This is a genomic window from Wolbachia endosymbiont (group A) of Ophion costatus, assembly GCF_963969245.1.
Lineage (GTDB): Bacteria > Pseudomonadota > Alphaproteobacteria > Rickettsiales > Anaplasmataceae > Wolbachia > Wolbachia pipientis.
The window spans coordinates 634,387-1,095,759 of sequence record NZ_OZ017714.1; the positions used below are offsets into that span (position 1 = coordinate 634,387).

Below are 461,373 nucleotides of genomic sequence, written 5' to 3' on the forward strand. Positions count from 1 at the left end.
ATACAAAATAGAAAAGAGAGCATAGCAAAACTCTCCAAGCATTATAACCTTAATCCAAAAACTATTATTAAGTGGAGAAAACGTTCATTTACGAAAGATGCTGATATGGGTCCAAAGCATCCAAGATCAACTGTTTTAACGCTAGAAGAGGAAGCTATAATAGTTACATTTCGCAAGTATACACTACTGCCACTAGATGATTGCCTTTACGCTCTGCAGTCTACAATTCCGCATTTGACTCGCTCTAGCTTGCATCGTTGTTTACAAAGACACAACATTAGCAGATTACCAACTGTTGATGGAGAAGTTAAGTCAAAAAAGAAATTCAAACAATATCCTATCGGTTACTTTCATATTGATATTGCTGAAGTTAGAACTGAGGAGGGCAAATTACATTTGTTTGTTGCTATTGATAGGACATCCAAATTTACCTATGTTGAGTTGTGTAACAGTGCTACAAAACCCATAGCTGCTGAGTTCTTACGTAATTTGATTAGAATTTTACCGTATAAAATCCATACTATTTTGACAGATAACGGTATACAATTTACAAACCAGAAGCGTCATAAGTATGCTTTCCAACATATATTTGATAGAGTTTGCGAAGAGAATGTTATTGAACATCGTTTGACAAAAGTTAGCCATCCTTGGACGAATGGGCAAGTCGAGCGTATGAATAAAACTTTAAAGGATGCTACAGTTAAGAAGTATTACTATCAATCGCACCAGCAACTTAAAGAACACCTTTATAACTTTGTTATGGCTTATAATTATGCAAAGAGACTCAAAACTCTTAAGGGTCTTACTCCTTATGAATTTATATGTTATCAGTGGACACAGTCTCCAGAATTATTTATACTAAATCCACACCATCACACTCTGGGACCATACACCCAATCAGATGTTAAGTGTCATGGACAGATAGAACAGGAGAAGTTGATAGAAGAGATAGATATAATGAAAGAACAAATTGAGGAACTCTTATCAGAAAGGATTATATTATTGAGCAACGTAGAACTATTAAAGGCAGAGAATAAACGATTAGAAAACGTTGAAAAAAGCTTGAGTGCCGGGATCTCACATTTTTGCTCTGTAGAAAATTTGTATAATGAGCTTGCAGCTATTGAAAAGAGGGGGAAGCTCGATAATTCAACCCAAAATGAAATGGAGGCGGAAGTTGGCACTGAGGCGATGGTACCTACAAAGAACGTGGATCTAGTTAATGTAAAACAAGGTTATAGTAAAAGGGCTAGTAACCTATCTCAAGTTCCTGAAAAAAGTTCATCAGTAAGATCTCAATTCTCAGCAGCAAGCACTCATGGTAGAAAGCAAACAATTTATGCCTCTGCTTCTCTTATATTATCTGGAGTATTTGCTGTTGGCACAAGTTTAACAATGTCTCATTTAGGAATATCTATTTCACTTGCTTTGACTGCATTAACTTTCCTTACATTGGGATGTTATTGTTCATATAAGGTAAGTACAACGCTTAGGAATATTGAACTTGATCGAACTTTTAAAATGGCTGATCATGAAGCTGTTTTTATGGTTCCCAGCTTATAACTATGTGGAAAAATATATTGTTTTACTCACCCCAAGAAAAGAGATAAGGGGAAAGATAAAAAGGTCTATCAGTTCTCGGTTCGGCAGATTAATTTCTGACGGTGATATAGAACATTACTTATTTCTCTAGAGAATAGGGAATTGGTGAATAAATTCTAGGTGTAGAAGGAGATATAGATGAAGAGAAGACCAAATTTAGTAGAAAAATTAGCAAGATTTCTTTGTGCATGATAGTGAGGGAACAGCAAAGTAGTCGTATCAAGGGATTAGTTTTATGTTCTGAACTCAGCTTTTCGGTAGGTTATAAAAGAGGTAATATCGAGACCTTCCTTTGAAATTCCAGATTATCAGAGTACTTTGCTCTTCTGAAGTGAGTGATGTTGGAGTACCTCTGGGTCGCAGTACTGATAACCAGAATTATGGACTAGGATAAAAAAAGAGCAATCAGCATGTGCCTAGATTTGAGCAGCAGACATAAACTTGAAATTACTATCAATTGGGTAAAATTGGAGAGTTTTAAATGGCTTGACCATGTAAGGTATTCAATAAACTCCCATCTTTAAATTTGATCAAGCTTAGTTGAAAGAGTGGAGATTTTAATAATTTACCTCAAATCTAATTAAGAGTTAAAGTGAGAAGATGTTTTAGTTTTTATGCACCTTCCTCTCTACTAATTAAGGCGTTCTTTTTATTTGCGGCTTTTCAGACGTACGATTCTGCTTAGCAACCAATCCGGTACTTCTCTACCCTTTTCCCACTTAGCAAACCTCATCTTTTCTTTTAGGTAGTACTCTCTGTAAGCTTTTACTGAATGACTAGACTTATATTGATCTGGTAACGCCTGTACAAAAGGCTTTATATCGGTTGATTGAAAAACAAGCAAATTCTTATTACTATAGTACTTCCCAAAGTAAATGATAAAGGTATAATAAGCTATTTGAGTTATAATGGCGTATAGTGTGGATTTAAGGGAAAAGGCAGTATCGATGATAGAAAAAGGAAAGACAAAGGTTGAGGTGGCGGAGCTTCTGGAGATAGGAATAGCAACACTGTACCGCTGGTTAAAAAAGAAAGCCGCTGGTGAAAGCCTAAGGCCATCTAAAAACGGCAGCTTTATTCGAAAAATAGACCCAAAAATACTCGAAGAATATGTTCAAAAGAATCCAGATCATACGCTGGCAGAGATGAAACAAAATCTTGGATTTGGAATAAATTCAATTTGGTATAGACTAAAACAGCTAAGAATTACTTTAAAAAAAAGTCACACTATATCAAGAGCGCAATCAAGAAGATAGGCAGCGATTTATCGATAAGATCTCAAAAATAGACCATTCTAGCATCTTATATATAAATGAAGCAGGAGTTGACAATAGGTTATACCGAGAGTATGGACTTGCTCCAAGAGGAAAGAAAATTTATGCAGATATCCCAGGAAGAAAACGAGAGAGAATCAGTATAGTAGCCGGGTGGATTGAAAAGAGATTTATTGCACCAATGACTTTCAAAGGTGGGTGTGACAAAGAGGTATTTAATACATGGTTGGAGAAGATGTTATTACCTAAATTGCCACCTGATACAACTATAGTTATGGATAATGCTACATTTCATAAGACCCATAAAACAAAATCATTAATAGAGTCTTTTGGCTGTCATTTGCTGTATCTTCCAACATATTCACCAGATTTGAATCCCATAGAACACTGTTGGCATACCATCAAAAGCCGCCTCAGACCTCTAATGTATAAATATACAGACTTACAACTTTTGGTTGGTAATACCATAATGGAAATTTATCATTCATTTTAGAAAATACTATAGATGTGAAGATGTCAATAAAGACTATGAAATACATGAATCTAGGATTGTAAGCAGTGAAGAAGCTCGAAATATTTTAGATGAGCAAGAGCTAAACGCTTCTGACAACCTATTTCCCAAACTATGTTGTGACATCGATGCTGCAGGCAAAGAGAAAGAACCATTAATGATTGCAAAACAGCAAAAAGAGGCAATTCTAATTGATTTAGAATCAAAAGAGAAGCTTATGCGTGACTTAGTATATGAGGAAGAATGTAAAGATAATCTGAATACATCGACTATAGAGCATAAAAGTGCTGTTGACTTTGTACCTTTAATAGGAGATTATGAAGATGACAATCAATCAATATACGAAAAAAGTGCCACTGCTTCAACAGAAACTGTTGCACAGGGTCTAAATGCCTCTGATAGCCTTTCTTCTTCCAAACCATATTTTTATAGTGAATTTGGCAAAGGAAATACTGCAGATGAAAAAGAAAAACTGCTAATACAACAAAGACAGGCAATCGTGGTCGGTAGTGCTGGTGTAGTGTTACTGGTAAGCAGCATTGCATTGTATATCATGAAAATGCCTGTAGTAGTAGCAGTTGTGGGAATAGCTGGATCAGCGTGTATAGGTTTTGCGCTGTATAATGCCATAAAGCCCGGCACAAAGCTAGAAAAAGTGGAAGATATAGAACAACCAATTGTTAAGTTTTCTTTAAACCAGATATAAATTCAAAAGAGTGGTAGAATATTAATGATCACCAAGCAAAAACTTTAAAAAACGAAATAAGATAATCTATTTAGAAGAATCTCTGAGTTAGGTAGTGTTAAATAAACTGTGTCAAACCGAAAAAAAAGTAATAAATTGATATAAAAAAATGGAGGTTTGACAATGAGTCAGAAAGTAGTAAACAGAACTACCGGATTGGTAGATTATAAAGAATTAGAAACAAATATCCTGTCGTCTGTACGAGAAGGAAGACCGTTGACAGGAAGAGATGGAGCATTAACACCGTTTATAAAAAAGTTGCTGGAGGTAAGCCTGGAAGGTGAAATAGAAAACCACTTGTCGGCTAAAAGCGAAGAGAATAATCTAAGAAATGGGAGGAATGCAAAGACTTTACGTACAAGCGCAGGGTCATTTGAGCTTTTGACGCCAAGAGATAGGGAAGGAAGTTTCGAACCACAAATAGTCAAAAAAAGGCAAACAAACCAGAGCTTGAAACGAAGATTTTGAGCACATTTGCCAGTGGTATGGGCTATAGAGATATAATGTCACATGTTGAGGAAATTTATGATCACAAAATATTGGCGGCAGAGATATCAAGTATTACTGACAAATTGCTACCAGTAATCAACGAATGGCGTAGTCGCCCGCTGCAGTCTGTATATCCGATAGTTTTTATGGATGGCATGTTTTTTAAAGTCAAAGAGGACGGGCATTGCGTAAGTAAATGCATGTATAACATATTAGGAATAGATCAAAATGGCAAAAAAGAAGTATTAGGTTTTTATTTGGCTGAAAGTGAAGGAGCTAACTTCTGGTTGGGAGTGCTAAATGACCTCAAAGAAAGAGGAGTAGAAGATATCCTTATTGCCTGCGTTGATGGGCTGAAAAGCTTTCCTGCAGCTATAAACAGTGTCTTTCCTAATGCGGAAGTGCAGATGTGTATAGTGCATCAGATACGCAACTCACTGAAGTATGTGGCCAGTAAAGATGCGAAGAGTTTTTTGAGCGATTTAAAGAAGGTATATCAAGCTTCAAGCAAGGAAATTGCCGAGAATTATCTGTTGGAATTGGATGAAAAATGGGGCACAAAGTACCCTATGGTTATAAAATCTTGGCAGAATAATTGGGAAAACTTGTCTGGTTATTTTAAGTATTCTGGTCCAGTTAGGAGGATAATCTACACCACCAATCCCATAGAGGAGCTACATAGGCAAATTAGGAAATTCACTAAGACCAAAGGCTCATTTACCAGCATAAATGCCTTGTATAAGCAGGTATATTGTGCTATAAAGAAGACAGAGGAAAAGTGGACGATGCCTGTACATGATTGGGCATTAACTATCTCTCAACTTGATGTTTTCTTTCCTGGCAGATTGAAAATTGAGTTGAACTAAAAATGCAGTTTGACACAGTTTATTTGTATCCGTTCAGGAGAGTGGTTTAAGAAACAATAGATAGGAGGTTTTGGAAAGGATTGAGACCCCTTTGTTTCCAAGTTAAGTATAATGAAATTATCCGCTCAAGGAATGTATTTCCCCGCTTTGATTGTGTAAAATATGAGTTTTTGCGATAAACGACATAATGCCGAATTTGCCGTTCAGCGTGGTTATTTGTCAGCGGAATATTTTCTGGGTCATCTAAAAATTTCCACATCATTCTTTCAGATCTCAGAACATTTTTTGCAACTCGAGAGGCTCCAATTGCTTCAGGTAAACGAGATATCTCCTTCAAGTAATACTTTGTACGTTTTCTTAATTTTCTGGCACGTCTGACAAACCTCAAAACATCTATCTCACTTTTTAGTAAAGCTTTTTTTAGTGCAAATAATTCAGTGGCCACGTTTCTCAAGTAACAACCCAGAACTTTAACTTCAATATTCCAACTATGTGCTAATCTTTCAAAATCTCTTGATAAATGTGCCCAACAGATTTGCCTGTTTTTATCGGCAAAATAATTGTATGCTGCATACCTGTCAGTTATTACCAAGCTATTGCGATTGCAGAATTTACTATTTTGTAAAACTTTCATTCCTCTTGACTCTGTAAATTTTACAAAACTTGCCGTATTGCTTGCAAACATCCAACACCAAGCGAGTTTACCTTTGTTATAATGGCTCGTTTCATCAATATGTAGAACTTTACTCCTACTTATCTCTTGTTCGATCTGCTCATACATTTTTTTGCATTTTGAAGCAACTCTATGTTCACTATTTGATATGCTACCGACGCTTATGTTCAAATTGAAGATATCATTTACGACACTCGCTATTTCGCGTTTTGAATTTTTGTAGAATCCGCTGAACGCTGCAATTATTGACTTAACCCTTGGACCAAATGTATCTGGCGTAACACCTTCCGGTAACTTGCTACTTCTTCTCTTTCCGCATCTCCGACAACGGCCATGTTCTAACTGATATTCCACTACATAAGGCTTGATTTCTGGAAGATCAACTTTCTGATGAATATATGGTTTTTCACATATTGCAATTTCTCCTCCGCATTCGCAAGTATTAGGCAACTCTATCTTTACTACTTTATCTGCATCCATGTTGGCGCGAAAACTTCCTTTATGACCAACCTGACCGCCAATATTCCTTTCGCTTTTCGGCTTATTCTTTTTTATTTTATACAACTCTTTGGAACTTGGTATTGATGAATTTTTTGAGCTTAAACCGAGTCTTTCTCTTAACTCAGCATTTTCTATCTTTAAAGCCTTATTTTCTGCTTTTAAACTTTCATTCTCTTTTTCCAATCTTTCTATTTTTGCTTCTAACCTTTCTATTTTTTGCTGTAAATTTTTGCAAAGTTCTAAAAGGTTTACCATATTATTTCACTTTTGCTCTATGATTATCTTTTTAGATCACCTTGTCTACCTTATTCTGCCACTCCGCTGAACGGATACGTTTATTTAACACTCCCTAAAAAGACAAAATATCGGAGCTAATGATAATGTTTCTACTTTTGAGAATTTCACTATGCTAATTGTTCTATAATTCCCATAATCTCAGTTTTAACGATCTCCTTCTACCACAATTTACAGATGCAACAGAACCTAATTTGTATCATCAAAGTCCCCGACCACACGTTCTTGCATTTACTTTTAGTAGCTGATTTTTATTAACCTCCTCTATAAAGCTAGATGGATTTTCTATTGTATAATCCGACTGTTTAATAGTCTTATCTAACTCTTCAAATACGCTGCTATTTCTTTTAAAACATCCATCTTCTATAGCTGTTAAAACACTTTTTCCCCCTAAAAGACAATTCTGTCCTAAACTTGATTTATTCTCTAATTTGTTAAATCTTACTTCATCGACAAGCCTCACATCTATTTTATTACTATTTTCCTTATTAGGGAATAGATAGATACTTATCTTTCCTACTTCAGTGGTAAAAGACATCTCAATTCTATCTTCTGAAAGGTCCGTATAATTTCTACTTCCTCCTATATTTTCAACTCTAATTATACTTTTTCCAACGTGAAGTACACCAATGTTTAGTTTTAAATCTTTAGCTTTTTGGTTATTTAATACCCTTGCAACTTCAATAGTACTATTTTGTGGATAACCTATGTAAAAATGTCCATTGTCTATTTCTAAATCAAAGTTATGTTTATTGATTTGCTCACTTTTTTTGATAATACTTTCAAGTGCTAACTCTTTCAGCCTTGAAAGGTTTGCGTCTCGTTTACTCAAAGTGTCTCTATCTGAACAAATTACGTTGACGAAATCTTCATGCTCTTTTTCACTAAATCGATTTAAAGGTGCACCTTCTGATATTGTCTGAAATATTTTTTTCTTGTCCAAAAACTCATGAATTCGAGTAGTGTCAGCAGATAAATATAGCTTTGGGAATATGTCAGCTATACTATCTATCAAGGACATATCAGATTTATATGGAAAAGTGAACATTATCCCTTGTTCCAGTGCTTCGCTTATAACTTTATCAAGTTCTTTATCGCACTCCTCATAATCTTCTTCGCTACCAGAGTAACCTAAATTGTCCAGACAATCATGGATCTTATTTATTTTTTGCCAAATACTTTCATACTTTTTTATTTCTACTGCATTTAATTTTATTTTTGCTAAAGAAAAAGAATCTTCTTTGCGCATTATGTTTGCATCGTAGAATAGTTGACTGTAACGCCTACCAAAACTTTCATCATAATCAGGGCAAGGGCTAACATTGTCACTTCCACTATCCGTTCCATTCCACACTTCAATCTTGTAGTCAGTATTTTCATGGTCTTTATCTTCACTTGTTCGATAATATTGATTGTTCTCTATTCCTTCGTATATCCTGGTTGATCCTTGATCATCATTGTCATTAACATGCCTAGTTTCTACTTCAGGTATAAATTGAGGTTCTGCTATTTCTTCTCTTACGTTTTCTCTGTTTATTTCATCTGCAAGAGACACTTCATTACTAATATAGAAATTTTTCTGTTTTAAACTCTCGTCTTCCTTCTGCGGTCTTTTAAATTCTGCAAATAGTTCTTCATACTTTGATAAATAAATACAAAATTGATCTCTTACGTCATTAAGTTCCATCTCTTTTTCTAATATCTGATTTTCATAATCACCTTTTAAATTCTCTATGCTGTTTATCAGCACTGTACTTTCTTTTCCTACTCTATTTAACTCATCTTCAGTAAAATCCAGTTTTTGCCGTAACTCTTCATTTATTTTGTCTGTTAACTGAATTTCACTCTTTGCCTCTTTTAATTGATTATTTAAGTTCTTAATTATATCACTTTTGTTCTGAGTTTCTAATAATAATATTTCTACTTTCTGTTTTAGCTGTTCGATGTCTTGATCATTTTCAGTTAAATTTCTCGTCCTTCTTTGTAATTCAACTTCAAGCCTTTTAATTTTCCCTTCTAGGGTTTGCATTTCTCTGGTAAGTTCACTTACTTCTTCGTAATACTCTTCTACTCTTTTCTTATAGTGTTTTTGTAACTCTACATTTTTTTTAAGATCAAAATTTTCTTGTTGTAGATTTTCTATTTTACTTTTCAAACTATCTATTGCTTGATTTTCTTCATTGCTAATCTCAAATACCTCTTCAGGAAAATCTTCAAATTCACAAGATGAATTGCCTTCAAGGTCGTTACTACCAAATAAATTATATTGTACTACCTGCTTTAAACTAAACATACCTATACCCCCTACTAAAATAAACAAGTAATATATTGTATGCGCTATATATCATAAATAAAATCAATTTGAATATAATCTATTTACTAATTCGTATTGTGAATTTTTATAGAGTAGGTTTAGGTGTAAAATATTATAATACTATTAAAGCAGGTGAATAAAGCACAGTCTTTTTGAAAGGATAAATTTAATGAAAAGACCATACTAATTAGTGTTATAAGGAATTGAATTATTTACTCCCTCAAAAAAGGTCATATATTTGTGAGAACAAGTTGCGTAAAATAAGATTGTAAAAATAAAAACGTAAGGTTATTGCAACGAAGTTAGGCAAGTAAGTTCGTATATAAATATGGCTGAAGCAAGCCAATATGGCTGATTTTAGCGTATGGTAAAGTTGCTATATAAAAAAGTTCGTATGTATCGATTGGTAGTCCAACGCATTCCAAAACGAACAGTTCTCATGCTAGCTGCTTTTTGTTGCTAGAAATGGTTGTATCAATTAAGTTTTTATTGAAAATTACTAGTAAATTAATAGTGATTTCGCAAAAAAGTTAAGGCAATTTTTATGATTAATTTTTTATAAAAAAATGTTGCTTTATAGAAATATTCAAGTAATTATATGTACAGCGGTATTTTATTAGCTTAAGCGATATGACAGTTTAGGAGGACTTACAATGCAATTTAATTCAGGGGGTATTGGTAAAGATTCTTTAACATATCAAAATGTTAAAAATCTTTCACTCAAAGAAAATAGTATACGTAATCCAAAAAAAACAGGTAAGGAAAATAGTGAATCAGCAGCAATTAGTGTTGCTAGAGTCGGTGCAAGTGTTGAAGAAAAAACTGCTGCAAGAAGTTGTCCTTACGCAAGGAAGACTAAAACTCGAATTGAAAATCTTCCACCCAAAAGAAATAGTATACGTAATCTAGATTTAAACAGAATAGGTAAGGAAAATAGTGAATCAGCAGCAATTAGTGTTGCTAGAATCGATGCAAATGCTGAAAAAAAAACTACTGCAAGAAATCATCTTTGCAAGAAGAGGGCTGGAACTCAAGTGGAAGAAGATCTTGTATTTCCTAAAAAAGTGAAGACCTTGTTATTTCGTGTAGAGGGTTCTAATTCAATAATAGGGAATCAAAATGAACTTAAAGTCCGTCAAGTAGAAGCTGAGTTAGATAAAGCAAGTAACTTACTTGAAGAGAAACAAAGTAGCTTTGACAGCCAAGCCGTTCAACCGGAAGAAAGTAAGACAAAAATAGAGGAAGCTCAGAAAGAGATTTCAGATGAACGAGATCAGCTAGAGCGAGAATTGGAGGGAAGTAGCAATGCTGCTATAGAGTTGAATAATAAAGTGAAAGAGTTGAATGATAAGGTTAATTCAATAACCAATGAAAGAAACTGTTTAAATGGTCAAATAGAAACTCAGTTGCTTGAGAAGAATAAGGAAGCTTATGTAGAGGAACAGTTAGCAAGAAAGGAAAGTGAAATTGGTAGGCTTAATGATCAGCTCAGTAAAAGCTATCAGCACATTGAGCAGCTTAAACAAGATAAAAATAAAAAAGAGGAAGAGCTTTTAGATCAACAAAATAAAGTTAAGGAGTTGAATGATAAGGTTAATTCAATAACCAATGAAAGAAACTGTTTAAATGGTCAAATAGAAACTCAGTTGCTTGAGAAGAATAAGGAAGCTTATGTAGAGGAACAGTTAGCAAGAAAGGAAAGTGAAATTGGTAGGCTTAATGATCAGCTCAGTAAAAGCTATCAGCACATTGAGCAGCTTAAACAAGATAAAAATAAAAAAGAGGAAGAGCTTTTAGATCAACAAAATAAAGTTAAGGAGTTGAATGATAAGGTTAATTCAATAACCAATGAAAGAAACTGTTTAAATGGTCAAATAGAAACTCAGTTGCTTGAGAAGAATAAGGAAGCTTATGTAGAGGAACAGTTAGCAAGAAAGGAAAGTGAAATTGGTAGGCTTAATGATCAGCTCAGTAAAAGCTATCAGCACATTGAGCAGCTTAAACAAGATAAAAATAAAAAAGAGGAAGAGCTTTTAGATCAACAAAATAAAGTTAAGGAGTTGAATGATAAGGTTAATTCAATAACCAATGAAAGAAACTGTTTAAATGGTCAAATAGAAACTCAGTTGCTTGAGAAGAATAAGGAAGCTTATGTAGAGGAACAGTTAGCAAGAAAGGAAAGTGAAATTGGTAGGCTTAATGATCAGCTCAGTAAAAGCTATCAGCACATTGAGCAGCTTAAACAAGATAAAAATAAAAAAGAGGAAGAGCTTTTAGATCAACAAAATAAAGTTAAGGAGTTGAATGATAAGGTTAATTCAATAACCAATGAAAGAAACTGTTTAAATGGTCAAATAGAAACTCAGTTGCTTGAGAAGAATAAGGAAGCTTATGTAGAGGAACAGTTAGCAAGAAAGGAAAGTGAAATTGGTAGGCTTAATGATCAGCTCAGTAAAAGCTATCAGCACATTGAGCAGCTTAAACAAGATAAAAATAAAAAAGAGGAAGAGCTTTTAGATCAACAAAATAAAGTTAAGGAGTTGAATGATAAGGTTAATTCAATAACCAATGAAAGAAACTGTTTAAATGGTCAAATAGAAACTCAGTTGCTTGAGAAGAATAAGGAATTTGATGAGTTTAAAAAAGAAAGAGATACCCTAACTAATCAGGTTCAAGAAAAGAAAAATGAACTCAGTGCGAAAGAGGAAGCATTTTCAAAAGTACAAACAAATGCGCAAGATCTAACTTATGAGGTTAATCAGAAGGATCAGCAATTAGAGCAGGTAGTGAGAGAGAAGCAGAGATTAGAAGCAAAGTTTCGGGGTTTAAATGAAAAGTATTCAGAAGTAAAAAACAAAGATAGGGGGTATATTGAAAATTTAACTTGTAAACTAAGACAAGCTAAAAGTGAGTTTATCGATAATGAAAATAAGCTGAGTGACCAAATAGAAAAATTGAAGGAAGAAAAGGAAATTTTACTTGAACAGTTAAGGGCGAAAAGTACAGGTTCAGCATCGTTCAGAAAGCAACAATCAAAAATAGATAGCCTTAAACAACAGATTAAGCAAAAGGAAGAACCGAAGTCTGTCAGAAATCTAGAGCAGTTGCAGAACATATCAGGGCAGAATAAAATTGAAACTACAGTACCTGAAAATAGTGCAGAAAGTGAACTTAATTCTACTCGGTTGACAGAATTTGAAGGAAATAACATACATGTACAAGCTTCTGCTGCACCTGCTGCAACGGTAACTTCAATGAATGTAAAAAATATAGAAAAAGTTCCTGTTATGCTGGAAACTCCATCTGATAAAAGCGGAAGTCAAAAACTTGTTTCTGTTCAACAAGAAATGTCTTCGGTAGCTAACGAAAGCTCTGGACAAGTGAATGGTTCTCAAACCAATGGCATGCAGCCTAATAATTCAAGCAATGGAAGTATTATTGTAACACAAAGCGTACAAAAAAATAAGTGGCCTACCACAGCTACATGGAAATTAGCGATAGCTGGAGTGCTTGCAGGAATTGCTGCATCAGTTGCATATTTTACTTTCAGTGCTAGTTTGCTGGTAACAGGAGTAATAGCAGGTGTTGGAGCTTGTTGTCTGGTTGCTGCTGCAATTGTATATTATTGTAATAAACCTTCAAGTTCACTTGAAAAGAGTAGCATCGATAAAGTTGCAGTCAATGGATATACTGCAGCAGCAAGTTGTGAATAAATACAGTGGTCTATTATTGAATAATTTGCTATAATTATTCGATTATTAATAAATGAAAGCTTGGTAGACCATCCCATCCCAAAGAAAAATGTTCTCACGGGTAGCGGTTTTTGTTGCTGGAAATGGTTGGATTATTTAAGTTATTAGCAATATATAATACTAAATTAATAGTAATTCATTTGAGAACAAAAAGAAAAATTTATGATAATTTTACATTTCAAATGGATATTGTTCTTTTTATAAAAAATATTCCTATACTATGTAAGGTCAAGTTCTAATCACATCAATTTTTCTTCCAAATTAAATCTTATCGTATCCGTTCAGGAGAGTGGTTTAAGAAACAATAGATAGGAGATTTTGGAAAGGATTGAGACCCCTTTGTTTCCAAGTTAAGTATAATGAAATTATCCGCTCAAGGAATGTATTTCCCCGCTTTGATTGTGTAAAATATGAGTTTTTGCGATAAACGACATAATGCCGAATTTGCCGTTCAGCGTGGTTATTTGTCAGCGGAATATTTTCTGGGTCATCTAAAAATTTCCACATCATTCTTTCAGATCTCAGAACATTTTTTGCAACTCGAGAGGCTCCAATTGCTTCAGGTAAACGAGATATCTCCTTCAAGTAATACTTTGTACGTTTTCTTAATTTTCTGGCACGTCTGACAAACCTCAAAACATCTATCTCACTTTTTAGTAAAGCTTTTTTTAGTGCAAATAATTCAGTGGCCACGTTTCTCAAGTAACAACCCAGAACTTTAACTTCAACTATGTGCTAACCTTTCAAAATCTCTTGATAAATGTGCCCAACAGATTTGCCTGTTTTTATCGGCAAAATAATTGTATGCTGCATACCTGTCAGTTATTACCAAGCTATTGCGATTGCAGAATTTACTATTTTGTAAAACTTTCATTCCTCTTGACTCTGTAAATTTTACAAAACTTGCCGTATTGCTTGCAAACATCCAACACCAAGCGAGTTTACCTTTGTTATAATGGCTCGTTTCATCAATATGTAGAACTTTACTCCTACTTATCTCTTGTTCGATCTGCTCATACATTTTTTTGCATTTTGAAGCAACTCTATGTTCACTATTTGATATGCTACCGACGCTTATGTTCAAATTGAAGATATCATTTACGACACTCGCTATTTCGCGTTTTGAATTTTTGTAGAATCCGCTGAACGCTGCAATTATTGACTTAACCCTTGGACCAAATGTATCTGGCGTAACACCTTCCGGTAACTTGCTACTTCTTCTCTTTCCGCATCTCCGACAACGGCCATGTTCTAACTGATATTCCACTACATAAGGCTTGATTTCTGGAAGATCAACTTTCTGATGAATATATGGTTTTTCACATATTGCAATTTCTCCTCCGCATTCGCAAGTATTAGGCAACTCTATCTTTACTACTTTATCTGCATCCATGTTGGCGCGAAAACTTCCTTTATGACCAACCTGACCGCCAATATTCCTTTCGCTTTTCGGCTTATTCTTTTTTATTTTATACAACTCTTTGGAACTTGGTATTGATGAATTTTTTGAGCTTAAACCGAGTCTTTCTCTTAACTCAGCATTTTCTATCTTTAAAGCCTTATTTTCTGCTTTTAAACTTTCATTCTCTTTTTCCAATCTTTCTATTTTTGCTTCTAACCTTTCTATTTTTTGCTGTAAATTTTTGCAAAGTTCTAAAAGGTTTACCATATTACTTCACTTTTGCTCTATGATTATCTTTTTAGATCACCTTGTCTACCTTATTCTGCCACTCCGCTGAACGGATACTGCTAATTTCTCTATTATAAATACTTAAATTATAAACTATTTACTCTTTAATTTTGGTTATTAGTACTGCGATCCAGAGGTATTCCAACATCACTCACTTCAGAAGAGCAAAGTACTCTGATAATCTGGAATTTCAAAGTAAGGTCTCGATATTACTTCTTTTATAACCTAACGAAAATCTGAGTTCAGAACATAAAACCAGTCCCTTAATATAACTACTTTGCTGTTCCCTTACTATCATTTACAAAGAAGCCCTTATATTTTTCTACTAAATCTGGTCTTTTCTTCATCTATATCTCCTTCTACACCTAGAACTCTATTCGCCAATTCCCTATTCTCTAGAGAAATAAGTAATGCTCTATATCACCGTCAGAAATTAATCTGCCGCACCGAGAACTGATAGACCTTTTTATCTTTCCCATTATCTCTTTTCTTGGGGTGAGTAAAACAATATATTTTTCCACATAGTTATAAGCTGGGAACCATAAAAACAGCTTCATGATCAGCCATTTTAAAAGTTCGATCAAGTTCAATATTCCTAAGCGTTGTACTTGCCTTATATGAACAATAACATCCCAATGTAAGGAAAGTTAATGCAGTCAAAGCAAGTGAAATAGATATTCCTAAATGAGACATTGTTAAACTTGTGCCAACAGCAAATACTCCAGATAGTATAAGAGAAGCAGAGGCATAAATTATTTGCTTTCTACTCTGAGCTCTTGCTTCTGAGAATTGAGATTTTACTGCTGAACTTTGTTCAGAGACTCGAGATAGGTTGCTAGTCCTTTTACTATAACCTTGTTTTACATTAACACCCACAGACTCAGTGGCAACTTTTGAATCCATCTCATCCTGGATTGATATATCAATATTTTCCGGCTGTTCATTAGCTAGAATAAGCTCATCATGCAAATTTTTTACAGAGCAAAAATGTGAGGGATCGATACTAAAGCTTTCTTCAATGCCTTCTAATCGTTTATTCTCTTCCTTTAATCGTTCTATATTTCCTCGTAATATACTATTTTCTAATAGCAATTCCTCACATTGTTTCCCTTTTGCATCTATCTCTTGTTCCAGCTTTACTAGTTTAATTTCATAGTCTTTACATAACTCAGCTTTTCCTTCCGGTATATCTGCATCCTCCACTTGTATACACGAATCTTCGGTTTCTCTTTTTGTCTTTTCCGCTCTTAACAAATACTCATAATCATCTTCTAACCCATTTATTTTTTGCATTAATCGTTGATTGTTCTCATTCAGCCCATTTATAACTTCCTGCATCTTTTCTTTTTTATTAAATAGCAATTCCTTTTCTTCTTTCGCTGTAGCAAGTTTTTCCTTAAGTTCATCATTTTCTGCTAGAAAATCTTTATTCTCTTTTTCAAGTTTATCTACTTTTTTCTCTAACTCTTGAACACTGTTATCTAAGGATTCATTCATCTTTTCCAATCCCTTCAATTTTTGTTCAAGATACATGCTTTTAGAATCACTTTGTGGTAATCTTGTACCAATATCTACGAGAATTTCTCCTACAAAATCCATAAACTTTTTGAAATGTCTCTCATGAACTATCACTTCTTCACTTAGTGTAGTATTACCCAGCTTTTCCATAATTTCTTGGATTTTTTTTAAACTATTGGATAATAGCTCCATTCGTTCAACAATTTTAGTTACTTCACTTACGTTCAATTCATCACTCAGATCTGCATTACTAGTATAATTCTCACCAGTGGTAACTAGGTTAGATGGATTGGCAGGTTTAATCGGGGTACTCGTATCAACAGAAGCTCCAAATGGCATAAACAGTGCACTTCGGCTGCTCTTAATCGATCTACCTAGTGAAGGTATATCACTATTATAAAGTGTTCTATCACCACTAGAGGCAACTTGCTCTTGTCTATAATTTGTAGAAGTTCCTGTTGGACTAGTACCATTTTTCTGATCTTCTCTACTGCTTTCATTCGTAAAGCGCTTCACTCCCATTACCCTCCTAACATTCTCTCCAAGTTCTTCTCTTTCGATTATAATACGAGATTCATTTTTTTCATAGTTAATTTTATCATATAATTGTTCACATTCTTTGTAGGACAATATTGGTTGTAGCGTCTTCTTCTTTACTTCTTCATCGTAGAAAGCTCTCAGCTTATCATTTGATAATATTGCTATAGCTTCTTTTACATCAGGATGCAATTGAGAATGCCCATTTTTGCATGAATGAACACGGTTCAGTAGAAAAATCTTAACAGAGTGTTGCTTGTATTCCATAATTTCCTCTAATGTAATCCCCATAACTTTTTCTTGTGATTCTATGTATCCTAGAGCTTCTTCAAAGTCTTGTCTGTTAGAGGTGAGAGGTGAGAGGTTGAGCTTTTTTTAACTTTTTGATCTCACTATCTTTTGGATGCACACCATTAACTTCAATAACAGGGATAACACTTGCAGAGTCAATCGCATTTAACACAATACTACAATCATCTTGATTTTTTAGGAAAGCTTTTAGCTGTTTTTTAAAGTTCAATAAATTACTTAATTTATCTTCATTAGTTTTAGATTTTTTGATTTGATCATAAACGTTTCTGGCTGCTTGGTTATTCTCTTTATCAGTCCTTATTTTACTTTCTAACTTACCAAGGAGTTTGCTCAGTGGTTTTTTAAGTTTCTTATAATCGTTAACAAGCAGTTCTCTTATCCGTCTTTCAAAATCTCCTTTTTCTTTGAATCTCAAAACAGTATATAGATCATCTTCAGCCCTCTGCTGATCGGATTTTGTATTTACAACCATAACCTTACCTAACACTAACAGATACTGCTGAACAGAACTTAAGGGCGAAGTTAAAACACACTTAGTTAAAGTCATAAGCACTTCTCCAATTAATCTTACTAATATTCTTCTGGAAAACAACATATCTACTGACCTTATTCTTGGGAATATAAATAGAAAAAGTGCATCACCTATAGTCTCCAGAAAACCTGGTGTTAGCTGTCAAATTAAGATTTCTAGAAAATACTCAATAATTCCAGACAGATTTCTCTAGGCCTGACCAGAACGTTTGGGTATCAAATAGGTCTTTCTGGAGTAATTAGGTGTTGTAACTTAGTTACAAATTTAGTACCATAGCGTTGTTTTCATGATATAGGGAGGTTTAAATGCCAATAGAAACAAAACGTCAGGCTGAAGTGCTTAAAAAGCTACAAGATGTGATAAAACATACAGATCGTGACATTGCGGCTGGAAGAAAGTTAGCTATTAAAAGGTGGGTCGAGACCTATATAGAGTATATCAAACTTTTTAAGGATGATAAGCTGGAATTCTTATATAATGTTTTTCGAGATGAAGGTTGTTGGTTAGGTACAAGGTTAAATAATACTGTTTTAGGTCAGAAATTGACTGAAGAGAAAATAGGAGAAATCGATAACCCACTACCAAGGTATGGTATGGCATCTAGGTACTGTATAACGGGCAAGATAGGTGATTTTTTCAACAAACAGTTTGTACTCTCTAGAGGTCAATTTACTTCAGAAGAGGTAGATAGTCAAGGTAATCCGATCAGTGATCAATATGTAAGAAACATTCTGCTATCATCCATGAAGAGAAATGGTCCTGTGTTTGATTTCTGGATCGATAGAGAATCTGGGGAATTAAAGAAGTATGATGCAGTAGAAGGTTTTGACAGTGCTGTAAAACTTAAGTGGAGCGAAGGGGTAGAGTATTTTTATAATCAGTTAGAGGAAAAAGATAAGGAGAAGAAGCTTACAGAAGCTATTGTTGCTCTTTCTCGTCCTCAATCTGTTGAGAAAGACGCTCCTATTTTAGATTTTTGTGTAAGGAATATAGGCGATAAAGATACTCTTTTACAGAAATTATTGCAGAAAGATAAGGGAGTATATTCCCTTCTTGCTGAATTAATAGAGTCATGTTTTTTTGATACGGTTCATGATTTGGTACAGTGCTGGTGTTATAAAGGCGTTTCAGCAGGAGGAGACTGTTCGGACAAGATATTCTCACAGCAAGACTATGAACTTTTTCTTTATTCACTTTCAAATGTGATGTTGAAAAATCCTGAGTTAAGTGTTCAAGCTAGATCCCTTATTATGGAGATTTGGAAATGTGAACGCTTTGCTGAATACAGAGAGACCTCTGTTAATACTTCTAATTATACAGTTCCTATAAAGAGTGTACTTGGGGGATTAATCATTAATTGGAAACGAGAAGATGTTTGTAAGCCCGATAGGGAAATAGAGAAAGAAGAAATATTAGATATGATTTCATTTGCCAAAGGTTGCTTTCCTGAAAAGTTTGACCTTTTTAAAGAAGTCATGATAGAAAATCTTAGAATATGTGGTAGGGAAGGAAAGAGGAAAGGTGTAGATTACGGCAAGTTTGCAGAAGAGTTATTTCTTCAGTTAGAGAAAGTAACTTTACCTTCTGTAGGTGATGGTCCTTGGAATAATTTGCGGTCTCAATCTAAGGTATCTTTGCCACTTGATGGTTCTGGTGATGGCCCACAGTCTGAGTTTGAAGCTCCTAGTGTGAGTGGTATTTCTGGTTCTCATAAGAAAAGAAGAATCTAGTCTACTCATTAATGTGAGTGGTTTTTCTGGTCTTAGCAAATAGAGAGGTGCTTTGTGTCTTTAATAAGAAGTTTAGTGGATGGAGATCTTGATGGTTTTAGACAAGAGTTTGAATCCTTTTTAGATCAATGTCCATTTTTCTTGTATCATGTAAGTACAGGACGTTTCCTTCCTGTATTCTTTTTCAGTATGTTTGCTACTGCTCATGATGCTAATATCTTAAAAGCAAATGAGAGAGTGTATTTTCGTTTTGATAATCATGGTATTGATACAGGTGGTAGAAATAGAAATACAGGGAACCTAAAAGTCGCTGTTTATCGTGACGGACAGCAAGTTGTCAGATGCTACAGTATTTCTGATCGTCTTAATAGTGATGGGTTAAGGTTCAGTACAAGGGAAAGAAATGCTCTAGTGCGAGAGATTAGAGGGCAAAATCCAAATTTAAGGGAAGAAGACCTAAATTTTGAGCAATACAAAGTATGCATGCATGGAAAGGGCAAGATTCAGGGAGAGGCGATTGCAACAGTATTCGAGGTGATTCGTGAAAAAGATTCTCAAGGTAGAGATAGATTTGCTAAATATTCAGCGTCTGAGATTAGCCTTCTTAGGCATATAGAACGCAATAGGCTTAATGGGATTAATGCGCCTGCGCCACGCAGTTTGTTGACAGTTAAGGAAATAGGAAGTATACGACTCAATCAAGATCAGAGAGTACAGCTTGGTCATTTGGTCAATTTTGTGCAAGTTGCACCGGGTCAGCAAGGGATTTTCAGTTTTATGGAAGTGCTAGCAAGTAACCAAAGAATAAATATAGAACGTGGAATAAATGAAGGAATTTTGCCATACATAACTCGAATCTATCGTAGTTACCTAGGCAGCCTACAAAATGACATTCAAAATCGCAGTCAAAAGTTTGAGAGTCACGGATTTTTCTTAGGTTTGTTGGCAAATTTTATTCATCTCTACACAATAGATATTGACCTTGACTTGTCTCCTGGAAATTCATATGTTGCTTTTCTTATATGTCATCAGGCAGAGAGAGAAAACATTCCTATCGTTATTAATGTTACTAGATGGAGGACATCGTCTGATATTGCATTAAACCGCGCTAGAGCTGATGCTAAAAGATTACATGCTTCTTCATTTATATCTATTCACACTGAATCAAGAAATGCTGTTTGTATTGGATTAAATTTTAATCTGAATATAGATCCTTTTAGTATTGATACAGTAGAGTTTTTAGAGAATAGATTTCCTTTGGTACAAAGATTATTTGAGTGTTTGGAGGATGAAGGAATTAGAGAAAATATTAGAGATTTCTTGCTTCAACATCTTCCTAACGAAATACCAAGAAATGCAGAGAATTATAACAGAATATTTGATTGCATAACTGGTTTTGCTTTTGGGAATAGTATTTTAGAAGAGTTCAGATTAGTAAACGCAGTTCAACAACGTGTAAGAAAGTATATATTTAGATATGGTGATGAGAATCATGCTTTAACCATGGTCTTCCATACTCAAGGTTCTGATATAGTTATACTTCATATTAGAGATAACAACGCTGTACAACAAGGAGCCATCAATTTACAAGATCTTAATGTTGACGGAAATAATGTTCATGTACGGGAAGTTTCATGCACACTTAATAATCAACTTGGCCTTAATATTCATACAGATAACCTTGGTTTATATCACAATTACCAAAATAATAATGCAAATAATTTTCTTGGTGGTAATCTTGTGCAAGTGCCTAATGCTGGAAATGTGCATAATGCTTTAAATCAAGTTATGAATGATGGCTGGCAAGATAGATTTCAGCATCAAGAATTATTTAGAAACATTTCTGCAGTATTAATGCCAGAAGATACGCATGGCAATATGATAATAGATGTAAATAGCAAAGATAAGTTTCGCTCTATACTACATGGTACATTTTATGCTAGTGATAATCCTTATAAAGTGCTTGCTATGTATAAAGTTGGTCAAACATATAGTTTAAAAAGGTGGCAGGAAGAAGAAGGAGAAAGGGTAATACTTACAAGAGTTACAGAACAGAGACTAGATCTTCTATTATTAAGACAACCTACAGCAGATACTCACCCAATTGGATATGTATTAGGATTTGCTGATAATGCAGAAGAAGTAGAACAGGAGCAAGACGAGGCAAGGTACAAAATAACAGAATTGATGAGCAAACAAAGGGGATATTTGCCTATTACTTCTGGAAATGAGGTGGTTTTGTCTTATGCTGTATTTAATAGAGGTGCACAGAGAGCAGAAGACTTTATATCTCTTCCACAACAAGCAGTGTATGTACATAGACTTGATCGTCGTGGTCATGACTCAAGACCAGAAGTATTAGTGGGACCTGAAAGTGTTATTGATGAAAATCCACCAGAAAATCTATTGTCAGATCAAACTCGTGAAAATTTCAGGCGCTTTTACATGGAAAAAAGACCAGGACAGAACTCGATTTTTTTGCTTGATATAGATGATAATCTGCACGTTCCATTTAGTTACTTGCAAGGTACTAGAGCACAGGCAATAGAAACATTAAGGTCAAGAATAAGGGGAGGTGGTACTTCTACAGCACAAGGAATATTACAACAAATAAACACTATCCTTCGTAGAAACAACGCTCGTGAAATAGAAGATGTGCATAATCTACTTGCACTAGACTTTGCAACAGAAAATCAAAATTTCCGTTATTGGCTACAAACTCATGACATGTTTTTCGCTGCACGACAATATACTTTCCATGATGATCGATCTAATCCAACTAATGATCGTCATGATTTTGCAATAACTTCAGTAGGAGTCGATGGAAATCAAAATGATCCAACAGGTAGGGACTTATTAAGTAGTAACATAGATAACTTTAAACAAAAAGTAGATTCGGGTGAAAAAGATAGATTAACTGCTATTATTAATGTAGGTAATCGTCATTGGGTTACATTAGTTATTGTCCACCAAAATGGAAATTATTATGGGTATTATGCTGATTCACTTGGTCCAGATAGTCGTATTGACAATAATATTCGAGGAGCTTTAAGAGAATGTGATATTAGCGATGATAATGTCCATGATGTTTCCGTTCATCAGCAAACAGATGGCCATAATTGTGGCATATGGGCATACGAAAATGCTAGGGATATTAACCAAGCTATTGATCAAGCTTTACAGGGAAATAGTAACTTTGGAGAGAAAGGTGAAGGTATTATAGGTTATATACGTGGTCTTCTTAGTGCAGGAATTGGAAATGACACTAGACAACCTCAAAGAAATGAACAATACTTTAGAAATCGGAGAAGAAATATTTCACAATTATTCCAAAATGATTCTCTATCTTCTCCTAGGGGTAGATTGATTCAAGGTCGTCCAGGAATTCAACATGAAATTGATCCATTACTATTACAATTTTTAGAACTCCAATATCCACAGCGTGGAGGTGGGGGAGCATTGCAATTAGGCGGAGAAAGAGTGATATCAATTGATTTTGGTCCGCAATCTGTATTGGATGAAATTGATGGAGTGAATAGAGTTTATGATCATAGCAATGGTAGAGGCAGTAGGTAGAGGTTAATAGGTGAATGAAGTATTTCTTTACTCCATATTTACGCGTTGGTTGTAATGGGTCTTTTAATTTATTTCTGCATATTTTTTTTGGGGGGTTGTTTATTAACAATAATATAGAAGATATTAATAAAGCTTTTGTCCGTAAAGCACATTCATGAGAGCGATATTTTCTTAAAATCAGCTAGCTTTAGATGCTGAAGTTGTGTACCGTTTAGAATAACTTCCTTAATTTTGGATATAAAATAATTTAAACGTAAGATCCACTGTAAAAGATAAGATGTATCCGTTCAGCGGAGTGGCAGAATAAGGTAGACAAGGTGATCTAAAAAGATAATCATAGAGCAAAAGTGAAATAATATGGTAAACCTTTTAGAACTTTGCAAAAATTTACAGCAAAAAATAGAAAGGTTAGAAGCAAAAATAGAAAGATTGGAAAAAGAGAATGAAAGTTTAAAAGCAGAAAATAAGGCTTTAAAGATAGAAAATGCTGAGTTAAGAGAAAGACTCGGTTTAAGCTCAAAAAATTCATCAATACCAAGTTCCAAAGAGTTGTATAAAATAAAAAAGAATAAGCCGAAAAGCGAAAGGAATATTGGCGGTCAGGTTGGTCATAAAGGAAGTTTTCGCGCCAACATGGATGCAGATAAAGTAGTAAAGATAGAGTTGCCTAATACTTGCGAATGCGGAGGAGAAATTGCAATATGTGAAAAACCATATATTCATCAGAAAGTTGATCTTCCAGAAATCAAGCCTTATGTAGTGGAATATCAGTTAGAACATGGCCGTTGTCGGAGATGCGGAAAGAGAAGAAGTAGCAAGTTACCGGAAGGTGTTACGCCAGATACATTTGGTCCAAGGGTTAAGTCAATAATTGCAGCGTTCAGCGGATTCTACAAAAATTCAAAACGCGAAATAGCGAGTGTCGTAAATGATATCTTCAATTTGAACATAAGCGTCGGTAGCATATCAAATAGTGAACATAGAGTTGCTTCAAAATGCAAAAAAATGTATGAGCAGATCGAACAAGAGATAAGTAGGAGTAAAGTTCTACATATTGATGAAACGAGCCATTATAACAAAGGTAAACTCGCTTGGTGTTGGATGTTTGCAAGCAATACGGCAAGTTTTGTAAAATTTACAGAGTCAAGAGGAATGAAAGTTTTACAAAATAGTAAATTCTGCAATCGCAATAGCTTGGTAATAACTGACAGGTATGCAGCATACAATTATTTTGCCGATAAAAACAGGCAAATCTGTTGGGCACATTTATCAAGAGATTTTGAAAGGTTAGCACATAGTTGAAGTTAAAGTTCTGGGTTGTTACTTGAGAAACGTGGCCACTGAATTATTTGCACTAAAAAAAGCTTTACTAAAAAGTGAGATAGATGTTTTGAGGTTTGTCAGACGTGCCAGAAAATTAAGAAAACGTACAAAGTATTACTTGAAGGAGATATCTCGTTTACCTGAAGCAATTGGAGCCTCTCGAGTTGCAAAAAATGTTCTGAGATCTGAAAGAATGATGTGGAAATTTTTAGATGACCCAGAAAATATTCCGCTGACAAATAACCACGCTGAACGGCAAATTCGGCATTATGTCGTTTATCGCAAAAACTCATATTTTACACAATCAAAGCGGGGAAATACATTCCTTGAGCGGATAATTTCATTATACTTAACTTGGAAACAAAGGGGTCTCAATCCTTTCCAAAATCTCCTATCTATTGTTTCTTAAACCACTCTCCTGAACGGATACAATTAGCATGTATCTAAATTTGAGCAGCAAATACCTTGAAATTACCATCAATTCAGTAAAATTGAAGAGTTTTAATGGTTTAATCATGTAAAGTATTCAATAAACTGCCGTTTTTAAATTTTATCAGACTCAGTTAAAAGAGTGGAGATTTTAATGATTTACCTCAAATCTAATTAAGAGTTAAAGTGAGAAGATGTTTTAGTTTTTATGCACCTTCCTCTCTACTAATTAAGGCGTTCTTTTTATTTGCGGCTTTTCAGACGTACGATTCTGCTTAGCAACCAATCCGGTACTTCTCTACCCTTTTCCCACTTAGCAAACCTCATCTTTTCTTTTAGGTAGTACTCTCTGTAAGCTTTTACTGAATGACTAGACTTATATTGATCTGGTAACGCCTGTACAAAAGGCTTTATATCGGTTGATTGAAAAACAAGCAAATTCTTATTACTATCACACCAATCTATAACTTCTTCTGATCTATGTTTTCTTTTATATCGCCAAGTATACTCTTTGCACAGCTCCCTTCCGTATTTTATTAACCAGAAAAAGTTCCCTTTGGATTGTCTAGCCCATAGAGAACAAGGGTGGTTTTTGTGAGTAAGTTTATATGGAACTTCTATATTCTGGTCTGTGATGCTGACTAAAGGATTTGGCACTTTTAATGCTATTGAAAAAACATTACTCAGTAACTGAGCAGTTTCTAATAGCATTTTTACTATATGCTTATCACATAACATTTTTGCCGCAATCTCTGGGTTTTCATCTAGTACAAAGATGTTCATCTAAACATCCAAAGAGCTTAAGTCTTTAATTTCATTAGCTGTAAGACCAGTAGTTTGAGCTATGATATCAATAGAAACTCCTGCTTTAAGTAGATTCTTTGCAACTTCAATTTCCCTCTCTTTTCTGCCTTTTTCATGTCCGATGAGGATGCCTTTTGCAGTAGCATCATCAAGTTTTTGAGCAAGGACAGCCTGTTCATCAAGAATACGTTTTATTTCCTGTTCATAGGCAATAAATTCTTTTTCTGACCAGTTGAACCTATTTAGTTCTTCATAGGCCTTTTTAATTATTAGATCACTACCTATTATTTTTTCCAGCTCTTCTTCACTAGTCTCATCTGCATATTTAAAGAAGTAGACCCATTTCTCAACAATACTTGAAAGCTGATCTTCTTTGGTTTTTGGAAATTTAGGCAACTCAATAAATATAAAGTAAAAATCTTTTAGATCATGTTCATTAGTATCTTCATCGCGAATGGTATGCTTTGACTTATACTCAGACTTATCAGGAAATAAAATACAGTCTGCTATAGCAATAAAGATAATTTCCTTAAGGTCATGATATTGATCGCCTTTGTCAGCCTGTCTTGAATAGGCTTTAGCAGCATAGTATTGAGCACGTTTTTCAAAGCCCTTAGTTTTAGCGACCTGCATTTCGACTATCACTTGCAGCCCATTTTTATCTCTACAAAGAACATCAACAATGCTTTGTTTTTTAGAAGCAATATCAGGATCTTGAATAGTACTTAAAAACTCTATATCCTGTATTGCATTTGTTCCAGCAAAGCCGAGAATATCATTAAGAAAGTGAATAAGGATATCTTTATTTTTTTCAGTACCAAAGATGCGCTTGAACGATATATCATTCTTGGGATCGAGAAATTTCGAAAGAGCCATGAGAAAAAAAACTAAAAAGCATTAATGATTATACACAATTATGAAGAAATATTCAACTAAAATTCAAACATGTTAGTCAGAAAATGATTTACTCAGAAGGACTAGCATTTTAGGCTTTATAGGGTTTCTATACATCTTTATTACAATTATTTCTGTTTTGAAATTAGTGAAGATGCCTAATAGAGATTGATTTTTATTAACATTAAAGCTATATCTTCATCAGACTGAGAGTTGGAAATATGGCAATAATTCTTTTAGATACAAAAACTATAAACCGTATAGCAGCGGGAGAAGTAATAGAGAGGCCAGCAAGTGTAGTAAAGGAATTAGTAGAAAATGCAATAGATGCTGGAAGTACAGAAATAGAGATCAAAATAGAAAGTGGTGGGCGTAACCTTATAACTGTGACAGATAATGGAAATGGAATAGAAAAGGACGACTTAGAACTAGCATTTATGAGGCATGCCACTTCAAAATTAAGCGGTAGTGAGTTAATAGAAATCAAGCACCTTGGGTTTAGGGGAGAAGCTTTACCTTCAATTGCAGCAGTAAGCAGAATGAAATTATCGTCTAAGGCAAGTGGAGCAGATGAAGCATGGTCTATAAGTTATGAAGGAGGAGAAAAAATAGGGGAAATTACACCTTGTTCTTTGCTACAGGGTACATATATTGAAATTCGTGACTTATTTTTTGCGACACCAAATAGACTAAAATTTCTAAAAACCGAAAGAGCAGAAACACAAGCTATAGTTGATATTGTAAATAACTTAGCAATGATTAACTATAGTATTGGGTTTACTCTCACTTCCGGCAATAAAAAGTTCTTAAAATATGTTAAGCAAACTTCATTATTTAACAGATTATGTGAAACAGAAGAAGAATTTCAGAGCAATTCGTTGGAAGTTAAAGAGGAAGAAGAAGGCATCAAACTTAAGGGACACATCTGTAAACCTAATGTCAATCGTGGCAACTCAACTCAGATTTATACGTTTGTTAATGGAAGGCCAATAAAAGACAATCTACTTGTTGGTGCAATTAGATATGCGTATCACGATTTTATTCCAAACAATAGGTATCCTTTTGCAGTGTTGCATTTAGAAGTACCATATGACCAAGTAGATGTAAATGTGCATCCAAATAAATCGGAAGTAAGATTTCAAAATAAGAGGTTAATATATGAAATAGTGAGAAGAGGGCTAATAAAAGCGTTGTCAATGAGAATAGGTATCTCTTCAGTAAGTGATATTGATGGATCTAGGTGTCAGGGTATTGGAGAAGAACTGGGTGGTTCGTCTTTTGATGTTAGTGAAAGTCAAAGGAATAATGAGCGTGTTAATAATGGAAAAAGCAGAGAAGTAAAGGGGCGAAAAGAATTTTACGAAAGAAGGCCAAGTCCTTTTGATAATCAGCTAATGAAAGAATTCAATGCACCAGATGAAAGAAGGCAAAGCTTACCAGAAACGTTTAAATATGGAGAATCTCCACCCCAAAAGGGAACGATGGTTCTAGAAAAGAAGCAAATTAATTTGATAGAGGATCACCCTCTAGGATATGCACGCTGTCAGGTCTACAATACTTACATTATTGCTGAGGCTGGAGATAGGCTGATTATAGTAGATCAACATGCAGCCTATGAGAGGTTGATATACGAGTGCTTAAAGCAAAAATCAAGCATAAAAAGACAAAAACTTCTTCCTGAAACAGTTGAAATTAAAAACCAAGCTGGAGTGGGGATGGTTAAAACTTATAAAGATGAGCTTTTTGGAATGGGTTTTGATATTGAAATACAATCAGAAGATAAAGTAACGATAAAAGAAATACCTGCAATCTTGGGAACAATAGATATAAAAGAGATGCTAGTTGATATAGTAGATAAGTTAATGGAAATGGAAGATACGTTGCCAATAGAGGATAAGGTGAATAAAATATCAGCCACAATCGCTTGCCATGGAGCAGGAAGAAAAATGAAATTGGAAGAGATGAATGAGATACTAAGACAAATTGAGAAAACTCCATATTCTGGTCATGAAAGACCAACTTATATAGAAATGAAACTAAGTGATATAGAAAAATTGTTTGAAAGGAGATGAGTTCAGTTTGTCAAAAAGGTTCCCAATTAAGTATACGTAACAGCTCTTCTGGTTATGGAGTATAAAATGTGAAAAAAGAGAATAAATGCTCTAATTTTTTAGATTACAAAGTAATAGGACAGGAAGTAAGAAATCGTAGGTTAGCAAAGGGATATACTCAAAAAGATTTAGCAAAAAAAATCGATACAACATATCAGGTAATACTGCAATATGAAAAAGGAACACGCAGAATTTCAATTAAGAAGTTATATGAATTAGCAGAAGCATTATCAACAACTGCTAGAGATCTAGCTTGCGGACAAGAAGTATCAAATGAGGAAAGGTATGAGGAAGAAGAGATATTAGATCTAGTAAGAAGACATAAAGAGATTAAGGACCAAGAATTACGTGAAACGTTTTATTTATTAACTAAATTCATCCGTATTAGTGAGGAAGAAAGTGGAAAGGCAGTAAAAGTAGAAGTGGCAAAGGGTTTAGTTAAGGAAGGAGTTTCTGCTCATGTTATCTCTCAAACGACCAGTTTATCTATTGATGAATATGATAATGATGAGAAAAAAATTTCTATTCCGTATAAAGTAGGTCAAAGAATAAAAGAATGGAGATTGATACGAGGATACACTCAAGAAGATTTAGCAAGCAAAGTGGGCGTAATAAATCAAAGAATATATGAATATGAACAAGGACGAGCTGCTGTTTCACTTGAAATGTTAGATGAAATAGCAAAGATGCTATTAATTAATACTACAGATCTGCTTCCAGAAACAAGAGAAAATGAGAATAGTGAAGTGGAACTATCAAGGTTAATAGAAGAATACAAAAAGATTAAAAGCCAAGAATTACGTCATGTACTAATAAAATCTCTGTTTGAAAGCATACAAGTTTGCAAAGAGAAAGTGAAGAGAGTAGAAAAGATGAAAATTGCAAAGAATTTAGTTAAGGAAGGAATTTCTATCAATATTATTTTAAAAACAGTAGGCATCTCTTTAGACGAAATTCAACAAATTTAAAATAAAAAAATCAGTATCTATTAATATCTTTACTTTTTGATGAAAAAATAAGTAAAAAAGATTGAAAAATTGATTTGACTTCACTCAAAAGCTATGGCTTTATGCCAATGCTGATAAAAAACAGCAGTAAATATAAAAAAAAAGTTTGTTGTTAGTGAAGGGTAAATTATATGAATAAAAGTGAAGATCGTAGAAAAGAAATAGAGTATAGAATATTACAAGGTGAAGAAGCAGTTTTTAATAATGAGGTTTTTGAAATGCTGCTCAATGCAGTGCATGATGGAACCCAAGCTCAGGTTATTTCGAAAAGATTAACAGATCATTTTAAAGGGGTGGGAAGGATTTTAAGTCAGGAAATGGATGATCTAAAAATTATAGAAGGGGTAACCGATTCTACAGTGGCAATAATTCGTGGTGCTAGTATGCTTGCGAATCGTGCGTTAATAGAAGAGGTAGAAAAAGGTCCAGTAATAGATAACTGGGAAAAGCTAACGGATTATCTGCAGGCTAATATTGGTCATGCAGAGAGAGAAAACCTTAAAATAATGCTTTTGAATAAAGGGTTCTATCTAATAGGAGAGGAAACATACGTAGGCACAGTGAGTCAGGTACCCATCTTAGTAATGGAAATAATAAGAAAAGCAGTACTTGCAAGAGCAACATCAATGATAATATCTCATAACCAACCTGGAGGAACTGTAAAGCCATCAGAGCGAGATAAGGCTATGACTAAAAGCCTAGCTTCAGCTTGTGCAATCATAGGTATAAAGTTAGTAGATCACATTATTGTTGCAGGGAACGATTATTTTAGCTTCAAGGAAAGCGGATTGTTATAAGCTTTTGTTTTCGAATTTTGTTTTAACTGTAAAGATCCTTTTTTTATGTTTTGACTTTTATTAATGTGTCAAAAAGTATTTGCATATCCAGGATTTATACTTTATATATTCCTATAAAAGAGCATATTAGATTAACAGTAAAGCAATAAATTACGCTGTAAACTTATATAGTTAATAAATAATAGGAGGCCTATATGGCAAAGGTAAAAAATTTGAGTAAAAATCAATTAAATAAACTACATAAAGGAATATTAGCTGCTATAGGAAGTAGGACTAATATAGAACAACCAATTGCTGTTAATGAGGTTAAAAAAAAGGTGCCTTTCCCTAGTGATGGACGTAACAAGACAATCAACTCGGGAAAAGGACTTGATTATGTTTATGGCAAAAGACCTTTAAATAGTCAAGCAGATTATCCTGAAGGTTTAAATCCATTTGATTCAAGTTTGCAAAAAAGAAAACTAAGTACAAGAGAAAGTGAGTGGTTGAACTACTTAAAAGGCATAATTGTAGCGGCAAATAGCCCACAGGAAATGAAGGAAGTTGTGGACAAAGCAATAGTAACTGGGATGAAAATGAATGGATGTTATGAAGAAGGTTGGAGTTTTGCTGAGTATGTGGTATTGGGAATGCACTTGCATAAATTCAAACAAGCTGATCAGGAGGAGGTAATAAGTCAATTGATGCTGAATGGTGCAAAATTTCATGATACTTTACTACAGAATAAACTGATAAGTGAAGCTTGTAACAAACTGCAACGAGAGATTCAACCTTACGTGGATGAACGACTTGAAGGACGGAGAAAAGCTGGTGAAAATGCCGTTCAAGTGGGAGGGGGAAGTGTAATAGATGTGGAAATAGATAATAAAACATCTCTTATAGAATTTTCTCCGGATAGCACAGTAGAGGTTGCAAAAGCACTTGTAGGAACAGATCCAAATAAAGGGCTAGGAAGTCATATAATGAAAATGGGTGACGGTGAAGTAGAAATTAAAAATGAAGAAGGAGGTAAAAGAAACTATGTTGATATATTAGGTGGATTCGAGATCGGATTTCCTACAAGCATTGGTAGGCTAAGGATTGCAGTGTACAATGATGTAAGTCAGGTACAAGTGAGAGTATTGGATAGGGAAATGTTGCTTGCACTACAAACAAAAGGCGAAGAGATAGGGAAAGATTGTCTATTTGGCGGAATGAAAATCGAAGAAGCAGTGAAAAGGGGAAGTTTCTCTAGAAGCGGCTTTTTGAGTGAAAGGAATACCGAAAGTGAATTATTGTCTTCGTCATCTTGGGTAGATCGAGTAAGTAGAGGTAGTGAAGAAACCTTTAAAGCACGTTAGACTAACTGGAGGAGAAAGTTTTTTCTTCTCCACCAATTTATAAAGTTGGGTTAGGTTGTGGAAAATTTCACAGTAAAGTTGAGCTATAACAAAAAATCCTGTAATAGTATATTTTTCTGTGGAAGAAAGTGACCGCCCTTTTTGATTATGAAGTAGGACAAAGAGTAAGGGGTTGTAGATTAGCAAAGGGGTATACTCAGAAGGAGTTGGCGGAGAAAATCGGTGTAAAATACTGGGTAATACTACACTATGAAAAAGGGAAACGTAAAATTTCAATCAAAAGGTTATATAGCATTGCAGAGGTGTTATCAGTGAGCATTATGGATCTTGTTCCTGAACATACAATAATATCAGATGAAAAAAGTTGTCTTGAAGGAGAAGAGGTATTAGATCTAGTAGAAAAATATGAGAAAGTTGAGAATCAAGAATTACGTAATGTAGTTTATTCATTAATCAAATCTGCCCAAGCTAGCAAAGAGAGCATTAGAAAAGTGGCAAGAATAGAGGTGGCAAAGAATTTAGCTGAAGTAGGGATCTCTGCTGAAATAATTTCCCAAGCAACAGGCTTAGCTGTTAACGAATATAATAATGAAGAGGAAAAAACTGATTCTGTAGACTACAGGATAGGACAAAGGATAAAAAAGCTAAGGCTGATGAGAAAATATACTCAGGAGGACTTAGCAAATAAAATTGGCACAACACCTCAGAAAATACACGACTACGAACAAGGAAAGATAGCTATTCCAGTTGAAAGATTATATAAGATAACAGAGGCATTATCAGTTAACATAGCAGTTTTACTGTTAGGAAAAATAGAAGAAGTTGAGGCAAAAGATGAACTGCGCGGCTTAATAGAGGAATACAAGGAAATTGATGATCAAGAATTACGCAACGAACTTTATGAGATGATCAAATCCTTGTCTGAAGGTATGCAGATTATTGAGAAAAAGGTTAAGAAGGAGGAAAAAACCGAAATTGCAAGTAATCTAATTAGATTAGGAATTTCTATTGATATTGTCTCACAAGCAATTATATGAAAAGTTTATTTAATACCCACAAACACTTTCAAGTATATTTTATAGGTAAGATATGTTTATTTCTACAAGAAAAGCGGCTATTAGAGGCTACTATAAACCAGAGTATATAGACTCTATCAACTATAAAGTAGGGCAAGAAATCAAGATTTGCAGGTTAAAACAAGAATATACTACGATAGATTTAGCAAATAAAATTGGCGTAACACCTCAGGAAATACATGACCTTGAACAAGGGTACAATTCCATTTCAATTAAAATATTATATAAAATAGCGGAAGCATTATCAGTTAATGCTGGAGATCTCCTACCTGAACCAAAAGTACTAAATGAAGACTGTTACTTTGAAGGTGAGGCAGAAAGAATATTAAGCTTGATGAGAATATATGAAAAAATTGAGGATCAGGAATTACGTAAAGCAATTTGCTCATTAATTGAATTTGCCAAGGTTTACAAAGAAAGCAGCAGAAAAGAAGTGATAGAGGAAGTGTCAAGTAATCTAGTTAAAGAGGATATCTCTGTTAGTATTATCTTGCAGGCAACGGACCTACCTACTTGCAATAAGAAAGTTCTTATTGATTCTATAGACTATACAATAGGACAGAGGATAGAAATCATACAGTTGATACGTGGTTATACACAAGAAGATTTAGCGAATAAAATAGGTGTAACACGTCAGGAAATACACGACTATGAGCAAGGGTACGTTGAAATTCCACTTAATAAATTATATGAAATAGCAAAGGCTTTATCAGTGAAAGTAAGGGTTTTACTACCTGAAAAGATAAAAAAAGATGAGAGTAATAAAGCAGAGAGATTGGGCACATTGGTTAAAACTCTGTCTAAAAGTATGAAGGTTATTAAGGAAAAGGTTAAAAGAGCAGAGAAAATCAAGATTGGGAAAAATCTAGTTAAAGCAGGTGTTGCGATTGATATTATCTTGCGAGTAACTGGCCTAACTGCCGATGAGTTGAGTGATTCTGCAAAAATGAATTGACTTAATTAAGAACTGAGAAATCTTATATTAAGATATAAGTAAAAGTAATTATATATTTAGTAATTCTATTTACCATCTCTAAAAATTTGCTTAGATTCTCCTTGTTTGGCTGATTCAACTGAAATATTTTCCAATTTCAGCTAAAGTTTTAGATTTTTCCCTGCGTTGTTTGATAACTTTCTTTAACGTCTTCACAGCTATAAAATTGATACTGAAAACACAAGCAGAAGTATGCTGGCAGAGGAGCTATCGGCAAAATTGCTATAATAGTGCCAGATGTAAGTAAAAACGCTAACTTTTTGCTTCCTATTATCTTGTTTTTCCTGGTCTTTATTGGGTTTAATTTTTCTTTCAGTTTTGTAAAGCCATTTTTGAATATGTTTCCCCTTTTTGAATTCTTCTCTGCAGGCTTAATTTTTAAACTCTTTATTTTTTCTTTTGCCCATTTATTACTTTTTTTAATGTTTTCTACTTTAGAAACTTTAACCTTATTCTTCCATGAAACCATATTTAGGGGTTGTTCTACATTATATGGCAATTTCGGTTTAGCTTCTTAACCCTTAGTGTGTTTTTTGAATGAAACTATATTCTTAAAACTCTTTTTCGTTTTTTTATATAATTTCTTTATCTTGCTTGGCATTTGTACCTAAATCAAGATACGATATTACAGAATTTATCCACCAGTTCCTGATTATCCTCTATCATTGCATTTGCCTCTTGCTGAAGAGATTTGATATTTTTGAGTGTAATATTGTCCATCTCAGTCGATGCTACTTTCAATTGCGATTGTATTCTTATATATTTATCGTCTATTACTTGTTCTAGTTGATAATCAACGCAATCCAATCCAGAAGCAAACATCACATTCAGTAGTGGCTTGATCCACCCTATTTTGCCAAATTTCCTTGAGTTAGCATACTTTATACTTCTATCTGTTCCACCAGTGCCTATTGATAGCAGTATAATCTCATCATTTGGAAATAACCTCTTACCACTTGCATATGCACAAGCCGCTGGATTATTGGCAAACACTCCACCATCTATCAATACTCTCTCTGTTTGGCTAATTTTCAGACGTTTTGGTGTGAAGTACGTTGGAGCAGCTGTTGTAGCTCTGAGTGCATCTTTCAACTTAATGTTTTTTTCTTTCCAACTTTTGAAGAAAAATTCACAACTATTGTGAATGTCATAACTGGTGAGTAGTAGATTACTCGCAACATCGGCCATAGTACTTTCACCAAAGTATTTGTTGAGAATAAATTCCATATTTCTATATGAGTACTGAGAACCACTCAGCCAAGAAGCAATTGATTTTCTCCAAAATGATGATTGAAAGATATATGCTCCATACTCTTGGTAAAGTTCAACCAAATCATTGGCAGAGTATTGAAGTTTATTGCTTTTACAAAGTCCAGCAACAATAATCCCACCGGTTGAGGTTCCTGCCATTAAATCAAAAATCTGGGAAATTGGCTTTTTTGTCCTATATTCAATTTCTGCTAGAATAATGGCAGGTATTATCCCTCTAATGCCACCTCCATCTACAGATAAAATGTACTTTGTCACTGTAAAATTTATTTGTGTTTGTGAATAGCTTCAAGTTCGTTGACTTCTTCAGTGAGGTTTTTCACTCTCTCTTCAAGTCGATAGACTATTTCGATTAGTTCTTGGTTTTTTTCTATAAATTTATCATGGATGTGTACACGTAAGTCAAGTTTTGCCAACCACCATATGAATCCTACAGTCTGTAGAACTATTGTTATTATTACCGCTATTGGGATTTTTTGCTTTTTCATGTGAAAATATTAACTTGTTATGGATAGTTTTGGAAATTTATATGCAGATTATAGAAAACTTACAGCTTTAGTGATTACTTTTTGTTGATTCGTATCGGTCCTCTGCTTCTGCAAGTAGCTTTATTATTTGATCATAGGGCTTGTCTTTATTGTGTCTTGACCTTAGTGCGGCAATTCCTCTTGGTGTCTTTCCGTTATTATCTATGATATTAGGGTTTGCTCCTTTCTCTAATAAAAACTCGATAACCTCTAAGTTTCCCGAGTGTGTAGCATTATGTAGTGCTGTACTTCCATACTTACTAGTAACATGTATATTTGCTTCTTTATCCACTAAAAATCTTACAACTTTTAGACATCCTGAATTTGATGCATAGCCAAGAGGTGTTAAACCAGAAGACCCTATTTCATCAACATATACTACATTTTTTCCTACCAAAAGCTCAATAACCTCATAACTGCAGCTTTCAGCCGCTGTCTGTAATATTTTCCTATAATAGGAGTTAGCTCTAGATTTTTGATAGCAATATGTAATAACAATACATACCATTAATATTATAAACCATACAAAATGTATTTTTTCTTTTTCATTACATTTCAGTTGACTCATATTCAGTAGTTTCTTTACATTGAACAGACTATATACTTATTTTTCCTTAACATCGTTTTCATTTACTTAAAGATGCTGATAATATGGTAAAATAACCTGAGCTATTTAAAGTATGCTCCGCTCTATTAATTATCCATTCACCATCCACCGCTTGATTAAAACCTATAAGACTAAGTTTAGCTTCTGCGAATAACTCCGGATTACCAGGCATAGTTATATCTAAAGTTTCATTGTTACGCTTCAATTGTTTTAATTTGGCATTTGCTGCACTTAGTGCTGACTCTGCATTTGAGTAAAGTTCCAGCATAATATAACTTGGTTCACTGCTACCAACTGTTTCTTTAATAGTTTCGCCCTTTTCATAGCTATGCCACTTTGCCACTACTGAATTATACTTATCACGTACGGTAAAATGCACTTTCCAATTAATTGTGTCTTGAGGTCTAATATTCGTTGTTCCTAAAGCTTTTCCTGTGGCTGATTTTGCCATGTTTTTTGAAATAAATAATATATACCCACCAGCTAATTTTGCCATTGCTTCGTTTTCTATTGCTATTTTAGTTAACAAGCTGATATCACTTTCATCTATTTGGTTGATGTGGGGTATCAATATATCCTTAAATTCCTCAGCGACTTTGTATCCATATCCATGTTTTTGAGCTATTTCTTTTACTAAGTTTTCTATGGTAATTTGGTGCCATTCTTTTGATACTTTTGCCTTCAAAGATATTCTTAAATTTGTTGCATGAGCTTTTATTAGTAGGGTCTTAGGTGGGCCTTGTATCGTAACTTCATTGACTGTATATACACCCATTGGAAAGATTCCCGTTTCCTTATAACCTAGTGCTATGTTCAATTCATTTGGAACTTCTACATTTTCATTGCCATAATCAACACATACCTCTGCGATATCATCTATAGTACCAGATTCATCAGTAAGATACACCGATATTACATGATCTTTTATTCCTTCGATGCTAAATTCAGGTTTCATTTATTCCCACACTTTTAACTTCGATTTTTTCAACTGCTCTTGTATTGTAGGTAACTTGATTTTTAATCCTGCAGGCAAAAAACTTCCATAATCTGCAAGTCCAGGATTTTCTTCCAATACTATTTCTACTGCTCCAGAGCTATGTCCATAGTGTTTAAAGCATATATAATCCAACATTTCATTTTCTTGTGCTATATAATGTACTGTCATACATAACGCCTTAAACTTAAGCTAAATTCAACCTTTTTTGCTAATCCACAGGGAAAATACGACGTTTGCTTTTCTTCTAATCGTGTAATTACAAACTGCCCTAAAACATTACCCGTATTATCCACTAAAGGATAGGATACTTGATTTTCTATTGATTCCTTTAAATTTTTTAGTTGGTTTAAGCCATTAGAGTTATTAAGATAAATGACTCCTTCTAAATCTATATTTTCTACTCCCTGGCCAATATTTTGCAACAATGGAGCTTTGTGAATACACTCTATGGTATTCCAACGATTCTCTTTACTGCACCTTAACCCTGTTGGAGAAATTTTATATGGACCAAGTGAAAACATTAGTAAATAGGTTCTATTGAATCAAATAAAACATCTCGCGATTTTTCTCTTATTCTTTTTATTACTGTATCAGCAAGACTACGTACATCTTGGTTAGGTTCTGCTTTAATACTTATATTAAATGTAAAAGTTTGATTGAAAATTTTTTGTTCACACTTTTCACAGTCTTTTAAAACTTTCTCTGAATTATCTGCTACAGAACCTTTTTCTGTAATCACGCTAGCACTTTCAATATTCGTTCTACTATTCGAAATTCCACTAAAAGCATTATTATTTAATAAAGGATTTCCTTTACTAAAAACATTTCTATTTTCACTAGTTGCACTGCCTATTTTTGCTTCTACTGTTTTCTCTAATGCTTTTATTGGATTATCATTAAACAATTTTCCTATACCAATCCAATTTTCTATAGGTTTTGTAATTGATTTCCAGATACTTGAGAAAAAGTCCTTTACCTTTTGCCAATTAGCGATTACAAGTGCTGCACCAACTGATAGTCCAGCAATAGCAGCTCCTATAGGATTGGTTAGCGTTAAAGCTTTCAGTCCCATGATTACTGCTGGAATTACTCGAGCTGATAACGAAGTTAATACTGGCAAAAGTGTTCCCTGCAAAATAGCATTAAAAGTTAATAGTCCACCTCCAGCCAATGCAAATGCATAACCAAAACCTACCACTGCAATCTTGCCAATAATAAGAGCTGAAATTATGCTCATAACTCCTGTAGTCAAAATTGGACACTTCTCTGCGAACCAAGCTATACCTGTAGATATAGACCTCAAAATCTTACTTATCCAATTTAAAGGCGGTAGCATAACTGACCCTAAGTTCATTCCTAGCTCTGCTATTGTATTTTTAAGTAGCTGCAAATTATTTGCTGTAGTACTTGCACGGTTATTAAATTCCTTTTGCGTAGATTTGTTATACTTTTCTTTATCAGCCACAAAATCTATTGCTTTTTTATATTCTTCCAAACTTCCAACTATTAATGCAATATCATCTTGATATTCTTGACCAAAGAGATTTAGAAGGATTTGTGAACGTTCCTGTCTATCTACTTTTTCTAGAGTTTCAAAAAAATAAAGTAGAGCGTTTTGCCCGTTTTCAGCAACCTTTTGTGACATTTCCTCTGCAGTGATACCTATCGATTCCAATGCTGCTTTGAACTCTTTTCCTTGCCCTTCAGCAGTTTGAAGTTTAGAAAGCAGAGCATTGACAGCAGTTGCTACTTTTTCAGGTTGTTTACCTAAACTAACGAAGGCATTTACTAAACTACTTGTCTGATTAATATCTAAACCAAATTGTTTTGCATTACCACCCACTCTAGCAAGTGCTTCAATCATATCGTTTGCCTTAGCTGCAGTATTATCTGATAGGTAATTTATAACATCACCAACTCCTTCCATCTTCTCTACTGCAATTCCATAAATGTTAGCGAGTTTAGCTATGGAATCACCAGCTTGTTCGGCAGACATATCAAATGCTGTGGCCATTTTAGCTACTGTTGTGGTAAATTCAAGTAGCTTACCTTTGTTGATACCAAGCTGTCCACCACTTGCAGCTATTTGTGCTAACTCTGCAGCTGCTAATGGTATTTCACGGGATAATTTCTTCAATTTTTGAGCAAATTCTTCAGCTTCGTTTGTACCAGAAGTAAAGTCTACGACCTTTTTAATATCAGCCATGGCACTTTCAAAGTCAATCGCAACTTTAATTGGAGCTGCAAGTGAAAGACCTAGTCCTATAGTCTCCATTGCTTGTGATCTATAATGCGCTTTTTTTGCCAAAGCATTTTGCTGTTTTTGTATTACAGATCCTAATTTACTGTATTTTCCTTTTAGTACTTCAATAGATGAACCAAGTTTAGTTTGATCTCTCACTAAAGATTTGATATCCTTTCCACTTTTCCTGATTTCTTCATTTAATGTGTGAAGAGCATCTCTCTTTTTGATATAAGCCTCTTTTGCTTTTGATGCTGATGCTTTCAATTTTTCAAATTCATTTCTCAGTGCTTTGCTTGGCTCTTTTTTTTCCTTCTTCTCTTTAGCAATTGCTGCGGCTGATTCTTTTGCTTTCTTCTCCGCTTCCTTCCAATTCTTCATAGCTTCAAGGGCATCATGATTTAGTTGCTTAAATTTGGAAACCGATTTCATTGACGAATCAAGCTGCTTTATACTATCACCCAACTTAGAAAGCTTTGCTGCACTACCTGTCATTGCACTATTAAAACTGCCATCTAACGTTGCACCGATCTTTATTGAAAGCATTGACATTTTTTTGTTACTCCTTCACTTACTTCTAACCACTTTAGAAACTCTTTTATACTCATATTAATAATTTGCTCAATTCCACTTCCTGTTGTTGAGCTAAGTTTTAAAATATTGAATCTTAACTCCTCTGTTCCAGAGGCGACAAAAAATCTTTTAGTACCTTTTGTATTTCTACATAATCTTTAATACATAAATCTTCAACTACTTCTTTTGGCACAGATGCTAGATTAGCAATTAAAGCTACCTCTTTCAAAGCTTCGCCTTCTATGCGTTCTATAGCAAGTAAATCTCTTACTTTAGGTTCACGCATCGATAACTCTGAGACAGAAATTCCATCAACTGTAATTGGGTTGTTTAGTGTTATAGTGTGCATTATTGCCTCCTTAAAATAAAATTTCGAAATCTTTTCAGATGCCTAAAACCATTTGTAGCAAGGCCATTTGATCAACACCATTTATCTTTCTTATCATATTTTCAGCATCGATCTCTATCAGCTCATTGCCACCTATCGTAAGTTTATAATAATGAGCAGCTACAGTACATTTCAGCGTTGCTTTCTCAGCAGGTTTCCAGTTACCAAAATCAAATTCTTTAAAAATGCCTCTTAAATTGATTATTACTGCTCCAATATCATTACTTCCACTACCTTGCATTCCACCTCTGAGCGTCAAAGATACCGAATTTCCATTTATCAACCCAAATAGCCGAAAAAGCTCTGTATCGTATTCAGAAAAAGTGAAATCTGCTTCAAGCTTTTCCATGCCCATATCAATATTTATTGGAATATCCATACCACCAGCTCTGTACTCTTCGGTTTTTATGGTAAGCTTCGGCAAGGTTATTTCATCTATTTTTCCTGCATAACCCCGGCCATCAACAAATACGTTAAAATTTCTCAGTATTTTCGGTAACACTTTACTTTCTCCTAACTTATTACACTATTATTTACAAGATGAGACCTGAATATTATTTGCTCAGCCGGATATGGTGGTGTAAATTCGAAATCAAAATATACTTTCCCGCTTGCAATATTTGTTGGTGTATTGAGCTCTGGAGTTGCATAACATTTTCCGCTAATAATCGCTCCTTGTACTTTTAAATTGGCCAAATAAGAATTCACCCCCTCAATCACATCATCTATATAAGTTTTGGTGATATTGCGATCAACTGCCCATAAATGAGCTCGAAGTAGACTATCATTGATTAAATCTGCAGTGCGCCTCACTGATAGAAAAGCCCATTTCGAGTCATTTGAACATGTTCTATTGCCCCAAAGCCTATAGCCATTTTGATGAATTACCGTTGTTACTTCATTTTCATTTAAGTGGTTTGCTCTACAATTTGCATAACCTAAGCTAAAATCAATAGGCCTGCTTGTTCCAACAATACCATTTATCTCTTTATTTGAAGGTGAATGCCAAAATCCTTGTTCGCTATCTACTTTTGCTATTAAACCAGCTACAAATGGGCTTGCTGGCAAGATTTTTTCTTTTCCTTCAATAAATAACTTAATCCATGGGTCAACTACGTAAACTCTTGAGCTGCCTACACTTTTTCTCCATTTTATTGCTTCTTCATCATTAGTATTTGGTCCATCTGCAACAATAATTGCTCTTAATTTTTCTGCTATGGAAATTAAAGCACTCACTACTGGATTTACTCCATCTATTTCAGGTAACTGATGAGTAAACTGAGGTGCAATTAATATTCTTGGAGCAATATGAACTATGCTTTCACTACTGAGGAATGTCTCTATCCCTTGATACTCTCCAGTCTCTTTATCAACACCGCCAATTATATTTTGGATAGTTTCACTTTCTTTGAGCTTTGAATCGCTGTTTTCACTTTCTTTAACTCGAATAACTACTACTGTTGCACCAATCTGGGAAAATATTCCGTTTGTTGCAGAAGGTAAACTGCCACTCTTTCCAAGTCTTGCTGCTTCCTTTAAGCTTCCTGCAATTAACACTGGTTTATTTAGCGGAAACTTTTGCTCATCAGCTTCAGGTGCAGTACCAATTACACCTATCACTGATGATTTAGCTGTGCGTACTATCTTGGCCCCTGAGGTTACCTCAATAACATTTACGCCATGTAAAAATTCTTCAGCCATTTCTTTGTATTTTTTTCCTGAAATCATCGAGCAAAGTCCTTAGCTCACTTTCGCTTTTGGCTTCTTCAATCTTTCTCTTGGCTAAATCTTCAAGCTCTTCACATTTCATTATTTCTTTTACTGCTTTTTTTACTTTTTCCTCAATTATTCTTGCCATTTCAATAACTGTAATACCACGTACTTTTGCTAATGGCTCTATAATTTCTGCATCTTTTTCATTCATAGATTCTGGTGCTGCTAGAATGCTTTTTGCAGCTTGCGCTTGAATCTCATAAGATTTAGCTTTTTGGTGAGAATGTCCTGCGTATTGGTGAGTATGATTATCATAATGAAAACGCATACTATTAAGTACAGAAAACTTCGCATTTTGCAATAACTCCAATTCAATATCTTCTTGATTCCGCTGAGCAATTTCTCCTCCTTCAGTTAAACAATAGCTTTTTTGCCAATCAAAGTTCTCTGGCGCTTCATACCAATCATTTCCAGTTGGCTTACTTTCAAGCGTTGTTGTTTCTACTTGTTTATAATTTTCAAAACGAATATAAATAGGCATTCTTTTTCTCTCCGTTAATTCCAAATTTTGTAGGTTTCATCCAATCCTGGACATTGCCAAGCCCTGAGCGTCCTTTCCACATCTACCTCAAGTCCTGTGGTGAGAAAATTGCTACGTATGTTATAAATCCCCCACTGAATAAATTGACCATAGTTGTGTACATAATTTGATGCAAGCATACCTTGACTAACTTGTGTTCTGGAATACAGATAAGATGATGTGTAAAGTAATATTGCAACTGTTTTTCCTGCTGGAATCTCCACATTACCAGATCCGGCTAACTTGCTATCAGAACTCATGTATTGGTAAACATTTTTCCATACTATTTTTGAAATACTTGATTTATTAGAATTAGTGTTATCAGGAGTTCCCACAAATAATCCTGCTCCCCCATACTCCGTACTCGAATACGATGATCCAACAAATTCCATTGTCTTATTTATGTTCACATTGGTTGTATTTTTTACAAATACTACTCCAAGTGCAGCATACGGGTAATAGTATATCTCATCATAACTACCAGAAAAACTTTTTGTGCATAACTCTCCGTAAATAAATGTTCCTTTACTTCCCTCTATAAAACTTAGTTGTCTTGGCCGATAAAAACTAACGTAATCTGTATTGTACGTATGGCTACCTGCTAGTAGTTGTAACATATAGTCAGTTTTTGTTATATCACTACTCCACTTTCCAAGCTCTGTCGTAAAAGTTCCGTGGCCAAAATAATTATTTTTTCTGCCAAGTACACCAAATAAGAAAGGTAATGACCCTGGTTCAACCATGTTGCGCTTTCTTATTTCATTTATAAGAGACACTTTTAACTGTTCATCCCGAGTTTTTACCTCATTTATCAGGGATGTTTTTAATTGGTTATCACGAGTTTCTATTTCCCCAATAATTGATGAGCCAGATGGTACATTATTAACAGCACGAAAATCTTCTACTAAACCTTTAAGACCATCTTTATGACTATTACTAATGCTATTTATTGCTGCAATATTGGCATTCTTTCTCGTATCAAGTAGCGATAAATTTGTTGTTCCTTTTTCATCAATTCTCTTTAATAACTGCTTCTCTGATTCAGAGATCACTGCTAAAGAACTAGCTTTTTTATTATCCAGATCAGTTAAGTGTTTTTTTGCACTATCAAGAAGTTCTTTTAGCTTACCATCAGTCATCTGTACAATTTCAGAAACTGCACTTTTGTCGACTATTGATTCCAATGCTTTAGCAAGATATGCTAATTGATCTGGTGTACTGTTTGCTGCTAAATCCTTAAGCCTCTTTTGTAGTGCATCAATTATCTCTTTTACCTCAGTCATCTGCACAATGTCAGCAATAGCTTTTTTATCTGCTATCAATTCCAGCGATTTTGCAAGATATGCCAGTTGATCTGGTGTACTGTTTGCTGCTAAATCCTTTATCCTTTGGTATATTGCTTCTTTCATTTCCAAAAATTTAAAAAAGTCTCAAAATTAAACCGCTCAAAATTACTCTTAAGTTGATTATGCTCATCTTCTCTTTCGGTAATATCTTCATCTATTTTCTTAATTGTGGTACGGATACGAACAACATCTTGCACAGCAATGTTTTCTGGATGAGGCAAAGAGTATCCTCTACTTGTTTTATCATCTGACATTCTGCTAAGTGATAATGATTCGTAGATTTTTGACTTTTGGACGATAGACAACCGTTCCACTTAAAACCAATTTTATCCTTGTATCATTACCATTAAAATTTGATAGCACATGAGTTCTCTCTACCAAATTTTCTCCAATTGGTTTTCCTGATGTTAAATTTACTAATTGCCAATCCACGTTTTTTTGTACATATGCTTTAACATCTGCAGTGCCAGGTATCAGCGCATCATATGTTATGGTAATCTTAGTGTTAGCTCCTGCTGTAATGCTTCTTGTAACATAATCTCCGAACTCTGAAAGATTACCCAGAACTAGCTGTAACCCAGGATAGAGAACAGGACTTTTTTCTCGCCCTCCTTTTAGGCTTGCTTTTACCGTTAATTCCCCATTTATTCTTTCACGCAGCGCGAGCGGCAAATTATCAGACAAAAAGTTTTCTCTTCCCTCTTCATCTGTCAGAATAAATTCTACATTGGTATCAAATGCTACTTTTTCGACGTTCGTCAAAACAATTAAATCTGATACATTATTTACAGTAACTTTGCCCAGGTCAACAACATAAGAAACTTCACTAAATTTTGCAGCTAGTAGTCGAAACGTTAAATCTAAATTTTGATGTGGAGTCCAAGTGCTTGCATTGCTAGATGACAGTAATACTCCTACTTGATATGGTTGACTTGTTACCCAACGGCTATTTACTGCATCATACTTGCCAAGCTCTGCTATTTTTACTGCAGTATCTGCATCATCAGTAAGTAGTACTATCGCATACTCCTCTCCTGCATGGCAAAACATTGGTGACCATTCTATACGTGTTGCTGTGCCATCTATCTTTATATCTTTTGGCTCAATATAACTTTCAGCAATGACAGTCTGCGAGGGCATTCCCACTGCTGTTTCTCTAATCTGCACAACAACACGTTTTTTGCCTTTATTTATAAACCATAACTCTAGACCTCCTATGTGTCTGCTCTCATTTAAAGTAAATGTTTGCGCTAAAGGATCAACTCTTCTTGCTGCGATAACTCTTCTTCTCTCTTCTATGGTAATAGTTTTTTTACCAGTGTACGTTGCTTCTCCATAGCTTCCTTTATCACCATAAAACTGTACTAATTTAGTACCTGCTGGAATATTTGCTGGGATTTTTATTTTTCCACTTATTTGTCCTTGATTGTTAACTATTAACATATTTTTATGCTATAGGTTGAATAATTATTCCGTCAAATTTTATCTCTTTAAGCTTCTCACTTGGCTCAAAACCTTCAATTTCAAAATTCTGTACTGCTTCTCTCATAAATTCAGTTTCGTATGAGGTACTTGACAGCAGCTCTGTTGTTTCTTTAACATTAAATACTCTGGTTACTGGACTTTTCCAATTCGTGGTAACCTCTGTCCAGTGGTCAATGTTTTTATTTAGAGTAATTTGTGCCGGAACTGGATCAAAAGCTTGATATGGATTGATCTTTTCTCCTTTAGTCTGTAAAAGCTGCTCCAGTACCGGTTCAAGTTTATAAGGTAAAAGATAAGGTTCTTTACCTCTTTCAACATCAATAATTTCCACATCTATAGGTAAAATTAATTCTTTGTTTACTATTGCTGCAGACTGCGAAATTCCTTGATCACGCATATCATCATCAAAGAATGGGTCAACAAATACTCCTTTTTTGGTGGTAGGTTCTCTTGAATTTGCATCACTGCGTAGACGTTCCTGTGCAACAAGAGCATAAAGATCATTTATTCCTTTTTTCATTGCTTCAAGCTCATTCATCGGTACAGCATGAATAGCATTATTCACTATTTTTACCCCTTCGCCTTTTTTCCACGTCTGATGAATGTAGCAGAGCAAAAGCTGTTCAGAAGGAGCTTTAGGCATTGATGGTCTCCAAGGGTGAGCTATACCTTTTATTCTCCTTACCACCCCTTTGCTATCGATAGTAATTAAATCAAAGCGTGGCATTTTCCAGGTGTAATCAACCAGAACCAAGCTGTTATCAACTGCTCCTTTTACTTTACATCCCTCTTCACTTATATCTTCAGGACTTACATGAGTGCGACAGCGGTAAGTTATTTGATAACTACTTCCAGGAGCTGGTTCTTTGCCGGGTAATGACCAATCAATATTTCCTGCGTTTAGTTTATAATCTACACTATTTTCATAAATAACATTACCTTGTTTAATTTGAATAATTTCAAGTACTGCAGAGTCAGGTATTGGATCAACAGCTCCTGAATATGAACCATGAGTAATGGTAATGGTTTTTTGAACAGTTATATCTACTTTTTTAATTTCACTTATTGGAAAATCATTAACCTTCAGTTCCATTACTCTTTGGCTATTTGGCTGAAAAGTATGTGGTTCTGATTCAACTGATTTTATATTCGGATCTTCATCAAAAGAAACACGAATACTGTGAGGAAGTTCAATCTCATAGCCATCAACATGAGCTTTGCCCTCATTAATCACAAATATTTTTTTTCCTCCTTCTCCCTCTTCCTTTTGCAGGAACATTACTTCAAGACCATTTACGACGTAGGAACCATTTGCTTCTTTGTCATAACGAGCAAGAGCAGTAGTTACTATGTTTGCTTGTGGAGGTGGTGAATGTTCTATTAATACTCCATTTTCAATGTTATAGATTGGATAAAACTCTCCTTCAGAAAAACGTGGAGAAAGACCTTCTGCTTGATAACCCCAAATGGTGGAAACTTTAAGCCTTGCAGCTCCTACTTCCTGATAATTTCTTGTACCAATAGCAGGATCACGAAGGTTTTCATCCTCAAGTTCTGTAATCGTAGATTCTAGATAATAAACACCTATGCGAACTGTGGTACTCAGTGGAATAACAAATTCTTCTTTTTCAACTTTTCTAACTGCACCGCGCAGATAGATTTTTCCTCCCTCAAGTGTAACTTTACCAGTTTCTCTATCTATAATACAATTGCTTCCTGTTATAACATCACCATCACGAAATATTGCATCGCCTATGCCTTTAATCTTAGAGAGAGCATACTCCTGAGTCTCGTTTAGTTCTGCAGACTGTAGACCTCTTCCTGCTAGAAACAAGCTTTTTTCGTATTCTTTGTCAGGATTAAAGCGGTTATAATAGGCGTTTAAAGTCATTTAATGCTAGAAAAATTCAAAAAGTTACAACAAATGAAAAAGTTTCCCGAGTTGCAGCAGTTCTGATAAGTGGTACGGTATGTTCCAAAATCAATAAAATCCCATGTTCTTCTATATCTTGAGGTTCAAAATATCTCTGTCCTTCAGGTAATTCTTCTTTTATTTTAGTACCAACCATAACCCCTAGCTCTCTGATTACTTGATTTGCTGCATCCGTGAAATCGAAAGTAAATTTGAGATAGAGATTATTAGTTGGTACATTTGAGGGCCTAAACCTTCCAGATGGAGTTATAAGTTCACCGTTTTCATCACCTGTGCAGAATAGCACTTCGTCTGCAGTACGTCTGCCAAGTTCATTGAGCAGTTTTTCAGAAGTTATCAGCTCTGGTGGTGTGCTTTCACTATACTCTACAGTAACTTTATCACTTACTGGAATAGAGCTATTTTCCGTACGTTTTATTACATCAGTACTGCCATTAACTGTATAGTCAATACTTGGCTGATAAGTTGTTTGCCCTGTAACAACCTTCACATCTTTAATAGGTTGATGATCAAATTTTATTTCACCCTTAACGAAAGTTTTTTCTACTTTATGGCTACTTTTCCAACTTGAATCACCTGTTCCCCAAGCAAGATGGATAGATTGCTTTTTTATGCTGGCTGCTATTGCTGCTCTTCCTGACTGTGTGAGAATTGACATTTTTAATTAAGCCTCATATATTATATATGTACGATGACTTCAAAATTCGTCCGCAAAAATCAAAATATTTTTTTATATCAGAAAAATTTTTTAGGAGAATAGCTCAGCTCCACAGCTAAACTTTCCAACACCGCGAGCAAATGGTCCGCTAGGAATGTCAAGCCATTTATCTTCTTTTGAACCAGTAGCCATTCCCTTAACCAACTTCCGTGCTTGTAACAGCTCTTGAACTATACGCTCCATTCTATCTCTTCCTATACTGTGAAACTCCTCAGGTAGTCTATGCCGCTGTTTATACACTCCTGTACTTCCTGTATGGGTAAATGGATGTCCAGAAATTGCTGCTCGTGTAATTGCAGTTATAAGATGCTGCTTTGAATCTTTTTCGTTCATATTTTTTATTCTTAATCTTTCAGTTATGTCCTCTAACAATCCTGTTTCTTCATTTCTTAAATAAGTGCGTAAAGTGCGATCAGCCAAACCGTTTGCTTTAACAATTGCTCCATAAAATAATGCGTTCTGTCTTACAGATTCTCCTATTGATTTAAAAATTGTCGTTTTAGCTGCATCTTCCACAGACCAAAAAGCGTATGAACACCTAACACCATTAACAAGAGCAGATGTACCTCTAATGGCATCACGTGCTTGCTCAACAGTCGATATAGGTTTTTCACTTTTTGGCTTTCTCATATGATGGGCAGTAATTATTGATGCTCCAGTGCTACCTGCTAAATCAGATAATAAAGACATCAAATAATCGCCTACGGCTGGGTCAGTATTTAAATCAGCATGCACGAATGATGCAAGTGGATCAAATACGATTAATTTTAAGTCTTTTATTTTATTAAGTTGTTTTGTTATCGATTCAAATTCAGGAGAAGTCTCTATAACTTTACCTGAAACACTCTTTATGATTGTAAGTGATCCACTAACATTTGGTAATGGTACAATAAAGAGCCTATCCTTATATTTTAATCTCTCGCATTGTGAGTCAAGACGCTCTAAACGACGATGTATTTCACTCATATCATCTTCTGCAGAGAATATTACAACAGATCCATGTTCAGTAACTAAAGGACCAAAACCACATGGCTGATCTTTTCTACTCGCAACTTTCAGTGCTAAATCAAGCAGAAGCATACCTTTACCAGTATCTCCCATTGCAGCTAGAATAGATGTCACTCCTAAAGGAAATAACCCTTCAACAAGAAACTTTTGCTCTGGTACTGGACCTATAAAACGTTCCACACTCCATTCTTGAATATTAAGAAATTGCTTAACGATGATTTTTTTCGAGTTATTTTCAATGAATTCAGGAATATTCATCTTTTCTTCTATACCATCAGCTGAATCCCATCCTTTTGGTTTATTCTCCGGTATTTCAAGAAGAGTAAGTGATAAAACACCAAGAAAAGTAAGCTTTTTCACCACTTTCTCAGCATATTGTTTACCTGGCTCATCATTGTCTGGCCAAATAATAACATGCTTACCCTTAAGTGGTGACCAGTCTGTTTTTTTTATTGGTGCATTTGCTCCTAACATTGCAGTTGTGGCAGTCATACCTTTCTCTATCAGAGCATCTGCACACTTTTCACCTTCAACTAAAATCACCTTATCAGATTTCACGATACCTGGAATATTATATAAAGGCCTGGTCTCTGGTAGAGTAAAACTAGACCTTTTTACATCAAAAGGAAGATATCTTTTTCCTGAATCAGTGTTATAACGATAAACTGTAACAATCACTTGATCACTTTCATCGTAATAGTTCCATGATGCCGTTGGTTGCCCCAGAGTGTTATTTTTTTCCGAATAACCAATCCACTTAGCAATATCTTCTATCGTATCAGTAAATTGATTTTTTCCAGTAACAGCAGCCCAAAGATCAAAAATATCTCCTCCTTCTTCGGTAGAAAAATCATGCCATAATCCGGCTTTACTGCCATTTAACTCCACTATCATACTTTGTCCTTTATTGCCTTGTAGATCACCTACATAGAACTTATCACCACGAAAAGTTCCTCTTGGCAGTAAATAAGAAAGACATGACCTTATATTTGATAGGAGTTGAGTTCTTAATTGTTCTTTCTTCCCTAATAATTTATAATGTCCATTTCTTTGTGAACAATAAATATCCATACCTACCTGAAGAATTTTTATGTTCTAGCTATAACGTTAGCAGTTTTCCAACATCCATTAATCTTATTGATGAATTTTGTTGGTATAGATCTACCGTTTCTAAGTTCATATACTACTTGTAAGATATTTGTACGTTTATTGGGTTGAAATATTACTATTCCAGATGTATAAAAACTTCTTAAAGCGTTAGCACCAACGAGAGCTTGAAATGGATTCTTTTCCAATGTAGAGGTAGATACTTTTTTGGTGTGATTTATGATGATTATTCCAGCCATAGGATTAATCTTGGAACGTAGTTTTTCTATTGCATGCTGCAGACCATAGTTAACGGAATTATAAGGAGAATCAATCACAACTAAATCAAACTTTTCCTCTACCATATTTTTTATTTTTTCTATACCTTCTTCATTTAAGGTCAAATTCATCTTGTTCGTCACAACTAAGTTTTCTGTTGCTAAATGAGGAAGTTTGTTGAGTTGTTGTATACGTTCTCTAATGTAATCATATTCCATTTCGTTTTGTAGATAGAATATTTTTAGTGGTCTTGTAGGCTTCATGCCAAGAAATGATCTTCCTGCTGCCAGATGTACTAATAGAGAAAGAAGAAAATGACTTTTGCCAATCTTTGGAGTACCACCTATGACCAAAAGACCACCTGGTGTCAAAATTCTTGGGCCTATTATATCTTTTGGCATTGGTGATTTATCGTTTAAGTAATGGTTTACAGAAAATGCTTTTTCTTCGTTTTGTTTTTCTTGTAATATGGAACTTCTTTCATCTTTACCGTTCAACCATGTTTCAGCAGAATCTATATTACCTTTAACTAAAGTCCAAAGGTCTATTATATTTCCTTTCTTTTCTTCGATCAGGTTGTACCAATTTCCTGCATTTTCTCCTTCCATTTCAACTATTATCTTATTTCCATTTCTACTGCCAATATAGAATTTATCTTGGTAAGATTTGCCTTCAGGTAACAAATAAGATAAACAATCTTTGATGTTATTAATTAATAATGATTTTATTTTCAAAGCATTTTTAGATGAAAAATCCATAAAATTCTCCTTGTTTATTCCAAATTTGTTCAACATATTTTTTAGACGTTTAAAGTCAAGATTAGCCAGCTCACAAACAGTTTCAAAAGATCGTGAGCGAATCCATTGACAAGCCTCTTTTTTAAGTTTAGGGTTTTTTCCTGCTGCATCCTGAATAGCTCTAGTAATAACAGCAGCCCACAACTTTCCTTCGTCATACTTCAAAATGGCAACCAATCATCTTGAAAACTTTTTTGTAATTCTGGAGTAATAACTGTAGTAATCCTATTTCTATCTCCGTATGTATTATTAGTTTCAACGCCTACTTTTACTGTAAACTCTAAATCGTTGAAATCAGCTATAGAGTTTATTCTTCTAGCGGTAACTGCTTTCTCTGAAGTGTCATTTGCATGAATATTTCTGGATGATTCCAAAATACTACGCAGCATAGAACGTCCAGATTCTCCCCAGATGTCTTCTTCACCTTCTGCTTTGCCATTTTTGATACCTATAATCTGAAAAATCTTGCGTTTTGCATATGGGCCTTCAGTGACGGTAAATTCTACATTTAAATAGATACTGCCAGTAGTGTAGTTTTTAGTGAACCAATTTTCATAACCTCCAGGCTTTATTGCCATTTTTACCTTGACTATTGTACCTTTCGGTATTAAACTGCTCCGCAGTTTTGCATTATTAAAATCAGTTAAAAAATCTTGTAGCATACGCTCTCCTATAAGTTGACTTTAAAGTGAAAGTTAGCTATTCCATTAGCTGCCAATGACCATTTATCTTATCGACAAGTTTGTTTGGCACACGTTCACCATTGCGAAGCTCAAATACTATCTGGCGTGCACTGCTTTCTTCATCATGAGCAAACATCACCATACCAGTACTGTAAAATCCACGTAAAGATCCAGCACCACTTAGGCCTTGAAATGGATCTTCTTCGAGCATCTTTTTCGATAATTTTTTTGTATGATGAGTGAGTACAATACAAGCATCTGGATTGACAGCACTGCGTAGCTTCTCAAGAGTCTTTTGCAGAAAGAACAGCATAGCACTATTATCATTTTCATTCCCATATTCACTGCTAAAGATGTTACGTAATGGATCTATGGCCAAAACATCAGGTTTAAAGCGTTCATTTACAATCTCCTTAATTTCACTTATTTCATCATGATTAAATGATAAGTGCACTTTTGGCGTAATGATTAAGTTGTTAGCAGCTACATTCAAAAGTTCATTATCAAGTTGTTGCAAACGTTCTTTCATATATTCATATTCAATTTCAGTTTGCATGTAGAAAATTTTCAAAGGTCTACTTGGTGTCATACCGAGAAATGATCTACCAGCGGCCATGTGGACAAGCCAAGAGATCAAAAAGTCACTCTTGCCGATTTTAGGTGGGCCACCCAGTACCAATAAGCCTCTTTTTGTTAAAATTCTTGGTGAGATTATATCTTCTGGTATTGGCGATTGATCATCCAAGTATTCTTTCACACTGAAAAAAGGAATTTTTTGACCAATAGTTAAAAAGTTTTGTAGCATATAATAACCTCCTATATGTTGTGCGTGATAGGTTGAATTGCAAAAGCTTTGGTTTTAATCTTTGTAAGAAGTTTTCCTAGATGCGGTTCTTCAACCATATTCAGGCATCCACTTCGATCTTTAGCAGGATATCCCCAAGAATTAATTGTCTGACAGACAAATGAACGAACCTCTGTACCATCATCTTTCTTGATTCCAACCATACTGATTACTTCGTCAACTATCCCAGGAATTTCACTTGCAGTTTTAGCTCCTTCACATTGAGGTAGCCAAGTTGAGCGATTGAAATCATCAAGGTATTGCCCAAGAGTTCCAACTGTAATGATGTCTTTATTTGGAATATGTTGAAACTGATTGAGCCAAGCCATCATCTCTTGAGCAAGTAACCCGTAAGCAGCTCTCATATCTTGTTTTCCTGATCTTTCAGAAAAAGCTTCAGGTTGCATTTTTGACCATAAAAGACATAAACGCGAGGCTACTGTAATACTATCGATAAAAACACATCGATACTTGAGAAACTCTGAAGCAAGCTCTTTGTATTTACTGGATACATGCTCATAGTGTCTTTGGCTATACGCTGAGTCAGATTTTAACGCAGGATTAGGACCACCTATGAGACATGCAATATCTCTTGCCTCATTCCAAGTACGAATACTTACAGAATTCCCTTGCCAATCTTGAACAGCAAGTAAACCTGCCTCAAAATCAAGACAAAGCGTTGGTTCATTTATGGTCTTTAAGAGACTAGTTTTACCTATACCATAAGGACCAAAGATGACCATTTTTATACCTGTTTGAACTTTTAGCCGTTCATTGCTGTTCATTATTTTCATTTTTCTCCCAGTACCTAAATATATATGTACGATGACCTAGGCAATTCGTCCGCAATTTGCAAAAAAAAATTTTGAGCAAATATAATCGAGAGCTTATAACTTACTCTAAAACTGAGAATTTATCGCGTATTCGTTCTAGTGTGCGATAGATAGTTGTCTTTGGTATTTTGGTTATTATAGAAACTTCAGTAATAGTAAATACCTTAAGTAATTGACATAAATTACTATCTTTTTCAGACAAAGTTGAAATTATATTATTTATATCAGTGCGAATTATCGCTTCGATTTCCGAGTTCCTATGATCTGGAATATCGTCGTTTATGTCATCAAAAGTTATATTACGTTTTAGACACAACTGATTGCGTAACATATTGCGAGCACAATAATTAGCTAATCTAGCAACGAAAGTACTAAAACTACTTCTTTTCTCATCGTGCTGGTTCAGATATTGCCAAACCTGACAAAAAAGCTCTTGTTCTATATCTTCGAGACTTTCGTTAATAAAACAGCTTTTGGATTTAAGGCGCGAAGCTTGAAATCTCACATGTTTAACAATTGTAGAATCGATTCCTTGATAAGAATTCTTCATAAAAACTCCAAAAGTTTCATGAATAGAGATTTTTACCAAGACTTTGTATGACTAATTTATTATAAAAAAGTAGTAATAATTTTTTTATCTAAAAGAATAAAATCTTTAAAAATTAAAATAAGATTTAAACGTTTTGATACACTACTGAAGCTACTTTTTCATAGGTAAAAAACTACCAATTTCGTACCTAATTTCTGAGTTACTAATTAGTATTTCAGAAAGCAGTGATCGTTAAGTTATTGATAATATTGTCTTTTTTATGTTCTATTCCTAAAAGCCGTTTCTAAAGTTAAGTGGCTAAAATCGGCCAGTGAAGAGGATTTACGGATTACTGAAGTCTTATATATATTATATATATATTTAAATACAGGTAAAATATAATATATGATAATATAATAATATAAATATTGGCGTAATATAAGTTATGTAAAATAGTTATTAAGATAAGTAAAGATGAAAAAAACTCAAATGGCAGGATATGAAATTTTTTTTAATTTTTTTTCAAAATTGCGGACGAATTTGCGAGTCATCGTACATATATATTATACAGGGCATTGAACTTTAATTACACAAAGGAGTTTTTGTACGTCAATCTTAACGCTAGATCTCGGCAAGCAAACCGGCTGGGCAATTCTAACAGATGGAGTAATTGAAAGTGGAAGCAAAAGCTTTCATGGTAGCCGTTTCAGTGGAGGTGGAATGTGTTTTTTAAGTTTTCACAATTGGCTTAATTCTTTGAAACATGAGTTCACTGCAGTGTATTTTGAGGAAGTAAGAAGACATCTAGGAACTGATGCAGCGCATTGCTATGGCGGTTTTCTCGCAGTTCTGTCTGCTTGGTGTGAAGAAAACAATATTCCCTACCAAGGTGTTAATGTTAAAACTATAAAACGCTTTATAACAGGCAAAGGCAATGCAAGTAAGAGTGAAGTTATTGAAGCGATACGTGAAAAAAGTTTTTCACCTAGAGATGATAATGAGGCCGATGCTTTGGCATTAATGTTCTATATTAGTAAAGATATTAATAAGACAAAAAACCCATAAAAAGTGGGTCCTTTCGGCCATAATGGCGGGTTTGGTGGGTTCGACCCCAGGCCTTCTCTAGCGTCAGATATATTTTAAATATTAACTTTTTAATTATTAAGATATGAATTTAGCAATCCACTACTATCCTACTCGAAACCTAGTTGAATATGAGCGTAACCCACGTAAAAATGACGATGTGGTCAACAGAATGTGTGCTTCTATTCGAGAATTTGGCTTTCGTATACCAATAGTTGCAAAAAGTGATGGCACTGTGGTTGATGGTCATTTAAGACTTAAAGCAGCAAGAAAACTTGGTATGGAAAGTATACCAGTGGTCTTAAGTGATAATTTAAATGAACCACAAACTAAAGCTTTTCGATTACTGGCAAATCAATCAGCTAATTGGGCAAAGTGGGATGATGAGCTTTTGAAAGTAGAAATTCAAGAGTTAGAAGATTTACAGTTTGATCTTAAAATGACTGGATTTGAATTAGAAAAAGTTCAACATTTCCTTGATGATTTAGATAGTGAAAAAGAAGATTTTTCTGACTTGGTTGGTGATGACAAAAAGGTAGAAATAACAAAACCAGGTGATCTATGGATTTTAGGTGATCATCGAATCTATTGTGGTGATAGCTCTGTAGTTGAATCATATAAAGCGCTGTTAGATGATAAAATGGCAGACATTACTGTTTGTGATCCTCCATATAACGTTGATTATGGTAGCAGTCAAGAAAGAGAGGATAAAAAGATACTAAACGATAATCAAGGTGAAAAGTATGAGCTTTTTCTCTATGATATTTGTACTCATATTTTAGCATATACTAAAGGTGCAATTTACATCTGTGCATCATCATCAGAGTTTTCAACGTTGCAAAAAGCATTTGAGGAAGCGGGAGGAAAATGGTCAACTTTTATCATTTGGGCGAAGAATCACTTTACGCTAGGAAGATCAGATTATCAAAGACAATACGAAGCAATGCTTTATGGATGGAAAAGCGGCAATAAACGTGAGTGGCATGGCGGTAGAAATCAAAGTGATCTGTGGTTTTATGATAAGCCAATACATAACTCACTGCACCCAACAATGAAGCCAGTAGAGCTAATGGAGAGAGCAATAGTAAACAGCAGCAGATCAGGAGACATAGTACTTGATCCATTTAGCGGTTCTGGAAGTACACTGATTGCATGTGAGAGAACAGGAAGAATTTGTAGGACAATAGAGCTAGATTCAAAATTTGTAGATGTAACCATAAAACGTTGGCAAGTGTACACAGGTAGGGAAGCAATTCTTTTTGGTACTGGTAAAACTTTTGCAGAGATTCAAGAAGAAAAACAGTAAGAAAAAAGTGGAAAAGATAACGCAAACAGAAATTTAGTAAGCCTTGGTAGTTGTAATATTAATTTACTGGTATATACCGTATTTTAATGAGTTTAGCGTAACAAATAACTTTGGATTAAATGTGGTGTACTCAATGAATCAAGAAAAGACGTTAGCTGGAGTAGTAACGTCGCAAACAAATAATGAAGCATCGTTTTCTGAAGAAGTAGAAAATAATGTTTCAAATTCTACACTATCTGTTAAGGAGAGAATTGAATTGTTTGAAAAAGGTACGAAGCAAGAACCTGACCTGAACACTGAATGCAAACTAGCTTCTTTAAATGTGATTAGCAATAGTAGCGATAGCAGTATTACAGCAAAAATAGACGAAGCAGGTGCTGATTTTTCAGTGAGTTGTTCTTCTTTAGTATTTGATGATGGTAAAGACATAGAGGACGAATTTAATGCAGTTTGTGAGGCAAATGGAATAGAATATAACCGTCCGTATTCTCTTGATCAGTTTGAGGCAGCATCCAACACATCTTCCAACCCCAAAATAGACAATACAAAAGAAATGCAAAAAGAGGAAGAGGATAAAGAATTAGGAGATAAACCAAAGCCGTTACCTAGGAATAGAATGTTGGAGAAGGACAATATTAGAAATGTAGCTCCACCTTCACCTAGAACAGCAGAAAATCATCGGTTGAGTATTATTCAGGATATTGCACCACCAAAGCTACCACATTCTTCTTTCCAATTAAATGGAGAAAAATGTGATGAGCAAGAAGCTATAGGAGAACCTATGTATGCAACTATAGACAAAAATAAAAAATTCTCGAAAAGAGGTTTAGATGGTGAAATAAACGATCAAAGTCCGGAGATGGAAAAGTCAAATTCTGAAGAAACATCAATTAAGAAAGGATCAGAAAATATAATTGGTGAACCTGTAGATCTGAATACAAAATTTTTAAAAAAGAGTTTGGAAGGAGGTGATAGTGGAATAGACAATAGAAGTGCAGAGATGACAAGATCAAATTCTCAAGTAACAGAAATGAGTGAGTCTTGTGGCAATCAAGGATGGGAGAATATGTCATTAAATCATGATAGTCCAGTTACACTTTCAACTAGCTCATCAGAAAAAAGTGATAATGAAGAAACCCCGTTAATTAAAAAAGAAAAGAAAACAAATAGAATTTTGCCAAGAGTAAAATATGCAGTGCAGCAGAAGGAATTTATAATTTTCGGTATAGCTGCTGTTGCACTTAGCGTTTCTGCAGCTTTGGTATATTTACAGGATAAAGCACAATTTATTGCATTTTTTGCAAACAGTGTCATCTATGTAACTATACCAATTCTAGCTGTTGCATTATTGGTTGCAATTAGTCCGATATTTTGTGGAATAAAGCAATTTAGAGATACTGAAGAGTGTCAAATAGGGAGAAAGAATGCGAATGAAACTTTGAATCAGGTGCGAGAGTATCAATCAAAAGATAAAGTAATAAAATCAGTCAAACTGGAATACGGCAATGGTACTCATTCGCATTTTACACTTAACGCTTGGGAGGGTAAGAACAACTTCATTAATATTGACGACAAAGTCATTAGTAGAAGAAATAAAGTAGAATCAGTAATCAAAGATAGGCCATTATTTACAGCATTATTAAGCAGTTTGGTTGCTGCAAATATAGTATTGCCTTTATTACTGTATGTAGAAGGTGGTATTAATAGTGTACAGAAGTTTTACCAGAACGCTTTGATTAATAACGTAGGGTTATCACTACTTATAGGCTCGAGTATACTTGCACTATCAGTGATATTCCTTGGAGTACATTACTACAGAAAAACAAATCGCACAAATCTTGTATATTGTGAGGAAAGAATTGAACCAGAAAAAGTTAATGGAAAGTTCATTGAGGAAATAAAGGAAGCAAGGACAAAAGTGCTTGAAGAAAACCATAGTAAAGATGCCAAATGCAGCAGTTTAACGCTAGAGCAAGTAGTGGTTGAATCTCATAACTACAAAGATGCAATTTATAGTATTAGTTGAAAATAGCCAAGTTTCACTATGTAAAAAGAAAGCAGCTATAAACCGGAGTACTTCGCTTGATGTTAGTAAAGTATCTCTAAAACATTGGAAAGTATAAACAGGTAAGGAACTGCTGATATTGGCAAAACCTTTTCAGAGATTCAAGAAGAAAATTCGTAGAAACAAGAGAGAGGAGAAAAAAAAGTGAAAATCACACAAACAGAATGGGCAAGAGAGATAGGAGTATCAAAGCAATATGTCTGTTATTTAGTAAAGAAAGGGATAGTTGAGTTGGAGGATGGTTTGATCAATAGAGAACAAGCAAATGAAGCAGTAGCGGCAATAAGAGATCCAAGTCAGCCACTTAGGAGGAAAAATCCAGAAAACGAAAATACAAGTAACCTTTCCACGATGTTGCTAAAAACTCGAATAAAAAATGAAATGGAACGAGGTAAACTTCTTGAGGCGAAAGCTAAGGCTGAGATTGGTGAACTTGTAGCAGTAGAGGAAGTAAAGCGCGATGCATTTAATGTAGCAAGAGTTGTACGTAATAATTTGCTTAATATTCCAAATAGAGTTTCAGCACTGCTTGCATCACTGAGTGACACTGAAAAGATTCATATGGCGCTAACCGAAGAGATTACAAACTCATTACAAGAATTATCTAATATTAAGTTTTAAATAATGTCTGCTAACTTAAGTTTAGAATTAATAAAGTGTCTTATTAATCAACCAGGAGTGGATGTAAATGTTAGAGGATTAAATGGGAAAACCCCACTACATTATGCAGTAGAAATTAACGAGCTTAGTATGGTTGCTCTCTTACTAAATAGGAAAAATATTAATCCACTGATCACTGATGATAATGGTAAAAGTGCCCTGGATTGTGCAAGAGAAGAGATATTACAAGCACTAATCAATCACAAATATGGATTGGAGAAAGATAGCTTACTTCACTTAGCTGCGATGTTGAATGAAGCAAATGCTGTAAGGTTTTTACTCGACAAAGGGACTAATGTTAATGAGCAGAATGCTTTACTACATACACCGTTACACTTAGCGGCAGGAGCTGGGCATGAACAAATAGTAGAAATTTTAATTAGAGAAGGAAATGCGGACAAAGATGTTCTTGATGCGAGAAATCATGCAGCAATTCATTATGCAGTAAACAACAAGAAGCTAGGAGTAGTAAAATTACTTTCAAATCTTGGTGCGAATGTTAATGTAGTTGGCAGCGGCAGAAATGCAATGAAATTATCTTCTTTGCACGTAGCTATAAGTAGTAGTAATTACGACGAAAGGGACTTATGTTTAGATATTGTAAGATGCTTAATAAATGTTCCTAATGCTGGGGTTAACTTACAAGATTATGAAAATAAAACGCCACTACATTATGCTGAAAGGCTGAAAACAATAGAAGTTTTACTAACGCGAGAAGATATAGATCCTTTAATTAAGGATGATAATGGCAAGACACCATTTTGTTATGCAAAAGAAGCAAATAGATTAGATATAGTAAAGATTTTAGCAAGTAATAGATACGGAGCTGATAAAAACAGTTTGCTTCATTTAGCTGCCAGAAAAGGATATGAAGACCTAATAGACGGTATTCTTGGTGAAGGAGTTGAAATAGATGCTGTAGATGAGAGTGGAAAAACGGGAATTTATGTTGCTGTAAAGCATGGTCACTTTAACGTAGTAAAGTTGTTGCTAAAGAGAGGAGCAGATGCCACGGATGTTTTTCAGTATGCAATAATAACGAACAACGCAAAATTAATAAAATTACTGAGCAAAGAGAAGGAAATAGTGTTATTTGGAAGACAGAAGAACTTTCCAACATTTCATCGATTGATCAATGATTATGTTGATAGCAATGTCGATGCTTTCAGGTATAGCTATATTGGAAGGCAAAATAAGACAGATAATGTTTTATGTACATATAATTCTAGGCGCCTTACTAGAAACGATAATCGTGACGTCTTTATAAATAGTGGTGGAGGTTTGAGCAAAAATGAGAAGGATACAGTTGATAATTGTAAAAAAGTAGCTATTGCGCCATACACTAAAGTTACAGGTGCAGAAAATGATTATACCTTTTATATAAAAACCACAGATTACGAGGCTAAAGATTTATATTCAGAAATTGATGTAAAAGGAACGGGAACTGTAATCTTTCCGGAAACTAATCTGCTAGATGATTGTGATGAAATATCTTATTTCTCGACTAATAATACTTTATCTTTAAAAATAGGGCTGGGTCAAGGTAATCAATATACCCTTGATATTAAAAATTATATTAAGCAAGGCAGTAATCAACCTAATTTTATGCTGATAGATAAAAATGGTAGTAATATTATTCCTAAAATTGAGAAACTAGAATCATCCATTACAAAAATTAACTCGTTCGAGTTACATACAGAACATTCTCTTGATAGCTTTGATGCTGCAGAAAATCATTACAAGGAAATACTCATTAATAATAAGGACTATAAAGTTTTTGGTGTTGTTAGAGCAAAACTACAAAGCAATAGCGCATTCCAACATATGGTATTTGGTTCTTCAGGAGAAGATATAATAAATTTTGACCAAAGGAGTATGTTTGCTAGAGGTGGAAATGGAAGTGATATGTATGTTATTGATAGCAACACAGAGAAAAGAGAGATTATTATTGATAATAACTCAGATGATAAAAAATTAGATATGTTGGTTATGCCAGAAGTTCCTGAGGAGTTTTCAATTCAACAGTGTAACTTGCATTTAAACTATAGTAATACTCATGTTCAAGTAAGAAATTATCTTAAGGGTAACAGCTATAGGCACCTTATGGTTATGAACAGTAAAGGAGAAACCTTTATTCCTTATGTACAATCAATGTCATGTGCTGGCTCTTCCGTAGAAAGTGGCAAATTATCTCCCTTTTTCCATGCCACACAGACTCAGAATATGTTTTTGTTGCCTAAGGATTTTGAAGGTGATCATGTAGTGATTGATTCTAATCTTGAAGATATCGAGAAATATAAAGATGAAGATGATCTCTTATTAACAAGAGAAGGTGAGATTCCTTTTATTATTAGAGTAGAAGATTTTTATAATGACCAAAGTAAATGGAGAGATGTTAATTTTCTTCTGTGGAACAATGGTAATTTTTTTTCATATTTAGGTTTACAGCAAGAGGTTGATGGAATAATGGACTATCAAGATAAACTTAAGAATGATTATGAAAAAATTATAAAAGAATATGTTATAGATTTCACTAAGTCTATCAGTATCACACATAATCAAGATGGCACTTTAACTTCGGTGGGGCAAGATGAAGAACGCATAGGAGTAGTGATATTAAAAGATATTACTCCAGATCAGATTAGGGTTTCCAGTAGTAATACAGATTTGGTGTTTTCCGACGAAGTATCTAACCATGTAATCAATGTAAAAAATTGGAATAATTCTGAGTCTTATAGGATTTCTACATTGGAATTCGATTTAGGGTTAGAACCAATAATAATCCGGAGATTAGACAGGTTTAGTTTGTCTGATATAGCAGAAATACAAGGTCTGATTAATAAAGCTTCAGAGATTTGCCAAAAGAAGGCTGGGTGCGAAGCTAACATTGAAGCTAAAAATAACGATGGCCAAACACTTTTTCATGTTGCTGCTCAAGAAGGCAAATTGCGTTCTATTAGGTTTCTTATAGGTAAAATTGAAAGTATGAATTTTGAAGATAATTTGTATTCAGAACCTGATGAACTAGTAAAAGCAGTTCGCCAAAGAGAAAGATTAAAGTCTCTCATAAATGAAAAAGATAAGTTCGGTTATACACCGCTGCAATATGCTGCTAAAAATGGCAAGTGGGATATAGTTAATCTTTTCCTTGATAAAACTGCTGAAAGAAATCAAGATGACGTTGCAGATAAAGATAAATTCTCAACAAGCTGGACTACCGTGCACTATGCCGTTTACAATGGTAATATGAGTCTATTTAATGATATATTTCAATTTCTTTCAGATAAAGAAACTATCGTTAATACTAAAGACAGTAGTGATTGGACACCTCTGCACTATGCTGTATATTACAATGCTTTAGATGTATGGTCCCAGAGAGTGATGGTATACTATCATCATCATTTAAGGAGTCATTATGGGACAGATATTACATGGGTGCGCCAAAACAACACAGACGATTCGTAGAGCAATACAAAATAGAAAAGAGAGCATAGCAAAACTCTCCAAGCATTATAACCTTAATCCAAAAACTATTATTAAGTGGAGAAAACGTTCATTTACGAAAGATGCTGATATGGGTCCAAAGCATCCAAGATCAACTGTTTTAACGCTAGAAGAGGAAGCTATAATAGTTACATTTCGCAAGTATACACTACTGCCACTAGATGATTGCCTTTACGCTCTGCAGTCTACAATTCCGCATTTGACTCGCTCTAGCTTGCATCGTTGTTTACAAAGACACAACATTAGCAGATTACCAACTGTTGATGGAGAAGTTAAGTCAAAAAAGAAATTCAAACAATATCCTATCGGTTACTTTCATATTGATATTGCTGAAGTTAGAACTGAGGAGGGCAAATTACATTTGTTTGTTGCTATTGATAGGACATCCAAATTTACCTATGTTGAGTTGTGTAACAGTGCTACAAAACCCATAGCTGCTGAGTTCTTACGTAATTTGATTAGAATTTTACCGTATAAAATCCATACTATTTTGACAGATAACGGTATACAATTTACAAACCAGAAGCGTCATAAGTATGCTTTCCAACATATATTTGATAGAGTTTGCGAAGAGAATGTTATTGAACATCGTTTGACAAAAGTTAGCCATCCTTGGACGAATGGGCAAGTCGAGCGTATGAATAAAACTTTAAAGGATGCTACAGTTAAGAAGTATTACTATCAATCGCACCAGCAACTTAAAGAACACCTTTATAACTTTGTTATGGCTTATAATTATGCAAAGAGACTCAAAACTCTTAAGGGTCTTACTCCTTATGAATTTATATGTTATCAGTGGACACAGTCTCCAGAATTATTTATACTAAATCCACACCATCACACTCTGGGACCATACATCTTAGATGTGGTAAAATTTCTTGTGAACAAAGGAGCTGATATCAGTGTTAAAGATAAGGATAGTAAAACACCTTTAGACTTAGCTGCTCAAGAGAATAACACAAGTGTAGCAGAGTTTCTAAAGCAAACGGAATTAGATAAAAAATTGTTAGCTGCAGTGCAAGATACAGGTCTTAATGAAGTTAAAGATCTTATTAATCAGAAGGCTAATATTAATGCTAAAGACATGTACGGTTGGACGCCTTTACACTTTGCTGCTTCTCGTAATAAACTTAGTGTAGTTGAGTTTCTCTTCAATAACAATGCTAATATTAATGCTAAAGATGTGTATGGTAATACACCATTACATGTAGCTGCCCAGTACAGTAGTAATCTTGAAATAGTTAAGTTTCTTTTAGACAAGGATATTAGCGGTATTAATAATATAACCAATAATGGTTGGACACCATTGCATGTAGCTATACAAGGAAACAAATTAAATACAGTCGAACTCCTTCTTGGCAGAGGTGCTGACATTGAAGTTAGAGATATTTATAACCAAACATCTTTAGATTTGGCTACTCGAAAAGGTTACCTAGATATAGCAGGAATTTTGAAGCAAGTACAATTAGATAGAAAATTGTTGACTATTGTGGAAAGCGGTGGTTTTAATGAAGCTAAAGGTCTTATTGCTCAGGGTGCTAACATTGATACCAATGACAAGAACGGTAATACACTACTGTATTCAGCTGCTGAAATCGGTGATTTAAACCTAGTTAAACTCCTTCTTGATAACGGTGCTAATATTGAAGCTAAAAACGGAGAATATCAAGCAACTCCATTGCATGGAGCGGTTGAAAACTACAGGATAGATGTAGTCAAATTACTTCTTAATCGTGGTGCAAATGTTAACGCTGAAGACAAAGACAATTGGACACCTTTACATTATGGTGCTGATACCAACAGTCCTGATATAGTAAAAGTTCTTGTCGATGCTCATGCTAATCTTGGTGCTAAAGGTAATTACGGTAAAACACCGCTAGATATTGCGAAAGACAAGGGGCACAATAATATTGTGGAATACTTAGAAAAAAAGCTCAGGGGAGGAAGAGGAGAACGCAAACGCCGTCATCACCATGGAGATCACAATTCTCATAACTTATCACGCAAACCCCTTGCTATAGACCAACCTCAGATAGCAACAAGCAGTGGCGCAAAACCATCTTCATGGATAAATGATTTATTTAGTCGGGTGAAAAGCTCTGTAGGTAGATTATTGAGTTCTAAATCTGAGGGGACTGCAAGTTCATTATCACAAGTTGATGGGCAATTTGCCAAAGCGTCGATAAGTAATAGTAGTTTCACAGGTACCACACTACCATCTGATGGTACAGATAAAAGACAAGAAAATGGAGGTTTCTTTCGAGACAACGTCGATTATGTAAATGCAAATCTAAAACGAATGTGTGAAAGGCAAGCACCTGTTAAATTTAAGCCTAAGGATAGAAATACAATATTAGAAATGGGAGATCACTATCTATCACAGGTTGACTTTAATGGTACAATAACTTTATTTGACTTATTGATTAGAAGGGTTACAGGTCAAAAGTATATTTCTACAATAGATCAGTCTATATCTCCACTAGAGGCACAGGAATATACACTCAATATTACAAAGGGATTTGAGAAAGTAGTAGAGCAAGCTGGATTAAAAAGTGGTGTGTCAATGCATCGATTAAATATTGATTTTGTGGAAATACAGAAAGAAGTTACAGGAAAAATCATGAGTGGTAAATTTGATGAGATTTCGGGGATTTTCAACTCATATGTAGAGAAAGCATGTTCTGGTAAAGAAGCTGGTAAATTAAGTCCGAAGAAATTTGAAAAGTTTATAGCTCAATTTAATAAGGGTCTGCTAAATCAATCAATAGAGCAGATATTACACAACAGAGATGGTAGATTAGAAGTTGATGGTACAAAAAAACAGCAGATAAGTTTAGAGCCTCAAAGTTATTTAAGTAATGCTTCAGTTCACAGCCATTCAGAAGTATCAACTTGTCTTTCTGAGATAGGAGTAACCAAGCTTGGAGGTAATATCAATAGGTAGGTTATAATATAAGAGGTGCAGCTATAAAATGCCAAGTAGTGGAAAATTTAAAGTGAAGGTAGCCAAAATAATTAGGGATACCAGACCAAGTTTGATGGTCCTAATACTAAAATGGATGAAGTAGACATTAAATGCTAAGTGGTTAATGTGTTTTCCATATTGAACTTATGTATCCGTTCAGCGGAGTGGCAGAATAAGGTAGACAAGGTGATCTAAAAAGATAATCATAGAGCAAAAGTGAAATAATATGGTAAACCTTTTAGAACTTTGCAAAAATTTACAGCAAAAAATAGAAAGGTTAGAAGCAAAAATAGAAAGATTGGAAAAAGAGAATGAAAGTTTAAAAGCAGAAAATAAGGCTTTAAAGATAGAAAATGCTGAGTTAAGAGAAAGACTCGGTTTAAGCTCAAAAAATTCATCAATACCAAGTTCCAAAGAGTTGTATAAAATAAAAAAGAATAAGCCGAAAAGCGAAAGGAATATTGGCGGTCAGGTTGGTCATAAAGGAAGTTTTCGCGCCAACATGGATGCAGATAAAGTAGTAAAGATAGAGTTGCCTAATACTTGCGAATGCGGAGGAGAAATTGCAATATGTGAAAAACCATATATTCATCAGAAAGTTGATCTTCCAGAAATCAAGCCTTATGTAGTGGAATATCAGTTAGAACATGGCCGTTGTCGGAGATGCGGAAAGAGAAGAAGTAGCAAGTTACCGGAAGGTGTTACGCCAGATACATTTGGTCCAAGGGTTAAGTCAATAATTGCAGCGTTCAGCGGATTCTACAAAAATTCAAAACGCGAAATAGCGAGTGTCGTAAATGATATCTTCAATTTGAACATAAGCGTCGGTAGCATATCAAATAGTGAACATAGAGTTGCTTCAAAATGCAAAAAAATGTATGAGCAGATCGAACAAGAGATAAGTAGGAGTAAAGTTCTACATATTGATGAAACGAGCCATTATAACAAAGGTAAACTCGCTTGGTGTTGGATGTTTGCAAGCAATACGGCAAGTTTTGTAAAATTTACAGAGTCAAGAGGAATGAAAGTTTTACAAAATAGTAAATTCTGCAATCGCAATAGCTTGGTAATAACTGACAGGTATGCAGCATACAATTATTTTGCCGATAAAAACAGGCAAATCTGTTGGGCACATTTATCAAGAGATTTTGAAAGATTAGCACATAGTTGGAATATTGAAGTTAAAGTTCTGGGTTGTTACTTGAGAAACGTGGCCACTGAATTATTTGCACTAAAAAAAGCTTTACTAAAAAGTGAGATAGATGTTTTGAGGTTTGTCAGACGTGCCAGAAAATTAAGAAAACGTACAAAGTATTACTTGAAGGAGATATCTCGTTTACCTGAAGCAATTGGAGCCTCTCGAGTTGCAAAAAATGTTCTGAGATCTGAAAGAATGATGTGGAAATTTTTAGATGACCCAGAAAATATTCCGCTGACAAATAACCACGCTGAACGGCAAATTCGGCATTATGTCGTTTATCGCAAAAACTCATATTTTACACAATCAAAGCGGGGAAATACATTCCTTGAGCGGATAATTTCATTATACTTAACTTGGAAACAAAGGGGTCTCAATCCTTTCCAAAATCTCCTATCTATTGTTTCTTAAACCACTCTCCTGAACGGATACGAACTTATAGCACATAGCTTTGATATAGAAGTTTGGGTAATGTTATGATAGTAATTTATATAATTCTATGTGCAATCTTTATAGCCATTTTAGACAGTTCACTAGATTCTTAATTAGGGGATATGTCTAACTTAGAGAAGGTTTTCATAAATGTTGAAGTGAATAAGTTGTAGTATTTATGTTTTTTCCCTGAGTTGTAAAATTTCAGAATGAGAGAGACCGGTAATTTGAGCTATAACATCTATAGGGACACTGGCCTTGAGTGAGTTTTTGGCTACTTCAATATCCCTTTCTTTGCGACCTTCCACTCTGCCTTTTTCATGGCCGATTTGGATGCCTTCTTGTTTAGCATCATCAAGTTTTTGAGCAAGGACAGCCTGTTCATCAAGAATACGCTTTATTTCTTGTTCATAAGCAATAAATTCTTTTTCTGACCAGTTGAATCTATTTAGCTCTTCATAGGCCTTTTTAATTATTAGATCACTACCTATTATTTTTTCCAGCTCTTCTTCACTAGTCTCATCTGCATATTTGAAGAAGTAAACCCATTTCTCGACTATACTTGAAAGCTGATCCTCTTTGGTTTTTGGAAATTTTGGCAATTCAATAAATATAAAATAAAAATCTTTTAGATCATGCTCATTAGTCTCTTCATCCCGAATAGTATGCTTTGATTTATACTCAGCCTTATCCGGAAACAGTATACAATCTGCTATAGCAATAAAGATAATTTCCTTAAGGTCTTGGTATTGATCACCTTTATCAGCTTGTCTTGAGTAAGCTTTAGCAGCATAGTATTGGGCACGTTTTTCGAAGCCTTTGGTTTTAGCGACCTGCATTTCAACTATCACCTGCAGCCCATTTTCATCTCTACAAAGAACATCAACAATGCTCTGCTTTTTAGAAGCAATATCAGGGTCTTGAATAGTACTTAAGAACTCTATATCCTTTATTGTACTTTTGCCAGTGAAGCCAAGAATATCATTAATGAAGTGAATGAGGATGTCTTTATTCTTTTCAGTACCAAAGATGCGCTTGAACGATATATCATTTTTTGGATCGAGAAACTTAGAAAGAGCCATAATAAGTAAACCTATAGGACGTTAACAATTATACACAATCCTGAAGAAATATTCAACTCTTTTGTTTTTCTAAGTTCTGAATATGTTGGTAAAAAAAACAGCCTTCATAGATAACCATAGAATAGCATTTTGTACTTTAACGTTTTTTTTACCAACTCTTCTATAAAGCACCTTAAAAGCCTAGATGCTATAGAGATACGCTCTCTCGATACAATTCTATTTTTCAAAATAGTAAAAACTTTTTACATAAAAAATCAGTCTGATTAAAATATCTATTAATATCTTTACTTCTTGATGAAAAAACAAGTAAAAAAGATTGAAAAATTGATTTGACTTCACTCGAAAGCTATGGCTTTATGCCAATGCTGATAAAAAACAGCAGTAAATAATTAAAAACAATTTGTTATTAACGAGGAGTATATTTTATGAATAATAGTGAAAAACTTACAGAAGAAATAGAGAGAGTACTACAAAGCGGAGGAGGAAGTGCTCTATTTGATCGCGAAATAGTGGCAGTGCTTCTAGGAGCAGTTCATGACAGAAAGCAAGCACAAAATGTTACTAAAACTTTAATGGATAATTGCCCAGGAATAGGAGAAATTTTAGGGCGAGAAATCGATGACCTGAAAATGATAGACGGAATGACTGAACATGCAGCCGCAGCAATTGAATGTGTTAAAGAAGCTTACAAGAGGGCACTAAGAGAAGGGTTAAAGAGAGGACCTGTAATGGATAGCCAAGAAAAGCTCATAGAATATGTAAGGGTAAGTATAGGCTTTTCAGCAAAAGAAGCTGTCCAGATAATATATTTGGATACACAGTACCGTTTGATAAGAGACGAAGTGTATTTTGGTACAGTAGATGAGGTGCACCTATCTGAAAGGAAAGTGGTAAAAAAGGCATTATCAATGGAGGCAGCATCGATAATATTAGCTCACAACCATCCAGGAGGGAGTTTAGAACCATCAGAAGATGATAAAGTTATGACTAGAGAATTAGTGTCAGCATGTCAAGGAGTGGGAATTGAACTAGAGGATCACATTATTATGACAGACAAAGGATATTGCAGCTTTAAGGAAAGAGAGCTGTTATAAAGATGGATGCCAAATTTTTCAGGTTTGGGAAGTTTGGCTACCACTGCTAACCCGAATTCTGGATTAGAGATTAAAAAAAGCAAGAATATCAATAATTTTTAATTTGAGCATTTACGATAAAAAAGTTAATGAGCACCTGGATCTAAGATGTATGGTCCCAGAGAGTGATGGTATACTATCATCATCATTTAAGGAGTCATTATGGGACAGATATTACATGGGTGCGCCAAAACAACACAGACGATTCGTAGAGCAATACAAAATAGAAAAGAGAGCATAGCAAAACTCTCCAAGCATTATAACCTTAATCCAAAAACTATTATTAAGTGGAGAAAACGTTCATTTACGAAAGATGCTGATATGGGTCCAAAGCATCCAAGATCAACTGTTTTAACGCTAGAAGAGGAAGCTATAATAGTTACATTTCGCAAGTATACACTACTGCCACTAGATGATTGCCTTTACGCTCTGCAGTCTACAATTCCGCATTTGACTCGCTCTAGCTTGCATCGTTGTTTACAAAGACACAACATTAGCAGATTACCAACTGTTGATGGAGAAGTTAAGTCAAAAAAGAAATTCAAACAATATCCTATCGGTTACTTTCATATTGATATTGCTGAAGTTAGAACTGAGGAGGGCAAATTACATTTGTTTGTTGCTATTGATAGGACATCCAAATTTACCTATGTTGAGTTGTGTAACAGTGCTACAAAACCCATAGCTGCTGAGTTCTTACGTAATTTGATTAGAATTTTACCGTATAAAATCCATACTATTTTGACAGATAACGGTATACAATTTACAAACCAGAAGCGTCATAAGTATGCTTTCCAACATATATTTGATAGAGTTTGCGAAGAGAATGTTATTGAACATCGTTTGACAAAAGTTAGCCATCCTTGGACGAATGGGCAAGTCGAGCGTATGAATAAAACTTTAAAGGATGCTACAGTTAAGAAGTATTACTATCAATCGCACCAGCAACTTAAAGAACACCTTTATAACTTTGTTATGGCTTATAATTATGCAAAGAGACTCAAAACTCTTAAGGGTCTTACTCCTTATGAATTTATATGTTATCAGTGGACACAGTCTCCAGAATTATTTATACTAAATCCACACCATCACACTCTGGGACCATACATCTAACTATTGCATTCCTGAGCATTTTGATTCATCATTCTCTTTGTGAAAAACATTCCAAACTTTCTCTCCACTTTTTCTGGGTAAGGTCAAAAAAAACGCCGATATTTTAGTACATGGTAAATAGCCAACTACCACGGGGCTTCTTTTGCCTTTTTTTTTATTTGGTAGATTTCTTAATGTTTATGGCTAAACGACAATCGTCATCCCGCCACGTGTTAGCGGGATCTATGCTTTGAGATACTGCGAATGAATCGCGGTATGACGGTTAAGTAAGGGATCTATGCTAAGAGATGCCAAAGACCTTCATGAAACTTTGCCCATTTGGCTTCTCTAAAGATTTCGTTTACAGAATCTAGTAACTCAGCTATGCAGAATGAAAAAAGTTTGTATGGTATATAAATAGTGTGTTTTTTTTGTAATTATTTTCTATAATACGCAAACCTTTGGTTCAGTAAATGCTACCATAGGCATTAAAAGTTAATTAACAAACTGCAATGTATAATGAAATAAAGACACTTGCAAGATTTTGATCTTGCAAATCATAAACTTATCATAAAGTTTAATAGTGTCTGTTACTGCTTTTAGGTGTGAGGCTAGAGGGTTATTAGCAGTAACAGACACTATTAAACTTATTATAGAATTTACTTAAAGTAAATACTTAATTTAAAATATTATAATACTTTTACTTACAATAGATTTATGTAAATGCTTTTTTCCTCAAATTAGTATTGTACTATTATACTTGTTGAATGCTAAAAAATTATTAACCATCACTAATCTCTATTTGCATAGTAAGTTTATATATACTATTATACAGTATATCACTTAGTTTTATAGCAAACAAACAAAAGATATGGTGAAGTTATTTGCACTATTGATAATATTTTACTCAAATATATCTGTTGCCTCTGCTCCTACTTCCTGGCAATTTGGATTTCCTGCTCCTGCAACTGAAGTAATGGAGGCTGTAGTTAGGTCACATTCGTTTGTGATGCTTGTGATGGTTACAATAATGCTTTTTGTGTGGGCGCTGCTTGCTTATATAGCGTTTCGCTTTCGTAAAAGCAAAGTAACAAACATAAGTAAAACTACCCATAGTGTTCCTTTAGAAATTATTTGGTTTGTTATACCAACTATCATTGTTGGAATATTAGCCTTTGAAAACGCTAAATTACTGAAGCTACAGGGAGAAATACCGAAAGCTGACATAACACTAAAAGTTATTGGCCATCAATGGTATTGGAGCTACCAATATCCAGAATATCAAGGTGTGTCATTTGATAGTTATATTAAGGGAAAAGAAGACTTTATCGAAGGAGATTTAAAGCTATTCTCTGTTGATAACAACATCATTTTACCCGTTAATACTAACGTTCGTTTACAAGTTACAGCAGGAGATGTGATACACAGTTGGGGAGTACCGGCTTTTGGTGTAAAAATTGATGCGATACCAGGTAGGCTGAATGAGGCGTGGTTTAATATCAAAAAGCCTGGTGTTTATTATGGGCAGTGCTACGAATTGTGTGGTCAAGGCCATGGATTTATGCCAATTGTTGTTGAAGCAGTAAGCAAAGAAGATTTTAATAAGTGGATTGAAAATAGAAAATTAGTGAGTTAAATTTGGAGTATAGATATGAGTGACGTACCAAAGGGCATAAAGCGTTGGTTGTTTTCCACCAATCATAAAGATATAGGGACACTGTACATTATTTTTTCCATATTAGCTGGAATTATTGGTGGATTATTATCGGTGATTATTCGCACTCAGCTAATGCACATTAATATACTTAACAATAACTATCAATTATATAACGTAATGGTTACAGGGCATGCGTTGATAATGGTGTTTTTTATGATAATGCCAGCCCTCATGGGAGGATTTGGTAACTGGTTTGTACCTCTCATGATTGGCGCACCAGATATGGCGTTTCCTCGTATGAATAATTTGAGTTTCTGGTTATTAGTGTCATCTTTTATTTTGCTCATTCTCTCAGTGTTTATTGGTGAAGGTCCAGGTACAGGTTGGACTTTATATCCACCTTTATCACAGGTAATGTCCCATCCAAGTGCAGGAGTTGACATTGCTATACTTGCACTTCATGTTGCTGGTATGTCGTCAATTGTTGGGGCGATCAACTTTATAGTTACTATATTTAACATGCGCACAAAAGGAATGTCATTAACTAAGATGCCACTGTTTGTTTGGTCTGTCTTGCTAACAGCATTTATGTTGATTGTTGCCTTACCAGTGCTTGCCGGTGCTATAACTATGCTTCTTACTGATCGCAATATTGGTACTTCCTTTTTTGATCCTGCAGGTGGTGGTGACCCTGTGTTATTTCAACATTTATTTTGGTTTTTTGGTCATCCAGAAGTTTACGTAATTATTTTTCCTGCATTTGGCATCATAAGTCAGGTTGTATCAACTTTTTCTCACAGACCTGTATTTGGTTACATAGGGATGGTTTATGCAATGATAGGTATAGCAGTATTTGGCTTTATGGTTTGGGCTCACCATATGTTCACTGTTGGGCTTAGTGCTGACGCTGCTGCATTTTTTAGCACCACCACAATTTTTATCGGTGTTATAACTGGTGTAAAAGTCTTTAGTTGGATTGCAACTATGTGGGGCGGAGCAATTGAGTTTAAGACCCCTATGCTATTTGCACTAGGTTTTATTTTTATGTTTGTTGGCGGTGGCATAACGGGAATAATTCTTTCTCATGGTGGAATAGATAAGCTCCTGCACGACACCTATTATGTTGTTGCTCACTTCCATTATGTCATGTCACTTGCTGCATTATTTGGAGCTTTTGCTGGCTTTTATTATTGGATTGGTAAAATGTCGGGTAAACAATATAATGAGCGCTTAGGTCAAATCCACTTTTGGCTTACTTTTATTAGCACCAATATCACTTTTTTACCTCAACATTTCTTAGGATTAGCTGGTATGCCAAGGCGTATACCTGATTATCCTGATGCGTTTATCCCTTGGAATTATATATCCTCAATTGGTTCGTATATGTCCTTTGTTTCAGTTATGTTTTTTGTGTTTATAGTTATACATCTTTTTAAATGGGGCAAGAAAGCTGGAGATAATCCTTGGGGAGGTGACACCTTGGAATGGACGGTATCTTCACCACCGCCTTTTCATACTTTCGAAAAACCACCAGTGGTAAAATAGAATGTACACAAGTGTTTTGCTAAATGTTGAATCAACAATACTGGATTTTTGGCGTTTGCTGAAGCCAAGGATAATGTATCTTGTGGTATTTACTGCAGTTGCTGGTATGGTTACTGCACCAGGTAGTATGCACCCTTTTCTAGTACTAATATCTCTTATATGTGTTGCTCTTGGCTCAGGATCTGCAGGTGCTATAAATATGTGGTATGACAGAGACATAGATCTGCTCATGGAAAGGACAAAAAACCGCCCTATACCTTCAGGTAGAGTTTCTGCAGAAAGCGCGCTTGAATTTGGTATAACTCTTGGAATATTGTCAGTATTTATCATGGCAATAGCAGTAAATTATATTTCTGCTGCTTTGCTTGCAGTTAGCATATTATTTTACGTTTTCGTATATACAATTTGGCTAAAAAGGCGTACTCCGCAGAATATCGTTATCGGTGGTGCAGCAGGTGCTTTTCCTCCAATGATTGGCTGGGCAGCTGTAACTAATTCTGTCAGTTGGGAAAGTTTCATTTTATTTTTAGTAATTTTTATGTGGACTCCGCCACACTTTTGGGCCCTATCTTTAAATAAGTCTGAAGACTATGCAAAGGCATCGATTCCAATGTTCAATATTGTTTATGGTCCGGAAAAAACAAGAAAATATATATTAATTTATAGTGTCTTGCTGGTGCTAACTAGCTTGCTTCCAGCTCTATTCTTGAAAAAGGCTTTACTTTATCTAAGCATGGCAATTTTTGCAGGTTGCATCTTTATTTGGTACGCTATATCAATTCTCAGATTCAAGAACCACAACTCACAGAAACAAATGTTTTCTTACTCAATTTCTTATCTATTTTCCCTATTTGCCAGTATTATTTTTTGTTCTATTGATTTATTTTAGTTATGAAAGAACGGCAGAAACATAAAAACTATTTTTTCCTTTTCCTTTTGGTAATGCTCGTTGTCACACTTTTTTTTGTTTCTATAATAAAATTTAAAGGTGCAGCTTAAACTACCTTTAGAAATTGTGCTTTCATAAAAGCAACTATATACTTTGTTAACCGATATAAACAAAGATGAGTAAAAAAGAAGTGACAATATATACGGATGGGGCGTGTTCTGGTAATCCTGGAGCGGGAGGATGGGCAGCTATCATATTATTTCAAGATTACAGAAAAGACATTTATGGTAGAGAAGAAAATACCACAAACAATAAAATGGAGTTAACAGCGGTGATCAATGGGCTGAAAGTATTGAAATTTTCTTGTAATATTAATTTATATATGGATAGTCTTTATGTTAAACATGGCATAACAGAGTGGATAAATAAGTGGAAAATGAATGGCTGGAAAACAAGTAATAAAAAATCAGTAAAAAATATGGAATTGTGGAAAGAGCTAGACAACGTTGCTTCACAACACGAAATTGATTGGAAGTGGGTTAAAGCACACAGTGGCGATAAGTATAATGAGGAGGCTGATAGTTTAGCAAGAAAAGCAATAATCGATGCTTAAAAAAATCACTATATCACTTTCCATAGTTCTATTGTTTGTATTCTGCTTATTTGTCTTTTTTAAGGGTGAGAGTCCTTTAGAAATCAATATTAATTATATTAATTTTTATGTTAAACATAAAATATCAAAGATATTTGTTGGCTCAAGCGTTAATATGGAGAATACCTCAGTTGTTTGGCAGAAAGGTAGTAAAGATCCGTATTTAGTCATTACAGATTTGGCAATAGCAAATCCTAATTTTACTATAAAAGTTCCTGAGCTTTTTGTACATTTTAAGTTAAGTTCCTTATTTAAAGCTAGCACAAATCTCTCTCAGGTTTCAGCTGATAATGTGCATGTATATATCAAGAGAGAAGAAACTAATGTTAATCCGCAAAACTCATTAGACCTTTTGGATAATCATTATTTAAGTAATAACCGCCTTCCTTCGGTGTCATTCCAGCGCGTGACGCTGGAATCTAGAAAAAAAGAAACCTGGATCCCAGTGTCAAGCACTGGGATGACAGGAAAAAAAGATATTGGGATGACAGGAAAAAAAGATACTGGGATGACAGGGAAGAATTTCAAGATGACAGAAAGCAGTGCAAAAAATCTATTAAAAACAATAAGGGAATTTTTTTTTGACTTAAATGCGGATTCAAAAATTGAATTTACTAACATCGCTATTGATAAAAGCACAGAAGATGAATTTTTTATTGATAAATTATATATAGGGAAGGGGGAAGATTTTAATGTTTTAGATATTCATGTGAATACAAAAGATGGAAAGGGATTTTTGGATGATTTATCAATTACGATAAAAAATCGCAACAATTTGCTAAATGTGTACGGGACATTTTATGATCTAAAATTGGGACTATTGAGCAAGTTTTCTACATTAGTTAAAAGCTACAATTTGGACAAAAATATAGGATTCAAAGGAAGCTTCTCAGTGAAAATTAATAAAAAGGATGAAATTGTAGATGGAAATATATACGTATTAAATACAGAAAATTATTTGAACAAAAATTTGGCCTTAACTAATGTAAATATAAATTTAACATATAGTAATGGAATTATTAGTGTAAAAAACTTCCATTTTAAGTTAAATGACACGTATCTCTCTTTAATAGGCAAAATGAACTTTAGTACAAGTCATGCTTTGCTTAGAATTAATATTAGTAAGTTTGCTGCAAAGGATTTATGTACTTATATACCAGATAGTGTAGTAAATAGTAAATTTAAAAGCTGGTATTGTGATAATATCGAAGGGGATGTTTTAAATACCATTGTAAGTTTCAATGGCAAAATTAACAATTTGGTTGATGACGATCTGTCAGACATTGTAATTGTTGCTGATATAGAAAACGGTAGCGTAAAATTTGATGAAGATTTTGAGCAAGTAAAGGAATTAAAGGGTGATTTGATCATCAAGAATAACGATCTTGAAATTACTGTAAATAGCGCTAAGTTTCAGAATTTCACTGTTAATGGTGGTGATATTGAAATGAAATCTCTAAATAAGGAAGATTCAGTTCTAACCATTAATGGCAAAGCTGTAAGTGATGCGTATGGTTTATATGAGCCTATAAGATTTAAGCTGGATGATGTGGTGAAGGTTGAAAGGGATAAAGTAAGTGGAATGGCAAAATCCGTATTTAATTTTCGCATTTTTAATCTAAATGCTGATGACAAAAAAGTAGACTTCTCAGCAAATTTTCATTCTGAAATTGACAATTTGGCCGTCTATAATGCAAGTCTTGGTAAATATGATATTAAGCTTAGTTTTGGCAGTGACTTTATAGATTTAAATGGTAGTGGTATGGTGAATAACACACAGCTATTATTTGACCTGAAAAGTAGCAATAGGAATGAAAGTTTCGCCTGGAATTTGACCGGAGATTTACCCGCTCAAATACTTAATTTTGATGAAAATATAGGTGGCTATGTCAATACAAATATAGAATCGGTGATAAATCAAGATAAGACGGGGCATGTTAATGGTAATATGGATTTATCAGAGCTTGAATCACGTTCAAGTTATTTAGGATGGAAAAATCGTTTTGAAGATCACAATAAAATTTTGTTTTCTACAAGGTTAAAAGGAGCAGGTGAATTGTTAATAGACAAATTAGATGTTGTAGGAAATGACCTAGATATAAAATTCAGCGGAAGAGTAGAAAATGGAAATTTATATTTAAATTCTAGTAGTTTTAAATTGCCTGATAATGATTTTAGTATAGAAATTGAATCAGGTAAGGAAAAAAATGCCATAACTATTTATGGTGAGGAAATTAACTTAAGTGATATTTTAGGCTTGCTTGGCAAAAACAGTAATGGATTAAACAAAGATATAGAGATTAGTATGAATGTTGACAATGTAATCATGAAAGAAGGCATCGTTATCAAAAATGCTAAGCTGAATGTAACCTGTACTAAAGGTAATTGCGATGGAAGTCAATTTACAGGACAGTTTCTAGAAGATAGCAGCAACATACTAGCGGAATACAGTGGAATAGGGCTCGAAATATATGCGGATAATGCAGGTATACTTTCGCGTTCCTTAGGCATTAGTAAATCAATTAAAAACGGCAAATTGTCTTTTTATATCTCTCCTCAGAGAGAAAGTGGAGAACATTATGGTACGTTATCCATTAGCAATTTCTACATCAAAGATGCTCCACTACTTACTACTTTATTGTCGATGTCTTCATTGCCTGGTATCGTAAATGCCATAAAGAACGAAGGTGTATACTTTTATAAATGTAATGCACCTTTCTCATACAAAGATGGCACTATTGAAATTGAAGAATCTTGGCTTGAAGGGGCGGAGTTAGGTATTAGCACTGGTGGTAAGCTCGATATTAAAGATTATAAATTCCAGGTTGCAGGACAAGTAATACCAGCATATTCAATTAATAAATCTTTGTTAAAAATTCCTATAATTGGAAAACTTCTTACTGGTGGGAAAAGTAGGGGAATCGTTTCAATAGACTATAAAGCAAGTGGTGATGACAAAAACAATAACGTATCTGTTGATCTTATCTCTTCGCTAACTCCAAACCTATTAAAGAGGTTATTGGGAGTGTTTGATCGCATTATGACAAAAACTAACGAAAGTGGCTTAAAAGGTGGTGTGAAAAAGAAATTTGGTTCGATATGACCAAAAGGGAAGTTATTTAACAAAATTATGGACAAAAATGCAAGAATTTCAGAATGATCTACCTGGTTTTTTATTTAGTTGTTTAAGTAATACCACTCCCTTTAACCTCTCTATATTTGCTGAACAACTAAAAAGGGTAGGGGGTGGTTGTAAATTGTACTGTTCAGCAGAGTGGCAAAATAAGGTAGACGAGAAAAGACAACTATAGGAACAAATGGGTGTCATGCCAGTGCGTGACACTGGTTTCCATCCAAAAGGGTGTCATTCCAGTGTCAGCTACTTTCATGACATCGTTTACTATGTGCCATATTGTAATGTTCGTACAGTTGTGGAATGAATCGCGGTATGACGTGTTGCTTGGGGTATCCGTTCAGCGGAGTGGCAGAATAAGGTAGACAAGGTGATCTAAAAAGATAATCATAGAGCAAAAGTGAAATAATATGGTAAACCTTTTAGAACTTTGCAAAAATTTACAGCAAAAAATAGAAAGGTTAGAAGCAAAAATAGAAAGATTGGAAAAAGAGAATGAAAGTTTAAAAGCAGAAAATAAGGCTTTAAAGATAGAAAATGCTGAGTTAAGAGAAAGACTCGGTTTAAGCTCAAAAAATTCATCAATACCAAGTTCCAAAGAGTTGTATAAAATAAAAAAGAATAAGCCGAAAAGCGAAAGGAATATTGGCGGTCAGGTTGGTCATAAAGGAAGTTTTCGCGCCAACATGGATGCAGATAAAGTAGTAAAGATAGAGTTGCCTAATACTTGCGAATGCGGAGGAGAAATTGCAATATGTGAAAAACCATATATTCATCAGAAAGTTGATCTTCCAGAAATCAAGCCTTATGTAGTGGAATATCAGTTAGAACATGGCCGTTGTCGGAGATGCGGAAAGAGAAGAAGTAGCAAGTTACCGGAAGGTGTTACGCCAGATACATTTGGTCCAAGGGTTAAGTCAATAATTGCAGCGTTCAGCGGATTCTACAAAAATTCAAAACGCGAAATAGCGAGTGTCGTAAATGATATCTTCAATTTGAACATAAGCGTCGGTAGCATATCAAATAGTGAACATAGAGTTGCTTCAAAATGCAAAAAAATGTATGAGCAGATCGAACAAGAGATAAGTAGGAGTAAAGTTCTACATATTGATGAAACGAGCCATTATAACAAAGGTAAACTCGCTTGGTGTTGGATGTTTGCAAGCAATACGGCAAGTTTTGTAAAATTTACAGAGTCAAGAGGAATGAAAGTTTTACAAAATAGTAAATTCTGCAATCGCAATAGCTTGGTAATAACTGACAGGTATGCAGCATACAATTATTTTGCCGATAAAAACAGGCAAATCTGTTGGGCACATTTATCAAGAGATTTTGAAAGATTAGCACATAGTTGGAATATTGAAGTTAAAGTTCTGGGTTGTTACTTGAGAAACGTGGCCACTGAATTATTTGCACTAAAAAAAGCTTTACTAAAAAGTGAGATAGATGTTTTGAGGTTTGTCAGACGTGCCAGAAAATTAAGAAAACGTACAAAGTATTACTTGAAGGAGATATCTCGTTTACCTGAAGCAATTGGAGCCTCTCGAGTTGCAAAAAATGTTCTGAGATCTGAAAGAATGATGTGGAAATTTTTAGATGACCCAGAAAATATTCCGCTGACAAATAACCACGCTGAACGGCAAATTCGGCATTATGTCGTTTATCGCAAAAACTCATATTTTACACAATCAAAGCGGGGAAATACATTCCTTGAGCGGATAATTTCATTATACTTAACTTGGAAACAAAGGGGTCTCAATCCTTTCCAAAATCTCCTATCTATTGTTTCTTAAACCACTCTCCTGAACGGATACGCTTGGGTCAGCTATAGTATAAATATACTAGGGGTTATAGTTTTCTTATGCTGCCTTTTTGTTATTAGACAACCACAATATAAAGGAGTGAAACGGATGCAAACAGTAGTGCATTTCTGCACCAAACGTATTACCTTTAACGAATAGTAAAATGTGAGATTTTTTGGAACTACCGTGGAGCAATTGCTCCACGGTTTCATTCTACTTAGAATCCACCCATGCCACTCATTTCTCCTGCACCCATAGGAGATGAAGCATTTTCTTTGCTTGGTACATCAACTATCATAGATTCAGTAGTTATCAGCACACTCGCAACAGATACCGCTGTTTCAAAAGCAATACGCACCACTTTTGCTGGATCAATCACACCAGCTGTAAACGCATTAGCATAATTCATAGCCTCAACGTTGTATATAAGCTCTTTATCATTCTGCTTAATCAAATAGTCAATTATAACAGCAGATTCAAGACCAGCATTTTTGACTAACCTTCTAATTGGAGCACTGAGAACTTTCTTGATAATGTTTATGCCTATTTGTTCCTCGTCACTTGCACCTTTTAATTTGTCGAGAACAGATGAAGCATAAAGAAGCGCAACCCCACCACCTGGAACTATACCTTCTTCAATTGCAGCTCTTGTTGCATGCAGCGCATCTTCGACTCTATCTCTACGTTCTTTAACTTCCACTTCAGTTGCTCCACCAACTTTGAGCACAGCAACGCCACCTGATAATTTCGCTAAACGTTCTCTTAGCTTTTCTTTATCATAATCAGAAGTTGAAGTTTCAATTTGAGATTTAATCTGCTCGATTCTAGCTTTCACACTGTCAGAATCGCTATTTTCGCTGACAACTGTGGTATTATCTTTAGTAATTTTAACATTTTTAGCCGTACCAATATCATCAAGCGTGAGATCTTCCATCTTGATTCCAAGTTCATCTTTTATGACGTACTTAGCACCAGTTAAAGTTGCTATGTCTTCGAGCATCTCCTTTCTTCTGTCACCAAAACCTGGAGCTTTTACTGCAGCAACTTTTAAACCACCACGCAATTTATTGATAACTAAAGTGCTTAATGCTTCACCTTCGATATCCTCTGCAATAATAACCAAAGGTTTACCAGATTTAACAATAGCTTCAAGAATAGGAAGTAAAGGTTGAATAATATTTAATTTTTTCTCTGTAATTAATAGATAAGGATTATCAAGCTCCACGATCATTTTTTCATTATTTGTAATAAAATACGGAGAGAGATAACCGCGATCAAATTGCATGCCAGTAGTCAGCTCAACTTCTAACTCTTTTGAACCTTTACTCTCTTCAACAGTTATTACACCCTCTTTTCCAACTTTTTTCACGGAATCAGCGATACTGTTACCTATATCCTTATCACCATTTGCAGAGATTATTGCAACTTGTGCCACTTCGTCTATTTTCTCTAGAGAAATTGTACGAGAGATTGACGCAATTTCCTTTAATATTACATCTTTTGCCTTCTGTATTCCGTTTTTAATACCAACACGATCGTTTCCAGCAGCAATTGACTTTGAAGCTTCCATTATCATGTTGCTAGTTAGTATTGAGCACGTTGTTGTACCATCACCAACTTTATCGTTACATTGAGAACAACTTTGTGCAAAGATGCTTGCTATCGCAGCGTTTAATGGTTTTTCAGGCTTGATACCCTTCATCACCTTATAACCATCTTTTGTAATTTCTGGTGCTCCATAGGGCTTATTAATCCCTACTGTTTTTCCTCTAGGTCCTGCAGTTATTGCTACCGTTGAATCCACTATTGCTGCAACTTCACGAAAGGCTTCTTGCAACTGCTCACCTGATACTACTACATTAGTCATTTTTATCACCTCTTGTTAATAAAAAATTTAGAAAACTATAATAAAATCATTTACAATGCGCTATGTTGCGCTTTGTTTCAGTTTAGTAAAATAAAGACTGCTACTTAATGACAGCAAGTATATCGGACTCTTTCATCACGATAAGCTTCTCATTATTATGTTCTATTTCTGTACCAGACCATTGGCGATAGAACACTTTATCACCAGCTTTCACAGTTAAAGTTACGCGTTCGCCACTTGAATTGCGTGAACCTTCACCAATTGCTATAACTTCACCTTTAGTAGGTTTCTTTTCAGCACTTGATGGAAGCACAATTCCACCTCGCTTTTCTTCGCTAATAGGCTTGACCAGCACGCTATCATCTAATACATTTAAACTTATACTTGACATTTGTTTTTCCTCATCAACAAATTAACTTATAAGTTTATATATATATACTCGTAAGTTAGATTTCAAGGGCTGGAGCTTGTAAAATATGCACGCTAAAAGCAGTTTCTAAAAGAGCCTAATGTTATATAATAAAATTTAGATTTATTTATAGAGATTTCATGAGTTATATACCATTTTTAAGTCGTGGTGTGATAGTGCTATATGGGCCTGAAACTAGAGATTTTCTGCAGGGTATTATAACCAATGATATTAATAAGTTGGATAGCCAAAAAGCCATTTACTCTTTATTGCTTAGCCCTCAGGGAAAATATCTATATGATTTTTTTCTTATTGAATATGGTAAATACACCCTCTTAGAGTGCGAAAACATACACTTGCAGCAAATAATCGAGAAACTAGATTTACTTAAAACTTATTTGAGGGTAAAGATTAAAGACGTTAGTGCACTATATAAGGTTGGGGTTTTGTTTAATACTAATTTGGCGGAGTGTAGTAGTAAGTCACAAGTTATTTTTCAAGATCCAAGGCACAAGCTGCTAGGAATGAGGATCATACATAAAGATGAAATAAAAGAGCCGGTTGGGGATTTTACTCAGTATGAAAAAGTCAGAATTCAAAATCTCGTTCCAGATGGAGCGAAAGATATGGTGCAGAATTCATCGTTTCCGCTGCAATTTTTAATCGATAAGGTAAACGGTATAAGCTTTAATAAGGGGTGTTATATAGGTCAGGAAGTTGTAAATCGAATGAGCAGACAAGAAATATTCAGAAGAAAACTTTACCTTGTTGAGGGGGATAACGCACTTCCAGATATTGGCACTAAAGTGACAAATGAAAACAATGAGGAAATAGGGGAACTGCGCTCTAGTGTAGACAACATTGGATTTGCATTGCTTAATACTGGAAAGAGCCATGCAAATTTATATGCAGATGGAGTTAGGTGCGTTAAGACGTTGAAGTCTTAAGGTAGCACATATAGAAACGAAAAACTTGCTTGACACCCTTCGCCAGCGCCCTTATCATAACAGTGAAGCTATTTCATTTAACTTCGCAATCTGTGCAGATTAAAACGACAAGGACTCCTGATATAATGTTGAACATTTTTTTCTGCATTTCCGGGAATGTTCAAAAAAGCATACGCGTCAAGTTAAGGAAATAAAGGTATGAAAGAGATAGAATAATGAGGTATAAGTTCTCCCAGATATACTTTTAGTGAGAGAACCAATGAATAAAATAACTTGCTTATCAAAAAAGCTCAAAGAATTTTTTAATGAAAAAGCAGAGAAAATCTCAATTACAACAAGGTTTATAAAAAGAAAGAGAAAGCTAAAAGGTTCATCATTCGTAAAAGCCATGGTCTTGGGTAATATAGGAGTTGATAATTGTAGCGTAGAAACAATGTGTCAATTACTAAACGAGGACTCGATAGATATAACAAAACAAGGTTTGGATTTTAGATTTACTGAAGAAGCAGTGGAATTTATGAAAAGGATGTATAATGAATCTGTGGTTCTCTTTAAAAATATCTTGCAAGTTGATTGCAAAATCTTACAGCAATTTAATAGTGTTAAATTATTGGACAGTAGCTATATTACTCTACCTAACAGTATGGAAGAGATGTATAAAGGTTATGGTACTAGCTGCAGTGGCTATGAAAGCAATACTAAGTCTGGAATAAAGTTACAATTAGTTTTCGATTACATGAATCAGATAATAGACCAACTTAATTTAACGGAGGGAATAAGATCAGACCAGGGATATAGGAAACATTTAAGTAATATATCAAGCAATGATTTGCTAATATCTGATCTCGGTTATTTTGTGCCAAGTTCTTTTAAACAAATCAATGAAATAGGAGCTTATTTCATAAGTCGTCGATACCAACGTATATGATGTAGAAACAAATCAAAAAATGGAGTTATTAGAATGTTTAGAGGATAAGTTATTTTTAGAAAACGAGGTATTGTTAGGAAAAGAAGCAAAAATTAGAGTAAGAATTATATGTCAGAAACTAACTGAAGAACAGTCTATAGCCAGAAAAAGGAAAGCTAATAGATTAGCAAGATCGCAGGATCCTCTAAAAGAAATCAAAAATTGTTGAATTGGTATAACTAATGTTCCAGAAAATAAAATTAGTGCTGAGCAAGTATTACAGAGTAAGGTGGCAAATTATTTAAATTGTATAAAAGTCATATCAGGCTTGATAAGCTAAAAGGAAAGCCATGCAGAGTATTATGTGAACTATATGCTAAATTGTGCGCAATTCTTATATTTTACGGCATAGTTGGTTGCACAGAAGTGAAAAAGAATACAGAACTTAGCTTAACAAAGGCATTTATTGAGCTAAAAAGACGGGTTAGAGAGTTATTTTTAGTATTAACCAAGATTAATAGTTTAAAAGCATTTCTTAAAAAACTCACTATAACTTGGTCGCGATTTTCATTAAAAGACAAACGTAGAAGGGCTAGAGTATCCACTTTAACCTCTCTAAATTTGCTCACAATCTCTTAACTTGACGCGTATGGTTCAAAAAAGTGTGTCAAACCGAAAAAAAAGTAATAAATTGATATAAAAAAATGGAGGTTTGACAATGAGTCAGAAAGTAGTAAACAGAACTACCGGTTTGGTAGATTACAAAGAACTGGAAGCAAATATACTGTCATCAATAAGGGAAGGCAGACCATTAACAGGAAGGGATGGAGCATTTACACCATTTATAAAAAAGCTGCTGGAGGCAAGTTTGGAAGGTGAAATAGAAAATCACTTATTAGCTGAAAGTGAAGAGAATAATCGAAGAAATGGGAGAAATGGAAAGACTTTACGGACAAGTGCACACTCACTTCTTCTTGATTTTTTGGTTTATCTTGTCTACCTATTTTGCCACTCTGCTGAACAGATACACTCAACTAATGGTCAATACATCTTCTATTAAAAATTGTACAAATTCATTGCCATTCCAGTAATTCATAGAGATTTTACCCAAAATAGCTTTAACATTACCCTGCATGATAGCAGAGCCAAGATGAGTATTTGCAGAACGAAATGCAATAGCTCTTACCATAACATTATCATCAGCAATAAAACATTTTATATGGTCAACTCCTATAACTTCAGGCTTTCTTATCTTTGCTCCTTGGATAATAAACCTTGGTTCAGGATTTCCAACTCCAAATGGTCCCAAGCGTTGCAATTGATTCCATAAAGACAAATTTATTGCTTTAGCAGTTACTATACTATCAGCTTTTAAAGTTTTCTCATTTATAGAATTTGAAAATCTTTCAGTAAAAAAATCATGCAAATCATTTATTTTGTCTTCTTTAATTGAAAATCCTGCCGCCATACTATGGCCACCACCTTCAATAATCAAATTTATAAACTTTGCGGAAAGGACTGCAGCACCGATATCAACTCCCAAAATTGATCTACAGCTTGCTTTTCCTATTCCATTATTTAAAGATATCACTACTGTTGGCAAGTGAAACTGCTCCTTTAGCCTTGATGCAATTATACCAATTATTCCCTGGTGCCAATTGCCACTTATCATTATAAAATTCGCACCTGATTGGGCAGACTTTTCCGCTTGTGCTGTAGCTTCCAAGAGAGCCTCATTTTCTAACACTTTTCTTGCATTATTCAAATCTATTAATTTTAGCGCGATTGAATGTGCCTCTTCATCATCATCGGTGGAAAGCAACCTTGCACCAAGCGATGCTTCTCCAATTCTTCCTCCAGCATTTATGCATGGCCCAATACTAAACCCTAATCGAGAAACACTTGGTTTTTCAAGGATTCCCAAAGCATCAAATAAAACACGCAAGCCAACGTTTTTTCTTGTTGACATAACTTTTAATCCTTGTGAGACAAGTGCTCTATTGAGGCTTGTGATCTGTATAACATCACAGACAGTTCCCAGGGCAACCAAATCCAACAGATCAAATAAATCTGGTTCTTTTTTGTTGGTAAAAAATCCTTGCTCACGTAGGCTTTTATTAAGAGCAACAATTAGCAGAAATGACACTCCAACTGCTGCTAGGTTATTATAAGGAGAGCTCTCATCAAGGCGGTTTGGATTCACAACTGCTACGGCGCTTGGTAATTTTTCCGTACCAAGGTGATGGTCAACAACTATAATATCAAGACCAAAAGCCTTTGCATCTTCTATTGGTTGATATGCAAGCGTACCACAATCAACGGAAATACATAAATCAATTCCATTCTTTTTAAGTTGTAATAAAGCATCTGTGTTTAATCCATAACCCTCATCAACACGATCTGGAATGTAGATTATAGAGTGTATATCGATTGCTCTCAGGTACCTGTTAATCAATGCTGACGACGTTGCACCATCAACATCATAGTCACCAAATATTGCAAGGTTTTCATCATTTTTTATTGCCCATATTATACGAGAAACAGCTTTATCCATATCAAGAAGGTGAAAGGGATCTGGTAATAGCGATCTGATTAGTGGATATAAGAAGTCGCTTGCATTTTCTATGTTAACACCACGAGTAACCAATATTCTTGCTAATATTTCTGGTAACTCAAATCTCTGTGTAAGAGTTAAGATTTGCCTTTGATCTGCTTCTTGCAACTTCCACAATGCATTTGTTATGCTGCGCTTTTCAATTTCAAGTAGCATATTCTTTCTTTGTAAATAAAACTACTTTACCAGAATTTTTAAGCTTGTTCTATAATTGTATTAGACTTCTGCATAACCTAAACTAAGTAGAAAAAAGGTATCATCTAAGTAGCTGACACTGGTCTCCATCCAAGAGGGCAGTAGCCCCTTCGGTGTCATTCCAGCGCGTGACCAGGTCTTTTTAGCTATCATAGGATGACAGAAGCAGACACTCCACTTTGTCGTTCCAGTGCCTCCTTTTTTTGTCATTCCAGTGCCTTGACTATTTGGATTCAGGAAAAAGAATGGTGTCATCCCAGTGCCCCTATGATGTCATCCAAGTAGCCTCCCTCTCCTGTCATCCCAGTGCTCCTTTTTTTGTCATCCGAGTAGCTGACACTGGGATGGCTTTGTTGCATAGCAACTGAAAAATCTGGTGGCTACTGACAAAATTCATTATAAAATAGCCATTTAACCTTGAAAGAAAAAATATGCCACAAAAAATGAGGGTCAGTAACCATAGCGAATATAACAAATTTCTAGAAAAAAGAGGAAATATTTTTCATTATATCAACGAAGCCATAGAAAAGTGGTACGAGAATGGTCCAAAAATACCAGGTGGCAACAATATTTATAGCGATAAAGTTGTAATTTTGGTGCACATAATAACTTGTTTATTTAGAATAGGCCTGAGGCAAACAGTTGGGTTTATAGCAGGATACCTTGAGCAAATTGGGAAAAATTTGCAAGTTATCAGCTATTCACAATCATCAAGAAGGTTTAAGAAACTCAATATTAAGATCAATGATTGCAGAATTGATAAAAATAATATGGAAGATATCGAAATTGCTATAGACAGTACAGGAATTAGTATATACAACAACACTCCTGGTCATAGCAAAGAAAATAGCGAAGATAGAAAGTATCGCAGCTATGAACAGACAAGAAAATTGCATGTAATGTTGAATACAAACAGCAAAAAAGCCATAGCTGTAAAATACAGTAACGGTGTCTACTCTGATCACTATGGAGCTTGTGATTTGCTAAAAGAAGTCGATTTTCAGTATGTCATAAAAGTACTATATGCAGATAGGGCATATGACAGAGAAAAGCTCTATAAGCTGTGTAATCAATATGGTATAAAAACGAAAATTCCTCCGAAAAACAACGCAGCAGAGCATCCAAAATTGGATTATATGCTTGATAGAAATGCCGCTATTCAGTTAATGAAATTACATGGTGAGAATGGTATAAAAAGATGGAAAGAAGAAGTAAATTACGGAAAAAGATCGTATATTGAAGGATTTTTCTCAAGGTTGAAGCGAATATTTGGGTTTAGTTTTAGGAGCAAATCTGAAATTAATCGTGAGAAGGAACTGCTACTCAAGTGTTATTTGCTTAACAAATTTACTGAAATAGGCATGGCTAAGTTTGAGATAGCTTCATGAATTTATTGTACGTTACCTACTATCCGAAGAGCGATGCAACAAAGCCCACTGGGATCCAGGAATTTTATTAAGTTGGTAAGCATAAAAGTGTTATGTAAAATACAACGTTCTTGATGGGATTGCGTGAAATGCTGGATCCCAGTGTCTGGGCACTGGGATGACAAAGGAGGACAGTGTCAGCTACTCGGATGACAAAAAAAGGAGCACTGGGATGACATCATCCTTTTTTGGGGGTTCCAGCGTCACGCGCTACCTTCCGTATAAATATTAAAAAATTTACCAAATGAAAAAAAAGGCAAAAGAAGCCCCGTGGTTGGCTAATTACTTACATTATACTTTCAAGTATGGCGTTTTTTTATTCTAAACGCTTAATAACCGCGATTTAGTTGCTTTTAAGCCGCAACTAATCTAAATTATAAACATTAAGAAATTTACTAAACAGAAAAAAAGGCAAAAGAAACCCTAGGGTAGCTAGTTATTCACTATCCATTTTTTAAGTTGGCGTTTTTTTATGCTTTATAAGCGTATTTCAGCTTGTGTAGGTAAAAACCTAGAAATTTGATAAAGACATAAGGTGCACATAGTGCAAAAAATTAAACATGAGACGCCAAATACGTTGAGTTTTTCTGTCATTTAATCTGTACAGAGAAGATAAATAAATAGCTTCAGTTTCATGATAAGGGCGCTAGCGGAGTTTGTCAAGTAAGTTTTTTCGTTTCTATGGGTCAGTTGGTACGCGCTTTGCCTTTTAACAGATGTAAAAGCACAATTATTACGAACAACATTCCACCAACAACTGATATAGCGCCACCTATAATGAAGCACGTGCGTGCTAACATTGATGAAATACTTGGCAGATCTGCAACCTTCCTTAAAGCACCATACCCACCAAGCCAAACAAGGCCAGTAATATGGAGAAAATGCCCTACACTGTAGGCATAAATCTGTAATCTTACCATGGAGTTTTTTACCTCTTTAAAGTTTAATTTGGGTAACAGCCAATAAATGAAATTCATAAAAGCTATAGTGATCCCAACTACAGAACCGTGATAATGAGCGGGAATGGTGACATTCCCTTCAATAGTCAACACTCCGAGCACATCTCCATAAGTGAACAACAAAAATGAATGTAATAAATAGTTGCTTTTATCATTAATAAAAGTTCTGATGTTGTAGCACACTAATATTATCAAAAAGCACGGCAAAACTGCTCCAGCAATCCTCATATGCCAAGTAAAAAACTGTATTAACTTGGCACTATCAACTGGATAAACAAAATATACAAACGGTGCTCCTACAGCTAAAATCGTGTTTATAAATAGTGGTAAAATAGTAATTTTATTGTTTGAAGCTAAACTAATATCATTGGAACTTAGCATTATTAAATAGACTAAAAACATTCCTTGAGTAAAAGCAAACTGCAATAAATGTCCGCCTCCCCAAAAGAGATATTCGTAAAATAAATTATTATCTGAGTGATATAGACCTGGAGGCATATTATTATATGCTAAAACAAAGCAAAGAAATGACGATACAAGTATAATAACTAGCCCAATGTGTCCAACAGAGAGAAATGAAACCTCTTTTTTTGATGTGTATGCTAGCATTGTATTTACTAATATACTGGCAATAAATAAACTGAGTCCAAGTAAAAATAATTTGTTTTGTAATACGGGAATATAGTTACTTTTGATAACTTCAGTGTTTGGAACGAATGCAGATATAAACATGAGCAGCATCGAAAGGGTTGATAGAACCCATGAAAAGTTAAACCAACTATTGGTATTTTGTAGGTTTATGATAAAGAGCAGAGATATTATAGAGCACATCCACACTAAAATTGACAAGTTCACGTGTATTACCAGCGCATTATCAAAAATATATTGTGCAGAAGGAACAAGAGAGGAGATAAAAGGCAATCGTAGAAAAATAACAATTATTGACAGTAACCCAGAGCAAGCAAGAGCACATACTGCCAAGAACATCCATTTTCTACAGAGCGGAGCGTTGTCTTGTATATTAAGCACAATCTTTTTTCTCAATTTTGTTCAATACAATATATAACACTGCAATAATACCTAAAACATAGCAATAGTATACGTGTGGCACGACTGCCAAAGGTGAAACTCCAGCAATAGTGCTAGCCAAAAGCAATTGAGCGCCATACGGTATTAATCCTTGAAATACACAAGAAAATATGCCTAGCCATGCTGCACTATAGTGAGGCGGTATTTCATATTTCTTAGCAATATCTCTAGCAATTTCACCACTAAAAATTATAGCGATGGTGTTATTTGCAAGTAAAATATCAAATATGCTGACTATTTTTGCAATAAATAATTGCGCAGTTTTTTGTCCACCACGTTGTATCATAACCCAAGATGAAAGTTTATCTGCAAACTCCTTAGAATTTTTACCTACCAGTCCTGAAAGCCCGCCAACCATCAATGACAGTAGCATAATTTCATGCATACTCATAAACCCCTTAGTGATGTTTTGGCTTAAAAACAATAAACCATAATTGTTGTTATTTATAAATCCAATGATTCCAGCAAAAGTTATGCTTAAAACCAATGCCGTAAATACATTTATTCCAAAGTTTGCAAGCAATATAAGTATGATGTAAGGAGCCACAAGCAATAAAGAATACTCCTTAACTGAAATAGCAGCACTATTGCTTGAGCTATAAAATAATATAATTATTGTGAATATAGAAGCAATTAGTGCCACTTTTGCATTCAGTTTTAATTTTTTCTTTATATCAGCCTTTTGAGACATCACAGATGCAATTGTAGTATCAGAGATAATAGATAAATTGTCGCCAAACATTGCTCCTCCTACAACGGTTGCCACTCCTAAGGAAGGAGAAATCCCAGCTTGTGTCAGTTCAACTGCAACAGGAGCAATTGTTGCAATGGTGCCCATTGATGTACCAATAGCAGTGGAGATGAAAGCTGCTACAAAAAATAATCCTATGAGTAAAAATTGTGTTGGTATAAATGAAAGAGCCAAATTAACTGTGGCATCAGCACTACCGATTGCTTTAGTTACTTCACTGAATGCACCTGCAAGTAAGAAAATGATACACATAGTGATAATATTACGATCTCTTACCCCATCTAGAAAGGCATACATTTTTTCTTCAGTATTGCCCTTGTATAAAATCCAGCCCAGAGCTATGGCAGGAGCAATGGCTACCAGTGGAGATAACTGATAAAAAGCATTTGACACGCCAAGAACAGTAAAATATATACCACTTCCTACAAAAAGAAATAGGAACAGTAAAATAGGCAAAAAATTTGTAAGATAAAACATACCTCTACTCCAGCTCTGATAAACGCAAATCAACTATGATATGATTTATATTATTATAAACCACAGTTAGCACCTTGACCAAGGTTTTTCTAGAAAGCAATCTACCAGAAAAGGTTTCCATGAAAAGGACTATTATAATATATCATCTACTTGAATAAAACTGGGAGATAGAATAAGTAAAAAATATGAATGACATAACAACAAAGCAAGTCATATCCTTATGGGACACACAAGTTGGTGGGTTTTTGCCGGATAAAAGAGAAATGGAGATTGATAATATTTTTTTAATCTAATGCTTCAATGTTTCCGACATAGGAAAAGTATCATCTTTATTTTCTATAGAGGAAGGCACACTATTTTGATTATCATCACCATTAATTGGAGTAGTAGGGTGCATTAAAGCAACTTTCATAACTTCATCAATATTCTTAGCAAAAACTACGTTGATCCCTTCTTTGATGCTTGCCGGAATTTCTTGCATATCTTTCTCATTTTCACTTGGTATAATCACAGTTTTGATTGATCCTCTGAGCGCTGCAAGCAATTTTTCTCTCAAGCCCCCGATAGCTAAAACTCTACCACGCAATGTCACTTCGCCTGTCATAGCAACATTTTTGTTAACTGGTATATTTGTCATAAGAGAAACAATAGACGTACATACCGCGCCGCCAGCAGAAGGGCCATCTTTTGGTACTGCACCCTCAGGTACATGTAAATGTATATCATTATTTTGGAATTTTTCGGGCTTTATACCAAAAAACAAACAATTTGATCGAATATAACTATACGCAGCTTTTATAGATTCTTGCATAACCTCTCCAAGCTTTCCTGTGTATTTTATTTCTCCCTTGCCCGGAATTAGGACTGATTCTATCATCAAAATATCACCACCTGTTTCAGTATAGGCGAGCCCAGTTACTATTCCTACTAAACTCTCATTTTCCGCAATGCCAAAGGTATATTTACGTACCCCTAAATAATCTTGTAAATTGTCAACCCCTACGGATATTTTCTTATTTTTATCAGTCAATATTTCTTTAACTGCCTTTCTCATGAGCTTTGCAAGCTCCCTTTCCATACTCCGCACACCACTTTCACGTGTATATAAACGTATCAACTCGTATAACGCCTCATTAGTTATGTCCCATTCCTTCTGATACAAACCATGCTCCTTCTTTAACTTCGGAATAAGGTGGTGTGTAGCAATACTGATTTTTTCATCTTCAGTATACCCGGACAATTGTATAATTTCCATCCTATCACGCAAAGGATGTGGTAAATTTAAGCTGTTTGCCGTAGCTACAAACATTACACTTGAAAGATCAAACTCAACTTCCAAGTAATGATCCGTAAAGTGTTTATTGTGCTCAGTATCTAAAACCTCAAGTAATGCAGATGCAGGATCGCCACGCGAATCAGAACCCATCTTATCTATTTCATCAAGCAGAAAAAGCGGGTTGCATGAATTAGCTTTTTTCATGTGTTGAATGATTTTACCAGGCATTGAGCCAATATAAGTTTTCCTATGCCCTCGTATCTCAGACTCATCACGCACACCACCAAGAGCTATGCGAACAAAATCTCTTCCTACTGCTCTTGCCATAGACTTAGCTAAAGAAGTTTTACCAACACCTGGCGGTCCAACTAAGCAAAGTATAGGACCTTTTATCTCTTTTACTCTTTTTAATACCGCTAAAAATTCTATTATTCTATCTTTTACTTTCTCTATGCCATAATGATTTTCATCTAAGATTTTCTTAGCTGCATTTAAGTTAATTTTTGCATCTTTGTACTTTCCCCATGGCAACTCAAGCAACCAATGCAAGTAACTAGATATAACTGTAGCTTCAGGAGAAATGGGATTCATTTTCTTGTATCTCTTCAAATCAGTTATAGCTTTCTCTCTTGCTTCCTGAGAAAGCTTTGTTTCATTTATCTTTTTTTCAAATTCATTGAGTATATTCCCTTCATCACCATTCTCAAATTCGCCTAATTCTTTCTGTATAGCTTTCAATTGTTCGTTAAGGTAGTAAACTTTCTGAGTGCTTTCAACTTGCGATTTAATTGTCTTATATAAACGGTTTTGTGCGTTCAAAATACTCATTTCTCTCTCAATAAAAGCAAAAGCTTTTTTTAAACGCTCTTCTGGGTCATAAGCCTCAAGTATGCTTTGTTTATCTGATACTTTTATATTTAAATGTGAAGCTACCGTGTCTACAAGTTGATCAACTTCTTTGATTTGATCAATGGAGTTAATGGCAACCTCGGGCTGATTTTTCTTGTTTAGCTTACACCAGCTATCGAACGCGTCTACAACAGACCGCCTTAAAGCTTCTAAATCAATATTGTCTTCATCTTCTTTATAATGATTGTCTAACTCTACCCTGGCTTGTAATAAAGTATGAGAGCTAATATATTCTACAACTCTTCCCCTTCTTATCCCCCGGATTATAACTTTTACTGCATTGTCAGGTAATTTTATTAACGGTTGTACAATGCTTGCTAACACACCTACTTCATAAAGATCTTCAGGCTCTGGATTATCAACAGAGCCATCTTTCTGTGCTACAAGAAAAATCTCATTTTGGTGATTACTACTACTTATTGCATACTCTAGTGCATTAACAGATTTTTCTCTGCCTATGAATAAAGGCACCATTATATTTGGAAAAATTACTACATCTCTTAAAGGTAATACTGGCAATGCAGTAAAACTAGAGCTTACAGCACGTTCAATGTTCATAATATATGCCTCAAATTAATCATTACCCGTTATAACATTGCCATTGTTATTATGATTAACCGTTGCTTTTCCTAATTCTACCATTTTCTTAGTGATTACTATAGTGCTACCTTCAAAGCCTCCGTTTCCAGATGTATACATAATGTCAAGCAAAAGTGACTCCAAGATAGCACGTAACATTCTTGCACCTGTTTTGTAGCTTATAGCCTTTTTAGCAATAGCTGATATTGCTTCATCTGAAAACTCAAGGTTTACTTTGCTAAACGCAAGCAATGCTTTGTACTGTTTTATTAGTGCATTCCTTGGCTCTGTCAACACATGTATTAAATCTTCATGATCCAGCTCATCTAAAACAGCAGTTATTGGAACCCGCCCTACAAATTCGGGTATTAAACCGAATTTGATTAAATCTTCAGGTTGAACATCATGTAAAGCATTCTTTTTCTTTTGCTCTTTAGACTGACTTATATCTGCTCCAAAGCCAACTGACGTTCCCTTTTTTCTCGCTTCAATAATTTTATCGAGGCCTTCAAAAGCTCCTCCACAAATAAACAGTATGTTACTAGTATCCACTTGTATAAACTCTTGTTGTGGGTGTTTTCGCCCTCCTTGTGGCGGAACATAAGCAACTGTACCCTCCATAATCTTAAGCAGAGCTTGCTGGACCCCTTCACCTGAAACGTCACGGGTTATTGAAGTGCTTTCAGATTTTCTTGTAATCTTGTCTATTTCATCTATAAACACTATACCACGCTGTGCTTTTACAACGTCATAATTTGCAGCTTGTAATAAACGCGACAACACGCTTTCTACATCATCACCCACATAACCTGCCTCAGTTAAAGTTGTCGCATCAGCCATAGCAAATGGCACATCTGAAACTTTAGCAAGTGTTTTGGCTAGCAAAGTCTTACCAGAACCAGTGGGACCAATAAGCATTATATTTGACTTCTCGATTTCAATATCACTTATAGCATGAAATTGTACCATGGATTGACAATGGTTATACATAGCTACAGATAAAACGTGTTGCGCGTGTTCTTGACCTACAACATGCTTGCTGAGAAAGTTTTTTATATCCTCAGGTTTCTTTAGTAATAGCTTCATATCAGATATACGATCTGAATTAAAAGATCTATCTTTCTTTTGACTTATTGCTTTATGAGATAATTCTATGCACTCATTACAAATAAACACCTTTAAACCATCCGAAGAGTTAGTAATCAATTTATCTACTTCATCTTGCGCCTTGTTGCAAAAAGAACAGTAGTGTAAATCATTATTGTTATCCATTAACCCACCTTTTGTTTAACTTTAATATTTTCAATTTCAATATCTGTACGCTCAGCTATCACCCTGTCAATTAAGCCAATTTTCCTTGCTTCTTCAGGATCCATGAATTTATCTCTTTCCATCATTCCTTCAATTTTCTTCAGTGAATTTCCAGTATGTTTTTCATAAATTTGATTTAGTTTTTTCTTAACCCGCAAAATTTCATTAGCATGTATTTCTATATCAGTTGCTTGACCATGATAACCACCAGATGGCTGATGTATCATAATTCTTGAATGAGGTAGAGAGTAGCGCTTACCTTTTGTACCAGCTGCAAGCAATAAAGAACCCATAGACGCAGCTTGACCTATACATAAAGTTGAAACGTCTGGGTTTATATACTGCATTGTATCGTAGATCGACAAACCAGCAGTTACAACACCACCTGGTGAGTTGATGTACATACAAATGTCTTTATCGGGATTTTCCGATTCTAAAAATAAAAGCTGTGCTACTATTACACTGGCCATATTGTCTTCAATAGGACCTGTTACAAAAATTATTCTTTCTTTCACTAGTCTTGAATATATGTCATAAGCGCGCTCACCGCGACTAGTTTGTTCAACTACAATTGGTATAAGAGTCATACCTTTTCCTATTAAATATTATCAAATAATTCCTTTAATTCTTTCACAGAAACAATCTGCTCCTCTTTACTAACTTTTTCTATTATATAATCTGTCACTTTATACTCAAGCGCTTGCCCTCTAACTAATTCTTGAAATTGTTTATTTGATTCAAAATGCTTAAGTACTCTGTCAAATTGCACATCTTTACTGACATATTGATTTACAATAACACTCAAAACATCATTTTGAGTTAATGATATTTTATGTTCTGCACTAAATTTCATAAATAACATAGCAAGCTTTACACGTTTTTCAGCTTCTTTACGAGAATCATTTTGAGCACCCAATTCTCCTTCCATTCTTTGTTGCTCCTGTTTTACTATGTCTGTGGGTAAATCAAAACTATAATTAGCATCCAAATAATCAAACAGCTCCTTTTTAATTAAGAGATTTCTCATTTCGGTGCACTGATCACCAATCATTTTTTTTGCATGATTTATTAGCAAAGAATAATCTTTAAACCCAATACTCTTAGCTATTTCATCATCATTTTCAAAATCTTTGGCAATTTGAATCTCATTAACTCGCACAGAAAAATCAGCTTCCTGTCCTGCAAGGGAAATGGCTCGGTAATTTTCAGGAAATTTCAACTTAAAGTTCTTTGTTTCTCCCTTTTTCATACCAGTTAATTGATCTTCAAAACCATTAATAAATGTGCCAGACCCTAAATTAACGGCAAAATTTTTGCTACTTCCACCTTGAAAGAGCTTATTCCTAATCCGCCCTTCAAAATCAATTATCAATTTATCCCCATCTTTCGCTTGATAAGAAGCATCATCAACAGAGGCGAAATTGGGGAACTTTGTTTTAATAGAATCAATAAATTCTTTTATATCTTCCTCTTCAATCTTTGCTTCAATTTTCTTTAAGTTTATTTTGTCAAGATCTATCACTGGTACTTCAGGCATCGACTCAAAAGATAGCTTGTATACAAAATTGCCCTCCTCATTTTCTTTGCCCAGATCTGGTAATGATATAACATCAACCTTAGGATAAATGTGAGACTTGACTTCAATTTTTTTCATCAAATCACTTGAGCAATAATCAATTGTATTATTTATCACATATTCCAAAGCCTCGTTTTTATAATTTGCAACAACAAGGTCATAGGGCATCTTTCCAGCCCTAAACCCAGGTGATTTTGCATTTTCTGCTATCTCTTGCAACCTGGAATTTACCTTTTGTTTTATATAATCACTACCAACTGTGATTTCATACTCATACTTTAGTTTATCTATACTAAGCTCTTTGTAGGTATATACGCTACTTACTTCGACTGTATTTTGAGGTATATTATTAGACATCATAATTCATTTATTAACATTTTAATTCATATCTTAATAGAGTCATTTTACCAGAATTTAAGTTAAACACAATCCTTAAGAACAGGTTTTTACACAAACAAAAGTGTGTTTAGTGATTATAAATTTTCCCTTAAAACCTAAGTTACATGACTTTAAAGTGCGGATAGAGGGACTTGAACCCCCACGAGCAAGCTCACCAGGACCTAAACCTGGCACGTCTACCAATTCCGCCATATCCGCAAGAAATTTTCAGTACCCTATTATAGGTATTCCATTAAAAATATTCAAGGTTTAAAGTCTTACTTAATTTATGGTATTTACACAATCAAAAAAGCTTATTAACATTTCTTAATGAAAGCTCTAAACCATGAAAATCAATAATGAGATTAATAACAAGCTTCTTACTCGCAATTTTTTTGATTACACAAAGTGGTTGCACAACCCTTATAATAGGTGGTGTGGTGGCTACAGCAACAGCAATAACAATGCAGGACAAATCCTTGGGAAATATCATTGATGATACGACTATGGTCATCAGAATTAATAAGGGGCTCTTAAAACATGGGCTATTTTCATCCATAAAGGTTAAAGTAAGTGAAGGAAGAGTATTGCTCATTGGAAGTGTTGACACTCCTGAAAAACAACTTACAGCAGAAAAAATAGCTTGGCAGCAAAAAGAAATTAAAGAAGTGATAAATGAAATAAGAGTAATACCAATTCAAATGGCTTCCATGCTAGACACCACTGTAGATGGCATGATAACAGCGGAAATAAGAACAAGACTCCTGGGAAAAAGAAATATTAAGTCAATTAATTATAGCGTTAATACGGTTGATAGAGTTGTTTATTTGATGGGTATAGCCCAAAATAAAGCGGAATTAAAAGCTGTAATAGCAATTGCAAGAAAAGTAAAGGGAGTAAAACAAGTTGTAAGTTATGTACGATACAGGTACAGTAAGTTACGCCATTAGGCAAAAATCGCTTTCAAATTATAACATTTGTACAGTTGTGACAATAGGTAGAGAACATAAATGAAAATTGCCTTTCAGATGGATGAAAATATAAATTTTGAAACTGACACTACATTCGTGCTAATAAAGGAAGCACAAAGGAGGAAGCACGAAGTTTTTGTCTATGCTCCTAACAATTTAGCACTAAAGCTAAACCATCCAATTGCTCTGGCTCAGAAAGTCAGCGTTGATGATTTTAGTTTTATCTCTAAAGAGGATGTAGCAATCAACTTGAATGAAATGGACATCATATTTATCAGACAGGATCCACCCTTTGATATGCGTTATATTACAACAACATATATCTTAGAAAAAACCAGCGCATTGGTAATTAACAATCCAACAGAAATAAGAAATTGTCCTGAAAAATTGATAACTTCATTATTTCCAGAGCTAATTCCGCCAACTTTGATTACTGAAAATATATCAATGATTAGAGATTTCTACTACAACTATCAAGATATTATTCTGAAGCCATTGTATAGTTATGGAGGAAACGATGTGATAAGAATACAAGATGAGAATAGTATTCAAGTAGTAGTGGATCTCATGATAGCAAAATACGAATGCCCTGTGATTGCACAATCATTTTGTAAAAACATAGATAAAGATAAAAGAATATTGCTACTTTATGGCCAACCAATTGGTGTAATGAAACGAATTCCAAAAATCAGTGGAGAGATCAGAACAAACATGCGACTTGGAGCAAGTTTTGAGCCCGCTCAAATGAACGATAGAAACAATGAAATATGTAACAAAATTGGTCCTGAATTAAAGAAAAGAGGGCTAATATTTGTTGGTATTGATATTATAGATGACTTCCTGCTCGAAATTAACACAACTTCACCCACGGGAGTAGTTTATATCAATAAATTGTATAATATATCGCTAGAAAAGGATCTTTGGGACGTGTTTGAAGAAAAAGCAAGCAGCCATCAACTAAACCTGTGAACAATCACCTTAACAAACTCAGTAGTCCCATTCTTTATCCCTGTTTTTTCTGTACTATTGGTCATATCACGCAATTTTTGAGAATTATTTAATAGATCAAATAGTACCTCTGGTAGATTTTTTTTTGCTTCACTATTCTGCTCAACTATTATAGCTGCTCTCGAGTCTTCAATATATTTTGCGTTATAAAATTGGTGATTATCTTTTGAGTAAGGGTAAGGAATATATATAGCAGAACGCCTAGCAAGAGTGATCTCTGCTATTGAAGTTGCTCCTGCTCTGCTAATTACCAAGTGAGCATTGGCCAGTCTATTCTCCATATCATCAAAAAATTCACTCAATTCACAATCGATCTTTTCACTTTTGTATAGACTTTTGACCTTGTTTACATTTTTCTTCGTACATTGCTGCGTCACTCTAATTTTCTTTTTCATTTTAATAGGTAAATCACAAATTACGCTGCTTACTACATCATCAAAAAAATTTGCACCTTGGCTGCCTGCTATGACCAATATATTTAGGATTTTCTCAGTGCTAGAATGGCTCTGTGCTTTTATATCAACAAAATTTCCTGTAAAAATACATTTATTGCCCTCTGCATATTTAGTCTCCGGAAAGCTGGTTGCAATTAATTTTGCACTCTTGAAAAAGAATCTATTTACTCTCCCTAAAACTGTGTTTTGTTCATGTAAAATTATAGGTATAGAAAGAACTCTTGCTGCAAGAAGAGTTGGAAAAGAAGCATAGCTACCAAAACCAATGACCGATTTTGGTTTTAATTTTCTTACTTGATACAGTGCTAACATAGAGCTGTATATCAAGAAAAGGAAAAACTTAAATTTGTTGCTGCTTGGTCTACGTAATGGTAAGGTGTAGCTTTCTATGTCGGTATTTTTATTTGTTTTTTTATCAGTGAATAATATGCAATTGTATCCTTGTGTCTTTAGTGCTTTTGCTAAAGCTATGGCCGGAAAGATATGCCCACCTGTGCCACCTGTTGCTAAAATAATATCCATCTGTAAATAATAAATCCTAGATTGTTAACTGTTATTTAACAATTTGCACGTAGAATTTTATTAAGCGTTATGATAGTTGAGTTAAAAATGCCTAAAAGTAATAGTAAAAAAGAACCTAATGAGAAAAATAAACCTCAAGAACAAAGAGAAGGCAGAAGCGGAGGTTTTTTAGAACTGCTAAAAAATATAATAAAAATTCTTTTCAATTCGGTCGTTGACCTACCTGAGCACGAGCAGCATAATAAAATGAAAAGCACTAATCTACAACAAGGTTTGGATACTAAAGGAAAAGGCCCAGAAGATCTTCATCCAAAGGCAAAGCTTGAAGTTAAAGAAGCAGCTAAGGGATTGAAAGAAGAGTTACAGAATTCTGATGCTGGTGGTAATCAATCTATTGAAACTAAAGTGCCTAATCAAACTACTACTCAAGACATTGACAACTCTAAAACGATGGAACGTTAGTTCAACTATTTAACATCTGCAGCAAGCACTGATTCATGTATCATCTCTGAAATGGTTGGATGAGGAAAAATCGTAGATTTTATGTCGAAGTCTGTTCCTTCTAGTTGCTTTGCAAGAGCAAAATTGCTAATTAACTCCGTTACTTCTGCACCTATCATGTGGCTACCCAGAATTTCTCCGGTTTTTTTATCTATAATCGTTTTCACTAACCCTTCAGTTTCACTGAGTGCAACAGACTTACCATTAAAGTTAGAATGAAATTTTCCTATTTTTATATCATACCCACCTTTTATTGCCTGTTCCTCAGTAAGGCCGATGCTCGCTATTTGTGGATGAGAATAAGTGCAATTTGGTATGCACTCTTTTTTTAACGCATGAGTACCTTTACCAGCAATCTTTTCAATGCAGATCACGGCTTCATGGCTCGCTTTATGTGCTAAACATGGTGGGCCAGCTACATCACCTATTGCATACACATTTGATTCACTAGTTTCATACCATTCATTTATTTCAATAAAACCAGAAGGGCTTAATTTAATTTTTGTATTTTCTAAACCTATATTTTCAGTATTTGCCTGAATGCCAACCGCAACAATCACCCTATCAAATTCTTTGCTCTCACCACTACTTAGTAGCACTTGAGCAGAGTCTTTATTTTTAGTCAAAGCTTTTACGCTACTATTTGTATATATTTTTATCCCCTGTTTTGTGAATATTTCTTGTGCTAAATCTGAAATGTCTTTATCCTCCAGCGGCAAAATAGTGCTCTTTATCTCTATGATTGTTACATCAACCCCCAAAGTACTATAAAAACTTGCAAATTCTATTCCAATTGCACCAGACCCTATAATTAGTAGTGATTTTGGTAATTTGCCCGGCATCATAGCATGCTGCGCATTCCATATTAAATCTCCATCTGCCTCTATTCCAGGCAGATTCCGTGCCCTCACGCCTGTTGCTAAAATGATATGCTTGGAAACAATTTCTTGTTCTTCCTTATCGCCAGCAACTTTTATAGTACCATTGCCTGCAAGTTTACCAAAACCTTGATGAACTTTGATATTATTTTTTTTCATCAAATATGCAACACCGCTTGACAATTTATCAACAACGTTTCTTGAGTATTTCACTATTGATTGTATATCAAAATTCGCTCCCTTTACTTCTATACCAAACTCTTTTGATCTTTTTATTAGCCTATAAACCTCAGATGCTCTAAGCAGTGATTTTGTTGGTATACATCCCCAATTTAAGCATATACCGCCTAAATTTTTTTCTTTTTCCACAATTGCAGTTTTAAACCCAAGCTGTGCCGCCCTAATTGCCGCTATATAACCACCAGGACCGCTACCTATAACCGTAATATCATACTCATTCATCAGTTTTCTTCGTATTCAAAAAGATTATATATAACAGATGGAACCCATACAATCAATGGTCTGTCATCTACCGTCTTAAGAGTCAAGATAAAAGTTGTTATTTTTTATCATGGCATTTAAACAAACGATAATTTTTCTCATGACAGCAACTAATGCAACCTTAGCAGCTTTGCCAGAATCAACCAAACGCTGATAAAACGCTTTCATTTTTCTGTTGTGGCGCATAGCAACAAGAGCTGACATGTATAGTGCTTTCCTTGCATAAAACCTGCCTCCTTTGATTTGAGCTTTGCCAACTTTTCTTCCACTTTCACTAGTTTTAGGTGCAACTCCAACTAAGCATGCAATTTCTCTATTCTCTAATCTACCAAGCTCAGGCACCTCTGTCAGTAGAACGCTCGCCGTCTTTGATCCAATACCTTTATAGCTGATTAAAAGCTCATTTTTTCCTTTCAATTCAGCTATTGCGTCTTCTATGTCTTGCCTAATTTCTTTCAATTGTTTTTCAGCAAACCCTATCTGTCTTTCTATGTATTCTCTAGCTTTTCCCGTCGCACTTTGCAGGCGACACTTGTTTGCATGAATTGCATCATTTAAATTACGCTCAACTGCCCCCAGCTCCTTTAATTCCTCTTGCTTTTGTGAAATTATACATCCTTTTACTTCACCGTCTTTACTGACAAATTCAGCGTATTTTTCCAGTAATTTAGCATCTAAGAGGTTGTCCGGAAACAAGTAAAAGGCTATAATATCTGAAATTTTAGTACGGGGTAAAGATGAGAAAAAAGTATCCAACAGATCTAAGCGAAAGGGAATGGGCAAGAATAGAAAAACACTTCAGAGTATCATACAAGAAAGGAGGAAGGCCGCCAAAGTATAGCAAAAGAGAAATATTAGAAGCAATTTTCTATGTATTGCGTACAGGGTGTCAATGGCGGTATTTACCAAATGATTTTCCGCTATGGAAGACTGTGTATGAGCAGTTCAGGCAATGGAAGAAGCAGGGAATTTTTGAGAAAATGAATTATGAAATTACAAAATATAGTAGAAGAAAAATAGGAAGGAATGAGCAGCCGAGTGCCTGTATAGTAGATAGTCAATCTGTAAAGACTACAGAAAAGGGGGGATCAAAGGCTATGATGGAAGTAAAAAAGTAAAGGGTAGAAAAAGGCATATAATTACAGACACTCAGGGTTTTATACTAGGTTGTTACGTAGGCGCTGCTAACGAAAATGATAGAGATGGTATTAAAATAGCATTAAACAATATGAGAACAAAATATACTAAAGTTAAAAAAATGTGGGCTGACATGGGATACCAAGGAAGAAATTTAAAGAATCACATAAAGGAAGAATATGACATAGATATTGAAATTGTTACAAGGCCTCCATGTAGATTTTGGGTGCACAAAGATACGCCACCTGAGCTACTACCAACAAGAGAACAAGGGTTTAAAGTACAGCCAAGAAGATGGGTTGTAGAAAGGACTTTTGCTTGGGTTAATAGGAATAGAAGGCTATCGAAGGAGTATGATTTACTCACAACATCCACTGAGAATTTCATATACCTAGCTATGAGTAGGGTTATGTTAAAGAGGGAATATGCTTGAATTTACTTGTTTCCGGACAACCTCTAATACCAATTCTCATTGTTGTCCAGTCAAATAGGAAACATTGCAGAGTTGTTTAATTGTGGAGCTGGCAAGAGAAGTAATAAATTTGCACAAAGCACCCTCAAGTAGAGCAATTGTATCGTATATTTTATTGCGCAAAATGTTCTGTTTTATATATAACCAAAGCCTCTCAACAGGATTTAGCTCAGGTGAGTATGGAGGTAGGTATATAATGTCGATATTTTTAGGTACCTTTAAATTTTTTGACCTATGCCAACTAGCACAGTCCATAACGAGAAAAGCCTCTCGTGTTTCTAGATATTGCGAAATTTGCTCAAGAAATATGTTCATGCAATCAGTGTTGACATTTGGTGCAAATAAGCTAGAACTCTCTCCATTTCTAGGATTAACTGCACTATAGAGATAGAAATTTTGCCTACCTAATTTTGTTTTAACCTGTGTTCTAATCCCCTTTTTAAACCACACATGTCCAACTTTTGAATGTGTGCCAAACCGTGATTCATCAAAGAAAAATAGCTCTTTTTCTGGATACTTGCTAATAGCTCCATTGAGATTTTTTTTTGAATTCCTCTTGTTTGCTTTTATCTTGTCCATTATGAACTGGTCTTGGTGTAATATATGAGAATTTCATCTTTTGCATATGGCGGTGTACTGTAGATTTGCTGATATTTAATCCGAACTTTTCCTGGATTCTTATTCTCATTTCTTTAATGGTGATATTAGGATTTTCTTCTATCCACTCTTCAATTTGCTGTAGTTGAGCCTGATTTAATTTAGTTTTTCTACGACGTTGTGAAGGAGCAAACAGTTTTTCTTCTCTGCCAATTTTCAAGAGTTTTACCCACGAAGTTAGTGCGCTTCTTGAAATGCAATATATTTTTGCTACAGCCGTTATACTGTACTTTTTTGCTGCAATTACAGCATTTAGTTTTTTTGAAACATATGCATTATTCCTTACTTTCTTCAGCATTTCTTTTGCTGATTCTACTACTTTTTCATCCAATAATTTTGATCTTAATGCCATTTAAACCTCGCTATTTTACTTACTTCAGTATGGCTTTTCTTCCATCATTGTCCATCTGTTTGCCCTGTAATGGGAATTGGTATCAGTATAGCCCTGATGTCATTTTTCTGCATAATACTTTGCACTGTTTTTAAGTTGCAACTTTTACCCAAAGCCTTTAATTCAGCATGAATTTTAGGAGCTCCATATCTACATTTAGAAGCTTGATATATTTTTTGAATATCTGCTAATAACTCTTTATTTGCTGATTCTCTACTGCTTATTTTCCTTGTAGTCCACTTATAGTAGCCACTAGCAGAAAACCCTACATAATTCCTGCACTTTATAGTGTTTACTATGCTCTTTTATGAAAAAATATTTTACTCTTTTTGACTGGCCAGGGCTTTTTTTAAAATGTCTCTTTCTCTTGTTACTTTTGCTAACTCTTTCTGTAAATCAAATCTCTCTTTGTCATAAGGTGCTACATCTGGAAATGCATTTGCCGCTGACTTTTTTTCGTTATATTTCTTCATCCATTTTCCTAATACACTATCCCTTATTCCTAGATCTCTTGCTACTTTTGCAACTGGTTGACCTACCTTTCTTTGTTCATTTGCCAGCTTAACAGCTTCCAATTTGAATTCTGCCGTATATTCTCTTGCCATTTCTAATCCTCCAAAATTTTATTTTACCCGAAAAAACTCCTTTCTTTCTCTCCACTTTTTCTGGGTAAGGTCAGTATGGGAAAAGGTGAAAGATGTACTAAAAAACCCAGAGATGATAAAAAAGGAATACCAACGTAGAGTATTAGAAAATAAAAATGATGAATCATCAGAGAAAAAGTTTGCAAGAAGAGAAAATCAAATAAAAGAAGGTATCGAAAAATTAATGGAAGATTATTATAGTCAAGAAAATGCAGGAGAGAAAGGATATATAAGCGAGGAAGAATTTAAACAGACAATGAGAAAAATGAAAGAACGCTTACAAGGGATAGAAGAAGAGAAAAAAAAGGTAGTTGATCAGAAGGCAGTAGAAAAAGGAATAAGTCTTATTATAAATAGCATAAAGAATTTTTATTCTAGTGTAAAATCGAACCTGGAACAGCTAGATTGGCAAACTAAGCGCGGCATTATTAAAGCATTAATAGGACAAATTAACATTGGTTGTGATCAGGTAGAAGTAGGATTTCAGATCGAAGAACCAGCACAGGATGGGGGAATTCTTAATTTGTATCATTGTACTACACATCGTAATAAGGGGGTTGGCAAAATGTGTCAAGCAAGTTTTTTCGTTTCTATAAATCTGGATTTCAGCGTTATGCGCTGGAATGACAACGTGAGGTAAATTTTTCAACATCCCAAAATTACAGAATTCAGTCTGTTTAATTAAGTGTGAACTGTTACACGAAAATTTTGTAAACAGATTAATATACCCTGTTTTTGCTATTCATCTAAAAATGGAACCATAGAGTACGTTGAGGAGCGTAAGCAAATTTTAATGCAAAAATTACTATCAAAAAATAGATTATGCAAGAGGTCTAATTATTCTGCCGCAATTTTGCTCTATCACACTTGCCACATTTAATATTCCAGCTTCATCATAATAATTTCCAATCACTTGCAAGGCAAGTGGTAAACCCTCATTGGAGAGCCCAACAGGAACAGAAATAGCAGGCAATCCTGCCAGACTTGCCGGCACAGTAAACACATCATTGATGCACATAATTAGCGGATCTGGCTTTTCATTTAAGCCAAAAGCTTCTGTTGGAGCAGATGGCACAAGTATGTAATCTATTTTTTCAAACGCTTTTATAAAATCATTTCTGATTAATGCCCTAATGCACTGCGCTTTTTCGTAATATTCATTATAATGACCTGAAGAAAGCGCATAAGCGCCAATTAAAATTCTTCTTTTCACCTCTTTACCAAAACCTTCTGCTCTTGTTAGTGAATACATTTCTTCAAGGGTATCAGCATCAACCCTTAATCCATAACGCACACCATCGTAACGAGCAAGATTGGATGAAGTTTCAGCAGAACAGATTAAATAATAGACTGGTATTGCATATTTAGTATGTGGCAGAGTAATGTCAACAACTTCAGCGCCATTTTCTTTTAAATAGGAAGCAACTCTTTCCCAATTATGAACTATTTCCTCTGAAATTCCATCCATCCTATATTCTTTTGGTATACCAATACACTTACCCTTGACATCACCATTTATAAAGCTAGAAAATTTAGGCACTGGCTTTTCGCTCGATATTGAATCTTTTGTATCATAGCCACAAATTGCTTCCAGCATTAATGCTGAATCAGAGACAGAACGAGTAATGACTCCTGCTTGATCCAGAGAACTCGCAAATGCAATCATACCAAAACGCGAGCATCTTCCATAAGTTGGCTTTATTCCAACTACTCCACAATAAGCTGCTGGTTGGCGTACAGATCCACCGGTGTCGCTCCCTAACGCTCCAGCGCATAAAAATCCAGCAACCGATGCTGCAGATCCACCAGATGATCCACCAGGAACAACTTTTTCCCCATCGCTTTTTCTAATCCACACATTTTCAACAGGGCCAAAATAGCTATTTGTGTTCGCAGAACCCATAGCAAATTCATCCATATTAAGCTTACCGAGCATGGCTGCTCCACTTTTTAAAAGCAAGTCAGACACCGTAGATTCGTAAGTCGGAACGAAATTTTCCAGCATTTTTGAGCATGCTGTTGTTTTTATTCCTTTTGTACAGAATAGATCTTTGATGCCAACTGGTACACCCATGAGCGGCGAGATTAAATCATCCTTTTGCCTAGAGAAATGTTCATCTGCAGCTTTAGCAGCTTTCATTGCTATCTCTGGGGTTTTTGTTATAAATGCATTTAATTTCTCATTTTCAACCGCACTGATGTGCGCCTCTACGAGTTCAACGGCAGAAAAACTCTTTTTTTTGAGCCCGTCATGCATTTGTGTAATACTTAACTTTCTTAGTTCATTCATCAATATTTAATTTTTAGCAAGACGTTAATTATAACATGGCACGATAAAAAATCCATACATTTATAGTTACAGCTAGAAATGTAGCTAAGGTAACTTAGATTCACCGACAATCGTCATCCCGCTACTTGTTAGCGGCTAAGAGATACCGCAGCGGTATGACGTAGAAGCTATACTTTTATACTCACCAACTCAGTATCCAATCCGGATTGTATCTTAAAAAGGTCAAAGGTCAAAAGACTATAATAATACCAATTCTCATTGTTGTCCAGTCAAATAGGAAACATTGCAGAGTTGTTTAGTTGTGGAGCTGGCAAGAGAAGTAATAAATTTGCACAAAGCACCCTCAAGTAGAGCAATTGTATCGTATATTTTATTGCGCAAAATGTTCTGTTTTATATATAACCAAAGCCTCTCAACAGGATTTAGCTCAGGTGAGTATGGAGGTAGGTATATAATGTCGATATTTTTAGGTACCTTTAAATTTTTTGACCTATGCCAACTAGCACAGTCCATAACGAGAAAAGCCTCTCGTGTTTCTAGATATTGCGAAATTTGCTCAAGAAATATGTTCATGCAATCAGTGTTGACATTTGGTGCAAATAAGCTAGAACTCTCTCCATTTCTAGGATTAACTGCACTATAGAGATAGAAATTTTGCCTACCTAATTTTGTTTTAACCTGTGTTCTAATCCCCTTTTTAAACCACACATGTCCAACTTTTGAATGTGTGCCAAACCGTGATTCATCAAAGAAAAATAGCTCTTTTTCTGGATACTTGCTAATAGCTCCATTGAGATTTTTTTTTGAATTCCTCTTGTTTGCTTTTATCTTGTCCATTATGAACTGGTCTTGGTGTAATATATGAGAATTTCATCTTTTGCATATGGCGGTGTACTGTAGATTTGCTGATATTTAATCCGAACTTTTCCTGGATTCTTATTCTCATTTCTTTAATGGTGATATTAGGATTTTCTTCTATCCACTCTTCAATTTGCTGTAGTTGAGCCTGATTTAATTTAGTTTTTCTACGACGTTGTGAAGGAGCAAACAGTTTTTCTTCTCTGCCAATTTTCAAGAGTTTTACCCACGAAGTTAGTGCGCTTCTTGAAATGCAATATATTTTTGCTACAGCCGTTATACTGTACTTTTTTGCTGCAATTACAGCATTTAGTTTTTTTGAAACATATGCATTATTCCTTACTTTCTTCAGCATTTCTTTTGCTGATTCTACTACTTTTTCATCCAATAATTTTGATCTTAATGCCATTTAAACCTCGCTATTTTACTTACTTCAGTATGGCTTTTCTTCCATCATTGTCCATCTGTTTGCCCTGTAATGGGAATTGGTATTAGAGGTTGTCCGGAAACAAGTAAAAGGCTATAATATCTGAAATTTTAGTACGGGGTAAAGATGAGAAAAAAGTATCCAACAGATCTAAGCGAAAGGGAATGGGCAAGAATAGAAAAACACTTCAGAGTATCATACAAGAAAGGAGGAAGGCCGCCAAAGTATAGCAAAAGAGAAATATTAGAAGCAATTTTCTATGTATTGCGTACAGGGTGTCAATGGCGGTATTTACCAAATGATTTTCCGCTATGGAAGACTGTGTATGAGCAGTTCAGGCAATGGAAGAAGCAGGGAATTTTTGAGAAAATGAATTATGAAATTACAAAATATAGTAGAAGAAAAATAGGAAGGAATGAGCAGCCGAGTGCCTGTATAGTAGATAGTCAATCTGTAAAGACTACAGAAAAGGGGGGATCAAAGGCTATGATGGAAGTAAAAAAGTAAAGGGTAGAAAAAGGCATATAATTACAGACACTCAGGGTTTTATACTAGGTTGTTACGTAGGCGCTGCTAACGAAAATGATAGAGATGGTATTAAAATAGCATTAAACAATATGAGAACAAAATATACTAAAGTTAAAAAAATGTGGGCTGACATGGGATACCAAGGAAGAAATTTAAAGAATCACATAAAGGAAGAATATGACATAGATATTGAAATTGTTACAAGGCCTCCATGTAGATTTTGGGTGCACAAAGATACGCCACCTGAGCTACTACCAACAAGAGAACAAGGGTTTAAAGTACAGCCAAGAAGATGGGTTGTAGAAAGGACTTTTGCTTGGGTTAATAGGAATAGAAGGCTATCGAAGGAGTATGATTTACTCACAACATCCACTGAGAATTTCATATACCTAGCTATGAGTAGGGTTATGTTAAAGAGGGAATATGCTTGAATTTACTTGTTTCCGGACAACCTCTCATTAACTACCATACGTGAGAATTATTGCTGCCAAATATAGCCATCCCTCCTTGGTTTTGATGTAAGTAATCCCATACTTTATTTGGTTGATCAACAATAAAGTTTTGATCTAGTATATTGGGAGCTACAGCTCTATTATCTGTTTGTTGTTTTTTAATTTTAAACTTTCTTCTCAGTATAGCCCTGATGTCATTTTTCTGCATAATACTTTGCACCGTTTTCAAATTGCAACTTTTACCCAAAGCCTTCAATTCAGCATGAATTTTAGGAGCTCCATATCTACATTTAGAAACTTGATATATTTTTTGAATGGCTTCGAGTAGCTCTTTATTTGCTGATTCTCTACTGCTTATTTTTCTTGTGGTCCACTTATAGTAGCCACTAGCAGAAAATCCTACATAATTCCTGTACTTTATAGCAGTTACTATGCTCTTTTATAAAAAAATATTTTACTCTTTTTGACTGGCCAGGGCTTTTTTTAAAATGTCTCTTTCTCTTGTTACTTTTGCTAACTCTTTCTGTAAATCAAATCTCTCTTTGTCATAAGGTGCTACATCTGGAAATGCATTTGCCGCTGACTTTTTTTCGTTATATTTCTTCATCCATTTTCCTAATACACTATCCCTTATTCCTAGATCTCTTGCTACTTTTGCAACTGGTTGACCTACCTTTCTTTGTTCATTTGCCAGTTTAACAGCTTCCAATTTGAATTCTGCTGTATATTCTCTTACCATTTCTAATCCTCCAAAATTTTATTTTACCCAAAAAAACTCTTTTCTTTCTCTCCACTTTTTCTGGGTAAGGTCACTACTGCTATTCCACGTCAAGAACAACCATAAGTTCATTAGGGTTCACATAACCTAAAGCATTTTTTGCTTGCTCATCAAGCAGATCTAAATCTAAGCTTTTTTCATATAAGCCAAATACTTTGTTGTCCAACTTTTCCTTTTCAGAAGAGACATCCTTTAGCAAAAGTTCATTGTACTCGATTTCTTTTTTTAAATCGATTAACGTCAATAAGCCACGTTTACCTGTAATTGTGCTAATGCTGAAATATAATGTAAGAGAAGAAATGAGTAAGGTTACGCTTAAACACAGTAATTTTTGCTTCTTTTTAGATATAAGCACCGTACTTTCACATATAAAAAATATATAACATGAAAAGGTGAACAAAAAGCTAAGAACCTTGACGCGCTTTACACCTTGGCTTTACCTTATTTATAATGTAAATCTTACCACCCCTTTTCACAACTTTACAATTTTTATCTCTGTTACGATGAGATTTTAGCGACCCTTTGACTTTCATATCTATAGTAAGAATTAAATTACTTTACATTATAATCACTTATCAAGAGTTAGTCAATTGATAACATTTTATTAAAATATTGTATAATTGTTGCTGATACTTCTTCGATCGACTTTTGCGTGACATCGATAATTGGCCAGTTATTCTGTTTAAAGAGCTCCTCTGCTTCTTTAATTTCCTTTTCTACTTTCTCAGGGTTAGCATATATATTATTATCTTCGTTGTTAATTGAAGTAAGTCTATTTTTGCGTATTTCTATTAGCCTACTTACGTCTATTGTTACCCCTATCGTTAGTTTATTTTTTAATTTTGCCAAGTCAACATAAAAGGGTACTCCACTAACAAAAGGAATATTTGCAACTTTATAGCCTCGGTAAGCTAAATACGTACTGGTGGGAGATTTTGATGTACGTGAAACTCCAACCAAAATTATATCTGCTTTATCAATATCTTGAATATTTTGTCCATCATCATGATTAATAGTGTAGTTTATTGCCTCAATGCGCTGAAAATATTCGTTATTTATCTCAGTATGCAAGTCAAGCTTTTCGTCTTTTTCAATTTTAAGATAGGACGAAATTTCTCTAATAATATGTGATAATATTGCTCTATAGGGAATTTTCAACTTTATACAGTTATCTTTTAAATATTTTCTTAGCTCATCATCAGTAATAGTGCATATAACAAAATTATGCTCATCACTTTTCCTATTAATTTCCTCCAGAATTTTGTCAATCTGCTCCTCTTTTTTCACAAAAGACCAAACATATTCGATCGTTTCTATAGAACGAAAGTGTTTCAGAGCTGATTTTGCAACTGATATAACAGTTTCACCACTTGAATCTGATACTAAGTGTAGATTAAGCTTTTTAATGGTCATGTTTTATATAGTGTTATACTAAAAATAATGGCTAGCAATCTGCTACTGAAATTATGCTAATTTGTTGACCTACGTAAATATAGAAAAACTATCCTGTTGATAAAACTCAAACTAATTGGTAAATTCTTAACACAATTATTCTCAAAACGAATGTTTTTATTAAAGCCTACAAATTTCTCTTATTTTTCTAAGAAAGCTCTACCTTGGCTTGGGGTTATTTGTTTCGCATGTTTTTTAATTGGAATGTCTTTGGCGTTATTCTTCTCTCCAGAAGATTATAAACAAGGAGAAATTGTACGAATCATGTACATTCATGTGCCTTCTGCATGGCTTGCTCTTGGAATATATGGATTAATTGCATCACTCAGTTTCATTTCATTGGTATGGAACAATAGCATTGCTAGTGTCTTGGCACATGCTGCTGCTCCTGCAGGGACAATCTTTTCGGCAATATGCTTAATCACAGGCAGCATCTGGGGAAAAGGAACCTGGGGCACTTGGTGGGTATGGGATGCAAGGCTTACTTCAATGCTGATTTTACTTTTCCTATATGTTGGCTACCTTTCATTGTGGAGCGCTTTTGATAATGAAGCGAGGGCAGAAAAATCAGCAGCAGTATTTGCCATCTTTAGTGCTATAAATATTCCTATAGTAAAATTTTCCGTGAATTTATGGTCCACTCTCCATCAGCCAGCAAGCATTTTGAGAAAAGGTGGAATAGCAATAGAAAGTTCCCTGCTGTTGCCACTGGTTGCAATGTTTATGTTTTGTGCCACATTTTTTTTAGTAGTGTGGATACTGTATTCACTTTACTTAATTAATTTGTATAAGATAAAGAGAGAAATCAGTATGCGGTATTAGGCCGAGAGATGAAAATAGAACACACCACATCACCAAGTAGCAAAGACATTGAATTCCTACTCAAAAAGATTAATGAAGAAACCGTTGATAAAGGTACGTGTAACCCATTTGCTTTTTTTATTCGCGATGATACTGAACAAATTATTGCAGGTTGTAGCGGTTTTGTTATCTATGGTTCAATTTACACTGACTTGCTTTGGGTACATTCTGATTATAGAAGAAAAGGTATGGGAAAGCAGCTAATGGAAGAAGTTCATGATTATGGTCGTGAGATGCACTGTAAAATAGCAACCGTTGCAACCATGAATTTTCAAAAAGCGAAAGTATTTTATGAAAAGCTTGGGTATAAGTGTGATCTTGTACGTCCAGGGTATGTTAACATGTATATTTTTGAAGAAAGTGTTGTGAGATGCACTGTAAAATAGCAACCGTTGTAACCATGAACTCTAAAATATTTAAAGAGCCTACTAATATCTTTAAGGTAAATGTTCATGTGATTCCGCAGAATAATTCTGTTTTTTGATTCTATCTGTCCATTTATCATTTTCTATATCTTGTTTGTTGGTTGCTTTTTTTTCTTGCTCAACAATTGCCTTATCTATCTCCTTATGAATTGCATCAATTGCATTAATCGCACCTCCTTTTTTGTATACTTCGCTTTTCCCTTCAATAATTAACTTAATAAAAGTATTTACAACAGACTGCACTTGATTATGATTAACCTGACCTTTTATCAAAGAAGGTAAAGAGCCTAATTCCATCAATACTTCTGGTGCTGTTTTATCTTGAGTGGAAAGTCCTAAATTATCTGCTACTTTACTTATTAATAACTCTCTGTGTTCTTTATTATCTTCCAATTTAGCATAATCACTCAATAGATCTATAACGGTAGATACTCTGACTTCAACAATATCATCAACATCTTCATCTTCTAGAGCAACTCCTGACCCCAATAACCTCTCTCTGAGATTTTCGCTTAAAAGATTGATAAATTCTTCATTTGCATCTGATCCTGTGGTTGATATTGTACCATCTAAATAGTTACTTTGAGCACCGAAGCCATGCTCTATTTGTATTTTTGTCTCAGGTTTAAATCCTAATTTTGCACAGAATTTCTGAAAATATTCTTTAATAATGTCAAACAAGCTCTTGCCATTATCTTTATAATTTTTTAACTCTTTAGGAATAGTAAGTGACAATTTACCATCTCTGTATGTTACAAAGTCTTCACCATTGTGAGATTCAATTGTAAATTCCAATGAACTAGACAGATTACATATCTTATCGCCATGCATAACTTGATTTTTAACAGAGAGTATTGGTAGCCTCATATCAGATCTAATTCTCACATTATTTTGGTTAGCACAATCAATGTTTATTACTTTTTTAGGATTTTCTACTATGAACGACTGTCCAAGTGCAAGTTGGGTTTGTATAAATGGAGCAGCCTCATACCCTGCTTGATTACAATTGGTAACTAGCTCTTCTAAAATAGCATCACTTGGAACTTCTGCCCCAGCGTATCTGAACATTTTTTTGAAAACTTCTTTTGCAAAGGAACGGTAATCCTTGTTTTCATCTTTCTCTGTTGGTAATAGATGGATATACCTTTGGCCAGCATTGTAAAATTCTTCAAATTCTTTCTTATATGAATCAGTTTTTTGATGATCAGTAGTTTTGGGATCTTCGCAGTGATTTTTCCACAGCTCACCCAATGCGTCACTTACAAGCTCTTTCTCAATATCTTCGAGTACTGAAGCAACAAAAGCTTTGCCACGATCCGTATCTATTTCTCTTGTTCCTTTTTTGTTAAATATTTCGTCATTATATATATCATCACTATTAAAAAGTTCGCTTCTGCGGTGCTTAGCTCCTTCCTTAAATGCAATAATAAGATTTTTATCTATTTCTTTTCCGTTAATAATAAAATTCATCCTTTGAAAATCTAAGAACATTGTTTCACCGGAATTCGCTAATTTATTATCTTGATCTGCTCTTAATTTACTAAAATTGAACTCTTTAGCTGTGGCCTTTAATCTAACTACTGGACTCTTATTATTTTTTCCTTTTGTCTCTTTCATAAATAACACCTTACTGCAAATATGCTGTAAGTTATATCATATAATGATGAATAATTTGGTAATATATTAAGAAAATCGACAGTATATTTCTTTATTTAAGAGGTGTAGGAAAGGCGTAGATTTCTCTTTCCATTTGTAGCGTACTGCATTAATATTTATGTATTAATCTAGAAAATAATGATGAATAACATTGTAATTGTTGGTCTGCAATGGGGTGACGAAGGCAAGGGTAAAATAGTAGATTATCTTTCTGAGAATGCAGATGTAGTTGTGAGATTTCAGGGAGGAAATAATGCAGGGCACACTATAGTAGTAGATGATGAGGTTTATAAATTAAATTTACTGCCCTCTGCTGTTTTGAGGCCAGGCAAAATATCTATCATAGGAAATGGCGTTGCTCTTGATCCACACGCTCTAATCTCAGAAATAGAGTCATTGAAAGTTAAAGGAGTAGACGTAAACTATAACAACTTGATGGTATCCGAGAGCTGTCCATTAATACTTAGCATACATAAGGACAAGGAAAAGCTATTTGAAGATTTAAATGGAAATCACAAAATTGGTACAACAAACAAAGGGATAGGGCCATGTTATGAAGATAAAGTTGGAAGGAGAGCTATACGCCTTTGTGACTTAGAAAACGCAGATGAGCTCAATAAAAGAGTGGATACTCTTTTGAATTACCACAATGCTATCAGGAAAGGCCTTAACTACCAGGTGGTTAAAAAAGAAGAAATATTAAAGGAAATTCAAGAGATTTCAGAAAAAATTCTTTCATATAAAAAACCTGTGTGGAAGATATTAAATGACTTGATGAAAGAAGGTAAGAAAATAATATTTGAAGGTGCCCAAGGCGCATTTTTAGATATCGACCACGGAACTTACCCTTTTGTTACTTCAAGTAATACTGTAGCATCGCAAGCAATAACAGGCTCAGGGTTATCCTCCAATGCTTACATTATTGGTGTGGTAAAAGCTTATACAACAAGAGTGGGCAATGGCCCATTTCCTACTGAGCAGAAAAATGAAGTAGGAGATAGCTTGTTTACTATAGGCAAGGAACTTGGAACAGTGAGCAATAGAAGAAGGCGTTGCGGATGGTTCGATGCAGTTTTAGTGCGCCAGGCCGTACAACTCTCTGGAGTTTCAAGCATTGTATTAACCAAATTAGATGTGCTTAATTCTTTTGATACAATTAAAATATGCACTGGTTACAAGTATAGCGGAAAAATGTATGATTATTTACCCGCATCGCATTCAATACAAGGGGAATTAGAGCCAATATATGAAGAGTTTCCTGGCTGGAAAGAAAACACTCAAGGTAAAAGGTCAATTAAAGCATTGCCTATCAATTTAATAAAATATATAGACAGGTTAGAAAAATTAATAGGTGTACCAATTCATCTAATTTCAACTAGTCCAAAGAGAGAGGATGTTATTAAGCTTAAAGATTTCTGAAAACGTCTTTGTATCTTAGAGGTTGTCCGGAAACTAGTAAATTCAAGCATATTCCCTCTTTAACATAACCCTACTCATAGCTAGGTATATGAAATTCTCAGTGGATGTTGTGAGTAAATCATACTCCTTCGATAGCCTTCTATTCCTATTAACCCAAGCAAAAGTCCTTTCTACAACCCATCTTCTTGGCTGTACTTTAAACTGTATGGTCCCAGAGAGTGATGGTATACTATCATCATCATTTAAGGAGTCATTATGGGACAGATATTACATGGGTGCGCCAAAACAACACAGACGATTCGTAGAGCAATACAAAATAGAAAAGAGAGCATAGCAAAACTCTCCAAGCATTATAACCTTAATCCAAAAACTATTATTAAGTGGAGAAAACGTTCATTTACGAAAGATGCTGATATGGGTCCAAAGCATCCAAGATCAACTGTTTTAACGCTAGAAGAGGAAGCTATAATAGTTACATTTCGCAAGTATACACTACTGCCACTAGATGATTGCCTTTACGCTCTGCAGTCTACAATTCCGCATTTGACTCGCTCTAGCTTGCATCGTTGTTTACAAAGACACAACATTAGCAGATTACCAACTGTTGATGGAGAAGTTAAGTCAAAAAAGAAATTCAAACAATATCCTATCGGTTACTTTCATATTGATATTGCTGAAGTTAGAACTGAGGAGGGCAAATTACATTTGTTTGTTGCTATTGATAGGACATCCAAATTTACCTATGTTGAGTTGTGTAACAGTGCTACAAAACCCATAGCTGCTGAGTTCTTACGTAATTTGATTAGAATTTTACCGTATAAAATCCATACTATTTTGACAGATAACGGTATACAATTTACAAACCAGAAGCGTCATAAGTATGCTTTCCAACATATATTTGATAGAGTTTGCGAAGAGAATGTTATTGAACATCGTTTGACAAAAGTTAGCCATCCTTGGACGAATGGGCAAGTCGAGCGTATGAATAAAACTTTAAAGGATGCTACAGTTAAGAAGTATTACTATCAATCGCACCAGCAACTTAAAGAACACCTTTATAACTTTGTTATGGCTTATAATTATGCAAAGAGACTCAAAACTCTTAAGGGTCTTACTCCTTATGAATTTATATGTTATCAGTGGACACAGTCTCCAGAATTATTTATACTAAATCCACACCATCACACTCTGGGACCATACATCTTACTAACTCTTATCTAATAAAAAAAATACTTGTGTAACTTCGAATAGTCTATTATGCAAGACAGCAGTATAAACATGTAGTAAGAGGTTGTCCGGAAACAAGTAAAAGGCTATAATATCTGAAATTTTAGTACGGGGTAAAGATGAGAAAAAAGTATCCAACAGATCTAAGCGAAAGGGAATGGGCAAGAATAGAAAAACACTTCAGAGTATCATACAAGAAAGGAGGAAGGCCGCCAAAGTATAGCAAAAGAGAAATATTAGAAGCAATTTTCTATGTATTGCGTACAGGGTGTCAATGGCGGTATTTACCAAATGATTTTCCGCTATGGAAGACTGTGTATGAGCAGTTCAGGCAATGGAAGAAGCAGGGAATTTTTGAGAAAATGAATTATGAAATTACAAAATATAGTAGAAGAAAAATAGGAAGGAATGAGCAGCCGAGTGCCTGTATAGTAGATAGTCAATCTGTAAAGACTACAGAAAAGGGGGGATCAAAGGCTATGATGGAAGTAAAAAAGTAAAGGGTAGAAAAAGGCATATAATTACAGACACTCAGGGTTTTATACTAGGTTGTTACGTAGGCGCTGCTAACGAAAATGATAGAGATGGTATTAAAATAGCATTAAACAATATGAGAACAAAATATACTAAAGTTAAAAAAATGTGGGCTGACATGGGATACCAAGGAAGAAATTTAAAGAATCACACAAAGGAAGAATATGACATAGATATTGAAATTGTTACAAGGCCTCCATGTAGATTTTGGGTGCACAAAGATACGCCACCTGAGCTACTACCAACAAGAGAACAAGGGTTTAAAGTACAGCCAAGAAGATGGGTTGTAGAAAGGACTTTTGCTTGGGTTAATAGGAATAGAAGGCTATCGAAGGAGTATGATTTACTCACAACATCCACTGAGAATTTCATATACCTAGCTATGAGTAGGGTTATGTTAAAGAGGGAATATGCTTGAATTTACTTGTTTCCGGACAACCTCTGAGTAGTGCAATAAATAAACAATTGGTTATGAACTCTTTATTAATGGCCATTAATAGGCGTAAACCTGTTAAAAATCTACTGCTGCACAGTGACCAAGGTTCACAATATACTGCGCAAGGGTATCAATATCTCTTAGCTGTAAAGAATATAGATGAGTAATAAAGGCTGTTGTTACGACAATTCTGTTGCAGAAAGCTTCTTTAGCTCATTGAAAAGAGAAATACTTATTGATACTTCACAACACTCTGCTCAACAAACTAGAACTGCAATATTTGAATACATAGAAATTTTTTATAACAAACAACGTCACTATTAACTATTGCATTCCAGAACAATTTGATGCATCATTCTTTTTGTAAAAAACATTCCACACTTTCTCTCCACTTTTTCTGGGTAAGGTCAAAGGATCTTGTGTCTTAAACCTTATCACCAGGCTTAACAAATAGGTGGCCCAATACTATTAACTTTATGGGTTTACCTTCGTTATTTGCTACTATCCAAACCCCATCGCTCTCATGATCAACAATTTCTATTGGTGCAAATACTACATAATTATTATCATCAACAATCTTTATTCCAAGAGCACCTTCGTCACTTAAGCTCAGGGCTGAAGAAGGAACTTTATATGCAAATCTTTCGCCTGAAGGTAGCCTTACGTTGGCAGTTAGTCCCTGCAAGGATATCATTTTATTATTAGTTACCTTTACTTCTACCCTGTAAGACCCAGTTTTAGGCTCAGCAATTTTACTAATAAAACTTACTTCACCTGCCAATTCTTTTCCGTCCAGCAAATTAATTTGAGCTGTGCTGCCTAGCTCTATTTTATTTACTTCATTTTCCGAAACGTATAACACTACAAGAATTTGATCGAAATTAACCACGTCAGCTATTTTTTGCCCAGCATTAACAAAATCCCCTTCGTTTGCATTGATTTTATCAATATAACCATCTATAGGAGATGTGACTGCAGTATTTTCTAAATCCAATTCTAGCCTTTTTAGGTCAGCTTTTGCACTTTGTAACGCAGTAAAAGCTGCTTCTACTTGTATTTGTGCCCCATAGCCTTTTTTATTCAGTTTGTGAGAGGAATCATACTCAATTTCACGCTGCTTTAATAAAGCTTTGGCTTTCTGAGCTTGCTCAATCCTGTCATAATCTTCTATCTTTAACACTACATCATCTCTTTTTACCTTTTCACCATCAGGTAAATAAATAGCAATAATCTTACCACTTATTTTTGAGACAAGGCTAGCTCTATGTAAGGGATTTACTGTACCAGAAAAATTTAAATATATAGTGCGGTTTTGCGGCGCACATTCTTGAGTTTTTACTGAAAAGTTACTAGTTGCATTATCACTATGAACCGCCTGATCTTTTTTTAAAAATGCACTGCTGATAAAAAACAGTAGAATAAAAGCAATACTGGAAATGATGATTACTTTATTTCTCATCTTTAAACAATAGAATTTGTTAACTAATTTTGTTAGAAACAACTGCATAAATTTTCGAATCAGAAATGTAAGTATAATACATGCACCATTGTCACTCCATAAATAATTTTATATGAGAACAAACACAAGATTTTCCTACAATAAGTAAGTTTTCTATTGCAAAAATGCAATTTTGAATCGAATAAAAATGTAAAATTGCAAATAAAGTTGTGCATAAAACTGGATTTAAAAAAATCTCGAAAAACATACTAAAACTTTTAAATAATAACTTTATATCTAGTGGCTTTGCCTTCTCCAAGACGCTGTAAGTATTTCATCCCTAGCAGTTTCTTTGTAATTGCCTCTACTGTTCTTGGAGGAAATCCTAGAGCTTCTATAGCATCTTTTCTACTAAATTCTTTATCTGCAAGGCTAAGTGCCCACTCCCAGAAGAATAATTGTTTTCTTGATAATAAATATTCAGTATTCTCCCTCTCAAGAATATAATGCGCCTCATTTGCTTGCGTTTTGAGCACATTAAGAAAAAATATTAACCATGGGGAAATATCTTCTTTGCCACTTTTCCAGCTACTTTGTGTTTTATTAAGCGCTAAATAGTAATCAAGTTTGTTAGTTTCAATTATCTTTTCATGTGATACAATAGATACAAAATCATAACCCTGCTGCAACAGCATTAAATTAGTCATCAATCTACTAGTTCTGCCATTCCCATCTTGAAAAGGGTGTATTGCCAGATACTCAAAAACAAAGTTAGCAATAATAATAAGAGGATGCTTAAATTTATTATTTAAGGACCAGTGATACCAATCAATAAGCTCTTGTACTTCCTTTCTAACAAGGTAAGGTGGTGTGGGATCAAAAATTATACCAACAACTTTTCCATTCTGATCTTTTGCCTCAACTCTATTAGAACTTGCTTTGTATTTTCCTCTATGATACAAATCTTTTTCACTATAAAGTAGCATCTGGTTGTTAATGTGCAATATTGATGACTCACTAATTGGAATATCCGTATAATCATGAAATATTAGTTTAAGCATTTCTAAGTAGCCAGCAATTTCTTGCTCATCTCTATTTTTAAATTTTTTGACACGTAGGTTTTTATATAGATCCTCAACTTCTTTATCGGTTAGACGATTTCCTTCAATACGGTTAGAAGCGCCAGAAGATGTAACAATAACTGAATGAGTTAATCTTTCAATTGTTTGTGGTAGTAGTTTTTTCGTTACCTGCCAGCTATTTTTAACACTATCAACTGCAGTAATTAACTCGTACACTTGCTCAATTACAGGCCCTTCTAGGTTGAGACGTGTACTAAAACGAAAATTCTTCCAGTTCATATTCTTCTCACATGCATATTATGTGAGATAATGTGAGATAATGTGATAAAAGTCAATAGTAAGCTTTATATGCATAGCAGAGCTAACTACAAAAATTATACATTTTTAAGTGATCCTAACCATATCAAAAACTACAGGGCAAAGCTGTTAGAGGAAGGCTTAATTAGTTAAAAATTTCAATCTTATGTAAAATATTGTCTTATTTTGTAATTTTCTTGTTGACTAACGAGACGATATCTACTTTTCAATAAACTCCATTTGCATTTCTTGTATACTGCTTTCTATTTGCTTTATTTGTTCTATCAACCTTTCCTCTAAGTCAAGATTACCGCTCAGCCTCGCTTCGGTTCTTTCTTTTCGTAATGCATTTAACTCTTTTAGTAACACTATATTATTCCACACAATTTCTGCAGATTTTCTCTCGTTCAGTTGGCTATTTAGTACACTAGTTTTTTCAAATACATACTTTATAACGTTAAACTGTTTCAATTCTTGTAACAAAGCCTCTTTATCGAGTTTGCTTTTGTTACTTATTACATCAATTACACGCTGTTGTAATCTTTTCATCTCATTAGTAAATTCAAAATGAGAAAATTGCTCAAAAAATATAGGACGGTTCAAGATTTCAGGAAATTCTACGGCTATACGCAAAATTATGGCCTGATTTTGCTCTGCTTCAATTAGCTCTGGAGATTTGTTATGAAGATACTCACCTTTTGTTGCTCCAGTTTTACTATTAAAAATCTGTTTTTTGAAGCTACTTCTTAGTTCACTAGCCTTATTGTAAAAATAATCTCTGTAATACCTTCTAATACTGCTGTTGCTAATAGTATTTACATATTCCATGAACTTGTGCTCAAGAATTGAATATTTTTCCGGAGCAAGTTTTTCATAATTTTGCAAATTGCTATCGATTATGTGATGCCATAAATATTCAGAATGCAGTTTTGTTGAATGGTCAAGAGCAGTCAATACGTCTTCTTTCTTGTATTCCAGTTCGTTACATATATCGTATGGATCTTTATTACTCGGCAAAGTCACAAACTTTAACGTGTATCCAGGCTCTAATATTAGCAGAGCAAGTTCTGCAACTCGAGTAGCAGCATGACGTCCAGCACTATCGCCATCCATACAGATGGAGATTTCTTTAGCAAATTTCCATAGATTTTTTATCTGTTCTGCAGAAATTGCAGTACCAAGCGGAGCAACTGTATTGCTAATTTCCGCTTGATGTAGTGCTATCACGTCCATATATCCTTCAACAACAAATATGTGCTGTTTTTTACGTATTTCGCTTAAAGCAAAGTTTAATCCGTATAAATTCTCCCTCTTCTTGAAGAGCTGACTCTCTGGACTGTTTAAATATTTCGGCTGTTGCTCAGAACTTAGCGCACGTCCGCCAAAACCAATAACTCTCCCTGCAATGCTCTGTATAGGAAATATCAGCCGGTCATAAAAATAATCATGAAAATTTTTGTTTACTAATCCAATATCAATTAAAATTTTGTCTTCAATACCTGAAGAGTTTAAATACTCTTTCAAACCAGAGCTTGGTGCATAACCTATCTTAAATTTATCTATGATTTTAGGTGAAATCTTACGCTGCTTTAAATAATCTACAACACTTTGATTTTTTTGTGCAAACCAATTTGCAGCTAAATCAAGCGCTAAAAATAGTTTATTGTTCTCTTTTGTAATACTAAGATTTTTGGGCAGTTCAACACCTGTAACCGATGCTAATTTTTCCAATGCTTCTTTAAAGCTTAATCCTTCAGTTTGTGAAATAAATTCAAATGCATCACCACTAGCTAAGCAACCAAAACAGTAATATAACCCCTTAGTATTGCTCACCGAAAAAGATGGGGTTTTTTCGTTATGAAATGGACAGAGCCCAACAAAACTATCTCCTCTTTTTATTAATCTGACTTTTTTACCTACTATGTCGGATAATAATAATTTTGATTTTATAATATCTATGTGATCCATCTTATTGAATTAGTAGTAGGATAAAAATTATATAGAATTTATACACATCTGACTCGAAATTTATTTCTATAACTAAAGCAATTTAGATTTACCGACAATGTAGCTATACAAATTCAAGAGCAATCCTGTCATCCAGGTAGCCCACAGAAACAAAAAACTTCCTTGACAAACCTCGCCAGCGCCCTTATCATGAAACTGAAGCTATTTATTTATCTTCTCTGTACAGATTAAATGACAAAAAAACTCAACGTATCTGGCGTCTCATGTTTAATTTTTTGCACTATGTGCACCTTATGTCTTTATCAAATTTCCGGGTTTTGACCTACACAAGCTGAAATACGCTTATAAAGCATTTAAAACATTAAAAAACGCCAACTTAAAAAATGGATAGTGAATAACTAGCTACCCTAGGGTTTCTTTTGCCTTTTTTTCTGTTTAGTAAATTTCTTAACGTTTATAATTTAGATTAGTTGCGGCTTAAAAGCAGCTAAATCGCGGTTATTAAGTGTTTAGAATAAAAAAACGCCATACTTGAAAGTATAATGTAAGTAATTAGCCAACCACGGGGCTTCTTTTGCCTTTTTTTTCGTTTGGTAAATTTCTTAATATTTATACAGAAGGTGTCATTCCAGTGCTTGACACTGGAATCCAGTTCTTATTATACAGCTATCTGGTGTACTTATTTAAAATTAAGTTTTCTGGATCTCAGTGCCAAAGCACTGGGATGACACCCTTCCTGGCGGAGATTATTCTCAAATCACAATGTTCGTACAGTTGTGGAATGAATTGCGGTATGACGTAGGAAAACCTTAGCTATAGCTTTAGAACTCCCAAAAGGTCAGAAGCATTGAATGACTTGACAGAAAGTTCAAACCCATATAAAATGTCCTTATTTCTTATATGTTAGGTATAGTATCAATTGCCTCAGATCATGCTGGTTATGAATTAAAATCAGAAATAAAACCTTACCTGGAAGCCCTAGGTTACAGAGTAGTAGATCAAGGCTGCACTGTTAAGCAAAAGTGTGTAGATTACCCAAACTATGCTGTTAAAGTTGTAGAAGATATAACAAGCAAAAAAGCAAATTATGGGATATTAATTTGTGGTACAGGTTTGGGCATGAGTACTGTGGCAAATCGTTTTGAAGGAATCTACGCTGCTTTATGTAACAGTGTTGAGATCGCAAAATTAGCTCGCGAGCATGGCAACGCAAATGTACTGTGTCTTGGTGCAGGGTTTACTGCGAGTGGATTAGCAAAAGACATAGTCAAACAATTCCTCGAAACAGAATTTTCAAAAGAAAGCAGACATAAAAAACGCCTTGATAAACTCAGCAATATAACCTCTAAGAAAAAAAAAACAAAAACTTATAACGAAGATGAAATATCAAAATTCGCTAAAATGGCAGGCCAGTGGTGGGATGAGAACGGCAAATTCAAACCATTGCACATGATGAATCCTGTTAGAGTATCTTACATTATTGAGAAAATAAAAGAGTTAAAAAAATGCAATTTGAAAGAATTATCATTGCTTGATGTTGGATGCGGTGGTGGCATTTTGTCAGAGTCAATGGCACGCGTTGGCATTAACGTTGTGGGAATAGATGTATGTGAAGAAAACATAAAAGTAGCGCATTCACATGCAAAAAAAGTAGGGTTAAATATAGAATATATACACACCAGCATTGAAGAGCTAAGCAATGACAAGAAGTACGACGTGGTTCTGCTGATGGAAGTAGTTGAACATGTGGATAATTTAGAGCTTTTCATGAAAAAAGCGATAGAACTGCTAAAACCGGAGGGGTTAATCTTTATATCCACAATAAATAGAACTATTAAATCCTTTTGTCTTGCAATAATTGGTGCAGAGTACATATTAAATTGGCTGCCAAAAGGTACACATAACTGGAATAAATTTCTCAAGCCGTCAGAAATTGCAAATCACTTAAGAGAAAATAATGTAACGCTGCAAAACATGGCTGGCATGGAGTACAACGTAATAAAGCGTGAGTGGAATCTAACTAAAGGCGTGGATGTTAATTATATACTCTGCGGTTTGTTAGATTTAACTCTATAAAAGCACCATTTTCACTTCCAATACTTTGAAGGATCTTGGCCAGCTTTTATACAGTAGCCTTTATTAGTTAGCGCCCAACCGGAACGACAAGCATAACCTGTACCTACACGTTCATATCCAGGAGCAGCAACACACTTTCCATTCTCCAAGGTTTGACCTTTAAAAAGACAACAAACTTCTTTTTCTGTTACCTTTGTTACAATTTGAGGAGCACCAAAAAACACAGCAACAAACATACCCAGTGCGAAAAGTGCAGGCCAAGGCATTCTGCCAAATATTGCAAGTAAGCTTGAACCAATTATTACCACTGTAATCATTGGTCCACCTATTCCATGAACGTAACCTATTACATTACACATTACATCTGTTGCTCCATCAGCGTGTGCATCAAATGCATAGAAAACTATAAATAGAATTACAAGAAAATTTCCCATTGTTCTTCTAAGAAACTCCTAAGAGGTTGTCCGGAAACAAGTAAATTCAAGCATATTCCCTCTTTAACATAACCCTACTCATAGCTAGGTATATGAAATTCTCAGTGGATGTTGTGAGTAAATCATACTCCTTCGATAGCCTTCTATTCCTATTAACCCAAGCAAAAGTCCTTTCTACAACCCATCTTCTTGGCTGTACTTTAAACCCTTGTTCTCTTGTTGGTAGTAGCTCAGGTGGCGTATCTTTGTGCACCCAAAATCTACATGGAGGCCTTGTAACAATTTCAATATCTATGTCATATTCTTCCTTTGTGTGATTCTTTAAATTTCTTCCTTGGTATCCCATGTCAGCCCACATTTTTTTAACTTTAGTATATTTTGTTCTCATATTGTTTAATGCTATTTTAATACCATCTCTATCATTTTCGTTAGCAGCGCCTACGTAACAACCTAGTATAAAACCCTGAGTGTCTGTAATTATATGCCTTTTTCTACCCTTTACTTTTTTACTTCCATCATAGCCTTTGATCCCCCCTTTTCTGTAGTCTTTACAGATTGACTATCTACTATACAGGCACTCGGCTGCTCATTCCTTCCTATTTTTCTTCTACTATATTTTGTAATTTCATAATTCATTTTCTCAAAAATTCCCTGCTTCTTCCATTGCCTGAACTGCTCATACACAGTCTTCCATAGCGGAAAATCATTTGGTAAATACCGCCATTGACACCCTGTACGCAATACATAGAAAATTGCTTCTAATATTTCTCTTTTGCTATACTTTGGCGGCCTTCCTCCTTTCTTGTATGATACTCTGAAGTGTTTTTCTATTCTTGCCCATTCCCTTTCGCTTAGATCTGTTGGATATTTTTTTCTCATCTTTACCCCGTACTAAAATTTCAGATATTATAGCCTTTTACTTGTTTCCGGACAACCTCTAACTATAAATGTTTAAGAAATTTACCAAATAAAAAAAAGGCAAAAGAAGCCCCATGGTGGTTGGCTATTTACTATGTACTAAAATATCGGCGTTTTTTTTATTCTAAAACGCTTGATTAAGAGCGATTTAGCTGCTTTTAACTTGCAACTAACCTACACCGCAAGTGTTTAAGAAATTTACTAAGCAGGAAAAAAGGCAAAGAAACCCCGTAGTAGCTAGCATTCAAATTCTCCCTTGTCAATTTGACGTTTTTTGCTGTCTTAAACGCTTTGTAAGCGCGTTTCGGCTTATATAGATAAAAACCTAAAAATTTTTAAAGACATGCGATGCACGTAGTGCGAAAAATTAAACATGAGACGCCAAATACCCTAAGTTTTTTGTCATTAACCTGCACAGATTGCGAAGATAAATAAATAGCTTCAGTTTCATGATAAGGGGGTTGGCGAAGGGTGTCAAGTAATTCCGTTCCTTATGGGTAAAAAAAGAGAAACTCTAAGTTGCAGCCGCACAATGTTTCTCTTTTCTGCTGTTGATGATTATTTCGCCTATTGTAACTGCCGCTAGAATAAAGCAATAATATACCTGTGTTAATAAAGAAATAGGTGATACAAAAGCTATACTCCCTGCTAGCAATAGTTGGGAACCATAAGGTAAGATACCTTTTGTAGCACAAGCAAAAACATCTAATAAGTATGCGCTGCGATGTGGCGCAATACTGTGTTTTTGTGCAAGCCTTTTTGCAATGCCACCACTTAGTAAAATAGCAATGGTATTATTGGCAACTAAGGTAGTAAACATAGACGCAATTCCTGCTATCACAAATTCAGCTTTAGTTTTTGTGATATTGCTTTCATCGATGAGTTTATGCAACGCTTTTTGACCTTGCTTGTACATTATATGGCTCAATCCACCGATAAATAGAGCAAATATCACTATTTCGTTTACTTTTTTGAAACCGTCATACACGTCATGAGGAAATTGAATGATAGCATAGTCAAAAAAAGTTATTCCTAGCACACCAGCAATAATTATGTTTATAGTTATTGTTACTAAAGTGGCGACTTCAAGCAGCCCCATGATTATTAAAGAAATGTAAGGAATAATTTTTATTATAGAATAATAATCTAAATTTGATATAGAAATAATTTTTGTACTATTTGAGGCAACTGCTAGGTAGATGAGTGTTATAATGCTGGCAATAAGTGCAACTTTAGAGTTCATTTTAAGTTTATCTTTTGCTGAAGCTTCCTGTGAAGAAACAGATGCAATGGTGGTATCAGATATCATCGAAAGGTTATCGCCAAACACGGCACCACCTACTACAGTTGCAGTTCCTATTTCGAGACCAAAAGCTCCACTTTTTGCCAGATTAACAGCTATAGGTACCATCAGCGCAACAACTCCCATAGATGTGCCAATTGCAGTTGAAATAAAAGCAGAAGCCAAAAATACTCCAGGCAGCAGTAATCTTGCTGGAAGGAAATTAAGAATTAAATTAGCAACAGTGTCTGCGCTACCGATTGATTGAGTCACCGCAGAAAATGCTCCAGAAAATAAAAAAATTAAACACATAGTAAGGGTGTTTTTGTCACCCATGCCCTTGATAACAGTATCGATGTTATGCTGAATTTTATTTGTACCACGTGAGACAGCAAAAAATAGTGCTGGTAATAAGCAGATTACTGGTGAAACCTGATGAAGTGGATTATCAGTTCCGATAAAAGAAAAATAAGCACCACTTCCAAGATACAAGATTAAAAAAATAATCAAGGGGACAAAAGCTGTCATTTTACTGTACCTAAACTTATAACTATAACTAATTAAGTGGTTTTAAGCAAGTTTGGTTTTCACTAGTTCTACAGGAAGTCAATAGCAGAGTTTTAAACTTCATATTTAATCTACTAAATAAATAGCACATGTAGCTTATTGCTTGACAATAGGATCTAATTGTTGTCTAGATTCCAGCATCACGCGCACAACTGTACGAACATTTGTTTGCGAAGAAATGTTATAGCTGGTTTTGCTTCAAACACAAAGATATCATCCGAGTAGCTGAATACTTGGATCCAGAAAATTTTGCTGCGAGTAAGCAAATTTGTTTGGTGAGCATAGAAAGTGGAATGTGTAAGCGCAGCCTCAACAGGTTGTCATCCAAGTAGCTGACTACTTGGATCCAGCTGAGTTGGTGAGTATAAAAGTATAGCTAACGCGAGCTCTACGTCATACCGCCGCAGAATAATTAACCGTCATACCGCGATTCATTCGCAGTATCCCTTCGCGGTATCCCTTAGCCGCTAACAAGCAGCGGGATGACGAGCTTATCGTCATGCCACCGCGAACCGTCATACCGCGATTCATTCGCGGTATCTCAGCCGCTAACAAGAGATCCCGCTAACACGTAGCGGGATGACGGTTGTCGTTTAGCCATAAACATTAAGGAATTTACCAAATGAAAAAAAAGGCAAAAGAAGCCCCGTGGTTGGCTAATTACTTACATTATACTTTCAAGTATGGCGTTTTTTTATTCTAAACGCTTAATAACCGCGATTTAGCTGCTTTTTAATGCAACTAACCTTTAGTCATAAATGTTTAAGAAATTTACTAAACAGAAAAAAAGGCAAAAGAAACCCTAGGGTAGCTAATTATTCACTATCCATTTTTTAAGTTGGCGTTTTTTGATGTTTTAAATGCTTTATAAGCGTATTTCAGCTTGTATAGGTAAAAACCTAGAAATTTGATAAAGACATAGAGTGCACATAGTGCAAAAAATTAAACATGAGACGCCAGATACGTGAGTTTTTTTGTCATTTAATCTGTACAGAGAAGATAAATAAATAGCTTCAGTTTCATGATAAGGAGGCTGGCGGAGTTTGTCAAGTAAGTTTTTATTTCTAGCGGTTGTTGCCAAAAACTATACAAGAAGTCTATTGAAATCGCGTATATCAATCGTTGTAAAATCACACAATTGCTCTGTAGAGCTATGCCCTGTAATAATTACTATACCATTTTGCTCAGAGCGTATTGAGATTAGGTTCAGCACTAATTCACACGTTGCACTATCAAGATTACAAAATGGTTCATCTATCAGCCAAACGCTTGCATTAGAAATCAAGAGGCGAGCAAGTGCAACTCTTCTTCTCCAGCCTGCAGAAAGTTCGCCATATCTAATATTAAGTACAGGCTGCAACTGCAAACAACAAATAGCTGCCACAATCAGTTCTCTAGTATTTCGTATTCCTGCCCAGAATTCTACGTTTTGAGCAACAGTTAAGCTGTCCTTGCAGGCATTCTTATGGCCTATATAGACCATAGAAGATATATAGGATTTTGGATCATCATATATATCTTTTCCGCAGTGCCTTATATTGCCTGATACCGGCGGTAAAAGTCCAGATAAACTTCTAATTAAGCTGGTTTTACCACTACCATTTGGACCAGTGATTAGAATCTTTGATTTTAGCTCAGCTTTAAAACTGAGATTTTTAAATAATACTTTGTTATTACGAGCGCAGGATAAATTTTCACATTCAAGCATGGATTATCTGCCCTTCCCCTTATGTTTACCTTGAGTTGAAGCCTGAGCTTTAACAAACAGCTCCCAAAATCCTTTCTGTCCGCCTTCTCTATGTATCAATTGTGCAAAACGCTGCATTAAACCATTACCCATCATAACCATCTTTGTCCATTTACCTACCGGTTTTGCTATGTCAACTATTTCTGGATCTTCTTTATAAACTTGCACATCTTTTTGTTTCTCGCGTAGCGTTTCTTGTTGTTTCAGCAACTCTTTTTGCTTATTTTTTTGATATAATTCATTGAATTTTCTGTCTTCTTCCCACTCTTCTTTAAAAACTTTTCTAGGAAATATGATTTTTCTAATGCGATTTTTGTATATTTTTCTCAAAAAGAGAAATACTGCAGCTACAGCAAGTAATGTTACGCTATATAATATGATCTGTGTAAGTGGCATTTCCTGTATCTAATTCATTAAAAACACCCTTGCTATTATACCATAATTATAGAAATTGTGCAATTTTTTTGCGGGTAAAGACAATATAAAAGCAGTACTGCTCTATTTCGAAAATTGCGCAAATATCTGACGAACGGGCTTGTATGTAATAAGGTTTATTTCTATACTTCTTAAAGAATTTAGAAGTAAAACAAATATGAACTGCTGTAAAACTCATACGTGCAATGAACTGAGGAAGAACGACGTAGAAAAGGAAGTTACCCTTTCTGGATGGTTATATCGTAAGCGCGACCATGGTAACCTAATTTTTGTTGATTTAAGGGACTTCTACGGAATCACTCAGCTAGTATTTAATAATGACAAAGACTTTTTTGATGAGATATCAAATTTAAAATTGGAGAGTGTAATTACTGTTACAGGAATAGTTGAAGCTAGAACTGAAGATACGGTAAACAGCTCTATTTCTACCGGAGAAATCGAGGTGATAGTCAACAATTTGCGCGTTGAGTCGGAAGTTGAGTTCCACTTTGATGAAGAAATAGCAAAAGAAGAAAGAAGTATATTGGCAAGCATTACCGGCGAGCAAGAATACCCAGAAAACATGAGATTTAAATATCGATTTCTTGACTTAAGACGTGAAAAAGTCCGCAACAATATTATTTTGCGCTCACAAATTATTGCAGAGCTCCGCAAGCTCATGATAGAGCGAGGATTTTTAGAGATTCAAACTCCAATACTCACTGCTTCCTCTCCTGAAGGAGCACGCGACTACCTAGTGCCAAGCAGGCTAAATCCTGGCAAGTTCTATGCATTGCCACAAGCTCCGCAGATTTTCAAACAGTTGCTCATGGTCTCAGGGTTTGATAAATATTTCCAAATCGCACCGTGTTTTCGTGATGAAGATGCAAGGGCTGACCGCTCTCCTGGGGAATTTTACCAGCTAGACCTTGAAATGTCTTTTGTGACTCAAGAGGACATATTTGACGTTATTGAATCTGCTTTATATAAAGTGTTCGCCAAATTTTCTCGCAAGTCTGTCGATAAAGATTTTCCACGCATTACATACAAAGAGGCAATGCTTAAGTATGGTTCTGACAAGCCAGATTTGCGTAATCCACTATTAATCAGCGATGTTACAGAAATTTTCCGTGATTCAGGGTTCAATATTTTCAAAAGCAATATTGAGCGTGGTATGGTAGTGAGAGCCATCCCTGCACCTAAAACAGCAGAGGAACCACGCAGCTTCTTTGATAAAAAGATAGAACATGCGCAAAAAGAATTCGGTGCTAAGGGTCTCGGATATATAACGTTTGATAAAGATGGAACTGCGAAAGGCCCAATTGCTAAATTTCTTGATGAAAATAGGCTAAACCACATAAGAGAAGCAACAAACATAGAGCCAGGAGATAGTGTATTTTTTGCTTCTGACAAAGAGAATGAGGCGGCAAACATTGCAGGAAAAGTACGCACTCTTTTAGGGTCAGAACTCAGTCTTATAGATGATAATATCTTCAAGTTTTGTTGGATCATTGATTTTCCATATTTTGTATATGACGATAAAAGTAAAAAAATAGATTTCTTTCATAACCCATTTTCTATGCCACACGGTGGTCTGAAAGATTTAGAGGAAAAGAATCCACTCGATATCCTTGCTTACCAGTATGATCTTGTTTGCAATGGAATAGAACTATCAAGTGGGGCAATTCGCAATAACAAACTGGATATCATGTATAAAGCTTTCGCCATTGCAGGCTATAGTAAAGAAGAAGTTGATACAAAATTCGGTGCACTTGTACGTGCATTCAGATTTGGTGTTCCTCCTCATGGTGGAATAGCACCAGGGGTTGATAGAATAGTTATGCTGCTTGCTGATGAGCCAAATATTCGTGAAGTAATCTGTTTTCCTATGAACCAGCAAGGTGAAGATGTTCTAATGGGTGCTCCTTCCAAGGTGGAGGATAAGCATTTACGTGAATTATCCTTGAAGGTTATTGAATGAAAAATTTTATAGCAAGGAGCACCGGTTAATGATATATTAGGTTATGTTAAATTGAAAGACCATGAATAATATCCAAAAAGCAATACTATCGGGCATGATCTGTAACATGATTGTGTGGTATGAACTCACTCTTTTTGGAGTATTAACAGATACAATCATCAACGTTTTTTTCCCATCAGAAGATCATTATTTGAGTACACTCAAATTCCTTGGTGTTTTTGCAATTGGTTTTGCGTTTAGACCAATTGGTGCAGTAATTTTTGGTTATATGGGAGATAAGTATGGCAGAAGAAAGACTTTACTTACTTCAGTAATATTAATTTCAATATCATCCACAATTATGGGAATTATACCTGGGTATAAAGAAATAGGGTTGCTTTCACCTGTATTGCTTGTGTTTTGTAGAATAGTGCAAGGAATAACTGCAGGAGGTGAAACAAGCATTAATACAGCATTTACGATAGAGCATTCAAAAGATAAAAAAAATCTAGGTTTCTTAGGAAGTATGAAGCCCTTTAGCGGAGCCCTTGGAACGCTCTTATGCATAACAATGATATTTATCTGCAAAAGAGTTACAGGTGAGAACTATGAAATATGGGGATGGAAGTTGCTTTTTTATTTTTGCTTTTTTTTGGGGACAATAGGTTTTTTAACTAGGTACATATTAAAAGAAAGCTTAGCATATAAAACTAATAAGTACGCTAATAATTTAGCACATTCACCATTGTTAGAACTAGTAAGAAACTATAAAAGACCGCTTATTATTTCAATCAATCTCGGAATTGCTCAGAATGCAATTGTCTACGCAGCAATAATGTTTTATAATATATCAATAAAAGAGCTAGTTATTTTATCTATTAGTGTTAAAGATTTAATGAGGATAGTAGTACAGGTTGTATTTGCAGCATCTGCGGTACTTTTTGCAATTTTATCTGATAAAGTTGGAAGAAAACGCGTAATGATTCCTGTACTGATTATGCTATCTCTGATTGGTACATGTGTATTACCATTATTATCTTCCGTTAACCACTATGTCGTAATAATAACTTACTTATTGATTACTATACCAGTAGGTGCATCTTTTGGAATATATGGCTCTGTTATTTGTGAACTGTTTCCAACAAAAGTAAGATGCACTGGCGTAAGCTTAGCAAATAATATATCTGCAGGAATTTTTGGTGGCCTTTCTCCATACATATGCATGTGGCTTATAGAAAAAACCGAAACAAAACTTGCAGCAGGCATTTATCTTACTGCCTGCGCATTAATTAGCCTAATATCTGTGCTTCAAATTAAAGCCAAAGACAGAAAAGTTGATTGGTGAAATCGTTTCAGTCGAAAAATAGCGCTTCAATGGATTTTTCGATGTGTTTAGTGATAGGAGCGGTGATAGTGATTTCTTTATTGTTTGGCAGTTTTAAAGATAAAGAATGCGAATGAAGGTGAATTTTATTTGCTATCCCATCAATAAAAGCTTTTTTACCACCATATTTACCGTCACCAAGAATAGGGCAATTTATATGAGCTAAATGTGCACGTAACTGATGGGTTCTGCCGGTAATTGGTTGTAATTTTAAATAAGCAACATTGTGTTTGGATTTTGCTATAATTGAAAAATGCGTAGTGGCATTCTGAGGTGAATTTTCATCAACGACCACTTTTTCTTGACCTGAAACATATTTTTTCACCAATGGATAGTCTATTGTTCCACTATCCTTGCTCGGTATGCCAGAAGTTAATGCTAAATAAGTTTTTTTTACTCTTCGTCCTTTAAATTCTTCCATAAGGTATCTGGCAACATTAGCGTTGCGTGCGAATATTATCACTCCACTCGTATCTCTATCTAGCCTATGGACAATTTTAAATGTTTCTCCCTCTCTTATTTGGTCAAGCAAATCACTCATGCTAATCTTTACTTTTACGCCACCTTGAACGATGACCCCTGCGGGTTTGTTTATAGCTAGTATATATTCGTCTTCATATAATATGTTCTCTCTTAGTAGATTCACTAACTTTTCATTATATTTGCGATCAGAATTAGCGTTTTCAATATAATTCAAGTGCTTCAGCGTTATAGTTTGCCCAGAATTTACTCTATCACTGGACTTTGCTTTGCAATCATCAACTTTGATTAATCCTTTCCTTAAAGATTTTTCAATTACAGATTGCTTTAGATCAGGAAAGATTCTTCTGATGTACCTATCCAGCCTAACGTTATCGTCTTCTATTAATATGGTTTTTATACTTTGTAGCATTCCATTATTTATAATGAATATCTAGTGAAATGTCAATTATTGGTGTCATTCCAGTGTCAAGCACTGGAATGACACCGAAGGGGCTACTGCCGTCATAAAGGAACCAGTGTCAGCTACTCGGATGACAGGAGAAGGAGACTACTGAGATGACAGCTAGCCTGACAACCGTCATCCCGCTGCTTGTTAGCGGGATCTAGAGATACCGCGAATGAATCGCGGTATGACGGTTCGCGGCGGCATGACGTAGAGCTTGCGTTAGCTATACTTTTATACTCACCAACTCAGCTGGATCCAAGTAGTCGGAGCACTGGGATGACAAAAAAAGGAGGGCACTTGGATGACGGGAGAAGGAGCTATTTGGATGACATCGTTTACTATACAATGTTTGTACAGTTCTGGATAAAAAAATTAGCTAACAAATTTATAAACATCAGTATACAGCTCATCAACGCTTGGTTCTTTACTATTTTTGGCAAAATCTTCCGACTTTTTTACTAAATCACGTATTTCCTTATCAATTACTTTGCACTCTTCTTCTGAAGCCATTTTATTATCTGTCATGTATTTCTTTAAAGTGCTTATAGGGTCATGATTTTGCTTCATATCTTCAACTTCTTCTTTTAAGCGATAAGTAGCAGGATCTGACATTGAGTGACCGCGATATCGATATGTCTTCATTTCAAGCAGGATAGGCCCTTTTCCGCTGCGTGTGTGTTCCGCTGCTTCGCTTGTAGCCTCATAAACAGAGAAAAAATCCATTCCATCAACTTGTTTTCCAGGAATACCAAAACTTTCTCCTCTTTTATATAACTCTGTTACTAAAGTTGATCTTTGCACGGAGGTTCCCATTGCGTATTCATTATTTTCTATGATGTAAACCACAGGCAACTCCCACAAAGATGCCATATTAAACGATTCATATACTTGTCCTTGATTTGCAGCACCGTCGCCAAAATATGTAAATACCACATTATCTTTTTTCTTATATTTATTAGCAAATGCTATTCCTGTGCCAATTGGAACTTGTGCTCCCACTATTCCATGCCCGCCGAAGAATTTTTTTTCAACGTCAAATACGTGCATCGAACCACCTTTACCTTTCGAGCATCCTGTTTCTTTGCCGGTAAGCTCTGCCATTACAACATTTGGATCAGAATCACATGCGAGCATTAAGCCATGGTCTCTATAACTTGTGATAAAAGCGTCACCTAATTTTGATGCAGCTTGAGTTCCAACTGCAACTGCTTCTTGTCCTATTGATAGGTGACAGAACCCGCCTATTAATCCCATCCCATATAATTGTCCTGCTTTTTCCTCAAATCTGCGTATGAGTAGCATTTTCCTGTAGAATCCAATTATCTGTTCTTTAGTGAAATTTTCTGCTTTCATATCGATTTCTTTTTCATTAAACTAACACAATACCAGGAATTTTAAATTTTTGCTAATGAACTATTACCACTGGCTTGAGGCTTTTCATGTTATCTCTGTTATCATGTGGATGGCAGGTATGCTTTATTTACCCAGGCTTTATGTCTACCATGCAACTGTAAAACCGGGATCGGAAAATGATAGCTTGCTTCAAACAATGGAAAAGAGGCTACTTAGACATATCATAAACCCTGCAATGCTTTTCTCACTTGGTCTTGGAATTACACTAATGGTTATTAGGGAAGCATATCGTGAAGGATGGTTTCATGTAAAAGCATTTGCAATACTTTTGATGTTAATTATTCATATGCTACTTGCAAAATATAGGAAAAATTTTGCAATGGGTTCGAATAAGAAGTCACATATTTATTTTCGCGTTTTAAATGAAGCAGTTACAGTATTGATAATAGTTATAGTTATTATGGTTGTTGTAAAACCTTTTTGACTGACCTTACCCAAAAAAAAGCAGAAAGCTCGTATCTGTTCAGATGCATGGCTAATGTACAATACTGAAATAAAAATTCCAGTGCTCCCTTTCTTGTCATCCCAGTGCTTGACACTGGGATGGCTTTGTTGCATCGCTCTTCGGATAGTAGGTAACGTACAATAAATTCATGAAGCTATCTCAAACTTAGCCATGCCTATTTCAGTAAATTTGTTAAGCAAATAACATTTAGTTCCCTCTCACGATTCATTTCAGATTTGTTCCTAAAACTAAATCCAAATGTCTTTTTTAATCGCGAGAAAAAACCTTCTATATAAGATCTTTTTCCATAACTCATCTCTTTTTTCCACTTCTTTATACCATCTTCATCATATGACTTTATGAGCTTGACTGCAGAATTTCTCTCAGCCATATAGTCTAACTTTGGATGCTCTGCTGCGTTGTTTTTCGGAGGAATTTTCGTTTTTATACCATATTGATTACACAGCTTATAGAGCTTTTCTCTGTCATATGCCCTATCTGCATATAGTACTTTTATGACATACTGAAAATCGACTTCTTTTAGCAAATCACAAGCTCCATAGTGATCAGAGTAGACACCGTTACTGTATTTTACAGCTATGGCTTTTTTGCTGTTTGTATTCAACATTACATGCAATTTTCTTGTCTGTTCATAGCTGCGATACTTTCTATCTTCGCTATTTTCTTTGCTATGACCAGGAGTGTTGTTGTATATACTAATTCCTGTACTGTCTATAGCAATTTCGATATCTTCCATATTATTTTTATCAATTCTGCAATCATTGATCTTAATATTGAGTTTCTTAAACCTTCTTGATGATTGTGAATAGCTGATAACTTGCAAATTTTTCCCAATTTGCTCAAGGTATCCTGCTATAAACCCAACTGTTTGCCTCAGGCCTATTCTAAATAAACAAGTTATTATGTGCACCAAAATTACAACTTTATCGCTATAAATATTGTTGCCACCTGGTATTTTTGGACCATTCTCGTACCACTTTTCTATGGCTTCGTTGATATAATGAAAAATATTTCCTCTTTTTTCTAGAAATTTGTTATATTCGCTATGGTTACTGACCCTCATTTTTTGTGGCATATTTTTTCTTTCAAGGTTAAATGGCTATTTTATAATGAATTTTGTCAAAATCTATTGTGCTAGCAAGTTCACTAGCGTCACGCGCTGGTCTGTTAGACATTTACGTGTAGGGTGAAGAAATTTTGAAAAAGACATACCAAATATGAAAGGCCTATATATTAAAACTTACGGCTGTCAGATGAACGTTTATGACTCCGTTTTAATGGAAAATGTAATTAAACCTTTGGGGTTCAACGTTGTTAGTGATGCAGGGAAAGCCGATTTAGTGATACTGAATACTTGTCACATTAGAGAGAAGGCAGCAGAAAAACTTTACTCAGAGCTTGGGAAGATTCATTCGTTACGAAAAGAAATGACTATAGTGGTGGCTGGGTGTGTAGCGCAAGCAGAGGGAGAAGAAGTGTTCAGAAGGGCTCCTTTTGTTGATATTGTTGTTGGTCCGCAGAGTATCGCTACCTTACCGGAGCTGATAGTCAAAGCAAGCAGAAGTAAAGGTCATGTAATAAACACTGATTTTCCTGAAGTTGCAAAGTTTGATAAATTGCCAGATGAATGCTATGGCAATAGCCAGGGGTCTTCTGCGTTTCTTGCCATACAAGAGGGTTGTGATAAATTTTGTACGTTTTGTGTAGTGCCCTATACTCGTGGAGCTGAGTATTCACGGCCAGTGAATGAAATATTTCATGAAGCATTGAAATTAGTTGCAAATGGGGCAAATGAGATCAATTTGCTTGGTCAGAACGTCAATGCTTACCATGGGGAGTGCGAAGGGGAAGTGTGGGATTTAGGAAAATTAATTAGTCATATTGCTAAAATTGAAAAGCTAGAGAGGATTCGTTATACAACTTCTCATCCAAGAGATATGCATGAATCTCTCTACTTGGCACATGCGGAAGAGCCAAAGCTCATGCCGTTTGTTCACCTGCCTGTGCAGTCTGGTTCGAATAAAATATTGCACGCGATGAACAGGAAACACACTGCAGAGGAGTATTTGGAAATAATAGACAGATTTCGCAAATTGAAACCTGAAATCGAATTTTCTTCTGATTTTATTGTTGGTTTTCCTGGAGAAACCGAAAAAGATTTTGAAGAAACTATGAAATTAGTAGAAAAAGTTAGATATGCTCAGGCTTATAGTTTTAAATACAGCCCAAGACCAGGCACACCGGGAGCGGAAAGAAAAGATCAAGTACCAGAAGAGGTTAAAACAGAGCGCCTTCTTCGTTTACAGAAATTAATTAGTAAGCAACAACTTGAGTTTAACCAGAGTATGGTAGGTAAAACTATACCTGTTCTGTTTAGCGATAAAAAAGGTAAACACCAAAACCAAATTATTGGTAAAAGCCCATATATGCAATCAGTGTGCATTGATGATTCTGAAGATAAATACAGGGACAAAATAGTAAATGTGAAAGTGTTGGAAGCTCGGCAGAGTAGTTTGCTGGGGTGTGCATTTCACTGATTTTAAGCAGCGTTAAATATAAATCTTAAGCAAAGAGTATTGAAAAAATGCAATCATAATCTTTTTCAAAAGTTACAAAGTTTAATTGCTACCTCTGCTGAACGGGTACCTTAAGCCTACAAATTTGAGCTTACCTATATCAATTTTTTGTACAAGATGAGTTAGTAACAACTTTATGTATAAAATTGAAGAAGAATAAAAATACAATAACGAGCATTAAATTAAATATTCCCACCTTTAAAAAACCCTCTTTATATATTTCTAAAGATTCTAAATAATTTATTTTACCGTTTACTGAAGGAACTGACATAAATTTTGATATTGCAACTCCGGCTAGGTTAGAAAATGCTAACGACATCGTTGTTATACCCATTACTACTCCTTTAAAATTTGGGGGAGCTAGTGCAGTTGATTGTTCTAAAACTAAGGGAGCAATGCATAATTCTCCCAGTCCCATAAAGGAGATAGCAATTATTAAATATAAGTATTCTACTTTACCTTCGCTGCTAGAGTTTAAACATCCTATGTACAGTGTGAAAAAACACATAGCCATTGTCAGAAGGCCAAGGGTAAACATGGAAGTTGCATATTTTTGCTTAAACTTCATGTATGTTCCAAAAAGAAAGCCAAGTATTATAATTGATAAAGGATTTATGGCTTGAGAAACTGAAGCTGGAATTGTTATACCTAATACATTGTTAATAACGTTTCTTTCGGTGAATAAGTTAGCCAAAGAGCCAAGCTGCATTTCTAAAGCAAAAAAACACAAGAAAAATACCACAAGAATAGATAATGCCACTAATTTTCGTCTTTGTTCTGCTGATAATTTAGATATTATATAAATAAATATGCCTAGAGCTGTTATTCCAACAAATATGAGCATATTAGTAAAAAATTCACTATGTATAAGCATTTTAGCAATTATTGATGATGACAGAAAGCTTCCTATCAATACTATACCAAAGATTTTAATCCCTAATATGCGCTTATTCATAAGCTCTGGATAAGGAGAAAGGCCGCTATCTCCTAAAAGACTCTGAAATTTGAGAAAAAAGATTAGCCCTATAGACATCCCAATGCCAGCTAAACCAAAGCCGTAGTGCCAACCAAATAAGTGGGCTACATAACCACATGAAATAGAAGCCAATATTGCTCCAAGGTTTATACCTACATAAAATAAAGTAAAGCCTCTGCTACGTTCAGGATCGTCTTTGCCATAGCATGAACCAAGTAAGTTAGTTACGTTTCCTTTAAACATACCAGTACCTACGGCTATTAGAGATAAACCTAAATATAATAAACCTGGTTCAAACTCAACCAATGACATGCAGGCATGACCTGCTATCATCACTATCCCTCCAAGCAATACCATGTTGCGGAATCCCATCAACTTATCAGCTAAAAAACCTCCAAGTATTGGTATAGCATAACCTGTTGCAGCAAATAATGAGTAAATAGTAAAGGCCCTCTCATCAGTGAAACCTAAGTGAGAAGTCAAAAATAGGACCAAAAGTGCCCTCATTCCATAGTAAGAGAAACGTTCCCACATTTCAACAAAGCACAACATTTTTAAAAATTGTGGAAACTTATCTGTCTTCTGATCCATAAAATACCCCTAAAGCTTGGGTTAATGTTAAGTAAAACAATAAAAACTGCAAGTAAAACTTAAAAAAAGGTATTGGAAACTCGGCAGAATAGTTTGTTGGGGTGTGAGCTACGGAAATATTTTTGAATTTGTAATTTTTCAGAAAGCCCTATATTCTTTAGTTTTACATAGCGAACATGAAGTCAAAGCATTATCCTGATACAGTAAGTAGTCCTGATTTTTCATCGTTAGAAAAGGAAATCATAAAATTTTGGCAGGAAAACAAAGTTTTTGAGCGGTCAGTTGAAGAACGTTCCAAGGATAATTGTTTTGTCTTTTACGATGGGCCTCCGTTTGCAAATGGACTTCCGCATTATGGACATTTACTCACTGGTTTCATCAAAGACGCATTTGCAAGATATCAAACTATGCTTCAAAAAAGGGTTGAACGTAGATTTGGCTGGGATTGCCATGGATTGCCGGCTGAGATGGGTGCAGAAAAAGAACTTGGAATATCTGGTAGAACTGAGATAGAGAAGTTTGGTATAGATAAATTTAACGATCATTGCCGTACTTCTGTGATGAAATTTTCATCAGAGTGGGAAAAATATGTCAATAGACAAGCAAGATGGGTAGATTTTCACAATGACTATAAGACCATGGATAAATCATTCATGGAGTCGGTCATGTGGGCATTCAAGCAGCTTTATGATAAGGGTCTAGTGTATGAATCAGTGCGCGTTGTTCCATATAGCTGGGCGTGCGAAACTCCATTGTCTAATTTTGAAACAAGACTAGATAACGCGTATAGAGAAAAGACTAGCAAAGCTGTAACTGTTGCATTTGAGCTTTTAGAAAACCCACAGCAGTTTAAAAGTGTTAAACGAAAGTGTAAATTACTTGCTTGGACTACAACTCCCTGGACGTTGCCGAGCAACTTGGCTTTAGCAATAGGAAAAGATATTAAGTATTGTGCAGTGTCAGTCCACCCTTTGATGTCATTCCAGCGCGTGACGCTGGAATCTATTTCTGGATCCCAGTGTCGAAGCACTGGGATGACAGGGGATAATGCAAAAGATCTAGTTAACGATGAAGTTTACATCTTCGCTGAAAGTTATTTAGGGAAATTTGTCAGCCACTGTGAACAAAGCAATATTCCATATGAAAACTGCAATATAAAATTTAAAGCAGATGATCTTGTAGATCTTTCCTATAAGCCGCTGTTTGATTACTTTAAAGATACAAAGAATGCATTCCGTGTTTTTGTTGCTGATTATGTTACAGGAGAAGATGGTACTGGCGTTGTACACACTGCTCCTGGATTTGGTGAGGAAGATTTTTACCTTTGCCAAAGTCATGATATTCCAGTTATTTGTCCAATTGATAACAGTGGAAAATTTACTGCTGAAATTTCAGATTTGGCAGGGGTTCATGTTTTTGATACCAATGATACAGTAATAAAAAAATTAAAAGAGCAAGGGAATTGGTTTAAAACTGAACAATATATTCACAATTATCCACACTGCTGGAGAACTGACACTCCTTTGATCTATCGCACTATGCCTTCTTGGTATGTTGCTGTTACAAAATTCAAAAGCAGAATGGTAGAGCTAAATAAGAGAGTTAATTGGATACCAAACCACATTAGAGATGGTCAATTTGGAAAATGGCTTGAAGGGGCACACGACTGGTCAATTTCACGCAATCGATTCTGGGGTACGCCAATCCCTGTATGGAAATCAGATGATGCGAGATATCCAAGAGTAGATGTATATGGTTCAATAGAAGAACTGGAGAGAGATTTTAATGTTAAAATAGACGACTTGCACAGACCATTTATCGATACTTTAACAAGACCAAATCCTGATGATCCAACAGGAAAATCAGTTATGCGCCGTGTACCTGACGTGTTTGACTGCTGGTTTGAATCTGGCTCGATGCCATTTGCGCAAATCCACTATCCGTTTGAAAATAAGGAGTGGTTTGAATCTGCGGATTTTATCACTGAATACATAGCGCAAACCAGGGGGTGGTTTTATACGCTCTTTGTATTGTCCACTGCTTTGTTTGATAGGGAACCATTTAAGAACTGCATATGCCACGGTGTTGTTTTGGATGTAAAAGGGCAAAAGTTGTCCAAACGTTTGAATAACTATGCAGATCCAATGGAGGTTTTTGATAGATATGGTTCTGATGCACTGCGTTTTCTTATGCTTTCTGGATCTATTGTTTGTGGTGGTAATTTGCTGCTTGATAAAGAGGGAAACTCAATACGAGATGTTCTGAAAAACGTAATAAAACCTATTTGGAACAGTTATCACTTTTTTACTATGTATGCAAATGCAGATGGAATTAAAGCTGAAGTTTGTAAGGATTATCAAAGTACTATTGATCACTACATGATTTCCAAATGTTTTGAAGCTATAGAAAGTATCCAAGCTTCTATGAATAGCTATAACTCCCAAGAGGCTTGCAAAATTTTAATGAACTTTTTTGAAGTGCTAAATAATTGGTATATTCGTCGCAGTCGCGAGCGTTTTTGGAAAACTGATTTGGATCAGGATAAAACTGATGCTTATAATGTTCTATATACGGTTTTTTATTACATACTAAGAGCTGCAGCTCCTTTGTTGCCACTTATAACAGAGAATATATGGCAAGGGCTTAAGTATGAAGAAACATCTGTTCATTTGGCTAATTTTCCACAATTAGAGAAGTTTGATAGTCAGCTCATTGCCAAGATGGATCTAGTGAGAGAGGTGTGCAACTCTGCACTTTCGATCAGAAACACTTTTAATATACGTATCAGACAGCCGCTTGGCAGTATGATCATTTATCATCAGTCTTCCTGTAGTTTTCTTGAAGGTGAACCGCTTTCTGTCATCCCAGAGTTCTCTCCTGTTATCCAAGTAGCTGACACTGGGATCCAGTGTGCTGCAGATTCAAATGAGTACCAGGAGATGATAAAAGATGAGGTAAATGTAAAAAAGCTAGAGTTAGTAAACAGGCTCGAAGGTATTGCATCGCTAGAGTTAAAATTAAATTTTCCTGTGCTTGGAAGAAGAGTTCCAGATAAAATTAAGAAACTAGTTCAATATGTCAAAGAGGGGAAATGGTGGCAAGTTGAAAATGAGCAAATATTCCTCGGAGATGAAACAGAGAACTATACTATAAAAAAAGGCGAATATGAACTATTGTTAAAAGCAAACAGTGAATTTTCCTCCGTGTTTGATAATAACAGAGGAATTGTGATTCTGAACACCACTTTAAATGATGAATTAATTCTAGAGGGGCTTGCAAGAGATGTCGTGAGACTTATTCAGGAAACTAGGAAACAAGCTGATTTTCATATATCTGATCGAATTAAGGTGATCATAAAAACAAAAGATGAGAAAATTAGGAAAGCGACAAGTAAATGGAGTGAATACATAAAAGAGCAGACTCTTTCCTTATCTTTAGAAATTAATACAGAAATTGGAACTAACTTTTATTCTAAGGAATATCAGGATTTAAGTGTTGGTGTTAAGTTAGATTGTCAGTAGTTGAAAATCGTCAGTGTTTGTGCTATACTTAAGGTAATTGGATAAGGTTATGGTATGAATGCTGTTGTAGATTGTAAGAAAGTTGTTGACTTAAATAACAATAGTGATGATTTAGGTAAAGTAGAATCTATTTCCAATGTTACTTTGGAAGAGGAAGAGTCTTTTGATGCTATGGAAGCTGTTTCTAATGTAGAAGAAGGGAATGATTTAGGTCTTGCTACTTCAGAAGAGGAAGAAGAATTTTTTGATGCTGTGGAAGAACAAGAGCCGTTAGCTAATTTTAACGTTCCACTCAGTATATTTCATTATAAAGATTATAACTCTGATTTTTTTACTTCTTGGTATAATATATCAAGTAGAATATTTAAAGAGGTAAATCGAGCTTGCCCGGAGAAGAAAGTATTAAATTTAGCTCTATCAGTTTTAATGTTTCCTTATATAGTTTTCACTGCGTTAGGATTAGCCGTATATAATAAATTAAAAACAAATGATAAGACACAAATCAGTTCAGAGGAGAATAAAACAAAAAAAAGTGAAGTAAGTGAAAGTACAGCAAAAAGACTGGCATATGGTGTTCTTGCTGCAATAGTGATTCTTGTTAATATAGCTATGCTTGCAGCATTACTTATTCCTGCAACAATTGCTTTGGCTACTTTTTATCTTTTAAATAGAGATTTATCTCACTCTTTAGTTACTGCTCTTAAAATAAGTATGGGGCGGTATTCTAATAAGCATCAAAATATTGAGGTGTCTTTTCATGAAAAGGAAGTTACTGGACCAAATATTGCGTGGGATATGGAAATAGAATTTCCACCGCAATTTAAACGATTGCTTAGAGATTTGTATGAAAATGAAAATAACAAGTGGTTTGATGTGACGCGGGATTCAGAGCATAGCATCGTACTGAAATTGTCAACTAACATCAATTTAAAAAATGGTCTTAAGCCCTTACGCAATGAAATCAAGGATGTGCTTGCAACTTCTATTCAAGAATTTGCGAAGACTATGGAAGAACTGATAAAGCTAGAAAAGAAAGAGATTACATATGATAAATTGAAGGAATTGTTGGACGAATTCAGGTTAAAAGTGGTAAGTAGCATAGATTTTAAGTTGACAACTCACTTAATATACAACGCCTATCAAGTTGCCTTTATACAAGCAGTTAGGTTTCAGCTGGATAGACGGAAAGAAGGTTTTTCACTGGAAGATGAGATAAAAAATTCTTTAGTGAGACAGGAATTAGAGAGTCAAGGTAAGGAATTACCAGGTGAGAAAGAAGTGATAATAAGAGATCTGAAAAAAGCAGGAGCAAAAGTACCGGATGTTTTAGATGATAGTGAGCTTCCTATATTTAAAGCAGAATGGAAGCGGCTTAAAGAAGAAGGGAAGATAGCTAAGAGAACAATTATTGATGTTTATAAATATATACATAGTAGAGAAACAGAGACAGCTCTAGGTAATGCTAAAGAAGAGATTAATCTTTTAAAAAAAGAAGGACAAAAAAGATATATTAGGATACATGAAAAATTGAAAGAAATATATGGAGATGTAAAAAAGAATAATTTAGCAGGTGATGTTTTAAGAAGAAGGTTAGAAGGTCTTTTTAAGTTCGAGTATGATGATCAAGAAGTTGAGCAAAGGCTAGTAAAATCAGTAATGAAAAAAGCCAAGGGTGAGTTAGGCCTATTAGGCATGCTCAGCTTAATAGACCAGTTTCGGGATTTAGAAAAGGAGATAAAAGGTTCTTTGAGTGAGAATTTAAAAGAAGCTTCAGATAAAGTAAATGCTTTTGTAGCAAAGATATATTTAGAAATAACGAAATGCAAAAAACAAAATGTACTCAAAGGCCAAGCAAAGGGTATAGAGGATTCATGTAAGCTGTTAGAGGAAAAGGAGCCGGATTTAGTACAGAGGATTAATGCGCACCGAGCGGAAATTGCAGAATGCTTAGAGCAACCTATATCGTTAAGGAAAGTAATAGAAGAAAATGAGGATTTAAACAAATATTTAGAAGGTGAGCGAAATAGGAAAGGAGAACAGCATCCAAGTACAAAATTAATAGAGAAGCATTTGAAAAATAACCAAGAAATTCTCAAAGCATTAAAACAGTTAGAATTAGAAGAAAAAGGATTGTTGATAAATGAAGAAACAAAAAATGATTATATAGAAGAACTAGAATCTCGCGAAAAAATAAAGTTTGCAATAATAGAGGATGATTTACTGAAGGAGTTCGAGCGTGAAACTTTTAACGAAGAAGCAGTTAAGAAGTTGTTAGAGGAAGCGGAACTTGAATACTATTTGGCAGAAAAATGCATAAAAAGTCCTGTGATAAAAACAAAAAATAATATCAAGCACTTTTATCAAGGTTTATTGTCTCCTTTGATAGATAATTTGACAAAAGATATAATAAATAATATACCAGGAAATAGTGAAGGTTGTATACAGAAAGTTAAGAACTGGGGTAAAGTTATGTTTGGTGCAATAAAGATTGGAGCATCAAATGTTTATAAAGAGACTACAGAGAGAAAAGCGTTAAATGTGGCACATAATACTTATAAAGAAGGAGAGACATTTCTTCAATGTTTTCAGTCAAATTATGAAGGTATTGGAGCCTTTTTAGGTAATTTATTTTCTGATGATGGGGTAACATTTAAAAATGATGTGTGGCCTAAAATAGAAGAGCATTTGCATGGAATGTGGGATAGATTTTTCAAGGATATTGAATTCAATATTGGAAATAAATTGGATGAAGTAAGTGTGACACAGCAACGGCAGGAAACTATGATTGTGACTCAACGATAAGTTCTGTATCCGTTCAGGAGAGTGGTTTAAGAAACAATAGATAGGAGATTTTGGAAAGGATTGAGACCCCTTTGTTTCCAAGTTAAGTATAATGAAATTATCCGCTCAAGGAATGTATTTCCCCGCTTTGATTGTGTAAAATATGAGTTTTTGCGATAAACGACATAATGCCGAATTTGCCGTTCAGCGTGGTTATTTGTCAGCGGAATATTTTCTGGGTCATCTAAAAATTTCCACATCATTCTTTCAGATCTCAGAACATTTTTTGCAACTCGAGAGGCTCCAATTGCTTCAGGTAAACGAGATATCTCCTTCAAGTAATACTTTGTACGTTTTCTTAATTTTCTGGCACGTCTGACAAACCTCAAAACATCTATCTCACTTTTTAGTAAAGCTTTTTTTAGTGCAAATAATTCAGTGGCCACGTTTCTCAAGTAACAACCCAGAACTTTAACTTCAATATTCCAACTATGTGCTAATCTTTCAAAATCTCTTGATAAATGTGCCCAACAGATTTGCCTGTTTTTATCGGCAAAATAATTGTATGCTGCATACCTGTCAGTTATTACCAAGCTATTGCGATTGCAGAATTTACTATTTTGTAAAACTTTCATTCCTCTTGACTCTGTAAATTTTACAAAACTTGCCGTATTGCTTGCAAACATCCAACACCAAGCGAGTTTACCTTTGTTATAATGGCTCGTTTCATCAATATGTAGAACTTTACTCCTACTTATCTCTTGTTCGATCTGCTCATACATTTTTTTGCATTTTGAAGCAACTCTATGTTCACTATTTGATATGCTACCGACGCTTATGTTCAAATTGAAGATATCATTTACGACACTCGCTATTTCGCGTTTTGAATTTTTGTAGAATCCGCTGAACGCTGCAATTATTGACTTAACCCTTGGACCAAATGTATCTGGCGTAACACCTTCCGGTAACTTGCTACTTCTTCTCTTTCCGCATCTCCGACAACGGCCATGTTCTAACTGATATTCCACTACATAAGGCTTGATTTCTGGAAGATCAACTTTCTGATGAATATATGGTTTTTCACATATTGCAATTTCTCCTCCGCATTCGCAAGTATTAGGCAACTCTATCTTTACTACTTTATCTGCATCCATGTTGGCGCGAAAACTTCCTTTATGACCAACCTGACCGCCAATATTCCTTTCGCTTTTCGGCTTATTCTTTTTTATTTTATACAACTCTTTGGAACTTGGTATTGATGAATTTTTTGAGCTTAAACCGAGTCTTTCTCTTAACTCAGCATTTTCTATCTTTAAAGCCTTATTTTCTGCTTTTAAACTTTCATTCTCTTTTTCCAATCTTTCTATTTTTGCTTCTAACCTTTCTATTTTTTGCTGTAAATTTTTGCAAAGTTCTAAAAGGTTTACCATATTACTTCACTTTTGCTCTATGATTATCTTCTTAGATCACCTTGTCTACCTTATCCTGCCACTCCGCTGAACGGATACTAAGTTCTCAAAGTTCCTTCGGTATTTTCACATACTAAATTAACTATAGCACTTGATTCTTTTTGGATCTCTTTTTCAGTTAAAGTGTGAGTTGGAGAGCAGAAAGTAACTGACAATGCTATAGACATCTTATTCGATTCTATATTATTTCCATGGTATACGTCAAATACTAAAACTTCTGTGATGAGCTCTGAGCTTTTTTTTACCACATTGATTATGTTACCTACTTTCACATCCTTATTTACAATAAATGCAAAATCACGTTTTACACTTTGGTATTTATAATCGATAAATTTCTTTCTACTTACAGGTAAATTTTCAATATTTTCTAATATCACCTCAAAACCTACAACTTTTTGCTTGATATCAAAAAGATCTAATATATTAGGATGCAACTCTCCAAAATAACCTGCTACTTTATTCTTAAAAGAGAGAGTGCCTGACTTTCCTGGGTGATAATGTTCTTTTTCTGCTCTCTCTATCGTTAAATTATCACAATTGACGTTAAAAAACTCCAAAGCTGCTATGCAATCAGCCTTTGCGTCAAAAACATCTACTTTTCTATCAGTATTATAATGGTTTCGCGGTAAATTATTTCCTGTTCTTATCCCACTTAAAACATGTTTAGACCGAGCTTCACCATCGTAAATCGGCCCAATTTCGAAGATTGCAAGATCAGATATTCCATGGGCAATATTATCAGCAGTAACTTGCAATAAATTTGGCATAATACTTGGTCTCATTATATTAAAGCTATTGTTAAACGGATTATCGATGATAAATAACTTATTCGAGTAACCAAATTTTTCAGCTGTTGATTCACTCATAAACGACCAGGTTAGCACTTCATGAAACCCTCTGTTTGTCATCAAAATACGCAAATTGTCGTATGTACTATCTACTTCTTCAACATTATTTGGTAGTGGTTCTTCTTTTATTTTGTCATAGCCGTATATCCTTGTTACTTCTTCGATTAGGTCAGCAGGTATTGTCACGTCCGGTCTCCAGCTTGGTACTTGTACATTCCAATTGCCTTCGGTTTTTTTATCAATACTAAACCCTAGTTTCGTTAAGATATCAAGCACCTCATCAGGCGATACAGACACACTTCCAAACTTGTTCACATCCTGATAATCAAAGCTCACCTTGGTGTCAGCACTATCTAAACTGCCAGCAGACACTACGCTTGAGGTTTCTCCACCACATAAGTCCAGAATCATTTTAGCTGCAAGGTTGAGTCCATCAAAAGTAAATCCAGGATCAACTGAACGTGCAAATCTGTAACTAGCGTCTGTGGAGATGCCGAGCTGCCTTGAAGATTTAGTAATAGAGATGGGATCGAACCAAGCAGACTCTAAAAAGATATCAGTAGTTTCAAGAGTACATTCACTGCACTTACCACCTATAATTCCAGCAATTCCATGAATATTTTTATCACCTGCAATAACGCTTATGTCTTTGTTTAATAAGTATTCTTTACCGTTCAAACCAGCAAATTTTTCTCCGTCGTTTGCTTTGCGTACTGTGAGCTCTCCTTCTATTTTTTTTGCATCATACGCGTGCATTGGGCGGCTGAAAGATATCATAATATAGTTCGTGATATCAACTATTGCAGAAATGGAGCGCATTCCTATCGATTCCAGCCTATCTTTTAACCATTTTGGGCTTTCTTGATTTTTTACATTGGCGATGTATATTCCACTAATAAAACTTTCCCCGTCAGTAACTTCAACATCGATTGGTGAATTTATGGAGCTGGTAAGTTGTGGAATGCTTAAAGTCTTTAATGTCCCAATTCCAGTTGCAGCAAGGTCGCGAGCTATTCCATAAATGCCTAAGCAATCTCCACGGTTTGGAGTAACATTTATATCAATTACAGGGTCACAATTGAAAAATTTATCCCCTACTTTATAATCATCGGAAAGCTCGATTATTCCTTCACTTTCCTCTTGAACCAGCGCAAGTTCAGAAGCAGAGCAGAGCATCCCTTCACTTAGCATTCCTCGTATTTTTGTGGACTTAATTGTGAGATCACTTTCTGGCAACGTGCTACCAAGAGATGCAAGTACAGTTTTCATACCTTCTCTAACATTGTTTGCTCCACAGACTATTTGTAGAATTTTACTTCCATCATTTACTTTACATAATTTTAATTTATCAGCATTTGGATGAGGTACGACTTCTAATACCTCTGCAACAATAAACCCAGTCAATCTGGAATTATCGATCACATCTTCTACTTCTAACCCTATGTGAGTTAATTTATCGGTAATTTCTTCTAAACTAGCATTGGTTTCTAAGTGTTCTAATAACCAAGATAATGTGAATTTCATGGACCTAAAAAGAAGTGAAAAAGTTATTGTAATGTAAAATGTAGTGATTTTAAAGCTTATTGTAGTGGAATGAAAAGTGACTTCTGTATCACAAGCAATGATGCAGAAGTTTTTGTAACTTTATATCTTCTTGTAAAGAGAATTTATCTTCTTTATATCACCTTTTAAATCTATCTCCGTAAAGGATTTAAGATTCATATTGTGGGTATCTGCATGGAAGCTATGAATGTAGCCATCTATAGTTAAGTCTCCTATCATATTATGGCTTTCATCTAGTATTTCGCTTCCTATTTGATAATGGCCAGTATATTCGTTAAAGGAACCATCTGTCAATTTGATGTATCCGTTACCAAATTCCTGCTCTAAATTTAAAGGATGATTAGCGTTAATAAAATCTATTTCGTTCATTATATACCTCACTAAAAATTAAATTATAATTAAAATAAGATGTTAAGTTAAATAATTTAATAAGATTAGTAAATTTTAAAATACAGAGCTGACTGTAATTAACACTCTAATTACATATTTTGTTAATGTATCAATGTTATAATAACACAGAGCCTTATCTTAACCCTTGACTTTGTCCTATAAAATTCATACTTTATTTACTGTTATAGTTCAAGTACATAGGGTCAAAATGGCGTTAAATCCGCTAGAGCAATTTAAAGTATATACAATAATAGAGTTACCTAGGTTATTTGGGTATGACGTAAGCTTTACCAATTCATCTTTTTTCACGATGATTTCGGTGATATTGATGATACTCTTTTTGCTTTTTGGAATAAAGAAGGGGTCAGTAATACCAGGATATTTGCAAGCTGCAGTTGAGTATGTATATGATTTTGTTATTTCAATAATAGAAAATAACACTGGAAGCAAAGGCTTGCAGCACATTCCATTGATATTCACAGTATTTATTTTCATTTTATCGTGTAATTTAGTTGGTGTTCTTCCTTATAGTTTCACGGTCACAAGTCATGTGATAGTCACCTTCGCTTTATCGATGGTGGTTTTTATTTATATAACGATTGTTGGATTTAAAGAAAGGGGAGTAGAATTTTTACGCATATTGCTACCAAAAGGAACTCCTTCGTGGCTTGCACCTATAATAATTATTATTAAGTTGTTTGCTTATTTAGTAAGGCCGGTTAGCCTATCAATAAGGCTTGCAGCAAATATGATTGCTGGTCATACAATCATCAAAGTGATAGCAGGGTTTATTGTAAATATGAACATATTTTTCACTCCTGCGCCGTTTTTGTTCATAATTGCATTGATAGGATTTGAAGTATTTGTTGCAATTTTACAAGCTTATATATTTACTATATTAACATGTGTATATTTGTCAGATGCAGTAAAGTAATTGACTTCCTTGTAGAATATTTTACAATTATATTATAAAGAAAAATTAAAGGTAATATATGGATTTAGTAGCTTTAAAGTTTATAGCAATTGGTTTAGCTGTGTTTGGAATGCTCGGTGCTGGTTTAGGTATAGCTAATATCTTTTCTGCTATGTTAAATGGGATTGCGAGAAACCCTGAATCAGAAGGTAAAATGAAAAGTTATGTTTATATTGGTGCTGCCATGGTTGAAATCATGGGATTGCTTGCGTTTGTACTTGCAATGTTATTAATATTTGCTGCTTAACAGATGCCACAGCTTGATGTTTCAACCTTCTTTTCTCAAGTTTTTTGGTTTTTAATTTTTTTCTCTTCACTTTTTTTCGTGGTAAGTTGTTTATTTTTACCAAAGTTAGATAAAATAATAAGCACTAGAAGTAAAGAAGTATTGGGTTCTTTTAATAGTTCTGTTCATCTTTTAAGACTCACGGAAGAGCAGATTGCCAAGTATAATGCCGCTTTAAACCAAGCTAGAATACAGGCAAAAAAAATCATAGATGATGCACTTGCTCAGGTAGAAGAAATGAGAGCTAATGTTAAGAATATATTAGAAGAGGAAGACAAAAAAAAGAGCAAGCTTATTGAAAAAAAAGTGGCAGAATTTAAATCTGAATATACTGATCAGTTAAAACAAATGGCTACTAGTATTGCTTTAATTTATTATACTAAATTGACTAATTCTGAAATTGAAGAGGAATTTATTGCTGAGTTGGTGTCCAAAGAATTTTAGGGGTTTTTATGTCTACATCACTGATTATCGGTCTTGCCTTCTTGGTAAGTTTTGTCCTTTCGTATAAATTGCTAAAGAAAGTGATAAAAAATGCGCTTAACAATAAGCGTAACAAAAGCAAATTTTCAAGTGAAGAAACTGAAAAATTCAGGAAAGATATGTTGGAGTATTACAAAAAATCTTCTAAAAAATACAAAGAATTAGATGCAGAAGTTAATAAAATGATGAATGAAGCACTTGATAAAGCTAATAGTATCATTAAGCACAATAGACAGCAGCTAGATCAGACATTAGATGACAATGCCCATTCTAACTTGAAGAAAGTCACTGACCAAGTTGAAAAAGCTCTTGGGGATTTACAGACTAACACAGTGAATATAGCTGCTGATGCTGTAAAAAAAATAATGCATGAACGTAAAGATGATAAGCGTAGTAGCGAGGTCATATCTTCATTTTCACGTGACTTAAATAAAAAATTGCATTAGGTTCAATGCAACAATTGCCTATACTTCAAGCTGATAATGTAGAAAAAATTAAGTTTGATTCTAGTTTGTGCAAAGAGCCAGAGAAACTTTTTTACTATAAATTTAATATAATTCCTTGGCAAAAATTAAATAATACTACTTTTTTTATGGTTGAAGACACAAGCCGAGATATCAACCGTTGGGTCGAAGCTCATTACGGTATTGACTATGTATTAATAAAAGTGGATAGCGAACAGATTTTAAATCTTCTTAACTCGCACTTTGGTATTTCAGAATTTGCAAGCAACTACTTATATTACAAGAATCCTAATTTTTCAGCTAAAAGCATTAAACTAAGCTCAATATTTTTTGCTTCTTTCTTTATTGTAACTTCAATTTTAACACTAACAGAGAAATATACATATTTTGCTTTGATGTTGATATTTATAATCGGATGTTCTAGTTATTTATTCAAGTTTATAGCTACAGTTTTTAGCTTATGTGAAACCTCCAACCAAAAAGTGGATTATAGTAAGCTGAATGAAGAAGATTTTCCTATATATACTATTTTATTGCCTGCTTTTAAAGAAAGTGCAGTGATAGAGCAATTGATCGAAAGCATTGAAAGTTTGGATTATCCAAAATCAAAATTAGATGTGAAGCTTCAGGTAGAAAGTGATGACCAAGAAACGCTAGCAGCTATAGAAAAGTACACTTTACCGCAGTATTTTGAAGTAATAAAAGTGCCTCATTCTTTGCCTAGAACAAAAGCCAAGTCATGCAATTATGCTATGAGCTTTGCTAGAGGAAAGTATGCAGTAATATATGATGCGGACGATAAACCAGACCCATTGCAGTTAAAAAAAGCACTGATTGAATTTAATAAGGACGACGATAAGCTTGCCTGTGTACAGGCGAAATTAAATTACTACAATTGTGATTATAATTTTCTCACAAAATTCTTTTCTCTGGAGTATATGAACTGGTTTCAATACTTATTGCCTGGATTCCAAAAAATGAACATGCCGATGCCTTTGGGTGGTAGCAGTAATCATTTTTCAGTAAAAATTCTAAAAAAAGTGTTTTTCTGGGATGCTTACAGTGTTACCGAAGATGCTGACCTCGGTTTGAGACTTGCGCAAATGGGATATAAAACCAGGATGATTGACTCAGAAACATTGGAAGAGTCACCAATTGTTGTATTTGCTTGGATTAAGCAAAGAGCGCGCTGGATCAAAGGCTATATGCAAACTTATATTGTTCATTTAAAAAATATAAAGTCACTTTATAAACACACTGGATTTAAGGGAATTTTGCTATTGAATCTTTTTGTTGGCTCTGCAGCTTTTATATTTTTTACTACTCCATTTTTACTGCTTTCATTGATATTAACTAAAGTTTTAAATGAATTATTTTTGTACTACTTTGTAGTGGTATACGTTACTAACCTGATTCTTTTGGTAATAGCTGTCAAACAGCAAAAGATGCCTTTTTATTTTTATATAGTATCGATATTTTTTCCGGTCTATAGTCTGCTACATAGTGTTGCAGCTTTTCTTGCCTTATGGGAATTTATTCTTTACCCTGAGCGATGGAACAAAACTCAGCATGGTTTATGGAAGCAAAACCTGTAGCTATTTGGCTTTTTCTCTGCTCGGTCATGGTAATTCTCATGGTAGGGATTGGTGGATTTACCAGACTTTCAAAAGCAGGATTGTCAATCACAGAGTGGAAACCAATTACTGGAACATTACCACCACTGAGTGAACAAGACTGGCTACAAGAAAAATTAAAATACGAAGCTACACCTGAATATAAAGCACTTAACTATGGTATTAGTATGGAGGAGTTTCGCGCTATATACTTAATAGAATATGTACACAGATTGGTTGCAAGACTAACAGGTTTAGTTTTTGTCCTGCCATTTATATATTTCATATTAAGAAGAAAAATATCTAAAAAGGTAGTAATAAAGCTATGTGTGGCATTATTATTTGGAGCTTTACAAGCTTTTGCTGGTTGGTATATGGTAAAAAGCGGCTTGGTAGCCAAGCCTCATGTTAGCCACTATAGGCTCGCACTTCACTTATTATTAGCATTAGTTATCTTTGCATTATTGTCATATCAATTTTTTGATTATCAGATAAGGCCACAACAAACAAAACTTAAGGTTAGTGGTAACACTATATACTACGCAAGGATGATTTTGGTCCTAATTGTAATACAAATAATTTTCGGTGCATTTGTTGCAGGATTAAATGCTGGTTTGATTTACAATACCTTTCCACTAATGGACGGACAAATCGTTCCAGAAGATTTATTTTTCTTACAGCCTATATGGCTGAATATCTTTGAGAACAGAGCGACAGTGCAATTTATACATCGAGCACTGGCATTGCTAATACTAACTTTGGTAGTAATACTCACAATAAAAAATGCTAGCATAAAACCGGTATATATTATGCTGCTCTCCGTCGTCATTCAGATCATTTTAGGTGTAATTACTCTATTATTGCACATACCGATAGCCATTGCCATAGCTCATCAAGTGTTTTCATTTATCTTGTTTGGGTCAAGTTTATACTTCTTGTGTTATTTAAGGAAGCAGACTACATCACCAATCTGCACATTTTTTCCTTCTTGAACGGGAATATTTTTTATCACCATTGCTGCTTCAGCACATATGATATTTTCCATTTTCATTGCCTCCACCACAAATAAAGGTTGTCCTATTTCCACCTGATCTCCTACATTTACGTGCAATTTAACTAATAAACCAGATATTGGGGATTTTACAGCATCTGCTGAAATCCCTTCTGTTTCATTATTTAGCATTAACTTACTTAATTCAGCTACATGAGGTTTTAATATACAACACTCAGCTTTCATACCTGCATGTCTTATGAAGTACTTGCTGCCTTGTCTTTCTATTTTAAGTGCTATATTGGTATCGTCATTAATTGTGATATATAGCAATCTATAACTTGATTTCCACTTGCCTATAACGGAGTATTTATTGTGATTATATACCGTTATTAATATATTATCTTGGTATTTTGCATTTACGGAGTACTCATTGTCATTTATATTCACTATGAATAAATCTCTTGCACGGTCACCTGCCATCCGAGTAGCTGATACTGGTGCCCCTTCTTTTTTACTAGATTCCAGTGTCACGCACTGGAATGACACCTGAGATGTTTCATTCACTGCTTTATGATGGTACCTTTCTTCATTTTCCAAATGAACATATAACGCAGTGAAAATAAATATTTTAATATACTCCTCTGTAACAAAATCGCCGTGAAACCCACTAGGGTAATGATCTGGAATGAATCTCGTATGGAGCTTTGCTGCGATAAAATTTGGGTGATGGAAGATGGATTCTAGAAATTCTATATTATTTGTTACTCCTTCTATATAGCATTCAGACAATGCTTTTTGCATTCTGCTGATCGCTTCTACTCTATCTTTTCCATATGTTATCACTTTGGCAATCATCGAATCATAGAACATGCTAATTTCTGAACCTGCAGCAACTCCATCATCTATTCTTACATAATCATTTTCACCCGGTTTATCGTAATATTTTATTCTTCCGCTGGAAGGGAAAAATTTCTTCGATGGGTCTTCAGCACAAATTCTACTTTCTATTGCAGAACCAGTAAGTTTAATATCATCCTGATTGAATCTCAATTTCTCTCCACAGGAAGTTCTAATCATTTCTTCTACTATGTCTATTCCAGTTATAAATTCTGTTACTGGATGCTCAACTTGCAATCTCGTATTTACCTCAAGAAAATAGAAGTTTTGGTCTTTATCTACAACAAACTCAACAGTGCCTGCTGAAAAATAGCCAACTTGCTTTGCCAGAGAAACACATTGAACATACATTTTTTGTCTTACTTCTTCACTAATGAATGGACTTGGCGTTTCTTCTATTATTTTCTGATTATTCCTTTGTATCGAGCATTCTCTTTCTCCAAGACAAACTATATTGCCATATTTATCTGCTATGATTTGTATTTCAATATGTCTTGGCAACTCTATATATTTCTCTATAAAGATACTGCCATCCTTAAAACTTTTCTCTGCTTCATTTGTGGCTGATGTAAATGCTAGTTCAATTTCTTTTTTGGAGTTTACAATTCGCATTCCTTTGCCACCACCGCCTGATGCAGCTTTAAGCATAACGGGAAAACCGATCTCTTTAGCAACTTGAGCTGCGTGGGCAGCATCGCTGATCTTACCCATATATCCTGGCACTACATTCACTCCAGCTTTTTTTGCAGCTTCTTTTGCTGTTATTTTGTTGGCTGTAACTTCTATTGTTTCTGCACTGGGGCCGATGAAGTCTATATTATGTTTTTGAAGAGCACGTGGAAAATCTGGATTTTCTGCTAAAAAACCATAGCCAGGATGAACCGCCTCAGCACCTGTTTCAACTGCTACTTCACATATTTTTTCAATGTTTAAGTAACTGAGGCAAGATGGCGAAGGGCCGATATATCTTGACTCATCTGCTTGTCTTACATGCACAGAATTTACATCTGCATCCGAATATATGCATACACAAGATATACCCATCCTACGAGCAGTTCTGATAATCCTGCAGGCAATCTCTCCTCTGTTTGCTATTAAAATCTTACTGTACTTCTTTTCCGTCATCGTACGAGCATACTTTCTTAAGTTGAGAAAGTAAATTATTGCCTGCAAGTAATTTTTAGCTTCATGCTACAGCTAAATCACTATTTAAAAGTTGCATAACATCAGGATCTGTCACTATAGTACTTTCATCATACAAGCCGTATATCCCGTTACATGCCTTAAACAACAAACATGTAGATCCTCCAGAAGCTATTGTAGCTACTGAAGCTAGTGCAAGAGATTGAGAAACCAAAAATAAAAAGTACAAGGATAAACATAAGGCAGCAATACACGCTATAGCTCCTATTATGTATAAGCACAAATGAAATTTGCTATTACATATAAAACCGCCCTTTATACCTGCAATTTGCTTAGCTTCTTCCCGTTCTGCAGCATTTAAAAAATAAAGAGGAGCTACCGCTACTCTCCCATGAAGAATGCAGCTTTTATCACAGAGTGCTTCTTTAATATATCTCTTATTATCCTTAAGTTTCTCTTTTAATCTTTCTGATTCTTTCCAATTTTTAGCTTCTTCTGCTTTTTTAACCTTACTCTTAGTACCTTCTTCCAAATCTCTCATAATCTCTTTGAGTGCAGGTAGCAGAATTTCTTGACTTGCTGCTATATGAAATGGGTTCCCATTTTCATCAAGCCTATGCTTAGCTGCATAAGCAACATTCTCTGTGCAAATTCTGACAAATTCATCTTTATTTCTTGCTTTTGCAACTTCAAATAAGTCAGCCATAACATACCTCGCTATATTTAACCAACACTAAATTATACAACATAACTTACGAAAAACAAGTAGATTTTATCTCTCAGAATAAATAAATTCTAAATTGTTACAAACATAAATTTTAGCTATCATCATTTATATTACTGTAATAGACAAATATGCCAGACGTAGTCACTAGATTCGCTCCATCACCCACAGGGTTTTTGCATATTGGAGGGGCCCGCACTGCGTTATTTAATTGGCTCTATGCAAAGCATCATGGTGGCAAGTTTTTGCTGAGAATTGAAGACACCGACAGAAAACGTTCAACGCAAGAAGCAATTGATGCAATTATAGAAGGGCTAAGATGGCTCGGTATGAGCTATGATGGGGAAATAGTATATCAGTCAAAAAGAATAGAGCGGCATAAAGAAGTAGCAAACCTTTTAGTTGAGAAGGGTAGGGCGTATCACTGTTATTGCCCTGAGACAGAAAGGAAAATAAAAGCGAGAGAAGAAGGAAAAATATATAAGCACAAATGTATTAGTGTGACATCAAACGTAAAGCCTGTTGTCCGCTTTAAAGTGCCAGACTCGCAAGAGATCGTCATTGATGATAAAATATACGGCCAAATCAAAGTAAGTAGCGAGCAGCTTGATGATATAGTGATCTTACGCTCTGATAACACTCCAACATATATTTTTGCCGTAGTAGTTGACGATCATGATGCTGGAATAACTGATATAATACGTGGCTCTGACCATCTCACTAATACCTTTAAACATCTGCTAATATACCAGGCTCTTGATTTTGACATTCCACGCTTTGCACATGTGCCGCTTATCCATGGGGAAGATGGGAATAAGCTATCCAAAAGGCATGGTGCCACAAGCGTTTGCGATTATGAAAAGATGGGAATATTGCCAAAAGCGATGCGTAATTACTTGCTGAGACTTGGCTGGAGTCACGGCAACGATGAGATTATTAGCGATGAGCAAGCAATAGAGTGGTTTAATTTAGAAAGTATTGGTCGTTCACCTGCACGGCTCGATTTCAAAAAACTGGAGCATTTGAATAACCACTATATTAGTAATATGAGCAATGAAGATATTCTGACTCTAATGCTTAGAGAAAATACTCTAACTGACAAAAAAAAGGGCTATTTACTGCAGGGACTGACAGAGCTAAAAAAAAGAGCAAACTACCTGACCGAATTATTGGATTTAGCAAAATTTTATATTCAAGATCCGCCACTTGATTTAAGTGGAGAAGCTTGTCAAATTGTCAAATCTAACCTCAATATAATTAAGTTACTCGCATCATTTCTGTCAAAGATCGGTGATGAAAATTGGAATAAGGGTTTTTTATCTTCTCAGATCAAAGAATGTGCAAAATTGCACGATATGAAAATAAGCGATGTATACCACTCATTACGCGCCCCTATAACTGGAGTAATGGATGCACCTGGAATCATTGATATCATGGTGATTCTTGGTAAAGATGAGTGTATAAGAAGGTTACAAGCAATTTAAATGAAATAAGAAAATTACTTGACATCCTTCGCCAGCCCCCTTATCATGAAACTGAAGCTATTTATTTATCTTCGCAATCTGCAGATTAAAACGACAAAGGGAACTTTGTATTTGGCGTAAATCATGCTTAATTTTTTGCACTATGTGCACCTCATGTCTTTATAAAACTTCTGGGTTTCTACCTATACAAGCCGAAACGCGCTTATAAAGCGTTTAAGACATCAAAAGACGTCAAATAGAACAAGGGAGAATTTGAATACTAGCTACCCTAGGTTTTCTTTGCCTTTTTTTTATTTGGTAAATTTCTTAAATATTTATAGCTAAACGACAATCGTCATCCCGCTACGTGTTAGTGGCTGAGATACTGCGGCGGTATGACGTAGGACTGCTGTCACCCCGCTACGTGTTAGCGGGATCTATTATGAAATACCGCAGCGATATAGCTACAGAAAACTTGTATAGATTTTTTCTACTTCTGTGATATCATAAGCCTGTAATGATAAAATAAGTAAATATGGATAAGTCAGCGTATGAGATCATAGAACATGAGTATGATGTGGTAGTAGTAGGTGCAGGTGGAGCAGGGCTCAGAGCAACGCTTGGGATGGCTGCAACTAATTTTTCAGTTGCCTGCATTTCTAAAATTTTCCCTACACGAAGTCATACAGTTGCAGCACAAGGCGGAATTAGTGCAGCTTTAGGTAATATCGGTGAAGACGATTGGCGCTGGCATGCATATGACACAATAAAAGGTTCAGACTGGCTTGGTGATCAAGATGCAATAGAATATATGTGTAAAAACGCTGCTAAAGCTGTTATTGAACTTGAAAATTTTGGCGTACCTTTTTCTCGTACAGAAGATGGCAAAATATACCAGCGTTCCTTTGGTGGAATGACAACTCACTTTGGTAAAGGAAAATCAGCTCAACGCACTTGTGCGGCGGCAGATAAAACTGGGCACGCAATCCTTCACACTCTATATCAGCAGTGTCTTAAATTCAACGCTGAATTTTTTGTTGAATACTTTGTGATTGATTTAATTATGGATAGCGAAACCGGAGCATGCTGCGGAGTTCTTGCTTGGTCGCTATGCGACGGCACATTACATAGATTTCGTGCGCATAGAGTGGTGTTAGCAACAGGTGGATATGGACGTGTTTATTTCTCTGCAACAAGTGCGCATACCTGCACAGGTGATGGTAATGGCATGGTAGTAAGGGCTGGATTACCACTTGAAGATATGGAATTTGTACAATTTCATCCAACAGGAATATATGGCTCAGGGTGCCTGATGACAGAAGGATGCCGTGGTGAAGGGGGGTACCTCGTTAATTCTCAGGGCGAGAAGTTTATGGAACGTTACGCACCAAAAGCAAGAGATTTAGCTTCCCGTGATGTGGTAAGTCGCGCAATAACAATTGAAATTAGAGAGGGAAGGGGAGTTGGACCGAAAAAAGATTACATGTATTTAACTATAGCGCATCTTGATCCGGAAGTAATAAAACTCAGATTGCCGGGCATCAGCGAAACCGCAAGAACTTTTGCTGGAGTTGATGTCACTAAAGATCCAATACCGGTCATTCCGACTGTTCACTACAACATGGGTGGCATTCCAACCAATTATCATGGAGAAGTGATTACGCTGAAGCAAGGTAAGGAAGAAGTGGTAGATGGACTATTTGCAATTGGAGAAGCTGCGTGCGTCTCTGTGCACGGTGCAAATCGACTTGGTTCTAACTCGCTTCTTGATCTTGTGGTTTTTGGCAGAGCTGCAGCGCTCAGAGCAAGAGAGAAACTAAAATCCGGTACACCACATAAAAAATTGCATTCAGACTGCACAGACTGGATAGTAGATAGATTCAATAAAATGCGATTTGCTTCTGGTGGGCTAAAAGTAGCAAAAATACGCAGTGAAATGCAGAACACTATGCAAAAATACGCATCAGTTTTCCGTGTTGCTGAAGTTTTAGAAGAAGGCAAAAAAGCTATAAAAAAGGTAGCAAAAATGATGCCTGATATTTCACTTGAGGATCGCAGTATGATGTGGAATAGTGATTTAGTTGAAGCACTGGAGCTTGCTAACATGATCCCACAAGCGGTTATTACCATGGAATGCGCAGCTAATCGCGAGGAAAGCAGAGGTGCCCATGCTCGTGAAGACTTTCCTGAACGTGATGACAAAAACTGGATGAAGCACACTATAGCGTGGCTTGAAGAAAAGAAAGGGCAAATTAACGTAAAAATTGATTATAAAAAAGTGGCTGAAAAAACTCTGAGCGGTGAGATTGATTTCATAGCGCCAGAGAAGAGGGTTTATTAGTCAGCCCATCTAGCTTATTCATGAATTGACGTAGTATTGATACATCGCTTATTTTAGTAGCTGGGTTTTCTGTATGCTCTGGTTGATTTGGTGACTCTTGTACTGCTTGATTTTTAGTCTCATTTCTTAAATTCTGTTGATCATTATTAACAAGGTTCTTCGAAGCTTGATTCTGCTCTGTTGTTGAATTAGAGCGGTTTTTGTCGTTAAATGTGTCCTGTGCTTTGTTGGTTGATTTTTCAAAAAGTTTCTTAATACCACTAAATCCTAAAGTTAAAGTAAGGCATATAACTCCAGCAACAGCTATGATAGGAATGGCTCCTCCAATTGCCATTTGACCCTGAAAGAAAGCAAATGTTACCATTGCAATAACAGTAATCGTTATCGTGATTGCTAACAGTTCGCGGGTCCTTTTTGCTGGATCTATGAATCCTGCTACAGCAGATACTCCTTTTTTTATACCAGAACCTGCTTCTTTAATGCCAGACTTGCATTTTTTTGAAGCAGTTTTACAGTGGTATTTTTCTTCAAGCTTCTCTTTTAGTTCTTTAGCTTTCTCCTGTGCTTTCTGTGGAGTCCCTGAATAATCTTTTAGATCTCGTAAAGTTAAATAGTACTTTTTAGTATGGAATTTTGGATCTTTCAGCTCCAGAGAACAGGGATCAGCGCCTATTTCTAGCAGCATTGTACAAAATTTTGTTGTATTGTCATAAGCAGTTGCTGTATCAAAAATTGTTCCTTGCGGTAGGTATTCGATACTTCTTTTTTCTGCTTTTTTCTTTAATGCCAATTCTAGGGGTGTGTTCCCTTCTCCATTCTTAGCATTTATAGCTTTACCTAATTTATCTTTAGATATTGTTCCATTTTTTACTAAACCTAAAATCAATTCCAAACATGTAACTTTTTGTTCTCCTTTGAATGAAGCAATATAGTGCAGAGCATTTTTTTCATCTTTATCTTGCACAGTAATATCTGCACCGTTTTTTAGCAATAGTTCTAGGGTTTCATACCTTTTAGTTTTTTCAAATTTTCTATCTGTACATGATCGATCCTCATTCTTTCCTTTTATATGCTGAAGCAGCTGATGAAGAGGTGTTTGTTCTTCCTGATTTTCACTATTAATGAGTTGTGCTAAATCTTCCTCGGTGACCGTTTTTATTAGGGTACCTAGAAACTTGCATTTCTGTTTCTTTTCCAATGGCACGATAAGGTGTAAAATATTATTTCCTTTTTCATCTTTTATGCCGTTAACATTCGTACAATCTTTTAGATATTTTTTAAATTTCCTGTTATTTCCATTTTTGATCGCTTTTAGTAATTGAACATTATTATTCGTTATCCCGTTTATTTTATGATCATCTTCAACATCACTGCCGTAGCCACTTTCTGCTTCACTATTCCTACGATCATTTTGGTTACAATATCTGCTATTACAAGTAATTTTAAAAATTACTTGCTTTACTCGCTCTTTTGTTTCATTTGGTATTTTTTTCGATCGTTCTATTACTTCATCTAGCACTGGAAGAAAGCATTGGACATAATACCTATAATATTTTTCTTGTTCTCTAAGTGATTCTTCTAATTTAGTTAATACTTCAGGGCTAGCACCTTCCTTGAATAACCTTTTACACTCCTTGAGAGCTCCATCTTGACCTCTTGGTTTTTCACGCTTGTGTTCTTCTTTTTTTACCTTTCTCTCTATAATGCCATACAATTGTTCGTCTTTTCTATCCCGCTCTTGCTTTTCATTTTTATCTATGTATTCATCTAATTTTTTTGCATTAGTAGTTAGTGCAGTTATATCTATACCCATACTAAAACCTCAATATTAAAAGCTATTTAAGTTGTCAGCACTAAACTAACAACCAAGAAGTTTGACTTTTAAATTGAGCTAAACGTTGTATATGTATAGGTGGAAAGGCAGAAAACTAGTTTCTATTAGAAAATCTGTTATCATAGTCAAATCCTCACTTGAACAGTTGCTACTATTTTAACCATTTAATCTTAAAAAATAATAAATATAGCTAAACTGTGAAACGTGCTATTGGCTAAAATAGGATAAGAAACTATAGCTGCAAGTATCCAAATTGATTTTTTATAAATCTTCCAGGCTTGGTTTTTCTTCTGATTTTTTAAGTCTTTCTTTATTTAGTATGGAGCTTATCTCTTCTACACTTTTATCAATATCATCATTGATTATTACATAATCATATTTATCACGTTTGCTTATCTCTTTTTGAGCTTCGGCTAATCTGCGCTCTATTTCGCTTGCATCATCACTATTACGCTTTTGCAAACGCAACCTAAGCTCTTCCATTGAAGGGGGAAGTATAAAAACACTTACAACTTTTTTTCTCATGAGCTTGAATAAGTGAAATGCTCCTTGCCAGTCTATGCTGAGTAAAACGCTTATTCCATTGCTTAAGTTTTGCTCTATAAAATTTCTTGGTATACCATAAAAATTCTCAAAAACTTTGGCGTATTCAAGCATTTGGCCAGCTTTGCATAACTCGTGAAATTTTTCTTCGGTAACGAAAAAATAGTCTTTTCCATTTATTTCGCCGGGGCGAAGCTTGCGCGTAGTCATAGAAACAGACCTAACTAAATTAGTTGATCGCTCAAGTAATTTTGCTGATATAGTAGTTTTTCCAGCTCCAGAAGGGGAGGATAGAACCAATAATACGCCCTCACTTTTTATGGTCATTTTTCTTTGCATTTTTTAACATGGTGCTTTTTGGATCAGAGTTTAAAAAGCTAGAACCTTCTAAATTAGAATTTGATAAGTTGGTGCCAATGAGAGAAGAGTTATCAAAGACAGTATAGCGCAAATCGGTCTTTTCAAAATTTGCCTTATTCAAATTAACGTTTACAAACTTTGCTCTACTTAATGTTGAATTAGAAAAATCGGCATTTTCTAAATTCATATTCTTAAATTCAAAGTAAGAATAATTTACATTAAATTTTTCACCCTGTGATATTTTCTCTTGCAAATCTTTAATCGAAGTTATAGCATTTTCTGAACCTGCAAGTTTTTTCTGTCCTTTATTGTCAATCAAAATTGAATTATCAAATTTGCAACCTGTTAAGTGAGCATCAACAACTGAACTTTTATATATGCTTGAAGAGAGAAAAGACATATCACTAATTGTTGAATTGCTCAAATTGCTAAGAAAAAAGCTAGTTTTCCTAAAGGCATTAGCGTGAAGCAAAGAAGATCTGAAATCGCTTTCAATAAAATTTGAATTAGTTACTTTTAAATTAGACCAGCTTGAATTATCAGCTAATAAATTAAAGAATGTTGAATTTTCTATTTCACTGGAATCAATATTATGGCGAAAAAGTGTACTGTTATAAACTTGAGAGTCTTGGATTTTTATCTTATACATTGAAGTTGTAGAAAGGTCTGAATCTTCTATCTTCGCAGAGGTGAATAGTGAATGGTCAAAAAATGAGCCATTCATGTTAGAATTCGCAACTTTAGTATTATGAAACTTTCCGTGACGAATGTCAGCATTAGAGACATTAACTTGATGCAGTTCACTAAAACTAAAATCAATATTGGACAAATCAGCATCCTGAAGATTTGCTTCAGAAACATATGTATGCTTTATCTTGGAACCATTTAGTATAGATTGAACAAAACTTGAATTATCGTCATTCACATAGGAAATTTGTGTGTTGCTTAAATTAGTTTCGTCGAAGTTACTGTTAATTATGATAGAAGAATTAAGGTAGGCAGCGGAAAGATTGCTACCTGTAAAGTCTGATTCTTTTAACTCTGCACCATATATGTTAGCATTTTTTAATGAAGAAAATTGTATCTTCAATTTATATGCATCCACTCCAAAGAAACTTGCATTATCAAGGTTGTTTTTCTGCATAACAGTATCGTTTATTTCACTATCACTAAAATTTACGTGGCTAACATTCGAGTTTGATAAGTTGGAGAAATTCATTTTCACATTCGAGAAATTAGTATGCAAACCAATTACGTTGTGCATACTCACTTTTTTGAGATCGGAACTGATAAAATCAGCATAACTAACATTAGACTGATCAAATACGATATCTGTTAAGTTTGCAGAAACAAATTTTGTAAAACTCAAATTTGTACCTTTTATTTTAATGCCATGTAAATTAGCATTGGAGAAATTAGCACCACGTAAATCAACATCAATGAAAGACACGTCGGATAAATCGGTGTTAGAAAAATCAGCACCAATCAGACTTACTCCATCAAAAACAGATTTACTTAGGTACAGTTGGTTAAAATTAGCTCCATTTAAGTTAGAACCAAAACCTTTCTTAAAATCTTCTGGCACGCCCTCTTTGTGGCACTGCACCAAAAATTCAGCAAAGTCTTTTTTACTGTAAGATACGTATTTTGCATCACGCAAAGCGTTTAAAAAATCACTAATCTGATTTTTTTCATCATTTGTTTCGTTTCCATAACATAAATGACCAACTAAAATTAATATCAAAAATCTAATCATCTTGCTTATCGCACTGTATTTCTTTCGTTTTCACAGCCCAATCGTACATTGCTGAGCTTTCTTTATTGTCTATTTTTCTATCCTCCAAAAGATGTGGCATCATTTCGGCAATCGCATTTATTATATTGATCTGCTTTTTTTCGATTGCTATATCAATTGGGGATTGAAAATTATTGTTAACTACTCTAAGATCAGCACCTTGTAATAAGAGAAAGCGCACTATGTCTACCTCACCTTGTTTAACTGAATAAATGAGAGGAGTATCACCCAATTTATTTCTAAACCTTAGTATCTCTTGAATTGTTAATCCAATTTTTTCTAGCTTACTTATTACTCCTCTTAAGCAAGTTAAGTTGTTCTTCTTAATGCAGTAAAAAAATTGCTTACTGTAATCATCAATAAACACAGTTGTAGGAAGATGCTCATTAAGGCTATCATATTGTCGTTTATATATTGACTTGCTTTGTATGTCTTTATGACCCCATTCTTTTATTGGTTCTCTGTTTAGCTTTGTCCATTTTTGTAAACTTTTCTTTTCACTTTGCTCTTCTTCATCTTTTTTAGTTATAGGTTTTACTCTATTGCGGTCCTTGGAATTACTGTTTGTTTCTTTCACTTTTTTTTCTTCAGACTGATTCTCTACTTTTTCTTTTTTTCCCTCTAATAATTGACTCGCATCACTTTTTGAAAGTTCATTATCTTTTATATCAATCTTCTGATCAGCTTGTAGATTTTTTTGCGGGTTAGCTGTATTCTCATTTAAATCAGCACTTAAAGGCAAAGGCTCTGGTTTCAAATCTTTATTCACTTCTTTATTGGCCACATTTGGTAAATTTTGAGCAAATTTGTCTGTGCTTCCTTCTAGCTGGTCATTTGGCAAATCTTTATCAATCCTTTCACCTTCACTTATAGTTTTTTCAACCACGAAAGCTTTGTTCTCGTTGTGTTGCAGTTTCTCTTTATCGGTAGTGCCGTCTAATCTTTTGCTCTCAGCCTCTTGTGTTTGTTTAGCATCGACGTTGCTTTTTAACTCATCTTTTTGATTTGTGCTATCTTGCTTCCTTACACCTACATTTTCGTTTTTATGAACTGATTCAATTTTCTTTTCTTCAAATTGCTCTACAGCAAATAGGCTCAGTGATCCGAATACAACAGCTAATAATATAAAATATAAAATATTTTTCATAAATATCCCAAGCATAAGCTTAATTAAAATGATACTATAATCAAATGATTAATCTACAGTAAAAAATGCCTTAGGATTTAATTTATAAAAAAACAATAGATTTTTTGTATCTGTTCAGGGGCATCGCAAATATTGAAGCAAAGTGGTCAGTGCTTACTGTACGAACATTGTGATTTGAGAGCAATCTCCGCTAGGGAGGATGTCATCCCAGTGCTCCTTTCTCGTCATCCCAGTGCCCAGACACTGGGATCCAGAAAAAAGAATGGTGTCATGCAAGTAGCCTCCTTCTCCTGTCATCCCAGTGCCCAGACTACTTGGATCCAGAAAAGTTTGCTTGTAAGCAAGCAAACTAGCGTAGAAAGTGGTTACAACATTTTCGATGAGATTATATGGAAAACTGGATCCCAGTGTCTGGGCACTGGGATGACAAAGGAGGACGTTATTCCAGTGCCAAGCACTGACCATTTGCTGTGCAATTTACCTTCAAAAATGAATGTTCGTACAGCTATGGAATGAATCGCGGTATGACGTAGGACTGCTGTCATTCCAGTCTGGAATCTAGTCTTTACTGGGGAGAAGAAACTCTCCTTCTACAGTGTATCCGTTTAGGGGAGGTATCTGTTCAGATGTATGGCTAATGTACAAATATTGAAACAAAAATTCCAGTGCTCCCTTTCTTGTCATCCCAGTGCCCAGACACTGGGATCCAGAAAACTTAACTTTAAATAAGTGGCTGCATAATAAACTACACATTAAACCTAAAGTGCATTATATCACCATCTTGCACGATGTAATCTCTGCCTTCAAAGCGAATTTTTCCTGCGTCTTTGCAAGCTGATTCACTTCCATACTTTATGTAGTCTGCAAAGCTTATTGTCTCTGCTTTTATAAAGCCTTTCTCAAAATCAGTGTGGATTACACCTGCTGCTTTATCGGCTGTTGACCCTATTTTTACTGGCCATGCCCGTGCTTCTTTGGGGCCCACAGTAAAGAAAGTTATCATACTCAGCACTTCATACATAATACGCGCTACTCCATCAAGGCCTGATTCTTGTAAGCCAAATTCTGATAAAAAACTCTGTTTTTCCTCTTCACTATCAAGATTTGCAATATCTGCTTCGAGTTTTGCTGAAATGCAATAAAATTTGCTTTTATTTTCCTCCGCCATCCTCTCTACCTTTTTAGATAATTCATTGCCAGTTATAACATTTGTATCTTCAACATTGCAAACGTACATAACGGGCTTTGTTGTCAGCAATTGAAGCAACTTCATCTCATCTTCATTGATATTCTCCAAACTTCTTGCAGGTTTACCTAATTTTAAAGTAGCTAATACCTCTTGCATTAATTCAAGTTGTCTCTTTAGCTCTTTATCACCTTGCTTTGCTTTCTTTTCCAATTGAGGAAGCCTTTTTTCTATGCTATCAATATCAGCTAGGATTAATTCCATTTCTACCACTTCAGCATCTGATATTGGATCTATTTTACTGTGTATATGGCTGATATCGTCATCCGTAAAGCACCTGAGCAGATGAACGATGGCATCAACTTCTCTGATATGGCTTAAAAATTTATTGCCAAGCCCTTCGCCTTTGCTCGCACCCTTTACCAGACCTGCAATATCTACAACTTCTAATTGGTTGTAGATTACCTTCTCTGAGCCTGCAATTGCTGCGATTTGTTTCAAACGTTGATCTTTTATCGAAATCTTGCCTATATTTGGCTCGATTGTGCAAAAAGGATAATTTGCAGCTTCGGCTGCACTTGACTCTGTAAGCGCATTAAATAAGGTTGATTTTCCTATGTTTGGTAACCCAACTATACCGCAGTTAAAACTCATATTTGCTATGTAAAATTATAACTATTGCATAATTTAAAAATTTCTGCTATACTTAATTAGTCGCTTATTGACAATTTTGTTGGTATAGTAGTATATAGCTCAAATTAAGGTAAAACTATGACTACAGCTAAGAAACGGAAACTACCAAGTGACTTTCATGATGTTGAGGTTGGAATAAAAAGGCCCAGGATCTCAGGGCAAGAAATAACTCTTTTAAATAGTAACCCTTACCCTGACAATTTCTATGTAGGACAAGCAATTGGTAATGGAAGCTGTTTTTTTGACTCGTTCAGGCAAAGTCTAGAACAACAGACAGGAGAGCAAGTTACTGTCGAAAGATTAAGAAATGATTGTAGGGAATTTGCGCAAAAGAATCCACCAAAGTGGTTTACAAATGCAATTGTCAATAGTCATGATAACAATGGCCAGCACCGTAGTGAAACTGTAGATGATTATACAGCAGACATTATGCGTAACAGTAGGTGGGGTGATCCTGACGTTGAAGGCAGAATACTTTGTGAAAAGTATAAGGTAAAGCTACATGTTATAGAGAACCAGACTGTTGATAACCAAGATCTGTCTTTGCATGAATTAATAGACAATTCAGGTTCAAAAAGTGCAGGTGAATACAATAAAGTTGATTATGATGATAGTAGTATTGTGCATATAATAAACAAAGGCGGATTGCATTTCGAACCATTGCTTGATAGAAATAAAAGTTTAGCAAAACAACTGCAAGAGGAAACCAAACTTAAACAAGAGCAAGAACAAGAAGATTTCCTATTAGCAAAAAAACTGCAGCTAGACGAGATCTTAGAATATTGTAACCTTTCAAAGGATATCTCTGAGAGAGCAGAGGTTGAAAAGGGATTTGATAAGTTATTGGCAGAAAATGCTGATGGAAAAATTGGTGATGTTGTAGGGCAGTGCGTTAGTGATATAAAGCAGCGCATAGAGCGCTCTGAGAAGCAAAACCCTTCAAGCTCACCAAGATGTAGTATGGAGGAATCAAGAACAGAAAAAACATTTCATCAACAACAAATATCACAATTGGAAGTGTAAAATAAATCTTCATAGCTCTGTATATTTTTATATAGGGCTTTTGCAAGCATTTCATATAATATGAACTTGCAGTACGTACTAACCTAAATGCAAGTTGACCATGAGACTAGTTTAATTATTGATGCCATAGAGGAATTTGGCGGTGAGGCTAGGCTTGTCGGCGGATGTGTGAGAGACTCAATTTTGCAGCGTGATGTTCACGACATCGATTTAGCTACTAATTTGCTTCCCAATCAAACGATTAAAGCGCTAAAACTCCGTAATATAAAAACTATTCCAACTGGCTTAAAACATGGAACTATCACTGCGGTTCTAAATCAAAGATCTTTTGAGATCACAACACTAAGGCATGATGTGAAATGTGATGGTAGGCATGCAAAAGTAGAATTTACCAATAATTGGCAAGCGGATGCTTCAAGGCGCGACTTTACATTTAATGCTCTGTATGCAGATAAGCATGGCCATATATATGACTACTTTGGTGGTATAGAGGACTTAAAAGCGCGAAGGTTAAACTTTATAGGCAACGCTGAAGATAGAATTAAAGAAGACTATCTACGTATTTTAAGAGCATTTCGTTTTCATGCAAAAATATGTGCCGGAGATTTGAGTGATGAAATACTAAGCGTATGCAAAAAGCATTCGCATATGATTCAAAACCTCTCTGGAGAGAGAATAAGAGATGAAATACTTAAATTGCTGGAGTGCAATGATCCTTTTCCAACACTTAAGAGCATGCAAGAATCTGATGTTTTGCAAAAGATTATCCCAAAAGAAGTAAAATGCGAAATTCTGTCTTCGTCACTTCTTTTGGGCACTGATGCACTAGTAAAATTAGCGTTACTTCTTAGGACCACCAAAAATGACAGGCTAAGTCTTGGAGAATATGTAAGCAAATTTTTACGTCTTTCGAACAGGCAAAAGAAAAAGCTGCTATTTTTACTATCCAACGATATCAAAACAGAGCTTTCGGAAAAAGAGCAAAAAAAGTACATATCTTTATTTGGTAGAGAACTATATTGTGATTTAATAAAAATTTGTGGTGTTGAGTCTGGAGAAAATATTGACAAATACATTTCATTTGCTAATACATTCAATATTCCAAAATTTCCTTTATCTGGCGATGATTTAATAAGTATAGGTCACCAGCCAGGAAAAAGTTTAGGTAAAAACTTAGAATTGCTAAAACAACATTGGGAAGACAGCTCCTACACTTTAACAAAAGAGGAGCTGGTGCTTTATGCTAAGAGCCTACTTTAACTTGCTTTCCGACTGTTCAATGAATGTATGCTTACAGTATTAGTGTGACTCATCGAGGAATTAGGTGTGTATTCTTTTTTAGCTTTTTCTGTTAATTGGTATTCGTTTACTCCTCCTTGAGTTTGATTACACATTCCCTGATCTGTAGATAAAAATTTATCTCTTATGCTTGATGTCAGTTGTAACTCTTGAATCTTATCTAAAAAAAATCTCATTCTAGCTTCTACTAGCTCTTTCACAACAATTTCTTTAAGTAATTCTACTGAGTCGTTATTATTATTATTCTTGCTATTAAAGCTGTGCAAGATAGAGTCTACAATCTTATTTACCCCTTCTTGTTTGTTAAATTCTAATTTTTTTACGCATTTTCTAACAGAAGGTGACAACTTGGCTTTTAACGTGTCATCTCGTAGTTCTTTACCCATATTTTTTCCAATGTTACAATGTTCGTTGACAACTTCTTTAACCTTAGCTTCTATGATCTCCCTTGCGGATTGTTTCAAATTACTTTCTAATAATTCAAGCAGCTTACTGCTTTCAAATTTGCCATCATCTTGATTTGATAGAGACTTTATAGTTTCATTAAGCACGTTATGGCAAAAGTGTTTCTCTTTAAATTCAGGAAAACCTTTTTTTAACTCCTCGTTTTTCCCAGATAAAAAGTTATTGAGACCCTTATCCCTAGAAAGCTTATTGGGCAAGTTTCGTAATTTTGAAAGAGTTGATTTTGCAGTAGATACTGTACTCACTGCACCTGCCTTTTTAGCCAATTGACCTTCTTTTGCTTCCTGTAGTTTCTTAGTGTCAGCTTTCAATTGACCTTCTAAATCAATCTCCAATTGTTGTTTAGATTCTTGAACACTTTGTAATTGCTTCCCCAAGTTCTCCATTTCACCCAATTGAGCAGTCAATGTATTCACACTTAATCATAGAGCTTTGTTTTCATGACCTAAGTCACTGACTTTATTTTCTAATTCAGTATTTTTGTCTTTAGCCTGACACAATTTATCAGTCTGTGATTTAAGTAAAGCCACTAATTTGCTAGCTTGCCATTGTTGATTCAATTCAATTAATTTATCCTCCTTGTCCTTTAACCTACTCTTAAGTTCTATTATTTGTGCTTGCAGACTTTCATTATCTTTCCTAGTAGCTTCAATTTCTTCTCCTTGCTCTCTTATTATCATGTATTGATCAAATATAGTTTTCTGTTGTTCATCAACTTTATCCTGCATTGCTTTTTTATCTTGTTTGTATTTGGTTAGTTCCTCTTCTCGTTCGCCTGCATCTTCTGTAAGTCCCTTATAACTCTTTTCAAGTCCTTCAATTGCAGATCGTAATTCTCTATTTTCTTCTTTTAAGGAAGCATTTTGTAAACGTTCAAGTTCTAATTCCTGATTTATGCCCTCCAGCTGTTCTTCTAATGCTTCATCATCTTCCTCTGTTATCAATGCTACTCCATCAGTCTGAACCCCTCCATCTTTGTTTATCACTACACTTTGGCTCTCTTTCTCTACAACTTCAGGTTTTAAGTCAACTTGAACACTTCCATCTATTGTCTTAAAAGCATCAGTTTGAACTTCATTGTTTGCAGTAGTTTTATCGTAGTACAAAATATTTTCTGCCCATCTATTCCATCTCTTGGGCAATATTCGTCCAATCGTTTTTAGATATAACCAAGCAAATACAGTAGACCAGCTGTATTTTTTTTCCTTTCGCTTAATATTAATTTCATAATTAACCTTATTATTAATATTTAGCATAAAATTACCTCATTTTTTAACTTTAATTTACAGAAAATTTTAATAGTAATAAAGTTATATATATTAGTATAAATGTTAAATAAATACTAACACAGGTGTCAAATTATGGTAAAGTCTTTGCCCGCCTAATACACTTTAAGCAGAAATGTACATGTCTGCAAGTACAGCATTTGCTTTTTCTATCGCTCTTGCTAACACTTCCTGTTCATTGTTCTGATTTTTCACATTGATTACCTGAGCAGCCAAGTTTGCAGGAAAAGTGACCAAACTGACTTCCCATAATTCCACTTGTTTTAACACTCTAGCTCCGCTTTTATGATCAACATCATACTCTATAGGTATATAGCCGATGGAAAGTCCATTGATTACTCCAGTTTTGAGCATTAAGTACGCTTCCTTTGCTTTTTGGATGCCCAAAAGTAAGTGTGCGGTTATATACAGGCCAACATCATTTTCGCAAATATCTATGATGCTACCTATAGGCTCACCTGGATTGTGCTGCCAAAGGAGTTTTATTTTATTTCTGTTTAAATTTTCCTTAAATGCTCCAGGCAATATCAGATCATTTTGTTTATCAACTATATTAAAAACGCTAGCATAACCAGAAAATACACCGTTTTCTTCTATACTTTTTATTGACAATGGTGAATAGAGAAATTTCTTATTCATAAAGCCTCCTGTAGTATTGGGAATTTTGTTTCGCAATGCACTGCGATATAATTCTATTATATGCAGTGCTCTAAAAGGGGGAAGCACTTTTCTTAGTTACTAAAAACGCTAACTAGAATCCAGATTGGACACTGGGTTATAAAATTCTACGTCATACCACCGCGGCGCTAACAAGTAGCGGAATGAGGATTGTCAAGGTGTCATCCTAGTGCCTCTATGATGTCATCCCAGTGCCCTGACTACTTGGATCCAAGAAAAAGAATGATGTCATGCAAGCCCCTATGATGTCATTTCAGTGCTTGACACTGGGATCTCATTTCACTCTATAATAGCAGTGCTCCTTTCTTGTCATCCGAGTAGCCTCTTTTTTGTCATCCCAGTGCGTGACACTGGGATCCAGCCTTTCCATAATCATCAAAACATTGTATTGTAACGTAAAATGGCTACTTTTATGCTTACCAACTTAATAAAATTCCTGGATCCCAGTGGGCTTTGTTGCATCGCTAGCTATGATGGATTAAAGATAAAAAAGATAGGGAATATCAGTAGCTTATTATTCTGGTATTTATAACAAGAACGGTCAATGAATACCTAAATTTGAGTAAAAGAAATTTCACTACCATTTACCAATCCGGCTAAAATTCAAGAATTTCAATGCTTTAGCTATTTTCAATAGAATTAAATTTATTAATATAAATAACAAATTACTATTCTTAAATTTGATCAGATTGATTGCAAAAAAACAAGATTTTCAATAGGTTACTTATAATCCTAACTATAGTTAGCCTTTCATAAGTAGCGATGCAACAAAGCCATCCCAGTGTCAAGCACTGGGATGACACCCTCCTAGTAGAAACGCTTTTGTAATTGCAACATTCGTGCAATCTTTAGCCATGAATATTAAGAAACTTACCAAACGAAAAAAAGGCAAAAGAAACCCTAGTCATTGTCTATTTTCAGTATTGGCGTTTTTTTATGTTTTTTACACTTAGTAACCGCGACTCAGCTGCATTTAAACTGCAACTAACTTTTAGCTATAAACATTAAAAAATTTACTAAGCAGAAAAAAAGGCAAAGAAAACCTAGGGTAGCTAGTATTCAAATTCTCCCTTGTTCTATTTGACGTCTTTTGATGTCTTAAACGCTTTATAAGCGCGTTTCGGCTTGTATAGGTAGAAACCCAGAAGTTTTATAAAGACATGAGGTGCACATAGTGCAAAAAATTAAGCATGATTTACGCCAAATACAAAGTTCCCTTTGTCGTTTTAATCTGCAGATTGCGAAGATAAATAAATAGCTTCAATTTTATGATAAGGGGGCTGGCGGAGTTTGTCAAGCAAGTTTTTAGCCCTGTCTCCTTGCTATAATGTTCATATCGATAGAAAAGCAAAAGAATAAAATGAAATATCAAGTGATATCCTCTATAATTAAATTTTTTGAATGAAGAGATGACGATTCGTGTAGGAATTAATGGTCTGGGTAGAATAGGCAGAGGCGTATTGCGTGCTATTTTCGAAATAGAAGAATATAGCAAACAAATAGAAGTTGTAGCTATCAATGGATCGCTCAGTGCAAAGCAGCATGCACATTTGATTAAATATGATTCTGTTCATGGCAAATTCAGTGGTGATATTGATTTTAATGAGTCTCAAAATTGGCTATCCATAAATGGCAGAAAGTTTTCTTTGTATAGAGAACGGAGCCCTGAAAATATTCCTTGGAATGTTGATGTAATACTTGAATGTACTGGTGCATTCAACAAACGTGAAGAAGCAATAAGGCACAATGCAGAGAAAGTAATTGTCTCTGCTCCAGTTCCAGATGCTGATGTCACTATAGTTTATGGTGTGAATAACGATATGCTCGAAAAAGAGCATAAAGTGATATCAGCAGGTTCTTGCACTACAAATTGCCTTGCTCCGATTGTGAAAGTCCTACATTCTAGTTTAGGCATAAAAAGCGGTTTTATGACTACTATACATGCCTACACGAATGATCAAAATGTTCTTGATGGTAATCATAAAGATTTGCGTAGAGCAAGGGCTTGCGGATTATCTATGGTGCCAACTACAACCGGGGCAGCAAAAACAATTGGTTCTGTCATCCATGAATTAAAAGGAAAACTAGATGGCACTTCCGTCAGAGTTCCAGTTAGCAATGTTTCTATGGTTGATTTTAAATTTACGACTGATAAGAAAGCGACCGTTGAAGAAATCAATGAAATATTTAAGGATGCAGCTCTCTCCTCTACGTCATTCCAGCGCGTGACGCTGGAATCTAATTTCTGGATCCCAGTGTCAGCTACTCGGATGACATCAGAGGGTACTAGGATGACAGAGGGTTATCCAATGTCAAATGTACTTTCTATATGCGAGGAACCTTTAGTCTCAATAGATTTTGTGCATAACCCTTATAGTGCAATTGTGGATTTAACTGGTACATATGTTACAGGTGATATATGCAGGGTTGCAGCGTGGTATGACAATGAGTGGGCTTTTTCGCTGAGAATGTTAGACATAGTATTATTGAGCTATAGTAAAGTATGAACTGGAACTCAAACAAATACGCCTCATTTTATGAGCACTTTGCGGAACTCAGAAAAAGAGTTATCTTTTGCTTTCTATTTTTTTGCGTTGCTTTTGGTTTTTGTTATTACTTTAAGGAAAATATATACCGTTTTTTACTCGCACCTTTAATAGAAGCAACAAAAGGTAGCGAAGGTTTTTCTTTAATTTACACAGACTTAACAGAGGCATTTTTTGTGTATCTTAGAGTTGCAATGATGAGTGCACTTTTGCTCTCTTTTCCTGTGTTTGCATGGCAATTCTATATGTTCTTAGCACCTGGGTTATATAAAAGTGAAAGGGCAGTGTTGTTGCCATACTTAATTGCAACACCGGTTTTATTTGTAACGGGAGCTACTGTAGTCTATTACTATATATTTCCTTTAGCCTGGAAGTTTTTTATCAACTTCGAACACAGTGGTAAATCCTTCGATATACCGATAGAGTTTATGCCATCAGTTAGCGAATATTTAGACCTCGTTCTCCAATTTATGTTTGCATTTGGCACTGCATTTCAAATTCCAGTCATACTCACATTAATGGTGAGAGTTGGGCTACTGACTGCACAAAGTTTGTCAAATAAACGTAGAATCGCAATAGTGGTAATTTTTATTATTGCTGCAATCTTAACTCCACCTGATGTATTAAGCCAAGTAGGGCTTGCAATACCTATGCTGATTCTATATGAATTGTCCATTCTGATATGTAGGTATATTGAAAAAAAGAAGACAAAGATTTAAACAAAGAAATCCCTCTTATCTCCTTTATATCACATTTTTAACTTACAACATTCTTATTCAGGACTTAAATATGGAAATGTTTCATAAATTGATTGTAATACTTTGTTAAGTTCAGCCTTACTTTTGATGATCAATAATACTGTATCATCACCTGCTATAGTTCCTATAATTCCTATGTTTTTGCTATTATTTAATGAATAAATAACATATTTCTGATCTAGAAAGTAAGCCAGACTGCTAGCTTGTCCTGGTTGAGTGTGTAGTACTATTAAACCAAAATCCGAAATTTGCATATTAAGTATTAATGGTAATCGATATTGGTTGATGTCAATTACTTTATACATACCAGCAACTTTGGCAATTTTAAGTTCTTTCAATTTTCTTGATAAAGTAGCCTGAGAAATGTTATACCCTCTTTTTTTGAGTAAGGTCTGTAAATCGCTCTGTTCTAAAATTTCATGATTTTGAATAATATTTAAAATATGTTCACCTAGTGTGTTGTCATGCATTATGCATTTTCCTCATATTGAATATGTAATAAGTATATTTGAAATTATATTCATTATTTCTTGACTATTCAATTTTTAATGTCTATATTCACAAGATGAATAAAATATGAATATAAATTAGTAATATGAAAAAATACATTTTAAATGCTATTATAGCGATAAGTATTCTATTAACAGGATGCAAGGAAGATAAACACGATAATATCATTAGATTTGCAATTTCTGCAGATTATCCACCTTTTGAATATTATGAAAATGGTAAATTTACTGGCTTTGACATTGAGCTTGCTCAATTAGTAGCAAAAGAGTTAGGTAAAGAAGCGATATTTAAAGATATGCAGTTTAGTACTATATTTGCAGCATTGCAAAGTAATTCTGTAGATGCTGCTATATCTACTATTGGTAGCACAGAAGAGCGTGAAAAAAATTTTGATTTTTCAAATAGTTATTATACAGGGGAATTTGGTATTCTATATCACAAAAATAAACCCATAGCCGGTATAAACAACTTAACTCACAAGAAGATAGCCGTTCAACTAGGAACTGTCATGGAAATTTGGCTAAAAGAGCATGTTCCTACAACAGCTCAAATTATTGCTATAGACAATAATAATCAAGCTGTAGAAACATTAAAGTCTGGTCATGTTGATAGCGTCCTAATTGATGAATTCCAAGGTAAAGTATTTAGCAAAAAAAATCCTGGTCTATCATGGTCAGCCATCGCTAAGTCAGATAATGGTTATTCTATTGCTGTGAATAAAGGATCTGATTTAAAGGATAAAATAAACGAGGCGTTAAAAAGTTTAGAAAGTAAAGGTGTAATACAAAAGATAGCAGAAAAATGGCTAGGAGATAACTGATGCAAGAATTAATTTCTAATTTCTTGTTTGTTGGAACAGGCCTTGCCTTTACTTTAAAATTATTGATTGGAGGACTGCTTTTAGGTATGAGTCTAGGAGGGTTATTTTCAGTACTCAGATATAATAAGATCTGTATTCCATTAATTAATGGAATTATATCTGTAATACGTGGCACCCCCCTTATATTACAGTTAAGTGTTGTTTATTTTATGACTCCAACCATTGCAGGAACTAAATTAAACATATTTAGTGCTGGCATTATAGCATTTGGTCTAAATAGCTGTGCTTATATTGCTGAGATTTTACGAGCTGGTATTGAAACTATATCAAAAAACCAGTTTGAAGCAGCTAAAACTTTACAAATACCTAGTTTCTATATGTGGAGAGATATTATATTACCACAAGTTATTAAAAATATTCTTCCTGCAATGATAAATGAGATCATTGCACTCCTTAAAGAAACGGCATTAATCTCTACTATTGGTGGTGTTGATATTATGCGCTCTGCGCAAATGCTTGCAGCAGAACAATTTACTTATTTTATACCACTTTGTCTTGCTGGGGCTTATTATTACGCTCTTGTATTACTAATTGAATATATAGGCAAAAAGATTGAACAGAAAGGTATATATGATAAAAATGCATAATGTTTGTAAATTATTTAATAATATTCCAGTACTTAATAATATTAACCTGATTATAGAACAATCTATAGTTGGTCTTGCTGGTCCTTCTGGTAGTGGTAAATCAACATTGTTACGTTGTATACAAAAACTCGAAGTTTTAGATTCTGGTAGCATTGAATGCAATGATAGTACTGGTTTTGTATTTCAGGATTTTCAACTTTTCCCACATATGACTGTCTGGGAAAATCTTACATATGCTCCCAAACTTAAAAACAAAACTCAGGATCAAAGTGATTCACTACTTGAGTCTTTGGGTATTGCCTCTAAAAAAAATGATTACCCTAGTAATCTATCCGGTGGGCAAAAACAGCGGGTTGCGCTTGCCAGAAGCTTAATGATGAATCCAAGGATTCTATTATGCGATGAGCCAACGTCTGGTTTAGATGTAGCAACAATAGTCGACGTTGTGGAACTACTACAATCAGTTAGAGATATGGGTATTACTATGATTATCGCTTCTCACAATTTGGATTTTTTAACAAAAATATCAGATCGGATTATTCTGTTAAAAAACGGAAAAATAATTGTAGATATCAATCCTAAAGAAATTGATGAACCAACAAACTATTTAAAAAATAATTATTAAAAGAGAATCACTCATATCATACTGAGAGCTATAACAGATCTTAGCATCGAAAATTACATAATGTATATTATGGAAAATAAATTACATAATATAAGAAGCAACGCTAAAAATAAAATCACATAATATAGCAAACTATAGCTAACCCAAGAAAGGTTTTCCTACGTCATACCGCCACGATATCTCAGCATAGATTCCGCTAACAAGTAGCGGAATGACGAATTTTTGTTTTTCAAACTGTCGGTAAATCTAAGTCAGTTTAGCTATATGTGTCAAGCACTGGGATGACACCCTCCTGATGGGCCAAAATCACAATGTTCGTACAGTTATGGAATGAATCGCGGTATGACGTGTTGCTTTGATCAGCTATAAAGATGATGCTGCGGAAGTTTTTAGTACTTGCTCGCAACTTTCAACAATTTAATAGCACTGGTGTTTACAACCTCTCCGCCGACACGCTTAGTGACAAAAAACCTCACATAAGGTTTATTCGTATAAGGGTCTCTTAATATTCTCATTCCTCTGTTATCTACAATCTTATAAGCTTGTTTGAAATCTGCCATCGCAATTACTGGTAGCTGATTGTTTGGCGCTGGTGGCATATCGGCAGATTGATATACTGGTATTACCATTAAGGTATCTGGGGCTTTAAGCGACAAACTTGGTTGCCAGAGATATTGACCTGTTTGAGCTTTTAGTAGCCTAATGTCCTTCAACGTACTCCTGTTCATCAAAAATGACGCATTTTTGGAATAATATTCGTCCAGAGAGTAATACAACATCATTATTGAATCACTATCTAATTTTTCAGTTTTAACTTGCTCTATTTTATTATAACTGTTTCCATTTTCATAAGCTAAAATTCCTTTTGGTTGAAAAGTGCCCTCACCCTTAATGAAGGCTTCGCTTTCTTCCTTACTAAAAGTCTCGGCAATCTTTTCCACCAGCCAACTCTCAACATCGACAAACGCATCATCGAGTAACTTTTGTGATATTTGTGGTTGAGCATATAACTCGTAAGTTGTGACGGAAATCTTTTGGATTTTGGGCGTGTCCGTATCTTTTGCAAAATCATACTTAGAGGTTGTCCGGAAACAAGTAAAAGGCTATAATATCTGAAATTTTAGTACGGGGTAAAGATGAGAAAAAAGTATCCAACAGATCTAAGCGAAAGGGAATGGGCAAGAATAGAAAAACACTTCAGAGTATCATACAAGAAAGGAGGAAGGCCGCCAAAGTATAGCAAAAGAGAAATATTAGAAGCAATTTTCTATGTATTGCGTACAGGGTGTCAATGGCGGTATTTACCAAATGATTTTCCGCTATGGAAGACTGTGTATGAGCAGTTCAGGCAATGGAAGAAGCAGGGAATTTTTGAGAAAATGAATTATGAAATTACAAAATATAGTAGAAGAAAAATAGGAAGGAATGAGCAGCCGAGTGCCTGTATAGTAGATAGTCAATCTGTAAAGACTACAGAAAAGGGGGGATCAAAGGCTATGATGGAAGTAAAAAAGTAAAGGGTAGAAAAAGGCATATAATTACAGACACTCAGGGTTTTATACTAGGTTGTTACGTAGGCGCTGCTAACGAAAATGATAGAGATGGTATTAAAATAGCATTAAACAATATGAGAACAAAATATACTAAAGTTAAAAAAATGTGGGCTGACATGGGATACCAAGGAAGAAATTTAAAGAATCACACAAAGGAAGAATATGACATAGATATTGAAATTGTTACAAGGCCTCCATGTAGATTTTGGGTGCACAAAGATACGCCACCTGAGCTACTACCAACAAGAGAACAAGGGTTTAAAGTACAGCCAAGAAGATGGGTTGTAGAAAGGACTTTTGCTTGGGTTAATAGGAATAGAAGGCTATCGAAGGAGTATGATTTACTCACAACATCCACTGAGAATTTCATATACCTAGCTATGAGTAGGGTTATGTTAAAGAGGGAATATGCTTGAATTTACTTGTTTCCGGACAACCTCTTAGACTTATTGCCACCGTCCTCATCATCTACTGTTTCACTGCTCCAACCTGCACCGGCGCGGTCAAAATCTTCTATAATGTAATCCAATGTTTCAGTAGAGATTCTTTGACTGGAGCATATTTGTCGCATTGGGGACGAATCAGTTACGCGCTTGTTTATGCGTTTTACAATATGCGGAGTAACTAGATATCCCCCGATATCACTGTCATCTCCACTGAGGGTTTTGTGTGATAAACCGCTTTCCATTCCCTTGCGGATATAATCAGAAAAATATTTATCGCTTGTGCTAAAATCTGTATTTACTTCTGGGCGTTGAGCTGCAGTTTCGATCAAGTCTAAACGCTCTTTGCAACTATCAATGGCATTATTTACCTTGCATAGCTGCTCAATTGTTGCAGAATCAGCACGCCCTTTGCTTTCAATTTCTTTTAGTTTGCGATCATTTATTAATTTAAATTGCTCCCATGATGAAGCGAGTTCATTGATACGGTGAGCGATATCGGTAAGTGACATAATAGCCTCCTTTGAAAATGAAATAAAAATGGAAATAAGGTAATAGGAATGGCATCCATAGATGTTTCCCACAGTTGTACGAATATTGCAATATGGTACATAGTAAACGATGTCATTCCAGTGCTCCCTTTCTTGTCATCCCAGTGCTTGACACTGGGATGGCTTTGTTGCATCGCTAGCTATGATGGATTAAAGATAAAAAGATAGGGAATATCAGTAGCTTATTATTCTGGTATTTATAACAAGAACGGTCAGTGAATACCTAAATTTGAGTAAAAGAAATTTCACTACCACTCACTAATCTGGCTAAAATTCAAGAATTTCAATGCTTTAGCTATTTTCAATAGAATTAAATTTATTAATATAAATAACAAATTACTATTCTTAAATTTGATCAGATTGATTGCAAAAAAACAAGATTTTCAATAGGTTGCTTATAATCCTAACTATAGTTAGCCTTTCATAAGTAGCGATGCAACAAAGCCCACTGGGATCCAGCTTCTATGCAACTTAATTAAAAACGTTTGTTTTAGCATAAGACAACTACCTTTAGCTCATCAGCTCAGTTATAAGCAAAATTTCTGGATTCCAGTTTCAAGCACTGGAATGACATCATCTGTTGTGCAATTTACCTTTAAAAATGAATGTTCGTACAGTTATGTGCTTGGCACTGAAATGGCATCATTTTTGTATCCGTTCAGCGGAGTGGCAGGATAAGGTAGACAAGGTGATCTAAGAAGATAATCATAGAGCAAAAGTGAAGTAATATGGTAAACCTTTTAGAACTTTGCAAAAATTTACAGCAAAAAATAGAAAGGTTAGAAGCAAAAATAGAAAGATTGGAAAAAGAGAATGAAAGTTTAAAAGCAGAAAATAAGGCTTTAAAGATAGAAAATGCTGAGTTAAGAGAAAGACTCGGTTTAAGCTCAAAAAATTCATCAATACCAAGTTCCAAAGAGTTGTATAAAATAAAAAAGAATAAGCCGAAAAGCGAAAGGAATATTGGCGGTCAGGTTGGTCATAAAGGAAGTTTTCGCGCCAACATGGATGCAGATAAAGTAGTAAAGATAGAGTTGCCTAATACTTGCGAATGCGGAGGAGAAATTGCAATATGTGAAAAACCATATATTCATCAGAAAGTTGATCTTCCAGAAATCAAGCCTTATGTAGTGGAATATCAGTTAGAACATGGCCGTTGTCGGAGATGCGGAAAGAGAAGAAGTAGCAAGTTACCGGAAGGTGTTACGCCAGATACATTTGGTCCAAGGGTTAAGTCAATAATTGCAGCGTTCAGCGGATTCTACAAAAATTCAAAACGCGAAATAGCGAGTGTCGTAAATGATATCTTCAATTTGAACATAAGCGTCGGTAGCATATCAAATAGTGAACATAGAGTTGCTTCAAAATGCAAAAAAATGTATGAGCAGATCGAACAAGAGATAAGTAGGAGTAAAGTTCTACATATTGATGAAACGAGCCATTATAACAAAGGTAAACTCGCTTGGTGTTGGATGTTTGCAAGCAATACGGCAAGTTTTGTAAAATTTACAGAGTCAAGAGGAATGAAAGTTTTACAAAATAGTAAATTCTGCAATCGCAATAGCTTGGTAATAACTGACAGGTATGCAGCATACAATTATTTTGCCGATAAAAACAGGCAAATCTGTTGGGCACATTTATCAAGAGATTTTGAAAGGTTAGCACATAGTTGAAGTTAAAGTTCTGGGTTGTTACTTGAGAAACGTGGCCACTGAATTATTTGCACTAAAAAAAGCTTTACTAAAAAGTGAGATAGATGTTTTGAGGTTTGTCAGACGTGCCAGAAAATTAAGAAAACGTACAAAGTATTACTTGAAGGAGATATCTCGTTTACCTGAAGCAATTGGAGCCTCTCGAGTTGCAAAAAATGTTCTGAGATCTGAAAGAATGATGTGGAAATTTTTAGATGACCCAGAAAATATTCCGCTGACAAATAACCACGCTGAACGGCAAATTCGGCATTATGTCGTTTATCGCAAAAACTCATATTTTACACAATCAAAGCGGGGAAATACATTCCTTGAGCGGATAATTTCATTATACTTAACTTGGAAACAAAGGGGTCTCAATCCTTTCCAAAATCTCCTATCTATTGTTTCTTAAACCACTCTCCTGAACGGATACTCATTTTTTATCTGTTGAAAATGTAAACCGAAAAATAGCGTGGCACTTTGTGCCACGCTTAGTACTGTAAGCTTAATCCAGTAATTGAATTAAGCGAGGTAAAATAAAAGATAACGACACTATATAATGTTCGTTCTTTTATGTCAAGCACTTTTTTGAATTTTTTTGGTGATAATTTTTATCCAGTTATTTTATTATTGTAGTATAATTTCAATGCCAGATACTATCATTATGATCACGATCTAAATTTAAATCGTAATTATCATCAAATTTATATATCCCCTCCATCTCTTCTCTATGCAATTCATGTGAATCACCTAAAGCTTTTTGATTAGAAACGTCAACACAATACTGTAACAGTGCTCTTAATGCTCCAGCACTATCTTGATCTAAATTAAAATTGCTAAAATCAAATTTCTGCATATTCTCCACATGTCCTTCTCTACATAACCTACATATCTTAGCAAAAGCCCTTTCACTTTCTCGACTCCAAGCATTAAGAAAGTAAGGATCTACTACTTTGCTAAATTGTTTCTCTATCTCTTCAAGAGAGCTCTCTGGATTAAGTTCTAATATTACTTTGAAAATCCCACTGCCATGGAATCTATAAAATTTACTAGATAAGCTATCTTTTACAAAATTAACTGCATCATCTATTGTAACACCAGAGCGAGATTCAAATATCATCTCAAATGCTCCATAACAACTATCAAGACCAAAATTAATTATTTTTTCCATAAAATCAATTACCTCTTCTAAGGAAATTTGTGGCTTATTCCTCAAGATAACTTCTAAACTCTTGACAAAATTATGCCCATGCTGATCCATAGCATGGGTTTTCCCATTTATTGTATAATGATATAGCTTCTTATTTTCTATTATATGCTTATTGCACTGGTAGATATGTAGCTTATTCAATTTGCCAGAATATTCCTCTATTTCCTTATCTGGTAATTTTGAGCGGAATTCCTTGATTACTTCGCGTATTATTCTATTGATATTACTCATGCTTATTCCTAATTAATATGTTAGTATTTTTATAAATTAAGTTATTATATTAAAATTCTTTCATGGATTTCAATATTAGCTCCGCACTACTTGTAGTTTTTGTAATGGGTCTGCCAATGACGATATAATCAGCTCCTGAATTTATTGCTTCTTTTGGCGTTGCTGTTCTTTTTTGGTCGTCATGACCTGGATCTATACGAATTCCTGGAGTAATAATTTTAAAGTCTTCACCGCACTCTCGGCGCACTTCTTGAGCTTCTAGTGCAGAACAGACTATTCCATGGAGTCCAATCTTTTTTGCAAGCTTTGCAAGCAAAATTACCTGTGATTTTGCCTCTCTTGCTACTCCAAGCTCGTTTAAATCCTCATTGCTCATACTAGTTAGCACTGTCACTCCAATCAGCTTTATTTTTGTGCCTTGCACTACACTTAGCGCTTCTTCAAGCATTTTTGTCCCACCGCTGATGTGCAGAGTTAACATTTCAACGTTCAGAACTTTTATTACTTCAACTGTTTTGGCTACAGTGTTTGGAATGTCATGCAATTTCAGATCTAAAAAAATTGGTACATTGCATTTTGCAACTTCTTGCACTCCAGAAAGACCTTGAGCAGCAAAAAATTCTAATCCCAGCTTTACCATGCCAACTTTACCACGCAGAGCATTAGCTAGAGAAATAGCCTTATTTAAGTCTTGTGTATCCAGTGCGCATATTATTGGGTTCATTATCTTGCATGATTTATCTTATAATAAGACTCATTGTTGTGTTTTGCAAATACTTTCACTCTGATTGAACTGACTGCGTTCATAAGATTCTGTCAATAGTGAATTTGGCAACTTGGTCGGGGTGGATGAGCGACTGACAAATAATGATTCATATCCAAGATCTTCCAGCGAAGAAGAAGGCGTTTCGTCTGGCAAAAGCCGTGCAATTTCTCCTTGTAACGCAGACTTTAATATTTGAATCGTATCTAATATTGCTTTTCCATCATTATTTCTTATTGGTTCTTCTATATTGTCTGTTACGCATCTTATCAACAGTTGCGCAAAATTCACTTGTTTTTCTTTCTCTTTCAAAAAATCTTCTATTTGACTGTCTCGTTCTAAAAGTGAATTTCTTAAACTTTTTACTTCATTATTACAATCTTTTCTTATCCCATCTAACTCAAAAGATTGATTTTTAATTAAACCATTTGCTTCATCTAACTCTTCAAATTTCTCTTTTAATTCTTTAGATAAATTTTTCTTTTCTTTGTTGACCTCTTTAATTTTACATTGTAGCTTATCTAAGTTTGCATGCAGCCTTTCTTGTTCTTCACGTAATTCCTCTACTTCTTTAGAAAGTTTATTTTTTTCCTTATTCAATGCCTCTACTTTTTCACTAAGTTCATGTTTTTTCTCACGTAGTGCCTTTTGTACTTCACGTAACGTTTCTATTCTATCATTCAACCCCTTATTCTCTAGCTCTAAATGTTTATTATCATCCACTTCCATCTTCAGCTTTGCAATAAATCTACTTCTTTCTTCCAACTGTTTCTTCAAACATAAGATTTCAAGTTTTAATTTCTCTTCCTGCTCATTTCTTGTTTTGTCCAATTCATTGTCTATTTCAAACGTACGATTCTTTGCTGTTTCTAATTTTTTCTCTAAAGATTTTTTTTCTTCAAGAAGAGATTCTCTCTCAGCTTCTGACTCATTTACTTTCTGATCCAATCTTTTTGCTCTCTTGTCTAAATTTTGCTTCTCTCTAGTTAATTCATGTAATTGATTCTTCACTTCTTTGTTTGCAGCTTCTTCAGCTTCTTTTTCCAGAGTTATTTTATTTTCTAACTCTTGCTCTTTCTGAGCGAATTTATTTCTCTCAACCTCTATTTTTTTATTATTAGAGGTTGTCCGGAAACAAGTAAAAGGCTATAATATCTGAAATTTTAGTACGGGGTAAAGATGAGAAAAAAGTATCCAACAGATCTAAGCGAAAGGGAATGGGCAAGAATAGAAAAACACTTCAGAGTATCATACAAGAAAGGAGGAAGGCCGCCAAAGTATAGCAAAAGAGAAATATTAGAAGCAATTTTCTATGTATTGCGTACAGGGTGTCAATGGCGGTATTTACCAAATGATTTTCCGCTATGGAAGACTGTGTATGAGCAGTTCAGGCAATGGAAGAAGCAGGGAATTTTTGAGAAAATGAATTATGAAATTACAAAATATAGTAGAAGAAAAATAGGAAGGAATGAGCAGCCGAGTGCCTGTATAGTAGATAGTCAATCTGTAAAGACTACAGAAAAGGGGGGATCAAAGGCTATGATGGAAGTAAAAAAGTAAAGGGTAGAAAAAGGCATATAATTACAGACACTCAGGGTTTTATACTAGGTTGTTACGTAGGCGCTGCTAACGAAAATGATAGAGATGGTATTAAAATAGCATTAAACAATATGAGAACAAAATATACTAAAGTTAAAAAAATGTGGGCTGACATGGGATACCAAGGAAGAAATTTAAAGAATCACATAAAGGAAGAATATGACATAGATATTGAAATTGTTACAAGGCCTCCATGTAGATTTTGGGTGCACAAAGATACGCCACCTGAGCTACTACCAACAAGAGAACAAGGGTTTAAAGTACAGCCAAGAAGATGGGTTGTAGAAAGGACTTTTGCTTGGGTTAATAGGAATAGAAGGCTATCGAAGGAGTATGATTTACTCACAACATCCACTGAGAATTTCATATACCTAGCTATGAGTAGGGTTATGTTAAAGAGGGAATATGCTTGAATTTACTTGTTTCCGGACAACCTCTAATACCAATTCTCATTGTTGTCCAGTCAAATAGGAAACATTGCAGAGTTGTTTAATTGTGGAGCTGGCAAGAGAAGTAATAAATTTGCACAAAGCACCCTCAAGTAGAGCAATTGTATCGTATATTTTATTGCGCAAAATGTTCTGTTTTATATATAACCAAAGCCTCTCAACAGGATTTAGCTCAGGTGAGTATGGAGGTAGGTATATAATGTCGATATTTTTAGGTACCTTTAAATTTTTTGACCTATGCCAACTAGCACAGTCCATAACGAGAAAAGCCTCTCGTGTTTCTAGATATTGCGAAATTTGCTCAAGAAATATGTTCATGCAATCAGTGTTGACATTTGGTGCAAATAAGCTAGAACTCTCTCCATTTCTAGGATTAACTGCACTATAGAGATAGAAATTTTGCCTACCTAATTTTGTTTTAACCTGTGTTCTAATCCCCTTTTTAAACCACACATGTCCAACTTTTGAATGTGTGCCAAACCGTGATTCATCAAAGAAAAATAGCTCTTTTTCTGGATACTTGCTAATAGCTCCATTGAGATTTTTTTTTGAATTCCTCTTGTTTGCTTTTATCTTGTCCATTATGAACTGGTCTTGGTGTAATATATGAGAATTTCATCTTTTGCATATGGCGGTGTACTGTAGATTTGCTGATATTTAATCCGAACTTTTCCTGGATTCTTATTCTCATTTCTTTAATGGTGATATTAGGATTTTCTTCTATCCACTCTTCAATTTGCTGTAGTTGAGCCTGATTTAATTTAGTTTTTCTACGACGTTGTGAAGGAGCAAACAGTTTTTCTTCTCTGCCAATTTTCAAGAGTTTTACCCACGAAGTTAGTGCGCTTCTTGAAATGCAATATATTTTTGCTACAGCCGTTATACTGTACTTTTTTGCTGCAATTACAGCATTTAGTTTTTTTGAAACATATGCATTATTCCTTACTTTCTTCAGCATTTCTTTTGCTGATTCTACTACTTTTTCATCCAATAATTTTGATCTTAATGCCATTTAAACCTTGCTATTTTACTTACTTCAGTATGGCTTTTCTTCCATCATTGTCCATCTGTTTGCCCTGTAATGGGAATTGGTATTAGAGGTTGTCCGGAAACTAGTAAATTCAAGCATATTCCCTCTTTAACATAACCCTACTCATAGCTAGGTATATGAAATTCTCAGTGGATGTTGTGAGTAAATCATACTCCTTCGATAGCCTTCTATTCCTATTAACCCAAGCAAAAGTCCTTTCTACAACCCATCTTCTTGGCTGTACTTTAAACCCTTGTTCTCTTGTTGGTAGTAGCTCAGGTGGCGTATCTTTGTGCACCCAAAATCTACATGGAGGCCTTGTAACAATTTCAATATCTATGTCATATTCTTCCTTTATGTGATTCTTTAAATTTCTTCCTTGGTATCCCATGTCAGCCCACATTTTTTTAACTTTAGTATATTTTGTTCTCATATTGTTTAATGCTATTTTAATACCATCTCTATCATTTTCGTTAGCAGCGCCTACGTAACAACCTAGTATAAAACCCTGAGTGTCTGTAATTATATGCCTTTTTCTACCCTTTACTTTTTTACTTCCATCATAGCCTTTGATCCCCCCTTTTCTGTAGTCTTTACAGATTGACTATCTACTATACAGGCACTCGGCTGCTCATTCCTTCCTATTTTTCTTCTACTATATTTTGTAATTTCATAATTCATTTTCTCAAAAATTCCCTGCTTCTTCCATTGCCTGAACTGCTCATACACAGTCTTCCATAGCGGAAAATCATTTGGTAAATACCGCCATTGACACCCTGTACGCAATACATAGAAAATTGCTTCTAATATTTCTCTTTTGCTATACTTTGGCGGCCTTCCTCCTTTCTTGTATGATACTCTGAAGTGTTTTTCTATTCTTGCCCATTCCCTTTCGCTTAGATCTGTTGGATACTTTTTTCTCATCTTTACCCCGTACTAAAATTTCAGATATTATAGCCTTTTACTTGTTTCCGGACAACCTCTTACTAATTATTTTATACGAAAGTGCAAGCACCAAAATAGATAATGTAGCTAAAGCAAGAATTAGAGGAAGAGGCACATTAGAAGTTACAATAAGCGCTAAAGATGTAAGTAACGTAAGAGTAGCTAAGGAACTAGCTACAAAATAAAATGCATTAGCCTCACTAAGCAAATTGCTCATTACTCCCCTCCCACCACGGACAAAACTCCAGCAGTCTTGTATATATTTATTAAAATTCTCTTATCTGTGGAGGAATTATAGTGCTGCACCTACAACAAACTTTCCTTTTTCAGCCTGCTAGCTAAAAAATGACTTAGACCTTGTGTATCGAGTGTACCATTGTACTTATAATGTCTAGTTAGCTATTGATCGGGGTAGAACATATACTGGTATATCTAGAATCACGTGAAGCATCATTCAGCTTTTTACATGGCGATCTTATTGGAGTGGATATATAAGGTGGTTTTGGTTTCGGGAACTGTTTATTAACAGACTCATTTTCACCTATTCCTTCAAGTTCTGATAAATGTTCACTGCTTATATCTGAAGAAATGGAATGACTTTGCTCGTCTTCCTGCTCAATTACTGCTTGCAGACGTTTAACTTTTCTTTTCAAATCAGAATTACGTATTCTTAATTTACTGCATTCGTCATCCAAATCTTTTTCGCTACTTTTCAACTGACTGTTATTATCGCGCAACTTTTCATTAAGTTTTTTTAACTCTCTGATCTTATCAAGATTTTTAGTTTTTTCCTCTTCTAATTCCTTGCATAGTTTTTCTTTTCGTTCTAAATCTTTAGCTAGCTGGATCGTTTCTTGCACTTTTTTACTTAACTTTTCTTTCAATCGTATTTCTCTTTTTACTACTTCCCCTAATTCAGATTTTAAACAAGAAGTTTTGTCTTTTTCTAACTGCACTGCTAATTCTCCTACTTTTTTCCTTCTCTTTTCTAAACATGTTTCCAATTCTGTTATTCTTTCTTTTAATAAAAGAGCTAAAATTCCTTCATATTTTAATTCATCTAACTGCCTTTTTAAGGAATCTATTTCTTTTTGAGGTTGAGATAATTCCTCCATTAAAGAATCCACTCTTTCATTCAATCTTACATTTTCATCATGTAACTCTTGGTATTCAAGAGAAAGCATCTCCTCCTTATGTTTTAACTGACCTTTTACTTTTGCACTCAATTCTGTATTTTCATCGTGTAAATCTTTGTTCTTATTATTAAGGGCACCTATCTTACCCTCTAATTCTCGGATTTGATTACCTTTATTATTTAACTCTTTTGTAGCATCATCTAATTTTTGCTGTGCATCATCTTGTTGTTTCTTTAACTGCTCTATTTCCTTATTTAACCCTGCAATTTCGCTTTCTAACTCTTGTACCCTACTCTCTGATTGTTGTTTTACGCTTTCTAACTCTTGCTCTTTTTCAGCAAATTTATTTTTCTCAACCTCTATTTTCTTATTATTACTAATTATTTTACATGAAAGTACAAGCACCAGAACAGAAAGTATAGACAAACTCAAAGCAACAGGAAGAGCTACATTAAAGGCTGCAACTGAAGACAAGAACTTAACATAAGGGGCAACAGCAAGTGTCCCAGACGCAAGCAATACCAAAGTAGCAAGAGCACCAGCTATAAGATAAGGTGGATTGGCTTTATTATATAAATCCCCCATTATTATTCCTTCATACTAATAATGATTACAATAGCATGGATATTAAAGGAAGTAAAGCTATAAAAATCAGTATAAGTCTATATTCACTATGTATTTTCCGTCTTCAGTTTCAAGCTCAGACTGCATCCACTCTATCGTTTCCGCATTGCAAACTGCCTGCAAATCATCCTGTGCAGATTGATTCAATTTATCCTCTCGTAGATCTGCTTTTATCATCAACTTTTTTATCAGATGCTTAACTGATACATTATTATCTGCCTTTATCTTTCTGATAATGTTTAATATCTGAATAACATTATCTCCCATTTCCTCTGAATATTTATCGTAGATAAGTTCTTCTTTGCTCGGCCAATTACTTTGATTGTGTACAGAATTATAACTATACAACTGGTGGTATATCTCTTCTGTAATGTAAGGCAAGAAAGGTGCAAATAACCGCAAAATAATATTCAGTACATATGCCAAACTTTGCTTTGCACTTAAGTTTGTTTCGCTGTCTACTTTATCTCCATATGCGCGCTTTTTTGCTAGTTCCAAGTAGTTATCACAAAAATCCTTCCAAAAAAATTCTTCTACTGCACTCAAAGCTTCGCAGTATTCAAACTGTAATAGGTTGTTCGTTGCTCTTTCTATGACTTTGTATAACTTAGACAATATCCACTTATCCATTGTCTCGTGAGCAGAATTTATGCTCATCACTTGATGCTTTTCCATGAACATGGAAACGAACTTGCTAGCGTTCCAAAGTTTTGTAACGAGGCGCTTGCCAATTTTGAATGTATTTTCAGAGTAGACTGTATCAACTCCAAGCCTTGAGTTCGCTGCCCAATAGCGCACTACATCAGCTCCATAAGTTTCAAGTATTACATGAGGAGTGATGATGTTACCCTTTGATTTACTCATCTTTTTCTTATCATCGGTTAAACACCAACCGCTGATCATAATGTTTTTCCAAGGTAAAGAATTTGCATGATAATGTGCCTTTAAAATAGTATAAAAAGCCCAAGTTCTGATTATCTCATGGCTCTGGCTGCGCAGATCTGCAGGAAATATCGTATCATAGCGATGATTTGGTAAACTAAACTCACTGTTTACTGCCAGTGCACTCAGTTGAGGAGTAATTGAACTTGTGGCCCAAGTATCCATTACATCTTGATCTGGGATAATCTCTTCTTTGCTATACCCTTTTGGCAAATCTTTGAGTGGATCAATAGGTAGGGCCTTTACTTCAGCTAGAATAATTTTACCTTCTTCTCCCTTACGTTTAGAATACCACGCTGGAAATGGCACACCAAAATAGCGCTGCCTTGAGATGCACCAGTCCCAATTTAGCCCTTCTATCCACACTTCCATACGTTTACGCATAGTAGCTGGATGCCAATTGCATTCTTTTACTTTATCTAATACTTGAGCTTTTTGCTCTAAGGTCTTGATAAACCATTGATAAGTAGGTAATATCTCAAGTGGTGCACCAGATCTTTCTGCGCACTTAACAGAATGAGAAATGTTAGTGCTTTCTATCAAAAGTCCTTTTCCACTCGAGATTTCAATCATCCTCTTTCTTGCTGCTGTAACTTTCAATCCATTTATTTCATCGTAGATTCCAGTGTCAGCTACTTTCATGACGCCGGGGTGTGGTGGAATGACATCATCTAGGTTCATCCTCCCATCCTGATCGATGATAATTTTCATCGGCAGGTTATGCTTTTGCTGCCAATATATGTCGAGTTCATCACCGAATGTACAACACATAACAAGCCCGGTGCCTTTATCTATTTTAACCTTATCATCTGCTATTATTGGAACTTTCTCCTCTGTTATTGGCACTACCGCTGTTTTTCCGATCAGATGAGTGTAGCGCGTATCCTCTGGATGACAAAAAACTGCAACGCATGCTGGAAGTAGTTCAGGTCGCGTAGTTGCAATATTGATCTGCTCATTTTCTTGAGTAGAGAAAACTATCGTGTTTAAGGATGACTCAAAAACTTTATCTTCTATTTCTGCTTGCGCAATTGCTGTTTTATCAACCGGGTCCCAAAGGATAGGCTGCATTTTTCTATATGCATATCCCTTGTTATATAGATCAATAAACGACATCTGTGAAAGCGTCACAGTTTCCTTGCTGATCGTGTGATATTCCAAATCCCAGTCATAACTAATGCCGACCGATTTAAATAGTTCCTTGAATTCTTGCTTTGATTTTTCAATAACCTCATGGCACATCTCTATAAATTTTTCTCTGCCAACTTCTTTTGCACGGGTTTTATAGGTTTGTTCAACCAATCTTTCAGTGGGAAGCCCATTATCATCAAACCCAATTGGATAAAACACATCTTTTCCCAGCATGCGCTGAAACCTTGCAATAAAGTCTGTATGGCAATAGCTGAATATATGGCCAATATGGAGTTTTCCCGATATTGTCGGTGGAGGCGTGTCTATAGTAAAAGTGTTATCCTTTTCACCATTCCATTTATAAACTTTACTGCCTTCCCATAATATGTTGCATTTGTCTTCAATTTCTTTAAAGCCGTATTTTTCTTTTAACATAAATATTTCTCAATTTTAAACCTTAAGCTAGCAACGTCATACCGCGATTCATTCGCGGTATAGATCCCGCTAACAAGCAGCGGGATGACGATGGTCGGTAAACCTAAATTACTTTAGCTATAGCACAATTAAGCAAATACGGCAATTTTACGCCAAAATTTTTTGTTTACGAACATAAATTTTCTATGCTATGATAAAAATATTACTTGACCTTAGGTTCTAAGGGTATTATGTAATGTTAATTATATATATTGAGGTTTAATATGTTGAACTCAAATGAAAATCAAAATTCTTCACCTGGAGCAACTTCACCAACTGATATAACATCTGATCAAGAAGGAACTATAAATAAAAACTCTATTGAATCAGGGACAGAGCAGTCGTTACAAGGTTCTTCAGTTGGTAATCAAGATTCTTTAAATGATTATGTTGATGCGAGTAGCACGCCTGTGTCTGAAGGGATTAATGATACAATGCAGGTTGCCGATGATAATGAGGTTACGTCGGGCAATAAAGGTAATCGAAGTGTTGTTTCTAGTGATATCACGCCGTTAAGTGAAGGTTCTGTTAATGAGCAAGAAGATGTTACTGAGTCAAAAAAAAGAAGAAGATCAGCAAGTAGAAGACTACAACAGAGTAAAGAGCTTGTTAACAGCTCAGAGCAACAGTTAAAAGCTAAAGACGATGAAATAAAAGATTTACAAGAACAGCTAAACAACCGACCAAGTGCTGCTCAGTTACAAGCTAAAGATGAGGAAATAACACAATTAAAAGCTCAAGTTCAGCAGTTGCAAGCTAAAAATGCTGAAGTTGTGGAGTTAAATAAACAATTAGAAGAGAGTAAAAGTCTTGTTGATAAATTACAGAAGGAAAAACAAACATTAGAAGATAAAAGCAAAACAACTGAGCAACCAAAACAAGGCAATGGAGCGAAGTACACCGCTACTGTTGGTGTTGGTCTTGCTGCTGGACTGATAGCATTTACTGCACTTGAACATACAGTTAGGTTAGAGATGTTAGTAATAATTGGTATAGCAGTAACATCTGCACTCGTAGCTGGTGGTATTACATATGCAGTATTACCTAGTACTCAAGTAGATGGGGCAAAAGAACAAGAATTAAATGAGATGGGAAAAAGAAGTAACAAGGGTTAAGCCGAAATGTACGTGTCAAGTAAAACACTTGACGCGAACTTCAGTTTTTGTATTCCTTCATTAGCATAATATAATTTTGTGCTGATTGTGTAATATGTTTAATTTCTTCATTCGACATTTTTTTGAAGAATTTTGCTGGCCTGCCAGCCCATATTTCCCCACTTTTTATCACTTTTCCGTGTGTTACCAGTGAGCCAGCAGCTACCATAGCTTCAGGCTCCACAACTGCATGGTCCATCACGGTAGAGCCCATACCAATAAACGCCTTATCATGCACCGTGCATGCGTGCAACACACAAAAATGTCCCACTGTTACCATGCTGCCAATAATTGTGTCACCACCTGGGTTTCTATCCACATGAATTACCGTTCCATCTTGAATATTTGTTCCATCACCTATTTTTATTGATCCAACGTCCCCTCTGATTACACAATTAAACCAGATGCTTGCATCTCTTCCTATTTCAACCTTGCCTATGATATGCGAACCACCTGCGATGAAAGCACTTTCGTCTATTTTTGGTTCATAATCTTTATATTTTAAAATGTGATACATATTAAGCCCAAAGTCTTATGCATATGTTAATCAAAATAAGGTAAGCAGTAAATACATACTTAGAGGTTGTCTGGAAACTAGTAAATTCAAGCATATTCCCTCTTTAACATAACCCTACTCATAGCTAGGTATATGAAATTCTCAGTGGATGTTGTGAGTAAATCATACTCCTTCGATAGCCTTCTATTCCTATTAACCCAAGCAAAAGTCCTTTCTACAACCCATCTTCTTGGCTGTACTTTAAACCCTTGTTCTCTTGTTGGTAGTAGCTCAGGTGGCGTATCTTTGTGCACCCAAAATCTACATGGAGGCCTTGTAACAATTTCAATATCTATGTCATATTCTTCCTTTATGTGATTCTTTAAATTTCTTCCTTGGTATCCCATGTCAGCCCACATTTTTTTAACTTTAGTATATTTTGTTCTCATATTGTTTAATGCTATTTTAATACCATCTCTATCATTTTCGTTAGCAGCGCCTACGTAACAACCTAGTATAAAACCCTGAGTGTCTGTAATTATATGCCTTTTTCTACCCTTTACTTTTTTACTTCCATCATAGCCTTTGATCCCCCCTTTTCTGTAGTCTTTACAGATTGACTATCTACTATACAGGCACTCGGCTGCTCATTCCTTCCTATTTTTCTTCTACTATATTTTGTAATTTCATAATTCATTTTCTCAAAAATTCCCTGCTTCTTCCATTGCCTGAACTGCTCATACACAGTCTTCCATAGCGGAAAATCATTTGGTAAATACCGCCATTGACACCCTGTACGCAATACATAGAAAATTGCTTCTAATATTTCTCTTTTGCTATACTTTGGCGGCCTTCCTCCTTTCTTGTATGATACTCTGAAGTGTTTTTCTATTCTTGCCCATTCCCTTTCGCTTAGATCTGTTGGATACTTTTTTCTCATCTTTACCCCGTACTAAAATTTCAGATATTATAGCCTTTTACTTGTTTCCGGACAACCTCTTAGATTTCAAGTTATTTGGGTGACAGATGTTCTTGACTTACGTGCTTTGTACTGCTAAGATTTTTATTTTCAGCCCTATCTATAATGTCAGTAGCGGTATTAAGTATATTTCAAATAATATTGGTTGTTGTGTTAGTAATTTTAGTGCTCTTGCAGCCACCTGGGAGTAGTTCATTAAGTGGTTTTAGTAATACACAACAGGGGGTCAATTCGATGATTCCGGTGAAATCTTCTGAAAACCCGCTCAGCAGAATAACGGCTATTGTTGCTGGATTGTTTATTATAAACACATTGCTATTGTCAGGATTATATTCAAAAGACGTACATAAAAAATCGATTGCAGAGAAAATTATATTAGAAAAAAAGCAAGAAAGTGAACCTACTTCTGTTCCATTTGAAAATTAATGAAGGAAGCTAAATTTATCTTTGTTACAGGTGGAGTTGTATCGTCGCTTGGTAAAGGCTTAGTTGCTTCAAGCGTTGGTGCGCTTCTTCAAGCTCACGGTTTTAAGATCCGTATCAGAAAACTTGACCCGTATCTCAACATTGATCCTGGGACAATGAACCCAACTCAGCACGGAGAGGTATTTGTTACCGAAGATGGTGCTGAAACTGATTTGGATCTTGGGCATTATGAGCGTTTTACTGGAATTAAAGCAACAAAAGATGACAATATAACAACTGGTAAGATATATCATGAGTTATTGAAGAAAGAGAGGCGTGGTGATTATCTGGGCAAAACTGTGCAAGTCATTCCTCATGTGACAGATTTGATCAAATCGTTCATTTTTAATGGTACGGAAGGTTTAGATTTTGTAATATGTGAAATAGGCGGAACTGTAGGTGACATTGAAAGCCAACCATTTTTGGAGGCTATACGCCAAGTTAACTACACATTAGGAAAACAAAGAGTTATCCTGATTCACTTAACTTTAATACCATATCTTACCGCAGCGCAAGAATTAAAGACAAAACCAACGCAGCATTCAGTTCGAGAGTTAAATTCCGCGGGGTTACAACCAGATATTATATTATGCCGCAGTGAGAAAGAAATTTTCGATAATCAAAGAGAGAAAATAGCTAAGCTTTGCAATGTTTCTTTATCCAATGTAATACCTGCCCCTGATGTGAGTCATATATATGAGTTACCGGTGTTGTATAGCCAATGTGGGCTTGATACGCAAATTTTGGAGCACTTTCATTTAAGTAAGCCAAAACCAAGCTTGACTGAATGGGATCAAATAGTGCATTCCATAAGGCACCCAACACAGGAAGTTACTGTATCTATAGTGGGAAAATACACCGAATTCCCTGATGCATACAAATCACTGATTGAAGCATTAAATCATGGTGCGATTAGTAATAAAGTCAAAGTAAAGATAAATTGGGTTAACTCAAGAGAGAAGGAAGAAAAACCTATAAATGAAAAACTTATAGGAGAGAAATTACAGAATTCTCATGCAATCCTTGTTCCAGGGGGGTTTGGTGATGACGGAGTAGAGGGTAAAATATTAGCAATAAATTATGCCCGTACAAATAATATCCCATTTTTCGGAATTTGCCTTGGTATGCAGCTTGCAATTATTGAATTTGCTCGTAATGTTGTTAAGCTTGAAGATGCACACTCTGAAGAATTTCGTAACTGTAAACATCCAATCGTTAAGTTAGCTGGCGATCAAGATGACGATCTTGGTGGAACCATGAGACTTGGGGCATACAAATGTAATATAAATGCAAACTCTAAAATGATGGATGCATATAGTAACACTACTATTTCAGAAAGACACAGGCATAGATACATAATCAATTCAGATTATAAAGATGATTTGGAAAAAAATGGGCTGCTATGCAGTGGCATATCAGAAGATGGAACGTGCATAGAGGCAGTGGAGTTAGAGAGTCATCCGTGGTTTATTGGTGTGCAGTTTCATCCAGAATTTCAATCAAAGCCGTTTTCTCCTCATTCTCTTTTCGTGTCGTTCGTTAAAGCAGCAATTGATAAGAAATAAGTGCCTAGTGTTTAAGTATCAATATATGGAGCTTGCCATAGAGCAAGCCAAACTCGCTCAAAAAAGTGATGAGGTGCCCATAGGTGCTGTAATAGTGAGTGGAGACAATATCATTTCTTCTGCACACAATATATCTAACGATCCAACTGCACATGCAGAGATGTTAGCGATCAGACAAGCATTTTCAACTTCCACGCTTTGTGATGCTGATATGTACGTAACATTAGAACCATGTCCGATGTGTGCTCAAGCTATTTCCTTTGCCAGAATTAAACGATTGTACTTTGGAGCTTATAATCCAAAAGGTGGAGGAATTGAAAATGGTGCTAAGATATTTCAATTTTGCAGCCATATACCTGAAGTTTATGGTGGAATATTAGAAACAGAATGCTCTTTTTTGTTAAAGGATTTTTTTGAGAAACTAAGGAACATTTGATAAATCGTCATGCTACTTGTTTTCCGATACAAAATCGTCATCCCGCTACGTGTTAGCGGCTAGATACCGCAGCGGTATGACGTGGTTGTCATTATTCCGCTACTTGTTTTCCGATACAAAATCGTCATCCCGCTACGTGTTAGCGGGATCTATGCTAGGAGATACCGTGACGGTATGGCGGTTAAGTAATTCGTCATTCCAGCGCGTGACGCACAACTATACAAACATTGTCCACCAGCAGGGTGTCATCCGAGTAGCTGACACTGCCCTCCTTTGTCATCCCAGTGCCCTAGACACTTGTATCTTTATGATGTGAGGCATTAGAGCTAAAATACCTCACAGGGAGGGTGAAGCTGATGCGACACTAATGCCATTAAGCCAGATTTTGCTTCCCTCCCATAGAGTTAAAGACTGAACAGTATCTTTTGGAATTATATCCCGTATTACAAGGTTAGTCTAAACTCTCAGTTTATTTATAGTCTTGGAGGCAATTTTATGCAAGTAAATGCTATTTTGGGTGTGGATATTTCAAAAAAGAAATTTGATGTTTGTTTGTTAGTGGACAGTAAAAAACGACACAAAGTCTTTCAAAATAATCAAGATGGTTTTGCAAAACTTGTAGTTTGGTGCAATGGCCATGGAGCAAATCTTACTCATTTATGTCTTGAAGCAACTAGTTGGTATGGAGAAGATTTGGCTACTTTTATGCACGATTTAGGACATAATGTCAGTATAGTAAACCCAGCCCAAATCAAAGCTTTTGGCAAAAGTGAGCTGCTCAGAAATAAGACAGATAAATCAGATGCAGCTATGATAGCTAGATTTTGTATCGCCAACAAACCTGCTCTTTGGAAGCCCATTGCACCTGAAATGAGGCATTTGAGGGAGCTTTACCGTTGCATGCAATCGCTAAAAGATGATAAGGTGCAACAGACAAATCGCTTGGAAAACAAAAATATGCATTCCAGTTGCAAAGAAGCTATATCTAAAGTAATTTTGGCAATAGAGGAGCAAATTATTGTTCTCGAAAAAGAAATTAATGAGCATATAAATAACTATCCACATCTAAAAAATATGGTGGAAAACCTTAAGACTATAAAAGGTATAGGATATCTTACTGCTGTTGCTGTTGTCGCAGAAATGCCATCAGTTGATAACTTTGACAATGCTAAACAATTTACAGCTTTTGCTGGTCTAAATCCAGGACATTATCAATCGGGATCGTCAGTAAGTAAGAGAAGTTGCATATGCAAAATAGGATCTGAGCGTATTCGAAAAGCTCTTTATATGCCAGCTATAGTAGTCAAAAACCATAATAATCATTTTCAAAAGTTTTGTCAGCGTCTAGCAAGTAAAGGCAAATGTCCAAAAGTCATAGTTCTTGCGTTAATGCGAAAATTAATGCATGTCTTTTTTGGTATTCTTAAAAATAATCAACCATTTAATTGTAATTTTGTTGGATAATTTGTTTGACAGCAGAGACAGTATCTGGGATCCAGAAACTTAATTTTAACCAAGTGGCTGCATAATAAAGGCTGGATTCCAGTGTCAAGCACTGGAATGACATTACAGGGACACTGGGATGACATCATCCTTTTCTCTGGATTTCAGACTGGAATGACAGCAGTCCTACGTCATACCGTCACGGTATCTCTAGATCCCGCTAACAAGCAGCGGGATGACGGTTGTCAGGGTGTCAGCTACTTAGATGAAACCCTTTCCCGGTCTATCAAATCACATAGGAGAAAACTAAGACCAATCAAATTTCTTATCTTGCGGTTTTATTTGCAATATTGCTACCACACTGATCAACAAGCAGAAGACTATATAAAGCCCAGCAGCAAGGTTTGTTTGAGGAAATGTTACAGTCAACCAAATACAAACCATAGGAGTAAATCCTCCATGTAACGCATAAGAGATATTGCGTGATAAGCTCACACCACTAAATCTAACATTGGTAGGAAAGAGTTCAGATGCAACTATTCCTATGGGAACTATACCCCTTTCTATTATAGAGAGAACCATTACGCTCAACGCAATCACAAGATAATTTTTATAGTAATATGCAATAGATAACGCAGGACAACACAGTGCCATTGTAATTGCTATAAATAAGATTGCAGTGCGCTCTTTTCCAACTTTATCAGCCAACATTCCAAACGCTATTGAAGATATCGGCATTAATACACTGGTTATAATCAATACAATTTCGTTGATATATGTTGTTACATAAACATCCACTGATGCTATTTCCTTTGCGAGAGTTCGAAGAAATATGGTAAATCCAACAGCAACATTAACAGGTACAGATATTAAAATAGCAAGTATAAGAGCTCTCTTGTGGCGTTTTATAAGCTCTATTATTGGCAAATCAGGTAAATTTCTTTGTTTTCGATTTTTTTCATATGCTGGAGTTTCTCCCAATGTGTATATGCTATACGCGCTAATTAATCCTAAAATAGCTGAGAAAATAAATGGCAATCTCCAACCCCAGGTACAAAAATCAGTAGTTTTTTTGCAGATAATCACTATCACCGCAGAAAGCAAGACGCCAATGGAGCGACCAAAACCCATCATTCCAAAATACATCCCTAAGTTCTCTTTCCTACTGGATAAATGCTCTATAAGATAAACAGAACTTCCTTGTTCACCACCAAGTGCAATTCCTTGTGTTATATGGATTGCAAGAAGCAATATAGTAGAAATTATACCTACTTGATTGTGACTTGGAATAAATGCAATGAGACTTGATGGTATCGATATTAGCAAGATAGTAATTATTAATGCTATCCTCCTTCCATACCTGTCACCAACGTGACCAAATATGAATGCACCAAGTGGCCTTACAATTGCACCTAGCCCTACAATTCCAAATAATTGCAGTATGTTACTGTAGACATCTTTTGCAAAACAAAACTCTCTGCTGATTATGTTAATCAAATCAATAAAAAGCATGTAGTCATACCATATTGCGATTCTGCAGAGTATGGTTGATATCAACACCCTTGTTTGCACTAAATTCAATTCGTAAATGTTTGCTTATTCTATTCTGGCTGCTTTTTGGGATTTTACAACCTAAACATATGGAGTTGACTTTTTTATTATGGTGTGTGATAATTGCAGTGTTATTAAGTTTAGTGGTAAAGTTATAATGAATATAGCTTATTTAGCAGCACTTATAGCAGCAGCTATAATAAAAATAGCAGCAGTAATACTTTGTGCTATAATGTGTATAAGCATTTTCTTTATATTATTTAAGGGAAAAAGAACACTTAGATTCAAAAGGATTTCTATCTCTTCTGAAAACAGTAGGTGTAATTTCTATAATACTATCAATTATATCTCTCCCACTTATTATATTAAGCCTTACTACTCCGTCACCTCTGGTAGTAGGTATAGTAGGTGGTATCGTTGGTGCTATTTCCATAATACCATTAATAGTAGCTTACATTTTGCTTGTGGCTATATCGGATATCTTTATTACCAAGTCTTTATAAATTTGAGCTAATGTTACTGTCTTCATTTCTTCTTGGTTGTAATATTGCTGAAAGTTATCTATTTCCATAGGTATAACATATAATCTGATTTTATAAGATATTCTACCGGGATTAAAATATCGTAAATCTTAGGCGTTATAAACAAAATTTACAGGAAAAATAAGATGATACTACTCAAAAAGGCAAACAAGACGGTATTTTTCTGGCATAAGTTAGCGTTCAGCTTTACCTTTCCTTGCAAGACATTTTAGAGCTATTATGTCTTACTTCTTGAAGATACAAGTTAGCGTTTTTAACCCGAATTCTGGATTGGAGATTAAAAAAAACAAGAATATCAATAGCTTATTGTTTTAGCATTTACGATAAAGCAGTAAGCATTTTAAGACTAGTTACTAATTTAGTAAAATTCAAGACTTTCAATAATTTACCTAAAATCTAATCCAGAATTCGGGTTAATAATAAAATCTTGTTTTTTGAAAATGAATTTGGTAAACTTTAAAGATGTATGTGACAACATGGGGATATATTGTTTTTAGTATTTAATAAGTTAAAGTACGTACTTGATAATTTTTCGGAACGCTCTAATCAAGCTAAAATAGGTAGGCTAGATAAAATTATTCTTAGTTTAAAATTGGTATAAGGTATTAAGATGAAAAAAATTGAAATTTCAGAATTACTAAAAAGAATTTCAATCTGTTTACTATGCGTGGCAACTATTATCTCTATCGCTTTTTTGTTTGCCTATATGCATACAACGTTGCTCAGTAAAGGGTATGAGTTAGCTGCACATTATGTTAGTGAAGCTATGCCTTTTGTGTTACTTGTCGTTTTCTTTTTTATTGCTTGGTTTATATATGATCAAATATTCAGCAAACTAAAGGAAGTAGAGCTGCCTATATCGATAGAATTAGCTGATTCAGATGATAAAAGAATAACATTTGCTGATGCTATAATTGATGACTCCTTAAAACAACGGTTGCAGATGATTTGCTGTGACCAAATGACAGAAGAAATGCGCAAGCTGTTTGGAAATAAAAGTATTAATTCACTAAGAGGTTACATATTACATGGCCCTCCTGGAAATGGTAAAACACTTATCGCTCGTGCAATTGCAGGTGAATCAAATATGAATTTCATAAGCATCTCAGGTCCTGAACTTATTGGAGTATATATTGGTCATGGTGCACATGCTGTACGCGAGCTTTTTAAAATAGCAAAAAAATATTCTCCTTGTATAGTCTTTATAGATGAAATAGATGCAGTTGCTCAAAAAAGAAGTACCGCTAATAACTCAGCTTACCATTGTCGAGAGAGTTTAACACAGTTGTTAACTGAAATAGATGGATTTAAGAGCAGAAAAGATATAATAGTAATTGGTGCAACTAACCTTATCGGTGGTATAGATCCAGCACTTATTAGACCTGGACGTTTAGGTCAGAAGGTTTATGTCCCTAATCCAAACATAGAGGTGAGACAAAGGATATTGGAACTTTATATGCGAGGTACAAAAACTGATGAAAAGCTAAACCTCCAAGACATTGCAGACAAGACTGAAGGCTATTCTGGTGCTGAATTAGAGCAATTAGTGAATGAAGCAAAAATTAGCGCTGGTGCGCAAAGAAGGCTTATAGTGAGTGAGGAAGATTTCAGTTACGCGCTTCACAGGTTAAGTCCAGAACAAGAAAGAGATAGAATAAGGTTAGTTTCAAACGTGGAGACACAGACAGAAGTATCTTATTCTATTTAGAGTATAAAACTATCATAAATTTTTCTGTTATTTCCAAATAAATTGCTATTAATTTAACAACATATATTACTAAAAGCTTAAATAATCCAGCCATTTCCAGCAACAAAAAACAGCAAGCGTGAGAAGATTTTTTTTTGGAATGAGTTGGTCATGATGTTTGTAAAACTTAATTTGTACACTTTACTTACCCCCAGTAATTCTGATATAGTTACTTTAGTTAAAGTCTATAAAAGTTTATAAATGGCAACCTTAAGTGTAAGAGAAGCTTTATGCACAGCAATTAGAGAAGAAATGCAAAACGACTCTGATGTGCTTATCATGGGTGAAGAAGTTGCAGAGTATGATGGTGCTTATAAAGTAACGAAAGGATTACTGAAAGAGTTTGGAGAAAACAGAGTAGTTGATACGCCTATTACCGAACATGGATTTGCTGGCCTTGCTGTTGGAGCGGCATTTGCTGGATTAAAGCCAATAGTCGAGTTTATGACTTTTAATTTTTCTATGCAAGCTATTGACCAAATTGTGAATTCCGCAGCAAAAACAAATTATATGTCAGGCGGACAACTTGGATGCCCTATAGTATTTCGTGGACCAAATGGCGCTGCAGCAAGAGTTGCTGCACAACATTCTCAATGCTTTGCAGCTTGGTATTCGCATATACCGGGGTTAAAAGTAATAGCACCCTATTTTGCCTCCGATTGCAGAGGTCTGCTTAAAGCTGCAATTCGTGACCCTAATCCGGTAATATTTCTAGAAAACGAAATAGCTTATGGACATGAGCATGAAGTTTCTGACTCTGAGCTATCAAACAAAGATTATCTACTTGAAATAGGCAAAGCTGCTGTTATACGGGAAGGAAAGGATGTAACTATCACTGCTTTTTCATTAAAATTAATGGATGCCTTAAATGCAGCAGATTTACTTTCGAGTGAAGGTATAGAAGCTGAAGTTATTGACCTCAGAACCTTAAGACCACTTGACACTCAAACTGTTATTAACTCTATTCAGAAGACTAATAGGTTAGTTAGTGTAGAAGAAGGATGGCCATTTGCAGGAATAGGAGCAGAGCTGTCAGCCGTTGTTATGGAACAAGGATTTGACTACCTTGATGCTCCAGTTGTACGCGTAACTGGCAAGGACATCCCCTTACCTTACGCTGCAAATCTAGAAAAAAAAGCATTACCACAAGTGGAAGATATAGTTAAAGCCGTACATCAGGTCTGTTTTAGAAAAAAATAGTTCTTTTTTGTGTCTCCTGTTCCACATTGGTCCATCAAAGAAGTATTTCCAGTGCCGCCTATACCACCCATTACTTTTATGACGATAGTTTTAGCACCGAAAAATACAGCACAAAATATACCGAGTGCAAAAAGAGCTGGCCATGGCATTCTACCAAATATCGCAAGCAAAGCTGCACCTATTATCACTACGGTCATAAGCGGTCCGCCTATTCCCCAAACGTAGCCAATAATGTTACATATTACTTGAGCAGTTGTATCAGTATTAGTGTCAGCGGCAGCACTCCCAACATGAGAAAAAGAAATAAATAATACTATAAAAAGAATATTAAAAACTTTCCTAGGGTTCATCTCTATACCTTAAATTTAGATATTGCAATTATACCTAAAATACTATAATTTTTAGTAAAACTAGCATAAAGATTGAATAACAAACAGTGCCACAAAAGTAGTTGATACACAACTGCACAAATATTGTAATATAGACATAGTAAACGATATTATTCCAGTGCTTGACGCTGGAATCCAGACTTTAATTGTTATATTTGTAAATAAGTCTGGAACGTTCATCTCAAATGCAGTATTTTTGTTGAAATAGCTCAACTGGATCCCAGTGGGCTTTGTTGCATCGCTCTTCGGATAGTAGGTAACGTACAATAAATTCATGAAGCTATCTCAAACTTAGCCATGCCTATTTCAGTAAATTTGTTAAGCAAATAACACTTGAGTAGCAGTTCCTTCTCACGATTAATTTCAGATTTGCTCCTAAAACTAAACCCAAATATTCGCTTCAACCTTGAGAAAAATCCTTCAATATACGATCTTTTTCCGTAATTTATACCAATTCCCATTACAGGGCAAACAGATGGACAATGATGGAAGAAAAGCCATACTGAAGTAAGTAAAATAGCGAGGTTTAAATGGCATTAAGATCAAAATTATTGGATGAAAAAGTAGTAGAATCAGCAAAAGAAATGCTGAAGAAAGTAAGGAATAATGCATATGTTTCAAAAAAACTAAATGCTGTAATTGCAGCAAAAAAGTACAGTATAACGGCTGTAGCAAAAATATATTGCATTTCAAGAAGCGCACTAACTTCGTGGGTAAAACTCTTGAAAATTGGCAGAGAAGAAAAACTGTTTGCTCCTTCACAACGTCGTAGAAAAACTAAATTAAATCAGGCTCAACTACAGCAAATTGAAGAGTGGATAGAAGAAAATCCTAATATCACCATTAAAGAAATGAGAATAAGAATCCAGGAAAAGTTCGGATTAAATATCAGCAAATCTACAGTACACCGCCATATGCAAAAGATGAAATTCTCATATATTACACCAAGACCAGTTCATAATGGACAAGATAAAAGCAAACAAGAGGAATTCAAAAAAAAATCTCAATGGAGCTATTAGCAAGTATCCAGAAAAAGAGCTATTTTTCTTTGATGAATCACGGTTTGGCACACATTCAAAAGTTGGACATGTGTGGTTTAAAAAGGGGATTAGAACACAGGTTAAAACAAAATTAGGTAGGCAAAATTTCTATCTCTATAGTGCAGTTAATCCTAGAAATGGAGAGAGTTCTAGCTTATTTGCACCAAATGTCAACACTGATTGCATGAACATATTTCTTGAGCAAATTTCGCAATATCTAGAAACACGAGAGGCTTTTCTCGTTATGGACTGTGCTAGTTGGCATAGGTCAAAAAATTTAAAGGTACCTAAAAATATCGACATTATATACCTACCTCCATACTCACCTGAGCTAAATCCTGTTGAGAGGCTTTGGTTATATATAAAACAGAACATTTTGCGCAATAAAATATACGATACAATTGCTCTACTTGAGGGTGCTTTGTGCAAATTTATTACTTCTCTTGCCAGCTCCACAATTAAACAACTCTGCAATGTTTCCTATTTGACTGGACAACAATGAGAATTGGTATTAGAGGTTGTCCGGAAACAAGTAAATTCAAGCATATTCCCTCTTTAACATAACCCTACTCATAGCTAGGTATATGAAATTCTCAGTGGATGTTGTGAGTAAATCATACTCCTTCGATAGCCTTCTATTCCTATTAACCCAAGCAAAAGTCCTTTCTACAACCCATCTTCTTGGCTGTACTTTAAACCCTTGTTCTCTTGTTGGTAGTAGCTCAGGTGGCGTATCTTTGTGCACCCAAAATCTACATGGAGGCCTTGTAACAATTTCAATATCTATGTCATATTCTTCCTTTATGTGATTCTTTAAATTTCTTCCTTGGTATCCCATGTCAGCCCACATTTTTTTAACTTTAGTATATTTTGTTCTCATATTGTTTAATGCTATTTTAATACCATCTCTATCATTTTCGTTAGCAGCGCCTACGTAACAACCTAGTATAAAACCCTGAGTGTCTGTAATTATATGCCTTTTTCTACCCTTTACTTTTTTACTTCCATCATAGCCTTTGATCCCCCCTTTTCTGTAGTCTTTACAGATTGACTATCTACTATACAGGCACTCGGCTGCTCATTCCTTCCTATTTTTCTTCTACTATATTTTGTAATTTCATAATTCATTTTCTCAAAAATTCCCTGCTTCTTCCATTGCCTGAACTGCTCATACACAGTCTTCCATAGCGGAAAATCATTTGGTAAATACCGCCATTGACACCCTGTACGCAATACATAGAAAATTGCTTCTAATATTTCTCTTTTGCTATACTTTGGCGGCCTTCCTCCTTTCTTGTATGATACTCTGAAGTGTTTTTCTATTCTTGCCCATTCCCTTTCGCTTAGATCTGTTGGATACTTTTTTCTCATCTTTACCCCCGTGTATGGTCCCAGAGTGTGATGGTGTGGATTTAGTATAAATAATTCTGGAGACTGTGTCCACTGATAACATATAAATTCATAAGGAGTAAGACCCTTAAGAGTTTTGAGTCTCTTTGCATAATTATAAGCCATAACAAAGTTATAAAGGTGTTCTTTAAGTTGCTGGTGCGATTGATAGTAATACTTCTTAACTGTAGCATCCTTTAAAGTTTTATTCATACGCTCGACTTGCCCATTCGTCCAAGGATGGCTAACTTTTGTCAAACGATGTTCAATAACATTCTCTTCGCAAACTCTATCAAATATATGTTGGAAAGCATACTTATGACGCTTCTGGTTTGTAAATTGTATACCGTTATCTGTCAAAATAGTATGGATTTTATACGGTAAAATTCTAATCAAATTACGTAAGAACTCAGCAGCTATGGGTTTTGTAGCACTGTTACACAACTCAACATAGGTAAATTTGGATGTCCTATCAATAGCAACAAACAAATGTAATTTGCCCTCCTCAGTTCTAACTTCAGCAATATCAATATGAAAGTAACCGATAGGATATTGTTTGAATTTCTTTTTTGACTTAACTTCTCCATCAACAGTTGGTAATCTGCTAATGTTGTGTCTTTGTAAACAACGATGCAAGCTAGAGCGAGTCAAATGCGGAATTGTAGACTGCAGAGCGTAAAGGCAATCATCTAGTGGCAGTAGTGTATACTTGCGAAATGTAACTATTATAGCTTCCTCTTCTAGCGTTAAAACAGTTGATCTTGGATGCTTTGGACCCATATCAGCATCTTTCGTAAATGAACGTTTTCTCCACTTAATAATAGTTTTTGGATTAAGGTTATAATGCTTGGAGAGTTTTGCTATGCTCTCTTTTCTATTTTGTATTGCTCTACGAATCGTCTGTGTTGTTTTGGCGCACCCATGTAATATCTGTCCCATAATGACTCCTTAAATGATGATGATAGTATACCATCACTCTCTGGGACCATACAAGGGTTTTATACTAGGTTGTTACGTAGGCGCTGCTAACGAAAATGATAGAGATGGTATTAAAATAGCATTAAACAATATGAGAACAAAATATACTAAAGTTAAAAAAATGTGGGCTGACATGGGATACCAAGGAAGAAATTTAAAGAATCACATAAAGGAAGAATATGACATAGATATTGAAATTGTTACAAGGCCTCCATGTAGATTTTGGGTGCACAAAGATACGCCACCTGAGCTACTACCAACAAGAGAACAAGGGTTTAAAGTACAGCCAAGAAGATGGGTTGTAGAAAGGACTTTTGCTTGGGTTAATAGGAATAGAAGGCTATCGAAGGAGTATGATTTACTCACAACATCCACTGAGAATTTCATATACCTAGCTATGAGTAGGGTTATGTTAAAGAGGGAATATGCTTGAATTTACTTGTTTCCGGACAACCTCTTACTTCTTCTTTCCATCTTTTTATACCATTCTCACTATGTAATTTCATTAACTGAATAGCGGCATTTCTATCAAGCATATAATCCAATTTTGGATGCTCTGCTGCGTTGTTTTTCGGAGGAATTTTCGTTTTTATACCATATTGATTACACAGCTTATAGAGCTTTTCTCTGTCATATGCCCTATCTGCATATAGTACTTTTATGACATACTGAAAATCGACTTCTTTTAGCAAATCACAAGCTCCATAGTGATCAGAGTAGACACCGTTACTGTATTTTACAGCTATGGCTTTTTTGCTGTTTGTATTCAACATTACATGCAATTTTCTTGTCTGTTCATAGCTGCGATACTTTCTATCTTCGCTATTTTCTTTGCTATGACCAGGAGTGTTGTTGTATATACTAATTCCTGTACTGTCTATAGCAATTTCGATATCTTCCATATTATTTTTATCAATTCTGCAATCATTGATCTTAATATTGAGTTTCTTAAACCTTCTTGATGATTGTGAATAGCTGATAACTTGCAAATTTTTCCCAATTTGCTCAAGGTATCCTGCTATAAACCCAACTGTTTGCCTCAGGCCTATTCTAAATAAACAAGTTATTATGTGCACCAAAATTACAACTTTATCGCTATAAATATTGTTGCCACCTGGTATTTTTGGACCATTCTCGTACCACTTTTCTATGGCTTCGTTGATATAATGAAAAATATTTCCTCTTTTTTCTAGAAATTTGTTATATTCGCTATGGTTACTGACCCTCATTTTTTGTGGCATATTTTTTCTTTCAAGGTTAAATGGCTATTTTATAATGAATTTTGTCAGTGGCCACCAGATTTTTCAGTTGCTATGCAACAAAGCCATCCCAGTGTCAAGCACTGGAATGACAGCAGTCCTACGTCATACCGCCGCGGTATCTCAGCCGCTAACAAGTAGCGGGATGACGGTTGTCGTTTAGCCATAAACATTAAGAAATTTACCAAATGAAAAAAAAAGGCAAAAGAAGCCCCGTGGTTGGCTAATTACTTACATTATACTTTCAAGTATGGCGTTTTTTTATTCTAAATGCTTAATAACCGCGATTCAGTTGCTTTTAAACCGCAACTAATCTAAATTAGAAACATTAAGAAATTTACTAAACAGAAAAAAAGGCAAAAGAAACCCTAGGGTAGCTAGTTATTCACTATCCATTTTTTAAGTTGGCGTTTTTTTATGTTTTAAACGCTTTATAAGCGCGTTTCAGCTTATGTAGGTAGAAGTTTGATAAGACATAAGGTGCACATAGTGCAAAAAATTAAACATGAGACGCCAGATACGTGAGTTTTTTTGTCATTTAATCTGTACAGAGAAGATAAATAAATAGCTTCAGTTTCATGATAAGGGGGCTGGCGGAGTTTGTCAAGTAAGTTTTTTCGTTTCTAACGGTTGTTGCCAAAAACTATACAAGAAGTCTTTTAAGATCAATCACTTATCTTCAAGGCTTGAATAAAAGCATTCTGTGGAATATTTACGTTCCCTATAGAATGTAACCTTTTTTTACCCTTCTTTTGCTTTTCAAGTAGTTTCATTCTTCGCGTTACATCTCCACCATAGAGTTTAGCTGTTACATCTTTTCTGTATGGGTTAATCGTTTCTCTGGCAATAATTTTTCCGCCCACTGCCGCTTGAATCGCGATTTTGTATTGCTGACGTGGTATTAAATCCTTCAAGCGTGCACATATTTCACGCCCCCTTTTTTCTGCCCTACTTTTGTGAACGATACAAGCCAGTGCATCTACGGGCTCTCCATTAATTAAAAAGCTTAATTTATCTATTTGGCTTACCAGATAGCTGGAAATTTCCCAATCTAAGCTTGCATATCCTTTGGAAATTGATTTTAATCGATCATAAAAGTCAAAAACAACTTCAGACAGTGGTAATTTATATCTTAACAATGCTGTTGTTGTGTTACCAATGTAAGATAAATCCTCCTGTTCTCCCCTCCTTTCTTCACATAGAGATAGAATCTCTCCCAAGTATTGATCAGGAACCATTATGGTTGCGGTAATCCATGGTTCTTCCACAATTTCAATTTTCGTTGGATCTGGCATATCACTTGGGTTATGAATATTCAAAATTTCACCACTTCGTGTTGTAACCCTATATATAACACTTGGCGCAGTTGCTGTTAGGTCTAAATCAAATTCTCTCTCGAGCCTTTCTTGAATAACTTCAAGATGCAACATTCCCAAAAAACCACAACGAAATCCATAGCCTAGTGCATTTGAAGTTTCAGCTTCGAAGGTAAAACTTGCATCATTTAAATGTAACTTCTCTAGAGCTTCCCTTAGATATTTAAAATCATCCGTTTTGTGAGGGAAAATGCTACAAAATACCACAGGATGCACTTCTTTAAATCCAGGAAGTGCTTCACTACAAGGTCTCTTTTCCTCAGTGATAGTGTCCCCTACCTTGCAGTCTGCTACTTCCTTCATTGAAGCAGTTATAAAACCAACTTCACCCGCTGAAAGTTCACCCGTCATCACTTTTTTAGGGGTGAAAATACCGATATTATCTATCTGGTATGTAGCATTATTAGACATCATAACAATTCTCATGCCTTTTTTTAGCACTCCATTTTTAACTCGCACTAAAATTACCACTCCTAAGTAAGTGTCATACCAACTATCAACTAAAATTGCTTGCAGTGGAGCATTTACATCACCTTGAGGAGCTGGAAGTTTTGCCACTATTGCTTCAAGTACATCTTTTATTCCAAGTCCAGTTTTTGCTGATATTAAAACTGACTCACTTGCGTCAATACCGATTATTTCCTCAACCTGGAGTTTTACCCCTTCTGGATCTGCAGCAGGAAGATCAACTTTATTGAGCACAACTATTATTTCATGATTGTTGTCAATAGCTTTATATACATTTGCAAGGGTTTGTGCTTCAACGCCCTGGCTACTATCCACCACTAAAAGTGAACCTTCGCACGCTGCTAAGCTTCGACTTACCTCGTAAGAAAAGTCAACGTGACCTGGGGTGTCCATGAGATTTAGGCAATATTGATTACCGTCGTTTGCCGTATAATTGAGTTTTACCGTCTGTGCCTTAATTGTAATCCCACGTTCGCGTTCTATATCCATTGAATCGAGTATTTGATTGGTCATTTCTCTTGCTTCAAGGCCGTTACATTCCTCTATTAAACGGTCAGCAAGCGTTGACTTACCGTGGTCTATATGCGCTATTATTGCAAAATTTCTTATGTTGTTCATTTATGGCTATTTTACTTAAGTAGAACCATTTTACATTTTAAGTGTTGTGAGGGCAATCCTTTATTAAGAGACTATTTACTCCTTCAACATAGACGACACTTTTTTCGAGCAGGAAATCACTTTATTAACCATATAGTTTTCATGATTATTATCTATTTTAGGCAACTCATATAGATAATTTACCATCATCCCGGCTGACTGACTAATACCCTTTTCAGAAGTATCCGCCATCCAGTTTAATTGTTTTATCGATGCACCATTGCTTAAATGAAAATGCGCCACCGGGTCATAAGCATCGCCACTATTGTTCTTAACTTTTAGTAAATAATATGCACATAGTTTAAGCATGCATTGTTTAGTTTCATTTGTACATTCAACATTAGTTTTTAATTGCTCTGCACTTTCTAAAATTTCTGCACTAGATTGTTTTATATTTAGTTTGCCCAATAAAGTGACATCTTGGTTTAGATTGTTTTTTAGCCATTTCGTAAAGCCAGGTATTGGAGAAAGAGTTGCATATGTTTTTATACTTTTAAACTCCTGTGATAGCTTTTCTACAACCCTTTTGATCAAAAAATTACCAAGGCTGATTCCAGATAACCCTGCTTGAGTGTTTGATATTGAATAGAATATAGCAGTGCTTGCATTACTCGGATCATTTGAAGGTACTGACTCATCTAAAAGGTGTTGAATGCTATCTGCAATCTTATCCACCAATGCAACCTCTACAAAAATTAGAGGTTCGTTTGGTATCTTGTAATGAAAAAAAGCAAAACAGAGACGATCAGAATCTAGTCTGTTTTTTAGGTCGCCCCAAGAGGAAATTTTATGCACAGCTTCATATTTTATAAGTTTTTCTAGCAATGATGCAGGTGAATCCCAAGTGATTTGACGAAGATCGAGTAGATCAACATCAACCCAAGTATAGAGTATATTTTTTAATTCCCTCTCTAGTGGATTCAAGCTTCTATATTGGTTCTTTAGCTTAAGCACATCAGAACGCATATCAACAATAAACTTAAGGCCTTCTGGTAAAGAAATAAATTGCTTCAATATTTTAGAACGTGGTGATTCAAGAATTTTTATTAAATCCTGTTCAAATTTATAGTTTAACTCGGGATCTTGGTTTTTCTTATACTCTCTAATTTTCTCATCTATTTCCGCTTTATTCGGATTAAATTTTTCTGCCAGGGTTTGTAGAAATTTTATTTTACCTTTCTCTGATAAGCTTAAGTACAAGTTACCAAGAGATACAGCGTTTTTACGTGCTGAAACCTCCCCTCCCTTTGGATTTAAGCACTCGTTCATCTTCAAGACTAAACTATCGATATCGCGACTGTTGCTTAAATCAGGACTGATGTTACCAATCCACGATCTTACAGCATCTGCCACTCCACCTAGTATTTTAAAAAAGCTTCTTACCGCTTTTTTGTCTTCAACTTTCACTATATCAGTTTTTACCAATGATTCTTTTGTCATAGATTCCCTTTATTATACATGGCTAATGCAAGTCAGGGTCATACCGCCGCGGTATCCCGCTAACAAGCAGCGGGATGACGAATTTATCGTTTGTCAAATCGTCGGTAAACCCAAGTTATTTTAGCTACATATAGCTTAAGTTAAAGGAAAATTTTAGCTACATAGCAGGCACTATTACTAGATTATTAATAATTCAGTAATACAATAGACTTCTTGCACTACCTCCCAAGCCACAACTGTCATTCAGTAGAAACAAAAAAACTTGCTTGACAAACTCCGCCAGCCCTCTTATCACTGAAGTGAAGCTATTTTATTTAACTTCGCAATCTCTGCAGCAGATTAAAATGACAAGAAAACTTGTATTTGGCGTACTATTGTTTAATTTTTTGCACTATGTGCACCTTATGTCTTTATCAAATTTCTAGGTTTTTACCTACATAAGCTGAAACGCGCTTATAAAGCGTTCAAGACATCACCCAACGTCAAATTTTAAAATAGAGAGTGTAATAACTAGCTACCACGGGTTTTCTTTGCCTTTTTTTTCTGCCTAGTAAATTCCTTAAACATTTAAACTAAGGTTAGTTGCTTTTAAAAGCAGCTAAATTGCAGTGTTTAAGACTTAAAAAACGCCAATACTGAAAATAGACAATGACTAGGGCTTCTTTTGCCTTTTTTTTTATTTGGTAAATTTCTTAAACATTTATGGCTAAACGACAACCGTCATCCCGCTACGTGTTAGCGGGATCTATTGCCGAGATACCGCGAATGAATCGCGGTATGACGGTTCGCGGCGGTATGACGTAGGACTGCTGTCATTCCAGTGTTTAACACTGGAATGACACGTCATAAAGGAACCAGTGTCAGCTACTTGGATGATACCTTTTTTCTACTTAGTTTGGGTTATGCAAGAAGTCTATTTACTTCTTAACTTGACGCACATGATGTCTTGCAGCATCATCTACTGCTTCTAAATAAACCATCACCAAACATATACCACTGTGTACTTCTATATATGCCTCATTGCTCAGGCTTCGATTAAAGCAAGAATTCTTTCCTGGAAAGGCAAGGTTGCTAAGATGCAGTTCCCATTTTAATCCTTTGGTTGATATTTGAGCTCTCGGTATACCAAGTAAAGATATTTTAGTATTTTTTGGCAAAGAAAAAAAATGGGTAATACCTTTTCGTAAAGTGTAACCTACCATGGGAGGTGAAGGTGTGTAAAAGATACTGCCCGTACTTAGAAAAATGTTAATATTCTGTAGTATGTGATCAATTGCTCCTCCAGTAATACCCGTTACTATTGATGGCAATAACTTTACTGTTTTTAAGTGAGCCATTGCTTTAGAAAAGTCGCAATAATCTTGATCAGGTAGATATATCGTATTCAAATTAGCACGTAAATCCAGATTTACGCTATCCAAATCTCCTACTACAAGATCAGGTTTTACGCCAATTGATAGAAGCTTGTTTGCTCCTCCATCTACAGCAATAATAGGTATATCTCGTTTAAAAAACGATGAGCTCGGTATTTTTCCATTTAGCACTACAATAGAACGATATTGTTGTTGTGTACTGCAGTGCAGCACATGATCATGGTGCAGGTTTTGCATCGTAGTAACATTTTTGAATAATTGATATTATGCTAATCACTAATCCAGCAATATTGCTAAGCACCACAAAAATTGAGCTCTGGTAAAGACCATAGCCAATCCAAGACAATGAACAAATAAGATAGTTTACTAACATTAACATCGATACATCACGAGTAACTTTAGTGATATATGCTTTATATACTTGAGGTGATAATCCAATTAGAGATGCAATTAACGCAATGAAGCCGAAGCATTCTTCAATATTTATATACATACATTTTCCTACGCTTGCTTTAACAATATCAGGTTCAAAGGGTTGTACTTTATGTACTCTCAGCTTTTCTAGAGCACCCCTAATGCGTGTAATTTATAACATCATTTAGTCTATTAATCAAGAAATTAATAGTGACTTGCATTTATGAAACCCAATCGGCTTCTATGCTAATTATTATCTAAACTAATCGTCGGTTGTGCATCTTGCTCAGAGATTAGGGCAACCAACAAATTATTTATCAATTGAACCTTTTGCTTGCCATCTAATTGTAAGCTTTTGTTTTTTTCAAAATGAGCTATTACTTCCTCGACAATTCCTATTGCATTTTGCACTATATGCCTTCTTGCCGAAGTGATAGCATGTGCTTGTTGACGCCTTAACATTGCTTGTGCAATCTCGGACGAATACGCCAAATGCGATATTCTTGCTTCTGTAATCTCAATTCCTGCAATATCTAATCTTTGTTGTAACATTGACCGCAATTCATCTGAAATTTTATCAGAATTTTTACGTAAAGATTCCTCATCGCTTTCGCTATCATACGGATAATTGCTCGCCAATTCTCTAATTACCGAGTCACTTTGTACAAAAACAAATTCGTGATAGTTGTTAACATTATAATACGCCTTTGCAGGACTGCTCACTCTCCAAACAATTACTGCAGAAATCTCTATTGGACTTCCATTTGCATCATTAACTTTTATTTTTTCTGTGTTAATATTCTGAAATTTTAGGGAAACTATATATTTGCTTGAAAAGGGAAGCGTTACACATATTCCAGACTTAAAATAAGTTCCAATATAATGACCAAAAAATTCTATCACTCTTGCTTCATTAGGGTCATTAATAAAAAATCCTTGAAGAAAAGTCAAAATTGAAACGGCAGCAACTCCAAGTGCAATTGTGCTGTCATATGCCAAAAAAAGCAGCGATAAAATTAATCCTAGCGCTATTAGTACAGGAAAAAACCGGAGTTGACTTAAATTTCTATCGTTTATCGTATTCTTATCCATATTGTCTTTAAACTTCTTTTTCACTTGAACCCTCTCTGTTGATCGTTTTATTTATCTTATTTACAAATAGTTTAAACTCTCTTAATTCATGATCAGGCAATTTTACTTCAGTTTTATGCGCTATCGTAAGCGGATCGATGTGTTTGCCGTTATATATAACTTCGTAATGTAAATGAGGTCCTGTTGCAACACCAGTGCTACCAACATAAGCGATGATCTGCCCCTGCTTTACTTTAGAGCCTAACTTTATATCGCCACTAAATCTACTTATATGCGCGTAACAGGTTGAATATTCATTTTTGTGTTTTATTTTGATGTAATTTCCATAGCCACCATTCTTTCCTATATATTCTATCACACCCTCTGCAGCAGCGTATATGGGAGTGCCAAGTTTAGCTGCATAATCCACTCCTTTGTGAAAAGCAATTTTACCGCGAACAGGATGCTTTCTATTGCCAAATTTTGAGGATATGCGATAATCTCCATTTAAAGGATTTGCAAAAATTTCGCCATTTTTTAAGCTTATTCCTTCTTTATTAAAATACCTTTCTTTGCCGTCTTGCGATTTATAATGATATAAACTAATAGCTTTCTTGTTTATTGTCAGTGAAGCATATAAAATTTTTTCTTCAGTCTTCTGATTATTAGGCAATCTCTCAAAAAGAACTTCCAATTTACTCTTCGGCACAATGTCTTTTTTAAAATCAACACCGAAATCTTTGTATATGTTGATCAATTTCACCACTGTATTTGGCGCCAACCCTTGCTCAATTCCCGTGGCAAAAAAGGAAGATTTTATGGTACTGGATATTAAAAAAGTCTCTTTACTGTTATCTGGAGTCTTAAGGGCGTGTATATTAAATATTGGTAAAATATAAAACAGTATAAATATAAACAGCTTCATCATTTAAACAGCATCAACAAAAGTAAAATTACCTTCCACATACTGTACATCGTCGTTATCTTCTAGTTCTTCAACCAATGCAGATAATTTATCAATTAACTCTTTATCGCTAATTTCAATCAGATCTTTTGGCTGCCGTGAAAGACGAGCAAGTTCTGGTTCTCCGAATTTTGCATAAAAGGCATCGCGTACTTTACCAAAATCTTTTATTTCACAAGTTATAACGTGTAATCCTTCTTTGTCATTTTCCTCAACATTCAATACTTCTAATTCGATTCCATGACTGAATAAATCATCAAAATTCACACCCTCTGCTTTATAGACAATTAAACCTACATGATCAAAAAGGTAACTAACACTTCCTGTTTCTCCCAAGTTTCCACCCTTGCGAGAAAATATATAACGTACCTCAGAAGCAGTACGGTTGCGGTTATTAGTCAAGGCATGGACAATGAGTGCAGTGCCAGAAGGCCCATGACCTTCATATTGTATTTCCTCGTAATTTTCTCCAGCAACGTTACCAGTTGCATTTTTTATTGCTGTTTCTATTTTATCTTTTGGTAGATTTTCCTTGCGTGCAGCAAATATAGCAGAGCGAAGGCGCGGGTTGAGTTCGGGTAGCCCTTGCTTTGCAGCAACTGCTATTTCTCTGATCAGCTTCGTAAATTTTTGAGAGCGCTTTGCATCCTGAGCGCCTTTCCGATGTTTTATATTTGAAAATTGTGAATGACCAGCCATATTCAAATAGTTAAAAACCTAATTATATATCAAAGCATAGAAAAAGCTAAAGCAAATTTTCAAGCCTCTGGCTTGGCATCTTGCAGGTTTTCTGCTAATAACATACTTTCATACTGCTCAACTTCTAAGTCAAGGCCAAGAGCTGAATGGGCTGCTATTAAATAGTTAATAGACTTAGAAAAATATTTAGAATCTTTATAGCTTGCTATATTCTGGAAACGCTTAATTGCTGCTAAATATTCACCACGCTTCAAGTAAAATTTACCGATAGAATACTCTTTTGTTGATATATGTTCTGTGATTAGCTTTGCTTTTTCCTTTATCTCGCCTACATATTCGCTGCCTGGAAAGAGATTAATGTATTCTGTAGCCAGCTCTAAAGTTTTATATGCAGTTTGCTGTCCAAGTTGCACTTTATTAATTTGCATGTAATAAGATAATACTCTTAAGTAGTATACATATGGTAAATCTTCACCATTTGAATAAACATATATATAATCAGCCATATCACTTGCAGCACTGCTATAGTTACCCATATTATAGTGAGAGACCCCAGATAATAATTTTGCTTTCATTGCCCAATAAGAAAAAGGATACAAATCCTCTATCTTATGAAATGCCCTAATAGCTTGTTTATATTTTTTCTGGTCAAAAAGTTCAACTGCTTCTTCATATAGTTCAGTTTCAGTTTTTTCAAGATCATCCGCATACGATTGTGTAAAGGAGCAAATTAGGAAAACAAAGCACGTGATTAAAGTCTTATACATAAGATTTTTTTCGATCAAAATAAAGTATAGACCTAAATATTACTTAAATAAATAAATTTCTTAGGCAATAGCCGGCCCTTCTTCTTTATAACTACGGTCAGAACTACCTGCATTTCTTGATTCACCTCGTCCTTCCACTTTTGGATCTTTCAGCGTCTTACTGTAGGAATGTATAGTTAAGACCTGTACAGCCATAAAAATTGCAATACCTATCAAGCCTAAAGTAGGTCCAACAGCAGGATTTAAGGACGATGCTAATGCTATTAACATTATCCTTCTTATTAAAAATACAGAAGAACCAGCAAGCGCCAATCCGGCTACAGATATATTGCTAGTTTTCTTGCTAGATTTCTCATCAAGATCAGACTTTTCTGTTTCCTTTTTCTTATTTTTTTCATGCTTATCAATATAAGAAACAAGAGTTGCAAGAAAAGCAATTGCATTGGCAAGAAATAAAATTGCATCCTCTGCTGCTTCAAGTGAAGATGTTTCACCCATTATCATACCTACAATAACCAGTGCAGTTGTTATAGCCTCAATATAGATCAAACACTGACCTATATCAGAAATATTGTGCTCTTTTTCCTTTACTTCCTCTCCATTTTCAATAATCTCCAACTCTCGTTCTTTTTGTGCTATCTTCCTATTATTGTAAATTAAATATAGCGTACAAATAAGAGATAAGACTGTAAAAGGTAATATAGTGTGGCTTAGCGCGCCACTTATCACGCCAAGTAATACCTGATCGCTATATGTTTTTTCCAGTTCAATCGCCATCCGCAATGTAAATGGGACCATTGTTGCCAATGATGCACATTTTCTATATAGCTCTCTTTTTTTTAGTGCTAATAGTTCTTGTTCTAGCCTTTCTCTTTTGACTTCTTTATCAACTGTTGGCCAAAAATCCCAAAAAAACTCTTCTAATGGTTCAAAATCTCTTTTTTTCTTATTCTTTCCTGGAACCTTTTTAGTAGAAGAAAATTTGCCACTAGGTATTTTCATAATATTAACCTAATTAGTTGTAAGTTAATACAATTATACACCTTTTTGCTTTCTGAGTCAATATCACTAAGATATTAACTACTCTTGTCTATTAACTATTTCCTAGGAGATTTAACCAATCTGTTTGATGCCGGCTAGGATATAATTATAGCCTGACCACATAGTTATAATAGCTGCAACCCATAAACAAATCGCACCTGTATATTGAATCATATAATAATCGTTCATTATTAGCGCTACTACAGCAACCATCTGCAAAAATGTTTTAATTTTTCCAGCTTTGCTTACAGGTAGACTAACATTTGTAGCTATCAGAAACTCCCGTAAACCCGAGACTAATATCTCCCGACAGATGATGATAATCGATGGTACTATTGTAAAATCATTTATCTTATGCTTATAAACTAGCATAATTATCGTTGAAACCACTATTAATTTGTCAGCAATTGGATCAAATAGCTTGCCAAACTTTGATTGGACTTTCCACGCACGCGCCAGGTAACCATCAAAAAAATCCGTAATGCACGCAAACACAAAGATTGATATTGTTATCAGGCCTGCATATTTATTTTCTATATAAAAACTTAATATTATTGCTGGTATTGCAAGTGCACGAGAAATTGTAAGCAAATTAGGCACGTTTTTTTTAAGCATGTAATATCATCTTACGTAATAGGTAAACTTATACAGAAGTACAACAGAGTTCACAAGTTAATAGTTTACAATTGAACATTTATAAAAACTCCATATACTTAAAAAATACAAGCTTAAAATATAAGGATGTAATGATGAACGATGATTTAGATAGTACCACAAAACAAGAAGCGCTTAAGTATCACAGCAGAGGTGGTAACCCTGGTAAAATTTCAATCATGCCAACAAAACCTTTATCTACCCAGTATGATTTGTCACTTGCTTATTCCCCTGGTGTTGCAGCTCCGTGCCTTGAAATAGCTAAAAATCCTGAGGTTGTTTATGATTATACAGCAAAAAGCAACTGTGTTGCTGTCATTTCAAATGGCACTGCAGTGCTTGGACTTGGTAATATCGGTCCTCTTGCTGCAAAACCTGTCATGGAAGGCAAAGCTGTTTTATTTAAGCGTTTTGCTGATATTGATGCAGTTGATATAGAAGTTGGTACAGAAAATATAGAAGATTTCATCAATGCAGTAAGGTATCTTGGGCCAAGTTGGGGGGGGATAAATTTAGAAGATATAAGATCTCCCGATTGTTTTATAATAGAGAAACGCCTGAATGAACTGATGGATATTCCAGTGTTCCATGATGACCAGCATGGAACTGCGGTGGTTGTTGCAGCTGGCATAGAAAATGCTCTTGATATTGTTGAAAAGAAATTAGAGGACGTTAAGATCATTATGAATGGTGCTGGAGCAGCCGGTATTGCATGTTTAGAAATACTAAAGTCCATGGGCGCTAAAAATATAGTGCTGTGTGATAAGCAAGGAGTAATATACAAAGGTAGAAACGAGGATATGAATGAGTGGAAGGAAAAGTATGCAATTGATACTTCCGAACGTTCTCTACTTGATACAATAAAAGGCGCTGATGTATTCATCGGACTATCTGCAAAAGATGTGTTAAATGAAGAGATGTTAAAGAGTATGGGCAAAGACCCGATTATTTTTGCTCTTGCCAATCCCGATCCAGAAGTAAGGCCTGAGTTTGCAAAATCTGTGAGGCCAGATGCAATAATTGCAACTGGTAGGTCAGATTACAACAACCAAGTCAACAACGTAATGGGTTTTCCTTATATATTTAGAGGGGCACTTGATGTACATGCAACAACAATAAATGATGAAATGAAAATTGCAGCTGCAGATGCAATAGCAAAGCTTGCCCGTGAGCCAGTACCAGGTGAGATATCTGCAGTCTATGGCGGTCGTAAAATGGGCTATGGACGTGAATATATAATACCTACTCCATTTGACCCAAGATTAATTTCTATAGTAGCTCCTGCTGTTGCAAAAGCCGCAGTTGATTCAGGTGTTGCAAGAAAGGCAATACAAGATTGGAGTAAATATGAAAATCAATTAAAATCTCGTCTTTCTAATGTTCTCAGCACGCTGAATTTACTATCTTCACATATGTAATTTATTGGATAAAGTTAAAAGTGATAAACCAACCTAAACTCTAAGCCATATATGCCAAACCTATTGGTAATGGTTGCAGTTGTTGATTCAACACGTGCAGTTTCATCAACTTTACTTCCTCCACCGGCAGGAATATATCCTTCACCAGCTAGTATCTTTATTCCTGGTACAATATCTTTAAATTGGTTATCAAGGATACCAAAATAGCGTAAACCAGCAAATGCTTGAGTTTGTGCTGTAAGTTGGTGATTGATACCAAGTTTTGCTTGGTAAGCCAAGGCACATCTGGTTTTTCCTAGAAATTTAACCCTAGTTACACCTGCACCAATACCAACATATGGGGTGAATGGCATTTTTGCTATATTAAAATCACGATATACATTGACCATTCCAGCTAAGTTATTAAAACCTTCATTTTTCATCTTAAATGCAGCTCTGAACTCTGCTTCAACACTACAATTTTCTTGAATGTGAATATCAACCTTTCCACTTCTCCAAGGTGAATTGCATTCCGCTCCAGTAGACGCATCATTGTGACGAAGAAGTTCAATATATCTTGCTTTTTTCTTATCTGAATAATCTTCATCATATAAGTTAGTCTGAGAATATAAGCCTTCAAACTCAACTCTCATATTTTTGAATAAATACCCTATTGCAGCACTACCGGCAAACTGTATGGTCCCAGAGTGTGATGGTGTGGATTTAGTATAAATAATTCTGGAGACTGTGTCCACTGATAACATATAAATTCATAAGGAGTAAGACCCTTAAGAGTTTTGAGTCTCTTTGCATAATTATAAGCCATAACAAAGTTATAAAGGTGTTCTTTAAGTTGCTGGTGCGATTGATAGTAATACTTCTTAACTGTAGCATCCTTTAAAGTTTTATTCATACGCTCGACTTGCCCATTCGTCCAAGGATGGCTAACTTTTGTCAAACGATGTTCAATAACATTCTCTTCGCAAACTCTATCAAATATATGTTGGAAAGCATACTTATGACGCTTCTGGTTTGTAAATTGTATACCGTTATCTGTCAAAATAGTATGGATTTTATACGGTAAAATTCTAATCAAATTACGTAAGAACTCAGCAGCTATGGGTTTTGTAGCACTGTTACACAACTCAACATAGGTAAATTTGGATGTCCTATCAATAGCAACAAACAAATGTAATTTGCCCTCCTCAGTTCTAACTTCAGCAATATCAATATGAAAGTAACCGATAGGATATTGTTTGAATTTCTTTTTTGACTTAACTTCTCCATCAACAGTTGGTAATCTGCTAATGTTGTGTCTTTGTAAACAACGATGCAAGCTAGAGCGAGTCAAATGCGGAATTGTAGACTGCAGAGCGTAAAGGCAATCATCTAGTGGCAGTAGTGTATACTTGCGAAATGTAACTATTATAGCTTCCTCTTCTAGCGTTAAAACAGTTGATCTTGGATGCTTTGGACCCATATCAGCATCTTTCGTAAATGAACGTTTTCTCCACTTAATAATAGTTTTTGGATTAAGGTTATAATGCTTGGAGAGTTTTGCTATGCTCTCTTTTCTATTTTGTATTGCTCTACGAATCGTCTGTGTTGTTTTGGCGCACCCATGTAATATCTGTCCCATAATGACTCCTTAAATGATGATGATAGTATACCATCACTCTCTGGGACCATACATCTAAGTTATTTATTTTATCATCGTAAGATAAGCACCTAAATGAAAAAGTTAGCAAAACCAATAGATATGTGAATTTAAATCTTTCGCCCACCACAAAGCCTCCCTGCATAACTTGTCATTCCATTATTATAGTATGCTTCTATTTTTTATGATAGCAACTTTTTATTGCGCTCAATCGTTTTAGATTTATAATGAAAGTATTGTAATTTAAAGCAAATCAATGACTATTGCAATTCACGAATTAGAGAGAATCATCAAACAATCGTTCCCCGACGCTGATATAAAGATTCATGATCTTGCTGGAGATGATGACCATTATCATTTAAAAATAAACTCCAAGTGTTTTCTTGGAAAGACAAAAATAGAACAGCATAAAATGGTATATAAAGCTCTGGAAGGTCAGTCTATACACGCCTTGCAACTGGAAACTAATACTTAAAAATAAGGTGAATTTATGAGCAATTTTGAACAAATAAAAAAAGATATAACAGAAAATGATGTGGTATTGTATATGAAAGGCACTTCTGATTTTCCTCAATGCGGATTCTCTGGACTCGTCGTGTCAATCCTAAAAAAATTGAACGTGAAGTTTAAGTATATTAACGTGTTGGAGAATGATGAAATACGTGAATCTATAAAAAAGTTTTCTGATTGGCCAACAATTCCACAATTATATATAAAGGAAGAGTTTATTGGTGGTTGCGACATCACTCGCGAGATGTACGAAAAAGGCGAACTGCAAAGTTTATTGAAGGAAAAAAAAATTATTGCGGAATAAGTACCAAGAAACCAGTGCCCAGACGCTGGATAACGTAGTATAGCTATGAAAAAGGATCTTATGTCTTAAACCGTATCCGTTCAGGGGAGCGGCAAAATAAGGTAGACAAAGCAAGATAATAATGTTGATGTTAACACTATTGTCAAGTTTACTGGCCTTTCTATTAGTGAGATTGAAGAATTAAGTGTGAGCGGTTACAAATAATTTACCATTTCTTCTGGTTTCACTATCCTTTCAAACTCTTCCTCAGTGAGCAGTTGAAGTTTTGCTGCTGCTTCTTTTAGAGTGATATTTTCTTTATAAGCAAGCTTCGCTATTTTTGCTGCATTGTCGTACCCTATATGCGTATTTAATATAGTGACCAACATCAACGACTGATTCAGTAAATCTTTTATCCTCTCTTCATTTGCTTTAATACCAACTACACATTTTTCTGTAAAATTTAAACTTGCGTCAGCTAAAAGTCTTATAGACTGCAAAACATTGTAAATTATCACTGGCTTAAACACATTCAATTCAAAATGACCGTTTGAACCACTAATGGTTACAGCAACATGATTTCCCATAACTTGAGTGCATACCATAGTCACCGCTTCACACTGAGTTGGATTCACTTTACCTGGCATAATTGAAGAACCAGGCTCATTTTCCGGTAACATTATTTCCCCAATTCCGCATCTTGGACCAGAACCAAGCAACCTTATATCATTTGCAATTTTCATTAAACTGACTGCTACTGTATTGAGTGTTCCACTGAGCTCAACTAAAGCATCATTTGCTGCTAGCGCTTCAAATTTATTGCCTGCTGAAGTAAATGGAAGGTTAGTAATTTCTGCAACTTGGCTTGAAAAATCTTCAGCAAAACCCTTTTTAGTATTGAGTCCCGTGCCAACTGCAGTGCCACCTTGTGCAAGCTCATATATATCACTTAAAGTTGATTTTACTCTCTCTATCCCCTTTTTAATCTGGACTGCATAGCCAGAGAACTCCTGTCCTAGTGTTAGGGGGGTTGCATCTTGCAGATGAGTACGTCCTACTTTTATTATATCTTTAAATTCCTGAACCTTATTATCCAGCACCTTATGCAATTTTTCAAGATTTGGAATAAGCAAGCGGTTTATCTGGTCTGCTGCTGCTATATGCATTGCTGTTGGAAAGGTGTCATTTGACGACTGACCATAATTCACATGATCATTTGAATGTATTGGAGATTTACTACCCAAATTACCACCTAAAATCTCTATTGCACGATTGCTGATCACTTCATTCATATTCATATTAGTCTGCGTTCCGGATCCGGTTTGCCAAACAACAAGCGGAAATTCATTATTAAATTTGCCATCTATTACTTCCCTCGCGGCTGTGCAAATTGCGTCCCCTACCCTATCATCTATAACACCATGTTTCATATTAACACGCGCTGCTGCAAGTTTTACTATTGCTAATGCTTTAATCAGAGGCTCTGGCATTTTTTCTGTGCCAATCTTAAAATTTTCTAAAGAACGCTGAGTCTGCGCTCCCCAGTAATGTTCACTTGGTACTTTTACTTCCCCTAAGCTGTCTGATTCTATTCTCGTCTTTCTATCCATATTTTCCTCCTGGTGTTATGCAAACTGGTTCACTACATAATTTTTTCATGCCTACTTCTTGGTTAATTAAATCATACTAGATCCAAGTAGTCAAGTGTACGAACATTGCAATTTTCAGGTAACTTGCATGGTAGATGCAAGTAGCTGACACTGATTCACTTTATGATGGTGTCATTCCAGTCTGGAATCCAGCCTTTTCATAATCATCAAAACGTTGTATTTTAACATAAAACGGCTACTTTTATGCTTACCAACTTAATAAAATTCCTGGATCCCAGTGTCTGGGCACTGGGATGACACCCTTCTGGTGGACTCAAATCACGATGTTTGCACAGCTGTACGCTTAGTTCTGGTTGCACGCTACCATTCTTGTACATCCATAAATAGAAAATTTACGCTTTAAAAGGATCATATACATCGATTTCCTTAGAATTACTCTTTTTCAATTTTTCACTTAATAATCTTAAAATAGGCTGTAAATCACCATTAATTGATAAGCACAGCACTTCTTTATTGAGATAATTAGCTAGGTGATTCTTCTTTTCCAGAATTTCTGCTTCCCTCAATAAGTCGCATTTGTTTAATACTACAATCTCTTCTTTTTCAACAAGATCACTATTGTAAAGTTCCAATTCATTATGGATACAACTATAAGCCGAAACAACGTCATCGTGAGTTACATCGATTAAATGAAGTAAAATTTGACACCTTTCTATGTGCTTTAAAAATTTATGCCCGAGCCCAACTCCAAGGTGAGCATCAGTAATTATTCCAGGAATATCTGCTATTACAACTTCGCTATCATCCACTTTTACCATGCCTAAATGAGGTCTTACGGTGGTAAATGGATAATCGCCTACTTTTGTATCGGAATTTGAGCAGCGAGTCAAAAATTTTGATTTACCTGCGTTTGGCATGCCAATAATTCCAACATCTGATAAAACTTTTAGTTTTAATAATACATGTTTTTCTTCGCCAGGCTGACCGTAAGTAAAATGTCTTGGTGCCTTATTAGTAGAAGATTTAAAATTAGTATTTCCAAGTCCACCTTTTCCACCCTGTGCTACTTGAAATTCCATACCAGGCTTGTCAAGGTCTACTATTATCTCTTCACTTTCTTCATCAATTATTTGTGCACCGACTGGAACTTTAAGTATAACGTCTTTCCCTGCTGTGCCAGATCTATCCCTGCCTGCACCATTTTTTCCACTATCTGCTTTAATGTGTCTTCTATAACGAAAATGAAGCAAAGTGTTGAGATTAGCGTCGCTGATGAAAACTATGTTTCCACCCTTTCCTCCATTACCACCATTTGGACCACCAAATTCAACGAACTTTTCTCGACGAAAACTTGCACAGCCATCACCACCGTCACCAGCTTTTAAACACAATTTTACTTCGTCTATAAAACCCATGCTAACCCACGATAATATTTAGCATCCTTTCCTAATGCGCTTTCTATTCTGATTAGCTCGTTATACTTCGCGAGTCTATCAGAACGCGATAGCGACCCGGTTTTTATTTGCCCGCAATTTGATGCAACTGCTATGTGGGATATTGTTGTGTCTTCTGTTTCACCTGAGCGATGAGAAATAACAGCTTTATAGCCATTTGATTTTGCCATTTCAATAGCAGCAAAAGTTTCTGTTAACGTCCCTATTTGATTTGGCTTGATCAGTACAGCATTTGCCATTTTTTCCTCTATTCCTTTGCATATCAGTTCACAATGTGTAACAAACAAATCATCCCCAACCAATTGAATTTTACTCCCCAATTTTGCAGTAAGTAATTTCCAACCTTCATAGTCGTCTTCACTCATTGCATCTTCTATAGACATTATTGGATATCTTTCCACAAGATTACAATAATATTCAGTCAACTCTTCTGAAGTAAGATCTCTGTGTTCAAATTTGTAAATTCCATCTTCATAAAAAGTAGATGAAGCAACATCAAGGCCTAGTGCAAAATCACTTTGCGCTGAATAACCTGCTGATTCTATAGCGTATATGATCAAGTCAAGTGCTTCTTCAGTACTTTCAATATTTGGTGCAAAACCACCTTCATCTCCTACGTTTGTGCTATAACCTTTTTTCTTAAGAATGCTACGTAAGTTGTGGAACACCTCCGCAGACATTCTGATTGCTTCACTGAAAGTCTCAGCCCCGACCGGAAGAATCATGAATTCTTGGAAATCGAGCTTATTGTCTGCATGTACTCCACCATTAATTATGTTAATGAGTGGAACCGGCATAACACTCATCTGCTCTCCTCCCAAATATCTGTAGAGCGGCATATTGAAGCTGTTTGCTGCTGCTTTTGCAACCGCAAGAGACACACCCAAAGTTGCATTTGCTCCAAGTTTAGATTTATTTTTTGTTCCATCCAGTTCAATTAATGCTTTATCAATTGCATTTTGGTCCGCTGCATTCATTCCAAAGATTTCATCTGCTATTATCCCATTTACAGCTTGAACAGCTTTCAGCACTCCCTTACCACAATACCTTTTCTCATCTTGGTCCCTGAGTTCCAAGGCTTCTAATTTACCAGTTGAAGCTCCAGAAGGTACAGATGCTCTACCTATTACTCCATCACAGAGTTCAATTTCCACCTCAACAGTAGGGTAACCCCTGCTATCTAAAATTTCTCTTGCAAATACATTGTTGATTATCTTATTCATTACATTAACCCTTTACTAGATTCACAATTGTGTGCACGGAACGTTCTGTCTCGGAAGATGTTATCCCAGCGCTGTAACATTTCAGTGTATGAACATTGCAATATACAGGTAATTTGAGTAGCGGATGGTGTCATGCAAGTAGCTGACACTGGAATCCAGCTTTTACTATACAGCCACCTGGTGTGCTCATTTACGATTAAGTTTTCTGGATCCCAGTGTCTGGGCACTGGGATGACATCATTCTTAGTGGAAGTTACCCCCATATCACAACGTTCGTACAGTTGTGTGCTTCGACACTGGGATCCAGCCTTATTACACAATTTTATCATATAAATCCTCCCAGTCCGGATTCTTTTTCTCAATTAAATTCATTTTCCATATATATAATTGACTAGATTCCAGTTTGCATGACACCAGTACTTGCATTTATTCTATCGTTTAACTAGATGTTTGTATAGTTTCTGCTATGAGCTTTGCAGCTTCCTTTGCCAATTTAGCTATATTACTACCAGCACCAATAAATAATACTATATCACCTGGACTTGTCGAATCACTAATAAAATGTGAAATGAGCAAAGCATCATTCATAATTTTTGTGTTATTAAATCCATTACTGATTAAAGCTTTTTGTATATCATCAATTCCACAACCAGGAATGGGCTTATCTTCTGGAGGATGAACAGGAGTAAGGATGACATAATCAAACATCATGAAAATTCGTATGAATTCATCAAAAAAATTACGAATGCGAGCAAAACGAAGTGGTTCGATAATTCCTATTACTTTTCCTTTAGTAATCGAACGTGCAGCCGTTAAAGTTGCATATATTTCATTTGGATGATGGGCATAATCCTCAATTAACTTAACACCTTTAATATTGGCAATCAAAGAGAATCTTCTTGCTACTCCTTGAAATTCCAAAAGGCCTTTTTTAATATCTGCATCGCTAATCCCGAGTTTTATCGCAACTGATATTGCAGCCAAGGCGTTGCTTACTTTGTGAATACCTATTGCGTTTGATAGTACTATGTTTTTTAAAGGGCTGGATCCCAGTGTCACGCACTGGGATGACAGAGGGTGATGGGATGACACCTGCTTTTTTGTCATGCAAGTAGCTGATGCTGGAATCCAGTTGTTCAACACGTCAAATTCTATGCTGTTAGCATGCTGTTTAATGTTGCTGGCTCTTATGCTACCATTCTCAAACCCAAACGTTATAGAATTACTCGCATCATAATCGATGTCTACAGAATCAGGTAAAACTGCAGAACCTGCATTATTCACGAATTGGGAAAATGCATTTTTAATATTATCAAATGTGCCGTAATAATCTATGTGGTCATTGTTGATACTTGTTATGACAGCAATCTTTGCAGGGATTTTTAGCATAGTTCCATCAGACTCATCAGCCTCGATCAGAAAAGTGTCACTCTTTCCAAGTTTTGAATTACTCTGATACGAATTTAGTATTCCTCCTACAATTACAGTTGCATCAATATTAGAATGATCAAAAATGGAAGCAATCATAGCCGTTGTTGTTGTCTTTCCGCTTGAACCTGAAACCGCTATCACATATTTACCTTTCATAATTTCAGCAAGTATGTCTGATCTATGCAAAACGGTTTTATTGTTATTTTTTGCCGCAATTAACTCCACATTATCAGATTCTATTGCAGAAGAATGTACAACTATTTGAGCTTGGCTTATATTATTAGCATTGTGACCAATATAAACCTCTATACCTAGCTTTTGTAACTTATTTATATTGTCGTTTGATTGTGCATCACTGCCTTGAACTTTGTAATTGGAATTGTGAAGAATTTCAGCAATAGCGCTCATTCCGATTCCACCTATACCAATAATATGTATTATTCCTTTTTGAGTTTTGTTAATATTTAGCAGTAGATGTTTACTCATTACTAAATTTATTATAGTATAATTTAAAATCCTCATAGTATCGAACCCTCTTACCGAATACAATGATAAAAAACCTAACCTTTCTATGCCTAATATTTGTTTTGATAAGTAGCTGCAGTGTTAGCAACAGGTTTAACTGCACTGCAGGTCATTATAAAATTGGCAGCAGCTACACAATAAATGGTATAACTTATTATCCAAAAAACTGTAAACACTATGAAGAGATAGGGATAGCATCGTGGTATGGAATAGAAGATCATGGCACACTTACAGCAAATGGTGAAGCGTTTAACCGTCACTTGATCTCTGCAGCGCATAAGACTTTGCCCTTACCCTGCTTTGTTCTTGTCACTAATTTAGAAAATGGAAGAAAGCTTGTTACAAGGGTTAACGATAGAGGGCCTTTTATTGAAGGCAGAATAATAGACTTATCAGAAAAAGCAGCTCAAGTCTTAGGATTTCATAAATCTGGGCTTGCAAAAGTAAAAGTTCAATACCTAAGAAAGATGTCAGAACAATTGATACAAAATACTCCTCATTATAGAAAGCAGTATGAAAAAGAAATACAGAAACGTCACCCAAAACAAGAAAATGCAGAAAGTAAGGGATATGTTGCATTTTTTAAAAGTGCTCAGGCTGCTAAGTCAGCTGCATCAAAGCTTCGCAATCAAGGAATAAAAAATGTTAGATTGCTTTTTAAGAACGATCAATATTGCGTGAAAGTGAGTTATAGGTAGTGGTGAGTGCAGAATTTGAAAGATTTGGTTAATGTAAGGAACGCTGGCTAACTATTGTAAGTTAAAAATGTGATATAAAAAAGATATCAACAATTTATAGCTATACCACCGCGATATCTCTTAGCCGCTAACACGTAGCGGAATGACGAGCTTATCGTCACGCCACCGCTAACCGTCATACCGCGATTTATTCGCGGTATCTCAGCCGCTAACAAGTAGCGAAATGACAGCAATCCTACGTCATACCGTCACGGTATCTCTAGATCCCGCTAACAAGTAGCGGGATACTTGACCTTTACAGGGATGACAGTTGTCGTTTAGCTGCAAATGTTAAGAAATTTACCAAATAAAAAAAAAGGCAAAGAAACCCTAGGGTAGCTAGTATTCAAATTCTCCCTTGTCTATTTGACGTCTTTTACTGTCTTAAACACTTTATAAGCGCGTTTCGGCTTGTATAGGTAGAAACCTAAAAGTTTTATAAAGACATGAGGTGCACATAGTGCAAAAAATTAAGCATGACTTACGCCAAATACATTAAGTTTTTTGTCATTAATCCACTGCAGAGATTGCGAAGATAAATAAATAGCTTCAGTTTCATGATAAGAGGGCTGGCGGAGTTTGTCAAGTAAGTTTTTCGTTTCATCCAATGCGCTGCCAAAAGTTTGTTATGCAAGAATGCACTAGCCATTTCTCACAGATTCATTTAAACTTAATCAAGTAGGAGTATTATTAACGCGAAAAGAGTTTAATTAGAGATTTAAGTGATATGGCGCGTGAGGAAGATATAAACCAATTAGTAGAAAATGGATTTGATATTAACTCAAAAGATGCAAGTGGAATCACTCTCTTGCATAAGTTCACAAAAGAAGGCAATTTAGTTGGAGTAAAGTCATTACTAGAGCACGAAGCTGATTTCAATGTCGTAGACAACGAAAATAGAAACCCTCTGCATTACGCCATTATGCATGGACACAAGAAAGTTGCTAAACTTTTTGTTAACCAACTGACAATTAATTCCAAGGATAAAAATGGATTCACTCCACTGCACCTTGCTGCACTACAAGATGACACGGAATTAATAGATTTTTTGATAATAAAAGGCGCAAAAATTAATGAAAAAGATGTCAAAGAGGGCTATACTCCTCTTCATATAGCTTCACTATACGGTTCTAAAAAAAGTGTTCAAATTTTAATTGATAGCGGAGCAAATCTCGAATGTGAAGATAACAATTTTCGTACTCCTTTGTTTTTAACCATTTATCAATGCACCGCACATTATGACAGCAGAGCAGAAATTATAGAATATCTGATAAAGAAAGGTGCAAATATAGAAGCCAAAGATGCAGAAAATAACACTACGCTTTTCCTAGCAGCGTATAACAACAAAATGCAAATAGTAAAGCTTATTGCAAAAAAACAGCAAGCAAGTAACGATAAAATTAAACTTAAAGAGTTTTTTTGCACAAAAAATAACCATGGTTTTGATGCATTAGATTGCGCTATTGAGCATAATAATAGAAAAATGGTAACATTTCTTGTATCAAAAGGAATAGATGCAAATGATCAAGATTTTAATGGCAACGCCAGGCTGCATAAAGCTAGCCATAATGGTAACACTAAAACAGTTAAGCTCTTATTGAGGCTTAAGGTAAACATTAATGCTGTTACTAAATGCAACAGAACTCCCTTGCTACTCGCAGTTAAAAAAGGCCATACACAAATTGTGAAAATGTTATTGGAAGTTAGAGCCAATATGAACATTTGTGAGCAACAAGGTTTTGCACCTCTACATCTTGCTGTTCAAAAGGATTATTTTGATATAGCTCAGTTGTTAACAGAAAAAGGTGCAGACCTTAACATTAAGTGCAATAACGGTCATACCGCAATAGATATGTTCATTAGCAAGGCTCATAGCAAAAAAAACATCGAAGAAAATTACAAAAAATTTTGTAGATTTTTGATGCTTTACCTGAAAGAGCTACATAGTAAACACAAAGCCTGTTGTATACTTTCAACCCTAGCTCTAAGCTTAACAATTATAGGCTTACCATTTATTTTCAAGCCTATTATTAAATACAGAGAAAGAAGTAAAATATATAAAAAAATTAGGGCTATGCTGGTCTACATTTAAGTACAAGAAGAGTATACAAAAAATAAATAGCCAAAGCTAATACACGACAATTATCTGCTCGATGAAAATGAGATTAAATACATTTTTAATATTTTTATAGAAATCTATTAGTATAGATTTTGTATGCTGTTCTAATGGCTATTTTTAAATGCTTAATACTCCTCTTCATTATTTCTTGCACACATCTACCTACCAAGCAATATCCTATTAACATAGACAATTATAAGCACGATTATCCGTTGCAACAATATAACACCTCTTTGGAGATTAATGAACCGGCAATACCAGAAATTATGCCTTTACCAATAGAGTTTCCCGATCTCACAATCAGTAATCAGCTTATTTCTATTAATGTTAGTGAAGAAGTATCAGTAAAGGATTTGCTGATTGAGATAGGAAAACTTTCTGACGTTAACTTGGATATGGACCCAAAAATATCAGGTAATATTATTTTAAAGCTAAAAGATAAGGATATAAACGAAGTAATTCAGAGTATAGCAAATAGCGCCAAACTGCGTTACTCAACAAGTAATGGTGTAATTAGAATTGAGCAGGACTTGCCATACGCACAAAATTATTACGTAGACTTCATCAATATTCAACATTCTGCTCAAAGCAGTTTCGTTATTAATAACAATATTACTAACAGTGATGGAAGTAACGTTGATAGGGACTATAACAATGTTATGAAGTCTCAATACAGTAGTGACTTATGGAATTCATTAGAAAAAGGCTTGAATGCAATAATGGATGTTAACGGGGTGGATGATGGCGAATTCCTTTCATCCAACAGAGAAGCTGGTGTTATTATTTTGAATGCTAGAAAAGATGTCCACAAAGCTGTTGAAGAATATATTAATAAGGTTAAGAAGTTAGCGTCTTCTCAAGTAATGATAGAGGCAAAAATAGTTGAAGTTGTGCTAGATGACAAATACCTTTCTGGTATGAACTTAAATGACTTACAAGATGGAACTAAGTCTATAATAAATCAAGATAACTCCATTATTAACCTAGCAATGAACTTTGGTGCAAATGATCTAGGAGATTTAGTAAAAAATTTAGACAAATTTGGCACTTCAACTGTAATTTCAAGCCCCAGAGTACATGCTATAAATAATCAGCAAGCGATGATTTCATTTACTAAAAACCATATTTATTTTACCTCCGATATACAAAAAGATACTAGAAACTCTAATCAGACCTTAATTACGAAGATGAATAGCGTCCCAATAGGTGTTGTGCTAATAATCCACCCAAGCATTAACATTGATACTAGTGAAATATTCATGGATATACATCCAACTTTATCAAGAATTAACGGCTACACTAAAGATCCAGATATAGAGTACGTCGCACAGCAGAGTAAAATGAAATTAAATAGCGACATTCCAATTGTTGAAATCAGAGAAATGAACTCTATGTTAAAAATTAAGAGCGGTGAAATTATGGTAATCGGCGGGCTTATAGAACATAGAGAAGATAAGCAAAGCTTATTGCATCAGAAATCAAAAAGGCTAGCGAATAATATTAGAACAGTAGAAACTGTCATTTTTTTAAAAGCAACAATCGTACCAACATTTGGTTTGTTAGATAGAAAAGATAAGAATTTATATATATATTAAATTATCACTAAAAATTAAATATCAAACCAACTTCAATATTGTGAGTAGATATGTCATCTGCAACAGGTATCGGAACGCTAAAGTAACGATAGCCGAGAAAGGTTTTGATTTCTGGGATTATTGAATAATCAACACCAAGTTTTATTTGATAAGCAAACCAAGGAACATTCAGTGGCATTGAATTTTGGGGTGACCCATTAATCCTTTTTAATCTAAAAACTGTTGGTCCTATACCAAGACCGATGTACGGAGCAAATTGTGTATCCTGAACGCTGGGATTGTAATAGAAGTTTAACAAAAACGCAAATATACTTGCTGATTTATCAAATACCGGAGGAGAATTACTATCTTCAATATTGGCTATAGAATACGCGGCTTCAAAATCAATTTTACCATTTTCTCCAGCATAGTAACCTAAAGACATGCTGCTAAACCACTGGAAATCAATTTTACCATCAAATTGCTGTATACTTTTAATTTCATCTGCCACTATATTTTTTATTATAAAACCATAATGACTTTCAACTAAAGTTAGGACTCTCTCCCCTATTGCCTTTATACCCTTTACAAATGTTTCTGAATTATCATGGTATACCTTACCACCGTTAGCGCTAACATAAAAATCAAGTTTTTTTGATTTTTCTTTTGTAGGCTCAGCTTGATCTGCAATACGTGACCACATATTTTTCTGATCAGCTACTTGGAGAATAGAAGGTTGTTCAATAGGACTATTTTCAGGTTCTTGATATTTTAAATCCTCTGTTAGTACTTCTTTTTCAGTAACCTCTTTAGAATGCATTACATCTTCATTATTGTCCGTTTCTAGTTTTAAGAGTTGTGTTCCAATAACTTGTTCAACGTGTACATAATTACCGATATAAGTAATAAAAAAATAGACACATGAAATTAAAATCAAAAATAAAGTAATAGATCTTTTAGTTATCACAAATGAACCCATAATTATCATTTATAGTATAACCATCATATCATATATTTCTTTAATGTACAAAAATTAAGAAAGAGTATTTCCAATTAAATAATTATTCTCTACGCCTGTAACATTAACTTTCACAATACTTTTAGCTTGCGCTCTTGATTCAAGCTTTATTAATGCAAAATTTTCTGCTCTACCGACATTATTTTGCTCAACCAGAACACTTTGCTTAGTGTTGATCAAGGATTGACAAAAACTGCTCATAATTTCTTTATTTACTTCTCTTAAATTTTTTACTCGTTCTTTACGCACATTCTCTGGTACTTGTGGCATTCGTGCAGCAGGTGTATTTTTCCGCTCTGAATATGGAAAAGCATGTAGGTAAACTATATTTGTTTTTTTCAGTAAATCAACTGTATCCCGAAACATTTCATCAGTTTCTGTTGGAAATCCAGCAATAATATCAGCGCCAAATGCTATATTAGGCCTCAAGCTCTTCATTTTATGACAAAATTCTATCACTTGTTCTCTGTTGTGACGACGCTTCATTCTCTTTAGTATTAAATTATTACCAGATTGTAAACTCAAATGTAAATGAGGCATAAGTCTTGACTCATTAGCTATTAAATCCATTAATTCGTCGTCAACTTCAGCAACATCGATAGAGGAAAGTCTTAGCCTCTTCAACTCTGGTATATCCTTTAAAACTCTCCTAATCATTGAACCAAGTGATGGCTTACCCAACAAATCTGTACCAAAGTCAGTAATATCAACCCCTGTAAACACTACTTCTTGATATCCATTTTCTACAAAGATCCTGATTTGCTCTATAATACTGTTTATTGGCACAGATCGATTATTCCCTCTTGCCTCAGTAATTGAACAAAATGTGCAGCTATGATTACAACCATTTTGAATTTCAATAAATGCCCTTGACTTATCTTCAAATCCATTAATTAGAACAGGTTCTACTTGGTTATCACTGACCAAGATTTTATCGTCATTTAGTAAGTAATTTTCAGCTTTTAGCTTATCTTGATTACCGAGCACTTTACTTACACCAGGAATGCTACTGTAAACTTCTGGATCCAACTGAACAGCACAACCAACTACGATAATTTCTTTATTTGGATCATTTTTGTAAATCTTACGTATCTTTTGCTTTACCTGACGTTCTGCTTCGTTTGTCACTGCACAGCTATGCACCACAACAACATTTTCTCTCTTTGCTTTTTTTAATGCTTCTTTGATTAACTCGCTCTCGTAAAAATTTAGACGACAACCAAATGTTATCACTTCATTCATGTTAGTATTTTTTGCTTTAATAGACCTAAATTATATCAAATATCCAAGCAAAGTCTCTTGCATGACTATTTTTTTGTAAATAAATGCTATGCAAGCAGCAGACACTGGGATCTCAACGATTTTCACTCAGACACAGTATCACTCCTTTGCTTAGAGGTTGTCCGGAAACAAGTAAAAGGCTATAATATCTGAAATTTTAGTACGGGGTAAAGATGAGAAAAAAGTATCCAACAGATCTAAGCGAAAGGGAATGGGCAAGAATAGAAAAACACTTCAGAGTATCATACAAGAAAGGAGGAAGGCCGCCAAAGTATAGCAAAAGAGAAATATTAGAAGCAATTTTCTATGTATTGCGTACAGGGTGTCAATGGCGGTATTTACCAAATGATTTTCCGCTATGGAAGACTGTGTATGAGCAGTTCAGGCAATGGAAGAAGCAGGGAATTTTTGAGAAAATGAATTATGAAATTACAAAATATAGTAGAAGAAAAATAGGAAGGAATGAGCAGCCGAGTGCCTGTATAGTAGATAGTCAATCTGTAAAGACTACAGAAAAGGGGGGATCAAAGGCTATGATGGAAGTAAAAAAGTAAAGGGTAGAAAAAGGCATATAATTACAGACACTCAGGGTTTTATACTAGGTTGTTACGTAGGCGCTGCTAACGAAAATGATAGAGATGGTATTAAAATAGCATTAAACAATATGAGAACAAAATATACTAAAGTTAAAAAAATGTGGGCTGACATGGGATACCAAGGAAGAAATTTAAAGAATCACATAAAGGAAGAATATGACATAGATATTGAAATTGTTACAAGGCCTCCATGTAGATTTTGGGTGCACAAAGATACGCCACCTGAGCTACTACCAACAAGAGAACAAGGGTTTAAAGTACAGCCAAGAAGATGGGTTGTAGAAAGGACTTTTGCTTGGGTTAATAGGAATAGAAGGCTATCGAAGGAGTATGATTTACTCACAACATCCACTGAGAATTTCATATACCTAGCTATGAGTAGGGTTATGTTAAAGAGGGAATATGCTTGAATTTACTTGTTTCCGGACAACCTCTAACTTTGCTATTTTTCTCTCTAGATTCTTGCAAAGTTCTACAAGATTAACCACATTACCTCACGTTTTCTCTATGATTATTTTTTTAGATTACTTGTCTACCTTATTTGCCGTTCTCCTGAACGAATATACATAAGCTATAAAAACTATCTAATAGCTACCCAAAACCCTTATTTCCCACTCAAGTTCAACATTAAATTTATCCTTTACTGCATCTTTTACTTTGTTGCCAAGGTTTTCCAAGTCAGATGCAGTTGCATTATCGTAATTGAGCAAGAAGTTACAATGTTTCTTAGAGATTCTAGCTCCACCAATATTTAACCCTAGGCAGCCAGATTTATCAATTAACTCCCATGCTCGGTAGTTTTTTGGATTTTTGAATATGCACCCAGCAGTTTTTCCTCTTATTGGCTGGCTTTTATTTTTCCTCTCAATAACTTCCTTTAACCTTTGCAGTATAAGCTCATACTCTGAGTTTACTCCTTTAAACTCAGCTTCAACAAAAATCCAATTTCCTTTTAGGCTATGTCCACGGTAAAAATACCCCATTTCTTCGCTGGAGAACTCATATAGGTTTCCATCCTCTAGATTCACTGCTTTTATGGATTGTACAACGCTTGCGATGTCACTACCATACGCACCTGCATTCATTTCTATTCCGCCACCAACTGTTCCTGGAATTCCAACTAGAAACTCAAGTCCACTAATTTGTTGCTCTCCTGCAAAGTAAGCAAGGTTCCTGAGCAGCGCAGCACCACCTGCAACAATGGAGTTGTTACCTTTACTTTTTATATATGAAAATTCCTTACCCAATTTTACTATTATTCCTCGAATGCCACTATCCCGCACTATTATGTTGGATGTTGCACCGATAACGTTGATTGGCAACTCAGTGTTTTTAATCAAGCATGTTAAATCTTCAATATCACGTGGTTTAAATAATATATCAGCTCGTCCACCGACATTTAACCACGTTGCTTTAGACATTAAGATGTCATAACGATAGACTCCACGTACTTTAGGTAAGCTTATAAGCATTTTGATTTCAACTCTAACCCTGCATCCATACCCATTTTCTCCGCATCTTCTATAAATGAAGTGCGCTCAGTGAAGTATATATTTTTTTCATCTGCCAACATACAACGAAGATGTAGCATATTTTCGCTCACATATTCAGCCAAAGCTGCAAGTGGTTTAAAACATGAACCATTCACTGTCTTCATAAAACTGCGCTCTGATTTCACTCTTATAAAAGACATATTATTATTAATTTTCTCTAAAAGATCGATAATTTTTACATCATTCCTTCTACATTGAATACAAATCGCTCCCTGTCCCACTGCACTTAACATAACTTTTGGTGGCAATACCTCTGTAATTAAGTGATGTTTTTCTAATCTTATGAGCCCTGCTTCAGCTAAAATTATTCCATCAAAACTTTGATTTTGCAATCTAGTTGTTACATTTCCACGTAACGGTACTATATTTAAATCTGGTCTAAAATTTAGTAACTGAACTTTTCTTCTTATTGCAGAAGTGGCAATAATAGCCTGTTGTGGCAAAGACTCAAGGCTATTGTGTTTATGAGAAATAAACGCATCGCATGGACTTAGCCTTTCTAAAACACAAGGAATTGTTAAGCCCCCTGAGAAAAACGCAGGCACATCCTTTAACGAATGAACTGCCATATCTATATTATTTTCGAGCAATTCAGCCTCAATTTCTTTAATGAATAATCCTTTACCTCCTATTTCAGCAAGATTTGCGTTTGCATACCTATCTCCAGAAGTTTTTATCTTAACAATTTCAATAGATAAGTTAGGAAAAGAGTCCAGCAACTTTTGTTTTGCTTCCAAAGCCTGGGCAACTGCAAGCTTGCTTCCTCTGGTACCTATTTTGACTAGCATATGTACGACTGTTTGAATACCAAACCTTAACCTAATTAATTATTTAAACACTTTGGTAACGTGTATCGCATGAACTTCGGTTAACCTCTCTCTGATGTCATCCGAGTAGCTGACTACTTGGATCCAGTTTATATGAGCCTTTGCATTTATTGTACTTTAACTTAAAACCAAAAGCAACTTTGCCTTTACAAAATAATAACCTTTTATATGCATAAATAAGCTTACTGGATTCTAGTGTCAAGCTACTTGCATGACAAGGTATAAACCTTATCGTCATACCACCGCGAACCGTCATACCGTCACGGTATCTCTAGATCCCGCTAACACGTAGCGGGATGACGGTTGTCGTTTAGCTATAAATATTAAAAAATTTACCAAGCGAAAAAAAAGGCAAAAGAAGCCCCGTGGTGGTTGGCTATTTACTATGTACTAAAATATCGGCGTTTTTTTTATTCTAAAACGCTTGATTAAGAGCGATTTAGCTGCTTTTAACTTGCAACTAACCTACACCGCAAGTGTTTAAGAAATTTACTAAACAGGAAAAAAGGCAAAGAAACCCCGTAGTAGCTAGCATTCAAATTCTCCCTTGTCAATTTGACGTTTTTTGCTGTCTTAAACGCTTTGTAAGCGCGTTTCGGCTTATATAGGTAAAAACCTAAAAATTTTTAAAGACATGCGATGCACGCAGTGCGAAAAATTAAACATGAGACGCCAAATACCCTAAGTTTTTTGTCATTAACCTGCACAGATTGCGAAGATAAATAAATAGCTTCAGTACCATGATAGGGGGGCTGACAAAGCTTGTCAAGGAATTTTTATGGCCTAGCGTCACGTGCTGGAATGACATTTGGGAATATGTTATCCGTTTGTCACTTCTAAATGATAAGAGCCTCAATGAATTTATTAGTTTATTACATGTCTCTTTTCATGTATAAATCTATAGAAAGTTTTATACGGAAGTTGTTTTATGAGCAAAATTATAGAAATCAGAGCACCAAAAACTCTTGGTGGTGAATCAGTTACAGAAGGTATAGTAAAAATAAAGAAGGGTATTGGAGAAGCAGTAAAAGTAGATGACTTGATCTTTGAAATTGAAACTGACAAAACAGCACTCGAATTAACTGCAGAAGCTTCAGGGCAAATAACTGAATTTCTTATAAAAGAAGATGATGTAATAAGTCCTGATCAATTGTTAGCAAAGCTTTCCATGGGAGAAGTAAAAGAGGAAGCGAGAAAAGAAGATAAAAGCGAAAGTGCTGCTAAAAAAGATGCTCCATCAGCTCGTAAAATTATGGAAGAAAATGCAATCAGTGCAGAAAGCGTCAAAGGAACTGGCATGGGAGGCAGAATAACAAAAGCAGATGTGATAGGCCATATGAACAAAGCTGAACAACCTGCAATAAAACAATATGAATTGCCAAAAAGTGTAGTAAATGGAGAGCAAAGAGAGGAACGAGTAAAAATGAGCAAAATAAGGCAAGTAATTGCCGCTCGTTTGAAAGCATCGCAAAATACTGCTGCAATACTGACCACGTTCAATGAAATTGACATGAAAAATGTCATGGATCTAAGAGCAAAATATAAGGACGCCTTTGAAAAAAAATATGGAATAAAACTTGGTTTTATGTCGTTTTTTATAAAGGCAACGGTGCAAGCATTGAAAGAAATTGCTGAAATTAACGCTGAAATCTCAGGCGATGAAATCATATATAAACATTACTATGACGTAGGTGTTGCTGTTGGCACCGATAAAGGTCTTGTTGTACCAGTTATTCGGGGTGCCGATCAGATGTCATTTGCAGAAATTGAGTTGACTTTGGTTGCTCTTGGCAAAAAAGCTCGCGAAGGTAAATTACAAGTATCAGAAATGGAAGGTGCAACATTCACTATCTCAAACGGCGGAGTATACGGTTCGCTTCTTTCTACTCCGATAATAAACCCTCCGCAATCTGGAATACTTGGAATGCATTCAATACAAAACAGGCCAGTTGCTGTTGGTAATGCAGTAGAAATCAGACCTATGATGTACATTGCTCTCTCTTACGATCACAGAATAGTTGACGGCAAAGGAGCAGTAACTTTCCTCGTTAAAATAAAAAATTATATAGAAGATCCAAATAGATTAGTTTTGGAAGTGTAGCTCAAATGAATTGTTGTTAATCCAGTATTGCTAAAAACCTAAATGTCATCTAGTTCTGCCAGCAGTTTAGCAACTTCCGGATGATCAGGGCCATAATGTTTCTCAAAAATAGGCAAGGCCTGTTCAAGCAATTTCTCTTGTTTCTTGTGATCGCCCAAAGCGCCATAGGCAATACCTGTTTCTTTTTGATTGCTAAAGCCCGTTCAAGTAACTCCTTTTGTTTTTTATAGTCACCTAAATCCACATGAGAGATACCAAGGTTTGTCAGAGTAATAGCGACTTCAAAATAATCGGGGCCATAATGTTTCTCTTGAATTACTAAGGCTCGTTCAAGCAACTCTTTTGCTTTCTGAGGATTACCCAAATCCCTGTAAGCGTTACCTAGATTCACTAGTGTCCTAGCAACTTCGAAATGGTCGGGGCCATAATGTTGTTCATTAATTGCTAAAGCCCGTTCAAGTAACCCCTTCTGTTTCTCGTAGTCATCTAAATCCCCATGAAAGACACCAAGGTTTGTTAGTGTAATAGCAACTTCAAAATAATTGGGGCCATAATGTTTCTCTTGAATTACTAAGGCTCGTTCAAGCAACTCTTTTGCCTTCTGAGGATCACTTAAATTCCTGTAAGCATTACCTAGATTCACTAGTGTCCTAGCAACCTCAAAATGATTAGGTTTATAATATTTCTCTTGAATTACTAAAGCTCGTTCAAGCAACTCTTTTGCCTTTTGAGGATCACCTAAAGTACCATAAACGATACCCAGGTTTGCCAGTGGTTTAACAATTTCAAAATGGTCAGAATCGTAATGTTTCTTAAAGATAACTAAAGCCCGTTCAAACAACTCTTTTGCTTTCTGAGGATCACCTAAAGCATAATGAGCGGTGCCGAGATTTGTTAGTATGGCAGTAACTTCGAAATGGTCAGGGCCATAACGTTTTTCATTAATTGCTAAAGCCCGTTCAAGCAATTCCTTTTGTTTCTTATGATCACCCAAATCCCCATAAGCGATACCGAGGTTTGTTAGTGCTATAGCAATTGTGAAATGATCGGGGCCATAATGTTTCTCAGAAATAGGTAAAGCCCGTTCAAGCAACTCCTTTTTTTTCTTGTGATCACCTAAATCTCCATAAGCATTACCTAGATTTATCAGTGTTTTAACAACTCCAGAATGACCAAAGCTATAATGTTTCTCTTGAATTATTAAAGCTCGTGCAAGCAGCGTTTTTGCTTTCTTGGGATCGCCTAAAACTATGTAAACGCCACCTAAGTTTGTCAGTAGTTTAGCAACTATAAAATGATCAGGGCCATAATGTTTCTCTTGAATTATTAAAGCCCGCACAAGCAACTCCTTTTTTTTCATGATTACCTGACGCACCATAGGCAATACCAAGATTTGCAAGTGGTATAGCAACTTCAGGATGATCAGGACTGTAGTGTTTCTTAAGGACGGGTAAAGCCCGTTCAAGCAACTCTTTTGCTTTTTGAGGAGTACCTAAAGCCCTATAAGAGTTACCAAGGTTTGCCAGTGTCCTAGCAACTTCGAAATGGTCAGGGCCATAATGTTTCTCTTTAATTGTTAAAGTCCGTTCAAGAAGCTCCTTTTGTTTATCATGATTGCCTAAAGTCCCGTAGGAACTACTTAGGTTTGTCAGTATGGCAGCAACTTCGAAATGGTCAGGGCCATAATGTTTCTCAGAAATAGGTAAAGCCCGTTCAAGCAACGTCTTTTTTTTCTTGTGATCACCTAAATCCCCGCAAGCGATACCGAGGTTTGTCAGTGCCGTGGCGACTATAAAATGATCAGATCCATAATGTTTTCTAAAGATAGGTAAAACCCGTTCAAGCGACTCCTTTTGTCTTCTAGGATTACCCAAGTAATAATATCCATCACTCATTCGTATTAACAAATCCACAAGATAATCCTTCTCTATTGTTTGCTTTTCTAAAGGATTTTTTCCTAGCCAATCATCTATATGTGATAAGAACGTTTCTAAATGTGGTAACAACTGTCGTTTCTTAGCATAATCTTCTAATTTGTCACTGTCGTCAGGGAAGCTTTCTTTTAATAATTGAAAAACGGTTTTTATATCTTTTTTAATTTTTCCACTTTCCTTTGACTTTAGCCTAATTACATCTTGTACTAAACAGTGAATAGAAACACTACTACTCTGCTCATTGGACACTAGCATCGAATATCTCAATAATATACCTAATACTTCTTCAAAAGGTTTTTCTTCAGAATTGTTCTCTACAATCTCAGGAAATATTCTTAACAAATCTTTAGGAATATCATTGTCTAAATATGCACAAGCTACTAACAACTTGCTTGCTAGTTTAGACTCATTACGAATTGCGTCCATTGTAATATCCCAAGTAATAAACACAGGCTCATGGTTAGATGTATGGTCCCAGAGAGTGATGGTATACTATCATCATCATTTAAGGAGTCATTATGGGACAGATATTACATGGGTGCGCCAAAACAACACAGACGATTCGTAGAGCAATACAAAATAGAAAAGAGAGCATAGCAAAACTCTCCAAGCATTATAACCTTAATCCAAAAACTATTATTAAGTGGAGAAAACGTTCATTTACGAAAGATGCTGATATGGGTCCAAAGCATCCAAGATCAACTGTTTTAACGCTAGAAGAGGAAGCTATAATAGTTACATTTCGCAAGTATACACTACTGCCACTAGATGATTGCCTTTACGCTCTGCAGTCTACAATTCCGCATTTGACTCGCTCTAGCTTGCATCGTTGTTTACAAAGACACAACATTAGCAGATTACCAACTGTTGATGGAGAAGTTAAGTCAAAAAAGAAATTCAAACAATATCCTATCGGTTACTTTCATATTGATATTGCTGAAGTTAGAACTGAGGAGGGCAAATTACATTTGTTTGTTGCTATTGATAGGACATCCAAATTTACCTATGTTGAGTTGTGTAACAGTGCTACAAAACCCATAGCTGCTGAGTTCTTACGTAATTTGATTAGAATTTTACCGTATAAAATCCATACTATTTTGACAGATAACGGTATACAATTTACAAACCAGAAGCGTCATAAGTATGCTTTCCAACATATATTTGATAGAGTTTGCGAAGAGAATGTTATTGAACATCGTTTGACAAAAGTTAGCCATCCTTGGACGAATGGGCAAGTCGAGCGTATGAATAAAACTTTAAAGGATGCTACAGTTAAGAAGTATTACTATCAATCGCACCAGCAACTTAAAGAACACCTTTATAACTTTGTTATGGCTTATAATTATGCAAAGAGACTCAAAACTCTTAAGGGTCTTACTCCTTATGAATTTATATGTTATCAGTGGACACAGTCTCCAGAATTATTTATACTAAATCCACACCATCACACTCTGGGACCATACATCTAAGCGAAAGGGAATGGGCAAGAATAGAAAAACACTTCAGAGTATCATACAAGAAAGGAGGAAGGCCGCCAAAGTATAGCAAAAGAGAAATATTAGAAGCAATTTTCTATGTATTGCGTACAGGGTGTCAATGGCGGTATTTACCAAATGATTTTCCGCTATGGAAGACTGTGTATGAGCAGTTCAGGCAATGGAAGAAGCAGGGAATTTTTGAGAAAATGAATTATGAAATTACAAAATATAGTAGAAGAAAAATAGGAAGGAATGAGCAGCCGAGTGCCTGTATAGTAGATAGTCAATCTGTAAAGACTACAGAAAAGGGGGGATCAAAGGCTATGATGGAAGTAAAAAAGTAAAGGGTAGAAAAAGGCATATAATTACAGACACTCAGGGTTTTATACTAGGTTGTTACGTAGGCGCTGCTAACGAAAATGATAGAGATGGTATTAAAATAGCATTAAACAATATGAGAACAAAATATACTAAAGTTAAAAAAATGTGGGCTGACATGGGATACCAAGGAAGAAATTTAAAGAATCACACAAAGGAAGAATATGACATAGATATTGAAATTGTTACAAGGCCTCCATGTAGATTTTGGGTGCACAAAGATACGCCACCTGAGCTACTACCAACAAGAGAACAAGGGTTTAAAGTACAGCCAAGAAGATGGGTTGTAGAAAGGACTTTTGCTTGGGTTAATAGGAATAGAAGGCTATCGAAGGAGTATGATTTACTCACAACATCCACTGAGAATTTCATATACCTAGCTATGAGTAGGGTTATGTTAAAGAGGGAATATGCTTGAATTTACTAGTTTCCGGACAACCTCTAATACCAATTCCCATTACAGGGCAAACAGATGGACAATGATGGAAGAAAAGCCATACTGAAGTAAGTAAAATAGCGAGGTTTAAATGGCATTAAGATCAAAATTATTGGATGAAAAAGTAGTAGAATCAGCAAAAGAAATGCTGAAGAAAGTAAGGAATAATGCATATGTTTCAAAAAAACTAAATGCTGTAATTGCAGCAAAAAAGTACAGTATAACGGCTGTAGCAAAAATATATTGCATTTCAAGAAGCGCACTAACTTCGTGGGTAAAACTCTTGAAAATTGGCAGAGAAGAAAAACTGTTTGCTCCTTCACAACGTCGTAGAAAAACTAAATTAAATCAGGCTCAACTACAGCAAATTGAAGAGTGGATAGAAGAAAATCCTAATATCACCATTAAAGAAATGAGAATAAGAATCCAGGAAAAGTTCGGATTAAATATCAGCAAATCTACAGTACACCGCCATATGCAAAAGATGAAATTCTCATATATTACACCAAGACCAGTTCATAATGGACAAGATAAAAGCAAACAAGAGGAATTCAAAAAAAAATCTCAATGGAGCTATTAGCAAGTATCCAGAAAAAGAGCTATTTTTCTTTGATGAATCACGGTTTGGCACACATTCAAAAGTTGGACATGTGTGGTTTAAAAAGGGGATTAGAACACAGGTTAAAACAAAATTAGGTAGGCAAAATTTCTATCTCTATAGTGCAGTTAATCCTAGAAATGGAGAGAGTTCTAGCTTATTTGCACCAAATGTCAACACTGATTGCATGAACATATTTCTTGAGCAAATTTCGCAATATCTAGAAACACGAGAGGCTTTTCTCGTTATGGACTGTGCTAGTTGGCATAGGTCAAAAAATTTAAAGGTACCTAAAAATATCGACATTATATACCTACCTCCATACTCACCTGAGCTAAATCCTGTTGAGAGGCTTTGGTTATATATAAAACAGAACATTTTGCGCAATAAAATATACGATACAATTGCTCTACTTGAGGGTGCTTTGTGCAAATTTATTACTTCTCTTGCCAGCTCCACAATTAAACAACTCTGCAATGTTTCCTATTTGACTGGACAACAATGAGAATTGGTATTAGAGGTTGTCCGGAAACAAGTAAATTCAAGCATATTCCCTCTTTAACATAACCCTACTCATAGCTAGGTATATGAAATTCTCAGTGGATGTTGTGAGTAAATCATACTCCTTCGATAGCCTTCTATTCCTATTAACCCAAGCAAAAGTCCTTTCTACAACCCATCTTCTTGGCTGTACTTTAAACCCTTGTTCTCTTGTTGGTAGTAGCTCAGGTGGCGTATCTTTGTGCACCCAAAATCTACATGGAGGCCTTGTAACAATTTCAATATCTATGTCATATTCTTCCTTTATGTGATTCTTTAAATTTCTTCCTTGGTATCCCATGTCAGCCCACATTTTTTTAACTTTAGTATATTTTGTTCTCATATTGTTTAATGCTATTTTAATACCATCTCTATCATTTTCGTTAGCAGCGCCTACGTAACAACCTAGTATAAAACCCTGAGTGTCTGTAATTATATGCCTTTTTCTACCCTTTACTTTTTTACTTCCATCATAGCCTTTGATCCCCCCTTTTCTGTAGTCTTTACAGATTGACTATCTACTATACAGGCACTCGGCTGCTCATTCCTTCCTATTTTTCTTCTACTATATTTTGTAATTTCATAATTCATTTTCTCAAAAATTCCCTGCTTCTTCCATTGCCTGAACTGCTCATACACAGTCTTCCATAGCGGAAAATCATTTGGTAAATACCGCCATTGACACCCTGTACGCAATACATAGAAAATTGCTTCTAATATTTCTCTTTTGCTATACTTTGGCGGCCTTCCTCCTTTCTTGTATGATACTCTGAAGTGTTTTTCTATTCTTGCCCATTCCCTTTCGCTTAGATCTGTTGGATACTTTTTTCTCATCTTTACCCCGTACTAAAATTTCAGATATTATAGCCTTTTACTTGTTTCCGGACAACCTCTTAGAATCCTTAGGTAGTGTTTTATGAGATAATAAATAAAGCTTCCTTTCTGCATAAATTTCTAAGTAACGTGAGATAGTCATTTTGTTTTCTTTGATGTAAGCGCAAGCCTGAGCTAATGCCAAAGGTAATCTAACTAACTTTTCTGCCAATATACCTATATTTGGCCTATCGCTTTCTGAAACCTGGCCTAGAATTTTCTTAACATATAATTCTGATTCTGGAGGAGTAAAAACGTCTACACCTATACTCCCTTGTGGCCATTCAGTATTACGAGACGTAACTATTATTTTGCCGCCTTTTGTAGGTCTGAGCTTAGAAATGACTTCATAATTTGATACATTATCATAAATCAACAACCAGCCTTCACGTTTAGAATCTTCTAGCCAGTTTTTCACATAATAAGCTCGCTGTGCAATAGAAATGTTGTCTTCATCGTGAATAATATTTAATTTTCTTCCTAAATTAACATATTCACTGAGTAGTTGATCTTCATCTTTTGCATTAAACCAACATATTGCCTTGTATTCTTTCCCATGTTTTTGAATAAAATCTAGCACTGACTGTGTTTTACCTACTCCACCTAACCCGTACAAAGCAGTTAATATAACTGGCTCATTTTTTGTCTTTAGATGATTTACTATTTCTTCATTGAGATATTCTCGTTCAATGAAATTTCCACTAGCTATTTTAGGTGGAATGTTCCACCGTTCAAATAGATCTTCTCTAGGTTTGAGACTATAAAGATGTTCTATAGCTTCCCTAAAATAATCGTCTTTTCTTGTTAGATAAGAAACTTTGCTACCCTTTTGTGCCCACCATTTCTCTACCTTGTCAAATACACGGACAAAAACCGTATCAATATCTTCTTCCCCTGATATTTTGTATATATTCCCTATTTCTTTCTTAATAATATCATCTAATTTTGAATGATTAGGTTGATCAACTACAAACCTTATTCTAAGTAAAAAATCTTCTATTTCATCGTCACTACCACAACTGAAGTATTTTTTCAGTTCAGTATGATTTTTTATTTTGTAGCACGTTCCTTTTTGACCTTCATAAATATTTAAAGTGTTATCATTTGTTAACTTTGACTCTTCCAGATACTTCTCTAATGTTTCTACGCTTCCTTGCTTCTCTGTACCTTTTTTTAGGTTCACATTGACATTAGTATGAATGACAAGCGTAATATCACTGTTCTTACACTCAGGGTTTTGCTTAATCTCAGGATGAGATTCAAAATATTTGTTTAACCCGAAATCTTCTTTCTGTTGCTTTCTATCATTTCCATCAATAAACAAATCTTCAAAAGTAATATTCTTCGAAGAGCGATGTGTATTGCAGTGCTTAGCTTGAACCAAGATAATTCTCGATTTGTTCTTCTGATCTTTATACTCAAAAAAAATATCATCAAAGGCTCCAAAACCTTCTATGTTTGATGCTAACCAAAAGTCAATTTTACTACTTAACCCATGAAGTAGATACAGCATTAATAATTTTACTTCATACTTGCGACCATGATCACCTGTTGATGTGCCATCTCTCTTCTTAAATGTACGATTACTAAGTACTTCAGACTGTTTGTTTTCTACATTCATACCCTACTAAACCTACGAATAACTTCTTTCTATAAAAAATTAAAGTCACCAAGTGCCTAAGATAATGCAACAGATTCTTTAACATTGTAATAACAGTGCCGAACAGGGTCAATTTTGTTTGCTGTCTTAAGCATAAAGATTCCCCGAATCTAATATGTCATTGCTGTAGGCTGCATTTAGTAATATAATCTCATATTAAATAAGACTTTACTTAAGTTTATGCTAGATTCTCCGCTAATTTTGACAGCCATTCTTATATTTTTTATTTTTACGTTGTCATTCTTTTTTATAAGAAAGATATTTGGATCAACAAACAAGAAGATAATAAAATCCTTTAGGAAAATTGTTCAGCAAATAAATGCATTAGAAACAGAAATGCAGAGCTTATCTGATGAGGAGCTTGCTGGTAAAACTGAAGAATTCAATCGAGAATTGAAAAATGGGAAAACGTTAAATGATCTTCTCGTACCTGCATTTGCAGTTGTGCGTGAAGCCTCTCGAAGGTTTCTTAACATGAGGCACTTTGATGTTCAACTGATTGGTGGAATGGTGCTCCACAATGGCATGATATCAGAAATGAAAACAGGAGAGGGAAAGACACTCGTTGCAACTTTAGCAGCATATCTAAATTCCTTAGAAGGGAAAGGCGTACATGTCGTAACTGTTAACGACTATCTTGCAAAACGAGACACAGAGTGGATGAGCAAATTATATAATTCTCTTGGGGTTTCTGTTGCGTTTATTACGAATAACTTGACAGACGAAGAGAGGAAAGAGGCTTACAGTGCAGATATCGTGTATTCCACAAATAACGAGCTTGCCTTTGATTACCTGCGAGACAATATGAAATTTTCTCAAGAAGACATGGTTCAGAGAGGCTTTCACTACGGAATAGTTGATGAAGTGGACTCAATACTCATTGATGAAGCTCGCACTCCGCTTATTATTTCTGGCCCGGTTGAGGAAAACAATCAGATATATAAGCATATCAATAAAATAGTAACCAAATTAGTTGACTCCGATTATGAAGTAGATGAAAAAGGTAGAACGGTATTCTTGACTGAAGATGGTATTTCACGAGTGGAGGAACTACTAAGGTCATACAATCTCATTCCTGAAAATTCCTCGCTCTATGATACTGACAGCATGATAATGACTCATTATATAGACCAAGCATTACGTGCATATAAGCTGTTTACTGCTGATAAAGATTATATAGTAAAGGATGGCAAGGTAGTGATTATTGATGAATTTACTGGGCGTATGATGGAGGGCAGGAGATATTCCGATGGTCTTCATCAGGCACTTGAAGCGAAGGAGAATCTTGAAATTCAGCATGAAAACCAAACTTTAGCATCGGTCACATTTCAGAATTACTTTCGTATGTACAATAAACTTTCCGGAATGACGGGAACAGCAGCAACAGAGGCAGAAGAGTTTCGTGATATATACAGATTAAATGTAGTAAAAATTCCAACCAATGTACCTGTAAAAAGAGTTGATATTGATGATGAAATTTACGGTACAGAAAAGGAAAAATTTAATGCTGTGTTGAAGTTTATAGAAGAATGCTACAAACGCCTTCAACCGGTCCTTGTTGGCACGGTGAGCATCGAAAACTCTGAGAAGCTTTCTGCGCTTTTGCAAAGCCATTCTCTTAAGCATTCAGTATTAAATGCTCGTTATCATGAACAAGAGGCGTACATAATAGCGCAAGCTGGAGTGCCAGGTAGTATCACTATAGCAACTAACATGGCAGGACGTGGAACTGATATTCAGCTTGGTGGAAATGCTGAAATGATTGCAAAGGTGGAGCTAAAGAAGATAAAAAATGCTGATGAAAGAGAAAAAAAATACCAAGAAATAGTTGAAAGAGTAAAAAAAGATAAGGAAATTGCTATAAAAGCTGGTGGTTTATGTGTGGTTGGAACCGAAAGACATGAAAGCAGGAGAATAGATGATCAATTACGCGGCCGTTCTGGTCGTCAGGGGGATCCTGGACTTTCTAAGTTCTTTTTATCGCTCGAAGATGACCTAATGAGAATATTTGGCTCTGATAGAATGAGAAGTTTTTTACAAAAAGTAGGGCTAAAGAATAACGAAGCTATTCATCATCCATGGATCAATAAGGCACTCGAGAAAGCACAAAAGAAAGTTGAAGCTAGAAACTATGACGTGCGGAAATCTCTACTTAAGTTTGATGACGTAATCAACAACCAACGTAAAGTTATTTTTAAGCAGAGAAACAATATCTTAGGCAACGAAATTAATGATTTACTTGAAGTATATAGCGAAGTAAATGAGAGCGTAATAGAAGGTATAGTCCAAAGTGGCTATTATGAGGATTATATTGAAGATATAGTCAAAGAATTCCATACAAGGTATGGAATAACGCTTGATAAAGAAGATTTAGCAAAGTTTTTAAACAAACAAGAAGCTTTGGATTATATAAATGATAAGATACAAGAATTTTTTACTGAGAAAGAAAAATATTTCAACAGTCAGCACACTACAGATTTGTGGAATACGATCGTGAAGCAAATGATGATAATGACACTTGATCATTTATGGAGGGAACACCTTTCAGTTCTAGAGAGCCTAAGACAAAGCATAAGCCTACGTGCCATGGGGCAGAAAGATCCACTGAATGAATTTAAACGCGAAGCTTTCTTGATGTTTGAGTCAATGCTTGAAAAATGGAAGGAACTCACCATTCACCGCCTAGCGCACTTTAAGTTGGCAGATAACCAAGAGATAGGCAATAGGTTACATTCTGCTAGAAATAGCAGACTTCCCAAAGTCTCAAGAAACGACAAGTGCCCTTGTAATTCTGGAAAGAAGTACAAACACTGCCACGGCGCGGTTACTGTGGTGAATTAATAATTATGGTTGTACAGTTTGTTTATTTCCATCAACATTACTGCAGCTAACCTCACTTAGCTTACTGTTTAATGAATGCTCTGATGACTTATATGCAACCCCATAGGAAATTCCACCAACGATCAGTGCAGATGCCACAGTAATTCCAACTATTGCTAGTGCAGGTAATGCAGTAGCATAAATGAGTGCTAATGGAGCAACAATGGCAGCTAATATACCTACAGTAATTCCTGCTGTTATAGCTTCAGGTCTATGAATAAATGATGGATCTGCACCATAATTTAGCAGAAGTTTCGCTACTTTTGGATGTTGATAATTTAGTCTTGGATGTTCACCATGAGTGTAATAAACAGCATAATATAAAGGAGTTCTTCCGTCTTTATCTTGTGCATTAACGTCTGCTCCCTCTTCTAGCAAAACTTCTACTACTTGTGTGTATCCATTCTCAGCAGCATAATGTAAAGGACTTCTTCCATATCTGTCCACTACATTAACATCTGCCTCTTTTTTTATAAGATGTTTTACTACTTCTATATGACCACTATAAGCAGCATAATGCAAAGGAGTCCCTTTATCTTCATTTTGTGCATTAACGTCTGCTCCTTCTTCTAGCAAAACTTCTACTACTTGTGCATGCCCATGCTGAGCAGAATAATGTAAGGAGGTTTTTTCCCATTCATCTTGTACATTAACATTAGCTCCGTTTTTTGTTAAGTATCTTACTACTTTTTCATAGCCATTTTCAGCTGCTATAAGTAATAAATTGCACTTGAGCACTATAAACGTGTAATTTATATCAAATTCGTTTTTTTCCACTCATCATATGTAAGTTGATTTTCCTGCTGCAGCTTATCTTTAATTCTATCAATTAAATTTTCCTTACTCAGATCTGGACTACTGTTGACTTCTTGTAGTGTTAACCTTAATGTCATTTCCTTCTCCAAGATATAAAATTTTATTATGGCATATGGAGTGGATTATGTCAATGAAAAACTAAGAAACTGGTTCTTCTTTTTTTCTATAGCTTTAGGTTTACCTACAATTTGAAAAACAACAAATTCGTCATTCCGCTACTCGTTAGCGCCTCGGCGGTATGATGTAGGGAAACCTTTCTTGGGTTAGCTATAAAGTTAAAATTCGACCAGGGCAGCCGCAATAAGGTAGCAAACGCCATCATGTCTTTAGGAGAGTTTGCTAATGAAGGCTCTTAAGTTGACGCCATTGCCTGAACGGATACGCCAATTTTTATGTTCATTTGTAACCGTTTATTATTTTACACCCCAGTCTTTTTCAAATATTGCTAGTCCTTGGTCAGTAAGTGGGTGATTAATTAATTGTCTAAGTACTTTTGCTGGCACAGTAATTGAATCAGCACCAAGCCTTGCAGCTTCTATTACATGCGCTGGGCTTCTCACTGATGCAACAAGAACTTTAGTATCAAAACCGTAATTAGAATATATAGTACATATATCTTCTATTAGCGATAAGCCATCATAGCTTATATCATCAAGGCGACCAATAAAGGGGGAAATAAAACAAGCACCGACCTTAGCGGCAAGCAGTGCTTGTCCAGGAGAAAAACATAATGTGATGTTAACAGGTATTTTATGCTCTGTCCATAACTTTTTACAAGAAATTAATCCTTCATGTGTAAGAGGTAATTTGATCACAACATTATCAGCAATTTTTGCTAAATTCAGACCTTCTGTGATCATCTCTTCATGGCTATCTGCAACAACTTCAACACTAACAGGCCCTTTTATAATAGAGCATATCTCACGCACTAAATCCTCGTATTTATCTTTACGCCCGGACTTTGCTATTAAAGAAGGATTAGTTGTTATGCCGTCAATGAACTCCTTTAGTTCTTTAATTTCATTTAAATCAACGCTATCAAGAAAAATTTCCATATTAATCTCCTATAAAAAAAATACCCTTGCAAAATCTTGTCATCCTACCGCTTGACTTACAACCGTATGAACTTCCTGCGTTGTAAACATCAAACGGCCGATAACACAACTGTACAAATATTGAGACATAAGAGTAATTTGTACCAAGAAAAAAGATGTCATCCCAGTGCCCAGACCCCTTAGACAATGTACCATCTTTTGATTTTGTCCATTCTGGGCGGGGTTTTCAAGTTCTTTGATCTTAAATACTACATCTACTTTATCAAGATCAATGTTGACTTCTTTTACTAATGTCCTAATAAGACTACGTTTGGCTTGCCAATCTAGGTCCGATTTAACACTAGAATAAAAGCCCTTTATGCTATTTGTAATAAGATTCATTTTCTGCCGTATTCCCTTTTACCTTTTTCTTCTCTCCTTTAATCTCTTTTAAACGTTCCTTCATTTTTTTTATTGCCTGCTTAAAGTCTTCCTTACTTATAGTTAGTGCATACTTTGTTGCCGTAAAAACTTCTGGTACCCAAACGATTGTAATAAGTATACACAATCTTTGTCAACTATTTTCGGCACTGGTATATTGACCTTACCCAGAAAAAGTGGAGAGAAAGAAAAGAGTTTTTTTGGGTAAAATAAAATTTTGGAGGATTAGAAATGGTAAGAGAATATACGGCAGAATTCAAATTGGAAGCTGTTAAGCTGGCAAATGAACAAAGAAAGGTAGGTCAACCAGTTGCAAAAGTAGCAAGAGATCTAGGAATAAGAGATAGTGTATTAGGAAAATGGATGAAGAAATATAACGAAAAAAAGTCAGCGGCAAATGCATTTCCAGGTAGAGGTAACATGGCTCCTTACAACAAAGAGAGGTTTGATTTACAAAGAGAGTTAGCAAGAGTAACAAGGGAAAGAGACATTTAAAAAAAAGCCCTGGCCAGTCAAAAAGAGTAAAATATTTTTTTATAAAAGAGCATAGTAACTGCTATAAAGTACAGGAATTATGTAGGATTTTCTGCTAGTGGCTACTATAAGTGGACCACAAGAAAAATAAGCAGTAGAGAATCAGCAAATAAAGAGCTACTCGAAGCTATTCAAAAAATATATCAAGTTTCTAAATGTAGATATGGAGCTCCTAAAATTCATGCTGAATTGAAGGCTTTGGGTAAAAGTTGCAATTTGAAAACGGTGCAAAGTATTATGCAGAAAAATGACATCAGGGCTATACTGAGAAGAAAGTTTAAAATTAAAAAACAACAAACAGATAATAGAGCTGTAGCTCCCAATATACTAGATCAAAACTTTATTGTTGATCAACCAAATAAAGTATGGGATTACTTACATCAAAACCAAGGAGGGATGGCTATATTTGGCAGCAATAATTCTCACGTATGGTAGTTAATGAGTAGTGCAATAAATAAACAATTGGTTATGAACTCTTTATTAATGGCCATTAATAGGCGTAAACCTGTTAAAAATCTACTGCTGCACAGTGACCAAGGTTCACAATATACTGCGCAAGGGTATCAATATCTCTTAGCTGTAAAGAATATAGATGAGTAATAAAGGCTGTTGTTACGACAATTCTGTTGCAGAAAGCTTCTTTAGCTCATTGAAAAGAGAAATACTTATTGATACTTCACAACACTCTGCTCAACAAACTAGAACTGCAATATTTGAATACATAGAAATTTTTTATAACAAACAACGTCACTATTAACTATTCCATTCCAGAACAATTTGATGCATCATTCTTTTTGTAAAAAACATTCCACACTTTCTCTCCACTTTTTCTGGGTAAGGTCAGATACTATAAACTATAAAAAAATTTCTCCGATAGTTCATATAGCAAGTAAATTCACAAAATGAAGACTATTATTTTTATTACAGGTGTATCTACGGTTGGAAAATCAAGTTTGGCTCATATATTAGGTTCAAAGCTTTTTATGCCTAGAAACTTTGCAATTCCACTAACTATAGCTAACCCAAGAAAGGTTTCCCTACGTCATACCGCCGCGGTATCTCAGCATAGATTCCGCTAACGAGTAGCGGAATGACGAATTTGTTGTTTTTCAAATTGTAGGTAAACCTAAGCCACTTTAGCTATACTTGTAGAGAAAAAAGAATAGATGATGATCCTAAATATTTAATAAACTTGACTACTGAGGAATTTCAAAAATCTCAATTTTTTATTAATTGTGATATGGTACATTCTATCTTCATATAGCTTTCCTCTTCATACCTCAACTAATGAAATCAGAAGCATCAACTCCCTTTTGCAAGCAAGCAGCAATAACAGTGTTCATCATTAGAAATGCAATGGTCATTGGGCCAACGCCCCCGGGTACTGGGGTCATAGCTTTGGCTTTCCCTTTTATTCCTTCAAAGTCAACATCACCTACAAGCTTTCCTACGTTAACGCTATTTATGCCAACATCGATCACTATTGCACCTTTCTTTATCCAGTCTGCTTGAACAAAATTTGGCTTTCCGACTGCTGCAACTACTATATCCGCTTTAGAGCAATATTCAGCTAAATCCTTGCTTTGTGAATGCAAGATGGTGACAGTGCAGTTTTCTTGCAATAGCAGGTAAAACATTGGCTTGCCCACGATATTTGACCTACCAATTACCACTGCGTTTTTACCGGAAAGGTTCTCTTCAACTGACTTAATTAAATGCAAAGAACCTTTAGGAGTGCAAGGTATAAGGCAGTTTTTTTCACCTTTAACTAATTTGCCAACGTTTTCATCATGAAAGCCATCTACATCTTTTTCAACACTTACTGTGTTAATTACTCTGCTTGCACTAATATGATTTGGTAAAGGCAATTGCACTAAAATGCCATGCACAGATGGATCTTCATTTAATTCATTGATTTTTTCAATTAATTCATCTTCTGAAATATTATCAGGCAAAACAATGGTCTCAGAACTTATGCCTATTGATTCTGCTTTTTTCTGTTTGTTGCGAACATAAACCTGACTTGCTGGATTGCTGCCCACGAGAATTACTTTCAGGCAAGGAAAAATGTTATACTCTCTCTTTAAAATATCAATTTTTTGTGATAGCCTCTCACATAGGTCGTTTGCTATTTTTTTACCATCAATAATAATTGTCACTTCCTTGCCACTCCTTAAAGTCGGGTAATTTGATATCAAATAAATCCAATACTTTGCCAACAGAATGATTAATAATATCATCCAACGATTTCGGTTTAATATAAAAAGCAGGCACTGGTGGAGCAATAATTGCTCCCATCTCCGTTAATTTTAACATATTTTGTAAATGCCCAAGATGCAGTGGTGACTCTCGCACCATAAGAACTAACTTTCTTCTTTCTTTTAGCGTTACATCTGCAGCCCTTGTCAATAGATTGGAAGTAACACCTGATGCGATTTCAGACATTGTCTTCATAGAGCATGGTGCTACAATCATCCCTGAGGTTTTAAATGAGCCGCTTGCTATTTTTTCTCCAATCTTTTCTTCAGAATAGTAAAAATCTGCAAGTGATGTAATATCTTCAAGTTTTTCTTTAATCTCGTGAGCTAAAGTTATTTTCCCAGCACGACTTATCACTAAATGAGTTTCATAATCGACGTCTTTCAACGCTTCTAAAATACGCACACCGTAAATAGAACCAGATGCTCCACTTATTCCAATTACAATTCTGCTATTCACTTAACTCTTCTTCGTAGCTCATTCCCAATGCACGTTTATAGGTATCAAGCAATATTTCTTGTTCCTCTCTGTCATCATCATCCATCTTCCTCAGCCTAATAATTTGTTTCATCACTTTTATATCCCAACCTTCATCTGCGGCTTTTGCATATACATCACGAATGTGATCTTGCACATCCCTCTTTTCTTGTTCAAGTTTTTCGATTCTCTCTATGTAACCCTTTAACTCTTCAGCCGTTATTTTTACTGTATCTTCCATGAAACTCCACTAATTGATTGCTGCTACTAGTATTACCAGTTTTTACTTGCACTTCAACAACAGTAATAATATTTTTATCTTTTTTTAAAATCTTAAAGCGAAACCCATACATGGAAAACTCCTCGCCTTCGTCAGGAATGCGCTCTATTTCATTTACAATCATACCTGCTAGAGTTGTAGCTTCTTCATCAGGGAGATTCCAGTATAACTGCCTGTTAATGTCCCTAATAGTAGATTTTCCTTCTATGTGATACATATTATCAGATATTTTCTTTATAAAATTCTCCGTAATCAAATCATGTTCATCCGAAATTTCTCCAACTATTTCTTCCAGTATATCCTCAAGAGTTACAATTCCCTGCAGTGCTCCATACTCATCAATAACAAATGCAAGGTGTTTCCTGTTCTTACGGAAGTTGTGAAGTTGCACGCTGAGCGGTGTACTTTCTGGTATGAACCAAGGCCTTGACATAACTTGGGTAATGTCAACTTCTTCCGCTTTATTATTCTTTTCACGCAAAGCATTTATTAGAGCTTTCACGTGAATTACACCTACAATGTTATCTGGTTCCTTCTGCCATAAAGGTACTCTACTGTGACTGCTGGTTAAAATCTCTCTTATTAACTCTTCTTTATTCCGATCTATATCAAGAGAAAATAGGTTTCTTCTATGGGTCATAATTTGTGATATCTCTGTCTCAGCCAAATCAAGTATGCTGCTTAGCATATCTAAATCCTGTTGCAACATAGTTCCTTCACTGCGGTGAAGAGTAATCATATTACGCATTGCATCCGCTGCAGATATCACTTCCTTATCTTTATGCAGCCCACATAATTTTAGGATGAGGTTAACAATAAATTGAATACCTAGTGTCAATGGAGAAAAAATCTTTACAAAAAACAATACAAAATAAGCAGAAAATGATGCAAATTTTTCAGGATTTTGAATAGCATAAGTTTTTGGTAGAACTTCGCAGAACAATAAAATACAAAATGTCATTATAATTGTTGATAGGAGAATGCCCTCATTTCCAAAAAGATTGATAAATATTGCTGTAAATAAAGCAGAGCAAGTAATATTAATAATTGTATTGCCGAGCAATACCGTTCCTATTGTCAATTCTTTCCTATTTAATAAGCGATCTATTACCCTGGCTTTTTTGTTACCGTCTAGCTTTAGCTTATTAACTCGAGAACGGCTAATTGAGGTTAAGCCTATTTCTGCTCCTGAGAACAAAAACGATAAAACTAACAAAACAAAAATTGCTGATGATACTAAGACCAATAACCAATCCATTAAAGTACGATGTTATTGTGATAAAAAATAAAATTAATTTTACATGTTATGAGAGGCATTTGCAAGCCTGAATTTATATTGCCGAATTTTATATACCTTTAATCTTAAAAAACAAATCATAAAGCATATTACACGCTGCGTTCACATGCTCATCCTCAATGATAAGTGGTGGGGTTACCCTTACTACTTTGTTGTTTAAAACCCTAGTTATTATTAAACCTTTATCAAGAGATCGACTAATAATTTTATCAGCTACAGGAGTTGCTAGTTCTATTCCCATTAGTAACCCTTCTCCACGAACTTCTAAAATCATCTCAGGAAATTCTTTAGCTAAAAGCAACAGCTTTTCTTTTAAATCTTTACTAATTTTTTTAACATGATCAAAAAAGCCTTCTTTTAGCATTATATCGAGCACTGCATTACCAACAGTCATGGCAAGTGGATTGCCACCATAGGTTGATCCATGAGTTCCTGGAGTGATTGCTTCTGCTATATAATCTTTCACTAAACATGCAGCTAAAGGAAAACCGTTACCCATAGCTTTTGCACAGGTTAGCATATCAGGTTCAATGCCGACATTTTGATAATGAAATAAAGAACCGATGCGTCCATATCCGCACTGCACTTCATCAAAGCACAAAATTATTCCTTGAGCTTTTGTTATTTCCCTTACTTTTTGAAGATATTCTACGTCTAGTGGATATACTCCACCTTCGCTTTGTATGGGCTCTAAAAATACAGCAGCTATTTCATTGTTGATTTTTTCTTCTAATGCTTTAATGTCATTTCTTGGCACTTTATCAAAACCAGAAAGGAGCGGAGCAAAACCTTCGCGTGATTTTTCATTGCCTCCAGCAGAAATTGCAGCAATACTGCGGCCATGAAAGCCTCCTTCAATTGTAATAATACGATTACGTTTTGCTTGCCCTTTTGAATAAAAGTAACGACGAATAAACTTAATTGCAGCTTCTGTTGCTTCAAGCCCACTTGAGCAGAAAAAAACTTTATCTGCAAAAGTAAGGGTTGTTAAACGCTCGGCAAGCCTTTCTTGCTCGGGAATAGTGAAAATGTTAGAGCAGTGCCATAATGAGCTCGATTGCTCTTTCAGCTTATCTGTAATGTATGGATGACAATGCCCTAAAGAAGTTGTAGAAATACCTGCAGCAAAATCTAAATATTTTTTACCATCTTTATCAAAAAGATATGCCCCTTCTCCCCTGACTATAGGAGTGTCAAGTCTATTATACGCATTAACAACATGATCCATTTTATAAGTATTGTGGTATTATCTATACTATACCTGAAATGAATCCATTAACACAAAGCTTTTCCTTTAACCTCTTATGCTACTTCAACTAAAAATTTGGCTAATGCAAACCTTTTTTGTCATTCTATAGCTAAAGTGACTTGGTTTTACCAACACTTATTAGCCATTGTAAAAGTTTTTGTTTCTATTGAATGATAGTTGTAGCCTATGCAAGAAGTTTATTGACTTTGAGCGCACTTTAGCCTATACAATTTTAATATCTTAAACTACTGGACATGCCCGATCTAAAGACAATGATGTTAAATTTTGGACCTCAGCACCCAGCTGCACATGGAGTGTTGCGTCTTGTTTTAGAGATGGATGGTGAAGTGATCGAGAGGGCAGATCCCCATATTGGGCTTTTGCACCGCGGTACTGAAAAATTAATAGAACATAAAACGTATCTTCAAGCTTTGCCTTATTTTGATCGCCTTGATTACGTATCACCAATGTCACAAGAGCATGCATATTCACTTTGTGTGGAGAAATTGTTGCAATGTGAAGTGCCAATTAGGGCAAAGTATTTACGTGTCTTGTTTTGTGAACTGACGAGAATACTAAATCATTTACTGAACGTTTCTTCTCAAGCACTTGATGTTGGAGCAATGACCCCTCTTTTATGGCTCTTTGAAGAAAGAGAAAAAATACTGGAATTTTACGAAAGAGCTTCAGGTGCAAGGTTTCACGCAGCTTACATCAGGCCAGGTGGAATTGCAGCAGATGTTCCAGAAGATTTGATTGAGGATATTGCAAAGTTTATAGAGCAATTTCCAAAATATATAGACGATGTTGACGAACTTTTAACAGAAAATAGGATATGGAAGCAACGCACTGTAGGAATTAGTGCAATATCAATTAAACAGGCACTTGATTGGGGCTTTAGTGGCCCAATGTTGCGCGCTGCTGGGCTTGCTTGGGATTTGCGAAAAAGCCAGCCATATGAGATATATGATCAACTAGATTTTGATATACCGATCGGCCAAAATGGCGACTGTTATGACCGTTATCTAGTTAGAATGGCAGAGATTAGGCAATCTATCAGTTTGGTGAAGCAGTGCATAGAGAAAATGCCTGAAGGGCAAATAAAAACTGAAGATAGAAAAATTTCTCCACCGTCAAGAGCAGAGATGAAAAAATCTATGGAAGCTCTGATTCACCATTTTAAGCTCTATTCAGAAGGATATCACGTACCAGAAGGTGAGGCTTACGCAGTTGTTGAGGCACCAAAAGGTGAGTTTGGAGTGTATATAGTTTCAGATGGTACCAATAGACCTTATAGGTGCCGAATAAGAGCACCTGGCTTTGCGCATTTACAAGCCTTAGACTTTATGGCAAAAGGACACATGCTTGCTGACGTTGCAGCAATTATTGGCTCACTCGATATAGTTTTTGGTGAGATTGATAGGTAATCATTGGTACCCGTTCAGGCAATGGCGTCATGCAAGTAGCTGACACATAACTGTACGAACATTTGTTTGCAAAGGCAGTATGTTAAGTGTTATAGCCGATTTTGCCTCAAACACAAAGGCAGTGCCTTGACTACTTGGATCCAGAAAAATTGATTGTGTACTATACAACATTTTTGATCAAAAGCGTAACCGTTCACTGTTAGACTGCATTCTGTGATTTTTAGCAAAACATGATCTTTCATTTGAGCTTCCTTCAATTCAAAATAAATACAGAAAATTGCTGCCTATAGCTAAACTGACTTAGATTTACCAACAATCGTCATCCCGCTACTTGTTAGCGGCTAAGAGATACCGCGGCGGCATAGCTATCTTCAAAAATATGGTTGAATAATTGTGTGTATAATTATTAATATTTTTAAGCACTTTGGCTATGGCTTTATCTAAGTTTCTCGACCCTAAGCTGGATTTAACCTTCAAAAAAATATGTAGGGTCAAGAACTGGCGCGCCTACTTTAGGGTTTGGTGGCTGATCCATTGTTTTCACAATAGGCCTCAATCCAAATTCCCATGTTAACGTTTCCAGCTCCCGCCTCGTCAAACGCAGCATCCGCACTACGCTTTCCTAGCAGATTCTTTACCAAAGTTTATAACATATTGTGCTGGTGATGCTTTCGGTTTGTAATACCTTATTCTGTAGTCTGAATATAGACCCAGCGTTTTGTATATCCATTCGCTACTCCACTTCTTCCAACCAAACCCTCTCTTCACTTTCAGCTAATAAGTGATTTTCTATTTCACCTTCCAAACTTGCCTCCAGCAGCTTTTTTATAAATGGTGTAAATGCTCCATCCCTTCCTGTTAATGGTCTGCCTTCCCTTATTGATGACAGTATATTTGCTTCCAGTTCTTTGTAATCTACCAAACCGGTAGTTCTGTTTACTACTTTCTGACTCATTGTCAAACCTCCATTTTTTTTATATCAATTTATTACTTTTTTTTGGTTTGACACACTTTTTTGAACATTCCCTGTTAAGATGCCTAATCTACTTTCAGCTCCTCAGTATGTAAACTGCGTGGTAAAGACTCTAATTCCTTTGCAGCACTTAAACTTTTATTTTTTGCATGTATACCAAGCTTATTGAATTCTCGAGCAGCAGGAAACACCCTTGCTTCAAGAGAGCCAGCAGTTTTATTATAATGATCAACAGCACTTTTTAAGCTCCTGCGCAAATTATCAAAGTTTTCACCCATTGTGCAAATGCGCTCATATAAAATATGACCTAGTTCACTGATTTTCTTTGCGTTTTCAGCTATCATCTCTTGCTTCCATCCATACGCTATTGCTCTCAGCAACGCAATTAGAGTGATCGGTGTTGCAATGATCACTTTTTTTTCCACTCCAATCTCTATCAAAGCAGGCTCATATTCCAGTGCTGCGCTAAAAACCCCCTCCCCTGTTAAGAAAAGCACCACAAGTTCTGGCGTATTTTCAAATTGATTCCAATACTCTTTTTTACCCAAGTCATTTATGTGTTTTTTTATTGCCAGGGAATGGTTCTTTAATTTCTCCTTTTGTATTTGCAAATCATTTTGTGATATAGCATCCATGTAAGAATCAAGCGGCACTTTAGCATCTATTATTATTTGCTTTCCAGATGGCATTTTGATTATTAAATCAGGACGCAATAAATTATCCTCGTTTTTATCAATCACTGACGGCTGAGTAAAAAAATCGCAATACTCAATCATTCCTGCCATTTCTACCACTCTTTTGAGTTGCATTTCACCCCATTTGCCCCTAATGTGAGGTTTCCTCAGGGCATTAGCAAGGTTGGAAGTTTGGTTCATCAGCGCTCCAATTTGCTCCTTTAAACCTTCATAGGCCCCTACCCTCTCCTTTTCTAGCTCACGTATTTCATTATCGAATTTTTCTAATTTTTCTTTTATTGGAGTTACAACTTCGTTGATCGTTGCTTGTCTTTTTTTGAAATCGCTTTCCGTTTCTTTTAATTTACTATCGATTACTTCCTTTGCTAAGTTCAGAAAATTATTGTTATTTGTTTGCAAAGCATCAAGAGAGAGCGCTTTAAAAGTGTTTGTTAATCTCTCCTCTGCTTTTGTTAGTAATTCTATTTCCTTTTTCTTTTCCTCACGTTCTTTTTGCAGAGTTACTTCAAGTTCTGCTCTTTTGACCCTTAAATCAACTATTTCTTCATTCTTCGTAAGCAAAGTTTGCTTTGTTTCTTGAAGTTCTTGCTCTAATTTACATAAATTACCCTCAAGGTTTGCTTTCTTTTCGCTCAGTTTTTTTACGATAATGTAGAAAAATAGTAATAGAGAGACAACCAGAGCTATAGAATTGAAAAGCATCAGAATAAAAAAGCTGTATTTACAATTCTATATGATTTTTGTGTGTATAAGAAAGAAAAAAGGAGCACCTAAAGAGGTGACCTTACCCAGAAAAAGCAGAGAGAAAGTTAAGACGTTTTTATCATGAGAATAAATTGTGCAGGAATGCAATAGTTAATAGTAGAATGTCTACGTTATTTGTTATAAAAGATTTCTATGTATTCAAATATGGCAGTTCTGGTTTGTTGAGCGAGAAGTATCAATAAGCAGCTCCCTTTTAAGTGAACTTTTCTGCAACAGAGTTATCGTAACAACAGCCCTTATGGCTCATGCTGGAAATGATGTTTTTTGTATTCAATAGAAATTGGTAATTTTGAGAGGTATACTGTGACCCTTGATCGCTATGTAACAGCAGATTTTTATCGGGTTTGCGTTTATCAACGGCCATCAATAAAGAATCTATAACTAATTATCATGTTACTCATTAACCACCATGCGTGAATATAGGTCAATTATTGCCGCCAACAACCTTCTTTAGTTTTTATGTAGGTAATCCCAAACTTTATTTGGCTGATCAGTAGTAAAATTTTGATCCAATGTGTTCGGAGCCACAACTCGGTTGCTTATTTGCTGTTTTTTATTTTTGAACCTTCGTCTAAGCTTGGTTTTAATGCCATTTTCTTGCATAACACTTTGTACTGTTTTAATTTTTGCCTAAAGCTTTTAATTCAGCGTGAATTTTAGGGGCTCCATATCTGCATTTAGAATGCTTGATGTATTTTTTGAATATCTGCTAGAAGCCCTTCTTTTGCTAATTCTTTACTGCTTTTTTCCTTAGCAACCCATACCACCAGTACAAAACCCTACATAGTTCCTGTGTTTTATAGCAATTTCTATATAAAAGAATACTTTACTCTTTTTCTTTGCCCAGGGCTTTTTTTAAGATGTCTCTTTCTCTTATTAGCTCTTTTTTAGATCAAATCTTTCTTTGTCATAAGGAGCCTTTGCCTGGAAATGCGTATGCTCCAGACATTTTTCCATCATATTTTCTTACTTAACATACTGCCATCTATACCTAGATCTTTTGCTATTTTTGTACTTGCTTGACCTGTTTCTTTAACCAGCTTAACAGCTTCTAATTTGAATTCTGCTGTATATTCTCTTCTATTTGTCATATTTTGAAAAAACGTTTTATTTTACTCCAAAAACGTCTTAACTTTCTCTCTACTTTTTCTGGGTAAGGTCAATTTACCGCCGCGGCGTTAACTAGTAGCGGGATGACGGGTTACCAAATTGTAGAAGTTGCTTTAGCTATAAATTCAAGTTTTATCAATGTCTTGTGTTGTTACCCAAATAATGGTTGTGCAAGCGCTTAATTTTTTGATCAAAAAGGAACAAGTTTAGTAAAAAATAATGATATTATTAGTGGAACATAAAACAGTCCCACTGCAGTACTGATTAGAAGCAATAGAGTAGCTTTATCTGGTTGATAATTCAAAATATTAGCAAGTATTATACTGGACCCAGAAACTGGAATAATAGCTAGCAACATCAGTGCTTTATATATGCTCTCATCGTATATACCTATAACATGCTTGTCTAAAAGGACAATTCCTAAAACAAACAGTGGCCAGAATACGTACTTTGCTGTAATAGTGATCAAAGCAAGCTTCCAATCTATTTTAAAGCTTGCAATATTCGCAATGCTCACTCCAAGTAGCACCATTCCTAATGTGACAAATGTACTTCTAATATTCATCATAACATCTGTTAAAAAAGTAGGTATTTGTATATCGTATATACTTAAAAAGAAGCCCAGAACCATCGCATAAAGCGAAGGAAGTTTGAACAACTTTAATATGCATTCTTTTGCGGTATAAATACCATTTGCAGCTATGTAAAATCCTAAGCTGTTTTCAAATAGCGCCATTCCTATATAACAAACAACATATACAGATACTGAATCTTCATCAAATAAAGCCATGGCAATCGGCAGGCCAAAATAACCCATACTTGTGCTGCCCGAGCTAAATGCTAATATGTTTCTTGTGTTATCCTTAAATAAAAAAGAAGAAAGATAATACACTGATAAGGACATAGTGCTACCTATAAACCATATCAAAATCGGCAGAGAAATTACTTTTAAGTTAACTTCTGTATGAGAGACTCCATATAAAATCACTATTGGATTAGCTATATAAAAAAGTATTTGAGATATAGTGTTTCTATCAATTTTAAGATATTTTCCTGCTAAGTAACCAATAAATATTGTAATATAAATAGGTAATATTTTGAGAAAAAGAGTAAGGAACATACTAGCCTATTGTAATATTTTTGATTGATAAAGTGACATTAGATCTTAAGGTGTTGTAAAAGTAAACAAAATTTATTTTCCAATTTATCCAGCTCATAGTTAATTAAATTAGTGCCAAAATTTGTTTTTACATAGGACTTAAGAATGACATTTGTATGATAAAATTATGTTAAGTTTCTGTAAAGCTTCTTGCATATTTTTGAATAATGACATATTTACTAAAAATTAAACTGCTTGTAGTAATTTAGACGGACTGTTGAAAAAGTAAGAGGAAATAAGTAAAGTTAGGACAGAGAGTAAGAGCTTTAACATAGTTGTCATATTTTTCTTTAATTAACCCTAGTGTCCAATTTATCCACCATTCCTTCACATGAGGTGTTTCTAACCATTTTAATAACAGTAAAAAATGTTTTCTTTCAACGCTTTAAATGTGATATTTTTATTCATTAATTAAAAATCTCAAATGTTACTACCATTTCTGTTAATCCTGTCTCTCATTGCCAAGTTCATTGAAATTGACATTTCCGTACCTAGTTTTCCTTATATGGTGCACTATTTTAACGTACCGGAAGGCATAATTCAATTAACTATTGCTTATAATTTCCTAGGCTTTTGCATAGGAGGGTTGTTTTTTGGTCCATTGTCTGAATGCTATGGCAGAAGGAGAATTATGATCATAGGTAACACTTTGTTATTAATCGGCGCTGTTGGTTGTGTTTTTGCACCGTCGATTTTTTGGCTTTTAATCTCTCGCTTTGTTCAGGGCATTGGTGTTAGCACATCTGTAGTTGTGTTTGCAATCGTTGCAGACAGCTACAAAGGCGACGAAGCGGTGAAATTTATTGGAATCATGAATTCTGTTCTTACAGTTGTCATGGCAATTGCGCCAGTGTTAGGCAGTTTCATCAATGAAATTGTAGGATGGCGTGGTAATTATGCAACTGTTGCAATACTTTGTTTAATCTCTTGGGTTTTGCTGCTTTTAGCGTTACCAGAAACAAAAAAGGACCGCGATATTTTCAGTTTGAAAAAAATGATGAAAGATTACAGAAAACTACTATCTAGTCCGAGGTTTGTTACGTTGTCTTTGATGTCAAGCCTCTTTTCTGCTGCGTATATGTCATTCATTACTTGTGGACCTTTTCTGTATATGAAGACTTTTGGTTTATCTAGCACTATTTATGCACTACATCAAGGTGCAATAGTTGGGTGCTTCTCACTCATCAGTCTATTTGCTGGCAAAATCTTGCAGAAACTTGGAGCAATAAAGTGTGTAATTTCTGGTACGAGCGTGGGTGCTATTGGGTCTCTATTGCTTGTAATATTCAGTATAATTGTACCCCACTCTTTCTACTTAGATGTATGGTCCCAGAGTGTGATGGTGTGGATTTAGTATAAATAATTCTGGAGACTGTGTCCACTGATAACATATAAATTCATAAGGAGTAAGACCCTTAAGAGTTTTGAGTCTCTTTGCATAATTATAAGCCATAACAAAGTTATAAAGGTGTTCTTTAAGTTGCTGGTGCGATTGATAGTAATACTTCTTAACTGTAGCATCCTTTAAAGTTTTATTCATACGCTCGACTTGCCCATTCGTCCAAGGATGGCTAACTTTTGTCAAACGATGTTCAATAACATTCTCTTCGCAAACTCTATCAAATATATGTTGGAAAGCATACTTATGACGCTTCTGGTTTGTAAATTGTATACCGTTACCTGTCAAAATAGTATGGATTTTATACGGTAAAATTCTAATCAAATTACGTAAGAACTCAGCAGCTATGGGTTTTGTAGCACTGTTACACAACTCAACATAGGTAAATTTGGATGTCCTATCAATAGCAACAAACAAATGTAATTTGCCCTCCTCAGTTCTAACTTCAGCAATATCAATATGAAAGTAACCGATAGGATATTGTTTGAATTTCTTTTTTGACTTAACTTCTCCATCAACAGTTGGTAATCTGCTAATGTTGTGTCTTTGTAAACAACGATGCAAGCTAGAGCGAGTCAAATGCGGAATTGTAGACTGCAGAGCGTAAAGGCAATCATCTAGTGGCAGTAGTGTATACTTGCGAAATGTAACTATTATAGCTTCCTCTTCTAGCGTTAAAACAGTTGATCTTGGATGCTTTGGACCCATATCAGCATCTTTCGTAAATGAACGTTTTCTCCACTTAATAATAGTTTTTGGATTAAGGTTATAATGCTTGGAGAGTTTTGCTATGCTCTCTTTTCTATTTTGTATTGCTCTACGAATCGTCTGTGTTGTTTTGGCGCACCCATGTAATATCTGTCCCATAATGACTCCTTAAATGATGATGATAGTATACCATCACTCTCTGGGACCATACATCTAAGAAATGTATAATGAAAAATAAAAGCTCAAGTTTAACACTTGTAGTTATTTTTACACAATTAAGTAATCATAAAAGTTAGTGTAGGACGAGGTTATACAGTTTGATTTCTTTTAATATATGTTAATTGGTATAATATAAATATAGTTAAGGAGGCGTACTATGACTGGAAGTTTGGCTAAGGAAGAAAAAACAGCAGAGGCAGGAAAAACAAGTAATCAGTCAGAGAATTATGATGTTGAATCAGTTATAAGGGTAGCATCATGTGCTTGGAATGCAATACATTGCTTGTTGGCATCTTATGAATACGATCTATATTCGTCATGGCTTGAATCGCATTTTACATCCCTCAAGGACTGTATCAATAAAATGGAAAAAGACAATTCTTTCACTAAGGACTCTGCTATAATAAAGTTCTGCCGCTCAATTGCAGAAAATAATAAATTATACAAAGAGTTAAAAAATTTAAATAATCCTGCTGAAAATTTTTCTCAATTAGAGAAGATAATAACAGGCTTTAAACTAAAAGACCTAGAAGACAAGGTAAGCTTCTTAATGCTTTTGAAAGAAGAAAGTGACTTCACTGCTATACAGAAGGCTTATAGAGATGAGTGGAGTTTTTATGACCTAATAAATGATAGAGATTTTAAAAAAACGTACATAGATAAAGCAGTAACAGAGTCTGCTAATAAGAGCTTTAAGAAAGATATAGATAAATGCATAAAGTTGGCAGAGCAGGGAAAAAAAGCTGCAAGTAAATATCTTGGAAGGAAAGGCGTAGAGCTTCAAGCTTATTACACAGAAACTGATAACGCTTATAGAGTTTTGAATATCAACTCTATTAATTACAATAGAAGTGAGCCAACCAGGATTAGTGACATTTTACAGCAAGAGAAAGATATTAAAGAGCTGAATATCTATTGCAATAAAAAACATGAAATACACGCTCATCGGAAAGGTAAGGAAAGATATTATGAATTTAAAGAGGGCGCATATTATGAAATGAAAAGCACTTGGCCTGTAAAGGATGGATCCGAAATGTGTACCATGATTATGAATGTGAGTAGCGATGGCATAACTGAAGTACTAAAATTTAATGATGAAGATTTTGTGCTATCGGATGAGATCTTAGAATTAATAAAGCAAAACGATGAATTATATATTCAAGGTCTCTCCTTATATGATGCTGTACTAGAAAAAGGTAAGGCTGCTGATGTTGTACCTACTGCTAATAATAATTTTCAAAATGAGTCTATAGCGGCCTATCGCGAGGAACCAGAGGGGGAATTAGACCCTAAAGTTGATGCTGACAATAGCCTTCCTCCTTCTATTAATAGCAATGCATCAACTCAAACGGAAGTCAATTTACAACACACTGAAACTCAAACAGAAGTTGCTTCACAACAAATTGAAACTAAAACGGAAGTCAATTTACAGCACACTGGAACTCAGACAGAATTTGCTTCACAACAAATGGATGAATTGATTTTAAATAATCAGATGCTGTCCGAAAAAAACGTTGAATTGAAGCAAGAAATGTCAAATTTGAAAAAAGAAGCTGTTGAATTGAAGCAAGAAATAGAAGCAGGGTTGCAAGTGATAAATAAAAAGCACCATGAATTAATACAAGAAAATCAGCGACTACAGGAGAAACTAGAAACAACCCAAGCAGAAGCTAATCAAACAATTGTAAAGTTAGAGAAGCAGAATAGCAATTTACAAGACAGGTTTGAAAAAGAGGAGCAAAAAAACACGGAATTGCAAACTGAACTGGCACAAAAAAAATGAAGAATTAGCAGGTGTGTTAAAAGAGCTACAAAGGAAAGCACAAGAACTTAAAGGTGTATATGAAGAAAAAAGAAAGCTAAAGGAAGAGCTGAAAATTGTTAATGCAGGAAAGAAGAATTTGGAAAAAGAGCTAAATCAAGCACGAGAAGATGCGGAACAGATAATGGTTGAACGACGCCAGCAGAAAGAGCGCTTGAAAGATCAGCTAAGAGAATTAGATCAGGAATATAAGGTACAAGTAGAAATTGGGCAAAAGATTAAAGAATCAGATAGGCAGGATAGCAATTTACAAGATACACTTGGAGAAGAGAGACTAAAACTCAACATTGAAGAGCTAGAAAACGAGTACGAGGAATTTCCAGGAGATAAGGTGCTTACACTTGAACTCACTAAAGATGAAGATAAAGTCGAAGAGTTAAGAAACGAGCTAGAGCGTGAGAAAGAAAAGTGTAAACAATTATTAGAAGAAGAAAATGAATGGGGTGATGAATTGGTAGGAATGCTTGATGGACTGGAAGAAAAAATTCGTGCTGATGAACAAAGGAGCTTCAACAATCAATTAACGGGAGAAATTTCTAATGAGTCTGGTAATGCTCCACGACAGAAGAAAAGGTTATCCAAATCTTCAAGCGTTGATAATGAGTCTTATGTTCCACTGAGAGAGAAGACAACATTACTCAGATCTTTAAGCGTTGATAGTGGACTTGATAGCGATGAAGAAAATTGTGATAATGATTTATCTTTCAACATAAGTCCTATAAGTTCTATTGAGAAGGTGGCAGAGAGTAGAAACGTAGGTAGGGTATCATTGTGAAGATGGTTGGGGTTAAGTTGCAACTTAAGTGGGGCGCAAAAGGTCTTTTGTGTTGATAATAATTTAAAATCTATAGTAGACTAAAAAAGATTATTAAATTATAATATAACATATGATAAAAGACGAGAAATCGAAAACAATTTTTGAAGTGGAAGGGGCAGTAACTGCTTTACTACCTGCAGCAGAATTTAGAGTGAAACTGGACAATGAACATGAGATTATCTGTCATGTATCAGGGAAAGTGAGAAGAAGTAAAATACGCATCATTATAGGGGATAGGGTGTTAGTTGAGATGAGCATTTACGATAGGAATGCGAGAAAGGGTAGGATCATTAGAAGGCTTAAAGGTACAAGTGACAGAACGATCTCTAAATAATCTTATTCTTGCTTCATCATCGAAAAGGCGTATAGCTTTACTAAAACAAATAAACATTGAGCCAGGTTTAATTTTGCCAGCAGATATAGATGAAGCCCCTTTAAAAAAGGAACTTCCGAAGGATTACTCAATCCGTATGGCAAAAAGTAAAGCGGAGAAAATACAAAGCTCAAATCCAAATTACTTTGTGCTTGGTGTTGATACAGTTGTTGCTTGTGGTAGAAGGATATTGCTCAAAGCTGAAAACGTTGAGCAAGCAGAAAAATGTATCCACTTGTTATCAGGAAGAAGGCATAGAGTATACACCAGTGTATGTCTATTAACTCCCGATCAATCTAAACAACATATCAGGACTGTGGTTACAATAGTGAAATTTAAACGTCTCAGTGAACAAGAAATTAAGTATTATTTAGCATCAGAAGAGTGGAAAAATAGGGCGGGGGGATGCAATATACAAGGCCTAGCTGGAGTGTTCGTATTGTTCTTACGCGGCTCCTACTCTTCCGTTATAGGGTTACCATTACATGAAACCTATTGTTTGCTAAGCAATTATTTTAACTTCAATTTATATTGAAATACCTTTATTAGTATCTTTTTTTTGTTGTGACTCAGCAACCTGTTTAGCCCAATCTAGTGGTCTTTTATTTCTGTTAGCTAATGCAATTCTATTGCGATCATAACCATCAGTGTGTTCTGTTAAAGTATCTCCTCTTTCTTCTTCTATTACTCCAGCTTTCAGTTGTGCTTCATCTTTCTCTAGTAATTTATATAGTTCGCTATTTTTATCTACAGTTGGATTAGTGTCATTATTTTCTCGTTCTGCCACTGTTTTTTCTAACCACTTACGTATAGGGTCATATTGTTTACCTTCTCCTATCTTTTCTAAAATGTTTTCTGAGAATGAATCTTTAGGAATATTTTCTTTAGTAGCCTGTTGTGCCGGTTCTCTTAACCCTTTATCCGGGTTTCCCAATGCTCCTTTTAACTCACTCGTATCTCCGATTTCTTTTGGTTCAATGTTTTCTAAGCTCTTCTTTAACTGTTCAGGATTTACTTGAGATTGTTCATTATTGTCATGAGTTGGAGATGAATAGCCCGAATCGTTTGCTTTTATGTCTGTTGAGCTGTCTTTTAGCAACCCAACTTCTCTCAAGCGTTTTTTAGTTTCTTCGCTAATCTGACTCTGATCAGCTGGTTTTAACCCGAGATTTTCTTGACCTAATGTATTTTTAAGTTCTTCAAATAGAGTTAGATTACTTTGTCTAATATGTTCTTCTAATTTCCTTCCTACCTGTTTTAAATCTGTTTGAGATTTACTATCACTATTAGTTGGAGATATATAGCCTGAATCACTTATACTATTTGGTGTTGAAGCAGAGACACTAACAGTTGGACCTTCCACTATTTTTACATCTGCTAAATCGTCTTTTTGCAATCCATCTTCTTTATCTTGTGACAGTTTATCAGTAGGATCAACTTGCCTTAATCCTCTATTATCCTGCTGTGATCTATCTCTGATTTCTTTAAGAAGATTTTCAGGTGGAGTTTGATCACTTTGTTCAATGTTCTCTAAGCTCTTCTTTAACTGTTCAGGATTTACTTGAGATTGTTCATTATTGTCATGAGTTGGAGATGAATAGCCCGAGTCACTTTTATTATTGAGTGCTGTAGCAGAGAGCGGCTGTTCACTTTCTTTCCACTTAGCATCACTAGCATCTTGGTTATCACTGTTATCTGGAGAAGATGAATAAGGAATTATGTCCTTTAATGTCTCTAACGGTGATGGGTTATTTTTTCTACTTCCTGCAATTGATGCTTTTCTATCATCAACATCAATGTGCCGTAAGTTGTTTTTCTTGAAATTTCTGATGTCTTGTAACAGATCGCCTTTGCTATTTCCTTCTTGTTGCTGGGTTTTAGGTTGTTGCTGATCATTAGGTGTTTGCTCACTTCTATCTGGTTTTTGGCTTCCAGGTACAGCATGTCCAAATGTAGGATTGTCATACCGTTCATCTTCTTGCCTATTATCTTGATTGTGGCTTACAGACTTGGTGAAAGTAGAACTATCTGAAGAATCAGAAGTTGCACCTTTTTGCTGATTATTAGGTGTTTGCTCATTTTCGCGCAAGTCATCTGGTTTTTGGCTTCCAGATTTGGCTCCCCCTTGCTCATCGAAAACACCTTTTTTAGGTGGTAGTGAACTAGTTCTAGGTGGAAGTGGCGGAGGAGTTTTTTTGTTCTGAGGATTCTCCTCAAAAAGCGATTGTAGGTTATAAACTTGACCTCCCGAATTTGCTTCTCGTGCTGCTTGTCTAAGCTCACGCTTTTCTTTAGCCTCCTGAGAATTAATTTTATCGTCAAAATCTTTTCCAATTCCGCTATCGTAAGACTGCCTTCTGCTGTTAGATTGTAGTCCAAAATGTGAATGGTGGTCTTCTTTTTTTTGAGTTATATCAGTAGCTTGAACGCTAACACCTCTATTAACATCAATTCTTGTTGTAGTTTCAGATGATAGCTCGTTACTGTCTTTATTATGTTGCATCTCATTCGCTTTTCCTTGTCCTTTCTCCCTGAATTGTATTTCATGCAAGAATAAACCACCTATTTTTACATCTCTGTTTACTTCTAACCGTTCTAGAGAAAAATCATCACCTTTAACAAGGTCTACACCGTTAGCATCAATCTTAATTTTGATCTTACATTCCTTCCCCTCCGCATACCACTTTAAAGTCATTTCATATGAACCATCAGTTACGACATAATGTCTTATTTTTTTCCCTTCTTCCTCGGCAACAAAACCATGCATTCCGCTCTTTCCATCACTATGCAATGTTGAAAATCCAGAGATTTCATTCTTCTCACAAAAATCACTGTTTAAAAATTCGCTGATTTTAAACTCTTTTTTGTTATTTCCCAGCGTAATACTTGCGTGATTACCGTATATTGAAACTCCTGCAACATCATCAACATACTCTTTCAACCTTTCTTTAACTTCACTTTCAAGGTCTTGTCCAGCTTTCTTTGTCTTGTTGCATTTCTGAAGAATAACTCCATATGCTTTATCTTTGTTTTCTTCTTCGTCCCAATTCCAGTTGGCGTGTTTTGTTAAGAACTTTACTGTGTTAAAATCAACTCTAGCATTATAAATTGGGTCGTCTTCCTTTTTTATTTTATCAAATAAAGGAAAAATTTCTTGAATGCGCTCATTATAAATGTGTTCTTGTTGTGTATCGTTAGTGCCCATATATCCCTCACTAATAACCCTCTGCCTTTAGTTCTAGCTAATACTAGCTAATATAATTATCACAAGCATTGGTTGAATTTTTATTAAGGAAGGTTGTGTGTATCCGTTCAGGAGAGTGGTTTAAGAAACAATAGATAGGAGATTTTGGAAAGGATTGAGACCCCTTTGTTTCCAAGTTAAGTATAATGAAATTATCCGCTCAAGGAATGTATTTCCCCGCTTTGATTGTGTAAAATATGAGTTTTTGCGATAAACGACATAATGCCGAATTTGCCGTTCAGCGTGGTTATTTGTCAGCGGAATATTTTCTGGGTCATCTAAAAATTTCCACATCATTCTTTCAGATCTCAGAACATTTTTTGCAACTCGAGAGGCTCCAATTGCTTCAGGTAAACGAGATATCTCCTTCAAGTAATACTTTGTACGTTTTCTTAATTTTCTGGCACGTCTGACAAACCTCAAAACATCTATCTCACTTTTTAGTAAAGCTTTTTTTAGTGCAAATAATTCAGTGGCCACGTTTCTCAAGTAACAACCCAGAACTTTAACTTCAATATTCCAACTATGTGCTAATCTTTCAAAATCTCTTGATAAATGTGCCCAACAGATTTGCCTGTTTTTATCGGCAAAATAATTGTATGCTGCATACCTGTCAGTTATTACCAAGCTATTGCGATTGCAGAATTTACTATTTTGTAAAACTTTCATTCCTCTTGACTCTGTAAATTTTACAAAACTTGCCGTATTGCTTGCAAACATCCAACACCAAGCGAGTTTACCTTTGTTATAATGGCTCGTTTCATCAATATGTAGAACTTTACTCCTACTTATCTCTTGTTCGATCTGCTCATACATTTTTTTGCATTTTGAAGCAACTCTATGTTCACTATTTGATATGCTACCGACGCTTATGTTCAAATTGAAGATATCATTTACGACACTCGCTATTTCGCGTTTTGAATTTTTGTAGAATCCGCTGAACGCTGCAATTATTGACTTAACCCTTGGACCAAATGTATCTGGCGTAACACCTTCCGGTAACTTGCTACTTCTTCTCTTTCCGCATCTCCGACAACGGCCATGTTCTAACTGATATTCCACTACATAAGGCTTGATTTCTGGAAGATCAACTTTCTGATGAATATATGGTTTTTCACATATTGCAATTTCTCCTCCGCATTCGCAAGTATTAGGCAACTCTATCTTTACTACTTTATCTGCATCCATGTTGGCGCGAAAACTTCCTTTATGACCAACCTGACCGCCAATATTCCTTTCGCTTTTCGGCTTATTCTTTTTTATTTTATACAACTCTTTGGAACTTGGTATTGATGAATTTTTTGAGCTTAAACCGAGTCTTTCTCTTAACTCAGCATTTTCTATCTTTAAAGCCTTATTTTCTGCTTTTAAACTTTCATTCTCTTTTTCCAATCTTTCTATTTTTGCTTCTAACCTTTCTATTTTTTGCTGTAAATTTTTGCAAAGTTCTAAAAGGTTTACCATATTACTTCACTTTTGCTCTATGATTATCTTCTTAGATCACCTTGTCTACCTTATTCTGCCACTCCGCTGAACGGATACGGTTGTGTTACTAATGTGATGACACAAGCTATTTTATGGTAACATCAAACGATTTAAGTTGTCATTCCAGTCTGGAATCCAGCCTTTCACGAACCCCATCAAAAATGTTGTGTTTTAACATAAGATTAGCTACTTTTATGCTCACTAACTTAGTGCCAATCAAGATTCCTGGATCCCAGTGTCTGGGCACTGGGATGACATCCTTCTTGGCGGAAATCACTCTTATATCACAACAGCTGCATAGCCTAAATTGCTTTAGCTATAGCTCTGTTTTTGCAACTTCAAATATCTGCTACTCATAGTAAACACTTCTGGATCTTGAGAGGTTAGCTTGAGTATAGCGAGTATGTTGATAAACAACAAAGCAGCAATCGAGATATCAGCAACATCCCATAGCAACCGGACTTTACCTATCGCACCAAGCGGAATGATCATGGTAAAAATTACAATCCAGATTTTAGTGTATTTATTATCCATAGACACATAGCGTATTGTCTGTTTTGAGCAAAAAAACCAAGTAAAAATAGTAGTAAAAGCAAAACAAAACATTATGGCCATAATTAAATAGTCAATATAAGGCCAATTCATTGCCTTTCTAAAAGCAAATATGCACATGTTAGTGCTCTCTAAATCAGTGACCCAAGAATCTGTGACAAGCAGTACCATTGTTGTAATAAACACTATAAACGCAACTATAAAAGGCGATATTATCGTAATTAGACTCTGCTCAATAATAAATTTATTATTATTTTTCTTAGGAACAATTGAAGAATGTACGATTCCTTCAAGGCCAAGCCCTATATCTGTTGCAAAAATACCTCGCAAAGTTCCGACTTGAATAATAGTCAACATTTCTAGAATCAAACCTAGAGATAAACCAGAGTTAAAGCTACTGGTTGTAAAAAAACTGCTTGTTATTAGTTTTAGAGAAGGAAGAATATTTTCACTAAATTTAAATAATATGATACCGCAAAGTGTGAGGTAACTTACCGTCATTATCGGTATCATAGCCGATATAAAAATTTTAATTTTTTTTAAGCTGAGAGCTGCAACAACAAAAAATATTATGGCCATTACAATGCCACCAACAACTACAGGCACATCTATCATATTAAGTGGTATTGATAGAGAATTTACCTGAACAAGGTTACCAACTGTTATTGAAACCATCATCATGATAACTAGAAAGACAATTGTGGCCTTCCTAGAGTTAAACGCATCAGTCATGTAGGCTACAGGGCCACCTATAAACCTTTCGTTCTTTTCCTTTCTGGTTTTTATACTTAGATAACAAGTGACATATTTTATCACAGAAGTGATAACAATAATTATTGCCATCCATAAAATAGAGCCCGGTCCTCCGGTTTTTAGAGCAACAGCAGTTCCTGAAATATTTCCTACTCCTAAATTTCCCCCTAAAATTGTAAACAGAGCGGCTATAGAAGAAAATTTATTTTCTCCTTTTTTAGCTCCAAGGAGTGAAAGGGCGTATGGTAATCTAAATACCTGTAGCCATTTTAGTTTAATCGATAGGTAAACACCAGCAACTAGCATGAGTAATATTGTTGGCAGTAATAAAACAAACTTTACTGTATCCATCTGTAAAAGTGAGATCTTTATTTGAGTATACAACAAAAATTGAAAATACCTAACCTATTTTCTATGTATGACTTCGTTTCCGTCATTCTAGAAACCTTTTCTTGTCATCCAAGTAGCGTGACACATAACTGTACGAACATTGTAATATGGTACAATGTTAAGACGATGTCATTCCAGTGCTTGACACTGGAATGGCTTTGTTGCATCGCTACTTATGAAAGGCTAACTATAGTTAGGATTATAAGTAACCTATTGAAAATCTTGTTTTTTTGCAATCAATCTGATCAAATTTAAGAATAGTAATTTGTTATTTATATTAATAAATTTAATTCTATTGAAAATAGCTAAAGCATTGAAATTCTTGAATTTTAGCCGGATTGGTAAATGGTAGTGAAATTTCTTTTACTCAAATTTAGGTATTCATTGACCGTTCTTGTTATAAATACCAGAATAATAAGCTACTGATATTCCCTATCTTTTTTATCTTTAATCCATCATAGCTAGCGATGCAACAAAGCCCACTGGAATCCAGCTTTTAATGCAACCCCTCACCAAAAATATTGTGTTTTAACATAAGGTTAGCTACTTTTATACTCACCAACTTAGTGTCCAATCTGGATCCCAGTGGGCTTTGTTGCATAGCAGCAGAAAAATTAGTGATTACTGACAAAATTCATTATAAAATAGCCATTTAACCTTGAAAGAAAAAATATGCCACAAAAAATGAGGGTCAGTAACCATAGCGAATATAACAAATTTCTAGAAAAAAGAGGAAATATTTTTCATTATATCAACGAAGCCATAGAAAAGTGGTACGAGAATGGTCCAAAAATACCAGGTGGCAACAATATTTATAGCGATAAAGTTGTAATTTTGGTGCACATAATAACTTGTTTATTTAGAATAGGCCTGAGGCAAACAGTTGGGTTTATAGCAGGATACCTTGAGCAAATTGGGAAAAATTTGCAAGTTATCAGCTATTCACAATCATCAAGAAGGTTTAAGAAACTCAATATTAAGATCAATGATTGCAGAAAATAATATGGAAGATATCGAAATTGCTATAGACAGTACAGGAATTAGTATATACAACAACACTCCTGGTCATAGCAAAAAAAATAGCGAAGATAGAAAGTATCGCAGCTATGAACAGACAAGAAAATTGCATGTAATGTTGAATACAAACAGCAAAAAAGCCATAGCTGTAAAATACAGTAACGGTGTCTACTCTGATCACTATGGAGCTTGTGATTTGCTAAAAGAAGTCGATTTTCAGTATGTCATAAAAGTACTATATGCAGATAGGGCATATGACAGAGAAAAGCTCTATAAGCTGTGTAATCAATATGGTATAAAAACGAAAATTCCTCCGAAAAACAACGCAGCAGAGCATCCAAAATTGGATTATATGCTTGATAGAAATGCCGCTATTCAGTTAATGAAATTACATGGTGAGAATGGTATAAAAAGATGGAAAGAAGAAGTAAATTACGGAAAAAGATCGTATATTGAAGGATTTTTCTCAAGGTTGAAGCGAATATTTGGGTTTAGTTTTAGGAGCAAATCTGAAATTAATCGTGAGAAGGAACTGCTACTCAAGTGTTATTTGCTTAACAAATTTACTGAAATAGGCATGGCTAAGTTTGAGATAGCTTCATGAATTTATTGTACGTTACCTACTATCCGAAGAGCGATGCAACAAAGCCATCCCAGTGTCAAGCACTGGGATGACATCTTTTTTCTTGGTACAAATTACTCTTATATCTCAATGTTCGTACAGTTAGTGCGTGACACTGGGATCTAAATTTTTTATGCGAAACCATTATGTTTATATACTTGTAGGCCCAAGTTCCTCACATAGTGAACAAAAAAGTAAATGAGATTCCAGTGTCACGCGCTGGAATGACACCTACCCCATGAGAACTCTATTTTTCATACCACTCATTTATAAGTTTATTGATATCAGAATCTATAAAATCCTTTAATGGTTGCCTGATTTTTATCTCAACATTTTTAGGGATGCACCTATCTTTACATATCGCATAATTTATATGGAAGTTAAGGTCAATATACCCTTGATTTAAAAATATATTCATCTTAAAGGGAAATAATACCATATCCTCATATACGTTACTTACAAACGTCTCTCTCCCTACTTTATCTTTATGTTCCTTTGGAATAGGCCAGTGAATATTTATATCTGATGCATTACCTTTGTAACTAATAGACGTGGGAAGGCCAAAATCTCCAGGATCTTTATAATATATGTGCCAGCCTGGTTCTACTGTAACCTTTATTGCACCTTTAAGAGTGAAGCTTGCTTCATTTATCTCGCCAATAAGTAAATCAAATTTTGCAATTTCCTCGTCAGCATATAGTTGAGCGCAAGAAAAAAATAAAAATAATATTAAATATATATATATTTTCATTAAGGTAAATTTCTCCTTTTATAGAGAAAGTGATTTAGATTTTAATTATTACATTTAATAGCATTATATAGATTATTTATTAATATAGCATTATGCTATAGCTAAACTGACTTACAACAATCTAAAAAACGACAAATTCGTCATTCCGCTACTTGTTAGCGGAATCTATGCCGAGATACCGCGAATGAATCCACAACTGTACGAACATTGTGATTTTGGCCCATAAGGAGGGTGTCATCCCAGTGCTTGACACTGGGATGGCTTTGTTGCATCACACTTTATGAGATGGTGATTTATGGTAAATTCATATAACTATCTCAAATTTAGCCATACCAATATCAGTGAATTTATTAAGCAAATAGCATTTGATTAGCAGTTCTTTTTCTCGATTTATCTCAGATTTATTCCTAAAACTAAATCCGAATATTTGCTTTAATCTTGAGAAAAACCCTTCAATATAAGATCTTTTCCCATAATTTACTTCTTTTTTCCATTCTTTCATGCCATCTTCACCGTATAATTTTATTAACCTAATAGCAGCATTCCTGTCAGACATATAATCTATTTCTGGATGTTCTGCCGCATTGTTTATTGGTGGAATTTTTGTCTTTATATCATATTCGTTACACAACTTATAAAACTTGTGCCTATCACATGCTCTATCTGCATATAGTGCTTTTATGGCATGCTGAAAATCAACTTCTTTTAGCAAATCACAAGCTCCATAGTGATCAGAGTAGACACCGTTACTGTATTTTACAGCTATGGCTTTTTTGTTGTTTATATTCAACATTACGTGCAATTTTCTCGTTTGCTCATAGCCACGATATTTTCTGTCAGTGCTATTTTCCTTGCTGTGTGTTGTTGTATATACTAATTCCTGTACTGTCTATAGCAATTTCGATATCTTCCATATTATTTTCTGCAATCATTTATCTTAATATTAAGTTTCTTAAACCTTCTTGATGCTTGTGAATAGCTGATAACTGCCAAATCTCTTCCTATTTGTTGCAAATACCCTTTTATAAACCCGACTGTTTGTCTTAAACCAATTCTAAAGAAACTGACGATTATATGCACCAAAATCACAACTTTATCACTATAAATATAGTTGCCGCCCTGCATTTTTGGACAATTCTCGTACCAATTTTCTATGGCGTCATTGGTATAACAAAAAATGCTTCCTCTTTCTTGGAGAAATTTGTTATATTCATGGCAGTTACTGACTCTCATTTTTTGTGGCATATTTTTTCTTCAACAGTTAAATGGCTATTTATAATGAATTTTGTCAGTAACTGCCAGTTCTTTTCACTTGAGCGATGCAACAAAGCCCACTGGGATCCAGAAAAATTGATTGTGCACTATACAACATTTTCGATTAAAAGCTGGATTCCAGTGGGCTTTGTTGCATCGCTACTTATGAAAGGCTAACTATAATTAGGATTATAAGCAACTTATTGAAAATCTTGTTTTTTTTGCAATCAATCTGATCAAATTTAAGAATAGTAACTTGTTATTTATATTAATAAATTTAATTCTATTGAAAATAGCTAAAGCATTGAAATTCTTGAATTTTAGCCGGATTAGTGAGTGGTAGTGAAATTTCTTTTACTCAAATTTAGGTATTCACTGACCGTTCTTGTTATAAATACCAGAATAATAAGCTACTGATATTCTCCACCTTTTTTATCTTTAATCCATCATAGCTAGCGATGCAACAAAGCCATTCCAGTGTCAAGCACTGGAATGACATCACAGGGGCACTGGAATTTTTGTTTCAATATTTGTACACTAGCCATGCATCTGAACAGATACTGTAAATTAGCTATATTACATTAGCCCATCAGATGAGTTGTAATGGTTATAATTGTCTGATAAGTGATCTCTAACATCGTGACCTAACTCATTGGCATCAGGCTTAACTTCGTGATCTAACTCATTAGCATCGAGCTTAAACAAAGAAGGATTATCATCAGATTGTTGATTAGACTCTTTCTCTTTCGACCCAAATAACCATGAAAAGAGTGATGAGATAGAATCAATAATGGATTTAATTGCTGAAAAAATATTGGATAAGAAATTACTGGGTTGCTGAGTGTCTTGCTGGCTACTTTTTTCTTCTTCTACATTACTTTGTTCTACTTCATTTGATTTTTCCACATCTTGTTCAGGTTTACTTCTGCTTATAAATGTCTTATCTAGCTGTTTGAATATATTTTTGTCGGAGTTTTGAAAATACATTCGACTTATCTCCTTATTTTCATCAATGTAAATCACTAAAGTTGTATTATCGTTCCCCAATCCATCACATTCACTAACGAGCGATTCATGAGAGTTCTTAATGTCTTTGATAAATTGAAATTTTTCTTCTTCTGAAAAGTCCTTGCATCTTACGTTATAAGTGGTGCCTTTGTATTTAAAACTAAATATCCATCCACGGTCTTCATATTCATCTAGTCCAGAATTCTTGACACGTTGTATAATTTGAAATTTCTCTGCTTCTGAAAGATCCTTGAGGTATATACTACTAGTTGTATCTTTATATTTAAATTTAAACATCGATCCACGATCTTCATATTCATCTAGTCCAGAATTCTTGACACGTTGTATAATTTGAAATTTCTCTGCTTCTGAAAGATCTTTGCGGTATATACTACCAGTTGTGTCCTTATATTTAAATTGAAACATCCATCCACGGTCTTTATATTCATCTACACCCATCTGCTTGCAAATAGCTTTATAATTTTTTTCTTCTACCTCAAGTCCAATTGCATTTGCCATCAGCTGACTATTTTTATAGTCCAATTCTCTTACTTTTGTTGGGGAAAACTTGAATTGAAATACGTGACCAAATTCATGGGCTAAAACGTTGTCCGTATAAGCGTTTTTATAGAGCAATACGCTTTCTCCATTTGTCATCCCACCAGAAATATTGAGCGAAGATTGATTCCATGAAAACCCAGGAACCAAAGTGCCATATCCCTTATAATCATATTTATTATTAAAAACATAGGTATGCACAGTCACTTGAGTATCACTATCCATACAAAACTTTGTTTTATATGCCTCATAGGCATTTTGAATATCAAGCTTTATTTGATCTTGCTCCCGTTGCGATACATTGTCATAATGTATTACGCAATTCAACTTTCCATATTCAAAATTGAATTGATTAGGTAATACATCTTGTAATCCTACGTATTTTGTATTCTCACCAAAGTTTTTTGATTGTGCAATTTTATATAAATTATTACGGTATGTAATAGAGTTTCCGTTAGGCAACTTAGGTATCTGCGCAATCGCTGTTCCATTACTATCATAGAAGAAAATATCAGAATCACCAATCCTAAAATCCTTTATAGATTGCCCGCAAGTGCCATCATTTGCACAATCGTGATGATTTGGGTCAGTCTTCTTATAAAACCATGCGTTAGTGTATTTTCCCATTTTGATACCTCACTACCAAACCTTACTATATTATTATCTTGGTAAAAATCATAATAATTCGTTAACTTGTATTTTAAATCTGTATCAAATGTGCTTTTCTCGTAAGGTATCAATTGTGAAGTAATTAACTTTATTTGTTTAAAATTTTGCTAAAATAGCTCTTTTTATACTATGTTTTATATAGCTAAACTGACTTAGATTTACTGACAATTTGAAAAACAAAAATTCGTCATTCCGCTACTAGAGGTTGTCCACAAACCAAGGAATACGTAGTATATAAAGAAAGAATATTGAGGTAAGAGATGAGGAAAAAATATCCAACAGATTTAAGTAAAAGGGAATGGGCAAGAATAGAAAAACACTTCAGAGTATCGTACAAGAAAGGAGGAAGGCCACCAAAATACAGTAAGTGTGAGATAGTAAATGCAATTCTTTATATACTGCGCACAGGATGTCAATGGCGCTATTTACCACACGATTTTCCGCCGTGGAAGGCTGTGCATGAACAGTTTAGAAGATGGAAAAAGCAGGGAATTTTTGAGAAAATGAACTATGATATCACTAAATATAGTAGGTCAAAAATGGGAAGCCGAGCGCATGCATAGTGGACAGTCAATCGGTAAAAACCACGGAAAAAGGGGGGGCAAAGGTTATGATGGTGCGAAAAAGGTAAAGGGGAGAAAAAGACATATAATCACAGATACTCAAGGATTTGTGCTTGGTTGCTATGTAGGAGCTGCAAGCGAAAATGACAGAGATGGGGTGAAGATGGCATTGGACAATATGAAGGAAAAATACAGCAATATTAAGAAAATGTGGGCTGATATGGGATACCAAGGAAAAGATTTAAAGGATTACGTAAAGAGAGAATATGGGATAGATATTGAAATTGTCAAAAGGCCTCCATGTAGGTTTTGGGTGCATAAAGATACACCACTAGAACTATTGCCACAACGGGATCCTGGATTTTCAGTACAGCCGAGAAGGTGGGTGGTAGAGAGGACTTTTGCTTGGATCAATAGAAATAGAAGGCTATCAAAGGAGTACGATTTACTTACAACATCTACTGAAAGTTTCATATATCTGGCTATGAGTAAAGTTATGTTAAGTAGGGAATATGCTTGATTTACTGGTTTGTGGACAACCTCCTATAGTATTTTCTAAAACGAATGATAAACGTCTAAAATGGTATTACCAACTAAAAGGTGTAAGTCTGTACATTGATGCATTAGAGGTCTGAGGCGACTTTTGATGGTGTGCCAACAATGCTCTATCGGATTTAGATCTTACTATTACCCACAAATATAAATGTTTGTTGCATAGCTCTTAATGGCATAACTTTTGCTTGAAATAACTGTTTATATGGTGCAATTTACAGCTTTTAGTTGCTAAAATTATAACTCTTAGTTTAATAATTTTAATCTAATAAGCTTTCAGGTTAATAAAATTAAATTATTTGAGTAAATACAATACTATGTTTTTATTTGTGGGTAATAGTAAGGCTTAAAGCAAAATGTAGTACGAACGGTAGGTGGATCTAAAAGATCGAATTACAATCCTGTATACAGCATTTTGCATTATTGTTTGATTATATTTATAGGTACAAAAATGGCTAGAATAATTTTCATGGGAGTAGATGTTTCCAAGGAAGCATTGGACATCTCAATTAATGGCAAGCATAAGCGCATAGCAAACGTGAGTGATGCTATATCTAAGTTTATAGAAACAAATATAGTCGATTTACCCATCAAGTTATATGTAAACTGGTGGCTATGAAAAGCTCATTATAAAATTGTTGCAAGATAACTGTCCATAAAGCTCACCCGAATCGGGTATATGCATTTGCCAAAGCTTGCAATCATTTTGCAAAAACTGACAAGTTAGAGGTTGTCCGGAAACAAGTAAATTCAAGCATATTCCCTCTTTAACATAACCCTACTCATAGCTAGGTATATGAAATTCTCAGTGGATGTTGTGAGTAAATCATACTCCTTCGATAGCCTTCTATTCCTATTAACCCAAGCAAAAGTCCTTTCTACAACCCATCTTCTTGGCTGTACTTTAAACCCTTGTTCTCTTGTTGGTAGTAGCTCAGGTGGCGTATCTTTGTGCACCCAAAATCTACATGGAGGCCTTGTAACAATTTCAATATCTATGTCATATTCTTCCTTTGTGTGATTCTTTAAATTTCTTCCTTGGTATCCCATGTCAGCCCACATTTTTTTAACTTTAGTATATTTTGTTCTCATATTGTTTAATGCTATTTTAATACCATCTCTATCATTTTCGTTAGCAGCGCCTACGTAACAACCTAGTATAAAACCCTGAGTGTCTGTAATTATATGCCTTTTTCTACCCTTTACTTTTTTACTTCCATCATAGCCTTTGATCCCCCCTTTTCTGTAGTCTTTACAGATTGACTATCTACTATACAGGCACTCGGCTGCTCATTCCTTCCTATTTTTCTTCTACTATATTTTGTAATTTCATAATTCATTTTCTCAAAAATTCCCTGCTTCTTCCATTGCCTGAACTGCTCATACACAGTCTTCCATAGCGGAAAATCATTTGGTAAATACCGCCATTGACACCCTGTACGCAATACATAGAAAATTGCTTCTAATATTTCTCTTTTGCTATACTTTGGCGGCCTTCCTCCTTTCTTGTATGATACTCTGAAGTGTTTTTCTATTCTTGCCCATTCCCTTTCGCTTAGATCTGTTGGATACTTTTTTCTCATCTTTACCCCGTACTAAAATTTCAGATATTATAGCCTTTTACTTGTTTCCGGACAACCTCTGAGAAGAAAGTTTAAAATTAAAAAACAACAAACAGATAATAGAGCTGTAGCTCCCAATATACTAGATCAAAACTTTATTGTTGATCAACCAAATAAAGTATGGGATTACTTACATCAAAACCAAGGAGGGATGGCTATATTTGGCAGCAATAATTCTCACGTATGGTAGTTAATGAGTAGTGCAATAAATAAACAATTGGTTATGAACTCTTTATTAATGGCCATTAATAGGCGTAAACCTGTTAAAAATCTACTGCTGCACAGTGACCAAGGTTCACAATATACTGCGCAAGGGTATCAATATCTCTTATCCATAAAAAACATAGATGAGTCATAAAGGTTGTTGTTACGACAATTCTGTTGTGGAAAGCTTCTTCAGTTCTCTAAAAAGGGAGTTACCAATAGACACCTCTCGGCACTCTAAACAGCATATCAAAACTGCTATATTTGAATATATAGAAATTTTTTATAACAAACAACGTCACTATTAACTATTGCATTCCTGAGCATTTTGATTCATCATTCTCTTTGTGAAAAACATTCCAAACTTTCTCTCCACTTTTTCTGGGTAAGGTCACATGTCAATGGCTCCATAAGTTCACATTCTATTCCCAAACTTTTTTTAACTAACTTTAAAATCATAGAAAATACTGTCGAAAAAGGAAGTTTTCTTGTTCGTGTAAAACTCAACACAATGGATTTTCTGAAAAGTTTTCGAGTATATTGCATTTTTAATTTGTAAGATAAGATCTTTTCCTTTTTGCATGCCTCACCTAAAAAAGACACATTTTAAACTTTTTTGTTGCAATAAAATAGAAACAAAAGTGCTGTCCCTTGCACTCTTTGGATAATTTAATGATAAAAAATTTGGAGAGAAATTTTATACACTATCGCTGATATTTTTCCTTAAGTTGACGCCATTGCCTGAACGGATACATGACAAATCTATCGTTTATCAAATCGTCGGTAAGCCTAAAGCTATAGCCATTAAGCACGATAAAGAAAATCATTCATAATCGCTATAGCAACTAGTGTAGACACTTGACGTTCCTTGTGATTTGATAAATAGAGGTTTTTATCTGACTTCACAACAAGGGCTTCTGGATGACTTTGAAAGTGAACATTACCATGCTTATCTTCAATAGCCTCTATTACCCCCTCACTGGAAAATGCTGCAACTTTATATCCAAGTGACTCCAATTTTCTTCTATTTTCTGGTGTATTACTTACTGCTCCTGAATGAGCATCTGGAAAATATGTTGAAAACCAGCCATTTTCATTAGGTATTAGGAATTTGGCTACTACTTCTGCTAAACGACTATTTGGAACGATCTTTATCTGCTGGAGAGGTACATCCTCTTTCTGTGGATTAGGTGCTGATTTTAAATGAGATCTTCGTTTCTCTTCATCACTAACAACACTCACTACTTCAATTCCCTTTGCATTCATTATGCCTTCACATATGCCAAGCAAATGAATTACAGGGTTATCATCCACTATTTTTACAATTGCTTCAGTAACAAGCTGGCGACAAGGAGTGGGTGCTGAGTGTAAATTATCCGGAATAAATATTCTATTTATTTTGTGCTCTTTAACAAACTTTGCAACTTCAACTTTTATTCGGTCTAATGTTAGCTTCTTTGCCAATGTTTCATCTTGTTTTGCAAAGATAAGCGACTTTTCTTGGATTTCTTTTAAGTTAATTATTTTATTGTAATCAATGAGTACGTTTTTAACTCCAAAGTTATTAAACATCTCGTAGATATTTTGAGATAGCCCAAGCTCATGTGCTTCTTCCGTTTTCAACAAACCAACAACTATGTCATTATTTACTGTATTTTCTGCCGTCAAGACAGTTGACGCTGGTTCTTCTTTTCTGGTTACATGTTGAGATGCCGGTTTTTCACTAACGCCAGCATAAGTAATATTGCTTAATAATAGAACTATAATTAATAAGATATTAAATAGTTTATTATAATATTTATATACCATGACTTGCCTCCCTAATATTTATATTACGATATAGAGTATTTTATAACAAAAAGGCAAGTTCGCCAAGAAAGAGAAGGTGGCCTGAGCAGGAATCGAACCAGCGACACAAGGATTTTCAGTCCTTTGCTCTACCAACTGAGCTATCAGGCCAACTGTATACTTTTATTTTTAGATAAAAAATGTTATTATGTCTATCAAAAGTTTTTAAAGTAGTTTATAAAAATAAAGGATGAACATTAATGACAAAATAGGAATCTACCCTGGCACATTTGACCCTATAACTTTTGGGCATCTTGACATAATCAAAAGAGCGTGTAAACTGGTCGATAAATTAATAATAGGGGTTGCAGAAAACGTTAATAAGCATACTGCCTTTGACACAAAGCTACGCACAAGCATGGCTGAAAATGAAATTAAAGGACTAGGAATTGATGCAGATGTTATATCTTTTAATGGGTTGCTAGTGAAGTTTGCCAAAGAGCAGAATGCTTCTGTTATTATTAGGGGATTAAGAGCAGTATCGGATTTTGATTACGAGTTTCAAATGAGCTGGGTAAATTATAAACTTCTTCCTGAAATCGAAACCATATTTCTTCCTGCTTCTGAAGATACTCAATTTATCTCATCAAGCTTTGTAAAGGAAATAGCAAGATTAGGAGAAGATGTTAGCAAATTTGTATCAAAAGGTGTTCAAAACGAATTGATTAACCTGAATAGGATAAAAAATGGAGAATAGTGCTTGTTGTTTTTTATTTCTGAATGGGTATATTCAATATATAAAATGTTATAAGCTAAAGGAGCAGCATGTCAAAAGTGAGGGTTAATAATAGAAAAGTTTGTTGTCATGGTGATGAGAATGATGAGGGTTCCGGCCATCCATTAATATATTTAGATATGGGAGAAGAAGAGGAAATAGCCTGCCCTTATTGTGAAAAGACGTTTGTCCATGACTGCACTGTAGAAGCGGTTGGGGAGCTGACTAGGGATGAGCTCTAATGGCACTTCTGCAGACTTAGCTTATGTAAATAGCAATAAGAGGGGCAGTAAAAATGAAACTGTCCATACGGTCGAGCACTCCCCCATGGCCAGGTATCATATTTCCACTATCTTTAACACCGTAAGCTCTTTTAACAAGCGACTCAGTGAAATCGCCAAGTTGCGCTAGAATAGCAATTGCAAGGCCAATGATTGGAGAATAAAAAATTGAAAATAGACCAAAAAATATTGATCCAAAAATTGTGCACACTACTCCAGCTAAAATCGCACCAAGAAGTCCTGCCCAAGTTTTTCCAGGGCTAAGAATTGGGCAAATTTTAGCTCCACCAAAATTCTTACCAAATAGGTAGGCAGTAACGTCAATTCCCCAAATGGTTAAGACGAACCATACTAATGCGTATTTTCCTTGTGGTAGATTATATAAATATATTAATGAGGCGCTTGGTAGTGCAATCAATAATAATGCAAAAACGTATAAAATTTTATTTCCTTGGGTTAGATTATACCATTCAAAAGAAGATAAAACTGCTATTGAAAAAATCAATAGGTAAAACGATAAATCACTGAAATATGTAGCAAAGGAAAATATGAATAATATTACTATTGAGGACAACATTCTAATTATAAAATTATTATCTACCATATTTTTTCTCTCTTTTTGTATAATCTTCTAATGCTTTACTCAAATCTTGACAAGAAAAATCAGGCCATAAAGTATCACAAAAATACAATTCAGCATAAGCTGCTTGCCATAATAAAAAGTTGCTTAACCTTTTTTCGCCACCAGTGCGAATTAATAAATCCAATTTTGGCAAATCTTTAGTATATAGAAATTTTTCAAATTCCTCTTCTGATACATAAGCAATATTTTCTTTTATAATATTGCTTATAGCTTGTGTAATTTCTTGCTTTGCTCCGTAACTGACTGCCACAGTGAGTAATAAACCATCGTTCTTATGTGTCATTTCTTCTGCTTTTTTAATTTGATCCAATATTTTACTGGGTAACAGACTTAAATTGCCAATAAAATTCAACTTAATGTTACAATTGTAAATGAAATTGACTTTATCTTCATTAGTTAAAACGGAGTAAAATAAATCAAATAGACAGTCAGTTTCGTTTTTAGGTCTAAGCCAATTCTCCATAGAGAATGCATACAAAGTTAAGTAGGGTATAGTTAAGTCCGTACAATACTTGGCAATATCGTATGCAACTTCACTGCCCTTTTTATAACCATCAATTTTTACTCTTCCTTGATTGTTTGCCCATCTACCATTACCATCCATAATAATTGCTAAATGTTTCGGTAAAGATTCTTGATTCAACATTTAAATTTAACCTAATTTTGACTTGAGTGAAATTTTTTGGATTTCAATGGACACCTGGAAGGTGTCAGCTACTTGCATGACAGGAAGAGAGTTACTGTAGTGACACCAATAGTTGATACTTGAATGCAAAATTGGTGTCATCCCAGTGCTCCGACACTGGGATCCAGGAAATTTGATTTCAAACAAGTGCATCAGATAGTTGTATAGTAAAGGCTGGATTCCAGTGTCAAACACTGGAATGACATCATTTGCTATGTAAGCTTTCTCCATATCATTTAGTGATTCAGTATATCCTTTTCTTTGATGGACAATTCACCATCAATCTTTTTTATATTATCATCAGTAATATTTTGTATTTCCTTCTTAGCACCATGAAAATCATCTTCTGAGATTTCTTTATTTTCCTTCATTTTTTCTGTTTCTTCCATAATATCTCTACGTATATTTCTAATGGCAATCCGTGCATTTTCAGCAAACTGATGCAATAATTTCACTAATTTTTCACGGGTTTCTTGTGTCAAGTCCGGAAGAGCTATACGTATGGTATTGCCCTCAACAACAGGATTTAAATTCAAGTTGGCATTTAATATAGCATTTTTCACTTCACCGACAACATTAATATCCCAAATTTTAATTGATAGAGTTTTGTTATCTATAACCGAAACACCTGCAACCTGATTTAACTTTTGATGTCCACCATAGATATTTACAACTATACCATCAAGCAACGATGCGCTAGCTCTACCAGTGCGTACGCCTTTAATATCATCATGAAAGGACTGAATAGTTTTTAGCATTCTTTCTTTTGTTTTAGCTTTTATTTCATTTAACATAAATTACCTAATGTTTACAATCTGAAACTATAGTACAAGTACCTTGACCCTTAATAATATTGACTATTTTTTCTCCCTTCAAAGAAAAAACTATAATTGGAATAGAATTCTCACGAGCAAGTGAAATTGCTGATGCATCCATAACTTTTAAATCACGAGTCAATAAATCCGTGTAAGAAAGCCTATCATACATTACAGCATCCTCATTTTTTTTCGGATCAGCGGAGTATACACCATTTACTTGCGTACCCTTTAGAATAACATCACAATTCATTTCAACAGCACGTAAGGCTGCAGCTGTATCTGTAGTAAAAAATGGGTTGCCTGTGCCTGCTGCAAAAATTACCACTCTACCTTTTTCTAAATGACGAATAGCTTTCCTTCTGATGTAAGGTTCGCATACAGTGGCCATGGGTATTGCAGATAATACCCTAGAAGCTACTAAATTTTTTTCTAAAAAGTTTTGTAAAATTAAAGCATTGATTATAGTTGCAAGCATTCCAATATAATCACTGCTTGCTCTTTCACAACCACTTAAAGACGCAGATGTGCCACGAAAGATATTACCACCACCAACAACAATACATACCTGAACTCCAAGATTACAAACTTCAACTATGCCTTTAGATAACTCACCTATAGTCTCCATATCGTGACCAAATTGCTTTGATCCCATCAAAGCCTCACCAGAGATTTTAAATAACACCCTGGAATATTTTATTTCGCTTTTTTCATTTGTTGAAATAAACATTTTTTGCTATTTAATCTGCATCACCCAAAACAAGTAACTTGTAATTAGAGAGTTTAACAGCACTCAACTCGCTTGATTTTATAAAATCAGAAATCTTCATCTTATCATCCTTTATAAATTTTTGCTCCAGTAAAACAACTTCTTCATAGTACTTAGCCATTCGTCCATCTACTATTTTTTTTGCTACTTCTTCAGGTTTATTTAAGCTCCTCACTTGCTCTTCAATTATAGAACGTTCGTTGTTCAACTTCATTTGATCTAAATCATCTATAGACAAGGCTTCAGGCTTCATAGCAACTACATGCATAGCTATTTGTTTCCCAATCTCTTGTAGCTTCGCCTTATCACCAGATGATTGCAATGCAATTAAAGCACCAATCTTACCTAAGCCATGCGCATCACCATGTACGTAGCCAGCAATAACTCCATCCTTAGCTTCTAAGTAACAAAGCTTGCTTAACTCTAGCTTCTCACCAAGAACTGACGTACCATTCATAATAGCTTCCTGCACTGTGCCAATGCTTTCATACTTGGCATTTTTTAACTCATCAACGCTAGTACAGCGTTCTTGATGAGCAATTGATGCTAAATTTAAAACTAACTCTATAAATTTCTCATTCCTTGCGACAAAATCGGTTTCGCAATTGAGTTCAATCAATACACCACAATTTTCAGTCAAACACATAGCAACGAGCCCATCTGAAGCTACTCTATCAGATTTTTTGTCAGCTTTAGCAAGACCTATTGTACGTAACTTATCAACGGCTTTCTTAATGTCACCATCACATTCTTCTAATGCTTTTTTACAGTCACTTAAGCCAAGCCCTGTTCTATCACGTAATTCTCTTATATCATCTGGATTCATCTTCATTTGTTACTACCTCCCTTTCTTCTTCTTTGTAAACTTTACTACGTCTCCTTTTAGTTTGCACAATACCATCTTCTTTTTCTTGAATAAACTCATCACCCCTTATATCATCAATCTTAACTCCAGATTTTGCTAGACTAGACTCTATTCCAGCTAATATAGAGTCGGTAGCTAATTTACAATAGAGCTCTATTGATTTTCTTGAGTCATCATTTCCAGGTATTAGATAAGTAATACCATCTGGATCAGAATTAGTATCAAGTATTGCAACTATTGGAATTCCTAACTTCTTAGCCTCCTTAACCGCTATATGCTCTTTATTAGTATCAATGATGAATAAGATATCAGGAATTGCTCCCATTTCTCTAATACCGCCAAGCGCCTTATCAAGCTTTTGCTTTTTCTTTTCAATGTTTCCCAATTCTTTCTTTGTTAAAATGCTATCCTCGTCATTTAATATTTTCTCATATTGCATCAAGGTTTTTATCGAAGAAGAAACAGTGCCCCAATTAGTAAGCATACCACCAAGCCAACGATGATTCACATAATATTGACCACAACGAATCGCTTCACTTGCAATAATATCAAAAGCTTGAAACTTTGTACCAACAAATAGAATGCGACCACCTTGAAATGCAACGTCATATAAAGCCTTCATGGCCACCTGTAGCAATGGTAGTGTTTTTCGCAAATCAATTATATGTATACGATTTTCTTGATGCACTCCATATATGTATGGAGCCATTTTTGCGTTCCAGCGACTAATTTTGTGACCAAAATGTACACCAGATTCAGCTAAATCACGCACAGTGACTTTAGGCAAATTTGTCATATATCATTCCTCCAAATAGTTTATCTTCCATGGCATAACCCTAATGGGACTACTTGTACAAGCCATGTGTGAAATTAAATTATTTACATAGTAATAGAAAAGACAGCAAAGCGCAAACAAAAAATATTGACAAAGGGCAACATGTTTATTAGCTTTAAATTTGAAGCCCGAAAACGCTAAAAAGAAATTAGGGGGGTGTAGCTCAGTTGGTTAGAGCGCATGCCTGTCACGCATGAGGTCGTGAGTTCAAGTCTCATCACTCCCGCCATATTAGTTTTAGCATAACTTAGAATTCGCAGTATTATTGCCGGTATTGAGAAACGCCTTCACCAAACTTGACATGGCATGGTGTTGTAATTAATACTTAAATAGGTTTGTTTTTATCATTAACAATTAGGATTAAATATGCTCATTTCTGAAGTTTTTGCAGCAGATGCAACTAGCAATACATCAAGTATCGGCGCATCTTTTGCTAGTTTTACTCCATTGATTTTAATATTTGTGGTATTTTATTTTCTCATTATTCGCCCGCAACAAAAAAAACTAAAAGAACATAGAAAGATGATAGATCAAATAAAACGTGGTGATACAGTCATTACTTCTGGTGGAATAATAGGTGAAGTTAATAAAGTTGATGAGGCAAATGCACAATTTATAATAGAAATAGCACCAAAAGTTGAGATAAAAGTTCTAAAGTCCGCTATATCTCAGGTTTTAAGCAAAGAAACTCAAAAAGTAGCAGCTAAACCAATTAAAAAGGTAAAATCGAAAGAATGATAAAAAGAATATAAATCAACCAGTAATAAAGGCAAAAATGCTTAACATGTTTAGAAAAAAGTTTGTTTGGTGATCCATTTGTGTGCGGAATATTTGGTGTAGTAAGTAGCGGTGATTCAGTAATACCAACCTTACTAACTGGGTTACAAAAATTGGAATATAGGGGATATGATTCCTCAGGTATAGCAATCATAAATAACGAAGGTAAGATAGAAGTCAAAAAATCAGAAGGTAAAGTCGAAAGGTTATGTGAAGTTGTTGATGACAGCAAGATGTCTCACAGTACAGTTGGTATAGCACATACTCGCTGGGCTACACATGGAGTCCCAGGCCTTAAAAATGCTCACCCCATTCGTACAAATAACGTTGTTGTTGCTCATAACGGCATAATTGAGAATTACAATCTGCTAAAAAAGGGCCTAGAAGAAAGGGGCATGTCATTCCATACTGACACTGACACAGAGATCATACCAAACATGCTAACCTTATATCTCGATGAAGGATTGTCGCCATTTGATTCTCTATTTAAGTGTTTAAACAACCTACACGGCTCATTTGCCTTGGTCTTATTATTTGCAGAATATCCAGACGCCTTATTTGTTGCGAAGAGAAATTTGCCTTTAGCAATAGGCTATAACTGTAACACAGTGTTTGCTGCATCTGACTCTAATGCTTTAAGTGCATTTGTGGAAAAAATATCGCATTTGGAAGATGATGACATTGCAGTGATAAAATCTAGTGGAGTTAGTATATACAACAATGGTACACAAGTTAAACGCAGTATAGAAAATAGTAGTCCAAGTGATTTTCTAATTAGCAAAAATGGTTACCCTAGCTTCATGTTAAAAGAGATTTTTGAGCAACCGCGTGCATTAAACAAAACAATAAATCAATTTTACAAGCAATATAAAGAGGTAATATTTGCTAACAAAAAATTGTTTTCTGAGCTGAGTTACATTACTATAGTTGGATGCGGGTCATCTTATTTTGCTGGGCTAATAGCAAAGTATTGGCTGGAAAATGTCGCTCAAGTTCGAGTATATCTAGAAATCTCATCAGAATTTAGGTATAGCAACGTCAAGCTGGAAGAAGGCAGCATTGGGTTATTTATCTCTCAATCTGGCGAAACTGCAGATACCATAGAAGCGCTGCGTTATGCGAAATCACAGAAGCAAACAATCATAAGTATAACTAATACATTTAGCAGCAGCATTGAAAAGATCTCAGATATTGTGTTACATACTCTTGCTGGGCAAGAAATTGGTGTTGCTTCAACAAAAACCTTTTCTGCGCAACTTGCAACTTTAGCATGCTTTGCCGCGGAGCTTGGAAAAATAAAAGGTATACTGGGTGGAGAGAGAATAAAACAGCTAAGCAACGCTATTAACTCTATTCCCAAGTATGTTGAGCATGTTTTAAATGTGATGAAAATACAACATATATCAGGCAGCATATTAGAACACAATAACGTTATTTTAATTGGCAGAGGAAGTTCATACGGAGTTGCAATGGAAGGCGCATTGAAAATAAAAGAGCTTTCATACATCAATACCATTGGTATTGCAGCGGGAGAAATGAAGCATGGTTCTATTGCTTTAATAGACTCTACTGTGCTTGTTATAGCAATTATCCCTTATGATGATTTATTCTTTAAAACGCTATCTAATATACAAGAGATTATTGCAAGAAAAGGCAAAGTAATTGCCTTCAGTGATAAACAAGGAGCGCCATTCCTAAGGGGAGTTTGCGCAGATGTGGTGCAACTTCCAGACACTGATAACTTTATCTCTCCAATCATCTACAGTGTTGCTATGCAATTCCTTGCTTACTTTACTGCAGCAAAAAAAGGGTTAGATGCAGATTGTCCAAGAAATTTAGCTAAGTCTGTCACGGTTGAGTAGTTCATTTAAAGTTAAAGCTAAACTTCTAATTAAGGTAACCAGACTGCATTCTGTGATTTTTAGCAAAACACGATACACAATCGTCATTCCGCTACTAGTTAGCGGAATCTATGCCGAGATACCGCGAATGAATCGCGGTATGACGGTTCGCGGTGGTATGACGGTTAAGTAATTCGTCATCCCGCTGCTTGTTAGCGGGATCCAGAGATACCGCGGCGGTATGACGGTTCGCGGCGGCATAGCTATCTTCAAAAATATGGTTGAATAATTGTTAATAATAGTGTATAATTATTAATATTTTTAAGCACTTTGGCTATGGCTTTATCTAAGTTTCTCGACCCTAAGCTGGATTTGACCTTCAAAAAAATATTTGGCACTGAAAAAAATAAGAATATTCTCATACATTTTTTGAATGATATTTTAGGGTTTACTGAGATAAATACTATACAAGAAGTGGAATTCCTCAGTACTATAATGGATCCTGAAATTGCATCTGATAAACAAAGTATAGTTGATGTTCTTTGCAGGGATTCTAGTGGGGCCAGGTATGTGATTGAAATGGTGCGACCTGAAAGTCTTCGGTCATATTGTTTAAAAGGAGAGGAATTCATTCAGAAAGAAACTGAAAGGATTCTAAAACTTATTAAACCAGATGTTTTGCCGTCTGAGTCTACGCATCAGTGCGAATCGGGCAACCGGTTGGTGCCAAGCGATGCGGACAATGAACCTCCTCTTGAAAAAGAAGATGCTCAATCGTGAGAGGGGCATAAATTGCAAGCATCATGTGGTTGGAGGGCTAGGCTAGTGGTATGGTGAACGTAAGTGAAGCTTTATAAGTACCGATACGATGAAAGAGCTAAAGATGCTGATAAGCTCTGACCAAAAGGTAATGTGGATAAGTTACATTTTTCATTTCTAGATGTACGCAAATAATAACTCCACCGGTATAGAGAAGCCACCTAACCCACTATTGTATGACTGGAGAAACAGGGTAAGCCTGTATTTTCGCCTACATGGCAAGCAAACCGCAAGGAATGCTGATGGAAGTGCAGGTAAAGGAGAATGGAGAAAGCGAATGCCATTTTGTAACGAAATGGATAGAATTTGTAACATTAATTCGCGTGAAAACGAGCAGACTTCCGTTTGGTCCCTCGTGACAAGAAACTTTGTTAACCACTTAAGGTAGGAAAGCAGATGATTACAAGTAAACCTGTAAGTGCATCTACCAAAAGCTTTGAAGCATGGAAGCAGTTGCCATGGAAGAAATGCCAGAAAGTTATTGTGAGGCTACAAAGACGTATTGTTAAGGCTGTCCAAGAAGGAAGATGGGGTAAGGTAAAAACTTTACAACATCTTCTCACACGCTCTTTTAGCGGAAAAGCTTTGGCTGTTAAGAGAGTAACTGAAAACCAAGGAAAAAACACAGCGGGTGTAGATCGTCAACTATGGTCAACTTGCAATGCTAAATTTCAAGGAATAAAGCAGTTAAAGCAAAGAGGATATAAACCTTCTCCGCTAAAACGGATTTATATCAGTAAATCTAATGGCAAAAGAAGACCTCTTGGAATACCCACGATAAAAGATAGAGCCATGCAAGCATTATATCTGTTTGCTCTGGAACCGATAGCTGAAACGATCAGTGATCGTCACTCCTATGGCTTTAGACCTAAAAGATCCTGTGCAGATGCTACAGTAGCTTGTCATTTGTTACTGGCAAGTCGTAATCAACTACAATGGATACTTGAAGGTGATATCAAAGGATGCTTTGACAACATTAATCATGAATGGCTTATGAAGCATATTCCTATGGAGAAAAAAATTCTGCATAGTTGGTTCAAAGCTGGCTTCCTAGAATCAAAAACTCTGTATCCCACAACTGCAGGTACCCCGCAAGGTGGTATAATTTCTCCAATACTAGCCAATTTAGCCTTAAACGGACTTGAAAAGTTATTGGAAAGTCGATTTGGTAAACTCGGCAGTAGAAAAAGAAACAAAATCAGAAGTGGAGTGAATGTAATCAGATACGCAGACGACTTTATTATTTCAGGTTTCACACATGAAGTACTGGAAAAGGAAGTTAAGCCTTTAGTATCATCTTTTCTTCATGAGCGAGGTTTAATTCTGTCAGAAGAGAAGACAAAGATTACATCTATCACAACAGGGTTTGACTTTCTTGGTTGTAATGTACGTAGATATAATAAGAAGTTAATTATTAAACCTTCGAAAGAAAGTATTAAAAGACTTCTTAATAAAGCACGTACATTGATAAAAGCAAATATAGCGAACACTCAGGCTATAGTAATTAAGTCACTCAACTCTCTACTGAGAGGATGGGGAAATTACTATCACCATGTGTGTGCTAAAAAAGCGTTTAGAAAGATCGACAATGAAATTTGGCATAGTTTATGGAAATGGGCAAAGAAAAGACATCCTCGTAAAGGATTACGTTGGATAAAGAATCGTTACTTCAAAGTAATGGGTCAACGCCAATGGGTTTTTGCTGCACCCCTATGCAAGAACAAACCAAAAGAGATACGGTATTTAAGACTGCTTAAGCTGATTGATATACCTATCAGACGACATGTTAAAATCAGAGCGGATGCAAATCCCCTTGACTTAAAATGGAAAAAGTATTTTGATGAGAGAGTGAAACGAACAAGAATGTTAGCAAGCTCTTTCTCAAGAGAAGGTTCTCTACTGTTGGTGTCACCATTAAGAATGATGTTTCCTGAGGAATCATGAAGGACAAGCCGGTTCTAGAAAAGAAGAACTTAGATAAGGGGCTCAAGCGTAGTGTTGGGAAACCTGCATGCTGCGTTTCTAAGGGAGGGGGTAGTAGTAATACTGCTTCCTTACCTGACCAGTTCACTAAGACTAAGGGCTTCGAAAAACGTGCTCAATATTATGCTGCTAAAGCCTACTCAAGTCAAGCTGATCAAGGTGATGATTATCATAACCTTAAAGAAATTATCTTTATTGCTGTTGCTGATTGTATTATTTTTCCAGATAAGGCTGAGTACAAATCTAATCATGTCATTTTAGATCAAAATAGCTTTGAACATGACTTAAAGGATTTTTACTTTGTATTCATAGAATTACCAAAATTTACAAAGACAAAAGAAGATCAATTAGAAAATATAGTAGAAAAATGGTGTTATTTTTTTCGTTATGCAGCAGAAACAAGGGAAGAGGATCTAGATAAGATAGTTGGTAGTGACGTAATAATAAAACGAGCTTATGAAGAGATGAATAAGTTTAATTGGTCAGAAGAAGAGTTACTAGCATATGAGCAAATGAAAAAACGCATAATGGATGAGATTGCTGCTTTTGCTCAAAAATTTGATGAGGGTCTTAAGGTAGGTCAAGAAAAAGGTAGACAAGAAGGCATCCAAATTGGCCGTGAAAAAGGTAAAATTGAAGGTAAAATTGAAGTTGCAAAAAACTCACTCAAGGCAGGTGTCTCTATAGATGTTATAGCTCAAATTACCGGTCTCTCTCATTCTGAAATTTTACAACTCAGGGAAAAAACATAATATTCCTACTTATTCACTTCAACATTTATGAAAACCTTCTCTAAGTTAGAAATATCCCCTAATTAAGAATGGCTTTGTTGCATAGCACTGATAGGCATGTAAATCACAGTGAATTTACGCAGCTAATTTAAATTTAGCCATACCTATATCAGTAAATTTGTTCAATAAGTAGCACTTAATTAACAGCTCTTTTTCACGATTTACCTCTGATTTATTTTTCAAGCCAAACCCAAATATTTGCTTCAACCTATAGAAAAAGACTTCAATATAAGACCGTGCTCCATACTTAACTTTTTTCTTCCATTCATTAATACCATCTTCATAATTCTCATATGACCTAATTCTACTAATATACTTGTTTCTTTCTGATAAGTAGTCAGCTAAACAAATTTTAGTATCCTTCCTAGGGCGAATAATAAGCACAATATTGTATTTTCTGCATTCTTTATACACACTTTTTATATCATAAGCCGCATCTGCTCGAATAGAACAAATGTTATATTTATCACTGACTTCTTCTAACATATCGCAGACCGGCAAATAGTCTACAGCAACACCACTAGTGTAGTTCATGCTTATTGCTTTCTTATCATTTATGTTTAAAACAACATGTAATTTTCTTACTTGACCATAACCACTGTATTTTCTTTTTCGAATATTAAGATTACTATGCCCACCGTTATTATTGTAGATACTAACTCTAGTGCTATCTACGGCAATTTCAACATTTTCCAGATCATCTTTATTGCTTCTATGGTCATCAATCTTCAAATTAAGCTTTTTAAATCTTCTGGAAGCTTGTGTATAGCTGATAATCTTAAGTTTTTTGCCTATTTGTACCATATAACCTTTTACAAAACCTACAGCTTGTCTCAAGCCAATTCTAAAAAGATGAACTATTATATGTATTAAAATTACAACTTTATCACTATAAGTGTTATTGCCACCTGCAACTTTTGAACTATTTTCATACCAATTTTCTATGGCTTGATTAACAAAATGAAAAACATTTCCTCTTTTTTTTAGAAACTCATTATATTCTCTTTGGTTACTTACTCTCATTTTTTGCGGCATAAGTTATACTTGTTTGAAAAATGCCTATTTTACAACAAAATGCGTTAGTAACCATAACCTTTTCTCCTTACAATAACCTCAACCAACACTAGCTATGCAACAAAGCCATCCATAGTTGGGGTCAATAGTACGGGTTACAGCAACTATCAGATTAGCTTGTGGTATAATATCTGTTATTGATAGGCTGAGATATCTTTGGATCATTGAAGGAACTCCCAGGTCGATAACACGCCTCTTGTGCTTTGGAACTGCTTCTGCTATCGGGGTTTTCTTGTATAGGATGAGGCGTCACACTCCGCTTATGCAGAAATTCCCCCACTTTAACTTTACCAGTAATGCTAGCATCATCATAGGGAGTATAACCAATTGAGTCAACCACATTCAAACTAGCCCCTACTTCTACTAGAAATTTTACTATATTCCACTCACCATTAATGGCAGCAGAATCAAGGGGAATTAGACCATATATATTAGCTACATTGAGACTACATCTTTTTTGTACTAGAAACTTTACCACATCAAGATGACCAGATGCTGAGGCAAAATGAAGAGCAGTATTAGAATTTCTACTGGGCAGATCAAGACAGAACCCTTTTTTTTGCATAAATTTTATTATATCCAATCTACCAGCAACAGCAGCGTGGTGAAGAGGAGATATGTCACACCAATCAGATAATTTTTGATCATCCTTACTTTTACATAGCAGAAACATCGCATCTAACTCACCAGACATAGCTGCATAATCTAGAGAAGAAACCACAGTTCCCCCGCCATAAGCAATTGTAGCCAAATCTGCCAAAAATCTTCCATTACCGTGTAGAGTAACGAATAGAAAAAAAGGTGTAGAACCATATTTGTCAGGTGTAGCTACCAACATGGGACACTTTGACATTAGGTACACGATCAATTCATGCCTCTTAAATATAACAGAAAGATGAAGAGAAGTAAAACCGTGCTCATCATGATATGAGCCGGAATAGATATTGTGTAGAAACACTGATACTTCAAATGAATCACTTGCAATAGACAAATGAAGAGGATTTAAGCTATACCTATCAAATGTGCTGACTCTAGCACCCCTTTTGATTAGAAATTTCACGATACAAAGTTCATTATCTTCCACAGCGTAATGCAGAGGAGTCTTGCCATCTCTACAAACAGCATCGATTTCAGCCCCTTGTTCGACTAGAAACTTTACCACATCAATTTTATTACCTTCCACAGTGTAATGCAGAGGAGTCTTGCCATCTCTACAAACAGCATCGATTTCAGCCCCTTGTTCGACTAGAAACTTTACCACATCAAGTTTATTACCTTCCGCAGCGTAATGCAGAGGAGTCTTACCATTTTTATCAGATATGTTAAGACTAGCAAAATTATCAACCAGCAATTCTACTACACGCAAGCTTCTGCAGTTTGCAGCATAATGGAGAGGAGTTGCGCCACGTTTATCAGCTTTCTTGCAATCAGCACCCTCTTTGATTAGGAAATCGATGGGATCAAACTCACATTCAAGCGGATCACTAAGAACAGCAGCACGATGAACAGGGCCCATACCATCTTTATCAGTGATATTAATCAAACCAGGGAATTTATTGACTAAAAATCTTAATGTTTTTAATGAACCAAACGAAATACTATGAAAAAAGATATCTGCAAGGATTTCATTACTGTCAATATCTTTAGTATGAATATCTGTTTGACTCTCTAGTAGCAAATTCAACAGCACCGGGTCATCTACTTCAGCAGCAAGATAAGTGGGATTTAGACCATCCTGATCAGCTAAGCGGGCCAAGAATGGATGTCGTTGCAGTATTTCCGATAGAACTTGGGCATCTTGAAGTAAAACAGCCCAATGAGCAGGGTTTTTACCATCGTTACTAAGAAAAAGGGTAGGAAGATCTTTACGTGTTTCACCTCTGAGTAGAGATTCAATTTCATCGTATGGATCTACGCCAAATAAATCTTGGAGTATTTTTCTATCCTTTTGCGAGGTGTAGCGCAACCTCTTTTTACTGTATACTGTAGGCAAATCATTTACTAGCTTTCTCTTTAATGTGGTGGGAGATTTTCGTTTATCAGGTCCAAGTACACCATTACCTGACAAGCTTAGGGTAGAATCGATATCATCACCAGGCCCCCCTCCTCCATCATCATGTCCTCCTGTGCCACCAGGCCCCCCTCCGCCATCATCATGTCCTCCTGTGCCACCAGGCCCCCCTCCGCCATCATCATGTCCTCCTGTGCCACCAGGCCCCCCTCCGCCATCATCATGTCCTCCTGTGCCACCAGGCCCCCCTCCGCCATCATCATGTCTTCCTTCACCATCATAACGCATTCCCTTAATGCAATCCTTTACTTCCTTGAAACCCGCGGATACTACTTTTCGCAAATTTTCTATATCACCCTTCTCTGATGATTTGGCAGCTTCGATTTCTCCTATTATTAACTTGATTTCGTCTGCAAAATTGATTTCTGCTAAGTGATAACTACCCTTATAATCCTGCTGCAAGAAAGACTCATCCACAGATAACGTAAAAACGTTACAAAACTTAGGTAAAGATTTACTCTCCCCTTTCTCAAAACTAAAAGGCAATCTGATGCCGTACTCGGTAATAAGATCCTTATAATAAGAAAATATTTCCTTTTCTGATACAAATACAGCTGTTCTATCATATATTTCATTAGCGCTCACATCTTTCCCATTGTATTTAAATAAAGAAGATGATTCATCAGAACTACCAAAAACAACTCCTTTTATCATCAAATCACATGATAGACATTGAACGTCGTCCTTTTTACAAATATAGTCCAACACCCTGAAAGCGGCACAAGAGGATAAAGTTGCTATTATTTTAGCGTTTGATTTGCATTCTGTGACCAACTGGAATTGTTTTTCGAAGGCCTGAAAAATCCTAATCCCAGACTCTAAGAGCAAACCTTCTAAATCACCAGGAGGGTTAGATTGAACGAGTCTGTAAAAATTCTTGAGTTTTGCTATTTCAGGAGTAGATAAACCTTTAAAATCTTTAGAAAATCCATTCAGTAAGAATAATAACGGTTGAAGTATAGTGAAAATGGACTCTGTAGACGACAAAAAACTTGATAAAAATTCCCGCGTGAAATAACTCATCTTTTTTTCTAGCGAATCTATATCCATTGAGAGCAACTGAACAGTAAATAAAGTTAATGCCCTCCTAAAGGGAAATAACTTGGCTAGAGAAATTTTTTGCCTCTGTTCACTGAAAGGATGAAAAAGAAATTCATAAACTTTATCTGTTTTCTGATGTAAATCCTGCAAAAGAACATGATCAACTTCATAAACCTCTTGTAGATCAGCTAAAGTCCTACTACAATGAGAAAGTCCTTCGATAGAAAGACTTGAGAAGCCTTTTACTAACCTCTGCAAATCTCCAGTAAGTTCCCAATTAGAGCTGTTTATTGTGGAGTAAATATCCGACGAGTATTCCATACAGATCGCTTCTGTGATAGAGTGTTTATACTTTTTTTCCTCACAAAGTTCTACCTTTCTGTAACATGCGTTGCCAAGATATGGGAGATACAACTTATCGTCTTCTATCTTCTTAAGATCTTTCTCCCAATCAAAAAGAAGGCGGTAAGAGTAGTCATGGTCTTGAAACCCACGTTTTGTAATAAAGGTAGGTTGAGGAATATAATAATCGTCACCAACTTTAATTCCTGTATCTCCAACGAATTTTATAGTATTAACATATGTTTTGTGTCCAGAAGAGAGATTAGGAAGCAAAGTAGAAGAAGAGATGTGCTTTTTTGGATGACCAAGGAGAACCCCATATTGATTGTTTTCAACTGAGAATACAAGTTTTTCATATCGCACGCAATAGTCGATTATCCTTTCTACCATATCTTCCGCTATATCATCAATTGCATTATAGAGTTGATTTGGTTCTTTATCAGCAAGAAGCGAAAATTGTTCTTCGAAAACTAGAAAAATACTCATAGCAGATTTAATTAAAACACCCCTAGCTTTTTTCGTATCGCAATCATAGGCGTGTAACAGAGAACTTAATTTTTCAACCCTTTGCTTTTGAGTGAATCTTCCAATAGTGCTAGATAAACATTTCAGTACTTTAGCGAAAGGTTTACACCATACCGCCTGGGACGGTTCTGATCCATCGATAAAATCGATAAGGCGATTAGAAGTCTGAGCATACTTACCTATGCCATAATTTCGATCCCACAACCTCTCAGAGTATATTCCAATAGCCTTTTCAAAAGTCTTAACAAATTGTGCGCAAAAAATAGTCATGAGCTGGGGTATTCCTTTCAAGATTGTTAGTGGTAGTTCAGGTGCTGAGGATCGAAAAAATTCTCTATTCATCTCAGAAATATCAAATTTTCGATCCCATGTTACATGCGTTTTACTTCCAAGACGAACCCTATTATCGTAACTTTTAATCAATTCTTCCGCTGCGATTTGTGATTTTTGTTCAGTAACATGTTTACCTACATCAAAAAGTTCACTGGATTCGTGCAAATTCATTATACTCCGTAAAGGCTTTGCAGATAACTTTCTTCCTTTCAATGGCTCAAGAAACTCTATTCCTCCGGTATAAACGGTCATTAACGCATAATATACTGCCCACCAACCACAATCGTTACCATTTATTTGTTGCCCAGTCAGATGATTGGTATAATTAAAAGCTATTTCATCTCCTGTACAAAAAGGTAATAACTTGAGAGGAATATCAACTTCCATAAACTCTATACCATTAATCAAGCCTTCCTTGATTGTTTTAGGAATTCCTTTTTGAGCGAAAGAATCAAAAAAGAAAAACCTATTCTTATCAGAGGATATTTCTTTACCAGTTACACTTGTATATTTTTTAGGTAGCAAAACACAGCTAACCCAATGAAGACCTCCACTTTCTTTATCACTACCTTTAGAATCTTTAGCAAAAACTGATTTGGTGTTAGCCACAAAAATAAAAGGCTTATCTAACTCAGTACTATAATGAGAGTTTAGTATAGAACCATCCCTAGTTTGCCTTTTACAGACATGTTTAAGTAAATCTCTGGTAGCTTCTTCTGTGTCGTATCCAAAGTTAATAGGAGAAATATAATAGGCAAGCTGATTATCATTTACTGCCTGATTCATAAAACGGTTTATATTATCAATATCTGACCATACACATGAATTACCTGAATCATCACTATCGAATATTACTTGATTTAGTCTATGGTAAATATCACTTGCAACGAAAAAATCTTGATTAAATTGAACTGGTACTTGCAAACTCTCTTCTATTCCTTCCTGAAGATCACAATTTCCTACATCTTTAACCGAAAAAGGAATATTACAATTTATTAACCCATAAACCTCTTCCCTAGAAACTTCTACAGCTTCTTCAATATCTTTTTCTAGGTTCTTAAGAAGTGGTACAAAATGCATCTTGTAATTTACTACGCGAACAACATTATCCCCTTCACCTTGTTCACTTTGAATAAAGTATTGATTTTCTGTGGACCCTTTTATAGGCTCTTCCAGCAGTTCTATCACTTCAATTTTCACTTTGTATTTCGCACATATCATTCTTCCTTCAATATCCAGTCTACCCCATATTGGTGGAGAACTAGATTCTGTAGCCATATTCTTAATGGCTTCTAAGTATTTAAAAAAGGACTTAATATCGTCTTGTTTATTATATCCATTTTCGCTTATCACTTCTCCATCCGGATCTTTTTGAGGTACGAAATACTCTTCAGCATCTCCTATTATTACATTATAAACCCACTGATCTGGATTTTTGTTTGCTCCAGCGTAATCTGCGCAATCTTTTCTTAATGATTTTGCAGTGAAATGAAAACCTGGTTTTATATTTAGCTCATTTAATCCTTGGGCCACAGAGTCAAAAAAACAATCTCCTGTTTTAAGTGCCACGCCTATTTTTAGTTCATTAGGGTAAAACATTCTTAGTTGATTCAACAAATCTTCAAAATTTTGTTTTTTTTGCTGGTCTTCTTTCTGAGCTATCTGTTTAAAGATAGAGATAGGGTCTCTCTTTACTCTGGTATTATTACTTTGAAACACTATACTACCCTAATCATATCAAACTTTTAATATGATAGTTGAAAAGCTTATTAAAGCAAGATATTTTTCTAAAGACCTACTGCGAATCAAGCGATAAAAAGAAGGAAAGGAGGATGACTAAAATCAAGATTAACTAAAAGGCGTGCTTAAGATTTACAATACCAGCAATAATATTAAATCTCAAGTTGTATTTCTTCTGAAAATTGCGGTAAACATGCGACATAATCTTAAATATCTTTATCTCACGGATCTTATTTTCTACTCTCATTCTGAACGATGCTAGTCTTCTATTATATTCCTTCTGCTCCAGGGTTAATGGCTTCTTACGATACTTCTTGTGTGGAATTACAACATTGCTTTGCAATTTTTGCCAACCTTGATATCCAGAATCGGCATATTTTATGCTGTTCATTGGTAAATATTTTTCTTGTTTCCTTAGAGGTTGTCCGGAAACAAGTAAAAGGCTATAATATCTGAAATTTTAGTACGGGGTAAAGATGAGAAAAAAGTATCCAACAGATCTAAGCGAAAGGGAATGGGCAAGAATAGAAAAACACTTCAGAGTATCATACAAGAAAGGAGGAAGGCCGCCAAAGTATAGCAAAAGAGAAATATTAGAAGCAATTTTCTATGTATTGCGTACAGGGTGTCAATGGCGGTATTTACCAAATGATTTTCTGCTATGGAAGACTGTGTATGAGCAGTTCAGGCAATGGAAGAAGCAGGGAATTTTTGAGAAAATGAATTATGAAATTACAAAATATAGTAGAAGAAAAATAGGAAGGAATGAGCAGCCGAGTGCCTGTATAGTAGATAGTCAATCTGTAAAGACTACAGAAAAGGGGGGATCAAAGGCTATGATGGAAGTAAAAAAGTAAAGGGTAGAAAAAGGCATATAATTACAGACACTCAGGGTTTTATACTAGGTTGTTACGTAGGCGCTGCTAACGAAAATGATAGAGATGGTATTAAAATAGCATTAAACAATATGAGAACAAAATATACTAAAGTTAAAAAAATGTGGGCTGACATGGGATACCAAGGAAGAAATTTAAAGAATCACATAAAGGAAGAATATGACATAGATATTGAAATTGTTACAAGGCCTCCATGTAGATTTTGGGTGCACAAAGATACGCCACCTGAGCTACTACCAACAAGAGAACAAGGGTTTAAAGTACAGCCAAGAAGATGGGTTGTAGAAAGGACTTTTGCTTGGGTTAATAGGAATAGAAGGCTATCGAAGGAGTATGATTTACTCACAACATCCACTGAGAATTTCATATACCTAGCTATGAGTAGGGTTATGTTAAAGAGGGAATATGCTTGAATTTACTAGTTTCCGGACAACCTCTTAGACTTTTTACTTTCTCAATATTACCTTCTAGAGCAGCCTTACGTAATTCAGCATTTATATCTCTGTTTGAATTGCTCATCCCATACCTCCTGTAAAACTATATTGTTATGATAAAGTCGTTAATAATCTATGAGCTCTCACCCCCTGTAAAATTATATTATCATGATAAAGTCATTAATAACCCATGAGCTCTGGATCACGCAAATAATGGTTATTCCCTGTGTTTTTCAGTACATTTGAGCTGGCTGTACATAAGAATTGCAATTGTAGAGCATGCTATTGTTAATAGTAAATTTGGTAAAATACCATAGCGAAAAAATTTTCCTACTATATATATTCCAATAGCCCCAAACATCATATTGCAGAATGAGAGAACTGCACTACCAAGCCCTATACCTTTGATCGTTTCTAAAGCAGAAGTTACGTTATTGCTTATTATTAATGCAAGTCCGATATTGGCTGGAATCCAAACAGTTTGAAGAATTAATATATTTAACTTGTCCGCGAAATAAAAATATACCAATAAACTATCGGATATTATCGGTAACACCAAACCTATTATTAGCATTTTGCTAACCCCTACTTTTGGTACATACCTTCTATTAATTAAAGTTCCAATTATGTAAAATATGACTATGATCGATATGAGGTAGCCAAAATACTGTACTTCAATGCCCATCGATTCAAATATGAACGGGTAGTTAGCAATGTATGCCCAAAGCCACATGAAAGTTAATCCATGAATGGCTGAAAACCCAAGGAAACGATAATTTCTAAATATTGATATATATTGCTTGCAGATATTAGTAGTTATGTTAGTTATACTGGTTTCATTTTTATTTACAGTGAGTGTTTCTTGTAACTTAAAGTAGATAAAAATAAGTATAGCAATTGCTGCAAGTGATATAATAAAAAACAAAAATTTCCAACTATACCCATGTGAAATTATATAACTGCCCACCACTGGAGCTATTCCAGGTGAGAGTGCCACAACCATATTTAATTTTGAAATGACTCTCGAGTATTCACTACCCGAGTACATATCCCTTATTGCTGCATACCCAACAACACCTGCAACACCAGCCCCTGTTCCTTGTATGAAGCGAATTAGTATCAAGAGCGCAATACTGTCGGCTATATAACACATGACACTTGCCAAAGTAAAAATTGTCATACCAATCAGCATCATTGGACGCCTACCATAATGGTCCGATAATGGACCATAAATTAATCCAGACACCGCAAATCCAACTAGATTCAAGCTAATTGTAAGCTGCACTACACTGCCTTCTACTTTAAAATAATTGGCAATGCTTGGTAGTGCAACTGAGTATAGGTCAGTTGCCATATCGACAATTGCTACAGACAATATCATAATAAGAGAGATGATATTTTGCGAAAGAGCTGTTTTCACTTAATGATTTATTGGTAAATATGCTTAATTATAATGTATTTTTTTCATTAGTATAAGTACAATGTTACATAGTAAACGATGTCATGCGAGTAGCGGACACTGAAATCTTAAGCTAAAATCATAAAAAGCACGAATTTCAATATCTTATCTTGAATTATTCACTTTAAGCTTTAAGTCTTCAACAGAAGATGCATTTGCCTCACTTACTACCTTTAGTGGTTCACCAAGATTATGCTCTATTTTTATATTATGCTCAGGATCGTACTCTATTCTTGTATCAAACTCAAAGCCCAATTTCTCACAAAGTTTTTTGAAATACTCAATAATCTTATTTATAATATAAGTAAGCTTATCAAACAAACCGTCATCACCAGCTTTATAGTTCTCTAACTCTTTAGGAATGGTAAGAAGTACTTTACCATCTTCATATACCACATTTTCACCTTCACATTTTAGTTTAAACTCCGCTGAACTGCAAAAACCTGGTGTTTCGATATATGTATAATCATCATAGTTAAGCATTTTTGTATATTTCATGCTAAAACTAAGCTTTATACAATTGGGTTCACGACAATCCATAATATACTCTCTTGTCATACAGTTGCTTTGCGTTAACAAATGAAAAGATCCAAGAGCGTGACTCATATCATTAGGAAGAAAATGAGTATATCCGCCCTGATAATAGTTATTTATTAACTCCTCAATAATAGAGTTATTGGGAATTGTTGCACCAACGTGTTTAAACATTTCTGTAAAAATTTGTCTGAGAAATGGACGATAATTCCCTTTTCCGTTTTCATCCCGTAGAATTAGATTTTTATGGTTTGAATACAGATCGTTAATAAATTCGTTAGTTATTTTTTGTCCGTTAATAGCAAGGCCGTGTGTTCTATTAAGATCCTTATATGTTCCCTCACCAGAAATTACTTCGTCCCCAGTGTTAGCTTTGAAATCAGCATATTTGAGCTTCTTCACTTCAGCTTTCAACGCATTGACCATTTCCTTTGACATGTTATATCTCTACCATTAATACCTGTATATTAATTCTAGCACTTACTTTATTAAATTTCAATTACTAAATGAATTTATCACTTTCACTTCCGTATTTTCCAGCGAGTCACCGTAAGTCACTGCTTTTAGGTAAAACTTTTTTCCCCTTTGCACTTCGAAAGATATTATTGAATCATCAAGTAGAACAAATTTTTCACCTGCAGTGTGCTGATACTCTTTAGTACCTTCTTGTCCTCTGATTAGGTTACTAAGCTTATATTTATTTTTATCTATAAGTTCAGCATTCTGGAATTTCACTATCTCTTTTCCAACTAGTGCTAAATTTGAGTCCGCAATTGAAGTTATGTTTCCAAAACGTAACACTACTATAAGCCCCTCGTCGGTAGATTCCATTACATATCCGTAAGTAGACTGCTTGTTTGTGCTTGCAATAGGCTTATAATCCTTATCGTTGTACGAAATAAAGAGTGTTGCTCCCTTCCAATTCTTTTCCTCACTAATTAAAGTAAAGCTTGCACTATTACCTTTAATATCCGGTAAATCTATCATTTCTACGATGGTTTTGCTAATGTGAGAGGGAGGGTATTCCTTCAGCATAAGTGACCTTGTTGAAGGAAAAGAAAGCTTATATATAGAGTGATCATAACCAACGCCAATTACTTGAATGGACATGCTTTCGAATTTTGTTTTTATAATTCTCACCGTATGCTTTTTCTCACCGTCTAAAATCGTTATTACATCACTTGGCACAAGCCACGCATATTTTATCGGCAGCTTGAAATTGTATATATTTCTCTCTTGCCACGAAGAATAAAGTAAAACCTCAGCTATATTTTGCGCCTCTCCCTCCTCCATAATGAGCGGTATTTCAACTGTTATAGCAGCGCCTTGCTTTGGCAACTCAGCATATTTAACATCAATTGGATAGCCAAAATTGCGATTAAAATAAACGACGTTAACTTTATTGTTTAAATCTAATTGACTGATATTAGCAAGTTTTGAATTGTTACTGAAAACCATTTCACCAATTGGTATTCCAGTCGTAACTCCCCTGCCCTTTTGGACAAATTTCAGTTTAGAGTCCTGTTCAACCACATCAAAAAAATAGCAACTTTGCAGCATTTTAATAATTGAACGTACCGATTGCTGGTCGTTTATCACATACCCAGACAATAACCCTTTGACGTTGCTTGTATCGAACTGATCGCTTTTTAAACCTGTTTTTTGTAACAGATCCGATAAAACATCGGAAATATTAAGCTGTGAAAGCTTTCCCTGAATCCAATGTCCTGTCTGCCAATTATGGCAGTCAGCCCACACATCACATAAATTGGGAAAGTAAGGAAATGGCCTTGCATCCCATGCCCAGAGAAACATTTTTTCTACCATTTCTGAACTTTGCCACTTTTTTAGCGTTCCTTCAATTGCAATTTTTTGCGAAAGAAAGCTCACCTCTCCGTTTGAATATCGTGGATATTTGCTCTCTATGCTGCCTTTGTCAACAAACACATTTGGCTCATTAGTGCAGCCGTTCATACTGGGAAATCCATACTCAGTAAACCATATTTTTTTCATTTTTGGTTGCCATTTCGTTTTACTACCACCTGGATTTATGTGAGTTTCACTCCACCATTTTGCTATGTTTTTCCACGCATACCTGCTGTCGTTATACTTTACTCTTTCAGGCTCACCCTTTGAGTAATCATAGAAATAATCATACCCCACTCCACTGCTCCAACCACCCATTACATCTTCCGCGGAATAACCAAAAGGAGGCTCTGGACCATCAGTCAGTGGAAAATAAGCATCTATGCCAACAACGTCGATATACTCTGAAGACCACAGTTCATCCATATTATACCAACCATCATATGAATGGTATTCGCTCCAATCTGCAGCGTAGGTAACTGTTACTTCTTTTCCAAGATTAAGTTTTATCTGCTTTGCAAGCTTGACCAGCTCTATAACGGCAGGGTAATTCCCTTGTTCATCCCTGATTTTGGTAAGTTGCGCAAATTCAGAACCAATGATAAACCCTTCCACTTTAGTTTGTTTGGCAATGCTTGCATAATGCTCTATAAATTTGTTGTACTGATTCTTAAAAAAATCACTTATATCTTCAGGAGTCCCGCTCAACCTTCCTCGCCACTCTTTGTTCTTTGTATCAAGTAAGGGCATTGGATAGAGCATCACCTTGTAGCCTCTGCTGTGTAGCTCTTCTATATATCTTATCAACGCTGCATCACTAACTGTGCCACCATACCTTGGGTTTCCACTCGCATCTTTTGAAATTAGCTGAGCATTATCTCTGGTTACACCCCCTACTTGCCAATCATCAGGTAATATTGCGGAATCATCTTGAAATTCAACTGCAGGATATATTTTACAATCTTTAATGTTCAGATCATTCACAAACCAATTGACTACTACCGATACCCACTCAACATTTGGTAAATCTCCCTTTAATTGATCCAAAGAAAGCATTGCATCGCTCTTTTTAGTGTGGTTGTTGTGATTTACCCTTTGCGCCAGCCCATATGGGATATATTGGTTGCTGCTTATTTTCTCTTGCGCGATTTTCTTCTGTATTTTTGTATCATATACAAACTCACCTGAACCTGGTATGATATTGATATTCCGAATATTTTTTGCTACTGAAAATTCATTTGACTTTACTGCAGTTTGCACTTCAAACGTAAATACCGGAACATGATTATTATAGTCTGCTAAAGGAAAATTCTTGATGACTATGTAAGATATTCCCCTATAAGCCGGCACATTCCCCTCTCCTTCAATTGATGACATAAATGGATCAGGATTTTGGTCTTCTCTGCCGCTGTAAAAAGTATAATCTATTTCATCAAAGCTAAGTGATGTTGTATCTGCCCAGATTCTGTTTAATTTTTCTACTTTCCCCTTGCAGATCGCAATTGCAAGCGTTGCGTAGTAATTATATGTAACGTTCATACCTCTTCCAATTTTGCTTTTGGTGGTTATCGCCTCTTCTTTTATTGGCTGTGACCAAATAATGTTCCCTGCAACACGAGCAGTGCCATAGATAATTGGAATCGTTCTGCTGTAGGTTGAGGTTTGAACTTGCAGATTTTTTAGTCTCGCACGATGCGTTACTTTTTGCTCGGCATCAAGGCCGAACATTGCCCCATCTAGCTGTGCACCAAGAAGAGCACCGAGTTCTGAGCCGATAATCCGGCCAATTGGACCAAAAATGCTGCCTGCTTGACCAAAAATTGATGATAAAATTATTGTAGACATGGTAATCCTCCTTTTGATAGATTTTTTTGAAATTGTTGAGAAAAGATCCAAGTGTCACGCTACTTGGATGACACCTATAACCTTGTCATCCCAGTGCTTCCTCCTTTGTCATCCCAGTGCTCCGACACTGGGATCTAGGAATTTTAATTGTAAGCAAGCACACTGAGTTGATAAGTATAAAAATGGCTGAAAAATAAACATTTTTGATGAGGTCACATAGAAAGCTGGATCCAAGTAGTCAAGGCACTTGGATGACAAGAAAGGGGCTACTCGGATAACAGATACTATGATAAGAAATTCAACAACTTACAATGAATAATTGAAGTTTTTAATTAAGAAAAGCACATGGTGTAGCTATAATTATTGTAAGCAACAATGAAAAAGTACGGAAGTGAAAAATTACCACTCTCATGGCAATCACTTCACCAGCGGCAAAGTGATACCATGCTGATTCATATATTTTCCTTTCATATCATCATATGATTTCTCGCATTCACTTTCGCCGCTTAAAAATACGAATTGGCATGCGCCTTCATTAGCGTAAATTTTCGCAGGAAGTGGAGTGGTGTTTGAGAATTCGAGTGTGACATGACCTTCCCATCCAGGTTCTAAGGGAGTAACGTTTACTATAATTCCACACCTTGCGTAAGTTGATTTACCAACACAAATGACCAGTACATTCCTTGGTATACGGAAATATTCCACTGTACTTGCAAGCACAAAGCTATTTGGTGGAATTATGCATACGTCTGTTTCTTTATCTATAAAACTATTCTCAGAGAAATTTTTAGGGTCCACGATGGCTGAATTAACGTTAGTAAAAATCTTAAATTTATTATCCACTCTTGCGTCGTAACCATAAGATGATAGTCCGAAAGATATGACACCTTTGCTGCTTTTGTGATTCACAAAAGGCTCTATCATTCCAAAATTTTCAGCTTTTTCTCTTATCCATTTATCTGGCATAACTGCCATAATTGCCCCTTAAAGTTGTGTAATACTTACAATAATATAAAATAAAATTTAAATGTAAACTGTAGCTTTTGTCATGCAATTAAAGCTTTTCAGTTTGATTTTTTGTTACAATAATTAGATTTATGTTCTTAACTAAAAATAATGCTTAGAAACTTTCTCCTGATTTTTGTATTCGTATTATTCATGCCGCTGTCAAATGCTGATGCCAGGAAATACATCAGAATTGTTGGGTCTTCAACTGTTTTTCCTTTTATCTCATTTATAGCCGAGGAGTTCAATCGTGTATTCTCCTTTAAGACTCCAGTTGTGGAATCGATAGGAAGTGGATCAGGATTCAAAATGTTTTGCTCAGGAATAGGGGAAGACACTCCAGACATCACCACTTCATCTCGCCCTATGAAGGAAGTAGAAAGAGAACTATGTAAAAGAAATAAAATTAATGAAGTGATAGAGATCATCATTGGCTATGATGGAATTGTCATTGCAAATTCAAATCAAAGCCATAGATTTGATTTCACAAAGAAGGACTTATTTGAAACTTTATCTGCATATTCTCAAGAAAATGATAAATTAGTAAAAAATAATAAGAAGTTTTGGTCTGATGTAAATCAAGCCTTACCAAAAACAGAAATTGAAATTTATGGTCCACATCAAAATACAGGCACATACGAAACTTTGGTTAATTCTATTATGCTTGATCAATATTCATGCATGAACTCGAGAATTTTCAAAGAGAATTATAAAGATCAGGAAGAAAGAAAGCAAGCATGTGGTAATATAAGGGATGACGGAAGGTATATAGAAGTTGGAATTAATGAAAACATAATAATACAAAAATTGAAAAGTAACAAGAACGCTTTAGGGATATTTAGTTTTAGCTTTTTAATGAGGAATCAAGATAAAATACAAGGGAGCACAATTGCAGGAATTGAGCCAACTTACGAAAATATATCATCGGGAAAATATATATTAGCAAGACCTCTATACCTTTATATAAAGAAAGAACACCTGGATACTGTTGATGGATTAAGAGAATTCATAAAAGAAATTATAGATTCGATCGGCATTGAAGATGGGTACCTATCTAGGCTTGGTCTAATTCCACTTTCAAGTGAAGATATAAAGAAAGCTTCAGCAAAGGTTTATGATATAACGTGACGGCAACGTTTCTTTTATATTCTTTGTTCTAGCGTAGTCAGACCCAGCGCGGCGCGCTGGGATGACAATGGATTACTAATTAGACAGTTCTGCGTTGTTGCAACACCCCAGAAACAACCGGGTCCGAGCTTTTCGTATTTGGGCTTTCTGATTTCTCACAAACTCCTCCAATATAAGCTAGTACAGCCAATGCTGAAACTGCTAAAACTTCTAAAACTAATGCAACTACAGGATATGCCAGCACATAGGCTGCAATAGCACCAACTACGCATAGTCCAACAACGCCCAGAGCGATCTTCCCTTTGTGTTCACTCCAGAAGTTTGTATCGTTTTTTTCTGGGGTTTTGTTGTCTGCAGTTGGTGCAGAGTTTACGGTGTTTTGATCTAGATCAGTGTCATCTATAAAGTTAAGATCATCATTCTCAGACGGATCCTGATTGATTTCTTGTGAAAATCGAGTCGCATACTCTTTATCCCATGCTATCTGATCATTAATCTTGGCATTATCTAGTTCATTTTTACTAAGTTTTTCCTCAAATTCTTGAATCAAATCTTGAAAGCATTGCTCACCTACTCCAGGTATTTTAGCAAAACGTTTTTGTGCACATGTAAGTTTATCCATTACATAGTTATTTCCATTGGGCTCGAACCCAAGGAGCCCTGGAGAAGCAGCATCAAACATTAATTTAAAGCTTTCTTTTATCTTTTCCACATCTTCTTGGTTCAATTCTTCACTATATTCAACTTTCAGAGGATAAACTAAAAGGGCATCTACTCTTCCACTACTCCAATATACCTCTCGCTCTAAAACCCTTTCTACATCTTCACCACAATTCTCTAATGCTGCTTTAACTTGATCAATATCAAGGTTTTCTATTGCTTCTTGTAAGTTGGAATCAAGATCCATTACCCACTTGTGATCTTCTATTTTTTGAACAACTTGTACAAGAGCAAAATATTCTGTGCTATGAGGGTCAAATTTTCCTTGAAAGCGTTTAAGATCATCTATTGTATCCGTAAAATATGGTTGATCTTCAAAAGATTTTGTTACCTTGTAATCACACAAAAAATCACGAGTTTTTTGATCAGCTTCCTCCCAAATTAGTTCAATGATCTCGACTTTAGTGTTAACGCTAGCTTCAGAACAGTCAATAACAAAATCTAAATGGTACCTTTGTTACTAGTCAAAGTCCCCTCGTGGTTCAAAACTGCTTGTATATCATTATGTTCACCATTGTTGAATATGTCCTGGACTTTTTGAAAATTGCCATCCCAGACTGCCTGTCTTAATGAACCTAGAATTTTTTCTTGTGCATCAGTTAATTCAACCATATCTTACCTCTAATAAAAATTTAATTATCACACATATTTACAAGTAAATCAAGTATGTTGTTAATAACTGTTAATAAAGGCCAACAAAATGCTTGACGTTAGAGTAGCTTTTATGGCTTTGTATAGCGAGGAAGTAACTCTATGAAAAATCATCAACGTTTACAAAATTTGCGTTCAATTGTATTTATTGTGGGAATATTCCTATTGCTGTTTAGCTTAGCAATGCTTATTCCTGCTATTACCAATAAGTATCTCAGCTACGAATGGAAAAATTTCCTCGCTGGATTCATAATTACCTGCACATCTGGCGCAATTTTTATTTTACTCGGTAAATTAAGTAGATTGCATGGAATGCCAGCAATTTTTGCGATTACTAGTTGCACCTGGATTGCCTTGTCTCTGTTTGCAGCTATTCCTTTCTATTTTGATAATCTGAGCTATGTTGATGCATTGTTTGAAACGATATCTGGCATCACAACCACAGGAGCAACTATATTTAATGATATTGAAAAACAATCTCCAGGAATACTGCTATGGAGAGCAATGCTACATGGCATGGGGGGTTTTGGTGTAATCACTTTAGGAATTGCAGTTTTTCCTATGTTTAAGGTTCTCAGCCTAAATAATTTACTTTATTCTGAATATTCAGATGCTACCAAAAGGAAGTTGCCGAACACGCGAAGCGTAGTGATTCATGTTACGGCAATATATTATGGCTTAATTTTGTTATGCATATTTTCCTATTATCTAGCTGGTATGCCACTATTTGATGCAATATGCCACGGAATGTCCTCTGTATCAACTGGTGGATTTGCTAACTATAACGATTCTATAGGGCACTACAATAACCCTATGTTAGAAGTCATAACGATCATTTTTATGATTTTGGGTTCTCTGCCTTTTCTTAGCTATTTAAAAATTATAAGACGATTAGACATTTGCTATGATGAACAGGTCTCTTACTTTGTTAAGATAGCTATTGTTTCATCTTTATTTGCTTGTTTTTGGTTGTATAAAAATGTTGATTTAGGAGTGTCATTATCATTTAGATGCAGCACATTTACCATCACCTCTTTAATTACGTCAACTGGTTATGCAATCTGTAATCATATAGATTGGAGTTTCATTTCAGTCTTAGCTTTTTTTCTAACCTTTGTTGGTGGATGTAGTGGTTCTTCAAGTGGTGGTGTCAAAATCTTCCGCTTGATTGTTCTTTTAAGGTCTATAAGAAATTACTTTTACCTTTTATTAAACCCTGATGCAGACAATGGAGTAAAATTCAATGGAAAAATTCTGGAGAATGATGAAGTTCACTCTGTCTTTATATTTTTTGCAATTTTCATGTTAACGTTTACCATTTCATCAATAGTGATGTCTTACTTAAGCAATGCAGACTTTATAACTAGCATCAGTTCAGTCTCTGCAACGCTTACAAACTCTGGCCCGGGATTTAGTAATTTAATAGGCCCTTCGGGTAATTATTCCTCTTTCAGTAATGAAGTAAAATTATTTCTATCGTTTTTAATGCTGCTTGGCAGACTTGAAATATTGCCAATCTATTTTTGTATAGGTAATTTATTCTTATTTAATAGAAAGAAATAGTTGGTGAAGTTGTGAAATTTGATATTATAGCTAAACTGACTTACGACAATTTGAAAAACCGTCATTCCGCTACTCGTTAGCGATATCTATGTATCCGTTCAGCGGAGTGGCAGAATAAGGTAGACAAGGTGATCTAAGAAGATAATCATAGAGCAAAAGTGAAGTAATATGGTAAACCTTTTAGAACTTTGCAAAAATTTACAGCAAAAAATAGAAAGGTTAGAAGCAAAAATAGAAAGATTGGAAAAAGAGAATGAAAGTTTAAAAGCAGAAAATAAGGCTTTAAAGATAGAAAATGCTGAGTTAAGAGAAAGACTCGGTTTAAGCTCAAAAAATTCATCAATACCAAGTTCCAAAGAGTTGTATAAAATAAAAAAGAATAAGCCGAAAAGCGAAAGGAATATTGGCGGTCAGGTTGGTCATAAAGGAAGTTTTCGCGCCAACATGGATGCAGATAAAGTAGTAAAGATAGAGTTGCCTAATACTTGCGAATGCGGAGGAGAAATTGCAATATGTGAAAAACCATATATTCATCAGAAAGTTGATCTTCCAGAAATCAAGCCTTATGTAGTGGAATATCAGTTAGAACATGGCCGTTGTCGGAGATGCGGAAAGAGAAGAAGTAGCAAGTTACCGGAAGGTGTTACGCCAGATACATTTGGTCCAAGGGTTAAGTCAATAATTGCAGCGTTCAGCGGATTCTACAAAAATTCAAAACGCGAAATAGCGAGTGTCGTAAATGATATCTTCAATTTGAACATAAGCGTCGGTAGCATATCAAATAGTGAACATAGAGTTGCTTCAAAATGCAAAAAAATGTATGAGCAGATCGAACAAGAGATAAGTAGGAGTAAAGTTCTACATATTGATGAAACGAGCCATTATAACAAAGGTAAACTCGCTTGGTGTTGGATGTTTGCAAGCAATACGGCAAGTTTTGTAAAATTTACAGAGTCAAGAGGAATGAAAGTTTTACAAAATAGTAAATTCTGCAATCGCAATAGCTTGGTAATAACTGACAGGTATGCAGCATACAATTATTTTGCCGATAAAAACAGGCAAATCTGTTGGGCACATTTATCAAGAGATTTTGAAAGATTAGCACATAGTTGGAATATTGAAGTTAAAGTTCTGGGTTGTTACTTGAGAAACGTGGCCACTGAATTATTTGCACTAAAAAAAGCTTTACTAAAAAGTGAGATAGATGTTTTGAGGTTTGTCAGACGTGCCAGAAAATTAAGAAAACGTACAAAGTATTACTTGAAGGAGATATCTCGTTTACCTGAAGCAATTGGAGCCTCTCGAGTTGCAAAAAATGTTCTGAGATCTGAAAGAATGATGTGGAAATTTTTAGATGACCCAGAAAATATTCCGCTGACAAATAACCACGCTGAACGGCAAATTCGGCATTATGTCGTTTATCGCAAAAACTCATATTTTACACAATCAAAGCGGGGAAATACATTCCTTGAGCGGATAATTTCATTATACTTAACTTGGAAACAAAGGGGTCTCAATCCTTTCCAAAATCTCCTATCTATTGTTTCTTAAACCACTCTCCTGAACGGATACATATCTATACCGCGAATAAATCCACAGATGTACGAACATTGTGATTTGGGCACACCAGGAAGAATGTCATCCAAGTAGCCCCTTTCTCGTCATCCCGCTACTTGTTAGCGGGATCTATGCTAAGAGATACCGCGAATGAATCGCGGCATGACGGTTCGCGGCGGTATAGCTATAGATAGTATTAGCTATTTAATAAAAAGATCGTAGCTAAACCAAGAAATATAAAAGCTGAGAGAATATCAGTTGTTGCCGATGTTAGGATTGAAGAAGAAACGGCAGGGTCAGACTTTAAGCGATGAAGCATTATAGGAATGAAAGTTCCGATGAACGTTGCAATAATTGACATCATAATCATGGAGACCACAAAAATCATCTCCACTTTGAAGTTGTGAAACCTTATTGCTAACACTACTAATGAAATAGTAGATAAGATCACCCCGTTTATAAGACCTATTAAAAATTCTTTCATCAGTATTCTTTTTGCATTTTGCTCAGTTAGATATTTTGTTGCGATTGCCCGGATGGTTAGCGTTACTGTTTGGGATCCTGCATTTCCGCTCATTGATGCAATTATCGGCATGATTATTGGCAGCACTATAAAACTTTTTATTACATCATCGAAAAAGCCAACTACTATGGAACACATTGTTGCAGCTAAGAGGTTAAACAGTAACCAAGGTAGCCTTTTAATTATAGTTTTATGTATAGGGGCATTTATATCGGCTTTAGAAGATACACCGCTTATTTTGAGTACATCCTCTTCTGTTTCTTGTTGAACAACTTTTATCACATCTTCAATTAAGATCACACCAATAATTTTACCATTCTTATTTACTACCGGAGCCGATAATAGAGAGTAATCTTTAAATATTCTTGCTACTTCCTCTTGGTCTATTCCAGTTTTAATGATTTTTATGTCATGATCCATTATCTCTTTTATTATTGTGTCTCCTGAGTGAGATATTACCTTATTTAAATTAACACTGCCTATAGGCTCTAATTTTGAGTTGATAATGAATATCTGGTGAAATTTTTCTGGTATTTTTTTATAGTTGCACACAAATTCTGTCAGTTGATTTATTGTCCAATAATATGGAGCTATAACCATATCTTTATGTATTAACCTTCCTGCACTTTCTTCTGGATATGATAGCAACTCCTCTACCGATTTCTGAGTTTTGCTGGGCAAATAGTAAAGTATATTTTCTACAGACTTTCTATCTAAATCTTTCACTATGGTTACTATATCTTCTACATCAAGGAGCATTAGTAACTTTGCTGTATTTTCTATTCCCAATGTTTCTATGATCTCTATTTGTAAATCTGGCACTACATGCACTAGGGCATCACTTAACAAATGTTGATCGAGGATATTAACTAATTTCTCCCTGTGATCACTGATCGAAGTAGATAAAAAATAAGCTAACTGAACACTGTCTATCGTTTTTACAATATTACGAACATTCTCTAGCTCCTCGTTATCAAGTGACTCTATTAAGTCATCAATAGCCTTTTTGTCTAAACCATAATGGGAACTTATTTCAATATTCATTACTTTACCTTGTTTTTTAATAAATATACGCGCTTGATTTCCTTAAACATTAAAGTATAATGAAATTATTTAAATTAACTATCATATGGTTAAATTTCTATTTTGTTTACTGTTATTGTTATTGATAGTAAATATATTAAAATCTAAAGTATAATGAAAACTTATCCAGAAATTCTTGAACACTTTCAAAGCTTAAATAAAAGTATTTCTCTTATCAGGAGGTGTCTTTGACATAGAAAAATTAAAGTTGCGTCTTGAAGAGCTTGACTCCCAAGCGTCGAATGATGACCTATGGCAAGATAACCAAAAAGCACAAGAAGTTTTAAAAGAACGTTCTAAAATTAAGAATGACGTAGAGTCGTTTTTAAAGCTGGAAAGCGATTACAACGATGCCATCAGCTTAATGAAGTCTGCTATTGATGAAAATGATGAAGAATTTTTCTCTGAAGTTGAAAATGAATTAGCTAAGCTAGAGAAATTAATCAAGTATAAAGAAACAGAGTCCTTATTTACTGGTGAAGCAGATAATAATAACTGCTTTTTAGAAATCCACTCAGGAGCTGGCGGAACCGAGAGCAATGATTGGGCTGAAATGCTGATGCGCATGTATATAAGGTGGGCAGAAATTTATCACAACTTTAAAGTTGAAGTTGTAGAAAAATTAGAAGGAGAGTCAGTTGGTATAAAGTCTGCAATGATAAAAATCGTTGGAGAAAAAGCTTATGGGTGGGCAAAAAGTGAAAGTGGAATTCACAGGCTGGTTAGAATATCGCCATTTGATGCAAATGGTAAACGTCATACCAGTTTTGCAAGTGTAGGAGTAACTCCAGTGATAGAAGATTCAATTGATATTGCTGTGGATGAAAAGGATCTAAAGATCGACACCTATCGTGCTTCCGGAGCAGGCGGTCAGCATGTGAACAAAACTGAAAGTGCAGTACGCATTACGCATATTCCAACTGGTGTTGTAGTTCAATGCCAAAATGGTCGTTCTCAACACAGAAATAAAGATGAGGCATTGAAATTACTTAAAGGACGTTTATACCAAATTGAACTGGAAAAGAAAGAACAAAAGATGGCTGAAGAATATGGTAAAAAATGCGATATAGGCTGGGGCAATCAGATCAGATCGTACGTTATGCATCCATATCAAATGGTGAAGGATTTAAGAACCGGACATGAAGTGGGCAATATAAATTCTGTTTTTGATGGTAATATAGATTGTTTCATAGTTAGTGTGCTTACTAAGCAAAATTAAGAATTCATTTGGAGTTGACTTTACTTGCTGTGATAGGTGATAATTAAAAATACTATTTAAAATTAGAGGTAAAGTTATTGCAATGAACTATAAGCAATGGGAAGAAATATGTATCCGTTCAGCGGAGTGGCAGAATAAGGTAGACAAGGTGATCTAAGAAGATAATCATAGAGCAAAAGTGAGGTAATGTGGTAAACCTTTGAGAACTTTGCAAAAATTTACAGCAAAAAATAGAAAAACTGAAAGCAGAGATAGAAAACTTAAAAGCAGAAAATAAGGCTTTAAAGATAGAAAATGCTGAGTTAAGAGAAAGACTCGGTTTAAGCTCAAAAAATTCATCAATACCAAGTTCCAAAGAGTTGTATAAAATAAAAAAGAATAAGCCGAAAAGCGAAAGGAATATTGGCGGTCAGGTTGGTCATAAAGGAAGTTTTCGCGCCAACATGGATGCAGATAAAGTAGTAAAGATAGAGTTGCCTAATACTTGCGAATGCGGAGGAGAAATTGCAATATGTGAAAAACCATATATTCATCAGAAAGTTGATCTTCCAGAAATCAAGCCTTATGTAGTGGAATATCAGTTAGAACATGGCCGTTGTCGGAGATGCGGAAAGAGAAGAAGTAGCAAGTTACCGGAAGGTGTTACGCCAGATACATTTGGTCCAAGGGTTAAGTCAATAATTGCAGCGTTCAGCGGATTCTACAAAAATTCAAAACGCGAAATAGCGAGTGTCGTAAATGATATCTTCAATTTGAACATAAGCGTCGGTAGCATATCAAATAGTGAACATAGAGTTGCTTCAAAATGCAAAAAAATGTATGAGCAGATCGAACAAGAGATAAGTAGGAGTAAAGTTCTACATATTGATGAAACGAGCCATTATAACAAAGGTAAACTCGCTTGGTGTTGGATGTTTGCAAGCAATACGGCAAGTTTTGTAAAATTTACAGAGTCAAGAGGAATGAAAGTTTTACAAAATAGTAAATTCTGCAATCGCAATAGCTTGGTAATAACTGACAGGTATGCAGCATACAATTATTTTGCCGATAAAAACAGGCAAATCTGTTGGGCACATTTATCAAGAGATTTTGAAAGATTAGCACATAGTTGGAATATTGAAGTTAAAGTTCTGGGTTGTTACTTGAGAAACGTGGCCACTGAATTATTTGCACTAAAAAAAGCTTTACTAAAAAGTGAGATAGATGTTTTGAGGTTTGTCAGACGTGCCAGAAAATTAAGAAAACGTACAAAGTATTACTTGAAGGAGATATCTCGTTTACCTGAAGCAATTGGAGCCTCTCGAGTTGCAAAAAATGTTCTGAGATCTGAAAGAATGATGTGGAAATTTTTAGATGACCCAGAAAATATTCCGCTGACAAATAACCACGCTGAACGGCAAATTCGGCATTATGTCGTTTATCGCAAAAACTCATATTTTACACAATCAAAGCGGGGAAATACATTCCTTGAGCGGATAATTTCATTATACTTAACTTGGAAACAAAGGGGTCTCAATCCTTTCCAAAATCTCCTATCTATTGTTTCTTAAACCACTCTCCTGAACGGATACAGAAATATTAAGTACAGTTAATAAAGAAGTGACCTTACCCAGAAAAAGTGGAGAGAAAGTTTGGAATGTTTTTTACAAAAAGAATGATGCATCAAATTGTTCTGGAATGCAATAGTTAATAGTGACGTTGTTTGTTATAAAAAATTTCTATGTATTCAAATATTGCAGTTCTAGTTTGTTGAGCAGAGTGTTGTGAAGTATCAATAAGTATTTCTCTTTTCAATGAGCTAAAGAAGCTTTCCACAACAGAATTGTCGTAACAACAACCTTTATGACTCATCTATGTTTTTTATGGATAAGAGATATTGATAACCTTGCGAAGTATATTGTGAACCTTGATCACTATGTAATAGTAGATTTTTGGCAGGTTTACGCTTGTTAACAGCCATTAATAAAGAGTCCATAACCAATTGTTTATTTATGAACTGCTCATTAACTACCATGCGTGAATATAGATCGATTATTGCTGCCAAATATAGCCATCCCTCCTTGGTTTTGATGTAAGTAATCCCATACTTTATTTGGTTGATCAACAATAAAGTTTTGATCTAGTATATTGGGAGCTACAGCTCTATTATCTGTTTGTTGTTTTTTAATTTTAAACTTTCTTCTCAGTATAGCCCTGATGTCATTTTTCTGCATAATACTTTGCACCGTTTTCAAATTGCAACTTTTACCCAAAGCCTTCAATTCAGCATGAATTTTAGGAGCTCCATATCTACATTTAAAAGCTTGATATATTTTTTGAATATCTGCTAATAACTCTTTATTTGCTGATTCTCTACTGCTTATTTTCCTTGTAGTCCACTTATAGTAGCCACTAGCAGATACATTCAAAACCCTACATAATTCCTGCACTTTATAGTGTTTACTATGCTCTTTTATGAAAAAATATTTTACTCTTTTTGACTGGCCAGGGCTTTTTTTTAAATGTCTCTTTCTCTTGTTACTTTTGCTAACTCTTTCTGTAAATCAAATCTCTCTTTGTCGTAAGGAGCCATGTTATCTCTACCTGGAAATGCATCTGCTGCCGACTTTTTTTCGTTGTGTTTCTTTATCCATTTTCCTAATAAACCACCCTTTATTCCTAAATCCTTTGCTATTTTTGTAATTGTTTGACCTGCCTTTCTTTGTTCATTTGCCAGTTTAACAGCTTCCAATTTGAATTCTGCTGTATATTCTCTTACCATTTCTAATCCTCCAAAATTTTATTTTACCCAAAAAAACTCTTTTCTTTCTCTCCACTTTTTCTGGGTAAGGTCAGAAATTTAATGATCCAGGATATACTCCTTTGTTAAGGGAGATTGAGCATTTTCGAATATTTCTTGAGTGCTTCCAGACTCAACAATTCTGCCATTATGAAAGAAAATTACACTATCAGATAACTTTTTAGCTTGCTTCATTGAATGAGTCACCATAATTATAGTAAATCTTAATTTCAGCTCTTGTATAAGATTTTCGATTGCATTGGTTGCCATTGGATCAAGAGCAGAGCACGGTTCATCCATTAATAAAATAGTTGGCTTCACTGCAATTGCGCGAGCGATGCATAGCCTCTGTTGTTGGCCACCGGATAAATTGAGTGCACTATCTTGCAATCTGTCTTTCAATTCTTCCCATAAACCAACCTTGGTTAAACTATTTTCCACCATCTCATTCAATTTTTGCTTATCCTTCGCCATACCATGCAGTTTTGGTCCATAAGCAACATTGTCGTATATTGATTTTGGAAAAGGATTTGGCTTTTGAAATACCATGCCAACTTTTGCTCTGAGTAGCACAACATCCATATCGCGTGAATATATATCACCCAGCCCATCGATATCTAATTCACCAACAGTTTTGCATCCAGGTACATAGTCATTCATACGATTAAAACAACGCAAAAATGTTGATTTACCGCACCCGGATGGTCCGATAAAAGTAGTAACTTTTCTTTTATAAATATTCAAATTTATATCGAATAAAACTTGCTTAGAGCCGTACCAGAGATTTAAATCTTTAACAGAGGCACGTGTATTGCTCATATCACATCCTGCATTGAATAGAGCCCCGGAATTTCTCTTTTATTTTCGTATAGCCATACTGCTGCTTGAACAGCTCCTCTAGCAAATGTTGTGCGATCAATTGCTTTGTGGTTTAGTTCTATCCGTTCATCAGAATTGACAAACATCACGCTGTGATCTCCTATTACTCCACCTCCACGAGATACCGCAAAACCTATTCCCCCCTTTTTTCTTATGTTTGAACCACTATGTAAATATTGATTGGATTGAAAATCCACTTTTGAAGCGTTAGCAATTGTTTTGCCAAGTTCTATAGCTGTTCCAGATGGTGAATCCTTTTTTAAGTTATGATGCATTTCCCAAATCTCAACGTCATATTCATTACCTAAAAGCTCAGCAGCTTTTTTTACCAATTTCAGCAACACATTAACCCCAACACTCATATTTGCTGACCATAATATTGGAACTTCAGCAGCATATTCTTTCAAATCGACACCTTCTATTCCAGTTGTGCCACTAACCAGCGGTGTTTTAAATTTTACAGCTGCTTTAAGGCAGTCTAACATACATTCTTTAGTTGTAAAATCTATTACAACGTCGGATAACTCAAATATGCCACTAATAGAACTTGTAACTTTAATTCCTAGATTGGCTATAATTGGTCCAATATCTGAATCTATGTACTTACTGCCTGAACGGGCAACAGCACCTGCTATTTCCACTTTGGTATTTGTAATTAATTCATTGAGTATTTTCTTGCCCATCCTGCCTAAGCAGCCTATTACTCCAACTCTGATTTTCATAAAGCTTTTTACGTTTATTAAGAATGTTAGGCCTTTTTTTAAGCTCTGTCACTTCTGATCTATATTCTATAGCTAACACGTCATACCACGATTCATTAGCGGTATCTCGGCATAGATCCCGCTAACACGTAGCGGAATGATGGTTTTTCAAATTGTCGTAAGTCAGTTTAGCTATATATGACTCATTTCTTTACTGTAACTTAACAAGAACTGGTCTGTAGCTAATAGTTATTGATAATAAGGGTAATTAACTTTGATAAGAATCTTTTCTGTGTTCAATTGAAGTCTGTATGTTCTGGAATATCTATATAGTAAATTATGCGGTAATCGTAGACTACGCTGCCCACTTAAATTATGCCACAAAGGTTTTCCAAGTGTAACCGTTCACAGATTTCCACTTAATTCTTCAATCTCACTAATAGAAAGGCCAGTAAACTTGACAATAGTGTTGACATCAACATTATTAGCCAGCATTGCTTTTGTGACTTCAATTTCCCTTTCTTTTCTACCTTCCTCTCTACCTTTCTCTTCAGCAAGATCAAGTCTGTATTCAAGAATGGCTTCTTTTTTGCGTAGATCCATTATCCTTTCTTCGTAAGCTACTAAATCTTTTTCGTTCCAACGAAACTTGTCTAATTCATCATATGCTAGCTTTATTATTGGTGCTTTTTCTGCTATCTCTTTTAAGTCCTCTTCTGTTGTTTCTTCTGCGTATTTAAAAAAGAAACACCACCTTTCTACTGTACTTTCTAGCTGCTCTACTTTACTTTTTGAAAATTTGGGCAATTCTATAAAGATAAATTGCAAATCTTTTAAGTAATGGCCGTTGGTTTTTATATCACGTATATTATGAGTAGAGATATAATCAACTTCTTCAGGAAGTAAGTTACAATTGGAAATAGCAATAAAGAAGACTTTCTTTAAATCAATGTAGTTGCCAGATTTATCTAATTGTCTTGAGTAAGCCTTAGCAGCATACAGTTGGGCACGTTTCTCAAAACCTTTATCACGAGCAAGCTGCATCTCAATCACAAACCTATTACCAATAGAATCCTTGCAGAGAACATCAACAATACTCTGTTTATCAGAGGCAACTTCGGGATCCATAATAGTACTGAGGAATTCAACTTCTTGTATTGCATTTATCTCAGTAAACCCTAAAATATCGTTCAAAAAGTGAATAAGGATATTCTTATTTTTTTCCGTTCCAAAGATTTTTTTGAAACACAAATCATTGCGAGGATCGAGAAATTTTGAAAGAGCCATAGCCAAAGTGCTTAAAAATATTAATAATTATACACTATTATTAACAATTATTCAACCATATTTTTGAAGATAGCTATAGCTAACACGTCATAACCGCCACGAACCGTCATACCGCGATTCATTCGCGGTATCTCGGCATAGATTCCGCTAACAAGTAGCGGGATGACGATTGTCGGTGAACCTAAGTTACTTTAGCTATAGGCAGCAATTTTCTGTATTTATTTTAAATTGAAGAAAGCTCAAATGAAAGATCGTGTTTTGCTAAAATCACAGAATGCAGTCTGGTTACACCTTATCTTTGTTAGCTATAGCAAGTAACTGTATTTGTAATATGACAAATCACCTGTTGAAAAATCATTTTATGATCCAAGTCAGTTTTTTTACAGGTAACTTCTAAGCTTATCAATTTTTCCAAGATCTTCTTAAGTTCTGAAAGTTGCAAACTTTTCAAATGAGATTTAAAACTCTGCAATTGTTTAAAAAACAATGGAGGGCTTAGCTGATCAATCGCAGCCTGCTCACTCATTCCACCTTGCACTGACAGCAAAACGGTTTCAAGGCGTAGGAAATAATTTGATATAATGCGAATTAGTGCTATCGGTGAAAAATTTTCTTGCGATATCAATGCATCAGAAATTCTAATGAAACGCGACATATCTTTACTTGCTATGGCAGAGCATAGATCATCAAGTGTAGCATAGTCGTTGCCGGAAGTTGAAAAGCATAATTCTATATCAGTAAGTTTTAGGTCTTTTCTCTCCCCTAAGTATAAAACTAACTTCTCAAGTTCTGAACATATAGGCAGCTTGCTATGATTAAAGTAAGATTGCAAATGGTAGATTATCTCATTTGTGCATTTTATATCATTTTGTTTTAAGTAACTTGATATAATATCATAAAGATTGCTGTTGCTGTCTTTATAGCAAGCAATCACACCAAAAATTTTTGAACTCTCCATATAACTTTTGGTTGCAGAATTGTGTGGAAGATCAGTTGCTGTCATCATTACATAATGACCACTTGCATTATAATCCAATACGTTTTTTAACTCTTTGGATATACCTCCACTCACATTTATCAGTTTAATTAATTTTTTGCTGGTAAACATCGAAATGTTTGCCAATTCAGAAAATAGTAAACCGGGTGACTTATTCACTATTGCAAAATCCATCACCTGAACTGAATACTCATCCAAACTGGCAATTATTTCTTGTACATAAAAATCAACCCTACTGTTATCACTTCCATGAATTAACACACCACGTAAAGCATCAGGTTTCTCTAGGAATCTTTTAACTTTGGATGGTGTAACCCTCATGCCACCTATATGATATCATTCTCATTTGATTGTACATGAGTGTCCAAAGACTCTGAGCTTTCTTGTACAATATCATCTGCCGTACTCTGCACATTATCCGACTCTTCTGTTTTTCCTGTAATATAATTATAAAATTTTTTCACAGGTTGAGATATATATTTGGAAAAAAATCCTTCTTCGCTCATATTGCTTACTCCATAAAATTAACAACTTATCATTAGCATATAAATAATAGTATAGCAAAAACTATTTTGTGCTAAGATAGTGATGTTTTATAATGAGTATATTACAAAATTATTAACATTCGAGATTAAAATTAAGCCAACCTGCTTAATACTAGCCTTATAAAATAAGCGATAATTAAATATACGGCTGCAACAAGTATAATTGCAGGTCCAGTTAACAAATCAAAACTTGCAGATAACATGAGACCTGATATCCCAGAGATCACAGAAAAAACTGTTGCAACAATAATCATCTGCATCGGAGTTTTCGAAATGAGCCTTGCAGATGCTGCTGGTATTAGCAAAAATGCAGCAATAAGTAATATTCCTATTAATTGGGCAGCAATTGCTATAAATATAGCAAGAGTGATTAAAAATTCTAGTCTAACAAAGGTAACATTAATTTTTTCAACTACTGCTAAATCTTGATTAATTGAAATCATTAACCAATAACGCCATCTAAATATTAATATCAAAGTAACTACTGCAGAGGTTAAAAAAATCAATACTATATCACTTTGATCGAGCGTTAATATATCACCAAACAGTGAGCTAATAATACTATTATTGCCAGATGGAAGAAAAGACATAAGTATTAAACTCGATGATAAAACTACATTGGTAACAATGTTCAATATCGTATCAGCAGAATATAATCTGTTAAAATTAAGAGAAAGTAGTATAGCAAATGTAATTGCAATGAGCATTATGCTAAGCGATGGGCTAATCTTAAAGATTAAAGCAAGTGCAACACCAAGCAACGAAGAATGGGACAAACTATCACCAAGATAAGATAACCTTTGCCATATCATAAACGATCCTAAAGCGCCTGTTACTAGGCTAATTACAACTACTGCAACTAGACTATTGATGAAAAAATCCTGGGTAAACATTTCAAACATGCTATATGGCTATTAGATAACTGACAACAAATCTATCTTCGGATATCAGAATATTATGGGTTCTGCATGCAGAACCTGTTGTCATAAATTCAAAATTTAAACCTTTTTGTTCCATAAGATAGGACTTCACTGAAGAACTTAGTATATTGCGTGTTTTACCAGTACCTATTATCAAAATTTCTATTTCCTCTGTTAAAAAAGATTTAAAATGTTCCTTGCTATTTATATCACTTTCTTTCAATTTAATCACCTTTTCAGGAAAAATTATAATTGAGCCGCAATATTCTCTATTATTCACCAAAAATTTTCCTTCCCTGTAACCATTTATAAGATTTTTATTCTCGGAAATTAAGGGCATAAGTCAAACTATTAATTGAGTGTCACATACCCACCATTCTGGTTGCTTTTTTCCGATATTAACTGCAGCAGCTTTTGCATTTTCCTCACTATCGAATATTCCAAAGCATGATACACCACTGCCTGACATGCGAGAAAGTATAGAGCCTTCTTGTGACTCAAGTGTTGATATCACATCCTTAATTTCAGGTACAAAGCTTATTGCTATTTCTTGAAGATCGTTTCTCGTCTCTTTAAGAAGCTTCAACAAATCCTTTTCAGCGTCATCGCTCCATTTAATTGGCTCAGAAAATTTTCCTTCATGTTTGGAAAATACCTCTGGTGTACTCAAAAACCTTTTTTTCGGTTTCACAAGCACCACATTTGTAGATAAAGAGAATTTTTTAATGTGGCATAATTCTTCGCCAATACCTCTAACAAAAACTGGCTTGCTATCTACGCTTGTGGGAACATCAGCACCAACGTTTAAGGCTATTTCATTTAAAATCGTCCTATCAATCTCCCACAGCTTCCCTAGCGTACGTACCACAGCTCCAGCATCTGAGGATCCGCTACCAAGTCCTGCAGCAATTGGTATGTTTTTTACAACCTTTACAGTGACTTTAGTGCGTACAGGAGCATGCCTAAGCAGCAGATTAACCGCTTTCATTACAGTGTTATACTGGTTATTTATTCTAGACTCGGAGTTTATAAATTCAACTGTAGAGTTATCGTATCTAGAATCCTTCTCACCTACTTTTATTTCCAAAAAATTAGAGAGATTAGCAAAGACAAACAAACCCTCAATCAAGTGATATCCTGTTTCCTTCTTATTTACAACATGCAAAAAAAGATTGATTTTTGCAGGCGCCTTTACACAAAAACTTTTCATTATATATCTTCACTAACACTATTTTTACATTATATGTATAATGCTATTTTAGTCAACTTCTATAAGGTTCTCGCACTTCTGATGAGATCAAATGCCATAAATCCTAATTTCTCTGTGTGGGTAAATGCGTCCGCTGGTACAGGCAAAACAAAAATCTTAATAGACAGAGTATTGAGACTTTTATTAGAAAACAAAAGAAATATTCTTTGCTTAACATTCACCAATGCTGCAGCAAACGAAATGGAGAATCGCATTCACAGCATACTCAGTAAGTGGGCAATATGCTCAGAGAGTGAATTAATAATGGATCTGGAACAACTAGACCTCTTGCATTTAAGTGAGGAATCGGTGTCATTCCAGTGCTTGACGATGGAATCCAGAAAAAAGGAAGAATGGATCCCAGTGTCAAGCACTGGGATGACAAAGGAGAGTGCTGGGATAACGGAGGGATCCAGAAAAAATGAAGCACTTGATCGTCACTTAACAAGAGCAAGAAGGCTTTTCTCTGAACTGGAAAATCTTGGTCTAACTATACAAACCATACACGCTTTCTGTTACAAATTAATCTCCAGCTTTCCTATAGAAGCTGGCATTGCTCCAAATTGCACGCTGAGTGAATGTAAAGAATTACATTCCATCATATTCAATAAAGTGCTTCATAACGAAACTGTGCAGGATGATATCAACCTTATTGCAACTGAAATTGATGAAAATAAACTACGCGATTTGCTTTATACTTTATGTGTAAAAAGATCGATGTCAGCAAATGATTCAGAATACATCAAAGAAAAACTCAATGCTCCAGATGGAATTCATGATTTACAGAGTGAAACGACTGAGCACGTGGGAAGACTAGCCGAGATATTAAGTGAAGGCAGTAAAAGAGATCAGAGTTATAGTGAAATACTTTATTCTACTGTCATCCCAGCTGGGATCCAGAAAAAAAGAACCAGTGTCAGCTACTCGGATGACACCGGAATAAAGTGGAATGACACCAAAATAGAAAACCTAGCCAAGGTATTTCTCAAATCAGAATCGCACGAAAAAAAGAGCATATCATCCATTGCAACAAAAAGTATTTTGGAGAAATTCAAAGATGCAGAGCAAATAATAGAGAGCGTTCAGAATGTAGTATTTACCCATATAAGAGACATGAACTCTTATCAAATATTCAAGAGAACCAGCAGCTTACTTGGTGTATTTAAAGTATATGTTGATTTGTATAATAGTGAAAAATCAAAAAATGCACTGCTTGACTACAATGATATAATCAACTTAGCAACAAATCTTCTTAGCAATCCAAACTATAAAGATTGGATATTGTTTAACTTGGATCAAAAAATAGATCACATCCTTGTTGACGAGGCACAAGACAATAGCATCAGCCAGTGGAAAATTATAACAAATCTCTGCGATGAATTTTTTGCCGGTAATGATGAAAAGCGAACCTTATTTGTAGTTGGTGACGTAAAACAATCCATATACAGATTTCAAGGAGCAAATCCCCATCTATTCAACTATATGCAACAATACTTTCATACGAAAACTGGTGGTAGAGATTGGATATCATGCCAACTTGAAAAGTCATTTCGTTCAACTCCAGAAGTTTTGATGCTTGTAGATAGAATATTTAACAACTTCCGCGCAGAAATATCTTTTGTTGATAATGAAATAAAACATGTTCCACATAGAGAAAATGATCAAGGATATATTGAAATTTGGCCAGCGTTACCAAAGTGTAAAGAGGAAGAACAGCAAGCTTTACAAATTCCTCTGATATGTAAGGAAGGTTATACAATAGCAGATCGATTACTTGCTCAGGCAATAGCCCACAAAATTCACAATTGGTTAAACGAAGGGCGGATTTTAGTTGCTAAAGATCGCCATATAGAACCAAGAGACATTATGGTTCTGGTACGACAACGAAACGTATTGGTTGATTACATAATAAGCGAACTTAAAAAAGCAAACGTGCCAGTTGTAGGCCGAGATTATTTTAGAATTATGGACTATATAGCCGTGCAGGACTTAATAGCTTTGGCCGAATTTTTACTCCTCCAGGCAAATGATCTAGCTCTTGCAAATGCTTTAAAATCACCGTTATTCAATTTTACCGAGGATGATTTATTTAACATTGCATATGATCGTAAAGAGCATTCACTATGGGAAAGAATTCACGATTATTCTGTGGTTATCTACAGTGAATTAAACTATCTCATTAACTTATCTCGCACAGAGTCTCCTCTTGCACTATTTACACATATATTGCGTACAGGTAAGAAGAAATTTGCTGCAAGGCTAGGTCTTGAGTGCTTTGAGGTTCTAGACGAATTTATGAACCTCGTGTTGCAATTTGAAAACCCATCTCTTCAAGCGTTTGTTCAGTGGATCAAGGAGAATAACCCGGAGATTAAGAATGATATGCAATCAGAACGCAATGCTGTGCGAATAATGACAATTCATAAATCAAAAGGTCTGCAAGCTCCCATAGTATTTTTGGTTGATACAAACACAGTGCCAAGAAACAGTGAAAGCATTATCTTTGATGGAACAGAAGTGCCATTTTGGTGTGGAAAAAACAACAACGCTTATTGCGATCAAGTAAAAAGAGAGAAAAAACTAGAGGATTATAATGAATATTTGCGTTTATTATACGTAGCACTCACACGTGCTGAAGATGAGTTATACATCTTAAGTAAAGAGCCAGTGCAAAAGGGCTCTTGGTATGATCTAATCACTAAGTACGGAGAACCATATAAAAAGAAACAAAGGGATTTACGGCCAATATTTAAAGAAAAAGTTGAAGTATTATGCGTGAATGCAAACTACCCTTACATTTATAAAAAACGTGATTACTTTGACGTTCCGGTCATTTCCCTTCCACCAAACCTATCAATGTCATTCCAGTGCTTGACACTGGAATCCAGTAAAAAAGAAGGAGAACCAGCATCAGCTACTCGCTCTCCCCTGTCATCCCAGTGCTTGACACTGGGATCCAGTAAAAAAGAAGGAGAACAAGTGTCAGCTCACTCTTCGGTATCATTTCAGCACTCCCTTTCGTCATTCCAGCGCGTGACGCTGGAACCTGGAGAAAAAAAGGCCTGGATCCCAGTGTCAAGCACTGGGATGACAAATAGGGGTATTAGAATGACAGACAGGGGTATTGGAATGACAGATGAGAGTGCTGGAATGACAACAAGGAGCATTGGGATGACAGATGGTTATGCAAGAGGCCTGATTATTCACAGCATATTGCAGTATATGCCCAAGATAGAAAAAGAAAGGAGAAAAAATTGGGTCAGAAAATACCTTGATAACATCAGCGAAGATAAGGATGAAATTTACAGTAAAATATTAGCCTTTAATGAAAAATATGGCTATTTGTTTGACTTGGAAGGCAAATCAGAGATTACACTGAGTGGAACAATTGATGGCAAGTCAGTATTAGTACGACTAGATAGGCTATGCATAACGCAAGATAAATCAATCATAATTGACTACAAGTCACACCGTAACGTTTCTGTTTCCTCATTAAATGAAATAAAAAAGCAAATGTTGACCTATAAAACCTTAGTACAAGAAATATATCCAAACAAGCAAGTAGAGTGCGTGGTTATTTGGGTGGAAGATTTAACCATTCAATCTGACTTTTAACGAAACTTGATTGCAAGAAATAGCTACTACGTCATACCACCGCGAACCGTCATCCCGCGATTCATTCCACAACTGTACGAACATTGCGATTTGGGCCTACCAGAAGGGTGTCATGAAAGTAGCTGACACTGGTTCCTTTATGACGGTGTCATCCCAGTGCCCAGACACTGGGATCCAGGAAACTTAATTGCAAGTAATGCATTGGGTTTGGTGAGTATGGGTTTTGCGTTATAGAATGAAGCACTTTTGGTGAATTTGTAAAGAAAACTGGATTCCAGTGGGCTTTGTTGCATCGCTAGCTATGATGGATTAAAGATAAAAAAGATAGGGAATATCAGTAGCTTATTATTCTGGTATTTATAACAAGAACGGTCAATGAATACCTAAATTTGAGTAAAAGAAATTTCACTACCATTTACCAATCCGGCTAAAATTCAAGAATTTCAATGCTTTAGCTATTTTCAATAGAATTAAATTTATTAATATAAATAACAAATTACTATTCTTAAATTTGATCAGATTGATTGCAAAAAAACAAGATTTTCAATAGGTTGCTTATAATCCTAACTATAGTTAGCCTTTCATAAGTAGCGATGCAACAAAGCCATTCCAGTGTCAAGCACTGGAATGACAAGTTCTCGGCAACCCCTACGTCATCCCGTCACGGTATCTCTTAGCCGCTAACACGTAGCGGAATGACGATTGTCGGTAAATCTAAGTTACTGTAGCTATAAAGGCTTTCACAACAACCTATTTTCCTTGAAACTAAAATAGCTACTGAATGTAATAATAATGTGGTCTATTAATTCTATTCCTATACTTTGGCAAGCTTCTGCTAGTTGTCTAGTGAGAGATATATCGCTATTTGAAGGTTGTGTATCTCCGCTTGGATGATTGTGAGATATTACAATGGATGTTGAACCAATCAAAAGTGCGCGCTTGATGATCTCTCTGACATAAAGAGGAGTTTGATCTACTGTACCAATATTTTGCAGGTCTTCCGCTATTAGACGATACTTTTTATTCATATAGATGACACGAAAATTTTCCTTATTGAGGCTTCCTATACTTATTCTTAAATAATCAAGCAATTTTTCCCAGTTATCGATTACAGGCAGGTTTTTTATTTCTTCTCTTGCAGAACGAACAAAGGCTTGTTTTACACAAAAGATGGCAGATATCGCTGCATTGCTGACATCATCAACGTTTTGCAGCGCTTCCAGGTCAGCATTAAAAACTTTATTTAAGCTGCCAAAACTTTCTATCAAACTCTTTGCCACCGGTTTTACATCAATTCTACTATATGCTGAATATAAAATGTGCTCTAAAACTTCATAATCAAGTAATGATTGTCCATTATCTAAAATAATTTTCTCTCTTAGGCGCTTTCTATGCCCCTTTTTGTAATTTTTCATCATCAATGAATTGCTTATCTCTTGTATAATAAGAAATTAGATTTTTAAGTAAAATATTTAATAAAGCGCATGACGCACAATTGTAAGAACATTCATTTTTAAAGACAGCAAATGGTGTCATGAAAGTAGCTGAGACACTGTCCTCCTTTGTCATCCGAGTAGCTGACACTGGTTCCTTTACGACGGCAGTGCCCAGAGGTGTCATCCCAGTGCATGCACATAGTGCAAAAAATTAAAAATAAGACGCCAATACGTAATACTGTTGTCGTTTAATCTGCACAGATTGAAGATAAATGAATACCTTCAGTATCATGATAAAGGGGCTGGCGAAGGGTGTCAAGTAGTTTTTAGCTCTGCCTTCTAAGGCTTTTACTCGTGACAACCACTGTGCCTGCGATCTTATCGTGCCAAGTTTGACAGCGTTTGTTGAAATTTGACCATAAAAAGCCCAAGAACAATGGTGCAACTGACAATATAAAGGAAAAAAATCTCTTTGTTGCTTGTTTTAGGGTCATCTTTTCGAAAGTTTGTGCATCCACAACTCTAAGCCCAAATAATAGTTTTCCAGGTGTAGTAGCAAACTTTACCCACATATATATTACATAGCAAAAGAGCATAATAAACTGGACTATTTGATTTAGGATTAGTAATTTTATAAGTCTACTCTGCGTTGTCTTTTCTTCCGCAGACAGTGGTGCTTGCATTGGGGATTTTGCAGCAATTTGACTTAATATTTTGCTATCCTCTGAGTTCATAAAGAGCTGATTTAAGGCTTGGCTGCAAAACTGCAAGAACAAAACGATAATAATCAAATCAAGCAATACTGATATATAGCGCCTGAGGCCCGTTACATAACATATCCCATTTTCATCTTTCTTTACCTTTTGAATAACATTTATAGAAGAAAAAATAGAAAATAAACGATTAAAAAATTTATGTAACATATATATACTTTCCAATATTTAACGTGCCCCTGGCCGGACTTGAACCAGCATGCTTTTGCAAGCAACAGATTTTGAGTCTGCCGTGTCTACCATTCCACCACAGGGGCATTAAGTTTTAATGCTATAGGCAACACGGAATTAGTCAAATTTTTTTGCCTTTACATCTTTCAAATGAGGACTAAATATTCTACAATAATCAACAGTTACTCTCAAAACTTAAAATGAATGAATTAGCTAGTCTCTTGGGTTCAAGAAGTGTAGACAAGGAAATATGTAAATTACCGCATAACCTAGAAGCTGAACAGATGCTTATTGGTGCAATGATTCGTGATAATAGAATCTGTGATGCGGTTGAAGACACAATCACAGCGGAGAATTTCTATGATCCATTACATCAAAGTATTTTTACGCAAATATCCAAAACCAGGAAACATGGCATAATTGCCAATGAACTGAGCCTCAAAATGTTTTTTGAGAACGACCAAGCGTTTACCGAATGTGGTGGGGTAGAGTACTTAGCAAAGCTTGCAGCGAAGGCAAGTATTGCGCTTGATATCTATAGTTTGACTAGAATAATCCGTGATACTTACTTAAGGAGATGTTTAATTAAGCTCGGGCAAGAAATAGTTGGTGATAGCTACAACTACGATATTGAAAATCCTGCACAGGCGCAAATTGAACAAGCAATGACAAAATTGTTCAATTTGGCAGTAAAAAAACAAGGTGAGAAAACATATATAAAACTTGCAAGTTCAATTAAAGATGTAGTTGAGAAGATCAGCACACTGAAAAATAATCCAGAAGCGCTAGGCGTTACAACCGGACTTCAAGATCTAAATCAGCTTCTTGGTGGTCTACAAAAATCTGATTTATTAATTTTAGCTGCAAGGCCTTCTATGGGAAAAACAGCATTGGCGCTAAACATCGCACTCAATGCTTGTAAGATGTTGCAAAAAAGAGCAGATAAGCAACACTATGTAGCGTTTTTCTCGCTTGAAATGTCAGCAGAGCAATTAACTGCAAGGCTGATCACTATAGATTCAGGGATTAGTTATTATAAGGCATTAACCGGGAGAATTAGTGATTTTGAATTGCATGAATTTATCAATACTAGTACAGAATTATCTGAACTGCCTTTCATCATAGATGACACCCCTGCGCTATCAATTAGTGCCCTTCGCACCAGAATACGCTTGCTGTATCAATTATATAATGTAGAAGTGGTATTCATTGATTATTTGCAGCTAATCAGAGGAACAACAAAAAGGAGTAATGAAAATAGAGTGCAAGAAATCTCGGAAGTGACGCAGGGTTTGAAAGCAATTGCAAAGGAGCTAAATATTCCCATTGTTGCACTATCTCAGCTCTCTCGTTCTGTTGAGCAGAGGGATGATAAAAAACCACAACTTTCTGATTTACGTGATTCAGGGAGCATAGAGCAAGACGCAGATATAGTAATGTTTCTCTATAGAGAAGAGTATTATGAACTAAGAAAACAGCCAAATGAAGGAAACAATAAACATCGGGAATGGCAAGAGAAAATGGAAAAAATTAGAAACATTGCAGAGCTCATTATTGCAAAGCAGAGAAATGGACCAATTGGCAGTGTGAAGCTATATTTTGACTCTAACAGAGGTTCGTTTAAAGATTACACAGAAAGGCATAGTTCATAGCTTGGCAGCAATCTTCTTGTTCCCAAGTTCATTGATTATTTTTTTATGTAAAGATAGCTTGACAATTTCTTAAAAATCCTTTTATAATGGTATTATATTTTATAATACGTGAGATGATGAATAAAAACAATGTACCCTATCTTATAGCTGGTGCTCTGGCTACTGCAACTTTATTAGCATCTGAAGTGTTTGCTGCAGCTCCTTATATTGGTTTCTTAGCTCCAGTTGCAGCATTAAGTGTTGGCTTGCCATTTATTATTGGTTATGCTGTGTTTTCTGTTGTAACTATTGCACTTTCGTATAAAGCAATTAGTGAGAACAAAACAAATTCTGAGTTAAAAAATAAAATGAAAGCTCAAGAGCAAACAATTTCTGGGCAAAAAACTCAACTAGCTAAAAAAGAAGCGGAAGTAAAAGCTAAAGAGGAAGAAAATTCTAAGTTAAAAAATAAAGTAGAAGCTCAAGAGGAAGAAAATTCTAAGTTAAAAGATCAAGTACGCACTCAAAAGCAGAAAAATTCTGAGCAAAAACTCAACTAGCTGAAAAAAATAAAAAGATAGAAGAAGACAAATTAAAAGTGGCAATTGCTGATGGCACTGTTCAGCTTGCAAAAGGAACAGTTAATAGCGCTGTTTGGTTTGCAAAAGAAGCAGTTAATGGTGTCTTGTATTCTGGCAAATATGCTTACGATAATTATGTGCCATCAACTGAGTCTACAAAAGGAACACTTAGTGGTATTGGAGGTGGCTTGAAAAATACTTATGATGCGTCAATTGCATCTGTAAGAGGAGCACTTAACAGCGTTGGAAGCAGCTTGTACAGTAGGATTTATTGTACTAAGGTTTCTAGTCCGGAAGAGCAGTTTAAGCGTTAAGATGGATCTAAACCTAGCATGCAAGAACTAACTCGTTTGGATTATTTAAATCTTGAGGTTCTTTCCAGTGAGCAAAAGCAACGAGCTAATAGTTTGGATTATTTAAATATTGATAACGTTCCTAAGCAACCTGATCATTTAAATGTTGATGCTGCTAAAAGTGATTTAATGAGTCTTTCTGAGGATCAGGATGTATTTTATGATGCAGAATCTGGTGATGAAAAAGATACTGAGGTTTCTAGCCTGAAAGAGCAGTTGGATGAAAACAATAAAACAAAAATTCAGTCAAGAATTTCTGTTGTATATGAGTTAGTAAAAGGGAAATTTACCAGCTTTTGGAGTGGTGTACAAAATAGTTATGTACTAGGTACTAATCTGTTGCATGCTCAACATAAAAACACCTTGGCTAATGTACCACAAGAAGAGGTTATAAATAAAGAAGCTCAAAAGCCAGAAGAGCAAGCAGAGCAAAAGCCAAATCTTCAAAGGGACAACAGCATAAACAATACGAAAGAAGACGGTAAAAATAAAAGAAGTGGAGCCGCAAGAAGAAAAAGAAAACAAGCACGAGTAGAACAACCTATAGTGTATGCAGTTAAAATAAGTAATAAATATGATGTGTTAGAGGTTGTCCGGAAACAAGTAAAAGGCTATAATATCTGAAATTTTAGTACGGGGTAAAGATGAGAAAAAAGTATCCAACAGATCTAAGCGAAAGGGAATGGGCAAGAATAGAAAAACACTTCAGAGTATCATACAAGAAAGGAGGAAGGCCGCCAAAGTATAGCAAAAGAGAAATATTAGAAGCAATTTTCTATGTATTGCGTACAGGGTGTCAATGGCGGTATTTACCAAATGATTTTCCGCTATGGAAGACTGTGTATGAGCAGTTCAGGCAATGGAAGAAGCAGGGAATTTTTGAGAAAATGAATTATGAAATTACAAAATATAGTAGAAGAAAAATAGGAAGGAATGAGCAGCCGAGTGCCTGTATAGTAGATAGTCAATCTGTAAAGACTACAGAAAAGGGGGGATCAAAGGCTATGATGGAAGTAAAAAAGTAAAGGGTAGAAAAAGGCATATAATTACAGACACTCAGGGTTTTATACTAGGTTGTTACGTAGGCGCTGCTAACGAAAATGATAGAGATGGTATTAAAATAGCATTAAACAATATGAGAACAAAATATACTAAAGTTAAAAAAATGTGGGCTGACATGGGATACCAAGGAAGAAATTTAAAGAATCACATAAAGGAAGAATATGACATAGATATTGAAATTGTTACAAGGCCTCCATGTAGATTTTGGGTGCACAAAGATACGCCACCTGAGCTACTACCAACAAGAGAACAAGGGTTTAAAGTACAGCCAAGAAGATGGGTTGTAGAAAGGACTTTTGCTTGGGTTAATAGGAATAGAAGGCTATCGAAGGAGTATGATTTACTCACAACATCCACTGAGAATTTCATATACCTAGCTATGAGTAGGGTTATGTTAAAGAGGGAATATGCTTGAATTTACTTGTTTCCGGACAACCTCTAAGAACCTTCTTCATCTATCGGCTCCTCTTTCATTAGTATATAACCAAATTCCTTTGCTTTTTTAGTCAAATTTTTGACTACTCTCTCTTTGTAGAGTGTTTCATAATAGTTCATTCCTTTTTCTACATATTCTTGTCCATATTTTAGCATATTATAAAAAATACATGCTAATTTCCTTGCTGTAGCAGTGATCGCTTTTGGTATCCCTAGTCGCTTCTTTAACCTCCTGCAGTATGCACCAAGTGCAGTGTTGCTTCTTGATACACAATGAGCAGCAAGTCGCAAGGCAGTTGCAGCACGATTAACAACTTTACGAGTTCTTGTTCCAATAATTTTCCCTCCTGTAATTTTATTAGCAGGACTTAATCCGAGCCAGGAAGAAAAATGCTTTTCTGTCCTCCATTTATTGTGATTTATACCTGTTTCTGAAATGACAGCCTGTATACTTAATACATCAAGTCCTGGAACTCTAGTAAAATCCATCCCCGTTATTCGATATAAATCTTCATCTACGGCAAAATCTGGACTATTCTTCTGTTTTCTCTTTCGTGTCTTATTCAATGCCCTGTTCTCATTCGACTTTGTTTCAAATGTTTTATAGTAATTTTCTATACTTTTATCACATCCCGTTATTTGCTCTTGAAAAAAAGTATATGCTGCATATTCTTGTTTTAGCACAAACAAGTGTTCCTCTCTATAATCACCAGCTAACGCTTTTGCTATAGTAGACTGATCATTTTTTATTCGTGCATCCCTGAATTTAGCCAATTTCTCAGGATCTCTTTCGCCTTCAATTATAGCTTCAATGATTTTCATACCAGTTATCCCAGTAATATGACTAATAACCTTGTGTAATTGAATATTCATTTGAATTAGCGCTTTTTGCATACGTTGAGTATGTTTAGCTGCATTTTCAATTAGATTAGCACGTTGTCTAACGTAACTACGCAGTACACACATTTGATTATCCGGTCTAAATGATCCTTGAAGCAGTCCATAGCTGTGCAATTGTTGCAGCCATTGACAATCTTGAACATCAGACTTTCTACCAGGCACATTTTTGACATGTCGCGCATTTACTAATTTTACTTCAAATTTATGTGATTCTAATATTTGAAATAAGGGAATCCAATATACTCCAGTTGACTCCATGGCTACAGTTCTAACCTGACACTTTTTTAACCACTTTGCTAAGTTGTGTAGATCTACTGTAAAGCACCCAAATTTTTGGATACGTTGTTCATCTCTTCCTTCAGGTACACATACATAATGTACAGTCGAGCCAATATCAATCCCTGCTGCATCAAGGTTTATTGTTCTTAATTTACTTTTTGCTTCTGCCATATAAAATCCCTCCTATATTATTATGATAAGAAGCACTTCAGCTTGGGACGGTTAGGTTATACAATCTTCTAAACGAGGTAGCCCAAAAAGAACTCCATCAATGGTTTTACCATTTCCCCCAAAACCATGCTTTCAAACGGGCATTTATAGCACCATTGATTGTTTCGGTTATAGCTGCAGAAGCGCTTCTTCATAACACTATACCCAAAGAACATAAAGTAAAGAGGGAGTTTCTTTTTGGTTTTACAGATTTTATCTGTTCTGGGCTTTCAATAATCATGCCTGATTGTTTCTTATTTTTATAAAATTTCAGTAAATCGCTTTTTTCAAAAATTATGCTTAACCTAATCAATATTTATTTATTACTGCCTTTTTAATACTATAATTAACTCAGTTGATTTTTATCAAAATGCTAAACCATGGAACAATTCGAGAACTTTTACATCACCACGCCAGTATATTACGTAAACGATAAGCCACATATTGGTCATGCATACACTTCTCTCTTGTGTGACGTGGTGGCAAGGTTCATGAAACTAGCTGGGAAAAATGTCAAATTTACCACCGGTACAGATGAACATGGACAAAAAATAGAAAAAGCAGCTAAAGCAAAGGAAATGCAGCCAAAAGAATTTACAGATGAAGTGAGCGTTTCATTTAAAGAATTGGCTAAGTTCATGAATTTTGAGTATGACGATTTTATTCGCACTACGGAGGAACGTCACAAAAAAGCAGTTATAGCTTTATGGAATAGACTTGAAGAGAGAGGGCAAATATATTTGGATTCCTATTCGGGTTGGTATTCAGTTCGTGATGAAGCATTTTATCAGGAATCAGAGCTGATAGATGGCAAAGCACCAACAGGCGCAGAAGTTCAGTGGATAAAAGAAGAGAGCTACTTTTTTCGCTTGTCAAACTGGCAAGACAAATTACTGGAACTCTATAAAAATCAGCCAAGTTTTATCTTTCCTGAGAGCAGAAGAAATGAAGTGATATCGTTTGTAAGATCAGGGCTCATTGACCTCTCAATCTCTCGCACTAGTTTTAACTGGGGAATAAAAGTACCAGGTAATGACAAACACGTAATCTATGTCTGGATAGATGCATTAACCAATTATCTTACATCAATAGGTTTCCCTAGTACTGAAGGTGAGGAATATAAGAGGTTTTGGGCAGAATCTAAAACGCAGATTCCAGCGTCACGCGCTGGAATGACACCAAACCAAGGGAAAACGCAGATTCCAGTGTTACGCGCCGCAAACCTAGCTGACAGCTCTTTCAACGTTCATGTAATTGGTAAAGACATATTGCGCTTTCACGCCGTATATTGGCCGGCAATTCTCCTTGCAGCAGATTTGCCACTACCAAAACAAATTGCAGTTCATGGTTGGTGGCTAAACGAGGGAGAAAAAATATCCAAGTCCCTTGGTAATGTCATAGATCCAATTGGCCTCGCTCAAGAGTTTGGTGTTGATCAACTACGCTATTTTCTCCTTCGAGAAGCAAGTTTTGGCCAGGATGGTAACTTTAGTAAGAAAAATATGATCAGCCGGATAAATTCAGAACTGGCAAACAACATAGGCAATTTAGTACAAAGAACAATTTCATTTTTACACAAGCAATGCTCTGGAATTGTACCAACAATTGATCGAGATTTACTTAGAGGTGAAGAAAGTCTGCCAAATTGCAAAGCTATACTAGGTCAAGTGATGGACCATTTATCAAAGTATGAATTTAACCAGATTATGCTTCTAATTATCAACATCTCTTCTGAAGCAAATGCCTACATAGACAAAAGTGCACCCTGGACATTAAGCAAAACTGATAGAGAACGCATGAATTTAGTAATTTACAAGTTACTGGAATATATCAGGATAATTGGCACTTTATTGCAACCGATTGTTCCAAAGTCAGCAGAGATGATACTAAATCAACTGCAAATTGCGAAAGAACAACGAGATTTAAAATCTTTGTACGACACGTGCGTAAGTTCAGGCATTACGCTGCCTAAACCTACGCCGGTTTTTTTGAGGGTTGATGTTTAACCAAGGAAGCATTCAGGTAGTAAGAGGTTGTCCGGAAACAAGTAAAAGGCTATAATATCTGAAATTTTAGTACGGGGTAAAGATGAGAAAAAAGTATCCAACAGATCTAAGCGAAAGGGAATGGGCAAGAATAGAAAAACACTTCAGAGTATCATACAAGAAAGGAGGAAGGCCGCCAAAGTATAGCAAAAGAGAAATATTAGAAGCAATTTTCTATGTATTGCGTACAGGGTGTCAATGGCGGTATTTACCAAATGATTTTCCGCTATGGAAGACTGTGTATGAGCAGTTCAGGCAATGGAAGAAGCAGGGAATTTTTGAGAAAATGAATTATGAAATTACAAAATATAGTAGAAGAAAAATAGGAAGGAATGAGCAGCCGAGTGCCTGTATAGTAGATAGTCAATCTGTAAAGACTACAGAAAAGGGGGGATCAAAGGCTATGATGGAAGTAAAAAAGTAAAGGGTAGAAAAAGGCATATAATTACAGACACTCAGGGTTTTATACTAGGTTGTTACGTAGGCGCTGCTAACGAAAATGATAGAGATGGTATTAAAATAGCATTAAACAATATGAGAACAAAATATACTAAAGTTAAAAAAATGTGGGCTGACATGGGATACCAAGGAAGAAATTTAAAGAATCACATAAAGGAAGAATATGACATAGATATTGAAATTGTTACAAGGCCTCCATGTAGATTTTGGGTGCACAAAGATACGCCACCTGAGCTACTACCAACAAGAGAACAAGGGTTTAAAGTACAGCCAAGAAGATGGGTTGTAGAAAGGACTTTTGCTTGGGTTAATAGGAATAGAAGGCTATCGAAGGAGTATGATTTACTCACAACATCCACTGAGAATTTCATATACCTAGCTATGAGTAGGGTTATGTTAAAGAGGGAATATGCTTGAATTTACTAGTTTCCGGACAACCTCTTAGATACAAATCTAAATAATTCTTTATATTGGGCTGTTAAAAATAATCACTCTACTACAGCAGAAGTTCTATTAGATAATGGAGCAGATTTGCATACTTTCGACCCTAGTCGAAAACGCGACGTGTTGAGTAGATACCAAGAAATAGAAACTGAACATAGCAAGAATTCTTTACATCTGGCTGCTAAGCTTGGCAACTTGGAAGCAGTACAAGATCTATTAGGGAAAGGGGCAAATGTTAATGCACAAAATGACACAGGAAAGACTCCTTTACATTGGGCTGCTAGAGAAGGTCATAAGCAAGTGGTGCAAGCCCTATTGGACAAAGGAGCAAATGTTAATGCAGAAGATCAAGATGGAGAGACTTCTTTAGATTTAGCCACTAATCAAGACATAGAAACTCTATTACGAAACACAGCTAAATTACTTAAGGTTGCTAAAAGCGGTGATATTCAGGAAGTAAACAGTCTAATAAATAAAGGAGCAAATGTTAATGCAACAGATCAAGATGGAAAGACTCCTTTACATTGGGCTGCTGTAAAGGGCCATGAAGAGGTAGTAGAAGCCCTATTGGGAAAACATGGAATCGATGTTAATTTAGCAGATAAGAATAAAGATACTCCTTTACATTCTGTTCTTAAAAAGGACAACATAGATATAAATGTATTGAACGCTCTACTGAGAGCAGAAGGAATCAATGTTAATGCACAAGATAAAGATAACAGGACTCCTTTACATTGGGCTACCGGTAGGGATAATGTGGAAGTGGTTAATGTTCTAATAATAAAAGGAGCAGATGTTAATGCACAAGATAAAGATAACAGGACTCCCTTACATTTTGCTGCTCAAAATAACAACAAAGAAATAGTAGACGCCCTAATAAAAGCAGGAGCAGATGTTAATATAAAAGATGAAGATGGAAAGACTCCCTTAGATTTAACTACTAACGAAGAAATAAAAACTCTATTGCAACCCGCAGAAGAATCTGATGATGGTTCAGTGGGTGAGCCAGCGACAGATAGTGAAGGGGGTCAAGAGGAAGAGGAAGAGGAGGAAGATTCAAATCAATCACAGAGAGAGCAAGACATCAATGGAGAAAAAGGAGCTGATGTACAAGACAACGATGTAGGTCCTGTTGCTTCCACAGAACCTGCACAAACAGAAGAACAGCCGAGCTCTTTTTTTGGTAGTTTGTTTAGTATACTTATGAAGCCTTTTTCATTAATAGGATCATTTTTTAGTGATTTTTTTTCATGGTTATTTGGGTCTAACACTGATGAATCTACATCGCAAACCGATGCTAGTGTTTCTTTACTTAGATCCGATTCATTAGACGAAGAAGATAGTAGTGGTGGTCATTATAGTGCAATGAACACAGATGTGTAGAGTAATGCAAGAAGTCTACTCAATGTAAACCAGTTTCTCACACACACATTTTACTACGTGATCAGCACTGATATTAAAATGCTCATAAAGTGTTTTATAAGGTGCTGATTCTCCGAAGCTTTTCATGCCAATAAATATACCGTTTGAACCTATGTATTTATGCCAACCCATTTCACTTCCGGCTTCAATTGCAACTTTAATGCTGTCATTATTTAATATTGCCGCTTTATATTCATCGCTTTGCTCGTCAAAAAGCCTCCAGCATGGCATAGAAACAATCCTTGTACCTATACCCTTTTCCTGCAATTTCTCCCTTGCTTCAACTGCAATTTCAACCTCGGACCCCGTAGCAAATATCGTCACTTTTAATTCTTTTGAACATTCACACAAAATATATGCACCAAACTTCGATAAATTAGCAGATTGATCGATATCAGAGTAGAACTTGCGCATGTAACTTACGTTTTGCCTTGAGAGCGCAAACAGTGCTGGAGATTCTTTCTTTTCGAGTGCAATGCTAACACACTCCAGAGTTTCAACTGCATCGGCTGGCCTAAAAACATATAGATTTGGTATAGCACGCAAAGAGGCTAAATGCTCTATTGGCTGATGAGTTGGGCCATCTTCTCCCACTCCAATTGAGTCGTGAGTCATGACATACATAACCTGCTGCTTCATCAGAGCTGAAAGACGTATAGCAGGACGACAATAGTCGGAAAATACCAAAAAAGTGCCGCCATAAGGAAGAATCGCGCCGTGAAGTGCCATACCATTCATACATGCTGCCATAGCGTGCTCTCTCACTCCATAGTGGACATAAGAGCCACTATAATTATTGCTATTTATTACCTGCATGTGCTTATATTTAGTGCAATTTGACCCAGTAAGATCAGCAGAACCGCCGATTAATTCCGGCATAGACTCAGTTAAAAGTTCCATTACTCTGCCGAAAGAAGATCGAGTAGCTTCGTTTGGCATTAGCTCACATATTTGTTTCTTCAGGTCAGCTAAAACACCAGCGATATTATCTGGTAGATGTTTATCTAACCGTCTTTGAAGTTCTGCATGATACCCTGTCATCCCAGCATTCTCTTCTGTCATCCCAGTACTCTCTCTTGTCATCCCAGTGCTTGACACTGGGATCCATTCTTTTTCTTCTTTCCTGGATTCCAGCGTTACGCGCTGGAATGACATCGTGTAGTTTTGTTTTGCTCTCTCAACAGTTTTCTTCCAGGCATTTTTCACATCTTCTGGTACATGGAATGGTTCATAATTCCAGTTTAATTTCTCTCTCATCTGTTTTATGTCTTCCTCCGAAAAAGCACCACTGTGAGAAGAGGATGTGCCAGCACGGCTTGAAAATTTTCCGATAATGGTTTTGCAGCAGATCATTGTAGGTTTACCAGACTTTTTTGCTTGCTCTATTGCAAAGGATATGGCATCAAAATCGTGGCCATCAATTTTGTCAACATTCCATCCATACGCTAAGAAGCGTTTCTCTACATCATCAGAGCAGGAAAGGCAAGTAGCGCCATCTATAGAGATATCATTATCATCAAAAAGAGCTATGAGCTTATTCAATTTAAGATGCCCAGCAAGTGATGCTGCTTCATGGCTTATTCCTTCCATAAGACAGCCATCCCCTAGCATCACGTAAGTGTGGTGATTGATTCTGAATTGCTTTTTAAGGATTGATTCAGCAAGTGCCATGCCAACAGCAGCGGCAAACCCCTGACCGAGCGGGCCTGTTGTTGCCTCTACCCCGGAAGTCAAGCCGAACTCTGGATGACCTGGGGTCTTGGATCCCATTTGCCTGAAGTTTTTTAGCTCATCTATGCTAATATAACCTGTCAAATATAATATTGAGTATAGTAACATTGACCCATGACCGTTTGATAAAACAAAGCGATCTCTATTGAACCATTTAGAATCATCAGGATTATGATTCAGATATTTAGCAAACAAAACAGTTGCAACATCTGCCATGCCAAGTGGCATACCTGGGTGTCCAGAGTTTGCTTTTTGTACTGCATCAATTGATAAAAAACGGATGGCGTTTGCCATAGATTTTAAATGTGAATGATTCATGTGTTAATAGAAAAACTTAAAAATGAAGTATAAAAGATTATATCAGCAAAAACAAGTTGACACTGAGTGCTAAAATCCTTAATAATCTAAAGTTAAATCGTGAGAGTTTTTATATGACAACTGTTATCACTAGAAAGTATAGGATTAGCCGTAGACTTGGTGTAAATTTATGGGGTAGAGCTAAAGACCCAGTAAACAAAAGGAAATACCCTCCAGGTCAACATGGTATTCTTGGATTCAAGAAGTTATCCGACTTTGGTAAGCAGTTTGCTGCGCATAAGAAATTTAAGTTTTACTATGCGATTTCAAGTAAGCAGCTTAGACGTACATTTTTAGATGCTTATAACAGAAAGGGTTATACGGCTGATAATTTTATCGGTATCTTAGAATCGAGATTAAGTTCTGTTTTATACCACTCTGGTCTTGTTCCAACAATTTACTCAGCAAAGCAGCTCATATCTCATAAGCACGTTACAGTTAATGATAAGGTGGTTAACATATCGAGTTATCGAGTGAAGCCAGGTGATATAATAAAAATAAGAGAAAGGGCAGCAAAAATCCCTGTAGTAGTAGAGGCTGAACAAAAACAAGAGCGCAAGGCTCCGGATTATTTAGAAGCAGATAGTAAAGAGCATTCAGTGAAGTATTTGAGGTCACCTCAATATTCTGAGGTTCCTTATTCAGCAGACATGGAAGTCAATTTAGTAGTAGAGTTTTACTCTAGATAGATAAAAAAAGCCTGTGTGGCGGAATCGGTAGACGCAGCGGACTTAAAATCCGTGGGTTTTGCGACCTTGGGAGTTCAAGTCTCCCCATGGGCACCAATTTAACTTAGCAGATAAATACAAAAAAGTATGAAATGGTTTGATATAGAAGATATTGTAGAAGCTCTGGAGGAAAAATTTCCAGATGAGAATATAATTAGTATCAGATTCACTGAGCTTAAAAAAAAGGTCTTGAGTTTAGAGGAATTTGATGATGATGAAAAACGCTGTAACGAAAAAATACTCGAAGCTATTCAAGCAGCTTGGATTGAGGAAAGATTAACCGCATAGCAATAAACCATACGCAAACGTGATTTCTATTACAATTTGCATATTGATTATGCTATTTTTTGGATCTAGCCTGGCAAATTAATAATAATTTAACCAATTACAATTAAAACAGCTATAAGGTTAATTATGAGGCAAAACAAAAATTTTTGAATGGAACGACTTACTTGACAAGTGCTACGTTGAGATAAATTTTACATAAAAATACTGCTTTTATGGTGTGAGGCTAGAGGTTTGTAAAGCAGTTAGAAGGTTGTCATCCCAGTGTCAGCTACACAACTGTACGAACATTTATTTTTGTTAAACACAGCAAATGGTGTCATGCCAGTGCTTGACACTGGTTCTATGCAACTTAATTAAAAACGTTTATTTTAGCGTAAGACAACTACCTTTAGCTCATCAGCTCAGTTATAAGCAAAATTTCTGGATTCCAGACTCGAATGACACCATTTGCTGTGCAATTTACCTTCAAAAATGAATGTTCGTACAGCTATGTGTCTGAGCACTGGGATGACATCCTCCCTGGTGGACTCAAATTACAATGTTTGTGCAGTACGCACTGGAATGACAGGGCTTTAAGAAATCCAATGTAGTGGTAAACCTTACTTATTTAGTTATACTAGAAACAAAACAGAAAAATGCTCAAACACAGCGGTCCAAAAAAATTAAAGTCTATAATTGAAAACTATGCATTAAAATGCATGAAAAATAAGATTAGTAAAAATGAAATACGTCTGATTTTAAACTGGCGAAATATAGTAGGGAAAGAAATAGCAGAGTGTACAAAACCGAAAAAGATCTCATATGCACAGAATATAAATTCGGGTGTGTTGCATCTGGTAGTAACAAATGGCAGCAAAGCATTGGAAATTCAGCATATGATTTCTCTTATAATAGAAAAAATTACGATATTTTTTGGCTATAAAGCAGTATATGGTATAAAAATTAAGCAAGAGAGTATTGACTATTTGACTATATAAGGTAATCTAAGTACATAGAATAATTTGGTATATTGAAGTGAGTAGAGTTTGTGAATTAACAAATAGAAAAAAATCTTTTGGTAATAAGGTATCACATTCGAATCGTAAAACAAAGCGTACCTTTCTTTTAAATTTACATAAGGTTACGTTGACAAGTGATATATTAAATAAAAAGTTTAGATTTCGTGTGGCAACAAGAACTTTGAGAACTATAGATTACAAAGGTGATTTAGATGCTTTTTTGCTCAACACAAGAACGATTAAACTAAGTGAGAAAGCGCAGAAGATAAAAAGAAGGTTGAAAAAAGTTTTAGTAAAGCAAGAGGTAGAGTTAGCCGTTTCAGATGCATAACAAACCTCAATGGCTCAGAGCAAAAGCTCCGACCGGTGAAGTATTCAATGAGACCTTAAACATCGTTAAACTGCATAACTTGCATACAGTGTGCGAAGAGGCTGCATGTCCAAACATTGGTGAATGTTGGAATAAACGTCATGCTACTGTAATGATTCTCGGTTCTGTTTGCACTCGTGCTTGTGCATTTTGCAACGTTGCAACTGGCATTCCTGATAAACTAGATCCTCATGAACCAGAAAATTTAGCAAAAGCAATAAAAAAGTTAAACTTAAAGCATGTTGTTATTACTTCCGTTGATCGTGATGATTTGCCAGATGGTGGCGCAAATCAGTTTATACAGTGCATAGAAGAAATTAGAAAGATAACTTCAGAAACAACAATAGAGATTTTAACTCCTGATTTTTTAAATAAGAAAGGAGCATTTGAAGCAATCGCTGTTGCATCACCTGATGTCTATAACCACAATATTGAAACAGTGCCGAGATTGTATGCAAAAATAAGACCACGAGCTCGCTATTTTCATTCACTATATTTACTGAAGATGGTAAAGCAGATTAATCCCAAAGTTTTCACAAAGTCAGGGCTTATGGTCGGTCTTGGAGAAACAAAAGAGGAAATACTGCAGGTTATGGACGATTTGCGCAGTGCTGAGGTTGATTTTATTACAATTGGTCAATATCTACAACCAACTCCAAAACATGCAAAACTTGATAGGTATGTTACCCCAGAGGAATTTGAGCATTATAAATATATCGCTTACTCCAAAGGGTTCCTAGTGGTTGCATCAAGCCCACTAACTCGGTCATCATACCACGCTGAAGAAGATTTTAACAGGCTCAAGGCCTGTCGTTGACATTTGTGTTAATTCAAATTAATTTTTGCTAATTATAAAGGAGTTTTTACGTAATGTCTACTATAAAAATCGAGAAGAAATCACAATTAGTTAAAGAGGTATTCGATTCCGTGGCAAGTCGCTACGACACCATGAATGATATAATGAGCCTCGGAATGCACAGATTATGGAAAGATAAGATGGTAAATAGTGTGCATTTTACAAAAAACTCTCAGGTTTTAGATGTTGCTGGAGGAACTGGAGATATAGCAATAAGAGTAGTAAGAAAAGAGCCAAGTGCTAAGGTTACAGTATGCGATATAAATCAAAACATGCTAAACAGAGGACGTGATAAAGCTATAAATTCAAACCAAATTAATTTTGATTGGGTATGTGCAAGTGCAGAAAGTTTACCATTTGAAGGCTCCGAATTTGATTATTGCACAATAGCTTTTGGTATTCGAAATGTTTCTGACCGCAAGAAGGCTTTAAATGAGGCGCACAGGGTATTAAAACCACATGGGAAATTTATCTGCTTAGAATTTGCTCCTATGCACTATCAAAATGAGATATTTACCAAACTTTATGACTTATATTCATTTAAAGTAATTCCTAAAATTGGCAGCATAGTTGCTAAAGACAAGAGTTCTTATGAATATTTAGTGAAGAGCATTAGAGAGTTTCCAACTCAGGCTGATTTTAAAATGGAAATTGAAGAGGTAGGTTTTAAGAATGTTGAGTTTCATAATATGAGCTATGGAATAGTGGCATTACACATTGGAACAAAATGAATATTAAACTCTGGTATAGAACGCTGGATTATTATTTCATCCTTCCAGTGTTTTTTTTGCTCACTATAAGCTTCATTCTTGTTTATTCAGCAAGCCCTGTAATTGCGCAGCGTCTTTCTTTACCACAAGATTATTTTATACGGCGCCATACAATTTATATAGTCCTGTCACTAATTACCTTGGTGACATTTTCTTTTCTCAACACAAGAACTATACTTAACCTCTCATTCGCAGGTTTCGCTTTATTTACTATTCTAGTAGCAACTGCGATAATACTTGGTATAGAGGTAAAAGGTGCGAAACGATGGTTACATATTGTCAAAATTTCAGTTCAACCATCTGAGTTCGTAAGGCCATTTTTTTCTGTTGTTATAGCTAGTATCTTGGCCAGCGAAATGAAGTTTAAAATACACATATCAATCATAATATTTCTGTTAGTTTTTGTGTTGTTACTTTTGCAACCTGATTTCAGTATGTCTATGCTTTTAACATATTCTTTTATTGGTCAAATGTTTATTGCATGTATACCACTTTTATACTTTCTATGCATAATAGGAATGGCCACAACTGGAACTACAATAGCTTACTTATGCCTCCCACATATAAAGCAAAGGATTTACAATTTTGTCTTTTTTACGCAACGCGATAACTTTCAAGTCACAAAATCATTAGAAGCATTCAAAAGAGGTCAATTAACTGGAGTTGGACCTGGTGAAGGTAGCGTAAAAGCCTCTCTTCCTGATTGCCATACAGATTTTGTGTTTTCTGTTTTAGCAGAAGAATTTGGTTTGATTACGTGCTTAGCCACATTGATGTTATTTGGCATCATTTCCGCCCGCTTGCTTTACATTGCATATAGGGAAAATGAATTATTTAATCTGTTGGTGATTCTCGGTATCTCAATTCAATTCATCACACAATTCATAATAAACATAGGGGTAACATTGAGTGTTTTTCCAACCACCGGCATAACCCTGCCATTACTTAGCTATGGTGGTTCTTCTCTTTTATCTTCGAGCATCGCACTTGGCATAATGCTGTCTTTCAGTAGAAACCAAGCTATCGCATTAAAGTTTCGTGAGCGTGTTATGCTTGGAAGGTATATGGACTAAACTTGTACCGCTCACAACTATTATTGGTATCCCTCCAAAATGGGTATCTGTTCAGATGAGTGGCAAGAGATATTATGAAATCTGAAAGAGTTATGTGGAAATTTTTCAGAAAATATTCCACTGACATGCTGAACAACAAATACATCACTATGTCGTTTATCGCAAAAACTTATATTTTTCGTAACCATTCACACTTAATTCTGCAATTCTTTGATCTCACTCATAGAAAGACCAGTAGTTTGAGCTATAATATCAATAGAAACACCTGCTTTTAGTAGATTCTTTGCGACTTCAATTTCCCTCTCTTTTCTACCTTCCTCTTTAGCAAGATCAAGTCTGTATTCAAGAATGGCTTCTTCTTTGCGCAGATCCATTATTCTTTCTTCATAAGCTATTAGATCTTTTTCATTCCAGTGAAACTTATCTAATTCATCATATGCTAGCTTTATTATTGGTGATTTTTCCGCAATTTTTCTGAGATCTTCGTCCGTTGTTTCATCTGCATATTTGAAAAAAAATAGCCAACGGTCTACTACACTTTCTAGTTGTTCTGCTCTACTCTTAGGAAATTTTGGCAGCTCTATGAAGATAAATTGAAAATCTTTTAAGTCATGTTCATTGGTTTTCTCATCTCTTATGGTATGGCTAGATATATAGTCAAGCTTATCAGGGAATAAGGTACAATTTGAAATCGCGATAAAGAAAATCTTCTTTAAATCAACGTATTTACCAGATTTATCAGCTTGTCTTGAGTAAGCCTTAGCAGCATAAAGTTGTGCGCGTTTTTCGAAGCCTTTATCACGAGTGAGCTGGTCAGGTAAGGAAGCAGTATTACTACTACCCCCTCCCTTAGAAACGCAGCATGCAGGTTTCCCAACACTACGCTTGAGCCCCTTATCTAAGTTCTTCTTTTCTAGAACCGGCTTGTCCTTCATGATTCCTCAGGAAACATCATTCTTAATGGTGACACCAACAGTAGAGAACCTTCTCTTGAGAAAGAGCTTGCTAACATTCTTGTTCGTTTCACTCTCTCATCAAAATACTTTTTCCATTTTAAGTCAAGGGGATTTGCATCCGCTCTGATTTTAACATGTCGTCTGATAGGTATATCAATCAGCTTAAGCAGTCTTAAATACCGTATCTCTTTTGGTTTGTTCTTGCATAGGGGTGCAGCAAAAACCCATTGGCGTTGACCCATTACTTTGAAGTAACGATTCTTTATCCAACGTAATCCTTTACGAGGATGTCTTTTCTTTGCCCATTTCCATAAACTATGCCAAATTTCATTGTCGATCTTTCTAAACGCTTTTTTAGCACACACATGGTGATAGTAATTTCCCCATCCTCTCAGTAGAGAGTTGAGTGACTTAATTACTATAGCCTGAGTGTTCGCTATATTTGCTTTTATCAATGTACGTGCTTTATTAAGAAGTCTTTTAATACTTTCTTTCGAAGGTTTAATAATTAACTTCTTATTATATCTACGTACATTACAACCAAGAAAGTCAAACCCTGTTGTGATAGATGTAATCTTTGTCTTCTCTTCTGACAGAATTAAACCTCGCTCATGAAGAAAAGATGATACTAAAGGCTTAACTTCCTTTTCCAGTACTTCATGTGTGAAACCTGAAATAATAAAGTCGTCTGCGTATCTGATTACATTCACTCCACTTCTGATTTTGTTTCTTTTTCTACTGCCGAGTTTACCAAATCGACTTTCCAATAACTTTTCAAGTCCGTTTAAGGCTAAATTGGCTAGTATTGGAGAAATTATACCACCTTGCGGGGTACCTGCAGTTGTGGGATACAGAGTTTTTGATTCTAGGAAGCCAGCTTTGAACCAACTATGCAGAATTTTTTTCTCCATAGGAATATGCTTCATAAGCCATTCATGATTAATGTTGTCAAAGCATCCTTTGATATCACCTTCAAGTATCCATTGTAGTTGATTACGACTTGCCAGTAACAAATGACAAGCTACTGTAGCATCTGCACAGGATCTTTTAGGTCTAAAGCCATAGGAGTGACGATCACTGATCGTTTCAGCTATCGGTTCCAGAGCAAACAGATATAATGCTTGCATGGCTCTATCTTTTATCGTGGGTATTCCAAGAGGTCTTCTTTTGCCATTAGATTTACTGATATAAATCCGTTTTAGCGGAGAAGGTTTATATCCTCTTTGCTTTAACTGCTTTATTCCTTGAAATTTAGCATTGCAAGTTGACCATAGTTGACGATCTACACCCGCTGTGTTTTTTCCTTGGTTTTCAGTTACTCTCTTAACAGCCAAAGCTTTTCCGCTAAAAGAGCGTGTGAGAAGATGTTGTAAAGTTTTTACCTTACCCCATCTTCCTTCTTGGACAGCCTTAACAATACGTCTTTGTAGCCTCACAATAACTTTCTGGCATTTCTTCCATGGCAACTGCTTCCATGCTTCAAAGCTTTTGGTAGATGCACTTACAGGTTTACTTGTAATCATCTGCTTTCCTACCTTAAGTGGTTAACAAAGTTTCTTGTCACGAGGGACCAAACGGAAGTCTGCTCGTTTTCACGCGAATTAATGTTACAAATTCTATCCATTTCGTTACAAAATGGCATTCGCTTTCTCCATTCTCCTTTACCTGCACTTCCATCAGCATTCCTTGCGGTTTGCTTGCCATGTAGGCGAAAATACAGGCTTACCCTGTTTCTCCAGTCATACAATAGTGGGTTAGGTGGCTTCTCTATACCGGTGGAGTTATTATTTGCGTACATCTAGAAATGAAAAATGTAACTTATCCACATTACCTTTTGGTCAGAGCTTATCAGCATCTTTAGCTCTTTCATCGTATCGGTACTTATAAAGCTTCACTTACGTTCACCATACCACTAGCCTAGCCCTCCAACCACATGATGCTTGCAATTTATGCCCCTCTCACGATTGAGCATCTTCTTTTTCAAGAGGAGGTTCATTGTCCGCATCGCTTGGCACCAACCGGTTGCCCGATTCGCACTGATGCGTAGACTCAGACGGCAAAACATCTGGTTTAATAAGTTTTAGAATCCTTTCAGTTTCTTTCTGAATGAATTCCTCTCCTTTTAAACAATATGACCGAAGACTTTCAGGTCGCACCATCTCAATTATATACCTGTTCCCACTAGAATCCCTGCAAAGAACATCAACAATGCTTTGTTTATCAGAAGCAATTTCAGGGTCCATAATGGTGCTTAAGAATTCTACTTCTTGTATAGTGTTGACTTCAGTACATCCTAAAATATCGTTCAAAAAATGAATAAGAATATTCTTATTTCTCTCAGAGGCTGTCTTGAAAGAAAGAAAAGGGTATGATAAGGTAAGTTAAAAAATAGGAGGTAAAATTGTATCCAAGCGATATAAGTGATAAGGGATGGGAAATTTTGGAGCCACATGTTGCACAAGGAGCAATAGGGAGGCCAAGGAAGCATAACATCAGAGCAATTATTAATGCAATAAGGTATATAATGAGAGGTGGCTGTCAATGGAGAATGCTGCCAAAAGACTTTCCGCCGTGGAAAACAGTTTATGATCATTATTTTAGGTGGAGTAAAAACGGAAAATTGCAGGAAATACATGACACTTTGGTGAAAAAGGTAAGAGAAATGGTTGGTAAAAATAATACACCATCGGTTGGAATAATAGACAGTCAGTCAGTAAAAACGACTCAAAAAGGGGATCCAGAGGTTACGATGCTGGCAAGAAAATAAAAGGCCGTAAACGTCATATTATTGTAGATACACAGGGTCTTATCATTACCGCTGATGTACATAGTGCAAGCGTTCAAGATCGTGACGGAGCTTTGGGTCTTTTTGTTCAAGCGAAAAAGAAAATACCAACATTACAGAAGTTTTTTGCTGATCAAGGATATACGGGTGCTCTGCAAAATCACTGTTTTCTGAAAACGGGATGTCTACTCACAATTGCCAAAAAAGCTAGTGATGCTGTAGGGTTTCAGGTCATTCCTAAGCGATGGATTGTTGAACGGACGTTTGCTTGGCTCTCCAATTTTAGGCGTATGAGTAAGGATTATGAACACTCTCCTCTCACCTCCAAGATTAATATTCTCTTTGATATGATTACTCTTATGCTTAATAAATTAGCTACTTAAATGTTTTCAAGACAGGCTCTCAGTACCAAATATTTTTTTAAATGTTAGGTCCAATTTTGGATCGAGAAATTTAGAAAGAGCCATAGTAAAAATACTGAGAAAAGATTAATAATTATACACTATTATTAACAACTATTCAACCATATTTTTAAGTATAGCTATACCGCCGTGGCGCTAACACGTAGCGGGATGACGAGGTTATCGTCATACCACCGCAAACCGTCATACCGCCGCGGCGCTAACAAGAGATCCCGCTAACACGTAGCGGGATGACGGTTGTCGTTTAGCCATAAACATTAAGAAATTTACCAAACGAAAAAAAAGGCAAAAGAAGCCCCATGGTGGTTGGCTATTTACTATGTACTAAAATATCGGCGTTTTTTTTATTCTAAAACGCTTGATTAAGAGCGATTTAGCTGCTTTTAAATGCAACTCACCTTAGTTTAAATGTTTAAGAAATTTACTAAGCAGAAAAAAAGGCAAAAGAAACCCCGTGTTAGCTAGTTGTCACTCTCTAATCCTGCAAATTGGCGTACTATACTGTCTTAAACGACTTATAAGCGCGTTTCAGCTTATATAGGTAAAAACCTAGAAATGTTGTGAAGACATAAGGTGCACATAGTGCAAAAAATTAAAAATAAGACGCCAACTACGTTGTTTTCTTGCTGTTTAATCCGCACAGATGAAGATAACTGAACACCTTCAATACCATGATAAGAGGACTGGCGGAGTTTGTCAAGCAAGTTTTTCGTTTCTGCGGGCTACTACCCTTTCTTGGTGGACTATAACAGCTGCAGAACCTAAATTGCTTCATACTACACCTTTCCCCTGAAACTAAAATCTATATACTTAACTTTAGAAACTTTAAAATAAGATGCGATCTAATATTAGGCAGTTATTTTACTATATAAAGCCTAATCTATCCTATTTTGTCATAGCTTTTATTGCAGTTTTATTTTCAGCCTTAACGATCCTCCTCTTTGGCAGAGGCTTAAGCAATATAATTGATTCTGGCACAGAGCACGATTTTACTACCAAACTATTAGTTGCAATACTTATAGTTTTAGCCATTTCTCTCACTGCATTTACTCGGTTATATTTCATTGGCATTGGCAGCGAGAAAGTTATCGCAAGAATCAGATATGACTTATATAGCAGTATCACTAACTTGCAACCAAGTTTCTTTGAGAACACAGGCGTACAAGATGTTATCTCAGCGTTAATTACTGATACCTCTGTGCTGCAATCAATAATAAACAGCAGCTTACTAACCATATTACGAAATTTTGTGATTCTGATTGGCAGTGTTGCTATGTTATTATATACAAATATACAACTAACTGCGTATGCAGCCGCAATAATACCTATACTACTCATTATCATGACCTCACTTGGAAAAAAAGTGCGTAGCTATGCACGCTTTGCTCAGGATAAATTAAGTGAGCTTGCGTCATTTAGTGAGGAAAATTTTAGATCTATAGTGACTATCAAATCGTTTGTACTCGAGGAAAACGAAAAAATCCGTTTTAAGGAACATTTAAACTCAGTATCAAAATCATACGTAAAATTAGTACTCTTGCGTGCTATTTTAGTAACTCTAGTTATCACGTGTGTGATAGGTTCACTAGTTGTTTTGCTCTTTTTTGGTATTAAAGAAGTCTTAAGCAATAATATAACTATTGGAGAACTCTCCTCATTTGTGTTTTATTCAGCGCTCGCAGCAGGAGCTATAAATAATTTGAGTGATAATATCAGTGATTTACAACGAGGTCTTGGAATAGTAGAGCGTTTATTTGAATTTAAAAATATGAAAAGCTCTATAGCAGATCCCGATGATCCTATAAAAATTTGTAGTGTTCAAAAAGGAATTTCGTTTAATGGTGTAACATTTTTTTATGAATCTCAGTCTGATAAGCCAGCGTTAAATAACGTATCATTTTCTATAGAGGCAGGTCAAGCAGTATCAATTGTTGGACCATCTGGCAGTGGTAAAAGCACCATTTTAAAGCTTCTGCTCCGTTTTCATGATCCAAACAAAGGTAGCATTACTATCGATGGGCACAACATTAAGTCAATTGCGCTAAATGACCTCAGATCGTTGTTTGGCTTAGTGCCACAAGATCACATGATATTCTCTTGCTCAATAATGGAAAATATACTATATGGCAAACCAGGTGCCGAATATGAGGAAGTGAAGCAAGCAGCCATCAGCGCTTATGCGATGGAATTTATTGATAAGCTGCCTGATAAATTTGATACATTTGTAGGAAAAAGAGGATTAAAACTTTCTGAAGGACAAAAACAACGTATTGTAATAGCAAGAGCCATACTCAAAAACCCTCAGGTTTTAATACTGGATGAAGCAACCTCTGCCCTTGATTACAAAAGTGAGAACCTCGTGCAAAAAGCATTGAGCAAGTTAATGCAAAACAGAACAACAATCGTAATTACACACAGGCTATCAACCGCACTCAAGACTGACAAGATTATAGTAATTAATCATGGAAAAGTAGAAGAAGTAGGCACTCATGACTCTCTAATAAGTAAAGACGGGCTATATGCAAAACTGGCGAAGATACAGTGGAATTGAAAGAAAATTTAAATCATACCGTTAGTTGATATGCTAGATTTATAATTAAAATTATTAAATTTTTAATTTTATTATTTTATAATGGTTCCATAGTTATCCGGAAATTTCGTGATCTGTAGTTTCTTTCATTCACGTTATATTCATAGCTTGTTCTATCTTAATGTAATTCCAATTTTGACTGTATAGGAGGTCTCTATGTTAAAACATAACTATAGTGATAAAATCAATAATCGCTATTCATATACTAACAAATTTTCTTATAGTGATGAGGGTGTAGACGAGACGATCAAGGATAAAATCACAACTGAAGATCAGGTAGTAACTGATGATGTTAAAGAACCTGATGCTGGTAATGATGGTTACAGTGAAGGTATGGCTTTCTCTTACCATGGTTACGGCAACGACTTAATATAAACTCTGATCCAGGAAGATAAAATAGTTAAGATAAACCTTCAACTAGCCCCACTTATTCGCTATATTGTTGGAGGTTTTCATAGTTTTTCTAGTTGATGAACATTTTCAAAAGGGCTTCTTCCTTAATTTTGAGTAAATTAAACGAGTTGAAGCAAAGGGGTATTATAAATACAGATACAACAAACTTTATCGTAGAACCCCCAAGTAACAGAGCACATGGAGACATTTACACAAACGTTGCTATGGTGCTCGCAAAGCATGAAAAGAAGAATCCCATTGAAATTGCAGAGGTTTTAGCCAAAGAATTTGAACTTTTTGATGAAGTTGCAAAAGTGGAAATAGCGGGCCCTGGTTTCATCAACATACACTTAAAAATAAAAGTATGGCATGGGATTTTAAAACAAATAAATGAGCTAAAAACAGAGTTTGGCACCCTAGATATAGGGAACAATCAGGCCATTAATGTTGAATTTGTATCTGCAAATCCAACTGGTCCACTGCATATTGGTCATGCAAGAGGGGCAGTATTTGGTGACGTTCTGGCAAATTTATTGAAAAAAGTTGGTTATAAAGTTACTAAGGAATACTATATTAACGATGCTGGAGCGCAGATAGATACACTAATAAAGTCAGTGTATCTTCGATATAAAGAAGCTCTGGGAGAGAAGGTTAGCATCGAAAAAGGTTTATACCCAGGTGAATATTTGAAACCGATAGGGGAGGAGTTGGCTAAAAAATATGGCAAGGAGCTTCTAAAAAAGCAAGATAATCAGATAATTAGAGACTATACTTTAAGTTCTATCTTAGAACTCATAAAGGAAGACATGAACTTACTTGGAGTAAATCATGATGTTTTTACTTCAGAGTATGAGCTACAAAAAAGTGGCAAAATCGAAGAGAGTATAAAGATATTGTCTGACAAGGGTCTAGTGTATGAAGGGTACCTGGAGAAACCAAAAGGCAAAGAAAGCGAAAATTGGACTTCCAGAAAAGAGATGCTATTTCGCTCTACAAAATTTGGTGATGACGTTGACCGTGCATTGAAGAAAGAGGACGGCAGTTGGACTTATTTTGCCTCGGATATCGCTTACCATTTTGATAAGATATCACGTGGTTTTAACAATATGATCGTAGAGCTTGGTAGTGACCACGGCGGTTATGTCAAAAGACTTAAAGCAGTCGTCTCTGCGCTCAGTGATGATCAAGCAAAAATAGAGGTAAAACTGCATAATATTGTGAATTTTTTCGAGAACGGCAAACCTGTTAAGATGTCCAAAAGATCAGGAAACTTCCTAACAGCAAGAGATGTAGTGGAAGAAGTTGGCAGGGACATAACTCGTTTTATAATGCTAACACGCAAGAATGATATGGTCTTGGACTTTGATTTTGCTAAAGTTAAAGAACAGTCAAAAGACAACCCTATTTTTTACGTGCAATATGCGCATGCTCGTGCTCATTCGTTAATGCGTAATGCTCCAAAAGAGCTCCCAACAGCAGATCCTTCACTTTTAAGGACAGGTGGAGAGCTCTTCCTCATAAAAACCTTAGCAAAGTGGCCAGATGTGGTAGAAATTGCAGCAAGGCTTTGTGAGCCACACAGAATTACTTTCTACTTACTTGAAGTTGCAGAAGCGTTTCACGTTTTATGGGGGTATGGCAAGAGTGATTTAAACATGCGTTTCATACTGGAAGACAACTTAAACCTCACCGCTGCAAGAATGTTTCTCGTGCAGGCCTTAGCACACGTCATCGCTTCTGGACTTTCTATCTTCAATATAGAGCCTTTGGAAGAGATGAGTTGATTTTTTTATGCAAGATTGTTTTTTCAACGAATAGAGAAGTTGACAAAATTAAGTAAAAATGTTATAGTTTATAGTAGTATTTTCTGGTTAATATATGGCTCACAGTCAAAAAAAGCTCAATGTTAATGTAAGTTTTGACAGTAAATTGGCTCAGTATCTTACAGAAATGGCAGAGACTCAAAATAAAACTATTCCTGAAGTTTTAGTAGATTTAGTGGAAGAAGAGTTCGAAGAAGATGTAGAGCTATCCAAAATAGCTGACGATCGCCTCTCTGAAGGTGAAGAAGAAGTAGAGGATGATGAAAACATCTGGAAATAAAACTTACACTATAAAATTCTTAAAAAATGTTATTGAAAAAGAAATTCCAGCTCTTCCGGCAAAGATTAAATTAATGGTTCAGGAGGCCATAAAGAAACGCCTTACAGTTGATCCTTTTAATCTAGGAAAGCCTTTATGTCATAGCTTTAGAGGGCAATATAGGATAAGGGTTAGCAACTACTGTATAATTTACAGCATAAATCATTCAGAGCGCAGAGTACTTATTACTGCAGTGGGGCATAGAAAAAACATTTACAAACACAGGAGATTACACAATTAAAAATATAAGAAGACAACTTAAACCTTACCGCTGCAACTTGTCCAAGCCTTAGCACACGTCATTGCTTCTGGACTTTCTATCTTTAATATAGAGCCGTTAGAAGAAATGAGTTGATTTTTTTTTGTTACAATATGTAATGATCAAAATATTATTCAAAGTAGGGTAAAGTTATGACAATCAGTTTTAGGGAGTATTCAACTGTATTCACTGAAGTTGCGGAACAGACAGATTTAAATGGAAATAACATAATTGAAAGAATAAAAGGGCATTAGCATAGATCCCGCTAACAAGCAGCGGGATGACGGTTGTCAGGGTGTCAGGCTAGTACCTTCTCTTGTCATCCCAGTGCCCAGACACTGGGATCCAGAAAAGTTTGCTTGTTCACAAGCAAACTAGCATGGAAAGTGGTTACAACATTTTCGATGAGATTATATGGAAAACTGTATTCCAGTGTCAAGCACTGGAATACATCACAGGGGCACTGGAATGACACCCTTTACGGGCTCTTAAATTGTAAGAGGTTGTCCGGAAACTAGTAAATTCAAGCATATTCCCTCTTTAACATAACCCTACTCATAGCTAGGTATATGAAATTCTCAGTGGATGTTGTGAGTAAATCATACTCCTTCGATAGCCTTCTATTCCTATTAACCCAAGCAAAAGTCCTTTCTACAACCCATCTTCTTGGCTGTACTTTAAACCCTTGTTCTCTTGTTGGTAGTAGCTCAGGTGGCGTATCTTTGTGCACCCAAAATCTACATGGAGGCCTTGTAACAATTTCAATATCTATGTCATATTCTTCCTTTATGTGATTCTTTAAATTTCTTCCTTGGTATCCCATGTCAGCCCACATTTTTTTAACTTTAGTATATTTTGTTCTCATATTGTTTAATGCTATTTTAATACCATCTCTATCATTTTCGTTAGCAGCGCCTACGTAACAACCTAGTATAAAACCCTTGTATGGTCCCAGAGTGTGATGGTGTGGATTTAGTATAAATAATTCTGGAGACTGTGTCCACTGATAACATATAAATTCATAAGGAGTAAGACCCTTAAGAGTTTTGAGTCTCTTTGCATAATTATAAGCCATAACAAAGTTATAAAGGTGTTCTTTAAGTTGCTGGTGCGATTGATAGTAATACTTCTTAACTGTAGCATCCTTTAAAGTTTTATTCATACGCTCGACTTGCCCATTCGTCCAAGGATGGCTAACTTTTGTCAAACGATGTTCAATAACATTCTCTTCGCAAACTCTATCAAATATATGTTGGAAAGCATACTTATGACGCTTCTGGTTTGTAAATTGTATACCGTTACCTGTCAAAATAGTATGGATTTTATACGGTAAAATTCTAATCAAATTACGTAAGAACTCAGCAGCTATGGGTTTTGTAGCACTGTTACACAACTCAACATAGGTAAATTTGGATGTCCTATCAATAGCAACAAACAAATGTAATTTGCCCTCCTCAGTTCTAACTTCAGCAATATCAATATGAAAGTAACCGATAGGATATTGTTTGAATTTCTTTTTTGACTTAACTTCTCCATCAACAGTTGGTAATCTGCTAATGTTGTGTCTTTGTAAACAACGATGCAAGCTAGAGCGAGTCAAATGCGGAATTGTAGACTGCAGAGCGTAAAGGCAATCATCTAGTGGCAGTAGTGTATACTTGCGAAATGTAACTATTATAGCTTCCTCTTCTAGCGTTAAAACAGTTGATCTTGGATGCTTTGGACCCATATCAGCATCTTTCGTAAATGAACGTTTTCTCCACTTAATAATAGTTTTTGGATTAAGGTTATAATGCTTGGAGAGTTTTGCTATGCTCTCTTTTCTATTTTGTATTGCTCTACGAATCGTCTGTGTTGTTTTGGCGCACCCATGTAATATCTGTCCCATAATGACTCCTTAAATGATGATGATAGTATACCATCACTCTCTGGGACCATACATCTTAGATCCAGGTGCTCATTAACTTTTTTATCGTAAATGCTCAAATTAAAAATTATTGATATTCTTGCTTTTTTTAATCTCTAATCCAGAATTCGGGTTAGCAGTGGTAGCCAAACTTCCCAAACCTGAAAAATTTGGCATCCATCTTTATAACAGCTCTCTTTCCTTAAAGCTGCAATATCCTTTGTCTGTCATAATAATGTGATCCTCTAGTTCAATTCCCACTCCTTGACATGCTGACACTAATTCTCTAGTCATAACTTTATCATCTTCTGATGGTTCTAAACTCCCTCCTGGATGGTTGTGAGCTAATATTATCGATGCTGCCTCCATTGATAATGCCTTTTTTACCACTTTCCTTTCAGATAGGTGCACCTCATCTACTGTACCAAAATACACTTCGTCTCTTATCAAACGGTACTGTGTATCCAAATATATTATCTGGACAGCTTCTTTTGCTGAAAAGCCTATACTTACCCTTACATATTCTATGAGCTTTTCTTGGCTATCCATTACAGGTCCTCTCTTTAACCCTTCTCTTAGTGCCCTCTTGTAAGCTTCTTTAACACATTCAATTGCTGCGGCTGCATGTTCAGTCATTCCGTCTATCATTTTCAGGTCATCGATTTCTCGCCCTAAAATTTCTCCTATTCCTGGGCAATTATCCATTAAAGTTTTAGTAACATTTTGTGCTTGCTTTCTGTCATGAACTGCTCCTAGAAGCACTGCCACTATTTCGCGATCAAATAGAGCACTGCCACTATTTCGCGATCAAATAGAGCACTTCCTCCTCCGCTTTGTAGTACTCTCTCTATTTCTTCTGTAAGTTTTTCACTATTATTCATAAAATATACTCCTCGTTAATAACAAATTGTTTTTAATTGTTTACTGCTACTTTTTTAGCAGTCTTGGCATAAAGCCATAGCTTCCGAGTGAAGTCAAATCAATTTTTCAATCTTTTTTACTTATTTTTTCATCAAGAAGTTAAGATATTAGCAGATGCTTATTTTATCTAATTGAAAATTAATTCTTTATGTAAAAGAAGTTGTTACTATTTTAGAAATAACATCAGTAGAAAAACCTAACTTGAGTAAATTATTTGCAACTTTCATTCCCTCTATTTTATCAATCTTCTCTTTGTAAATTTGCTTTCTTTGCAATAAAAATTCTACCCATATATTTAGCTCATCTCGTGATTCTTGATTGTCAATTTTTCTATATTCCCTCGCCCAACTTAATAACTCATTTTCTGCTTCACCATCTTCATAATTATCTTCTTCCTTTATCAGATCTTCAGCATTCACTGATAATTCTTTTGCTATTTCCCATAACCTTTCACTTAAAAGAGTAACACTACCTTGTTCATAATGGTGTACCTGCGAGGGTCCTACATCTAGCTTTTTTGCTAATTCTTCTTGAGTATATCCCCTTCCACTTTTTTATCTCTTGTCCTCCGTTTGGCTCGTATCTCTCTTTATCGGCATATTCTTCAGTTGATAAGCCTGTTGCTCGATAGATAATCTCAGTATCAAACCCCGCCTTAACTAGATTCTTTGCAATTCTTATTCTTGCTGCTTTTACATTACTTTCTTCCTCAGCTCGGATAGATTTGGTTAATGCGTAAATTGCTTTGCGTCCTCCTGTTTTTTCTATGAAATTATACATTTCTTGGGTCTTAGCTTTGTCAAAACAACTATCTTCTCTTAGCACCTTTCGTCTAGGAAAGAGATTTCTAATAGGGATTGATAACGCTTCAGCTATAACTTTTAGCTTTTCAGTTGGAATGCCACATGTTCCTTGCTCGTATCTTATCAGTGTATGATAGTTTATGCCTGCCTTGTTTGCTAAGTTTTTCAGAGTATATTTTTGTTTTAACCTCCAGCTCCTTACTTTTTGTGCTATCTGGTACCTTATAGAGATATTTGCCATAAATATTATACAGTTTAATACTACCAAATAAAGATATACAAAAGGGATGCTTCTTTCTATGTTTGAATTTTAGTTGAATATTTCTTCACAATTGTGTATAATTATCAATGCTTTTTAGGTTAATTCGTCATGGCTCTTTCTAAGTTTCTCGATCCCAAGAATGATATATCATTTAAGCGCATCTTTGGTACTGAAAAAAATAAGGATATTCTTATTCACTTCCTTAATGATATTCTCGGCTTTTCCGGAAAAAATGCAATACGGGATATAGAGTTTTTAAGTACTATTCAAGACCCTGATATTGCTTCTAAAAAACAAAGCATTGTTGATGTTCTTTGTAGAGATGAAAATGGGCTGCAAGTGATAGTTGAAATGCAGGTCGCTAAAACTAAAGGCTTTGAAAAACGTGCCCAATACTACGCTGCTAAAGCCTATTCAAGACAAGCGGATAAAGGTGATCAATACCATGACCTTAAGGAAATTATCTTTATTGCTATAGCAGATTGTATACTGTTTCCGGACAAGTCTGAGTATAAATCAAAGCATACTATTCGGGATGAAGATACTAATGAACACGATCTAAAAGATTTTTACTTCATATTTATTGAATTGCCAAAATTTCCAAAAACCAAAGAGGATCAGCTTTCAAATATAGTTGAAAAATGGATCTACTTCTTTAAATATGCAGATGAGACTAGTGAAGAAGAGCTGGAAAAAATAATAGGTAGTGATGTAATAATTAAAAAGGCCTATGAAGAGCTAAATAGATTTAACTGGTCAGAAAAAGAATTTATTGCCTATGAACAGGAAATAAAACGTATTCTTGATGAACAGGCTGTCCTCGCTCAAAAACTTGATGATGCTACTGAAAAAGGTAGAGAAGAAGGTAAAGAAGAAGGCATCCAAATCGGACATGAAAAAGGCAGAGCCGAAGGTATTCAAATTGGCTCGGAGAAGGGTGAAAAACAAGCTAAGATAACAGTTGCAAAGAATCTACTAAAAGCAGGTGTTTCTATTGATATTATAGCTCAAACTACTGGTCTTACAGCTGATGAAGTTAAAGACTTAAGCTGATTCTATCTTTTGACACCTAGATGAACATCTTTGTACTAGATGAAAACCCAGTAATTGCAGCACAAATGTTATGTGATAAGCATATAGTAAAAATGCCATTAGAAACTGCTCAGTTATTAAGTAATGTTTTTTCAATAGCATTAAAAGCGCCAAATCCTTTTGTCAGTACCACAGATCAGAATATAGCAGTTCCATATAAACTCACTCACAGCAATCATCCTTGTTCTTTGTGGGCTAGGCAATCGAAAGGGAACTTTTGTTGGTTGATAGAGTACGGAAAAGAATTATGTAAAGAGTACACTTGGCGATACAAAAGAAAGCATAAATCAGAAGAAGTAATAGATTGGTGTGATAGTAATAAGGATTTACTCATTTTTCGATCAGCTGATATGCAAGCTTTTATACAAGCACTGCCCGATCGGTATAAATGTACTAATCCTGTAAAAGCTTATAGGGAGTATTACCTACAGGAAAAGATGAGATTCGCTAAGTGGGAAAATGGAAGAGAAGCACCAGGTTGGATAGTAGGAAATCCGGGAACGTTCAAAGAAGTGTGTCAAACCACATTTTTAATTCAACTCAATTTTTAACCTACCAGGAAAAAAGATATCAAGTTGAGACATAGTTAAAGCCCAATTAGGCAAAGCTGTAGTCCATTTTTGCTCTACCTTTTTTATAGCACAATATACCTGTTTGTACAAGGCATTTGTACTAGTAAATGAGCCCTTAGTTTTAGTAAATTTCCTAATTTGTCTATGCAATCCCTCAATTGGATTGGTAGTGTAAATCAGCTTTCTAACTGGCCCAGAATACTTAAAATAACCAGATAAATTTTCCCAATTGTTTTGCCACGATTTTGTAACCAAGGGATATTTTTCACTCCATTTTTCTTCCAGCTCAAGCAAATAACTCTCAGCAATCTCTTTACTTGAAGCACGATATATTTTTTTCAAATCATTCATGAAAACTTTTACATCTTTGCTAGGCTCTGTGGACAAAAAATATGAAAAGAGAGAAAAAGATGGTAGTTTAGCCTAATAGGTAAAAAATGGAGAAACTACCATATGCAATATTACATCAAAGAGGAAAATTGGAAACAAATTTTAGAGTTCATAAAAAGCGTAAAAGGAATGCACAGCAAAGATGAAAAACGTTTAAGAATATTCATAGAGGCAGTGTGGTAGATAGTGCGAAGTGGTTGCCAATGGAGACTTTTACCAAAAACTTATGGTAATTACAGGAGTATACATAAGCGATTTAAAAGATGGTGTGAAAGAGATGTCTGGAAAAAATTGCTTAAATATACTAAACAAGAGCCTGATTTAGAAGTTGCTATAATCGAAGGTACGATCATCCGAGCCCATCCATGTTCATCTGGATATACAAAAAACTCCAAGGATCAAGAAGCTTTAGGGAGGAGCAAAGGTGGCTTTACAACTAAAATACATGCGCTTGTGGATGCACTTGGAAATCCACTTAAATTTACTCTGACTCCTGGTCAAAGAAATGAAATTACGCAGGCACAAGTGTTGACTGAAAGTATCTATAACTCTACTGTAGTAGGTGACAAGGGCTACGATAGCAATGCCTTTGTTACAAGTCTTGAAGACAAGGGATGTACAGTAGTTATTCCGCCAAAAAGGAATCGAAAAGTGCAAAGGTATTACGATGAGCATATCTACAAAGAACGTCATTTGATTGAGTGTTTTTTTGGTAAAATTAAAAATTTTAGGCGCATTTTTTCCAGATTTGATAAAACTGCTGGGGAACGTTCAAAGAAGTGTGTCAAACCGAAAAAAAGTAATAAATTGATATAAAAAATGGAGGTTTGACAATGAGTCAGAAAGTAGTAAACAGAACTACCGGTTTGGTAGATTATAAAGAATTAGAAACAAATATCCTGTCATCTATACGAGAAGGAAGACCATTGAAAGGAAGAGATGGAGCATTAACACCGTTTATAAAAAGGCTGCTAGAGGCAAGTCTGGAAGGTGAAATAGAAAGCCACATGTCAGCTAAAAGTGAAGAAAATAACCGAAGAAATGGGAGAAACGCAAAAACTTTACGCACGAGTGGAGGCTCATTTGAGCTGCTGACACCAAGAGATAGGGAGGGAAGTTTTGAGCCGCAAATAGTCAAAAAAGGCAAACAAGCCTACATCCAGAACTTGAAGCAAAGGTCTTAAGCACATATGCCAGCGGCATGGGGTATAGAGATATAGTATCACATATAGAAGAAATCTATGATCATAAAATATCGCTAGCAGAAATATCAAACATTACTGACAAGTTACTGCCAGTAATCAATGAATGGCGTAGTCGTCCGCTGCAATCTGTATATCCAATAGTGTTTATGGATGGCATGTTTTTTAAGGTCAAGGAGGACGGGCATTGCGTAAGTAAATGCATGTATAATATATTAGGTATAGATCAAAATGGTAGAAAAGAAGTTTTGGGTTTTTATTTGGCTGAAAGCGAAGGAGCTAACTTTTGGTTGGGAGTGCTAAATGACCTTAAAGAGAGAGGAGTGGAGGATATTTTGATTGCATGTATTGATGGACTAAAAAGCTTTCCTACAGCTATAAATAGTGTATTTCCTAAAGCAGAAGTACAGCTATGTATAGTGCATCAGATAAGGAATTCACTGAAATATGTATCTAGCAAAGATGTAAAAGTTTTCATGAATGATTTGAAAAAAATATATCGTGCTTCAAGTAAAGAGATTGCTGAGAGTTATTTGCTTGAGCTGGAAGAAAAATGGAGTGAAAAATATCCCTTGGTTACAAAATCGTGGCAAAACAATTGGGAAAATTTATCTGGTTATTTTAAGTATTCTGGGCCAGTTAGAAAGCTGATTTACACTACCAATCCAATTGAGGGATTGCATAGACAAATTAGGAAATTTACTAAAACTAAGGGCTCATTTACTAGTACAAATGCCTTGTACAAACAGGTATATTGTGCTATAAAAAAGGTAGAGCAAAAATGGACTACAGCTTTGCCTAATTGGGCTTTAACTATGTCTCAACTTGATATCTTTTTTCCTGGTAGGTTAAAAATTGAGTTGAATTAAAAATGTGGTTTGACACACTTCTTTGAACGTTCCCGGATTTCCTACTATCCAACCTGGTGCTTCTCTTCCATTTTCCCACTTAGCGAATCTCATCTTTTCCTGTAGGTAATACTCCCTATAAGCTTTTACAGGATTAGTACATTTATACCGATCGGGCAGTGCTTGTATAAAAGCTTGCATATCAGCTGATCGAAAAATGAGTAAATCCTTATTACTATCACACCAATCTATTACTTCTTCTGATTTATGCTTTCTTTTGTATCGCCAAGTGTACTCTTTACATAATTCTTTTCCGTACTCTATCAACCAACAAAAGTTCCCTTTCGATTGCCTAGCCCACAAAGAACAAGGATGATTGCTGTGAGTGAGTTTATATGGAACTGCTATATTCTGATCTGTGGTACTGACAAAAGGATTTGGCGCTTTTAATGCTATTGAAAAAACATTACTTAATAACTGAGCAGTTTCTAATGGCATTTTTACTATATGCTTATCACATAACATTTGTGCTGCAATTACTGGGTTTTCATCTAGTACAAAGATGTTCATCTAGGTGTCAAAAGATAGAATCAGCTTAAGTCTTTAACTTCATCAGCTGTAAGACCAGTAGTTTGAGCTATAATATCAATAGAAACACCTGCTTTTAGTAGATTCTTTGCAACTGTTATCTTAGCTTGTTTTTCACCCTTCTCCGAGCCAATTTGAATACCTTCGGCTCTGCCTTTTTCATGTCCGATTTGGATGCCTTCTTCTTTACCTTCTTCTCTACCTTTTTCAGTAGCATCATCAAGTTTTTGAGCGAGGACAGCCTGTTCATCAAGAATACGTTTTATTTCCTGTTCATAGGCAATAAATTCTTTTTCTGACCAGTTAAATCTATTTAGCTCTTCATAGGCCTTTTTAATTATTACATCACTACCTATTATTTTTTCCAGCTCTTCTTCACTAGTCTCATCTGCATATTTAAAGAAGTAGATCCATTTTTCAACTATATTTGAAAGCTGATCCTCTTTGGTTTTTGGAAATTTTGGCAATTCAATAAATATGAAGTAAAAATCTTTTAGATCGTGTTCATTAGTATCTTCATCCCGAATAGTATGCTTTGATTTATACTCAGACTTGTCCGGAAACAGTATACAATCTGCTATAGCAATAAAGATAATTTCCTTAAGGTCATGGTATTGATCACCTTTATCCGCTTGTCTTGAATAGGCTTTAGCAGCGTAGTATTGGGCACGTTTTTCAAAGCCTTTAGTTTTAGCGACCTGCATTTCAACTATCACTTGCAGCCCATTTTCATCTCTACAAAGAACATCAACAATGCTTTGTTTTTTAGAAGCAATATCAGGGTCTTGAATAGTACTTAAAAACTCTATATCCCGTATTGCATTTTTTCCGGAAAAGCCGAGAATATCATTAAGGAAGTGAATAAGAATATCCTTATTTTTTTCAGTACCAAAGATGCGCTTAAATGATATATCATTCTTGGGATCGAGAAACTTAGAAAGAGCCATGACGAATTAACCTAAAAAGCATTGATAATTATACACAATTGTGAAGAAATATTCAACTAAAATTCAAACATAGAAAGAAGCATCCCTTTTGTATATCTTTATTTGGTAGTATTAAACTGTATAATATTTATGGCAAATATCTCTATAAGGTATCAGATAGCACAAAAAGTAAGGAGCTGGAGGCTAAAGCGAGGCTATACTCAAAAAGATTTAGCGGGAAAAATCGGCGTAACGTATCAAATAGTACTACAATATGAAAAAGGAACACGTAAAATTTCGATTGAGAAGTTATACGCTATGGCAGAGATATTATCAATTAATATTAAGGATCTTATTCCTGTATCAAATGAAAAAATCTGTCTTGAAGATGAGGGGGAAGAAATATTAAATTTAGTAAGAGAATATAAAAAGATTAATGATCAAGAGTTACGTAAGATATTTTGTTTACTAACCAAGTTTGTTCAAATTGGTGAGAAAAGTAGTAAAAAAGCAGAGAAAATAAAAATTGCAAAGGGTCTGGTTAAAGGAGGAGTTTCTGTTGATATTGTTGCAAAAACAATTGGTCTCTCTGCTGATGAATGTGTTGAAGAAAAAGGAGGTTCTATTTACTGCCAAATAGGAAAGAAGATAAAAGAATGGAGACTAGTGAGAGAGTATACTCAAAAGGATTTGGCTGAGAAAATGGATACAACACGTGACGAAATAAGCAACTATGAGCAAGGACGTGTGGCCATTCCACTGGAAAAATTATATGCAATAGCAGAAACATTATCAATTAGCATTACAGATCTGCTCATAGAGGAAGATGAGATAGTAGAAGATGAGCTACCTGATTTAATAAAAGAATACAAAAAAATTGGGAGTAAAGAATTACGCTATGCGCTAATAAAATCTCTGTTTGAAAGCATACAAATTTGCGAAGAGAAAGTGAAAAGAGCAGAAAAGATGAAAATTGCAAAAGATTTAGTGAAAGGAGTAATTCCAATCAACATTATTTTGCAAACTGTAGGAATCTCTTTAGACGAAATTCAACAAGTTTAAAATAAAAAAATCATCATATATTAATATATTAACTTCTTGATGAAAAAATAAGTAAAAAAGATTGAGAAATTGATTTGACTTCACTCAAAAGCTATGGCTCTATGCCAATGCTGATAAAAAACAGCAGTAAATATATAAAAACATTTTGTTATTAGTGAAGGGTAATTTTTATGAATAATAAGAGGTTGTCCGGAAACAAGTAAATTCAAGCATATTCCCTCTTTAACATAACCCTACTCATAGCTAGGTATATGAAATTCTCAGTGGATGTTGTGAGTAAATCATACTCCTTCGATAGCCTTCTATTCCTATTAACCCAAGCAAAAGTCCTTTCTACAACCCATCTTCTTGGCTGTACTTTAAACCCTTGTTCTCTTGTTGGTAGTAGCTCAGGTGGCGTATCTTTGTGCACCCAAAATCTACATGGAGGCCTTGTAACAATTTCAATATCTATGTCATATTCTTCCTTTATGTGATTCTTTAAATTTCTTCCTTGGTATCCCATGTCAGCCCACATTTTTTTAACTTTAGTATATTTTGTTCTCATATTGTTTAATGCTATTTTAATACCATCTCTATCATTTTCGTTAGCAGCGCCTACGTAACAACCTAGTATAAAACCCTGAGTGTCTGTAATTATATGCCTTTTTCTACCCTTTACTTTTTTACTTCCATCATAGCCTTTGATCCCCCCTTTTCTGTAGTCTTTACAGATTGACTATCTACTATACAGGCACTCGGCTGCTCATTCCTTCCTATTTTTCTTCTACTATATTTTGTAATTTCATAATTCATTTTCTCAAAAATTCCCTGCTTCTTCCATTGCCTGAACTGCTCATACACAGTCTTCCATAGCGGAAAATCATTTGGTAAATACCGCCATTGACACCCTGTACGCAATACATAGAAAATTGCTTCTAATATTTCTCTTTTGCTATACTTTGGCGGCCTTCCTCCTTTCTTGTATGATACTCTGAAGTGTTTTTCTATTCTTGCCCATTCCCTTTCGCTTAGATCTGTTGGATATTTTTTTCTCATCTTTACCCCGTACTAAAATTTCAGATATTATAGCCTTTTACTTGTTTCCGGACAACCTCTGACTACTAAGATCTTGGGAATAAACATACTCTGAGTACTGCTGACTGAACATAAACTTTATAAAATTAGATTAACAAACTATAATAAGAAACCAATGGTCTGAGCAAGTGTTATATACCCCACCAGAAAAATTGTCTTACTTTAGATAAAAACTTCCTGAAAAATAAATATAATGAGTAGTTTTCTAAATTCCTTCTAGTCTCAAAAATTATTACTAAATTACAACATTTATTGCTAAAAACTTAAGTAATATGACCATTTCCAGCGCTCAAAACCAACAACTGTGAGAATCTTTCGTTTTTGAATACATTGGTCTGGTAAAGTCAATATGAAAAAATCCTAATAACATTTCTGATCTTGTTATAAGCTTCCTCAAGCTCTGAAGTACTTATTGAATAGGGTGGTAATAAATAAACTGAATTGTTAATTGGTCTGATTAAAAGTCCTTGCTCTAAAAATTTTATCTTTAATGTTTGTGCCCCGTGAACATCAAAAGCTGCTATTGTACCAGTAACGCGTGTATGCTTAACACTCTCACAAGCTTCAGATAAATTTACTAATTCCTTTTTATGTATACTATGAATCCTCTTAATTGACTCCATGGTATCAGGCTTAATTAATAATTCTAAAGAAGCAATTGCGGCCGCACAACCTAAAGGATTGGCAGTATAGGAATGACCATGAGCAAACGCTTTAGTAAAATGTTCACTTAAAAATACTGAGTAGACTTCTTCGGTAACAACTGTGAGAGCAAGTGGAAGAAAACCTCCTGTTAATCCTTTGGAGATACATAAAAAATCTGGTATAATTTGAGTTTGCTCAAAAGCAAAATAAGTACCAGTACGTCCAAAACCGGTCATAACTTCATCACAGATTATCAAAATCCCATGCTGGCGTACTAAATTAACAACTTTTCTAATGAACTCTGGACGGCACATCCTCATACCACTGGCTCCTTGTACTAAAGGCTCTAGAATTAATGCGGCAATTTTGTAAGAACCAACACATAAGTAACCTTCTAACACTTCTAGAGAATGTTTTTCTTTGTTTTCTATTTCTTCATCTTCATCCTGGATTTCCGGGAAAGGTATTGTTAAAATAGAAAATAATAGGTTTGAAAATGTATCATGAAAGCCGGACTTAGCACCTACACTCATCGCGCCAAATGTATCTCCATGATACCCTCCTTCAAAACTCAGGAAAGTAGTTCTTTCACGGTTACCCTGATTCCACCAGTACTGATAGGCCATTTTTAGTGATACCTCAACAGCAGTTGAACCATTGTCTGAAAAGAAAAATCTGGATAATTTGTCTGGTAGTAGAGTTTTTAACTTTTCGCAAAGCGTTACTGCAGGCTCATGAGTAAAGCCTGCAAAAATTACATGTTCTAAAGTCATGCTTTGCTCATATATAGCCTGAGCAATCTTAGGATGAGCGTGACCGTGCAGATTTACCCACCAACTGGAAATCAGATCGAGGTATGGTTTATTACTCTCATCATAAAGATATGACCCATGAGCTTTCTTAATTGCAATTGGAAGTTTGGCTACTTTCTCTTGTGTAAAAGGATGCCATATGATTTTTCTGTCACGTTCGCTTAAATTCATTGTTCCAAGATAGCTTTTAATCGATTTGAGAGTGGTATTTGCATTAGATGTTCTCTATCAACTTTTTGCAGTCTGGGTACTGATGCTAAGACCTGTACCCTACCATAAAATTCTATTGCTTCAAGATTATCTTGATTAGGTAGTCCGTTTAAGATTACTCCCAAAATAGGAATATTTCTGGCACGCAGTACTTCTAGACTTAGCAATGTGTGATTAATAGTACCAACTGTAGATCTAACAACTAAAATTGTTGGAATGGCAAGTTTTTTGATTAAATCAACCATTAATGTGGTTTGATTAATTGGAACCAAAACTCCTCCAGCACCTTCTATAATTAAGTTATGCACTTTAGGTAAATCGATCTTATTAATATCAATACTGCCATTCTCCAGCGATGCTGCCAAGTGAGGAGATAAAGGTTCTTTATAAACAAAATTTTCTTTACAAACATTGGTGTTAGTCAAACTACTTATTTGATGACCATCTGTACCTAAAATACTTCCAGTCTGAATAGGCTTAAAATACGAGTATCCAGTGTGGAGACAAAGCCAGCTACTTATAGTAGTCTTACCAACGTCGGTATCTGTTCCTGTTATAAAGATCTGCATTGACTTAAAATTCCAAAAAATACTTCATAAGTGATGTTAATCTTGTCTGTATAGCTCTTAACTATCCTCTTCAGATCAGGTAGAAAAATTTTCTGGCTACCTTGATTTGCCCCTAAATTTCCAAGATACCTGATAAATTCACTTGCACTTGGAAAACACAGTGTAAATTCTTGTGAACTGAAAAAATATTTTTTTGGTTTTAGGTAAAGTAGATAATTTTCCAATTCCTGCTTAGATGGGTAACAATAAGTTGGTACAGGTAGTAAATATTTCGTAAAAATACTGGACCATTCATTAAACGTACCATCCAGTAAACATGAAAAAGCAAAAATATCTGAATTATTGTATGACTTCTTTATCATCTTTTTTAAATTTCTCACCCATTGAAGTGCTAGATTTGAAATGATAAGGTCTTGAAAACCGAAGTCTAGTATTTCCATATCACCTAAGATGAATTCAATCTCCTTATACCCTGCTAATTTTTCTCTTGTTTTTTCTAGCATATCAGGCGATATATCGTTTAAAGTAAATTTGCTTTCTGGAAAAAAACCAAACAAAATTTCTGGAATGTAGCCTGTACCTGTACCCAAATCTAAAATAGATTGTGGATGAAATTCAGGAAAACAACTTTTTAATAGATTTACTAGTTTTGCAGCACATTCTTTTTGAACAAAAGCTACATTATCATAAGACGAGCTTGCTCTACTAAAATTATCCTGTATGTATCTCTCTTCTAATTCCATCACAAAAACTTATAATTTGCTCCTGCACAAAATGATGCTCACATAGACCTAGACTGTGGTACCCCTTATTGTGCATACTAACTTTAGTACCTTTTTTGAAATTATCATAGATAAGTTTTTGTGGCACAATCGTATCATTCGTTGCACCTAATATTAATAGTGGTGTATGCGGCAACTGATGTACTATAGTCAATAGTTCTAAATCTTCCATTAATTTTGCTTTATTCAGATAATTAAAAGAGTTGTGGTCTATCAAATTAACACCACAACTTTTATAAAAGGATATCAGGGTATTTATTGGATCCATTTGAAAATGCTGTATAATCCTTTTCAACTCTAACTTGCGTTTTTTGTGTAATCGTAAATCAAATCCTAAAAAATTGACAAAAGCTTGTACACCAATAATTCCATTAAACTTTACATTTAAGGAAGCTAGTTTTATTAGTCCAAGAGAATGTCCAATACCAATAAGTACACCATCTTCTGGTAAGTTTAGGTTTTCTTCTCCAAAATAACCAAGATCTAAACAATAGTAAGGAATTTTAGAGAAATATTTATTTATAAGAGGTTGAAAGAACTTATAATCAAACCCCCAACCGTGACAAAATACAAAGTGATAGTTCATATTTGCTGAAGAACATGCACTAAACAGTCTAGGTTGCTTTCAGTATGATTCACATTGAGTGCAATACGTAATCTTGATGTTCCAGGAGGAACAGTAGGTGGACGTATAGCAGAAACAACCAACCCTTGTTTCAAAAGCTTTTCTTTTGTACTCATTACAGTATCCTCATCACCTAGAATTATTGGTATAACGTGTGTAACTGAATCACCTGTGTTAAATCCAAGATTTTGCAGGTTGTTTCTCAAATTTGCAGCCTTAAAGGATAAAGCCTGACGTTGATCAGTAAGATGTTGTACTAAATCCCAACTTTTAGCTGCTGCGCCAATTATCATTGGAGAAAGAGAGGTTGAATAGATAAACCCTGGACATTTGTTGATTAGGTAATTCTTTATAATATTGGAACAAGCAACATACGCACCAAAGCACCCTAGGGCTTTACTAAAAGTTCCTAAGATTAAATGTGGAGTTTCCTGAAGATTAATGCTGGTAGATAATCCATACCCATTGTGACCAATAATACCTGTTGCATGTGCTTCATCTAAATATAGAAAAGCTTCATGTTCTTTGCTCAGGGCAAAAATTTTCTCTATTGGTGCGATGTCTCCATCCATACCAAAAATTGTTTCAGTAACAATGAACTTTGGTCTTAAATCATTTTTGAATTTTGTAAGTAAATTGCTTAAGTGATCTGTATCGTTGTGTTGATATCGTACAAGTTCAGCGTTGCTCAAAAATACAGCTTGATATAAGCTTGCATGATTTAACTTATCAAAAAAAACAATAGGTTTGTCACCAAGCACTGATTGATCGAGTAGGCTTGCAAGAACCGTTACATTGGCCTGAAAACCTGAATTGAAGATAAGAGCTGACTCAGTTCTTTTGTCTTGGGCAATTCTCTTCTCAAAGTCTTCAAATATTTTTTTATTACCTGAGAGCAAACGAGAACCAGTGGATCCTACTCCAAACTGTGCTCCAGAGAGCTTTGCTGCATCAAACAATACTTCCGACTGACTTAGGCCAAGGTAATCGTTGGTAGAAAAATCGATGAAGCTTCCCAAGATATCTTTCGGCAACTGTCGATATTTCCCTTTACTTTGTAGTGTATTACAATACTTATTATATAACAATCTATTTACCAAGAAGGAGCTTAGATCATGACAGAAGAATGGACTTTTGCCAAGGCAGACCAAACCTTTAATCTTCCGTTTCCTGAGCTAATTTATATAGCACAAACAGAACATAGAAAGCAGTTTAATCCTAGTGAAGTGCAAATTAGTACGCTTTTGAGTATTAAAACAGGTAGCTGCCCGGAAAATTGTTCCTACTGTCCCCAGTCAGCACACTATAACACTGGTTTGCAGAAAAAGCCTTTGTTAGAAATTGCCGAGGTAATTGAAGCAGCAAAATGTGCAAAAGAGGCTGGAAGTAGTCGTTTCTGTATGGGAGCAGCTTGGCGTGGTCCACGTGATCAAGATTTAACAATTGTTTGCGAAATGGTCAAAGAGGTGAAAAAATTGGGCCTTGAAACGTGTGTGACTCTTGGGTTGTTAAAATATTACCAAGCAAATATGCTAAAGGAAGCTGGCTTAGATTTTTATAACCATAATATTGATACATCTGAGGAATATTATCATAAAGTCATAACTACACGTATTCTCCAAGATCGCTTAAAAACGTTAGAACACGTACGTGCATCTGGGATTAAGGTCTGTTGTGGTGGTATTCTTGGTATGGGTGAGACTAATGAGGATCGAATAAAAATGCTAGTTCTCCTTGCTAATTTGGGTAATCCTCCAGAATCAGTACCAATTAATATGCTGATAAAAATTCCTGGAACTCCACTTGAGGATGTGGCCGACGTTGATCCGTTTGATTTTGTTCGTACTATCGCAATAGCAAGAATTATGATGCCAAAATCTTATGTACGTTTATCAGCTGGGCGAGAAAAAATGTCAGATGAATTGCAAGCATTGTGTTTCCTTGCAGGTGCTAATTCAATTTTTTACGGTGAAAAGCTACTTACAGCTCAAAATCCAGTACCTGAGCAAGACAATCACCTATTTCAAAGATTGGGGCTACGAAAACTTCATATAGGAAATTAAAGGAATTTCTGCATTGACAGAAAAAAGATCTATTCCTTATTACAATTTTGCCTTAATTTTTTTTCATCCTCGGATAGATTACTGTTAATTTAGCATTATATAATATTAAAATCTCAAGTAAAATAACCATTTCCAGCACTCAAAATCAAGAGACGTGAGAACTGTTTTTCTTGGGATGGATTGGACTACTAAGTGTACCATACGAACTTTTTTATATGATAATTTCACTATACGCTAAAACTAGCTAGATTTGCTCGCTTTCGCTAAATTTACATACGAACTAACTCGCCTAACTTTGTTGCAGATAATTTCAAGCTTTTATTTTCACAACCTTATTTTTATGCTGCTTGTTCTCACAAATATACGACCTTTTTTGAAGGAGTAAATAATTCAATTCTTTATAACACTAACTAGCATGGTATCTTCACTAAAATATTTTTTGAAAAAGTTAGTTGATTTATAAATAATTCTCTACTAATACTGGCATGTGTTTGTTTATTCTGCTGAACATGCAGGTTTACTGTGCAAACTTCAGCGGCTTTTACAGTGCTCTTTTCGTCAAAGGTAGCTATACCTTACTTTATGATTATGTGTATAGGCTTGTTGTATTGAGAATTTATATAGTCCTTTTAAGTTAATTATTTGGAATGATGTTAGATATACTTAGCAAACCTAATCTCCCCTTTTTCTTTACTGGTACTCTTGCTACTGTTACATGCTTGCATCTGGAATCTTCGCTATAGCTTCTTATACTCCGTTTTAGCTCCAGTAGCAGCTTTAAGTATAGGTACCTGCTGCTTTATTTGTACTTTCTGCAGTAGCAATTGCGCTTTCATATAGGGTAATCAATCAGAATAGAAAGCCTTATGCTTTAGAGAGTGAAAAATTCAAATTAGCTTTGGAAAATAAAAGAGAGATAGAGGGGTTAGAAGTTAAAAACAAAGCTCTTAGATGTATGGTCCCAGAGTGTGATGGTGTGGATTTAGTATAAATAATTCTGGAGACTGTGTCCACTGATAACATATAAATTCATAAGGAGTAAGACCCTTAAGAGTTTTGAGTCTCTTTGCATAATTATAAGCCATAACAAAGTTATAAAGGTGTTCTTTAAGTTGCTGGTGCGATTGATAGTAATACTTCTTAACTGTAGCATCCTTTAAAGTTTTATTCATACGCTCGACTTGCCCATTCGTCCAAGGATGGCTAACTTTTGTCAAACGATGTTCAATAACATTCTCTTCGCAAACTCTATCAAATATATGTTGGAAAGCATACTTATGACGCTTCTGGTTTGTAAATTGTATACCGTTATCTGTCAAAATAGTATGGATTTTATACGGTAAAATTCTAATCAAATTACGTAAGAACTCAGCAGCTATGGGTTTTGTAGCACTGTTACACAACTCAACATAGGTAAATTTGGATGTCCTATCAATAGCAACAAACAAATGTAATTTGCCCTCCTCAGTTCTAACTTCAGCAATATCAATATGAAAGTAACCGATAGGATATTGTTTGAATTTCTTTTTTGACTTAACTTCTCCATCAACAGTTGGTAATCTGCTAATGTTGTGTCTTTGTAAACAACGATGCAAGCTAGAGCGAGTCAAATGCGGAATTGTAGACTGCAGAGCGTAAAGGCAATCATCTAGTGGCAGTAGTGTATACTTGCGAAATGTAACTATTATAGCTTCCTCTTCTAGCGTTAAAACAGTTGATCTTGGATGCTTTGGACCCATATCAGCATCTTTCGTAAATGAACGTTTTCTCCACTTAATAATAGTTTTTGGATTAAGGTTATAATGCTTGGAGAGTTTTGCTATGCTCTCTTTTCTATTTTGTATTGCTCTACGAATCGTCTGTGTTGTTTTGGCGCACCCATGTAATATCTGTCCCATAATGACTCCTTAAATGATGATGATAGTATACCATCACTCTCTGGGACCATACATCTAACTGCTATAACTCAAGTATTGAGAGCTCAATTGTCCGAAAAATATTCAGAGTTATCTAATATGACCAAAGAATTAAGAAATTTAGAAAATATAAAAGACCGGAAGAATGATAGTGGTTACTATAGTCGTACTGATACTCCAATTACTTTTTTAGATAGTATTTTTCCCAGATCTACTCTTAATAAAGCTACAGAGTATTTAACATCATATAAGAAGATCAAGAAACAGAGTATGGATTGGAAGTTCAAAGGCCAAAAAAGCTAATTATTCCAGATACTGAATTTGATTCATTGTCTAAAGATGAGATTGACAATATTCATGGTAGAACGACTATGGGAATAAGATAGCTTGTGTTTTAGTAGTGGATGTTTTAAACAGGTTTTAAGCAACAAAGCATAATCTATCTTTCATGACATTCTTATAATAGTGGTATTGAATATAAGTGGCAGTTCTCAATTATATTAATCTATAGTAAAATTGGTTCAAACTTGCATTTGTAAGAAATTTTTGACCTATCTACACACTAGTATTACTCACCATAAAAACTTAACAAAAATATGAATAGTAAAAAGATCATGGTTGTTGACTTAACGCTGTATATTGCATATAATGTACCATATGTTTTAGTTTGGAGGGGTAAGTATGGCATTAGAACGTATTTTAGAGACTAAGCCATTTTGTGGGTTAGCTACTGAAAAACAGCATACAGAACATTTTGGCTGGCAAACTCCGGGAACTATTGCATCGTTGTCAAGTCAAGAACAAACTGATGACTGGGATGAGTCCGTTATTGAAGACAACAATACTGCTGTTACAAGTTCTTTTATTCCAGAAAACTCAATTTTAATGAATTTAGCAAATCTATTAACTGAGGGCGAAAAAGTTTCGATTGATGAATTTCATGACAAGATGGAAAGTATAATGAAAGGGTTTCATGAAAATGGATACGAAAATTCTGCAAAGGTTACTCTAGAAAAGATGGAACATTTAATAGATGAATATTTGAAAAGGAAAATAAAGCTAAATTTACGCTGTGATCACTATGAATGTACTGTGTCGAATTTTATATTAAAAAAAATAATTGACATTGCTGATGCTAGCAGTGTTATGCGCATAACGCCTACTACTAGAGCACGATATAAAGACAATGGGGAAGAGGCAATGGATCCGTGGGAAGAGGCTTCAGAACCTTTATTCAATATTGTCAATAAGCTGCTGTTATCAGGTGCAAAAATAGAGCCCGATTTTTATAATGATAATATGATAGATGAAGTTATGTGGGGAAATGATGAGCCTATTTTTACAGAATGTGAAAAAATTAAGGACAAACTGAAAAGTATTGCATATGAAGGTTTAGTGAATAAGAATGAACAAGTTCAAGATGATAATCTGAAAGTAGAAGTAGATAACAATCTTGTTCTTTTCAGGTGGCCACAAAACAGTATTGTTGAAGTTGCAAAGGTTATGAATAGTAAGGTGAATGAAAATTTCAGTATAGAAAGTAGCATCTTACAGATCGGGGAAAGTATAATAAGAGTTGAGAGCGTAGGAAGAAAAAGAAATTATACGAATGTCTTAGGAAGTGGCATTGAAATGTACTTTACCAGTGAAGTGGGCAAGATTAGTATTCATCTATGTCCTAGTAATGAAGATAGTAATATAATAGAAGTAAAGCTTGATGGAGAGAGCCAGGAGAAGTTTGACAAATTAAAAGATCAATCAAGTTTAGGGGAAAGTTGCCTTTTAGGAGGGAAAAATGTTCTACAAGCTATAAAAAATAAAGGTTTTGAAAGAAACAGCGGAATACCTATAGAGTTAGCTGAAACTATTAAACAATCAGATTTTGTAGTAAAAGAATCAAGTACTCCGTCTACTCTTATAACGCCAATTGATAGTTTAAGACAGCTGCATAAGATGGAAGCTCCGGTAGTACGTTCATATTGATGTATTTTCAAAGCAAGATTTTTTTAGGTATAAACCATACGCTCGACATGATTCAGCGGTAGAAGGGCTGTCAGGGACATTTGGCTCTTACGCAATAACTTTGGAGTTCTGAGATCTTTTCATATATAGGTTTAAGATTATCACTTTTTTTATTACATAATTAAGTATCAGTTCCTGTAACGCTAGTTTACCTCAATTCTTTTCATCAACTTGCATATTATAGATTCTTTGTTTTAAAGTATTGGTTTTCTGGTACATCGATCTCCCGTTGCTTTTATAAGTTAAGAAACCAGTTCGTATAATTTCTCCATCTGTTGACTCCACAGCATCGGTATTTCTCTTAAATCAACTAACCTCAAACCACTTGGTTGCCTCCCATTTACTATGTCTTCCTTAATCTTTGGAGCTAAATAATTCAGCCTGAAAATTTGCTGTATACGTCTTGTACCTACGTTTATTTTCTTACTCAGCTCTTTCACACTTCTATATTTTCCCTCTTCCAATTGACGTTTCCACAAATGAGCTCTCACCACTGCTTTGAGTAACGCATTATTTGTTTTCCCTTCTGGTTCTACTACCGTGCATTTGTTTCCTTTCTTTTTTATTGGTATAAATTCCACCTTATCCTCTGAACTCAGCTCTATTCCATCTTCTCTTATCATTACTCCTTTTATTAACTTTTTCACTACTTCTTTCTGCTTTCCAAAACTTAAATTTTTCCATTCTTCCGCTTTTTCTTCCCATTTTTCATATATCTGCTCCGCTTTCCTCATCACTTCTTTTTCCACTTCTCCAGCAACTATTGTTCGATTTACTGATTCACAATTCTTTCCCCTTAAATGGTTATTGCACACATAATATCGATATCTTTTATTCTCTTTTTTTGCATACGTCAGCGTCATATTTACATCACAGCTCTTGCACTTAATGACTCCCCTAAGCAACGCTTCCTCATATTTTGCTTTTCTATACGGCTGATTCTTTATCAATTCTTGTGCTTTTTGCCATTTTTCTTCCTCTATTATTGCCTCATGCTTTCCCTCATACTCTTTCTCATAATGCCGTATTTTTCCCATATATATTGGATTTGTTATTATTCTTCTCACCGTCGCCTTTTTAAATGTATCTGCTTTCGTTCTGTAACCTTGACTATTTAGCTCCCTTGCCAACTCTGCCATTGACTTCAGCTCTATATACCTCTCAAATATATGTTTTACCAACTTTGCTTCTTTCTCATTTATTATTAATTCTTTATCCTTTACATCATATCCAAGCGGTAAAGTTCCACCCATCCATAATCCTTGCTCTTTTGATGTTGCTATTTTATTTTTTACTCTCTCTACTATCATCTCTCTTTCTAATTGTGCTGCTCCTGATAACACCGTTTGTACGAACTTTCCCATTGGCGTATTATTGTCAAATATCTGCGTTACTGCTACAAAATTTACTCGATGCCTTCTAAAAAATGATGTTACTTCAATGCTGTCTTTTGTTTCTCTTGATAGCCTATCCAGAGTATATACCACTACACAATCTACTTCTCCTTTTTTTACATCTTCAAATAATTCCTTTATTGCTGGTCTTTCTAAGTTTTTTCCTGAATAGCCTCCATCATCGTACCTTTTAGCCAATGCTACCCAGCCCTCTCTGCTCTTTATGTACTTCTCACATGCTACTCGCTGCGCATCAAGACTGTTAAACTTTTGTTCTAGACCATCTTCATTTGATTTTCTCGTATATATCACACATCTTACTTCTTTTAGCATTTTCAACTTCCCTTTTGATCACGCATCCCAAATAATAAAGGTCCGTTGTAGCTCATTCCCATTATTTTTCCTGCCACTGCTGACAATGACGTATAAAACTCTTCTTTGTAGATTAAACCCTTGTCTGTTACCATTACTGCATGCGTCTCTTCTCCTCTCTCTAGTATTAATTCTGTCCCTTCTACTGGTAATTTATCACTACTTATTCTTTTTCCCTTCTCTAGCCGATCTGCCAGATACTCTAGTCTTTTTGTCCCCTTTCTTGACATTTCTCCATATACTTTTTCCTGCATTCTATAAGCTAATCTTGGTATCAGATATTTCTTTGAGTATCTAGGTGCTTCTTCCACAAATACCTTCTTCCATATTTTTCTCAGCTCATCCAAAGGTTTTCTCTCTAAATTCATTACTTTCTTTTCTGTTTCTTCCTCCATATTTTTAGCCTTTCATAAATAACTTTTCAATTCTGTCTGTTTCTTTCTTCAATATTTCAGTGATCTCTTTGCTGTTTTTCGCATAATCCATCGCTGTCATCCCAAATTTATCTGCTTGTTCTATTTCAGCCCCTGCTTTTACTAGCTCCTCCACTATTTCCACTTTCCCCACCATACATGCAAGGTGCAATGGAGTGCATTTATTTCTATATTCTTCCGCATTTACATTCCCTCCTGATTTTATCAATTCTCTCACGGTTTCTAGATATTTCTCCGTTACCGCTAAGTGCAGTGCTGTGTATCCTTCTACATCTGCTGCATTCACATTCGCTCCTTTTTCGATTAATAACCTCACTGTTTTTGCGTCTACTGCATAATGTAGAACTGTTCTTCCATTCTCGTCTCTTTCATAAATATTTTTACTTGAGTTCTCTAATAGTGACTCCTCTTTTTCTTTTTTACTCATAATCTACCTCACCTTTTCTTTAAATTTTAACCCCTCTTTTAGGCCTTCTTTCTCACCACCTCATCTATCATTTCGTTCACTTGGCTCATTATCTTGCTTGCTAAATTTTGACATTCTTTCTTTATTAGCGATTTGTCTCTCTTCCTTATTTCTTCTATCTCTATTATTTTTAGCTCCGGCATATAGCTCCCATTCAGCATGTCTGCTATTTCTCCCACTATCCTCTCTATTCCATAGCAGGTCAGTTCTCTACTTTTTGTTACTCCACCTTTTTCTCTCAAAAATTTACTTGCCTTTTCACTTTCTTTACTATCACACAGAGAATACTTTTCACTTTCCCAGATGTAATACATTGGTGTTGCACCGTACTTATTCAGTTGATTAACTTCAGCTCCAGCCTTTACCAGCTCTTTTATTATTTCAACTCCTGCTCCTCCTATTTTGCACGCAGAGTGGAGTGGCGTACATCCAGTGACATATTGAGTGGCATTTACTTCTGCTCCCGACCTTAGCAGCACTTTTACATTTTCTAAACTCTTTGCGAATACTGCACAGTGTAGAGGTGTATAACCATTTTTATCTCTTGCATTTACCTCTGCTCCTTTTTTTATTAATAATCTCACTGTTTTGTAATCAGAGATTTCTACTGCTTGGTGTAATATCGTTTCTCCTTCTTCATTTCTTTTATTAATGTTTTTAAACCCGTTACTTGATACTTCTTTAAAAAACTTACTCTTGCTAAAACTCATTTCATACCTCACAAAATTAGCTTTTCTAGCGCTAGATAAATTTCTTATGTTTACCTGCTGCTATTCAAGTCATGTCCTTTTTAGCATGAGAAAGCAAGTCTTTTTCTTTTTATTTCATACACTTTTACCTATTATTAATATAATATATGAGTATCTAAATATAAGTACTTAACTTATTAGAGATATTATTCGACTATCTTTCCAACTTCTGTGCAAATGTCGATGTTCATGCCACTTCAGTACTCCCGGATAAAATACTAAAATATGATTTTCTAATTCGTGTATTGAGTCTTTTTGCTCTGAATCTAAGTCGTTTTTATAGTAAATGTTGTGTTCTGCTAAAACATATTTTGTGATCTTTTGATCAGTATAATTTTCTACTTTATAATCATGGGTAACGCTAAACCTTTCTAAAATTGGTTTGTGTTTTAAATTCCAACGTTGCCCTGAAAGTTTATCGTTTCCCAATACAAATTTATTTCCTTCTTCTTCTATGCTACCAACCGGAAAGCACGCATTTGTTTCTCCTAAGTTCCAACTGTCCGATAATATAACTTGCGCTTTCGCAAACTTAATTGCCGGTAATAAGCTCTGTGGTAGCGGATATAGCGCTTTTAAGTTGTACCACAAATGATCTCTTTCATAGATGCCTTTATAATCCCTTGTGTGAGGCTCGGTTTCTCCAAGGATTGCTACATCTAGGCGATATATATCATTGCTTAAAGCTCGTTCATAATGATCGCGTAGATAGTTTTCTATAATCCTAATAACTGGACCACTAGACCTGAAAAAATTTACTCTTCCAAATGATAACACTGGTCCATCTTTTTCTATTTTTACCCCTGAATAATCAGAAAGAAGATCTCCAAATAAACTCTCATCCAATATAAATCTCTGCACATTATAATTATCGTTAAAAATCCTCATCAATCTGGATCTTACAGGCAGTGATAGTTTTGCCAGCTCTACTACTGCATCTACGAAGAAGTCATTTGGTACCTCTTTTATCCCTACTTGCAACTCAAAAAAGTGTTTACCGGGTGGTTCTTCGATGATTGTAATGTCTTCTATATTTGCCCACTTGAGTGCTATTTTAAGTGATTTAGGTGTTCCTCGCAGTCTTTGAAATTTTACTCCTTCTACTACTGCTTTTCTTCTATCTTTTACCCAGCGTAGTATTTCTTCTAAACCATATTCTTCTATTATCCACGGCAATGTTTCTTCTTCCAATCTAAATTTAAATCCTCTAATATAGCTTGGATCTACTTTATAATCTATCGCATCTACTAGCGCTTTCTCCTGGTTTGTTGCATTTGGTGGCAATAACATTACTCAACCTTTAACTTTCTTAATGCAGCGCACTCATTTCCTAGTACTACAACGTCCTCTTTTGGCTCTATTAATTCCACATTTTCTACACCATCTACAAATAGATTCGCTATTATCCATGATTTTGTAACATTCCATCCCAACCTTCTACTTGCCTCAAACTTCTCAATAAACTGCTTCTTGATTTCCTCCTTTGATATTATAGGACTTATACTCATTCTGCTGTGAATATCTATTTCCGTAATATTGCAACCTATCACTGTTACTGTATCTGTTAAAACCCTTATATCATCTCTAGTAACTTGCTTTCTTACAATTTCAAGTAGCTCTTCTAACACTATGCCAGTTTGTGTTGATAAGATTGAAATTTGTACTTTTCCTGGTATAGGTGATTCTACTAGTGCATCTTTTACTCTACTATCTGCTGACAGTGCATGATATTTATAATATTCCTTACTTCCTCCTGTTGACCAACCTGCTATTTTTGCTTTTACCCTCTTTCTAAATCTTTCATCCTCTTCTTCTTTTTCTCTCTCTACTCCATAAAATTCAGCCAAATTATCAAGATCTTCTCCCCTTGCAAATTTCAGTAAATTACTCTTTACTGCTTCGTTCATCCTTTGTCTGAGCAAAAGTTCTCGCCATGCTGCTACCTCCAGAATCTTTATTGCTGGATCGGATTCTACTAACGCTGAAAAGGTTTCATCTCTACACACTAACTCCTCCTTCATTCTGGAAAAGATTTCCTCATAGCTTAGTTTTTCAATAATATTAGATGTCTGCATTTCTAAACAACTATTCCACTAATACCTATGAATTTGCCTTCTGAAAGATACATACCTTCAAGTACAAGAGTCATTTTTCCTTCTTTAGCTTCAGCAATCTTTACTTTTTCTAACTTAAATCTCTTCTCAAATTTCCCCAGTGCTTCTGCTGTTGCTGCATAGATTTCCAAAGTTAAATCTCTATTTATTGGCTTATCTACTAATTCAAATAGTCTTGACCCATAATCTCTCCTCATTATTCTACTGTTAATAGGAGTGGTCAGTATATCAATTATCGATTGCTTTAAGTGCTCTATTCCCTCTAATTCTTTCCCTGTTTTAGCATCCATTCCTTTCATATATTTTTCATGGATTTGACTTAATACTTGCATGTTTTTCACGTGCTATAGAAATAGCCTTTCTCAACTTCTTTTCAAGAATTTCTTTAGAAGGAAGCTGTGTTAAATACTGTGCAACATGAATATTAGAGCCTTCGAGTTCAAGATATTCTATATCCTCTTGATCCTTATCAGCACATAAAATAATCCCTAACGGTTTTTCTTCACCTGCTTTTCGTTCATTTTTATCTAACCAATTTAAATACCATTCCATCTGTCCTTTATAAGCTGGTTCAAAGCGACCTATTTTTAGTTCTATTGCTATAAGGCGTTTTAATCCTCTGTGAAAAAATAGCAGGTCCAAATACCTGTCAGTTGTTTTAGTACTCATCCTTTTTTGACGTGTTACAAAACAAAAATCATTTCCAAACTCTTGTAAAAATTTTGTCAATTCATCCAAGATTGTATTTTCTAGATCAGTCTCACTATAACTTGATGGCAATTCCATGAAGCTAAGGAAGTATGGGTCATGAAAAATGAATTCTGGTGCTAACATATTTTCTTCACGTAAATTTTTTATACTCCTTCTTATAAACTCTTCAGTTTTTTTTGCTAGCGCTGTACGTTCATACAACATAGTATCGATTTTACTACGTAGTGCCCTAACACTCCACCTTTCAATACGACACATTTCTATATAATAATTACGCTTCAGCTCATCAGAAATTGCAATAATTTCTACAAAATGTGACCAACTCAATTGTTGTGACAGTGTCGCGACAATTTCTTGATCAGAAAAGAATTTAGAAAATTGCACCATACGAAATAATGACGCTCTATCAAAACCACGTCCATATTTAATCTGAAGTTCTTTTGCAAGTTGGGAGATGATTTGCTTCCCATAATCTGCACGTTTGTGCTTTAGGATATCTTGATCAATTCTAGAGCCAATTTCCCAGTTTAACAATACTAGAGTAGAATTGAATTGAACAGAAAGATGATTTTTTGCTCTATCTATTAAATTACTAATGTCTCCTAATAGGCTAGTAGTTATATCCATATTCATAACTTTATTTTTGATAAGTATAGCATATTTTATCCTGAAAAAATGTTACTGCTACCACTGATCACCTTGGAACCACAAGAAACCATATCACCAACTCTTCCCACTCCAAACCCATTTGCAAACACTGTTTTTGATCCTTCAGTTAATACTCTACCTTCTGTAAAATTATCTCCTTTTCGGCAAACTGGCTTACCATTTACAAAAACATTGTTACTGCCACTAACGCAAAAATGTAGTGTTGCTTCTGCACAATGATCTCCTACTCGCACAACCGATTTATTCATTTAATTAAGGTTTATTTTATCTGCCTTCAATTTTATTCCACTTTTTGTCATTTCTATTCTCGATCCCCCAGCTTTCAGTGTTATTTTGTCTACTACTTCAATCTCTAAATGATGCTTACCTTTATCATATGTAAACTTCGTCCCATCTTGAAATTTTATACTATTTATTTCTTTTTTATTCTCTGGTGCAGGATATTTTTCCTGATATATTCCTGCTAACACCACTCCTAATGATAGTTCACCAAGAGGAGAAAATACCATAACCTGTTCATCGATATCTGGCGGAGACCAATCTCTATCTTTTCCTGCTTTACTTGTTATCCACGGTAAATAATCTGTTAAAAATTCTCCTATTTTCACTCTTACTTTTGCTTTTTCATAATCTATTTCTTTTACAATTCCTATACGAATAACGTTTGCTAGCTTCCTATTCAGCTCTGAAATCGCAAAACTATGATCCAACATTTATATTTTCTACGTTTATTGTATGTGGTTTAATTTTCCCCTCTTCCCATACTGATTTACCTAAATGAAGCTGATGACTCCAATCAACCATCCACACCAAATATGCATCTAATTCGGGTCTAAATCCATCAGGCTCTGCAGAAAGAAATTCAGCCGGAGATACATTCTTTTCCCAGGTATTCTTGTTCACTACTCTTGCAACCTCAGCAGCTAATGTTCTGACAATAATAGGGGCATTTTCTATAGTACTATCAACTACTATTCTTGCCTCAAATCTTACCCTCAGAGCTAGTTCACCTGTTCCTGGATCACTTCCTTTTTCAAGACTACTAAGTTCTACTAATACCGCTGGTGCTAACAGTTCTTTTCTTATCGTCGGGTATACTTCGCATGTTTGTATAGTTAGGATTTCTTTCTTCAGTGTAGTACAAATTGCTTGATGTAAATCTATCCAGAACTTTGTCATACCTTTAAAATATAGTTTAGCTCATGCTTAAAGTATTTCTCAAACTCTCTCTCACTCTCATAATTAACAAGGTCTTTTATTATTCTTGAGCCTTCAGGTTCCAGTGGTAGCTTTACTTCTTGTATTGGCAATGCTGCTCTTCCTTCACGTTTAAACATACCGCTATTTCCTTTTGGCATAACTGCTGCAAATCCTCCTATAAACTCATGCTTTCCTACTTTCGACCCTCTTCTTGTTTTTTGTATTTTGCCAATTGCCGATGCTCTAATGTCATAGAGATTTGCTCTAATTAACACTTTTAATCTGCTAGTTTTCGCCTTAAAAATTCTTAATCTCTTTCTTATCAAACTTAATTTTATCTTCTTTTCCTCACTGATTTCCTTAGCTGCTTGCGCTTTTAACCATAGTGCTGTTCTATTTAGTGCTTTTATAGCTGCCAGTTTTACTTTCTGCTCTTTTCTGTCAATATTGGAGATTATTTCATTAATATTGTTACTAACTTTAATATTAAACACTTTCTATTGCCTCAATTTTCCATACTTCACCCGAAGAATCTTTTAACGGTGGTTCAAAAATCTTATAGAATCTTTTTTCAATCTTGATATAATCACCTATGCTAAAGGAAGTAACGTCCTTACTGCGTATCTCTATTGAGGCAATTTGCTGAGTTAATGCTCCATCTGCACCTAGAGAGTACGTAGTCTCAGGACGTTTTATTAGCACTTTTATTTTACGAATACTCTCCTTATTTTTATTACAATATATGGCTTCCACTCCTAAATGCTCAAAACAATCTTCCAATAATTTTCCTATATTCATCAACTAGAACTAATTTTTACCAAAACTGCCGGACGATGGCACATTGGCAGAGGGTTTGACTGCGTATGCAAATCAGTCCCTCTATCAAATCTTCTTGGCTCTTGTTTTGCATATAGTGGCTGTCCAAGAGTATTTACTGTTTCATTAAAATCTGCTGGTGCAAAATATGTTGTAAATGTGCTTGCTGTTCCTAGTGGAAAACAGTGTCCTGTATCTCTTTCTATAAACCTTCTTACGGTTCCTTCAGGATCAGTTGCTTGCCCTCTATATTCCTCAAACGTGATTCCACAAAACGTAAATCCTGATCTCATATCATTCCTTAGCGCTGCTCCTTCTTGCCATCTCTCGTATGCTTCTTTCACTTTACTATGCGAAGTTAATGCATCAAAAAACTCAGGGCTTACCAAGGCATGAACTCCTGTCATATATTCACCACTTAGATTATCTTCTATATGCCGGAGTACTTCCAGACACTTACGTTTTATATCTGTTGTTGCTGTTCCTAGTGCAAAATTTACTACTTTTGGTGTTATCTCAAATTCGTTGTACAGATTTAATAGTTCTGACCCGTCAGCATCTAAAATTATTCCTTTCAGCGCTCCCATTCGCAAATGTTCTAATGTTATCGCATGTTTGTTTCTCATTAGCTGCAAATGATCAGTTATTACATCTGCCAGCGCTTTAAGTTCACTCTCTGATCCAAATGCCCTTATTCCCTGTACTTCCTCTGGTAACACTACATCATCATGTGGAATATGTGGAATCGTAAATGTTCTTACTTTCCTCTTTCCACGTTTTCCCACTGTTGCTGGTGCTCCAGGTAACTGCGTTGGTAGTAAACTTAATACTCCATTTTGCTCTTCTATGGTAATATGTCTAAATCTTACTGACCTACTTGGAAATAAATTTAAATTTTCAACGCGACCGTAATTTATCGGCAATATATTCATCGCATTCGTTAGTGCCGTCATGCTAAATGCTGGATTTGTAAATGGATTTTGCATTTTTTCTTTTCCCCCTTTGTGTTTTTTTATTGTTTAATATAGCCTTAGACTGCTTTACGGATAATGATCCCTCGTCCTTCAAGTTGCTTTATTGCTGCAGCTTTTTGCTCTTCAGTGATACCTGCTGGCCATACAACTGCATGATCTGCTAGCATTGCTATACGTGTAATGATTACTGCTTTGGCATTTTCTGTCGCATTTACATCACTTGTTATTACACCTATTGCTCCATCTGTTGCAGTTGGATCTATTATCTTAATCATGTTATCTTTATCGAGAGCCACTACTGTACCAAGTTTAAGAGGTTGTCCGGAAACTAGTAAATTCAAGCATATTCCCTCTTTAACATAACCCTACTCATAGCTAGGTATATGAAATTCTCAGTGGATGTTGTGAGTAAATCATACTCCTTCGATAGCCTTCTATTCCTATTAACCCAAGCAAAAGTCCTTTCTACAACCCATCTTCTTGGCTGTACTTTAAACCCTTGTTCTCTTGTTGGTAGTAGCTCAGGTGGCGTATCTTTGTGCACCCAAAATCTACATGGAGGCCTTGTAACAATTTCAATATCTATGTCATATTCTTCCTTTATGTGATTCTTTAAATTTCTTCCTTGGTATCCCATGTCAGCCCACATTTTTTTAACTTTAGTATATTTTGTTCTCATATTGTTTAATGCTATTTTAATACCATCTCTATCATTTTCGTTAGCAGCGCCTACGTAACAACCTAGTATAAAACCCTGAGTGTCTGTAATTATATGCCTTTTTCTACCCTTTACTTTTTTACTTCCATCATAGCCTTTGATCCCCCCTTTTCTGTAGTCTTTACAGATTGACTATCTACTATACAGGCACTCGGCTGCTCATTCCTTCCTATTTTTCTTCTACTATATTTTGTAATTTCATAATTCATTTTCTCAAAAATTCCCTGCTTCTTCCATTGCCTGAACTGCTCATACACAGTCTTCCATAGCGGAAAATCATTTGGTAAATACCGCCATTGACACCCTGTACGCAATACATAGAAAATTGCTTCTAATATTTCTCTTTTGCTATACTTTGGCGGCCTTCCTCCTTTCTTGTATGATACTCTGAAGTGTTTTTCTATTCTTGCCCATTCCCTTTCGCTTAGATCTGTTGGATACTTTTTTCTCATCTTTACCCCGTACTAAAATTTCAGATATTATAGCCTTTTACTTGTTTCCGGACAACCTCTAAGTATAAGTAAAGAATGGATATGACACTGATTATCTGACACAGGAGGATCCAGTAGTTTAAAAATACGATCGCTATCACCTTGTTTCATAGCATCAAATATAAGTTGCTGACACATGTCTAAAACTTCGGAAAATTTCTTGACAACAACATTTCTGTCCGAACATGAAAAATGCATAATACCCCCCCTGGAGACTTTACAATGAAGACCACATTAGACTTTAGTTATTTGAAATTTTGAGTAACGGAATCAAAAATACGACCCCAGCTTCTACTTTGAAGCTACCAGGTGGTGCAATCTTTTGAACTTTTCAGCAACTCTTCAAGGTTATTCTTTTCTTCTAAAAATGCAAATGGACCCCTTAGTAACGGAGCCTGACTTTTACTGCTTAGACTCAAAACCCCTTTAGATGATCTACTTATTAACATACCAGCGACTACCTTAAACTTACCATCATGATAGCCTAAAAAATCAGCAAAGCAAGCATTTTTTTGTAACAAATAACACTATCTTGATCGGTATATATTTTCATACTTTTTATCATTAAATTAATAATATAGTCACTTTTACTTAATTAAAAATAACAAGCGCGAGAACTGTTCGTTTTGGAATCGGCCGGTCTAGCAAAAATTACATTACCAATTCCAAGAAAGCGGAGCATTTGGATCATCTGGAATTTCATAAAAAGGCAGCCTATCAATTAACAGACTTTCTTCATCTCTACTAAGATCTCTTTTTACAGTATTGCAAAAATCTCTATTGCTCCCAAAATTAGCTGTTACTGCAGTCCTTAAATCTTGATTTCCTGCCACAGCTTCCTGAAAGCTGCTGTTATTGGCAAGATGAGTTTCCAGCACAGGTTTTGCGTCATTACCAAATTTGTTTTTCACATTCAGAATAGCTTGTCCCAATTTATTTGTGTTGCTACTAATTAATTTTTCTGCCACTCCTTCCTGCAAAACACGACTACCTGCTAAGATCTCTCTATTTTCATTATCCTTCACAACCGCTTTCCCTATTTCATCTACCTTGGTATTCAAAAGGTGCTGAGTTACGTTATTGACTAACGTCTTCGACTCATCTATATTATCGCCTAAGCCACTTGCGTTAAACAAATATTCAGCTAATTTTTCAGGGCTAACCTTCCCTTCAGTAATTCTTTTTGCTTCACCTTTCTCTATGTTGCCAGCATTGAATAACAACTCAGCTAACCTAGAAGTGCTGGCATTTTTTATTATATCTTCAATAAAGCTCTTTTGATCCCACTGATGATTCTCTGCTAGTGCATTCTTAGCATCGTTAAATACTAGTTCAGAAATCTTATACGAGCTAACTTTATCTTCGGCAATCTTTTTGGCTGCAAGTTGATCTACGTTACTTTTATTAAAAAGCAACTCAGCGAGTTTTATTGGATCAGCTTTATTTATAAAATCCTGCGAATTAAGATTTATTTTATTAGCAACATGAGTAGCAAGATTTTGACCAGTGCTATCAGTTATATCAAGTACTGTTTTTCCCAATATATCTTTATTTTCATCAGTAAGTAGCTGTACAGCGACTTCCTCAATTGATGGGCTTTTTCCATCCCTACCTGCCGGACCTTGAGGACCATCTGCACCTTTTGATCCCTGCATCCCCTTGTCTCCTAAAAAAGCTTTTGCTATCTTACCATCATAAGCATTTTCGTTATCAGCAGTTTGATCAAGAAATCTGCCTAATTTTTCCACTAAAATTGATTTCTTTTTCCCATCTCCTATATCCTCTGTTGCATCAAGTATTTTTTTCGTGAATTCTAAAATTTTTATATTAGAGCCATCAGCTTTAGCAAAATTACCCTTCTCTGCCAAAAAATCTTTTGCTGTTTTATTATCACCATATATTTCATATTCTTCATTAAGAAGCTCCCCTAATGTATTAACTAAAATTGAAGTTGCATCGGGTTCATGTTTATAAAATAATTCACTTGCTAATCTATTGATTCCATCACTGTTACAAGAAATAAATCCTCTATCTGTATCTTCCTTAGTATATACATTTTCAACATCAACCTTTTTATTTAATCCTTCATCTACTTCTTCCTTAGTATATACATTTTCAACATCAACCTTTTTATTTAACCCTTCATCTACTTCTTCCTTAGTATATACATTTTCAACATTAGCCTTTTTATTTAAGTAAACATGCAGAACATCTCGCCTAGGAAATGCATTATCTAGTATCAAGTTAGAGATTCTATCACCCTTATCAAAATCTTTTGCATAAAATATCGCCTCCACTATGGACTTTTCTGCTAACTTCTCTTCAAGTACTGTATGTTCATCATTGTTAGTACTTTTCATATCAAGTAGACTTTTAAAAGCTGCCGCTAAACCTTCTACTTTATGGCTTATTTCATCTTGACCATTTTGTTTATATTTTAATTCCAGACTACCATTGCTTGCATCTAAAGTATACTTATTACCTTTCTCATCACTCAAGGTTATAATTTTAACATTTTCCAAATTTGATATTGATGTGCCGTGATTATCTTTAAACTCTACATTAGGTGTCATATCACTTCATATTAATTAAAACGAAAGGATACGCAAAAAAATATATTTTTTTATTAATACATGATGCAAAAAGAGCTTTATTCTATTTTAAATATAGAATTGCAATGAATTTTCCTTTTATTTCCAAATAAACTAATTTTCACTCTTTAACATTAATTACCACTAACTCAAATAACACAACCATTTCCAGCATTCAAAACCAAGGGTCGTGAGAAGAGTTTGTTTTGGGATGGATTGGACTACCACACGTACCGTTCGAACTTTTTTATATGGTGATTTCATTATATGCTAAAACTAGACATATTAGCCCACTTCATCCACATCTACATATGAACTGTTTTACCTAACTTTGTTGAAATAACCTTACGTTTTTATTTTTACAACACTACTTTTATTTAAACTGTTCTCACAAATATATGTACCTTTTTTATGTTTTTGAGGAAAGTAAATAACAAAAATTTTTGCGGCGCTGAAGAAGGGTATGTTTTCTTGAAAGTTTGATTTTAAAAATCTACTACATTTCCGATAGCTAAGTTATATTCAATTCTCTATCTTAAAACTATTTTGAGAATTCAATTTTTTATTGCTTTTTACAGGTTAGGTTGTACAATTGATTCCGTAGAGGTTTAACTACTTTATTAGGTAGTTGTCTAAGAAGGGCATTGGGTATAGGTTAGGTTTTCGTGCTTGGTGGCCTGAGTGGTTGTGTCTAATTAGTTATTTTGATGGGGTATGTATGAAATCCGCTAGTAGATATCGTGTTGTTAAGTCTTCTCCTTCCCAGCTTGGTGAGCAGAGAGGACTTGACTCATTTAAAAATGAAATCAAAAAAGAAGTAGGGAAGAAGGGTGATCTGCTGTGTAAAGGTCGTACTTTACAGTATGGTAAATGTTGTACAATTGCTAAAGGTTTAGCGACGTATTTGACATTTGATTTACTTAGCAATAATTTCACAATACAAACACTTCAAACAAAATTCAAAGGATCCGCACAAGCTTTGATAAGTGATGTTCGATTTGGTACATACTATGAAGATCTGGAAAAAGGTTTAAAAAAATACGTCGAGTCTCCAGATGCAGATCTTTCTGCTATTTACTCTAAAGTTGAAAATAGTCCGGCTGGTTTGGATGATGTCAAGAGTGCAATCTACTATTTTTATTGTTACCTTACCAAAATGTTAAAATTGCAGAAGGGGGACAAAAAAACGGAATTGGAGGATAGTAAGAAAAACACGCAAATTTTTCAAAGAAAAGTCACCGATGAACAAGCTTCTTCGGAAGAAAAGAAAGTTAGCTTATTAAAGAAAGAGAACGACTACACAAGTGTAACTAAAGGATTTTCGTCTTACGGAAATAGTCAGAAAGATTCGTGTTATGGCTCAGAAAGCGAGCTTGAAGAAGGGTGTGGTAAAGAGATAAGTAGCGTAGATACATTTCCTTTAAAAAAAAGTATAAGTTCTGCAGATAACTTTGTTCAGCAAGAGTTAAATCAATTGAAAGATGATAATGCTCAATTAAATCGTGATGTGAATGAGATGTGGAAATATCAAAAAGAACTTGTGGCTGATAATAAACTCAAGGGTTGCTCAATTCAGAAGCGAGAAAAAGAACAAGAGGAGCTCAAACGCGAAGTTAAAGAATTACGAGAGAGGGAAGCTCAGCTTGTAGAAAAGAATAAAAAGTTAGAAGAAGAAAGATCAAATTGGCAAACACAACAACTTAGCTTGGCTAACGAGGTTGATAAAGTAGTTGAGCCTATCAAGGGATCTGAGGAAATTGATGGATTAAAAAAGAAAATTGACAAATTACAAGAGGAGAATTCATTTTTAAAACATGACCTTAACCAATTGGATAATTTGCTACAAGAAACTAAAAAAGAAAAACGAAAATTACAAAATGATGTTGACATTTCCAATAAAGTAACTCAGCCTACTGAAGAAAATTCTCAGCTTAAAAGTAAAAATGGAGAGCTGGGGAGCCAAATTCAAGAGCTAAGCCCACAAAATACACTACTGAAGGATCAAGTAACTAAACTTACTGAGGAAAAAAATCAACTTGGAGAAGAGCTAAAGAGTACACTAGCTAAGATTACAACGTTACAGCAAGAATTGGATAAAAAAATTAGTGAAGATAAAAATAAAAAACCCTCAGCAGTGGAATTTCAGAGTAGAAAACAAAGCAACTGTGCCTCTGTTTCTTTTATATTATCTGGAGTATCTTCCGTTGGTGCAGGTTTAATAATGTCTCATTTAGCAATATGTATTTCGCTTACCGTGGCTGCGTTAACTTTTCTTGCGGTAGGATGTTATTGTTTGTATAAGGCAAGTACGGCGCTTAGTAATATTGAAGTTGATCAAATCAGAAATGGTGTTAATCCTACGGCTTCAGAAGCTCAGATATCCTAAGTTGGAAAGGGTTAAGTTTTGGGTCAATGGAGAGCTTCTTCTAAACCACTGGTGTTTGTGTTTTTTAGTAATGTTCCCTTGCGTTGGATTGGAAAAACTCTTCTACCTTTTCTAGCTTTGTACTCGGTTCTAGGGTACTATACAACGCAAAACTTATGCATGCCAATCCAGCAATCATTCCAACTACTGCTATAGTATGCATTTTCATAATATGTGATACAATACCACTTACCAGTAGCGCTACCCCAACGACACCAGCCAGAATAGCTCTCTGTTGCATCTTTTTTGTTGATGATTCTTCATCTGCAATTTTGCAAGATTTATCGTTAACACAAGGGTTAGAAGAAAAGATTCTGAAAGCATTTAGCTCTTTTACCACCGTTCTTTCTGAGTTAGCGAAATTCCCTTGATTTTCTTCATTCCTTTCATAATCTTCACCATTATTAATCTTCTTGCATGGCTGAATGCCAGTTTCTGTGGTTTCTTCTTGTTGTTCTGCATAAAAATTTTCTTTATCCTTATCCGAAACTTCTTCAATATCTTCTGAAACATTACAAGTCACTGATCCTTCCATAATAGTTTCTATTAATGAGTTTTTTCCTTCTTTGTCACTTTTCAATGATGTGATATTACTTGGTATATCTAGTGTAGCAGTTGTTACACTTGGGTTCATCACTTTCTTATTACTCCAATCCTTAAAATCTGTTACCCTTACTACACCATCTTCAACAGCACTATATGTATGTATTAGTTTTCCATGACTCCCTAAGCAGTGTGAGACTATTTTCTCATTATTAACCTCCTCAGAAAGCTCATGTTTTTTAGCTTCTTCTAAAAGATCATTCTCAGCTTGCTTATTCTTGCAAAATTTAGCATAATGTAGTGGTGTAAATCTTTCAATTCTACCTCCATATGTATCAGTTACTGTTACTAGTAAGAACTTTCGTGTATTACAATCAGATTTACTAATTTCTTTACTGATACTTTTACCATTTCCTATTTTTTTTAACAACTCAAAAAGCTTTTCTTTATCTTTACCTGTTAACTTACCTTCTTCTCTTGCCAATTCATAGGTTATATTTGCTTTATTAGCTTTTTTTAGTATTCTCATATTACCTTTCTCTTTTACCTCTTGTGTAGCCAATTTGTATTAGCAAAGTATTAATTGTGTAATTTTTAAGATACCAACTCATAAAACTTCTCCAATTGCTCACTCCAAAGTATTGGTGTTTCTCTCAAATCAACTAATTTCAAATCTCTTGGCTGCCTCCCATTTACTATATCTTCTTTAATTTTTGGTGCTAAATAATTCAACCTTAAAATTTGTTGTATACGTCTTAGATGTATGGTCCCAGAGTGTGATGGTGTGGATTTAGTATAAATAATTCTGGAGACTGTGTCCACTGATAACATATAAATTCATAAGGAGTAAGACCCTTAAGAGTTTTGAGTCTCTTTGCATAATTATAAGCCATAACAAAGTTATAAAGGTGTTCTTTAAGTTGCTGGTGCGATTGATAGTAATACTTCTTAACTGTAGCATCCTTTAAAGTTTTATTCATACGCTCGACTTGCCCATTCGTCCAAGGATGGCTAACTTTTGTCAAACGATGTTCAATAACATTCTCTTCGCAAACTCTATCAAATATATGTTGGAAAGCATACTTATGACGCTTCTGGTTTGTAAATTGTATACCGTTATCTGTCAAAATAGTATGGATTTTATACGGTAAAATTCTAATCAAATTACGTAAGAACTCAGCAGCTATGGGTTTTGTAGCACTGTTACACAACTCAACATAGGTAAATTTGGATGTCCTATCAATAGCAACAAACAAATGTAATTTGCCCTCCTCAGTTCTAACTTCAGCAATATCAATATGAAAGTAACCGATAGGATATTGTTTGAATTTCTTTTTTGACTTAACTTCTCCATCAACAGTTGGTAATCTGCTAATGTTGTGTCTTTGTAAACAACGATGCAAGCTAGAGCGAGTCAAATGCGGAATTGTAGACTGCAGAGCGTAAAGGCAATCATCTAGTGGCAGTAGTGTATACTTGCGAAATGTAACTATTATAGCTTCCTCTTCTAGCGTTAAAACAGTTGATCTTGGATGCTTTGGACCCATATCAGCATCTTTCGTAAATGAACGTTTTCTCCACTTAATAATAGTTTTTGGATTAAGGTTATAATGCTTGGAGAGTTTTGCTATGCTCTCTTTTCTATTTTGTATTGCTCTACGAATCGTCTGTGTTGTTTTGGCGCACCCATGTAATATCTGTCCCATAATGACTCCTTAAATGATGATGATAGTATACCATCACTCTCTGGGACCATACATCTAAGAACTTAAATAAAACAACTATTTCCAGTAGCTAAAACCAAGGACCGTGAGAAGTGTTTGTCTTGGGATGTGTTGGACTACCAAATGATCTGTGCGAACTTTTTTATATTATAATTTTATTATATGCCAAAACCATCTACATTGGCTCACTTTCGCTAAATCCACATACGAACTAATTTCCCTGACTTTGTTGCAAAGATTGCAAGTTCCTATTTTCATAACCCTACTTTTACGTAGCTTGTTCTCACAAAGATACGATCTTTTTGGGATCTTTGAAGAAGTAAATAATTGAAATCTTTGTAATACTTGGTTGCAATGTTTTTTAGAGACAAAAGGTATTTTCCTATATCTGAATACAATAAATTTGTAATTCTGAAAAAAATATAAAACTATTGCTAATTATAATAATTGTGTAATAATTAAAACATAAGTTTTTAAGTTAAGGTAGTGTCGTGGGTAATCAATTGGAAGAAGTATCTAGTCCAATAAATATTCAAGCAGATTTAGAAGAGAACAGTATGGTTGATGGAATAGAAAAGCGGTCAAAAGAACAAGGTTTTTATGCAACACAGACCATACCAATTTATCAAGTTAATCAAAATATTACGTATTCATATTTAGCTACGCTCGATAGTCACTTAAAAACAGATGAGCATTGTGTACACGAAAGTAATATACATACTGACTTACTTAATTTTGCTTTTCATGGTTCCTTAGAGAAAGTTCAAGATCTATTAAACAAAGGAGCTAGTGTTGAGATAAAAGACAACAATGGTAACACGCCTTTGCATCTTGCTGCTGGCAGGGGCCACTTCGTAATCGTTGGAACCCTGTTAAAAAAAGGAGCTACTGTTGAGGTAATAAACAATGAAGAAGCTACTCCGCTGCATATCGCTGTTCAGATGGGTCACTTAAACGTAATTCAAGTTCTATTAGATAATGGTGCTGATGTTGATGCGCAAAAAGATAATGGTGACACTGCCTTACATATTGCTGCTAAAGCAGGCCACTTAGAAGTAGTTCAAGTTCTATTAGGAAAAGGGGCTAGTGTTGAGGCACGAAACGAAGAAGGATGCACTGCTCTTCATTCTGCTACTGAAATGGGTAAATTAAAAGTGGTTGAGTACTTTATAAGTGAAGAAAAAATCAATATTAACCAAGCAACCGATGATAATGACACTCCTTTGCATATTGCCGCTGAAATGTGTCACTTAGACGTAGTTCAATTTCTGTCAGAAAAAGGAGCCAGTGTTGAGGCACGAAACAACGAAGACTGTACTGCTTTGCATATTGCTGCTAGCGAGGACCACTTAGAAATAGTTAAAGCTCTATTGGGCCAAATGAATAATGCTGACATACGAAAGAATAGTTTCAAATGTGTATTGCATATTGCTGCTCGAGAGGGTTACTTAGAAATCGTTAAAGCTCTATTAGACAAAGGTACTGATATTAATGCAACAAACTATGAAGGCGATACTGCTTTAAATGAAGCTGCTGGATGTAGTCGTTTGGAAGTAGTTCAATTTTTGTTAGACAAAGGAGCTAGTTTTGAAGCACGAAACGAAGAAGGATCCACTGCTTTGCATATTGCTTGTGAGGTGGGCTGTTTAGGCATAGTTAAAGCTCTGTTAGAAAAGGGATCTGATGTTAATGTAGTAAGCGAAAAAAATGGCGATACTCCATTACATGAATCTGCTAGAATGAATCGCTACGATATAGTTGAATATCTTGTAGAGGAAGAAAAGGCTACTATTGATGTAAAAAACTTTAGAGGTGAGACTCCTTCCGATTTGGCGGATTCCAATGGTTACAAAGATATAGTTAAGTATCTTAGTCTTCGAGTAAGGGAGTGTCCCAAAACCTCGGGAAGTCTGGCTGACGATAAAAATGTGATACAGTATCAAAAAGTGACAGAAAATAAACACCTAACTATAACTAATAGAGCAATAAAGACCAGTTTCTGTGTAGGCATAATGACCATGTTGACAAGTGTAGCTATTGGATGTATTGCTATTCATCTTAGTTTATCAATATCAGCTACTGCTGCATTGATTGTTGGGGCCATTGCTGGTGGCATTACATATGCAGTATTAAAGCCTAATAGTAGGCTAAATGAATGTGAAGTGAATAGGCAAAGCTTACCTCAAATGCCTAAGGACGAATGTTGCATGTCATATTAGTTCTTGCATTTTATGTCATGCGTGTGAAAATGGTGTGTAGTATTTTTAACCGAGGTGGAGTTTGGAATTGAATAAATTCCAGGAAGTATTAAATTCTGCTAACGCTGATGTTGGTTTCAGTAAGAGTAATGTAGTTAGTAAAATAGAAGAGAGATTAAAGCAAGTAGATCCAGGTACATTGTGCCAATTAAGTTTTGCTGCTTTAAAAAACAACAAACAAATGGTAGAAACCCTTATAAAAGGAGGAGCTGATGTTAACACAATTGATGCGTACAATCGTGATCCATTATATTATGCTATCTCACAAGGGAACACAAGAATGGTAGAGATCCTAATAAAAAATGGAGCAAGTGTTAATAAGAAGTATAATGACGGAAGCACTCCTCTACATCATGCTGTCTTGAGCCAAAAAATAAAAATAGTAGAGTATCTTATAAACAATGGAGCTGATGTTAATGCGTTAGATGAAAAACGGCGCACTCCATTATACTTAGCTGGACGAAGTACAAAAATGGTCTCGATTCTCATGAAGAAGGGGGCATTACCTTTACTGGAAAACAGAGATATTGAATTTTTAAAGGATCTAGCTAAACGCATTAAAGATGATGATACAGAATATTTAAAGGAGGTAAAGGTAGAACAGAAGGAGGGGCGGGTAGATGATAAGTATGAGTCAATTAAATACTCGTTGCTGCTTAGTGATAACAGCTCTTTGACCTCTATTATTAAAAGGGAAAAATTCAAAAATTTAATATCTGATTGGTCTTTCAACGTACCTGATTTAAAAGATAACCAAAAAAATTTGAATAAGGCACTGTTAAATCTTCTTACAGACTTTCCATTTTGTGACATTACAAGGTTTGAGGACTTTTTACACGATAACAAAGGTGATGATCTAAAAGCTGTTCTCAATCTTCAAAGGGGAGAATCCAAATTGACAATACTACATGTAATACAAAGTATGGAGTATTTAGCAGTGGAAAAAGACATAGGTTGTGCAGTTATGACTTTACTTTTAAAATCTGGTGCTGATCCTAACATAGTTAACAGTAAAGGGCAAACACCTTTGCACTATGCTGCTTATTATAATACTTTAAATATACCTTTACTTCTGAAAAAAGGAGCACGTAGTCAACCTGACAGACAAGGAAAAACTCCTCTAGACATTGTAATTATTAACAAAAAACCTTTTGAAGTGAATCTTTTAGAACAGATCTTTTTAACTCAGGAGCAATTGGAAGCAAAAAATGATTTAGAAGGTGTTTGCGGTCATAGCTTTAACACTAATCGACTAAGAAAGTTTTTCAATCAGCACAAAGGAAATGAAGGTCTTAAAGAGATTCTCAATCTCCGTGATTGCGAAGGAAAGTCTCGAGTTTTTCAAAAGATTAGGGAGGCTTGTTATGGTAATGAAACTCATTTCAAAGAAGCAAAAAAGTTGCTGCTAGAAGCAGGAGCGATTGATTACGAAGAGTGGAAGGACAAAAAACGTTTGCCTAAGCTTAGAACTCTATGGGATAATTTAATATTAGATCAGTCGGAAAAGTTGAAAATATTTTTGGGTAGGGTAAATAAATCCAAAGATATAGATGAGTTAAAACGCGTTGTAAACGAAGCTATAGAACTTGGGGTAAGGCTGAACTTTCCTAACCAGGGTAGTATATACGGAAAGGTATATGAAAAGGAATATAGTTTTACAGATTTTGTGATAAGAAAGATTAGTGAATTAAGAAAGAGTTCCGAAGGTTCAAGGAATATAGAGGTTGCTAGTGGTATAGTATGTCAATTGATATCAAAAGGGGCAATTTTGTACAACATAAGCAGTATATATGTAATTGACGAACTGGAAGAGTTTGAAAGCCACAAAGCTAATATGAAAAACGCTTATGCAGATTATGAGAATCGTGCTTTAGATTTCATAACAATCGTTCAAAGCGCAACAAGTGGTAAGGTAAGAGACGTAAAAATCGACAACTCTACTCTCTGTCTTGAATATTCACAGGATAGTAAAGTAGATGTTGCAAAGATTACAAATGGAGCAAGGGGTTTAGGTATCACTCAGGAAGGTGTACAATACGGAAGAGATATAGTAAAGATCGGTAAAAGTGAGGTAGAAATTATAACGGAAAATGGCATAAGGCATTACACTAATCTTGCAGACAATAGTAATATAGTGTTAACTTTCTCTACTAGTTTAGGAGAATTAGAAGTTAATTTGTACCCTGACAAGCAAGATAAAATAATAGTAGAAGTTAGTAACAAAAAGGAAATACTGGAAAAGTTCAAAAATTGTAAAGAAGAATTAGGTGAGAATTGCTCGCTTGGTGGATATTTGGTCTACGATGCTATTGAACAGGGATATTTTGAAAGGTCTGGAAAACTTTGTCAATCTTTTGAAACAATTAGTCTATCTAAAAAAGTCTCAGAAGGAGTCAAAGCAGCGGTAAAAGGTTTAAAGTGTGGTGATATAGTGAGTTCTTCATCCAGTAATATATTTCCTCCAAAAGCGATTATGCAGGAAGGTAAAGCAAGAGCACCATGAGCATGAACTCAAAGTTGCTTAGGGTCAAGTTTTGAGTATTTTACTAAAATAGCTTTAACATTTTTTGGGGAATGTTTTAAATCCTATGGTGATGTTAAGTTAATAGCTTAAGAGATATTCTAAAGGAGTTATCTTATTTAAAAAATTACTTGGACGCTTATAGTTTTTTGAGCATAGCCTTTCATGTTAGATTCAAAGAAGACTGAATAGGCTGCTCCACACTTTCTACTTTCTCGAGCTTGGTGTTGGGCTTAAAGGTATTGACCTTACCCAGAAAAAGTGGAGAGAAAGTTTGGAATGTTTTTCACAAAGAGAATGATGAATCAAAATGCTCAGGAATGCAATAGTTAATAGTGACGTTGTTTGTTATAAAAAATTTCTATATATTCAAATATAGCAGTTTTGATATGCTGTTTAGAGTGCCGAGAGGTGTCTATTGGTAACTCCCTTTTTAGAGAACTGAAGAAGCTTTCCACAACAGAATTGTCGTAACAACAACCTTTATGACTCATCTATGTTTTTTATGGATAAGAGATATTGATAACCTTGCAAAGTATATTGTGAACCTTGATCACTATGTAATAGTAGATTTTTGGCAGGTTTACGCTTGTTAACGGCCATTAATAAAGAGTCCATAACCTATTGTTTATTTATTGAACTGCTCATTAACTACCATGCGTGAATATAGATCGATTATTGTTGCCAAATATAGCCATCCTTCTTTGGTTTTTATATAAGTAATCCCATACTTTATTTGGTTGATCGACAATAAAGTTTTGGTCTAATATATTGGGAGCTACTGTCCGTTTGTTGTTTCTTAATTTTAAATTTTCTTCTCAATATAGCCTGAATACCATTTTTCTGCATAATACTTTGCACTGTTTTTAAGTTGCAACTTTTACCCAAAGCCTTTAATTCAGCATGAATTTTAGGAGCTCCATATCTACATTTAGAAGCTTGATATATTTTTTGAATATCTGCTAATAACTCTTTATTTGCTGATTCTCTACTGCTTATTTTCCTTGTAGTCCACTTATAGTAGCCACTAGCAGAAAACCCTACATAATTCCTGCACTTTATAGTGTTTACTATGCTCTTTTATGAAAAAATATTTTACTCTTTTTGACTGGCCAGGGCTTTTTTTAAAATGTCTCTTTCTCTTGTTACTTTTGCTAACTCTTTCTGTAAATCAAATCTCTCTTTGTCATAAGGTGCTACATCTGGAAATGCATTTGCCGCTGACTTTTTTTCGTTATATTTCTTCATCCATTTTCCTAATACACTATCCCTTATTCCTAGATCTCTTGCTACTTTTGCAACTGGTTGACCTACCTTTCTTTGTTCATTTGCCAGCTTAACAGCTTCCAATTTGAATTCTGCCGTATATTCTCTTGCCATTTCTAATCCTCCAAAATTTTATTTTACCCGAAAAAACTCCTTTCTTTCTCTCCACTTTTTCTGGGTAAGGTCAAGAAGCCTATTGTCTAATTATGTACCTAAATTTTATTACGGCACTTTCACTACTACTTTAACGAGTGAGCTACCTTTCTATAAAAGACCTATCGACTGTTGCAATTATAGGCGTAAACAAGAATGATAAAAGAGTACGAGATTGAGTAACTATGTACACTTCTGCTGGCATACCAGGGTATAGGTATACGTTTTTAAACTGAGCAAGCTCTGGTTTTGGTATCACTACACGTACTGAATAATAACGCCCTAGCCTTGGATCATCAAGGGCATCGGGAGAAATATTGCTTACTATACCATTAATTAAACTTAAACGACGTGCACTGTAAGCACTTAAACGAACTTTAACCTTTAGCCCTTCTAGCCCATCAATAGAGACTATATTGCTATCTTTCTTTTGTGCTGACAGTATCTCTTCTATGTTTCTGGTCTGAATTTTAGCATCTATTATTAGGTCATCATCCGATGGCACTACGCTCATGATCGGAACTCCAGATTGTATAACACCACCTTCAGTATGGTATCTTATATCTGTGACTATCCCATCTTGAGGCGATTTAATTATTGTACGTGCTAATGAATCTTCAGCAACCATCAGTCTCTCTTTCAAGTCTGCAATAGACGTACTAACTTCCTTAAGTTCAGCGTTTGCTCTTTCTTGAGAATCATTTCTCACGTTTATAATTTCTAATTCGTTCTCTCCAATTTTTTGCTGCACTTGAGATATTGCAGAACGGTAATGTCCAACTCTGCCTTCAATTTCAGCAAACTGCTTTTCTAAAGCTAAAATGTGTGGTTTGCTTATATGGCCACTATCAAGTAATTGTCTTTTTGTTTCCAACTCCTCAGTTATCAAGTCATATTGCTTATGAGCTGCATTTAGTTGAAAGTTTAGCCCCGCTAATTCATCATTTAACTGCTTTATACGTTGTTGCAGTATGTCTGTTTTTCCCAATATGCTCTTTCTCTGAGAGTTGAACAACTTTACTTGATTCTTTATCGCTTTATTTACAAGTTCATCGTGAGATAATTTTTTAACCTCATCAGGAAACTCGAGCGTGTCCAAATCTACTCTGATTGCAAGAAGCCTTGCTTCTGTTGCTAAAAATGATAAGAGCTTCTCTTTGATGATACTTAAATTCGCCTTCTCGTTAACATCACTCAACAAAACTAGAGGCTCATCTTTTTTAACTGCTTGACCCTCTTTTACTAAAATTTTGCTTATTATTCCTCCGCCCAAGTGTTGAACTATTTTTCTATTTGAAGATACAATAACTTCTCCACTTGCATGCACCGCACCGTCAATTGGAGCTATAGCCGACCAAATACCACCTATCCCAAAAAAGATGAGTATTACTACCAGACCAAAAAATAGTGGTCCCCATGTTACTTTCAGGACTTCATTTACGTTATTACTTTCGCGTTTTAAAATAAAATTTATCACTGCATCAATCAATGTAAACGTCTTATCCAAAAATTTTGGGTACTTCTTCTTTTTATTTTTTGCTCCTTGCATATTTATATTATCACCATTGCCAATCAAGCCTGTCAAAGAAAATCCAGCGCTAAGCTTTTTTAACTTACTTATCATAATACTACTGTGAATTTGTGTTAACTCAAGATAACACACAAAAACAAAGAATCTATAATTTAAGCATTCCATTTAGACTGTAGAGCACCAGAATAAACTATTTAGTAACAATTCCTGCATCAACTATGTTTTTAAAATTTTTTGACGTTTAACTTTATTATAACTTTTTCTTTACTTTGTGAATATCTGAGTTACTTATATTATGTAAGAAATCTATTGCCAACTAGTCAATATTCTGTTAGGAATTAAGGTAATATAAAGTTATTATGCTTAAATTGGAAAGCAGAAAGTTCCTGATTACTGGCGCATCAGGCGGAATAGGGCAAGCAATTGTAAAAATTATGCACAAAGCCGGAGCAACTTTATGTATTTCTGGCACAAAAAAAGAAGTGCTCGAAGAAGTTGCTAAACAATATGAAAAAAATATGCACGTACTCCCTTGTGATTTATCAAATGCTGAGGAAGTAAATCAACTAGTAAACAGAGCAAGTGAGTTGATGGAAGGCTTTGACGGGCTTGTATGCAACGCGGGCATTACGCAAGACAGTTTATTATTGAGAATGACAGATGAAGCATGGCAAAAAGTAATTGATATTAACTTGAGCTCTATATTTAAGCTGAGTAGAGAAGCATGCAGGAAACTAATTAAGAATAATTGGGGAAGAATTATAAATATTTCCTCAATAATAGGGCTAACAGGAAACGCCGGGCAAGCAAATTATGCAGCGTCTAAAGCTGGAATAATAGCCATGAGCAAATCTATAGCAAAAGAAGTTGCAAGTCGTAATATAACAGTAAATTGTATTGCTCCTGGGTTTATAGATACTAAAATGACTGAAGTTTTAAATGAAGGACAAAAGGGAAAAATATTAGATAATATTCCAATGAAAAGAATGGGAACAGGGGAAGAAATAGCAGCAGGGGTCTTGTTTTTAGCAAGTGATGAAGCAAAATATATAACAGGGCATGTGCTCAATATTAATGGTGGGTTATTTATGTAGCAACACTTATGTATGGACAAATTATAATTTTTACTTTAAAATAAAAAATGTGTAGGTTTAGGTTTACGTTAATTTATTACTTAGAGGCAAAAAAATGAGCTCTATAATAGGATTTTTTGGTGTCTTGTGTGTAGTATTGCTTTTCTCTTTCTCAGGTTACGCAGCTATCACTGGTCCTGATATGGATGATACAACACAAGTAATATGTAATATTATTGGTTATGTTTGGGGGATAGGCGGTCCACTTATGACGGTAGTAATAATTGGTGCAGCTTTGCTTGCAATATTTGGCAGGATGCCGTGGCCAGCCCTCTTTGCTCTAGGCGTGTTTTGTGCTGTATTTTTTGGCGCTAAGACGATTATAATAAAAGTTATGCCCAATGTAAGCGATGAAGCAAAAGCTATGTTGGAAAAGTGTGGAAAGAAATAACCCATAAAAGTACAGAAATGCTTTTTTGTTATCCATTAAATCGCTTCATATCTTCAACTTGCAACAAATAAGGGCTATCTTTTGGTAAAGTTTTAACAGCTAGCTCAGCATATTTTGTAAATTGCTTTAAATCACCTTCAATACAAGCCTTTTTTGTCAAGGCAAAATAATGCATTGCCGTATCAGCTTCACATTTATATGCAATGCTTAAATACTTCCAGACAAAAGCGTTATTTGGTTCTATATTCAAAATCTGCTCCAGGTAAAAAATCGCCTTTTTTGCATCACCGTGTAATAATAAAGTATGAGATAATGCAAGTTTCACTAAATAACTGTTTTTCTCAGATAAATACCTAAGCGATTCCTCATACATTTTTATTGCTTCACTTAAATTTCCGGCCTTGTATAGCATTTCTGCTTTTAATTCATATAGGTATGGGTCATTGCGTGACTCTTGAATCAATGAATTAACTTTAGCAATAGCCTCTTCTATCTTTCCTTGCCTATAGCAAACTATAGCATTTACATACTCAGAATTATTTTCATATTTATTAGATAACACATGAATAGGAGCAAAGAAAGAGTCTAGCTTGGCAACCACACGCTCAAACTTTAGTAACTTATCCGCAAAAATTGGTTTTACGTTGTTTTTAACCTTATAATTTTGTACAGCAAACATACGTTTCTCACTAAGTGGGTGAGTGCGGAAATATTCCTCGGTGTTCTCATGCTCAATACTTTTAAAATAATCAAAAATCTCTTTCATACCTGAATTATCATAGCCAGATTCATCAAGATACCTTAAAGCATAGCTATCTGCTACACTTTCTTGCTCTTGAGAATAGTTAAAAAATAGCCTTGAACTAAACGCTACACCACTAAGCAAAATTGCACCAGCAACCTGAGGGTTAATGATAATACTAGAAACTAATCCTACCATATAACTAATCATTGCTATCGATTGAAAATAACCCATAGCACTACTCATTTGCAATATATGACCAGCAGATATGTGAGCAATCTCATGTGCTAATATACCAAGCAGGACATAAGGTTTAGCCGAATATTGTAAAAGTCCTAAATGAATGAAAATACTGTTATTGTTAATTACAAAAGCATTAATCGAATTGTCATTAATTATAAAAACTTTTATTTGCTCATGATCAATATCCGCAGCAGAAAATAAAGGTTGCGCTAGCTCTTTCACTATTGCTTCCACTTCACTATCTCTAATAATGTTAATAGAGTAAGCATTATTATAATATGCAAAAAAGAACAATAAGGTCAAAAACTTAGCAACTCTAAACATGAAAATTCTGTGCTTGTATAATTTATAGAAATTCTATATTTTAACACTTAAATTATACAAATTTATAAACGCTAGTTTAAATTTTTAACGTAACTGATAAGTTTGTCGATGGTAGTTAACTTAATTTTATGTTGTTCAGCAAATTTAAGTAACTGAGGTAAGCGCATCATAGAGCCATCATCATTCACTAATTCACAAATAACTGCTGAATGATCAAACCCTACTAACTTCGCCATTTCAACACTCGCTTCAGTATGACCAGCACGTTGTGCCACCCCACCTTTATGTGCAATTACAGGAAAAACATGACCTGGAGTTATGATGTCATCCTGAGTACCATCCTTGTTGATAGCAGCATGTATAGTTTTCGTTCTATCCTCTGCTGAAACACCGGTTGTAATGCCATAACGTGCATCAATTGATGTAGTAAATGCGGTATGATTTTCACCAATATTTTTCTTTTCCATGAAATTAAGGCCCAACCTTTTCATGTGAAATTTAGTCATTGCTAAGCAAACAACCCCTGTACCGTACCTAACCATAAAAGCCATATGTTCCGGCTTTATTTTCTCAGCTAAGACAATCAAATCGCCTTCATTTTCTCTATTTTCATCATCAACTAAAATGAATAATTTACCGGAACGAGCATCCTCTAATACATCTTCCACAGAAGAAATACCTGGTAGACTCATTGAAGCATAAGTGGCCTGTACCATAATAATTTACTTAAATTCAATCTTAACTATTTTATACAATTTCTCTCCATTTGGCACTGTCACTTCCACATATTCACCGACTTTTTTGCCGATTAAGGCACTCCCAAGTGGTGAACTAGTAGATATTAACTGCTTTGAAACATCAGCTTCATATTCGCCTACAACCTTATAAACATATTCCACTTCACCGTTATTATCACTTAACATGCTTAATGTCACAGTTGCACCAAACATTACTGAATCACCAGACAAATTTTTTACTTCTATTACTTCCGCATGTGAGAGCTTACTTTCTATCTCCATTATACGGCCTTCAATAAAACCTAACCTTTCCCGTGCTGCATGATACTCTGCGTTTTCAGACAAATCACCTTGATCACGAGCATCAGAAATAGCCTGTATCACAGAAGGTTTTTCTTCCTTTAATTTTTCAAGTTCGGCTTGCATATTCTCAAAACCTTCACTCGTTATAGGAAATTTATTAATAATGGATGAAGCCATAATCACCACCTAAACGCAATTAAATTGAGTAACGAAATTACTCACAATGTTAAAAATATCACCTTTTATATCATCACTCATGTCATTTGACAACTTTTTTAAAACCCCAGGATGCACAGTATGAAAATAATTAATAAGATCATGTTCAAATTTATTAATGTAACTTATTTGTATTTTACTTAACTGATTATATAGGTTAGAAAAAATATACATCAGCACTACTTGTTCTTCTATTGACATAGGTAAATGTTGTTTTTGCTTTAATAACTCGACAAGATATTTACCCTTATTCAAGGATAATTGAACACTAGCATCAAGATCAGAACCAAATTTTGCGAAATCTTCTAATTCTCTATACTGAGCTAAGCTTAGCTTTATAGAACCAGCAACTTTCTTCACAGACTTTAGTTGTGCAGCAGAACCAACCCGTGAAACTGACAAACCTATATTTACTGCAGGTCGAAATCCTTTATAAAATAATTCAGACTCAAGAAAGATCTGCCCATCGGTAATTGAAATAACATTTGTTGGCACATATGCAGATACATCACCAGCTTGAGTTTCGACAATTGGCAAAGCAGTTAAAGAACCCTGCCCTTTTTTATCAGACATTTTAGCAGCTCTTTCAAGCAAGCGAGAATGTACATAGAATATATCTCCAGGGTAAGCTTCACGACCAGGAGGACGTCTGAGCAATAAAGACATCTGCCTATATGCCACAGCATGCTTAGATAAATCATCATATATAATCAAACAATGCATTCCATTGTCACGGAAAAATTCCCCAATAGTGCAACCAGCATAAGGTGCTAAAAATTGCATAGGCGCGCAGTCAGATGCACTAGCCACAACTACAGTTGTATACTCTAATGCTCCGCTTTCTTTCAGCTTATTTACCACTTTTGCTACTGTTGAAATTTTTTGCCCAATAGCAACATAAACACAGTAAACTTTTTGATTTTCGTTTACCTCATCGTTAATCTTCTTCTGATTGATAATAGTATCAAGCGCAATAGTAGTTTTACCAATTTGTCTATCACCAATAATTAATTCACGCTGCCCTCTACCTATTGGAATTAGCAAATCTATAATTTTAATTCCTGTTTGCAGTGGCTCATGCACAGACTTACGATCAATAATGCCTGGCGCTTTAGATTCTATATCCATTCTGTTTTTGGCTCTAATTTCCCCACCGTCGTCCATAGGATGGCCCAACGCATTTACAACTCTCCCTAACAATTCATGCCCTACAGGCACCTGCACAACATCACCACTACATTTTACAACGTCCCCTTCTTTCACATCACGGTCATTACCAAGCACAACTATTCCAGCCGTATCATGATCTAAATCGAGAACTATTCCTTCTACACCACTTGCAAAAAATACCTTTTCACCGAATTTTGCTTTTTCCAGCCCATAAACCAATGCGATACCATCTGTTACTGAAATTACTTCACCTATATTTTCCCGCTTTATAGGATTATCAAACGTCTCAACCTTTTCTCTTATTATACTTGCTATCTCAGAAACATTCATACTGTTCTTCATACAAAATTCCTTACTTTTAATATTTCCATTTTACTTAAGTCAACTAACCTATCCAAGTAACTTTTTAGCGAAGCATCGATCAAATTAAAACCATACCTAACTACGAAGCCACCTAGTATAGAAGGGTCAACCACATTGCTTACTTTTATTATTTTACCAAGAAAGCTCAAAGATTCAGTAATTATTTTTATATCAGATTCCTTTAAAGTTTCTGCTGACTTTATAGTAATTTCGAATTCATTTTCATTTTCTCTTGCAAGACTTAAGAATTTTTCTAATATAAGGATCAATAAACTAGAGCGTTTATTTGCAAATATAACCATAATAAATTTTACTAAATTCTCACTCAAGTGCTCATTTATAGAAAGCATCACTTCTTTTTTGTGTGCAAAAGAAATCATAGGATGAGATAGGTACACAAAAACATCACGTTGATCCTTAAAAAAAGCCAACAAAAATTCTACTTCTTTCCTTATAATACCTAACCTGCTTCCTGAGACATGAAATAGCACTCTAGCGTAAGATGAAACTAAATTATTGTATTGGGTCTTTTTCATATTAAATCCAGTAAATCTAATTAAATCCAGTAAATCTAAATTAATTCAGCTACAAATCTTTCATTCTTCAATCCAAGCATTTTTTATATAAACAGGTCTTCTCTTTAAGGAAAGAAAATATAAATCATATCTGACTGAATAATCTAAAAAACTAAGGTTTTTACTTAAGAAATACTTAGAAGAATTTATAATAGACTGACATTGAAGATGAGATATCGGTATTTCTTTTCCAAGTAAACTTGTTTTAACTTCTATAAAAATCAGCTCCTTTTTTTTAGATACAATCAAGTCAATTTCACCGAACTTACAACGGTAACGGCGTTTTATAACACTATACCATTTCAGTTTTAAATATACTAAAACTAATAACTCGCCAAAGTAACCTACAAAGTAGCGTAACCTACTTACCACAAGAAGAACAATTATGATAACAATTAACTTTGTGTAACTACTTTGCCTCCTTCTTTATTTTTACTATAAACCTTACCTCTTGCTGCAATATCCCTATCAACCAGTTCTATCACTGCCATTGAAGCGCAATCACCCTTTCGAGTGCTAAATTTTATTATTCTAGAATACCCACCTTTACGATCTTGATAACGGCTGGCTAAGACGTTTAATAACTTATCAACTGCTAACTTACTATTATGAAGGCGTGAAAGCAAAAGTCTTCTACCATGTAAAGTATTCTTATTCTTAGCAATTGTAATAAACTTTTCGACATATGGACGAAGTTCCTTAGCTTTTGGTAAAGTAGTTACAATCTGCTCATGGTTAATTAATGAGATAGATAGATTCTTTAACGTCGATAATCTATGTTCAGTACAACGAGATAGTTTACGTTTTTTTATTCCATGTTTCATATATCACCTAATCTTCATCAGTATGTTGTTTAGCCAACTCATCTATATCCTTAGGTGGCCAGTTTAGCACATTCATACCCAAAGACAAGCCAAAATTAGTCAAAACTGCCTTAATCTCATTCAAAGACTTTCTGCCAAAATTAGCAGTTCTTAACATTTCACCTTCTGTCTTTTGCACAAGATCACCTATATAAGTGATGTTTTCGTTTTTCAGACAGTTATGAGACCTGACAGATAATTCCATTTCATCTACCTTACGCAATAAGACAGGGTCATAACCCAAATCTTTAGCACCACTAGACGAAGAAACCTGCGATTTTTTATAACTTACATCAGAACTAATAAAGGGCTGAAGTTGCTCCTGTAATATTCTTGCAGCAGAGTCAACAGCTTGACTCGGAGAAATTGTACCATCAGTTTCAATTGACAATATCAGCTTATCCTTATCAGTCACTTGGCCAACACGACTGTTCTCTACCCTGTACGAAACCCTGTTGACAGGGCTATACAAAGCATTAACTGGAATAAAACCAATTAAATCCTGTTCACTCATAAGCTTCAAAAGTTCGTTTTCTTTATACTTAATTACAGGAAGATAACCTTTTCCGCTAGCCACATATATGGTCATGTTAAGCTCTACATTTTGCCCCAGCGTACATATTAATAAATCCTTATTCACAATAGAGCATTGATCATCAGTTTCTATCATCCCAGCTAATACCTGGCAAGGCCCTTTAGCGTTTAAATTTAAGCATTTATTAGAAGCACCATTTAATTTACACCTCAACATACCCATATTTAATACTATATCAGTTACGTCTTCTCTCACCCCTTGAATTGAAGTGAACTCATGAGTTACACCTTCAATTTTTATTCCATAAACAGCACTACCTTTAAGAGAAGATAACATTACACGTCTTAATGCATTACCTAATGTTAAAGCAAAACCACTTTCCAACGGTTCCAGCACTATATCACTTTTTTCACTTGAATCATCTGATATTACCTTAACTGAACTAGGTTTAATCAATTTATCTAAATTGCTACAGAGAGAAACATCATTATTATAATACATAAAACAACCTTTTCAAATATCCTATACTCTTCTTTTTTTTCTTAACCTGCACCCATTATGAGGAATTGCGGTTTTATCTGCAATTGAAGTCACAGTCAACCCACAGCTCTGAAGTGCTTTAACCGCAGCTTCGGTACCAAAGCCAGGACCGCGAATTATTACAGAGACAACCTTCATACCAAATCTCTCCATTGCGTTCTTCGCAGCAGACTCCGCAGCCTTACCTGCAGCATAAGGTGTGGATTTTCTCGAACCTGAAAAACCACATGCACCCACAGAAGTTTGACATAGCGTATTACCATGAACATCAGTTACATTTACAAAAGTATTATTAAAAGTTGCACGAATATGGACAACACCAGTAATAAACTCCTTCTTACTCTTACTAACCGTTTTGACTTTTTTCATTAAAACTCACAATAATAATAAATTTTATTTTTTCCCAGCAATAGGCAACCGAGATCTACCTTTACGAGTCTTAGCATTAGTATGAGTCCTTTGCCCTCTCACAGGTAAACCTTTTCTATGTCTCACCCCTCTATAGCATCCCATTTCCACTAAAGATTTTATGTTCATAGCCACTTCTTTTCTGAGCTCACCTTCTATAACATAATTTTGTCTAATGAAACCGCTGATCTTTTCTATATCTTCATCTCGTAATTCTGAAACACGTTTGCGCTTATCAACTTCGCAAGCGTGACAAATTACATTCGCAGTAGCAATACCTATACCATATATATAAGTTAATGCAAAAGGAACACATTTCCTCACTGGAATATTTATGCCTGCAATACGTGCCACTGGTACCTCGATACTTTATTAATAACAACTCTTAATTTATACCATAAAACAACTCAGAGTCAAACCAAATTACAAGAAATTTTACTTTCAATCTCTTGCGTTACCTCATCAACACTCAAATTAGCGTCAATTGTTAATAATTTGCCTTTATAATACTCGCGTAAACCTTTCATTTGAAGGTGATATTCACTTATTCTCTTATTAATTGCAGACATATCAGCATCATCAATTCTTTTCTCTAACCTCGTACTTTTACATTTAGCACAAGTAGTACTCTTAAAAGAAGATACACTATATATGCTTTTACAGTCCAAACACGCGAGACGATTTTTTAACCTATCGATTGCAATATTATCGTCAAGCTGCAGCTCAACTACAATGTCAACATCCCTATTATATTTTTCTTGCAAAACTTGAGTCAAAAAATGAGCCTGGTTTAAATTTCTCGGAAAACCATCTAATAAGCAATTATCATCCACTAATGCAATCTGGTCACGTAATAATCCACATATAATTTCATCTTGAATTAAATTACCAGATTCCACGGTACCCTTTATTTTTTTACCTAACTCACTACTGCTGGATATAATATTCCTTAATAAATCCCCTACTGAAATTAATTTTAAATTATATTTTGCTATTAACAAGCTTGACTGAGTACCTTTACCAGAACCTGGAGGACCAAAAATCGTAATGATCATCTTACTTTCCTCGTTTTAGACTCATATTTCTTTATCCAGTTGTCGTACCTATTTGAAAAAATATAAGATTGTATTTGCATAATAGTATCAGTAATAACGTTCACTATAATCAGTAAGCTCGTCCCACCAAAAATAAATGGTATATCATAATAATATCTCATAACTTCAGGTACAGTACATATGACTACCAAATACGCAGAGCCAATGAATGTCAACTTAAAAACTATATCTTGAAGGTAATCAGAAGTATGTTTCCCAGGCCTTCTACCAGGTATAAAACCACCATTTTTTTTAAGAAAATCTGCGTTTTCCTCTGGATTAAATATAAAATTGGTATAGAAAAAATTAAAAAATACTATCAGCACCAAATAGGCTACAATATATACTACTTTATTTGCCATAAAGTAATTCAAAATAAAATCAGAAAAAGCGTGCCCCTTATAGAAATTTGCAATTGAAATAGGTGTCAATAAAATTGCATTAGCAAAAATGGTTGGTACTACACCAGATAAATTAATCTTCAATGGAATATAAGTAAAATCGTCATTATGTAATCTTTTAAATTGCTTTTTAGGATGTTGAACAATAACCTTTCTATAAGAAGACTCTACAAAAATGACTAAGAGTAGCAGCAAAAAAAACAATACCAAAACAAAAAGGATAATAAATAACGATACGCTACCGTTTTTATTTAACGTTAACAAAGATGACAAAGCGCTGTGTAACTCTGATATTATACCCGTGAAAATGATTAATGAGATACCATTGCCTATACCGCTAGCGCTGATTCGTTCACCAAGCCATATTAAAAGCATAGTTCCACCTAAAAGGCTGAAAACACCTATTGTACGAAACATAACACCAGGTTCGATTACAACCAATACCCCTTCCCTATTCATCCCTTCCAATCCAACCAAAATTGGAATTGATTGAAATACACAAATTACTATGGTCAGATAGCGTATATAAGAATTCATCTTTCTACGGCCTGACTCTCCATCATTCTTAACTTCCTTCATTCCTTTAATCGCAGAAGAAAGTAACTGAATAATGATAGAAGCCATTATATATGGCATAACGTTCAATGCTAGAATTGTCATTCTAGCCAATGCACCACCAGAAAATAAATTAAATACTCCAAAAACGCCTGAGCCATCTTTGGGAAATATATCATTAATTACATCAAGATTAATTCCAGGAATAGGGACATAAGTACCCAAGCGATAGCAAATTAAAGCTATTAGCGTAAAAAATATACGCTTTAATAAATCGCCTTTATATAACAACGTAGGATCCAAGCTATTAAATGCTGATTTATTGCCCATGACTTACGATAGTATTTCCACACTACCACCAACTGAAGCTACAGATTTTTTTGCAGCTTCTGACGCAAAATCAACATGAAACACAAATTTTTCGCTCAACTTACCTTTATTAAGAAGTTTAATTTTATCCTTAATAGACTTTATAAAACCTAATTTATACAGCCTCTCCTTATCTATAACAGAGTCTTTCACTATTTTTTTAGCTTCCATTAAGCGCTGTATATCGCCAACATTAATTATAGAGTATATGCTCCTACGTATAGGCTTAAAACCTCTTTTAGGCAAACGAGTATATATAGACTGTTGTCCACCCTCAAAACCATTTATAGAAACTCCACTTCTAGCCTTCTGCCCTTTATGCCCTCTACCGGATGTTTTACCTTTACCACAACCGATACCTCTACCCAGCAACTTAGGCTTCTTTTTCTTAGATAATTTAGTAAATATAGAGTTTAATTTTACAGCATTATTCATACTTTACCTGTTTCCAACTATCTCGCTAATCTTTTTGCCTCTTTTGCTTGCTACCTGACGAGGAGATAACATACTATCAAAAGCCTTAAACACCGCACATATAACGTTATGAGGATTATTTGATCTAGTGGATTTAGCTACCACATCCTTTATACCTAACACCTCAAAAACTGATCTAATCGCTCCACCAGCAATAATACCTGTTCCGGCTCTTGCGGTTCTTAAAACTATCTCACCAGAACAAAATTTAGCTTTAATATCATGATGCAAAGTTCTACCTTCACGCAAGTACACTCTAATCATTGATTTCTTTGCAGCATTTACAGCTTTGACTCTTGCTTCAGCAACTTCTGCGTGCTTACCTATTCCACACCCTACCCTACCCTTCTCATCGCCAACAACAACCAAAATTGAAAATGAAAATCTTCTACCACCTTTGGTAACCGTTGTCACTCTTCGTACCGAAACTAAAAGCTCTGATAAATCATTATTATTTTGTAAATTCTTTATAGCCATATTCAAAACCTTCTAAAATTCAAATCCAGAACTTCTTAAAGCCTCAGCAAATTGAGAAACTAATCCTGTGTATTTATACGCTCCACGATCAAACGTAAGCTGCTGCTCTAATTTCATGCCAGACAGACGCTCAACCATTAAAGAAGAAACCTGTTTTATAGTTTCAGCGTTGACTTTCCCTTTACATACATCCTTAATTTTAGCATCCAAAGTAGAAGCTGAAGTGAGAGTTATTCCTTTTACATCATTAATTAACTGGACATAAAAATGCCTATTAGATTTAAATATGGATATACGTAAACGTTCAGCGCTCTTGTCAAGCTTCGCTCTATTACGTAACTTCCTTTTTTCAGAATTACTTAAAAAATTATACGATCTTTTCATTTTTATTACTTCTTTTTACTTACAACCTTACGCAGCATAAATTTGCCTTTTATTACAACACCCTTACCTTTATAAGGATCATATTTTCTAATTTTGCATATATCAGACGCCACCATATAGACCTTCTGCTTATCCATACCACTAACTACTAAGTGAGTTGGCTTTATGCACTTAATCTCAACATCTTTAGGCACTTTATATTTAACATTATGGCTATAACCAAGATATAAAGTCAAATACTTACCATCACACTCTGCCTTATATCCCACACCGTTAATCTCAAGATTAACAGAAAAACCATCAACCATGCCGTTAATGATATTATTAATATTACTCCTATAAGTGCCCCACATAGGCTTTATTTTATCATAATTATCTTTATCTTGATCAACAGAAAGCAATAGCTGATTATCAATAATCTGACACACAACATCCCTGATCAAGCTAACTTCCTTTTCAGCCTTAGCACTCTTTATTAACATACTACCATTATTATATTCAACTGAAACACCAGCAGGAATATTGATAGGAGCAGCACCTATACGAGACATGAATTTCTCCTATTATTTAAAACACACGACACAAAACTTCTCCACCAACCTTTAACTTATGTGCATTATAATCAGTCATCACTCCTTTGGGTGTCGATATAATAAAAATACCAAGACCATTATATGCTTTAGAAATGTCCTTATACTTAGAATAACGACGACAACCAGGCTTTGACACCCTAACTATGTCACTAATTACAGGTGACTTCTCATAATACTTCAATTTTACAATGAAAGAAGGTAAATTATCTACAACTTGCTTTTCATAATCAAGGATATACCCTTCCTCTTTTAAAATCTCCAATATAGAAGAATTCATCTTAGAAAATAGTACCCTTGTTGCCCTATGCATTGCCAATTGAGCATTACGTATCCTTGTTAAAAAATCACCAATACTATCAGATAACGCCACAATATACTCCTTATATTATATTTACCAACTAGACTTTGTAACTCCTGGAATTTGCCCAAAAGAACATAAATCACGCAAAACAATTCTACATAAACCAAATTTTCTATATACTCCTCTTGGTCTCCCAGTTAAAGCACACCTATTTCTAATTTTGGTTTTAGAAGAATTTCTAGGCAATTTTTTAATTAATTTATTTTGAGCTGTAAACCTTTCTACAATAGACAAATTCTTATTATTTATTATAGATTTCAATTTTTCTCTTTTTTCTTTATATTGATCGCACAACTTTATTCTGCGAAGATTTCTTTCTATCATAGATTTTTTTGCCATATATTTCTCCTCTCAATTAATCAAAAAAAGGAAATTTAAGAGCCAGTAATAATTCCTTTGCTTCCTTATCACTAACTGCACTTGTTATAATATTAATATCCATACCTCTAATTTTACTTATTTTATCATAGTCTATTTCTAAAAACGAGATATGTTCCTTTATACCAAAGGAAAAATTACCATTACCGTCAAATTGCTTCACACTAAATCCTCTAAAATCTTTTTCCCTTGGCAAAGCAATATATATCAATCTTTCTAAAAACTCATACATTTTATCTCTACGCAAAGTTACTTTGCAACCTACTGTAGCACCTTTTCTGATCTTGAAGCCAGAAATAGATTTTTTTGCAAAAGTTGATAAAGGCTTCTGCCCAGCAATCAAATATAGGCTATCAAGTGGTTCATTTATTGCTTTACTATCTGTAGCAGCATCTCCAACGCCCATATTGATACACACCTTGACAAGTTTAGGCACTTGCATTATATTGCCGTAATTAAACTTATCCTTCAAGGACTTTACTATGCTATCTTTATACAATTCTTTAAACATATCAACCTAATCTATCACTTCTCCAGAAACTTTTGCAAAACGCACCTTTCTACCGTCTATAACCTTAAACCCCACTCTAGTTGGAGTTTTATATTTAGGGTCCAATGTTGCAACGTTGGATATATCAATAGCTAACTCTTTATTTAATATACCACCACTACTACCAGCTTTTGGTTTAGTATGTCTCTTATGCACATTCACTCCAGAAACAATTACTTTCTTTTTAGCATCACGTGCTATAACTTTGATTACCTTACCAATTTTTCCCTTATCTTTACCAGTTAAAACTATAACGTCGTCACCACTTTTTATTTTAGCACTCATTATAAAACCTCAACAGCTAATGACATTATCTTCATAAAAGAACCAGATGATAACTTTTTTACCGGACCAAACACCCGAGTGCCAAGTGGTTCACCTTGATCGTTAATCAAAACTACAGCATTGCTAGAAAAACGAATTACAGAACCATCAGATTTTCTAATAGGGCTTTTCACCCTCACCACAACTGCTCTATATACTTTTCCCTTCTCAACTTTCCCTCTTGGAGTAATAGATTTAGTAGATACAATAACTGTGTCACCTATAGATGCAGACTTTCTACCACCCAATAAACCAATACAAAGCACTGCACGCGCGCCAGAATTATCAGCTACTTCCAACAATGTATTTTTTTGAATCATATAAATATCCTATTCAATGTGAGCTATTAACAATAACCCATTTTTTAGTAGTAGAAATAGGCTTGTGTTCTTGTATTAAAACCTTGTCCCCTTCTTTACAACTATTATTCTCATCATGTGCTGTATACTTCTTGTATTTTTTTATAACCTTTTTATACAGCTCATCCTTATACACTTGTAATACCGAAACCTTTACAGTCTTATCACACTTAGCCTTAGTTACAGTACCACAAAAAACCTTTTTAGGCATTCTTTTCCTCTCTTCTTCTTTTATTTAATGTAGTTAAAATACGAGCTATGCTCTTTCTTATTAAGCTAAAACGCGAAATATTGTTGCACTGGCCCAGCTTCTTTTGAAAAACCAAATTAACAAACTCTTTTCTCAAATTCACAAGAATTTCATGCAATTCTTGCGAGGACCTCGATTCAATGTCAGCTATATCCATTGCAACTCCATTTAATTATGATTAGATACAAATTTACACTTCATAGGAAGCTTAGCAGTTGCCTTTTCAAGCGCCAATCTTGCTAAATGCATGGGAACATCACTGCTAATTTCAAACAACATTCTACCGGGCTTAGCTTTAAATACCCAAAACTCAACACTACCTTTCCCTTTACCCATACGCACATCCGCCGGCTTTTTACTAACAGGGGTATCAGGAAAAATTCTTATCCACACTTTACCAGAGCGTTTTAATGTTCTAGATATTACACGCCTTGCAGTTTCAATATGCTTAGATTGAATCCTACCTGCTTCCATAGCCTTTAGACCATAATCTCCAAAAGATAATGTGCTACCACCTTTCGTGTTACCCTTAATTCGTCCTTTAAATACTTTTTTATATTTACTTTTTTTAGGAATAAACATTTCAATATACCTAATTAGTTACCAATATAAACCCAGACCTTAACTCCTATGATGCCATATATAGTTTTTGCTTCAGCAAAAGCATAATCTATATTAGCACGTAAAGTATGCAAAGGCAAACGGCCTTCTTTATACCACTCAGTACGAGCTATCTCAGCTCCGCCAAGGCGCCCAGAACAACTTACTTTAATACCTCTAGCACCCATCCTCAAACAACTTTGAATAGCTTTTTTCATCGCTCTTCTAAATGAAACCCTTTTTTCTAACTGCTGTGCAATGCTGTTTGATATTAAAACTGCATCTATTTCAGACCTTTTAACCCCTACTACATTCACTTCCACATTATTTTTTACTTTTTCAGCTATCTTTTGCTTTATCTTCTCAATATCCGAGCCTTTCTTACCTATTATCACTCCAGGTCTAGAAGAATGTATTATTACAGATACCAAATCGATCGTACGCTCTATAATTACTTTAGAAACACCAGCATGCTTAAAAGATTCATTTATATAACTGCGAATAGATAAATCTTGATGCAACCCTTGTTTATAACCCTTCTCAGCATACCAAATAGATGACCAAGTATTAATTATTTTTAACCTAAATCCTTTAGGATTAACGTTTCCCATATTTTTGCACTTTCCTTATTAATTTTCTATTTTTATGAATCATATAATTTCCCCCAATTTTACAGTTATATTACTATAACGTTTACTAACTCTATTAGCTCTACCCATAGCTTTTGGACATACCCTACGCAAAGTAAGAGACTTACCTATTAAAATTTCTTTTATATATAAATTATCGATATCCAATCCATAATTTTGAGCATTAGCAATCGCAGAATTTAATACCTTCCTTATAAGACCTGCAGCTTTCTTTTCACAAAATCTTAATTGCACAGTGGCAAAAGAAACTTTTTTATTACGTACTAAACCAGCAACCAAATTCAATTTACGAGGAGTTGATTTTAAAACCCTAGAACCAGCTTTAACTATTACATCTCTGTTTTTCATATCAATTACCTTCTTGTCGCCTTTTTATCACCACTATGCCCAGTAAATTTACGAGTGGGTGAAAACTCACCAAACTTATGACCTATCATATTCTGATCATTAACATTCACAGGAATGTAATCCTTACCATTATAAACAGCAAACTTTAAACCTAAACAATTAGGAAGAATTACAGAAGCCCTGGAATGAACTTTTATAGCCATGTTAACAAACCCCTTGTTTAAAGCATTATTCACCGACTTTAATATAGAAGGATGACAAAAAGGAGGCTTCCATGCAGATCTACTCATAAACTAACCTTTCAATTGTTTTATATACTTATCACTAGATTTATTTCTCCTTCGAGTTTTCTTTCCTTTTGTTGCAACACCCCAAGGAGTAACAGGATGACGACCACCAGAGGTTTTTCCTTCCCCGCCTCCATGAGGATGGTCAACCGGATTCATTGCAACTCCACGTACAGTAGGTCTAATCCCAAGCCACCTACTTCTCCCAGCTTTACCCAACTTTCTATTCTTATGGTCAGGGTTAGATACTACACCAATAGTAGCCTTGCAAGAAGATAAAATCAACCTAATTTGACCAGACCTGAGTCGTAATAAAACATATTGGCCATCACGACCAACGATTTGTGCATAACAACCAGCAGCTCTAGCAATCGCAGCACCATTACCTGGCTTCAGCTCAACATTATGAACGAAAGAACCAACAGGTATATGCTTGAGTAGTAAACAATTCCCTGGCAAAATATCAGCATCATTCCCAGCTGTAACAACATCACCTGGCTTCATACCTTGAGGAGCTAATATATAAGACTTAATATCATCTTCCTTATATGATATTAACGCCAAAAACCCACTTCTATTTGGGTCATACTCTATTTTTTCAACTATACCTTGACCACTTCTATTACGCTTAAAATCTATCACTCTATACTTCTTTTTGTGACCACCACCCCTATGACGAGTTGTAATTCTACCATGATTATTTCTTCCACCACTGGACTTTTTACCGGATGTAAGAGACTTTTCTGGCTCATCTTTTGATAAACCAACTTTACTTACTAACACAGTCCCACGAGAAGACGGAGTAACAGGATTAAAAAATTTCATACCCATACTAAACGCTCATTATATCTAATTTTTGACCATCCATCAAAGAAAAATAAACTTTCTTTTTCTGTTTTTCACAACCAATCACACCCCTAAAACGCCTATATTTAGGCTTAATTCTAACAACATTTATAGAAGAAATTTTAACATCAAATAGAGACTCTATTGCCAACTTTATTTGACGCTTATTTACATTTACAAAAACATACAAAGAATATTTATTAAACTTCTCCCTCAAAAAAGAGGCCTTTTCTGTAATTATAGGAGATTTTATTATATTATTATATTTGATCATAACAATCTACCTTCAAGATGCTTTAAAGTATCCTTTGTCAACATCACGCATTCGTGATTCAATATATCAAAAACATTTAACCCAATAGGTTTGATTAAGTCTACATAGTGCAAGTTTTTAGCCGCACGCAACAAATCATCTCCATAATCACCAACTATCAAAAAGGAAGAAAATTTAAAATTTTTAATACATTTACACATTTCAGACGTTTTCTTCACATCAATATTTAAATTATCCAGAATAATTACTTGATTATTTAAATACTTTAGAGATAAAGCAATTTTTAAACCAAATTTGCGTACCTTCTTATTAAGAGAATAAGTATGACTCCTCACAACAGGGCCGAAAATAATCCCACCACCTCTAAATTGAGGAGATCGCAAGCTCCCTTGTCTTGCCCTACCAGTACGTTTTTGACCATAAGGTTTAGCTGTTGTACCAGAGACATCACTAATACCTTTTGTTTTATGAGTACCAGCTCTTCTCTTCGCTAATTGCCATCTCACTATATCATGCAAAATACTCAATTTTTGCTTAGCAGAAAATATCAAAGGATTGAGCTGAGCAGTACCTACATTATCATTAGATAGATTAACTAAATTACATTCCATAACTAACTTACCAAATTACTAGCATCATCATTTACATCTAACAGTAAACCTACCGGAAAAGGAACATCTTTATGTAAAGATTTTTTAACTGCATCTCTTACAAAAACATAGGAATTTTTAAACCCAGGAACATTATTACCCTTCACAGCAATTATACTATTTTCATGATCAATGGATAATATCTTCATATTTTGTGCAGTTATCCTGCTGTTACCTAAATGACCAGCCATTTTCTTTCCTTTGAATACTCTACCAGGATCCTGACATTGGCCAGTGGAACCTTGTGATCTGTGAGCAATAGAAACACCATGAGATGCCCTAAGCCCACTGAAATTATGCCGCTTCATCACACCAGCAAATCCTTTACCTATAGAATAACCCGTAATATCAAGATATTGACCAACCACAAAATGATTGATTCCCACTTTTTTACCACATTCTATTCCCGACAGGTCATTTAATCTACTTTCGTATAACTTACATTTATTATTTATACCCTTTTTCCTTAAATATTCCAACTGAGGTTTTGCTATATTTTTAAAATCTCCTGTGCCTAAAATGACTGAATTATAGCCACATTTATCTTGTCCTTTTATATCAATAATATAAGTTTCGCTGAGATGCAATAAAGTTACAGCCATGCGACTATTGTCAGAATACATAGCAGTATGACCAATATTCATCATTAGTAAACCAATTCTCCTCAGCGAATTTATTCTCTTCATTTCCTTCTCCTAAACCTTAACTTCCTTGACTTTTAAATCCACTTCTACGCCAGCAGAAAAAGATAAACCTGTAAGCATCTGCATCATAGTAGGAGTAAGATCATGTAAAACAATCAAACGCCTAGAAGTTCTCATTTCAAACTGTTCACGAGATTTTTTATCAACGTGAGGAGATCTATTAACAATAAATTTAGAATCTTTCCTTGGCAACGCAATCGGACCAGATAATTTTGCACTGGACCGCTTTAATTCATCAACAAATTTTCGAACACACTCCTCCAATAAAGAACAATCGAAAGCCTTAATGTTAATATATATATCTTGCTTCATCTTAGTTACTACACTCACTCCAAAATTTCAGAAACAACACCAGAACCAACAGTTCTACCACCTTCTCTTATCGCAAAACGCAATCCCTTATCCATTGCTATCGGTACTTGCAATTCTACTTCTACACTCACATTATCTCCTGGCATTACCATCTCCTTCCCATCTAGCAATTTTATGCTCCCAGTTACATCCGTTGTCCTTAAATAAAACTGTGGCTGGTAATTCGCAAAAAATGGTGTATGCCTTCCCCCTTCCTCTTTCTTTAATATATAAACCTCCGCCTTAAACTTTCTATGCGGTGTTATCGTCCCCGGTTTCGCTAATACTTGCCCTCTCTCCACTTCTTCTCTTTTTGTTCCTCTTAACAATATTCCTACATTGAGCCCTGCACTTCCCTTATCCAGCAACTTCTTAAACATCTCAACACCTGTGCATATCGTCTTTTGCGTCGCTTGCAGACCTATTATCTCTATCTCTTCTCCCGTCTTTATCTCTCCCTTCTCTATTCTTCCTGTTACCACTGTTCCTCGCCCCGATATCGAAAATACATCTTCGATTGGCAATAAAAATGGTAAATCCACAGGCCTTGGTGGAACCGCTACATATTCATCTAACTTTTCCATCAATTTGTCTATTGATTTCTTTCCATATTCGCTGCTGTCATCCTCCAGCGCCTTGAGTGCTGAACCAACCACCACAGGCACTTCATCCCCTGGAAATCCGTATTTACTCAGTAATTCCCTCACTTCCATTTCTACTAAATCTATCATATCAGCATCAGCAACATCAGCTTTATTTATATACACCACGATATATCCAACACCTACCTGCTTCGCCAGCAATATATGCTCTCTCGTTTGTGGCATTGGCCCATCAACCCCCGACACTACCAATATCGCCGCATCCATCTGTGCTGCACCTACTATCATGTTCTTTACATAGTCAGCGTGTCCAGGACAATCAACGTGTGCATAATGCCTTTTTTCCGTCTGATACTCAACATGCGCTGTTGCTATCGTTATCCCCCTCTTCCTTTCTTCTGGCGCTTTATCTATCTGATCGTACGCTACAAAATTTCCATAATGCTTCGTTATCGCCGCTGTTAACGTCGTCTTCCCATGATCCACATGCCCTATTGTTCCCACATTTACATGCGGCTTTCCAAATGCTTCCACTATTGCTGTCATAATTTAAACTTTTCCACCTAAAATACAAATACATCAATAAATAATATGTTGATTTTATAAAAATACAACAAAAAAAAGAGCGGATAGTGGGAATCGAACCCACGCCACTAGCTTGGAAGGCTAGAGCTCTACCATTGAGCTATACCCGCACAATGGAGGAGGTAGGATTCGAACCTACGTACGCTCACGCGGACAGATTTACAGTCTGTTACCTTTAACCACTCGGTCACTCCTCCGCAAAAATTTGTTAAGAGAATACTATTTTAGCATCTTAACTTAAGCTCTTATTGTATTTAATACTAAACGCCTAAAATTAAAAAATCAAGCAATAAAACCTACCCTGATTAAAATCACGCAGATTTCATTTTATACAACACAATATTGTCAATAAAACGTTTAAACAAATAATGCGAATCATGCGTACCTGGCGCTTCTTCTGGATGGTATTGCACAGAAAAGACTGGGTAATCCTTCATCATTATTCCCTCTACACTATTATCAAATAGAGAAATGTGAGTAATTTCAACATTACTTAGAAGAGAAGCTGAATCAACAACGAAACCATGATTTTGGCTAGTGATCTCAACTTTTCCACTAATTACATCATAAACTGGATGGTTACTCCCTCGGTGACCTATATCCATCTTGATGGTCTTTGCCCCCAAAGTAATCGCAAGTAATTGATGGCCCATGCATATGCCAAAAATTGGTATTTTAGATTTTATAATAATGTCTATTTCTGAAACTACACTTTCTCCTATTTCTTGCGGATCACCAGGACCATTTGAAAGCACTATACCATCTGGATTCATACTCAACACTTTTTGAGCAAAACCTGTGCTTGGTCTGATTAATTCAACTGTACAACCAAGTTCTATTAAGCGTGAAACTATACTGATTTTTACGCCAAAATCAACGATTACAACCCTATATTTTGCATTAAGGTCTCTTTTAAAATTACTATGCAAGCTAACTTTATTGGTTATTTCTATCCCATTTACAGGTTTGTATTTCTTCAATTCATCCAACACATGCGTCTCGCTTGACGGGTATATCATTCCATTTTGAGATCCATGTTCTCTCAAATGTCTCGTTAAAGCTCTAGTATCAACTCCTGATATCCCAATCACGTTATTTTTCTCTAACCAATCATTTAAACTGATATATGAAGAAGAGTGGGACATAGAAGAAAGTTCACGCATAACCACACCACTTGCAAAAATTTTCTTTCCTTCATTATCTTTATGGTTTACTCCAATGTTACCAATATGAGGAAAAGTGAACGTTATAATTTGATCGGCAAAAGAAGGATCAGTTATAGTATGCTGATACCCGGTCATACCAGTGGTAAAACAGATCTCACCTATGCACTTGCCTTTTTTACCTACTGATTTTCCCCAAAAGCATTTACCATCTTGTAAAATTAAAACTGCGTCCTGCACTTCATTATCTATTTAACTGATTCAAAACAGTATACAAGAATTTCAAATAATACGTAACTCTTTCTAAAACTCCAAATTCAACCATAAGGCGGCGAAGAACAATATGAAAAAAATTTTTAACACGCCCTTCCATAAAATATGTTGACTATCTCCGTATTTTATATTAGATATATTTAGTAGTTAAAAAATAGAGAGGTTAGTTATCATGCTAAGTGGGTTTCAGTCTAAAAATAAGTTACTGATTGCAGGAGCTGGTTTACTATTCTTTACGATGGTGTTGCCATCATTTTTTCTCTTAGCAAAAATAGCCATAGGATTAGCTATGACCGCAATTGCAATAATCGCGGTAAAAATTGTCTCAAAAATAATATCAAACGTTCTTGAAGAGAAGGAAGCAGGTCAAAATCAGGAAGCACAACAAACAACACAAAGTAAAATTATAAACCTGGCTATTGGATTAACATCTATATTGGTAGGAGGATTATCAATGCTCATTATAGCAAAAACTGGCTTGATTGCAGCATGTGCAGCTATAACTGCTTTAGCTCTACACGAATATGTTAAAAATGAAGAAATAGGAAAAGATATAAACAATAAATTCGATAAGGTAGCTGACGGTATCACTGACTTTATTGTTAGCAGTGTTGAAAAACTTATTCCAACAAAGCCGCCAGGCATAACAGCCTAAACTGTCTCCGTTCAGCAGAGTGGTTTAAGAAACAATAGATAGAAGGTTTTGAAAAGGGTTCAGCCTCCTTTGTTTCCAAATTAAGTATAATGAAATTATCTTTTCGTATCCGTTCAGGAGAGTGGTTTAAGAAACAATAGATAGGAGATTTTGGAAAGGATTGAGACCCCTTTGTTTCCAAGTTAAGTATAATGAAATTATCCGCTCAAGGAATGTATTTCCCCGCTTTGATTGTGTAAAATATGAGTTTTTGCGATAAACGACATAATGCCGAATTTGCCGTTCAGCGTGGTTATTTGTCAGCGGAATATTTTCTGGGTCATCTAAAAATTTCCACATCATTCTTTCAGATCTCAGAACATTTTTTGCAACTCGAGAGGCTCCAATTGCTTCAGGTAAACGAGATATCTCCTTCAAGTAATACTTTGTACGTTTTCTTAATTTTCTGGCACGTCTGACAAACCTCAAAACATCTATCTCACTTTTTAGTAAAGCTTTTTTTAGTGCAAATAATTCAGTGGCCACGTTTCTCAAGTAACAACCCAGAACTTTAACTTCAACTATGTGCTAACCTTTCAAAATCTCTTGATAAATGTGCCCAACAGATTTGCCTGTTTTTATCGGCAAAATAATTGTATGCTGCATACCTGTCAGTTATTACCAAGCTATTGCGATTGCAGAATTTACTATTTTGTAAAACTTTCATTCCTCTTGACTCTGTAAATTTTACAAAACTTGCCGTATTGCTTGCAAACATCCAACACCAAGCGAGTTTACCTTTGTTATAATGGCTCGTTTCATCAATATGTAGAACTTTACTCCTACTTATCTCTTGTTCGATCTGCTCATACATTTTTTTGCATTTTGAAGCAACTCTATGTTCACTATTTGATATGCTACCGACGCTTATGTTCAAATTGAAGATATCATTTACGACACTCGCTATTTCGCGTTTTGAATTTTTGTAGAATCCGCTGAACGCTGCAATTATTGACTTAACCCTTGGACCAAATGTATCTGGCGTAACACCTTCCGGTAACTTGCTACTTCTTCTCTTTCCGCATCTCCGACAACGGCCATGTTCTAACTGATATTCCACTACATAAGGCTTGATTTCTGGAAGATCAACTTTCTGATGAATATATGGTTTTTCACATATTGCAATTTCTCCTCCGCATTCGCAAGTATTAGGCAACTCTATCTTTACTACTTTATCTGCATCCATGTTGGCGCGAAAACTTCCTTTATGACCAACCTGACCGCCAATATTCCTTTCGCTTTTCGGCTTATTCTTTTTTATTTTATACAACTCTTTGGAACTTGGTATTGATGAATTTTTTGAGCTTAAACCGAGTCTTTCTCTTAACTCAGCATTTTCTATCTTTAAAGCCTTATTTTCTGCTTTTAAACTTTCATTCTCTTTTTCCAATCTTTCTATTTTTGCTTCTAACCTTTCTATTTTTTGCTGTAAATTTTTGCAAAGTTCTAAAAGGTTTACCATATTACTTCACTTTTGCTCTATGATTATCTTCTTAGATCACCTTGTCTACCTTATTCTGCCACTCCGCTGAACGGATACATCTTTTCTGCTTTTAAACTTTCATTCTCTTTTCTATTTTTTGCTGCAAATCTTTGCAGAGTTCTAAAATATCTTACCTCACTTTTGCTCTATGATTATCTTTATTATCCTGTTTCGTCTACCTTATTTGCTACTCTCTTGAACGGACTCTCTCTTGAACGAACACTCTACAGTTACTCTTTCATCAATAGCTGAGCGAGGTGCACCGGAACCAGGTACAACAATATTTTCGTGCGATTGCGTACTCTTCTTTTCCTCATATGGTATTTGCTTAATGAAATGTGCTGCTAAAACTTCATGTAAAGCTTTACCTTTTATAAGCACAGCCTCGTTTTGCTTAGCTAATTCTAAAATTTCCTTTGGTTCAACATCTTTACCGTCAATAGTTGATTTTTTAATACTAACTTGACCTAAATTTATATTTAGAACAACAGCGCAGTTAAGGTCTTTTCCAGATTCATCTTTTGCACCGCAACTAATTTCGATGTCACATATTGCAAATTCTGTAAAGGAGTAGTTCCTCTGTTGTTTCTCATTCTTCTCAATTGTTACTATTCTTTTATCATTACTGTATATTTTTACTCTTTGTACCTCATTTTTAATTGTTTCCATCCTTTTAGTCTTTTCGCTAAAAAGACGACTAGTTTCTAAACTCTGTCCAGGTTTAGTAATGCTGATACTAAGATTATCATAATGATTAACAAGATGTCCTGCCTTTTTGTCTGGCCAATAACATCCATCAAAGAAACCAATTAGATCATATTTGTTTAGAAATTCTTTTGCATCATTCATTCCTTCGTCAATTCGAAGAAGATATCTACCCAACCTTCTTTTAAAATTTTCTTTTAACTCCTCCTGATCTTTAGAAGTAAGCTTCTTATCCAATATATCCATTATTTCTCTTTGCTTACTTAATACCACATAGTTAAAAAGGAAAATGCTCTCCTTCTCCCGTCGATAATAGTTTGCTATTTTGTCAAATGGATCTGCTGGCCGGCCGTTATTATAATTTACAGAATCAGAAGAATCTTGACATTTATTATCCTTAAAATTGAAATTCAATTTTTCAAAATCTGATAACACTTCTTCTGCCCTATCTTTAAAAGACCGAAGTCTATCTTGAAGTTCTTTTCCATAACTCATTCCTTTGTCAATTTGAAAAACATATTGACTATATTTCTTTCTAAACTCCTCCTGTTCTTCGAGAAGAGGAAGATTCCTATCTAATATATCAATTATTTCTTTCCGCTTATTCAATATCACGTAATTAAAGAGGGAACTCTTCCCCTTCTTTTCATAATCGTCTGCTATTTTGTCAAAACACTTATTATCCTTAAACTCCAATTTCTCAAAATCTGAGAGCACACTTTGTACCTGAGTCTCATCGAATTGAAGATTTGCTTGAGGAGATAGAAGAGTCAACTTTTCTTCACTTTCCTTGGTACTCTAATTTTTGTAAAAACCATTCAATAGATTTACAATACTAGAAAACATTTCACACCTCTATTGTTATAAGTAAACTTAATTATATCTTAATGCTAAATGTTGTAAAGCTAAAATTAGAAACTAAAAAAGCTAACATAAGTTCTGCATTGTTTGCAGCTTTATCAGCCTATTAGGCAGAATTATTAAAGAATTAGTTGAATAGGTATTATGATTCAATTTAACTCCATCCACAAGTTCTCCGCTTGTTACTCCAGTTGCAATGAACACTGATTCACCTCTTGCCATATCTTTTACGGCGTAGACTTTTTCTGGGTCATCAATATTTAAATTTTTTGCTCTTTCTCTTAACTGATCCGTATCAAGTACTAATCTTCCCTCCATCTGTCCGTCGATAGAGCTTAGCGCTGCAGCCGCAAGCACTCCCTCTGGTGCTCCTCCTATACCGATATACATATCATGATTGCCATTTATTAGTGAAACTATGGCCGCAACATCACCATCATCTATTAGTTTAATTTTTGCTCCTAATTTCCTGATTTTCTCTATTAATTCACTATGCCTTTCACGTTTAAGTACAGTTACCACGAGATCATTCACTTTGCACTTTTTTGCCTTGGCTAAATTGTCTAGATTCTTTTCAATGCTATTTTTTAGTGAGACTACACCCTCTGGAAGATTTTTTCCTGCCGCTATTTTTTCCATATAAACATCAGGTGCATGTAAAAAATTACCTTTTTTCGTTGCAGCAAGAACAGACATTGCCCCTGGTTTGTAATGAGCACAAATCGTAGTGCCCTCAAGTGGGTCAACGGCAATGTCGATTTCAGGACCATTTCCAGTGCCAACCTTCTCGCCAATATATAGCATCGGCGCTTCATCTCTCTCACCTTCACCAATTACGATAGTACCATTTATTTCCATTGAATTTAATACTGTACGCATTGCATCAACTGCAACCTGATCAGCCCTTTTTTCATCACCAAAGCCTGCCAATTTATACGCAGCAAGTGCTGCAGCTTCGGTCACTTTAACTAATTTATAGGCTAAATCTTCCATCATTTGCTTTAAGAACTATATTCAATATATATCATGCTGCTTGAAACTGCAATATGTCTTGACTGGTTGTGGGAAAGTTGCTATAATAAACTAACATATAGTAGTAGGGTTAGTTATGATATATAGTAATGATGATATTAGAGAGTTGTATCTAAATATAAATGAGACTGTAAAACAGAAGCCTCAAGCAAGTCTTGAAGAATTAAGTAAAGAGCTAAATGCAAGAATTGATCTAAAGCAAAAATTTCATAATGGCTGTGTGTTGGGAGATTTACTATTAGCACTTGCAATTGAAAAAAGTAATCTAGATTTTATAAAATTTCTCTTTAAAAATGAGCTAAAAATTATTAGTATCATTTCCCAACAAGAAGAAACATGCCATATTCCCAAAACTATAAATGGTCAATCTATATTAAATTATGCTGTCCATTTTGGTAATACCGAAATTTTAGATCTACTCTTACAAAATGTTAACGCAGAACAATCAAAGCTAATACCTAAAAGCAAGCTGTACAAGTTGTGTCAACAATTAAAGAGTAATGCGTTAGATAAGGCTATAGACAAAAACAATGAAAAACTTGTTACGTTACTCGTGTCAGCGATAGAGGAGAAACAAGAAAAGCAAAAAAATATCTAATGAGGAAATTAAAGTAGGATCTGGCAGTAATAGTAATGCCACTAGTAAATCTATAGCAACATCAACAAAAAAAACAAATCCAACTACTGTACCAAATAGTGGTAACGGTAGGAGTGTTATTAATAAACCAGTATCTCCTGTAGTATCAACAAACGCCGGCACATCCGCTATGTCAAGCGGTAATGATAAGTCTAGTAATATAAGAACTCACGGCGATGGTCTATCAAATCATACTATTACACCAAATAGTGGTAACGGTCAGCATCATAATAACAAAAATGAAACGCCTGTAGTAACAGTGCCTTCTATATTAACAAAGAAGACAAATACCAATCAAACTGTTACACCAAATAGTGGTAACGGTCAGCATCATAATAACGAAAATAAAACGCCTGTAGTAACAGGGATTGACCAAACTGCCACACCAAATAATGATAATAAAGCTAACGGCTTTGTAGATGCTCAATTTTCTATGCCAAATGAACAAGAAACTAAATATAAAGAGAGCAAAAAGGATTTTTACACCTCGTTGACAAAAGATGTTGTTGGAGTTGTTATTACAGGATTATTCATTACTGCTGCTGTGATGGTTCCATTTGTAGCTGGTGCAGTAGTTTGCAGTGTCATAGCTGCTTTGATTGCAATATATACCGGGTTGCATGTAAAAAATTCTACATTACCAAGTTATAGGGAGATGAGAGAGAATGAAGTTGAACATGTAACAGGATGTCATCCCAGTGCCCAGACACTGGGATCCAAAAGGCCATAATAAAAACTAGATTCCAGCGTCACGCGCTGGAATGACACCCTCTGGTGGGCTCAAACCATATGAGTAGCCAACACTGCCACTATACTTACCTAGCAAATTTAGATCTAACACTAAACTGTGCTGCCACTAACTTTGCAACCGGTACTCTATAGGGTGAGCATGAAACGTAATCCACCCCTGATTCGATGAGAAACTCTATGGATTTTGGATCTGCTCCATGCTCTCCACATATACCCAGTTTTATTTCTTTTCGGGTTTTTTTGCCTCTTTCAATGGCTATCTTGATTAACTCCCCTACCCCTTCGATGTCCAGCACTTCAAATGGGTCGTTTCCGAATATGTTGCTTTCCTTATAAGAATCGAGGAAATTAACTGAATCATCTCTTGAAAGTCCCATGGTTGTTTGCGTTAAATCATTAGTGCCAAAACTAAAAAACTCTGCATGTTTTGCTAACTTATCAGCAATCAGTGCCGCTCGTGGCAGTTCTATCATCGTTCCAATTGAATAAGCCTTGTCTGATGTCATTCCAGCGCGTGACGCTGGAATCGGCTTCTTGATCCTAGCTGAGATGACAGAAAATTCTTTCTTCACTAGCTCGCATATCAGAACAAACTCTTTCTCACTCATGATAAAAGGAATCATGATTTCAGGCTTAACTTCTACCTTTTTCTCTTCCTTCAGCTCATTTGCAGCACTAAGTATTGCCCTGATTTGCATGCTATATATTTCAGGATGAGAAATGGCAAGTCTACAACCTCGATGGCCAAGCATTGGGTTCTTTTCTGATAACTGTGCTATTTTATTTTTTACTGATTCAACTGACTTACTAAGCGATTTGGCGATTTTTTCTATAGTAGACTGATTATTGGGTAAAAATTCATGCAAAGGTGGATCAAGCAAACGTATAGTGACTTCCCTGCCCTCCATAATAGAAAATATTTCTTTGAAATCAGACTTTTGCATTTCTTCCAGTTTAATGAGCGCATTTGCCCTTTCATTTTCATCGTCAGCTATTATCAACTTTTGAATGAATTCGATTCTATCACTAGCGAAAAACATATGTTCTGTGCGACATAAGCCTATACCTTCTGCACCGAATTCTTTTGCAATTTTTGCATCTTTTGGAGTATCAGCGTTCGCTCTCACTTTGATCGTTTTGATTTCATCTATCCAGTTGATTATCGTTTTGAATTCTTGCGATAATTCAGGTGAAATTGTAGGAAGAATGCCAAGCATAACCTCCCCTGTTCCTCCGTTGATGGTAATTGGTTCACCTTTATTTACTTTTGTATCCCCTACAGAAAAGAAAGTTCCATCTTTATCGATATAAAGTCCACTCACACTGCAAATGCATGGCTTACCCATTCCACGGGTTACAACAGCAGCATGCGAGGTCATCCCTCCCCGTGCTGTTACTATGCCACTTGCAGCATTCATTCCATTAATATCTTCAGGACTCGTTTCTGACCTTACTAAAATCACTTTTTTACCCTGCTCTGCAGCTTTTTCAGCATCACTTGCACTAAACACTACATATCCAGAAGCAACCCCTGGAGAAGCCGGCAGTCCCTTCCCTATTACTTTCTGGTCACCCTTAACGTCAAGAACTGGATGCAATAAATTGTCAAAGGTTTTTGGATCAATTCTCAATATTCCTTCTTCTTTTGTAATCGTTCCTTCGTTTACCATATCAACTATTATGCGAATAGCAGCTTCAGCCGTGCGCTTGCCAGACCTAGTTTGCAAAATCCATAACTTACCGTCCTGTACAGTAAATTCGATATCCTGCATGTCTTTATAATGCCTTTCAAGTTTTTCACATACCACGCATAATTCTCGGTAGACACTTGGCAGCAACTTCTCCATGGTGTTTTTTTGCTCTCCGTCAATTGGCATAGGAGTATAAACACCAGAAACCACATCCTCACCCTGAGCATTAACCAAAAACTCACCAAAAAGCTTTTTTTCTCCAGTTGAAGGATTTCGTGTAAATATCACACCAGTTGCAGAATTATCATTTAAATTACCAAAAACCATTGCTTGCACGTTGACCGCTGTTCCAAGGTTTTCAGGAATATTATGTATTCTTCTATAGGAAACAGCCCTATCATTTTTCCAAGAAGCAAATACTGCATTCACTGAGCTGAGCAATTGCTCTTCAACGTTCTGCGGAAAATGTTTTCCTGTTTTTTCATGTACTATCCTTTTGAAATTGTTAACAATTTCTTTTAAAACATCAACATCAAGATCAGCTAAGCTTTTTGCTCCACTCTTTTGCTGCTTATTATCAACAACATCTTGAAATAGGTGATGATCAAGCTGTAGTACAACATTGGAGTACATCATGATGAAACGGCAGTAGCTATCGTAAGCAAAACGTTCGCCACTTTTTTTTGCAAGCCCAACAACGGTTTCATCATTTAGACCAACATTTAAAATAGTATCAAGCATGCCCGGCATTGAACTAACACTACCAGAGCGTATTGAAACTAATAAGGGGTTATTTAAATCCCCAAATTTACAACCGATGTCATTTTCGAGCATCGCCATGTAGTTTTTGATTCCACTACATATGTCATTCCAGTGCGTGACCACATTTTTTTCTGGATCCGAGTAGTCAGCTACTTGGATAACAGAAGATCTATTGTCTTGATAATAGACTTCGCAAGCAGAGGTGGAAATTGTGAAACCAGGTGGAACAGGAATGCCAACATTGCACATTTCTGCTAAATTTGCCCCCTTTCCTCCCAGCAGATTTTTCATTTCTGCATTGCCTTCGCATTTACCCTGGCTAAAGTAATGTATTAACTTTTCCCCCATCATTTTCTCCGGATTTTCACTGATAAACACATTGTACATATAGTTCCAATAAACCTGTGAGAACTTGAAACCTTAGGATAATAAATTTTACAAAATTTTGCAACAACGTTCCTTCTGGCAACATCAGTAAAGTTAACAAAAAAGATGACAAATTATTGAATTATTATCAATAAGAATATATAATATAAAGATACATTTAAAAATTTTTTTATGGCTCTTTCTAAATTTCTCGACCCCAAGAATGATGTTGCGTTCCGGCGTATTTTTGGTACTGAAAAAAATAAAGACATCCTCATTCACTTTCTCAATGATATTTTGGGGTTCACTGGCAAAGATGAAATAAAAGAAATAGAATTCCTCAGCACTATTCAAGATGCTGAAATTGCCTCTAAAAAACAAAGTATCGTTGATGTTCTTTGCAGGGATGAAAATGGGGTGCAAGTAATAGTCGAAATGCAAGTTGCCAAAACTAAAGGCTTTGAAAAACGCGCTCAATATTACGCTGCTAAAGCTTATTCAAGGCAAGCTGATAAAGGTGATCAATATCAGGATCTTAAAGAAATCATTTTTATAGCTATTGCTGATTGTATTCTCTTTCCTAATAAATCTGAGTATAAGTCAGATCATGTAATGTTAGACAAAGATAGCTATGAACATGATTTAAAAGATTTTTATTTTACATTTATCGAGTTACCAAAATTTCCTAAAACTAAAGAAGACCAATTGGAGAGTATAGTTGAAAAATGGATCTATTATTTTAAATATGCAGATGAAACTAGCGAAGAAGAATTGGAAAAGATAATAGGTAGTGATGTAATAATTAAAAAGGCATATGAAGAACTAAATAGATTCAACTGGTCAGAGAAAGAATTTATTGCCTACGAACAGGAAATAAAACGTATTCGTGATGAACGGGCTGTTCTTGAACAAAAACTTGATGATGCTAAAAAGGAAGGAAAAATTGAAATTGCAAAAACAATGCTGGCTAATAATGTTGATGTCACCACTATTGTTAAGTTTACTGGCCTCTCCATGAGTGAGATCAAAGAATTGCAGAATTAAGTGGACCCGCAAACGGTTACACGAAATAATGCTGCAGCCTGACCAGGTGATAAGTGCATTTAGCCTATTTATCTTCATACTTTCATGTCAATTTTATAAATCAAATTTATTTCTGTGAGTAGCTACAATTTAAAGACCTTGCTTCATCAATGTAATGGAACAAAACCTTTTTAGTAAGTTCAAAACCCTCTAAAGTCTCTCCTTCGCATCTTGCTGTAATGCAGTTTTGCGTATTTGATACCCTAAGAAGCCACCAACCTTTATTATCGGTTACCTTAACACCATCAAGATCTGAAAATACAATATTTTGCTTCTCCAGTGTTTTCTTTATTGATTCAATTATTTGAAATTTTTTCTCATCTTTCACTACAATCTTTACTTCATGAGTGATATATAACTTCGGTAAATCCTCAATTACCTGAGATAGGCTTTGGTTTTTCTTAAGCAAAATGTCAACTGCTTTAACAGCAGAATATAGCCCATCATCAAAACCTAGCTCAGAAAAGAAGAAGTGCCCGCTTAATTCACCAGCAAACTTTGCCTCTTCCTCTACCATCTTCTTCTTAACTAGTGAATGTCCAGTAGCGCAGGTAATAACTTGCCCTCCTAACTTACTAACAAAATCATGCACTTTCATACTCATTTTTACGTTGGCAATAACTTTGCTTTCTGGATATTCCTCCAACACTTCACGTGCAAAAATTATAAATAAATGGTCATTGGAAACAACGTTGCCTTTATTATCAATTAAGCGCACCCTATCGCTATCGCCATCTAGCGCAATGCCAAGATCACATCCATACTCCTTCACAACGTCAATTAATTGAGCGAGATTTTTTTCCTCTATGGGATCTGGATCATGCAGTGGAAATGTCCCATCTATAGAATTATTGGTTACGATGTGCGTATGACCAGGCAAGATCTTTTCAATATACCTTATGATTCCACTTGCTGGACTATTTCCACAATCCCAGGCTATTTTTAATTTCTGTGTAGTATTATTCTTCACTGCACTTTTTAATATGCGAATGTACTCACTATATATATTTATGTTAATTAAGCTTCCAATTCTTGTGCTGTTTTTAATTGGACTGCTTATAATTTCCTTTATCTCTTGATCTGAGAAGACTTTTTTATTACTAAAAAATTTAAAGCCATTATATTCGCTGGGGTTATGAGAGGCAGTTACTATGATACCAAGATCCGCCTGTGTGATTTGTGTTGCAGCGTAAAGCATAGGTGAAGAGCATAGTCCAACGCGTATAACATTTGCACCGGATAAAGTTAAGCCCCTAATTAATTCTCTTTCTATACCTGGTGAATCTATTCTGCTGTCGTAGCCGACACAAACACTAGCTACGGTTTGGCCAAACTTTCTACCTATCTCGTACCCATCATTAATCTGTAAGTCTTTGCCTATTATACCTCTAATATCGTATTTTCTTATAATGGTATTGTCCATACTGTACTTCTTGAAGTGACTACTATATAACATTTTGGCCAAATGCTCAAGTTTATTTATCCAACAATTAGTTGACTTTTTAAAGAAATCTGTTAATATTATAGTATATTTTTTAAAATGTAAAATTATGCCACAGGAAAACGAAAATGTATTTATAGCTGAAAGTCAAAGTTTAGATGTAGATGAACAGCAGAAAAAGGATATTTTAGATGTGATTGAATCTTGTAGCAGCTTTCAAGAGACTATAAAACAATTGGAGGAAAAAAATTTAATCTGGTATTTTATTGGCCCTTTACGCAAAGATGAGAACATTACAGGACAGATAAATTTAAAGTGGGAAAAGGAGTTCCAAAAATTTGAGCAATCAATAAATGAAACACATAGAGAATTTGAAGCATCTTTACCAAATCAAAATTTCTTAGTGTATCCAACAAAGGATAATGACTTCAAAATTAGATTTGAAAATGAAGAAAAACCAATAGAAATTAGCAATATTTTAAGGACCAGCAGTGAAGGTAAGGTTTATAATATATCTTTAGGGAAAGATAGTCAAATAACCGCAAGCAAGAAAAATGGCAATGAGAGGCACTATGATTTTACTGGTTCAAGCTCATGTGAAATGACCATTAATTGGCAGGCTAAGGATTCTGAAGGTAACAGCATAGACTGTAGCATGACCGTAAAATTGGATTCTGGTGGTATACAGAGTGTTATTGGTGAGCCAAAATTTGGAGGAATAACGAGTTCAGAAGAAGTATTAAAGTTAGTTGGACAAAATAAAGAAGTTTTTATCAACAGAAAAACTCTGTATCAAGCTTTTACTGATATAGGTCAAGATATGGACAGTCTCGAGCCCACACAAGATCTATCATCGCAATTGCCTACACCAAGCAGCAGTGGGTATTCCTCTCCTAGCACACCTTCTTCACGTAGAAGTTCTATATCCACCAGCAGTGAATTTAGTGATGAAGATGAAATATTTGAGGATGATATGTCTGGTGATGAAGAAGAGTATGAGCAAGAAGGATTAAAAGATAAAGTAGATGAAATTATAAACGAAATTGAGGAATTAAAGGAAGGAAAAGAAACATTTGCTCAACATTTTGCAGCGCAGGCAAAGCAGCTTGAGGATCTAAGATTAGAACGTGACTCCTTGAGAGATAAAGTTAATGAACAACAGCGAGCGATATTTGAAAGAGATCAAAGAATAAAGGAGCAAGATGCTTCTATTAAGTCACTTATAGAGAAACTCGAAAAATTAGAAGAACTTAATCAAAAGATAGAAAAAGAAGGTGATACACAAATAAGCGAATTAAGTGAAGAAAAGCAAACTGGGGAAGAAGAAGCTGAAAGACTTAAAGCTGAATTAAAAAGGATGACGCAAGAATTAGCTTGGAAGAATCAAAATATTGAGCAGTTAACACAAAAGATAGAGAAAGAACTGCAGGATAAAAATGATGTAATAGAAAGCTTAAATGATAAGTTGAAAGATAAGGAAGGTGAAACAAATGAGGCAAATAAAGAATTACAGAGAAAATTGAAGCAAAGTGAAGCTAATTTAACTGTACTAAAGGAAAAGAATGCAAATTTGGAGAATGACCTGAAGAAAATAGTGGAAGGTTTAAACGATGATCATAAAAAGCAGTTGGCAGAACAGTTAATGGAAACAAAAAAGGAAAACAATACATTGGCTGAAACGGCGAGCCAATTGTCTAAAGAATTAAATGAATTACAGAGAGAAAAGGAAGATTTAGAGAGGGAAATTCGACAACTTGAACCTGGAAGATCACTTGCAGATGAGCTAAGCGAAGAAAATACGAAGGGGGAAATAGAAAAGCTTCAACGTCAGCTTAAGGAAAAGGAAGGGATGTTAACGTGTACACAGGAAGAGCTAGCATCTGTCAAAGAGAGTCTAGAGCAACTGCAGAACATATTACAGCAGGAAAAAGGTCAGGCAACTCAAACTGAAGTTGAATATGAAAGTAGAGGAACAAGCATGCAGCAGCAAGACCAAGGTATACAAGCTGTAAACAACAACTCAAGCAGAATAGCTAGTGGGTTAAGACAAGAAAACAAAAAATTGACTAGAGACAAACTAACTATATCTGAACAATTAAAACAAAAAATAAGAGAGATTGACGAGTTAAAGAAAAATTTAAAGCAACTGCAAGAAGAAAATAAACAACTAAAACAAGAAGTTACCAAAAATGCAGGCGTTGATGCATCATCTTCAACAGGTCAAAAAGAAGCTAAAGAAGCAGAAGTTATACCGCAAAACATTATGGATTGGCCTGTTCCAATTCCAGACGATAAACCAGAAGAGCAGAAAACTCCATTAGAGCCAATCAAGGTAAATACAGAATTATCAGATCCAAAATCAATCTCCGCTGAGGGTCCGGAAAAATCTCCTCCTCTTTCAAAATGATGAGTTTTGCTTCTATAGCTGACCCAAGCAACACGTCATCCCGCGATTTATTCGCGTTATCTCAGCCGCTAACACGTAGCGGGATACTTAACCGTCATACCGTGATTTATTCACAGTATCTCTTAGCCACTAACAAGCAGCGGGATGACAGCAATCCTACGTCATGCCGCCGCGGTATCTCTAGATCCCGCTAACTAGTAGCGGAATGACGAATTTTTGTTTTTCAAATTATAGCTAAACATACTGTAATTGCTATTGAATGATGGAGAGACATACTCCATTATTTTAGCACGAAGTAACAAATTCAATGAATTGGTTCTTCAAAAATAATTTAAACTTTTACAGTAGGTCATGAAATATTATAGCGATCTCATTAAAAGAAACTTTTATAAGTATCGTTGATGAGAAAGGAAAAGTTGTTAAGGAAGAAGTTGTTGCAAGCGAAAGTAAGGCAATAGCAGATTAGCCAAGGCAAAAAATACGAACCCATAGGAATAGAAAGTGGATAGTTGTCAATATCAATGTGCAAAGAGTTAAGGAGTTTTGGATTACCAGTAATTTGTGTAGATGCAAGGCATATGGCAGCAGCGTTGTCTGCAAGAATCAATAAGAATGATAAAAACGATGCGAGGGGTATAGCGCAGATGATGAGAAGTGTTAGTAAAATCAGTTGTCAAATTAAAATAGCGCTTGGAAGCAGAAGACAGCTAATGTGTAGCAAACAGCAGGTTATTGGAACAATAAGAGGGTTGTTGAAGATACATGGTCGATAAAGGATCAAAATTTGAAACTTTCGCTTTAAGAATACAAGAGGCAATAAATAATTTGGATGAAATCAGTAGGAGTTCAATTGAAGCGTTAGTTTGTAGTTTGGAAGCAATAGAAAAGTCATTAAGAAAGCTTGACAAAATGCTTTCAGAACAAGGTGAAAAAGACGATGATTGTAAATTGTTAACTACTGTTCCAGGAGTGGGGATTATAGTAGCAATGACGTATAAAGCTGCAATTGATAACCCACATAGGTTTGAGAAATCTGATACAGTTGGAGCATATATAGGGTTGACACCAAGGCAATATTCTTCTGGAGAAGTTGATCGGCATGGCAGCATATCAAAGATGGGACCAGCGGAATGTAGAAGTATGTTATATGAAGCTGCACAAACAATGCTTACAGTTACCAAGAGGACATTTAAATTAAAAAACTGGGGTTGCGAAGAAAAAAGGAATGAAAAAAGCAATCGTAGCAGTAGCAAGAAAATTAGCTGTAATTATGCATAGGATGTTGGTTGATAAAACAGAATTTTATTATCAATAAACATCAAAAGAGCATAGGACAATAATTTTATTGAAAATAAAGATAGCAATGCCGATGGAAGGGACAAGCAAGAACTTAGTTAGACTTCGTGGTAAATATGTTGCCGTCCACTTCCGCCTAACAAGTATAATGCGGCTTGACAAATTTATTGTCATCTCAGACCGCGGAGAGAACCATATGCTACTTTTAACTTATGTAAAATTACCAAGGATTATGGAGAAGATATGCTGTTTTGATTTGTGTGAAAATTATTGTTGACTTATGTGCAATTAGAGAACCTAAGTCACTTTAGCTATAATTCAGAATTGAGAGCTTTTAATAACTCTCTAACTCCCACTTAGGTCTTGGTGCAAAATTGAGAGAATCTATATAGCTTTTCTGTAACATTTCAATTCCTGCCCATCCAACCATTATTGCATTATCTGTACATAGGTTGTTGGGAGGAAAAAATATGTTTAAGTTTATGTGTTGTTTTAATTTTTCTCTCAAGAAATTATTTGCTGCAACTCCACCGGTAATCACAAAGTCATTGATTTTGATATTTAAAGATTCGGCCATAATAATCGCATTACTAACCCTGTCCAGCAGTATGTTACTAATACACTCTTGAAACGAAGCACATACATCACACACATCTTGCTCGCTCATTTTAAGTTCTTGCACTAAGTTTTTTACTGCTGTTTTAATTCCAGAAAACGAAAAGTTACATCCAGAACGTTTTATCATTGCCCTTGGCAATTTAAATCTTGCACCATTGCCTTTTTTAGCTAACTTTTCAATTAATGGCCCTCCGGGATAGCTTAAACCCAGCATCTTAGCAACTTTATCAAATGCTTCTCCTAGTGAATCATCGAGCGTTTCTCCAAGTTTAATGTATTTACCTACATCCTGTGCAATTAAAAATTGACAGTGACCACCTGATATTAGTAGGACTAAAAATGGAAATTTTACCTCATGCAGTAACCTAATAACCAATGCATGCGCTTCTAAGTGATTCACTGCAATGAACGGTTTTTGTGCCACATGTGCAATTGCTTTAGCCATCATTGTACCAACTATTAATCCACCTATGAGTCCTGGTCCTGATGTTGCTGCAATTGCATTGAGGTCACAAAAGTTAAGGTTAGATTTTTTTACAGCGCTTTTTATCAGGCCACTTAAATGTTCCATATGAGCACGTGAAGCTATCTCAGGAATCACCCCACCGCGTTTTTTGTGTTCTACTTGAGAAAGAATCTTGTGAGCAAGGACTTGCTTGTCACTATTTACAATCGCTACTGCAGTTTCGTCGCAGCTTGTTTCAACAGCTAAAATGGTTTTCATGTATATTCGAGCACTTTATTATCAAAACTATATCTTGAAACGCTGTAGAAGTTAACTGCAAAGTTAACTTCTACAGCTAAAAGATTTACCGACAACCGTCATCCCGCTGCTTGTTAGCTGATGAGATGCCGCGAATGAATCCACAACTGTACGAACATTATGATTTGAGAGCAATTTCCACTAGGAAGGTGTCATTCCAGTGCCTCTATGATGTTATCCCAGTGCTTGACACTGGGATCCAGCTTTTTCATAATCATCAAAATGTTGTATTTTTACATAAAATGGCTATTTTTATGCTTACCAACTTAATAAAATTCCTGGATCCCAGTGGGCTTTGTTGCATCGCTAGCTATGATGGATTAAAGATAAAAAAGATGGAGAATATCAGTAGCTTATTATTCTGGTATTTATAACAAGAACGGTCAGTGAATACCTAAATTTGAGTAAAAGAAATTTCACTACCACTCATTAATCCGGCTAAAATTCAAGAATTTCAATGCTTTAGCTATTTTCAATAGAATTAAATTTATTAATGTAAATAATAAATTACTATTCTTAAATTTGATCAGATTGATTGCAAAAAAACAAGATTTTCAATAGGTTACTTATAATCCTAACTATAGTTAGCCTTTCATAAGTAGCGATGCAACAAAGCCATCCCAGTGTCTGGGCACTGGGATGACACCCCACTGGCTTTGTTGCATCGCTCTTCGGATAGTAGGTAACGTACAATAAATTCATGAAGCTATCTCAAACTTAGCCATGCCTATTTCAGTAAATTTGTTAAGCAAATAACACTTGAGTAGCAGTTCCTTCTCACGATTAATTTCAGATTTGCTCCTAAAACTAAACCCAAATATTCGCTTCAACCTTGAGAAAAATCCTTCAATATACGATCTTTTTCCGTAATTTACTTCTTCTTTCCATCTTTTTATACCATTCTCACCATGTAATTTCATTAACTGAATAGCGGCATTTCTATCAAGCATATAATCCAATTTTGGATGCTCTGCTGCGTTGTTTTTCGGAGGAATTTTCGTTTTTATACCATATTGATTACACAGCTTATAGAGCTTTTCTCTGTCATATGCCCTATCTGCATATAGTACTTTTATGACATACTGAAAATCGACTTCTTTTAGCAAATCACAAGCTCCATAGTGATCAGAGTAGACACCGTTACTGTATTTTACAGCTATGGCTTTTTTGCTGTTTGTATTCAACATTACATGCAATTTTCTTGTCTGTTCATAGCTGCGATACTTTCTATCTTCGCTATTTTCTTTGCTATGACCAGGAGTGTTGTTGTATATACTAATTCCTGTACTGTCTATAGCAATTTCGATATCTTCCATATTATTTTTATCAATTCTGCAATCATTGATCTTAATATTGAGTTTCTTAAACCTTCTTGATGATTGTGAATAGCTGATAACTTGCAAATTTTTCCCAATTTGCTCAAGGTATCCTGCTATAAACCCAACTGTTTGCCTCAGGCCTATTCTAAATAAACAAGTTATTATGTGCACCAAAATTACAACTTTATCGCTATAAATATTGTTGCCACCTGGTATTTTTGGACCATTCTCGTACCACTTTTCTATGGCTTCGTTGATATAATGAAAAATATTTCCTCTTTTTTCTAGAAATTTGTTATATTCGCTATGGTTACTGACCCTCATTTTTTGTGGCATATTTTTTCTTTCAAGGTTAAATGGCTATTTTATAATGAATTTTGTCAGTAGCCACCAGATTTTTCAGTTGCTATGCAACAAAGCCATCCCAGTGTCAAGCACTGGGATGACACCTCTGGGCGCTGGGATGACAGGAGAAGGAGGCGCTGCTGTCTTGGATGAAAAGGCTGGATCCCAGTGGGCTTTGTTGCATCGCTAGCTATGATGGATTAAAGATAAAAAAGGTGGAGAATATCAGTAGCTTATTATTCTGGTATTTATAACAAGAACGGTCAGTGAATACCTAAATTTGAGTAAAAGAAATTTCACTACCACTCACTAATCCGGCTAAAATTCAAGAATTTCAATGCTTTAGCTATTTTCAATAGAATTAAATTTATTAATATAAATAACAAGTTACTATTCTTAAATTTGATCAGATTGATTGCAAAAAAAACAAGATTTTCAATAAGTTGCTTATAATCCTAATTATAGTTAGCCTTTCATAAGTAGCGATGCAACAAAGCCATCCCAGTGTCAAGCACTGGGATGACATCATAGGGGGCTACTTGGCTGACAACCGTCATCCCGCTACGTGTTAGCGGGATCTCTTGTTAGATGTATGGTCCCAGAGTGTGATGGTGTGGATTTAGTATAAATAATTCTGGAGACTGTGTCCACTGATAACATATAAATTCATAAGGAGTAAGACCCTTAAGAGTTTTGAGTCTCTTTGCATAATTATAAGCCATAACAAAGTTATAAAGGTGTTCTTTAAGTTGCTGGTGCGATTGATAGTAATACTTCTTAACTGTAGCATCCTTTAAAGTTTTATTCATACGCTCGACTTGCCCATTCGTCCAAGGATGGCTAACTTTTGTCAAACGATGTTCAATAACATTCTCTTCGCAAACTCTATCAAATATATGTTGGAAAGCATACTTATGACGCTTCTGGTTTGTAAATTGTATACCGTTACCTGTCAAAATAGTATGGATTTTATACGGTAAAATTCTAATCAAATTACGTAAGAACTCAGCAGCTATGGGTTTTGTAGCACTGTTACACAACTCAACATAGGTAAATTTGGATGTCCTATCAATAGCAACAAACAAATGTAATTTGCCCTCCTCAGTTCTAACTTCAGCAATATCAATATGAAAGTAACCGATAGGATATTGTTTGAATTTCTTTTTTGACTTAACTTCTCCATCAACAGTTGGTAATCTGCTAATGTTGTGTCTTTGTAAACAACGATGCAAGCTAGAGCGAGTCAAATGCGGAATTGTAGACTGCAGAGCGTAAAGGCAATCATCTAGTGGCAGTAGTGTATACTTGCGAAATGTAACTATTATAGCTTCCTCTTCTAGCGTTAAAACAGTTGATCTTGGATGCTTTGGACCCATATCAGCATCTTTCGTAAATGAACGTTTTCTCCACTTAATAATAGTTTTTGGATTAAGGTTATAATGCTTGGAGAGTTTTGCTATGCTCTCTTTTCTATTTTGTATTGCTCTACGAATCGTCTGTGTTGTTTTGGCGCACCCATGTAATATCTGTCCCATAATGACTCCTTAAATGATGATGATAGTATACCATCACTCTCTGGGACCATACATCTTAGCGCCGCGGCGGTATATTTGTCATCCCGCTAGCGGGATCTAGAGATACCGCGAATGAATCGCGGTATGACGGTTCGCGGCAGCATGACGATGGTTTATACCTCGTCATTCCGCTACGTGTTAGCGGGATCTAGAGATACCGCGGCGGTATGACGATAAGACACAAAGCCTAATGGAAAAAACTGCGAACGCCAGTGAAAAACATAGCAATTTTATTTTCATTTGCAGCTTTTATCACATC

418 protein-coding genes, 7 tRNA genes, 38 pseudogenes and 1 riboswitch (2 of these 464 cut by a window edge) are annotated in these 461,373 nt (G+C 35.2%); of the genes and pseudogenes, 178 read left to right on the forward strand and 285 right to left on the reverse strand.

The window, feature by feature from the left end:
- A pseudogene (locus tag AACH21_RS03205) lies at window positions 1-891 on the forward strand (IS481 family transposase) (its annotated part extends 54 nt beyond the left edge of the window); the annotation flags it as partial.
- 1,360 nt (window positions 892-2,251) lie between these two features.
- Here AACH21_RS03205 and AACH21_RS03210 read toward each other — a convergent pair.
- A pseudogene (locus AACH21_RS03210) lies at window positions 2,252-2,458 on the reverse strand (hypothetical protein); the annotation flags it as partial.
- Between the two features lie 91 nt (window positions 2,459-2,549).
- Here AACH21_RS03210 and AACH21_RS03215 point away from each other — a divergent pair.
- The 4 genes and pseudogenes from AACH21_RS03215 to AACH21_RS03230 all read left to right on the forward strand — a co-directional run bounded on the left by AACH21_RS03215 (window position 2,550) and on the right by AACH21_RS03230 (window position 5,487).
- Window positions 2,550-2,858, forward strand: coding sequence for a transposase (locus tag AACH21_RS03215; protein WP_253301893.1), 309 nt, complete (start codon window positions 2,550-2,552; stop codon window positions 2,856-2,858).
- Window positions 2,859-2,886: 28 nt separating this feature from the next.
- Window positions 2,887-3,369, forward strand: a complete 483-nt coding sequence (locus AACH21_RS03220) for an IS630 family transposase (RefSeq protein ID WP_338482806.1) — start codon at window positions 2,887-2,889, stop codon at window positions 3,367-3,369.
- Between the two features lie 175 nt (window positions 3,370-3,544).
- Window positions 3,545-4,093, forward strand: coding sequence for a hypothetical protein (locus AACH21_RS03225; protein WP_338482756.1), 549 nt, complete (start codon window positions 3,545-3,547; stop codon window positions 4,091-4,093).
- Window positions 4,094-4,255: 162 nt separating this feature from the next.
- Window positions 4,256-5,487, forward strand: a pseudogene (locus AACH21_RS03230) (IS256 family transposase).
- 46 nt (window positions 5,488-5,533) lie between these two features.
- Here the strand turns inward: AACH21_RS03230 and AACH21_RS03235 are convergent.
- Window positions 5,534-6,916: an IS66-like element ISWen3 family transposase gene (locus AACH21_RS03235; RefSeq protein WP_007548562.1), complete on the reverse strand. Its 1,383-nt coding sequence runs from the start codon at window positions 6,914-6,916 to the stop codon at window positions 5,534-5,536.
- Window positions 6,917-7,157: 241 nt separating this feature from the next.
- Window positions 7,158-9,248, reverse strand: a complete 2,091-nt coding sequence (locus tag AACH21_RS03240; protein ID WP_338482757.1) for a hypothetical protein — start codon at window positions 9,246-9,248, stop codon at window positions 7,158-7,160.
- Between the two features lie 674 nt (window positions 9,249-9,922).
- Here AACH21_RS03240 and AACH21_RS03245 point away from each other — a divergent pair.
- The gene (locus AACH21_RS03245; RefSeq protein ID WP_338482758.1) at window positions 9,923-12,982 is read left to right on the forward strand and encodes a hypothetical protein; all 3,060 of its coding nucleotides are present in this window, start codon (window positions 9,923-9,925) and stop codon (window positions 12,980-12,982) included.
- A 333-nt stretch (window positions 12,983-13,315) separates the two neighbouring features.
- Here AACH21_RS03245 and AACH21_RS03250 read toward each other — a convergent pair.
- The 3 genes and pseudogenes from AACH21_RS03250 to AACH21_RS03260 all read right to left on the reverse strand — a co-directional run bounded on the left by AACH21_RS03250 (window position 13,316) and on the right by AACH21_RS03260 (window position 17,673).
- Window positions 13,316-14,690 (reverse strand): annotated as a pseudogene (locus tag AACH21_RS03250) (IS66-like element ISWen3 family transposase).
- 546 nt (window positions 14,691-15,236) lie between these two features.
- Complete coding sequence (locus AACH21_RS03255) at window positions 15,237-17,057, reverse strand: hypothetical protein (RefSeq protein WP_338482759.1); 1,821 nt, start codon at window positions 17,055-17,057, stop codon at window positions 15,237-15,239.
- Window positions 17,058-17,109: 52 nt separating this feature from the next.
- Window positions 17,110-17,673, reverse strand: a complete 564-nt coding sequence (locus AACH21_RS03260; protein ID WP_338482760.1) for a hypothetical protein — start codon at window positions 17,671-17,673, stop codon at window positions 17,110-17,112.
- A gap of 242 nt (window positions 17,674-17,915) precedes the next feature.
- On the opposite strand from AACH21_RS03260, the gene cifA reads away from it, so the two are divergent.
- From cifA to AACH21_RS03275, 3 genes and pseudogenes are all read left to right on the forward strand, one after another.
- Window positions 17,916-19,340 carry a cytoplasmic incompatibility factor CifA gene (gene cifA / locus AACH21_RS03265; protein WP_155968735.1) on the forward strand — a complete coding sequence of 475 codons (1,425 nt, stop codon included), beginning with the start codon at window positions 17,916-17,918 and terminating at the stop codon, window positions 19,338-19,340.
- Window positions 19,341-19,415: 75 nt separating this feature from the next.
- The gene (cifB, locus tag AACH21_RS03270; RefSeq protein ID WP_338482807.1) at window positions 19,416-22,916 is read left to right on the forward strand and encodes a cytoplasmic incompatibility factor CifB; all 3,501 of its coding nucleotides are present in this window, start codon (window positions 19,416-19,418) and stop codon (window positions 22,914-22,916) included.
- 357 nt (window positions 22,917-23,273) lie between these two features.
- Window positions 23,274-24,648 (forward strand): annotated as a pseudogene (locus tag AACH21_RS03275) (IS66-like element ISWen3 family transposase).
- Window positions 24,649-24,911: 263 nt separating this feature from the next.
- On the opposite strand, the gene AACH21_RS03280 reads toward AACH21_RS03275, so the two are convergent.
- Both AACH21_RS03280 and AACH21_RS03285 read right to left on the reverse strand, forming a co-directional pair.
- A complete protein-coding gene (locus tag AACH21_RS03280; RefSeq protein ID WP_010082266.1) occupies window positions 24,912-25,451 on the reverse strand; it encodes a pyrimidine dimer DNA glycosylase/endonuclease V in 540 nt (179 codons plus the stop codon).
- Window positions 25,452-26,348, reverse strand: a complete 897-nt coding sequence (locus AACH21_RS03285; protein ID WP_010962719.1) for an Rpn family recombination-promoting nuclease/putative transposase — start codon at window positions 26,346-26,348, stop codon at window positions 25,452-25,454.
- Window positions 26,349-26,587: 239 nt separating this feature from the next.
- Between AACH21_RS03285 and mutL the strand changes: the two genes are divergently transcribed.
- From mutL to AACH21_RS03315, 6 genes are all read left to right on the forward strand, one after another.
- Window positions 26,588-28,438 (forward strand): DNA mismatch repair endonuclease MutL, encoded by a 1,851-nt coding sequence (gene mutL / locus AACH21_RS03290; protein WP_338482761.1) that lies wholly within the window; start codon window positions 26,588-26,590, stop codon window positions 28,436-28,438.
- A gap of 68 nt (window positions 28,439-28,506) precedes the next feature.
- On the forward strand, window positions 28,507-29,445 hold the full coding sequence (locus AACH21_RS03295) for a helix-turn-helix domain-containing protein (protein WP_264687001.1): 939 nt from the start codon (window positions 28,507-28,509) through the stop codon (window positions 29,443-29,445).
- A gap of 170 nt (window positions 29,446-29,615) precedes the next feature.
- Window positions 29,616-30,281: a RadC family protein gene (locus AACH21_RS03300; protein WP_141456736.1), complete on the forward strand. Its 666-nt coding sequence runs from the start codon at window positions 29,616-29,618 to the stop codon at window positions 30,279-30,281.
- Window positions 30,282-30,475: 194 nt separating this feature from the next.
- Window positions 30,476-31,621, forward strand: a complete 1,146-nt coding sequence (locus AACH21_RS03305) for a hypothetical protein (protein ID WP_338482763.1) — start codon at window positions 30,476-30,478, stop codon at window positions 31,619-31,621.
- A 128-nt stretch (window positions 31,622-31,749) separates the two neighbouring features.
- Window positions 31,750-32,658: a helix-turn-helix domain-containing protein gene (locus tag AACH21_RS03310; protein WP_141456737.1), complete on the forward strand. Its 909-nt coding sequence runs from the start codon at window positions 31,750-31,752 to the stop codon at window positions 32,656-32,658.
- A 52-nt stretch (window positions 32,659-32,710) separates the two neighbouring features.
- On the forward strand, window positions 32,711-33,652 hold the full coding sequence (locus AACH21_RS03315) for a helix-turn-helix domain-containing protein (RefSeq protein ID WP_141456738.1): 942 nt from the start codon (window positions 32,711-32,713) through the stop codon (window positions 33,650-33,652).
- A 148-nt stretch (window positions 33,653-33,800) separates the two neighbouring features.
- Here the strand turns inward: AACH21_RS03315 and AACH21_RS03320 are convergent, their stop codons facing one another.
- From AACH21_RS03320 to AACH21_RS03430, 23 genes are all read right to left on the reverse strand, one after another.
- Complete coding sequence (locus tag AACH21_RS03320; RefSeq protein WP_338482765.1) at window positions 33,801-34,190, reverse strand: hypothetical protein; 390 nt, start codon at window positions 34,188-34,190, stop codon at window positions 33,801-33,803.
- 113 nt (window positions 34,191-34,303) lie between these two features.
- Entirely contained in the window at window positions 34,304-35,218 is a 915-nt protein-coding gene (locus tag AACH21_RS03325; protein WP_141456740.1) for a patatin-like phospholipase family protein, read from the reverse strand.
- Window positions 35,219-35,226: 8 nt separating this feature from the next.
- Window positions 35,227-35,448, reverse strand: coding sequence for a hypothetical protein (locus AACH21_RS03330; RefSeq protein ID WP_019236453.1), 222 nt, complete (start codon window positions 35,446-35,448; stop codon window positions 35,227-35,229).
- A 67-nt stretch (window positions 35,449-35,515) separates the two neighbouring features.
- Entirely contained in the window at window positions 35,516-36,055 is a 540-nt protein-coding gene (locus AACH21_RS03335) for an ankyrin repeat domain-containing protein (protein WP_264705697.1), read from the reverse strand.
- Window positions 36,056-36,113: 58 nt separating this feature from the next.
- Window positions 36,114-37,049 carry a contractile injection system protein, VgrG/Pvc8 family gene (locus tag AACH21_RS03340; RefSeq protein WP_338482767.1) on the reverse strand — a complete coding sequence of 312 codons (936 nt, stop codon included), beginning with the start codon at window positions 37,047-37,049 and terminating at the stop codon, window positions 36,114-36,116.
- Window positions 37,050-37,259: a tail protein X gene (locus AACH21_RS03345; protein ID WP_264685702.1), complete on the reverse strand. Its 210-nt coding sequence runs from the start codon at window positions 37,257-37,259 to the stop codon at window positions 37,050-37,052.
- The gene (locus AACH21_RS03350; RefSeq protein WP_236514916.1) at window positions 37,256-37,612 is read right to left on the reverse strand and encodes a phage tail protein; all 357 of its coding nucleotides are present in this window, start codon (window positions 37,610-37,612) and stop codon (window positions 37,256-37,258) included. Before AACH21_RS03350 ends, AACH21_RS03345 begins: the two co-directional genes overlap by 4 nt.
- Window positions 37,612-39,885 (reverse strand): phage tail tape measure protein, encoded by a 2,274-nt coding sequence (locus AACH21_RS03355; RefSeq protein ID WP_338482770.1) that lies wholly within the window; start codon window positions 39,883-39,885, stop codon window positions 37,612-37,614. The genes AACH21_RS03350 and AACH21_RS03355 overlap by 1 nt, the downstream gene beginning before the upstream one ends.
- Before the next feature lie 115 nt (window positions 39,886-40,000).
- Window positions 40,001-40,255, reverse strand: a complete 255-nt coding sequence (locus tag AACH21_RS03360) for a phage tail assembly protein (RefSeq protein ID WP_264705694.1) — start codon at window positions 40,253-40,255, stop codon at window positions 40,001-40,003.
- Window positions 40,256-40,289: 34 nt separating this feature from the next.
- On the reverse strand, window positions 40,290-40,796 hold the full coding sequence (locus tag AACH21_RS03365) for a phage major tail tube protein (protein WP_338482772.1): 507 nt from the start codon (window positions 40,794-40,796) through the stop codon (window positions 40,290-40,292).
- Window positions 40,797-40,807: 11 nt separating this feature from the next.
- Window positions 40,808-41,995, reverse strand: coding sequence for a phage tail sheath subtilisin-like domain-containing protein (locus AACH21_RS03370; RefSeq protein ID WP_338482774.1), 1,188 nt, complete (start codon window positions 41,993-41,995; stop codon window positions 40,808-40,810).
- Complete coding sequence (locus AACH21_RS03375; RefSeq protein WP_338482776.1) at window positions 41,988-42,548, reverse strand: hypothetical protein; 561 nt, start codon at window positions 42,546-42,548, stop codon at window positions 41,988-41,990. The genes AACH21_RS03370 and AACH21_RS03375 overlap by 8 nt, the downstream gene beginning before the upstream one ends.
- 14 nt (window positions 42,549-42,562) lie before the next feature.
- Window positions 42,563-43,996, reverse strand: a complete 1,434-nt coding sequence (locus AACH21_RS03380) for a hypothetical protein (RefSeq protein WP_338482778.1) — start codon at window positions 43,994-43,996, stop codon at window positions 42,563-42,565.
- Window positions 43,993-44,187 carry a hypothetical protein gene (locus AACH21_RS03385; RefSeq protein ID WP_015589010.1) on the reverse strand — a complete coding sequence of 65 codons (195 nt, stop codon included), beginning with the start codon at window positions 44,185-44,187 and terminating at the stop codon, window positions 43,993-43,995. The genes AACH21_RS03380 and AACH21_RS03385 overlap by 4 nt, the downstream gene beginning before the upstream one ends.
- Before the next feature lie 4 nt (window positions 44,188-44,191).
- Complete coding sequence (locus AACH21_RS03390) at window positions 44,192-45,376, reverse strand: hypothetical protein (protein WP_338482779.1); 1,185 nt, start codon at window positions 45,374-45,376, stop codon at window positions 44,192-44,194.
- 4 nt (window positions 45,377-45,380) lie between these two features.
- The gene (locus AACH21_RS03395; protein WP_338482780.1) at window positions 45,381-47,309 is read right to left on the reverse strand and encodes a DUF4815 domain-containing protein; all 1,929 of its coding nucleotides are present in this window, start codon (window positions 47,307-47,309) and stop codon (window positions 45,381-45,383) included.
- Between the two features lie 16 nt (window positions 47,310-47,325).
- On the reverse strand, window positions 47,326-48,009 hold the full coding sequence (locus tag AACH21_RS03400; protein ID WP_208571553.1) for a hypothetical protein: 684 nt from the start codon (window positions 48,007-48,009) through the stop codon (window positions 47,326-47,328).
- A gap of 90 nt (window positions 48,010-48,099) precedes the next feature.
- A complete protein-coding gene (locus AACH21_RS03405; protein WP_338482781.1) occupies window positions 48,100-50,148 on the reverse strand; it encodes an AAA family ATPase in 2,049 nt (682 codons plus the stop codon).
- A gap of 17 nt (window positions 50,149-50,165) precedes the next feature.
- Window positions 50,166-51,404: an AAA family ATPase gene (locus AACH21_RS03410; protein WP_182160173.1), complete on the reverse strand. Its 1,239-nt coding sequence runs from the start codon at window positions 51,402-51,404 to the stop codon at window positions 50,166-50,168.
- A complete protein-coding gene (locus tag AACH21_RS03415; RefSeq protein WP_338482782.1) occupies window positions 51,401-51,901 on the reverse strand; it encodes a hypothetical protein in 501 nt (166 codons plus the stop codon). Before AACH21_RS03415 ends, AACH21_RS03410 begins: the two co-directional genes overlap by 4 nt.
- A gap of 37 nt (window positions 51,902-51,938) precedes the next feature.
- Window positions 51,939-52,727: an AAA family ATPase gene (locus AACH21_RS03420; protein ID WP_338482784.1), complete on the reverse strand. Its 789-nt coding sequence runs from the start codon at window positions 52,725-52,727 to the stop codon at window positions 51,939-51,941.
- An 11-nt stretch (window positions 52,728-52,738) separates the two neighbouring features.
- On the reverse strand, window positions 52,739-53,560 hold the full coding sequence (locus AACH21_RS03425) for an ATP-binding protein (protein ID WP_338482786.1): 822 nt from the start codon (window positions 53,558-53,560) through the stop codon (window positions 52,739-52,741).
- 100 nt (window positions 53,561-53,660) lie between these two features.
- Window positions 53,661-54,149: a sigma-70 family RNA polymerase sigma factor gene (locus AACH21_RS03430; protein WP_174515994.1), complete on the reverse strand. Its 489-nt coding sequence runs from the start codon at window positions 54,147-54,149 to the stop codon at window positions 53,661-53,663.
- Window positions 54,150-54,740: 591 nt separating this feature from the next.
- On the opposite strand from AACH21_RS03430, the gene AACH21_RS03435 reads away from it, so the two are divergent.
- The 9 genes and pseudogenes from AACH21_RS03435 (at window position 54,741) to AACH21_RS03475 (ending at window position 67,320) form a co-directional block, all read left to right on the forward strand.
- Window positions 54,741-55,193, forward strand: coding sequence for a crossover junction endodeoxyribonuclease RuvC (locus tag AACH21_RS03435; protein WP_226079873.1), 453 nt, complete (start codon window positions 54,741-54,743; stop codon window positions 55,191-55,193).
- A 103-nt stretch (window positions 55,194-55,296) separates the two neighbouring features.
- Window positions 55,297-56,517, forward strand: coding sequence for a DNA modification methylase (locus AACH21_RS03440; RefSeq protein ID WP_338482789.1), 1,221 nt, complete (start codon window positions 55,297-55,299; stop codon window positions 56,515-56,517).
- Between the two features lie 133 nt (window positions 56,518-56,650).
- Window positions 56,651-58,543: a hypothetical protein gene (locus AACH21_RS03445; RefSeq protein WP_338482791.1), complete on the forward strand. Its 1,893-nt coding sequence runs from the start codon at window positions 56,651-56,653 to the stop codon at window positions 58,541-58,543.
- Between the two features lie 183 nt (window positions 58,544-58,726).
- On the forward strand, window positions 58,727-59,203 hold the full coding sequence (locus tag AACH21_RS03450) for a hypothetical protein (RefSeq protein ID WP_264686976.1): 477 nt from the start codon (window positions 58,727-58,729) through the stop codon (window positions 59,201-59,203).
- Window positions 59,204-59,206: 3 nt separating this feature from the next.
- Window positions 59,207-60,391 (forward strand): annotated as a pseudogene (locus tag AACH21_RS03455) (ankyrin repeat domain-containing protein); the annotation flags it as partial.
- On the forward strand, window positions 60,371-62,707 hold the full coding sequence (locus AACH21_RS03460; RefSeq protein WP_338482808.1) for an ankyrin repeat domain-containing protein: 2,337 nt from the start codon (window positions 60,371-60,373) through the stop codon (window positions 62,705-62,707). The pseudogene AACH21_RS03455 and the gene AACH21_RS03460, both read left to right, overlap by 21 nt.
- Window positions 62,658-63,602, forward strand: a pseudogene (locus tag AACH21_RS03465) (IS481 family transposase); the annotation flags it as partial. The gene AACH21_RS03460 and the pseudogene AACH21_RS03465, both read left to right, overlap by 50 nt.
- A 24-nt stretch (window positions 63,603-63,626) precedes the next feature.
- Window positions 63,627-65,690 (forward strand): ankyrin repeat domain-containing protein, encoded by a 2,064-nt coding sequence (locus tag AACH21_RS03470; protein WP_338482809.1) that lies wholly within the window; start codon window positions 63,627-63,629, stop codon window positions 65,688-65,690.
- Window positions 65,691-65,937: 247 nt separating this feature from the next.
- Window positions 65,938-67,320 (forward strand): IS66-like element ISWen3 family transposase, encoded by a 1,383-nt coding sequence (locus AACH21_RS03475; protein WP_007548562.1) that lies wholly within the window; start codon window positions 65,938-65,940, stop codon window positions 67,318-67,320.
- Window positions 67,321-67,517: 197 nt separating this feature from the next.
- On the opposite strand, the gene AACH21_RS03480 is transcribed toward AACH21_RS03475, so the two are convergent.
- Window positions 67,518-68,423, reverse strand: a complete 906-nt coding sequence (locus AACH21_RS03480) for an Rpn family recombination-promoting nuclease/putative transposase (protein WP_265023375.1) — start codon at window positions 68,421-68,423, stop codon at window positions 67,518-67,520.
- 425 nt (window positions 68,424-68,848) lie between these two features.
- Between AACH21_RS03480 and AACH21_RS03485 the strand changes: the two genes are divergently transcribed.
- From AACH21_RS03485 to AACH21_RS03525, 9 genes are all read left to right on the forward strand, one after another.
- On the forward strand, window positions 68,849-69,517 hold the full coding sequence (locus AACH21_RS03485) for a RadC family protein (RefSeq protein ID WP_338482198.1): 669 nt from the start codon (window positions 68,849-68,851) through the stop codon (window positions 69,515-69,517).
- A 201-nt stretch (window positions 69,518-69,718) separates the two neighbouring features.
- Window positions 69,719-70,669 (forward strand): IS481 family transposase, encoded by a 951-nt coding sequence (locus tag AACH21_RS03490; protein WP_338482200.1) that lies wholly within the window; start codon window positions 69,719-69,721, stop codon window positions 70,667-70,669.
- 850 nt (window positions 70,670-71,519) lie between these two features.
- Entirely contained in the window at window positions 71,520-72,284 is a 765-nt protein-coding gene (coxB, locus tag AACH21_RS03495) for a cytochrome c oxidase subunit II (RefSeq protein ID WP_338482201.1), read from the forward strand.
- Between the two features lie 15 nt (window positions 72,285-72,299).
- Window positions 72,300-73,850, forward strand: a complete 1,551-nt coding sequence (gene ctaD / locus AACH21_RS03500; RefSeq protein ID WP_236514833.1) for a cytochrome c oxidase subunit I — start codon at window positions 72,300-72,302, stop codon at window positions 73,848-73,850.
- A gap of 1 nt (window position 73,851) precedes the next feature.
- On the forward strand, window positions 73,852-74,739 hold the full coding sequence (locus AACH21_RS03505; protein WP_077188168.1) for a heme o synthase: 888 nt from the start codon (window positions 73,852-73,854) through the stop codon (window positions 74,737-74,739).
- A 175-nt stretch (window positions 74,740-74,914) separates the two neighbouring features.
- Window positions 74,915-75,352 (forward strand): ribonuclease HI, encoded by a 438-nt coding sequence (gene rnhA, locus AACH21_RS03510; protein WP_077188167.1) that lies wholly within the window; start codon window positions 74,915-74,917, stop codon window positions 75,350-75,352.
- Window positions 75,345-78,494, forward strand: coding sequence for an AsmA-like C-terminal domain-containing protein (locus AACH21_RS03515; RefSeq protein WP_236514830.1), 3,150 nt, complete (start codon window positions 75,345-75,347; stop codon window positions 78,492-78,494). The genes rnhA and AACH21_RS03515 overlap by 8 nt, the downstream gene beginning before the upstream one ends.
- Before the next feature lie 214 nt (window positions 78,495-78,708).
- On the forward strand, window positions 78,709-78,831 hold the full coding sequence (locus AACH21_RS03520) for a hypothetical protein (RefSeq protein ID WP_255703183.1): 123 nt from the start codon (window positions 78,709-78,711) through the stop codon (window positions 78,829-78,831).
- A gap of 103 nt (window positions 78,832-78,934) precedes the next feature.
- A complete protein-coding gene (locus tag AACH21_RS03525; protein ID WP_007548562.1) occupies window positions 78,935-80,317 on the forward strand; it encodes an IS66-like element ISWen3 family transposase in 1,383 nt (460 codons plus the stop codon).
- 226 nt (window positions 80,318-80,543) lie between these two features.
- Here the strand turns inward: AACH21_RS03525 and groL are convergent, their stop codons facing one another.
- Window positions 80,544-82,193, reverse strand: coding sequence for a chaperonin GroEL (gene groL / locus AACH21_RS03530; RefSeq protein ID WP_338482202.1), 1,650 nt, complete (start codon window positions 82,191-82,193; stop codon window positions 80,544-80,546).
- A gap of 100 nt (window positions 82,194-82,293) precedes the next feature.
- On the reverse strand, window positions 82,294-82,575 hold the full coding sequence (locus AACH21_RS03535; RefSeq protein ID WP_338482810.1) for a co-chaperone GroES: 282 nt from the start codon (window positions 82,573-82,575) through the stop codon (window positions 82,294-82,296).
- Between the two features lie 167 nt (window positions 82,576-82,742).
- Between AACH21_RS03535 and AACH21_RS03540 the strand changes: the two genes are divergently transcribed.
- The 3 genes and pseudogenes from AACH21_RS03540 to AACH21_RS03550 form a co-directional block, all read left to right on the forward strand.
- Window positions 82,743-83,549 carry a YgfZ/GcvT domain-containing protein gene (locus AACH21_RS03540; RefSeq protein WP_338482204.1) on the forward strand — a complete coding sequence of 269 codons (807 nt, stop codon included), beginning with the start codon at window positions 82,743-82,745 and terminating at the stop codon, window positions 83,547-83,549.
- Window positions 83,550-83,808: 259 nt separating this feature from the next.
- Window positions 83,809-85,095: pseudogene (locus AACH21_RS03545) on the forward strand (IS4 family transposase).
- A gap of 79 nt (window positions 85,096-85,174) precedes the next feature.
- Window positions 85,175-85,432: pseudogene (locus AACH21_RS03550) on the forward strand (IS256 family transposase); the annotation flags it as partial.
- Between the two features lie 54 nt (window positions 85,433-85,486).
- Here the strand turns inward: AACH21_RS03550 and recJ are convergent.
- Together recJ and AACH21_RS03560 are read right to left on the reverse strand one after the other, a co-directional pair.
- Entirely contained in the window at window positions 85,487-87,226 is a 1,740-nt protein-coding gene (recJ, locus tag AACH21_RS03555) for a single-stranded-DNA-specific exonuclease RecJ (RefSeq protein ID WP_338482205.1), read from the reverse strand.
- Between the two features lie 60 nt (window positions 87,227-87,286).
- Complete coding sequence (locus tag AACH21_RS03560) at window positions 87,287-87,520, reverse strand: hypothetical protein (RefSeq protein WP_338482206.1); 234 nt, start codon at window positions 87,518-87,520, stop codon at window positions 87,287-87,289.
- Between the two features lie 176 nt (window positions 87,521-87,696).
- Here AACH21_RS03560 and AACH21_RS03565 point away from each other — a divergent pair, with 176 nt between their 5' ends.
- Window positions 87,697-88,653: an IS5 family transposase gene (locus AACH21_RS03565; protein WP_265029812.1), complete on the forward strand. Its 957-nt coding sequence runs from the start codon at window positions 87,697-87,699 to the stop codon at window positions 88,651-88,653.
- Between the two features lie 725 nt (window positions 88,654-89,378).
- Here the strand turns inward: AACH21_RS03565 and AACH21_RS03570 are convergent.
- The 7 genes from AACH21_RS03570 to AACH21_RS03600 all read right to left on the reverse strand — a co-directional run bounded on the left by AACH21_RS03570 (window position 89,379) and on the right by AACH21_RS03600 (window position 98,216).
- On the reverse strand, window positions 89,379-90,638 hold the full coding sequence (locus tag AACH21_RS03570) for a cbb3-type cytochrome c oxidase subunit I (RefSeq protein WP_338482811.1): 1,260 nt from the start codon (window positions 90,636-90,638) through the stop codon (window positions 89,379-89,381).
- A gap of 34 nt (window positions 90,639-90,672) precedes the next feature.
- On the reverse strand, window positions 90,673-91,968 hold the full coding sequence (locus AACH21_RS03575; protein ID WP_077188578.1) for a Na+/H+ antiporter NhaC family protein: 1,296 nt from the start codon (window positions 91,966-91,968) through the stop codon (window positions 90,673-90,675).
- Window positions 91,969-92,257: 289 nt separating this feature from the next.
- Window positions 92,258-94,711 carry an endopeptidase La gene (lon, locus tag AACH21_RS03580; protein ID WP_338482208.1) on the reverse strand — a complete coding sequence of 818 codons (2,454 nt, stop codon included), beginning with the start codon at window positions 94,709-94,711 and terminating at the stop codon, window positions 92,258-92,260.
- A gap of 15 nt (window positions 94,712-94,726) precedes the next feature.
- Window positions 94,727-96,004 (reverse strand): ATP-dependent Clp protease ATP-binding subunit ClpX, encoded by a 1,278-nt coding sequence (gene clpX, locus AACH21_RS03585; RefSeq protein WP_338482209.1) that lies wholly within the window; start codon window positions 96,002-96,004, stop codon window positions 94,727-94,729.
- Window positions 96,004-96,630 (reverse strand): ATP-dependent Clp endopeptidase proteolytic subunit ClpP, encoded by a 627-nt coding sequence (gene clpP, locus AACH21_RS03590; protein WP_006280254.1) that lies wholly within the window; start codon window positions 96,628-96,630, stop codon window positions 96,004-96,006. Before clpP ends, clpX begins: the two co-directional genes overlap by 1 nt.
- A gap of 11 nt (window positions 96,631-96,641) precedes the next feature.
- Window positions 96,642-97,976 (reverse strand): trigger factor, encoded by a 1,335-nt coding sequence (tig, locus tag AACH21_RS03595; RefSeq protein ID WP_338482812.1) that lies wholly within the window; start codon window positions 97,974-97,976, stop codon window positions 96,642-96,644.
- A gap of 158 nt (window positions 97,977-98,134) precedes the next feature.
- Window positions 98,135-98,216 (reverse strand) — tRNA-Leu (locus tag AACH21_RS03600).
- Window positions 98,217-98,356: 140 nt separating this feature from the next.
- On the opposite strand from AACH21_RS03600, the gene AACH21_RS03605 reads away from it, so the two are divergent.
- Together AACH21_RS03605 and gshB are read left to right on the forward strand one after the other, a co-directional pair.
- A complete protein-coding gene (locus AACH21_RS03605) occupies window positions 98,357-98,947 on the forward strand; it encodes a BON domain-containing protein (RefSeq protein WP_236514819.1) in 591 nt (196 codons plus the stop codon).
- 60 nt (window positions 98,948-99,007) lie between these two features.
- Window positions 99,008-99,937, forward strand: coding sequence for a glutathione synthase (gene gshB, locus AACH21_RS03610; RefSeq protein WP_015589118.1), 930 nt, complete (start codon window positions 99,008-99,010; stop codon window positions 99,935-99,937).
- On the opposite strand, the gene murG is transcribed toward gshB, so the two are convergent.
- Complete coding sequence (gene murG, locus AACH21_RS03615; protein ID WP_338482211.1) at window positions 99,922-100,953, reverse strand: undecaprenyldiphospho-muramoylpentapeptide beta-N-acetylglucosaminyltransferase; 1,032 nt, start codon at window positions 100,951-100,953, stop codon at window positions 99,922-99,924. The genes gshB and murG overlap by 16 nt on opposite strands.
- Before the next feature lie 69 nt (window positions 100,954-101,022).
- Here murG and AACH21_RS03620 point away from each other — a divergent pair, with 69 nt between their 5' ends.
- Window positions 101,023-101,415, forward strand: a complete 393-nt coding sequence (locus AACH21_RS03620) for a hypothetical protein (protein WP_006279962.1) — start codon at window positions 101,023-101,025, stop codon at window positions 101,413-101,415.
- A gap of 5 nt (window positions 101,416-101,420) precedes the next feature.
- Here AACH21_RS03620 and lpdA read toward each other — a convergent pair whose 3' ends face one another.
- The gene (gene lpdA, locus AACH21_RS03625) at window positions 101,421-102,794 is read right to left on the reverse strand and encodes a dihydrolipoyl dehydrogenase (protein ID WP_077188576.1); all 1,374 of its coding nucleotides are present in this window, start codon (window positions 102,792-102,794) and stop codon (window positions 101,421-101,423) included.
- 75 nt (window positions 102,795-102,869) lie between these two features.
- The gene (locus AACH21_RS03630; RefSeq protein WP_338482212.1) at window positions 102,870-103,529 is read right to left on the reverse strand and encodes a transposase; all 660 of its coding nucleotides are present in this window, start codon (window positions 103,527-103,529) and stop codon (window positions 102,870-102,872) included.
- A 41-nt stretch (window positions 103,530-103,570) separates the two neighbouring features.
- Between AACH21_RS03630 and AACH21_RS03635 the strand changes: the two are divergent.
- A pseudogene (locus tag AACH21_RS03635) lies at window positions 103,571-104,403 on the forward strand (IS5 family transposase).
- 36 nt (window positions 104,404-104,439) lie between these two features.
- Here AACH21_RS03635 and AACH21_RS03640 read toward each other — a convergent pair.
- The 3 genes from AACH21_RS03640 to AACH21_RS03650 form a co-directional block, all read right to left on the reverse strand.
- A protein-coding gene (locus tag AACH21_RS03640; RefSeq protein ID WP_338482214.1) for an IS630 family transposase occupies window positions 104,440-105,451 on the reverse strand; the annotation gives its coding sequence in 2 pieces (ribosomal slippage) (window positions 104,440-104,988 and window positions 104,990-105,451; 1,011 coding nt in all).
- A 44-nt stretch (window positions 105,452-105,495) separates the two neighbouring features.
- Window positions 105,496-105,789, reverse strand: a complete 294-nt coding sequence (locus AACH21_RS03645; RefSeq protein ID WP_338482813.1) for an IS3 family transposase — start codon at window positions 105,787-105,789, stop codon at window positions 105,496-105,498.
- A gap of 21 nt (window positions 105,790-105,810) precedes the next feature.
- Window positions 105,811-106,095, reverse strand: a complete 285-nt coding sequence (locus AACH21_RS03650; RefSeq protein ID WP_038198869.1) for a transposase — start codon at window positions 106,093-106,095, stop codon at window positions 105,811-105,813.
- 85 nt (window positions 106,096-106,180) lie between these two features.
- Here AACH21_RS03650 and AACH21_RS03655 point away from each other — a divergent pair, with 85 nt between their 5' ends.
- Complete coding sequence (locus AACH21_RS03655; RefSeq protein ID WP_231115873.1) at window positions 106,181-106,774, forward strand: hypothetical protein; 594 nt, start codon at window positions 106,181-106,183, stop codon at window positions 106,772-106,774.
- A 180-nt stretch (window positions 106,775-106,954) separates the two neighbouring features.
- On the opposite strand, the gene gatA is transcribed toward AACH21_RS03655, so the two are convergent.
- Together gatA and AACH21_RS03665 are read right to left on the reverse strand one after the other, a co-directional pair.
- Complete coding sequence (gene gatA, locus AACH21_RS03660; RefSeq protein ID WP_044471200.1) at window positions 106,955-108,424, reverse strand: Asp-tRNA(Asn)/Glu-tRNA(Gln) amidotransferase subunit GatA; 1,470 nt, start codon at window positions 108,422-108,424, stop codon at window positions 106,955-106,957.
- Between the two features lie 255 nt (window positions 108,425-108,679).
- Window positions 108,680-109,691, reverse strand: a protein-coding gene (locus tag AACH21_RS03665) for an IS630 family transposase (protein ID WP_338482216.1) whose coding sequence is annotated in 2 segments (ribosomal slippage) — window positions 108,680-109,228 and window positions 109,230-109,691 — 1,011 coding nt in all. Because the reading frame shifts where the segments join, the coding sequence is not laid out codon by codon here.
- 144 nt (window positions 109,692-109,835) lie between these two features.
- Between AACH21_RS03665 and AACH21_RS03670 the strand changes: the two are divergent.
- Window positions 109,836-110,668, forward strand: a pseudogene (locus tag AACH21_RS03670) (IS5 family transposase).
- A 31-nt stretch (window positions 110,669-110,699) separates the two neighbouring features.
- Here AACH21_RS03670 and AACH21_RS07120 read toward each other — a convergent pair.
- From AACH21_RS07120 to AACH21_RS03695, 5 genes are all read right to left on the reverse strand, one after another.
- Window positions 110,700-111,122, reverse strand: a complete 423-nt coding sequence (locus AACH21_RS07120; RefSeq protein WP_182282499.1) for an IS3 family transposase — start codon at window positions 111,120-111,122, stop codon at window positions 110,700-110,702.
- 21 nt (window positions 111,123-111,143) lie between these two features.
- Window positions 111,144-111,428: a transposase gene (locus AACH21_RS03680; RefSeq protein ID WP_041573518.1), complete on the reverse strand. Its 285-nt coding sequence runs from the start codon at window positions 111,426-111,428 to the stop codon at window positions 111,144-111,146.
- Between the two features lie 79 nt (window positions 111,429-111,507).
- Window positions 111,508-111,822 carry an FtsB family cell division protein gene (locus tag AACH21_RS03685; RefSeq protein WP_006279630.1) on the reverse strand — a complete coding sequence of 105 codons (315 nt, stop codon included), beginning with the start codon at window positions 111,820-111,822 and terminating at the stop codon, window positions 111,508-111,510.
- Between the two features lie 49 nt (window positions 111,823-111,871).
- On the reverse strand, window positions 111,872-112,000 hold the full coding sequence (gene ykgO / locus AACH21_RS03690; RefSeq protein ID WP_006279631.1) for a type B 50S ribosomal protein L36: 129 nt from the start codon (window positions 111,998-112,000) through the stop codon (window positions 111,872-111,874).
- A gap of 49 nt (window positions 112,001-112,049) precedes the next feature.
- Window positions 112,050-112,880: a pyruvate, water dikinase regulatory protein gene (locus tag AACH21_RS03695; RefSeq protein WP_236514863.1), complete on the reverse strand. Its 831-nt coding sequence runs from the start codon at window positions 112,878-112,880 to the stop codon at window positions 112,050-112,052.
- A gap of 150 nt (window positions 112,881-113,030) precedes the next feature.
- Here AACH21_RS03695 and ccmC point away from each other — a divergent pair, with 150 nt between their 5' ends.
- Window positions 113,031-113,741: a heme ABC transporter permease CcmC gene (gene ccmC, locus AACH21_RS03700; RefSeq protein WP_006279633.1), complete on the forward strand. Its 711-nt coding sequence runs from the start codon at window positions 113,031-113,033 to the stop codon at window positions 113,739-113,741.
- An 8-nt stretch (window positions 113,742-113,749) separates the two neighbouring features.
- The gene (locus tag AACH21_RS03705) at window positions 113,750-114,166 is read left to right on the forward strand and encodes a GNAT family N-acetyltransferase (RefSeq protein WP_006279634.1); all 417 of its coding nucleotides are present in this window, start codon (window positions 113,750-113,752) and stop codon (window positions 114,164-114,166) included.
- A 51-nt stretch (window positions 114,167-114,217) separates the two neighbouring features.
- On the opposite strand, the gene AACH21_RS03710 is transcribed toward AACH21_RS03705, so the two are convergent.
- Complete coding sequence (locus AACH21_RS03710) at window positions 114,218-115,822, reverse strand: hypothetical protein (protein WP_006279635.1); 1,605 nt, start codon at window positions 115,820-115,822, stop codon at window positions 114,218-114,220.
- 180 nt (window positions 115,823-116,002) lie between these two features.
- Between AACH21_RS03710 and AACH21_RS03715 the strand changes: the two genes are divergently transcribed.
- Window positions 116,003-117,280 carry an adenylosuccinate synthase gene (locus tag AACH21_RS03715; RefSeq protein WP_077188589.1) on the forward strand — a complete coding sequence of 426 codons (1,278 nt, stop codon included), beginning with the start codon at window positions 116,003-116,005 and terminating at the stop codon, window positions 117,278-117,280.
- A gap of 42 nt (window positions 117,281-117,322) precedes the next feature.
- Here the strand turns inward: AACH21_RS03715 and AACH21_RS03720 are convergent.
- Window positions 117,323-117,487: pseudogene (locus AACH21_RS03720) on the reverse strand (transposase); the annotation flags it as partial.
- 48 nt (window positions 117,488-117,535) lie between these two features.
- On the opposite strand from AACH21_RS03720, the gene AACH21_RS03725 reads away from it, so the two are divergent.
- The 4 genes from AACH21_RS03725 to AACH21_RS03740 all read left to right on the forward strand — a co-directional run bounded on the left by AACH21_RS03725 (window position 117,536) and on the right by AACH21_RS03740 (window position 119,801).
- Window positions 117,536-118,501 (forward strand): IS481 family transposase, encoded by a 966-nt coding sequence (locus AACH21_RS03725; RefSeq protein ID WP_338482218.1) that lies wholly within the window; start codon window positions 117,536-117,538, stop codon window positions 118,499-118,501.
- 125 nt (window positions 118,502-118,626) lie between these two features.
- Window positions 118,627-119,459, forward strand: a protein-coding gene (locus AACH21_RS03730) for an IS5-like element ISWpi1 family transposase (RefSeq protein WP_338482219.1) whose coding sequence is annotated in 2 segments (ribosomal slippage) — window positions 118,627-118,996 and window positions 118,996-119,459 — 834 coding nt in all. Because the reading frame shifts where the segments join, the coding sequence is not laid out codon by codon here.
- Window positions 119,456-119,644, forward strand: coding sequence for a DDE-type integrase/transposase/recombinase (locus AACH21_RS03735; protein WP_338482220.1), 189 nt, complete (start codon window positions 119,456-119,458; stop codon window positions 119,642-119,644). Before AACH21_RS03730 ends, AACH21_RS03735 begins: the two co-directional genes overlap by 4 nt.
- Entirely contained in the window at window positions 119,637-119,801 is a 165-nt protein-coding gene (locus tag AACH21_RS03740; protein ID WP_010082072.1) for an IS3 family transposase, read from the forward strand. Before AACH21_RS03735 ends, AACH21_RS03740 begins: the two co-directional genes overlap by 8 nt.
- Window positions 119,802-119,901: 100 nt before the next feature.
- On the opposite strand, the gene AACH21_RS03745 is transcribed toward AACH21_RS03740, so the two are convergent.
- The 4 genes and pseudogenes from AACH21_RS03745 to AACH21_RS07125 form a co-directional block, all read right to left on the reverse strand.
- Window positions 119,902-120,984: an efflux RND transporter periplasmic adaptor subunit gene (locus tag AACH21_RS03745; protein ID WP_236514883.1), complete on the reverse strand. Its 1,083-nt coding sequence runs from the start codon at window positions 120,982-120,984 to the stop codon at window positions 119,902-119,904.
- Between the two features lie 209 nt (window positions 120,985-121,193).
- The gene (locus AACH21_RS03750) at window positions 121,194-122,276 is read right to left on the reverse strand and encodes a Fic family protein (RefSeq protein ID WP_077188585.1); all 1,083 of its coding nucleotides are present in this window, start codon (window positions 122,274-122,276) and stop codon (window positions 121,194-121,196) included.
- Between the two features lie 237 nt (window positions 122,277-122,513).
- Complete coding sequence (gene dnaG, locus AACH21_RS03755; protein WP_338482222.1) at window positions 122,514-124,262, reverse strand: DNA primase; 1,749 nt, start codon at window positions 124,260-124,262, stop codon at window positions 122,514-122,516.
- A 618-nt stretch (window positions 124,263-124,880) separates the two neighbouring features.
- Window positions 124,881-124,967, reverse strand: a pseudogene (locus tag AACH21_RS07125) (WPE palindromic element domain-containing protein); the annotation flags it as partial.
- 195 nt (window positions 124,968-125,162) lie between these two features.
- On the opposite strand from AACH21_RS07125, the gene ubiG reads away from it, so the two are divergent.
- Window positions 125,163-126,338, forward strand: a complete 1,176-nt coding sequence (gene ubiG / locus AACH21_RS03760; protein WP_077188583.1) for a bifunctional 2-polyprenyl-6-hydroxyphenol methylase/3-demethylubiquinol 3-O-methyltransferase UbiG — start codon at window positions 125,163-125,165, stop codon at window positions 126,336-126,338.
- 11 nt (window positions 126,339-126,349) lie between these two features.
- On the opposite strand, the gene AACH21_RS03765 is transcribed toward ubiG, so the two are convergent.
- The 5 genes from AACH21_RS03765 to AACH21_RS03785 form a co-directional block, all read right to left on the reverse strand.
- On the reverse strand, window positions 126,350-126,772 hold the full coding sequence (locus AACH21_RS03765; protein ID WP_338482224.1) for a TrbC/VirB2 family protein: 423 nt from the start codon (window positions 126,770-126,772) through the stop codon (window positions 126,350-126,352).
- A 46-nt stretch (window positions 126,773-126,818) separates the two neighbouring features.
- Window positions 126,819-127,651 (reverse strand): IS5-like element ISWpi1 family transposase gene (locus AACH21_RS03770; RefSeq protein ID WP_338482219.1). Its coding sequence is split into 2 segments (ribosomal slippage): window positions 126,819-127,282 and window positions 127,282-127,651, totalling 834 coding nucleotides; the frame shifts between segments, so codons are not numbered across the junction.
- 553 nt (window positions 127,652-128,204) lie between these two features.
- Window positions 128,205-129,500, reverse strand: a complete 1,296-nt coding sequence (locus tag AACH21_RS03775; RefSeq protein WP_236514769.1) for a Na+/H+ antiporter NhaC family protein — start codon at window positions 129,498-129,500, stop codon at window positions 128,205-128,207.
- A 1,123-nt stretch (window positions 129,501-130,623) separates the two neighbouring features.
- Complete coding sequence (gene ccmA, locus AACH21_RS03780) at window positions 130,624-131,247, reverse strand: heme ABC exporter ATP-binding protein CcmA (RefSeq protein WP_006279892.1); 624 nt, start codon at window positions 131,245-131,247, stop codon at window positions 130,624-130,626.
- Between the two features lie 3 nt (window positions 131,248-131,250).
- A complete protein-coding gene (locus tag AACH21_RS03785; RefSeq protein WP_006279891.1) occupies window positions 131,251-131,682 on the reverse strand; it encodes a hypothetical protein in 432 nt (143 codons plus the stop codon).
- A 196-nt stretch (window positions 131,683-131,878) separates the two neighbouring features.
- Here AACH21_RS03785 and aspS point away from each other — a divergent pair, with 196 nt between their 5' ends.
- Both aspS and AACH21_RS03795 read left to right on the forward strand, forming a co-directional pair.
- Entirely contained in the window at window positions 131,879-133,681 is a 1,803-nt protein-coding gene (gene aspS / locus AACH21_RS03790) for an aspartate--tRNA ligase (protein ID WP_006279890.1), read from the forward strand.
- Between the two features lie 61 nt (window positions 133,682-133,742).
- Window positions 133,743-135,005, forward strand: coding sequence for an MFS transporter (locus AACH21_RS03795; protein WP_236514771.1), 1,263 nt, complete (start codon window positions 133,743-133,745; stop codon window positions 135,003-135,005).
- Between the two features lie 7 nt (window positions 135,006-135,012).
- Here AACH21_RS03795 and AACH21_RS03800 read toward each other — a convergent pair whose 3' ends face one another.
- Both AACH21_RS03800 and pdhA read right to left on the reverse strand, forming a co-directional pair.
- On the reverse strand, window positions 135,013-135,936 hold the full coding sequence (locus AACH21_RS03800; protein ID WP_006279888.1) for an RluA family pseudouridine synthase: 924 nt from the start codon (window positions 135,934-135,936) through the stop codon (window positions 135,013-135,015).
- A 408-nt stretch (window positions 135,937-136,344) separates the two neighbouring features.
- Window positions 136,345-137,325 carry a pyruvate dehydrogenase (acetyl-transferring) E1 component subunit alpha gene (gene pdhA, locus AACH21_RS03805; RefSeq protein ID WP_006279887.1) on the reverse strand — a complete coding sequence of 327 codons (981 nt, stop codon included), beginning with the start codon at window positions 137,323-137,325 and terminating at the stop codon, window positions 136,345-136,347.
- Between the two features lie 55 nt (window positions 137,326-137,380).
- On the opposite strand from pdhA, the gene hemJ reads away from it, so the two are divergent.
- Window positions 137,381-137,809 carry a protoporphyrinogen oxidase HemJ gene (gene hemJ, locus AACH21_RS03810; RefSeq protein ID WP_006279885.1) on the forward strand — a complete coding sequence of 143 codons (429 nt, stop codon included), beginning with the start codon at window positions 137,381-137,383 and terminating at the stop codon, window positions 137,807-137,809.
- Between the two features lie 196 nt (window positions 137,810-138,005).
- On the opposite strand, the gene AACH21_RS03815 is transcribed toward hemJ, so the two are convergent.
- Complete coding sequence (locus AACH21_RS03815; RefSeq protein WP_338482226.1) at window positions 138,006-138,926, reverse strand: IS5 family transposase; 921 nt, start codon at window positions 138,924-138,926, stop codon at window positions 138,006-138,008.
- A gap of 142 nt (window positions 138,927-139,068) precedes the next feature.
- Here AACH21_RS03815 and miaB point away from each other — a divergent pair, with 142 nt between their 5' ends.
- Complete coding sequence (miaB, locus tag AACH21_RS03820; protein WP_006279599.1) at window positions 139,069-140,388, forward strand: tRNA (N6-isopentenyl adenosine(37)-C2)-methylthiotransferase MiaB; 1,320 nt, start codon at window positions 139,069-139,071, stop codon at window positions 140,386-140,388.
- 139 nt (window positions 140,389-140,527) lie between these two features.
- On the opposite strand, the gene AACH21_RS03825 is transcribed toward miaB, so the two are convergent.
- Window positions 140,528-141,994 (reverse strand): oligopeptide:H+ symporter, encoded by a 1,467-nt coding sequence (locus AACH21_RS03825; RefSeq protein ID WP_338482227.1) that lies wholly within the window; start codon window positions 141,992-141,994, stop codon window positions 140,528-140,530.
- 176 nt (window positions 141,995-142,170) lie between these two features.
- Between AACH21_RS03825 and ileS the strand changes: the two genes are divergently transcribed.
- Both ileS and AACH21_RS03835 read left to right on the forward strand, forming a co-directional pair.
- Complete coding sequence (ileS, locus tag AACH21_RS03830) at window positions 142,171-145,515, forward strand: isoleucine--tRNA ligase (protein ID WP_338482229.1); 3,345 nt, start codon at window positions 142,171-142,173, stop codon at window positions 145,513-145,515.
- 54 nt (window positions 145,516-145,569) lie between these two features.
- Complete coding sequence (locus AACH21_RS03835; protein WP_338482230.1) at window positions 145,570-148,317, forward strand: hypothetical protein; 2,748 nt, start codon at window positions 145,570-145,572, stop codon at window positions 148,315-148,317.
- A gap of 26 nt (window positions 148,318-148,343) precedes the next feature.
- Here AACH21_RS03835 and AACH21_RS03840 read toward each other — a convergent pair whose 3' ends face one another.
- From AACH21_RS03840 to AACH21_RS03850, 3 genes are all read right to left on the reverse strand, one after another.
- On the reverse strand, window positions 148,344-149,726 hold the full coding sequence (locus tag AACH21_RS03840) for an IS66-like element ISWen3 family transposase (RefSeq protein ID WP_007548562.1): 1,383 nt from the start codon (window positions 149,724-149,726) through the stop codon (window positions 148,344-148,346).
- 77 nt (window positions 149,727-149,803) lie between these two features.
- Entirely contained in the window at window positions 149,804-152,137 is a 2,334-nt protein-coding gene (gene pheT / locus AACH21_RS03845; RefSeq protein ID WP_338482231.1) for a phenylalanine--tRNA ligase subunit beta, read from the reverse strand.
- A 120-nt stretch (window positions 152,138-152,257) separates the two neighbouring features.
- A complete protein-coding gene (locus AACH21_RS03850; protein ID WP_077188073.1) occupies window positions 152,258-152,545 on the reverse strand; it encodes a hypothetical protein in 288 nt (95 codons plus the stop codon).
- Between the two features lie 229 nt (window positions 152,546-152,774).
- Here AACH21_RS03850 and AACH21_RS03855 point away from each other — a divergent pair, with 229 nt between their 5' ends.
- Genes AACH21_RS03855 through AACH21_RS03880 form a run of 6 tightly spaced genes read left to right on the forward strand, consistent with a single transcriptional unit; the run spans window position 152,775 to window position 157,377 of the window.
- On the forward strand, window positions 152,775-153,500 hold the full coding sequence (locus AACH21_RS03855; RefSeq protein ID WP_022626288.1) for a F0F1 ATP synthase subunit A: 726 nt from the start codon (window positions 152,775-152,777) through the stop codon (window positions 153,498-153,500).
- A gap of 58 nt (window positions 153,501-153,558) precedes the next feature.
- Complete coding sequence (locus AACH21_RS03860) at window positions 153,559-153,786, forward strand: F0F1 ATP synthase subunit C (RefSeq protein WP_006014985.1); 228 nt, start codon at window positions 153,559-153,561, stop codon at window positions 153,784-153,786.
- A 3-nt stretch (window positions 153,787-153,789) separates the two neighbouring features.
- Window positions 153,790-154,269, forward strand: a complete 480-nt coding sequence (locus tag AACH21_RS03865) for a hypothetical protein (RefSeq protein ID WP_338482232.1) — start codon at window positions 153,790-153,792, stop codon at window positions 154,267-154,269.
- Window positions 154,270-154,277: 8 nt separating this feature from the next.
- Window positions 154,278-154,754 (forward strand): hypothetical protein, encoded by a 477-nt coding sequence (locus AACH21_RS03870; protein ID WP_077188071.1) that lies wholly within the window; start codon window positions 154,278-154,280, stop codon window positions 154,752-154,754.
- A gap of 14 nt (window positions 154,755-154,768) precedes the next feature.
- A complete protein-coding gene (locus AACH21_RS03875; protein WP_320157282.1) occupies window positions 154,769-156,367 on the forward strand; it encodes a glycosyltransferase family 2 protein in 1,599 nt (532 codons plus the stop codon).
- The gene (locus AACH21_RS03880; RefSeq protein WP_077188070.1) at window positions 156,349-157,377 is read left to right on the forward strand and encodes a COX15/CtaA family protein; all 1,029 of its coding nucleotides are present in this window, start codon (window positions 156,349-156,351) and stop codon (window positions 157,375-157,377) included. The genes AACH21_RS03875 and AACH21_RS03880 overlap by 19 nt, the downstream gene beginning before the upstream one ends.
- Here AACH21_RS03880 and AACH21_RS03885 read toward each other — a convergent pair.
- Together AACH21_RS03885 and AACH21_RS03890 are read right to left on the reverse strand one after the other, a co-directional pair.
- Entirely contained in the window at window positions 157,326-159,401 is a 2,076-nt protein-coding gene (locus tag AACH21_RS03885; RefSeq protein WP_338482814.1) for an acetyl-CoA carboxylase biotin carboxylase subunit, read from the reverse strand. The two genes, AACH21_RS03880 and AACH21_RS03885, sit on opposite strands and share 52 nt — an antisense overlap.
- A 61-nt stretch (window positions 159,402-159,462) precedes the next feature.
- On the reverse strand, window positions 159,463-160,125 hold the full coding sequence (locus AACH21_RS03890) for an ankyrin repeat domain-containing protein (RefSeq protein WP_338482233.1): 663 nt from the start codon (window positions 160,123-160,125) through the stop codon (window positions 159,463-159,465).
- 149 nt (window positions 160,126-160,274) lie between these two features.
- Between AACH21_RS03890 and gltX the strand changes: the two genes are divergently transcribed.
- Both gltX and sdhA read left to right on the forward strand, forming a co-directional pair.
- Window positions 160,275-161,627 carry a glutamate--tRNA ligase gene (gene gltX, locus AACH21_RS03895; RefSeq protein WP_338482234.1) on the forward strand — a complete coding sequence of 451 codons (1,353 nt, stop codon included), beginning with the start codon at window positions 160,275-160,277 and terminating at the stop codon, window positions 161,625-161,627.
- Between the two features lie 514 nt (window positions 161,628-162,141).
- A complete protein-coding gene (sdhA, locus tag AACH21_RS03900) occupies window positions 162,142-163,947 on the forward strand; it encodes a succinate dehydrogenase flavoprotein subunit (protein WP_236514780.1) in 1,806 nt (601 codons plus the stop codon).
- On the opposite strand, the gene AACH21_RS03905 is transcribed toward sdhA, so the two are convergent.
- The 4 genes from AACH21_RS03905 to AACH21_RS03920 form a co-directional block, all read right to left on the reverse strand.
- Entirely contained in the window at window positions 163,919-165,760 is a 1,842-nt protein-coding gene (locus tag AACH21_RS03905; protein WP_338482235.1) for an ankyrin repeat domain-containing protein, read from the reverse strand. The two genes, sdhA and AACH21_RS03905, sit on opposite strands and share 29 nt — an antisense overlap.
- Window positions 165,761-166,042: 282 nt before the next feature.
- Window positions 166,043-166,651 (reverse strand): guanylate kinase, encoded by a 609-nt coding sequence (gene gmk, locus AACH21_RS03910; protein ID WP_338482816.1) that lies wholly within the window; start codon window positions 166,649-166,651, stop codon window positions 166,043-166,045.
- Window positions 166,635-168,440, reverse strand: a complete 1,806-nt coding sequence (locus tag AACH21_RS03915; RefSeq protein ID WP_338482237.1) for a pentapeptide repeat-containing protein — start codon at window positions 168,438-168,440, stop codon at window positions 166,635-166,637. Before AACH21_RS03915 ends, gmk begins: the two co-directional genes overlap by 17 nt.
- Window positions 168,433-169,626: an ankyrin repeat domain-containing protein gene (locus AACH21_RS03920; RefSeq protein ID WP_077188062.1), complete on the reverse strand. Its 1,194-nt coding sequence runs from the start codon at window positions 169,624-169,626 to the stop codon at window positions 168,433-168,435. Before AACH21_RS03920 ends, AACH21_RS03915 begins: the two co-directional genes overlap by 8 nt.
- 132 nt (window positions 169,627-169,758) lie before the next feature.
- Here AACH21_RS03920 and AACH21_RS03925 point away from each other — a divergent pair, with 132 nt between their 5' ends.
- On the forward strand, window positions 169,759-170,142 hold the full coding sequence (locus AACH21_RS03925) for a hypothetical protein (protein WP_338482238.1): 384 nt from the start codon (window positions 169,759-169,761) through the stop codon (window positions 170,140-170,142).
- Window positions 170,143-170,184: 42 nt separating this feature from the next.
- On the opposite strand, the gene AACH21_RS07130 is transcribed toward AACH21_RS03925, so the two are convergent.
- Window positions 170,185-170,379 (reverse strand): hypothetical protein, encoded by a 195-nt coding sequence (locus tag AACH21_RS07130; RefSeq protein WP_410529736.1) that lies wholly within the window; start codon window positions 170,377-170,379, stop codon window positions 170,185-170,187.
- Window positions 170,372-171,466 (reverse strand): redox-regulated ATPase YchF, encoded by a 1,095-nt coding sequence (gene ychF / locus AACH21_RS03930; RefSeq protein WP_010962597.1) that lies wholly within the window; start codon window positions 171,464-171,466, stop codon window positions 170,372-170,374. The genes AACH21_RS07130 and ychF overlap by 8 nt, the downstream gene beginning before the upstream one ends.
- 117 nt (window positions 171,467-171,583) lie before the next feature.
- On the opposite strand from ychF, the gene AACH21_RS03935 reads away from it, so the two are divergent.
- Together AACH21_RS03935 and AACH21_RS03940 are read left to right on the forward strand one after the other, a co-directional pair.
- Window positions 171,584-172,528, forward strand: a complete 945-nt coding sequence (locus AACH21_RS03935; RefSeq protein ID WP_338482240.1) for a hypothetical protein — start codon at window positions 171,584-171,586, stop codon at window positions 172,526-172,528.
- A gap of 87 nt (window positions 172,529-172,615) precedes the next feature.
- A complete protein-coding gene (locus AACH21_RS03940) occupies window positions 172,616-173,788 on the forward strand; it encodes a CCA tRNA nucleotidyltransferase (protein ID WP_338482242.1) in 1,173 nt (390 codons plus the stop codon).
- Here the strand turns inward: AACH21_RS03940 and AACH21_RS03945 are convergent.
- The 3 genes from AACH21_RS03945 to AACH21_RS03955 all read right to left on the reverse strand — a co-directional run bounded on the left by AACH21_RS03945 (window position 173,785) and on the right by AACH21_RS03955 (window position 176,217).
- Entirely contained in the window at window positions 173,785-174,678 is an 894-nt protein-coding gene (locus tag AACH21_RS03945) for a hypothetical protein (protein WP_338482244.1), read from the reverse strand. The genes AACH21_RS03940 and AACH21_RS03945 overlap by 4 nt on opposite strands.
- A gap of 36 nt (window positions 174,679-174,714) precedes the next feature.
- On the reverse strand, window positions 174,715-175,548 hold the full coding sequence (locus AACH21_RS03950) for a hypothetical protein (RefSeq protein WP_338482245.1): 834 nt from the start codon (window positions 175,546-175,548) through the stop codon (window positions 174,715-174,717).
- 135 nt (window positions 175,549-175,683) lie between these two features.
- Window positions 175,684-176,217, reverse strand: coding sequence for an HK97 family phage prohead protease (locus AACH21_RS03955; RefSeq protein WP_077188057.1), 534 nt, complete (start codon window positions 176,215-176,217; stop codon window positions 175,684-175,686).
- 1,448 nt (window positions 176,218-177,665) lie between these two features.
- Here AACH21_RS03955 and AACH21_RS03960 point away from each other — a divergent pair.
- Window positions 177,666-178,763 (forward strand): type I glyceraldehyde-3-phosphate dehydrogenase, encoded by a 1,098-nt coding sequence (locus tag AACH21_RS03960; protein WP_077188141.1) that lies wholly within the window; start codon window positions 177,666-177,668, stop codon window positions 178,761-178,763.
- Window positions 178,760-179,521 (forward strand): twin-arginine translocase subunit TatC, encoded by a 762-nt coding sequence (gene tatC / locus AACH21_RS03965; protein ID WP_006279807.1) that lies wholly within the window; start codon window positions 178,760-178,762, stop codon window positions 179,519-179,521. Before AACH21_RS03960 ends, tatC begins: the two co-directional genes overlap by 4 nt.
- 53 nt (window positions 179,522-179,574) lie before the next feature.
- Here tatC and AACH21_RS03970 read toward each other — a convergent pair whose 3' ends face one another.
- Window positions 179,575-180,030 carry an arginine repressor gene (locus tag AACH21_RS03970; RefSeq protein WP_064125001.1) on the reverse strand — a complete coding sequence of 152 codons (456 nt, stop codon included), beginning with the start codon at window positions 180,028-180,030 and terminating at the stop codon, window positions 179,575-179,577.
- Window positions 180,031-180,155: 125 nt separating this feature from the next.
- On the opposite strand from AACH21_RS03970, the gene AACH21_RS03975 reads away from it, so the two are divergent.
- Genes AACH21_RS03975 through AACH21_RS03985 form a run of 3 tightly spaced genes read left to right on the forward strand, consistent with a single transcriptional unit; the run spans window position 180,156 to window position 182,162 of the window.
- Window positions 180,156-180,890, forward strand: coding sequence for a substrate-binding periplasmic protein (locus AACH21_RS03975; RefSeq protein WP_077188142.1), 735 nt, complete (start codon window positions 180,156-180,158; stop codon window positions 180,888-180,890).
- Window positions 180,890-181,537 (forward strand): amino acid ABC transporter permease, encoded by a 648-nt coding sequence (locus AACH21_RS03980; protein WP_077188143.1) that lies wholly within the window; start codon window positions 180,890-180,892, stop codon window positions 181,535-181,537. The genes AACH21_RS03975 and AACH21_RS03980 overlap by 1 nt, the downstream gene beginning before the upstream one ends.
- Window positions 181,521-182,162 carry an amino acid ABC transporter ATP-binding protein gene (locus AACH21_RS03985; protein WP_077188144.1) on the forward strand — a complete coding sequence of 214 codons (642 nt, stop codon included), beginning with the start codon at window positions 181,521-181,523 and terminating at the stop codon, window positions 182,160-182,162. The genes AACH21_RS03980 and AACH21_RS03985 overlap by 17 nt, the downstream gene beginning before the upstream one ends.
- Window positions 182,163-182,551: 389 nt before the next feature.
- Here AACH21_RS03985 and AACH21_RS03990 read toward each other — a convergent pair whose 3' ends face one another.
- Window positions 182,552-183,202, reverse strand: a complete 651-nt coding sequence (locus tag AACH21_RS03990) for a phage major capsid protein (RefSeq protein WP_338482817.1) — start codon at window positions 183,200-183,202, stop codon at window positions 182,552-182,554.
- Window positions 183,203-183,298: 96 nt separating this feature from the next.
- Between AACH21_RS03990 and AACH21_RS03995 the strand changes: the two genes are divergently transcribed.
- A protein-coding gene (locus AACH21_RS03995; protein ID WP_338482219.1) for an IS5-like element ISWpi1 family transposase occupies window positions 183,299-184,131 on the forward strand; the annotation gives its coding sequence in 2 pieces (ribosomal slippage) (window positions 183,299-183,668 and window positions 183,668-184,131; 834 coding nt in all).
- Window positions 184,132-184,154: 23 nt separating this feature from the next.
- On the opposite strand, the pseudogene AACH21_RS04000 reads toward AACH21_RS03995, so the two are convergent.
- A pseudogene (locus tag AACH21_RS04000) lies at window positions 184,155-184,670 on the reverse strand (phage major capsid protein); the annotation flags it as partial.
- Window positions 184,671-184,718: 48 nt separating this feature from the next.
- Here AACH21_RS04000 and AACH21_RS04005 point away from each other — a divergent pair.
- Both AACH21_RS04005 and AACH21_RS04010 read left to right on the forward strand, forming a co-directional pair.
- Entirely contained in the window at window positions 184,719-184,877 is a 159-nt protein-coding gene (locus tag AACH21_RS04005; RefSeq protein WP_338482248.1) for a hypothetical protein, read from the forward strand.
- A gap of 560 nt (window positions 184,878-185,437) precedes the next feature.
- Window positions 185,438-186,812: pseudogene (locus AACH21_RS04010) on the forward strand (IS66-like element ISWen3 family transposase).
- Window positions 186,813-187,043: 231 nt separating this feature from the next.
- Here the strand turns inward: AACH21_RS04010 and AACH21_RS04015 are convergent.
- Genes AACH21_RS04015 through AACH21_RS04025 form a run of 3 tightly spaced genes read right to left on the reverse strand, consistent with a single transcriptional unit; the run spans window position 187,044 to window position 189,615 of the window.
- A complete protein-coding gene (locus AACH21_RS04015) occupies window positions 187,044-187,841 on the reverse strand; it encodes a hypothetical protein (protein ID WP_338482249.1) in 798 nt (265 codons plus the stop codon).
- Between the two features lie 49 nt (window positions 187,842-187,890).
- The gene (gene pyrF, locus AACH21_RS04020; protein WP_006279404.1) at window positions 187,891-188,565 is read right to left on the reverse strand and encodes an orotidine-5'-phosphate decarboxylase; all 675 of its coding nucleotides are present in this window, start codon (window positions 188,563-188,565) and stop codon (window positions 187,891-187,893) included.
- A gap of 30 nt (window positions 188,566-188,595) precedes the next feature.
- Window positions 188,596-189,615 carry a hypothetical protein gene (locus AACH21_RS04025; RefSeq protein ID WP_338482250.1) on the reverse strand — a complete coding sequence of 340 codons (1,020 nt, stop codon included), beginning with the start codon at window positions 189,613-189,615 and terminating at the stop codon, window positions 188,596-188,598.
- Between the two features lie 168 nt (window positions 189,616-189,783).
- On the opposite strand from AACH21_RS04025, the pseudogene AACH21_RS04030 reads away from it, so the two are divergent.
- Window positions 189,784-190,616, forward strand: a pseudogene (locus AACH21_RS04030) (IS5 family transposase).
- A 36-nt stretch (window positions 190,617-190,652) separates the two neighbouring features.
- Here the strand turns inward: AACH21_RS04030 and AACH21_RS04035 are convergent.
- Window positions 190,653-191,664 (reverse strand): IS630 family transposase gene (locus tag AACH21_RS04035; RefSeq protein WP_338482214.1). Its coding sequence is split into 2 segments (ribosomal slippage): window positions 190,653-191,201 and window positions 191,203-191,664, totalling 1,011 coding nucleotides; the frame shifts between segments, so codons are not numbered across the junction.
- A gap of 109 nt (window positions 191,665-191,773) precedes the next feature.
- Window positions 191,774-192,606 (reverse strand): IS5-like element ISWpi1 family transposase gene (locus tag AACH21_RS04040; RefSeq protein WP_236514306.1). Its coding sequence is split into 2 segments (ribosomal slippage): window positions 191,774-192,237 and window positions 192,237-192,606, totalling 834 coding nucleotides; the frame shifts between segments, so codons are not numbered across the junction.
- A 41-nt stretch (window positions 192,607-192,647) separates the two neighbouring features.
- Between AACH21_RS04040 and AACH21_RS04045 the strand changes: the two genes are divergently transcribed.
- Window positions 192,648-192,812, forward strand: a complete 165-nt coding sequence (locus AACH21_RS04045) for a hypothetical protein (RefSeq protein ID WP_338482251.1) — start codon at window positions 192,648-192,650, stop codon at window positions 192,810-192,812.
- 210 nt (window positions 192,813-193,022) lie between these two features.
- Here the strand turns inward: AACH21_RS04045 and AACH21_RS04050 are convergent, their stop codons facing one another.
- Both AACH21_RS04050 and AACH21_RS04055 read right to left on the reverse strand, forming a co-directional pair.
- Window positions 193,023-194,348, reverse strand: coding sequence for a hypothetical protein (locus tag AACH21_RS04050; protein WP_338482252.1), 1,326 nt, complete (start codon window positions 194,346-194,348; stop codon window positions 193,023-193,025).
- A gap of 66 nt (window positions 194,349-194,414) precedes the next feature.
- Window positions 194,415-196,895 (reverse strand): valine--tRNA ligase, encoded by a 2,481-nt coding sequence (locus tag AACH21_RS04055; RefSeq protein ID WP_236514798.1) that lies wholly within the window; start codon window positions 196,893-196,895, stop codon window positions 194,415-194,417.
- A gap of 263 nt (window positions 196,896-197,158) precedes the next feature.
- Between AACH21_RS04055 and AACH21_RS04060 the strand changes: the two genes are divergently transcribed.
- The gene (locus AACH21_RS04060) at window positions 197,159-198,049 is read left to right on the forward strand and encodes a hypothetical protein (RefSeq protein ID WP_338482253.1); all 891 of its coding nucleotides are present in this window, start codon (window positions 197,159-197,161) and stop codon (window positions 198,047-198,049) included.
- 40 nt (window positions 198,050-198,089) lie between these two features.
- On the opposite strand, the gene AACH21_RS04065 is transcribed toward AACH21_RS04060, so the two are convergent.
- Window positions 198,090-198,605 (reverse strand): gamma carbonic anhydrase family protein, encoded by a 516-nt coding sequence (locus AACH21_RS04065; protein WP_236514800.1) that lies wholly within the window; start codon window positions 198,603-198,605, stop codon window positions 198,090-198,092.
- Window positions 198,606-198,691: 86 nt separating this feature from the next.
- Window positions 198,692-199,524, reverse strand: a protein-coding gene (locus AACH21_RS04070) for an IS5-like element ISWpi1 family transposase (RefSeq protein ID WP_236514306.1) whose coding sequence is annotated in 2 segments (ribosomal slippage) — window positions 198,692-199,155 and window positions 199,155-199,524 — 834 coding nt in all. Because the reading frame shifts where the segments join, the coding sequence is not laid out codon by codon here.
- A gap of 144 nt (window positions 199,525-199,668) precedes the next feature.
- Between AACH21_RS04070 and secG the strand changes: the two genes are divergently transcribed.
- The 5 genes from secG to AACH21_RS04095 all read left to right on the forward strand — a co-directional run bounded on the left by secG (window position 199,669) and on the right by AACH21_RS04095 (window position 203,493).
- Window positions 199,669-199,989: a preprotein translocase subunit SecG gene (gene secG, locus AACH21_RS04075; protein ID WP_010962615.1), complete on the forward strand. Its 321-nt coding sequence runs from the start codon at window positions 199,669-199,671 to the stop codon at window positions 199,987-199,989.
- Window positions 199,989-201,593 carry a CTP synthase gene (locus tag AACH21_RS04080; RefSeq protein WP_077188050.1) on the forward strand — a complete coding sequence of 535 codons (1,605 nt, stop codon included), beginning with the start codon at window positions 199,989-199,991 and terminating at the stop codon, window positions 201,591-201,593. The genes secG and AACH21_RS04080 overlap by 1 nt, the downstream gene beginning before the upstream one ends.
- Window positions 201,594-201,618: 25 nt before the next feature.
- On the forward strand, window positions 201,619-202,029 hold the full coding sequence (locus tag AACH21_RS04085) for a nucleoside deaminase (protein WP_338482254.1): 411 nt from the start codon (window positions 201,619-201,621) through the stop codon (window positions 202,027-202,029).
- 151 nt (window positions 202,030-202,180) lie between these two features.
- Window positions 202,181-202,345 carry a hypothetical protein gene (locus AACH21_RS04090; RefSeq protein ID WP_338482255.1) on the forward strand — a complete coding sequence of 55 codons (165 nt, stop codon included), beginning with the start codon at window positions 202,181-202,183 and terminating at the stop codon, window positions 202,343-202,345.
- 179 nt (window positions 202,346-202,524) lie between these two features.
- Window positions 202,525-203,493 (forward strand): IS110 family transposase, encoded by a 969-nt coding sequence (locus AACH21_RS04095; protein ID WP_236514440.1) that lies wholly within the window; start codon window positions 202,525-202,527, stop codon window positions 203,491-203,493.
- A 285-nt stretch (window positions 203,494-203,778) separates the two neighbouring features.
- Here AACH21_RS04095 and AACH21_RS04100 read toward each other — a convergent pair whose 3' ends face one another.
- Window positions 203,779-204,984, reverse strand: a complete 1,206-nt coding sequence (locus AACH21_RS04100; RefSeq protein WP_244663081.1) for an MFS transporter — start codon at window positions 204,982-204,984, stop codon at window positions 203,779-203,781.
- 1,191 nt (window positions 204,985-206,175) lie between these two features.
- Here AACH21_RS04100 and AACH21_RS04105 point away from each other — a divergent pair.
- Both AACH21_RS04105 and AACH21_RS04110 read left to right on the forward strand, forming a co-directional pair.
- Entirely contained in the window at window positions 206,176-207,273 is a 1,098-nt protein-coding gene (locus AACH21_RS04105; protein ID WP_265040839.1) for an ATP-binding protein, read from the forward strand.
- Window positions 207,274-207,513: 240 nt separating this feature from the next.
- Entirely contained in the window at window positions 207,514-208,512 is a 999-nt protein-coding gene (locus AACH21_RS04110; RefSeq protein WP_006279663.1) for a pyruvate dehydrogenase complex E1 component subunit beta, read from the forward strand.
- On the opposite strand, the gene AACH21_RS04115 is transcribed toward AACH21_RS04110, so the two are convergent.
- Complete coding sequence (locus AACH21_RS04115) at window positions 208,488-208,862, reverse strand: TrbC/VirB2 family protein (RefSeq protein WP_006279664.1); 375 nt, start codon at window positions 208,860-208,862, stop codon at window positions 208,488-208,490. The two genes, AACH21_RS04110 and AACH21_RS04115, sit on opposite strands and share 25 nt — an antisense overlap.
- A 311-nt stretch (window positions 208,863-209,173) precedes the next feature.
- Window positions 209,174-209,362: a hypothetical protein gene (locus tag AACH21_RS04120; RefSeq protein ID WP_338482257.1), complete on the reverse strand. Its 189-nt coding sequence runs from the start codon at window positions 209,360-209,362 to the stop codon at window positions 209,174-209,176.
- Between the two features lie 69 nt (window positions 209,363-209,431).
- Between AACH21_RS04120 and AACH21_RS04125 the strand changes: the two genes are divergently transcribed.
- Window positions 209,432-210,443, forward strand: a protein-coding gene (locus AACH21_RS04125; RefSeq protein WP_338482214.1) for an IS630 family transposase whose coding sequence is annotated in 2 segments (ribosomal slippage) — window positions 209,432-209,893 and window positions 209,895-210,443 — 1,011 coding nt in all. Because the reading frame shifts where the segments join, the coding sequence is not laid out codon by codon here.
- A 36-nt stretch (window positions 210,444-210,479) separates the two neighbouring features.
- Here AACH21_RS04125 and AACH21_RS04130 read toward each other — a convergent pair.
- Window positions 210,480-211,312, reverse strand: a protein-coding gene (locus tag AACH21_RS04130; protein WP_236514306.1) for an IS5-like element ISWpi1 family transposase whose coding sequence is annotated in 2 segments (ribosomal slippage) — window positions 210,480-210,943 and window positions 210,943-211,312 — 834 coding nt in all. Because the reading frame shifts where the segments join, the coding sequence is not laid out codon by codon here.
- A gap of 12 nt (window positions 211,313-211,324) precedes the next feature.
- Window positions 211,325-212,269, reverse strand: a pseudogene (locus AACH21_RS04135) (IS481 family transposase); the annotation flags it as partial.
- 52 nt (window positions 212,270-212,321) lie between these two features.
- Between AACH21_RS04135 and AACH21_RS04140 the strand changes: the two are divergent.
- Window positions 212,322-212,741 (forward strand): annotated as a pseudogene (locus AACH21_RS04140) (IS5-like element ISWpi1 family transposase); the annotation flags it as partial.
- On the opposite strand, the gene AACH21_RS04145 reads toward AACH21_RS04140, so the two are convergent.
- A complete protein-coding gene (locus tag AACH21_RS04145; RefSeq protein ID WP_338482258.1) occupies window positions 212,716-213,549 on the reverse strand; it encodes an IS5 family transposase in 834 nt (277 codons plus the stop codon). The pseudogene AACH21_RS04140 and the gene AACH21_RS04145 sit on opposite strands and share 26 nt — an antisense overlap.
- Before the next feature lie 34 nt (window positions 213,550-213,583).
- Here AACH21_RS04145 and AACH21_RS04150 point away from each other — a divergent pair, with 34 nt between their 5' ends.
- Entirely contained in the window at window positions 213,584-213,730 is a 147-nt protein-coding gene (locus AACH21_RS04150) for a hypothetical protein (protein ID WP_338482259.1), read from the forward strand.
- 502 nt (window positions 213,731-214,232) lie between these two features.
- Here AACH21_RS04150 and lepA read toward each other — a convergent pair.
- From lepA to pgsA, 10 genes are all read right to left on the reverse strand, one after another.
- On the reverse strand, window positions 214,233-216,029 hold the full coding sequence (gene lepA / locus AACH21_RS04155; protein WP_236514878.1) for a translation elongation factor 4: 1,797 nt from the start codon (window positions 216,027-216,029) through the stop codon (window positions 214,233-214,235).
- A gap of 75 nt (window positions 216,030-216,104) precedes the next feature.
- Window positions 216,105-217,508: a malonyl-CoA decarboxylase gene (locus AACH21_RS04160; RefSeq protein ID WP_236514865.1), complete on the reverse strand. Its 1,404-nt coding sequence runs from the start codon at window positions 217,506-217,508 to the stop codon at window positions 216,105-216,107.
- Window positions 217,509-218,425: 917 nt separating this feature from the next.
- Window positions 218,426-219,118 carry a thiamine diphosphokinase gene (locus AACH21_RS04165; protein ID WP_006280001.1) on the reverse strand — a complete coding sequence of 231 codons (693 nt, stop codon included), beginning with the start codon at window positions 219,116-219,118 and terminating at the stop codon, window positions 218,426-218,428.
- Window positions 219,099-219,374 carry a SemiSWEET family sugar transporter gene (locus AACH21_RS04170; RefSeq protein ID WP_006280002.1) on the reverse strand — a complete coding sequence of 92 codons (276 nt, stop codon included), beginning with the start codon at window positions 219,372-219,374 and terminating at the stop codon, window positions 219,099-219,101. The genes AACH21_RS04165 and AACH21_RS04170 overlap by 20 nt, the downstream gene beginning before the upstream one ends.
- Window positions 219,363-219,465: riboswitch (TPP riboswitch) on the reverse strand. (Overlaps the previous gene by 12 nt.)
- A gap of 76 nt (window positions 219,466-219,541) precedes the next feature.
- Window positions 219,542-220,387, reverse strand: a complete 846-nt coding sequence (locus AACH21_RS04175; protein WP_077188091.1) for an SPFH domain-containing protein — start codon at window positions 220,385-220,387, stop codon at window positions 219,542-219,544.
- A 7-nt stretch (window positions 220,388-220,394) separates the two neighbouring features.
- On the reverse strand, window positions 220,395-221,291 hold the full coding sequence (locus AACH21_RS04180; RefSeq protein WP_006280004.1) for a M23 family metallopeptidase: 897 nt from the start codon (window positions 221,289-221,291) through the stop codon (window positions 220,395-220,397).
- 3 nt (window positions 221,292-221,294) lie between these two features.
- The gene (locus tag AACH21_RS04185; protein ID WP_006280005.1) at window positions 221,295-222,029 is read right to left on the reverse strand and encodes a YebC/PmpR family DNA-binding transcriptional regulator; all 735 of its coding nucleotides are present in this window, start codon (window positions 222,027-222,029) and stop codon (window positions 221,295-221,297) included.
- A gap of 59 nt (window positions 222,030-222,088) precedes the next feature.
- Window positions 222,089-222,796: an outer membrane protein assembly factor BamD gene (locus tag AACH21_RS04190; protein WP_338482261.1), complete on the reverse strand. Its 708-nt coding sequence runs from the start codon at window positions 222,794-222,796 to the stop codon at window positions 222,089-222,091.
- A gap of 60 nt (window positions 222,797-222,856) precedes the next feature.
- Window positions 222,857-223,798: a hypothetical protein gene (locus AACH21_RS04195; RefSeq protein ID WP_338482262.1), complete on the reverse strand. Its 942-nt coding sequence runs from the start codon at window positions 223,796-223,798 to the stop codon at window positions 222,857-222,859.
- 111 nt (window positions 223,799-223,909) lie between these two features.
- Window positions 223,910-224,452, reverse strand: a complete 543-nt coding sequence (gene pgsA, locus AACH21_RS04200; RefSeq protein ID WP_077188089.1) for a CDP-diacylglycerol--glycerol-3-phosphate 3-phosphatidyltransferase — start codon at window positions 224,450-224,452, stop codon at window positions 223,910-223,912.
- Window positions 224,453-224,586: 134 nt separating this feature from the next.
- Here pgsA and AACH21_RS04205 point away from each other — a divergent pair, with 134 nt between their 5' ends.
- Entirely contained in the window at window positions 224,587-225,909 is a 1,323-nt protein-coding gene (locus AACH21_RS04205; RefSeq protein WP_077188090.1) for a malic enzyme-like NAD(P)-binding protein, read from the forward strand.
- 14 nt (window positions 225,910-225,923) lie between these two features.
- On the opposite strand, the gene AACH21_RS04210 is transcribed toward AACH21_RS04205, so the two are convergent.
- Both AACH21_RS04210 and AACH21_RS04215 read right to left on the reverse strand, forming a co-directional pair.
- Window positions 225,924-226,541: a P44/Msp2 family outer membrane protein gene (locus AACH21_RS04210; protein ID WP_338482263.1), complete on the reverse strand. Its 618-nt coding sequence runs from the start codon at window positions 226,539-226,541 to the stop codon at window positions 225,924-225,926.
- Window positions 226,542-226,558: 17 nt separating this feature from the next.
- Window positions 226,559-227,527, reverse strand: coding sequence for an IS481 family transposase (locus AACH21_RS04215; protein WP_338482264.1), 969 nt, complete (start codon window positions 227,525-227,527; stop codon window positions 226,559-226,561).
- 274 nt (window positions 227,528-227,801) lie between these two features.
- On the opposite strand from AACH21_RS04215, the gene AACH21_RS04220 reads away from it, so the two are divergent.
- Window positions 227,802-228,020, forward strand: a complete 219-nt coding sequence (locus AACH21_RS04220; RefSeq protein ID WP_006280012.1) for a BolA/IbaG family iron-sulfur metabolism protein — start codon at window positions 227,802-227,804, stop codon at window positions 228,018-228,020.
- 15 nt (window positions 228,021-228,035) lie between these two features.
- Window positions 228,036-228,359, forward strand: coding sequence for a Grx4 family monothiol glutaredoxin (gene grxD, locus AACH21_RS04225; RefSeq protein ID WP_006280013.1), 324 nt, complete (start codon window positions 228,036-228,038; stop codon window positions 228,357-228,359).
- 194 nt (window positions 228,360-228,553) lie between these two features.
- Here the strand turns inward: grxD and fumC are convergent, their stop codons facing one another.
- The 6 genes and pseudogenes from fumC to murC all read right to left on the reverse strand — a co-directional run bounded on the left by fumC (window position 228,554) and on the right by murC (window position 234,578).
- Window positions 228,554-229,948, reverse strand: a complete 1,395-nt coding sequence (gene fumC / locus AACH21_RS04230; protein ID WP_338482266.1) for a class II fumarate hydratase — start codon at window positions 229,946-229,948, stop codon at window positions 228,554-228,556.
- 221 nt (window positions 229,949-230,169) lie between these two features.
- Window positions 230,170-230,325: a hypothetical protein gene (locus AACH21_RS04235; RefSeq protein WP_179943761.1), complete on the reverse strand. Its 156-nt coding sequence runs from the start codon at window positions 230,323-230,325 to the stop codon at window positions 230,170-230,172.
- A 15-nt stretch (window positions 230,326-230,340) separates the two neighbouring features.
- Window positions 230,341-231,363: an Obg family GTPase CgtA gene (cgtA, locus tag AACH21_RS04240; RefSeq protein ID WP_006280016.1), complete on the reverse strand. Its 1,023-nt coding sequence runs from the start codon at window positions 231,361-231,363 to the stop codon at window positions 230,341-230,343.
- On the reverse strand, window positions 231,351-232,625 hold the full coding sequence (eno, locus tag AACH21_RS04245; protein WP_338482268.1) for a phosphopyruvate hydratase: 1,275 nt from the start codon (window positions 232,623-232,625) through the stop codon (window positions 231,351-231,353). The genes cgtA and eno overlap by 13 nt, the downstream gene beginning before the upstream one ends.
- 128 nt (window positions 232,626-232,753) lie before the next feature.
- A pseudogene (locus AACH21_RS07135) lies at window positions 232,754-232,870 on the reverse strand (WPE palindromic element domain-containing protein); the annotation flags it as partial.
- Window positions 232,871-233,063: 193 nt separating this feature from the next.
- Window positions 233,064-234,578, reverse strand: coding sequence for a UDP-N-acetylmuramate--L-alanine ligase (gene murC / locus AACH21_RS04255; protein ID WP_236514979.1), 1,515 nt, complete (start codon window positions 234,576-234,578; stop codon window positions 233,064-233,066).
- Window positions 234,579-234,604: 26 nt separating this feature from the next.
- Between murC and AACH21_RS04260 the strand changes: the two genes are divergently transcribed.
- From AACH21_RS04260 to AACH21_RS04270, 3 genes are all read left to right on the forward strand, one after another.
- Window positions 234,605-235,279: a septal ring lytic transglycosylase RlpA family protein gene (locus tag AACH21_RS04260; protein WP_338482270.1), complete on the forward strand. Its 675-nt coding sequence runs from the start codon at window positions 234,605-234,607 to the stop codon at window positions 235,277-235,279.
- A gap of 766 nt (window positions 235,280-236,045) precedes the next feature.
- A complete protein-coding gene (locus AACH21_RS04265; RefSeq protein WP_338482271.1) occupies window positions 236,046-237,410 on the forward strand; it encodes an ankyrin repeat domain-containing protein in 1,365 nt (454 codons plus the stop codon).
- Between the two features lie 134 nt (window positions 237,411-237,544).
- Complete coding sequence (locus tag AACH21_RS04270; RefSeq protein ID WP_077188083.1) at window positions 237,545-239,032, forward strand: type II secretion system protein GspD; 1,488 nt, start codon at window positions 237,545-237,547, stop codon at window positions 239,030-239,032.
- A 7-nt stretch (window positions 239,033-239,039) separates the two neighbouring features.
- Here the strand turns inward: AACH21_RS04270 and AACH21_RS04275 are convergent, their stop codons facing one another.
- Window positions 239,040-239,978 (reverse strand): P44/Msp2 family outer membrane protein, encoded by a 939-nt coding sequence (locus AACH21_RS04275; protein WP_049973647.1) that lies wholly within the window; start codon window positions 239,976-239,978, stop codon window positions 239,040-239,042.
- A gap of 66 nt (window positions 239,979-240,044) precedes the next feature.
- Entirely contained in the window at window positions 240,045-241,271 is a 1,227-nt protein-coding gene (gene mtaB / locus AACH21_RS04280; protein WP_338482272.1) for a tRNA (N(6)-L-threonylcarbamoyladenosine(37)-C(2))-methylthiotransferase MtaB, read from the reverse strand.
- Window positions 241,272-241,483: 212 nt separating this feature from the next.
- On the opposite strand from mtaB, the pseudogene AACH21_RS04285 reads away from it, so the two are divergent.
- Window positions 241,484-242,316, forward strand: a pseudogene (locus AACH21_RS04285) (IS5 family transposase).
- A gap of 174 nt (window positions 242,317-242,490) precedes the next feature.
- Here the strand turns inward: AACH21_RS04285 and murB are convergent.
- Window positions 242,491-243,378, reverse strand: coding sequence for a UDP-N-acetylmuramate dehydrogenase (gene murB, locus AACH21_RS04290; protein ID WP_236515092.1), 888 nt, complete (start codon window positions 243,376-243,378; stop codon window positions 242,491-242,493).
- Window positions 243,369-244,247 (reverse strand): hydroxymethylbilane synthase, encoded by an 879-nt coding sequence (hemC, locus tag AACH21_RS04295; protein ID WP_338482274.1) that lies wholly within the window; start codon window positions 244,245-244,247, stop codon window positions 243,369-243,371. The genes murB and hemC overlap by 10 nt, the downstream gene beginning before the upstream one ends.
- 967 nt (window positions 244,248-245,214) lie before the next feature.
- On the opposite strand from hemC, the gene odhB reads away from it, so the two are divergent.
- Window positions 245,215-246,387 (forward strand): 2-oxoglutarate dehydrogenase complex dihydrolipoyllysine-residue succinyltransferase, encoded by a 1,173-nt coding sequence (odhB, locus tag AACH21_RS04300; RefSeq protein ID WP_077188159.1) that lies wholly within the window; start codon window positions 245,215-245,217, stop codon window positions 246,385-246,387.
- A 38-nt stretch (window positions 246,388-246,425) separates the two neighbouring features.
- Here the strand turns inward: odhB and AACH21_RS04305 are convergent, their stop codons facing one another.
- From AACH21_RS04305 to AACH21_RS04315, 3 genes and pseudogenes are all read right to left on the reverse strand, one after another.
- Window positions 246,426-246,545: a tetratricopeptide repeat protein gene (locus AACH21_RS04305; RefSeq protein WP_338482275.1), complete on the reverse strand. Its 120-nt coding sequence runs from the start codon at window positions 246,543-246,545 to the stop codon at window positions 246,426-246,428.
- Between the two features lie 62 nt (window positions 246,546-246,607).
- Window positions 246,608-247,765, reverse strand: a pseudogene (locus AACH21_RS04310) (tetratricopeptide repeat protein); the annotation flags it as partial.
- Window positions 247,686-248,747 carry a tetratricopeptide repeat protein gene (locus tag AACH21_RS04315; protein WP_338482277.1) on the reverse strand — a complete coding sequence of 354 codons (1,062 nt, stop codon included), beginning with the start codon at window positions 248,745-248,747 and terminating at the stop codon, window positions 247,686-247,688. The pseudogene AACH21_RS04310 and the gene AACH21_RS04315, both read right to left, overlap by 80 nt.
- Window positions 248,748-248,839: 92 nt before the next feature.
- Between AACH21_RS04315 and AACH21_RS04320 the strand changes: the two genes are divergently transcribed.
- From AACH21_RS04320 to AACH21_RS04330, 3 genes are all read left to right on the forward strand, one after another.
- The gene (locus AACH21_RS04320) at window positions 248,840-249,790 is read left to right on the forward strand and encodes an IS481 family transposase (protein ID WP_338482200.1); all 951 of its coding nucleotides are present in this window, start codon (window positions 248,840-248,842) and stop codon (window positions 249,788-249,790) included.
- Window positions 249,781-250,595 (forward strand): IS5-like element ISWpi1 family transposase gene (locus AACH21_RS04325; protein WP_338482818.1). Its coding sequence is split into 2 segments (ribosomal slippage): window positions 249,781-250,132 and window positions 250,132-250,595, totalling 816 coding nucleotides; the frame shifts between segments, so codons are not numbered across the junction. Before AACH21_RS04320 ends, AACH21_RS04325 begins: the two co-directional genes overlap by 10 nt.
- Before the next feature lie 109 nt (window positions 250,596-250,704).
- Window positions 250,705-251,716 (forward strand): IS630 family transposase gene (locus tag AACH21_RS04330; protein WP_338482214.1). Its coding sequence is split into 2 segments (ribosomal slippage): window positions 250,705-251,166 and window positions 251,168-251,716, totalling 1,011 coding nucleotides; the frame shifts between segments, so codons are not numbered across the junction.
- A 36-nt stretch (window positions 251,717-251,752) separates the two neighbouring features.
- On the opposite strand, the gene AACH21_RS04335 is transcribed toward AACH21_RS04330, so the two are convergent.
- A protein-coding gene (locus tag AACH21_RS04335) for an IS5-like element ISWpi1 family transposase (protein WP_236514306.1) occupies window positions 251,753-252,585 on the reverse strand; the annotation gives its coding sequence in 2 pieces (ribosomal slippage) (window positions 251,753-252,216 and window positions 252,216-252,585; 834 coding nt in all).
- A 37-nt stretch (window positions 252,586-252,622) separates the two neighbouring features.
- On the reverse strand, window positions 252,623-254,245 hold the full coding sequence (locus AACH21_RS04340) for an NB-ARC domain-containing protein (protein WP_338482278.1): 1,623 nt from the start codon (window positions 254,243-254,245) through the stop codon (window positions 252,623-252,625).
- A 219-nt stretch (window positions 254,246-254,464) separates the two neighbouring features.
- Between AACH21_RS04340 and secA the strand changes: the two genes are divergently transcribed.
- Window positions 254,465-257,125, forward strand: a complete 2,661-nt coding sequence (gene secA / locus AACH21_RS04345) for a preprotein translocase subunit SecA (RefSeq protein WP_006280033.1) — start codon at window positions 254,465-254,467, stop codon at window positions 257,123-257,125.
- Between the two features lie 3 nt (window positions 257,126-257,128).
- Here secA and AACH21_RS04350 read toward each other — a convergent pair whose 3' ends face one another.
- The 5 genes from AACH21_RS04350 to AACH21_RS04370 all read right to left on the reverse strand — a co-directional run bounded on the left by AACH21_RS04350 (window position 257,129) and on the right by AACH21_RS04370 (window position 259,582).
- Entirely contained in the window at window positions 257,129-257,941 is an 813-nt protein-coding gene (locus tag AACH21_RS04350) for an ankyrin repeat domain-containing protein (RefSeq protein ID WP_338482280.1), read from the reverse strand.
- Window positions 257,917-258,057: a hypothetical protein gene (locus AACH21_RS04355; RefSeq protein ID WP_265040557.1), complete on the reverse strand. Its 141-nt coding sequence runs from the start codon at window positions 258,055-258,057 to the stop codon at window positions 257,917-257,919. Before AACH21_RS04355 ends, AACH21_RS04350 begins: the two co-directional genes overlap by 25 nt.
- Before the next feature lie 336 nt (window positions 258,058-258,393).
- Complete coding sequence (fsa, locus tag AACH21_RS04360) at window positions 258,394-259,035, reverse strand: fructose-6-phosphate aldolase (RefSeq protein ID WP_236515101.1); 642 nt, start codon at window positions 259,033-259,035, stop codon at window positions 258,394-258,396.
- Window positions 259,036-259,074: 39 nt separating this feature from the next.
- Window positions 259,075-259,416: a hypothetical protein gene (locus AACH21_RS04365; RefSeq protein WP_065095098.1), complete on the reverse strand. Its 342-nt coding sequence runs from the start codon at window positions 259,414-259,416 to the stop codon at window positions 259,075-259,077.
- Entirely contained in the window at window positions 259,397-259,582 is a 186-nt protein-coding gene (locus tag AACH21_RS04370; protein WP_006280029.1) for a hypothetical protein, read from the reverse strand. The genes AACH21_RS04365 and AACH21_RS04370 overlap by 20 nt, the downstream gene beginning before the upstream one ends.
- 104 nt (window positions 259,583-259,686) lie before the next feature.
- On the opposite strand from AACH21_RS04370, the gene AACH21_RS04375 reads away from it, so the two are divergent.
- From AACH21_RS04375 to AACH21_RS04390, 4 genes are all read left to right on the forward strand, one after another.
- Entirely contained in the window at window positions 259,687-259,950 is a 264-nt protein-coding gene (locus tag AACH21_RS04375) for a transposase (protein WP_338482282.1), read from the forward strand.
- Between the two features lie 177 nt (window positions 259,951-260,127).
- Window positions 260,128-260,424, forward strand: coding sequence for an IS3 family transposase (locus AACH21_RS04380; RefSeq protein WP_094189604.1), 297 nt, complete (start codon window positions 260,128-260,130; stop codon window positions 260,422-260,424).
- A 3-nt stretch (window positions 260,425-260,427) separates the two neighbouring features.
- Window positions 260,428-260,589 (forward strand): DDE-type integrase/transposase/recombinase, encoded by a 162-nt coding sequence (locus tag AACH21_RS04385; RefSeq protein ID WP_010082071.1) that lies wholly within the window; start codon window positions 260,428-260,430, stop codon window positions 260,587-260,589.
- Complete coding sequence (locus AACH21_RS04390) at window positions 260,582-260,746, forward strand: IS3 family transposase (RefSeq protein WP_010082072.1); 165 nt, start codon at window positions 260,582-260,584, stop codon at window positions 260,744-260,746. Before AACH21_RS04385 ends, AACH21_RS04390 begins: the two co-directional genes overlap by 8 nt.
- 523 nt (window positions 260,747-261,269) lie before the next feature.
- Here AACH21_RS04390 and folD read toward each other — a convergent pair.
- The 5 genes from folD to AACH21_RS04415 form a co-directional block, all read right to left on the reverse strand.
- Complete coding sequence (gene folD / locus AACH21_RS04395) at window positions 261,270-262,148, reverse strand: bifunctional methylenetetrahydrofolate dehydrogenase/methenyltetrahydrofolate cyclohydrolase FolD (RefSeq protein ID WP_338482283.1); 879 nt, start codon at window positions 262,146-262,148, stop codon at window positions 261,270-261,272.
- On the reverse strand, window positions 262,132-262,707 hold the full coding sequence (locus AACH21_RS04400) for a UbiX family flavin prenyltransferase (protein WP_006280027.1): 576 nt from the start codon (window positions 262,705-262,707) through the stop codon (window positions 262,132-262,134). Before AACH21_RS04400 ends, folD begins: the two co-directional genes overlap by 17 nt.
- Window positions 262,700-262,966 carry a DUF2312 domain-containing protein gene (locus AACH21_RS04405; protein WP_010082293.1) on the reverse strand — a complete coding sequence of 89 codons (267 nt, stop codon included), beginning with the start codon at window positions 262,964-262,966 and terminating at the stop codon, window positions 262,700-262,702. Before AACH21_RS04405 ends, AACH21_RS04400 begins: the two co-directional genes overlap by 8 nt.
- Window positions 262,938-264,263: an HlyC/CorC family transporter gene (locus tag AACH21_RS04410; protein ID WP_338482285.1), complete on the reverse strand. Its 1,326-nt coding sequence runs from the start codon at window positions 264,261-264,263 to the stop codon at window positions 262,938-262,940. Before AACH21_RS04410 ends, AACH21_RS04405 begins: the two co-directional genes overlap by 29 nt.
- Before the next feature lie 88 nt (window positions 264,264-264,351).
- On the reverse strand, window positions 264,352-265,530 hold the full coding sequence (locus tag AACH21_RS04415) for an aspartate aminotransferase family protein (RefSeq protein ID WP_038249924.1): 1,179 nt from the start codon (window positions 265,528-265,530) through the stop codon (window positions 264,352-264,354).
- Between the two features lie 275 nt (window positions 265,531-265,805).
- On the opposite strand from AACH21_RS04415, the gene AACH21_RS04420 reads away from it, so the two are divergent.
- Entirely contained in the window at window positions 265,806-266,978 is a 1,173-nt protein-coding gene (locus tag AACH21_RS04420) for an NADH-quinone oxidoreductase subunit D (protein WP_077188163.1), read from the forward strand.
- A gap of 27 nt (window positions 266,979-267,005) precedes the next feature.
- Here AACH21_RS04420 and AACH21_RS04425 read toward each other — a convergent pair whose 3' ends face one another.
- From AACH21_RS04425 to AACH21_RS04445, 6 genes and pseudogenes are all read right to left on the reverse strand, one after another.
- Window positions 267,006-267,149, reverse strand: a complete 144-nt coding sequence (locus AACH21_RS04425; protein ID WP_153296793.1) for a hypothetical protein — start codon at window positions 267,147-267,149, stop codon at window positions 267,006-267,008.
- 589 nt (window positions 267,150-267,738) lie between these two features.
- Window positions 267,739-267,933: pseudogene (locus tag AACH21_RS04430) on the reverse strand (IS256 family transposase); the annotation flags it as partial.
- Between the two features lie 83 nt (window positions 267,934-268,016).
- Entirely contained in the window at window positions 268,017-269,348 is a 1,332-nt protein-coding gene (rmuC, locus tag AACH21_RS04435) for a DNA recombination protein RmuC (RefSeq protein WP_077188164.1), read from the reverse strand.
- Between the two features lie 256 nt (window positions 269,349-269,604).
- Complete coding sequence (locus AACH21_RS07140) at window positions 269,605-269,775, reverse strand: DDE-type integrase/transposase/recombinase (RefSeq protein WP_080717647.1); 171 nt, start codon at window positions 269,773-269,775, stop codon at window positions 269,605-269,607.
- 592 nt (window positions 269,776-270,367) lie between these two features.
- Window positions 270,368-270,502 carry an IS3 family transposase gene (locus AACH21_RS04440; RefSeq protein WP_007548354.1) on the reverse strand — a complete coding sequence of 45 codons (135 nt, stop codon included), beginning with the start codon at window positions 270,500-270,502 and terminating at the stop codon, window positions 270,368-270,370.
- A gap of 209 nt (window positions 270,503-270,711) precedes the next feature.
- Entirely contained in the window at window positions 270,712-271,641 is a 930-nt protein-coding gene (locus AACH21_RS04445; RefSeq protein WP_006279391.1) for an AEC family transporter, read from the reverse strand.
- Window positions 271,642-272,104: 463 nt separating this feature from the next.
- Between AACH21_RS04445 and AACH21_RS04450 the strand changes: the two are divergent.
- Window positions 272,105-272,998: pseudogene (locus AACH21_RS04450) on the forward strand (MFS transporter); the annotation flags it as partial.
- On the opposite strand, the gene AACH21_RS04455 reads toward AACH21_RS04450, so the two are convergent.
- On the reverse strand, window positions 272,996-273,946 hold the full coding sequence (locus AACH21_RS04455; RefSeq protein ID WP_338482286.1) for an IS481 family transposase: 951 nt from the start codon (window positions 273,944-273,946) through the stop codon (window positions 272,996-272,998). The pseudogene AACH21_RS04450 and the gene AACH21_RS04455 sit on opposite strands and share 3 nt — an antisense overlap.
- Window positions 273,947-274,163: 217 nt before the next feature.
- On the opposite strand from AACH21_RS04455, the gene AACH21_RS04460 reads away from it, so the two are divergent.
- From AACH21_RS04460 to AACH21_RS04475, 4 genes are all read left to right on the forward strand, one after another.
- Window positions 274,164-275,789 (forward strand): hypothetical protein, encoded by a 1,626-nt coding sequence (locus tag AACH21_RS04460; RefSeq protein ID WP_338482288.1) that lies wholly within the window; start codon window positions 274,164-274,166, stop codon window positions 275,787-275,789.
- Between the two features lie 13 nt (window positions 275,790-275,802).
- Entirely contained in the window at window positions 275,803-276,603 is an 801-nt protein-coding gene (locus AACH21_RS04465) for a hypothetical protein (RefSeq protein ID WP_338482289.1), read from the forward strand.
- A 112-nt stretch (window positions 276,604-276,715) separates the two neighbouring features.
- A complete protein-coding gene (infA, locus tag AACH21_RS04470; protein WP_007550159.1) occupies window positions 276,716-276,979 on the forward strand; it encodes a translation initiation factor IF-1 in 264 nt (87 codons plus the stop codon).
- Window positions 276,957-277,553, forward strand: coding sequence for a Maf family nucleotide pyrophosphatase (locus tag AACH21_RS04475; protein WP_338482290.1), 597 nt, complete (start codon window positions 276,957-276,959; stop codon window positions 277,551-277,553). Before infA ends, AACH21_RS04475 begins: the two co-directional genes overlap by 23 nt.
- On the opposite strand, the gene AACH21_RS04480 is transcribed toward AACH21_RS04475, so the two are convergent.
- The 4 genes from AACH21_RS04480 to AACH21_RS04495 all read right to left on the reverse strand — a co-directional run bounded on the left by AACH21_RS04480 (window position 277,545) and on the right by AACH21_RS04495 (window position 283,403).
- Window positions 277,545-280,223: a hypothetical protein gene (locus AACH21_RS04480; protein WP_338482292.1), complete on the reverse strand. Its 2,679-nt coding sequence runs from the start codon at window positions 280,221-280,223 to the stop codon at window positions 277,545-277,547. The two genes, AACH21_RS04475 and AACH21_RS04480, sit on opposite strands and share 9 nt — an antisense overlap.
- A 120-nt stretch (window positions 280,224-280,343) precedes the next feature.
- Window positions 280,344-281,726, reverse strand: coding sequence for an IS66-like element ISWen3 family transposase (locus AACH21_RS04485; protein ID WP_007548562.1), 1,383 nt, complete (start codon window positions 281,724-281,726; stop codon window positions 280,344-280,346).
- 139 nt (window positions 281,727-281,865) lie between these two features.
- Window positions 281,866-282,024, reverse strand: a complete 159-nt coding sequence (locus AACH21_RS04490; RefSeq protein ID WP_153296804.1) for a hypothetical protein — start codon at window positions 282,022-282,024, stop codon at window positions 281,866-281,868.
- Window positions 282,025-282,059: 35 nt separating this feature from the next.
- Window positions 282,060-283,403, reverse strand: coding sequence for an alanine:cation symporter family protein (locus tag AACH21_RS04495; RefSeq protein ID WP_038198671.1), 1,344 nt, complete (start codon window positions 283,401-283,403; stop codon window positions 282,060-282,062).
- A 711-nt stretch (window positions 283,404-284,114) separates the two neighbouring features.
- Between AACH21_RS04495 and AACH21_RS04500 the strand changes: the two genes are divergently transcribed.
- Both AACH21_RS04500 and AACH21_RS04505 read left to right on the forward strand, forming a co-directional pair.
- The gene (locus tag AACH21_RS04500; RefSeq protein ID WP_007548762.1) at window positions 284,115-284,444 is read left to right on the forward strand and encodes a transposase; all 330 of its coding nucleotides are present in this window, start codon (window positions 284,115-284,117) and stop codon (window positions 284,442-284,444) included.
- Window positions 284,428-285,063 (forward strand): transposase, encoded by a 636-nt coding sequence (locus tag AACH21_RS04505; protein ID WP_338482294.1) that lies wholly within the window; start codon window positions 284,428-284,430, stop codon window positions 285,061-285,063. The genes AACH21_RS04500 and AACH21_RS04505 overlap by 17 nt, the downstream gene beginning before the upstream one ends.
- Window positions 285,064-285,328: 265 nt before the next feature.
- Here the strand turns inward: AACH21_RS04505 and AACH21_RS04510 are convergent, their stop codons facing one another.
- From AACH21_RS04510 to AACH21_RS04520, 3 genes are all read right to left on the reverse strand, one after another.
- On the reverse strand, window positions 285,329-285,832 hold the full coding sequence (locus tag AACH21_RS04510; RefSeq protein WP_015589109.1) for a protein-disulfide reductase DsbD domain-containing protein: 504 nt from the start codon (window positions 285,830-285,832) through the stop codon (window positions 285,329-285,331).
- Between the two features lie 304 nt (window positions 285,833-286,136).
- Entirely contained in the window at window positions 286,137-286,625 is a 489-nt protein-coding gene (locus AACH21_RS04515) for a transposase (protein ID WP_338482296.1), read from the reverse strand.
- Window positions 286,626-286,747: 122 nt separating this feature from the next.
- Entirely contained in the window at window positions 286,748-287,077 is a 330-nt protein-coding gene (locus AACH21_RS04520) for a transposase (RefSeq protein ID WP_338482297.1), read from the reverse strand.
- Between the two features lie 33 nt (window positions 287,078-287,110).
- Here AACH21_RS04520 and AACH21_RS04525 point away from each other — a divergent pair, with 33 nt between their 5' ends.
- A complete protein-coding gene (locus AACH21_RS04525; RefSeq protein ID WP_338482299.1) occupies window positions 287,111-287,263 on the forward strand; it encodes a hypothetical protein in 153 nt (50 codons plus the stop codon).
- Window positions 287,264-287,662: 399 nt separating this feature from the next.
- Here AACH21_RS04525 and AACH21_RS04530 read toward each other — a convergent pair whose 3' ends face one another.
- On the reverse strand, window positions 287,663-289,279 hold the full coding sequence (locus tag AACH21_RS04530) for a hypothetical protein (protein WP_338482300.1): 1,617 nt from the start codon (window positions 289,277-289,279) through the stop codon (window positions 287,663-287,665).
- Window positions 289,280-289,581: 302 nt separating this feature from the next.
- Here AACH21_RS04530 and AACH21_RS04535 point away from each other — a divergent pair.
- Both AACH21_RS04535 and AACH21_RS04540 read left to right on the forward strand, forming a co-directional pair.
- A pseudogene (locus AACH21_RS04535) lies at window positions 289,582-290,404 on the forward strand (IS5 family transposase).
- A 483-nt stretch (window positions 290,405-290,887) separates the two neighbouring features.
- Window positions 290,888-291,055, forward strand: a complete 168-nt coding sequence (locus AACH21_RS04540) for a hypothetical protein (protein WP_153296805.1) — start codon at window positions 290,888-290,890, stop codon at window positions 291,053-291,055.
- A gap of 131 nt (window positions 291,056-291,186) precedes the next feature.
- On the opposite strand, the gene AACH21_RS04545 is transcribed toward AACH21_RS04540, so the two are convergent.
- Window positions 291,187-292,019 (reverse strand): IS5-like element ISWpi1 family transposase gene (locus AACH21_RS04545; protein ID WP_338482219.1). Its coding sequence is split into 2 segments (ribosomal slippage): window positions 291,187-291,650 and window positions 291,650-292,019, totalling 834 coding nucleotides; the frame shifts between segments, so codons are not numbered across the junction.
- Between the two features lie 232 nt (window positions 292,020-292,251).
- Between AACH21_RS04545 and AACH21_RS04550 the strand changes: the two genes are divergently transcribed.
- Both AACH21_RS04550 and AACH21_RS07145 read left to right on the forward strand, forming a co-directional pair.
- A complete protein-coding gene (locus AACH21_RS04550) occupies window positions 292,252-292,416 on the forward strand; it encodes a DDE-type integrase/transposase/recombinase (protein ID WP_264705526.1) in 165 nt (54 codons plus the stop codon).
- Window positions 292,406-292,570, forward strand: a complete 165-nt coding sequence (locus tag AACH21_RS07145; protein WP_081600772.1) for an IS3 family transposase — start codon at window positions 292,406-292,408, stop codon at window positions 292,568-292,570. The genes AACH21_RS04550 and AACH21_RS07145 overlap by 11 nt, the downstream gene beginning before the upstream one ends.
- A 67-nt stretch (window positions 292,571-292,637) precedes the next feature.
- Here AACH21_RS07145 and AACH21_RS04555 read toward each other — a convergent pair.
- The 3 genes and pseudogenes from AACH21_RS04555 to AACH21_RS04565 all read right to left on the reverse strand — a co-directional run.
- A pseudogene (locus tag AACH21_RS04555) lies at window positions 292,638-292,845 on the reverse strand (IS4 family transposase); the annotation flags it as partial.
- Between the two features lie 221 nt (window positions 292,846-293,066).
- Window positions 293,067-293,930, reverse strand: coding sequence for a gamma-glutamyl-gamma-aminobutyrate hydrolase family protein (locus AACH21_RS04560; protein ID WP_410529908.1), 864 nt, complete (start codon window positions 293,928-293,930; stop codon window positions 293,067-293,069).
- Window positions 293,931-294,148: 218 nt separating this feature from the next.
- Window positions 294,149-294,221, reverse strand: a tRNA-Phe gene (locus tag AACH21_RS04565).
- Between the two features lie 79 nt (window positions 294,222-294,300).
- Here AACH21_RS04565 and coaD point away from each other — a divergent pair.
- Window positions 294,301-294,807 carry a pantetheine-phosphate adenylyltransferase gene (gene coaD / locus AACH21_RS04570; RefSeq protein WP_006279325.1) on the forward strand — a complete coding sequence of 169 codons (507 nt, stop codon included), beginning with the start codon at window positions 294,301-294,303 and terminating at the stop codon, window positions 294,805-294,807.
- A 68-nt stretch (window positions 294,808-294,875) separates the two neighbouring features.
- On the forward strand, window positions 294,876-295,067 hold the full coding sequence (locus AACH21_RS04575; RefSeq protein WP_006279326.1) for a zinc-finger domain-containing protein: 192 nt from the start codon (window positions 294,876-294,878) through the stop codon (window positions 295,065-295,067).
- A 16-nt stretch (window positions 295,068-295,083) separates the two neighbouring features.
- On the opposite strand, the gene AACH21_RS04580 is transcribed toward AACH21_RS04575, so the two are convergent.
- From AACH21_RS04580 to rpsB, 7 genes are read right to left on the reverse strand one after another with little or no spacing between them, the layout of a single operon-like run.
- Entirely contained in the window at window positions 295,084-295,710 is a 627-nt protein-coding gene (locus AACH21_RS04580; protein ID WP_077188153.1) for a phosphatidate cytidylyltransferase, read from the reverse strand.
- A complete protein-coding gene (gene uppS, locus AACH21_RS04585; RefSeq protein ID WP_006279327.1) occupies window positions 295,700-296,395 on the reverse strand; it encodes a polyprenyl diphosphate synthase in 696 nt (231 codons plus the stop codon). Before uppS ends, AACH21_RS04580 begins: the two co-directional genes overlap by 11 nt.
- 6 nt (window positions 296,396-296,401) lie before the next feature.
- On the reverse strand, window positions 296,402-296,665 hold the full coding sequence (locus tag AACH21_RS07150; RefSeq protein ID WP_410529735.1) for a hypothetical protein: 264 nt from the start codon (window positions 296,663-296,665) through the stop codon (window positions 296,402-296,404).
- A 5-nt stretch (window positions 296,666-296,670) separates the two neighbouring features.
- The gene (frr, locus tag AACH21_RS04595) at window positions 296,671-297,228 is read right to left on the reverse strand and encodes a ribosome recycling factor (protein WP_006279983.1); all 558 of its coding nucleotides are present in this window, start codon (window positions 297,226-297,228) and stop codon (window positions 296,671-296,673) included.
- A 7-nt stretch (window positions 297,229-297,235) separates the two neighbouring features.
- Window positions 297,236-297,973 (reverse strand): UMP kinase, encoded by a 738-nt coding sequence (gene pyrH / locus AACH21_RS04600; RefSeq protein WP_410529909.1) that lies wholly within the window; start codon window positions 297,971-297,973, stop codon window positions 297,236-297,238.
- 16 nt (window positions 297,974-297,989) lie between these two features.
- A complete protein-coding gene (gene tsf, locus AACH21_RS04605) occupies window positions 297,990-298,850 on the reverse strand; it encodes a translation elongation factor Ts (protein WP_006279981.1) in 861 nt (286 codons plus the stop codon).
- Window positions 298,831-299,679 (reverse strand): 30S ribosomal protein S2, encoded by an 849-nt coding sequence (rpsB, locus tag AACH21_RS04610; RefSeq protein ID WP_010962661.1) that lies wholly within the window; start codon window positions 299,677-299,679, stop codon window positions 298,831-298,833. Before rpsB ends, tsf begins: the two co-directional genes overlap by 20 nt.
- A gap of 191 nt (window positions 299,680-299,870) precedes the next feature.
- Between rpsB and AACH21_RS04615 the strand changes: the two genes are divergently transcribed.
- The 7 genes and pseudogenes from AACH21_RS04615 to AACH21_RS04645 all read left to right on the forward strand — a co-directional run bounded on the left by AACH21_RS04615 (window position 299,871) and on the right by AACH21_RS04645 (window position 305,890).
- Window positions 299,871-299,947 (forward strand) — tRNA-Asp (locus AACH21_RS04615).
- A gap of 137 nt (window positions 299,948-300,084) precedes the next feature.
- Window positions 300,085-300,456: a preprotein translocase subunit YajC gene (yajC, locus tag AACH21_RS04620; RefSeq protein WP_338482310.1), complete on the forward strand. Its 372-nt coding sequence runs from the start codon at window positions 300,085-300,087 to the stop codon at window positions 300,454-300,456.
- Between the two features lie 80 nt (window positions 300,457-300,536).
- A complete protein-coding gene (gene glmS / locus AACH21_RS04625; RefSeq protein ID WP_338482819.1) occupies window positions 300,537-302,357 on the forward strand; it encodes a glutamine--fructose-6-phosphate transaminase (isomerizing) in 1,821 nt (606 codons plus the stop codon).
- A gap of 315 nt (window positions 302,358-302,672) precedes the next feature.
- Window positions 302,673-302,918 (forward strand): annotated as a pseudogene (locus tag AACH21_RS04630) (PD-(D/E)XK nuclease family transposase); the annotation flags it as partial.
- Between the two features lie 358 nt (window positions 302,919-303,276).
- Window positions 303,277-303,543, forward strand: a complete 267-nt coding sequence (locus AACH21_RS04635) for a hypothetical protein (RefSeq protein ID WP_338482311.1) — start codon at window positions 303,277-303,279, stop codon at window positions 303,541-303,543.
- A gap of 8 nt (window positions 303,544-303,551) precedes the next feature.
- The gene (ltrA, locus tag AACH21_RS04640) at window positions 303,552-305,099 is read left to right on the forward strand and encodes a group II intron reverse transcriptase/maturase (RefSeq protein ID WP_338482312.1); all 1,548 of its coding nucleotides are present in this window, start codon (window positions 303,552-303,554) and stop codon (window positions 305,097-305,099) included.
- Window positions 305,096-305,890 carry an Rpn family recombination-promoting nuclease/putative transposase gene (locus tag AACH21_RS04645; RefSeq protein ID WP_338482313.1) on the forward strand — a complete coding sequence of 265 codons (795 nt, stop codon included), beginning with the start codon at window positions 305,096-305,098 and terminating at the stop codon, window positions 305,888-305,890. Before ltrA (AACH21_RS04640) ends, AACH21_RS04645 begins: the two co-directional genes overlap by 4 nt.
- Window positions 305,891-306,004: 114 nt before the next feature.
- Here the strand turns inward: AACH21_RS04645 and AACH21_RS04650 are convergent, their stop codons facing one another.
- From AACH21_RS04650 to AACH21_RS04660, 3 genes and pseudogenes are all read right to left on the reverse strand, one after another.
- Window positions 306,005-306,964, reverse strand: a complete 960-nt coding sequence (locus AACH21_RS04650) for an IS5 family transposase (protein WP_338482314.1) — start codon at window positions 306,962-306,964, stop codon at window positions 306,005-306,007.
- A 151-nt stretch (window positions 306,965-307,115) separates the two neighbouring features.
- Window positions 307,116-313,034 (reverse strand): ankyrin repeat domain-containing protein, encoded by a 5,919-nt coding sequence (locus tag AACH21_RS04655; RefSeq protein ID WP_338482315.1) that lies wholly within the window; start codon window positions 313,032-313,034, stop codon window positions 307,116-307,118.
- Window positions 313,035-313,167: 133 nt separating this feature from the next.
- Window positions 313,168-313,473: pseudogene (locus AACH21_RS04660) on the reverse strand (transposase family protein); the annotation flags it as partial.
- 58 nt (window positions 313,474-313,531) lie between these two features.
- Here AACH21_RS04660 and AACH21_RS04665 point away from each other — a divergent pair.
- Window positions 313,532-314,364, forward strand: a protein-coding gene (locus AACH21_RS04665) for an IS5-like element ISWpi1 family transposase (protein WP_338482316.1) whose coding sequence is annotated in 2 segments (ribosomal slippage) — window positions 313,532-313,901 and window positions 313,901-314,364 — 834 coding nt in all. Because the reading frame shifts where the segments join, the coding sequence is not laid out codon by codon here.
- Here AACH21_RS04665 and AACH21_RS04670 read toward each other — a convergent pair.
- From AACH21_RS04670 to dcd, 5 genes are all read right to left on the reverse strand, one after another.
- Window positions 314,339-314,470, reverse strand: a complete 132-nt coding sequence (locus AACH21_RS04670; protein WP_338482317.1) for a hypothetical protein — start codon at window positions 314,468-314,470, stop codon at window positions 314,339-314,341. The genes AACH21_RS04665 and AACH21_RS04670 overlap by 26 nt on opposite strands.
- Before the next feature lie 132 nt (window positions 314,471-314,602).
- On the reverse strand, window positions 314,603-315,766 hold the full coding sequence (locus AACH21_RS04675) for a multidrug effflux MFS transporter (RefSeq protein ID WP_006279533.1): 1,164 nt from the start codon (window positions 315,764-315,766) through the stop codon (window positions 314,603-314,605).
- A gap of 183 nt (window positions 315,767-315,949) precedes the next feature.
- The gene (locus AACH21_RS04680; RefSeq protein ID WP_077188103.1) at window positions 315,950-316,816 is read right to left on the reverse strand and encodes a hypothetical protein; all 867 of its coding nucleotides are present in this window, start codon (window positions 316,814-316,816) and stop codon (window positions 315,950-315,952) included.
- Window positions 316,817-316,873: 57 nt separating this feature from the next.
- The gene (locus AACH21_RS04685) at window positions 316,874-320,089 is read right to left on the reverse strand and encodes a glycoside hydrolase TIM-barrel-like domain-containing protein (protein ID WP_338482318.1); all 3,216 of its coding nucleotides are present in this window, start codon (window positions 320,087-320,089) and stop codon (window positions 316,874-316,876) included.
- Between the two features lie 417 nt (window positions 320,090-320,506).
- A complete protein-coding gene (gene dcd / locus AACH21_RS04690; RefSeq protein WP_006280485.1) occupies window positions 320,507-321,064 on the reverse strand; it encodes a dCTP deaminase in 558 nt (185 codons plus the stop codon).
- Window positions 321,065-321,205: 141 nt separating this feature from the next.
- Here dcd and AACH21_RS04695 point away from each other — a divergent pair, with 141 nt between their 5' ends.
- On the forward strand, window positions 321,206-322,222 hold the full coding sequence (locus tag AACH21_RS04695; protein ID WP_236514846.1) for a substrate-binding domain-containing protein: 1,017 nt from the start codon (window positions 321,206-321,208) through the stop codon (window positions 322,220-322,222).
- Between the two features lie 79 nt (window positions 322,223-322,301).
- Here AACH21_RS04695 and AACH21_RS04700 read toward each other — a convergent pair whose 3' ends face one another.
- Window positions 322,302-323,288 (reverse strand): hypothetical protein, encoded by a 987-nt coding sequence (locus tag AACH21_RS04700; RefSeq protein WP_264707621.1) that lies wholly within the window; start codon window positions 323,286-323,288, stop codon window positions 322,302-322,304.
- A 95-nt stretch (window positions 323,289-323,383) separates the two neighbouring features.
- On the reverse strand, window positions 323,384-323,554 hold the full coding sequence (locus AACH21_RS04705) for a hypothetical protein (protein WP_338482319.1): 171 nt from the start codon (window positions 323,552-323,554) through the stop codon (window positions 323,384-323,386).
- Window positions 323,555-323,695: 141 nt separating this feature from the next.
- Between AACH21_RS04705 and AACH21_RS04710 the strand changes: the two genes are divergently transcribed.
- Both AACH21_RS04710 and AACH21_RS04715 read left to right on the forward strand, forming a co-directional pair.
- Complete coding sequence (locus AACH21_RS04710; RefSeq protein WP_236514849.1) at window positions 323,696-325,156, forward strand: TrkH family potassium uptake protein; 1,461 nt, start codon at window positions 323,696-323,698, stop codon at window positions 325,154-325,156.
- A 168-nt stretch (window positions 325,157-325,324) separates the two neighbouring features.
- Window positions 325,325-326,707: an IS66-like element ISWen3 family transposase gene (locus tag AACH21_RS04715; protein ID WP_007548562.1), complete on the forward strand. Its 1,383-nt coding sequence runs from the start codon at window positions 325,325-325,327 to the stop codon at window positions 326,705-326,707.
- A 202-nt stretch (window positions 326,708-326,909) separates the two neighbouring features.
- On the opposite strand, the gene mgtE is transcribed toward AACH21_RS04715, so the two are convergent.
- Window positions 326,910-328,280, reverse strand: coding sequence for a magnesium transporter (gene mgtE / locus AACH21_RS04720; RefSeq protein WP_006280192.1), 1,371 nt, complete (start codon window positions 328,278-328,280; stop codon window positions 326,910-326,912).
- A 153-nt stretch (window positions 328,281-328,433) separates the two neighbouring features.
- On the opposite strand from mgtE, the gene prfB reads away from it, so the two are divergent.
- Both prfB and AACH21_RS04730 read left to right on the forward strand, forming a co-directional pair.
- Window positions 328,434-329,538, forward strand: a protein-coding gene (gene prfB / locus AACH21_RS04725; protein ID WP_141456981.1) for a peptide chain release factor 2 whose coding sequence is annotated in 2 segments (ribosomal slippage) — window positions 328,434-328,508 and window positions 328,510-329,538 — 1,104 coding nt in all. Because the reading frame shifts where the segments join, the coding sequence is not laid out codon by codon here.
- Between the two features lie 230 nt (window positions 329,539-329,768).
- Complete coding sequence (locus AACH21_RS04730) at window positions 329,769-331,088, forward strand: IS66-like element ISWen3 family transposase (RefSeq protein WP_338482820.1); 1,320 nt, start codon at window positions 329,769-329,771, stop codon at window positions 331,086-331,088.
- 136 nt (window positions 331,089-331,224) lie between these two features.
- On the opposite strand, the gene AACH21_RS04735 is transcribed toward AACH21_RS04730, so the two are convergent.
- From AACH21_RS04735 to AACH21_RS04790, 12 genes are all read right to left on the reverse strand, one after another.
- Window positions 331,225-331,389: an IS3 family transposase gene (locus tag AACH21_RS04735; protein ID WP_080717614.1), complete on the reverse strand. Its 165-nt coding sequence runs from the start codon at window positions 331,387-331,389 to the stop codon at window positions 331,225-331,227.
- Window positions 331,379-331,582: a DDE-type integrase/transposase/recombinase gene (locus AACH21_RS04740; protein ID WP_338482320.1), complete on the reverse strand. Its 204-nt coding sequence runs from the start codon at window positions 331,580-331,582 to the stop codon at window positions 331,379-331,381. The genes AACH21_RS04735 and AACH21_RS04740 overlap by 11 nt, the downstream gene beginning before the upstream one ends.
- Window positions 331,542-331,946, reverse strand: a complete 405-nt coding sequence (locus AACH21_RS04745; protein WP_338482321.1) for an IS3 family transposase — start codon at window positions 331,944-331,946, stop codon at window positions 331,542-331,544. Before AACH21_RS04745 ends, AACH21_RS04740 begins: the two co-directional genes overlap by 41 nt.
- Before the next feature lie 89 nt (window positions 331,947-332,035).
- Window positions 332,036-332,299: a transposase gene (locus AACH21_RS04750; RefSeq protein ID WP_265030145.1), complete on the reverse strand. Its 264-nt coding sequence runs from the start codon at window positions 332,297-332,299 to the stop codon at window positions 332,036-332,038.
- Window positions 332,300-332,377: 78 nt separating this feature from the next.
- Complete coding sequence (gene pstB, locus AACH21_RS04755; protein ID WP_065094809.1) at window positions 332,378-333,136, reverse strand: phosphate ABC transporter ATP-binding protein PstB; 759 nt, start codon at window positions 333,134-333,136, stop codon at window positions 332,378-332,380.
- Window positions 333,133-333,918 carry a 4-hydroxy-tetrahydrodipicolinate reductase gene (dapB, locus tag AACH21_RS04760; protein ID WP_006279993.1) on the reverse strand — a complete coding sequence of 262 codons (786 nt, stop codon included), beginning with the start codon at window positions 333,916-333,918 and terminating at the stop codon, window positions 333,133-333,135. The genes pstB and dapB overlap by 4 nt, the downstream gene beginning before the upstream one ends.
- Before the next feature lie 384 nt (window positions 333,919-334,302).
- Complete coding sequence (locus AACH21_RS04765; RefSeq protein WP_338482322.1) at window positions 334,303-335,184, reverse strand: Rpn family recombination-promoting nuclease/putative transposase; 882 nt, start codon at window positions 335,182-335,184, stop codon at window positions 334,303-334,305.
- A 301-nt stretch (window positions 335,185-335,485) separates the two neighbouring features.
- Window positions 335,486-336,502, reverse strand: a complete 1,017-nt coding sequence (gene holA / locus AACH21_RS04770) for a DNA polymerase III subunit delta (protein WP_006279994.1) — start codon at window positions 336,500-336,502, stop codon at window positions 335,486-335,488.
- Between the two features lie 5 nt (window positions 336,503-336,507).
- The gene (locus AACH21_RS04775; RefSeq protein WP_007548716.1) at window positions 336,508-336,687 is read right to left on the reverse strand and encodes a hypothetical protein; all 180 of its coding nucleotides are present in this window, start codon (window positions 336,685-336,687) and stop codon (window positions 336,508-336,510) included.
- A 131-nt stretch (window positions 336,688-336,818) separates the two neighbouring features.
- On the reverse strand, window positions 336,819-337,628 hold the full coding sequence (locus tag AACH21_RS04780; protein ID WP_049973644.1) for a metal ABC transporter permease: 810 nt from the start codon (window positions 337,626-337,628) through the stop codon (window positions 336,819-336,821).
- A 1-nt stretch (window position 337,629) separates the two neighbouring features.
- Window positions 337,630-337,986: an Mth938-like domain-containing protein gene (locus AACH21_RS04785; protein ID WP_006279996.1), complete on the reverse strand. Its 357-nt coding sequence runs from the start codon at window positions 337,984-337,986 to the stop codon at window positions 337,630-337,632.
- 3 nt (window positions 337,987-337,989) lie between these two features.
- The gene (locus AACH21_RS04790; protein WP_338482324.1) at window positions 337,990-338,856 is read right to left on the reverse strand and encodes a 4-(cytidine 5'-diphospho)-2-C-methyl-D-erythritol kinase; all 867 of its coding nucleotides are present in this window, start codon (window positions 338,854-338,856) and stop codon (window positions 337,990-337,992) included.
- A gap of 81 nt (window positions 338,857-338,937) precedes the next feature.
- Between AACH21_RS04790 and AACH21_RS04795 the strand changes: the two genes are divergently transcribed.
- Complete coding sequence (locus AACH21_RS04795; RefSeq protein WP_338482326.1) at window positions 338,938-342,510, forward strand: UvrD-helicase domain-containing protein; 3,573 nt, start codon at window positions 338,938-338,940, stop codon at window positions 342,508-342,510.
- Window positions 342,511-342,647: 137 nt separating this feature from the next.
- Here the strand turns inward: AACH21_RS04795 and AACH21_RS04800 are convergent, their stop codons facing one another.
- From AACH21_RS04800 to AACH21_RS04815, 4 genes are all read right to left on the reverse strand, one after another.
- Complete coding sequence (locus tag AACH21_RS04800; protein WP_236514888.1) at window positions 342,648-342,803, reverse strand: hypothetical protein; 156 nt, start codon at window positions 342,801-342,803, stop codon at window positions 342,648-342,650.
- A gap of 447 nt (window positions 342,804-343,250) precedes the next feature.
- Entirely contained in the window at window positions 343,251-343,925 is a 675-nt protein-coding gene (gene radC / locus AACH21_RS04805; RefSeq protein WP_010962534.1) for a RadC family protein, read from the reverse strand.
- Between the two features lie 347 nt (window positions 343,926-344,272).
- Entirely contained in the window at window positions 344,273-344,869 is a 597-nt protein-coding gene (locus AACH21_RS04810; protein WP_015589093.1) for an RDD family protein, read from the reverse strand.
- A 24-nt stretch (window positions 344,870-344,893) separates the two neighbouring features.
- A tRNA-Leu gene (locus tag AACH21_RS04815) sits at window positions 344,894-344,976 on the reverse strand.
- 114 nt (window positions 344,977-345,090) lie between these two features.
- Between AACH21_RS04815 and AACH21_RS04820 the strand changes: the two genes are divergently transcribed.
- The 5 genes and pseudogenes from AACH21_RS04820 (at window position 345,091) to AACH21_RS04840 (ending at window position 348,932) form a co-directional block, all read left to right on the forward strand.
- A complete protein-coding gene (locus AACH21_RS04820; RefSeq protein WP_006279932.1) occupies window positions 345,091-346,542 on the forward strand; it encodes a replicative DNA helicase in 1,452 nt (483 codons plus the stop codon).
- An 86-nt stretch (window positions 346,543-346,628) separates the two neighbouring features.
- Complete coding sequence (locus AACH21_RS04825; RefSeq protein WP_338482329.1) at window positions 346,629-347,081, forward strand: hypothetical protein; 453 nt, start codon at window positions 346,629-346,631, stop codon at window positions 347,079-347,081.
- Between the two features lie 38 nt (window positions 347,082-347,119).
- Window positions 347,120-347,416 carry a hypothetical protein gene (locus AACH21_RS04830; RefSeq protein WP_338482330.1) on the forward strand — a complete coding sequence of 99 codons (297 nt, stop codon included), beginning with the start codon at window positions 347,120-347,122 and terminating at the stop codon, window positions 347,414-347,416.
- An 18-nt stretch (window positions 347,417-347,434) separates the two neighbouring features.
- On the forward strand, window positions 347,435-348,079 hold the full coding sequence (locus AACH21_RS04835) for a hypothetical protein (RefSeq protein ID WP_338482331.1): 645 nt from the start codon (window positions 347,435-347,437) through the stop codon (window positions 348,077-348,079).
- Between the two features lie 20 nt (window positions 348,080-348,099).
- Window positions 348,100-348,932: pseudogene (locus tag AACH21_RS04840) on the forward strand (IS5 family transposase).
- A gap of 23 nt (window positions 348,933-348,955) precedes the next feature.
- Here the strand turns inward: AACH21_RS04840 and AACH21_RS04845 are convergent.
- Complete coding sequence (locus AACH21_RS04845; RefSeq protein ID WP_338482333.1) at window positions 348,956-350,302, reverse strand: IS110 family transposase; 1,347 nt, start codon at window positions 350,300-350,302, stop codon at window positions 348,956-348,958.
- A gap of 419 nt (window positions 350,303-350,721) precedes the next feature.
- Here AACH21_RS04845 and metG point away from each other — a divergent pair, with 419 nt between their 5' ends.
- The 3 genes and pseudogenes from metG (at window position 350,722) to AACH21_RS04860 (ending at window position 354,672) form a co-directional block, all read left to right on the forward strand.
- The gene (metG, locus tag AACH21_RS04850) at window positions 350,722-352,347 is read left to right on the forward strand and encodes a methionine--tRNA ligase (RefSeq protein ID WP_338482334.1); all 1,626 of its coding nucleotides are present in this window, start codon (window positions 350,722-350,724) and stop codon (window positions 352,345-352,347) included.
- A gap of 82 nt (window positions 352,348-352,429) precedes the next feature.
- Window positions 352,430-353,262 (forward strand): annotated as a pseudogene (locus AACH21_RS04855) (IS5 family transposase).
- Between the two features lie 114 nt (window positions 353,263-353,376).
- On the forward strand, window positions 353,377-354,672 hold the full coding sequence (locus AACH21_RS04860; RefSeq protein WP_338482336.1) for an ankyrin repeat domain-containing protein: 1,296 nt from the start codon (window positions 353,377-353,379) through the stop codon (window positions 354,670-354,672).
- Window positions 354,673-354,687: 15 nt separating this feature from the next.
- Here AACH21_RS04860 and tkt read toward each other — a convergent pair whose 3' ends face one another.
- Complete coding sequence (gene tkt, locus AACH21_RS04865; protein WP_338482337.1) at window positions 354,688-356,760, reverse strand: transketolase; 2,073 nt, start codon at window positions 356,758-356,760, stop codon at window positions 354,688-354,690.
- A 113-nt stretch (window positions 356,761-356,873) separates the two neighbouring features.
- Between tkt and rpsD the strand changes: the two genes are divergently transcribed.
- From rpsD to AACH21_RS04905, 8 genes are all read left to right on the forward strand, one after another.
- Window positions 356,874-357,488 carry a 30S ribosomal protein S4 gene (gene rpsD / locus AACH21_RS04870; RefSeq protein ID WP_010962555.1) on the forward strand — a complete coding sequence of 205 codons (615 nt, stop codon included), beginning with the start codon at window positions 356,874-356,876 and terminating at the stop codon, window positions 357,486-357,488.
- Window positions 357,489-357,497: 9 nt separating this feature from the next.
- Window positions 357,498-357,584 (forward strand) — tRNA-Leu (locus tag AACH21_RS04875).
- 30 nt (window positions 357,585-357,614) lie between these two features.
- Window positions 357,615-357,815, forward strand: coding sequence for a Fe-S cluster assembly protein IscX (gene iscX / locus AACH21_RS04880; protein WP_077188100.1), 201 nt, complete (start codon window positions 357,615-357,617; stop codon window positions 357,813-357,815).
- A 635-nt stretch (window positions 357,816-358,450) separates the two neighbouring features.
- On the forward strand, window positions 358,451-358,792 hold the full coding sequence (locus AACH21_RS04885; RefSeq protein ID WP_064125521.1) for a DUF721 domain-containing protein: 342 nt from the start codon (window positions 358,451-358,453) through the stop codon (window positions 358,790-358,792).
- A 37-nt stretch (window positions 358,793-358,829) separates the two neighbouring features.
- Window positions 358,830-359,144, forward strand: a complete 315-nt coding sequence (rpmB, locus tag AACH21_RS04890; RefSeq protein ID WP_006279619.1) for a 50S ribosomal protein L28 — start codon at window positions 358,830-358,832, stop codon at window positions 359,142-359,144.
- Entirely contained in the window at window positions 359,137-360,000 is an 864-nt protein-coding gene (lipA, locus tag AACH21_RS04895) for a lipoyl synthase (RefSeq protein ID WP_077188099.1), read from the forward strand. The genes rpmB and lipA overlap by 8 nt, the downstream gene beginning before the upstream one ends.
- A gap of 53 nt (window positions 360,001-360,053) precedes the next feature.
- Complete coding sequence (gene ubiE, locus AACH21_RS04900) at window positions 360,054-360,770, forward strand: bifunctional demethylmenaquinone methyltransferase/2-methoxy-6-polyprenyl-1,4-benzoquinol methylase UbiE (RefSeq protein ID WP_338482339.1); 717 nt, start codon at window positions 360,054-360,056, stop codon at window positions 360,768-360,770.
- Complete coding sequence (locus AACH21_RS04905; RefSeq protein WP_338482340.1) at window positions 360,767-361,882, forward strand: FtsW/RodA/SpoVE family cell cycle protein; 1,116 nt, start codon at window positions 360,767-360,769, stop codon at window positions 361,880-361,882. The genes ubiE and AACH21_RS04905 overlap by 4 nt, the downstream gene beginning before the upstream one ends.
- A 194-nt stretch (window positions 361,883-362,076) precedes the next feature.
- Here AACH21_RS04905 and AACH21_RS04910 read toward each other — a convergent pair whose 3' ends face one another.
- The 4 genes and pseudogenes from AACH21_RS04910 to AACH21_RS04925 form a co-directional block, all read right to left on the reverse strand.
- A complete protein-coding gene (locus AACH21_RS04910; RefSeq protein WP_338482341.1) occupies window positions 362,077-362,817 on the reverse strand; it encodes an Rpn family recombination-promoting nuclease/putative transposase in 741 nt (246 codons plus the stop codon).
- A complete protein-coding gene (gene ltrA / locus AACH21_RS04915; RefSeq protein ID WP_338482312.1) occupies window positions 362,814-364,361 on the reverse strand; it encodes a group II intron reverse transcriptase/maturase in 1,548 nt (515 codons plus the stop codon). The genes AACH21_RS04910 and ltrA (AACH21_RS04915) overlap by 4 nt, the downstream gene beginning before the upstream one ends.
- 8 nt (window positions 364,362-364,369) lie before the next feature.
- Window positions 364,370-364,636, reverse strand: a complete 267-nt coding sequence (locus AACH21_RS04920; protein ID WP_338482311.1) for a hypothetical protein — start codon at window positions 364,634-364,636, stop codon at window positions 364,370-364,372.
- 358 nt (window positions 364,637-364,994) lie between these two features.
- Window positions 364,995-365,177, reverse strand: a pseudogene (locus tag AACH21_RS04925) (PD-(D/E)XK nuclease family transposase); the annotation flags it as partial.
- Between the two features lie 62 nt (window positions 365,178-365,239).
- Between AACH21_RS04925 and AACH21_RS07155 the strand changes: the two are divergent.
- The 6 genes from AACH21_RS07155 (at window position 365,240) to AACH21_RS04960 (ending at window position 371,411) form a co-directional block, all read left to right on the forward strand.
- Window positions 365,240-366,006, forward strand: a protein-coding gene (locus AACH21_RS07155; protein WP_410529903.1) for an IS5 family transposase whose coding sequence is annotated in 2 segments (ribosomal slippage) — window positions 365,240-365,567 and window positions 365,567-366,006 — 768 coding nt in all. Because the reading frame shifts where the segments join, the coding sequence is not laid out codon by codon here.
- Window positions 366,007-366,880: 874 nt separating this feature from the next.
- On the forward strand, window positions 366,881-368,596 hold the full coding sequence (locus AACH21_RS04940) for an ABC transporter ATP-binding protein (RefSeq protein ID WP_338482343.1): 1,716 nt from the start codon (window positions 366,881-366,883) through the stop codon (window positions 368,594-368,596).
- 195 nt (window positions 368,597-368,791) lie between these two features.
- The gene (locus tag AACH21_RS04945; protein WP_077188094.1) at window positions 368,792-369,010 is read left to right on the forward strand and encodes a hypothetical protein; all 219 of its coding nucleotides are present in this window, start codon (window positions 368,792-368,794) and stop codon (window positions 369,008-369,010) included.
- Window positions 369,011-369,105: 95 nt separating this feature from the next.
- Entirely contained in the window at window positions 369,106-370,812 is a 1,707-nt protein-coding gene (argS, locus tag AACH21_RS04950) for an arginine--tRNA ligase (RefSeq protein WP_338482344.1), read from the forward strand.
- A gap of 94 nt (window positions 370,813-370,906) precedes the next feature.
- Window positions 370,907-371,131, forward strand: a complete 225-nt coding sequence (locus tag AACH21_RS04955) for a hypothetical protein (RefSeq protein ID WP_010962565.1) — start codon at window positions 370,907-370,909, stop codon at window positions 371,129-371,131.
- Window positions 371,109-371,411 (forward strand): type II toxin-antitoxin system RelE family toxin, encoded by a 303-nt coding sequence (locus AACH21_RS04960; protein ID WP_236717735.1) that lies wholly within the window; start codon window positions 371,109-371,111, stop codon window positions 371,409-371,411. The genes AACH21_RS04955 and AACH21_RS04960 overlap by 23 nt, the downstream gene beginning before the upstream one ends.
- Before the next feature lie 541 nt (window positions 371,412-371,952).
- On the opposite strand, the pseudogene AACH21_RS04965 reads toward AACH21_RS04960, so the two are convergent.
- From AACH21_RS04965 to AACH21_RS04985, 5 genes and pseudogenes are all read right to left on the reverse strand, one after another.
- Window positions 371,953-372,372 (reverse strand): annotated as a pseudogene (locus AACH21_RS04965) (IS5-like element ISWpi1 family transposase); the annotation flags it as partial.
- Window positions 372,373-373,317 (reverse strand): annotated as a pseudogene (locus AACH21_RS04970) (IS481 family transposase); the annotation flags it as partial.
- Window positions 373,318-373,518: 201 nt separating this feature from the next.
- Window positions 373,519-374,103: a RadC family protein gene (locus AACH21_RS04975; RefSeq protein ID WP_338482346.1), complete on the reverse strand. Its 585-nt coding sequence runs from the start codon at window positions 374,101-374,103 to the stop codon at window positions 373,519-373,521.
- A 299-nt stretch (window positions 374,104-374,402) separates the two neighbouring features.
- Window positions 374,403-374,750, reverse strand: a pseudogene (locus tag AACH21_RS04980) (transcriptional regulator); the annotation flags it as partial.
- Entirely contained in the window at window positions 374,734-375,300 is a 567-nt protein-coding gene (locus AACH21_RS04985; RefSeq protein WP_338482348.1) for a helix-turn-helix transcriptional regulator, read from the reverse strand. The pseudogene AACH21_RS04980 and the gene AACH21_RS04985, both read right to left, overlap by 17 nt.
- Window positions 375,301-375,429: 129 nt before the next feature.
- Between AACH21_RS04985 and AACH21_RS04990 the strand changes: the two genes are divergently transcribed.
- Window positions 375,430-376,374, forward strand: a complete 945-nt coding sequence (locus AACH21_RS04990) for an Rpn family recombination-promoting nuclease/putative transposase (protein WP_338482349.1) — start codon at window positions 375,430-375,432, stop codon at window positions 376,372-376,374.
- Window positions 376,375-376,394: 20 nt separating this feature from the next.
- On the forward strand, window positions 376,395-376,964 hold the full coding sequence (locus AACH21_RS04995) for a pyrimidine dimer DNA glycosylase/endonuclease V (protein ID WP_338482350.1): 570 nt from the start codon (window positions 376,395-376,397) through the stop codon (window positions 376,962-376,964).
- On the opposite strand, the pseudogene AACH21_RS05000 reads toward AACH21_RS04995, so the two are convergent.
- Window positions 376,944-377,357, reverse strand: a pseudogene (locus tag AACH21_RS05000) (transposase); the annotation flags it as partial. The gene AACH21_RS04995 and the pseudogene AACH21_RS05000 sit on opposite strands and share 21 nt — an antisense overlap.
- A gap of 81 nt (window positions 377,358-377,438) precedes the next feature.
- Here AACH21_RS05000 and AACH21_RS05005 point away from each other — a divergent pair.
- Window positions 377,439-378,191 (forward strand): annotated as a pseudogene (locus tag AACH21_RS05005) (IS5 family transposase).
- Window positions 378,192-378,208: 17 nt separating this feature from the next.
- A pseudogene (locus tag AACH21_RS05010) lies at window positions 378,209-379,446 on the forward strand (IS256 family transposase).
- Here the strand turns inward: AACH21_RS05010 and AACH21_RS05015 are convergent.
- Complete coding sequence (locus AACH21_RS05015; protein WP_338482350.1) at window positions 379,426-379,995, reverse strand: pyrimidine dimer DNA glycosylase/endonuclease V; 570 nt, start codon at window positions 379,993-379,995, stop codon at window positions 379,426-379,428. The pseudogene AACH21_RS05010 and the gene AACH21_RS05015 overlap by 21 nt on opposite strands.
- A 20-nt stretch (window positions 379,996-380,015) precedes the next feature.
- The gene (locus AACH21_RS05020) at window positions 380,016-380,960 is read right to left on the reverse strand and encodes an Rpn family recombination-promoting nuclease/putative transposase (protein WP_338482349.1); all 945 of its coding nucleotides are present in this window, start codon (window positions 380,958-380,960) and stop codon (window positions 380,016-380,018) included.
- A 129-nt stretch (window positions 380,961-381,089) separates the two neighbouring features.
- Here AACH21_RS05020 and AACH21_RS05025 point away from each other — a divergent pair, with 129 nt between their 5' ends.
- Window positions 381,090-382,001, forward strand: a complete 912-nt coding sequence (locus AACH21_RS05025; protein ID WP_338482351.1) for a helix-turn-helix transcriptional regulator — start codon at window positions 381,090-381,092, stop codon at window positions 381,999-382,001.
- A 205-nt stretch (window positions 382,002-382,206) separates the two neighbouring features.
- Here AACH21_RS05025 and AACH21_RS05030 read toward each other — a convergent pair.
- From AACH21_RS05030 to AACH21_RS05055, 6 genes are all read right to left on the reverse strand, one after another.
- Window positions 382,207-383,039, reverse strand: a protein-coding gene (locus AACH21_RS05030; protein ID WP_236514306.1) for an IS5-like element ISWpi1 family transposase whose coding sequence is annotated in 2 segments (ribosomal slippage) — window positions 382,207-382,670 and window positions 382,670-383,039 — 834 coding nt in all. Because the reading frame shifts where the segments join, the coding sequence is not laid out codon by codon here.
- Between the two features lie 383 nt (window positions 383,040-383,422).
- Window positions 383,423-384,706 carry an adenosylmethionine--8-amino-7-oxononanoate transaminase gene (bioA, locus tag AACH21_RS05035; RefSeq protein ID WP_338482352.1) on the reverse strand — a complete coding sequence of 428 codons (1,284 nt, stop codon included), beginning with the start codon at window positions 384,704-384,706 and terminating at the stop codon, window positions 383,423-383,425.
- Window positions 384,703-385,314, reverse strand: a complete 612-nt coding sequence (bioD, locus tag AACH21_RS05040; RefSeq protein WP_338482353.1) for a dethiobiotin synthase — start codon at window positions 385,312-385,314, stop codon at window positions 384,703-384,705. The genes bioA and bioD overlap by 4 nt, the downstream gene beginning before the upstream one ends.
- Window positions 385,299-386,057: a methyltransferase domain-containing protein gene (locus tag AACH21_RS05045; RefSeq protein ID WP_338482354.1), complete on the reverse strand. Its 759-nt coding sequence runs from the start codon at window positions 386,055-386,057 to the stop codon at window positions 385,299-385,301. Before AACH21_RS05045 ends, bioD begins: the two co-directional genes overlap by 16 nt.
- Entirely contained in the window at window positions 386,026-386,682 is a 657-nt protein-coding gene (locus AACH21_RS05050; RefSeq protein ID WP_338482355.1) for a hypothetical protein, read from the reverse strand. Before AACH21_RS05050 ends, AACH21_RS05045 begins: the two co-directional genes overlap by 32 nt.
- The gene (locus AACH21_RS05055) at window positions 386,679-387,740 is read right to left on the reverse strand and encodes an 8-amino-7-oxononanoate synthase (protein WP_338482356.1); all 1,062 of its coding nucleotides are present in this window, start codon (window positions 387,738-387,740) and stop codon (window positions 386,679-386,681) included. The genes AACH21_RS05050 and AACH21_RS05055 overlap by 4 nt, the downstream gene beginning before the upstream one ends.
- 93 nt (window positions 387,741-387,833) lie before the next feature.
- Between AACH21_RS05055 and bioB the strand changes: the two genes are divergently transcribed.
- Window positions 387,834-388,784 carry a biotin synthase BioB gene (gene bioB / locus AACH21_RS05060; protein ID WP_353285964.1) on the forward strand — a complete coding sequence of 317 codons (951 nt, stop codon included), beginning with the start codon at window positions 387,834-387,836 and terminating at the stop codon, window positions 388,782-388,784.
- Window positions 388,785-389,731: 947 nt separating this feature from the next.
- Here the strand turns inward: bioB and AACH21_RS05065 are convergent.
- The gene (locus AACH21_RS05065; protein WP_338482200.1) at window positions 389,732-390,682 is read right to left on the reverse strand and encodes an IS481 family transposase; all 951 of its coding nucleotides are present in this window, start codon (window positions 390,680-390,682) and stop codon (window positions 389,732-389,734) included.
- Between the two features lie 87 nt (window positions 390,683-390,769).
- Between AACH21_RS05065 and AACH21_RS05070 the strand changes: the two genes are divergently transcribed.
- Window positions 390,770-391,003 (forward strand): hypothetical protein, encoded by a 234-nt coding sequence (locus AACH21_RS05070; protein WP_338482359.1) that lies wholly within the window; start codon window positions 390,770-390,772, stop codon window positions 391,001-391,003.
- Between the two features lie 378 nt (window positions 391,004-391,381).
- Window positions 391,382-392,683, forward strand: a complete 1,302-nt coding sequence (locus AACH21_RS05075) for a hypothetical protein (protein ID WP_338482360.1) — start codon at window positions 391,382-391,384, stop codon at window positions 392,681-392,683.
- 281 nt (window positions 392,684-392,964) lie between these two features.
- Here the strand turns inward: AACH21_RS05075 and AACH21_RS05080 are convergent, their stop codons facing one another.
- The 18 genes from AACH21_RS05080 to AACH21_RS05165 form a co-directional block, all read right to left on the reverse strand.
- The gene (locus AACH21_RS05080) at window positions 392,965-394,449 is read right to left on the reverse strand and encodes a recombinase family protein (RefSeq protein WP_338482361.1); all 1,485 of its coding nucleotides are present in this window, start codon (window positions 394,447-394,449) and stop codon (window positions 392,965-392,967) included.
- Window positions 394,450-394,451: 2 nt separating this feature from the next.
- On the reverse strand, window positions 394,452-394,883 hold the full coding sequence (locus AACH21_RS05085; protein WP_338482363.1) for a DUF2924 domain-containing protein: 432 nt from the start codon (window positions 394,881-394,883) through the stop codon (window positions 394,452-394,454).
- Between the two features lie 4 nt (window positions 394,884-394,887).
- Window positions 394,888-395,349 (reverse strand): ankyrin repeat domain-containing protein, encoded by a 462-nt coding sequence (locus tag AACH21_RS05090; RefSeq protein ID WP_338482364.1) that lies wholly within the window; start codon window positions 395,347-395,349, stop codon window positions 394,888-394,890.
- A gap of 38 nt (window positions 395,350-395,387) precedes the next feature.
- Complete coding sequence (locus tag AACH21_RS05095) at window positions 395,388-396,098, reverse strand: ankyrin repeat domain-containing protein (RefSeq protein WP_236515047.1); 711 nt, start codon at window positions 396,096-396,098, stop codon at window positions 395,388-395,390.
- Window positions 396,099-396,266: 168 nt separating this feature from the next.
- Complete coding sequence (locus AACH21_RS05100) at window positions 396,267-397,427, reverse strand: phage tail protein (RefSeq protein WP_338482366.1); 1,161 nt, start codon at window positions 397,425-397,427, stop codon at window positions 396,267-396,269.
- Window positions 397,427-398,212: a baseplate J/gp47 family protein gene (locus tag AACH21_RS05105; protein ID WP_338482367.1), complete on the reverse strand. Its 786-nt coding sequence runs from the start codon at window positions 398,210-398,212 to the stop codon at window positions 397,427-397,429. The genes AACH21_RS05100 and AACH21_RS05105 overlap by 1 nt, the downstream gene beginning before the upstream one ends.
- 2 nt (window positions 398,213-398,214) lie before the next feature.
- Window positions 398,215-398,550: a GPW/gp25 family protein gene (locus AACH21_RS05110; RefSeq protein ID WP_338482368.1), complete on the reverse strand. Its 336-nt coding sequence runs from the start codon at window positions 398,548-398,550 to the stop codon at window positions 398,215-398,217.
- A 7-nt stretch (window positions 398,551-398,557) separates the two neighbouring features.
- Window positions 398,558-399,595 (reverse strand): YhcG family protein, encoded by a 1,038-nt coding sequence (locus AACH21_RS05115; protein WP_338482369.1) that lies wholly within the window; start codon window positions 399,593-399,595, stop codon window positions 398,558-398,560.
- Between the two features lie 29 nt (window positions 399,596-399,624).
- On the reverse strand, window positions 399,625-399,879 hold the full coding sequence (locus AACH21_RS05120) for a PAAR domain-containing protein (RefSeq protein WP_019236415.1): 255 nt from the start codon (window positions 399,877-399,879) through the stop codon (window positions 399,625-399,627).
- Window positions 399,880-400,344: a phage baseplate assembly protein V gene (locus AACH21_RS05125; RefSeq protein ID WP_338482370.1), complete on the reverse strand. Its 465-nt coding sequence runs from the start codon at window positions 400,342-400,344 to the stop codon at window positions 399,880-399,882.
- A complete protein-coding gene (locus tag AACH21_RS05130) occupies window positions 400,331-400,810 on the reverse strand; it encodes a hypothetical protein (protein ID WP_264377062.1) in 480 nt (159 codons plus the stop codon). Before AACH21_RS05130 ends, AACH21_RS05125 begins: the two co-directional genes overlap by 14 nt.
- Window positions 400,807-401,298: a phage tail protein gene (locus AACH21_RS05135; RefSeq protein ID WP_410529911.1), complete on the reverse strand. Its 492-nt coding sequence runs from the start codon at window positions 401,296-401,298 to the stop codon at window positions 400,807-400,809. Before AACH21_RS05135 ends, AACH21_RS05130 begins: the two co-directional genes overlap by 4 nt.
- Before the next feature lie 19 nt (window positions 401,299-401,317).
- Window positions 401,318-401,629 (reverse strand): hypothetical protein, encoded by a 312-nt coding sequence (locus AACH21_RS05140; RefSeq protein ID WP_264377060.1) that lies wholly within the window; start codon window positions 401,627-401,629, stop codon window positions 401,318-401,320.
- Complete coding sequence (locus AACH21_RS05145) at window positions 401,629-402,633, reverse strand: major capsid protein (RefSeq protein ID WP_338482372.1); 1,005 nt, start codon at window positions 402,631-402,633, stop codon at window positions 401,629-401,631. The genes AACH21_RS05140 and AACH21_RS05145 overlap by 1 nt, the downstream gene beginning before the upstream one ends.
- A 44-nt stretch (window positions 402,634-402,677) precedes the next feature.
- Window positions 402,678-402,962 (reverse strand): head decoration protein, encoded by a 285-nt coding sequence (locus AACH21_RS05150; protein ID WP_338482373.1) that lies wholly within the window; start codon window positions 402,960-402,962, stop codon window positions 402,678-402,680.
- A protein-coding gene (locus tag AACH21_RS05155) for an IS5-like element ISWpi1 family transposase (protein WP_236514306.1) occupies window positions 402,959-403,791 on the reverse strand; the annotation gives its coding sequence in 2 pieces (ribosomal slippage) (window positions 402,959-403,422 and window positions 403,422-403,791; 834 coding nt in all). Before AACH21_RS05155 ends, AACH21_RS05150 begins: the two co-directional genes overlap by 4 nt.
- 341 nt (window positions 403,792-404,132) lie before the next feature.
- On the reverse strand, window positions 404,133-404,351 hold the full coding sequence (locus AACH21_RS05160) for a hypothetical protein (RefSeq protein WP_338482374.1): 219 nt from the start codon (window positions 404,349-404,351) through the stop codon (window positions 404,133-404,135).
- Between the two features lie 135 nt (window positions 404,352-404,486).
- On the reverse strand, window positions 404,487-406,403 hold the full coding sequence (locus AACH21_RS05165; protein ID WP_338482375.1) for a hypothetical protein: 1,917 nt from the start codon (window positions 406,401-406,403) through the stop codon (window positions 404,487-404,489).
- 736 nt (window positions 406,404-407,139) lie between these two features.
- Between AACH21_RS05165 and AACH21_RS05170 the strand changes: the two genes are divergently transcribed.
- Entirely contained in the window at window positions 407,140-408,807 is a 1,668-nt protein-coding gene (locus tag AACH21_RS05170; RefSeq protein WP_338482376.1) for a hypothetical protein, read from the forward strand.
- Window positions 408,808-408,871: 64 nt separating this feature from the next.
- Here AACH21_RS05170 and AACH21_RS05175 read toward each other — a convergent pair whose 3' ends face one another.
- The 3 genes and pseudogenes from AACH21_RS05175 to AACH21_RS05185 form a co-directional block, all read right to left on the reverse strand.
- Window positions 408,872-409,918: a hypothetical protein gene (locus AACH21_RS05175; protein WP_338482377.1), complete on the reverse strand. Its 1,047-nt coding sequence runs from the start codon at window positions 409,916-409,918 to the stop codon at window positions 408,872-408,874.
- 65 nt (window positions 409,919-409,983) lie between these two features.
- Window positions 409,984-410,154: pseudogene (locus AACH21_RS05180) on the reverse strand (recombinase family protein); the annotation flags it as partial.
- Complete coding sequence (locus AACH21_RS05185) at window positions 410,145-411,095, reverse strand: IS481 family transposase (protein WP_338482200.1); 951 nt, start codon at window positions 411,093-411,095, stop codon at window positions 410,145-410,147. The pseudogene AACH21_RS05180 and the gene AACH21_RS05185, both read right to left, overlap by 10 nt.
- 509 nt (window positions 411,096-411,604) lie before the next feature.
- On the opposite strand from AACH21_RS05185, the gene AACH21_RS05190 reads away from it, so the two are divergent.
- Window positions 411,605-413,332 carry an ankyrin repeat domain-containing protein gene (locus AACH21_RS05190; protein WP_338482378.1) on the forward strand — a complete coding sequence of 576 codons (1,728 nt, stop codon included), beginning with the start codon at window positions 411,605-411,607 and terminating at the stop codon, window positions 413,330-413,332.
- A gap of 67 nt (window positions 413,333-413,399) precedes the next feature.
- A complete protein-coding gene (locus tag AACH21_RS05195; protein WP_338482379.1) occupies window positions 413,400-415,874 on the forward strand; it encodes an ankyrin repeat domain-containing protein in 2,475 nt (824 codons plus the stop codon).
- Window positions 415,875-416,221: 347 nt separating this feature from the next.
- On the opposite strand, the gene AACH21_RS07160 is transcribed toward AACH21_RS05195, so the two are convergent.
- The 5 genes from AACH21_RS07160 to AACH21_RS05210 all read right to left on the reverse strand — a co-directional run bounded on the left by AACH21_RS07160 (window position 416,222) and on the right by AACH21_RS05210 (window position 418,935).
- Window positions 416,222-416,386 carry an IS3 family transposase gene (locus AACH21_RS07160; protein ID WP_081600772.1) on the reverse strand — a complete coding sequence of 55 codons (165 nt, stop codon included), beginning with the start codon at window positions 416,384-416,386 and terminating at the stop codon, window positions 416,222-416,224.
- Window positions 416,376-416,510, reverse strand: a complete 135-nt coding sequence (locus tag AACH21_RS05200; protein WP_338482380.1) for a hypothetical protein — start codon at window positions 416,508-416,510, stop codon at window positions 416,376-416,378. The genes AACH21_RS07160 and AACH21_RS05200 overlap by 11 nt, the downstream gene beginning before the upstream one ends.
- Window positions 416,511-416,624: 114 nt before the next feature.
- Window positions 416,625-416,966: an IS3 family transposase gene (locus tag AACH21_RS07165; RefSeq protein WP_095866567.1), complete on the reverse strand. Its 342-nt coding sequence runs from the start codon at window positions 416,964-416,966 to the stop codon at window positions 416,625-416,627.
- A 21-nt stretch (window positions 416,967-416,987) separates the two neighbouring features.
- Entirely contained in the window at window positions 416,988-417,272 is a 285-nt protein-coding gene (locus tag AACH21_RS05205; RefSeq protein ID WP_038198869.1) for a transposase, read from the reverse strand.
- A 142-nt stretch (window positions 417,273-417,414) separates the two neighbouring features.
- Window positions 417,415-418,935 carry an HlyD family type I secretion periplasmic adaptor subunit gene (locus AACH21_RS05210; RefSeq protein ID WP_338482381.1) on the reverse strand — a complete coding sequence of 507 codons (1,521 nt, stop codon included), beginning with the start codon at window positions 418,933-418,935 and terminating at the stop codon, window positions 417,415-417,417.
- A gap of 266 nt (window positions 418,936-419,201) precedes the next feature.
- Between AACH21_RS05210 and fabG the strand changes: the two genes are divergently transcribed.
- Window positions 419,202-419,936, forward strand: a complete 735-nt coding sequence (fabG, locus tag AACH21_RS05215; protein WP_077188170.1) for a 3-oxoacyl-[acyl-carrier-protein] reductase — start codon at window positions 419,202-419,204, stop codon at window positions 419,934-419,936.
- Between the two features lie 94 nt (window positions 419,937-420,030).
- Window positions 420,031-420,366 (forward strand): TrbC/VirB2 family protein, encoded by a 336-nt coding sequence (locus tag AACH21_RS05220; RefSeq protein ID WP_236514837.1) that lies wholly within the window; start codon window positions 420,031-420,033, stop codon window positions 420,364-420,366.
- Window positions 420,367-420,394: 28 nt separating this feature from the next.
- Here the strand turns inward: AACH21_RS05220 and AACH21_RS05225 are convergent, their stop codons facing one another.
- The 36 genes from AACH21_RS05225 to carA all read right to left on the reverse strand — a co-directional run bounded on the left by AACH21_RS05225 (window position 420,395) and on the right by carA (window position 441,254).
- Window positions 420,395-421,675: a M48 family metalloprotease gene (locus AACH21_RS05225; protein WP_338482383.1), complete on the reverse strand. Its 1,281-nt coding sequence runs from the start codon at window positions 421,673-421,675 to the stop codon at window positions 420,395-420,397.
- 71 nt (window positions 421,676-421,746) lie between these two features.
- The gene (ribB, locus tag AACH21_RS05230; protein WP_007549343.1) at window positions 421,747-422,391 is read right to left on the reverse strand and encodes a 3,4-dihydroxy-2-butanone-4-phosphate synthase; all 645 of its coding nucleotides are present in this window, start codon (window positions 422,389-422,391) and stop codon (window positions 421,747-421,749) included.
- A gap of 6 nt (window positions 422,392-422,397) precedes the next feature.
- Complete coding sequence (gene greA, locus AACH21_RS05235) at window positions 422,398-422,892, reverse strand: transcription elongation factor GreA (RefSeq protein WP_077190318.1); 495 nt, start codon at window positions 422,890-422,892, stop codon at window positions 422,398-422,400.
- Window positions 422,893-422,901: 9 nt separating this feature from the next.
- A complete protein-coding gene (gene atpA, locus AACH21_RS05240; RefSeq protein ID WP_012673176.1) occupies window positions 422,902-424,443 on the reverse strand; it encodes a F0F1 ATP synthase subunit alpha in 1,542 nt (513 codons plus the stop codon).
- Complete coding sequence (gene atpH / locus AACH21_RS05245; protein WP_010962742.1) at window positions 424,440-425,000, reverse strand: ATP synthase F1 subunit delta; 561 nt, start codon at window positions 424,998-425,000, stop codon at window positions 424,440-424,442. Before atpH ends, atpA begins: the two co-directional genes overlap by 4 nt.
- A 60-nt stretch (window positions 425,001-425,060) precedes the next feature.
- Entirely contained in the window at window positions 425,061-425,411 is a 351-nt protein-coding gene (locus AACH21_RS05250) for a YraN family protein (RefSeq protein WP_338482384.1), read from the reverse strand.
- A 23-nt stretch (window positions 425,412-425,434) separates the two neighbouring features.
- Window positions 425,435-425,863, reverse strand: coding sequence for a 50S ribosomal protein L17 (gene rplQ / locus AACH21_RS05255; RefSeq protein WP_007550873.1), 429 nt, complete (start codon window positions 425,861-425,863; stop codon window positions 425,435-425,437).
- A 7-nt stretch (window positions 425,864-425,870) separates the two neighbouring features.
- The gene (locus AACH21_RS05260; protein WP_077188176.1) at window positions 425,871-426,938 is read right to left on the reverse strand and encodes a DNA-directed RNA polymerase subunit alpha; all 1,068 of its coding nucleotides are present in this window, start codon (window positions 426,936-426,938) and stop codon (window positions 425,871-425,873) included.
- 21 nt (window positions 426,939-426,959) lie between these two features.
- Window positions 426,960-427,346, reverse strand: coding sequence for a 30S ribosomal protein S11 (gene rpsK, locus AACH21_RS05265; protein ID WP_015589137.1), 387 nt, complete (start codon window positions 427,344-427,346; stop codon window positions 426,960-426,962).
- Window positions 427,347-427,370: 24 nt separating this feature from the next.
- Window positions 427,371-427,739, reverse strand: coding sequence for a 30S ribosomal protein S13 (gene rpsM, locus AACH21_RS05270; RefSeq protein ID WP_010962745.1), 369 nt, complete (start codon window positions 427,737-427,739; stop codon window positions 427,371-427,373).
- A 59-nt stretch (window positions 427,740-427,798) separates the two neighbouring features.
- Complete coding sequence (locus AACH21_RS05275) at window positions 427,799-428,440, reverse strand: adenylate kinase family protein (protein WP_077188177.1); 642 nt, start codon at window positions 428,438-428,440, stop codon at window positions 427,799-427,801.
- Window positions 428,437-429,765, reverse strand: a complete 1,329-nt coding sequence (gene secY, locus AACH21_RS05280) for a preprotein translocase subunit SecY (RefSeq protein WP_010962747.1) — start codon at window positions 429,763-429,765, stop codon at window positions 428,437-428,439. The genes AACH21_RS05275 and secY overlap by 4 nt, the downstream gene beginning before the upstream one ends.
- Before the next feature lie 3 nt (window positions 429,766-429,768).
- Window positions 429,769-430,239, reverse strand: a complete 471-nt coding sequence (rplO, locus tag AACH21_RS05285) for a 50S ribosomal protein L15 (protein ID WP_006279863.1) — start codon at window positions 430,237-430,239, stop codon at window positions 429,769-429,771.
- 3 nt (window positions 430,240-430,242) lie between these two features.
- On the reverse strand, window positions 430,243-430,755 hold the full coding sequence (gene rpsE, locus AACH21_RS05290) for a 30S ribosomal protein S5 (protein ID WP_010962748.1): 513 nt from the start codon (window positions 430,753-430,755) through the stop codon (window positions 430,243-430,245).
- Window positions 430,756-430,767: 12 nt separating this feature from the next.
- Entirely contained in the window at window positions 430,768-431,139 is a 372-nt protein-coding gene (gene rplR, locus AACH21_RS05295; protein ID WP_006279867.1) for a 50S ribosomal protein L18, read from the reverse strand.
- A gap of 5 nt (window positions 431,140-431,144) precedes the next feature.
- Window positions 431,145-431,690 (reverse strand): 50S ribosomal protein L6, encoded by a 546-nt coding sequence (gene rplF, locus AACH21_RS05300; RefSeq protein WP_007551152.1) that lies wholly within the window; start codon window positions 431,688-431,690, stop codon window positions 431,145-431,147.
- Between the two features lie 16 nt (window positions 431,691-431,706).
- Window positions 431,707-432,102, reverse strand: coding sequence for a 30S ribosomal protein S8 (rpsH, locus tag AACH21_RS05305; RefSeq protein WP_007551150.1), 396 nt, complete (start codon window positions 432,100-432,102; stop codon window positions 431,707-431,709).
- A gap of 21 nt (window positions 432,103-432,123) precedes the next feature.
- Window positions 432,124-432,432 carry a 30S ribosomal protein S14 gene (gene rpsN, locus AACH21_RS05310; protein WP_006279345.1) on the reverse strand — a complete coding sequence of 103 codons (309 nt, stop codon included), beginning with the start codon at window positions 432,430-432,432 and terminating at the stop codon, window positions 432,124-432,126.
- Window positions 432,433-432,448: 16 nt separating this feature from the next.
- Entirely contained in the window at window positions 432,449-432,982 is a 534-nt protein-coding gene (rplE, locus tag AACH21_RS05315; protein WP_010962750.1) for a 50S ribosomal protein L5, read from the reverse strand.
- 6 nt (window positions 432,983-432,988) lie between these two features.
- Complete coding sequence (gene rplX / locus AACH21_RS05320) at window positions 432,989-433,306, reverse strand: 50S ribosomal protein L24 (RefSeq protein WP_006279347.1); 318 nt, start codon at window positions 433,304-433,306, stop codon at window positions 432,989-432,991.
- Window positions 433,306-433,665: a 50S ribosomal protein L14 gene (gene rplN, locus AACH21_RS05325; protein WP_006279348.1), complete on the reverse strand. Its 360-nt coding sequence runs from the start codon at window positions 433,663-433,665 to the stop codon at window positions 433,306-433,308. The genes rplX and rplN overlap by 1 nt, the downstream gene beginning before the upstream one ends.
- 13 nt (window positions 433,666-433,678) lie before the next feature.
- Window positions 433,679-433,915, reverse strand: a complete 237-nt coding sequence (gene rpsQ / locus AACH21_RS05330; RefSeq protein ID WP_007549925.1) for a 30S ribosomal protein S17 — start codon at window positions 433,913-433,915, stop codon at window positions 433,679-433,681.
- Window positions 433,908-434,111 (reverse strand): 50S ribosomal protein L29, encoded by a 204-nt coding sequence (gene rpmC, locus AACH21_RS05335; protein ID WP_006279350.1) that lies wholly within the window; start codon window positions 434,109-434,111, stop codon window positions 433,908-433,910. The genes rpsQ and rpmC overlap by 8 nt, the downstream gene beginning before the upstream one ends.
- Window positions 434,112-434,122: 11 nt before the next feature.
- The gene (rplP, locus tag AACH21_RS05340) at window positions 434,123-434,536 is read right to left on the reverse strand and encodes a 50S ribosomal protein L16 (protein ID WP_010962752.1); all 414 of its coding nucleotides are present in this window, start codon (window positions 434,534-434,536) and stop codon (window positions 434,123-434,125) included.
- A gap of 14 nt (window positions 434,537-434,550) precedes the next feature.
- On the reverse strand, window positions 434,551-435,165 hold the full coding sequence (gene rpsC, locus AACH21_RS05345) for a 30S ribosomal protein S3 (RefSeq protein ID WP_010962753.1): 615 nt from the start codon (window positions 435,163-435,165) through the stop codon (window positions 434,551-434,553).
- A 39-nt stretch (window positions 435,166-435,204) separates the two neighbouring features.
- Window positions 435,205-435,552 (reverse strand): 50S ribosomal protein L22, encoded by a 348-nt coding sequence (gene rplV / locus AACH21_RS05350; RefSeq protein WP_007549821.1) that lies wholly within the window; start codon window positions 435,550-435,552, stop codon window positions 435,205-435,207.
- A gap of 5 nt (window positions 435,553-435,557) precedes the next feature.
- Window positions 435,558-435,842, reverse strand: a complete 285-nt coding sequence (gene rpsS / locus AACH21_RS05355) for a 30S ribosomal protein S19 (protein ID WP_006279181.1) — start codon at window positions 435,840-435,842, stop codon at window positions 435,558-435,560.
- A gap of 3 nt (window positions 435,843-435,845) precedes the next feature.
- Window positions 435,846-436,670, reverse strand: a complete 825-nt coding sequence (gene rplB, locus AACH21_RS05360; RefSeq protein ID WP_015589143.1) for a 50S ribosomal protein L2 — start codon at window positions 436,668-436,670, stop codon at window positions 435,846-435,848.
- Between the two features lies 1 nt (window position 436,671).
- Window positions 436,672-436,959: a 50S ribosomal protein L23 gene (locus AACH21_RS05365; RefSeq protein ID WP_015589144.1), complete on the reverse strand. Its 288-nt coding sequence runs from the start codon at window positions 436,957-436,959 to the stop codon at window positions 436,672-436,674.
- Window positions 436,956-437,570, reverse strand: coding sequence for a 50S ribosomal protein L4 (gene rplD, locus AACH21_RS05370; RefSeq protein ID WP_012673183.1), 615 nt, complete (start codon window positions 437,568-437,570; stop codon window positions 436,956-436,958). Before rplD ends, AACH21_RS05365 begins: the two co-directional genes overlap by 4 nt.
- Before the next feature lie 2 nt (window positions 437,571-437,572).
- On the reverse strand, window positions 437,573-438,295 hold the full coding sequence (gene rplC, locus AACH21_RS05375; RefSeq protein WP_338482386.1) for a 50S ribosomal protein L3: 723 nt from the start codon (window positions 438,293-438,295) through the stop codon (window positions 437,573-437,575).
- A gap of 9 nt (window positions 438,296-438,304) precedes the next feature.
- On the reverse strand, window positions 438,305-438,625 hold the full coding sequence (gene rpsJ / locus AACH21_RS05380; RefSeq protein WP_012673184.1) for a 30S ribosomal protein S10: 321 nt from the start codon (window positions 438,623-438,625) through the stop codon (window positions 438,305-438,307).
- Between the two features lie 14 nt (window positions 438,626-438,639).
- Window positions 438,640-439,812 (reverse strand): elongation factor Tu, encoded by a 1,173-nt coding sequence (gene tuf, locus AACH21_RS05385; protein ID WP_253303165.1) that lies wholly within the window; start codon window positions 439,810-439,812, stop codon window positions 438,640-438,642.
- Window positions 439,813-439,890: 78 nt separating this feature from the next.
- Window positions 439,891-439,961 (reverse strand) — tRNA-Gly (locus AACH21_RS05390).
- 4 nt (window positions 439,962-439,965) lie between these two features.
- A tRNA-Tyr gene (locus AACH21_RS05395) sits at window positions 439,966-440,048 on the reverse strand.
- 114 nt (window positions 440,049-440,162) lie between these two features.
- Window positions 440,163-441,254, reverse strand: a complete 1,092-nt coding sequence (gene carA, locus AACH21_RS05400; RefSeq protein WP_236514842.1) for a glutamine-hydrolyzing carbamoyl-phosphate synthase small subunit — start codon at window positions 441,252-441,254, stop codon at window positions 440,163-440,165.
- A gap of 205 nt (window positions 441,255-441,459) precedes the next feature.
- Between carA and AACH21_RS05405 the strand changes: the two genes are divergently transcribed.
- On the forward strand, window positions 441,460-441,942 hold the full coding sequence (locus tag AACH21_RS05405) for a hypothetical protein (RefSeq protein WP_077188183.1): 483 nt from the start codon (window positions 441,460-441,462) through the stop codon (window positions 441,940-441,942).
- A gap of 126 nt (window positions 441,943-442,068) precedes the next feature.
- Here the strand turns inward: AACH21_RS05405 and AACH21_RS05410 are convergent.
- The 3 genes and pseudogenes from AACH21_RS05410 to glpX form a co-directional block, all read right to left on the reverse strand.
- Window positions 442,069-443,443 (reverse strand): annotated as a pseudogene (locus AACH21_RS05410) (IS66-like element ISWen3 family transposase).
- A gap of 201 nt (window positions 443,444-443,644) precedes the next feature.
- Window positions 443,645-444,943 (reverse strand): hypothetical protein, encoded by a 1,299-nt coding sequence (locus tag AACH21_RS05415; RefSeq protein ID WP_338482388.1) that lies wholly within the window; start codon window positions 444,941-444,943, stop codon window positions 443,645-443,647.
- Between the two features lie 153 nt (window positions 444,944-445,096).
- On the reverse strand, window positions 445,097-446,023 hold the full coding sequence (glpX, locus tag AACH21_RS05420; protein ID WP_338482825.1) for a class II fructose-bisphosphatase: 927 nt from the start codon (window positions 446,021-446,023) through the stop codon (window positions 445,097-445,099).
- A gap of 115 nt (window positions 446,024-446,138) precedes the next feature.
- On the opposite strand from glpX, the gene AACH21_RS05425 reads away from it, so the two are divergent.
- On the forward strand, window positions 446,139-446,660 hold the full coding sequence (locus AACH21_RS05425) for an ankyrin repeat domain-containing protein (protein ID WP_338482390.1): 522 nt from the start codon (window positions 446,139-446,141) through the stop codon (window positions 446,658-446,660).
- Between the two features lie 169 nt (window positions 446,661-446,829).
- Window positions 446,830-447,429, forward strand: a complete 600-nt coding sequence (locus tag AACH21_RS05430) for a hypothetical protein (RefSeq protein WP_338482392.1) — start codon at window positions 446,830-446,832, stop codon at window positions 447,427-447,429.
- 85 nt (window positions 447,430-447,514) lie between these two features.
- Here AACH21_RS05430 and ppdK read toward each other — a convergent pair whose 3' ends face one another.
- Window positions 447,515-450,250, reverse strand: a complete 2,736-nt coding sequence (gene ppdK, locus AACH21_RS05435; protein ID WP_338482394.1) for a pyruvate, phosphate dikinase — start codon at window positions 450,248-450,250, stop codon at window positions 447,515-447,517.
- Window positions 450,251-450,460: 210 nt separating this feature from the next.
- Here ppdK and AACH21_RS05440 point away from each other — a divergent pair, with 210 nt between their 5' ends.
- Entirely contained in the window at window positions 450,461-451,312 is an 852-nt protein-coding gene (locus AACH21_RS05440; RefSeq protein WP_077188186.1) for an Rpn family recombination-promoting nuclease/putative transposase, read from the forward strand.
- A gap of 106 nt (window positions 451,313-451,418) precedes the next feature.
- On the opposite strand, the gene AACH21_RS05445 is transcribed toward AACH21_RS05440, so the two are convergent.
- On the reverse strand, window positions 451,419-452,774 hold the full coding sequence (locus AACH21_RS05445) for a phosphomannomutase/phosphoglucomutase (protein WP_338482395.1): 1,356 nt from the start codon (window positions 452,772-452,774) through the stop codon (window positions 451,419-451,421).
- Between the two features lie 127 nt (window positions 452,775-452,901).
- On the opposite strand from AACH21_RS05445, the gene AACH21_RS05450 reads away from it, so the two are divergent.
- The 3 genes from AACH21_RS05450 to AACH21_RS05460 all read left to right on the forward strand — a co-directional run bounded on the left by AACH21_RS05450 (window position 452,902) and on the right by AACH21_RS05460 (window position 456,477).
- A complete protein-coding gene (locus tag AACH21_RS05450; protein WP_338482396.1) occupies window positions 452,902-455,199 on the forward strand; it encodes a hypothetical protein in 2,298 nt (765 codons plus the stop codon).
- 521 nt (window positions 455,200-455,720) lie between these two features.
- Complete coding sequence (locus AACH21_RS05455; protein WP_010081945.1) at window positions 455,721-455,972, forward strand: hypothetical protein; 252 nt, start codon at window positions 455,721-455,723, stop codon at window positions 455,970-455,972.
- Entirely contained in the window at window positions 455,962-456,477 is a 516-nt protein-coding gene (locus tag AACH21_RS05460) for a transposase (RefSeq protein ID WP_236514749.1), read from the forward strand. Before AACH21_RS05455 ends, AACH21_RS05460 begins: the two co-directional genes overlap by 11 nt.
- A gap of 352 nt (window positions 456,478-456,829) precedes the next feature.
- Here AACH21_RS05460 and tsaD read toward each other — a convergent pair whose 3' ends face one another.
- The gene (gene tsaD / locus AACH21_RS05465) at window positions 456,830-457,837 is read right to left on the reverse strand and encodes a tRNA (adenosine(37)-N6)-threonylcarbamoyltransferase complex transferase subunit TsaD (RefSeq protein WP_077188403.1); all 1,008 of its coding nucleotides are present in this window, start codon (window positions 457,835-457,837) and stop codon (window positions 456,830-456,832) included.
- 134 nt (window positions 457,838-457,971) lie between these two features.
- On the opposite strand from tsaD, the gene AACH21_RS05470 reads away from it, so the two are divergent.
- Window positions 457,972-458,250, forward strand: a complete 279-nt coding sequence (locus AACH21_RS05470; RefSeq protein ID WP_338482398.1) for a hypothetical protein — start codon at window positions 457,972-457,974, stop codon at window positions 458,248-458,250.
- Window positions 458,251-458,574: 324 nt separating this feature from the next.
- Here AACH21_RS05470 and AACH21_RS05475 read toward each other — a convergent pair whose 3' ends face one another.
- A complete protein-coding gene (locus AACH21_RS05475; protein ID WP_265029812.1) occupies window positions 458,575-459,531 on the reverse strand; it encodes an IS5 family transposase in 957 nt (318 codons plus the stop codon).
- A gap of 34 nt (window positions 459,532-459,565) precedes the next feature.
- Between AACH21_RS05475 and AACH21_RS05480 the strand changes: the two genes are divergently transcribed.
- Window positions 459,566-459,730: a hypothetical protein gene (locus AACH21_RS05480; RefSeq protein ID WP_338482400.1), complete on the forward strand. Its 165-nt coding sequence runs from the start codon at window positions 459,566-459,568 to the stop codon at window positions 459,728-459,730.
- Between the two features lie 394 nt (window positions 459,731-460,124).
- On the opposite strand, the gene AACH21_RS05485 is transcribed toward AACH21_RS05480, so the two are convergent.
- Window positions 460,125-461,075 (reverse strand): IS481 family transposase, encoded by a 951-nt coding sequence (locus AACH21_RS05485; RefSeq protein ID WP_338482286.1) that lies wholly within the window; start codon window positions 461,073-461,075, stop codon window positions 460,125-460,127.
- A gap of 226 nt (window positions 461,076-461,301) precedes the next feature.
- On the reverse strand, window positions 461,302-461,373 hold the final stretch of the coding sequence (gene purH, locus AACH21_RS05490) for a bifunctional phosphoribosylaminoimidazolecarboxamide formyltransferase/IMP cyclohydrolase (RefSeq protein ID WP_077188401.1). 1,440 nt of this gene lie beyond the right edge of the window; the window shows 72 of its 1,512 coding nt (coding positions 1,441-1,512); its start codon lies beyond the right edge, outside the window — the gene reads right to left on this strand; it ends in the stop codon at window positions 461,302-461,304.

What these genes read in the sequence shown, in the direction of transcription:
- AACH21_RS04835 (WP_338482331.1), top strand. Translation starts at nt 347,435, where the DNA reads ATGCAAGAACTAACTCGTTTGGATTATTTAAATCTTGAGGTTCTTTCC.
- AACH21_RS05275 (WP_077188177.1), bottom strand. Translation starts at nt 428,440, where the DNA reads ATGATCATTACGATTTTTGGTCCTCCAGGTTCTGGTAAAGGTACTCAG.
- AACH21_RS05260 (WP_077188176.1), bottom strand. Translation starts at nt 426,938, where the DNA reads ATGTATTATAATAATGATGTTTCTCTCTGTAGCAATTTAGATAAATTG.
- AACH21_RS05470 (WP_338482398.1), top strand. Translation starts at nt 457,972, where the DNA reads ATGAATCCACAACTGTACGAACATTATGATTTGAGAGCAATTTCCACT.
- murG (WP_338482211.1), bottom strand. Translation starts at nt 100,953, where the DNA reads ATGGATATTATTTTAGCAACAGGTGGCACAGGTGGGCATATCTTTCCG.
- AACH21_RS04675 (WP_006279533.1), bottom strand. Translation starts at nt 315,766, where the DNA reads ATGATATTGTCTGTAGCAATTGTCGATATGGCAACTGACCTATACTCA.
- AACH21_RS04145 (WP_338482258.1), bottom strand. Translation starts at nt 213,549, where the DNA reads ATGCCACAAAAAATGAGGGTCAGTAACCATAGCGAATATAACAAATTT.
- gatA (WP_044471200.1), bottom strand. Translation starts at nt 108,424, where the DNA reads ATGAATGAACTAAGAAAGTTAAGTATTACACAAATGCATGACGGGCTC.
- AACH21_RS04270 (WP_077188083.1), top strand. Translation starts at nt 237,545, where the DNA reads ATGGCTATTTTTAAATGCTTAATACTCCTCTTCATTATTTCTTGCACA.
- AACH21_RS03400 (WP_208571553.1), bottom strand. Translation starts at nt 48,009, where the DNA reads ATGTCAATTCTCACACAGTCAGGAAGAGCAGCAATAGCAGCCAGCATA.
- AACH21_RS03620 (WP_006279962.1), top strand. Translation starts at nt 101,023, where the DNA reads ATGATAGTTGAGTTAAAAATGCCTAAAAGTAATAGTAAAAAAGAACCT.
- sdhA (WP_236514780.1), top strand. Translation starts at nt 162,142, where the DNA reads ATGGATAAGTCAGCGTATGAGATCATAGAACATGAGTATGATGTGGTA.
- AACH21_RS04180 (WP_006280004.1), bottom strand. Translation starts at nt 221,291, where the DNA reads ATGAAGCTGTTTATATTTATACTGTTTTATATTTTACCAATATTTAAT.
- ltrA (WP_338482312.1), top strand. Translation starts at nt 303,552, where the DNA reads ATGATTACAAGTAAACCTGTAAGTGCATCTACCAAAAGCTTTGAAGCA.
- hemJ (WP_006279885.1), top strand. Translation starts at nt 137,381, where the DNA reads ATGAACTATTACCACTGGCTTGAGGCTTTTCATGTTATCTCTGTTATC.
- AACH21_RS03420 (WP_338482784.1), bottom strand. Translation starts at nt 52,727, where the DNA reads ATGCTACAAAACTTTTTAACTATTGGTCAAAAAATTCCTTTTTTCAGT.
- rpsN (WP_006279345.1), bottom strand. Translation starts at nt 432,432, where the DNA reads ATGGCAAAAAAATCTATGATAGAAAGAAATCTTCGCAGAATAAAGTTG.
- AACH21_RS04750 (WP_265030145.1), bottom strand. Translation starts at nt 332,299, where the DNA reads ATGGTAAGAGAATATACAGCAGAATTCAAATTGGAAGCTGTTAAACTG.
- cifA (WP_155968735.1), top strand. Translation starts at nt 17,916, where the DNA reads ATGCCAATAGAAACAAAACGTCAGGCTGAAGTGCTTAAAAAGCTACAA.
- AACH21_RS04780 (WP_049973644.1), bottom strand. Translation starts at nt 337,628, where the DNA reads ATGTTTGAAATGTTTACCCAGGATTTTTTCATCAATAGTCTAGTTGCA.
- ribB (WP_007549343.1), bottom strand. Translation starts at nt 422,391, where the DNA reads ATGGTACAGGCCACTTATGCTTCAATGAGTCTACCAGGTATTTCTTCT.
- rplX (WP_006279347.1), bottom strand. Translation starts at nt 433,306, where the DNA reads ATGAGTGCTAAAATAAAAAGTGGTGACGACGTTATAGTTTTAACTGGT.
- ileS (WP_338482229.1), top strand. Translation starts at nt 142,171, where the DNA reads ATGAAGTCAAAGCATTATCCTGATACAGTAAGTAGTCCTGATTTTTCA.
- AACH21_RS04920 (WP_338482311.1), bottom strand. Translation starts at nt 364,636, where the DNA reads ATGTACGCAAATAATAACTCCACCGGTATAGAGAAGCCACCTAACCCA.
- rpsD (WP_010962555.1), top strand. Translation starts at nt 356,874, where the DNA reads ATGACAACTGTTATCACTAGAAAGTATAGGATTAGCCGTAGACTTGGT.
- AACH21_RS04495 (WP_038198671.1), bottom strand. Translation starts at nt 283,403, where the DNA reads ATGGATACAGTAAAGTTTGTTTTATTACTGCCAACAATATTACTCATG.
- AACH21_RS03960 (WP_077188141.1), top strand. Translation starts at nt 177,666, where the DNA reads ATGACGATTCGTGTAGGAATTAATGGTCTGGGTAGAATAGGCAGAGGC.
- coaD (WP_006279325.1), top strand. Translation starts at nt 294,301, where the DNA reads ATGAACATTAATGACAAAATAGGAATCTACCCTGGCACATTTGACCCT.
- AACH21_RS03945 (WP_338482244.1), bottom strand. Translation starts at nt 174,678, where the DNA reads ATGGAGAACTTGGGGAAGCAATTACAAAGTGTTCAAGAATCTAAACAA.
- AACH21_RS03785 (WP_006279891.1), bottom strand. Translation starts at nt 131,682, where the DNA reads ATGCCACTTACACAGATCATATTATATAGCGTAACATTACTTGCTGTA.
- iscX (WP_077188100.1), top strand. Translation starts at nt 357,615, where the DNA reads ATGAAATGGTTTGATATAGAAGATATTGTAGAAGCTCTGGAGGAAAAA.
- tuf (WP_253303165.1), bottom strand. Translation starts at nt 439,812, where the DNA reads ATGACAGCAATAGTGGAAGCATTTGGAAAGCCGCATGTAAATGTGGGA.
- AACH21_RS04315 (WP_338482277.1), bottom strand. Translation starts at nt 248,747, where the DNA reads ATGGACGCAATTCGTAATGAGTCTAAACTAGCAAGCAAGTTGTTAGTA.
- rplO (WP_006279863.1), bottom strand. Translation starts at nt 430,239, where the DNA reads ATGAATAATGCTGTAAAATTAAACTCTATATTTACTAAATTATCTAAG.
- yajC (WP_338482310.1), top strand. Translation starts at nt 300,085, where the DNA reads ATGCTCATTTCTGAAGTTTTTGCAGCAGATGCAACTAGCAATACATCA.
- AACH21_RS03935 (WP_338482240.1), top strand. Translation starts at nt 171,584, where the DNA reads ATGACTACAGCTAAGAAACGGAAACTACCAAGTGACTTTCATGATGTT.
- AACH21_RS04575 (WP_006279326.1), top strand. Translation starts at nt 294,876, where the DNA reads ATGTCAAAAGTGAGGGTTAATAATAGAAAAGTTTGTTGTCATGGTGAT.
- AACH21_RS04715 (WP_007548562.1), top strand. Translation starts at nt 325,325, where the DNA reads ATGGTAAACCTTTTAGAACTTTGCAAAAATTTACAGCAAAAAATAGAA.
- AACH21_RS05065 (WP_338482200.1), bottom strand. Translation starts at nt 390,682, where the DNA reads ATGGGACAGATATTACATGGGTGCGCCAAAACAACACAGACGATTCGT.
- pstB (WP_065094809.1), bottom strand. Translation starts at nt 333,136, where the DNA reads ATGAGCAATACACGTGCCTCTGTTAAAGATTTAAATCTCTGGTACGGC.
- AACH21_RS03970 (WP_064125001.1), bottom strand. Translation starts at nt 180,030, where the DNA reads ATGCATGACAACACACTAGGTGAACATATTTTAAATATTATTCAAAAT.
- AACH21_RS05440 (WP_077188186.1), top strand. Translation starts at nt 450,461, where the DNA reads ATGGCTCTTTCTAAATTTCTCGACCCCAAGAATGATGTTGCGTTCCGG.
- AACH21_RS05085 (WP_338482363.1), bottom strand. Translation starts at nt 394,883, where the DNA reads ATGGAGGAAGAAACAGAAAAGAAAGTAATGAATTTAGAGAGAAAACCT.
- rpsQ (WP_007549925.1), bottom strand. Translation starts at nt 433,915, where the DNA reads ATGCCTAAAAAGGTTTTTTGTGGTACTGTAACTAAGGCTAAGTGTGAT.
- AACH21_RS04995 (WP_338482350.1), top strand. Translation starts at nt 376,395, where the DNA reads ATGAACATCTTTGTACTAGATGAAAACCCAGTAATTGCAGCACAAATG.
- AACH21_RS05095 (WP_236515047.1), bottom strand. Translation starts at nt 396,098, where the DNA reads ATGAGTTTTAGCAAGAGTAAGTTTTTTAAAGAAGTATCAAGTAACGGG.
- AACH21_RS03380 (WP_338482778.1), bottom strand. Translation starts at nt 43,996, where the DNA reads ATGAAAGAAGCAATATACCAAAGGATAAAGGATTTAGCAGCAAACAGT.
- AACH21_RS04905 (WP_338482340.1), top strand. Translation starts at nt 360,767, where the DNA reads ATGAATATTAAACTCTGGTATAGAACGCTGGATTATTATTTCATCCTT.
- AACH21_RS05130 (WP_264377062.1), bottom strand. Translation starts at nt 400,810, where the DNA reads ATGACAAAGTTCTGGATAGATTTACATCAAGCAATTTGTACTACACTG.
- AACH21_RS03525 (WP_007548562.1), top strand. Translation starts at nt 78,935, where the DNA reads ATGGTAAACCTTTTAGAACTTTGCAAAAATTTACAGCAAAAAATAGAA.
- rpsK (WP_015589137.1), bottom strand. Translation starts at nt 427,346, where the DNA reads ATGAAAAAAGTCAAAACGGTTAGTAAGAGTAAGAAGGAGTTTATTACT.
- AACH21_RS05165 (WP_338482375.1), bottom strand. Translation starts at nt 406,403, where the DNA reads ATGACACCTAATGTAGAGTTTAAAGATAATCACGGCACATCAATATCA.
- grxD (WP_006280013.1), top strand. Translation starts at nt 228,036, where the DNA reads ATGAGCAATTTTGAACAAATAAAAAAAGATATAACAGAAAATGATGTG.
- fumC (WP_338482266.1), bottom strand. Translation starts at nt 229,948, where the DNA reads ATGGATAGAAAGACGAGAATAGAATCAGACAGCTTAGGGGAAGTAAAA.
- AACH21_RS04635 (WP_338482311.1), top strand. Translation starts at nt 303,277, where the DNA reads ATGTACGCAAATAATAACTCCACCGGTATAGAGAAGCCACCTAACCCA.
- AACH21_RS05120 (WP_019236415.1), bottom strand. Translation starts at nt 399,879, where the DNA reads ATGAATAAATCGGTTGTGCGAGTAGGAGATCATTGTGCAGAAGCAACA.
- AACH21_RS05220 (WP_236514837.1), top strand. Translation starts at nt 420,031, where the DNA reads ATGAGCTCTATAATAGGATTTTTTGGTGTCTTGTGTGTAGTATTGCTT.
- rpsS (WP_006279181.1), bottom strand. Translation starts at nt 435,842, where the DNA reads ATGAGTAGATCTGCATGGAAGCCTCCTTTTTGTCATCCTTCTATATTA.
- AACH21_RS05480 (WP_338482400.1), top strand. Translation starts at nt 459,566, where the DNA reads ATGAATTTTGTCAGTAGCCACCAGATTTTTCAGTTGCTATGCAACAAA.
- AACH21_RS05050 (WP_338482355.1), bottom strand. Translation starts at nt 386,682, where the DNA reads ATGAACTATCACTTTGTATTTTGTCACGGTTGGGGGTTTGATTATAAG.
- recJ (WP_338482205.1), bottom strand. Translation starts at nt 87,226, where the DNA reads ATGCTACTTGAAATTGAAAAGCGCAGCATAACAAATGCATTGTGGAAG.
- AACH21_RS03240 (WP_338482757.1), bottom strand. Translation starts at nt 9,248, where the DNA reads ATGTTTAGTTTAAAGCAGGTAGTACAATATAATTTATTTGGTAGTAAC.
- AACH21_RS04765 (WP_338482322.1), bottom strand. Translation starts at nt 335,184, where the DNA reads ATGGCTCTTTCAAAATTTCTCGATCCTCGCAATGATTTGTGTTTCAAA.
- AACH21_RS04455 (WP_338482286.1), bottom strand. Translation starts at nt 273,946, where the DNA reads ATGGGACAGATATTACATGGGTGCGCCAAAACAACACAGACGATTCGT.
- AACH21_RS04150 (WP_338482259.1), top strand. Translation starts at nt 213,584, where the DNA reads ATGAATTTTGTCAGTGGCCACCAGATTTTTCAGTTGCTATGCAACAAA.
- AACH21_RS04685 (WP_338482318.1), bottom strand. Translation starts at nt 320,089, where the DNA reads ATGTCTACAATAATTTTATCATCAATTTTTGGTCAAGCAGGCAGCATT.
- ccmA (WP_006279892.1), bottom strand. Translation starts at nt 131,247, where the DNA reads ATGCTTGAATGTGAAAATTTATCCTGCGCTCGTAATAACAAAGTATTA.
- miaB (WP_006279599.1), top strand. Translation starts at nt 139,069, where the DNA reads ATGAAAGGCCTATATATTAAAACTTACGGCTGTCAGATGAACGTTTAT.
- ctaD (WP_236514833.1), top strand. Translation starts at nt 72,300, where the DNA reads ATGAGTGACGTACCAAAGGGCATAAAGCGTTGGTTGTTTTCCACCAAT.
- ubiG (WP_077188583.1), top strand. Translation starts at nt 125,163, where the DNA reads ATGTTAGGTATAGTATCAATTGCCTCAGATCATGCTGGTTATGAATTA.
- AACH21_RS03725 (WP_338482218.1), top strand. Translation starts at nt 117,536, where the DNA reads ATGGGACAGATATTACATGGGTGCGCCAAAACAACACAGACGATTCGT.
- AACH21_RS04515 (WP_338482296.1), bottom strand. Translation starts at nt 286,625, where the DNA reads ATGTTGAATATAAACAACAAAAAAGCCATAGCTGTAAAATACAGTAAC.
- AACH21_RS05200 (WP_338482380.1), bottom strand. Translation starts at nt 416,510, where the DNA reads ATGGACTCTTTATTAATGGCCGTTAACAAGCGTAAACCTGCCAAAAAT.
- AACH21_RS05405 (WP_077188183.1), top strand. Translation starts at nt 441,460, where the DNA reads ATGCTAAGTGGGTTTCAGTCTAAAAATAAGTTACTGATTGCAGGAGCT.
- AACH21_RS04520 (WP_338482297.1), bottom strand. Translation starts at nt 287,077, where the DNA reads ATGCCACAAAAAATGAGAGTCAGTAACTGCCATGAATATAACAAATTT.
- gmk (WP_338482816.1), bottom strand. Translation starts at nt 166,651, where the DNA reads ATGACCATAAAAAGTGAGGGCGTATTATTGGTTCTATCCTCCCCTTCT.
- metG (WP_338482334.1), top strand. Translation starts at nt 350,722, where the DNA reads ATGGAACAATTCGAGAACTTTTACATCACCACGCCAGTATATTACGTA.
- gltX (WP_338482234.1), top strand. Translation starts at nt 160,275, where the DNA reads ATGCCAGACGTAGTCACTAGATTCGCTCCATCACCCACAGGGTTTTTG.
- AACH21_RS03395 (WP_338482780.1), bottom strand. Translation starts at nt 47,309, where the DNA reads ATGACTTTAAACGCCTATTATAACCGCTTTAATCCTGACAAAGAATAC.
- AACH21_RS04735 (WP_080717614.1), bottom strand. Translation starts at nt 331,389, where the DNA reads ATGAGTCATAAAGGTTGTTGTTACGACAATTCTGTTGTGGAAAGCTTC.
- AACH21_RS03440 (WP_338482789.1), top strand. Translation starts at nt 55,297, where the DNA reads ATGAATTTAGCAATCCACTACTATCCTACTCGAAACCTAGTTGAATAT.
- AACH21_RS03305 (WP_338482763.1), top strand. Translation starts at nt 30,476, where the DNA reads ATGGCAAAGGTAAAAAATTTGAGTAAAAATCAATTAAATAAACTACAT.
- AACH21_RS05425 (WP_338482390.1), top strand. Translation starts at nt 446,139, where the DNA reads ATGATATATAGTAATGATGATATTAGAGAGTTGTATCTAAATATAAAT.
- AACH21_RS04990 (WP_338482349.1), top strand. Translation starts at nt 375,430, where the DNA reads ATGGCTCTTTCTAAGTTTCTCGATCCCAAGAATGATATATCATTTAAG.
- AACH21_RS04115 (WP_006279664.1), bottom strand. Translation starts at nt 208,862, where the DNA reads ATGAACCCTAGGAAAGTTTTTAATATTCTTTTTATAGTATTATTTATT.
- AACH21_RS04415 (WP_038249924.1), bottom strand. Translation starts at nt 265,530, where the DNA reads ATGGATCATGTTGTTAATGCGTATAATAGACTTGACACTCCTATAGTC.
- AACH21_RS05475 (WP_265029812.1), bottom strand. Translation starts at nt 459,531, where the DNA reads ATGCCACAAAAAATGAGGGTCAGTAACCATAGCGAATATAACAAATTT.
- murC (WP_236514979.1), bottom strand. Translation starts at nt 234,578, where the DNA reads ATGAGGATTTTAAATTATACTATAATAAATTTAGTAATGAGTAAACAT.
- AACH21_RS03405 (WP_338482781.1), bottom strand. Translation starts at nt 50,148, where the DNA reads ATGGATATTTATTGTTCACAAAGAAATGGACATTATAAATTATTAGGG.
- radC (WP_010962534.1), bottom strand. Translation starts at nt 343,925, where the DNA reads ATGAAAAATTACAAAAAGGGGCATAGAAAGCGCCTAAGAGAGAAAATT.
- AACH21_RS07150 (WP_410529735.1), bottom strand. Translation starts at nt 296,665, where the DNA reads ATGGAGAAAGCTTACATAGCAAATGATGTCATTCCAGTGTTTGACACT.
- rpsC (WP_010962753.1), bottom strand. Translation starts at nt 435,165, where the DNA reads ATGGGAAACGTTAATCCTAAAGGATTTAGGTTAAAAATAATTAATACT.
- AACH21_RS04340 (WP_338482278.1), bottom strand. Translation starts at nt 254,245, where the DNA reads ATGAATGTAGAAAACAAACAGTCTGAAGTACTTAGTAATCGTACATTT.
- AACH21_RS04510 (WP_015589109.1), bottom strand. Translation starts at nt 285,832, where the DNA reads ATGAAAATATATATATATTTAATATTATTTTTATTTTTTTCTTGCGCT.
- AACH21_RS03300 (WP_141456736.1), top strand. Translation starts at nt 29,616, where the DNA reads ATGAATAAAAGTGAAGATCGTAGAAAAGAAATAGAGTATAGAATATTA.
- AACH21_RS03950 (WP_338482245.1), bottom strand. Translation starts at nt 175,548, where the DNA reads ATGCTAAATATTAATAATAAGGTTAATTATGAAATTAATATTAAGCGA.
- AACH21_RS04055 (WP_236514798.1), bottom strand. Translation starts at nt 196,895, where the DNA reads ATGTTAAAAGAAAAATACGGCTTTAAAGAAATTGAAGACAAATGCAAC.
- AACH21_RS03415 (WP_338482782.1), bottom strand. Translation starts at nt 51,901, where the DNA reads ATGCTACAAGATTTTTTAACTGATTTTAATAATGCAAAACTGCGGAGC.
- AACH21_RS03355 (WP_338482770.1), bottom strand. Translation starts at nt 39,885, where the DNA reads ATGTCAATGCTTTCAATAAAGATCGGTGCAACGTTAGATGGCAGTTTT.
- AACH21_RS03850 (WP_077188073.1), bottom strand. Translation starts at nt 152,545, where the DNA reads ATGAACGAAATAGATTTTATTAACGCTAATCATCCTTTAAATTTAGAG.
- AACH21_RS03260 (WP_338482760.1), bottom strand. Translation starts at nt 17,673, where the DNA reads ATGTTGTTTTCCAGAAGAATATTAGTAAGATTAATTGGAGAAGTGCTT.
- secY (WP_010962747.1), bottom strand. Translation starts at nt 429,765, where the DNA reads ATGGGCAATAAATCAGCATTTAATAGCTTGGATCCTACGTTGTTATAT.
- AACH21_RS04390 (WP_010082072.1), top strand. Translation starts at nt 260,582, where the DNA reads ATGAGTAATAAAGGCTGTTGTTACGACAATTCTGTTGCAGAAAGCTTC.
- AACH21_RS03815 (WP_338482226.1), bottom strand. Translation starts at nt 138,926, where the DNA reads ATGCCACAAAAAATGAGGGTCAGTAACCATAGCGAATATAACAAATTT.
- AACH21_RS03860 (WP_006014985.1), top strand. Translation starts at nt 153,559, where the DNA reads ATGGATTTAGTAGCTTTAAAGTTTATAGCAATTGGTTTAGCTGTGTTT.
- AACH21_RS03335 (WP_264705697.1), bottom strand. Translation starts at nt 36,055, where the DNA reads ATGAGTCAACTGAAATGTAATGAAAAAGAAAAAATACATTTTGTATGG.
- tig (WP_338482812.1), bottom strand. Translation starts at nt 97,976, where the DNA reads ATGTCTAATAATATACCTCAAAATACAGTCGAAGTAAGTAGCGTATAT.
- AACH21_RS03705 (WP_006279634.1), top strand. Translation starts at nt 113,750, where the DNA reads ATGAAAATAGAACACACCACATCACCAAGTAGCAAAGACATTGAATTC.
- rplR (WP_006279867.1), bottom strand. Translation starts at nt 431,139, where the DNA reads ATGAAAAGATCGTATAATTTTTTAAGTAATTCTGAAAAAAGGAAGTTA.
- AACH21_RS05025 (WP_338482351.1), top strand. Translation starts at nt 381,090, where the DNA reads ATGGCAAATATCTCTATAAGGTATCAGATAGCACAAAAAGTAAGGAGC.
- AACH21_RS04580 (WP_077188153.1), bottom strand. Translation starts at nt 295,710, where the DNA reads ATGGTAGATAATAATTTTATAATTAGAATGTTGTCCTCAATAGTAATA.
- lipA (WP_077188099.1), top strand. Translation starts at nt 359,137, where the DNA reads ATGCATAACAAACCTCAATGGCTCAGAGCAAAAGCTCCGACCGGTGAA.
- clpP (WP_006280254.1), bottom strand. Translation starts at nt 96,630, where the DNA reads ATGACTCTTATACCAATTGTAGTTGAACAAACTAGTCGCGGTGAGCGC.
- rplD (WP_012673183.1), bottom strand. Translation starts at nt 437,570, where the DNA reads ATGGAATGTAATTTAGTTAATCTATCTAATGATAATGTAGGTACTGCT.
- tsaD (WP_077188403.1), bottom strand. Translation starts at nt 457,837, where the DNA reads ATGAAAACCATTTTAGCTGTTGAAACAAGCTGCGACGAAACTGCAGTA.
- dapB (WP_006279993.1), bottom strand. Translation starts at nt 333,918, where the DNA reads ATGAAAATCAGAGTTGGAGTAATAGGCTGCTTAGGCAGGATGGGCAAG.
- AACH21_RS03360 (WP_264705694.1), bottom strand. Translation starts at nt 40,255, where the DNA reads ATGCACACTATAACACTAAACAACCCAATTACAGTTGATGGAATTTCT.
- rplE (WP_010962750.1), bottom strand. Translation starts at nt 432,982, where the DNA reads ATGTTTAAAGAATTGTATAAAGATAGCATAGTAAAGTCCTTGAAGGAT.
- ykgO (WP_006279631.1), bottom strand. Translation starts at nt 112,000, where the DNA reads ATGAAAGTCAAAGGGTCGCTAAAATCTCATCGTAACAGAGATAAAAAT.
- rplB (WP_015589143.1), bottom strand. Translation starts at nt 436,670, where the DNA reads ATGGGTATGAAATTTTTTAATCCTGTTACTCCGTCTTCTCGTGGGACT.
- AACH21_RS04525 (WP_338482299.1), top strand. Translation starts at nt 287,111, where the DNA reads ATGAATTTTGTCAGTAACTGCCAGTTCTTTTCACTTGAGCGATGCAAC.
- AACH21_RS04485 (WP_007548562.1), bottom strand. Translation starts at nt 281,726, where the DNA reads ATGGTAAACCTTTTAGAACTTTGCAAAAATTTACAGCAAAAAATAGAA.
- AACH21_RS04955 (WP_010962565.1), top strand. Translation starts at nt 370,907, where the DNA reads ATGGCTCACAGTCAAAAAAAGCTCAATGTTAATGTAAGTTTTGACAGT.
- aspS (WP_006279890.1), top strand. Translation starts at nt 131,879, where the DNA reads ATGAACTGCTGTAAAACTCATACGTGCAATGAACTGAGGAAGAACGAC.
- ppdK (WP_338482394.1), bottom strand. Translation starts at nt 450,250, where the DNA reads ATGGGGGAAAAGTTAATACATTACTTTAGCCAGGGTAAATGCGAAGGC.
- AACH21_RS03285 (WP_010962719.1), bottom strand. Translation starts at nt 26,348, where the DNA reads ATGGCTCTTTCGAAATTTCTCGATCCCAAGAATGATATATCGTTCAAG.
- AACH21_RS04005 (WP_338482248.1), top strand. Translation starts at nt 184,719, where the DNA reads ATGGCATCCATAGATGTTTCCCACAGTTGTACGAATATTGCAATATGG.
- AACH21_RS04175 (WP_077188091.1), bottom strand. Translation starts at nt 220,387, where the DNA reads ATGGATAAGAATACGATAAACGATAGAAATTTAAGTCAACTCCGGTTT.
- AACH21_RS03480 (WP_265023375.1), bottom strand. Translation starts at nt 68,423, where the DNA reads ATGGCTCTTTCTAAGTTTCTCGATCCAAAAAATGATATATCGTTCAAG.
- groL (WP_338482202.1), bottom strand. Translation starts at nt 82,193, where the DNA reads ATGACTAATGTAGTAGTATCAGGTGAGCAGTTGCAAGAAGCCTTTCGT.
- AACH21_RS03350 (WP_236514916.1), bottom strand. Translation starts at nt 37,612, where the DNA reads ATGTTTTCACTTGGTCCATATAAAATTTCTCCAACAGGGTTAAGGTGC.
- argS (WP_338482344.1), top strand. Translation starts at nt 369,106, where the DNA reads ATGAACATTTTCAAAAGGGCTTCTTCCTTAATTTTGAGTAAATTAAAC.
- hemC (WP_338482274.1), bottom strand. Translation starts at nt 244,247, where the DNA reads ATGCTAGTCAAAATAGGTACCAGAGGAAGCAAGCTTGCAGTTGCCCAG.
- AACH21_RS04775 (WP_007548716.1), bottom strand. Translation starts at nt 336,687, where the DNA reads ATGAGCGAAGAAGGATTTTTTTCCAAATATATATCTCAACCTGTGAAA.
- AACH21_RS05020 (WP_338482349.1), bottom strand. Translation starts at nt 380,960, where the DNA reads ATGGCTCTTTCTAAGTTTCTCGATCCCAAGAATGATATATCATTTAAG.
- AACH21_RS03505 (WP_077188168.1), top strand. Translation starts at nt 73,852, where the DNA reads ATGTACACAAGTGTTTTGCTAAATGTTGAATCAACAATACTGGATTTT.
- rmuC (WP_077188164.1), bottom strand. Translation starts at nt 269,348, where the DNA reads ATGCTTTTCAATTCTATAGCTCTGGTTGTCTCTCTATTACTATTTTTC.
- AACH21_RS05450 (WP_338482396.1), top strand. Translation starts at nt 452,902, where the DNA reads ATGCCACAGGAAAACGAAAATGTATTTATAGCTGAAAGTCAAAGTTTA.
- AACH21_RS05105 (WP_338482367.1), bottom strand. Translation starts at nt 398,212, where the DNA reads ATGCAGACATCTAATATTATTGAAAAACTAAGCTATGAGGAAATCTTT.
- dnaG (WP_338482222.1), bottom strand. Translation starts at nt 124,262, where the DNA reads ATGGATCACATAGATATTATAAAATCAAAATTATTATTATCCGACATA.
- AACH21_RS04265 (WP_338482271.1), top strand. Translation starts at nt 236,046, where the DNA reads ATGGCGCGTGAGGAAGATATAAACCAATTAGTAGAAAATGGATTTGAT.
- AACH21_RS03385 (WP_015589010.1), bottom strand. Translation starts at nt 44,187, where the DNA reads ATGTCAGATGATAAAACAAGTAGAGGATACTCTTTGCCTCATCCAGAA.
- AACH21_RS03715 (WP_077188589.1), top strand. Translation starts at nt 116,003, where the DNA reads ATGAATAACATTGTAATTGTTGGTCTGCAATGGGGTGACGAAGGCAAG.
- rplF (WP_007551152.1), bottom strand. Translation starts at nt 431,690, where the DNA reads ATGTCTCGTATAGGTGCTGCTCCTATCAATATTCCTGCTGGTGTTTCA.
- rpsJ (WP_012673184.1), bottom strand. Translation starts at nt 438,625, where the DNA reads ATGAAGCAAGATATATATATTAACATTAAGGCTTTCGATTGTTCTTTA.
- AACH21_RS04985 (WP_338482348.1), bottom strand. Translation starts at nt 375,300, where the DNA reads ATGGCAAATATCTCTATAAGGTACCAGATAGCACAAAAAGTAAGGAGC.
- rplQ (WP_007550873.1), bottom strand. Translation starts at nt 425,863, where the DNA reads ATGAAACATGGAATAAAAAAACGTAAACTATCTCGTTGTACTGAACAT.
- odhB (WP_077188159.1), top strand. Translation starts at nt 245,215, where the DNA reads ATGAGCAAAATTATAGAAATCAGAGCACCAAAAACTCTTGGTGGTGAA.
- mtaB (WP_338482272.1), bottom strand. Translation starts at nt 241,271, where the DNA reads ATGAATGAAGTGATAACATTTGGTTGTCGTCTAAATTTTTACGAGAGC.
- AACH21_RS05175 (WP_338482377.1), bottom strand. Translation starts at nt 409,918, where the DNA reads ATGAGAATACTAAAAAAAGCTAATAAAGCAAATATAACCTATGAATTG.
- lepA (WP_236514878.1), bottom strand. Translation starts at nt 216,029, where the DNA reads ATGAACAACATAAGAAATTTTGCAATAATAGCGCATATAGACCACGGT.
- murB (WP_236515092.1), bottom strand. Translation starts at nt 243,378, where the DNA reads ATGCTTATAAGCTTACCTAAAGTACGTGGAGTCTATCGTTATGACATC.
- AACH21_RS04320 (WP_338482200.1), top strand. Translation starts at nt 248,840, where the DNA reads ATGGGACAGATATTACATGGGTGCGCCAAAACAACACAGACGATTCGT.
- lon (WP_338482208.1), bottom strand. Translation starts at nt 94,711, where the DNA reads ATGAACATTGAACGTGCTGTAAGCTCTAGTTTTACTGCATTGCCAGTA.
- AACH21_RS03225 (WP_338482756.1), top strand. Translation starts at nt 3,545, where the DNA reads ATGATTGCAAAACAGCAAAAAGAGGCAATTCTAATTGATTTAGAATCA.
- holA (WP_006279994.1), bottom strand. Translation starts at nt 336,502, where the DNA reads ATGAGGGTTACACCATCCAAAGTTAAAAGATTCCTAGAGAAACCTGAT.
- mutL (WP_338482761.1), top strand. Translation starts at nt 26,588, where the DNA reads ATGGCAATAATTCTTTTAGATACAAAAACTATAAACCGTATAGCAGCG.
- AACH21_RS04410 (WP_338482285.1), bottom strand. Translation starts at nt 264,263, where the DNA reads ATGGATTGGTTATTGGTCTTAGTATCATCAGCAATTTTTGTTTTGTTA.
- AACH21_RS03955 (WP_077188057.1), bottom strand. Translation starts at nt 176,217, where the DNA reads ATGAATAAGAAATTTCTCTATTCACCATTGTCAATAAAAAGTATAGAA.
- AACH21_RS04940 (WP_338482343.1), top strand. Translation starts at nt 366,881, where the DNA reads ATGCGATCTAATATTAGGCAGTTATTTTACTATATAAAGCCTAATCTA.
- AACH21_RS04375 (WP_338482282.1), top strand. Translation starts at nt 259,687, where the DNA reads ATGGTAAGAGAATATACGGCAGAATTCAAATTGGAAGCTGTTAAGCTG.
- AACH21_RS03680 (WP_041573518.1), bottom strand. Translation starts at nt 111,428, where the DNA reads ATGGTAAGAGAATATACAGCAGAATTCAAATTGGAAGCTGTTAAACTG.
- AACH21_RS05225 (WP_338482383.1), bottom strand. Translation starts at nt 421,675, where the DNA reads ATGTTTAGAGTTGCTAAGTTTTTGACCTTATTGTTCTTTTTTGCATAT.
- atpA (WP_012673176.1), bottom strand. Translation starts at nt 424,443, where the DNA reads ATGAAGAACAGTATGAATGTTTCTGAGATAGCAAGTATAATAAGAGAA.
- pgsA (WP_077188089.1), bottom strand. Translation starts at nt 224,452, where the DNA reads ATGCTTAAAAAAAACGTGCCTAATTTGCTTACAATTTCTCGTGCACTT.
- AACH21_RS04945 (WP_077188094.1), top strand. Translation starts at nt 368,792, where the DNA reads ATGTTAAAACATAACTATAGTGATAAAATCAATAATCGCTATTCATAT.
- AACH21_RS04190 (WP_338482261.1), bottom strand. Translation starts at nt 222,796, where the DNA reads ATGTATAAGACTTTAATCACGTGCTTTGTTTTCCTAATTTGCTCCTTT.
- AACH21_RS05365 (WP_015589144.1), bottom strand. Translation starts at nt 436,959, where the DNA reads ATGATCAAATATAATAATATAATAAAATCTCCTATAATTACAGAAAAG.
- AACH21_RS03825 (WP_338482227.1), bottom strand. Translation starts at nt 141,994, where the DNA reads ATGGATCAGAAGACAGATAAGTTTCCACAATTTTTAAAAATGTTGTGC.
- AACH21_RS05140 (WP_264377060.1), bottom strand. Translation starts at nt 401,629, where the DNA reads ATGAATATAGGAAAATTATTGGAAGATTGTTTTGAGCATTTAGGAGTG.
- AACH21_RS04710 (WP_236514849.1), top strand. Translation starts at nt 323,696, where the DNA reads ATGAAAAATCATCAACGTTTACAAAATTTGCGTTCAATTGTATTTATT.
- AACH21_RS04235 (WP_179943761.1), bottom strand. Translation starts at nt 230,325, where the DNA reads ATGTACAAGAATGGTAGCGTGCAACCAGAACTAAGCGTACAGCTGTGC.
- AACH21_RS04205 (WP_077188090.1), top strand. Translation starts at nt 224,587, where the DNA reads ATGAACGATGATTTAGATAGTACCACAAAACAAGAAGCGCTTAAGTAT.
- AACH21_RS04845 (WP_338482333.1), bottom strand. Translation starts at nt 350,302, where the DNA reads ATGGCAGAAGCAAAAAGTAAATTAAGAACAATAAACCTTGATGCAGCA.
- AACH21_RS05205 (WP_038198869.1), bottom strand. Translation starts at nt 417,272, where the DNA reads ATGGCAAGAGAATATACGGCAGAATTCAAATTGGAAGCTGTTAAGCTG.
- AACH21_RS03775 (WP_236514769.1), bottom strand. Translation starts at nt 129,500, where the DNA reads ATGACAGCTTTTGTCCCCTTGATTATTTTTTTAATCTTGTATCTTGGA.
- uppS (WP_006279327.1), bottom strand. Translation starts at nt 296,395, where the DNA reads ATGTTGAATCAAGAATCTTTACCGAAACATTTAGCAATTATTATGGAT.
- AACH21_RS04210 (WP_338482263.1), bottom strand. Translation starts at nt 226,541, where the DNA reads ATGAGAGTTGAGTTTGAAGGCTTATATTCTCAGACTAACTTATATGAT.
- secA (WP_006280033.1), top strand. Translation starts at nt 254,465, where the DNA reads ATGCTAGATTCTCCGCTAATTTTGACAGCCATTCTTATATTTTTTATT.
- secG (WP_010962615.1), top strand. Translation starts at nt 199,669, where the DNA reads ATGTCAGTAGCGGTATTAAGTATATTTCAAATAATATTGGTTGTTGTG.
- AACH21_RS04705 (WP_338482319.1), bottom strand. Translation starts at nt 323,554, where the DNA reads ATGGTTGAATTAACTGATGCACAAGAAAAAATTCTAGGTTCATTAAGA.
- AACH21_RS05075 (WP_338482360.1), top strand. Translation starts at nt 391,382, where the DNA reads ATGGCATTAGAACGTATTTTAGAGACTAAGCCATTTTGTGGGTTAGCT.
- AACH21_RS05110 (WP_338482368.1), bottom strand. Translation starts at nt 398,550, where the DNA reads ATGAAAGGAATGGATGCTAAAACAGGGAAAGAATTAGAGGGAATAGAG.
- AACH21_RS07140 (WP_080717647.1), bottom strand. Translation starts at nt 269,775, where the DNA reads ATGGCCGTTGATAAACGCAAACCCGATAAAAATCTGCTGTTACATAGC.
- glpX (WP_338482825.1), bottom strand. Translation starts at nt 446,023, where the DNA reads ATGGAAGATTTAGCCTATAAATTAGTTAAAGTGACCGAAGCTGCAGCA.
- AACH21_RS03560 (WP_338482206.1), bottom strand. Translation starts at nt 87,520, where the DNA reads ATGACACCATTCTTTTTCCTGAATCCAAATAGTCAAGGCACTGGAATG.
- AACH21_RS05145 (WP_338482372.1), bottom strand. Translation starts at nt 402,633, where the DNA reads ATGCAAAATCCATTTACAAATCCAGCATTTAGCATGACGGCACTAACG.
- AACH21_RS04385 (WP_010082071.1), top strand. Translation starts at nt 260,428, where the DNA reads ATGAGTAGTGCAATAAATAAACAATTGGTTATGAACTCTTTATTAATG.
- AACH21_RS03475 (WP_007548562.1), top strand. Translation starts at nt 65,938, where the DNA reads ATGGTAAACCTTTTAGAACTTTGCAAAAATTTACAGCAAAAAATAGAA.
- AACH21_RS03445 (WP_338482791.1), top strand. Translation starts at nt 56,651, where the DNA reads ATGAATCAAGAAAAGACGTTAGCTGGAGTAGTAACGTCGCAAACAAAT.
- AACH21_RS05485 (WP_338482286.1), bottom strand. Translation starts at nt 461,075, where the DNA reads ATGGGACAGATATTACATGGGTGCGCCAAAACAACACAGACGATTCGT.
- AACH21_RS05045 (WP_338482354.1), bottom strand. Translation starts at nt 386,057, where the DNA reads ATGGAATTAGAAGAGAGATACATACAGGATAATTTTAGTAGAGCAAGC.
- AACH21_RS03980 (WP_077188143.1), top strand. Translation starts at nt 180,890, where the DNA reads ATGCAAGAATTAATTTCTAATTTCTTGTTTGTTGGAACAGGCCTTGCC.
- AACH21_RS04910 (WP_338482341.1), bottom strand. Translation starts at nt 362,817, where the DNA reads ATGAAGGACAAGCCGGTTCTAGAAAAGAAGAACTTAGATAAGGGGCTC.
- AACH21_RS04120 (WP_338482257.1), bottom strand. Translation starts at nt 209,362, where the DNA reads ATGGGAATTGGTATAAATTACGGAAAAAGATCGTATATTGAAGGATTT.
- AACH21_RS04960 (WP_236717735.1), top strand. Translation starts at nt 371,109, where the DNA reads ATGATGAAAACATCTGGAAATAAAACTTACACTATAAAATTCTTAAAA.
- AACH21_RS03490 (WP_338482200.1), top strand. Translation starts at nt 69,719, where the DNA reads ATGGGACAGATATTACATGGGTGCGCCAAAACAACACAGACGATTCGT.
- AACH21_RS04085 (WP_338482254.1), top strand. Translation starts at nt 201,619, where the DNA reads ATGGAGCTTGCCATAGAGCAAGCCAAACTCGCTCAAAAAAGTGATGAG.
- AACH21_RS04195 (WP_338482262.1), bottom strand. Translation starts at nt 223,798, where the DNA reads ATGAAAATACCTAGTGGCAAATTTTCTTCTACTAAAAAGGTTCCAGGA.
- AACH21_RS07130 (WP_410529736.1), bottom strand. Translation starts at nt 170,379, where the DNA reads ATGTGTAGTTTATTATGCAGCCACTTATTTAAAGTTAAGTTTTCTGGA.
- AACH21_RS03390 (WP_338482779.1), bottom strand. Translation starts at nt 45,376, where the DNA reads ATGTTAATAGTTAACAATCAAGGACAAATAAGTGGAAAAATAAAAATC.
- ccmC (WP_006279633.1), top strand. Translation starts at nt 113,031, where the DNA reads ATGTTTTTATTAAAGCCTACAAATTTCTCTTATTTTTCTAAGAAAGCT.
- AACH21_RS04170 (WP_006280002.1), bottom strand. Translation starts at nt 219,374, where the DNA reads ATGTATATAAATATTGAAGAATGCTTCGGCTTCATTGCGTTAATTGCA.
- AACH21_RS03885 (WP_338482814.1), bottom strand. Translation starts at nt 159,401, where the DNA reads ATGACGGAAAAGAAGTACAGTAAGATTTTAATAGCAAACAGAGGAGAG.
- bioD (WP_338482353.1), bottom strand. Translation starts at nt 385,314, where the DNA reads ATGCAGATCTTTATAACAGGAACAGATACCGACGTTGGTAAGACTACT.
- AACH21_RS04505 (WP_338482294.1), top strand. Translation starts at nt 284,428, where the DNA reads ATGATTGCAGAAAATAATATGGAAGATATCGAAATTGCTATAGACAGT.
- AACH21_RS03695 (WP_236514863.1), bottom strand. Translation starts at nt 112,880, where the DNA reads ATGACCATTAAAAAGCTTAATCTACACTTAGTATCAGATTCAAGTGGT.
- greA (WP_077190318.1), bottom strand. Translation starts at nt 422,892, where the DNA reads ATGGCTTCATCCATTATTAATAAATTTCCTATAACGAGTGAAGGTTTT.
- AACH21_RS05080 (WP_338482361.1), bottom strand. Translation starts at nt 394,449, where the DNA reads ATGCTAAAAGAAGTAAGATGTGTGATATATACGAGAAAATCAAATGAA.
- AACH21_RS05430 (WP_338482392.1), top strand. Translation starts at nt 446,830, where the DNA reads ATGTCAAGCGGTAATGATAAGTCTAGTAATATAAGAACTCACGGCGAT.
- AACH21_RS03740 (WP_010082072.1), top strand. Translation starts at nt 119,637, where the DNA reads ATGAGTAATAAAGGCTGTTGTTACGACAATTCTGTTGCAGAAAGCTTC.
- ychF (WP_010962597.1), bottom strand. Translation starts at nt 171,466, where the DNA reads ATGAGTTTTAACTGCGGTATAGTTGGGTTACCAAACATAGGAAAATCA.
- AACH21_RS05015 (WP_338482350.1), bottom strand. Translation starts at nt 379,995, where the DNA reads ATGAACATCTTTGTACTAGATGAAAACCCAGTAATTGCAGCACAAATG.
- AACH21_RS03245 (WP_338482758.1), top strand. Translation starts at nt 9,923, where the DNA reads ATGCAATTTAATTCAGGGGGTATTGGTAAAGATTCTTTAACATATCAA.
- AACH21_RS04820 (WP_006279932.1), top strand. Translation starts at nt 345,091, where the DNA reads ATGAATGAATTAGCTAGTCTCTTGGGTTCAAGAAGTGTAGACAAGGAA.
- AACH21_RS03650 (WP_038198869.1), bottom strand. Translation starts at nt 106,095, where the DNA reads ATGGCAAGAGAATATACGGCAGAATTCAAATTGGAAGCTGTTAAGCTG.
- AACH21_RS05115 (WP_338482369.1), bottom strand. Translation starts at nt 399,595, where the DNA reads ATGAATATGGATATAACTACTAGCCTATTAGGAGACATTAGTAATTTA.
- AACH21_RS05455 (WP_010081945.1), top strand. Translation starts at nt 455,721, where the DNA reads ATGTGCAAAGAGTTAAGGAGTTTTGGATTACCAGTAATTTGTGTAGAT.
- AACH21_RS04480 (WP_338482292.1), bottom strand. Translation starts at nt 280,223, where the DNA reads ATGGGCACTAACGATACACAACAAGAACACATTTATAATGAGCGCATT.
- rpmC (WP_006279350.1), bottom strand. Translation starts at nt 434,111, where the DNA reads ATGGATATAGCTGACATTGAATCGAGGTCCTCGCAAGAATTGCATGAA.
- AACH21_RS03570 (WP_338482811.1), bottom strand. Translation starts at nt 90,638, where the DNA reads ATGTTCTTGGCAGTATGTGCTCTTGCTTGCTCTGGGTTACTGTCAATA.
- rplN (WP_006279348.1), bottom strand. Translation starts at nt 433,665, where the DNA reads ATGATTCAAAAAAATACATTGTTGGAAGTAGCTGATAATTCTGGCGCG.
- rpsE (WP_010962748.1), bottom strand. Translation starts at nt 430,755, where the DNA reads ATGGCTATAAAGAATTTACAAAATAATAATGATTTATCAGAGCTTTTA.
- AACH21_RS04530 (WP_338482300.1), bottom strand. Translation starts at nt 289,279, where the DNA reads ATGGGAAAATACACTAACGCATGGTTTTATAAGAAGACTGACCCAAAT.
- AACH21_RS05445 (WP_338482395.1), bottom strand. Translation starts at nt 452,774, where the DNA reads ATGGACAATACCATTATAAGAAAATACGATATTAGAGGTATAATAGGC.
- AACH21_RS03750 (WP_077188585.1), bottom strand. Translation starts at nt 122,276, where the DNA reads ATGAACTGGAAGAATTTTCGTTTTAGTACACGTCTCAACCTAGAAGGG.
- AACH21_RS03520 (WP_255703183.1), top strand. Translation starts at nt 78,709, where the DNA reads ATGGGTGTCATGCCAGTGCGTGACACTGGTTTCCATCCAAAAGGGTGT.
- AACH21_RS03330 (WP_019236453.1), bottom strand. Translation starts at nt 35,448, where the DNA reads ATGAAAAAGCAAAAAATCCCAATAGCGGTAATAATAACAATAGTTCTA.
- AACH21_RS04105 (WP_265040839.1), top strand. Translation starts at nt 206,176, where the DNA reads ATGAAAAAAATTGAAATTTCAGAATTACTAAAAAGAATTTCAATCTGT.
- AACH21_RS03940 (WP_338482242.1), top strand. Translation starts at nt 172,616, where the DNA reads ATGCAAGTTGACCATGAGACTAGTTTAATTATTGATGCCATAGAGGAA.
- AACH21_RS04425 (WP_153296793.1), bottom strand. Translation starts at nt 267,149, where the DNA reads ATGTTGTATAGTACACAATCAATTTTTCTGGATCCAAGTAGTCAAGGC.
- AACH21_RS03710 (WP_006279635.1), bottom strand. Translation starts at nt 115,822, where the DNA reads ATGAAAGAGACAAAAGGAAAAAATAATAAGAGTCCAGTAGTTAGATTA.
- AACH21_RS05170 (WP_338482376.1), top strand. Translation starts at nt 407,140, where the DNA reads ATGAAATCCGCTAGTAGATATCGTGTTGTTAAGTCTTCTCCTTCCCAG.
- fabG (WP_077188170.1), top strand. Translation starts at nt 419,202, where the DNA reads ATGCTTAAATTGGAAAGCAGAAAGTTCCTGATTACTGGCGCATCAGGC.
- dcd (WP_006280485.1), bottom strand. Translation starts at nt 321,064, where the DNA reads ATGGCAGTTATGCCAGATAAATGGATAAGAGAAAAAGCTGAAAATTTT.
- AACH21_RS04220 (WP_006280012.1), top strand. Translation starts at nt 227,802, where the DNA reads ATGACTATTGCAATTCACGAATTAGAGAGAATCATCAAACAATCGTTC.
- AACH21_RS04670 (WP_338482317.1), bottom strand. Translation starts at nt 314,470, where the DNA reads ATGAGCAATTCAAACAGAGATATAAATGCTGAATTACGTAAGGCTGCT.
- AACH21_RS05100 (WP_338482366.1), bottom strand. Translation starts at nt 397,427, where the DNA reads ATGTTATTGCCACCAAATGCAACAAACCAGGAGAAAGCGCTAGTAGAT.
- rplP (WP_010962752.1), bottom strand. Translation starts at nt 434,536, where the DNA reads ATGTTTATTCCTAAAAAAAGTAAATATAAAAAAGTATTTAAAGGACGA.
- AACH21_RS03880 (WP_077188070.1), top strand. Translation starts at nt 156,349, where the DNA reads ATGGAAGCAAAACCTGTAGCTATTTGGCTTTTTCTCTGCTCGGTCATG.
- tsf (WP_006279981.1), bottom strand. Translation starts at nt 298,850, where the DNA reads ATGAAGATGAATCCAGATGATATAAGAGAATTACGTGATAGAACAGGG.
- AACH21_RS04060 (WP_338482253.1), top strand. Translation starts at nt 197,159, where the DNA reads ATGTTGAACTCAAATGAAAATCAAAATTCTTCACCTGGAGCAACTTCA.
- AACH21_RS03515 (WP_236514830.1), top strand. Translation starts at nt 75,345, where the DNA reads ATGCTTAAAAAAATCACTATATCACTTTCCATAGTTCTATTGTTTGTA.
- AACH21_RS03975 (WP_077188142.1), top strand. Translation starts at nt 180,156, where the DNA reads ATGAAAAAATACATTTTAAATGCTATTATAGCGATAAGTATTCTATTA.
- AACH21_RS03215 (WP_253301893.1), top strand. Translation starts at nt 2,550, where the DNA reads ATGATAGAAAAAGGAAAGACAAAGGTTGAGGTGGCGGAGCTTCTGGAG.
- AACH21_RS07145 (WP_081600772.1), top strand. Translation starts at nt 292,406, where the DNA reads ATGAGTCATAAAGGTTGTTGTTACGACAATTCTGTTGTGGAAAGCTTC.
- AACH21_RS04885 (WP_064125521.1), top strand. Translation starts at nt 358,451, where the DNA reads ATGCTCAAACACAGCGGTCCAAAAAAATTAAAGTCTATAATTGAAAAC.
- AACH21_RS04795 (WP_338482326.1), top strand. Translation starts at nt 338,938, where the DNA reads ATGAGATCAAATGCCATAAATCCTAATTTCTCTGTGTGGGTAAATGCG.
- rplV (WP_007549821.1), bottom strand. Translation starts at nt 435,552, where the DNA reads ATGAAAAACAGAGATGTAATAGTTAAAGCTGGTTCTAGGGTTTTAAAA.
- coxB (WP_338482201.1), top strand. Translation starts at nt 71,520, where the DNA reads ATGGTGAAGTTATTTGCACTATTGATAATATTTTACTCAAATATATCT.
- AACH21_RS04550 (WP_264705526.1), top strand. Translation starts at nt 292,252, where the DNA reads ATGAGTAGTGCAATAAATAAACAATTGGTTATGAACTCTTTATTAATG.
- AACH21_RS03605 (WP_236514819.1), top strand. Translation starts at nt 98,357, where the DNA reads ATGAGATTAATAACAAGCTTCTTACTCGCAATTTTTTTGATTACACAA.
- AACH21_RS05185 (WP_338482200.1), bottom strand. Translation starts at nt 411,095, where the DNA reads ATGGGACAGATATTACATGGGTGCGCCAAAACAACACAGACGATTCGT.
- AACH21_RS04110 (WP_006279663.1), top strand. Translation starts at nt 207,514, where the DNA reads ATGGCAACCTTAAGTGTAAGAGAAGCTTTATGCACAGCAATTAGAGAA.
- AACH21_RS03870 (WP_077188071.1), top strand. Translation starts at nt 154,278, where the DNA reads ATGTCTACATCACTGATTATCGGTCTTGCCTTCTTGGTAAGTTTTGTC.
- AACH21_RS04420 (WP_077188163.1), top strand. Translation starts at nt 265,806, where the DNA reads ATGCCCGATCTAAAGACAATGATGTTAAATTTTGGACCTCAGCACCCA.
- AACH21_RS03795 (WP_236514771.1), top strand. Translation starts at nt 133,743, where the DNA reads ATGAATAATATCCAAAAAGCAATACTATCGGGCATGATCTGTAACATG.
- AACH21_RS04800 (WP_236514888.1), bottom strand. Translation starts at nt 342,803, where the DNA reads ATGCAACAAAGCCCACTGGAATCCAGTTTTCTTTACAAATTCACCAAA.
- AACH21_RS03765 (WP_338482224.1), bottom strand. Translation starts at nt 126,772, where the DNA reads ATGGGAAATTTTCTTGTAATTCTATTTATAGTTTTCTATGCATTTGAT.
- AACH21_RS03835 (WP_338482230.1), top strand. Translation starts at nt 145,570, where the DNA reads ATGAATGCTGTTGTAGATTGTAAGAAAGTTGTTGACTTAAATAACAAT.
- gshB (WP_015589118.1), top strand. Translation starts at nt 99,008, where the DNA reads ATGAAAATTGCCTTTCAGATGGATGAAAATATAAATTTTGAAACTGAC.
- AACH21_RS04015 (WP_338482249.1), bottom strand. Translation starts at nt 187,841, where the DNA reads ATGAGTAATATCAATAGAATAATACGCGAAGTAATCAAGGAATTCCGC.
- ltrA (WP_338482312.1), bottom strand. Translation starts at nt 364,361, where the DNA reads ATGATTACAAGTAAACCTGTAAGTGCATCTACCAAAAGCTTTGAAGCA.
- AACH21_RS03540 (WP_338482204.1), top strand. Translation starts at nt 82,743, where the DNA reads ATGAGTTATATACCATTTTTAAGTCGTGGTGTGATAGTGCTATATGGG.
- AACH21_RS04355 (WP_265040557.1), bottom strand. Translation starts at nt 258,057, where the DNA reads ATGACATTAAGGTTAACACTACAAGAAGTCAACAGTAGTCCAGATCTG.
- AACH21_RS03565 (WP_265029812.1), top strand. Translation starts at nt 87,697, where the DNA reads ATGCCACAAAAAATGAGGGTCAGTAACCATAGCGAATATAACAAATTT.
- AACH21_RS03315 (WP_141456738.1), top strand. Translation starts at nt 32,711, where the DNA reads ATGTTTATTTCTACAAGAAAAGCGGCTATTAGAGGCTACTATAAACCA.
- mgtE (WP_006280192.1), bottom strand. Translation starts at nt 328,280, where the DNA reads ATGAATATTGAAATAAGTTCCCATTATGGTTTAGACAAAAAGGCTATT.
- fsa (WP_236515101.1), bottom strand. Translation starts at nt 259,035, where the DNA reads ATGGAAATTTTTCTTGATAGCGTTGATTTAAATGAAATTAAAGAACTA.
- AACH21_RS04500 (WP_007548762.1), top strand. Translation starts at nt 284,115, where the DNA reads ATGCCACAAAAAATGAGGGTCAGTAACCATAGCGAATATAACAAATTT.
- AACH21_RS04825 (WP_338482329.1), top strand. Translation starts at nt 346,629, where the DNA reads ATGGTATTATATTTTATAATACGTGAGATGATGAATAAAAACAATGTA.
- AACH21_RS03425 (WP_338482786.1), bottom strand. Translation starts at nt 53,560, where the DNA reads ATGAAAATAATGAACAGCAATGAACGGCTAAAAGTTCAAACAGGTATA.
- cgtA (WP_006280016.1), bottom strand. Translation starts at nt 231,363, where the DNA reads ATGGGTTTTATAGACGAAGTAAAATTGTGTTTAAAAGCTGGTGACGGT.
- AACH21_RS03345 (WP_264685702.1), bottom strand. Translation starts at nt 37,259, where the DNA reads ATGACAGTACATTATATAGCACAAGAAAATGAAATGTTGGATTATATA.
- AACH21_RS03235 (WP_007548562.1), bottom strand. Translation starts at nt 6,916, where the DNA reads ATGGTAAACCTTTTAGAACTTTGCAAAAATTTACAGCAAAAAATAGAA.
- AACH21_RS04100 (WP_244663081.1), bottom strand. Translation starts at nt 204,984, where the DNA reads ATGCTTTTTATTGATTTGATTAACATAATCAGCAGAGAGTTTTGTTTT.
- AACH21_RS04785 (WP_006279996.1), bottom strand. Translation starts at nt 337,986, where the DNA reads ATGCCCTTAATTTCCGAGAATAAAAATCTTATAAATGGTTACAGGGAA.
- AACH21_RS04165 (WP_006280001.1), bottom strand. Translation starts at nt 219,118, where the DNA reads ATGCAAAACCTGCACCATGATCATGTGCTGCACTGCAGTACACAACAA.
- AACH21_RS05125 (WP_338482370.1), bottom strand. Translation starts at nt 400,344, where the DNA reads ATGTTGGATCATAGTTTTGCGATTTCAGAGCTGAATAGGAAGCTAGCA.
- AACH21_RS03840 (WP_007548562.1), bottom strand. Translation starts at nt 149,726, where the DNA reads ATGGTAAACCTTTTAGAACTTTGCAAAAATTTACAGCAAAAAATAGAA.
- pheT (WP_338482231.1), bottom strand. Translation starts at nt 152,137, where the DNA reads ATGAAATTCACATTATCTTGGTTATTAGAACACTTAGAAACCAATGCT.
- pdhA (WP_006279887.1), bottom strand. Translation starts at nt 137,325, where the DNA reads ATGAAAGCAGAAAATTTCACTAAAGAACAGATAATTGGATTCTACAGG.
- tatC (WP_006279807.1), top strand. Translation starts at nt 178,760, where the DNA reads ATGAACTGGAACTCAAACAAATACGCCTCATTTTATGAGCACTTTGCG.
- AACH21_RS03865 (WP_338482232.1), top strand. Translation starts at nt 153,790, where the DNA reads ATGCCACAGCTTGATGTTTCAACCTTCTTTTCTCAAGTTTTTTGGTTT.
- AACH21_RS04260 (WP_338482270.1), top strand. Translation starts at nt 234,605, where the DNA reads ATGATAAAAAACCTAACCTTTCTATGCCTAATATTTGTTTTGATAAGT.
- AACH21_RS03890 (WP_338482233.1), bottom strand. Translation starts at nt 160,125, where the DNA reads ATGGCTGACTTATTTGAAGTTGCAAAAGCAAGAAATAAAGATGAATTT.
- AACH21_RS05090 (WP_338482364.1), bottom strand. Translation starts at nt 395,349, where the DNA reads ATGAGTAAAAAAGAAAAAGAGGAGTCACTATTAGAGAACTCAAGTAAA.
- rnhA (WP_077188167.1), top strand. Translation starts at nt 74,915, where the DNA reads ATGAGTAAAAAAGAAGTGACAATATATACGGATGGGGCGTGTTCTGGT.
- AACH21_RS03915 (WP_338482237.1), bottom strand. Translation starts at nt 168,440, where the DNA reads ATGATTAGATTTTTGATATTAATTTTAGTTGGTCATTTATGTTATGGA.
- AACH21_RS04405 (WP_010082293.1), bottom strand. Translation starts at nt 262,966, where the DNA reads ATGGAAGATACAGTAAAAATAACGGCTGAAGAGTTAAAGGGTTACATA.
- AACH21_RS03575 (WP_077188578.1), bottom strand. Translation starts at nt 91,968, where the DNA reads ATGTTTTATCTTACAAATTTTTTGCCTATTTTACTGTTCCTATTTCTT.
- rpsB (WP_010962661.1), bottom strand. Translation starts at nt 299,679, where the DNA reads ATGACAAATTTGCCTAAAGTCACTGTGCGTGATTTAGCTGAATCTGGT.
- AACH21_RS05460 (WP_236514749.1), top strand. Translation starts at nt 455,962, where the DNA reads ATGGTCGATAAAGGATCAAAATTTGAAACTTTCGCTTTAAGAATACAA.
- AACH21_RS04790 (WP_338482324.1), bottom strand. Translation starts at nt 338,856, where the DNA reads ATGAAAAGTTTTTGTGTAAAGGCGCCTGCAAAAATCAATCTTTTTTTG.
- AACH21_RS05210 (WP_338482381.1), bottom strand. Translation starts at nt 418,935, where the DNA reads ATGATAAGTAAGTTAAAAAAGCTTAGCGCTGGATTTTCTTTGACAGGC.
- AACH21_RS03375 (WP_338482776.1), bottom strand. Translation starts at nt 42,548, where the DNA reads ATGCCTATTTATATTCGTTTTGAAAATTATAAACAAGTAGAAACAACA.
- AACH21_RS04445 (WP_006279391.1), bottom strand. Translation starts at nt 271,641, where the DNA reads ATGTTCCTTACTCTTTTTCTCAAAATATTACCTATTTATATTACAATA.
- AACH21_RS04050 (WP_338482252.1), bottom strand. Translation starts at nt 194,348, where the DNA reads ATGGGGGATTTATATAATAAAGCCAATCCACCTTATCTTATAGCTGGT.
- AACH21_RS04365 (WP_065095098.1), bottom strand. Translation starts at nt 259,416, where the DNA reads ATGAATCTTATTACAAATAGCATAAAGGGCTTTTATTCTAGTGTTAAA.
- AACH21_RS04440 (WP_007548354.1), bottom strand. Translation starts at nt 270,502, where the DNA reads ATGACAAATAGAAGAGAATATACAGCAGAATTCAAATTAGAAGCTGTT.
- AACH21_RS03985 (WP_077188144.1), top strand. Translation starts at nt 181,521, where the DNA reads ATGATAAAAATGCATAATGTTTGTAAATTATTTAATAATATTCCAGTA.
- AACH21_RS04185 (WP_006280005.1), bottom strand. Translation starts at nt 222,029, where the DNA reads ATGGCTGGTCATTCACAATTTTCAAATATAAAACATCGGAAAGGCGCT.
- AACH21_RS04680 (WP_077188103.1), bottom strand. Translation starts at nt 316,816, where the DNA reads ATGTCAAAGGAAATGGTCAATGCGTTGAAAGCTGAAGTGAAGAAGCTC.
- tkt (WP_338482337.1), bottom strand. Translation starts at nt 356,760, where the DNA reads ATGAATCATTCACATTTAAAATCTATGGCAAACGCCATCCGTTTTTTA.
- AACH21_RS04215 (WP_338482264.1), bottom strand. Translation starts at nt 227,527, where the DNA reads ATGGGACAGATATTACATGGGTGCGCCAAAACAACACAGACGATTCGT.
- AACH21_RS04080 (WP_077188050.1), top strand. Translation starts at nt 199,989, where the DNA reads ATGAAGGAAGCTAAATTTATCTTTGTTACAGGTGGAGTTGTATCGTCG.
- AACH21_RS03255 (WP_338482759.1), bottom strand. Translation starts at nt 17,057, where the DNA reads ATGGGGATTACATTAGAGGAAATTATGGAATACAAGCAACACTCTGTT.
- AACH21_RS07160 (WP_081600772.1), bottom strand. Translation starts at nt 416,386, where the DNA reads ATGAGTCATAAAGGTTGTTGTTACGACAATTCTGTTGTGGAAAGCTTC.
- AACH21_RS03920 (WP_077188062.1), bottom strand. Translation starts at nt 169,626, where the DNA reads ATGAAAAATATTTTATATTTTATATTATTAGCTGTTGTATTCGGATCA.
- AACH21_RS03280 (WP_010082266.1), bottom strand. Translation starts at nt 25,451, where the DNA reads ATGAACATCTTTGTACTAGATGAAAACCCAGAGATTGCGGCAAAAATG.
- AACH21_RS04090 (WP_338482255.1), top strand. Translation starts at nt 202,181, where the DNA reads ATGCTAGGAGATACCGTGACGGTATGGCGGTTAAGTAATTCGTCATTC.
- AACH21_RS03855 (WP_022626288.1), top strand. Translation starts at nt 152,775, where the DNA reads ATGGCGTTAAATCCGCTAGAGCAATTTAAAGTATATACAATAATAGAG.
- clpX (WP_338482209.1), bottom strand. Translation starts at nt 96,004, where the DNA reads ATGGATAACAATAATGATTTACACTACTGTTCTTTTTGCAACAAGGCG.
- ubiE (WP_338482339.1), top strand. Translation starts at nt 360,054, where the DNA reads ATGTCTACTATAAAAATCGAGAAGAAATCACAATTAGTTAAAGAGGTA.
- AACH21_RS04810 (WP_015589093.1), bottom strand. Translation starts at nt 344,869, where the DNA reads ATGTTACATAAATTTTTTAATCGTTTATTTTCTATTTTTTCTTCTATA.
- AACH21_RS03370 (WP_338482774.1), bottom strand. Translation starts at nt 41,995, where the DNA reads ATGGCTGAAGAATTTTTACATGGCGTAAATGTTATTGAGGTAACCTCA.
- AACH21_RS03745 (WP_236514883.1), bottom strand. Translation starts at nt 120,984, where the DNA reads ATGCAGTTGTTTCTAACAAAATTAGTTAACAAATTCTATTGTTTAAAG.
- lpdA (WP_077188576.1), bottom strand. Translation starts at nt 102,794, where the DNA reads ATGAATGAGTATGATATTACGGTTATAGGTAGCGGTCCTGGTGGTTAT.
- infA (WP_007550159.1), top strand. Translation starts at nt 276,716, where the DNA reads ATGATAAAAGACGAGAAATCGAAAACAATTTTTGAAGTGGAAGGGGCA.
- bioA (WP_338482352.1), bottom strand. Translation starts at nt 384,706, where the DNA reads ATGAATTTAAGCGAACGTGACAGAAAAATCATATGGCATCCTTTTACA.
- AACH21_RS03485 (WP_338482198.1), top strand. Translation starts at nt 68,849, where the DNA reads ATGAATAATAGTGAAAAACTTACAGAAGAAATAGAGAGAGTACTACAA.
- AACH21_RS03800 (WP_006279888.1), bottom strand. Translation starts at nt 135,936, where the DNA reads ATGCTACAAAGTATAAAAACCATATTAATAGAAGACGATAACGTTAGG.
- AACH21_RS04095 (WP_236514440.1), top strand. Translation starts at nt 202,525, where the DNA reads ATGCAAGTAAATGCTATTTTGGGTGTGGATATTTCAAAAAAGAAATTT.
- frr (WP_006279983.1), bottom strand. Translation starts at nt 297,228, where the DNA reads ATGTTAAATGAAATAAAAGCTAAAACAAAAGAAAGAATGCTAAAAACT.
- pyrF (WP_006279404.1), bottom strand. Translation starts at nt 188,565, where the DNA reads ATGAACCCAATAATATGCGCACTGGATACACAAGACTTAAATAAGGCT.
- AACH21_RS03905 (WP_338482235.1), bottom strand. Translation starts at nt 165,760, where the DNA reads ATGGGTATAGATATAACTGCACTAACTACTAATGCAAAAAAATTAGAT.
- AACH21_RS04695 (WP_236514846.1), top strand. Translation starts at nt 321,206, where the DNA reads ATGCTTAGAAACTTTCTCCTGATTTTTGTATTCGTATTATTCATGCCG.
- AACH21_RS04645 (WP_338482313.1), top strand. Translation starts at nt 305,096, where the DNA reads ATGAAGGACAAGCCGGTTCTAGAAAAGAAGAACTTAGATAAGGGGCTC.
- AACH21_RS04460 (WP_338482288.1), top strand. Translation starts at nt 274,164, where the DNA reads ATGACTGGAAGTTTGGCTAAGGAAGAAAAAACAGCAGAGGCAGGAAAA.
- AACH21_RS03430 (WP_174515994.1), bottom strand. Translation starts at nt 54,149, where the DNA reads ATGAAGAATTCTTATCAAGGAATCGATTCTACAATTGTTAAACATGTG.
- AACH21_RS04650 (WP_338482314.1), bottom strand. Translation starts at nt 306,964, where the DNA reads ATGCCGCAAAAAATGAGAGTAAGTAACCAAAGAGAATATAATGAGTTT.
- rplC (WP_338482386.1), bottom strand. Translation starts at nt 438,295, where the DNA reads ATGAAGAGAATAAATTCGCTGAGGAGAATTGGTTTACTAATGATGAAT.
- AACH21_RS04160 (WP_236514865.1), bottom strand. Translation starts at nt 217,508, where the DNA reads ATGACAAAAGAATCATTGGTAAAAACTGATATAGTGAAAGTTGAAGAC.
- AACH21_RS04065 (WP_236514800.1), bottom strand. Translation starts at nt 198,605, where the DNA reads ATGTATCACATTTTAAAATATAAAGATTATGAACCAAAAATAGACGAA.
- atpH (WP_010962742.1), bottom strand. Translation starts at nt 425,000, where the DNA reads ATGAAAAAGACCCAATACAATAATTTAGTTTCATCTTACGCTAGAGTG.
- AACH21_RS03340 (WP_338482767.1), bottom strand. Translation starts at nt 37,049, where the DNA reads ATGAAACCTGAATTTAGCATCGAAGGAATAAAAGATCATGTAATATCG.
- eno (WP_338482268.1), bottom strand. Translation starts at nt 232,625, where the DNA reads ATGAATAAGATAATCAACAATGTATTTGCAAGAGAAATTTTAGATAGC.
- AACH21_RS04540 (WP_153296805.1), top strand. Translation starts at nt 290,888, where the DNA reads ATGGCTAGAATAATTTTCATGGGAGTAGATGTTTCCAAGGAAGCATTG.